General features: G+C 38.4%; 459 protein-coding genes, 5 pseudogenes and 13 riboswitches (2 of these 477 only partly in view). Of the genes and pseudogenes, 128 read left to right on the top strand and 336 right to left on the bottom strand.

Annotation, left to right across the window (positions count from 1 at the left end; all coding sequences use genetic code 11):
• A protein-coding gene (gene ctaD / locus LZP85_RS05530) for a cytochrome c oxidase subunit I (protein ID WP_100347453.1) crosses the window boundary here: on the bottom strand, positions 1-314 show its beginning. Its footprint begins 1549 nt before the window's first position; the window shows 314 of its 1863 coding nt (coding positions 1-314); it begins with the start codon at positions 312-314; its stop codon lies off the left edge, out of view.
• Positions 315-348: 34 nt separating this feature from the next.
• Complete coding sequence (coxB, locus tag LZP85_RS05525) at positions 349-1404, bottom strand: cytochrome c oxidase subunit II (RefSeq protein ID WP_076513286.1); 1056 nt, start codon at positions 1402-1404, stop codon at positions 349-351.
• 691 nt (positions 1405-2095) lie between these two features.
• On the opposite strand from coxB, the gene LZP85_RS05520 reads away from it, so the two are divergent.
• Positions 2096-3001: a COX15/CtaA family protein gene (locus tag LZP85_RS05520; RefSeq protein ID WP_025907324.1), complete on the top strand. Its 906-nt coding sequence runs from the start codon at positions 2096-2098 to the stop codon at positions 2999-3001.
• 33 nt (positions 3002-3034) lie between these two features.
• Here the strand turns inward: LZP85_RS05520 and pyc are convergent, their stop codons facing one another.
• The 3 genes from pyc to LZP85_RS05505 form a co-directional block, all read right to left on the bottom strand.
• Positions 3035-6484, bottom strand: a complete 3450-nt coding sequence (gene pyc, locus LZP85_RS05515; protein WP_374700374.1) for a pyruvate carboxylase — start codon at positions 6482-6484, stop codon at positions 3035-3037.
• A 135-nt stretch (positions 6485-6619) separates the two neighbouring features.
• Complete coding sequence (locus LZP85_RS05510; protein WP_025909106.1) at positions 6620-7810, bottom strand: FtsW/RodA/SpoVE family cell cycle protein; 1191 nt, start codon at positions 7808-7810, stop codon at positions 6620-6622.
• Positions 7811-7958: 148 nt separating this feature from the next.
• Entirely contained in the window at positions 7959-8225 is a 267-nt protein-coding gene (locus tag LZP85_RS05505) for an Fpa/YlaN family protein (RefSeq protein ID WP_373688708.1), read from the bottom strand.
• Positions 8226-8499: 274 nt separating this feature from the next.
• Between LZP85_RS05505 and LZP85_RS05500 the strand changes: the two genes are divergently transcribed.
• Entirely contained in the window at positions 8500-8997 is a 498-nt protein-coding gene (locus LZP85_RS05500) for a hypothetical protein (RefSeq protein WP_076513288.1), read from the top strand.
• Between the two features lie 47 nt (positions 8998-9044).
• Here LZP85_RS05500 and LZP85_RS05495 read toward each other — a convergent pair whose 3' ends face one another.
• Complete coding sequence (locus tag LZP85_RS05495) at positions 9045-10373, bottom strand: PhoH family protein (RefSeq protein ID WP_025909109.1); 1329 nt, start codon at positions 10371-10373, stop codon at positions 9045-9047.
• A 217-nt stretch (positions 10374-10590) separates the two neighbouring features.
• Between LZP85_RS05495 and LZP85_RS05490 the strand changes: the two genes are divergently transcribed.
• The gene (locus LZP85_RS05490) at positions 10591-11190 is read left to right on the top strand and encodes a YhcN/YlaJ family sporulation lipoprotein (RefSeq protein WP_119542992.1); all 600 of its coding nucleotides are present in this window, start codon (positions 10591-10593) and stop codon (positions 11188-11190) included.
• Between the two features lie 23 nt (positions 11191-11213).
• Here the strand turns inward: LZP85_RS05490 and LZP85_RS05485 are convergent, their stop codons facing one another.
• The gene (locus LZP85_RS05485) at positions 11214-11669 is read right to left on the bottom strand and encodes a PNPOx family protein (RefSeq protein WP_061785703.1); all 456 of its coding nucleotides are present in this window, start codon (positions 11667-11669) and stop codon (positions 11214-11216) included.
• Between the two features lie 184 nt (positions 11670-11853).
• Between LZP85_RS05485 and LZP85_RS05480 the strand changes: the two genes are divergently transcribed.
• Both LZP85_RS05480 and LZP85_RS05475 read left to right on the top strand, forming a co-directional pair.
• Positions 11854-12054, top strand: coding sequence for a YlaI family protein (locus tag LZP85_RS05480; protein WP_025909112.1), 201 nt, complete (start codon positions 11854-11856; stop codon positions 12052-12054).
• Positions 12055-12056: 2 nt separating this feature from the next.
• The gene (locus tag LZP85_RS05475) at positions 12057-12488 is read left to right on the top strand and encodes a hypothetical protein (protein WP_119542991.1); all 432 of its coding nucleotides are present in this window, start codon (positions 12057-12059) and stop codon (positions 12486-12488) included.
• Positions 12489-12507: 19 nt separating this feature from the next.
• On the opposite strand, the gene LZP85_RS05470 is transcribed toward LZP85_RS05475, so the two are convergent.
• Together LZP85_RS05470 and typA are read right to left on the bottom strand one after the other, a co-directional pair.
• Positions 12508-12825: a YlaH-like family protein gene (locus tag LZP85_RS05470; RefSeq protein ID WP_025909114.1), complete on the bottom strand. Its 318-nt coding sequence runs from the start codon at positions 12823-12825 to the stop codon at positions 12508-12510.
• A gap of 161 nt (positions 12826-12986) precedes the next feature.
• Positions 12987-14825 (bottom strand): translational GTPase TypA, encoded by a 1839-nt coding sequence (typA, locus tag LZP85_RS05465; protein ID WP_119542990.1) that lies wholly within the window; start codon positions 14823-14825, stop codon positions 12987-12989.
• Between the two features lie 113 nt (positions 14826-14938).
• Here typA and LZP85_RS05460 point away from each other — a divergent pair, with 113 nt between their 5' ends.
• Positions 14939-15124: a YlaF family protein gene (locus LZP85_RS05460; RefSeq protein ID WP_025909116.1), complete on the top strand. Its 186-nt coding sequence runs from the start codon at positions 14939-14941 to the stop codon at positions 15122-15124.
• Between the two features lie 66 nt (positions 15125-15190).
• Here the strand turns inward: LZP85_RS05460 and LZP85_RS05455 are convergent, their stop codons facing one another.
• Positions 15191-15994, bottom strand: a complete 804-nt coding sequence (locus LZP85_RS05455) for an inositol monophosphatase family protein (RefSeq protein ID WP_206782747.1) — start codon at positions 15992-15994, stop codon at positions 15191-15193.
• A gap of 161 nt (positions 15995-16155) precedes the next feature.
• On the bottom strand, positions 16156-16341 hold the full coding sequence (locus LZP85_RS05450; protein ID WP_025909118.1) for a hypothetical protein: 186 nt from the start codon (positions 16339-16341) through the stop codon (positions 16156-16158).
• Between the two features lie 263 nt (positions 16342-16604).
• Here LZP85_RS05450 and LZP85_RS05445 point away from each other — a divergent pair, with 263 nt between their 5' ends.
• Entirely contained in the window at positions 16605-17237 is a 633-nt protein-coding gene (locus tag LZP85_RS05445; protein WP_119542988.1) for a YktB family protein, read from the top strand.
• Positions 17238-17356: 119 nt separating this feature from the next.
• On the opposite strand, the gene LZP85_RS05440 is transcribed toward LZP85_RS05445, so the two are convergent.
• Positions 17357-17632, bottom strand: a complete 276-nt coding sequence (locus LZP85_RS05440; RefSeq protein ID WP_061786692.1) for a UPF0223 family protein — start codon at positions 17630-17632, stop codon at positions 17357-17359.
• A gap of 388 nt (positions 17633-18020) precedes the next feature.
• On the opposite strand from LZP85_RS05440, the gene LZP85_RS05435 reads away from it, so the two are divergent.
• Positions 18021-19496: an aminotransferase class I/II-fold pyridoxal phosphate-dependent enzyme gene (locus tag LZP85_RS05435; protein ID WP_119542987.1), complete on the top strand. Its 1476-nt coding sequence runs from the start codon at positions 18021-18023 to the stop codon at positions 19494-19496.
• Between the two features lie 38 nt (positions 19497-19534).
• Here LZP85_RS05435 and LZP85_RS05430 read toward each other — a convergent pair whose 3' ends face one another.
• Positions 19535-19660 carry a GapA-binding peptide SR1P gene (locus LZP85_RS05430; protein WP_076513032.1) on the bottom strand — a complete coding sequence of 42 codons (126 nt, stop codon included), beginning with the start codon at positions 19658-19660 and terminating at the stop codon, positions 19535-19537.
• Between the two features lie 383 nt (positions 19661-20043).
• Positions 20044-21060 (bottom strand): M23 family metallopeptidase, encoded by a 1017-nt coding sequence (locus LZP85_RS05425; RefSeq protein WP_061784970.1) that lies wholly within the window; start codon positions 21058-21060, stop codon positions 20044-20046.
• Positions 21061-21230: 170 nt separating this feature from the next.
• On the opposite strand from LZP85_RS05425, the gene LZP85_RS05420 reads away from it, so the two are divergent.
• Positions 21231-22754, top strand: coding sequence for a glycine betaine uptake BCCT transporter (locus LZP85_RS05420; RefSeq protein WP_061784971.1), 1524 nt, complete (start codon positions 21231-21233; stop codon positions 22752-22754).
• A gap of 79 nt (positions 22755-22833) precedes the next feature.
• Here the strand turns inward: LZP85_RS05420 and LZP85_RS05415 are convergent, their stop codons facing one another.
• The 6 genes from LZP85_RS05415 to LZP85_RS05390 form a co-directional block, all read right to left on the bottom strand.
• Positions 22834-23076: a hypothetical protein gene (locus LZP85_RS05415; protein ID WP_025909124.1), complete on the bottom strand. Its 243-nt coding sequence runs from the start codon at positions 23074-23076 to the stop codon at positions 22834-22836.
• Positions 23077-23181: 105 nt separating this feature from the next.
• The gene (lpdA, locus tag LZP85_RS05410; protein ID WP_025909125.1) at positions 23182-24594 is read right to left on the bottom strand and encodes a dihydrolipoyl dehydrogenase; all 1413 of its coding nucleotides are present in this window, start codon (positions 24592-24594) and stop codon (positions 23182-23184) included.
• A 3-nt stretch (positions 24595-24597) separates the two neighbouring features.
• Entirely contained in the window at positions 24598-25923 is a 1326-nt protein-coding gene (locus LZP85_RS05405; RefSeq protein ID WP_119542985.1) for a dihydrolipoamide acetyltransferase family protein, read from the bottom strand.
• A gap of 103 nt (positions 25924-26026) precedes the next feature.
• Positions 26027-27004, bottom strand: a complete 978-nt coding sequence (locus LZP85_RS05400) for an alpha-ketoacid dehydrogenase subunit beta (protein ID WP_119542984.1) — start codon at positions 27002-27004, stop codon at positions 26027-26029.
• 3 nt (positions 27005-27007) lie between these two features.
• Entirely contained in the window at positions 27008-28123 is a 1116-nt protein-coding gene (pdhA, locus tag LZP85_RS05395) for a pyruvate dehydrogenase (acetyl-transferring) E1 component subunit alpha (RefSeq protein ID WP_119542983.1), read from the bottom strand.
• Between the two features lie 569 nt (positions 28124-28692).
• Positions 28693-29343 carry a YkyA family protein gene (locus LZP85_RS05390; RefSeq protein ID WP_078989985.1) on the bottom strand — a complete coding sequence of 217 codons (651 nt, stop codon included), beginning with the start codon at positions 29341-29343 and terminating at the stop codon, positions 28693-28695.
• 170 nt (positions 29344-29513) lie between these two features.
• Between LZP85_RS05390 and LZP85_RS05385 the strand changes: the two genes are divergently transcribed.
• Together LZP85_RS05385 and def are read left to right on the top strand one after the other, a co-directional pair.
• Positions 29514-29627 carry a YjcZ family sporulation protein gene (locus LZP85_RS05385; RefSeq protein WP_076513034.1) on the top strand — a complete coding sequence of 38 codons (114 nt, stop codon included), beginning with the start codon at positions 29514-29516 and terminating at the stop codon, positions 29625-29627.
• Positions 29628-29779: 152 nt separating this feature from the next.
• On the top strand, positions 29780-30334 hold the full coding sequence (gene def, locus LZP85_RS05380; RefSeq protein WP_025909130.1) for a peptide deformylase: 555 nt from the start codon (positions 29780-29782) through the stop codon (positions 30332-30334).
• Positions 30335-30370: 36 nt separating this feature from the next.
• On the opposite strand, the gene LZP85_RS05375 is transcribed toward def, so the two are convergent.
• Positions 30371-31153, bottom strand: a complete 783-nt coding sequence (locus LZP85_RS05375; protein WP_025909131.1) for a Cof-type HAD-IIB family hydrolase — start codon at positions 31151-31153, stop codon at positions 30371-30373.
• A gap of 577 nt (positions 31154-31730) precedes the next feature.
• Here LZP85_RS05375 and LZP85_RS05370 point away from each other — a divergent pair.
• Together LZP85_RS05370 and rnjA are read left to right on the top strand one after the other, a co-directional pair.
• Complete coding sequence (locus LZP85_RS05370) at positions 31731-31940, top strand: DNA-dependent RNA polymerase subunit epsilon (protein ID WP_025909132.1); 210 nt, start codon at positions 31731-31733, stop codon at positions 31938-31940.
• Positions 31941-31945: 5 nt separating this feature from the next.
• Positions 31946-33613 (top strand): ribonuclease J1, encoded by a 1668-nt coding sequence (gene rnjA, locus LZP85_RS05365; protein WP_025909133.1) that lies wholly within the window; start codon positions 31946-31948, stop codon positions 33611-33613.
• 29 nt (positions 33614-33642) lie between these two features.
• On the opposite strand, the gene LZP85_RS05360 is transcribed toward rnjA, so the two are convergent.
• The 8 genes from LZP85_RS05360 to LZP85_RS05325 all read right to left on the bottom strand — a co-directional run bounded on the left by LZP85_RS05360 (position 33643) and on the right by LZP85_RS05325 (position 41396).
• Positions 33643-34737, bottom strand: coding sequence for an ABC transporter permease (locus tag LZP85_RS05360; protein ID WP_206782749.1), 1095 nt, complete (start codon positions 34735-34737; stop codon positions 33643-33645).
• On the bottom strand, positions 34734-35996 hold the full coding sequence (locus LZP85_RS05355) for an ABC transporter permease (RefSeq protein ID WP_119542980.1): 1263 nt from the start codon (positions 35994-35996) through the stop codon (positions 34734-34736). The genes LZP85_RS05360 and LZP85_RS05355 overlap by 4 nt, the downstream gene beginning before the upstream one ends.
• A gap of 15 nt (positions 35997-36011) precedes the next feature.
• Complete coding sequence (locus LZP85_RS05350) at positions 36012-36944, bottom strand: ABC transporter ATP-binding protein (protein ID WP_076513037.1); 933 nt, start codon at positions 36942-36944, stop codon at positions 36012-36014.
• A 146-nt stretch (positions 36945-37090) separates the two neighbouring features.
• The gene (locus LZP85_RS05345; protein ID WP_119542979.1) at positions 37091-37723 is read right to left on the bottom strand and encodes a response regulator; all 633 of its coding nucleotides are present in this window, start codon (positions 37721-37723) and stop codon (positions 37091-37093) included.
• Positions 37724-37747: 24 nt separating this feature from the next.
• Positions 37748-38842, bottom strand: a complete 1095-nt coding sequence (locus tag LZP85_RS05340) for a sensor histidine kinase (protein WP_083686495.1) — start codon at positions 38840-38842, stop codon at positions 37748-37750.
• A 106-nt stretch (positions 38843-38948) separates the two neighbouring features.
• On the bottom strand, positions 38949-39611 hold the full coding sequence (locus LZP85_RS05335) for a potassium channel family protein (RefSeq protein ID WP_025909139.1): 663 nt from the start codon (positions 39609-39611) through the stop codon (positions 38949-38951).
• 133 nt (positions 39612-39744) lie between these two features.
• A complete protein-coding gene (gnd, locus tag LZP85_RS05330) occupies positions 39745-40641 on the bottom strand; it encodes a phosphogluconate dehydrogenase (NAD(+)-dependent, decarboxylating) (protein ID WP_025909140.1) in 897 nt (298 codons plus the stop codon).
• 212 nt (positions 40642-40853) lie between these two features.
• Positions 40854-41396, bottom strand: a complete 543-nt coding sequence (locus LZP85_RS05325; protein WP_119542978.1) for a peroxiredoxin — start codon at positions 41394-41396, stop codon at positions 40854-40856.
• Between the two features lie 341 nt (positions 41397-41737).
• Between LZP85_RS05325 and LZP85_RS05320 the strand changes: the two genes are divergently transcribed.
• Positions 41738-42604, top strand: a complete 867-nt coding sequence (locus LZP85_RS05320; RefSeq protein ID WP_025909142.1) for a mechanosensitive ion channel family protein — start codon at positions 41738-41740, stop codon at positions 42602-42604.
• Positions 42605-42640: 36 nt separating this feature from the next.
• Here LZP85_RS05320 and LZP85_RS05315 read toward each other — a convergent pair whose 3' ends face one another.
• The 4 genes from LZP85_RS05315 to LZP85_RS05300 form a co-directional block, all read right to left on the bottom strand.
• Positions 42641-43768 carry an N-acetyldiaminopimelate deacetylase gene (locus LZP85_RS05315; protein ID WP_061784976.1) on the bottom strand — a complete coding sequence of 376 codons (1128 nt, stop codon included), beginning with the start codon at positions 43766-43768 and terminating at the stop codon, positions 42641-42643.
• 65 nt (positions 43769-43833) lie between these two features.
• Positions 43834-44550, bottom strand: a complete 717-nt coding sequence (dapD, locus tag LZP85_RS05310; protein WP_025909144.1) for a 2,3,4,5-tetrahydropyridine-2,6-dicarboxylate N-acetyltransferase — start codon at positions 44548-44550, stop codon at positions 43834-43836.
• Between the two features lie 119 nt (positions 44551-44669).
• Positions 44670-45560, bottom strand: a complete 891-nt coding sequence (locus LZP85_RS05305; protein ID WP_025909145.1) for a transcriptional regulator CcpC — start codon at positions 45558-45560, stop codon at positions 44670-44672.
• A gap of 246 nt (positions 45561-45806) precedes the next feature.
• Complete coding sequence (locus LZP85_RS05300; RefSeq protein ID WP_025909146.1) at positions 45807-46043, bottom strand: YkuJ family protein; 237 nt, start codon at positions 46041-46043, stop codon at positions 45807-45809.
• 230 nt (positions 46044-46273) lie between these two features.
• On the opposite strand from LZP85_RS05300, the gene LZP85_RS05295 reads away from it, so the two are divergent.
• Positions 46274-46510: a glutaredoxin domain-containing protein gene (locus LZP85_RS05295; RefSeq protein ID WP_025909147.1), complete on the top strand. Its 237-nt coding sequence runs from the start codon at positions 46274-46276 to the stop codon at positions 46508-46510.
• Between the two features lie 23 nt (positions 46511-46533).
• Here the strand turns inward: LZP85_RS05295 and LZP85_RS05290 are convergent, their stop codons facing one another.
• The 3 genes from LZP85_RS05290 to fadH form a co-directional block, all read right to left on the bottom strand.
• Positions 46534-47022 (bottom strand): DUF3993 domain-containing protein, encoded by a 489-nt coding sequence (locus LZP85_RS05290; protein WP_025909148.1) that lies wholly within the window; start codon positions 47020-47022, stop codon positions 46534-46536.
• 116 nt (positions 47023-47138) lie between these two features.
• The gene (locus LZP85_RS05285) at positions 47139-48350 is read right to left on the bottom strand and encodes an EAL domain-containing protein (protein WP_119542975.1); all 1212 of its coding nucleotides are present in this window, start codon (positions 48348-48350) and stop codon (positions 47139-47141) included.
• A 248-nt stretch (positions 48351-48598) separates the two neighbouring features.
• Entirely contained in the window at positions 48599-49363 is a 765-nt protein-coding gene (gene fadH / locus LZP85_RS05280) for a 2,4-dienoyl-CoA reductase (protein ID WP_025909150.1), read from the bottom strand.
• Between the two features lie 222 nt (positions 49364-49585).
• Here fadH and LZP85_RS05275 point away from each other — a divergent pair, with 222 nt between their 5' ends.
• Both LZP85_RS05275 and LZP85_RS05270 read left to right on the top strand, forming a co-directional pair.
• Positions 49586-50458: a metallophosphoesterase gene (locus LZP85_RS05275; RefSeq protein WP_206782750.1), complete on the top strand. Its 873-nt coding sequence runs from the start codon at positions 49586-49588 to the stop codon at positions 50456-50458.
• 99 nt (positions 50459-50557) lie between these two features.
• A complete protein-coding gene (locus LZP85_RS05270) occupies positions 50558-50815 on the top strand; it encodes a hypothetical protein (protein WP_119542973.1) in 258 nt (85 codons plus the stop codon).
• Between the two features lie 35 nt (positions 50816-50850).
• On the opposite strand, the gene LZP85_RS05265 is transcribed toward LZP85_RS05270, so the two are convergent.
• Both LZP85_RS05265 and LZP85_RS05260 read right to left on the bottom strand, forming a co-directional pair.
• Positions 50851-52983 carry an RNA degradosome polyphosphate kinase gene (locus LZP85_RS05265; protein WP_234562071.1) on the bottom strand — a complete coding sequence of 711 codons (2133 nt, stop codon included), beginning with the start codon at positions 52981-52983 and terminating at the stop codon, positions 50851-50853.
• A gap of 123 nt (positions 52984-53106) precedes the next feature.
• Positions 53107-54639 carry a Ppx/GppA family phosphatase gene (locus LZP85_RS05260; RefSeq protein ID WP_138117193.1) on the bottom strand — a complete coding sequence of 511 codons (1533 nt, stop codon included), beginning with the start codon at positions 54637-54639 and terminating at the stop codon, positions 53107-53109.
• Positions 54640-54799: 160 nt separating this feature from the next.
• Here LZP85_RS05260 and LZP85_RS05255 point away from each other — a divergent pair, with 160 nt between their 5' ends.
• Positions 54800-55309, top strand: a complete 510-nt coding sequence (locus tag LZP85_RS05255; RefSeq protein WP_025909205.1) for a L,D-transpeptidase family protein — start codon at positions 54800-54802, stop codon at positions 55307-55309.
• Here LZP85_RS05255 and LZP85_RS05250 read toward each other — a convergent pair.
• Together LZP85_RS05250 and LZP85_RS05245 are read right to left on the bottom strand one after the other, a co-directional pair.
• Positions 55306-56091: a glucose-1-dehydrogenase gene (locus LZP85_RS05250; RefSeq protein ID WP_025909204.1), complete on the bottom strand. Its 786-nt coding sequence runs from the start codon at positions 56089-56091 to the stop codon at positions 55306-55308. The two genes, LZP85_RS05255 and LZP85_RS05250, sit on opposite strands and share 4 nt — an antisense overlap.
• A 48-nt stretch (positions 56092-56139) precedes the next feature.
• Positions 56140-56997, bottom strand: a complete 858-nt coding sequence (locus LZP85_RS05245; RefSeq protein ID WP_025909203.1) for a GRP family sugar transporter — start codon at positions 56995-56997, stop codon at positions 56140-56142.
• A gap of 216 nt (positions 56998-57213) precedes the next feature.
• On the opposite strand from LZP85_RS05245, the gene LZP85_RS05240 reads away from it, so the two are divergent.
• Positions 57214-57684 carry a YkyB family protein gene (locus tag LZP85_RS05240; protein WP_025909202.1) on the top strand — a complete coding sequence of 157 codons (471 nt, stop codon included), beginning with the start codon at positions 57214-57216 and terminating at the stop codon, positions 57682-57684.
• Between the two features lie 72 nt (positions 57685-57756).
• Here LZP85_RS05240 and LZP85_RS05235 read toward each other — a convergent pair whose 3' ends face one another.
• On the bottom strand, positions 57757-58662 hold the full coding sequence (locus tag LZP85_RS05235; protein WP_025909201.1) for a chemotaxis protein: 906 nt from the start codon (positions 58660-58662) through the stop codon (positions 57757-57759).
• A gap of 309 nt (positions 58663-58971) precedes the next feature.
• On the opposite strand from LZP85_RS05235, the gene LZP85_RS05230 reads away from it, so the two are divergent.
• From LZP85_RS05230 to LZP85_RS05220, 3 genes are all read left to right on the top strand, one after another.
• A complete protein-coding gene (locus LZP85_RS05230) occupies positions 58972-59166 on the top strand; it encodes a hypothetical protein (RefSeq protein ID WP_061784983.1) in 195 nt (64 codons plus the stop codon).
• Between the two features lie 342 nt (positions 59167-59508).
• Complete coding sequence (locus LZP85_RS05225) at positions 59509-59721, top strand: IDEAL domain-containing protein (RefSeq protein ID WP_025909199.1); 213 nt, start codon at positions 59509-59511, stop codon at positions 59719-59721.
• A 114-nt stretch (positions 59722-59835) separates the two neighbouring features.
• Positions 59836-60996 (top strand): aminotransferase A, encoded by a 1161-nt coding sequence (locus tag LZP85_RS05220; protein WP_119542970.1) that lies wholly within the window; start codon positions 59836-59838, stop codon positions 60994-60996.
• A 150-nt stretch (positions 60997-61146) separates the two neighbouring features.
• On the opposite strand, the gene LZP85_RS05215 is transcribed toward LZP85_RS05220, so the two are convergent.
• The gene (locus tag LZP85_RS05215; RefSeq protein ID WP_119542969.1) at positions 61147-62010 is read right to left on the bottom strand and encodes an NAD(P)-dependent oxidoreductase; all 864 of its coding nucleotides are present in this window, start codon (positions 62008-62010) and stop codon (positions 61147-61149) included.
• Between the two features lie 150 nt (positions 62011-62160).
• Between LZP85_RS05215 and LZP85_RS05210 the strand changes: the two genes are divergently transcribed.
• Positions 62161-62772, top strand: a complete 612-nt coding sequence (locus LZP85_RS05210; RefSeq protein ID WP_119542968.1) for a nitroreductase family protein — start codon at positions 62161-62163, stop codon at positions 62770-62772.
• A gap of 40 nt (positions 62773-62812) precedes the next feature.
• On the opposite strand, the gene LZP85_RS05205 is transcribed toward LZP85_RS05210, so the two are convergent.
• Both LZP85_RS05205 and LZP85_RS05200 read right to left on the bottom strand, forming a co-directional pair.
• Positions 62813-63598 carry an SDR family oxidoreductase gene (locus LZP85_RS05205; protein ID WP_035320403.1) on the bottom strand — a complete coding sequence of 262 codons (786 nt, stop codon included), beginning with the start codon at positions 63596-63598 and terminating at the stop codon, positions 62813-62815.
• 105 nt (positions 63599-63703) lie between these two features.
• Complete coding sequence (locus LZP85_RS05200; protein ID WP_025909194.1) at positions 63704-64477, bottom strand: hypothetical protein; 774 nt, start codon at positions 64475-64477, stop codon at positions 63704-63706.
• 206 nt (positions 64478-64683) lie between these two features.
• Here LZP85_RS05200 and LZP85_RS05195 point away from each other — a divergent pair, with 206 nt between their 5' ends.
• The 6 genes from LZP85_RS05195 (at position 64684) to LZP85_RS05170 (ending at position 68755) form a co-directional block, all read left to right on the top strand.
• The gene (locus LZP85_RS05195) at positions 64684-65559 is read left to right on the top strand and encodes a LysR substrate-binding domain-containing protein (RefSeq protein WP_206782752.1); all 876 of its coding nucleotides are present in this window, start codon (positions 64684-64686) and stop codon (positions 65557-65559) included.
• Positions 65560-65653: 94 nt separating this feature from the next.
• The gene (locus LZP85_RS05190; RefSeq protein ID WP_119542966.1) at positions 65654-66016 is read left to right on the top strand and encodes a transcriptional activator HxlR; all 363 of its coding nucleotides are present in this window, start codon (positions 65654-65656) and stop codon (positions 66014-66016) included.
• Between the two features lie 242 nt (positions 66017-66258).
• Entirely contained in the window at positions 66259-66888 is a 630-nt protein-coding gene (gene hxlA, locus LZP85_RS05185) for a 3-hexulose-6-phosphate synthase (protein ID WP_025909191.1), read from the top strand.
• A gap of 10 nt (positions 66889-66898) precedes the next feature.
• The gene (hxlB, locus tag LZP85_RS05180; protein WP_076513043.1) at positions 66899-67456 is read left to right on the top strand and encodes a 6-phospho-3-hexuloisomerase; all 558 of its coding nucleotides are present in this window, start codon (positions 66899-66901) and stop codon (positions 67454-67456) included.
• Between the two features lie 250 nt (positions 67457-67706).
• Positions 67707-68075, top strand: coding sequence for a CidA/LrgA family protein (locus LZP85_RS05175; protein WP_119542965.1), 369 nt, complete (start codon positions 67707-67709; stop codon positions 68073-68075).
• The gene (locus LZP85_RS05170; protein WP_119542964.1) at positions 68072-68755 is read left to right on the top strand and encodes an LrgB family protein; all 684 of its coding nucleotides are present in this window, start codon (positions 68072-68074) and stop codon (positions 68753-68755) included. The genes LZP85_RS05175 and LZP85_RS05170 overlap by 4 nt, the downstream gene beginning before the upstream one ends.
• Positions 68756-69078: 323 nt before the next feature.
• Here LZP85_RS05170 and ptsP read toward each other — a convergent pair whose 3' ends face one another.
• The 10 genes from ptsP to LZP85_RS05120 form a co-directional block, all read right to left on the bottom strand.
• Positions 69079-70797: a phosphoenolpyruvate--protein phosphotransferase gene (ptsP, locus tag LZP85_RS05165; protein ID WP_061786318.1), complete on the bottom strand. Its 1719-nt coding sequence runs from the start codon at positions 70795-70797 to the stop codon at positions 69079-69081.
• Positions 70797-71063, bottom strand: coding sequence for a phosphocarrier protein HPr (locus LZP85_RS05160; protein ID WP_025909186.1), 267 nt, complete (start codon positions 71061-71063; stop codon positions 70797-70799). The genes ptsP and LZP85_RS05160 overlap by 1 nt, the downstream gene beginning before the upstream one ends.
• A gap of 18 nt (positions 71064-71081) precedes the next feature.
• A complete protein-coding gene (ptsG, locus tag LZP85_RS05155) occupies positions 71082-73136 on the bottom strand; it encodes a glucose-specific PTS transporter subunit IIBC (RefSeq protein ID WP_119542963.1) in 2055 nt (684 codons plus the stop codon).
• A 262-nt stretch (positions 73137-73398) separates the two neighbouring features.
• Positions 73399-74247 (bottom strand): glucose PTS transporter transcription antiterminator GlcT, encoded by an 849-nt coding sequence (gene glcT / locus LZP85_RS05150; protein ID WP_025909184.1) that lies wholly within the window; start codon positions 74245-74247, stop codon positions 73399-73401.
• Positions 74248-74469: 222 nt separating this feature from the next.
• Positions 74470-75345, bottom strand: a complete 876-nt coding sequence (locus LZP85_RS05145; protein ID WP_119542962.1) for a hypothetical protein — start codon at positions 75343-75345, stop codon at positions 74470-74472.
• Between the two features lie 120 nt (positions 75346-75465).
• Positions 75466-75936, bottom strand: a complete 471-nt coding sequence (ribH, locus tag LZP85_RS05140; RefSeq protein WP_025909182.1) for a 6,7-dimethyl-8-ribityllumazine synthase — start codon at positions 75934-75936, stop codon at positions 75466-75468.
• A 47-nt stretch (positions 75937-75983) separates the two neighbouring features.
• On the bottom strand, positions 75984-77177 hold the full coding sequence (locus tag LZP85_RS05135; RefSeq protein ID WP_206782754.1) for a bifunctional 3,4-dihydroxy-2-butanone-4-phosphate synthase/GTP cyclohydrolase II: 1194 nt from the start codon (positions 77175-77177) through the stop codon (positions 75984-75986).
• A 16-nt stretch (positions 77178-77193) separates the two neighbouring features.
• Positions 77194-77850: a riboflavin synthase gene (gene ribE, locus LZP85_RS05130; RefSeq protein ID WP_119543047.1), complete on the bottom strand. Its 657-nt coding sequence runs from the start codon at positions 77848-77850 to the stop codon at positions 77194-77196.
• Between the two features lie 216 nt (positions 77851-78066).
• A riboswitch (FMN riboswitch) is annotated at positions 78067-78214 on the bottom strand.
• Between the two features lie 93 nt (positions 78215-78307).
• Complete coding sequence (locus LZP85_RS05125; RefSeq protein ID WP_234562069.1) at positions 78308-78718, bottom strand: hypothetical protein; 411 nt, start codon at positions 78716-78718, stop codon at positions 78308-78310.
• Positions 78719-78789: 71 nt separating this feature from the next.
• Complete coding sequence (locus tag LZP85_RS05120) at positions 78790-79335, bottom strand: hypothetical protein (protein ID WP_234562064.1); 546 nt, start codon at positions 79333-79335, stop codon at positions 78790-78792.
• A gap of 199 nt (positions 79336-79534) precedes the next feature.
• On the opposite strand from LZP85_RS05120, the gene LZP85_RS05115 reads away from it, so the two are divergent.
• The 5 genes from LZP85_RS05115 (at position 79535) to LZP85_RS05095 (ending at position 89006) form a co-directional block, all read left to right on the top strand.
• Positions 79535-80437 carry an aldo/keto reductase gene (locus tag LZP85_RS05115; protein ID WP_119542959.1) on the top strand — a complete coding sequence of 301 codons (903 nt, stop codon included), beginning with the start codon at positions 79535-79537 and terminating at the stop codon, positions 80435-80437.
• Between the two features lie 528 nt (positions 80438-80965).
• Positions 80966-81068, top strand: a riboswitch (SAM riboswitch).
• Between the two features lie 111 nt (positions 81069-81179).
• Positions 81180-83018, top strand: a complete 1839-nt coding sequence (locus LZP85_RS05110) for a bifunctional homocysteine S-methyltransferase/methylenetetrahydrofolate reductase (RefSeq protein ID WP_119542958.1) — start codon at positions 81180-81182, stop codon at positions 83016-83018.
• Positions 83019-86462 carry a methionine synthase gene (metH, locus tag LZP85_RS05105; RefSeq protein ID WP_234562063.1) on the top strand — a complete coding sequence of 1148 codons (3444 nt, stop codon included), beginning with the start codon at positions 83019-83021 and terminating at the stop codon, positions 86460-86462.
• A 176-nt stretch (positions 86463-86638) separates the two neighbouring features.
• Positions 86639-88075, top strand: a complete 1437-nt coding sequence (locus LZP85_RS05100; protein WP_119542956.1) for a carbon starvation CstA family protein — start codon at positions 86639-86641, stop codon at positions 88073-88075.
• A gap of 127 nt (positions 88076-88202) precedes the next feature.
• Positions 88203-89006: an HAD family hydrolase gene (locus LZP85_RS05095; RefSeq protein WP_119542955.1), complete on the top strand. Its 804-nt coding sequence runs from the start codon at positions 88203-88205 to the stop codon at positions 89004-89006.
• A 32-nt stretch (positions 89007-89038) separates the two neighbouring features.
• Here the strand turns inward: LZP85_RS05095 and LZP85_RS05090 are convergent, their stop codons facing one another.
• The 4 genes from LZP85_RS05090 to LZP85_RS05075 all read right to left on the bottom strand — a co-directional run bounded on the left by LZP85_RS05090 (position 89039) and on the right by LZP85_RS05075 (position 92895).
• Positions 89039-89245 (bottom strand): hypothetical protein, encoded by a 207-nt coding sequence (locus tag LZP85_RS05090; RefSeq protein ID WP_224840129.1) that lies wholly within the window; start codon positions 89243-89245, stop codon positions 89039-89041.
• Between the two features lie 51 nt (positions 89246-89296).
• Positions 89297-89629, bottom strand: coding sequence for a hypothetical protein (locus LZP85_RS05085; protein WP_076513049.1), 333 nt, complete (start codon positions 89627-89629; stop codon positions 89297-89299).
• A 464-nt stretch (positions 89630-90093) separates the two neighbouring features.
• Entirely contained in the window at positions 90094-91389 is a 1296-nt protein-coding gene (locus LZP85_RS05080; RefSeq protein ID WP_025909171.1) for an NCS2 family permease, read from the bottom strand.
• 189 nt (positions 91390-91578) lie between these two features.
• Entirely contained in the window at positions 91579-92895 is a 1317-nt protein-coding gene (locus tag LZP85_RS05075; protein WP_206833401.1) for a short-chain fatty acid transporter, read from the bottom strand.
• A 403-nt stretch (positions 92896-93298) separates the two neighbouring features.
• Here LZP85_RS05075 and LZP85_RS05070 point away from each other — a divergent pair.
• Positions 93299-93550: pseudogene (locus tag LZP85_RS05070) on the top strand (SDR family oxidoreductase); the annotation flags it as partial.
• A 383-nt stretch (positions 93551-93933) separates the two neighbouring features.
• Complete coding sequence (locus LZP85_RS05065; RefSeq protein ID WP_025911362.1) at positions 93934-94302, top strand: YueI family protein; 369 nt, start codon at positions 93934-93936, stop codon at positions 94300-94302.
• A 24-nt stretch (positions 94303-94326) separates the two neighbouring features.
• On the opposite strand, the gene LZP85_RS05060 is transcribed toward LZP85_RS05065, so the two are convergent.
• The 4 genes from LZP85_RS05060 to LZP85_RS05045 form a co-directional block, all read right to left on the bottom strand.
• Entirely contained in the window at positions 94327-95076 is a 750-nt protein-coding gene (locus tag LZP85_RS05060; RefSeq protein ID WP_025908425.1) for a cell wall hydrolase, read from the bottom strand.
• A gap of 777 nt (positions 95077-95853) precedes the next feature.
• The gene (locus LZP85_RS05055) at positions 95854-96180 is read right to left on the bottom strand and encodes a hypothetical protein (RefSeq protein WP_061786160.1); all 327 of its coding nucleotides are present in this window, start codon (positions 96178-96180) and stop codon (positions 95854-95856) included.
• A gap of 70 nt (positions 96181-96250) precedes the next feature.
• Positions 96251-96445 (bottom strand): hypothetical protein, encoded by a 195-nt coding sequence (locus tag LZP85_RS05050; protein WP_025908423.1) that lies wholly within the window; start codon positions 96443-96445, stop codon positions 96251-96253.
• A 16-nt stretch (positions 96446-96461) separates the two neighbouring features.
• On the bottom strand, positions 96462-97316 hold the full coding sequence (locus LZP85_RS05045; RefSeq protein ID WP_206782797.1) for a patatin-like phospholipase family protein: 855 nt from the start codon (positions 97314-97316) through the stop codon (positions 96462-96464).
• A gap of 242 nt (positions 97317-97558) precedes the next feature.
• Between LZP85_RS05045 and LZP85_RS05040 the strand changes: the two genes are divergently transcribed.
• Positions 97559-97744, top strand: coding sequence for a YkvS family protein (locus LZP85_RS05040; RefSeq protein ID WP_025908421.1), 186 nt, complete (start codon positions 97559-97561; stop codon positions 97742-97744).
• A 243-nt stretch (positions 97745-97987) separates the two neighbouring features.
• Here LZP85_RS05040 and LZP85_RS05035 read toward each other — a convergent pair whose 3' ends face one another.
• The 10 genes from LZP85_RS05035 to LZP85_RS04990 form a co-directional block, all read right to left on the bottom strand.
• Positions 97988-98689, bottom strand: a complete 702-nt coding sequence (locus tag LZP85_RS05035) for an oxidoreductase (RefSeq protein WP_025908420.1) — start codon at positions 98687-98689, stop codon at positions 97988-97990.
• A 66-nt stretch (positions 98690-98755) separates the two neighbouring features.
• Positions 98756-99253: a preQ(1) synthase gene (gene queF / locus LZP85_RS05030; protein ID WP_061786159.1), complete on the bottom strand. Its 498-nt coding sequence runs from the start codon at positions 99251-99253 to the stop codon at positions 98756-98758.
• 99 nt (positions 99254-99352) lie between these two features.
• The gene (queE, locus tag LZP85_RS05025; protein ID WP_025908418.1) at positions 99353-100084 is read right to left on the bottom strand and encodes a 7-carboxy-7-deazaguanine synthase QueE; all 732 of its coding nucleotides are present in this window, start codon (positions 100082-100084) and stop codon (positions 99353-99355) included.
• The gene (queD, locus tag LZP85_RS05020; protein WP_061786157.1) at positions 100077-100520 is read right to left on the bottom strand and encodes a 6-carboxytetrahydropterin synthase QueD; all 444 of its coding nucleotides are present in this window, start codon (positions 100518-100520) and stop codon (positions 100077-100079) included. The genes queE and queD overlap by 8 nt, the downstream gene beginning before the upstream one ends.
• Entirely contained in the window at positions 100520-101182 is a 663-nt protein-coding gene (gene queC, locus LZP85_RS05015) for a 7-cyano-7-deazaguanine synthase QueC (RefSeq protein WP_119542952.1), read from the bottom strand. Before queC ends, queD begins: the two co-directional genes overlap by 1 nt.
• A 174-nt stretch (positions 101183-101356) precedes the next feature.
• A riboswitch (PreQ1 riboswitch) is annotated at positions 101357-101400 on the bottom strand.
• 66 nt (positions 101401-101466) lie between these two features.
• The gene (locus LZP85_RS05010; RefSeq protein ID WP_119542951.1) at positions 101467-102573 is read right to left on the bottom strand and encodes a GerAB/ArcD/ProY family transporter; all 1107 of its coding nucleotides are present in this window, start codon (positions 102571-102573) and stop codon (positions 101467-101469) included.
• Positions 102574-102594: 21 nt separating this feature from the next.
• Positions 102595-102861, bottom strand: coding sequence for a GerAB/ArcD/ProY family transporter (locus tag LZP85_RS05005; protein ID WP_076513052.1), 267 nt, complete (start codon positions 102859-102861; stop codon positions 102595-102597).
• A 15-nt stretch (positions 102862-102876) separates the two neighbouring features.
• Positions 102877-103107 carry a hypothetical protein gene (locus LZP85_RS05000; RefSeq protein WP_119542950.1) on the bottom strand — a complete coding sequence of 77 codons (231 nt, stop codon included), beginning with the start codon at positions 103105-103107 and terminating at the stop codon, positions 102877-102879.
• 6 nt (positions 103108-103113) lie between these two features.
• The gene (locus LZP85_RS04995; protein WP_119542949.1) at positions 103114-104316 is read right to left on the bottom strand and encodes a Ger(x)C family spore germination protein; all 1203 of its coding nucleotides are present in this window, start codon (positions 104314-104316) and stop codon (positions 103114-103116) included.
• A gap of 22 nt (positions 104317-104338) precedes the next feature.
• Complete coding sequence (locus LZP85_RS04990) at positions 104339-105922, bottom strand: spore germination protein (RefSeq protein WP_119542948.1); 1584 nt, start codon at positions 105920-105922, stop codon at positions 104339-104341.
• A gap of 246 nt (positions 105923-106168) precedes the next feature.
• Here LZP85_RS04990 and LZP85_RS04985 point away from each other — a divergent pair, with 246 nt between their 5' ends.
• Positions 106169-106888 carry a 3-ketoacyl-ACP reductase gene (locus tag LZP85_RS04985; protein WP_061786151.1) on the top strand — a complete coding sequence of 240 codons (720 nt, stop codon included), beginning with the start codon at positions 106169-106171 and terminating at the stop codon, positions 106886-106888.
• A 41-nt stretch (positions 106889-106929) separates the two neighbouring features.
• On the opposite strand, the gene LZP85_RS04980 is transcribed toward LZP85_RS04985, so the two are convergent.
• From LZP85_RS04980 to nhaC, 3 genes are all read right to left on the bottom strand, one after another.
• Positions 106930-107055 carry a DUF6254 family protein gene (locus LZP85_RS04980; protein WP_226639071.1) on the bottom strand — a complete coding sequence of 42 codons (126 nt, stop codon included), beginning with the start codon at positions 107053-107055 and terminating at the stop codon, positions 106930-106932.
• 70 nt (positions 107056-107125) lie between these two features.
• On the bottom strand, positions 107126-108004 hold the full coding sequence (locus LZP85_RS04975; protein ID WP_119542947.1) for an alpha/beta hydrolase family protein: 879 nt from the start codon (positions 108002-108004) through the stop codon (positions 107126-107128).
• Positions 108005-108297: 293 nt separating this feature from the next.
• Entirely contained in the window at positions 108298-109671 is a 1374-nt protein-coding gene (nhaC, locus tag LZP85_RS04970) for a Na+/H+ antiporter NhaC (protein WP_025908409.1), read from the bottom strand.
• Positions 109672-110447: 776 nt separating this feature from the next.
• Between nhaC and LZP85_RS04965 the strand changes: the two genes are divergently transcribed.
• The gene (locus tag LZP85_RS04965) at positions 110448-112586 is read left to right on the top strand and encodes an ATP-dependent Clp protease ATP-binding subunit (protein WP_206782759.1); all 2139 of its coding nucleotides are present in this window, start codon (positions 110448-110450) and stop codon (positions 112584-112586) included.
• A gap of 50 nt (positions 112587-112636) precedes the next feature.
• Here LZP85_RS04965 and LZP85_RS04960 read toward each other — a convergent pair whose 3' ends face one another.
• The 3 genes from LZP85_RS04960 to LZP85_RS04950 all read right to left on the bottom strand — a co-directional run bounded on the left by LZP85_RS04960 (position 112637) and on the right by LZP85_RS04950 (position 115399).
• Entirely contained in the window at positions 112637-112909 is a 273-nt protein-coding gene (locus LZP85_RS04960) for a hypothetical protein (protein ID WP_061786601.1), read from the bottom strand.
• A gap of 204 nt (positions 112910-113113) precedes the next feature.
• On the bottom strand, positions 113114-114808 hold the full coding sequence (locus LZP85_RS04955) for a M3 family oligoendopeptidase (protein WP_025908406.1): 1695 nt from the start codon (positions 114806-114808) through the stop codon (positions 113114-113116).
• A gap of 126 nt (positions 114809-114934) precedes the next feature.
• A complete protein-coding gene (locus LZP85_RS04950) occupies positions 114935-115399 on the bottom strand; it encodes a MarR family winged helix-turn-helix transcriptional regulator (protein ID WP_025908405.1) in 465 nt (154 codons plus the stop codon).
• 143 nt (positions 115400-115542) lie between these two features.
• On the opposite strand from LZP85_RS04950, the gene LZP85_RS04945 reads away from it, so the two are divergent.
• Together LZP85_RS04945 and LZP85_RS04940 are read left to right on the top strand one after the other, a co-directional pair.
• Positions 115543-116313, top strand: a complete 771-nt coding sequence (locus LZP85_RS04945; protein WP_061786600.1) for a DUF4931 domain-containing protein — start codon at positions 115543-115545, stop codon at positions 116311-116313.
• Between the two features lie 145 nt (positions 116314-116458).
• Entirely contained in the window at positions 116459-117190 is a 732-nt protein-coding gene (locus LZP85_RS04940) for a ZIP family metal transporter (RefSeq protein ID WP_025908403.1), read from the top strand.
• A 49-nt stretch (positions 117191-117239) separates the two neighbouring features.
• On the opposite strand, the gene LZP85_RS04935 is transcribed toward LZP85_RS04940, so the two are convergent.
• From LZP85_RS04935 to LZP85_RS04890, 10 genes are all read right to left on the bottom strand, one after another.
• On the bottom strand, positions 117240-117479 hold the full coding sequence (locus LZP85_RS04935) for an aspartyl-phosphate phosphatase Spo0E family protein (RefSeq protein WP_025908402.1): 240 nt from the start codon (positions 117477-117479) through the stop codon (positions 117240-117242).
• Between the two features lie 274 nt (positions 117480-117753).
• Positions 117754-119085, bottom strand: coding sequence for a CoA-disulfide reductase (locus tag LZP85_RS04930; RefSeq protein WP_206782761.1), 1332 nt, complete (start codon positions 119083-119085; stop codon positions 117754-117756).
• A 102-nt stretch (positions 119086-119187) separates the two neighbouring features.
• A complete protein-coding gene (locus LZP85_RS04925) occupies positions 119188-120207 on the bottom strand; it encodes an ABC transporter permease (protein ID WP_025908400.1) in 1020 nt (339 codons plus the stop codon).
• Entirely contained in the window at positions 120204-121709 is a 1506-nt protein-coding gene (locus LZP85_RS04920) for a sugar ABC transporter ATP-binding protein (protein WP_076513061.1), read from the bottom strand. The genes LZP85_RS04925 and LZP85_RS04920 overlap by 4 nt, the downstream gene beginning before the upstream one ends.
• Before the next feature lie 12 nt (positions 121710-121721).
• On the bottom strand, positions 121722-122792 hold the full coding sequence (locus LZP85_RS04915) for a sugar ABC transporter substrate-binding protein (protein ID WP_206782762.1): 1071 nt from the start codon (positions 122790-122792) through the stop codon (positions 121722-121724).
• A gap of 186 nt (positions 122793-122978) precedes the next feature.
• On the bottom strand, positions 122979-123494 hold the full coding sequence (locus tag LZP85_RS04910) for a 1,2-dihydroxy-3-keto-5-methylthiopentene dioxygenase (RefSeq protein WP_206782763.1): 516 nt from the start codon (positions 123492-123494) through the stop codon (positions 122979-122981).
• Positions 123495-123507: 13 nt separating this feature from the next.
• On the bottom strand, positions 123508-124146 hold the full coding sequence (locus LZP85_RS04905) for a methylthioribulose 1-phosphate dehydratase (RefSeq protein ID WP_206782764.1): 639 nt from the start codon (positions 124144-124146) through the stop codon (positions 123508-123510).
• Positions 124143-124802, bottom strand: coding sequence for a 2-hydroxy-3-keto-5-methylthiopentenyl-1-phosphate phosphatase (locus LZP85_RS04900; RefSeq protein ID WP_206833404.1), 660 nt, complete (start codon positions 124800-124802; stop codon positions 124143-124145). The genes LZP85_RS04905 and LZP85_RS04900 overlap by 4 nt, the downstream gene beginning before the upstream one ends.
• A complete protein-coding gene (gene mtnW / locus LZP85_RS04895; RefSeq protein ID WP_206833405.1) occupies positions 124802-126040 on the bottom strand; it encodes a 2,3-diketo-5-methylthiopentyl-1-phosphate enolase in 1239 nt (412 codons plus the stop codon). Before mtnW ends, LZP85_RS04900 begins: the two co-directional genes overlap by 1 nt.
• Positions 126041-126128: 88 nt before the next feature.
• Positions 126129-126236, bottom strand: a riboswitch (SAM riboswitch).
• A 96-nt stretch (positions 126237-126332) separates the two neighbouring features.
• Complete coding sequence (locus LZP85_RS04890; protein ID WP_226639063.1) at positions 126333-127529, bottom strand: pyridoxal phosphate-dependent aminotransferase; 1197 nt, start codon at positions 127527-127529, stop codon at positions 126333-126335.
• A 107-nt stretch (positions 127530-127636) separates the two neighbouring features.
• Between LZP85_RS04890 and LZP85_RS04885 the strand changes: the two genes are divergently transcribed.
• From LZP85_RS04885 to LZP85_RS04870, 4 genes are all read left to right on the top strand, one after another.
• Positions 127637-128419: a carbon-nitrogen family hydrolase gene (locus LZP85_RS04885; RefSeq protein WP_061785079.1), complete on the top strand. Its 783-nt coding sequence runs from the start codon at positions 127637-127639 to the stop codon at positions 128417-128419.
• Between the two features lie 92 nt (positions 128420-128511).
• Positions 128512-128679, top strand: a riboswitch (SAM riboswitch).
• A 97-nt stretch (positions 128680-128776) separates the two neighbouring features.
• Positions 128777-129949: an S-methyl-5-thioribose kinase gene (gene mtnK, locus LZP85_RS04880; protein ID WP_025908391.1), complete on the top strand. Its 1173-nt coding sequence runs from the start codon at positions 128777-128779 to the stop codon at positions 129947-129949.
• A gap of 12 nt (positions 129950-129961) precedes the next feature.
• On the top strand, positions 129962-131008 hold the full coding sequence (gene mtnA / locus LZP85_RS04875; protein ID WP_119542942.1) for an S-methyl-5-thioribose-1-phosphate isomerase: 1047 nt from the start codon (positions 129962-129964) through the stop codon (positions 131006-131008).
• Between the two features lie 139 nt (positions 131009-131147).
• A complete protein-coding gene (locus LZP85_RS04870) occupies positions 131148-131339 on the top strand; it encodes a hypothetical protein (protein ID WP_035320185.1) in 192 nt (63 codons plus the stop codon).
• A gap of 5 nt (positions 131340-131344) precedes the next feature.
• Here LZP85_RS04870 and LZP85_RS04865 read toward each other — a convergent pair whose 3' ends face one another.
• From LZP85_RS04865 to LZP85_RS04850, 4 genes are all read right to left on the bottom strand, one after another.
• On the bottom strand, positions 131345-131857 hold the full coding sequence (locus tag LZP85_RS04865) for a methylated-DNA--[protein]-cysteine S-methyltransferase (protein WP_061785081.1): 513 nt from the start codon (positions 131855-131857) through the stop codon (positions 131345-131347).
• 15 nt (positions 131858-131872) lie between these two features.
• Entirely contained in the window at positions 131873-134035 is a 2163-nt protein-coding gene (locus LZP85_RS04860; protein ID WP_119542940.1) for a PAS domain-containing sensor histidine kinase, read from the bottom strand.
• A 245-nt stretch (positions 134036-134280) separates the two neighbouring features.
• Positions 134281-135108: an NAD(+) synthase gene (gene nadE, locus LZP85_RS04855; RefSeq protein WP_078990019.1), complete on the bottom strand. Its 828-nt coding sequence runs from the start codon at positions 135106-135108 to the stop codon at positions 134281-134283.
• Positions 135109-135141: 33 nt separating this feature from the next.
• On the bottom strand, positions 135142-136659 hold the full coding sequence (locus LZP85_RS04850; RefSeq protein ID WP_025908387.1) for a nicotinate phosphoribosyltransferase: 1518 nt from the start codon (positions 136657-136659) through the stop codon (positions 135142-135144).
• A 218-nt stretch (positions 136660-136877) separates the two neighbouring features.
• On the opposite strand from LZP85_RS04850, the gene LZP85_RS04845 reads away from it, so the two are divergent.
• Complete coding sequence (locus LZP85_RS04845; RefSeq protein WP_025910303.1) at positions 136878-138647, top strand: B12-binding domain-containing radical SAM protein; 1770 nt, start codon at positions 136878-136880, stop codon at positions 138645-138647.
• A gap of 37 nt (positions 138648-138684) precedes the next feature.
• Here the strand turns inward: LZP85_RS04845 and LZP85_RS04840 are convergent, their stop codons facing one another.
• From LZP85_RS04840 to phaR, 6 genes are all read right to left on the bottom strand, one after another.
• Positions 138685-138858, bottom strand: coding sequence for a hypothetical protein (locus tag LZP85_RS04840; protein ID WP_167556157.1), 174 nt, complete (start codon positions 138856-138858; stop codon positions 138685-138687).
• Complete coding sequence (locus LZP85_RS04835; protein ID WP_167556158.1) at positions 138855-139016, bottom strand: hypothetical protein; 162 nt, start codon at positions 139014-139016, stop codon at positions 138855-138857. The genes LZP85_RS04840 and LZP85_RS04835 overlap by 4 nt, the downstream gene beginning before the upstream one ends.
• 101 nt (positions 139017-139117) lie before the next feature.
• The gene (locus LZP85_RS04830) at positions 139118-140542 is read right to left on the bottom strand and encodes a TrkH family potassium uptake protein (RefSeq protein WP_224840151.1); all 1425 of its coding nucleotides are present in this window, start codon (positions 140540-140542) and stop codon (positions 139118-139120) included.
• Positions 140543-140732: 190 nt separating this feature from the next.
• Complete coding sequence (locus LZP85_RS04825) at positions 140733-141821, bottom strand: class III poly(R)-hydroxyalkanoic acid synthase subunit PhaC (RefSeq protein ID WP_025909636.1); 1089 nt, start codon at positions 141819-141821, stop codon at positions 140733-140735.
• Between the two features lie 85 nt (positions 141822-141906).
• Positions 141907-142650, bottom strand: a complete 744-nt coding sequence (locus tag LZP85_RS04820) for a 3-oxoacyl-ACP reductase (RefSeq protein WP_025909637.1) — start codon at positions 142648-142650, stop codon at positions 141907-141909.
• Positions 142651-142728: 78 nt separating this feature from the next.
• The gene (phaR, locus tag LZP85_RS04815; protein WP_206782766.1) at positions 142729-143262 is read right to left on the bottom strand and encodes a polyhydroxyalkanoic acid synthase subunit PhaR; all 534 of its coding nucleotides are present in this window, start codon (positions 143260-143262) and stop codon (positions 142729-142731) included.
• A 382-nt stretch (positions 143263-143644) separates the two neighbouring features.
• On the opposite strand from phaR, the gene phaQ reads away from it, so the two are divergent.
• The 3 genes from phaQ (at position 143645) to LZP85_RS04800 (ending at position 145094) form a co-directional block, all read left to right on the top strand.
• Entirely contained in the window at positions 143645-144073 is a 429-nt protein-coding gene (phaQ, locus tag LZP85_RS04810) for a poly-beta-hydroxybutyrate-responsive repressor (RefSeq protein ID WP_025909639.1), read from the top strand.
• A 171-nt stretch (positions 144074-144244) separates the two neighbouring features.
• A complete protein-coding gene (gene phaP / locus LZP85_RS04805; RefSeq protein WP_025909640.1) occupies positions 144245-144757 on the top strand; it encodes a polyhydroxyalkanoic acid inclusion protein PhaP in 513 nt (170 codons plus the stop codon).
• Between the two features lie 142 nt (positions 144758-144899).
• On the top strand, positions 144900-145094 hold the full coding sequence (locus tag LZP85_RS04800) for an alpha/beta-type small acid-soluble spore protein (protein WP_025910214.1): 195 nt from the start codon (positions 144900-144902) through the stop codon (positions 145092-145094).
• A 386-nt stretch (positions 145095-145480) separates the two neighbouring features.
• Here the strand turns inward: LZP85_RS04800 and LZP85_RS04795 are convergent, their stop codons facing one another.
• From LZP85_RS04795 to LZP85_RS04775, 5 genes are all read right to left on the bottom strand, one after another.
• The gene (locus tag LZP85_RS04795; RefSeq protein WP_076513067.1) at positions 145481-146293 is read right to left on the bottom strand and encodes a TerC family protein; all 813 of its coding nucleotides are present in this window, start codon (positions 146291-146293) and stop codon (positions 145481-145483) included.
• Between the two features lie 97 nt (positions 146294-146390).
• A riboswitch (yybP-ykoY riboswitch) is annotated at positions 146391-146493 on the bottom strand.
• Positions 146494-146564: 71 nt separating this feature from the next.
• On the bottom strand, positions 146565-146897 hold the full coding sequence (locus tag LZP85_RS04790; protein WP_222482775.1) for a response regulator: 333 nt from the start codon (positions 146895-146897) through the stop codon (positions 146565-146567).
• A complete protein-coding gene (locus tag LZP85_RS04785; protein WP_119542938.1) occupies positions 146866-147426 on the bottom strand; it encodes an MHYT domain-containing protein in 561 nt (186 codons plus the stop codon). Before LZP85_RS04785 ends, LZP85_RS04790 begins: the two co-directional genes overlap by 32 nt.
• A gap of 90 nt (positions 147427-147516) precedes the next feature.
• The gene (locus LZP85_RS04780) at positions 147517-148248 is read right to left on the bottom strand and encodes a LytR/AlgR family response regulator transcription factor (protein ID WP_226639061.1); all 732 of its coding nucleotides are present in this window, start codon (positions 148246-148248) and stop codon (positions 147517-147519) included.
• Positions 148249-148604: 356 nt separating this feature from the next.
• Positions 148605-150260, bottom strand: coding sequence for an alkaline phosphatase (locus LZP85_RS04775; RefSeq protein WP_119542936.1), 1656 nt, complete (start codon positions 150258-150260; stop codon positions 148605-148607).
• Positions 150261-150496: 236 nt separating this feature from the next.
• Between LZP85_RS04775 and LZP85_RS04770 the strand changes: the two genes are divergently transcribed.
• Genes LZP85_RS04770 through LZP85_RS04760 form a run of 3 tightly spaced genes read left to right on the top strand, consistent with a single transcriptional unit; the run spans position 150497 to position 154270 of the window.
• A complete protein-coding gene (locus tag LZP85_RS04770; RefSeq protein ID WP_119542935.1) occupies positions 150497-152008 on the top strand; it encodes a spore germination protein in 1512 nt (503 codons plus the stop codon).
• A 19-nt stretch (positions 152009-152027) separates the two neighbouring features.
• A complete protein-coding gene (locus LZP85_RS04765; protein WP_119542934.1) occupies positions 152028-153113 on the top strand; it encodes a Ger(x)C family spore germination protein in 1086 nt (361 codons plus the stop codon).
• A gap of 11 nt (positions 153114-153124) precedes the next feature.
• Positions 153125-154270 (top strand): GerAB/ArcD/ProY family transporter, encoded by a 1146-nt coding sequence (locus LZP85_RS04760; protein WP_119542933.1) that lies wholly within the window; start codon positions 153125-153127, stop codon positions 154268-154270.
• Positions 154271-154283: 13 nt separating this feature from the next.
• On the opposite strand, the gene msrA is transcribed toward LZP85_RS04760, so the two are convergent.
• The 6 genes from msrA to LZP85_RS04730 form a co-directional block, all read right to left on the bottom strand.
• Positions 154284-155246 (bottom strand): peptide-methionine (S)-S-oxide reductase MsrA, encoded by a 963-nt coding sequence (msrA, locus tag LZP85_RS04755; protein WP_119542932.1) that lies wholly within the window; start codon positions 155244-155246, stop codon positions 154284-154286.
• A 120-nt stretch (positions 155247-155366) separates the two neighbouring features.
• A complete protein-coding gene (locus LZP85_RS04750) occupies positions 155367-156959 on the bottom strand; it encodes an MDR family MFS transporter (protein ID WP_061785092.1) in 1593 nt (530 codons plus the stop codon).
• Between the two features lie 65 nt (positions 156960-157024).
• The gene (locus LZP85_RS04745) at positions 157025-157465 is read right to left on the bottom strand and encodes a MarR family winged helix-turn-helix transcriptional regulator (protein ID WP_025910204.1); all 441 of its coding nucleotides are present in this window, start codon (positions 157463-157465) and stop codon (positions 157025-157027) included.
• Between the two features lie 189 nt (positions 157466-157654).
• Positions 157655-158314 carry a MerR family transcriptional regulator gene (locus LZP85_RS04740; protein WP_119542931.1) on the bottom strand — a complete coding sequence of 220 codons (660 nt, stop codon included), beginning with the start codon at positions 158312-158314 and terminating at the stop codon, positions 157655-157657.
• 427 nt (positions 158315-158741) lie between these two features.
• Positions 158742-159905 carry an ABC transporter permease gene (locus LZP85_RS04735; RefSeq protein ID WP_226639060.1) on the bottom strand — a complete coding sequence of 388 codons (1164 nt, stop codon included), beginning with the start codon at positions 159903-159905 and terminating at the stop codon, positions 158742-158744.
• A 1-nt stretch (position 159906) separates the two neighbouring features.
• Positions 159907-160644 (bottom strand): ABC transporter ATP-binding protein, encoded by a 738-nt coding sequence (locus LZP85_RS04730; RefSeq protein ID WP_206833408.1) that lies wholly within the window; start codon positions 160642-160644, stop codon positions 159907-159909.
• A 167-nt stretch (positions 160645-160811) separates the two neighbouring features.
• On the opposite strand from LZP85_RS04730, the gene LZP85_RS04725 reads away from it, so the two are divergent.
• The 4 genes from LZP85_RS04725 (at position 160812) to LZP85_RS04710 (ending at position 165223) form a co-directional block, all read left to right on the top strand.
• A complete protein-coding gene (locus LZP85_RS04725) occupies positions 160812-161510 on the top strand; it encodes a LytR/AlgR family response regulator transcription factor (protein ID WP_206833409.1) in 699 nt (232 codons plus the stop codon).
• A gap of 14 nt (positions 161511-161524) precedes the next feature.
• Positions 161525-162457, top strand: coding sequence for a sensor histidine kinase (locus LZP85_RS04720; RefSeq protein ID WP_061785494.1), 933 nt, complete (start codon positions 161525-161527; stop codon positions 162455-162457).
• Between the two features lie 173 nt (positions 162458-162630).
• Entirely contained in the window at positions 162631-163932 is a 1302-nt protein-coding gene (locus tag LZP85_RS04715) for an NCS2 family permease (protein WP_025910198.1), read from the top strand.
• A 115-nt stretch (positions 163933-164047) separates the two neighbouring features.
• Positions 164048-165223 carry an MFS transporter gene (locus LZP85_RS04710; protein WP_206833410.1) on the top strand — a complete coding sequence of 392 codons (1176 nt, stop codon included), beginning with the start codon at positions 164048-164050 and terminating at the stop codon, positions 165221-165223.
• A gap of 13 nt (positions 165224-165236) precedes the next feature.
• On the opposite strand, the gene LZP85_RS04705 is transcribed toward LZP85_RS04710, so the two are convergent.
• The 3 genes from LZP85_RS04705 to LZP85_RS04695 form a co-directional block, all read right to left on the bottom strand.
• The gene (locus LZP85_RS04705) at positions 165237-165581 is read right to left on the bottom strand and encodes a hypothetical protein (protein WP_119543545.1); all 345 of its coding nucleotides are present in this window, start codon (positions 165579-165581) and stop codon (positions 165237-165239) included.
• Entirely contained in the window at positions 165578-165850 is a 273-nt protein-coding gene (locus tag LZP85_RS04700) for a hypothetical protein (protein WP_119543544.1), read from the bottom strand. The genes LZP85_RS04705 and LZP85_RS04700 overlap by 4 nt, the downstream gene beginning before the upstream one ends.
• A gap of 293 nt (positions 165851-166143) precedes the next feature.
• Positions 166144-166392, bottom strand: coding sequence for a hypothetical protein (locus LZP85_RS04695; RefSeq protein WP_025910192.1), 249 nt, complete (start codon positions 166390-166392; stop codon positions 166144-166146).
• Positions 166393-166460: 68 nt separating this feature from the next.
• Positions 166461-166562, bottom strand: a riboswitch (SAM riboswitch).
• Between the two features lie 265 nt (positions 166563-166827).
• Between LZP85_RS04695 and LZP85_RS04690 the strand changes: the two genes are divergently transcribed.
• The 3 genes from LZP85_RS04690 (at position 166828) to lepB (ending at position 169237) form a co-directional block, all read left to right on the top strand.
• Positions 166828-167571: a M48 family metallopeptidase gene (locus tag LZP85_RS04690; protein ID WP_119543543.1), complete on the top strand. Its 744-nt coding sequence runs from the start codon at positions 166828-166830 to the stop codon at positions 167569-167571.
• Between the two features lie 186 nt (positions 167572-167757).
• Positions 167758-168081, top strand: a complete 324-nt coding sequence (locus LZP85_RS04685; protein WP_025910188.1) for a LapA family protein — start codon at positions 167758-167760, stop codon at positions 168079-168081.
• Between the two features lie 601 nt (positions 168082-168682).
• Positions 168683-169237, top strand: coding sequence for a signal peptidase I (lepB, locus tag LZP85_RS04680; protein WP_025910186.1), 555 nt, complete (start codon positions 168683-168685; stop codon positions 169235-169237).
• A 26-nt stretch (positions 169238-169263) separates the two neighbouring features.
• Here the strand turns inward: lepB and gloA2 are convergent, their stop codons facing one another.
• Positions 169264-169659, bottom strand: coding sequence for an SMU1112c/YaeR family gloxylase I-like metalloprotein (gloA2, locus tag LZP85_RS04675; protein WP_025910184.1), 396 nt, complete (start codon positions 169657-169659; stop codon positions 169264-169266).
• A 636-nt stretch (positions 169660-170295) separates the two neighbouring features.
• Here gloA2 and LZP85_RS04670 point away from each other — a divergent pair.
• Entirely contained in the window at positions 170296-171639 is a 1344-nt protein-coding gene (locus LZP85_RS04670) for a hemolysin family protein (RefSeq protein WP_025910182.1), read from the top strand.
• Positions 171640-171668: 29 nt separating this feature from the next.
• On the opposite strand, the gene LZP85_RS04665 is transcribed toward LZP85_RS04670, so the two are convergent.
• From LZP85_RS04665 to nagE, 14 genes are all read right to left on the bottom strand, one after another.
• Positions 171669-173237, bottom strand: a complete 1569-nt coding sequence (locus tag LZP85_RS04665; RefSeq protein ID WP_234562058.1) for a bifunctional metallophosphatase/5'-nucleotidase — start codon at positions 173235-173237, stop codon at positions 171669-171671.
• Between the two features lie 118 nt (positions 173238-173355).
• Entirely contained in the window at positions 173356-175065 is a 1710-nt protein-coding gene (gene cydC / locus LZP85_RS04660) for a thiol reductant ABC exporter subunit CydC (RefSeq protein ID WP_234562056.1), read from the bottom strand.
• Positions 175062-176792: a thiol reductant ABC exporter subunit CydD gene (gene cydD / locus LZP85_RS04655; RefSeq protein WP_234562054.1), complete on the bottom strand. Its 1731-nt coding sequence runs from the start codon at positions 176790-176792 to the stop codon at positions 175062-175064. Before cydD ends, cydC begins: the two co-directional genes overlap by 4 nt.
• Positions 176793-176827: 35 nt before the next feature.
• A complete protein-coding gene (gene cydS / locus LZP85_RS20850) occupies positions 176828-176929 on the bottom strand; it encodes a cytochrome bd oxidase small subunit CydS family protein (protein WP_373688673.1) in 102 nt (33 codons plus the stop codon).
• 14 nt (positions 176930-176943) lie between these two features.
• The gene (locus LZP85_RS04650) at positions 176944-177957 is read right to left on the bottom strand and encodes a cytochrome d ubiquinol oxidase subunit II (protein ID WP_061785501.1); all 1014 of its coding nucleotides are present in this window, start codon (positions 177955-177957) and stop codon (positions 176944-176946) included.
• 11 nt (positions 177958-177968) lie between these two features.
• Complete coding sequence (locus tag LZP85_RS04645; protein WP_076513079.1) at positions 177969-179300, bottom strand: cytochrome ubiquinol oxidase subunit I; 1332 nt, start codon at positions 179298-179300, stop codon at positions 177969-177971.
• A 350-nt stretch (positions 179301-179650) separates the two neighbouring features.
• Positions 179651-180070: a hypothetical protein gene (locus LZP85_RS04640; RefSeq protein WP_025910174.1), complete on the bottom strand. Its 420-nt coding sequence runs from the start codon at positions 180068-180070 to the stop codon at positions 179651-179653.
• Positions 180051-180275: a helix-turn-helix transcriptional regulator gene (locus tag LZP85_RS04635; RefSeq protein ID WP_025910172.1), complete on the bottom strand. Its 225-nt coding sequence runs from the start codon at positions 180273-180275 to the stop codon at positions 180051-180053. Before LZP85_RS04635 ends, LZP85_RS04640 begins: the two co-directional genes overlap by 20 nt.
• A gap of 107 nt (positions 180276-180382) precedes the next feature.
• Complete coding sequence (locus LZP85_RS04630) at positions 180383-181111, bottom strand: ABC transporter ATP-binding protein (RefSeq protein ID WP_234562053.1); 729 nt, start codon at positions 181109-181111, stop codon at positions 180383-180385.
• Positions 181108-182262, bottom strand: a complete 1155-nt coding sequence (locus tag LZP85_RS04625; protein WP_206833412.1) for an ABC transporter permease — start codon at positions 182260-182262, stop codon at positions 181108-181110. Before LZP85_RS04625 ends, LZP85_RS04630 begins: the two co-directional genes overlap by 4 nt.
• Complete coding sequence (locus tag LZP85_RS04620) at positions 182259-183488, bottom strand: ABC transporter permease (protein WP_142925366.1); 1230 nt, start codon at positions 183486-183488, stop codon at positions 182259-182261. Before LZP85_RS04620 ends, LZP85_RS04625 begins: the two co-directional genes overlap by 4 nt.
• Before the next feature lie 168 nt (positions 183489-183656).
• Positions 183657-185345 (bottom strand): DUF6583 family protein, encoded by a 1689-nt coding sequence (locus tag LZP85_RS04615; protein WP_206833413.1) that lies wholly within the window; start codon positions 185343-185345, stop codon positions 183657-183659.
• Positions 185346-185913: 568 nt separating this feature from the next.
• On the bottom strand, positions 185914-186228 hold the full coding sequence (locus LZP85_RS04610; RefSeq protein WP_234562052.1) for a hypothetical protein: 315 nt from the start codon (positions 186226-186228) through the stop codon (positions 185914-185916).
• 387 nt (positions 186229-186615) lie between these two features.
• A complete protein-coding gene (gene nagE, locus LZP85_RS04605; RefSeq protein ID WP_234562050.1) occupies positions 186616-188493 on the bottom strand; it encodes an N-acetylglucosamine-specific PTS transporter subunit IIBC in 1878 nt (625 codons plus the stop codon).
• 204 nt (positions 188494-188697) lie between these two features.
• On the opposite strand from nagE, the gene nagA reads away from it, so the two are divergent.
• From nagA to LZP85_RS04590, 3 genes are read left to right on the top strand one after another with little or no spacing between them, the layout of a single operon-like run.
• Entirely contained in the window at positions 188698-189882 is a 1185-nt protein-coding gene (gene nagA, locus LZP85_RS04600) for an N-acetylglucosamine-6-phosphate deacetylase (protein ID WP_076513085.1), read from the top strand.
• Positions 189882-190613 (top strand): glucosamine-6-phosphate deaminase, encoded by a 732-nt coding sequence (nagB, locus tag LZP85_RS04595; RefSeq protein WP_119543086.1) that lies wholly within the window; start codon positions 189882-189884, stop codon positions 190611-190613. The genes nagA and nagB overlap by 1 nt, the downstream gene beginning before the upstream one ends.
• Before the next feature lie 38 nt (positions 190614-190651).
• Positions 190652-191377, top strand: a complete 726-nt coding sequence (locus LZP85_RS04590) for a GntR family transcriptional regulator (RefSeq protein WP_206782775.1) — start codon at positions 190652-190654, stop codon at positions 191375-191377.
• Positions 191378-191401: 24 nt separating this feature from the next.
• On the opposite strand, the gene LZP85_RS04585 is transcribed toward LZP85_RS04590, so the two are convergent.
• Positions 191402-191926 carry an SUKH-4 family immunity protein gene (locus LZP85_RS04585; RefSeq protein ID WP_025910157.1) on the bottom strand — a complete coding sequence of 175 codons (525 nt, stop codon included), beginning with the start codon at positions 191924-191926 and terminating at the stop codon, positions 191402-191404.
• Positions 191927-192233: 307 nt separating this feature from the next.
• On the opposite strand from LZP85_RS04585, the gene LZP85_RS04580 reads away from it, so the two are divergent.
• The 3 genes from LZP85_RS04580 (at position 192234) to LZP85_RS04570 (ending at position 194989) form a co-directional block, all read left to right on the top strand.
• Complete coding sequence (locus LZP85_RS04580; protein ID WP_119543084.1) at positions 192234-192602, top strand: PilZ domain-containing protein; 369 nt, start codon at positions 192234-192236, stop codon at positions 192600-192602.
• Between the two features lie 123 nt (positions 192603-192725).
• Complete coding sequence (locus LZP85_RS04575; protein ID WP_119543083.1) at positions 192726-193514, top strand: LCP family glycopolymer transferase; 789 nt, start codon at positions 192726-192728, stop codon at positions 193512-193514.
• A 452-nt stretch (positions 193515-193966) separates the two neighbouring features.
• Entirely contained in the window at positions 193967-194989 is a 1023-nt protein-coding gene (locus LZP85_RS04570; RefSeq protein ID WP_119543082.1) for a DUF3231 family protein, read from the top strand.
• Positions 194990-195017: 28 nt separating this feature from the next.
• Here the strand turns inward: LZP85_RS04570 and LZP85_RS04565 are convergent, their stop codons facing one another.
• Positions 195018-195761 carry an SGNH/GDSL hydrolase family protein gene (locus LZP85_RS04565; RefSeq protein ID WP_119543081.1) on the bottom strand — a complete coding sequence of 248 codons (744 nt, stop codon included), beginning with the start codon at positions 195759-195761 and terminating at the stop codon, positions 195018-195020.
• A gap of 304 nt (positions 195762-196065) precedes the next feature.
• Between LZP85_RS04565 and LZP85_RS04560 the strand changes: the two genes are divergently transcribed.
• Complete coding sequence (locus LZP85_RS04560) at positions 196066-196290, top strand: hypothetical protein (protein WP_025910153.1); 225 nt, start codon at positions 196066-196068, stop codon at positions 196288-196290.
• A 38-nt stretch (positions 196291-196328) separates the two neighbouring features.
• Here LZP85_RS04560 and LZP85_RS04555 read toward each other — a convergent pair whose 3' ends face one another.
• On the bottom strand, positions 196329-197168 hold the full coding sequence (locus tag LZP85_RS04555) for an HAD-IIB family hydrolase (protein WP_119543096.1): 840 nt from the start codon (positions 197166-197168) through the stop codon (positions 196329-196331).
• Positions 197169-197247: 79 nt separating this feature from the next.
• Here LZP85_RS04555 and LZP85_RS04550 point away from each other — a divergent pair, with 79 nt between their 5' ends.
• The gene (locus tag LZP85_RS04550) at positions 197248-198234 is read left to right on the top strand and encodes a LacI family DNA-binding transcriptional regulator (protein WP_025910151.1); all 987 of its coding nucleotides are present in this window, start codon (positions 197248-197250) and stop codon (positions 198232-198234) included.
• 280 nt (positions 198235-198514) lie between these two features.
• The gene (sstT, locus tag LZP85_RS04545; RefSeq protein WP_025910150.1) at positions 198515-199744 is read left to right on the top strand and encodes a serine/threonine transporter SstT; all 1230 of its coding nucleotides are present in this window, start codon (positions 198515-198517) and stop codon (positions 199742-199744) included.
• A 50-nt stretch (positions 199745-199794) separates the two neighbouring features.
• On the opposite strand, the gene LZP85_RS04540 is transcribed toward sstT, so the two are convergent.
• Together LZP85_RS04540 and LZP85_RS04535 are read right to left on the bottom strand one after the other, a co-directional pair.
• The gene (locus tag LZP85_RS04540; protein ID WP_025910149.1) at positions 199795-200073 is read right to left on the bottom strand and encodes a DUF4176 domain-containing protein; all 279 of its coding nucleotides are present in this window, start codon (positions 200071-200073) and stop codon (positions 199795-199797) included.
• Between the two features lie 401 nt (positions 200074-200474).
• Positions 200475-200795: a DUF1433 domain-containing protein gene (locus LZP85_RS04535; protein ID WP_025910148.1), complete on the bottom strand. Its 321-nt coding sequence runs from the start codon at positions 200793-200795 to the stop codon at positions 200475-200477.
• 150 nt (positions 200796-200945) lie between these two features.
• Between LZP85_RS04535 and LZP85_RS04530 the strand changes: the two genes are divergently transcribed.
• Positions 200946-201254, top strand: a complete 309-nt coding sequence (locus LZP85_RS04530; protein WP_142925364.1) for a DUF3784 domain-containing protein — start codon at positions 200946-200948, stop codon at positions 201252-201254.
• Between the two features lie 106 nt (positions 201255-201360).
• Here LZP85_RS04530 and LZP85_RS04525 read toward each other — a convergent pair whose 3' ends face one another.
• Together LZP85_RS04525 and LZP85_RS04520 are read right to left on the bottom strand one after the other, a co-directional pair.
• On the bottom strand, positions 201361-201675 hold the full coding sequence (locus tag LZP85_RS04525; RefSeq protein WP_119543079.1) for a DUF2628 domain-containing protein: 315 nt from the start codon (positions 201673-201675) through the stop codon (positions 201361-201363).
• A gap of 221 nt (positions 201676-201896) precedes the next feature.
• The gene (locus LZP85_RS04520; RefSeq protein ID WP_119543078.1) at positions 201897-202943 is read right to left on the bottom strand and encodes a TcaA NTF2-like domain-containing protein; all 1047 of its coding nucleotides are present in this window, start codon (positions 202941-202943) and stop codon (positions 201897-201899) included.
• 145 nt (positions 202944-203088) lie between these two features.
• Between LZP85_RS04520 and LZP85_RS04515 the strand changes: the two genes are divergently transcribed.
• Complete coding sequence (locus LZP85_RS04515) at positions 203089-203277, top strand: hypothetical protein (protein WP_100347377.1); 189 nt, start codon at positions 203089-203091, stop codon at positions 203275-203277.
• A gap of 46 nt (positions 203278-203323) precedes the next feature.
• Here the strand turns inward: LZP85_RS04515 and LZP85_RS04510 are convergent, their stop codons facing one another.
• Entirely contained in the window at positions 203324-204799 is a 1476-nt protein-coding gene (locus LZP85_RS04510) for an esterase/lipase family protein (protein WP_226639051.1), read from the bottom strand.
• A gap of 181 nt (positions 204800-204980) precedes the next feature.
• Here LZP85_RS04510 and LZP85_RS04505 point away from each other — a divergent pair, with 181 nt between their 5' ends.
• Positions 204981-205148, top strand: coding sequence for a hypothetical protein (locus LZP85_RS04505; RefSeq protein ID WP_182840830.1), 168 nt, complete (start codon positions 204981-204983; stop codon positions 205146-205148).
• A 38-nt stretch (positions 205149-205186) separates the two neighbouring features.
• On the opposite strand, the gene LZP85_RS04500 is transcribed toward LZP85_RS04505, so the two are convergent.
• From LZP85_RS04500 to LZP85_RS04480, 5 genes are read right to left on the bottom strand one after another with little or no spacing between them, the layout of a single operon-like run.
• Positions 205187-206560, bottom strand: a complete 1374-nt coding sequence (locus tag LZP85_RS04500; protein WP_224840140.1) for a YjiH family protein — start codon at positions 206558-206560, stop codon at positions 205187-205189.
• A 33-nt stretch (positions 206561-206593) separates the two neighbouring features.
• Positions 206594-207703 carry an o-succinylbenzoate synthase gene (menC, locus tag LZP85_RS04495; protein WP_119543076.1) on the bottom strand — a complete coding sequence of 370 codons (1110 nt, stop codon included), beginning with the start codon at positions 207701-207703 and terminating at the stop codon, positions 206594-206596.
• Between the two features lie 16 nt (positions 207704-207719).
• Positions 207720-208544 carry a GNAT family N-acetyltransferase gene (locus LZP85_RS04490; protein ID WP_224840142.1) on the bottom strand — a complete coding sequence of 275 codons (825 nt, stop codon included), beginning with the start codon at positions 208542-208544 and terminating at the stop codon, positions 207720-207722.
• Between the two features lie 13 nt (positions 208545-208557).
• Positions 208558-209388 (bottom strand): MurR/RpiR family transcriptional regulator, encoded by an 831-nt coding sequence (locus LZP85_RS04485; RefSeq protein ID WP_119543075.1) that lies wholly within the window; start codon positions 209386-209388, stop codon positions 208558-208560.
• A complete protein-coding gene (locus LZP85_RS04480) occupies positions 209385-210524 on the bottom strand; it encodes an amidohydrolase (protein ID WP_206833419.1) in 1140 nt (379 codons plus the stop codon). The genes LZP85_RS04485 and LZP85_RS04480 overlap by 4 nt, the downstream gene beginning before the upstream one ends.
• Positions 210525-210762: 238 nt before the next feature.
• Here LZP85_RS04480 and LZP85_RS04475 point away from each other — a divergent pair, with 238 nt between their 5' ends.
• A complete protein-coding gene (locus LZP85_RS04475) occupies positions 210763-211422 on the top strand; it encodes a hypothetical protein (protein ID WP_206833420.1) in 660 nt (219 codons plus the stop codon).
• A 21-nt stretch (positions 211423-211443) separates the two neighbouring features.
• On the top strand, positions 211444-211593 hold the full coding sequence (locus LZP85_RS04470) for a hypothetical protein (RefSeq protein ID WP_182840829.1): 150 nt from the start codon (positions 211444-211446) through the stop codon (positions 211591-211593).
• Between the two features lie 268 nt (positions 211594-211861).
• Here LZP85_RS04470 and LZP85_RS04465 read toward each other — a convergent pair whose 3' ends face one another.
• The 8 genes from LZP85_RS04465 to LZP85_RS04430 form a co-directional block, all read right to left on the bottom strand.
• Positions 211862-213205, bottom strand: coding sequence for an NAD(P)/FAD-dependent oxidoreductase (locus LZP85_RS04465; protein ID WP_206833421.1), 1344 nt, complete (start codon positions 213203-213205; stop codon positions 211862-211864).
• 82 nt (positions 213206-213287) lie between these two features.
• Positions 213288-213473, bottom strand: coding sequence for a hypothetical protein (locus tag LZP85_RS04460; protein WP_025910128.1), 186 nt, complete (start codon positions 213471-213473; stop codon positions 213288-213290).
• A gap of 207 nt (positions 213474-213680) precedes the next feature.
• Positions 213681-214403 (bottom strand): TerC family protein, encoded by a 723-nt coding sequence (locus tag LZP85_RS04455; protein ID WP_061785924.1) that lies wholly within the window; start codon positions 214401-214403, stop codon positions 213681-213683.
• 392 nt (positions 214404-214795) lie between these two features.
• A complete protein-coding gene (locus LZP85_RS04450) occupies positions 214796-215224 on the bottom strand; it encodes a DUF5381 family protein (RefSeq protein ID WP_267965687.1) in 429 nt (142 codons plus the stop codon).
• 41 nt (positions 215225-215265) lie between these two features.
• Entirely contained in the window at positions 215266-215826 is a 561-nt protein-coding gene (locus tag LZP85_RS04445; RefSeq protein WP_234562048.1) for a DUF5381 family protein, read from the bottom strand.
• A 12-nt stretch (positions 215827-215838) separates the two neighbouring features.
• Positions 215839-216171 (bottom strand): hypothetical protein, encoded by a 333-nt coding sequence (locus LZP85_RS04440; RefSeq protein WP_234562046.1) that lies wholly within the window; start codon positions 216169-216171, stop codon positions 215839-215841.
• Complete coding sequence (locus LZP85_RS04435) at positions 216164-216400, bottom strand: hypothetical protein (protein ID WP_062954655.1); 237 nt, start codon at positions 216398-216400, stop codon at positions 216164-216166. Before LZP85_RS04435 ends, LZP85_RS04440 begins: the two co-directional genes overlap by 8 nt.
• A 189-nt stretch (positions 216401-216589) precedes the next feature.
• Positions 216590-216693: riboswitch (purine riboswitch) on the bottom strand.
• 209 nt (positions 216694-216902) lie between these two features.
• Positions 216903-217541 (bottom strand): LysE family transporter, encoded by a 639-nt coding sequence (locus tag LZP85_RS04430; protein WP_206833424.1) that lies wholly within the window; start codon positions 217539-217541, stop codon positions 216903-216905.
• Positions 217542-217765: 224 nt separating this feature from the next.
• Here LZP85_RS04430 and LZP85_RS04425 point away from each other — a divergent pair, with 224 nt between their 5' ends.
• Positions 217766-218083 carry a DUF3243 domain-containing protein gene (locus LZP85_RS04425; RefSeq protein WP_094911727.1) on the top strand — a complete coding sequence of 106 codons (318 nt, stop codon included), beginning with the start codon at positions 217766-217768 and terminating at the stop codon, positions 218081-218083.
• Positions 218084-218875: 792 nt separating this feature from the next.
• Here LZP85_RS04425 and LZP85_RS04420 read toward each other — a convergent pair.
• The 28 genes and pseudogenes from LZP85_RS04420 to spxA all read right to left on the bottom strand — a co-directional run bounded on the left by LZP85_RS04420 (position 218876) and on the right by spxA (position 244589).
• Positions 218876-219175: a contact-dependent growth inhibition system immunity protein gene (locus LZP85_RS04420; protein ID WP_078990060.1), complete on the bottom strand. Its 300-nt coding sequence runs from the start codon at positions 219173-219175 to the stop codon at positions 218876-218878.
• A gap of 17 nt (positions 219176-219192) precedes the next feature.
• A complete protein-coding gene (locus LZP85_RS04415; protein ID WP_138117593.1) occupies positions 219193-219471 on the bottom strand; it encodes an RNase A-like domain-containing protein in 279 nt (92 codons plus the stop codon).
• Positions 219429-219617, bottom strand: a pseudogene (locus LZP85_RS20905) (IS5/IS1182 family transposase); the annotation flags it as partial. The gene LZP85_RS04415 and the pseudogene LZP85_RS20905, both read right to left, overlap by 43 nt.
• Before the next feature lie 127 nt (positions 219618-219744).
• Entirely contained in the window at positions 219745-219921 is a 177-nt protein-coding gene (locus LZP85_RS04405) for a hypothetical protein (RefSeq protein WP_404826302.1), read from the bottom strand.
• Positions 219922-219944: 23 nt separating this feature from the next.
• Positions 219945-220385, bottom strand: a complete 441-nt coding sequence (locus tag LZP85_RS04400; protein ID WP_025910117.1) for an Hsp20/alpha crystallin family protein — start codon at positions 220383-220385, stop codon at positions 219945-219947.
• Between the two features lie 125 nt (positions 220386-220510).
• On the bottom strand, positions 220511-220720 hold the full coding sequence (locus tag LZP85_RS04395) for a hypothetical protein (RefSeq protein ID WP_025910116.1): 210 nt from the start codon (positions 220718-220720) through the stop codon (positions 220511-220513).
• Positions 220721-220848: 128 nt separating this feature from the next.
• Positions 220849-222033 (bottom strand): levoglucosan dehydrogenase, encoded by a 1185-nt coding sequence (locus LZP85_RS04390; RefSeq protein ID WP_206833425.1) that lies wholly within the window; start codon positions 222031-222033, stop codon positions 220849-220851.
• Positions 222034-222063: 30 nt separating this feature from the next.
• On the bottom strand, positions 222064-223242 hold the full coding sequence (locus LZP85_RS04385) for a substrate-binding domain-containing protein (RefSeq protein WP_206782783.1): 1179 nt from the start codon (positions 223240-223242) through the stop codon (positions 222064-222066).
• Between the two features lie 27 nt (positions 223243-223269).
• Positions 223270-224094, bottom strand: coding sequence for a sugar phosphate isomerase/epimerase family protein (locus LZP85_RS04380; protein ID WP_226639048.1), 825 nt, complete (start codon positions 224092-224094; stop codon positions 223270-223272).
• 46 nt (positions 224095-224140) lie between these two features.
• Positions 224141-224431 (bottom strand): putative quinol monooxygenase, encoded by a 291-nt coding sequence (locus LZP85_RS04375; protein ID WP_163070673.1) that lies wholly within the window; start codon positions 224429-224431, stop codon positions 224141-224143.
• Positions 224432-224504: 73 nt separating this feature from the next.
• A complete protein-coding gene (locus LZP85_RS04370; RefSeq protein WP_206782784.1) occupies positions 224505-225266 on the bottom strand; it encodes a sugar phosphate isomerase/epimerase family protein in 762 nt (253 codons plus the stop codon).
• A gap of 138 nt (positions 225267-225404) precedes the next feature.
• The gene (locus tag LZP85_RS04365) at positions 225405-226496 is read right to left on the bottom strand and encodes a zinc-dependent alcohol dehydrogenase (RefSeq protein WP_206782785.1); all 1092 of its coding nucleotides are present in this window, start codon (positions 226494-226496) and stop codon (positions 225405-225407) included.
• Positions 226496-227320 carry a sugar phosphate isomerase/epimerase family protein gene (locus LZP85_RS04360; protein ID WP_206782786.1) on the bottom strand — a complete coding sequence of 275 codons (825 nt, stop codon included), beginning with the start codon at positions 227318-227320 and terminating at the stop codon, positions 226496-226498. The genes LZP85_RS04365 and LZP85_RS04360 overlap by 1 nt, the downstream gene beginning before the upstream one ends.
• Positions 227321-227422: 102 nt before the next feature.
• The gene (locus LZP85_RS04355; protein WP_100347349.1) at positions 227423-228610 is read right to left on the bottom strand and encodes a substrate-binding domain-containing protein; all 1188 of its coding nucleotides are present in this window, start codon (positions 228608-228610) and stop codon (positions 227423-227425) included.
• Between the two features lie 74 nt (positions 228611-228684).
• Positions 228685-229554 carry a sugar phosphate isomerase/epimerase family protein gene (locus LZP85_RS04350; RefSeq protein ID WP_100347348.1) on the bottom strand — a complete coding sequence of 290 codons (870 nt, stop codon included), beginning with the start codon at positions 229552-229554 and terminating at the stop codon, positions 228685-228687.
• Between the two features lie 96 nt (positions 229555-229650).
• On the bottom strand, positions 229651-230679 hold the full coding sequence (locus LZP85_RS04345; protein WP_100347347.1) for a zinc-dependent alcohol dehydrogenase family protein: 1029 nt from the start codon (positions 230677-230679) through the stop codon (positions 229651-229653).
• 37 nt (positions 230680-230716) lie between these two features.
• Positions 230717-231685: a sugar phosphate isomerase/epimerase family protein gene (locus LZP85_RS04340; RefSeq protein WP_163070669.1), complete on the bottom strand. Its 969-nt coding sequence runs from the start codon at positions 231683-231685 to the stop codon at positions 230717-230719.
• Entirely contained in the window at positions 231682-232860 is a 1179-nt protein-coding gene (locus LZP85_RS04335) for a Gfo/Idh/MocA family protein (protein WP_163070668.1), read from the bottom strand. Before LZP85_RS04335 ends, LZP85_RS04340 begins: the two co-directional genes overlap by 4 nt.
• Positions 232861-232910: 50 nt before the next feature.
• Entirely contained in the window at positions 232911-233891 is a 981-nt protein-coding gene (locus LZP85_RS04330; RefSeq protein WP_100347344.1) for an ABC transporter permease, read from the bottom strand.
• On the bottom strand, positions 233872-235371 hold the full coding sequence (locus LZP85_RS04325; protein ID WP_100347343.1) for a sugar ABC transporter ATP-binding protein: 1500 nt from the start codon (positions 235369-235371) through the stop codon (positions 233872-233874). The genes LZP85_RS04330 and LZP85_RS04325 overlap by 20 nt, the downstream gene beginning before the upstream one ends.
• A gap of 55 nt (positions 235372-235426) precedes the next feature.
• Positions 235427-236593 (bottom strand): substrate-binding domain-containing protein, encoded by a 1167-nt coding sequence (locus LZP85_RS04320; RefSeq protein WP_138117246.1) that lies wholly within the window; start codon positions 236591-236593, stop codon positions 235427-235429.
• Positions 236594-236887: 294 nt separating this feature from the next.
• Positions 236888-237895: a LacI family DNA-binding transcriptional regulator gene (locus LZP85_RS04315; protein ID WP_206782787.1), complete on the bottom strand. Its 1008-nt coding sequence runs from the start codon at positions 237893-237895 to the stop codon at positions 236888-236890.
• Between the two features lie 262 nt (positions 237896-238157).
• Positions 238158-239543 (bottom strand): ABC transporter substrate-binding protein, encoded by a 1386-nt coding sequence (locus LZP85_RS04310; RefSeq protein WP_206782788.1) that lies wholly within the window; start codon positions 239541-239543, stop codon positions 238158-238160.
• A 21-nt stretch (positions 239544-239564) separates the two neighbouring features.
• Complete coding sequence (locus LZP85_RS04305) at positions 239565-241253, bottom strand: cache domain-containing sensor histidine kinase (protein ID WP_206782789.1); 1689 nt, start codon at positions 241251-241253, stop codon at positions 239565-239567.
• The gene (locus LZP85_RS04300; protein WP_163071302.1) at positions 241250-242800 is read right to left on the bottom strand and encodes a response regulator transcription factor; all 1551 of its coding nucleotides are present in this window, start codon (positions 242798-242800) and stop codon (positions 241250-241252) included. Before LZP85_RS04300 ends, LZP85_RS04305 begins: the two co-directional genes overlap by 4 nt.
• Before the next feature lie 357 nt (positions 242801-243157).
• Positions 243158-243496, bottom strand: a complete 339-nt coding sequence (locus LZP85_RS04295; protein ID WP_206782790.1) for an IDEAL domain-containing protein — start codon at positions 243494-243496, stop codon at positions 243158-243160.
• Positions 243497-243638: 142 nt separating this feature from the next.
• A complete protein-coding gene (locus tag LZP85_RS04290; RefSeq protein ID WP_206782791.1) occupies positions 243639-244052 on the bottom strand; it encodes an RrF2 family transcriptional regulator in 414 nt (137 codons plus the stop codon).
• A gap of 138 nt (positions 244053-244190) precedes the next feature.
• The gene (spxA, locus tag LZP85_RS04285; RefSeq protein WP_206782801.1) at positions 244191-244589 is read right to left on the bottom strand and encodes a transcriptional regulator SpxA; all 399 of its coding nucleotides are present in this window, start codon (positions 244587-244589) and stop codon (positions 244191-244193) included.
• Between the two features lie 76 nt (positions 244590-244665).
• Between spxA and LZP85_RS04280 the strand changes: the two genes are divergently transcribed.
• A protein-coding gene (locus LZP85_RS04280; RefSeq protein WP_226639046.1) for an IS3 family transposase occupies positions 244666-245786 on the top strand; the annotation gives its coding sequence in 2 pieces (ribosomal slippage) (positions 244666-244915 and positions 244915-245786; 1122 coding nt in all).
• Here the strand turns inward: LZP85_RS04280 and LZP85_RS04275 are convergent.
• The 4 genes from LZP85_RS04275 to LZP85_RS04260 form a co-directional block, all read right to left on the bottom strand.
• Positions 245783-246055 carry a hypothetical protein gene (locus LZP85_RS04275; RefSeq protein ID WP_206833434.1) on the bottom strand — a complete coding sequence of 91 codons (273 nt, stop codon included), beginning with the start codon at positions 246053-246055 and terminating at the stop codon, positions 245783-245785. The two genes, LZP85_RS04280 and LZP85_RS04275, sit on opposite strands and share 4 nt — an antisense overlap.
• Before the next feature lie 14 nt (positions 246056-246069).
• Positions 246070-246612, bottom strand: coding sequence for a zinc metalloprotease (locus LZP85_RS04270; RefSeq protein WP_098279016.1), 543 nt, complete (start codon positions 246610-246612; stop codon positions 246070-246072).
• A 117-nt stretch (positions 246613-246729) separates the two neighbouring features.
• Positions 246730-247077 carry a hypothetical protein gene (locus tag LZP85_RS04265; RefSeq protein WP_098813364.1) on the bottom strand — a complete coding sequence of 116 codons (348 nt, stop codon included), beginning with the start codon at positions 247075-247077 and terminating at the stop codon, positions 246730-246732.
• Positions 247078-247242: 165 nt separating this feature from the next.
• Positions 247243-247632, bottom strand: a complete 390-nt coding sequence (locus tag LZP85_RS04260) for a Y-family DNA polymerase (protein ID WP_226639044.1) — start codon at positions 247630-247632, stop codon at positions 247243-247245.
• A 486-nt stretch (positions 247633-248118) separates the two neighbouring features.
• On the opposite strand from LZP85_RS04260, the gene LZP85_RS04255 reads away from it, so the two are divergent.
• Positions 248119-249278 (top strand): IS3 family transposase gene (locus tag LZP85_RS04255; RefSeq protein ID WP_267965683.1). Its coding sequence is split into 2 segments (ribosomal slippage): positions 248119-248380 and positions 248380-249278, totalling 1161 coding nucleotides; the frame shifts between segments, so codons are not numbered across the junction.
• 161 nt (positions 249279-249439) lie between these two features.
• On the opposite strand, the gene LZP85_RS04250 is transcribed toward LZP85_RS04255, so the two are convergent.
• The 8 genes and pseudogenes from LZP85_RS04250 to LZP85_RS04215 all read right to left on the bottom strand — a co-directional run bounded on the left by LZP85_RS04250 (position 249440) and on the right by LZP85_RS04215 (position 254474).
• Positions 249440-249973, bottom strand: coding sequence for a SecY-interacting protein Syd (locus LZP85_RS04250; RefSeq protein ID WP_062687327.1), 534 nt, complete (start codon positions 249971-249973; stop codon positions 249440-249442).
• Between the two features lie 116 nt (positions 249974-250089).
• Complete coding sequence (locus LZP85_RS04245; protein ID WP_224840021.1) at positions 250090-250365, bottom strand: hypothetical protein; 276 nt, start codon at positions 250363-250365, stop codon at positions 250090-250092.
• A 15-nt stretch (positions 250366-250380) separates the two neighbouring features.
• Positions 250381-250653, bottom strand: coding sequence for a hypothetical protein (locus tag LZP85_RS04240; protein WP_226639605.1), 273 nt, complete (start codon positions 250651-250653; stop codon positions 250381-250383).
• Positions 250654-250844: pseudogene (locus LZP85_RS04235) on the bottom strand (recombinase family protein); the annotation flags it as partial.
• A 442-nt stretch (positions 250845-251286) separates the two neighbouring features.
• Entirely contained in the window at positions 251287-251676 is a 390-nt protein-coding gene (locus LZP85_RS04230; protein ID WP_078990065.1) for a hypothetical protein, read from the bottom strand.
• A 17-nt stretch (positions 251677-251693) separates the two neighbouring features.
• Positions 251694-253727: an LXG domain-containing protein gene (locus tag LZP85_RS04225; RefSeq protein WP_234562044.1), complete on the bottom strand. Its 2034-nt coding sequence runs from the start codon at positions 253725-253727 to the stop codon at positions 251694-251696.
• Positions 253728-253782: 55 nt separating this feature from the next.
• Positions 253783-254046 carry a DUF5344 family protein gene (locus tag LZP85_RS04220; RefSeq protein ID WP_061784862.1) on the bottom strand — a complete coding sequence of 88 codons (264 nt, stop codon included), beginning with the start codon at positions 254044-254046 and terminating at the stop codon, positions 253783-253785.
• Positions 254047-254048: 2 nt separating this feature from the next.
• Positions 254049-254474, bottom strand: a complete 426-nt coding sequence (locus LZP85_RS04215; protein WP_206782207.1) for a translation initiation factor eIF-2B alpha/beta/delta subunit family protein — start codon at positions 254472-254474, stop codon at positions 254049-254051.
• 219 nt (positions 254475-254693) lie between these two features.
• On the opposite strand from LZP85_RS04215, the gene LZP85_RS04210 reads away from it, so the two are divergent.
• From LZP85_RS04210 to LZP85_RS04180, 7 genes are all read left to right on the top strand, one after another.
• A complete protein-coding gene (locus tag LZP85_RS04210; RefSeq protein WP_226639589.1) occupies positions 254694-255116 on the top strand; it encodes an Rrf2 family transcriptional regulator in 423 nt (140 codons plus the stop codon).
• Between the two features lie 96 nt (positions 255117-255212).
• Positions 255213-256067, top strand: a complete 855-nt coding sequence (locus LZP85_RS04205; protein ID WP_119543683.1) for an SDR family oxidoreductase — start codon at positions 255213-255215, stop codon at positions 256065-256067.
• Between the two features lie 607 nt (positions 256068-256674).
• Complete coding sequence (locus tag LZP85_RS04200) at positions 256675-256920, top strand: beta/alpha barrel domain-containing protein (protein WP_061784865.1); 246 nt, start codon at positions 256675-256677, stop codon at positions 256918-256920.
• A gap of 16 nt (positions 256921-256936) precedes the next feature.
• Entirely contained in the window at positions 256937-257305 is a 369-nt protein-coding gene (locus LZP85_RS04195; protein WP_025909580.1) for a spore coat protein, read from the top strand.
• 18 nt (positions 257306-257323) lie between these two features.
• Positions 257324-258460: a zinc-dependent alcohol dehydrogenase gene (locus tag LZP85_RS04190; protein WP_061784866.1), complete on the top strand. Its 1137-nt coding sequence runs from the start codon at positions 257324-257326 to the stop codon at positions 258458-258460.
• Between the two features lie 16 nt (positions 258461-258476).
• Positions 258477-258671, top strand: coding sequence for a hypothetical protein (locus tag LZP85_RS04185; RefSeq protein ID WP_025909582.1), 195 nt, complete (start codon positions 258477-258479; stop codon positions 258669-258671).
• An 18-nt stretch (positions 258672-258689) separates the two neighbouring features.
• Positions 258690-258989 (top strand): spore coat protein, encoded by a 300-nt coding sequence (locus tag LZP85_RS04180; RefSeq protein ID WP_061784867.1) that lies wholly within the window; start codon positions 258690-258692, stop codon positions 258987-258989.
• Positions 258990-259187: 198 nt separating this feature from the next.
• Here LZP85_RS04180 and LZP85_RS04175 read toward each other — a convergent pair whose 3' ends face one another.
• The 6 genes from LZP85_RS04175 to LZP85_RS04150 all read right to left on the bottom strand — a co-directional run bounded on the left by LZP85_RS04175 (position 259188) and on the right by LZP85_RS04150 (position 264769).
• Entirely contained in the window at positions 259188-259955 is a 768-nt protein-coding gene (locus tag LZP85_RS04175; RefSeq protein WP_234562042.1) for a tyrosine-protein phosphatase, read from the bottom strand.
• Positions 259956-260171: 216 nt separating this feature from the next.
• Positions 260172-260981 (bottom strand): N-acetylmuramoyl-L-alanine amidase family protein, encoded by an 810-nt coding sequence (locus LZP85_RS04170; RefSeq protein WP_234562040.1) that lies wholly within the window; start codon positions 260979-260981, stop codon positions 260172-260174.
• Positions 260981-262027 carry a YARHG domain-containing protein gene (locus LZP85_RS04165; protein ID WP_182840862.1) on the bottom strand — a complete coding sequence of 349 codons (1047 nt, stop codon included), beginning with the start codon at positions 262025-262027 and terminating at the stop codon, positions 260981-260983. The genes LZP85_RS04170 and LZP85_RS04165 overlap by 1 nt, the downstream gene beginning before the upstream one ends.
• Before the next feature lie 229 nt (positions 262028-262256).
• Positions 262257-262982: a CpsB/CapC family capsule biosynthesis tyrosine phosphatase gene (locus tag LZP85_RS04160; RefSeq protein WP_078990074.1), complete on the bottom strand. Its 726-nt coding sequence runs from the start codon at positions 262980-262982 to the stop codon at positions 262257-262259.
• Positions 262983-263094: 112 nt separating this feature from the next.
• Entirely contained in the window at positions 263095-263862 is a 768-nt protein-coding gene (locus LZP85_RS04155; RefSeq protein ID WP_119543690.1) for a tyrosine-protein phosphatase, read from the bottom strand.
• 127 nt (positions 263863-263989) lie between these two features.
• Entirely contained in the window at positions 263990-264769 is a 780-nt protein-coding gene (locus LZP85_RS04150) for an SGNH/GDSL hydrolase family protein (protein WP_206782211.1), read from the bottom strand.
• Positions 264770-264949: 180 nt separating this feature from the next.
• Between LZP85_RS04150 and tagU the strand changes: the two genes are divergently transcribed.
• On the top strand, positions 264950-265891 hold the full coding sequence (gene tagU / locus LZP85_RS04145; protein ID WP_234562038.1) for a polyisoprenyl-teichoic acid--peptidoglycan teichoic acid transferase TagU: 942 nt from the start codon (positions 264950-264952) through the stop codon (positions 265889-265891).
• A 108-nt stretch (positions 265892-265999) separates the two neighbouring features.
• Here the strand turns inward: tagU and LZP85_RS04140 are convergent, their stop codons facing one another.
• From LZP85_RS04140 to LZP85_RS04050, 19 genes are all read right to left on the bottom strand, one after another.
• A complete protein-coding gene (locus LZP85_RS04140) occupies positions 266000-266713 on the bottom strand; it encodes a CpsD/CapB family tyrosine-protein kinase (RefSeq protein ID WP_234562036.1) in 714 nt (237 codons plus the stop codon).
• Complete coding sequence (locus tag LZP85_RS04135) at positions 266703-267455, bottom strand: YveK family protein (RefSeq protein WP_234562034.1); 753 nt, start codon at positions 267453-267455, stop codon at positions 266703-266705. Before LZP85_RS04135 ends, LZP85_RS04140 begins: the two co-directional genes overlap by 11 nt.
• Positions 267456-267622: 167 nt before the next feature.
• Positions 267623-269368, bottom strand: a complete 1746-nt coding sequence (locus LZP85_RS04130) for a phospho-sugar mutase (RefSeq protein WP_234562032.1) — start codon at positions 269366-269368, stop codon at positions 267623-267625.
• Positions 269331-270338: a mannose-6-phosphate isomerase, class I gene (gene manA / locus LZP85_RS04125; RefSeq protein ID WP_234562031.1), complete on the bottom strand. Its 1008-nt coding sequence runs from the start codon at positions 270336-270338 to the stop codon at positions 269331-269333. Before manA ends, LZP85_RS04130 begins: the two co-directional genes overlap by 38 nt.
• 16 nt (positions 270339-270354) lie before the next feature.
• Positions 270355-271194 (bottom strand): aldose epimerase family protein, encoded by an 840-nt coding sequence (locus tag LZP85_RS04120; RefSeq protein ID WP_234562029.1) that lies wholly within the window; start codon positions 271192-271194, stop codon positions 270355-270357.
• 59 nt (positions 271195-271253) lie between these two features.
• Complete coding sequence (locus tag LZP85_RS04115) at positions 271254-272633, bottom strand: sugar phosphate nucleotidyltransferase (protein ID WP_234562027.1); 1380 nt, start codon at positions 272631-272633, stop codon at positions 271254-271256.
• A gap of 16 nt (positions 272634-272649) precedes the next feature.
• Positions 272650-273714: a glycosyltransferase gene (locus tag LZP85_RS04110; RefSeq protein ID WP_234562232.1), complete on the bottom strand. Its 1065-nt coding sequence runs from the start codon at positions 273712-273714 to the stop codon at positions 272650-272652.
• A gap of 59 nt (positions 273715-273773) precedes the next feature.
• Positions 273774-274832 (bottom strand): glycosyltransferase family 4 protein, encoded by a 1059-nt coding sequence (locus LZP85_RS04105; RefSeq protein ID WP_234562025.1) that lies wholly within the window; start codon positions 274830-274832, stop codon positions 273774-273776.
• A gap of 52 nt (positions 274833-274884) precedes the next feature.
• Complete coding sequence (locus tag LZP85_RS04100) at positions 274885-275337, bottom strand: HIT family protein (RefSeq protein WP_234562023.1); 453 nt, start codon at positions 275335-275337, stop codon at positions 274885-274887.
• Between the two features lie 20 nt (positions 275338-275357).
• Entirely contained in the window at positions 275358-275882 is a 525-nt protein-coding gene (locus LZP85_RS04095; protein WP_234562021.1) for a KdsC family phosphatase, read from the bottom strand.
• 4 nt (positions 275883-275886) lie between these two features.
• The gene (locus tag LZP85_RS04090) at positions 275887-276867 is read right to left on the bottom strand and encodes a KpsF/GutQ family sugar-phosphate isomerase (RefSeq protein WP_234562019.1); all 981 of its coding nucleotides are present in this window, start codon (positions 276865-276867) and stop codon (positions 275887-275889) included.
• 26 nt (positions 276868-276893) lie between these two features.
• Positions 276894-277718, bottom strand: a complete 825-nt coding sequence (gene kdsA, locus LZP85_RS04085; protein WP_234562017.1) for a 3-deoxy-8-phosphooctulonate synthase — start codon at positions 277716-277718, stop codon at positions 276894-276896.
• Positions 277706-278443 carry a 3-deoxy-manno-octulosonate cytidylyltransferase gene (gene kdsB, locus LZP85_RS04080; protein ID WP_234562015.1) on the bottom strand — a complete coding sequence of 246 codons (738 nt, stop codon included), beginning with the start codon at positions 278441-278443 and terminating at the stop codon, positions 277706-277708. Before kdsB ends, kdsA begins: the two co-directional genes overlap by 13 nt.
• Before the next feature lie 23 nt (positions 278444-278466).
• On the bottom strand, positions 278467-279843 hold the full coding sequence (locus tag LZP85_RS04075; RefSeq protein WP_234562014.1) for an O-antigen polymerase: 1377 nt from the start codon (positions 279841-279843) through the stop codon (positions 278467-278469).
• Between the two features lie 13 nt (positions 279844-279856).
• Positions 279857-281254, bottom strand: coding sequence for a capsular polysaccharide export protein, LipB/KpsS family (locus tag LZP85_RS04070; protein WP_234562012.1), 1398 nt, complete (start codon positions 281252-281254; stop codon positions 279857-279859).
• Positions 281255-281304: 50 nt separating this feature from the next.
• A complete protein-coding gene (locus tag LZP85_RS04065) occupies positions 281305-282528 on the bottom strand; it encodes an oligosaccharide flippase family protein (protein WP_234562010.1) in 1224 nt (407 codons plus the stop codon).
• A gap of 35 nt (positions 282529-282563) precedes the next feature.
• Positions 282564-283229: a sugar transferase gene (locus LZP85_RS04060; RefSeq protein ID WP_234562008.1), complete on the bottom strand. Its 666-nt coding sequence runs from the start codon at positions 283227-283229 to the stop codon at positions 282564-282566.
• A gap of 15 nt (positions 283230-283244) precedes the next feature.
• Complete coding sequence (galU, locus tag LZP85_RS04055) at positions 283245-284132, bottom strand: UTP--glucose-1-phosphate uridylyltransferase GalU (RefSeq protein ID WP_234562006.1); 888 nt, start codon at positions 284130-284132, stop codon at positions 283245-283247.
• Positions 284133-284446: 314 nt separating this feature from the next.
• Positions 284447-285217, bottom strand: a complete 771-nt coding sequence (locus tag LZP85_RS04050; RefSeq protein WP_234562004.1) for a tyrosine-protein phosphatase — start codon at positions 285215-285217, stop codon at positions 284447-284449.
• A 507-nt stretch (positions 285218-285724) separates the two neighbouring features.
• Between LZP85_RS04050 and LZP85_RS04045 the strand changes: the two genes are divergently transcribed.
• Positions 285725-286180, top strand: coding sequence for a VanZ family protein (locus LZP85_RS04045; protein ID WP_206833238.1), 456 nt, complete (start codon positions 285725-285727; stop codon positions 286178-286180).
• 19 nt (positions 286181-286199) lie between these two features.
• On the opposite strand, the gene LZP85_RS04040 is transcribed toward LZP85_RS04045, so the two are convergent.
• The 5 genes from LZP85_RS04040 to LZP85_RS04020 form a co-directional block, all read right to left on the bottom strand.
• Positions 286200-287519, bottom strand: a complete 1320-nt coding sequence (locus LZP85_RS04040) for a UDP-glucose dehydrogenase family protein (RefSeq protein ID WP_234562003.1) — start codon at positions 287517-287519, stop codon at positions 286200-286202.
• A gap of 152 nt (positions 287520-287671) precedes the next feature.
• A complete protein-coding gene (locus tag LZP85_RS04035; RefSeq protein ID WP_061786672.1) occupies positions 287672-288133 on the bottom strand; it encodes a competence protein ComK in 462 nt (153 codons plus the stop codon).
• Between the two features lie 132 nt (positions 288134-288265).
• Positions 288266-288757, bottom strand: a complete 492-nt coding sequence (locus LZP85_RS04030) for a sigma-70 family RNA polymerase sigma factor (protein ID WP_234562001.1) — start codon at positions 288755-288757, stop codon at positions 288266-288268.
• A 232-nt stretch (positions 288758-288989) separates the two neighbouring features.
• Complete coding sequence (locus tag LZP85_RS04025; RefSeq protein ID WP_100347288.1) at positions 288990-289421, bottom strand: hypothetical protein; 432 nt, start codon at positions 289419-289421, stop codon at positions 288990-288992.
• 13 nt (positions 289422-289434) lie between these two features.
• A complete protein-coding gene (locus tag LZP85_RS04020; RefSeq protein WP_234561999.1) occupies positions 289435-291036 on the bottom strand; it encodes a lipase family protein in 1602 nt (533 codons plus the stop codon).
• A gap of 185 nt (positions 291037-291221) precedes the next feature.
• On the opposite strand from LZP85_RS04020, the gene LZP85_RS04015 reads away from it, so the two are divergent.
• Positions 291222-291548, top strand: a complete 327-nt coding sequence (locus tag LZP85_RS04015; RefSeq protein WP_206833242.1) for a DUF1433 domain-containing protein — start codon at positions 291222-291224, stop codon at positions 291546-291548.
• A gap of 333 nt (positions 291549-291881) precedes the next feature.
• Here the strand turns inward: LZP85_RS04015 and galE are convergent, their stop codons facing one another.
• Positions 291882-292862: a UDP-glucose 4-epimerase GalE gene (galE, locus tag LZP85_RS04010; protein WP_062954580.1), complete on the bottom strand. Its 981-nt coding sequence runs from the start codon at positions 292860-292862 to the stop codon at positions 291882-291884.
• A 205-nt stretch (positions 292863-293067) separates the two neighbouring features.
• Here galE and LZP85_RS04005 point away from each other — a divergent pair, with 205 nt between their 5' ends.
• On the top strand, positions 293068-293553 hold the full coding sequence (locus LZP85_RS04005; RefSeq protein ID WP_061786669.1) for a DUF2062 domain-containing protein: 486 nt from the start codon (positions 293068-293070) through the stop codon (positions 293551-293553).
• A gap of 368 nt (positions 293554-293921) precedes the next feature.
• Here the strand turns inward: LZP85_RS04005 and LZP85_RS04000 are convergent, their stop codons facing one another.
• Together LZP85_RS04000 and LZP85_RS03995 are read right to left on the bottom strand one after the other, a co-directional pair.
• On the bottom strand, positions 293922-294308 hold the full coding sequence (locus LZP85_RS04000; protein ID WP_061786423.1) for a DUF7668 domain-containing protein: 387 nt from the start codon (positions 294306-294308) through the stop codon (positions 293922-293924).
• Positions 294309-294339: 31 nt separating this feature from the next.
• The gene (locus tag LZP85_RS03995) at positions 294340-294666 is read right to left on the bottom strand and encodes a hypothetical protein (RefSeq protein ID WP_061786424.1); all 327 of its coding nucleotides are present in this window, start codon (positions 294664-294666) and stop codon (positions 294340-294342) included.
• A gap of 547 nt (positions 294667-295213) precedes the next feature.
• Between LZP85_RS03995 and LZP85_RS03990 the strand changes: the two genes are divergently transcribed.
• Both LZP85_RS03990 and LZP85_RS03985 read left to right on the top strand, forming a co-directional pair.
• Positions 295214-296365 (top strand): hypothetical protein, encoded by a 1152-nt coding sequence (locus LZP85_RS03990; protein WP_234561997.1) that lies wholly within the window; start codon positions 295214-295216, stop codon positions 296363-296365.
• A 153-nt stretch (positions 296366-296518) separates the two neighbouring features.
• On the top strand, positions 296519-297643 hold the full coding sequence (locus tag LZP85_RS03985) for a GerAB/ArcD/ProY family transporter (protein WP_206782234.1): 1125 nt from the start codon (positions 296519-296521) through the stop codon (positions 297641-297643).
• 147 nt (positions 297644-297790) lie between these two features.
• Here the strand turns inward: LZP85_RS03985 and LZP85_RS03980 are convergent, their stop codons facing one another.
• The 3 genes from LZP85_RS03980 to LZP85_RS03975 form a co-directional block, all read right to left on the bottom strand.
• Positions 297791-298639 carry a hypothetical protein gene (locus tag LZP85_RS03980; protein ID WP_226639539.1) on the bottom strand — a complete coding sequence of 283 codons (849 nt, stop codon included), beginning with the start codon at positions 298637-298639 and terminating at the stop codon, positions 297791-297793.
• A gap of 27 nt (positions 298640-298666) precedes the next feature.
• Positions 298667-298798 (bottom strand): hypothetical protein, encoded by a 132-nt coding sequence (locus LZP85_RS20725; RefSeq protein ID WP_257788888.1) that lies wholly within the window; start codon positions 298796-298798, stop codon positions 298667-298669.
• 161 nt (positions 298799-298959) lie between these two features.
• Positions 298960-302049 (bottom strand): efflux RND transporter permease subunit, encoded by a 3090-nt coding sequence (locus tag LZP85_RS03975; RefSeq protein ID WP_226639538.1) that lies wholly within the window; start codon positions 302047-302049, stop codon positions 298960-298962.
• Between the two features lie 204 nt (positions 302050-302253).
• On the opposite strand from LZP85_RS03975, the gene LZP85_RS03970 reads away from it, so the two are divergent.
• The 5 genes from LZP85_RS03970 (at position 302254) to LZP85_RS03950 (ending at position 307455) form a co-directional block, all read left to right on the top strand.
• Positions 302254-303108 carry a TetR/AcrR family transcriptional regulator gene (locus LZP85_RS03970; protein ID WP_025911769.1) on the top strand — a complete coding sequence of 285 codons (855 nt, stop codon included), beginning with the start codon at positions 302254-302256 and terminating at the stop codon, positions 303106-303108.
• Positions 303109-303353: 245 nt separating this feature from the next.
• Positions 303354-303656, top strand: a complete 303-nt coding sequence (locus LZP85_RS03965; protein WP_061786429.1) for a hypothetical protein — start codon at positions 303354-303356, stop codon at positions 303654-303656.
• A gap of 134 nt (positions 303657-303790) precedes the next feature.
• Entirely contained in the window at positions 303791-305503 is a 1713-nt protein-coding gene (locus LZP85_RS03960) for a methyl-accepting chemotaxis protein (RefSeq protein WP_119543985.1), read from the top strand.
• Between the two features lie 388 nt (positions 305504-305891).
• Positions 305892-307145 carry a C40 family peptidase gene (locus tag LZP85_RS03955; protein ID WP_206782237.1) on the top strand — a complete coding sequence of 418 codons (1254 nt, stop codon included), beginning with the start codon at positions 305892-305894 and terminating at the stop codon, positions 307143-307145.
• 91 nt (positions 307146-307236) lie between these two features.
• Positions 307237-307455, top strand: coding sequence for a hypothetical protein (locus LZP85_RS03950; protein WP_025911774.1), 219 nt, complete (start codon positions 307237-307239; stop codon positions 307453-307455).
• A 404-nt stretch (positions 307456-307859) separates the two neighbouring features.
• On the opposite strand, the pseudogene LZP85_RS03945 reads toward LZP85_RS03950, so the two are convergent.
• The 16 genes and pseudogenes from LZP85_RS03945 to LZP85_RS03875 form a co-directional block, all read right to left on the bottom strand.
• Positions 307860-307976 (bottom strand): annotated as a pseudogene (locus tag LZP85_RS03945) (GNAT family N-acetyltransferase); the annotation flags it as partial.
• Between the two features lie 220 nt (positions 307977-308196).
• Positions 308197-308322, bottom strand: coding sequence for a hypothetical protein (locus LZP85_RS20720; protein ID WP_257788889.1), 126 nt, complete (start codon positions 308320-308322; stop codon positions 308197-308199).
• Positions 308323-308490: 168 nt separating this feature from the next.
• Positions 308491-310518 carry a sensor domain-containing protein gene (locus tag LZP85_RS03940; RefSeq protein ID WP_206782238.1) on the bottom strand — a complete coding sequence of 676 codons (2028 nt, stop codon included), beginning with the start codon at positions 310516-310518 and terminating at the stop codon, positions 308491-308493.
• Positions 310519-311040: 522 nt separating this feature from the next.
• Positions 311041-313074 carry a FapA family protein gene (locus LZP85_RS03935; protein ID WP_206833246.1) on the bottom strand — a complete coding sequence of 678 codons (2034 nt, stop codon included), beginning with the start codon at positions 313072-313074 and terminating at the stop codon, positions 311041-311043.
• Between the two features lie 389 nt (positions 313075-313463).
• Positions 313464-313922: a GGDEF domain-containing protein gene (locus LZP85_RS03930; RefSeq protein ID WP_234561995.1), complete on the bottom strand. Its 459-nt coding sequence runs from the start codon at positions 313920-313922 to the stop codon at positions 313464-313466.
• Between the two features lie 12 nt (positions 313923-313934).
• Positions 313935-314579 (bottom strand): PAS domain-containing protein, encoded by a 645-nt coding sequence (locus tag LZP85_RS03925; RefSeq protein WP_206782241.1) that lies wholly within the window; start codon positions 314577-314579, stop codon positions 313935-313937.
• Positions 314551-315006, bottom strand: a complete 456-nt coding sequence (locus tag LZP85_RS03920; RefSeq protein WP_206782242.1) for a PAS domain-containing protein — start codon at positions 315004-315006, stop codon at positions 314551-314553. Before LZP85_RS03920 ends, LZP85_RS03925 begins: the two co-directional genes overlap by 29 nt.
• Before the next feature lie 125 nt (positions 315007-315131).
• A complete protein-coding gene (locus tag LZP85_RS03915; protein ID WP_206782243.1) occupies positions 315132-315596 on the bottom strand; it encodes a FixH family protein in 465 nt (154 codons plus the stop codon).
• Between the two features lie 18 nt (positions 315597-315614).
• On the bottom strand, positions 315615-316934 hold the full coding sequence (locus LZP85_RS03910; RefSeq protein ID WP_206782334.1) for a PepSY-associated TM helix domain-containing protein: 1320 nt from the start codon (positions 316932-316934) through the stop codon (positions 315615-315617).
• A gap of 140 nt (positions 316935-317074) precedes the next feature.
• Entirely contained in the window at positions 317075-318310 is a 1236-nt protein-coding gene (nagZ, locus tag LZP85_RS03905; protein ID WP_206782244.1) for a beta-N-acetylhexosaminidase, read from the bottom strand.
• A 2-nt stretch (positions 318311-318312) separates the two neighbouring features.
• On the bottom strand, positions 318313-319710 hold the full coding sequence (locus tag LZP85_RS03900) for a zinc ribbon domain-containing protein (RefSeq protein ID WP_119544183.1): 1398 nt from the start codon (positions 319708-319710) through the stop codon (positions 318313-318315).
• 68 nt (positions 319711-319778) lie between these two features.
• Positions 319779-320624 (bottom strand): DUF6574 domain-containing protein, encoded by an 846-nt coding sequence (locus LZP85_RS03895; RefSeq protein ID WP_226639532.1) that lies wholly within the window; start codon positions 320622-320624, stop codon positions 319779-319781.
• 34 nt (positions 320625-320658) lie between these two features.
• A complete protein-coding gene (locus LZP85_RS03890) occupies positions 320659-322593 on the bottom strand; it encodes a zinc ribbon domain-containing protein (protein WP_119544185.1) in 1935 nt (644 codons plus the stop codon).
• 267 nt (positions 322594-322860) lie between these two features.
• Positions 322861-324129 (bottom strand): PTS ascorbate transporter subunit IIC, encoded by a 1269-nt coding sequence (locus tag LZP85_RS03885; RefSeq protein ID WP_206782247.1) that lies wholly within the window; start codon positions 324127-324129, stop codon positions 322861-322863.
• Between the two features lie 26 nt (positions 324130-324155).
• The gene (locus LZP85_RS03880) at positions 324156-324422 is read right to left on the bottom strand and encodes a PTS sugar transporter subunit IIB (protein ID WP_062687283.1); all 267 of its coding nucleotides are present in this window, start codon (positions 324420-324422) and stop codon (positions 324156-324158) included.
• Positions 324423-326486, bottom strand: a complete 2064-nt coding sequence (locus tag LZP85_RS03875; protein WP_206782248.1) for a BglG family transcription antiterminator — start codon at positions 326484-326486, stop codon at positions 324423-324425.
• Positions 326487-327593: 1107 nt separating this feature from the next.
• On the opposite strand from LZP85_RS03875, the gene LZP85_RS03870 reads away from it, so the two are divergent.
• Together LZP85_RS03870 and katA are read left to right on the top strand one after the other, a co-directional pair.
• The gene (locus tag LZP85_RS03870; RefSeq protein ID WP_025909237.1) at positions 327594-327887 is read left to right on the top strand and encodes a WXG100 family type VII secretion target; all 294 of its coding nucleotides are present in this window, start codon (positions 327594-327596) and stop codon (positions 327885-327887) included.
• 188 nt (positions 327888-328075) lie between these two features.
• Positions 328076-329536 carry a catalase KatA gene (gene katA, locus LZP85_RS03865; protein ID WP_226639529.1) on the top strand — a complete coding sequence of 487 codons (1461 nt, stop codon included), beginning with the start codon at positions 328076-328078 and terminating at the stop codon, positions 329534-329536.
• 386 nt (positions 329537-329922) lie between these two features.
• Here the strand turns inward: katA and LZP85_RS03860 are convergent, their stop codons facing one another.
• The 3 genes from LZP85_RS03860 to LZP85_RS03850 form a co-directional block, all read right to left on the bottom strand.
• Positions 329923-330057 carry a YjcZ family sporulation protein gene (locus tag LZP85_RS03860; RefSeq protein WP_076512530.1) on the bottom strand — a complete coding sequence of 45 codons (135 nt, stop codon included), beginning with the start codon at positions 330055-330057 and terminating at the stop codon, positions 329923-329925.
• Between the two features lie 174 nt (positions 330058-330231).
• Positions 330232-331167: a nucleoside hydrolase gene (locus LZP85_RS03855; protein WP_061785299.1), complete on the bottom strand. Its 936-nt coding sequence runs from the start codon at positions 331165-331167 to the stop codon at positions 330232-330234.
• Positions 331168-331212: 45 nt separating this feature from the next.
• Positions 331213-331312, bottom strand: a riboswitch (purine riboswitch).
• A 68-nt stretch (positions 331313-331380) separates the two neighbouring features.
• Positions 331381-332922, bottom strand: a complete 1542-nt coding sequence (locus LZP85_RS03850; RefSeq protein WP_226639527.1) for a histidine kinase N-terminal 7TM domain-containing diguanylate cyclase — start codon at positions 332920-332922, stop codon at positions 331381-331383.
• Positions 332923-333173: 251 nt separating this feature from the next.
• Positions 333174-333260: riboswitch (cyclic di-GMP riboswitch) on the top strand.
• Between the two features lie 26 nt (positions 333261-333286).
• Between LZP85_RS03850 and LZP85_RS03845 the strand changes: the two genes are divergently transcribed.
• From LZP85_RS03845 to ftsZ, 3 genes are all read left to right on the top strand, one after another.
• Positions 333287-333418 carry an anti-repressor SinI family protein gene (locus tag LZP85_RS03845; protein WP_119543167.1) on the top strand — a complete coding sequence of 44 codons (132 nt, stop codon included), beginning with the start codon at positions 333287-333289 and terminating at the stop codon, positions 333416-333418.
• A gap of 124 nt (positions 333419-333542) precedes the next feature.
• Complete coding sequence (locus LZP85_RS03840) at positions 333543-333797, top strand: hypothetical protein (protein ID WP_062686569.1); 255 nt, start codon at positions 333543-333545, stop codon at positions 333795-333797.
• 202 nt (positions 333798-333999) lie between these two features.
• The gene (gene ftsZ, locus LZP85_RS03835) at positions 334000-334953 is read left to right on the top strand and encodes a cell division protein FtsZ (RefSeq protein WP_025909243.1); all 954 of its coding nucleotides are present in this window, start codon (positions 334000-334002) and stop codon (positions 334951-334953) included.
• A gap of 36 nt (positions 334954-334989) precedes the next feature.
• On the opposite strand, the gene LZP85_RS03830 is transcribed toward ftsZ, so the two are convergent.
• From LZP85_RS03830 to iolG, 12 genes are all read right to left on the bottom strand, one after another.
• Entirely contained in the window at positions 334990-337467 is a 2478-nt protein-coding gene (locus LZP85_RS03830; RefSeq protein WP_224840029.1) for a bifunctional diguanylate cyclase/phosphodiesterase, read from the bottom strand.
• 141 nt (positions 337468-337608) lie between these two features.
• Entirely contained in the window at positions 337609-338217 is a 609-nt protein-coding gene (locus tag LZP85_RS03825) for an ABC-2 transporter permease (protein ID WP_226639526.1), read from the bottom strand.
• Entirely contained in the window at positions 338198-339079 is an 882-nt protein-coding gene (locus LZP85_RS03820; protein ID WP_061785303.1) for an ABC transporter ATP-binding protein, read from the bottom strand. The genes LZP85_RS03825 and LZP85_RS03820 overlap by 20 nt, the downstream gene beginning before the upstream one ends.
• Positions 339079-339456 carry a GntR family transcriptional regulator gene (locus LZP85_RS03815; RefSeq protein WP_025909247.1) on the bottom strand — a complete coding sequence of 126 codons (378 nt, stop codon included), beginning with the start codon at positions 339454-339456 and terminating at the stop codon, positions 339079-339081. Before LZP85_RS03815 ends, LZP85_RS03820 begins: the two co-directional genes overlap by 1 nt.
• Positions 339457-339579: 123 nt before the next feature.
• A complete protein-coding gene (locus LZP85_RS03810; protein WP_076512532.1) occupies positions 339580-341919 on the bottom strand; it encodes an immune inhibitor A domain-containing protein in 2340 nt (779 codons plus the stop codon).
• 515 nt (positions 341920-342434) lie between these two features.
• Positions 342435-342956 carry a hypothetical protein gene (locus tag LZP85_RS03805; protein WP_025909249.1) on the bottom strand — a complete coding sequence of 174 codons (522 nt, stop codon included), beginning with the start codon at positions 342954-342956 and terminating at the stop codon, positions 342435-342437.
• 107 nt (positions 342957-343063) lie between these two features.
• Positions 343064-343855, bottom strand: a complete 792-nt coding sequence (locus LZP85_RS03800; RefSeq protein ID WP_025909250.1) for a 5-deoxy-glucuronate isomerase — start codon at positions 343853-343855, stop codon at positions 343064-343066.
• A 27-nt stretch (positions 343856-343882) separates the two neighbouring features.
• Positions 343883-344779 carry a myo-inosose-2 dehydratase gene (iolE, locus tag LZP85_RS03795; RefSeq protein WP_119543160.1) on the bottom strand — a complete coding sequence of 299 codons (897 nt, stop codon included), beginning with the start codon at positions 344777-344779 and terminating at the stop codon, positions 343883-343885.
• 36 nt (positions 344780-344815) lie between these two features.
• Entirely contained in the window at positions 344816-346750 is a 1935-nt protein-coding gene (gene iolD / locus LZP85_RS03790; protein ID WP_234561991.1) for a 3D-(3,5/4)-trihydroxycyclohexane-1,2-dione acylhydrolase (decyclizing), read from the bottom strand.
• Between the two features lie 81 nt (positions 346751-346831).
• Positions 346832-348289, bottom strand: coding sequence for a CoA-acylating methylmalonate-semialdehyde dehydrogenase (locus LZP85_RS03785; RefSeq protein WP_234561989.1), 1458 nt, complete (start codon positions 348287-348289; stop codon positions 346832-346834).
• A 21-nt stretch (positions 348290-348310) separates the two neighbouring features.
• Positions 348311-349321 (bottom strand): 5-dehydro-2-deoxygluconokinase, encoded by a 1011-nt coding sequence (gene iolC, locus LZP85_RS03780; RefSeq protein WP_119543159.1) that lies wholly within the window; start codon positions 349319-349321, stop codon positions 348311-348313.
• A gap of 66 nt (positions 349322-349387) precedes the next feature.
• Positions 349388-350413, bottom strand: coding sequence for an inositol 2-dehydrogenase (gene iolG / locus LZP85_RS03775; RefSeq protein WP_119543158.1), 1026 nt, complete (start codon positions 350411-350413; stop codon positions 349388-349390).
• Between the two features lie 339 nt (positions 350414-350752).
• Here iolG and LZP85_RS03770 point away from each other — a divergent pair, with 339 nt between their 5' ends.
• Complete coding sequence (locus LZP85_RS03770; protein WP_234561987.1) at positions 350753-352027, top strand: MFS transporter; 1275 nt, start codon at positions 350753-350755, stop codon at positions 352025-352027.
• 50 nt (positions 352028-352077) lie between these two features.
• Here LZP85_RS03770 and LZP85_RS03765 read toward each other — a convergent pair whose 3' ends face one another.
• From LZP85_RS03765 to LZP85_RS03735, 7 genes are all read right to left on the bottom strand, one after another.
• On the bottom strand, positions 352078-353118 hold the full coding sequence (locus LZP85_RS03765) for a Gfo/Idh/MocA family oxidoreductase (RefSeq protein ID WP_025909257.1): 1041 nt from the start codon (positions 353116-353118) through the stop codon (positions 352078-352080).
• 15 nt (positions 353119-353133) lie between these two features.
• Positions 353134-354138, bottom strand: a complete 1005-nt coding sequence (locus LZP85_RS03760; protein WP_025909258.1) for a LacI family DNA-binding transcriptional regulator — start codon at positions 354136-354138, stop codon at positions 353134-353136.
• A gap of 144 nt (positions 354139-354282) precedes the next feature.
• The gene (locus tag LZP85_RS03755) at positions 354283-355236 is read right to left on the bottom strand and encodes a sugar ABC transporter substrate-binding protein (RefSeq protein ID WP_226639525.1); all 954 of its coding nucleotides are present in this window, start codon (positions 355234-355236) and stop codon (positions 354283-354285) included.
• Positions 355237-355288: 52 nt separating this feature from the next.
• Positions 355289-356284: an ABC transporter permease gene (locus LZP85_RS03750; protein WP_061785308.1), complete on the bottom strand. Its 996-nt coding sequence runs from the start codon at positions 356282-356284 to the stop codon at positions 355289-355291.
• Positions 356285-356289: 5 nt separating this feature from the next.
• Entirely contained in the window at positions 356290-357798 is a 1509-nt protein-coding gene (locus LZP85_RS03745) for a sugar ABC transporter ATP-binding protein (protein WP_226639524.1), read from the bottom strand.
• A gap of 316 nt (positions 357799-358114) precedes the next feature.
• Positions 358115-358276 carry a hypothetical protein gene (locus LZP85_RS03740; protein WP_206782254.1) on the bottom strand — a complete coding sequence of 54 codons (162 nt, stop codon included), beginning with the start codon at positions 358274-358276 and terminating at the stop codon, positions 358115-358117.
• 66 nt (positions 358277-358342) lie between these two features.
• Positions 358343-359470 (bottom strand): 2-methylaconitate cis-trans isomerase PrpF family protein, encoded by a 1128-nt coding sequence (locus LZP85_RS03735; RefSeq protein WP_206782255.1) that lies wholly within the window; start codon positions 359468-359470, stop codon positions 358343-358345.
• A 150-nt stretch (positions 359471-359620) separates the two neighbouring features.
• On the opposite strand from LZP85_RS03735, the gene LZP85_RS03730 reads away from it, so the two are divergent.
• Positions 359621-360502: a LysR family transcriptional regulator gene (locus LZP85_RS03730; protein WP_094912400.1), complete on the top strand. Its 882-nt coding sequence runs from the start codon at positions 359621-359623 to the stop codon at positions 360500-360502.
• Positions 360503-360686: 184 nt separating this feature from the next.
• On the top strand, positions 360687-362009 hold the full coding sequence (locus LZP85_RS03725; RefSeq protein ID WP_206782335.1) for a CitMHS family transporter: 1323 nt from the start codon (positions 360687-360689) through the stop codon (positions 362007-362009).
• Between the two features lie 25 nt (positions 362010-362034).
• On the opposite strand, the gene yyaC is transcribed toward LZP85_RS03725, so the two are convergent.
• From yyaC to LZP85_RS03710, 3 genes are all read right to left on the bottom strand, one after another.
• Positions 362035-362640: a spore protease YyaC gene (gene yyaC, locus LZP85_RS03720; RefSeq protein ID WP_224840031.1), complete on the bottom strand. Its 606-nt coding sequence runs from the start codon at positions 362638-362640 to the stop codon at positions 362035-362037.
• A gap of 97 nt (positions 362641-362737) precedes the next feature.
• Positions 362738-363508 carry an EAL domain-containing protein gene (locus tag LZP85_RS03715; protein WP_206782256.1) on the bottom strand — a complete coding sequence of 257 codons (771 nt, stop codon included), beginning with the start codon at positions 363506-363508 and terminating at the stop codon, positions 362738-362740.
• A gap of 173 nt (positions 363509-363681) precedes the next feature.
• Positions 363682-364863, bottom strand: a complete 1182-nt coding sequence (locus LZP85_RS03710) for an amidase (protein ID WP_119542668.1) — start codon at positions 364861-364863, stop codon at positions 363682-363684.
• A gap of 192 nt (positions 364864-365055) precedes the next feature.
• Here LZP85_RS03710 and LZP85_RS03705 point away from each other — a divergent pair, with 192 nt between their 5' ends.
• The 3 genes from LZP85_RS03705 (at position 365056) to LZP85_RS03695 (ending at position 368314) form a co-directional block, all read left to right on the top strand.
• Positions 365056-365766 carry a M50 family metallopeptidase gene (locus LZP85_RS03705; protein ID WP_025909265.1) on the top strand — a complete coding sequence of 237 codons (711 nt, stop codon included), beginning with the start codon at positions 365056-365058 and terminating at the stop codon, positions 365764-365766.
• A 791-nt stretch (positions 365767-366557) separates the two neighbouring features.
• Positions 366558-367811, top strand: coding sequence for a L,D-transpeptidase family protein (locus LZP85_RS03700; protein WP_224840040.1), 1254 nt, complete (start codon positions 366558-366560; stop codon positions 367809-367811).
• A gap of 314 nt (positions 367812-368125) precedes the next feature.
• Positions 368126-368314 carry a hypothetical protein gene (locus LZP85_RS03695; protein ID WP_025909267.1) on the top strand — a complete coding sequence of 63 codons (189 nt, stop codon included), beginning with the start codon at positions 368126-368128 and terminating at the stop codon, positions 368312-368314.
• Between the two features lie 30 nt (positions 368315-368344).
• On the opposite strand, the gene LZP85_RS03690 is transcribed toward LZP85_RS03695, so the two are convergent.
• Both LZP85_RS03690 and LZP85_RS03685 read right to left on the bottom strand, forming a co-directional pair.
• The gene (locus LZP85_RS03690; protein WP_119542669.1) at positions 368345-369247 is read right to left on the bottom strand and encodes an NAD(P)/FAD-dependent oxidoreductase; all 903 of its coding nucleotides are present in this window, start codon (positions 369245-369247) and stop codon (positions 368345-368347) included.
• Positions 369248-369348: 101 nt separating this feature from the next.
• Positions 369349-371235 (bottom strand): hypothetical protein, encoded by a 1887-nt coding sequence (locus LZP85_RS03685; RefSeq protein WP_119542670.1) that lies wholly within the window; start codon positions 371233-371235, stop codon positions 369349-369351.
• Between the two features lie 140 nt (positions 371236-371375).
• On the opposite strand from LZP85_RS03685, the gene LZP85_RS03680 reads away from it, so the two are divergent.
• Positions 371376-371969 carry a YdbC family protein gene (locus LZP85_RS03680; protein ID WP_025909270.1) on the top strand — a complete coding sequence of 198 codons (594 nt, stop codon included), beginning with the start codon at positions 371376-371378 and terminating at the stop codon, positions 371967-371969.
• A gap of 32 nt (positions 371970-372001) precedes the next feature.
• Here the strand turns inward: LZP85_RS03680 and rpiA are convergent, their stop codons facing one another.
• Together rpiA and cls are read right to left on the bottom strand one after the other, a co-directional pair.
• Positions 372002-372670 (bottom strand): ribose-5-phosphate isomerase RpiA, encoded by a 669-nt coding sequence (rpiA, locus tag LZP85_RS03675; RefSeq protein WP_076512543.1) that lies wholly within the window; start codon positions 372668-372670, stop codon positions 372002-372004.
• A 15-nt stretch (positions 372671-372685) separates the two neighbouring features.
• On the bottom strand, positions 372686-374194 hold the full coding sequence (cls, locus tag LZP85_RS03670; protein ID WP_226639522.1) for a cardiolipin synthase: 1509 nt from the start codon (positions 374192-374194) through the stop codon (positions 372686-372688).
• 474 nt (positions 374195-374668) lie between these two features.
• Here cls and LZP85_RS03665 point away from each other — a divergent pair, with 474 nt between their 5' ends.
• Both LZP85_RS03665 and LZP85_RS03660 read left to right on the top strand, forming a co-directional pair.
• On the top strand, positions 374669-375163 hold the full coding sequence (locus tag LZP85_RS03665; protein WP_226639520.1) for an NUDIX hydrolase: 495 nt from the start codon (positions 374669-374671) through the stop codon (positions 375161-375163).
• 55 nt (positions 375164-375218) lie between these two features.
• Complete coding sequence (locus tag LZP85_RS03660; RefSeq protein WP_226639518.1) at positions 375219-376328, top strand: AI-2E family transporter; 1110 nt, start codon at positions 375219-375221, stop codon at positions 376326-376328.
• A 31-nt stretch (positions 376329-376359) separates the two neighbouring features.
• On the opposite strand, the gene LZP85_RS03655 is transcribed toward LZP85_RS03660, so the two are convergent.
• The 3 genes from LZP85_RS03655 to LZP85_RS03645 form a co-directional block, all read right to left on the bottom strand.
• Positions 376360-377019 (bottom strand): haloacid dehalogenase type II, encoded by a 660-nt coding sequence (locus LZP85_RS03655; protein ID WP_119542671.1) that lies wholly within the window; start codon positions 377017-377019, stop codon positions 376360-376362.
• A 91-nt stretch (positions 377020-377110) separates the two neighbouring features.
• Positions 377111-377584, bottom strand: a complete 474-nt coding sequence (locus LZP85_RS03650) for a hypothetical protein (RefSeq protein ID WP_224840042.1) — start codon at positions 377582-377584, stop codon at positions 377111-377113.
• Positions 377585-378053: 469 nt separating this feature from the next.
• Positions 378054-378221, bottom strand: coding sequence for a hypothetical protein (locus tag LZP85_RS03645; protein WP_165932531.1), 168 nt, complete (start codon positions 378219-378221; stop codon positions 378054-378056).
• Between the two features lie 159 nt (positions 378222-378380).
• On the opposite strand from LZP85_RS03645, the gene LZP85_RS03640 reads away from it, so the two are divergent.
• On the top strand, positions 378381-378842 hold the full coding sequence (locus LZP85_RS03640; RefSeq protein WP_076512548.1) for a staygreen family protein: 462 nt from the start codon (positions 378381-378383) through the stop codon (positions 378840-378842).
• Between the two features lie 16 nt (positions 378843-378858).
• On the opposite strand, the gene LZP85_RS03635 is transcribed toward LZP85_RS03640, so the two are convergent.
• The 6 genes from LZP85_RS03635 to pgsB all read right to left on the bottom strand — a co-directional run bounded on the left by LZP85_RS03635 (position 378859) and on the right by pgsB (position 385216).
• On the bottom strand, positions 378859-380418 hold the full coding sequence (locus tag LZP85_RS03635) for a gamma-glutamyltransferase family protein (protein WP_182840804.1): 1560 nt from the start codon (positions 380416-380418) through the stop codon (positions 378859-378861).
• Positions 380419-380508: 90 nt separating this feature from the next.
• Positions 380509-380706, bottom strand: a complete 198-nt coding sequence (locus tag LZP85_RS03630) for a CapE family protein (RefSeq protein WP_025908231.1) — start codon at positions 380704-380706, stop codon at positions 380509-380511.
• Positions 380707-380722: 16 nt separating this feature from the next.
• The gene (locus LZP85_RS03625) at positions 380723-382285 is read right to left on the bottom strand and encodes a gamma-glutamyltransferase family protein (RefSeq protein ID WP_234561985.1); all 1563 of its coding nucleotides are present in this window, start codon (positions 382283-382285) and stop codon (positions 380723-380725) included.
• 21 nt (positions 382286-382306) lie between these two features.
• Entirely contained in the window at positions 382307-383536 is a 1230-nt protein-coding gene (locus LZP85_RS03620) for a CapA family protein (protein ID WP_119542673.1), read from the bottom strand.
• Positions 383537-383568: 32 nt separating this feature from the next.
• Entirely contained in the window at positions 383569-384018 is a 450-nt protein-coding gene (gene pgsC, locus LZP85_RS03615; RefSeq protein WP_025908234.1) for a poly-gamma-glutamate biosynthesis protein PgsC, read from the bottom strand.
• 16 nt (positions 384019-384034) lie between these two features.
• Positions 384035-385216, bottom strand: coding sequence for a poly-gamma-glutamate synthase PgsB (gene pgsB, locus LZP85_RS03610; protein WP_025908235.1), 1182 nt, complete (start codon positions 385214-385216; stop codon positions 384035-384037).
• 751 nt (positions 385217-385967) lie between these two features.
• On the opposite strand from pgsB, the gene LZP85_RS03605 reads away from it, so the two are divergent.
• The 5 genes from LZP85_RS03605 to LZP85_RS03585 all read left to right on the top strand — a co-directional run bounded on the left by LZP85_RS03605 (position 385968) and on the right by LZP85_RS03585 (position 388158).
• Positions 385968-386567, top strand: a complete 600-nt coding sequence (locus tag LZP85_RS03605) for a hypothetical protein (RefSeq protein ID WP_224840043.1) — start codon at positions 385968-385970, stop codon at positions 386565-386567.
• Between the two features lie 77 nt (positions 386568-386644).
• Positions 386645-387235 (top strand): TetR/AcrR family transcriptional regulator, encoded by a 591-nt coding sequence (locus LZP85_RS03600; RefSeq protein ID WP_061785848.1) that lies wholly within the window; start codon positions 386645-386647, stop codon positions 387233-387235.
• A 24-nt stretch (positions 387236-387259) separates the two neighbouring features.
• Positions 387260-387598: a DMT family transporter gene (locus LZP85_RS03595; RefSeq protein ID WP_025908237.1), complete on the top strand. Its 339-nt coding sequence runs from the start codon at positions 387260-387262 to the stop codon at positions 387596-387598.
• Position 387599: 1 nt separating this feature from the next.
• Complete coding sequence (locus tag LZP85_RS03590; protein ID WP_025908238.1) at positions 387600-387914, top strand: DMT family transporter; 315 nt, start codon at positions 387600-387602, stop codon at positions 387912-387914.
• A 58-nt stretch (positions 387915-387972) separates the two neighbouring features.
• Positions 387973-388158 carry a twin-arginine translocase TatA/TatE family subunit gene (locus tag LZP85_RS03585; RefSeq protein ID WP_025908239.1) on the top strand — a complete coding sequence of 62 codons (186 nt, stop codon included), beginning with the start codon at positions 387973-387975 and terminating at the stop codon, positions 388156-388158.
• 62 nt (positions 388159-388220) lie between these two features.
• On the opposite strand, the gene LZP85_RS03580 is transcribed toward LZP85_RS03585, so the two are convergent.
• Genes LZP85_RS03580 through LZP85_RS03570 form a run of 3 tightly spaced genes read right to left on the bottom strand, consistent with a single transcriptional unit; the run spans position 388221 to position 389211 of the window.
• Positions 388221-388463: a helix-turn-helix domain-containing protein gene (locus LZP85_RS03580; RefSeq protein ID WP_025908240.1), complete on the bottom strand. Its 243-nt coding sequence runs from the start codon at positions 388461-388463 to the stop codon at positions 388221-388223.
• 6 nt (positions 388464-388469) lie between these two features.
• Positions 388470-388610 carry a YvrJ family protein gene (locus LZP85_RS03575; protein WP_224840046.1) on the bottom strand — a complete coding sequence of 47 codons (141 nt, stop codon included), beginning with the start codon at positions 388608-388610 and terminating at the stop codon, positions 388470-388472.
• Positions 388603-389211 (bottom strand): sigma factor-like helix-turn-helix DNA-binding protein, encoded by a 609-nt coding sequence (locus LZP85_RS03570; protein ID WP_119542674.1) that lies wholly within the window; start codon positions 389209-389211, stop codon positions 388603-388605. Before LZP85_RS03570 ends, LZP85_RS03575 begins: the two co-directional genes overlap by 8 nt.
• 194 nt (positions 389212-389405) lie before the next feature.
• Between LZP85_RS03570 and LZP85_RS03565 the strand changes: the two genes are divergently transcribed.
• Entirely contained in the window at positions 389406-389612 is a 207-nt protein-coding gene (locus tag LZP85_RS03565; RefSeq protein WP_025908242.1) for a hypothetical protein, read from the top strand.
• A 26-nt stretch (positions 389613-389638) separates the two neighbouring features.
• Here the strand turns inward: LZP85_RS03565 and LZP85_RS03560 are convergent, their stop codons facing one another.
• From LZP85_RS03560 to LZP85_RS03545, 4 genes are all read right to left on the bottom strand, one after another.
• Positions 389639-390622: a Gfo/Idh/MocA family protein gene (locus LZP85_RS03560; RefSeq protein WP_206782259.1), complete on the bottom strand. Its 984-nt coding sequence runs from the start codon at positions 390620-390622 to the stop codon at positions 389639-389641.
• A 587-nt stretch (positions 390623-391209) separates the two neighbouring features.
• Positions 391210-391386 carry a type II toxin-antitoxin system antitoxin gene (locus LZP85_RS03555; protein WP_035320136.1) on the bottom strand — a complete coding sequence of 59 codons (177 nt, stop codon included), beginning with the start codon at positions 391384-391386 and terminating at the stop codon, positions 391210-391212.
• A gap of 16 nt (positions 391387-391402) precedes the next feature.
• Entirely contained in the window at positions 391403-392245 is an 843-nt protein-coding gene (locus LZP85_RS03550) for an SPFH domain-containing protein (RefSeq protein ID WP_025908244.1), read from the bottom strand.
• 352 nt (positions 392246-392597) lie between these two features.
• A complete protein-coding gene (locus LZP85_RS03545) occupies positions 392598-392909 on the bottom strand; it encodes a hypothetical protein (RefSeq protein ID WP_061785850.1) in 312 nt (103 codons plus the stop codon).
• Positions 392910-393139: 230 nt separating this feature from the next.
• Here LZP85_RS03545 and LZP85_RS03540 point away from each other — a divergent pair, with 230 nt between their 5' ends.
• On the top strand, positions 393140-393337 hold the full coding sequence (locus LZP85_RS03540; RefSeq protein WP_025908246.1) for a cold-shock protein: 198 nt from the start codon (positions 393140-393142) through the stop codon (positions 393335-393337).
• A gap of 37 nt (positions 393338-393374) precedes the next feature.
• Here the strand turns inward: LZP85_RS03540 and LZP85_RS03535 are convergent, their stop codons facing one another.
• From LZP85_RS03535 to LZP85_RS03520, 4 genes are all read right to left on the bottom strand, one after another.
• Complete coding sequence (locus LZP85_RS03535) at positions 393375-394700, bottom strand: amidohydrolase family protein (RefSeq protein WP_119542676.1); 1326 nt, start codon at positions 394698-394700, stop codon at positions 393375-393377.
• Positions 394701-395202: 502 nt separating this feature from the next.
• Positions 395203-395304: riboswitch (purine riboswitch) on the bottom strand.
• 119 nt (positions 395305-395423) lie between these two features.
• Complete coding sequence (bluB, locus tag LZP85_RS03530) at positions 395424-396071, bottom strand: 5,6-dimethylbenzimidazole synthase (RefSeq protein WP_025908248.1); 648 nt, start codon at positions 396069-396071, stop codon at positions 395424-395426.
• A gap of 293 nt (positions 396072-396364) precedes the next feature.
• Entirely contained in the window at positions 396365-396796 is a 432-nt protein-coding gene (locus LZP85_RS03525; protein ID WP_025908249.1) for a hypothetical protein, read from the bottom strand.
• Positions 396797-396863: 67 nt separating this feature from the next.
• Positions 396864-397493: a DUF1643 domain-containing protein gene (locus LZP85_RS03520; protein WP_119542677.1), complete on the bottom strand. Its 630-nt coding sequence runs from the start codon at positions 397491-397493 to the stop codon at positions 396864-396866.
• 228 nt (positions 397494-397721) lie between these two features.
• Here LZP85_RS03520 and trhA point away from each other — a divergent pair, with 228 nt between their 5' ends.
• Positions 397722-398375: a PAQR family membrane homeostasis protein TrhA gene (gene trhA, locus LZP85_RS03515; protein WP_061785854.1), complete on the top strand. Its 654-nt coding sequence runs from the start codon at positions 397722-397724 to the stop codon at positions 398373-398375.
• Between the two features lie 32 nt (positions 398376-398407).
• On the opposite strand, the gene LZP85_RS03510 is transcribed toward trhA, so the two are convergent.
• From LZP85_RS03510 to LZP85_RS03465, 10 genes are all read right to left on the bottom strand, one after another.
• The gene (locus LZP85_RS03510) at positions 398408-399385 is read right to left on the bottom strand and encodes a TIGR03943 family putative permease subunit (protein ID WP_234561984.1); all 978 of its coding nucleotides are present in this window, start codon (positions 399383-399385) and stop codon (positions 398408-398410) included.
• 10 nt (positions 399386-399395) lie between these two features.
• A complete protein-coding gene (locus LZP85_RS03505) occupies positions 399396-400379 on the bottom strand; it encodes a permease (RefSeq protein WP_234561982.1) in 984 nt (327 codons plus the stop codon).
• 433 nt (positions 400380-400812) lie between these two features.
• On the bottom strand, positions 400813-402000 hold the full coding sequence (locus LZP85_RS03500) for an NRAMP family divalent metal transporter (RefSeq protein WP_119542680.1): 1188 nt from the start codon (positions 401998-402000) through the stop codon (positions 400813-400815).
• Between the two features lie 9 nt (positions 402001-402009).
• The gene (locus tag LZP85_RS03495) at positions 402010-402765 is read right to left on the bottom strand and encodes a LamB/YcsF family protein (protein WP_076512561.1); all 756 of its coding nucleotides are present in this window, start codon (positions 402763-402765) and stop codon (positions 402010-402012) included.
• A gap of 13 nt (positions 402766-402778) precedes the next feature.
• Entirely contained in the window at positions 402779-403786 is a 1008-nt protein-coding gene (locus tag LZP85_RS03490) for a 5-oxoprolinase subunit C family protein (protein ID WP_119542681.1), read from the bottom strand.
• Positions 403776-404495, bottom strand: coding sequence for a 5-oxoprolinase subunit PxpB (gene pxpB, locus LZP85_RS03485; protein WP_025908257.1), 720 nt, complete (start codon positions 404493-404495; stop codon positions 403776-403778). Before pxpB ends, LZP85_RS03490 begins: the two co-directional genes overlap by 11 nt.
• Before the next feature lie 212 nt (positions 404496-404707).
• Positions 404708-405424 (bottom strand): trehalose operon repressor, encoded by a 717-nt coding sequence (gene treR / locus LZP85_RS03480; RefSeq protein WP_206782261.1) that lies wholly within the window; start codon positions 405422-405424, stop codon positions 404708-404710.
• A 56-nt stretch (positions 405425-405480) separates the two neighbouring features.
• Positions 405481-407166 carry an alpha,alpha-phosphotrehalase gene (gene treC, locus LZP85_RS03475; protein ID WP_206782262.1) on the bottom strand — a complete coding sequence of 562 codons (1686 nt, stop codon included), beginning with the start codon at positions 407164-407166 and terminating at the stop codon, positions 405481-405483.
• 38 nt (positions 407167-407204) lie between these two features.
• Positions 407205-408623, bottom strand: coding sequence for a PTS system trehalose-specific EIIBC component (treP, locus tag LZP85_RS03470; RefSeq protein ID WP_144593651.1), 1419 nt, complete (start codon positions 408621-408623; stop codon positions 407205-407207).
• Positions 408624-408810: 187 nt separating this feature from the next.
• On the bottom strand, positions 408811-409731 hold the full coding sequence (locus LZP85_RS03465) for a DMT family transporter (protein WP_224840048.1): 921 nt from the start codon (positions 409729-409731) through the stop codon (positions 408811-408813).
• Between the two features lie 165 nt (positions 409732-409896).
• On the opposite strand from LZP85_RS03465, the gene LZP85_RS03460 reads away from it, so the two are divergent.
• Positions 409897-410076 (top strand): YvzF family protein, encoded by a 180-nt coding sequence (locus LZP85_RS03460; protein WP_025908262.1) that lies wholly within the window; start codon positions 409897-409899, stop codon positions 410074-410076.
• A 76-nt stretch (positions 410077-410152) separates the two neighbouring features.
• Positions 410153-410665, top strand: coding sequence for a shikimate kinase (locus LZP85_RS03455; protein ID WP_119542684.1), 513 nt, complete (start codon positions 410153-410155; stop codon positions 410663-410665).
• Positions 410666-410702: 37 nt separating this feature from the next.
• Here the strand turns inward: LZP85_RS03455 and LZP85_RS03450 are convergent, their stop codons facing one another.
• Together LZP85_RS03450 and LZP85_RS03445 are read right to left on the bottom strand one after the other, a co-directional pair.
• Complete coding sequence (locus LZP85_RS03450) at positions 410703-412028, bottom strand: NCS2 family permease (RefSeq protein ID WP_025908264.1); 1326 nt, start codon at positions 412026-412028, stop codon at positions 410703-410705.
• Between the two features lie 301 nt (positions 412029-412329).
• Complete coding sequence (locus LZP85_RS03445; protein WP_234561980.1) at positions 412330-413673, bottom strand: 5'-deoxyadenosine deaminase; 1344 nt, start codon at positions 413671-413673, stop codon at positions 412330-412332.
• 413 nt (positions 413674-414086) lie between these two features.
• Between LZP85_RS03445 and LZP85_RS03440 the strand changes: the two genes are divergently transcribed.
• Positions 414087-414746 carry a hypothetical protein gene (locus LZP85_RS03440; RefSeq protein ID WP_234561978.1) on the top strand — a complete coding sequence of 220 codons (660 nt, stop codon included), beginning with the start codon at positions 414087-414089 and terminating at the stop codon, positions 414744-414746.
• Between the two features lie 186 nt (positions 414747-414932).
• Here LZP85_RS03440 and LZP85_RS03435 read toward each other — a convergent pair whose 3' ends face one another.
• From LZP85_RS03435 to LZP85_RS03360, 16 genes are all read right to left on the bottom strand, one after another.
• Positions 414933-415745, bottom strand: coding sequence for a protein-glutamine gamma-glutamyltransferase (locus LZP85_RS03435; RefSeq protein WP_267965679.1), 813 nt, complete (start codon positions 415743-415745; stop codon positions 414933-414935).
• Positions 415746-415836: 91 nt separating this feature from the next.
• On the bottom strand, positions 415837-417039 hold the full coding sequence (locus LZP85_RS03430) for a M20 family metallopeptidase (protein WP_119542686.1): 1203 nt from the start codon (positions 417037-417039) through the stop codon (positions 415837-415839).
• A 70-nt stretch (positions 417040-417109) separates the two neighbouring features.
• Positions 417110-417214, bottom strand: a riboswitch (SAM riboswitch).
• Positions 417215-417313: 99 nt separating this feature from the next.
• A riboswitch (SAM riboswitch) is annotated at positions 417314-417411 on the bottom strand.
• Positions 417412-417570: 159 nt separating this feature from the next.
• Complete coding sequence (locus LZP85_RS03425; RefSeq protein WP_025910408.1) at positions 417571-418890, bottom strand: aspartate aminotransferase family protein; 1320 nt, start codon at positions 418888-418890, stop codon at positions 417571-417573.
• Positions 418891-419619: 729 nt separating this feature from the next.
• A complete protein-coding gene (locus tag LZP85_RS03420) occupies positions 419620-420291 on the bottom strand; it encodes an HAD hydrolase-like protein (protein ID WP_119542687.1) in 672 nt (223 codons plus the stop codon).
• Positions 420292-420633: 342 nt separating this feature from the next.
• Positions 420634-421221: a histidine phosphatase family protein gene (locus LZP85_RS03415; protein ID WP_076512568.1), complete on the bottom strand. Its 588-nt coding sequence runs from the start codon at positions 421219-421221 to the stop codon at positions 420634-420636.
• Between the two features lie 66 nt (positions 421222-421287).
• Complete coding sequence (locus LZP85_RS03410; RefSeq protein ID WP_025910404.1) at positions 421288-421767, bottom strand: hypothetical protein; 480 nt, start codon at positions 421765-421767, stop codon at positions 421288-421290.
• A gap of 423 nt (positions 421768-422190) precedes the next feature.
• Positions 422191-422649 (bottom strand): flavodoxin, encoded by a 459-nt coding sequence (locus LZP85_RS03405; RefSeq protein WP_076512569.1) that lies wholly within the window; start codon positions 422647-422649, stop codon positions 422191-422193.
• Between the two features lie 23 nt (positions 422650-422672).
• On the bottom strand, positions 422673-423071 hold the full coding sequence (locus tag LZP85_RS03400) for a hypothetical protein (RefSeq protein ID WP_025910402.1): 399 nt from the start codon (positions 423069-423071) through the stop codon (positions 422673-422675).
• A gap of 188 nt (positions 423072-423259) precedes the next feature.
• Complete coding sequence (locus LZP85_RS03395; RefSeq protein ID WP_226639638.1) at positions 423260-424093, bottom strand: alpha/beta fold hydrolase; 834 nt, start codon at positions 424091-424093, stop codon at positions 423260-423262.
• A 48-nt stretch (positions 424094-424141) separates the two neighbouring features.
• Complete coding sequence (locus tag LZP85_RS03390; protein WP_138117309.1) at positions 424142-424513, bottom strand: DnaJ family domain-containing protein; 372 nt, start codon at positions 424511-424513, stop codon at positions 424142-424144.
• A 219-nt stretch (positions 424514-424732) separates the two neighbouring features.
• Positions 424733-427609, bottom strand: a complete 2877-nt coding sequence (locus LZP85_RS03385) for an ATP-binding protein (RefSeq protein WP_206782266.1) — start codon at positions 427607-427609, stop codon at positions 424733-424735.
• Positions 427599-427967 (bottom strand): response regulator transcription factor, encoded by a 369-nt coding sequence (locus LZP85_RS03380; protein WP_206782267.1) that lies wholly within the window; start codon positions 427965-427967, stop codon positions 427599-427601. Before LZP85_RS03380 ends, LZP85_RS03385 begins: the two co-directional genes overlap by 11 nt.
• Positions 427967-431200, bottom strand: a complete 3234-nt coding sequence (locus tag LZP85_RS03375; protein ID WP_206782268.1) for a hypothetical protein — start codon at positions 431198-431200, stop codon at positions 427967-427969. Before LZP85_RS03375 ends, LZP85_RS03380 begins: the two co-directional genes overlap by 1 nt.
• Complete coding sequence (locus LZP85_RS03370; RefSeq protein ID WP_062686942.1) at positions 431197-432606, bottom strand: glycosyltransferase family 2 protein; 1410 nt, start codon at positions 432604-432606, stop codon at positions 431197-431199. Before LZP85_RS03370 ends, LZP85_RS03375 begins: the two co-directional genes overlap by 4 nt.
• The gene (locus LZP85_RS03365; RefSeq protein WP_226639641.1) at positions 432596-433648 is read right to left on the bottom strand and encodes a HEAT repeat domain-containing protein; all 1053 of its coding nucleotides are present in this window, start codon (positions 433646-433648) and stop codon (positions 432596-432598) included. Before LZP85_RS03365 ends, LZP85_RS03370 begins: the two co-directional genes overlap by 11 nt.
• Position 433649: 1 nt before the next feature.
• Positions 433650-435254: a diguanylate cyclase gene (locus tag LZP85_RS03360; protein WP_206782269.1), complete on the bottom strand. Its 1605-nt coding sequence runs from the start codon at positions 435252-435254 to the stop codon at positions 433650-433652.
• Between the two features lie 390 nt (positions 435255-435644).
• Here LZP85_RS03360 and LZP85_RS03355 point away from each other — a divergent pair, with 390 nt between their 5' ends.
• Positions 435645-436154 carry a GNAT family protein gene (locus LZP85_RS03355; protein ID WP_025910392.1) on the top strand — a complete coding sequence of 170 codons (510 nt, stop codon included), beginning with the start codon at positions 435645-435647 and terminating at the stop codon, positions 436152-436154.
• A gap of 60 nt (positions 436155-436214) precedes the next feature.
• On the opposite strand, the gene LZP85_RS03350 is transcribed toward LZP85_RS03355, so the two are convergent.
• From LZP85_RS03350 to LZP85_RS03300, 11 genes and pseudogenes are all read right to left on the bottom strand, one after another.
• Positions 436215-436958, bottom strand: a complete 744-nt coding sequence (locus tag LZP85_RS03350; RefSeq protein WP_206782270.1) for a sugar phosphate isomerase/epimerase family protein — start codon at positions 436956-436958, stop codon at positions 436215-436217.
• A 98-nt stretch (positions 436959-437056) separates the two neighbouring features.
• The gene (locus tag LZP85_RS03345; protein ID WP_025910390.1) at positions 437057-437863 is read right to left on the bottom strand and encodes a carbohydrate ABC transporter permease; all 807 of its coding nucleotides are present in this window, start codon (positions 437861-437863) and stop codon (positions 437057-437059) included.
• 77 nt (positions 437864-437940) lie between these two features.
• Complete coding sequence (locus LZP85_RS03340) at positions 437941-438792, bottom strand: carbohydrate ABC transporter permease (RefSeq protein ID WP_025910389.1); 852 nt, start codon at positions 438790-438792, stop codon at positions 437941-437943.
• A gap of 116 nt (positions 438793-438908) precedes the next feature.
• Positions 438909-440189 carry an ABC transporter substrate-binding protein gene (locus LZP85_RS03335; RefSeq protein ID WP_119543883.1) on the bottom strand — a complete coding sequence of 427 codons (1281 nt, stop codon included), beginning with the start codon at positions 440187-440189 and terminating at the stop codon, positions 438909-438911.
• Between the two features lie 943 nt (positions 440190-441132).
• Positions 441133-442404, bottom strand: a complete 1272-nt coding sequence (locus LZP85_RS20800; protein WP_326490224.1) for a 3D domain-containing protein — start codon at positions 442402-442404, stop codon at positions 441133-441135.
• Between the two features lie 436 nt (positions 442405-442840).
• Positions 442841-443734 (bottom strand): ribose ABC transporter substrate-binding protein RbsB, encoded by an 894-nt coding sequence (rbsB, locus tag LZP85_RS03325; protein ID WP_242529457.1) that lies wholly within the window; start codon positions 443732-443734, stop codon positions 442841-442843.
• 35 nt (positions 443735-443769) lie between these two features.
• Positions 443770-444738 (bottom strand): ribose ABC transporter permease, encoded by a 969-nt coding sequence (gene rbsC / locus LZP85_RS03320; RefSeq protein ID WP_078990133.1) that lies wholly within the window; start codon positions 444736-444738, stop codon positions 443770-443772.
• A 1-nt stretch (position 444739) separates the two neighbouring features.
• Complete coding sequence (locus LZP85_RS03315) at positions 444740-446221, bottom strand: sugar ABC transporter ATP-binding protein (protein ID WP_206782272.1); 1482 nt, start codon at positions 446219-446221, stop codon at positions 444740-444742.
• Between the two features lie 14 nt (positions 446222-446235).
• Positions 446236-446631, bottom strand: coding sequence for a D-ribose pyranase (gene rbsD / locus LZP85_RS03310; protein ID WP_061785693.1), 396 nt, complete (start codon positions 446629-446631; stop codon positions 446236-446238).
• A 2-nt stretch (positions 446632-446633) separates the two neighbouring features.
• On the bottom strand, positions 446634-447512 hold the full coding sequence (rbsK, locus tag LZP85_RS03305; RefSeq protein WP_119543885.1) for a ribokinase: 879 nt from the start codon (positions 447510-447512) through the stop codon (positions 446634-446636).
• Position 447513: 1 nt separating this feature from the next.
• Positions 447514-448493: pseudogene (locus tag LZP85_RS03300) on the bottom strand (LacI family DNA-binding transcriptional regulator).
• Between the two features lie 219 nt (positions 448494-448712).
• Between LZP85_RS03300 and LZP85_RS03295 the strand changes: the two are divergent.
• Positions 448713-449603: an AraC family transcriptional regulator gene (locus LZP85_RS03295; protein ID WP_206782274.1), complete on the top strand. Its 891-nt coding sequence runs from the start codon at positions 448713-448715 to the stop codon at positions 449601-449603.
• Positions 449604-449742: 139 nt separating this feature from the next.
• On the opposite strand, the gene LZP85_RS03290 is transcribed toward LZP85_RS03295, so the two are convergent.
• The gene (locus LZP85_RS03290) at positions 449743-450570 is read right to left on the bottom strand and encodes an aldo/keto reductase (protein ID WP_035320935.1); all 828 of its coding nucleotides are present in this window, start codon (positions 450568-450570) and stop codon (positions 449743-449745) included.
• A 34-nt stretch (positions 450571-450604) separates the two neighbouring features.
• Positions 450605-451354, bottom strand: a complete 750-nt coding sequence (locus LZP85_RS03285) for an IclR family transcriptional regulator (protein WP_119542642.1) — start codon at positions 451352-451354, stop codon at positions 450605-450607.
• A 266-nt stretch (positions 451355-451620) separates the two neighbouring features.
• Between LZP85_RS03285 and LZP85_RS03280 the strand changes: the two genes are divergently transcribed.
• Positions 451621-451956 (top strand): PadR family transcriptional regulator, encoded by a 336-nt coding sequence (locus LZP85_RS03280; RefSeq protein WP_025910378.1) that lies wholly within the window; start codon positions 451621-451623, stop codon positions 451954-451956.
• Positions 451957-451958: 2 nt separating this feature from the next.
• Complete coding sequence (locus LZP85_RS03275; protein WP_225001865.1) at positions 451959-452723, top strand: hypothetical protein; 765 nt, start codon at positions 451959-451961, stop codon at positions 452721-452723.
• Between the two features lie 8 nt (positions 452724-452731).
• On the opposite strand, the gene LZP85_RS03270 is transcribed toward LZP85_RS03275, so the two are convergent.
• Positions 452732-453043, bottom strand: a complete 312-nt coding sequence (locus LZP85_RS03270) for a hypothetical protein (RefSeq protein WP_119542644.1) — start codon at positions 453041-453043, stop codon at positions 452732-452734.
• 418 nt (positions 453044-453461) lie between these two features.
• On the opposite strand from LZP85_RS03270, the gene LZP85_RS03265 reads away from it, so the two are divergent.
• Both LZP85_RS03265 and LZP85_RS03260 read left to right on the top strand, forming a co-directional pair.
• Complete coding sequence (locus LZP85_RS03265; RefSeq protein WP_035320939.1) at positions 453462-453794, top strand: DUF485 domain-containing protein; 333 nt, start codon at positions 453462-453464, stop codon at positions 453792-453794.
• 17 nt (positions 453795-453811) lie between these two features.
• A complete protein-coding gene (locus LZP85_RS03260; RefSeq protein ID WP_025910374.1) occupies positions 453812-455362 on the top strand; it encodes a solute symporter family protein in 1551 nt (516 codons plus the stop codon).
• 49 nt (positions 455363-455411) lie between these two features.
• On the opposite strand, the gene LZP85_RS03255 is transcribed toward LZP85_RS03260, so the two are convergent.
• Together LZP85_RS03255 and LZP85_RS03250 are read right to left on the bottom strand one after the other, a co-directional pair.
• On the bottom strand, positions 455412-456389 hold the full coding sequence (locus tag LZP85_RS03255) for a zinc-binding dehydrogenase (protein WP_206782278.1): 978 nt from the start codon (positions 456387-456389) through the stop codon (positions 455412-455414).
• 1 nt (position 456390) lies between these two features.
• Positions 456391-456888, bottom strand: a complete 498-nt coding sequence (locus LZP85_RS03250; protein ID WP_025910373.1) for a lactoylglutathione lyase family protein — start codon at positions 456886-456888, stop codon at positions 456391-456393.
• Positions 456889-457061: 173 nt separating this feature from the next.
• Here LZP85_RS03250 and LZP85_RS03245 point away from each other — a divergent pair, with 173 nt between their 5' ends.
• Entirely contained in the window at positions 457062-457427 is a 366-nt protein-coding gene (locus LZP85_RS03245) for a winged helix-turn-helix transcriptional regulator (protein WP_025910372.1), read from the top strand.
• Between the two features lie 15 nt (positions 457428-457442).
• On the opposite strand, the gene LZP85_RS03240 is transcribed toward LZP85_RS03245, so the two are convergent.
• From LZP85_RS03240 to LZP85_RS03230, 3 genes are all read right to left on the bottom strand, one after another.
• Positions 457443-459779, bottom strand: a complete 2337-nt coding sequence (locus LZP85_RS03240; RefSeq protein ID WP_119543998.1) for a YhgE/Pip domain-containing protein — start codon at positions 459777-459779, stop codon at positions 457443-457445.
• 238 nt (positions 459780-460017) lie between these two features.
• Positions 460018-461022, bottom strand: coding sequence for an ABC transporter substrate-binding protein (locus tag LZP85_RS03235; RefSeq protein WP_061786168.1), 1005 nt, complete (start codon positions 461020-461022; stop codon positions 460018-460020).
• On the bottom strand, positions 461019-461373 hold the 3' portion of the coding sequence (locus LZP85_RS03230) for an ABC transporter permease (protein ID WP_061786167.1). It continues 398 nt past the right edge of the window; 355 of the gene's 753 nt are visible here — the last part of the coding sequence; its start codon lies off the right edge, out of view; its stop codon occupies positions 461019-461021. Before LZP85_RS03230 ends, LZP85_RS03235 begins: the two co-directional genes overlap by 4 nt.

The raw sequence follows: 461373 nt of genomic DNA, 5'->3' as shown, positions 1-461373 counted from the left end.
GGAAACGCTACGTCACGAGCGCCAATTTGAAGTGGCACAACTGCGTTCATTAGCGCAAACAACAGCGGCATAGCTGCTAAGAAAATCATCGTTGTGCCGTGCATTGTTAAGATTTCATTATATGTTCCCATCGCGACAAAGTTATTTTCAGGAATAGCCAGTTGAATTCGAATAAAAAGTGCTTCGATTCCTCCAACTATGAAGAAAAAACCTCCCGCAATTAAATACAAAATGGCGATTTTTTTATGGTCAACGGTTGTTAAGTAGTCCCATATTGTCGCCCCTATACCCCTTTTTTGAGTGAGCGTACTCATAGCTAGACCTCCCCTTTTGAAAGCTAATTACCGTTTATTTTTCTTTCAGCTCCAATAAATACTCGGTTAGCTGATCGACTTGTTCATCTGTTAAGTCAGGATATGTATTACTCATTTTGTTTCCTGGCTTAATTTCTTCAGGGTTTTTGAGCCATTGTTTTAAATTTTCTTCATTATGTTCTAAAACACCTGCAATACGCTCACGATCTGCAAATCCAGCTAGATTTGGAGCCTGACGCGCTTGTTCTGGTCGACCATCCTGCGCTTCAACAGCGTGACAGCCAATACAGCTTTCTGTAAAGATTTCCTCTCCCGCTTTTGCTGAAGCTGTCGATACGTCTGGTTTTACATCTTTAATATCGCTAACCCATGTATCAAACTCTTCACTTGGAAGGGCTTTAACTTTGAAATCCATATAGGCGTGAGATGGACCACATAGCTCTGCACACTTCCCATAAAAAAGACCGTTAGCGCTTTCAGCTTTTTCTGAATCAAACACAAGCCAAAACTTGTTCTCATTCTCTGTATTCGTATCTACTTTTCCGCCCACTGAAGGAATCCAAAAGGAGTGTTTGACATCTGAGGCTTTCACGTTAAAATACACTTTTGTATCTGTTGGTACAACAAGATCTTGGGATGTAATGATTTTTTGGTTAGGGTATTCAAACTCCCACCAATACAAGTTAGCTCTTACATTAACGACAATTGCGTCTTCCTTTTCCATTCCTTTCACATCAGCTAATTTAAACGTATCAGCTACTGTGGGAACTGCTAGGATGACAAGTAGAATAATAGGAATAACAGTCCAAAGAATTTCTAACTTGTGGTTTCCTTCTACTTGTTTTGGAATCACATCTTCCTCACCTTTGCGGCGTTTAAAACGCACAACTACATACACAAAGATGATTGTAACAACAATAATTACAAGAACCATAATTGCTGTACTAAGCAGCATAAGTGAATACTGCTTTTCTGCCACTTCACCTGCAGGACGAAGCGTTGATAAAAAAGGCTCTCCGCAGCCAGCTAATAGCACGGCTACCAGACTAAACAACGATAAAACACGAAAGTTTAATCGCCATTTTCTCATAGCTTTTTCAACCTCTCTTTCATGGACGTGATTTTCTTATTCATAACAGAAGCTGCTATGAATAAACTTTCTTCCTTCTATGATAAATTCTAGATTAGAAGAAATCCCCTGTATTTAAATTTTTATGTAGGACTACGGTGTCTAGGAGCTCGTTACGCAAAATAGATGACTTCTTAGCGGCCTCTTTAGGTAAGCATATGTTGTTGAAGCAGTGGTATGAAGAATCCGTTTACAGTTTTGACATCACAAAAATCATCTATTCACAAATATTTCACATTTGTTTTAGATTTCTGAAATCTTACAGCCTGATGCATGAACATGTAAAGATGTAAATTACTATATTTCTCCTGTTTATTAAAGCATATTTTGGAAAGTTTATGTGAATTTTTTTTGAAATAAATATGGATTTTTTTTGTCACCTTGTACAAAACCCTATCTTATACTTGATTATTGTATACTATTATAAGTAGAATAAGGTGTTGTATCTTGTCGAATGAGTTTAATAACTTATCTTTCTAGCAATACAACCTTACACTTTCTACCATTATAACAAATGAATACATGCTTATGGGAGTTTATTCGAACTTTTTCAACGAAACCTTAAACTAGTAAGTCATGTACTTCCATTCGTCTTCCTGTCTAAAGGAAACGTTTAGCGGACTAATTATCATACTTTAGGAAGGTGAATACATTGAAACGTGGATTAAAAGGGCTTTCTGTTATTGTAACGTTAGCAATGCTCCTGATTTTACTTGGGGGAGCACTTGTAACCAAAACTGGATCAGGAGATGGCTGTGGCGACTCTTGGCCTCTATGTAACGGTGAATTGATTCCCAGCAACATAACATTTGAACTCGTCATTGAACTTAGTCACAGACTTGTATCAGGTGCTTCAGGCATCTTAGTACTTTTACTCTGTGTGTGGGCTTGGATCGCACTAGGACATATTCGTGAAGTAAGACCACTTGCTTTTATCTCGTTTTTCTTCTTAGTGCTACAAGCGTTAATCGGTGCTGCTGCGGTTATGTGGGGACAATCAGATGCCGTACTTGCACTACATTTTGGAATTTCACTTATTTCATTTGCATCTGTTCTCCTATTAACTCTCATCATTTTTGAGGTAGATAAGAAGTTTGATGCTGATAGCGTCGTCATTGGTTCAACGATGAAAAAACATATTTATGGATCTATTCTTTATACGTACGTTGTCGTCTATACAGGAGCGCTAGTACGCCATAAAGAAGCAAGCTTAGCTTGTCCCGATATTCCGTTCTGTTCCAATGCAGCTGGCTGGTTACCAGGTGATATTAACCAATGGATTCAAATGGGACACCGAACTGCTGCAACCTTAATTTTCGTTTGGATTTTAATTGCGTTTATTCACGCGTTTAAGCACTACCGTGACCAGAAGAATATTTATTATAGTTGGCTAATTGCTTTAGTGTTAGTAACAATGCAGGCCATTTCAGGTATGTTAGTTGTTGTTACTCGCCTAAACTTAGGACTAGCTTTAGCCCACGCACTAATTATTTCTCTATTATTTGGGGTCTTAAGCTACTTGACACTTCTTGCTACTCGCAGTAAAAGAACAAAATAAAAAGTACGAGCAGAATGTCTGCTCGTACTTTTTTTAGCTTTCGAATTCAACAAGTAAGTCTCCAGGTTGAATAGCGTCTCCGCTTCCTACATGAATATTTTTCACAACACCATCAAATGGTGCCTGCACCGTTGTTTCCATTTTCATTGCTTCTGTAATCATGAGATGATCACCTTTTGATACTTTATCACCTTTTTCAACGATAACGCGAATGACCGTTCCAGGCATAGACGCTCCAATTTGATTTGGATTTGTTAGATCTGCCTTCATCTTTGATACAACCGTCGTCTTCACGCTTTCGTCTTTAATGACTACTTCACGAGGCTGACCATTTAGTTCAAAGTAAATTGTACGATTACCGTCAGCTTGTGCTTCTCCAATTGATACAAGGCGAACGATTAACGTTTTCCCTTTTTCAATCTCAATTTCAGCTTCTTCTCCAAGACGCATTCCATATAAGAAAGTAGCCGTATCAAGTACCGAAATGTCACCATATTGCTCAACCGCTTTGTGATAATCCATAAATACTTTTGGATATAAAGCATATGCCAAGGCATCAAAGCTTGTAACTTGACGTCCTAACTCGTGGAATAGCTTTTCCTTAAGAGCATTAAAATCAACATCTTCTAACAGCTCACCCGGACGCACCGTAATTGGCTTTTTACCTTTTAAAATAATTCGTTGAAGCTTTTCAGGGAATCCACCGTGTGGTTGACCTAAATAGCCCTCAAATAGTTCAATAACTGAATCAGGGAAGTCTAATGATTCACCACGTTCAAATAGCGTTTCTTCCGTTAAATTGTTTTGAACCATAAACAGCGCCATGTCCCCTACCACTTTGGAAGAAGGCGTTACTTTGACAATGTCACCAAATAACTCATTCACACGTGAATACATGTCTTTTACTTCATCCCAGCGGTTTCCAAGACCAACTGCTTTCGCCTGCTGTTGAAGGTTGCTATATTGACCACCCGGCATTTCATGAACATAAACTTCCGTATGCGGAGCATTCATGCCACTTTCAAAGTCTTGGTAGTACTTGCGTACATCTTCCCAATAGTAAGATAGCTGTTCAAGGTTTTGAATGTCCAGCTTCGGCTTACGCTCGGTCCCTTCTAAAGCATAATATAATGAATTGGCGCTTGGTTGCGACGTTAAGCCTGCCATTGCGCTTACTGCTACGTCCACAATATCAACGCCTGCTTCAATTGCTTTGGCATATGTTAGAATGCCGTTTCCGCTTGTATCATGCGTATGAAGATGAATTGGAATATCCACCGTTTCTTTTAATGCAGACACTAAGTCATAAGCAGCTTGAGGCTTTAATAATCCTGCCATATCCTTGATTCCTAAAATATGTGCCCCGGATTGCTCTAATTCTTTCGCAAGGTTTTTGTAGTACGTTAAGTCATATTTGCGGCGAGATGGATCTAAAATATCTCCCGTATAGCACATTGCTGCTTCGGCAATCTTACCTGTTTGTCGTACGGAATCAATGGCTAACGTCATACCCTCAACCCAGTTTAAGCTATCAAAAATTCGGAACACGTCAATTCCAGCATATGCTGATTTCTCAACAAATTCTTTAATTACGTTATCCGGATAGTTTTTATACCCTACGGCGTTTGATGCACGAAGAAGCATTTGGAATAAGACATTTGGCGCCTCTTGGCGTAGCGTTAACAAACGATCCCAAGGATCTTCTTTCAAAAAGCGATACGCTACATCAAACGTCGCTCCTCCCCACATTTCAAGAGAAAACAAATCCGGTAATAGTCTTGCTGTTGGATTAGCAATTTGTTTTAAATCGTTCGTACGTACACGCGTTGCTAGTAAAGACTGATGCCCATCTCGGAATGTTGTGTCTGTTAAAAGAACTTCTTTACGCTCTTTTACCCAGTTAACAAGCCCTTCAGCACCCTGTTCATCTAAAATTTGCTTCGTTCCATTTGGCACTGGCGTTGATAAGTCTAGCTGAGGAACACGAGGTTTTGTGAAAATTGGTTTTTTCTTTTCAGCTACCCCAGGGAAACCATTAACCGTTACGTTTCCAATGTATGTTAGCATTTTAGTACCACGGTCTTTACGCTTAGGAAATACAAATAGCTCTGGCGTAGTATCAATAAAGGACGTATCATACGCTCCCGTTAAGAACTTTTCATGCTTTACCACGTTCTCAAGGAACGGAATGTTTGTTTTAATACCACGAATTCGAAATTCTTTTAAGTTACGAACCATTTTGGACGCCGCTTGATCAAACGTTAAGGCCCACGTTGTTACTTTTACAAGAAGAGAATCATAGTAAGGCGTGATGACTGCTCCTTGGAAGCTGTTGCCCGTGTCAAGACGCACGCCAAAGCCACCGCCTGAACGGTACGCCATAATCTTACCCGTATCTGGCATAAAGTTGTTTAGTGGATCTTCTGTTGTTACACGAGATTGAATAGCATAACCATGCGTGATAATCTCTTCTTGCTTCGGTATTGCAACAACATTACTATGAAGGTCATAGCCATCCGCAATTAGAATTTGAGATTGAACGATATCAACACCTGTAATCATTTCTGTAATTGTGTGCTCCACCTGTACGCGAGGGTTTACTTCAATAAAGTAAAACTCTTTACCTGATACTAAGAACTCTACAGTACCCGCATTTATGTAGTTTACATTATCCATCAGCTGTACCGCAGCATCACAAATTTGATCACGCAGCTCTTCGCTTAGCGACAAGCTTGGTGCAACTTCTACTACCTTTTGGTGACGACGCTGTACTGAACAATCACGCTCATACAAATGAACAACATTTCCACTGTGATCCCCTAAAATTTGAACTTCAATATGCTTTGGGTTTTCAACAAGCTTTTCGACATATACCTCGTCGCTTCCAAAGGCTGCTTTTGCTTCAGACTTAGCACGTTCATACGATTCCGCTAGGCTTGCTTCATTGCGAACGACGCGCATGCCACGACCGCCTCCACCTAACGCCGCTTTAATCATGAGGGGGTACCCGTGCTGTGCAGCAAATTCTTTTGCTTCATCTAATGAATCAATTGGTCCATCCGTTCCTGGAATGACAGGGATATTGGCTTGAATTGCTTGATGACGAGCTTTTACTTTATCTCCAAACATATCTAAATGCTTAGACTTTGGCCCAATAAAAATAATGCCCTCTTCTTCACAACGTTTCGCAAATTGGATATTTTCTGACAAAAAACCATAGCCAGGGTGTATTGCGTCAACATCATGTAGCTTTGCCGTTTTAATAATATCTTCGATGTCTAAATATGCATCGATTGGTTTTTTGCCCACACCAACCAAATACGCTTCATCTGCTTTGTATCGATGATAGGAACCTGCATCTTCTTTTGAATAAATTGCCACCGTTCGAATATTTAGCTCCGTACAAGCTCGAAATACTCGAATTGCGATTTCTCCACGATTTGCAACTAGTACTTTTTTTATTTTTTTAGTTACCAGACTCACATCGAATTCTCCCTTCAATCTTTATATAAACTTCAATATATAGCAAAATTGGATAAAAGAAAAGCAAAAATGAACGGAAAGTTATAAATTAACCGTTCATTTTTGCTTTTTTGAGATGATATATATACCCGAATGTTAAGATAAGTCAGGATTAGCATTATTCGGATAAGAAACAACGTTATTCGCTTTTTTGCTACTTTTTTCTTGATAGTTCACAAAGAACGAAATATTAACAACAATCCCCATGGCAATCATTAAACTTAGCAGTGATGATCCACCGTAACTAATAAACGGAAGCGTTACGCCGGTAATCGGAATAAGACCGGTTAAGCCACCCAGATTAATAAACGCTTGAATTCCAAGCATGGTCGCTACACCTATGCAAATAAGGCTAGCAAAAGGGTCCTTTGAGCGTTTGGCAAGTGTCAGAATGCGATAGATTAAAAAGCCTAGTAAACCTAAAACGAGAAATACGCCAAAGAATCCAAGTTCTTCTGCAATAACCGCCATAATAAAGTCGGTATGTGACTCTGGGAGATAGCCATACTTCTGCACGCTTTCACCAAGTCCAAGCCCTTTTAACCCTCCAGAACCGATAGCTAAGTAAGAGTTTACAAGCTGATATCCTTCACCTTGTGCGTATTTAAAAGGGTCCGATGCTCCTGTAAAACGTCCGATACGATTTTCAGTCACTTGCCCTGTTAATACACCAATCGTTCCCATAATAGTCAGCATGACAAGCCCTAATAAAATAAGCTTAAAAAATGTTTTTCGAGATATTCCCGAACATAGCATGATTGCAACTGCTATCATTAAAATAATGAGGCCTGTCCCAAGGTCTGGTTGAATCGCTACGAATATAAAGATACCCATTGTTAACCCAATTGGCCCAATAAAAGCACGCTTAATATCATTTATGTATTCTTGACGTTTTCCTAACACAAGCGCTAAATATAAAATAACCGTTAACTTTGCAAACTCAGCGGGCTGCAAGCTTGCTCCAGCTAACTTTAGCCAACTTTGAGCGCCTCCTGCCGTATGCCCCATTAAAAACACAAGCCCTAAAAGACCAAATGTACCAAGTACAGCTATAGGTAACAGCTTTTGATATAGCTTGTACGGGAATAAAATGGTTGCTAAAAATACGAATCCAGCAATGATAAGCCAACCTTTTTGTTTACCATAGAAAAAATCGCTATCCTGCCCATACCGCGTAATACTCGTAATCATGCTGGAGCTGTATACCATTACAAGGCCAATTGTACAAAGCAACGCAATGGTAATAATGATAGAATAATCATAGTGCTTAAAGATTTTTTTTAGCATAAACCTCTTCCTTTAAACGTTAATAAGTGATGCCTTTACTCATTTTACTATACATTATCTACTTTCGCTTTTCTCACGTAAGAATGTAAACGAGCTGTAACAAAAAACTCAAACTATCCATCTAATAGTTTGAGTTTCACCGTGTGTATTATTTTTTTGTAAATGCTTCATGCAGTGCAGAAAGTTCACGCTCAAGTCGATCTAGCAATGTTTTTCCGACATGCTCATCAATTAAATTTAAACGAACTGCAAAATCAATTTCTCTTGATAAACCAAACATTTGTGTATCTAAAACCTCTTCGTAAAGAGGACATTGTGGCATTGTTAAGTTATCCATTTGAACTTGAATTAATTGCAAAATCTTATCTGCATCAGCTTTTAACAATGCATAAGCTTTTTCACGATGATCTATCATTGTCTCAGGCGTCAAACTCAATCCCTCCGTTTCCGAGCGATTACCTAATCTATCTTTTAATAGTAAGGCTTTACTCGTAAAAAAGCAAGAACTAACATGCATGTCATCAGACCTACGAATTCTCTTACAAATTACGTGTACTATTCATCGCAACTCTCGCTTTATTAATATAGATTTATTATAGCACATTCTATTTTAGTACTTCTACCAAAATCCTGAGTATGGATGACAAATTACAAGAAAGCGCTTATACTTTTACCAAGGAGGCGTTTTTATGAATTCAATTATTTCGCTACATGGGAAAGTGCGTTACCCCCTCACGTTAGATCCTGGAGTTTGGATTTTTGATGATCGAAAAGTAGACTTAACTACTTTTTTTGATACTGAGGTCGAAAACGTAGATGAAAATGAACAATATACGAAGGCTGTTTCAAAACATTGGGATCGAGAAATCCAAGAAGGTGCCGTATTCCCACCAACTTTAAAAACAGAAAAGAAATACGAAAAACAAAAGCTATTGAACGGTACGTTCGGTATCTCCTTTGCTCCTTTTTTAAAGAACGCTGAGCCTCTAGAAGAGGCAACCGCAGTTACGCTTGTAACAGCTAATGAATCCGTTAGCTACTCATTAGAAGAGGCTAAAACGCTTATTTTTGGCTTTAGTAAAAACGGAAAACCTTTAACTGAAGATGGACCTGTACACGTTTATGAACGCGATGGCTCTAACCGTGACAAGCCGCTTACGTACTTAAAAGAAATTATTATTACATAATGAACGAGCGCGCAGACTGGAAAAGCTGCGCGCTCATTTTTCTCTACTTATAAAATATCAGCAGCTAGCTGTGCGAGACCTGAACGTTCCCCTTTAACTAGCCTTACATGACCTGATATTTTCTGTTCTTTAAATTTTTCAACTACATATGTTAATCCATTATTGTATTCATCAAGATATGGATGATCTATTTGAGCAGGGTCACCCATCAGCACAATTTTACTCTTTTCACCAACGCGCGTTAAAATGGTTTTAACCTCATGCTTTGTTAAGTTTTGTGCTTCGTCAATGATGATAAATTGTTCTGGTATACTTCTTCCCCTAATATACGTAAGGGCTTCTACCTCAATTGAACTAAGGCCTGCTAGGATAGCATCCAGTTCCCCAGGTTTTTTTGTGTTAAATAAATATTCTAAATTATCATAAATTGGCTGCATCCATGGTCGAAGCTTTTCTTGCTTTTCACCCGGTAAAAACCCTAAGTCTTTTCCTACCGGTACAATTGGACGTGCAACCAACAACTTCTTAAAGCAGCCCAAGTCTTCCGTTTGCATTAAGCCCGATGCTAAAGCTAATAAGGTTTTACCCGTTCCAGCTTTTCCTATGAGCGTGACAAGCTGGACATCGTCTCGTAAGAGCAGTTCGAGCGCCATAATTTGTTGAACATTTCGCGGCTTAATTCCCCAAATATGGTCATATTCAAAGAGAAGCTTTTTTACTTTTGTAGCGGTCTGATCGACGATTCCAATAGCAGAACCTGAACCTCCAAATGCATCTTTCATAACGAGAAATTGATTTGGGAAAAATGGATGATTTGCGATCTGAGAAGTGAGAATTTCACCGTTTTCATAAAAATGATTTAACACTTCTCTTGGGATATATACTTCCACAAATCCCGTATATATACTGTTAAATTCGACAACACGATCGCTTAAAAAATCCTCTGCTTTCAAACCGATAGCATCAGCCTTCACGCGTACCAATACATCTTTACTAACAAGAATGACTTCACGGCCGTCTTCCTTGGTTTCCTCTTCGAGCGACAAATTTTTTGCGACCGCTAAAATACGATTATCATTCGTTTTCTCTACAAAAATCTCTTGTAATTGATGAAACGAACGGTGATTGAGCTCGATCCGTAAATGTCCACCATTTTCCAAAGGGATTTTCTCATGTAATTTACCGTGTTGACGCAAGTTATCAATGAGCTTTGATACTTGTCTCGCATTCCTTCCAACCTCATCCATATTTCTCTTTTTCGAATCTACTTCTTCTAATACTACAGCTGGTATTACAACTTCATTATCATCAAATGAAAAGATTGAATGCGGATCTTGCAATAACACATTTGTATCTAAAACGTAGATTTTTCCCAACAATTCAGCCTCCTACTCCATTTGGTTTCCAGTTAAGGAGTGTAACAAGGAATCCATTCACTTTTATCTTATGTAAACCGCACGCGTGAAGTTCGAGTAAATGGACGGACCATTTGCTTTAAATATATGAACATATGCATAAAGATAGAAGAACTATTGAAAACTAAACACAAATTGCTACAAAAAATGAGCCATTACCAAAGGAGGTATCTCCCCAATGAAAAAAGGATTACTTATTGCTAGCTTAGCTTGTTTTGCAATAGCAGGTTGTAACAATAATCAATCCCAGATTGAAGAAGGACAAAAAACAGACCGCATCGTTCAGGTGAAAAACTCAACGCCTGAAACTGAAACAAAACGCTCTGCTGGGCAAATTTCTCAGCATCTTGTAAGCTTAGCAACAAGCGCTCCAAACGTAAATGATGCTACTGCTATTGTGTTAGGAAAATATGCAATCGTTGGTATTGATGTAAATAACGAAATTGATCGCTCCGAAGTAAGTTCGATTAAGTATACGGTAGCAGAAAGCCTAAAAGCAGACCCATACGGAGCAAATTCCGTTGTCATTGCTGATCCTGATACCGTAACGCGCTTAAAAGAAATTGCGAGAGAAATCGGACGTGGTCGACCAGTTACAGGCTTTTTAGATGAGCTTGCTGCCATCGTAAACCGCGTCATGCCAGAAGTAGCGGAAGAGATTCGCCGCAACCCAGAACCTACCAAAACAAATGATGAAAAGTTAAACAATGAGCAGCAGCAACAATTACGAGACAAGCAAGAAAAACAATCAAATGATCACCTTCAAAAGAACGAATAAAGAATAGACAAGCTTAGTTCACGCTAAGCTTGTTTTAATGCGCTCATTACCTGTTTATCTAATTTAGAAGCAGCTACTGGATCATATGTTTTTTCATAAGTTGGATTGGTAGAGATTTTAGATCCATAGAACATAACGTCTCTTACTTCTTTTATGCTTACTTCAATCAGCGTCAGCTTAATTGGAACGTTTTCCATTCTCTCTTTGGCAACAATTGCACTGCCTTTAATCGCATAGCAAGATTCATTTGCAATCAAATTCACAACAACATCTTTACACTGCGAAATGTCTTTAACCATTCGGGACTTGCTTGCGACAGCAAAACGGATGATTTGATTGGTTGGAGCATAAATCCATGAAATGGCACTCACATTTGGTCCTTTTGTTTCATAATCAACGGTTGAAACTGTTACAAAACGTTCTGCTTGTAGCTCTTCGTACAGTGCTTCGACTAAACTGGATTCAACTTCATTTGCCATTTATATCCCTCCTCCCGTTTATGTATACTTACTTGTTTTCTAGACAAAGAATCTGTTTACCTGCTTACTTTTCCTTGTTTTCAAAACTTTTACATTGTTTAAATAACGACTAAATACATTTTACAGCTTTATAAACAATGCACTTTGGGCTAGAATGTTGTATAGAGAAAACGAGGTGAGATAGATGAGAGTAAAATGTGTCCTATGTGATAAAATTGAATCAATTGAGGATGAAACGCTTGTAGCAAAAAGACTTCGTAATCGTCCTATACATACATATATGTGCAATGAATGCTCAGAACGTATTGAAGAGCGTACAAAAGAACGAATTGCTACCGGAAACTTTAAGCTATATCAATCCAAGCAGACGGAGGAGGACTGGTAAGCATGATTTATAAAGGAATGGTTATAGGAGTAATAAGTGGCACTGTGCTAGGTTTGGTCTTAAAATGGCTGGAGCAGCTGATGTCTAAAAAGGTTTATACACTCTTATTAAACGTCGATTTTATTCCCATTATAGGAGACATCAAATGGCCTGAATGGGTGGAGTTTGTGTTTCACCTAGTCATTGCAGTCATTATAGGGATTGTTTTTATGTGGATACAAAATCGATTTCGTCACTTATCGTCAGGTAGCATGCTTGTTATAGCCTTTCTCTTAACTTTACCTACCATTCCTTTATATTTCCCTCTTACAGCTTTAGCCATTAAAGCTACCCCGCGTATCGATGACATGGGAGCTTTCTTCTATTGGACGGCGGGACATATTCTTTTTGCCCTGTCTTTATGGATAGGTAGCTTCATTTATAAAAGCCGCTAAGATTTGTCCTTAGCGGCTTTTACATATTTATCGTTGAATCTTCTTTTTTGGATTGATACAGCCTAATCTTATAAATAATTAAAATAAGCGCTGCCACAACTAACCCTTCTGCTACCGGCAAAAAGATACCTAAAAACGTAAGCACAGTACAGCCGAACCCTAGGAACAGATAAATAATAATGGATTTTAAAAGCGGCAATTTTTTCGCAAACCCCAGCTTATATACAACAATTGACAGCAATAAAATTGTAAGATAAAGCATCCACATTCCGACATCCGAGTTTTTATCAACACGATATAGAGCTGCAAAAAAAGACAGACGATCTTCTACGTTCACCCTATGTTTCCTCCTTTATGTAATCCCACTGACTTCTCTCTTATGAAGTAGGCTTCTTTTTACTTATCAACATATACAATATTCGACAATGAGCTTCCTTTTACCTCTATAAAAAACAAAAAAGTTGCTAGAGCATAGCGCTTTAGCAACTTCTTTACTGCTTATTTCATATCAGCATATTTTTTCTTTTTCGCGATTTTTTCACGCTCGTTTTTATCTAGAATCTTTTTACGTAAACGAATCGATTCTGGCGTAATTTCGCAATACTCATCATCGTTTAAGTATTCAAGAGATTGTTCTAGAGACATGATACGCGGCTTTTTCATACCTGTTGTTTGGTCTTTGTTAGCTGAACGCATGTTTGTCATTTGTTTCATTTTACAAATGTTAACAACAAGATCATTTTCACGCGTATGCTCACCAACGATCATTCCTTCATACACTTCCGTACCAGGCTCTAAGAAGATTGTACCGCGGTCTTCTACACCTTGGATTCCGTAAGTCGATGATTTTCCTGTCTCCATTGATACAAGCACACCTTGACGACGTCCGCCTACTTGACCAGCTTGCATTGGCTGATAGCTATCAAATGAGTGGTTGATGATACCAAAACCACGAGTTAATGATAAGAACTCTGTTGTATATCCAATTAATCCACGAGCCGGCACCATGAAAATAAGGCGAACTTGACCGTTTCCATTGTTGATCATATCAACCATTTCACCTTTACGAGCACCCATAGATTCCATAATAGAACCAGTATGCTCTTCTGGCACGTCAATTTGAACGCGCTCTACAGGCTCACAGCGTACACCGTCAATTTCACGTACGATTACTTCTGGTTTTGACACCTGAATTTCATAGCCTTCACGACGCATATTTTCAATTAAGATAGATAAGTGAAGCTCACCGCGTCCTGATACAACCCATACGTCAGGAGAATCAGTGTTTTCAACACGAAGACTTACGTCTGTTTCAAGTTCAGACATTAAGCGCTCTTCAATTTTACGAGATGTAACAAACTTACCTTCACGTCCTGCAAATGGTGAATTGTTTACTAGGAACGTCATTTGTAATGTTGGCTCATCGATACGTAATACAGGAAGTGCTTCTTGGTGTTCTGACGGACAAACCGTTTCACCCACGTTAATGTCTTCCATTCCTGATACGGCAATTAGGTCTCCTGCTTTTGCTTCTTCGATTTCTACACGCTTTAGCCCTAAGAAACCGAACATCTTCGTTACGCGGAATTGCTTAACTGAACCGTCAAGCTTCATTAAAGCAACTTGCTGTCCTACTTTCATTGTTCCGCGAAACACGCGTCCTACTCCAATACGACCAACGTAATCGTTATAGTCAAGCATTGCTACTTGGAATTGAAGCGGCTCTTCACTGTTGTCAATTGGTGCTGGAATGTGCTCAACAATAGAATCAAATAATGCTTCCATGTTGTCATCTTGCTTCTCAGGATCTACGCTTGCAGTTCCGTTGATTGCTGATGCGTATACAACCGGGAATTCAATTTGCTCTTCTGTTGCACCTAACTCAATAAATAAGTCAATTACTTCATCAACAACTTCAGTTGGACGAGCAAAGTCACGGTCAATTTTGTTTACAACAACGATTGGTGTTAACTTTTGTTCTAAAGCTTTCTTTAATACAAAACGTGTTTGAGGCATACAACCTTCATATGCGTCAACAACAAGTAGAACACCATCTACCATTTTCATAATACGTTCAACTTCTCCACCGAAGTCGGCATGTCCTGGCGTATCCATGATATTGATACGCGTATCTTTATAATTAATAGCTGTATTTTTAGCTAAAATTGTAATTCCACGCTCACGCTCTAGGTCATTTGAGTCCATCGCACGCTCTTCCACGTGCTCGTTTGTACGGAAAGTTCCGGACTGATGTAATAATTTATCTACTAACGTTGTTTTCCCATGGTCTACATGGGCAATAATGGCAATATTACGTAAATCTTTACGAATGTTCACGCATTTCACTCCTATGCTTGTAATAACTAAGCTATTATATCACACTAAATCTAGAATTGCTGAATGATTTTGTTGTACACTATACTTATTGAATAAATTTGGGAGGAATCAACATGAAAAACATTAAGTGGGTATTTGTTTTATATGCAATGCTAGCAACTTTTTCAATTATGGCAATTGGTATATTTATCGGGGAAGGAAGCGCTACCGGTGTTATTGGATCCATCGTTGCCCTCGTTGCAATTATGGGCTTCGGATTCACAACAAAAAAGAAAATGAGAGAAAAAAATCAGCTATAATTTTTTTCTGAAATAGCACAAAAACGAAACACCCTTGGAATAATTTGATTCTAAGGGTGTCTTTTTTCAGCCTTTATACTTAGAAAGATACGTAGACAAAATTTCTTCGTGTAAACCTGGCTTTGCAACGAATACGCTGCTTCTGTCTAAAATATCTAAAGGCTTCCCTTCTAAGTCTGTTACGACGCCTCCAAGCTCTTCAATTAAAACTTTCCCTGCTGCAAAGTCCCACGGTGCTAAGCGCATCGTAATATAAGCATCTAACCTTCCTGCTGCAACATATGCAAGCTCAATGGCTGCGGACCCATATGACCTTGTTCCTCTCACACGCGTTACTAGAGGTGAAAGCACCGATGGATCAATTCTTCTATTTTCCGTTACCCACGTTGCGTTTAAGCTGACAATAGACTCTTCAATGCTAACTTGCTTTAAAGGTGGCAGCTGTTGGTCATTAATATATGCTCCCTTCCCTTTTCTAGCATGGTACAGCTCATCATGTACAACATCATATATGAATCCAGCTTGTCCAACTCCATTTTCAAAAATACCTACGGAAATAGCAAAATTTCGCTGTTGATGAACAAAGTTCATTGTTCCATCAATTGGATCAATTACCCAAATAACACCTTCAGATGTTTCAATTTTTTCGCCATACCCTTCTTCACCTAAAATCCGGTGGCCTGGAAATACTTCTTTAATCTTTGAAATAAAGAACTGTTCAATATCTTTATCCATATTGGTTACTAAATCGTTAGGGTTTGATTTTGTTTCAATCATGAGCTCTCTACTAAAAGAAGCTTTAATTCGATCACCTGCTTCTTTAATCCATTGCTTTGCATATGTATCAACCTGATTCCAAAAATCCCTCATTTAGTGTTCCCCCTTCTTTGAAAGTCCTGTATTAAGCTTAAAAAAACGACTGCAAGATGTCAATTCACAGAACAAAGGAGAGAAGTATTTACGCTTCTCTCCATTCCCTTTACTCTTATATTCACCAGTTTTTTCTACTCTCATTCCAGCATCAGCTATCTTTATTGCAAGGAGATCATTTCTTGGCGAAGCTTCTCTAACTTTTGCTTGCACTGATTCTTTTTCTCTTCGTTATTTTCAACCATTGCTTCATACAGCGTAGCTAATTCGTAATCAAGCTCTAATCGAATAACTCCAAGTCTCTTTTGCCCATCATTCTTCTTATACATATTCACCACTTGTTTCATTGATGAAACACCCCTCTCAATAATAATGAATGGTCCTCAAAACGGCTTCAATAAAACTAAATTTTCAGAATTTTATTTGGTTAGAATAGTCTATGTTGAAGCTCAATTTCATGTAACTAAATTGTGTGATTACCTATAAAAAAATGATAGACGTGTTTTTGACAAGCATATGCGAATAAATTGGTGATTATGCCCTTTCTATGGTAAAATCACTACGAAATATGAGATGAATTATCTATTATTGGATATTGGAGGTATTGAATTTGTTTGAAGGATTTTCAGAAGCTGATTTTAACGTATTTACAATAGATGGTTTAGATGAACGAATGGAAGCAATAAAAACACAAATTCGTCCTAAATTCGAAGAGTTAAGCACGCACTTTGCTCCTACACTTTCCTCATTAGTGGGCGATGAAATCTTTGTCCATGTAGCAAAACATGCGCGTAGAACGGTAAATCCACCAAAAGATACATGGGTAGCATTTGCTACTAACAAGCGTGGCTATAAGATGTTACCTCACTTCCAAATTGGTCTTTGGGGCACTCACGTTTTCGTTTGGTTTGCGGTTATTTATGAAGCACCGATTAAATCAGCGTATGGCAAAATACTAGCCGACCAGATAGACCACATTAAAGAGCAAATTCCTCAACCATTCGTTTGGTCAAAAGACCATACAAAACCTGCTGTCGAAAAAATGAGTTCCTTATCTACCACAGAACTTAAGGGATTATTTGAACGATTAGAACATGTTAAAAAAGCAGAGATTTTATGCGGAATTAATGTATCAAAAGAAGAAGCAGTTAAGATGACTGGCCAACAATGGATTGATTTAATTGATGATACATTTAAGACATTAGCTCCTTTATATGAACTTAGTAAAAAAGCGCACGCGTAAAAAAAGATGCTAAGAGATAAATATTTCAGCCACTAATATATCCGGACTATCAAAAGTTAACTACTTTTGATAGTCCAGATATTTTTTGTTGGTTCGGAAAACATGTTAAAGAATTTTCTTTACTTTTTCATGCGAATAATGTCACCAGATTCGCCAGCTTTTGCTTGTTGAATTGTTCGATAGGATGAATACCCACTTTGATCTTCAAAGTCATTGCAAATTGTTTTTTCTTCTGCTTTGCTTGGAACAATTTCTTTAAAACGACGATAGATACCCATTAGCTGTTCGCGCTCAATTCCTTTTTCATAAGCTTTTTCAATGCTTTCAAAAAATTTAACCACATCAATGATTTCTTCTGTACTCCAATCAAGGGAGATAGGATATTGATATTCCATCTAACTCCTCCGCTCACTTTTTATGTATTTGTCCTAAGACTTTCAAGTAATACTTTATCATACGAATTCAGCTTCACAAAACTTTATCGCTACGCGTAAGTTTAGATTGATTTCTTATAATGCGAATATGTTTAAAAAATCCCTTTGCAAACATATTAATAAGTGCTATAATTCATTTGTTTTATTGAATACATAACGAAGAAACTGTATGAAATTACATTTCTTCTTATTGTTTTTATTTTTATAAAACAGTTTACATGTCATGCACATTTAATCAGTGGAGAATGAATCTTCACTGATTCTTAGTTATAGCAATATAGCGCACGGGAGACCTTCGTACAAAAGCTGGCTCCGCTCATTATTTTTATTAAAGAGGTGTTTAGCAAAGTTGACTTCTCAATTCTCAACTCCATTATTCACAGGGTTAGTGGAACATGCAAAAAAAAATCCCACTCAGTTTCATATTCCTGGTCATAAAAAAGGAAATGGCATGGACCCTGAATTTAAAGATTTTATTGGCGAAAACGCACTTTCAATTGATTTGATTAACATTGGACCACTTGACGATTTACATCAGCCAAAAGGTATTATTAAAGAAGCTCAGGACTTAGCTGCTGAAGCGTTCGGAGCAGATCATACTTTCTTTTCTGTCCAAGGAACAAGCGGGGCTATTATGGCAATGGTCATGACAACTTGTGGGCCTGGAGATAAAATCATCGTTCCTAGAAACGTTCATAAATCCGTTATGAGCGCCGTTGTCTTTTCTGGAGCTACGCCTGTTTTCATTCATCCTGAAATCGATGAAAACCTCGGTATTTCTCATGGAATTACGACTGATGCAGTTGAAAAAGCGCTAGCTCAGCATCCTGATGCAAAAGCGGTACTCGTTATTAATCCAACCTACTTTGGAATTTCAGGTGACTTACGTAAAATTGTTGAAGTTGCTCACTCTTATAGGGTACCTGTTTTGGTTGATGAGGCTCATGGTGTTCATATTCATTTTCACGATGAATTACCGCTATCAGCTATGCAAGCAGGCGCAGACATGGCCGCTACAAGTGTTCATAAGCTTGGGGGATCAATGACTCAAAGCTCTATTTTAAACGTTCGCGAAGGGCTTGTATCGCCACAGCGTGTTCAAGCAATCCTAAGTATGTTAACAACAACATCTACATCGTATGTGCTACTAGCTTCTTTGGACGTAGCTCGTAAGCGATTAGCCACAGAAGGCGAAAAATTAGCTAATCAAGCTATTGCATTGGCTGAATATGCTCGTACAGAGCTTAACAAGATTGAGCATATTCACTGTATTGGTCGAGAGATTTTAGGGACAAAAGCAACGTACGACCTAGATCCTACAAAGCTTATTATTTCCGTATCAGACCTTGGTATTACAGGATATGACGTGGAGAAGTGGCTGCGCGAGACGTACAATATTGAAGTGGAAATGTCTGATTTATATAATGTTTTATGTATTGTAACACCAGGAGACAGTAAGGAAGACATCGATTGCTTACTTACCGCTTTACAGCAGCTGTCAAGAGAAGTTCATCACTTAGCTGAAAAAGCAACAAAACCAGCTATTTTACTACCTGATATTCCAGTCTTAGCAGTTACTCCTCGCGATGCTTTTTATGCTGAAACCGAAGTTGTGCCATTTCATGAATCAGCTGGCCGAATTATCGCTGAGTTTGTAATGGTATACCCACCGGGAATTCCAATCTTTATTCCTGGAGAAATTATTACGGAAGAGAATCTGAGTTATATTCAAACAAACCTAGAAGCTGGTCTACCCGTTCAAGGACCGGAAGATTTTGAGTTAAAAACATTACGTGTAATTAAAGAACATAAAGCAATTCAATAACAAAAAGGTGCGCTATAATGCGCACCTTTTTCTATTTATTAGTCTAAATCTTCATGGACTGCTTGACATTCTCCCTCTTTACATTTTGAATATAGCCGCGTCACTTTCTCATCTTCAAAATGTTCAATTGTGCAGTTGCAAGTTTGACATACAATAGTTCCCATGTGTAACTCCCCTTTGGTTTCAAAGATTTTTGAAAGCGTTTTATTCTTCTTGATATTATAATAGTATGTAACATTTATTCTGTCAATACTAAATTAGTATGTCACATTTAATTTTTCGACCGCCTTTTTTCGACATTCAAACGTAAAAAAAGAGTTTGGGATATAACAAAATGATTGCTTCTAAAAGACGAACAATAGCTGTTCCCATCTCTTTAGTTTGTCTGAACACATTTGTTCCATTGCGCTACGCTCCATTCCACCCTGTTTCCAAACTGGTTTTTCCCAATCAAAAAAAAGCCTGAACGATTAAAAGTTGTGAACTCTCAATTGTTCAGGTATAGTAGGGGCTGAACTACTTATGTCTCAATCTCTTATAGGATGAGCTATTCGTTATTATTCAGTTGGCTAATTAATACATCTTTAACGTCTTCTTGTGATAACCCTTTCCAAAACAGGGTACCGTTAATCAACAAGTCTACATGCAAATGTAATTCTGTATTATCTTTTTGCACCTCTCCGCTTGTACCAGAATTTCCAACGTAGCCGATTAGCGTATCTTTTGTAATAGTATCACCCACGTTTAACTCTTCATCGACTTGATCTAGATGAGCAAATCGCGCCTGCATGCCATTGTCATACTGAATCCATACTTGTCTACCACGTAGCTTATCCAGGATATAAGCAGGAGTCTTTTGAACCTCTTTACAATATGCTAAATCTTTGTTTCGTTGCTCCACGGATTCATACGGCTTATAATTATGATCCACTCGTACCACTTTGCCTTTTCCCATTCCATACACTTCAGTTTCTTTATTGACAACTACGCCCGCTGAGTATGTATACCAGTCTAACCCTTCATGGAAACCATGGCGATATGTACGATCAGCTCCTGGCAAATGAGATGGAAACGTATCAGCTTTAGCGTTTTCTAGTGGTGGTGTTAACCCACTCATATACTGCATCACTTCTTCTCTTGTAAACTGCTTAGTACTAACTGCTTGAGCTGCTTCTTCGCTTGATTGAGATGACTTTAAAATAGCATACGCTGCTTTAAGTTTAACGTAGCTAGGTTCTTGTTTTTCTAAGAACGATGCTGATATAAACGCTCGATTGTTTTGAATGAAAAAATCTTGTTCAGCGAGTGGAAAAAGTTCATTATTAATTTGGACGACGGGAACATTTTCAATAAACATATAAACGTTATCCGCGACAACAAGCTGAAGCTGACGGTCGACCGGGCTGTATGTAGAATCATAAGCCGCCGATTGAATCGTCATATCTAAATAGGCCTTTCCTTCCCTGTATACATATCCTGCTTTTTCTTCCGTGCTTAACTTCATAAATAAAAAAGCGGTACATGCCATTAAAACAACTACCGTAAGCCACACTCTTTTTTTCATACGGACTCCCCTTTCTATTATTACGTCATTTTGTCCTCTTTGACATTGTCTTAAACGAAAGATGAATCGTACTGCACGAAGAAAGTGTAAAAATGGTTTCATGTATAGTAAAAAAGGTTAAAAGAGAAACTGTACATAAGAGGTTTTTTCACGAAAGGAGTGCGAGCTAATTGAAAAAGCTGACGCCAGTGTTTCTGTTTTCTGTGATTATTGCGGCTTTGTTTATTATTTGGGGAGTCATTCCAGAAAGCACGCTAGGAAATGCCGCTTTAACGCCTGTTACCAGTGCTATTCATCAATTTATTATTGAAAAATTCGGTTGGTATTACCTATTAGCTGCTACCCTATTTTTAGGCTTTACACTATTTTTAATTTTTTCACGGTATGGAAATATCAAATTAGGTAAGACAGAGGATGAACCTCAATATAGTTATATATCCTGGTTTGCCATGCTGTTTAGTGCAGGGATGGGGATCGGTTTAGTATTCTGGGGCGCTTCTGAACCTATTAACCATTTTCATACCCCACCTTCTGGAGATGGAAATACAGCAGAAGCCGCTCGAGCAGCAATGCGATATTCTTTTTTTCATTGGGGATTACATCCTTGGGCTATTTATTCAGTGCTTGCTTTGGCACTTGCGTACTTTCAATTTCGTAAGGGATATCCTTTTGTAATTAGCAATATTTTACGTCCTCTTTTAGGTAAGCGCGTAGACGGAGGGTTAGGTACTCTTATTAACGTTATCTCCGTGTTTGCAACTGTGTTTGGCGTAGCCACATCACTTGGGTTAGGAGCCATTCAGATTACAGGTGGAATGGCTTATTTATCTCCAGCCATTGATAACAACTTTACTACACAGCTAATCGTCATTATTATTGTTACGGTACTATTTATGTTATCCGCTCAAACGGGTCTTAATAAAGGAATTAAATATTTAAGTAACATTAATATCCTATTAGCTATTCTTTTAATGCTTTTCTTACTATTTGCGGGTCCTACAAACTTTATAATGGACTTATTCGTCACAACAATCGGGTCTTACATTCAGTATTTACCATCTATGAGTTTCCGATTAAGTCCGTTTGATAACAACACGTGGGTTCAGGACTGGACGATTTTCTACTGGGCTTGGTGGATTGCTTGGGCTCCATTTGTTGGAACTTTTATAGCTCGCATTTCTCGCGGACGTACGATTCGAGAGTTTTTAATTGGTGTGTTAGCCGTCCCAACAATATTTGGTGGCCTATGGTTTTCTGTATTCGGTGGATCAGCCATTCATTTAGACTTCTTTAAAAACATACCAGTTATGGATGTCATTAACGAGCGAGGCTCAGAAGTAGCTCTGTTTTATGTATTAGAACAATTTCCATTAGGAACGGTTATGTCAATTATCGCTATTTGCTTGATTGCTACCTTCTTTATTACATCAGCCGACTCTGCAACATTTGTTCTCGGCATGCAAACGACGAATGGTGACTTAAACCCGTCAAATTCTGTGAAGTTTATTTGGGGTATGATTCAAACTTTAACTGCGGTTATCCTGCTTTGGACTGGTGGATTAGATGCGCTTCAGACAGCCGCCATTATTGCAGCATTGCCGTTTTCAATCGTACTGGTACTCACGGTCTTCTCACTCATCAAATCGTTTAGAGAAGAATTAAAAAAAGCAGATGTACATCCTAAAAAAATTTAAGAAAAGAAGCATTCCCGTTTTCGGAATGCTTCTTTTACTATGTTATAATTTCACATTAAACGAAATAATCCTTTTATTATCATCTAATAAATAAAAAAATGACGGTGTAGCCTAGAAAAAAAACAAAGAGCGAGCTACACGTCACAAAGAACGCTTTTTTCTTCGAGTGTACATTCATTTTAGCAATTCCATATGCTAAATAGGCAAATACAAAGAAAAGAATAATTTTTGCTGTTAATTCATCACGTTTTGATAAAAGCTCAACTGTCGCATAGCCGCTCCAAATCATAAGCTGCAAGCTGTACAAAAAAGGTTTAACCATCGCTCATTCCTCACTTTTATAACGCGCACTTACATCACTTATATGCAGCTTGACCACGTTTTACAACAAAAAAGCTCATGCCGGAGGCACGAGCTTTTTCATCTATTATTTTACAATGTGAATTGGGCTTCCGATTGCTACTTCAGCTGCTTCCATTGTAATCTCACCTAATGTTGGGTGAGCGTGAATTGTTAATGCAATATCTTCAGCAGTCATACCGCTCTCGATTGCAAGACCAAGTTCAGCGATCATGTCAGATGCACTTGGACCAGCAATTTGAGCACCGATTACAACGCCATCTTCTTTACGAGTGATTAGCTTTAAGAATCCTTCTGCAGCGTTAAGTGCAAGTGCACGTCCGTTAGCTGCGAATGGGAATTTAGAAGCTTGAATTGCTAAACCTTCTTCTTTCGCTTGTGCTTCTGTGTAACCTACGCTCGCAAGCTCAGGCTCAGAGAATACAACAGCTGGAATTCCTAAGTAATCAATTTCAGCTGGTTCACCAGCGATTGCTTCAGCAGCAATTTTACCTTCGTAAGAAGCTTTGTGTGCAAGTGGTGGTCCAGAAACGATATCACCGATTGCATAGATGTTGCTTACAGATGTACGGCATTGTTTGTCAGTTTCGATTACACCGCGGTCAGTCATTTTTACGCCAACTTGCTCAAGACCAAGCTCGTCAGTGTTTGGACGACGACCAACTGTTACTAATACGTAATCAGCTTCAACTGTTTTTGCTTCTCCACCAACTTCAAACGTTACTTTAACGCCATCAGCAGTTTCTTCTACACCTTTAGCCATAGCTTTAGTGAAGATTTCAACGTTTCCTTTTTTCTTAAGGTTACGTTTTACAAGAGAGCTCATTTGTTTTTCGAAACCAGCTAAGATTTCATCAGCTGCTTCAACAAATGTTACTTCAGTTCCGAAGTTAGCATAAGCAGTACCAAGCTCAGTACCGATGTAACCTCCACCGATTACAACTAATTTTTTAGGAACTTCTTTAAGCGCTAATGCACCTGTAGAGTTGATTACGCGCTCAGAGAATTTGAATCCTGGAATCTCGATTGGACGAGAACCAGTTGCAAGAATTGCGTTTTTGAACTTGTACGTTTGTGCAGAATTTTCATCCATTACACGTACAGTTTCGCTATCCACGAAGTAAGCTTCACCTTTTACGATATCTACTTTGTTACCTTTAAGTAAACCTTCAACACCGCCAGTAAGTTTGTTTACTACGCCGTTTTTGAACTCTTGAACTTTTGTGAAGTCAACAGTTACATTTTCAGCAAAAATACCCATATCTTCTGAGTGTTTTGCTTCTTCAAAACGGTGACCTGCTGCGATTAATGCTTTTGAAGGAATACAACCAACGTTTAAGCACACACCACCAAGGTTACCTTTTTCAACGATTGTTACTTTTTGTCCTAGTTGAGCTGCACGAATTGCTGCAACGTAACCACCAGGGCCAGCACCAATGACAAGAGTATCAGTTTCGATTGGGAAATCTCCTACTACCATTTATTACGCCTCCATTAATAATAATTCTGGATCATTTAATAAACGCTTGATTTGGTTAAGAGCGTTTTGAGCTGTTGCACCATCAATGATACGGTGGTCAAAGCTTAGAGATAATGCTAATACTGGAGCAATTACAATTTCACCGTCACGTACAACTGGTTTTTCAGCAATGCGTCCGATACCTAGAATTGCAACTTCTGGGTGGTTAATTACTGGAGTGAACCATTGTCCACCAGCAGAACCGATGTTTGTGATTGTACAAGAAGCGCCTTTCATTTCAGCAGGAGCTAATTTACCTTCACGTGCTTTTCCAGCAAGGTCATTAATTTGGTCAGAAATCTCAAATACAGACTTGCGGTCAGCATTTTTCACTACAGGTACTAAAAGACCTTTTTCAGTATCAGCCGCGATACCGATGTTGTAGTAGTGTTTTTGGATTACTTCATCAGTAGAATCATCAATAGATGTGTTAAGAGCTGGGAACTTCTTAAGTGCAGAAGTTAATGCTTTAACAACATAAGGTAAGAATGTTAATTTAATACCTTGGTCAGCTGCTACTGATTTGAACTTCTTACGGTGTGCAACAAGTGCTGTAACATCAATTTCGTCCATTAATGTTACGTGAGGAGCTGTTTGCTTAGAGTTAACCATTGCTTTTGCAATTGCACGACGAATACCGCTCATTTTCTCACGAGTTTCTGGTAAGTCACCTTCTGGAATTGCTGTAGCTGTAGCTTTTGGTGCTGCCTCAGTTGCCGCTGGAGCCTCTTCAGTTGCTGTTGAAGCTGCTGCAGTTGAACTACCAGATAAGAAGCTATCGATGTCTTCTTTTACGATACGGCCGTTTTTAGCTGATCCTGGAACTGCTTTAATGTCTACGCCTTTTTCACGAGCATATTTACGAACTGAAGGCATAGCAATAACTTTGCGGTTTGGATCTACTTCAGCTTGTGGTTGCGCGCTAGCTGCTGCTTTTTCTACGTCTTGTCCAGCTTCAGCTGTTGCTTGAACTTGCTCTTCTTCTTTTGGAGCTTCTTCTTGTTTTGGCGCATCGTCATGATCGTCGCCTTTGAATTTTAGATCTTCGTAACCAGGAGCATCAAAAGTTACGATAACTTGACCTACAGTTGCTACTGTACCTTCGTCAACCTTAACTTCTAATACTTTACCTTTTACAGGAGATGGGATTTCAACAACAGCTTTGTCGTTTTGTACTTCGGCAAGTACATCATCCTCATCGATTTCATCTCCAGCTTTTACGAACCATTTTACGATTTCACCTTCGTGGATACCTTCACCGATATCCGGCAGTTTAAATTCAAATGCCACGTGTCTTCAACCTCCTAGTTAGTTGCAATATGTTTAGTTGGTTTTTATACCTTATTTACAATAGAAATCAGCAAAATGCTGATTTCTATAGAGTAACAATCAATTAAAATTCAAGAACTTTTTTAGCAGTTGCTACAATATCCTTGTGGTCTGGTAACCAAACGCCCTCTGCTTGAGAGAATGGGAATACTGTATCTGGAGCAGCTACGCGTAATACTGGAGCTTCTAAGCTTAAGATTGCGCGGTCGTTGATTTCAGCTACAACGTTTGAAGCGATACCAGCTTGCTTTTGAGCTTCTTGAACAACAATTGCACGACCAGTTTTTTCAACTGATGCGATGATTGTTTCGATATCTAAAGGCTGAACTGTACGTAAGTCAACAACTTCTACAGATACGCCTTCTTTTTCTAATTCTTCAGCTGCTTTTAATGATGAATGAACCATTGCACCATAAGCGAAGATTGAAACGTCAGTACCTTCACGTTTTACATCAGCTTTACCAATTTCAATTGTATAAGCTTCTTCAGGTACTTCTTGACGGAATGAGCGGTATAATTTCATGTGCTCTAAGTAAACAACAGGATCGTTGTCACGAATTGCTGAAATTAAAAGACCTTTTGCATCGTATGGAGTTGAAGGAATTACAACTTTCAAACCAGGTTGAGATGCTACTAAACCTTCTAAGCTATCAGCGTGAAGTTCTGGTGTGTGTACGCCACCACCGAATGGTGAACGGAACGTGATTGGTGCGTTCCAACGACCGCCAGAACGATAACGCATACGAGCTGCTTGACCAGAAACTGAATCAAGAACTTCAAATACGAAACCAAAGAATTGAATTTCAGGTACTGGACGGAAACCTTGAGTCGATAGACCAACAGCAAGACCGCCGATACCAGATTCAGCAAGTGGTGTATCGAAAACGCGATCTTCACCGAATTCTTGTTGAAGACCTTCAGTTGCACGGAATACCCCACCGTTTACGCCAACGTCTTCACCAAAAACTAATACGTTTTCGTCGTTTTTCATTTCTGTGCGTAACGCATCAGTGATTGCTTGAATCAATGTCATTTGCGCCATGGCTTACTTCGACTCCTTCTCTTTGTAGATTTCATACTGCTCTTTCAAGTTGAAAGGCATTTCTTCATACATGATATCCATTAAGTCTGTAACTTTTTGTTTTGGATAGTCATCTGCTTTTTTGATTGCATTTTTAATATCTTCTTTAGCTTGCTCGATTACTTTGTTTTCTTCTTCTTCATTCCAGATGCCTTTAGCTTCTAAGAATTTACGGAAACGTACTAGTGGATCTTTCTTTTCCCACTCAGTATCAAGCTCTGCTGTACGATAACGTGTTGGGTCATCTCCAGCCATTGTATGTGGACCATAACGGTAAGTTAATGTTTCAACTAATGTTGGACCTTCGCCGTTTACTGCGCGCTCACGAGCTTCGCTTACAGCAACATAAACTGCTAATGGATCCATTCCATCCACTTGTACCCCTGGGATACCTACTGCAGCTGCTTTTTGAGCAATTGTTTTAGCAGCAGATTGCTTTTCAACTGGTGTTGAAATCGCAAAGCGGTTGTTTTGAACAACAAAAATTGCTGGAGCTTTGAACGCACCTGCAAAGTTCATACCTTCGTAGAAGTCACCTTGTGAAGCTCCACCGTCACCAGTGTAAGTGATTGCTACTGCTTTTTTACCACGTTTTTTAAGACCTAATGCAACACCCGCTGTTTGAACGATTTGTGCACCGATGATAATTTGTGGTGAAAGTGCGCCTAAATCCTCTGGCATTTGGTTACCGTGGAAGTGACCACGAGAGAATAAGAAAGCTTGGTATAATGGAAGACCGTGCCAGATTAATTGTGGTACATCACGGTATCCAGGTAAAATAAAGTCTTCTTTCTCTAATGCAAAATGAGATGCAATTTGAGAAGCTTCTTGACCAGCTGTTGGTGCATAGAAACCTAAACGACCTTGACGGTTCAATGAAATTGAACGTTGATCAAGAATACGTGTGTACACCATACGAGTCATTAGTTCTTTTAATTGTTCATCAGATAAATCTGGCATTGCTGATTTATTTACTACTTCGCCCTCTTCATTAAGAATTTGGAACGTTTGGTACTGCTCAGCAATTTTATCAAGTTGCTTTGATACATCAATAATAGCTTTTTTAGTTTTAGCAGCCATCTAAGTCACCTCTTCCTTTCATTTAAGCCTTACTTTTCAATGTGCTAATCAAACAAAAAATACACATTGCTAGGATACCCAAAACAAGCACCTAAAAGTCATTTTTTGTCGACTAGAATTCCATTTGAGTCCGCTACGTATTTCAACATGTTTTATGTATTCCCGGGCGCACTCGATTCAAACATTTAAGTAAAAGGAAAGTTTAAGCGAAACTTTCATTCCGTTAAACTGTATTAATTATTTCAACAAAATGATTAATACAACACTTACTACGCTAAATAGTGTACACCACATTAAAACGGTTCGTCAATCTATTTACGCTTATAAATTTAAGCTTTTTGCCTTATTACACTTTAAAAAAATGTTAAATCCATCTGTGCTATTACACAAACATATTCTGTACTACTTGTCTTATAATAACCGTTTAAAAACCTGCTTAATATCACCGTTTAATTTCTTACAAACCCTTTGAATGAAAGCGTTTTACAGACTATTTAATTCATGTCGAATACTGTTGTATATCAAATCAAAAAACAGCCAATGCTTATTGCTTTGACTGTTTCCTGCTTTTATTCTTGATCTGATTTCACCTTTTTGTAGAAGTTCTTTTTTTCTTCATTATAAGCATCCGTTGCTTGATTAAACTTTTCACTATTCTCCTGCACCTTTTGGTACATCTCATTAATAGAAGAAATTTGGTTTTCTAAATCGTTTAGCTTCACGTTTGTTTTTTGAAACATTGTGTATAGCTCTCTGTCTAACTCCACCGATTCTTCATACGAAGCATACATCAAGTCGTATGCCTTATAGCGACTTTCCATTAAAGAAGCGAGTTTGTTGGCTTGCTTCTCTATGTCTTCATCTTTTACCAGTTCGATTTTCTCTTTGGCTTTTTCAAACTCTTCTTTTGAACGCTGCATACTTTCCTGTTCTTTTACTAAATGTTCTTCTCGTTCATCTAATAATTGGAGCGCTTCGCTTGCTTTTTCGTCAACTTTTTCTTTTTCTTTCATTCCAATTGATAAGATTTCTTCATATAGAACATTTTCTTTGTCTTCGAGTGCCGTCATCGGTTGCTGCTCTTTTATAAACTGCTTCTCTTGATCAGCGACTTTCTCAAGCGCTTTATAAACTTCTAGTTCGTCTCCGCTTTCTGCTGAACATCCTGCTAAAAGCATCATACTTATACCTATTGCACTTACTATTTTTTTAGTCTTCATACCTGGTAAATCCTCCCTTATACCAGCACTATTTTATCTTTATTGCCCGAATTAAGCAATTCATCTACACCATTTTATTATCTTTTAATATATTATACTAACCCATCAAGAAAAAACGGTTAAATCGTTTGTGTTTTTTGGGATTCTGTCTGTTCAGGAGTGTGTTAGTTATGTATTACGGAGGATATGGATACGGATGTGGCGGTTCAAATAAAGAATTCGTTCTTTTAATTGTACTATTTATTTTACTTGTTATTATTGGCTGCAGTTGGGGCGGCTGTTAATTAGTTAACAAAGAGAAAGTCAAGTGGCTTTCTCTTCTACATATAGCAACTCGGATGACTTTTCATATGTCTTTTGATACACTTTATAGTACTAAACTGACAAGTATATGTCATAACTATTAGTACCATATATCGTTAGGGAGATGTGAACAGTGATTACAATGGATAAAATTATTAGGGATGGCCACCCTACTCTGCGCAAAGTAGCACAAGAAGTAAAGCTTCCAGCAACAGCTGAAGATAAAGAAACGCTTAGACAACTACTTGAGTATGTTCAAAACAGCCAAGACCCTGAAATTGCAGCCAAGTATAATTTACGTCCTGGAATTGGATTAGCTGCTCCTCAAATCAACGTATCAAAGCGAATGATTGCTATTCAAGCACCTGATGAGCGTGGAAACGTGCAAAGCTATGCTCTTTTCAACCCGAAAATTGTGAGCCACTCCGTTGAAAAAACGTATTTAACAAGCGGTGAGGGATGCTTATCCGTAGATGAAGAAATACCTGGATATGTCCCAAGGTATGCTCGTATTACTGTAAAAGGTACAACGCTAGAAGGAGAAGAGGTTAAAATCCGTTTGAAAGGCCTATTAGCTGTGGTCTTTCAGCATGAAATTGACCATCTTGATGGCGTTATGTTTTATGACCATATTAATAAAGCAGAGCCGTTTAAAGAACCTGAAAATGCAAGCCCTTATATGCGCTAAAAAAAGTAGGAACCCGTCCAGGTTCCTACTTTTCTGTTAAGACAGTAATCCTACAAGTTGAAGACCGTGTGCAATTCCGTTATCAGCTACGTCTTTTGTAATATAATTTGCCACTTCTTTTACTTCATCATGGGCATTTCCCATTGCTACGCCATTTCCTACGTACGAGAGCATTTCAATATCATTTAAGCCATCGCCAAATGCATACACATTTTCTTTCTTATAGCCTAACTTATTGATCATAACCTCAATTCCCTTTGCTTTTGATCCACCAGCAGGAAGCACATCCGTTGAGAATTCATGCCAACGAATATAATCAAATTTTTTAAATTTTTCTTCGTAAGGCTTCTCTTCACCATCCGTACAGAAAAGAAGCGCTTGATAGATTTCGCGGTTTTCATAGTACAAAGGGTCATGAATTGGATGTGTGATGCCAAGCTTTAGCGTGCTAATGCTTGCTTCAATATGTTCATGAAATTCAATATTAGACCTCATATCATCATGATCTAAATAAACGACTGGATGATTTTTTTGAGCAGCAAACGCGGTGAGCGCTTGAAGCTCTTGTACGTCTAATGGATTTTGATACAGAACTTCACCATTTAATACGATGTACTGACCATTAAAGCTAATATATGTATCGATACCAAGCTCATCTCGAAGCTCTTTAAACATAAACGGTGCTCGGCCTGTAGCAATGGCTACTTCATAACCTTTTTCCTTGAGCTGATTTACCGCTTGCTTTGTTGACTCAGGTAATTTTTTATCATGATCTAACAATGTACCATCAATATCAAAGAACACTATTTTTTTGTCCATTGTTTCACCTAACTTTTCTATTTTTTTCGTTTCTCACGCCATTATAACAAACCACTTCTACTTTCTCCATCTTTCCATATATACCCACGCAAGTCTATGCGATTTTTTCATATACTACAACTATAAACATAGACAGGCATTCATCAGATATAAAGGAGATGAGATTCATGCTAAAAGATTTTCGAAAGCGCCTTTTAAGACGTTGGAATGAATTATTACGAAAAAAATCAATTGCTTAATTAACGATTTAAGGGCTTTCTATCAATACATTTGCAGAGCGTGTGTCTGCATCGTAAAATAGAATAGCCCTTATTTTCTATTTAAACAAGCAGTCCAGTCAGTCAATTTTTCACATAGTCATAATTTCATATTAGCTATTCGTATAATTTTTCAATAAAATTTAAGTTTATCGATAGAAATCGTCCCTATTTTGCATTTAACGAATTGACTTGTGTTATTTTGATGTCTAAAATGTAGTGAAAGCAAGTTTCTTTAGAAAATACATGAAATACATACACATTTTATATTATAATAAAATAAGTTATTTGAATTTCGGATTTAAGGAGAGAATGAAGTTATGATTTTTAAAGTATATTTTCAAGAAAAATTAACAGAAGTACCAGTTCGTGAAAACACACAAACTGTTTATGTAGAAGGAGAGTCTGAACGCGACGTTCGTAAAAAGTTAAAAGCGCGTTCAATTAACATTGAATTTGTTCAACTAGTGGACGGAGACTACTTAGAATATGAGCAACACAGCGAAGATTTTAAAGTATTGGAGATATGATAAAAATGAAATTTGTAAAAAATAATCAGACGGCGGTATTCGCTCTAGGTGGACTAGGTGAAATCGGTAAGAATACCTATGCCGTACAGTTTCAAGATGAAATTATTCTTATCGATGCCGGAATTAAGTTTCCAGAAGATGAACTATTAGGTATTGATTATGTAATTCCTGATTACAGCTATTTAGTTAAAAACGCAGATAAAATCCGTGGACTTTTCGTAACACATGGTCATGAGGATCACATCGGTGGAATTCCGTATCTTTTACGCGAATTAAACATTCCAATTTATGCTGGAAAGCTAGCGTTAGGTTTACTACGCAATAAGCTGGATGAGCACGGATTACTTAGAACTGCACAGCTTCATGAAATTACAGAAGACGACGTTATTAAGTTTCGCAAGACGTCGGTAACGTTTTTCCGTACAACACACAGCATTCCTGATTCATACGGTATTGTTGTAAAAACACCAAATGGACAAATTGTACATACAGGTGACTTTAAGTTTGACTTTACACCAGTTGGAGAACCAGCGAACTTAACAAAGATGGCTGAAATCGGTAAAGACGGCGTACTATGCCTACTATCAGATAGTACAAACAGTGAAATCCCTAACTTTACAATGTCTGAGCGTCGCGTTGGTGACAGCATTCATGACATTTTCCGAAAAGTTGAAGGACGTATTATTTTCGCAACGTTTGCATCTAACATTCATCGTTTACAACAAGTTGTTGAAGCTGCTGTATTAAACAATCGTAAAATTGCTGTGTTTGGTCGCAGTATGGAAGCAGCAATTGATATTGGCCAGGAGCTTGGCTATATCTCTTGTCCAAAAGATACGTTTATTGAACCATCTCAAATCAATCGTATTCCTGCTAACCGCGTAACAATTTTATGTACAGGTAGTCAAGGTGAACCGATGGCTGCTTTATCACGTATTGCAAACGGTACACACCGTCAAATTCAGATTATCCCTGGGGATACAGTTGTTTTCTCTTCATCACCAATTCCAGGTAACACAGTAAGTGTAAGCAAAACGATCGATATGTTATTCCGTGCTGGTGCTGAAGTTATTCATGGTAAACTGAATGACATCCATACGTCAGGTCACGGTGGACAAGAAGAACAAAAATTAATGCTTCGCTTAATGAAACCAAAGTACTTTATGCCAATTCATGGTGAGTACCGCATGCAAAAGATGCATATCAAGCTAGCAACTGACTGCGGTGTTCAAGAAGAAAACTGCTTCATTATGGATAACGGTGAAGTATTAGCACTAAGCGAGAACGAAGCATCCGTAGCGGGTAAAATCCCATCTGGTTCTGTTTATATTGACGGAAGCGGCATTGGTGATATTGGTAATATCGTACTGCGAGATCGTCGTATTCTATCTGAAGAAGGTCTTGTAATCGTCGTTGTTAGCATTAACATGAAAGACTTTAAAATTGCAGCGGGTCCAGATATTATCTCACGTGGATTTGTTTACATGCGCGAATCTGGCGATTTAATTAACGATGCACAATCATTAATTACAAAGCACTTAAATAAAGTAATGGAGCGCCGTACATCTCAGTGGTCTGAAATTAAAAATGAAATTACAGACACACTAGCTCCATTCCTCTATGAAAAAACAAAACGTCGTCCAATGATTTTACCAATCATTATGGAAGTATAAGAAAAAGGATTCGCTTACGCGAATCCTTTTTACGTATGTTTCTTCTCTAAAATATTAATTCCAAGAGCCATTAATACCACTGTAATAATGCATAATAATAGGCTTGAGTACGCAATTTTTTGCCATGCATAATCATAGAGCACAACTTGCTTTAAAAGGTCCATTCCATATGTCAACGGTACGAACTTTGAAAGTGTCAGCATAACTGGAGATGTGACAATTTCAAGAGGCCAATATGCCCCTCCTATCATTGCCATACTCACTGCTAATAGAGGAATAAGCACGTGATACTGAGCAATGCTCTTGACCACTCCTGCTAGAAACATACATAGAGCAACAGTTGCCAATAGGTAAGGAATAACGATGAGTAAACTAAGTACAAATCGACCGTTAAAATCTACTCCAAGACCAAAATGGAATGTGCTAAAAATAACAATGACTTCTACATACGCAATTAAAAATGAATATACTAAGTTCCCTGTATAAAGGTCTACTTTTGAAAGTCTTGAAATAAGAAGGCGGTCCCAGACTCCAATTTTCCGATCTTGCAAAATTTTGAGCACACTAAATCCAATGGTATATATGATAAAAAATAGCGTAAAGCCAAAGAGCGCCTGCATATTCTCTTGAAGCATAATTCCTTCTGTTTTTTGCATACTTTCTACATTAACCTTAAAGATAGGAGCTTCTTCAATTTTTTTGTTAATCATGCCTGCTTCTTTGGATGTAAACTGCTTCGCAAGTGATTGGGTTTGTATTCGCTGTTCGTAATGTGCTTTCACATGTTGATTTACTTTTTCTGTAAGTGTTGTTTCTGATGTTAAGATTAACTTAAAATCATTTATCCCTGCTTCTAAAGCTACTTCTGCTTTACCTTCTTTTACTTGATCTCGCGCTTCATTTTCATTGCTTTCTTTAAATAGTAAGTGCTGGGTTTGGTTTAAATCGTGAATAAGAGATGTGACGTTTACTTGTTGATCTTTACTATATACAAGGATAGTAGTACTCGTTTGATCAACTTTTCCCATTAGGTACGCAAATACAATAACTAAAAAGAGTGACACCACTACCGCCCATGGACTTCTACGCAGCTGCTTAAATCGCCCAATTAAAACCGTATTCAACTTTTCCACACCTTCCTTCCAAGCAACCAGACGGTACTAAACATGACGACAGCCGTCATAAGCAACGTAAACAGTTCCCCGCTAATATTCAGAATAGATTCCCCTTGCAACACGCGTAAGTAAGCTTGCGTACCAGCTCCGTTTGGCACTATTTCACCGATTTTTGCAAGCTGGCTTGAAAGCTGTTCAGTAGGAAAAAAGCTGCCTCCCAAAAATGCTAATATCGTAACAACTACATTTCGAAAGATGGAAACCATATCGTCTGAATTGCAGCGATGCACCACAGAAGATAGACATGCGCTAATTCCTCCTACAGCCATACTCACAGCAACAGTAATGGTTAAAAACGCCAGTAAGTTCGGCCATATAATTCCAAAGCATATTGCCACGAGACTATACAAAATAAGCAATTGACATAGAGCTAGTAAGAAACCTGTACAGAAAATACTAAAATAATAAAGAGTCGGCGATACGTTAGCAAGAATGATACGCGACAAGCTATGAGCTTCTTTTTCTACATAAGCGTTCGTAGCTAAGCTAGGAGCAAGATAGAGAACAAACATCATGCTCATGCCTATCGCATAGTAAGCAAGAGCTGAAAGCGGCTTTTCTTTGTTCGCCGTTTCTTTTTCTCCTAAAGAACCTACTATTTCGATATTACCTGCTTTTTCAGGATTTACTTGACTAGCATAAGTGTACAGAGATAACTTTTGTTGATAAGCTTCTATTATACTAGTTACCGTATCGGCACCAATTGATTTGTCTTCATTTTGAATAATTGTTAGCGGTGGATTCTCGATGTTTCTTTTTAAAAATTGATTTTGTAATACCCCGTATGAGAACCCTTCAGGAAACACCATAATTGCACTATATTCATTGCTTCGTTTGGCTTTTTCTAACCCAGTATCTGAAATCTGTTTCATCTTAATAAACTGCGTTACTTCTTTTTGTTGAAACGTATTTTGTAGTAAAAACTCTATTGGCTTCATATGATCAACAGTCGTAAACACCTGTTTCTTCGCTTCCTCAGGTAACGATTGCAGGGCTAATTCTTTTTTAAAGCGTTCTATTTCTTCTTCTTCATCCCCTTTCACAACTACCCCAACAGTGGCTTCAAAACCAGGCTTATCAGACATAATGCTTCCAAGAGAAAATCCTAAGATTACAATTAAAACAAACGGCATTAACAATAAAATAATAAGTTCTTGAGGGCGTCTAATAAACTGTATGAACTGCTTTTTTAAAAGCGCAAAAAACATCCTTATTCCCCCTCATCAATCTCTTAACGTTCGACCAGTTAAATGTAAAAACACATCTTCAAGCGTTGGTGCTTCAATCTGGACAGCGGAAATCATCATCTCTTGTTCCTCAGCAAACTTAAACAAATCGGCTAATATATTCACATTTTTTGGAACAGAGAATTGAACAGATCCATCCGTATGCGTTAACTTTGATACAGATGGGTGAGACTGTAGTTTATGAATAAGTCCTTCTTTAATCCAATCTGCTTTAAAATGAATAATTTGTTCAGAAGATAAAATGCTTCGAAGCTCTTCTTTTGTACCAGAAGCAATAATGTTTCCTTTATCCATAATGTAAATACGGTTACAAAGCTGTTCTACTTCTTCCATATAATGACTTGTATAGATCACGCTAATACCATAGTGCTGATTTAAATGCTTAACCGACTCTAGAATGTGAAACCTAGATTGTGGATCAATTCCAACGGTCGGTTCGTCCATAATTAAAAGCTTTGGACTATGAAGAAGCGCAATACCGATGTTAAGTCGTCTTTTCATTCCTCCAGAAAAGATTTTCACACGATCATGCTGGCGGTCGGTTAAACTAATCATGTTTAAAATCTCATCCACTTTTTCAGCTAGCTGTTTTCCTTTCATTCTTTGGGTTCTTCCAAAAAAGTCGAGATTTTCTCTTGCCGTTAATTCATCATATAAAGCTAGCTCTTGAGGAACAACGCCCAGTATTTGTCTCATATGAATTGGATCTTCTACGCTGCTTTTCCCGTTGATACGTATGTCACCGCTTGACGGTTTAATAAGAGAAGAAATCAAAGAAATGGTCGTTGACTTTCCTGCACCGTTTGGCCCTAATAATCCAATTGTTTCGCCACGTTCTAAAAACAAGCTGATGTTATTTACTACTTTCGCTTTTTTGTATGCTTTACTTAGTTCGATGACTTCTAGCATAAGGCTTCACTCCTTTATTTTCTTTCTTACTTCATCTTATAAATTCAACACTTCCTTCACCACTTACTTCCGTCACTTCTTCTATTCCAAACTATGACCTCCGTCACATGACAAAAAATCTTCTGACCTCTTGTCAGAAGATTTCTTCACGCTAAGTGATTTTTCACAGCATAAATAGCCAGCTGCGTGCGGTCACGCAGCTCTAGCTTATGTAAAATTTGCGTAAGATGATTTTTAACCGTTCCAATTGATAAATAAAGCTCTGCTGCAATTTCCTTGTTCGTTTTCCCTTCTCCTACAAGTTTGACTAACTCTCTTTCTCTTTTTGTAAGTTCAATCTGTATAGGCTCTGCTGCTTCTTTTCTTAATAACCTTGGCATAATTTTAGCCGTTACGTGATCATGAATACTTAAACCACCGTTCATACAACTATGAATGGATTGAATGAGATGCTCGGGGTCAGCCGTTTTTAGCATAAACCCATTTGCTCCATATTGAAGAGCCTGCATAGCATACTCCTCATCATTAAAGGTCGTTAGCATTAATACCCGTATTGTTGGCCACTGCGCTTTTATCTTCTGGGTCGATTCAATTCCGTTCATAATTGGCATTGATACGTCCATAATCACAAGATCAATCATATGACGCTCCAGCTGCTCTAACGCTTCTTTTCCATTACTCGCTTCTGCTCGCACGCACAGAGCAGCATCTTGTTCAATCATCATTTTAATTCCTGAACGAACAATGCTTTGATCTTCCACAAGTAAAATATGAATCAAGTAAACTCACCTTCTTTGTATCCCTTAATTTAGTTTAATGATGCCTTCTATAGAAAAATGTTCAGGTGTTTGCAAGTAGCTTACTTGTCCTCGGATACTTTCAATCCGCTGCTTTAATGCCTTTAACCCAAACCCTTCTTGAAAAGGAGGTGCATCAGGTGCAATGCTGTTTTTTATTTGGAAAGATAAATCTCCTACTGGTGATAGCATTAGAGTAATTGCTAATTCTCTTGAACTACCGTGACGCATTGCGTTTGTAAATCCCTCTTGAATAGCGCGATATAACGCGACGCTTTGAGTATTGGACAGCGTCAGTGATAATACTCGCTGCTTCACTGTAAACGAAACATTCATATGACTCTCTGATTCTAACTTTTTAATTAAATGAACAATGGATGCTACTCCCTGTAAGGTTGATTTATCCAACTCCTTTACAGCATGACGTGTTTCGGCTAAGCTTTCTTCTGCTAACCGTTTTAATTGGTCTAGCTGTACATTTTCTAACTCTTGACTCATCTTTAACACTTGAATATTTAGTAATAAAGCCGTTAATTTATGGCCAACAGAATCGTGAATATCTCGAGCAATTCTTGTTCTTTCTTCATTTCGAGCCGCTTTATCTGCCTCCAAACTCATTCGTTTAAGAGAGCGATATTCACCTCTAAGCTCATCATATAAAAGCTGTTTTTGTTGCTTTTCTTCCCTACTTACACCTAATTGATACAAAACAACCCCAATTAGCACAGTTATGATAATGGTTGGTAGTAATAAGGCCTCTAACTTAATCCAGGTTAAAAGTAAAAAAGCAATCAGTGTACATCCAGCATAAATTCGAAAAGAAAGTCCCTTCACTTCACTGGCTGCTTCAACACTAACATACAGAAAAAGAGCCATTAAAAGTGGGGAGAACGATAAGAAGAACCCTAAGCTTGTCAGCACCAACACTTGACACATTTGATTTCCTAGCTTCTGCCTCCACAGTGGTTTTGTAAAATAAATAAGCATGGACAGAAAACTTAAAAAAAGTAATCCAAGAGTATTTACGCTTTGATACATTGAAAAAAAAAGGGCAATCCATATCGCTAAAAACATAGTAGTTTGCACTAAAAAAGTTTTCATCTTGCATTCCTCCGCTTACTATTGTACTAGCAAACCACCAATAAAATCCATATTTTCTATAAATACATAGCAAAAACCTGCTTCCAATGCTGAAAGCAGGTTTTCATTACATATCTGCGAATTTATTCTCAAATCGATTAATATTTACATCTGCACCAATAACAATTAAAATGTCACCCTGTTTGATTGACTCTGATGCTTGTGGAGAGACAATAATATCTTGGCTTCTCTTAATTGCAACAATATTAATACCATATTTAGCACGAATATCTAAGTCGATAAGCGTATTTCCCGCCATTTTTTTACTCGCAACTAGCTCAACAATACTGTGCTCATCAGATAGCTCTAGATAGTCAAGTACGCTATTGGAAATCATACTATTGGCAATTCTTCTTCCCATATCACGTTCTGGATGCACAATAAAGTTAGCTCCAATTTTCGATAATACCTTAGCATGATAATCATTTTGCGCTTTTACCGTAATTTTCTTTACACCTAGCTCCTTTAAAATCAGCGTGGTTAAAATGCTTGCTTGAATATTATCACCAATAGCTACTATGACATGATCAAAGTTACGAATGCCTAAACTTTTTAGTACACCTTCATCCGTAGAGTCTCCCACTACGGCATGTGAGGCAACGCTCGCATACTCATTTACTTTCTCTTCATCCGTATCAATAGCCAGTACTTCCATACCTTGATCACTTAATGTTTTACAAATGCTACCGCCAAATCTCCCTAATCCAACTACTGCAAATTCCTTTTTCATGAAAAATCCTCCATATAGTAACAAGTGAAGTCCATATACTACTTTATTTTACCATAATGTAAGACTTCTTTTCTCTATACATGTCAGCTTGCAGAAAAAAAGCTGCGGATTTCCACAGCTTTTAGATTTCCCTTTACTTTTTCTCTACAGCATGACCACCGAATTCATTTCGAAGAGCAGCCACAACTTTCCCGGTAAAGGTATCATCTTCTAATGAACGATAGCGCATCATTAGTGAAAGCGCAATAACCGGTGTTGGAACTTGTAAGTCTAAAGCTGATTCAACCGTCCATTTTCCCTCTCCAGAAGAATGCATCACGCCACGGATATCATCCAAACGAGGATCTTTTGAAAAGGCACGTTCCATCAGCTCAATTAACCACGAGCGGATAACAGAACCATTGTTCCATACTCTTGCAACGGCTTCATAGTCATAATCAAACTGACTTTTTTCCAACACATCAAACCCTTCTGCAATTGCTTGCATCATACCATATTCAATTCCATTATGTACCATTTTCAAGAAATGGCCGCTTCCTGCATCTCCTGCATACAGATAGCCTTTTTCCACATTTATATCTTTAAAAATAGGTTCAATGTGGGCGAAAGCTTCCTTATCTCCACCAATCATCATGCAGGCTCCATTTCGTGCTCCTTCCATTCCACCGCTGGTTCCGACATCAAAGAAGTGAATCCCCTTTTGATGAGCTTTTTCAGCACGACGAACAGAATCTTGGTACTTTGAGTTTCCACCATCTATAATAATATCTCCTTCATCAAGCAGGCCTTGAAGCTCATTTATTACCTTTTCTGTAAGATCTCCCGCCGGTACCATCACCCAAGCTACTTTTGGCTTTTCTAATTTTTTAACTAATTCTTCTATTGAGTGAGCCCCCACAGCTCCTTGTTCTTCCAACGTTTTAACCGCTTCTTTATTCACGTCAAATGCTACAACTGCATGGTTGTGTTCCATCAAGTTTAGCGAAAGGTTCGCTCCCATTTTTCCCAGACCAATCATTCCAATTTGCATATAAATTCCTCCTTCAATACTAAATTATCGTTAGTATGATATAAATTCGTCATCTTCAAACGTATTTTCTACTTTCTAAACAAACAAAACATAAAAAACACTGATGTCTACTTTTTAGAAACACCAGCATTTATGTATTTTCACTTGGCTTTAACTAATTCTTCAGCCGAACTTTAGCTGTAAGAAAGCTTTTATCTTTGCCCTAAGCTTTTTTATAACGTAGCTTGTCCTGGTTTCCAGTTTGCAGGACAAAGCTCCCCAGTTTGTAAAGCGTGTAATACGCGCAGCGTTTCATCTACATCTCGGCCAATGTTATTATGGTTGACAACAGCGTACATCAGTTCTCCTTGAGGATTAATGATAAATAAGCCACGTAAAGCTACGCCTTTTTCTTCAATTAAAACGCCATATTCACGTGAAACAATATGATTTGTATCTGCAGCTAAAGGATAGTTAACTGGTCCTAATCCGTTGTCTCGTCGATCTGATTTAATCCAAGCTAAATGCGTATGAATAGTATCTGTTGAGACGCCAATTACTTCTGCCTCTAACTTTTTAAACTCACCGTATCGATCTGATAAAGCCGTAATCTCAGTTGGACACACTGTTGTAAAATCCATAGGATAAAAGAACAGAACTGTCCATTTATCTTGTTTCATATTTTCTTCTAAGCTTACTTTTCCAAACTCTTTATTCGGCAATACTGCTTCCATTTCAAAGCGTGGGGCCTGCTTGGCTACCATGCGTTCTGGCATGAATCATCCCTCCAACATAATAATAAACTCAGGTTTATTCTGCTCTTCATTTAAATATAGTAAATTATACCTATTAATTCGTTATAAACTACATGAAATAGGACGACATACATGTTATGCCCTATTTTTATCTAAGATAAACGAACTTTTTTTGCTCATTTCTAGAAAAAATAACGTTAATGACTTGCAAAAAGGGACAAATTAAGTTTAGCATGTCTAATAGCGGGAATAAATTAATGTACTGAAAGAGCCAGAAACTAAGCAAGTTTTTACATTACATATGGTTATCTTCTTCATTTATTTCCAGTTAAGGATTTATGTTTAGAAAGGATGAATTTTTTATGTTGAATTTTTCAGAAGTCAATTGGGAACAACTTCTGACAGTTGCAGGGGTAGTTGCGTTAAAACTTATCCTCATCTTAATTGGTTTCTTAATCGTACGTTCCATTGGAACTCGTATTATTGATCGTTCTTTCAACCGTATGATGGAACGTGATAGCGTGTCAAAAGGTAGAGCACTTACGCTTAAAAGCTTAATGGTAAATGTATTTTCATACGTTCTTATCTTTATTGTTATTGTAATGTTACTTGAAACTGTTGGCGTGCAGGCAACAGCGCTTCTTGCCGGTGCTGGAGTCGTGGGATTAGCAATTGGTTTTGGCGCGCAAGGACTTGTGAGCGATATTGTTACAGGATTTTTCTTACTACTTGAGAAACAAATTGATGTGGACGATTATGTAACAACAGGGAGCTTTTCAGGCATTGTTGAATCTGTAGGACTTCGTACAACTCAAATTCGCGGATTTGACGGAACATTGCACTATGTGCCAAATCGTGAGATTACAAGCCTAAGCAACCACTCTCGTGGAAATATGCGTGCGCTTGTAGACATTGGCATCTCATATGATGACGATATTGATCGCGCAGTTTCTATTTTACAAGAAGTATGTGATCGTATTGCACAAGAAGATGAAAACATTGTAGATGGACCAAACGTTCTTGGTGTTCAGGGGCTAGGTGCATCAGACGTTGTACTACGAGTAGTTGGAAAAACGAAAAATGGCGAGCAATGGGGAGTAGAACGTAAGCTTCGTAAAGCGTTTAAAGAAGCATTTGACGCGCATGGAATTGAAATTCCTTTCCCACACCAAGTATACGTTGAAAAGCCGACTGGTGAATCACCACAGCCCGCTAAAGATAACGGATAACGAAAAAACCCTGGAAGTTTAGCTTCCGGGGTTTTCTTATGCAATGCCTTTCATTTCGAAATAGCGAGTAATAAGAGAAATGGCTACCTCAATTGCCTTCTCATCAGGCTGAAGCTTTGAATGATGAAGACCATAAGGAGAATTTACTCCAAGCCAAAACATAAAGCCAGGAATCTCTTTTAACATGTAACCAAAATCCTCTCCCGTCATCGCTTTTTGACACTCAATAACCTCAACTTCTTCTTGAGCTCTAGCAAATGTCATAAATTCCTTTGTCATATCATGATTGTTGTAAACTTGATGATACATACAACCATAATCAATGACTGTCTCACACTGATAACCTACTTCCACACCTTTTACAATAGCCTCAATCCGCTCTTTAACACGTGCCATTGACTCAGGAGATAGCGTACGAATGGTTCCTTCAATGCGAGCGCGCTCAGCAATAATATTTTGAACCGTTCCAGCAGTAATTTTGCCAACGGTAATAACAGCACTATCTAATGGATCAACGTTTCTAGCAACGATTGTTTGTAGCTGTGAAACCAATTGACAAGCGGCTACCACCATATCATTTGTGTTATGTGGGTATGCTGCATGTCCTCCTTTTCCTTTTAAATCAATAAACAGTTCAGATGTGTTCGCAAATAAAATGCCTTCTTTCACCGCAATTGATCCTACTGGATATTCAGGAGCAATGTGTAGCGCAACAATTTGATCAGGCTTCCACTCTTTCATAATCTCGCTTTCAAGCATTGGCTGAGCTCCCCCCGGCCCCTCTTCAGCGGGTTGAAAGATAAACAGCAAGTTATCATCAATTGGATGGTTTGCAAAGTGTGTTAGAATGCCTAAACCAATACTCATGTGAAAATCATGACCACAAGCATGCATTAAACCTTCATGAGTGGACGAAAACTCATACTCAGTTTCTTCCGTAATTGGGAGACCATCAATGTCAGCTCGATAGCCGATTGTTTTCGTTGGTTTTTTCCCTTTCACTTTCACAAAGATGCCGGTTTTCCACGTTTTAATTTCAAGGTGTTCTTGAGGAAGACTTTCAATATAGCGTAGTAAAAACGCTTGCGTTTTTACTTCTTGAAAGCCTAGCTCAGGTATTTTATGTAATTCTCTGCGCAAAGCAGCAAATTGAGAAATGTCCACGTACCAAAAATCCTCCTTATAGTTAAGAAAGCGTGGTTGCCCACGCTTTCTGTGTCTTTCGCTTATTAGTCGTTTAGTTGACGAAGCTCTTGTTTGATTTCAGTTTTTGATTTTGTTTTTTCGTCAATTTCTTTAATAACACGAGCTGGTGTACCTGCTACTACCGTATATGGTGGTACATCTTCAACTACGATTGCACCAGCGGCAACAACTGCACCTTTACCTACTGTTACACCTTCTAGAACAACTGCGTTTGCACCAATTACAACATCGTCTTCAACAACAACTGGTTTTGCAGAAGGTGGCTCAATTACGCCAGCTAATACTGAACCTGCACCGATGTGACAGTTTTTACCTACTGTTGCACGTCCACCCATTACAACGTTCATATCGATCATTGTACCTTCACCGATTACAGAACCGATGTTGATTGAAGCACCCATCATAATAACAGCATTGTCTCCAATTTCAACTTGATCACGAATGATTGCACCTGGCTCAATGCGCGCTTTGATATTTTTCATATCTAAAAGCGGAATTGCAGAGTTACGACGATCGTTTTCGATAACGTAATCTTCTACTTTTCCTTCGTTTGCTTCAATTACAGCTTGAATTTCTTTCCATTCACCGAATACAACACCTGTGTTGCCAGTTACGAATGTTTTAGAAGAAGCGCCGAAGTCGATTCCTTCTAAATCACCTTTTACATATACTTTTACAGGTGTTGATTTTGTGCTGTTTTGAATAAATGAAATAATTTCGTTTGCATCCATCATTTTCATATTATGTATTCCTCCTAAGTTAGCATTTGCTTCATTTTACTAATGTAACAAAATGAGTTCCACATGACAAGTTAGAAGTCACGTAATTTTCTCATTTTTTCACATAATGCGTAGATGTATTATGATAGCTCTTTTTCTTGCTGTTCTTTGATATACTCTTTGACAATTTCCATAAATGCACGCACTTGTTTCAGCTTAAACGCTGACTCATATCCTACTAACCAAGTATCTCTAGTAATCGGCTCTTTATTTTCTTTTAATAGTGGAATGCGATGTAAGTGCTGCGCATCTTTCACAGCAATTGACGGTAAAATGGCAAAACCCAGACCGTTTAAAGCCATTTGTTTACACGTCTCAATTTGGTCTACAACAATCGTTCGCTTTGGAGTTGTATGAAACTCCCTGTGCCACCAATCGAGTATTTCTTGATAATAGGTGGAATCACTTTTAAATTGAATAAACGGTCGATCATTATTTGGTACCTCAGAGGCATCTTCAATTTCAGTATCTACTAAATATAAAGGGTCCGTAAAGAGATGTTCCTTTACACCTTTCCATTCGGGATTTCCTCGAATAATTCCGATATGAACTTCATCTTCGTAAATATAGCGAAGCATTTCGCTGCTCCATCCCGTTACAAGGGAAATCTTTGCATGGGGGTATTTATCCATATACTTTTTTAAAACCGCTGGCAGCCAATGCTGGCCGATAATGGAGGCTACAGCGAGCTTTAACGTACCGTATACTTCGGTGTCTAAATGATGAAGATCTTCTTTTACTTGGTCTTCTTTTTCAACAACTTCCTTTGCAAACTGCACAATTTTTTCACCAGCTGGTGTTAAAGAAAGACCTTTTTGGGAACGGATAAAGATTTGAGTATCCCATGCCCGCTCAATTGTTTGCAGGCGCTGTGATAAAGCTGGCTGCGATACAAATAAGCGCTCAGCTGCTTTTCTCATATTTAATTCTTGGGCCAATACGACAAGCATGCGACATTCTACTAATTGCATTTTGCTATTCCTCTCAACACATTGTTTTACTTTTTCACCTTCTAATCATATAAAAAAATGCTTCAGAAAGATAGACAAAAGTTATTTATTGTCAAGATTCTTTTTAACTTTTTATATAAAATGAAGGACGTTTAGTATATCAGTTATTTTTGACATATAAAAAGCCTTGGATACACGTAAATGTGCACCCAAGGCTTTAATTCGAATCATCGACAATTTACAGATCTAAGCTGATTAATGGCTTCATTAATGAATTAATTCAAAAATCTCAATTGCAATCATGTCAATATTATCAAATTGATAAACGCTTGGCTTCTCGCCATCTTGATATACTTCAAGTTCAAACGTTTCAGTTTTCGCATGATATTTCACGCTACAAATTCGTTTTCCATCTACTTCGAAGAAGCGTTGTGGTGCTTCACTTCCACTTGCTTGCTCACGGAGATTCACAAGACGAGTTAAAATACCTTGTAATTGTGACATATAATCTCTCCTTTCAACGATTACATCATTACTTACCCTATTTAAGGCTTGTTTATTCATTCTCATTTCTTCAGCATGAATCCTCATGCATAAAAGACACCATTTCACTATATGCCACATACAGAAAAAACACAAGTACTTTACATGAATTTTCGTAAGAAATTGGCTTATTATGGCGCAGTTTGTCGTTTTTGATTATAATATCATATTATACAATAAGGAGTTTTAAGATGAAAAACGTAGAGTTATATACACAACCAGCTTGTCCACCGTGTGAAATTGTTAAACTGTTTTTAAAACACAATAATATTTCATATAAAGAATATGACGTTTCCAAAGATATAGCAGCTAGAAATCGTATGATTGACGTATTTCAATCGTATTCAACACCAACTGTTAAAGTCAATAATGATGTGGTAAAAGGTTTTGATTTACAAACACTAGAAAAACTTTTAGATCTTTCTTAAGTTAAACACTTTATGAGAAAAGGTTAGCTCGGCTTTTGATTACTATATGTAAATCCTGACACTTTCCATTTTCCTTCATGGCGAGTCAACGTCAGCATCTCATAATGCCCAACATAAGATACGGGGCCATCTTTTACAGCCGGAAAATATTCGAAGACGTAAGCTTTTTGCATAGATGGATGAACCGCTACCTTTGTCTGTTCATCATATGAAAAATACGGGATATAATGAAGAGCAAAATCAGAACCGTATACGGTATACCCCTGAGCTTCTTGAACCATATTGTCATCTAGAAATTTCTCTGCATAACTTTTTTCAAAATATGGAAGCAGTGTATTCATTGCTTTTTCCTTTGAATAATGCTCGTTCGTTAAACGAAGCTGTGCTTGAAATGCTTCATGTAGCGCAGTAAAGATTTCATTGCGCGTATCTCCGTCGACTTCAGCCTGGGCGGGCGTATACAAACACACTACACATAAAAATATGATTATGGATGCTACTACTTTTTTCATAAACGATCATCCCTTTCGTTTTAATTAGTAATAGCTTTCCTTCTTTTTAACCCCATATTCTTTCATTTTTAGAAATAAAAAAAAGCATGCCCCCAACTAAGAGTGGGCATGTTTTTTTATAATGCGTCTTTCTCATATAAAAAGGCGTATGAAATATCAATAAATAGATAATGACCGTTTTCAATTGGGTACGAAAAGGTTCGGATGTTCTCTCCTGTTTCAATATCGTTATATAAGTCCGATAAAATCCCACGTTGCTCATGAGTCATTCGGATGATATTTTCGAGAAAATACGGACGCCAGCTCCAGTTTTTGTGAAGGTAATCTGGCTCAGCAATCCATTCATGTTCTTTCTTTAAGAAGTTTGATGAGCGCTGAAACCCATTCTCGTCGCATATATATACTCGAAAGCATGCGATTGAAAGCTCACTCGCAATATACTGAAGCATCTCGTCATAGCCTTCCATCTTGCGACATTGACTCATTAACTGCTGCATTTTCACTTGGAAACTCTCCGTTAATTCATAGATAGCCTGTAATTTTTTCTTTTCATGAGCAATAAACATTTCAAATTGATTTTTCAATTTATCTTTTAACAAAAACGGGTCAACCAACTCAGCTGATGGTTTATGTAAATAGAAACCTTGAAAGTACCTCCCGCCGTTACGCCATGCATATTGCAGCTGGTAAGAAGCCTCAATGTCTTCATACAGCAGGGTAGCTCCCATTTTACGCGCTAGCAATGATAACGAGTACAAAACGTCTTGATAAGACTGCGTCATAGCGGTTTGTCGTAAAATATGCAAATCTACTTTTAAGATATCTGGTGAAAGCAAACCAATACGATCTAAGTTACTGCTTTCTTTACCGATATTATCAATTGCCACCTTAATGCCATACGTTTGATAATATTTCAACAAATGCTGAAGAGATTCAATATCACCATTAAAATTGTGCTCAGTAATTTCTAAAACAACTCGATTAAGTGATAACCCCTTTGTTTCAAAATACTGCAATAGTTCTAACAGTGATTCTCCATGGTCATTCATCAATAAATTGGGATTTTGATTAATAAAGATTAAAAACTCTTCTTTCTGCTCTAAAATGTGATTCAATGCTTTTGTTAAAACGGCATAATCCACTTCAATTCGATATTCATCCGGAATCGCATCATCGTGAAAAAAAGCTCCTAAACTTTCAATCTCGTCATCTTGTTTAATCCTTGCTAACACTTCATACCCAACAATCTTGTGTTCATCCGCACTAAAAATTGCTTGATAATATGGAAGGGTGTTCTCTATGTTTGTTAACACATCTAAAGGATCCATGACGTTCCCCCCTTATCATATAGATTCAATTCAATCCTCTTTCCAGACCTTTTGATCTACTTTCATTGGTTTACGTAAGCGCAATGAATATTCAAGCTTTTTTGTAGCATTCAATGTGCTCAATTACTATATATACATTTTTAGTAAGTATAATATGAAAATCCTGTTTTTGCTAGTCTTTGCAATGAAGTAACGCTTTCATAAAGTTCAAAAAAGCAGACATTCGGCTGTCTGCTTTTTTCCTTCATTTAAAAAGGATATTGGTTTAACCATTGGCCTCCATCCATTGTTATGCATTCACCATTAATATAAGAGGCTTCATCCGAAAATAAAAATGCAGCTAGTCCTGCAATTTCTTCTGGTGTACCAAATCGTCTAAGTGGTACCGAATTAAGTGTACGCGCTTTCATCTTTTCGGATTGAAATAATTTATCTGCTCCACCAGTACGCTCAATTGGTCCAGGAGCGATTGCATTCACTCGAATACCATATTTACTTGCCCATTCAACAGCTAATGTTCTTGTCATTGTTAACACGCCAGCTTTAGCTGAAGCTGAATGAATAACTCCAGCACCTGCATTCCAGGCATATGTAGCTACAATATTCGTAATGGCTCCTTTAATCTTGTGGTCAATCCAATACTTTCCTACTTCGGAGCTACAGTAAAATGTACCGTTTAACACAATATCAATAACACTTTTCCAACCGTTTACTGAAAGCTCTTCTGCAGGGCATATAAAATTCCCTGCGGCATTGTTAATAAGGTAGTCGATTCGCCCAAACTGCTTATCAGTTTCACTTACCATCCGCTTTACATCTTCAGGGTTTCGTACATCCATCTGCACAGGTAATACTTGATTTTCAAATGTTTCAATCTCCGCCTTCGTTTCTTCTAACCTCTCTAGAGACCTTCCAGTAATTACGACATACGCTCCGTCGCTAGCAAAACGCTTCGCCATATGTTTGCCCATCCCACTTGAACCACCTGTTACAATCACTACTTTCTCCTTCATTCTGTTATCCCCCTTTTATTAAAACTCTTACTCTTTTATTCTACCTTTTTTTATCTAAAAGAGAAATGAATAGTTATTCACTTTTCTCAAAAATAAGTTTTTTTACTAGTTATTTAGGTAAATAAGGGTTTTAAGTTTTATCCTTTTTTCAGAGGTGCTATAATTAAACTTTAGCCATTATAAGTAGAATGGCAATATGAAAGAGAATAGGTTGATTTTAAAATGAAAAAGACGTATACACGACGCTCTTTTTTAAAAGGTTTACTTTCTTTATCGTTAGGAACTGTATTAACGACTTCCTTTGGTTATACATATGCGAAGTATATTGAACCAAGGCGACTCCAGATAACGCGTAAAAACATCTTTTCAAACAATATTCCAACCGGCTTTCACAATCGGACAATTTTACAATTTAGTGATACTCACCTTGGGCTTTCTTATAATCTTCAGCAGCTAGAAGAGCTTGTTAGTAAGATTAACAGCCTCAAACCTGATGTCATTTTGTTTACAGGAGATTTAATGGATGCACCGAATGAATATGCTTATCCGCATCGAATTCCTCCTATTTTACACCGATTAAAGTCGCCTCTTGGAAAGTACGCAATTTATGGAAATCATGATCATGGAGGATATGGTACGACGCTTTATCAAGATGTAATTCAGGAATCAAACTTCCAACTTCTAGTCAATGACGTACGCACCATTACACTTGATAGCGGCGAATATATCCAGATTTGTGGGTTAGATGATGTGATGTTAGGAGATCCTCAATATGAACAAACACTTGGTCGATTAGAGCCTTCCACTTTTTCAATCGCTATGATTCATGAACCTGACGTAGCAGTTAAAGCTGCGGCATTTCCCGTTGATTTACAGCTATCAGGGCATAGTCACGGAGGACAAATTCAGCTTCCATTTTTCGGGCCGTTAATCACTCCTCCTTTTGGTACAGTTTATCCAGAAGGATTTTACGAGGTTGGAGAAAGCAAAATGCAGCTATATGTGAACCGTGGCATCGGCACAACGCGCATTCCTTTTAGATTTTTAGCTACACCTGAAATTACATTATTCACACTGAAGAAAACGTCTAGTTAGACGTTTTTTTGTGATTACACTAGAAACATATAGTAAGACAGACTCATAATGAAACCTACCACCATACACTACATAGACAACATTGAAGGAGGTTGAATTATGTATCATCAATATTATCCGTATGGCGTATATCGTACCGCTCCTAACGGTGAACAGCGCTTTTTTGCTTTTCCATTCGTAGCTGGCCTAGCTGGTGGCTTACTTGGAGGACTAGCAGTGGGCGGATTCGGTGGACGCCCGGGTTGTTGCCCTCCGTTCTACCCATATCCACCTACTCCATACTATGGAGGTCCACCTGTTTACAACACTTTCTATGGAGCTCCAGGCACACCAGGATTTGGCCCCATTCCTCGATAACAAGTGCAAAAGCCGATTTCTATCGGCTTTTTTGTTTACTCTTCATCCTCCATGACTTGATATGCTAGTTGCCTAAAAACTTTTTGGCTATCAACAGCTTCTTGTTGCCCCTGCGGCAGGTAATAGTAATTTCCGCTCGCATCCTGCTCTCTAGCTTTTATGTTATCTTCAAGCATAAGGTTTAACCATTTTAGCGTTCTGTTTTTTAACGATTTTTCGAGAATTGGAAATAGAATTTCAACGCGCTTTACCATATTTCTTGTCATCATATCAGCAGATGAGAAATACACCTTTTTTTCTCCATTGTGATGAAATGTATAGATGCGACTATGCTCTAAAAACCTCCCTATAATACTCCTCACTCGAATATGTTCGCTAATCCCTTCCACTTTGGGACGCAGACAACACGTACCGCGGACAATTAAATCAATGGACACACCAGCCTGCGAAGCTTCATATAACTTCATAATTAATGCCTTATCTGTCAGGGAATTCATCTTAGCAATAATTCGGCCATTGCCGTGTTTTTTATGACATGCTATTTCTTTATCAATTAACGCAAGGAAATCATCTCGAATATCAAACGGCGCAACTGATAAGTGGTGATAAGCTGGCTTTTGCGTATAGCCACTTAAGTAATTAAAGAAATTAGTTGCATCAATACCAAACTGGCGCTTTGATGTTAAGTAACTAATATCCGTATAGATTTTAGCCGTTGCGTCATTATAATTGCCTGTGCCAAGATGAACAAATCGCTCAATTCGATTGTGGCGCTTCCTGACAACAAGCGTAATTTTGCTATGCGTTTTTAAGTGTGTCATCCCATAGATAACGTGACAACCCGCTTTTTCTAATTTTTTTGCCCATTGAACGTTCTTCTCTTCATCAAACCGTGCTTTTAATTCAACCAATACGGTAACCTGTTTTCCATTTTCAGCAGCTCTTTGCAGCGCTTTTATGACGGGTGAATCTCCGCTTACACGATATAAAGTTTGTTTAATGGCTAATACATCAGGATCTTCTGCAGCATCGGCTACAAAGTCAACAACCGGCTCAAACGACTCGTAGGGATGATGAAACAACAAATCCTGCTCTAACAATTTTTCAAAGATATCTTCATCCGATGCTAAATCTTGCGGAGGCTGCGGGATAAACATTTCAACACCTAAATGCTCATGCGTCACTTTAATCTTGTCACAAAACGAAAACAGCATGGTTAAATCAAGAGGTGAGTCAACTACGTACACATCTTTCGTGTGGATATCCAACACTCTTTTTAAATAGGCTAGAACCTGTTCATCATAATAAGAGGCTTTTACTTCTAAACGCACAGCAGCGCCCCATTTTCGTTTTTTCAGCTCTTTCTCAATTTCTTTTAAAAGGTCTCGAGCTCCTTCTTCATGAATGGTCATATCCGCATTTCGCGTAATGCGAAACTGCGTCACAGATGTTACTTCATAACCGCTAAACAATTGCTGAATAAAGTGGGCAATCACTTCTTCTAATAAAACGAATGAGCGTTCCAATGAATCCGTTGGGAGTTCAATATACCGTTCTAAAACCGCAGGCACCTGCACAATGGCAAGTCTTCCTTTTATCCCCATAACTTGCTGCTCTTCGTTATCTTCTTTTAATACCACAGCTAAATTTAAACTTTTATTGAGAAGTATCGGAAACGGTCGGTATGCATCAACTGCCATTGGAGTTAAAACAGGAAACACTTGATCTATAAAATAAGATTTTAAAAACTCTTTCTGATGCGTCGTTAATTCCTTGATTGAAACAAAGTTGATTTGTTCTTGTTTTAACAATGGCAATAAAGTATGCATATAGGTTTCAGATTGAACTTTAATGAGCTCATGATTTTTAATCGCGATTGCTGAAAGCTGCTGTTTGGGGGTCAGTCCCGCTTTGTTCTCAGGCTTATTAAATCCTGCTTTTACTTGATCTTTTATTCCTGCTACTCTTACCATAAAAAATTCGTCTAAATTAGAGCTGAAAATCGCTAGAAATTTTAATCGTTCTAAAAGAGCATTCCGTTTATCAATCGCCTCTTCTAGTACGCGCTGATTAAATGCCAACCAGCTTAGCTCCCGGTTATTATAATAAGAAGGGTTTGTCAGTTCATTTTCTTTATCCAGTCTATATATTTTATCCACATCCACCATCTACATTTCCCCCTAAATGCTCTCCTTTTTTAATTAATATCTAATTATGAACTAATTATAAAGATAAGATGAACGACATGTATATTTTTTATTTCTTATTTTGTACAGGAATAGTATCACCTTTTAATTCGTAATGTATTTAAAATTCAACGCAATAGGTTTTTTCAACACTTTTTCTAAATGCTTTTTTTGTTTTTCAGCTTGGTATTCTTCCGCTTTATAATTACCATTACACACGAGCGTAAAAGTTAACATTGCATCCGTAATCTTGACTTCTATATGTGTTACCACATTTCGCTTAGTTGCATTTAAGCTTGTTGCCAATTTTAATAGAGCTCCTACTAATAAGAGTTTTCTCTGTTCTTCTTTTGAAATCCATTCACGAAACGGCTCAATATATTGTCTAAACGTAGATTTCCCTTTATAAGAAGCAACTAATGCTAACTTTAGGCGTTCTAAATGCGTTAACCCGTCAATTGTACGATTTGCTAATAAATAAAACGTATGCTGACTGCTGGATTCTGAATCAATATATTCTCCCAAATGAAACACTTGAGCCCCTTTTCTTAACAATTCGAGGTCATCATCTGTTAAGGTTGGTAAAGCATTCACTCGCAGGTGCTGAAACAGCATTGTAGCGGTACGCGTTACTTGTTGAACGTAAATTGGATTAATTTCAAAGTCATCGACAAGTTCTTGAAAACTACGTTCCACTACGTCGGGATACATTGTTCCCTGGCTTTGCTCATGTGCTTCTTTATATAGCACTCCTTCTCTAAGCCCTTTACGACTGAGAATAAATGAAGGCGCGTTTACGACCTCACACAGGGCTTGAAACACTTCAATAGCAGGCATAATGGTGTCTGCTCGATCTTTGGATAGCCCTTCTAATTTTTGAAGTTCAGCGTAGGAGTAGGGGGTAATAATTGTTTTCACTTGTGCAATGTCCCTAGGTGCCATTTTATATTGATGCACCCCAGCAAGCGGATACTGAATAAAACTTTGATGGAGCTGTACAAGATTTCTCGCACTTCCACCGATTGCTACAATTGGTACATAGCGTTTTTTAAGCCAAGATAGCGTTTGAAATTCACTTCGTACAAAATCACGGATTTTGCCTCTTTCTTCATTGGTCGGTACATGGTCTTTCACATACTGCAAACGTAAGGAGAGCGCACCAAAAGGAAAGCTATGATATTCAACAAGTTCTCTATTTCGAAAGTAAGTAAGTTCTGTGCTCCCTCCTCCTATGTCAATTGTTACAGCTTCTTCTATTGAAGTTGAATTCGTCACGGCAAAAAAACCATAAAAGGCCTCTTCATATTCCGATAAGATCTTCATTGAGAAGTCAGTGTTTTCTTTAACCAGTTGGACAATGTACTCTTTATTTTTAGCTTGTCTAACCGTAGCAGTCGCTACGCAGCTAACGTGTGTTAATTCGTGATGACGCGTAATAATTTGAAACGTTTGTAGCGTTTGAAGCAAAACATGAATGCCTTCTTCGTTTAACAAACTGTCATTATCTAAATAATTACGTAATCTGGCTACTACTTTGAGGTTTTCAATTTGCTTAAAGCCTTTCCGTTCTCTATTTTCATAAATCACTAGTCGCATTGTATTCGACCCAATGTCAATCATTCCGTGCTTCATTTTCATTTTTGTTCAACACCTTCTAATTTCGTATATATGAAACCTTTACTCTATTGCTCACTTTCTCCTCACGCTGTTCATATAGTAACAAATAATCCTATAGATTTATATAATAACGAAAAATTCTGTTAATTTTAAAAAGATTTATGATTAAGGAGGGAAAGTCATGCTCCATGTTGTGAAACAAGGTGAAACATTGTATCAAATTTCACTTGATTATCGAAGGCCTTTCAGTATGATTCTTGCAGCCAATCCAGGGTTAAACCCAAACATCATCGTACCAGGGCAAGTAATTCTTATTCCTGACCTACCAGATAAAACAACCATTCCATATTCCATTCATGTCTTTATCGCGGAGAGAGAGTTGGAGCTAAGAGAAAATAATGTTGTGAAAGCAACTTACCCAATTGCTGTTGGGCAGATGCTTAGCACAACACCTGTTGGAGACTTTGTCATTGTGAATAGAGAGCCAAATCCCGGTGGACCATTTGGTACAATGTGGCTAAGCCTTTCAAAACAATCCTATGGCATTCATGGAACAAATGACCCTAGTTCGATTGGAAAAGCCGTTTCAAAAGGCTGTATTCGAATGAAAAACGAACAAGTAAACGAACTTGCTTCCATTGTGCCAAATGGTACCGGTGTGTATATTCGTCCTTCTAGAAGAATGAATTAACCTTTTCCTGCTTGAAAACTTGGATATAGGGTCATTCCACCATCAGCATACAGCGTGATGCCCGTAACATATCTAGCTTCGTTCGATGCTAACCATGCCGCGACGCTTGCAATTTCTTCTGGTTCTCCAATCTTAGCCATTGGAATCAGCTTTTCCACATCGGCTTTGGTTGATGGATCTGAGAATTTTTCAGCATTGATTGGCGTATTAATCGCACCTGGACCAATTGAATTTACGCGAATTCCTCTTGGCGCATATTCTAATGCTAACGTTTCTGTCATCATTTTAATGCCGCCTTTACTTGATGCATAATGAACAAAATGTGGCCACGGGATAATATCGTGTACGCTTGACATGTTGATGACCGTACCTTTGATATTATGTTCAAGCATGTAATTAATTGCTTCTCTACACCCCATAAACGTCCCTGATAAGTTAACAGAAATGACTTTGTTCCATTCTTCAAGCGACATTTCATGAGAGGGAATTTCTTTTTGAACTCCAGCATTATTCATCATGACATCTAGCGATCCAAATGTCGTATGAGCTGATTCAATCAATCGCTTCACATCTTCTTCTTTTGATACATCAGCTTGTACAGCGATTGCCTCTCCACCATTTTGCTTAATTTCTTCCACTACTTTTTGAGCATCTTCACTTTTTGAACGATAGTTCACAACCACTTTCATTTTTTCTTGTCCAAATCTTATTGCAATTGATTTTCCAAGTCCAGTTGCCGCTCCTGTCACGATTGCTACTTTTCCTTCTAAATCTTTATACACAGTAATCGCTCCTTTTTTTTCTGGTTTCGTTTTTTATGAGAGTTTTATTTATTTTTTCGTAAATCCAAGCAGTACCCCACCTACGATGATTAGAATACAGCCGATGATGACAAACGTAATTTGTTTTTTCGATTTCTTTTCACCAAGTAGGAAAATACCACCTAACGTTGAGATAATAATTCCCATTTGTGAGAATGAAAAACTTGTTGCTACTCCGACACGAGGAGCTGCTACTAATAGACCAATATTACCTGTTGCCCAAACAAATCCTGTTAAGATGTTGCGTGTAGCATATTTGTTAAATGGCTTATGACGGAAAGTAAGAAGCAATGCACCTGATAGCATACCCAAAGACTGTGGTAAAATCGCAGACCAGCCTTCTACTCCAAACCATTGAACGACGATAAAATAACCTATGTAACCTAATGTTGAAATGAAAAGTGTAAACATCCCTTTACCAAATTGACTTTTCCCATCAGCTTCTTTGTTATTTTTATCATTTAATGACGTAAACACTACACCTACAATAATAAACGCAAGAGCAGCAATTCCAATTAGTAGCTTTGTTTGAGTTGACCATTCACCAAACAATAAGACACCAAATAACGATGTCCCGACTAGCTGCATACCTGTGGAAATAGGCTGTGTTTTTGATACACCTAAATATTCAACGGCTGAGAATTGGTTCATTTGACCAACTGACCAGAATAAACCTGAAACAAAACCTACAATAAAGATTTTCCATGTAAGTTCAGGTGAGACAATAAAAAATGCTACAATCGAGAATAAAAGCGCTCCTCCAGTTAAACCAATTGTTTGGCTATAAGCTTTGCCTCCGAGCTTCGAACTTACAAGTAAAATACTCCCCCACATGACAGCGGGAATTAATGCAATTAAAATATCCACTTCATTCAACACCTTCTTATGCTTTCAAACTTTTGTTGTATTATTTGTATAACCTCTCATTTTTAAACGAAACCTAAAAGAAAAATATTTTTGAATTTATCCAATCTCTGTGTAATTATTTTCAAATTGGACAAGACACGCTATAATAAAAGAACTAAGCCTTATGAAACAGCATTTGCTTCATGAAGCGACTAATGAAAGGGAGTGAATTTATTTATGCCTCATTCAACCAACCAAGAAACGTTCAATCCATCTACTGCTGAGATTGCACAAGCTATTTTCACGGTAAACAGGCACGCTAAAGCAGCCCCTGATCCGAAGCAGCTTTATACGTTAAAAAAGCTTGCGCTTGAGCAACTGATTTCAGAAGGAAAAGCAAAAAAAGAAGGACTTCATTTTTCACCTAACCCAGGTAAAAGTCAGCAAAAATCAGATGTGCTGGTATCCGTTGGAGATTACTTTTTCCATATGCCTCCTAAGAAAGAGGACTTCAAAGAACTAACACACCTCGGTCACTTAAACCATCAATATCGAAATCCCAAAACGACAATGTCACTATCTTATGCAAAACGATTATTATCCAAATATACTGGCTTTTTATTATCAGCACCTAACCCTGTTCAGCCTTCTAATGTTCGCAAACGGCAGGCGCCTGTTTTTAAGCCACTAGGTAAAAGCTATTGGTAAGTAAATAAAAAAGTGCCTCAAAGAAACAATTGAGGCACTTTTTTCATTAACTTGATATTGCTCACAACTACTTTATAAAATAAATTCATCAATCATTTGCACTAGTTCACCAATTTGCGGTTTACTTACTTGTGCTTGTGCACCAACCATTTTTCCTTTATGACGTAAATCTTCTGTGATTAGAGATGAAAAAATAATAACAGGGAGTGCAGATAAACGATCATCTTCTTTTATTTTCTTGGTAAGATGATGTCCATCCATTTGTGGCATTTCAATATCTGTAATAACTAGTTGTACCTCATCTTCAATGGCATGACCTGACTCTACGAGTGATTGTAGATAAAGTAACGCATCATACCCGTTTTCAAAAAACTCTGTATTGGCATAGCCTGCTGTTTCCAATGTATCTGAAATCATTTTGCGTAATAACGGTGAGTCTTCAGCAACTACTAATCGCTTGCTTGATCGCTGGCGCTGACCTAATCGCTTAATTTTAGACTGATCAATTCCAGCTTCAGGATTAACGTCGGTGACAAGTTTTTCAAAGTCCAGTAATAAAATCATATCGCTTTCATCTTTTACTACACCCGTGATTTGAGTTTCTAGCCCTTGGTATAAATCTGAAGGCTTTTCAATTTCCATCCACGATATGCGATGAATTTGCGTGACTTGATGAACGTGAAAAACAATTTTTTGTTGATTAAATTCTGTGACAATAAATTTATCCTTAGCAGGTTGATTCGATGCTGGGCGCTTTAGTGCCTTCGCAACGTCAACAACAGGCAGAACTTCTCCTCTCAGCTCAATGATTCCTTCTATGTAAGAATGGGAATTAGGAACCGGTGTAATGGTTACTGGGTTAATGATTTCTCGAACTTTAATAACATTGATTCCAAAACGAATAGTATCGACTGAGAATTCAACAATTTCTAGCTCATTTGTTCCGCTTTCTAATAGGATTCCTTTATCGTGCTGCATAAATTTTCGCCCTTCCATAGTAAAGTGTACTTATGTAGTGGTCGTCCTTTATTATAGTAATGAAACTTTATAGTCGTAAAGTAAAACCACCTAAAAAAATAAATGTTTTTAACATAAAACGTTTTCATCTCTGTATTAGTAATTATCGGCTGAAAGTGCGAGAGGTTTAATAACAAATTCTTATCTTCTAGGATATAACTCGTTCACAAAATGTTAACGAAAATCTTTGTAATACCTGTGGACGATTGAATTGAAACCCTTTATACTACACATGATAAACCACAATTACTTAAAGAAGGTGTATGTTTAATGAAAGGTTCCGTCATTCTTTTTAATGATGAAAATGAAATGACTATTATTGAAGATGTAGAAGAAGAGATTTACGAGAATATTAAAGAGCAAGCTGGCACAGATCACTGTATCGTGACATTAGACGACCAAACGGTGGACTTCGGTCATGTATCTCCTGTGTACTGGCGCGAAGGAAACATACACACTGACTGATTCTAACTATAAACATAATGCATAATTGCTTTGAAAGGCTTAGCAACTTTTGTTGTTAAGCCTTTTTTGTGTGTAACTATGAGGGGGCTAACACTAGCTTCTGTTCTTCGATTGGCGTGATTTCCACTACCCTTACGAAGCTGTTACATACATAATAATTTTAAGTAGACTACCTCTCACTGTATTTCAACTAAATACATACATTTAAATAAAACTCCCCCTCTCGTTTAGCAATAAAATCATAAAAACACAGTGTCTATTTATGATTTTTAGAAAACGGAGGGTTACATGCGCCATAAGAGGGTATAGATTAGTAAGTATAATTAAAGGGGTTGTTGAGTGATGAACGATTATCGAAAAAATAAAAATTTCGCCACATCTACTTCATTTAGACCTGTCCAACCATACTATTCAAAAGAAGCAAGTCTATTGTTGAAAAAGTTATCAACGGATTTTAACAAAAAGCATGTAAGAGAATTAATTGACGAAGCGCTTGATAACAGAGATGAAGAACTTTTTTACAAATTAATAGCTCGCTATTCTCACCTTTTATAAAGTGAATGATTAAAACCACTATCTTCTCAATCTGCATTGAGAAGATAGTGGTTTTTTACATGTATACATTATGATAAAATGAGTGAAACACTGTGGAAGGATGGAACGACTAGTATGGAACATTTAATTAACAAACGAGTAAAAGGCATTGAACTGTCGGGTATTCGCAAATTTTATAATATGGTAGCTCAGTATGATAACGTATTGTCATTAACAATTGGACAACCTGATTTTCTAACGCCGCCTCATGTGAAAGAAGCTGCTAAAACGGCTATTGATGAAAACGCTACGTCTTACACACATAATGCAGGAACAATTGAGCTAAGAAAAGCAGCCGCTGAGTTTGTACATACAAAGTATCAATTATCCTACGATCCATCATCTGAGATCATTGTTACGATTGGAGCGAGTCAAGCCATTGATATTGCGATGCGAACAATTTTAGAAGAAGGCTCAGAGGTACTTTTACCAGGTCCAGTCTATCCTGGATACGAACCGCTCATTAAATTAAACGGTGCTATTCCTGTACATATTGATACAACACAAACTGGATTTCGTTTAACTGCTGATTTAATTGAGCAGCACCTAACGGATAAAACAAGATGTGTTATCTTACCTTACCCTTCAAATCCAACCGGCGTAACGCTGTCCAAAGAAGAGCTTCAAGAGATTGCTGACTTGTTAAAGGATAAAGAGGTTTTTGTCTTATCTGACGAAATTTATAGTGAACTTGTATTTGAAGGTAACCATCATTCGATTGCAGCCATTCCTTCAATGCGTGATAAAACCATTGTGGTAAACGGCGTATCTAAGTCTCATTCGATGACAGGTTGGCGCATCGGGTTATTATTTGCGCCAGCATACTTAACAAAGCATATTTTAAAAGTGCATCAATACAACGTCAGCTGCGCATCATCCATTTCGCAAGCTGCGGCTCTTAACGCTTTAACAGCAGGTAAAAATGATGCCGTAGACATGAAAAAAGAATACGAAAGACGATTGAATTATGTTTACGAGCGTCTTGTTAAGATGGGCTTTGATGTGGAAAAGCCTAACGGTGCTTTTTATATTTTCCCATCGATTCAATCACTTAACATGTCGTCGTTTGACTTTGCACTTGAGTTAGTAAAAGAAGCAGGCGTAGCTCTTGTTCCCGGTAGTGCATTTTCAGACCTAGGTGAAGGCTATGTTAGACTTTCTTATGCTTATGCAATAGAGACGTTGGTTGAAGCAATGGACCGTATGGAATCCTATTTGCAAACAAAAAAAGGCTAAAAATGACTTAACGAGCTTTGTTTAGCTATGATCTCTATACGTATCCTATCTAACCTACTACTAATGATATACATTAATAAAAAAGCGTGAGTTCTCATGGAAACTCACGCTTTTTTATTAATGTACTTTTTTACAACCTTAACTAGAACTTTATTCTTTTTTATATAGCTTATATAAAGCCTGAGTTCCGCTATCTTGTTCTCCTTCTGCAGCTAACTGTTCATATAGATGATTCGCAAGAGCTAACCCTGGTGTTTCCATTCCTAGCTCTTTTGCTTCCTTTAAAGCAATCTGCATGTCTTTTATAAAATGCTTAATATAAAAGCCAGGTTCGAAATCTTCTTTTATCATACGCGGAGCTAAATTGCTCAGCGACCAACTTCCCGCCGCTCCTGCAGAAATTGAGCTTAATACCTTCTCCGGATCAAGGCCTGCTTTCTCAGCATAAACAAGTGCTTCAGCAACGCCCATCATATTGGAAGCAATGGTAATTTGGTTACACATTTTTGTGTGTTGACCAGCTCCTGCATCACCTTGTAAAATAACGTTTGTTCCTAAGAGCGAAAAGACATCTTTACACGCTTCAAATGCTTTCTTGTCTCCTCCGACCATAATTGTTAATGTTCCATTTTTAGCCCCAACATCTCCACCTGATACGGGAGCATCTAACGCATGAATCCTTAACTCTTTCGCTTGTTGGTATATTTCAACAGCTAAGCTTGGCTCCGAAGTGGTCATGTCAATAACATATGAACGAGCCTTCGCATTATGTAAAATTCCCTCTTTCCCAAAATAAATTTCTCTCACATCAGCTGGATAACCTACCATGGTAATAATGATGTCAGAGTCGCTTGCTACGGTCGCTGGACTATCGTTCCACATAGCTCCTTTAGCAATAACCTCTTTTGCTTTTTCTTTTGTACGCGTATATACATTCACAGAATAACCTGCCTTTAGTAAATGCATAATCATGCTGCTTCCCATAACACCGCTACCGATAAATCCAATTTTCATAAAGTCTCCTCTTTTCTTTTCAAGCTCAATGTTTGTGATGACAACCCCTTAGGCATACTAAAGCATATATCTTGACGTTCATCCTATAAACAGGATAGAATGTGCATCGATTCCATCATTTTCACATTTATTTATTGGAGGTTTTTTAGTATGTCTAAAAATTTTTTTGATGTTGTAAGCGAGCGTACATCAATTCGCCACTATGACACATCTGTAAAATTAAGTAAAGAAGAATTAACTGAGCTACTAGACGCAACAGTGAAATCACCTTCTGCATGGAACTTACAGCACTGGCACTTCGTTGTCATTACAGACGAAGCTGCAAAAGAACGCTTGCTTCCAATTGCATACAATCAAAAACAGATTGTTGAAGCAGGTGCAGTCATCGCAATCTTAGGTGACTTAGAAGCAAACAAAAACACAGATGCTGTATATAACCCATTAGTTGACGCTGGTCACATGACTGCGGAAGTAAAAGACATTTTAGCTGGTCAAATTAACGGTGCTTATAAAAATGCAACGTTTGCACGTGATGCAGCATTTACAAACGCTTCTTTAGCTGCCATGACGTTCATGCTAGCTGCGAAAGCAAAAGGATATGATACATGCTCAATGGGTGGCTTTAACGCTCAAAAATTTGTTGAAGAATTTAAAATTGAAGATCGCTACATCCCAGTAATGTTAATCTCTGTTGGAAAAGCTGCAAAACCTGCTCATGCTAGTGATCGTTTACCATTAGACCAAGTAACAACATGGATCTAATAATAGAAAACACGCAAACACATCGTTTGCGTGTTTTCTATTAAATGGACTTCACTAAGCCTCCATCTACTAAAAAGGACTGCCCCGTCATATACGAATTTGCTCCTGAAGCAACAAACGTGACGACTTTAGCAAACTCCTCAGGATTCCCATAGCGTCCGAGAGCAATCTGACTTGCCATTTCTGTTTGTACTTCTTCTTTCGTTATCCCTAACTTATTAGCCCGAATTGAATCTAATTCTCCTACTCGATCCGTTGCAATTCTTCCTGGAGCAACGGTATTAATTAAAATACCATAAGCTGCTAACTCTTCAGCAAGCGTTTTAGTTAAGCCAACAATTCCTGTTCGAAACGTATTTGACAGAACAAGACCAGGTATTGGCTCTTTAATAGAAGACGAGGCAATATTAATTATTTTGCCACCGCTTTTCTTCATAATCGGAACGACAGTCCGAGTCATTCGAATACAGCTCATTAAGTTATTTTCAAACGCCGTATACCAGTCTTCATCAGTCATCTCTAGAAAGTTACCTGCCTTTGGTCCTCCCGCGTTGTTTACTAAAATGTCGATTGTGCCAAACTCTTCTTCCGTAAACCGAACGGCTTGTTCAATATCTTGTAGGCTTGCTACATCAGCTTTGATATAACGTACATTATGTAATTCTATTTTGTTCAATTCGCTTACTACTCTTTGAAGCTTGTCTTCAGAACGACTGGCTATTACAACATTCGCTCCTTCTTTAGCAAACTGTGTTGCAATTGCTTTGCCAAGCCCTTGACTCGCTGCAAAAACTAAGGCTGTTTTCTCCTTTAAATTCAACTCCACTTTGACACCGCCTATCGTCTATTAACTATCTGAATCTTTTTAATAGTATCACAAAATCTAGATATGACTCAAATAAAAAAAGAGCATCTCTTCAATGCTCTTTTCCTAAACTTCTTCTAGGGTCCACTCTGCTTCTTTTTTGTTAAAAATCAAATAAGCTCTTAATTTACTCTCTTCTTGATTATTAAAACGCTCGTTATACATATCCTCCATATCCGTAAATCGACCGATCGTATAGACTGGAATATGCAGATCTTTACGTGACTGAGCCTGTTGTTCAAAATCAAAGAGCAAGCCGTCCTGCGTCAACATTAAAAGCGTATTAGCTACTACAAGTGGTAAAGCAGGATATTCAGATTTTTTTCGTCGAAACCCAAAACCTTTTTGCTTCAAAGAAGATGCTTTCAACGGAATCACACGGCTTATCATATGCTTAATATCGTATACATCTCGATAATACGTTTTATTATAATAGCCATCTTCACCAGCTAAATAAACAAACTGATTGCTTAATTTATTCACAAAAGGTGAATGTAAGGGCTTTTTCATGTGCCCTAAATACAAGAGAGAAGCAACATCTTGTGGCTCCAATAGATCAAGTGAAGACACATCATCTACATCTATCCAACAAAAATCACCGTAATCTGATACCTCTTCGTCGACTAATAAAGAAACCTGTTCCTCTTCAAGATAGTCCATATGAGTAGAGTAATGGTAATCGCTATCTTCAAATTGATGTTTTAATAACAAAAGGTTCGTGAGAGGATTACGCAATGACTGATAGAACTCTTTAAACGTAATGCCATGCGTGACAAAGCACTTCTCATTTACATTTCCATTTATATAAACGACATCTTTCATTCCTTCTGCTTTACTCAACCTTCCTAACCACCTTACCAATTCATTTCAAAGAGTAAATACGTTCCTTCAATTCATTTATTATATCTCTAAAATAAAGAAGGTGTAAATATATATATGCAGTAATTTTTCTGAGAATTTTCCATTTTAATCATTAAAAATTCCCGAATATGATGCTACAATATTCCATAGTCTAAAAACAAATTTTAATTGGAGTGAATGCTTTCATGGATGTACGTCATCTACATTATTTTACTGAGGTTGCTAAGCATAAAAATTTCACGCGTGCTTCAGAAGCTTTACATATCTCACAACCTTCACTAAGTAAGATGGTGAAGTCTTTAGAGGAAGAGCTTGGAACTCCACTATTAGATCGTTCCTTTAAAAAAGTAGAACTAACTGATGCGGGAGCCATTGTGTATGAACAAGCTGAAAGCATCATCGCTTCTTTACGCGACCTATCTAATTCTTTATATGACTTAATGCATTTAAAACGAGGAATCATTAAGATTGGCATTCCCCCCATTATCGGTACATTATTTTTCCCACCTATTATTAAATCATTTCGAGAGCAATATCCTGACGTTCAAATTCAAATGATTGAGTACGGAGCAAAAAAGATGGAGAAAATCGTAGAACAAGGAGACGTAGACGTAGGAGTTGTGCTACTGCCAGTAAACGAGGACATGTTTTCCTTTACCCCATTAGCAAAAGAAACCTTGCAGCTCATTGTTCATAAAAACCACCCTCTTGCTCGTCATAAAAGCATTTCGTTACAAGAATTAAAAAATGAGACCTTTATTTCGTTTCACGAAGACTTTACGATGTATGAGATGGTTTACAATGAGTGTTTAAAAAGCGGCTTTGAGCCTACTATTGGCTATAAAAGCTCACAGTGGGATTTTATTAGCGAAATGGTCGCCGCTAACTTAGGAATTGCGCTGTTTCCTTATTCTTTGTGTGAAAAAATTGATTTAGAACAGCTCACAGTTGTTGAGTTAGAAAACGGGATTCCTTGGGAACTAGCTCTTATTACAAAACAAGATCGCTATATTTCATACGCCACTCAAGCATTTATTGATCATATTAAACAAACTGTATAATCGCACGCGCTGCAAGCTAAACTTTTGAAAAAATAGAAATGTAAGAAGTATAATAAAAGGTACTGAGTAATGGAACAAAAATGAGGTGAACCAATTGAGCCAGCTAAATAAAGAATTTAATTGTGAGAAAGAATTGACGCTCGCTATCATCGGCGGAAAGTGGAAAATGCTCATTCTATGGCATTTAGGTCATGAAGGGACAAAGCGCTTTGGTGAATTAAAAGCCTTAATCCCTGACATCACGCCTCGCATGCTGGCAAATCAGCTACGAGAGCTAGAAGATGATGTAATCGTCCACCGAGAGGTATACCCTGTCGTTCCTCCAAAGGTTGAATATTCGCTAACTGAACATGGTCAAAGCCTGATACCAGTCTTAACTGCTATGTATAGCTGGGGACAAAGTTACCGTGACACTGTACTAGTAAATCAAGAAAAAAGTGAAGCAATCACCAAATAAGAATTGTGAAATATTTTTTTTAGAGATGATGCATTATGTATCATCTCTATTTTTCCAAGTAAATAAAGCGATTACATAACTGTTATCACCAAAAGTATACTTCAGTATACTATCAAATTCTATAGTAGTTGTTTAAAAAGTGCGTACTTTTAGCAGCAAATAAAACTGGGTATACTACTTTTACACCTGTTGCTTTGTTACACAACAGTGAATAGATAGAATTTCTAAGGAGTGAAGAAAGCATGGAACTACAATTAGCATTAGATTTAGTAAACATCGCTGAAGCAAAAGAGGTTATTAAAGAAGTCGAAGATCATATTGATATCGTAGAAATCGGGACGCCCGTTGTCATTAACGAAGGCTTGCGTGCTGTAAAAGAGGTTAAAGAAGCATTTCCAAACTTAAAAGTATTAGCTGACCTTAAAATTATGGATGCTGCCGGTTACGAAGTACAGCAAGCATCAAAAGCTGGCGCTGACATTGTGACGATTTTAGGTGTTGCTGAAGATATGTCAATTAAAGGTGCTGTGGAAGAAGCAAAAAAACAAAACAAAAAAATCCTTGTTGATATGATTGGTGTTAAAGACATTAAAGGTCGTGCTCAAGAATTAGATGAGCTTGGCGTTGATTATATTTGTGTTCATACTGGTTACGATTTACAAGCTGTTGGCCAAAACTCATTTGAAGACTTAGTAACGATCAAAAGCGTTGTTAAAAATGCAAAAACCGCTGTTGCTGGTGGCATTAAGTTAGAAACGTTACCAGAAGTAGTAAAAGCTCAGCCAGACCTTGTTATTGTTGGTGGCGGTATTACAGGTCAAGACGATAAAAAAGCGACAGCTGCTAAAATGAAAGAACTTATTTCAAACTGAGGAACGAATCGTGAATATTAACAGCCATTTACGTCAAATTGTAGACGAACTGACACAGACTACAGAGCGTGTTTCAGCTAGTGAAGCTGAGCAGCTTGTTAATGCCATCATTGAAGCAAAGCGCGTTTTCGTAACAGGCTCTGGTCGTTCAGGCTTCATGGGAAAATCATTTGCCATGAGAATGATGCATATGGGTATTGATGCTTATGTTATCGGCGAAACCGTTACCTCAACATTTACCAAAGATGACCTGCTTATTTTAGGATCTGGATCTGGTGAAACAAAAATGCTTATTCCAGTTGTGGAAAAAGCAAAAGAAATTGGTGGTAAAGTTAGCGTTGTTACCATCTCTCCTAAATCGACGCTTGGAACGTTAGCTGATTTTACTGTCAAACTTCCAGGTGCAAAAAAAGACCAAACAAATAGTGACTATCAAACTGTACAGCCAATGGGGTCTCTATTTGAACAAACGCTCTTGCTTTTTTACGATGCGCTTATTCTGCGCTTTATGGAAAAGAAAGGTTTAGATACGCACAAAATGTACGGTAAACATGCTAATTTAGAATAGCAAAAAAGCCACCTCTTTTATAAGATGGTGGTTTTTTTCATTCCACTTTAGCTATAGTTAAAAGGCATAGTAATTATAGTTATTATATATTTTACGTTATAGCTAAATTTAGGTAAGATAAGTTTGTAGCATTCATCTTCTCAATTTATACCTCATCGGTATAAGCCAAAAATACTTTCTTTTTCCCCTCAATAGAGTCGCCGATCAGGCGGCTCTATTGTTATGAATAAGCTAAAGGAGGAACATCATAATGAAGGTTTTAACATTATTTGTTCAAATTCTTTTTTTCATATTAATCTTTTTTGTTGGTCAACAGATTTCTCAATCGCTGAACCTTCCTATTCCAGGAAGCATTGTTGGATTTGGTTTGCTGTTTTTGTTGCTTCATTTGAAGGTCATTAAATTAAATTGGGTAGAGCGAGCTGGTAATTTGCTTGTTGGTGAACTATTACTCTTTTTTATTCCAGCCGTTGTAGGTCTAATTAATTATGGAGACGTTCTTAAATCATTTGGACTTCAAATTTTAATTGTTATTACGATAAGTACCATTGTAGTTATGGCGCTTACCGGAATGATGGCTGAATCTATTTCTAAACGCAAGGAGGTGTCAAACGAATGACTTGGTTAACAGCTGTAGCATTTCCACTTACACTCGTTGTCTATACGCTTTCAAAATGGCTTTATAAAAAATATAAAACCATTTTGGTTTCGCCTATTTTACTAGCTCCCTGCTTGCTCATCATATTTTTATTATTCTCACATGGTTCATACGATCAGTATAAGCAAGGAGCAGACTTTATTAGCTACATGCTCGGACCCGCTACGGTAGCATTTGCTGTGCCGATGTATAAGTATTTTCATCTTCTAAAAAAACATCGTGTAGAAATTGCCGTAAGCGTAGCAACTGGAACTCTTGTAGCGATGGTATCTTCAATGGTTTTAGCAGGTCTTTTCCATATGAAAGCCACGCTTGTACAAAGTATTATTCCACGTTCTGTGACTATTCCTATTGCCATTAACGTATCAGAAACGCTTGGAGGAGATCCGAATATTACAATTTTATTCGTTGTGCTGTCAGGCATTATTGGAACGTTTATTGCACCTACCCTTATCAAATACCTTGCTCTTCACTCTTCACTAGCTAAAGGCTTGCTTTTAGGAGTGGCGTCACACGGTACAGGTACGGCTCGTGCATTCGAGTTTGGTAAAATTGAAGGGACATTCTCAAGCTTAGGAATGATTGTAGCAGCGCTTTTAACGATGGTGTTTGCTAATATCTTTTTACCTTTGCTCTTTTAAACAACACAAGGCTGGGACATAACGAAATGCTCCCTTCTCAAAGACGAATCATAACGTTTCTACAATAGTTAATTTATAGCAACAAGTTCGTTCCATTGCGCTACGGACACTCGCTTTCCTCTATCTCCCGCAGGAGTCGAGTGTCTTATGCTCCATTCCACTATTTTCCTAAAGACGATTTCCAAATCATCAAAAAAACCGATCTACTAAGAGTTAACTTTCAATAGATCGGATAGATTATTATCAGGAAGACTTAGGTCATAGCCTCATTTTATACTATAAAATTCAAAAAAGATGCTCTAATCACTAGAGCATCTTTTTTATTAGATATGGAATTTTGATTTTACAAATTCAATTACTTCTTCAGTAGAAGACATTGATAAAATCTCATCTAAGTGTGGTTCAATATCCGCTTTTGATAATTGACGGATTTGAGAACGTGCTTTTAAGATAGATGTTGCGCTCATTGAGAATTCATCTAAGCCTAAGCCTAAAAGAATTGGAATCGCAATTTCATCTCCAGCCATTTCTCCACACATACCAACCCATTTGCCTTCTTTATGAGCCGCTTTAATAACCATGTTTACTAAGCGTAAGATTGCTGGGTTATACGGTTGATATAAGTAAGATACGCGCTCATTCATGCGGTCAGCCGCAAGCGTGTATTGAATTAAATCGTTTGTTCCAATTGAGAAGAAGTCTACTTCTTTTGCAAATAAATCTGCAATAACTGCTGAAGAAGGAATTTCAACCATCATACCTACTTCAATGTTATCAGAAACGCTAACGCCCTCTGCTTCAAGCTTTGCTTTTTCTTCTAAAAGAATGGCTTTTGCTTGGCGGAACTCGTCAACTGTTGCAATCATTGGGAACATGATTTTTAAGTTTCCATATACGCTAGCACGTAATAACGCACGAAGCTGTGTACGGAACATATCTTGCATTTCTAAGCATAGACGGATTGCACGGAAACCTAAGAATGGATTCATTTCTTTAGGTAGGTTTAGATAAGGAAGCTCTTTATCTCCACCGATATCTAAAGTACGAACAACAACAGGCTTGCCTTCCATACGCTCTAAAACTGTTTTGTATGATGTGAATTGTTCTTCCTCTGTTGGAAGCTCTTCACGACCCATATATAAGAACTCTGTACGGTAAAGACCAACGCCTTCACCACCGTTTTCTAATACACCTTTAACATCTTCAGGCGTTCCAATATTAGCAGCAAGTTCTACGTGGTGATCATCCGCTGAAACTGTTTTTTCGTTTACAAGCTTTGCCCATTCAGCTTTTTGTGCTGCATATTCTTCTGCCTTTTTCTCATACGCTTTAATCGTTTCTTCTGATGGGTTAACAATAACGTTTCCATCAAGACCATCAACGATTACAAGTGTACCGTTTTCAATGTCTTCCATAACTGTTTTTGTTCCAACAACAGCTGGAATTTCCATTGAACGGGCCATAATTGCAGAGTGAGAAGTACGGCCTCCGATATCAGTTGTAAACCCTTTTACAAATTTACGATTTAACTGAGCTGTGTCAGATGGCGTTAAGTCTTCTGCAATAATGACAACTTCTTCAGAAATCATGCTTGGGTTTGAAACGTTTACACCTAAAAGATGTGCTAATACACGCTTCGTTACGTCACGAATATCTGCTGCACGCTCTTTCATGTATTCGTTATCCATTGACTCAAACATGTTGATGAACATCGCTGCAACTTCGTCTAGTGCGACTTCAGCATTCACGTTTTCACCAGTAATTTTATCTTTAATCGGATTGATTAATTCCGGATCGCTTAATACTAATAAATGTGCTGCAAAGATTTCAGCTTTATCTTCGCCAAGTTCTTTACGCGCATGTTCTTTAATCGTTTCAAGCTCTGATCTAGATGTTGCAAGTGCTTCTTCTAGACGAGCTACTTCAGCTTCAACGTCTGAAACGGATTTCTTTTCAACGGTTAACTCTGGATTTTCTAGACGGAATGCTTTAGCAATAGCAATGCCGCTAGAAGCGGCAATGCCTTGAATTTCCACTGTCATTATTCGCCTAATCCTTCTTTTTTCATTGTATCTTCAAGAGCTGCAATTGCATCAGCTTCGTCTGAACCTTCAGCAGAAATTGTGATTGTAGCTCCTTTTTGGATACCTAAAGACATAACGCCCATGATTGATTTTAAGTTTACAGTTTTACCGTTGAACTCTAAGTTGATATCAGAATCAAATTTGCTAGCTGCTTGTACTAATGTTGTTGCTGGACGTGCGTGAATTCCTGAGTCTGCTGTTACTGTAAATGTTTTTTGTGCCATGTTAAATCAATCTCCTTTTTACTTTGAAATAGTAATAATATTTTGTTCTTGCAATGAAACTTCGCCTTGCTTTAAGATTTCTACCTTTTCATCTGCTTGTAGGTTTGTAAAGATGACAGGTGTAATCGTAGATGGTGCATTTGATTTTACAAAATCCAAGTCAACTTGTAATAATGGTTGGCCTTGCTTCACTTCGTCACCTTGAGCAACAAGTGCATCAAAACCTTCACCTTTTAAGTTAACTGTGTCAATTCCAAAGTGAATTAGAATTTCTTGCCCAGTCGTTGATTCAATTCCTAAAGCATGCTTCGTCGGGAATAAGTTTACTATCTTTCCGTCCACTGGCGCAACTACTGTGCCTGTTTTCGGAATAATCGCAAAACCGTCACCCATTAATTTTTGTGAGAATACTTGGTCCGGTACTTCTGATAACGGAACTAATTCTCCTTCAATTGGTGAAACAATGTCGCCACCGTTTGTGCTTACCGCAGCTTTCGGTGCTTCTTCTACAGCTTTTGGTTCTTCTTTTGGTGCAACAGGCGTTTTGCCATCCATAATGTCTTTAATCTGACTCTTTAACGTATCAGATTTAGGACCAAAGATTGCTTGAATATTGTTACCTACTTCTAACACACCAGAAGCCCCTAACTTTTTCAATCGCTCTTTATCAACATTTTTAACATCATCAACTGATACACGTAAACGAGTAATACATGCGTCTAAGTGCGTAATGTTTGGTTGACCACCTAATGCTTCTAGGATATTGCGTGGTAATTCACCCGCTTCAACCTTATCACTATCTGCATCATCCGATTTCTCTTCACGACCTGGTGTTTTTAAATTAAACTTACGGATCGCAAAGCGGAAACCAAAGTAATAAATAACTGCTAGAACAAGACCAACTGGGATTACTAACCACCAATCTGTTCTATTTTGTAACACACCGAATAGGATATAGTCAATAACCCCACCGGAGAATGTCATACCAATTTTAACATTTAAAATCTCCATGATCATAAATGATAGACCAGCAAACACTGCGTGAATTGCGAATAAAACTGGTGCTACGAATAAGAATGAGAACTCAAGTGGTTCTGTAATACCTGTTAAGAATGATGTTAAAGCCGCTGAACCCATGATACCAGCTACATACTTCTTATTTTCAGGACGAGCTTCGTGATAAATAGCAAGCGCTGCTGCTGGTAAACCGAACATCATGAACGGGAATTTACCAACTTGGAACGTACCTGCTGTTAATTCAGCACCATCTGCTAATTGTGCCATGAAGATACGTTGGTCTCCACGGAACACTTCACCAGCTTGATTCACATAAGACCCAAACTCATACCAGAATGGTGAATAGAAAATATGGTGTAAACCGAATGGAATTAATGAACGCTCAATAACCCCGAAGATAAATGCCGATAGCGTTAAGTTTGCATCAATCATATTGTTTGAGAATGCATTTAGTGCATTTTGAATGATTGGCCATATTGCTACCATGATTAAACCAATAACAATTGATGATACCGCTGTTGCGATTGGAACAAAGCGCTTACCAGCAAAGAAACCTAAGTATGGAGGTAGCTCGATGTTAAAGAAACGGTTGTACATAGCCGCTGCTAGCACCCCAATTATAATACCACCAAACACACCTGTTTGTAACGTTGGAATTCCTAACACACTTGCGTATGCAGGATCTTCTAATAACTTAGCAAATTCAGCTGGTTTTAAACCATCCAGCCCTTTTACTGTACCCATCGTTACGTTCATAATTAAATAACCAACGATTGCTGCAAGTCCGGCTACGCCTTCTCCTCCAGCTAACCCAACTGCTACCCCTACAGCAAATAGTAAAGGTAAGTTACCAAAAATAATGTCTCCAGCGTTGGACATAACATGAGCAACCATCTGGAACCAGTCAGCATTTAAAGCCGGTAATCTTTCAAGTAACGTTTCATTTTGAAAAGCAGTACCAAACCCAAGTAGGATACCTGCTGCCGGTAAAATCGCAACCGGCAACATAAGTGCTTTTCCGACTTTTTGTAAGACGCCAAAAAGCTTTTTAAACATGGCGTTTTACCCCCTTTTTATATTTGTATTGTGCAACAAGATGATGTTTTGATACACATTCAATTCAAACGCTTTCTTTTTAACAAAAAAGGATACGTGAATCTAAGTGAGTATTTCATTAGTTTGTTCATGATTACGCTTTCTTACAACAAAAAAGGCATGGTGAAAATTGAAACACCAACAAAAGGATAGACCTATCCCTGTTCATGCGTTTCATTTCTCACTCATGCCTGATCGTATCAGTAACACGTATGAAATGATTTTATAAATCCGATTTTGTCATAAGTCGCTGCAGATGCATCGTTAAATAAACGGCTTCTGCTTCATAAACTGGTAAGTGTAGAGCTTGTTGCATAATTTTAATCACTTTCCATGAGACATTGTAACATAGAGGATATTCCTCTTTCAATAGTAAAGCAATTTTTTTTGGTTCTTCAATGACTTCCCCTGTCTTCACCCGATCAATTGCAAAATGCAAGTGGCGAATTAGCCTCATATAATGAACAGATTCTTTGTTCACATCAAGGTTTAAAGACTCTTCAATGACGTTAATAATTGTTTGAATAAGCTGCGAATCTTGATTTACTTCTAAAATATTTTTTTCCGTTAACGCGCTGTGAATATGCAGTGCAATAAACCCCACTTCCCCTATCGGTAGCTGCACTCCAACTTTTTCATGAATCATTGCTACAACCTCTTCAGCAATTTCAAATTCTTTTGGGTAAAGAGCTTTTGTTTCAATTAAAAAAGGATTTTTCAAATCAAGGCCTTGTTGAAAACGCTTTACAGCAAATGCAATATGATCTGTTAATCCGATATGAATGTGCTCATTTAAAGGTTTAGATACACGTGCTTGTATATGTGTAATGATATCATTCATCATCTCAATTACATTTTCGTCAACCTGTAGTAAAAGCTGCTTATATTGTTCCTGCTCTTCCTCGCTTTTAAGCAAAAACATCTTTTCTACAGCATCTGCATCTATTTCGTCGTTTTTCTTTTTGTTAAAGCCAATTCCTTTTCCTATTAAAACAACCTCTTTGTATGCATTGTGTGTAGCAATTAAAACATTATTATTTAGTACCTTTTTTACAAAAAAGGACTCTCTCACGAATCCTTCACTCCCCTACTTGACTTCAATTACGCGTTTTTTTATTGTACGAAAACTGGCAAAAGAACGTCAAATCTTTTGTTTTGTTTCATTTTTACCTTTATAACCTAATGAAAGAAGTATCTCTTGGGAGAGTAAATATTTTCCTTCATTAAATGTTTAATAAGTAAAAGCTTACCTTTTTTTATACTAGCTTCAAAATAATTTATTGTACGTACTATCTTAGTGCTTATTTCTCATAAACGCAATGAATTTTTTTGAGTCGGTTCCATAACATGCATTGACAATAAATTGGTTATATTTAGCTGTAAATAAAATTACTACAACATCTAATAGTGCAAAGAACCCCAACGAATTCCATTTAGGTAACACCAATATATCTGTAGACAGTAAAACGAAATCAGCTATTCGAAAACCAAGAAAAAAGCAGCCTAGCATGGTTAGAGAACGCTTTAAAATTCCCCAAGAATATAGGGCTGTTAAAAGCCATACATAAAGTGTATTAAAACTAAGCACATCCCGTGTCTCTGATTGAAACCACCCCACATGTATAGAATGGGTTTTAAACATGGCAATTAAAAACAACATGATGGTTGTGTTAATTGCTAATAAGCTAAAGAATAAGTTTAATACATGAATCCACCGCTCAAATCGATCAGACAGCCACGCATGCCATGTCTTTGCAATGACGAACCCAATTGTCATAAAAATACCTGTGTAAATCGTTTTCCACCAATACTGTGTATAAACACCTAAAGAGATAAACAATTCTTCAATTCCCATAAAAATAAACGATATAAGTACAATATAACGAAACTTCAGCTGATAAGCCCCAATTAAAACAGCGATAACTGGAAATGCAAAGGCTTGTGATACCAACGACCCCAAAATATTATCAAGGTCTGTTTCATGTACAAAATTTGGATTATATTGATAGCTTTTAAATAGTACAAGAATGAAGTACTCCAACACGTACGCTAAACCAATCATAAAGAATAATAAGATAATCAGTTTTTTATCCCTTGTATTCCATAGAACAAAAACAAAGATTAGGACACTTATGATAATTAAAACTAAAAACGGTATATAATGAGGCATGAAAGTCTCCCTTAACATAAACTAGTTACTATATAGGGTAAAACCTTTCCTGTAAATTATACATTTGTAAATAGTTTAAAAAACGCTTGCTACAGTTCTAGACTGCAACAAGCGCTTTTATTACCCTTCAATTAAACGAGACAAATTTGCCATCTCAATAGCAGAAGCTGCTGCTTCCCATCCTTTGTTACCAGCTTTTGTACCTGCACGTTCAATCGCTTGTTCAATTGTTTCCGTTGTCAGTACACCAAAGATAATTGGTACGCCCGTTTGTAGACTCTGTGAAGCAACGCCTTTTGCTACTTCGTTACAAACAAAATCAAAGTGTGGTGTTGCGCCGCGAATAACTGTTCCTAACGTAATCACCGCATCATACTTTTTTGATTCTGCGAATTTTTTTGCAATTAACGGAATTTCGTATGCGCCAGGTACCCAAGCAATGTCCACATCTGCTTCTGCTACACCATGACGTTTTAGCGCGTCTTGCGCTCCGCCTAACAATCGGCTTGTAATAAATTCATTAAAACGCCCCACTACAATTGCAACTTTTAATCCAGTACCAACTAAATTCCCCTCAAACACATGACTCATTTTCTATTCCTCCTAGTTTTTTTATGTTTTATGTGTAAATTAAATAATTAAAAATGTAATAAGTGACCTAGTTTCGTCGCTTTTGTATTTAAATATTTCTCATTTTCGGCTTCCTTTGGCATTTCAATTGGAAGACGTTCAACTACCTCAAGATCATAACCTTTTAAACCGGTAATTTTACGCGGGTTATTGGTTAAAAGCTTCATCTTTTTCACACCTAAATCCTTTAAAATTTGCGCACCAATCCCATATTCACGAAGGTCATCAGCAAACCCTAATTTTTCATTAGCCTCAACCGTGTCATATCCCTGCTCTTGCAGTTCATATGCTTTTAATTTATTTATTAACCCAATACCTCTTCCTTCTTGACGCATATAAAGAAGGATTCCCGATTGTTCCTCTTCAATTTTTGACAGTGCTGCATGAAGCTGTGGTCCACAATCGCAGCGTTTGGATCCAAAAATATCGCCAGTTAAACACTCAGAATGAACACGAACAAGAACAGGTTCTTCGGGATTAATTTTACCTTTTACAATAGCTACATGTTCTTTATCATCAATTTTATTTGTATATCCAATCGCCTTAAAGTCACCAAAAGCAGTTGGTAATTGAATTTCTACCTCGCGCTTTACAAGCTCATCATGCTTGCGACGATATGCAATAAGATCTTTAATTGTAATCATTTTTAAGTCAAATTGCTCTGCGATCACAGCAAGGTCTGCCACGCGTGCCATAGTTCCATCTTCTTTCATGATTTCACAAATAACACCCGCTGGCTTACCTCCAGCAAGAAGTGCTAAGTCAACGGCAGCTTCTGTATGACCTGCACGTCGTAATACTCCTCCTTTTTTCGCAATTAAAGGAAATACGTGACCCGGTCTACGAAAGTCTGTAGCTTTAGCTTTATCATCAATTAATGCTTGAATGGTTGCCGAACGCTCATGAGCACTAATTCCCGTTGTTGTTGATACATGATCAACACTAACAGTAAAAGCTGTACCATGCATATCCGTATTGGTTGTTACCATAGGATTAAGCTCTAATTTAGCAGCAACTTCTTCTGTAATTGGTGTACAAATCAAACCTCGACCATGCGTTGCCATGAAGTTAACGACTTCGGGAGTAGTCGTTTCAGCTAGTGAAATAAAATCCCCTTCGTTTTCGCGGTCTTCATCATCACAAACAATAACCACTTTACCTTTTTTTAAATCATCAATCGCTTCTTCTACTGTGTGAAACATTTTTCTCACCTCTCTTTTAATTTGTAAACCCGTGCTTTTCGAGTAAACTTTGCATATTGGAAGATTTCGGTGCAGGAGCAGATGAAGGTTTCATCATCATTTCTTTAATATATTTGGCTAACATATCACATTCAATGTTAACAACATCTCCTCGTTCTTTTCTTCCAATAATTGTTTCTTTGGCAGTATGCGGAATTAAAGAAATTGTAAAAGAATGATCTGTAACATTAAATATCGTTAAGCTTGTCCCATCAACAGTAACAGAGCCCTTTAACATCATATAATGACGAAGGCTAGGGTCTACCTTAATTTCATAATATACAGCATTGCCTCTTCGCTCTTTATTCACAATTGTACCGATACCATCAACATGCCCACTCACAAAATGACCACCAAACCGTCCATTTGCGCTCATCGCACGCTCTAAATTAACCTTTGAGCCCACGGTCAATAATTGGAGCGTACTCGCTTTGATCGTTTCAGGCATCACGTCAACGGTAAATCGATTAGTTGAAAATGAAGTCACTGTCAGACACACACCATTAACTGCAATACTGTCTCCTAGAGACACATCCTGTAGGACAACACGTGCTTCAATAGTTAATACAATTGCTTCTTTTCCTTTGTTAATTTGTTTCACTTGACCAATTTCTTCAATAATTCCTGTAAACATTCTTTCACCTTCTTTCCCCATACAATGTACGCAAAAAGCCCCCTTAAACAAGTGTCCAAGGGGGTTGTTTTTAGAATCAGTGTATACAAAGCATCCACAAACAAGATAGCACTTAATAGCCATCTCACTTTGCGATATACTAAATAAGCAGTTGGATATAACGGTTTTCGAAAAAAGCCATTACGCCTATGTAATCGCTACACATCCACTGTGCTCCTGATCCTTCTCCCATCCAGACTTTTACTGTCGGCTCTAGATTTTAACTAGATCCACCGTTATCGAAAAATACGAAAACGGGTCACGGGCTTAAAGGCATTGCCTTATCACCGCCGGTTGGGACTTACACCCGACCCCGAAGGATATTTATGTCGACAATATCTGTCGAATTTGACCTTATTATAGCAAAGCTTTAAACAGTTGTCACACTTTTTAACACATTTTCACTTAACTTACAGAGTTAACTTTTTTCTTTTTTGATACAGAGCATAACTAAAAGTGCTAATCCAATATAGCCGAAAATCGGATACAGCACCTTCAACAACTCTCCATACCCAACCTGTGCAACTAGAAAACATAGCGCAAAGATAAAGGCAAAAGCTCGCTGATTTGAGATTGGCAATATGGATTGAATCTGTCTAGCAATTCCAAATACATTTCCAATTAGTGTGGTGAAAATCTCTCCAAAAACTACTAGTAAAAAGAGCCAATTAACGAAAAGGCCAATATGTTTTACTACTTCACTCATTGGAATATCTAAATGGTATGCATACGGCAAGTTTGAAAGAGCTAAATGCGTTGCCACCATCATAAATGTTAAACCAATGCCTCCTAAAACCGCACCGTTTTTAATGACTTTTCTATCTTTCACTTCGCTTCCTAAAGGAACAAGGACGGCTTGTGCTAATGCTAAATTAAGAGCCACATACAAAAAAGGACTAATCAGCCAGTTCCAATCCCTTGAAAATGAACCGTTGACACTTGTAAAAATGAAAAATCAGGAGCGTGTGGAATAAAGATTAAAATTGAAAAAGCAAGCATCATTGGCACTACAAGTGAATTAACAAATAGTAGCCCATTAATTCCTTTGGACACTGATATGTATGCTAAACCAATTGTAAGAAGCATACCCACCTGTGGCCAAAGTCCAAACTGTTCGGCTGCAATTGCTCCCGTACTCGCTAGCATAACGGATGTGACTCCAAACAAAATAATAATGGTAAATCCATTAATCAGCTTCCCCATAAATGTACCGAATAGATGCGTATTTAACGTTTGATAAGACGTTGCATCAATCGATTGTGCAATAAGCATCATTTTTGACCCTAACCAAATAAAGAACAAACCGCTAATTAAAATTCCGAATAAACCAATTGAGCCATACTGAGTAAAAAATTGAACAATTTCTTTACCCGTTGCAAACCCAGCCCCCACTACCGTACCGATATAGGTAGCAGCTACTTGTAGCGTCAGCTTCCATTTACTCAAGTTCTCCACCTCATTTTCTTGGAACTCACTATTTTTTATTCTTTATGACAACATGTCTTATCGCTCAGAAAAGCAGCTTGTACTAAACTATATGTAGAGGCAAAGTAAAAATGACGAATCTTTAAAGATGTAATCGCTTTATCTATCTGTTATAATCAAAGCGAATTTACTATCTAGTTCTTTTGAAAAGGGTGAAGGTATGCAGTACATAAAGCTAGCGGAAGATTTAAAGTTTTCAAGAATTATTCATGGGTTATGGCGTTTAGCCGATTGGAACTTATCAACAAATGATACGCAAACTCTAATTGAACAATGCTTAGATCGAGGTATTACTACATTTGACCATGCGGATATTTATGGTAACTACAGCTGTGAAAAGTTATTTGGGCAAGCGTTAGCGCAAAAGCCTTCTTTACGCGAGTCTATGCAGCTTGTTACAAAATGTGGCATTAAGCTAACGTCTGATAAATATCCAGAGCGTAAAATTAATTTTTATGATACGAGCAAAGAACATATCATCAACAGCGCCAACCAGTCATTAAAGAATTTAAATACGGACTATGTAGATGTTTTACTCATCCACCGTCCAGATCCTTTTATGGATCCACAAGAAGTAGCAGATGCGTTTATTCAGCTTAAAGAAGAAGGAAAAGTACGCTACTTTGGGGTCTCGAACTTTAAACGTTCACAGTTTGATTTACTTCAATCGTTCTTACCTTTTTCACTTATTACGAATCAAATTGAAGTCTCCCCTACTTATTTAAACCATTTTGAAGAAGGCACAATTGAACAATGCCAGCAGCATAAGATAGCGCCGATGGCTTGGTCACCACTAGGTGGCGGCTCCATCTTCACTGCTGAAGATGAGCGTTCCATTCGCGTTCGAAACAAGCTAACAGAAATCGGTGAAGAAATTGGAGCGAAATCGTTAGATCAAGTTGTCTATGCTTGGTTACTAGCTCACCCAGCTACTATTATGCCGATTGTCGGGTCTGGAAAAATGAACCGCATTGATGTAGCTATTCAAGCGTTGGACTTAAAGGTGAATCGCATGCAGTGGTTCCAAATTTTAGAGGCTTCTAAAGGACGACCTGTTGATTAAACCTATTTAGATAATTTCTTTTCTAACACGTAGATTTCAACAATTTAATTCAATGCACTCCGAGGCTGAGAAATAAGTAATTCAGCCAATGATAAACCTGAACGGTTGAGAGTTCCTCACTTTTAATCGTTCAGGTTTTTTATTGATTGTGAAAACAATGTTGAAAATAGGGTGGAATGGAGCGTAGGACACTCGACTCCTGCGGGAAAGAGAGGGAAAACTGAGATCTCGCAGCGCAGGGAGGAAGCTCAGGTTCCTCTCCCCGGAAAGCGAGTGGCCATAGCGCAATGGAACGAACGTGTTCTGACAACGTAAAGAGGTGAGAAAAGGGAGTGTTGGTATTTTTGGAAATTTGTTTTGTTATGCCCACCCTCTTCTTATGATTTATTAGTGAAATTTTCGAAATTGTCTTGTATAATATACAAAAATCAGATAAATTAGATAATAAGATTAAATTTCATCTTTATCGTTCGTTTCTTTTTAAGTAAACATATCGCAGAATGAACTAAAATAATAATCATATATGGATTCTTATCACGAGAGGTGGAGGGACTGGCCCTTTGAAACCTCAGCAACCAGTCGAAATGACATGGTGCTAAATCCAGCAAGCAAATCGCTTGGAAGATAAGAAGAAGAAATAAAGTCTTCTTCTTACAGAAGGCTTTTTTTGTTTATTCATTTTCTTTTTTTATTTGAACACAACTGATAACAGATGAAATAGAACGTTTAAGGAGGTTTTCAAATGGGGTTACTTGAAGATTTACAATCACGCATTTTAATAGGAGATGGTGCAACTGGTACCCTTCTGTATTCACATGGAATTGATAGCTGCTTTGAAGAGCTAAACATCACAAAAAAAGAAGAGATTCAGCGCATTCATCGTGCATATGTAGAAGCAGGTGCAGATGTCATTCAAACCAATACATATGCTGCCAATTATCAAAAGCTTGCACGATATGGTTTAGAAGATGCTGTCAAAGATATTAACATTTCAGCCGTCAGAATTGCAAAGCAAGCTGCTAAGAAAGATGCATACGTGGTCGGTACACTAGGAGGCATTCGCTCATTTCAAAAAAACGCCATCTCAACAGAAGAAGTAAAGCGAAGCATTCGCGAGCAGCTATTTTGGCTGTTAAATGAAGGCGTTGACGGCTTGCTATTTGAAACATACTACGATTTTGAAGAATTAAAAACAGTGTTGTCCTTGGCTAGAAAAGAGACATCAAAACCAATCATTACGCATGTTTCACTCCATGATATTGGCGTATTACAAAATGGAACATCCCTTTATGATGCGTTTCAAGAGTTAGAATCTTTAGGTGCAGATGTTGTCGGTCTGAACTGTCGTTTAGGCCCTTCTCATATGATTCAATCGCTTGAAGAAGTTCCGCTTTTAGATCGTGCTTTCTTATCAGCTTATCCAAATGCAAGCTTACCAGCTTATGTAGAAGGAAAAGTGGAGTACGCTACAAATCAAGATTATTTCGTTGAAAGCGCCAAAGCTTTTCGCAATCAAGGCGTTCGTTTAGTAGGTGGATGCTGCGGTACTACGCCCGCTCATGTTCAAGCGATGTCACAAGCATTGAAGCATGAAAAGCCTATTACGCAAAAGAAAGTAAAGATTAGACCAGTTGTAGAAATCAAAGAACAAGAACAAACAAAGGAACCACACCTCCATGATCTTGTGAAAGAAAGGCGTTCAATTATCGTTGAGCTTGATCCACCAAAACAGCTTGGACCAACAAAATTTTTAGATGGTGCAAAAGCTCTTCATAAGGCTGGTGTTGATGCGGTTACCCTTGCAGATAATTCTCTGGCATCACCTCGAGTAAGCAACTTAGCAATGGCATCGCTTATGCAGCAGCAAACGGATGCTCGACCGCTTGTTCATATTACGTGTCGTGACCGTAACTTAATCGGACTTCAATCCCATTTAATGGGACTTCATACACTTGGCATTAACCAAGTATTAGCCATTACAGGAGATCCATCAAAGATTGGAGATTTCCCTGGAGCTACGTCCGTTTATGATGTCTCTTCATTCGATTTAATTAGCTTAATTGCTCAATTTAATGAAGGATTATCCTATTCAGGAAAGCCACTTGGACAAAAAACCAATTTTTCAATCGCAGCGGCATTTAACCCAAACGTTCGACATTTAGACCGTGCAGTTGTCAGACTTGAAAAGAAAATTTCATGCGGTGCTCACTATTTTATTACACAGCCGCTATACTCAACAAAACAAATTGAAGAAGTGTACGAAGCAACGAAACATTTAGATGCTCCAATTTATATCGGCATCATGCCACTAACAAGTGCTCGTAACGCTCGCTTTATTCATCATGAAGTACCCGGAATTAAATTGTCGGAAGATATTTTAGCACGCATGGATGCTACTGGAGAAGATCGAATTAAAGGTGAAGTTGAAGGATTAGCAATTGCAAAAGACTTAATCGATACTGCCTATGAATTATTTAATGGTATCTATTTGATTACACCGTTTTTGCGCTACGAAATGACCGAGATTTTAACTCGTTATATCAACGATAAACAGCTTGTAACGACAGAAAGGAAGAACTAAATGACCTCATTAATTCAAGAACAATTACAAAAGCGAATATTAATTATTGATGGTGCAATGGGAACCATGATTCAAGACGCAAATTTAACAGCTGCTGATTTTGGTGGCGAAGAGTACGATGGTTGTAATGAGTATTTAACCCTAACAGCTCCTCACGTTATTCAGCGTATTCACGAAGAATATTTCGCTGCAGGTGCTGATATTATTGAAACCAATACGTTTGGCTCTACTTCCATTGTATTAGATGAGTACGATTTAGGTCACCTTGCCTACGAGCTAAACATCGAAGCTGTAAAGCTAGCGGTGGCAGCACGAGATAAGTTTTCAACGCCTGAGTGGCCAAGGTTTGTAGCCGGAGCTATTGGTCCTACAACAAAAACATTGTCGGTAACGGGCGGAGTTACCTTTCAAGAATTGGTCGAGTCGTACGAAGAACAAGTTCGTGGATTATTAGACGGTGGCGTTGACCTCCTTCTGGTGGAGACGTGTCAAGATATGCTAAACGTAAAAGCTGCTTTTTTAGGAATTACAGCTGCATTTGAAGCATCGGGCAAAGAGCTTCCTATTATGATTTCAGGAACAATCGAACCGATGGGAACGACGCTGGCGGGCCAAGATATTGAATCTTTCTATCTATCATTAGAGCATATCAAGCCTCTATCTGTTGGCTTAAATTGTGCTACTGGCCCTGAGTTTATGACGGATCATATTCGCTCTTTATCTGAATTAGCAACGTCTGCTGTTAGCTGTTACCCAAATGCTGGCCTTCCAGATGAAGAAGGTAACTACCATGAATCACCTGAACTTCTTGCTCAAAAAATTAAAAGCTTTGCGGACAAAGGTTGGTTGAATTTTGTTGGTGGTTGTTGCGGTACTACGCCTGCTCACATTAAGGCGTTGGCTGAAGCTGTGAAAGACGTCTCTCCTCGTCCATTAAATCGACCTGAGCATAACCATGCTGTTTCTGGAATCGAGTCATTAATTTACGATGACTCCATGCGCCCTTTGTTTGTAGGTGAACGTACCAACGTTATCGGCTCACGTAAATTTAAGCGCCTTATTGCAGAAGGAAAGATTGAAGAAGCTTCTGAAATCGCGCGCGCTCAAGTAAAAAATGGTGCACATGTTATTGATATTTGCTTAGCCGATCCAGATCGCGATGAAATTGAAGATATGGAACTGTTTATCCAAGAGGTTGTGAAAAAAGTCAAAGTCCCTCTTGTTATTGATTCAACGGACGAAGCCGTAATTGAACGTGCCCTCACCTACTCACAGGGTAAAGCAATTATTAACTCCATTAACTTAGAAGATGGCGAAGAGCGGTTCGATGCCATTTTACCGCTTGTAAAAAAATTCGGTGCTGCTCTTGTGGTTGGTACAATTGATGAAGAAGGTATGGCGGTTACCGCTGAGCGAAAGCTTGAAATTGCGAAGCGCTCACACGATTTACTGGTTCAAAAACATGGATTCAACCCTAAAGATATTATTTTTGATCCGCTTGTTTTCCCTGTTGGTACAGGTGACGAACAGTATATTGGCTCTGCGGAAGAAACGGTAAAAGGAATTAAAATGATTAAAGAAGCATTGCCTGACTGTCAAACAATTCTCGGCGTCAGTAACGTATCGTTTGGCTTACCGCCTGTTGGGCGTGAAGTGCTAAACGCTGTATACCTGTATCACTGTACGCAAGCTGGTCTTGACTATGCCATTGTAAATACTGAAAAGTTAGAGCGCTATGCGTCCATCCCTGAAGCAGAAATTAAGCTAGCAGACGCGTTACTGTTTACTACTAACGATGAAACGTTAAGCTCGTTTACAGACTTTTATCGTGATAAAAAGAAAGAGTCAAAAATCGAAGTATCGAATTTAAACCTTGAAGAACGTTTAGCTATGTATATTGTAGAAGGAACAAAAGAAGGACTGCTCCCGGATCTGCAAGAAGCGCTTGCTAAATATGATGACCCATTGGATATTATTAACGGTCCATTAATGAATGGAATGGCAGAGGTTGGGCGCTTGTTTAATGATAACCAGCTAATCGTCGCCGAAGTTCTCCAAAGTGCTGAAGTCATGAAAGCATCCGTTGCCTTTTTAGAGCCGCATATGGAAGCGTCAGAAAACGATTCTGGTAAAGGGAAAGTGATTTTAGCTACAGTTAAAGGTGATGTACATGATATCGGTAAAAATTTAGTCGACATTATTTTAAGCAACAACGGATTTAAAGTGGTCGATTTAGGAATTAAAGTAACGCCTCAACAGCTCATTGAAGCTGTGCAAAAGGAAAAGCCTGATATCATTGGGTTATCCGGCCTACTAGTAAAATCAGCTCAGCAGATGGTATTAACAGCTCAGGATCTTACGCAATCTAAGATCAACGTGCCTATTATGGTAGGAGGCGCTGCGCTATCTCGTAAGTTTACTGATTTTAAAATTGCACCTGAATACGAAGGTGCTGTTCTATATGCTAAAGACGCAATGGATGGCTTATCGCTTGCCAATAAGCTTCAGAACAAAGAAGAGATTACACAGCTTCTTGAAGATTTAAAAGTTCGTCAAGAAAAGAAAGTCACGTTTAAAGAGCGAAAACATCAGGAAAACACAACTGCAACAGCCGTGTTACAACGGTCTGCTGTATCAACGGATGCTCCGGTGTTTATTCCATCTGATTTAAAACGTCACGTTGTGAAGCATTACGATTTGGCGCAAGTTTTACCCTACATTAACTGGCAAATGCTTTTAGGCCATCATCTAGGACTTAAAGGTAAAGTTAATAAATTACTTGCTGAAAAAGATGAACGAGCCGTTCAATTAAAGGAAACGGTAGATGAATTGCTGGAATTAGCTCTAAAGGAAAACTTAATTAAGCCAGCTGTTATCTATCAATTCTTCCCTGCGCAGTCAGATGGAAATGATTTAATTATCTATGACCCTTCTGACCAGAAGACAGAAATTGAGCGCTTCACGTTCCCGCGTCAAGAGAAAGGACAGTTCTTGTGCTTATCTGATTTTGCCAAGCCTGTTGAGAAAGAAATGGATTACGTCTGCTTCTTCTCAGTTACAGCCGGTACAGGAATCCGCGAACGTGCCGCTCAGTTTAAAGAAAATGGTGAGTTTCTAAAGAGTCACGTTTTCCAAGCGCTAGCACTTGAACTAGCAGAAGGCTTGGCAGAACGTGTTCATCAACAAATTCGAGACCGTTGGGGCTTCCCTGACTCTCCAGATTTTACTATGGCAGAAAGATTTTCAGCTAAGTATCAAGGACAACGCTTCTCTTTTGGCTACCCAGCATGTCCAGACTTAGAAGATCAAGCCAAGCTATTTAAGTTGATTGAGCCTGAAGATGTAGGTATTCAACTCACGGACGGCTTTATGATGGAGCCTGAGGCTTCCGTTACCGCTCTTGTGTTCGCTCATCCAGAAGCTAAATATTTTAACGTCCTATAATAAATAAAGAAAAATCCATCGTTATCTAACGGTGGATTTTTCCTATTCAAACATTAAAAAACTAAAAAAATTAACTTTTCTAAAAAAATACCTTGTCACCTCCTCTGACATTTGTTAGGATAAGAATATTAAATTTTCAAACAATTAAAACTTTTGTTTTTTAGGAGGATGTTCACATGGTTACTTTTTTCGCTTCTATTGCCCTTTTAATCGGGGGATATGCCATTTACTCAAAAGTGGTTGAGCGAATTTTCGTTATAGATCCAAACAAACAAACACCAGCGTATGAAAAGTTTGATTCATTAGACTACGTTCCGATGAAATGGTGGAAAGGTTCATTAATTCAACTCTTAAACATTGCAGGTCTTGGCCCCATCTTCGGAGCCGTTATGGGCGCTTTATACGGACCGGTAGCGTTCATCTGGATTGTCATCGGCTGTATCTTTGCAGGAGCTGTACATGATTACTTCTCTGGTATGCTATCTCTTCGCCATGGTGGAGCACAGTACCCAGCGCTAGTTGGTAAATATCTTGGAGCAAATATGAGAAAGATCATCAATGTCGTTTCTCTTGTGCTTATGATTTTAGTAGCGGCAGCTTTCACAGCTGGTCCAGCTCAGTTAATTACAAGCGTTACATCTTTACCTTTTATCGTATCGCTAATTATTATTTTTGCTTACTTTATTTTAGCGACGGTCCTACCCGTTAATAAAATTATTGGAAGAATTTATCCTTTATTCGGTGCAGTATTGATTTTCATGGCTGTCTCAATTGCATTTGCACTTATTTTCATTTCAAAAGAATCTGTACCAAATTTAACATTAGAAAACCTTCATCCACAAGAGCTGCCGATTTGGCCTCTATTAATGGTAACTATCTCATGTGGTGCTATTTCGGGCTTTCACTGTACGCAAAGTCCAATTGTTGCTCGTACACTAAAAAATGAAAAAGACGGACGCAAAGTATTTTTCGGCGCGATGATTGGAGAAGGAGTTATCACCTTAATTTGGGCAGCAGCTGCAATGACATTCTTCAACGGAACAGGTGGCCTTCAAGAAGCACTTGCTGCTGGTGGACCATCTGCGGTAGTAAATGAAATCTCAACATCGTGGCTTGGAACATTAGGAGGCATTCTCGCTATTTTAGGTGTTATCATTCTACCAATTACAACTGGGGATACGGCATTACGTTCATCTCGTATGATTTTAGAGGATCTTGTTAGTAAGAACCATAAAGAAGGAAAAGGAAATAAAAAAGCAACGTTTATTTATACATTATCCGTTGCGGTTCCAGCTTTTTATCTATCAACAATTGATTATTCATTCCTTTGGAGATACGTTGGCTGGACCAATCAAGTCGTTGCCACTGTCATGCTATGGACAGCTACCATTTACTTGCTTCAACATGCTAAAAACCATTGGATTTGCGGAATTCCATCTATGTTTATGACGGCGGTAGTTTGTTGCTATATCTTCTATGCTCCAGAAGGTTTAGGGTTAGATTATGGTTTATCAATGGGTATTGGTACAGTTCTTACTTTATTCGTAGGCGGTTGGTATATTAAACAGATTCGCACTTATACTAATCAAAACATTAATACACAAGTAGCATGATAAAAAGGCTTCCGATTCGAGGAAGCCTTTTTATATGAAATACAAGCGTTTTCTTGATACAATAAATACGCATGTATACTACTATTTATAAGAATATGACCGGTTCATTGAAAGGAGCTTTTTTAAGTTGATCAAACTATTTGTCAGCGACCTTGACGGTACGTTGCTTCATCAGGAAAAATATGTTGAAACACATAATATTGAAGCGTTAGTAAAGCTTCAAGAAAGCAATATTGATGTTTGTTTAGCATCAGGACGAATGGATAGTGAAATTCTAAAAATTTCGTCTGATATTCAAAATAATTTTCATCGAATTAGTCAAAATGGTGCGTTTGTTTGGACAAGAGATAATCACTCACTACACGCTAAGGTATTTGAAAGTGAGTTAGCTTCCAGCCTATACAAACAAACGCTAAATCCTAACCACGTCGTCTTAGTTTGTTCAAACGATACGAACTATGTAGAAACGAAAAACGACGTCATTAATGAAATTGAAAAGCATATGTTTTTCCCAATTGAGGAGCAGGAAAATATGCTCGACTCTTTTGGATTAAACCTCTCGCCATCTAAAATTACAATCCTTGGAGACCACTCAGAATTGGTAGCTCTTCAAGCTGATTTAACACATCAGTTTAAAGAGCAAATTGATGCCTACATTTCTGCAAAAAACTGTTTGGATATCATGCCAAAGCACATCAGCAAAGGAAATGCTATTCAAATCTTACTAGATCATTTAGGTTTACAACCTGAAGAAGTAGCATGCGTGGGTGATTCCTTTAATGATATTCCAATGTTTCACTTAACGCCGAATAGCTTTGCGATGGCCACAGCTCCTGAAGAAGTGAAAAAACACGCTTCTGCTGTTGTTTCATCCGTCAGTGAAGCAGCGGAAATTGTCTTAGCACGAAATAATAGCATCCCTACTAAATAAGAAAAAGTGCGAAGCGTCTGCCTCGCACTTTTTTAATGTCTCTTCCAAACTGCCCGGAGGTATTCTCCTAGGCTGTGCTGAGCACCATTATCTGTCTTGCCTGCTTTTACAAGAGCCTGAATACGTTCTCTCCTAACAATCGTTAAGATCAGCGTCATAAAAAACAGAATGGAAATTCCCATTACAAATAGCGCTAATAATGATGCTACAATGGTTTCTGGCATTGTTAAAGATGACAAATTTACCTCTCTCCTTTCTTTTTGTACAAAGGAAGGAGTTAGTTGAATCGCTTATCCTAAAAGATTCTTCTGTTCATATTCATTCTCTGCATACGATTTTAAATCCTGAATTTCTTGATATGCCCCTTCAAGACCTTGCTGTTTTGCTTTTTGATTCATATGGTTATACACCATCTTCACCTTACACACTGTTGCTTTAAGAGATGTTTCTGGGTCAGCATCTTCTTTTAAATGAACATTTGCCAAATCTACAATGGAGCGAGCTAATAACTCGACGCTATTGCGCAGCTCAACTTCGTTATAGACCGCACGATCTTGAAGCTTAAAACGAATAATCTCATTTGCTAACTCCCTCACACGTACAAACTGCTGCTGTTCATTCATAGTATTTCCGCAGTAAGAAACTTATACCCCACTCTTTAGGCGCAATAAGTAACTAGACTTCTTACGGCTGAGCTCCCCCTTTTATTAGGCCTAGTCTGCTTTTGATAAATAAAAAACGCTTTTCTTATGTTATTTTACTATTAGATATTCGATAAAATAACTGCGTTTTCCTTTATCTCTTTCCCTTTAATTGCCGACATATTTTGCTTCTATTCCGACTTTAAATGCGCCAAAACATGATAAACAAACAGTAAAATTCCAACTGTTGTTAAAGTAGCTTCTACTGCTATAATAGGCGTCATGCTTTACGTATTAAGCACAGTCATCAAAAATAATCCTATCATCATAATAGGAAGCCCTAAGTTATGCAACCACGCATGAATTTTGTCTACTTATTCCTTCTTTTAGGAGTTTAGAATCATCCATTCAAATAAAAAAGCAGCTGGCAATCCAGCTGCTTAACTTTATGCAATATAATGTAAAACAAAGTTCAAGAAAAATAACAACGCAATTACGTACATAAAAGCGGATACTTCACGCATTCTGCCGATTGCAAGCTTTAAAAGCGGGTATGCAATAAAACCAAAAGCGATACCATCAGCAATGCTGTACGTTAGCGGAATTAGAGCGATAATTAAAAACGCTGGGAAACCTTCTGATAGATCTTGGAGGTTGATGTTCTTGATATTTTGAATCATCAAACCACCAATAACAATCAAAATCGGTGCAATTGCACTATCTGGAATAAGCTTAATAAATGGAATAAAGAACAGTGAGCTTAAAAATAACACGCCTGTAATTAAAGACGTAAGTCCCGTTCTTCCACCTGCTGCAATACCTGATGCTCCTTCAACTGAAGCAACAGTTGGGCTCGTGCCAAGGAGACCTGCCAAAGAGGCAGAAACAGCGTTTGCTTGAAAAGCTTTTGAAAACTTTTCCTGTTGGTCCATCATGCCTAATTGGCCATGAATTAATCCAATGTTCTCGAATACAAGTACCATGGTTAGCGAGAACACCGCAGCCCAAAACGTAATTTGTCCAAGCGCTGTAAACGAAAAGGCACCGAAACCTGCAAAAAATTCTTGAAAGCTTGTAGAGGTGCTGCCGTTCGATTGATTTTGAACACCAAACAGCATTGCAATAAGCGTTCCAGCAATCATGCTGAGCAAAAAGTTTCCGCGTATATTTCGAATAAATAACACAATTGTAATCATCAATGTCAACAACGTACTAAGCACAAACGGATCTGATAGATTCCCTAATGCAACAAACGTTGTATCACTTGGAATAACCAATCCACCTTTTTGAAGCCCAATAAATGTTAAGAATAACCCGACTCCAACGGTAATTGCTTCTTTTAAAGAGTGCGGAATCGCAGCCACAAGCTTTGCAGATAGCCTTGAAAATGCAAGTAAAGTGAACAAAACGCCGGATATAAATACGGCAGCTAGTCCTTCTTGCCACGTTAATCCCATTGACTGTACCATTGTATACGTAAACAACGCGTTGATTCCCATACCTGGAACCAAAATAAGCGGGGCGTTTGCCCAAAACGCCATCAGTAAACAACCAATGACCGATACAGCCACCGTCGCAAAAATACCTGCTTCTAATGGGATGCCTGCATCTGATAAAATAGTTGAATTAATCGCAATGATATATACAATTGATAAAAAGGAAATAACGCCCGCAACGCTTTCTTTTCCAAGCGTTGTGTTATGATGTTTCAATTGAAACAAATTTTCTAATAACGCTTTCAAATTTTCTTCCTTCTTTTCTCAATATCCCTCACCCACCCAGTGTCTAAAAAAGCCACCGTGGCTATTATAGCAAAATCCGTGGCGGTTGCAAGAGAAATTTTACGTTTTCTACAGTATCAACTTCTACTGCATTTATAGTATCAGCATTTTTTGCATGCTTATCGATAACATCTTTTACTAATCGCTGTATTAAAAAATAAGCAATCCTAATGAAATAATGACGCCGCTTACTAACAAAATCATGACGCAATATCCCATGATATCTTTTGCTTTTAACCCAGCGATTGCAAGAGCAGGAAGCGCCCAAAATGGCTGAATCATATTCGTCCAAGCATCTCCCCAGGCTACTGCCATGGCAGCTTTTGCAGTTGGTACATCTAAAGCTTGAGCTGCGTCTAAAACTACCGGAGCCTGAACTGCCCACTGCCCTCCTCCGGACGGTACAAAAAAGTTAACAATTCCAGCACTCCAAAAAACAAACATCGCAAACGTTGTTTCAGTTGAAATCGAAACAAATGCTTCTGAAATCACAGTTGCTAACCCTGAAGATACCATGATGCCCATCAGCCCTGCATAAAATGGAAATTGAATAATAATGCCACTTGTTCCTTTTACAGCTTCTGTTACCGCTTTCAAAAAATTACGAGGCGTTCCATGAAATAAAATTCCCAGAAACAGAAACAGAAAATTGACAATATCTAAATTTAATAAAAGTCCTTTTTCCACGAAGTAATAACCTAAAAATACGATTCCCGCAGCCCCAATTGCCAATGAAATAATTCGGCTATTCTCTAAACGTGCTGCGGGCGTCATATGCTCAGCTTCAGCCGATGCTGCTTGAAAGTCTTTTAACAGCTCAGGATCTACTACAAATGCTTCTTCCTTTGGTGGCATCATTAATCTATTCACAATCGGTACGGCTACAAACAAGGCGGCTACAATCACTAAGTTAAATGTAGAAAAAATGGTTTGACTTGTTGGAATAAGTCCAATCATGTCTTCTGCAAAATGACCAGGTGTCGCAATCGTTAAAGGAACAGAACCCGAAAGTCCTCCATGCCAAATGACAAAGCCGCTGTATGCACTCGCAATTAATAAACGATAGTCGACATACTTCACTTGTTTCGCTAATTCCTTTGAAAATAACGCACCTACAACCAGCCCAAATCCCCAGTTTATAAAGCTTGCTAGTAATGAGATAATCGATACAAGTACCACTGCTTGTCCTGGAGTCGAAGGCAAGCTAGCAAGGCGCGTTAATCCTTTTTTACATAAAGGACTGCTTGCTAATACGTGCCCCGTTACTAATACTAGAATCATTTGCATAGAAAAAGCTAATAACCCCCAGAAACCTTCTCCCCAGTACTGCACTAGATTTATTGGGGTACTATCTGTAAAGATAAGCCCCAATCCAAACACTGCAAATGTTAGGATAATGACAAATAAAAATGGATCTGGTAAATACCTTTGCATAATCCCATTAAAAAAACCAACTATGTGTTTCATAGAAGTTCCCCCTTATTCGACTTTTTCTGACGTCATGTATGATATTCGCTTTTTTTATTCTTTTTTCCTTTAAAACAGGAAAAGAAGTGAACCACCGCTCACTCCTTTTCTTTAAAAATCATGTTATACGATATTGCATATATTTCCTTATTCAGTTCGCATGGGCATAAGCGGGATTTTTTAACATTTAAACTTATAACCCTTGACAAGTTTAAACGTTATGTTTAGAATTAACTTCCCTAGATTTGAAATATATAAGTGTACAATGTTAGAAATAGTTAGTCTTCCCTGTAATGAAGCACGCCCTGTGGGCGTGCTTCATTTTCATTTATTGAAATAAATACATATCTCAATTCCCCCAGGTAATACTACTACCATCTTTTTATGACTGGAGAAGGATGTCATTACAGTAAATGCGCTTTGTCCTGGTTATGTAGATACGCCACTTGTTCGTAACCAACTTCAAGACTTAGCTAAAACACGTAACATCTCACTTGAGAAAGTATTAGAACAAGTAATCTACCCCCTCGTTCCACATCAGCGTTTGCTAACAGTTGATGAAATTGCTGATTATGCACTTTTCCTAGCAAGCGATAAAGCGAAAGGAGTGACAGGCCAAGCCATTGTAATGGACGGCGGGTATACAGCTCAGTAAAAAATGACATAAAAAAGGCGATGAATTTTGCGTTCATCGCCCATTTTATGAAAAGGATAAAATGATTGCATCTTTATAATGGAAAACCCTTTTTTGACCATTAGTTTAAGGCTTATTCTCCCCTTTATAAACCTCAAAACGCGCTATTATTGTATAAAGTCATCTCCCCAAACAACTTTATACAAACCGAACTGAAATCGCTTACAATCTTAACTTTATGAAATCATTTCCTTTTCGTTCTATGTTCATTAAACACTAATTTTTTCAAAATAGCAACCCTTTTTATCGGATTTCTTTAAGTATGTTCTAAAAGATGATATTTTTATATGAAGTCCTCATATTTTATTGAAATATGGGTAAATGATACATAAGAAGGAGTGACAATCATGAGTGAAAACATCGAAGAATATTTAGAAAGAGGACTATATGGCACCCAAGAAACAAAGCAAGCTGAGCGTAAATACTTCCTCACTGCTTTACGTGAACGAATTGAAATTGCTCTAACTAAGGGACAGGTAATGAAGCCAACCGTTTATAAAGAGGTTGAAACAACCATCACTAACGTTCAAAGTGGACAAGTCTTTTTAAACGGAACGATTTCCTACTCTTTTTTATCAAAATATATTCAAATAGCAAACAAACATAACGTTCCTTTTACTATTGTACAAAACCTAGAAGCTGATACAGATATCGGACTCGTGGTCACAGGGTCAAAAGGTTCCACTGAAAATGAAATTTTTATCAAAAATTAAAAAGCCGTCATCGACGGCTTTTCTTTATTTTGCAAATACATGATTTCCAATTGTTTTTACAACTTGACGAGAGCGAATCCAATCATCTGTCGCTGTGTCAGGGTTATAAAAGTAAATGGAATCATTTAAGCGATCTTTTCTCATTAGTGCCTCTTCCACTGCACGGTGTGCTTCATCAGATGCTGGCTTATTAATTGAGCCGTTTTGAACAGGAGAAAACGCATAGCTAGTCCCTACCACTTCCATAATTACTCCGTTAACACTGTTTGGAAACTGCTGTGACTCTACACGATTTAGGACAACGATAGCTACACCTAATTTTCCTTCATACGACTCACCTTTTGCTTCCGCTTCTACTAAGCGTGCCAACAAATCTTTCTCTCCTTGAGAAATGGCCATTCCTTCAGGAGCCGGCTGTGTTTCTGCCTTAACTTCTTCTACTTCAGCAGGTTGGCTTACTTCTTCCGTTTCAACCGCTTTAACGGCTTTCTCTTCTTCGGCTACTTTTGACTCTGAAATTAGCCCATCAGTATCTCGACCGTTTGGCTTTTCTGGAATACGAAGCGTTTCCCCTTCATAAATCCATTCGTCTGTACGATTATTTTCGTCCATTATATCTGCAATGGTTACACCATATTGTTTACTTAACTGCCCAAGGGTATCTCCCTTAATGACTTTATATTTCGTTTCTGCTACTGCGACTGACTGAACGCTTCCAAGAGCAAACATAGCAGTTAGCATCATGAATAAAGACTTAACATAACTCTTTTTCATGCGGTAATACCTCCTGAAAATTCGTATGGTACTACTCTAACATAGCGTAGTACCTCTTTCACCGAACGATTCCTTTACATTTCTTTTAGTTTGATTAATAACATTACGAATCAAACACGATTATGACAATAATCCTATATATTTGTCATAATGAAGGAATTTTTTTGTGCAAGGAGGTAGGTATTACCTTGTTTATATTTCCCTTTTCAGACTTTTGACTCACTTCAAAATCATTTCAATTCTAGAAATAGATGCACATTTAACTACTCTATAACTACATTTGCTGAAAGAAGCAATTATTCAAAACGAACTCTATGCCACACCTTTCCCCCCAAGATATTGTGAGTAAAACAACTCCTATCAGGCAAAGTCATCATTCGTTATGTGAAACTTTCCTCTTAGAAAATCGAATTAAAAAGATATAGAGTATGACTTCTCCTTTTCCTTAAAAGTCCTGTGATTGAAGCGAACTATCTGAAGTGAGAATCACGACTCATTGCGCGCGTTCTGCCCTCTTTCACACCCAAACAATACATGGAGATAAGTAGTTTTCCCACTACTCGAAGAAGCCTGTGATTGCAACGAAGGATGGGAGACTCCTGCAGGACTAGCGAGTGCTCTGAGACCCCGCAAGTTTACGAGGAGGCTTAGGCTTAGACCGAGCCCTGCGGAAAGGGAGCAGCCGGAGTAGAAATCACGACCCATTGTATGCGTTCTTCCTTCTTTCTTCTTTCAAAACAAAAAAGATGAAGCGCAAATTTACACGCTTCATCTTCTTTAATCTTCAAGCTCTATTTCTACAACATCATAGAAATCAATTACTAGCTTAGCACCTGTATCGTCCATAAACGTAAACGCAGATTGATCGTCTGATAAATCCAGGACATAACCTGACAGTAGCTGTTCACTATTATCATAAACCGTTGTTAATGAAACCTTTTTGTGCTCAACAAACGCTTCTTCTAATAATGAATGGAGGTCGTACTCCCGGTCGTCAGCTGGCCGGTTTGTTAACAGCATCCCATATGTCATCTGTCCATTTTTATCTTTCCATATATAATCTGCAAAATAAAATGGTGCTGTACTTTTTCGAAAATCGTCCATGTAATCCCTCCTATAGCTACATATTACTTTCATTATATAAGCGTCTGCTCAAGAAAGCTAGCGTTTCAACTTAACTACGAGGCGTTTCGGTATAATAATACGTAAAGTTCCCACCTCGACCAGCTACTCCGCGAAAATGCTTGAAATCCTCTCTTCTTACAAGCACAGGTTGAAACCCTAAAAAATCCTCTTTACGAACGTGTAGCTCTTGAATCTCGCCGTCACGGAGAGCATCTAACTGCTTCATTACTTCCTCTTCGTTCATTTATATGTACTCCTTTCTACGAAAAGTCCTTTAACCATTCTTTTAGTTTATCATACTGTTCTGCAGCTTCTTCATATCCTTGCTTATACAAAACGTCTAACTTTGATCGGTCTTTCTCCATTCGCCCTACTACCAGTGGCTTCTGTGGACGAATCACAAATATATTTCCTGCTTTCTCCTGCTCATCGATATAAGCAAGCGTATCATTATAAAGCTTATAGCGGTTCTCTAATGCCTTAACTAAACCTGGATACTTACGATAATAACGCTTTGTAAACCAAGATGAACTGGATTTTTTCTTTTGGTATCCTTTATTTCGTGTTAACACCACAATATTTTTCTTAAATCCATCACTCTCTGCTTTTTTTACTGGAATTGGATCGCTGATTCCCCCGTCTAACAGCTGTTTACCACCATACTCCACAACTTTTGACACAAATGGAAGCGAGCTTGATGCGCGAATAATGGTCAGCAAATCGTCCTCATGATTGTCAAAATAAACAGGCTTTCCCGTTACGCAGTCCGTTGTGCCTACTACAAGCTGTTCAGTTCGCTTGTGAAAAGAATCAAAATCAAATGGAAGTAAGCTGGTTGGAATTTCTTCAAATACAAAATCCATCCCAAACATCTCACGCGTCTTAAAATAATTTCGCAGTGACAAATAACGTGGATCATCTATATAATCTAGATTAGCTCGACGGCTTCTTCCTACTTGTCGTGATAAATAGGAAGTTGCATGACAGGCTCCCGCCGAAACACCAATCACATAAGGTAAATATAAATCTTGTTCCATAAAGTAATCAAGTACCCCCGTTGTATAAAGGCCTCTCATACCGCCACCTTCTAATACTAACCCTGTATTTCTCATAATAATTGACACCTTCTATTTCTAATGTTTTAATCATTAAATAATCCTACATGTCAGTACTATATCGAATTACCCTCCTTTTGTCGAAGAATTCACTTAAAAAAACATCTTTTTTTACATTTTTTAAAAAACATCTTTACTAATTAACCAATTTAAGGCAAAATTGAGAAAAAGAAAATAGAAAGCGTTAACTAGATTTACTTTTATAAATTTTCTAAAAATAATCTAATGAAGGAGCGATTGCGATGAAAATTGCAGAGGTAGGAAACGTAATTGAATTTAAAAATGGTTTAAAAGGTATTGTAGAAAAAGTAAATGAGAACTCTGTAATTGTTGACCTAACTTATATGACTAACTATCGTGATTTAGACTTAGAACAGCGAACAGTTGTAAACCATAAAAACTACACCATTATCAATCATGCGATGTAACAAATAACCACCCAGTACAAAGTACTGGGTGGTTATTTGTTACAAATCTTTTCCTTTTGCTCTTTACTTAAAATACCGAGTTTGTACAACATATACGCATATTGTTGTGCTTTTTTAGCCGATTTCATTTCCTTCCTCCTCATGCTTTTACTTTATTATATTCACACAACTAAAAAAGTTTCCTTAAGGAAAGAAAAATAGCTTCCTCTAAAAAAAGAAAAAAAGCCTCTAAATTCGAGGCTTTTACTTTGCAATCACTTTTTTACCATTTGTAAATGAGTAATAACATTCTCCTGTGAAAATATCTTGACTTTCATGGATATGAACCCCTGCTTTATCTTCCATAGCCGCTTTCATCATTGCTTTTGCAACATTGTAAGCTTTAATTGGTCGATATTTCTTCCATTTACCAATTAGGCAGAATGAGCAAGACTTAAGAGTGTATTCCCCTACTTTTTCAAACAAACGAAACTCATCGCGTTTGCCTAATAGTAGCGATGGACGGAAGAAATGCGTAGATCGAATGTACAGACTCGCAATATCTTCTTCCACCTGACCTTTTACCTTACTGTAAAAGAAAGGGGAACGAAGATCAGCACCAATTGCTGTAACGGTTAAAAAGTTTTGGCAGCGATTTGCTTCGGCACATTTTGCTGCTTTTAGTGGGAATTCATAGTCCACTTTAATAAATTTCGATTTTGTTTTTGCTTTCTTCATCGTTGTGCCTAAACAACAATATACATCATCAACTGCAAAATCTTTTTCATACTTTTCAAGCTCTGCAAAATCAATTTCGAGCTGACGTAGCTTTTCATGTTCAACCGGCAGTGCCTTTCGAACAAGTACTGTCACATGGCTATATGAGCGATTATCTAAAAGCAACTGTAAAAGTTCTTGACCAATAAGGCCACTTGCTCCTAGTACTAATGCTGATCTTTGTGACATTCTTTCACCTTCTCACCTTGTTGTTGTTTACATCGGAAAACAGGTTGTTAAGACAACCTGCTTTCATTAACGATTATCAATCGTTTCTGGATATAAATCGTGATTCATTAATCGATAAGAAGCCATTTCTTCATACTTTGTGCCTGGACGACCATAGTTTGTATATGGATCAATGGAAATTCCACCACGTGGCGTAAATTTCCCCCATACCTCAATATAACGTGGATTCATTAATTCGATTAAGTCATTCATAATAATATTCATACAATCTTCATGGAAATCACCATGATTTCGGAAACTAAACAAATAAAGCTTTAAAGACTTACTTTCAACCATTTTTTCATCAGGTATATAGCTAATATAGATTGTAGCAAAATCAGGCTGTCCTGTTTGCGGACATAAGCTTGTAAATTCTGGACAATTAAATTTAACGAAATAATCTCGATTTGGATGCTTGTTATCAAACACCTCTAAAATTTCTGGTGAATACTCAAACAAGTACTTTGTTCCTTGATTACCTAAAAGCGTTACACCTTCTAATTCCTCTTCTTTACGACCACTCATGTGTGTTTCCTCTCTTTCTACGATTGTCATTCTAACAGCGTTTTTTCATTTTGTACATATTTGTTTTTGTATTTTATTTGTAAATTTTTTAAAGAACGCTTACACGCCTCTTTTATTTCCCCATACAAGTGCATGAACCTGCGGCAATACGCGTACATTATTCATATCTGTTGTAGCTACAACAAGATCAATTAGCCACTCATACTTCCCTAATAATTTACGAGTTAACGCATCGTCATCCGTTGTTGTCAAATCATCATTTCCTACTTGAACAAAGAATGGCACTGATGGATAGCGCTGATGAATGTGTTTTGCATAATCGAAATCCGTTTCATCAAACACAACCACTTTAATGCTAATATGTTGACTACGTCCATTGTTTTGCAAGCGTTCAACAATATCATCCAACACTTCGTAATTTGTCTTCATTCCCGAGCTTGGTGGCTTGGGTGAAAGAGTTAAATCGTCAATTTTATAAAACCACTCTTGAAAGCGACTTCCCTGAGTTTCAAGCGCGACTTGCTTTTGATGATCATGCAAGCGATCAATTAGTTTATCTAAAGATTTCAACAGCGCTGGATTCCCGCCTGAAATAGTTACATGGTCAAAGCGGTCTCCTCCTAAGGTTTGCAATTCATGCCAGACCTCTTCGTCCGTCAGTTGACGGATGTCACTTTTCGCTGACCCATCCCAAGTAAATGCCGAATCACACCAACTGCATGAGTAATCACAGCCAGCTGTGCGCACAAACATTGTTTTTCGGCCCACAACCATTCCTTCTCCTTGAATCGTTGGACCAAATATTTCGAGAACAGGAACCTTATTATTCATCTCGCTTCACCTTCTTTGGACGATATACAACATAGCTTGTAGGAGTTTCACGAACAAACACTTGCACGCATGCTGGCTTATTTTCAAGTTCATCTAAGTGAGCTTGTACAAGTTCATAAATTTTCCGAGCAATAACTTCAGATGTTGGAAAATCATTCGCATCCTCTTCATTAAACAACTCTTTATGATCATTTAAAAGCGTATGATCGAACTGACCAGAAACAATTTTTTTCAACGTAGCAAAGTTAACTAAAAAGCCTGATGAATCTAATTCATCACCTGCAATAGTTAAATTAACAAAATACGTATGGCCATGAACCTGCTGACATTTTCCTGCTGACTCATGAGGAACAAAATGCGCAGCGGCAAAATTCATGTCTTTATTTAATTCGTACGAATAAGGATGTGCTACCTGTGGGTAAATTTGCTGAAGCATTACTGTTCCCCTCCTTGTTTCGTGTCAAGGTATTGTTCTAGACCTCTCTTGCGAAGCTTACATGCCGGACATTCTCCGCACCCGTCTGCAATAATACCGTTATAGCAAGTTAACGTATGTTCACGCACATAATCAAGCGCACCTAATTCATCGGCTAGTCCCCATGTCTCTGCTTTATCAATCCACATTAATGGTGTGTGAATGACAAATTCAAAATCCATTGATAAGTTCAACGTTACGTTTAGCGATTTAACAAACACATCTCTGCAGTCTGGGTACCCTGAGAAATCTGTTTCGCATACACCTGTTACTAAATGACGTGCACCGCTATTTTTAGCTAATACAGCCGCAAATGATAAAAAGAGAAGGTTGCGTCCGTCCACAAACGTTGTCGGTAGCTCCCCTTCCTCTTGGCTAATGTCAATATCATCTCTTGTTAGTGCGTTAGGCGCTAGTTGGCTTAACAACGACATATCTAAAATTGTGTGTTTTACACCAAGGTTTTTTGCAATGGCTTCCGCAACCTCAATCTCTTTACTATGACGCTGACCGTAGCCGAACGTAACAGTTTCCACTTCTTTAAAGTTTTTTAGCGCCCAAAATAAACAAGTCGTACTATCTTGTCCACCGCTAAATACAACAATTGCTTTTTCGTTTTTCATTTTTTTGTCTCCTTTTCCTTTATAAAGTCAAAGAAGAAAACATTCCGTTGTTTAGATCATATAAAAAAAGAGATTGCTTCGTTTGCAATCTCCCTTAACTAAGAATCCCTTTCTTATATTAAAAAAGAAACAGGAAAAAAGCCCCTAAAATCGGCGCCATTTGTCATCTCACTGATGATCTTAGTTTTTTATAGAGGGAGTTTACGAACCTCTCCCGCACATAGAGCACGGCATTTCTTCTTTCAATTTTCGCTTTTAACTATATCATACTCCATTTAAAATTACTATGTACTTCTACTTTTCTTCCTACTTTTCAATTGAATCATCACCAGCGTTACGATTGGAATGACAAACTGCATGGGAATGTGAATCCAAACTGGTACAATTTTCAAACCTATCTCTAAATGTTTAACAGCATTATCCGACATAAAAATAGTCGTAGTCAGAATGGATATCGTAACCAAAAGGAGTGATAGCTTGTGACTCCTGGTTTGATAAATATCTTTTATCCCTAAAATAGCTGCATATGCGAAAATCGTTACTTTAGCAAAACCGCCAATAATAAGAACACTAATGGCTAGCATATCCATCCGCTGAATAATATCTCCAATATTCACTTGCTGTACGGTTACAAGTAGGGGGATTGTCGATGATCCTACCAAGTGCTGTCCGAGTGTAGTTAAGCTAATTAAACTTAACATACTAAGCATAACGCCTCCTATCACCACGGCACGCGTTCCCATCTTTCTAAGAGACTTTTCTCCTTTTATAAACTGGTTAAACATTAAGAAAACAACCATTTCTCCAAATGGAAACGTCAAAATAAGCGGAAACACCGCTCTAAAAATTGAACCGATTCCTTCAGCTAAAATGGGGTGCATACGATCTGGGTTCATAACATCAGAAAAGAACAGTAAGAAAAAACCTAATACAATGAAGCCAACAAAAACAACTAACAATAACACACTCGCTCTTGCGATTGGCTCAACTTCTAAAAAGCATGCATACGCAATAACTAGCGTCATAACCCCACCCACAATAACTAGAGGCGTATCATTCATTGATGTTAACAATAATAGCTCACAAAAGTCTCTTAGAACACGCGCACCAATGTAAATAAAATATAGCACGTACAGCATGCAAATAATTTTGCCAACTAGCTTTCCAAAAGCAATTTTTAATATTGTTGGAAACGTTTCTTCTGGATGCCTTTTATATAAAAGTGTAAAAAGAGCAAAGAAAGGCAGGTACATTAACATCCCTACTAAAACGGCAATCCATGCGGATTGACGTGCTTCCTGTCCAATACTCACAATGGTCGCACTTCCAAATAAGAACAGCAGCATCATTGAGAATAGTTGAAAATTGCTTATTACTAAGCGTGGATGCATTCCTTTCCTCTCCTTTACTCACTAGGTAGTTACCGATTTTCGGTCATACTTGCCACAAGACTTCTTTGCTATATCAATTAGCGTCGATTGAGGGTATTTTTTGATTAACCATAATAAAAGCCTCGCAAATACTAACCCACTTCCTGTTCCAATTATTGCACAAATCCAAGCGATGTTCTTTGCCACAGCTAATAATAAAGTAGATACAACTAAGATTGCACTTCCAATGGAGAATACGTGGGTTAATGTAAAGAACTGTTTCCCACTTATCACTTCTTTTTGGCTCATATTGAACACTTACACCTAATAAAATGAAGAAAATATATCAATGATGGACTGCATCCAAAACTCAAGGGCATACAGCGGAGTTGGAATGGTTATTCGAAAAATAACCGCTATCCACATTACCACTCCTATAGTAGAAAAGATGCTGTATATTACGATTTCTTTTATCTGTTTTTGTTGATAAAGAGGGCGGATTGCCTTATATGCTAAAAAGCTGAATACCCCTAAAAACAGCAGTAAGTTTTCCATGTTGCACTAATCCTGCATCTCTTTCATGTATGAGTTATTCAACGTTCCAAGTCGACGGATTTGCACATCTACTTTTAAGTTCACTTCTAGATCTGTCGCAAAGATTTCATCCCAGCGATTTCTCATCTTGTTCCAGTCCTTTACGTTTTGGCGGTAAAAAACTTCTCCAAACCCAAAGATATCACTTTGATATTCGTTTTGTGCTCTCTTAATTGCTCTTCGCATTTTATCTTGCACATCATGTTCCGCTTTTTTCTCTAGTTCAGTAATCATAGCAGGGTCCTGCAAGTTAACCTGGCACTCTACGTCAGCGATGTTTGCTTCTCCCTTTAAGTTCACATCAATAACAGGCTTTCCATCTTTCATACGGCTTTTAATATCCGTACTTGTTCGCAGCATCTCAACTCCAATAATGTCATGGGATTTTTCTTTTTTTTCACACGGAATAACAACGACCGTACTTTTTACATTTCCGGTAACATAGTTATATCCTTTACTTTCACTTTCATTAAACCACCCAACAAGTTCATCTCCTTTAAAAATGCCAAGACCTTTAAATTTTAGAATGGTATCTTGATTAACTCGCTGGACATTTGCCATATCTCCGCCTTTTTTGTGGTTACCTTTTACAAGAACAGCGGTTAACACAGGATGTTTGCCTTGACTCGTTAAGTTACTAATAAGCTCATTCAGCTTTACACCTCGCGTAGGCGCCCAAACTTTTTGTGACGTATCCAATGCAGCAAACATATAATTGGCTGGAATTTTTTCAATGGTTGTCAAGACATTTAAAACGGATGAAGCGCGTGAATTTTTTGCTACCACAACAAAATAATCGGTTCGCACCTCATGATCTCGCGCGAAAAAATCTAACACTTCAGCAATTCCGCTTTTTGCAATTCCTTCACTAAGAACAAGCATCCGTAAATGAGATAAGTATATTTTTCTAGGTGATTCAATTGTCATTTTCCGAAGAGCTTCCATGACAGAATCTGCTTTAATCGAGTACGTAGTAACCGAGGGACCATTCGTCGGCGTTTGGGCTTGAATATCGCCCGGGTTAATAATTTGAACCGTTAACTCAATTCCATCTTTTACTTCGTCAATACCTACCGCTACGGTGATGGCCAATTCATTTAGCTCTCGACTACTCCAACAGCCTGATAGTGGGAGTAGACATATGCATAATACAAGTACGATTCGTTTCATGCTTATTCCACCTTTATAAAAGCTAATTCTCATCATTTGACCGTTCACGTACAACGTTTTGTTCGCTAATAAGCTTCGGTCTCGTATTCATTTTCTTTAACGAACGACGAATGAGCGCATCTTTTTGGTCACTACTTACAAATGGAGCCATTGGTGTCATATATGGAATACCAAATGAACGTAAACTGCACAGATGTAGAATCATTAAAATAAGTCCTAAAATAATTCCAAACAATCCAAATGTTGCTGCTAAAAACATCAAGGCAAAGCGAAGCATCCTTACAGCAATCGCCATATCGTAAGCCGGCGATACAAAGTTACTGATGGCAGTTATGGATACAACAATGACCATCGCTGGTGAGACCAACCCCGCCTGTACCGCAGCCTCCCCTAATACGAGCGCTCCTACAATCGAAATAGCAGAACCTACGGCTCTTGGCAATCGAATTCCTGCCTCACGCAAAATTTCAAAGACCACTTCCATAATCAATGCTTCAATTACGGCTGGAAAAGGGACACCTTCACGCTGAGCTGCAATACTAACAAGCAAACCAAACGGCAGCATTTCTTGATGAAAATTGGTAAGCGCAACATAAGCTGACGGCGTTAATAAAGCTAAGAAAAATGCGACGTATCGAATAATACGAATGAGTGTACTAATATCTGCACGCTGATAATAATCTTCAGCAGCTTGAAAGAATTGAATAAACAAAGCCGGGACTAATAGCACAAACGGCGTTCCGTCTACAAAGATTGCTACTCGACCTTCTAAAAGACCTGCTGATACTGAGTCAGGTCTCTCTGTGTTATAAATTGTTGGAAAAGGAGTATAATCTTCATCCTGAATAAGCTCTTCAATGTATCCGCTCTCTAATATGCCGTCAATATCAATTTTAGAAAGCCGGGACTTTACTTCTTTCACCACTTGCTTATCAGCTATTCCTTTTACATACATAATCGCTACGTCTGTTTGCGTTACTTTACCGATTTTCTGAGACTCCATTCGTAAATTAGGAGATTTAATCCGTCTTCTTACCAGTGCCGTATTGGTGCGCAGCGTTTCAGTAAAGCTATCTCTTGGTCCACGCACTACTGTTTGAGCCTGTGGTTCTGAAATCGCTCTTTCTCCCCACCCTCTTGTACTAGCAATGATACACGTTTGATAACCTTCTATAAATAGAGCCGTATCACCTGATAAAACATGTAAGATGACGTCATCTAAAAGAGTCACCTCTTTAATTTCCCCAATTGCTAAGCTGTAATTTTTAATGAGCTCAAACATGTTCACAGCACCATCATCATGAACGAGCTGTTTCGTATGATTATGCATGATTGATTCCATGGTAAACTCTTGTACGCTATCCTCACTCGCCAATCCATCAATATAGATAAGCCCTAATCGAAATTTCTCTTGAACTGAAATGGCAAACTCGCGGCAAACCACATCAGCACTATCTCCAAGCTCTGCTTTCATCGCATTCAAGTTATCTTTTACGCTTTTTAACAGTTCAGTATCGGAAGATGAAGGTTCAGCTATTGGTTGTGATTCATTTTCTTTAGGCTTTTTAGATCGATTTTTTAATTCTGATAGTTTTTTTATTCGCATACGTCATCCTCCATTTTCCAAACGGCACAGCGTTCCTCTTCAAGTCCTTATAGTTTCTGTCTATGCAGGAAATTTATTCAGTTATCTTGGTATTTTTAACCGCCTTATAGAGCAAGAGCTTTGACAATGGTTCTCTACATTTTGTAGGATTAGATGGATTGCTAATTTATTCAGCTACTCATTTAGCATGATTTGCAAACTGATTTTAGCAATAACGATAGTTTAATTAAGAAGGAGTGACGAAAGATGGGACAATCATTACAAGGAAAAGTAGCCATCATTACTGGTGCTGGTAAAGGTATTGGCCGAGCAACAGCGCTTGATTTAGCAAAAGAAGGTGTCAACCTTGGCTTACTAGCACGTACAGAAGCTGATTTACAAGCCGTTGCACAAGAAGTCGAAGCATTAGGTGTAAAAGTTGCTTATGCTACAGCAGACGTATCTTCAATGGAAGAAGTAAATAAAGCCGTTGATTACTTATATAACCAACTAGGTAAAGCAGACATTTTAATCAACAATGCCGGCATCGGAAAATTCGGAGGCTTTTTAGAACTATCTCCTGAAGAATGGAAGCAGATCATTGATATTAACTTAATGGGTGTCTATTACGTTACAAGAGCTGTTTTACCACAAATGATTGAGAAAAACGGTGGAGATATCATTAATATCTCCTCTACTGCTGGACAAAAAGGAGCTCCTGTAACAAGTGCATACAGTGCTTCAAAATTTGGTTTATTAGGTCTGACAGAATCGCTTGCTCTTGAAGTACGCAAACACAATATTCGCGTAACTGCTTTAACACCAAGTACAGTTGCTACAGAGCTTGCTTATAAGGAAAACCTAACAGACGGTAATCCTGAAAAGGTAATGCAACCTGAAGATTTAGCGGAAATCATGGTAGCACAGCTGAAGCTACACCCTCGTATCTTTATTAAATCAGCTGGTATGTGGTCTACTAACCCTTAATCTAAACAAACAAAAAGCCCCTCGATTTAGAGGGGCTTTTATTATTTATTTTTTGGCGTAATTTCTTCTGCTAATTCTTCAAATGACTTTACTTTGCCATGAGCTGGATTTTGCGACTGTTTACGCACATTCCATTGACGCTCTTGCTGTCTTTTTGATTGTGTCATCGTTCATCATCCTTTTCTATAGTGTTCCTTTCTAGGATGTGCGAAAAACGGACGAATATGCTTGCCACTTTTATTCAACTAAATGCCGTTGAAACCACTTGTCAATCTCAGCATTATACTGATTATAATAGTTGCTTAGTGGGTGATCTCCGCCTTTGTATAAGACATATTTATACTCTTTGTTTTGTTCTTCAAGCTGCGCAACTAGCTTTTCTGCTTGCGTATGATGTACCTTTTTGTCGTGATCTCCTTGTAAAATAAGAAGCGGCGAATTTACCTTATCGCTCCAATACACAACCGATCGACTTTTATATCGTTCAGGATACACCTTAGGATCTCCAACAATATCTCTTAGCACTTGCTTCATTTCAGGACCCCGTTGGTCGTAGAACTGAAACATATCCGTAATTCCAGATTGAACAACCACCGCATCAAAGGATATGCCATTTTTCATGGTTAAATACGTCATCATTCCACCGCGAGAATATCCAAACGCTACTTTTTGTTCAGGGTTTACATAAGGCAACTGTTCTCCCCATTTAATGAGGTTAAGGACATCATGAATATCGTCCCCGCCGTATGTTTCTACTCCTTCGCTTCCACCATTACCACGATATTGGGTTGTAACCACAACATAACCTTTATCCGCCCATGATGATAAGTAGCGCAGCGTTTTATCTCGAATCATACCGTGCTCACGGTTCCCGCCACGATTATAAACTAGCAGTGGATATTTTTTATCCACAATGTCTTTTGGCTGTAATAAAAAACCTTTAACCTGCAACCCATCGCTTGGATATGTGATTTGATATATATCAACACTACTAGCATAAGGTGAAAATAAATGCACTTTCTCTTTATTAACATCGCCGCTTTCCGCTCGATAAAAAACAGCGGTTACGCCAAGTACAACGATGGTAAGTAGTACAATGAACCCCCACTTTTTCAAACAGAATCCTCTCCTCAATTACTAACTTTTATCTCTTTTTATGATGAGCCGTTTCTTTTTGCTCTACCCTTTTTAAATGTTTGCTAAAAAGGATTTTTGTGGAATCCTTCACAAATAGCTCTTCAACTAAACGTTATGGTTTATTGTATTACTACTTTCTCTTTTTTGGAAGAGAAAGATTAGAGCTTCTACTCACATTACCTCTAACAGCAAATATTAAACATGATTGGTACAATAAAAAGCTTTGAATTCTTAATAAGTAATTAAGAATTCAAAGCTTTTTAGATCATAAGTTATTTTTGTTTAGCAATACCAAGTCCTGTGTAGCCCAAAATTACAGCAAATATTGGACATAGCAGACAGAAAAATGCAAAAGGTAAATAATCGACAACTGGAACACCAAGTGTTTGTGAAATGAAAGCTCCACTTACTCCCCACGGAATTAATGGGTTAATAACTGTTCCTCCATCTTCTAGCGTACGAGATAAGTTTTTCTCCTGCAAGTTCCACTTCACGTAAAGAGGCTTGAATGTTTGCCCAGGTAATAAAATAGATAAATACTGCTCGCCTGTTATAACGTTAACACCAATAGATGAAAGAACTGTTGAAAACACTACATCGCCACTTCTTCGCACTTGCTTAGCTAATCCTTCAATTAAAGCTTGAACAACACCAAGTTCACGCATCAACCCACCAAGAGCTAGCGCAATAATGACAAGGGACACTGAAAACATCATGGAGTCCAGTCCGCCTTTTGTGACAATAGCATTTACAATTTCATTTCCTGAATCAATTTGACCACCGCTTTGAAGAGCCCCAAGCATGCTTCCTAATGTAACAGTTGGCTGTAATAATACCCCTGTTATTACGGCGATGATAATTCCAATTACCAACGTAGGGAGTACATCAAATCGTTTAATCGATAGAATTAACACAACAAGCGGTGATAAAAGTGTTAGAAGATTAAGGTTAAACGTATCACCTAATGCACTTTGTACAGCTTCAATATCTCCATAGTTTACACCTGTTCGATGTGTGCTTATGCCAATGACCAATGCAATTACAGCCGTTACAATAATACTTGGTAACGTGGTCCACAACATATGGCGAATGTGATCACTTAGAGAAACGCCAACAATCCCTGAAGCAAAGTTAGTTGTGTCGGATAAAGGAGACATCTTATCACCAAACACTGCTCCTGACACAATGATTCCTGCAGCTAGGCCTGGATTCACCCCAATAGCCGTTCCAATTCCAAATAAAGCTACTCCAACCGTGCTAATCGTTGTAAATGTACTTCCCGTAAAGCTCGATACTAAAATTGTGATTAAAAGTGCGCTAATTAAGAAATATTGCGGTGAAATCCAATTGAATCCATACGATAAAATAGTTGGGATCGTTCCGCCCACCATCCAGGCAGCAATTAATACACCAACAAGCATAAGAATTAAAATTGGCTTAACCCCTACTTTAATCCCTTCTACAATGCCATGTTCAAAAGTTTTCCACTTACCACCCATAAGTGCTCCAATGGTACAAAGCGCTACAATGCTAATAAGCAATGGAACATGTGGTGCTAAACCTAATAAAAATAATGATGCAAAAATAAGTCCTAATAAAACAACGACAATCCCAATTGACTGTCCAAATGTTATCTCTTTTTTCATTAACTTGTTCCCCTCAATCTCTTTTTCACTTAAACGCTTTTATGCTTTTATGCACTAAACATAGTTGAAGTATATGGGTTATTCCTACTACTGTCAATCGCTTCTCGCCAAAAAAACAACATCGTCAATAAATTCCACTCTCTTTTCTATGTTTTGCCCAATTCTAACCGGGTACATTACCTATACTTCTTATTTATAATTATTAAAGGAAAAGGTGATTGGAACGGAGGATATGAGACTCCTACGGGATCAGCGAGGCAGCTTGAAATCCCACAGGAACGGAGTGACGAGGAAGTTCAACGCGAGCCCCGTGGAAAGCGAACAATCCGGAGTGGAAATCACAACTCGTTGCGTATGCTCCTTCCTTCAAAACAAAAAGACAGCGAAGCAGGACTTGTTTCTTCTATTCCAGAAGCCTGTGATTGGAACGGAGGATGTGGGACTCCTACGGAATCAGCGAGGCAGCTTGAAATCCCGCAGGAACGGAGTGACGAGGAAGTTCAACGCGAGCCCCGTGGAAAGCGAACAATCCGGAGTGGAAATCACAACTCGTTGCGTGCATTCTTACTACATCTCATATAAAAGGTAATAAACAAACCACAGAATATTCTACTTAAAATAAGAAATAACTTCCAAAACAAAAGTGTAAGCAAAACACTTGAAAGTCAAAAAAGGTCAAAGTATAATGAACTCACAAAGGTCAAATATAGTCAAAGTCAAATTGACTAATTGATCAATGATTACATTCATTTAATCATTCTAAGGAGGTCTTTTAAATGATGTGTCAAAACTGTCAACAACGTGAAGCAACAATTTATTTAAACGTACAAGCTAATCAACAAAAATCACAATATCGTTTATGCCATACATGTTATCAATCATTAATGAAACAAAGTAAAATGCCGTCTGGATTTGGAGGTGGGCACTTCATGAACATCGATGATTTATTCAATCAATTAGCAAATGAACAAGCCATGAATCAATCAGCTCAGCAGCCTACTCCTCAGCAAGGAGGTAACGGGGGTGGATTCTTAGATGAATTTGGTCGCAACCTAACACAAATTGCAAAAGCTGGACTAATTGATCCTGTTATTGGACGTGACGAAGAAATTGAACGCGTCATTGAAATTTTAAACCGCCGTAACAAGAACAACCCTGTTTTAATCGGTGAACCTGGTGTAGGTAAAACCGCTGTTGTCGAAGGCTTAGCATTAAAAATTGCAGAAGGCGACGTTCCTTCAAAGCTCATGAACAAAGACGTATACTTACTAGACGTCGCTGCTCTTGTAGCAAACACGGGTATTCGCGGTCAGTTTGAAGAGCGCATGAAGCAGCTAATCGCCGAACTACAACAACGTAAAAACGTTATTGTATTCATTGATGAAATCCACTTGCTTGTTGGAGCGGGTTCTGCTGAAGGTTCAATGGATGCAAGTAACATCCTAAAACCAGCATTGGCGCGAGGTGAACTTCAAGTCGTAGGTGCCACAACGCTGAAAGAATACCGCGCTATTGAAAAAGATGCGGCTCTTGAACGTCGTTTCCAGCCTGTGATGGTTCATGAACCATCTGTTGACGAAGCCGTTCAAATTTTAAAAGGCATCCAAAACAAATACGAAGCGTATCACAGCGTCAACTTCACAGAAGATGCAATTAAAGCTTGTGTAAATTTATCACATCGCTACATCCAAGACCGCTTCTTACCTGATAAGGCCATTGACTTATTAGACGAAGCTGGCTCAAAAATGAACTTAAAAGCAGGTATCTCAAACAAAGACGATATCGATAAACGACTAAAAGAAATTGCTGTGGAAAAAGAAACAGCTTTAAAAGAAGAAAAGTACGAAGCGGCTGCCAAACTTCGCGATGAAGAAGCAAAACTTGAAAAGCAGCTAAACCAAGAACAAGATAAAGCTGAAGTTACCGTTGAGCATATTCAAGCAATCATTGAAAAGAAAACGGGTATTCCAGTTGGGAAACTTCAAGAAAATGAAGCTCACAAAATGAAGAACCTGTCAGCAAACCTTTCCGACAAAGTCATTGGTCAAAGCGAAGCCGTAGAAAAAGTTGCAAAAGCAATTCGTCGCTCTCGTGCTGGGTTAAAAGCTAAGCATCGTCCAATTGGATCTTTCTTATTTGTTGGTCCAACAGGAGTTGGTAAGACAGAGCTTACAAAAACTCTAGCAGAGGAAATGTTTGGCACAAAAGATGCGATGATTCGTCTTGATATGAGTGAGTATATGGAGAAACACGCGGTGTCTAAACTAATTGGCGCACCTCCAGGATACGTAGGTCATGATGAGGCTGGCCAACTAACTGAAAAAGTACGTCGTAACCCTTATTCAATCATCTTATTAGATGAGATTGAAAAAGCGCACCCTGACGTTCAGCATATGTTCCTACAAATCTTAGAGGACGGACGTTTAACCGATAGTCAAGGTCGTACAGTAAGCTTTAAAGATACTGTAATCATCATGACAAGTAACGCAGGTGTGGGAGAAAAGAAAATTACGGTGGGCTTTGAATCTGAAAATGCAGCTCTTAGACATGCATCTGTTTTAGATTCACTATCTGCTTACTTTAAGCCTGAATTCTTAAATCGTTTCGATGCCATTATTGAATTTAATCACCTTGAACAAGAACATCTGGTTAAGATTGTTGAGCTTATGCTTCAAGAATTAAAAGAAACGCTTAAAGAACAAAACATCGCCCTACAAGTTACAGATAAAGCGAAAGAAACACTAGCATCTCTTGGCTACCACCCGGCATTTGGTGCTCGCCCACTGCGTCGCGCTATACAAGAGCATGTTGAAGACCAAATTACTGACCTTTTACTAACGGATGAAGAAGTCAACGAGGTATTCATTGATGTCAATGAACAGCAAGAAATCCGCGTCACTTCTAAACTGAAATAATGAAAAAGGAAAAAGCGATTCCCTTGGGAGTCGCTTTTTTTCTATTTGTTTTATTGATTATCTTCTTGGTCATCTGTTGATTCGTCTGTTTCCTCTTCAGCTGGTTCCTCTGCCTCTTCTGTTGCATCTTGATCTTGCTCTTCTGTATCTTCTTCTACGGCTTCTTCCTCAACTGGTGTTTCTGCCGGCTCTCCAGTTGTTTCTTCCGCATCTTCCGTTTGTTCTTGATCTGTCGTGTCTTCTCCCTCTTCTGCACTACATGCTGTCATAAGCGTAATTGCTGCAAATGCTCCAAATAATTTGACTAAGAAACTTTTACTCATCGTACCTGTCCCCTTTCAAATCAATTGAGCCACTATGTACGTGCATCAACATGGCTCTTGAGATGATTATAGTTCAAAAAAAAGGAAAAAAGAGCGTTTTTACAGTCTTCTAACAAACTCTTTACACTATGCTCATTTCTTTATATTTCTCATTCATTTCCTTTACAAAGTAACAAAAAGCGAGCCACTTCAGCTCGCTTTTCCTTACAATGATTGATCATCTATACTATTTAAATAAGCCTTAATCTCACCAACAACTGACTTTACGCAACCGTCTTCAAAAGGAGAAAGCAAATTGGCTTCTTTCACAAGCGAAGTAAACGACTTACTTCCACCCAGCTTACATAAGTGCAAATAGTCTCTCCATGCCTCTTCATGATTTTCATTATCTTTTTTCCAAAATTGAAATGCACAAATTTGCGCCAGCGTGTAATCAATATAATAAAATGGATCGTTATAAATATGGGATTGCTTTTGCCAAAATCCGCCGTTTTCAAGGTAAGCTTCCCCATCATAGTTTTTAGAAGGCATGTATTTATGTTCTAGCTTTCTCCATTCATTTTTTCGCTCTTTTGGCGTGAGCGTTGGGTTTTCATAGACAACATGCTGAAACTCATCAACTGCTACACCATAAGGTAGAAAAAGAAGGCCTGAGCTTAAATGAGTAAACTTATACTTTTGTGCGTCTTCTTTAAAGAAACTTTCCATCCACGGCCACGTAAAATACTCCATGCTCATAGAATGAATTTCAGCTGATTCATAAGTTGGCCAATAATATTCCATTACCCCAATATTTCGGCTTTGATATACTTGAAAAGCATGTCCTGCTTCGTGAGTTAATACATCAATATCACCTGAGGTCCCGTTAAAATTCGAAAAAATAAACGGTGCTTTATAACGTTCTAAAAACGTACAGTAGCCTCCACCCGCTTTGCCTTTCTTTGCAACTAAGTCCATAAGATTATTATCCATCATAAAAGCAAAGAATTCATCTGTTTCTGCTGAAAGCTCACTATACATCTTTTTACCTTTCTCAATAATCCAGCTTGCATCTCCTTTTGGGGTTGCGTTGCCTGTTTGAAATTCAAACGACTCATCATAATAGAGTAATTCGTCAACTCCAATACGATCTGCCTGTCTCTTTTTAAGTTCTTCTGCTAATGGAACAATTTCTGTTAAGACTTGCGCGCGAAATGCTTGAACCATCTCTGCGTTATAGTCTGTACGAGTCATACGTGCATACCCAAGCTCTACAAAATTTTTATACCCCAGCTTTTTTGCCATTTTTGTTCGTACTTGAACTAACTCATCATAAATCCGATCAAATTCATCTTCATGGTCTTTAAAAAATTGAAAGCGTGAAGTCGCAGCACTTTTTCTAGTTTCTCTGTTTGGTGACTGCATGAAAGGCTCCAGCTGAGCAAGAGTGCGTTCTTCACCGTCAAACATAATTTTAGCGGAGGCTATAAGCTTCGTATACTGAGAAGAAAGTCTGTTTTCTTGTTGTAAATCTTCAATGATAGACGGATGGAACGTTTTTAATTGGTTTTCAGCTAATGCAAATAGCTGCGTTCCTAATGCAGCCTCTAGCTCTTCGCGAAAGCTTGATGAAACAAGCGCTTCGTAGTATTGATGCATAAGCTCTTCATACAGAGGGTTGATTTCATCAAAATAATCCTGTTCGTTTTGATAAAACTCATCGTTTGTATCAATGGAATGGCGAATATAACATAAGTTGCTCATCGTACTATAATCTGTTCGCAACTCGTTTAATTCTTCAATCGCTTCGTACTGTTTTTCAATGGTTTTAGCTTCTTTTAAAATGCCAATGCTTTGTTTAAACTCTTTTTTCAGCTGATTTAAATCCGGTCTTTCATATGTATATTGATGAAATGTCACGTCTTTTTCCCCTCTCTTTTTATAGGCTCATTTATGTACTTCGTGATGATTACATAATCTCCTTTAAACAATCCGCAATCGCTATTTTCTCACACAAAAAAAGCATCAAACCGATGCTTTTTTGCTTTATTCAGACGGCGTATACTCATCTGCATAGTGTCCAATTTTCTTTAGTAGCGAAATGGCTACTTCTTGCTCTTCACTTGTAAGAACAGATAAAATACTATGAATGCGCTTCTCATGATCAGGAAACATGCTTTCAATCATTTCTTTTCCTGCTTCTGTAATTTGCGCATACGTGACACGACGATCATTTGGACAAGCTACACGCTCTAAAAAGCTCTTTTTCTCTAGCTTGTCAATAACATACGTGATGCTACCGCTTGCTAATAAAATTTTGCCACCAATTTGCTGAAGAGGCTGTTTTCCTTTATGATATAAAAGCTCTAATACAGCGAATTCAGTTGGGTTCATACCGTGTTGTTGAATAAACTTATGAACATGCTCCATAACGGAACGATTCGCTCTTGATAGAACAATGAATAATTTTAAAGATTGATCTAATTCTTCTCGATTTACTGTTGAATCCATTTTTATCAGTTCCTTTTTTAATTTATCTCGATATCAAGATAATACTAAAATCTGGTTAAAAAGTCAACGAAGCAAGCTAAACAGTAGATTTCTTCTAGTTGTTCTACTACAATAGATATAATTAGATTAAAAAGGTGAAGCTTATGAAACCATCTCATTTATTTTTTAATTCAGCAATTGGTTCACAAAAACCAGAAACCATTGTAAATCGTCAAAATCCTTGTCCATTCTGTGATGTGGACTCCTTAACAGGCATTATTGAAAAAGAAGATTCAATTATTTGGTTAGAAAACAAGTACCCAGTTCTCCAAAATGCTTACCAAACTGTGATTATCGAAACAGATCAATGTCAATCAGAACTATCAGAATATCCAAAAGAGCATTTGTATAAACTGTTTTCGTTTGTCACTACTCGCTGGCTACAGATGATTGAGAGTAAAAAATATGAGTCCGTCTTATTCTTTAAAAATCACGGACCCATGTCAGGTGGTTCTCTTCGCCATCCGCATATGCAAATCATTGGATTAAAAACGTTTGATACAAGCTCAAATATTACTGATGCACATTTTGAAGGCATCTCAATTCAACAAAATAAAGATGTCGAGTTTAACTTATCTACAAAGCCAAGAATGGGATTTTTTGAATTTAACATTGTGACATCGAATATTGAAGAACATAATAAAGAAGTAGCTGATTATATTCAAGCTGCTACTCATTATTTGCTTAATCATTTCCATCGTAGCTGCACGAGCTATAACCTGTTTTTTTATCAGTTGGATGATGGACGAAGTGCATGTAAAGTGATTCCTCGCTTTGCAACCTCTCCGCTGTTTGTTGGGTATGGAATCCCTCAGGTGTCAAACAAAATTGAAGAGATTGCAAAACAAGTTCACTCTCTTTATTTTTCAAAATAAGCAACAATGAAAAAAGCTTGAAGTAATGTTCTTCAAGCTTTTTTCATATGAGAATATGAAAGAAGTTCTGCTTTCGCGAAAGAATAAAGAAGATTATAATGAGTGTAGTAATGATGTGGAAAGATAGAAGAAAAAGGAGATTGTTATGACAGACGTACTTATAGGCAGTATTCTTTCTGCACTATCTACAGGACTTGGTGCTGTGCCAATTCTGTTTATGAATCAGGCAGTAACGCACCGTTGGAAAGACGTGTTGCTCGCGTTTACAGCCGGAATTATGATGGCTGCTTCAACAATGAGCTTAATTCCTGAATCCCTTGCAAGCGGAAGTTTTTATTCGTTAGCAATCGGGCTTTTACTCGGGGTCATGACGCTTACAATTTTAGAACAAAACATACCTCATATTGACTTAGAACATTCTAAAACAGGGATTCAGTTTGACGAAAAAGCTTTATTAATTATTGCAGCAATTACGCTACATAACTTGCCAGAAGGATTATCAGTTGGTGTAAGCTATGCATCTGATGCAGAAAATACCGGAAACCTGATTGCTTTAGCCATCGGATTACAAAATGCACCGGAAGGATTATTAGTTGCTTTGTTTTTAGCGCAGCAAAATATCAGTAAGTTCAAAGCATTTTTTATTGCAACATTAACAGGATCAGTAGAAATTATTACGTCACTACTTGGTTTTTATCTCACTAATTTTGTCGAGTCTCTTGTGTCGTATGGATTAGCATTCGCAGCTGGAGCAATGTTGTTTATCATTTACAAAGAGCTAATACCGGAAAGTCATGGAGATGGAAATGAACGCTTTGCAACGTATTCTTTCATCATGGGCCTATTATTTATGGTTTTTCTTATTAACTTCTTTTAAGGTACAAGTAGATATAGGGCAGATTCGAGCACAGCTTTGCTGCCCTTTTTTACGATTTTGAAAAAGACAAAAAGCGACTGATTGTTGCTGTAATGCTTGTCCGATCTTCTTCCTCACGTAACAGTTGTTTTTGATAAAGCGTTAAAAGTTGATCTAGCTCTTGACTACAGGTAATCGTTTCTTCACTTGATAAACCTGTTTTTCCACCAATCTCCACCATTTTTTGTCTTTTCCTCACAATTTGTATAAATAACGCTTCTGATTTACTTTGCTTTTTTAAACCAAACACAAGATCCTCTCCTATTAAAAGAAAAATTAGCCTATAACGCATTATTACAAATTCTACTAAATATGTAAATAGAGTCGCAATAATAGACATTTTTCTTATAAAGTTTTTTTATCCTAAAGAAAGAAAGCGTTACCAACGTTGATTTCTCAACCTTTAAATTTTTAAAAAAAATTCCGCTTCGACAAAACATGCAAATATGACAACGCATCTACAAATTCTGCAACGTCTCCTTTAGACGATAAAACCGACGTGATAAATTCACGTCGGCCTCTGATTATGTCGCTTTTTGAGAAGCAATTTGAACCGCATCCCAAACGGTAGCAAAAGGCGGAGCATAGCTAAGATCTAGCATGGTTAATTGCTCAGTTGTTAGCCGTGCCGTAATGGCTGTTGCAAACACATCAATCCGCTTGGCTGCTTCTGACTTACCCATAATTTGTGCTCCTAGTATAATATGTGTATCTTTTTCATAGATAAGTTTAACCAACATTTTTGTTGCATCTGGATAATACGGCGTATGATTATAAGCGTCTACCGTAACCGCTTTATATTGAAGGTTTTCTGCTTTTGCCTCTTTTTCAGTAATTCCAGTTTTAGCAACTTCTAAATCCATAACTTTTAGGATGCTGGTACCAATGACACCTGGGAAATGTTTATCTTCTCCTCCTAGGTTTGCGCCTAAAATTCTCCCTTGCTTATTAGCAATTGTACCAAGTGAAAAATGAACCGGCTTTTTCAACACAAGATGGTAGCTGCTTGCACAATCACCTGCTGCATACAGGTGCGGAACGTTGGTTTCCATTTTGTCATTAATGAGAATCGCACCGTTTTCGAGCATTCGAATGCCGTTTCGCTCTAAAAAAGATGTATTTGGCTTCACTCCCACATTTACAATAACAAGGTCTGCTTCATACGTATTTTTATTGGTGCGAACCGCAGTTATTTTTTCACGGTCTGCAATTAACTCTTCTACTTGTTCATTGACATGAAAAGCAATATCATTTTTCAGCTCGCCCTGTATTCGTGTAGCAATTTCTTCGTCAAACATGGATAGTATATGATTCCCACGCTCAATAACAGACACTTGCTTTCCTAATAGATGCATGGTCTCTACTAATTCCATTCCAATATATCCACCGCCGATAATCACAACTTTTTGTACATTTTCTTCTTTTAAATAACGATGGATGTTCGTACTATCTTCTAACGTCTTTAATGAAAAAACATTTTGAGCATCAATCATAAAGGGTGGCTTTACAGCTGAAGCTCCCGTTGCGATAATAAGCTCATCGTACGACACTTCTTGTGACTCATTTGTTTGATGATTATGTACAACAACATATTTCTTTATGTGATTCACTTCTTTTACTTCATGTTGAAGATGAACCGTGATATCACGCTCTTTAAACTCATCAACTGTTCGAGCGATAAGACTTTCTTGCTCTTTCACAACACCTGATAAATAATACGGCATACCGCATGCACTATATGAAACATCTCGGCCTTTTTCAAATACAATAATTTCGGCTTCTTGATCTAAGCGACGCAGCTGAGATGCTGCACTCATACCACCTGCAACGCCTCCAATTACAATAATTCGCTTCATTTTATAGCCCCCTTTTTATTTGCATATTTCCCTTACTTTGCCCGATTTCAAACAAAAAAATTGCACGAAGATGACAAAGTCACCTCGTGCAATCTACCGTAATCATTTCTTTGAACGATAGTATGTAAGAGCTAAAGCCGCTGCAAGAACCGTTCCTTTAATAATATCTTGTGTATAATACGGAACATTTAACATCGTTAAACCATTTAAGAGAACGCCAATTAAAATAGACCCCAGCAGCGTGCCAATAATATTCGGTTTACCTGCTCCAAATACAGAGAAGCCGATATAGGCTGCGGCAACGGCGTCCATTAGAAAAGGAGCTCCTGCATTCACTTCTCCTACCCCAATTCGCGCTGCTAACACAACTCCTCCAATCCCCGCTAGTAAGCTAGATAACACATAGGCATACATGCGGTAGCGGTTGACTGGAATTCCTGAAAGCCTCGCTGCTTCCATATTTCCACCCGTTACATAAAAGAATCGTCCGTATTTTGTATACGTGAAGAAAATATGTACAACGAGGACAGCAAGGAGCATAATAATTACTGGCACCGGAACTCCCAAAACATGTCCTTGTCCTAAGGCTAAAAAAGAAGGAATAAAGATTCCAGGTGCACGCTCTCCACTTTCTAAAGGCATATTCGTATAAATAGCCGATCCTTTCGTATAGGTTAACAAGATTCCCTGCACAATAAACATCATTGATAGCGTGGCTAAAATATCAGGAATTTTAACTTTCACGACAAAAAATGCATTCACAAGCCCTACAAGAAGTGAAGCTAAAATAGGAATCAACAATGCCACTAGCAGCTCTTGACGGTGCAATACAAGCATCGATGCTGATAGAATGGTTGCTAACCCAGCCGTCGAGCCAACTGATAAATCAAGACCATTTACAGTCAGTGAAATTGTCACACCTAATGCGATAAGCGTTACAATTGAAATCGAACGTAAAATATCGCTGATGTTTCCTGGAGTTAAAAAATTGGGTGAAGCAATTGAAAAAAAGATGGTGACTAATAAAATGGCTACTACCGTACCGTATTTTGTGACAAACTCCATCAGCTGTCCTGTTTGTTTCTTTGCTTTTACTTGTTCATTCACTAACTCTGCACTCATACCGTTCCTCCAGACGCGTAATAAAATAGCTGTTCATACGTTGCTTCTGCTTTCGATAGTTCTTTTACAATTTTCCCATTATACATAACGTAAATTCGATCAGCCATGTTGACTAGTTCATCAAATTCACAAGTTGCATATAAAATGCCTTTTTGCTGTTTAGTTAGCTCATTCATTATTGAGAAAATCTCCTGTTTGGAGCCGATATCAATTCCTTTTGTTGGCTCATCAAATATATATACATCGGTCTCTTTTAAGAGCCATTTACCAATAGCTACTTTTTGCTGATTCCCACCGCTTAGCGTTTTTACTTTTTGCTCAACAGACGAGGCTTTAACACCAACATTCGCAGCAACACTCTGAGATGCTTCTTTTTGTTTTCGCTTTTGTACAAAAGACCATTTCGTAAAATCTTTTAAGCTTGGAAGTGACAAATTAAGTACAATCGATTCGTCTACTAAAATGCCTTCTTTTCGTCTTTCTTCTGGTATGAGAGAAAGCTTATTTTTAATATAGTAACGAGGAGAGCGATTTACTAAAAGCGGATGATTGCGCATTGATAGCTGACCCGCTGTTTTGTTCTCCAGACCAAATAAGCTTCGACATAGCTCTGTTTTCCCTGCGCCGACAAGTCCCGCAATGCCAACAACTTCACCTTCTTTAACATGAAAGGTAATATCTTGTAGTACGTTTGGCAAAGACAACTTTTCTACACGAAGCAGTTCAGCTCCCACCGCTACCTCTTCACGTACCGACTCCTGCGCTACTTGCTTCCCTAGCATAAATGTAATCATTTCTTGCATTGTAGATTGCACAATTGCTTTTGTCACAACATGCTTTCCATCTTTTAAAACGGTGTAAACGTCGCATAGGTCGCTAACTTCTTGAAGGCGATGAGAAATATAAATAATACCCATGCCTTTTTTCTTTAAGTTCGTCACAACTTCAAACAAACGCTTTGTCTCATGTTGACTTAGCGGTGCTGTTGGTTCATCTAAAATAATATATTCCGCATCTTGTAAGATCGCACGAGCGAGTAATACCTGCTGCTTTTCTGCTAGCGTTAATTCCGATACATTCTTTTTAACGTTTAACGTTGAACCCAGCATAGCAAGCGCCTTTTTCGCTTCAGTATCATGTTGCTTCCACTTAACAATTGCAGGGCTACCTTTACTTGTTTGGCGGTCCAGCACAATATTCTCTGCCACCGTTAGTGATGGTACAAGCGCGACATCGACTTCTTGATGAACAATTGCAATACCTAAGTTTTTTGCGTCTTTTGGAGAACCAAGCGTAACAGAATGACCATTTTTGTAAATGGTCCCAGTATATTCTGAGTATGCTCCAGATAATATTTTCATCAGCGTACTTTTCCCTGCACCGTTTGCTCCCAGTAAAGCATGGATTTCGCCTTTTTTCACGGTAAAGCTCACATCTTGAAGCGCTTGAAATGATTCAAATGACTTTGCGATATGCTTCATTTCTAATTGTTCGATCGTCATCTGCCTTCTCCTCTACTCTTTTTGATTCCAAGCTTCTACAAACTCACCCACTTGGCCCATATTAATAGGCGCATCAGGTAAATCATCCTGAGTGATGAGCGTTGGGTTAAACGAGTAATATCTCGGTATGTCTTGTCCAGCAATTCTTTGCAGAACAAATTCCACTTGCTTTTCGCCAATTGCTGCTGGATTTACCGCTGCTGATGCTTTCCATGGACTATTTTCTTCTTGCATCATCTGCAGATCTTCATCCGATAAATCGACGCCGTAAACTTTAATTTCATCTCGGCCAGCTTCTTTAATTGCACGCGTAGCTCCTTTGGCGAATTCGTCCCAAGGTGCCCATACGGCTGTAATGTCGCCTTTGTTTGGATATTTTTTCAAGATAGCCGCCATTTTTGTTTGGGTATCTAGCGATGTATTAGATGTAGCGTTTCCAAATCGCGCTACTTCTTCTACGTCCGGATAACGTTCTAGCATTGCTTCATAAATGGTGTTTCGCTTTTCCATTGGCGCAAAACCACCAACAAAAATGTACACAATCTTTCCTTCGCCATTAATATCCTGCATCATTTGCTTTAAGCCTTGCAGCGCCAACATATAGTCATCTTGGTCAATCGTTGTTACGCCGTCTACATCTAGCTCAACATCAAATGCAACAACGGGTATACCTTTTGCAACGGCACGCTTCACGCCAGGTTCCAACGTTTCAGAACGACCGTGCTTAATGATAATACCATCCACATTTTGATTAATTGCCGTATCTAAATACGCTGCCATTTTTGACTGATCGTTATTGGCATCTGACACGGTAAGCTGAATACCTTGTTCTTTGGCAGCCGCTGTTGCACCGCTAATATACTGGGCTGCGTGCGTTCCCGTCGTAAACTCGGCAATAAGAGCGACTTTCGTATCTTTACTAACGTTTTTTGCTGTGAAATTCGCCTCTGTCTTTTGTTCTTCTTTGACTTGTGGCTTACTTGCCGCGTTTATATCCGGCTGTTCGTTTGTACATCCAACCGTAACGAACAGGACAAATAGCAATAAAATAAATGGACTGTACCATTTTTTTACATGTTTCATCTTCTTCCTCCATCTATTACTATTCTCATAAAAATAGTAAGAATTATTCCTAGCGCAATGAAGAGCAAGCGCCGACTTAAAGCTTTTATTGCTTAAGAAAATGCCGCTTCATCAAGAACAGAAGCGGCATTTTCTTGCGTTAACCACGCATACATCCTGCTATTTTTCCTTGTCTACAATCTCAATTTATTCGTAGATTGGCACCCAGCCTTCTGTTGTAACAAAAATACGAACGGCTACTACTTTGCGATCTTCCATTAGTGTAAAATAATGACGCACATTTTCTGGAACAGAAATTAAGTCACCTGGCTCTAACTCGACATCAAAGAATGAACCATCTTTTCCTTGAATGACGAAAATACCATGTCCACTGACGATAAAACGAACTTCGTCGTCCGTATGGTGATGCTCACGCTGAAAGTTTTTTAATAACTCTTCTAAGTTAGGCGTTGTATCTGATAACGAAATCACATCTTGTGCTTGATAACTTCGTCGCTCAGAAATATCCCTAATCTCTGTATCAAATGAAGCTAAGATTTCTTCTTTTTCTTCGTCTGTTAAATTAAATTTTTCACGCAGATTTTCAGGTAGCTTTGTAATATCCCAATTTTCATAAATGACTTCATTATTAGCTAAAAAGCTTGCTACCTCTTCTTGATTTTCAATGCGTGCATCTGTTGCATGTAAACGAATGTTTGCCATATGTAACTCCCCCTTAAGTAAGTGTTGGTTGATTATATTTCTTTAGTGAAAGAATTTTCACGTGATAACTAAATAAAAACTCGTATGCTTCTAGCACTTTTTTCGCTTCAAATGCATTTTCCCCCCATACGGTAATACCGTGGTTACGAATTAAAACAGCCCCTTGATCCGCCGTTACATATTCAGCAAAGACTTCAGCTAACGTCGGAATGTCCGCATAATTCGGAATAATCGGAACGGTAACCTCTGCATCTTCTTCCCAAATACCGAGTGCTTTAATAATCTCTTGCCCCTTAAACGTTACCTTTCCTTCGTCGCCATATAGTTCAGAAATGACGTTGTTATCAATTGTATGTACATGCAGGCTGCACCCAGCGTTTGTATGACTATAAACCTTAACATGTAAAAGCGTCTCAGCGGAAGGTTTCAAGTGTGTTTCTTCCGCTGCTTTCCCATGGCTATCTACAAGTAAGAAATCTTCACTTGTACGCTTTCGCTTATCTTTTCCACTAGCTGATACGAAGAAGGTTGTTGGCTCTTCACTTACTTTAATCGATAAGTTACCACTAGTTCCAAAAAACCAATCTCGCTGTGCAAGTTCTTCTTTTACATCCGCAATCTCTTGTAAACGCTGCTGTGCTAAAATACTCATACTTCCACCTCCGATAATTCGTTAATATGTTCAATGACATCATGGAATGTTTCAAACGGCCGATGCGGTAAATGTAACTCTTTGCATTTCTGAAGCAAGAAATCACGTGCCAATACGCAATCAGCCATTTTTGCTGCCTGCAAATCCGTAATGGAATCTCCAATTACGATGATAAAATCTTTGTCATCTACCAGGTTTCGTATAATTGACGGCTTACAGCAGCCACAGCCATTTTCACAGTGGCTATCGCATGTATGAGGCCACGTAATTTTAATCGTTTGCCCTAAAAAATCTGAGCCGTTGCAGTAAAGGTTCTTTTTATCTATTTTGCCGTCTAACATTGGTTCAACAAAAAAGTCAATTCCTCCACTGACAATATATAGCGGAATATCCTTTTCTTTTGTGTAATGCACAAACTGCTCGAATCCTGTTCGAATCTCCGAACTTGATAAAATAAATGATACAATCTCTTCTTTTAAAGAGATTGGCAGTAAAGAGAACATTTTGCCAACGCCTTCTTGAATCGATACGCGCTCTGCCAACACATCATCTTTGATAGCTTCCCACTCACTTGGAGCAAACTTTTTCATAATGGCAATGATGTTATCGCTGTTTGTAATCGTACCGTCAAAGTCACAGAAAATCTTCACGTTCATCACCCTTTCACCTTCACTGCTCCCCATAGCTCAAGTGCTTTTTGTAGCGCTTCGTCATTTGTATCTTCTAAAGGCTGTCCAGCAAGCGTAGCATCAACTGCTGCACGGAATGCTTTTCCTCCACCGACTGCTCCATCTGGGTGACCGTGTACGCCTCCGCCTGCGTTAATAATGCTATCCACACCGAAATCGGAAATAAGCTGCGGAACCATGCCTGGGTGGATACCTGCTGATGGAACCGGGAACGTTTGCTTATAGGTATGTAGCGGTCTTGTTACCTCGTATGTAATTCCAGCTGTATCTTCAAGCGGCATCGCGACGCTGCCGTACGGTGATGGGAATAGTGAAAAATCTGCTCCAACAACACGAAGTAATTTTCCTAGTAAAAGAGAATTTGAGAATCCATGAAATTCAGATGGTGTTAACGCACCGCTTACTGCTGGGTGAGCCATGATTGGTAAGTTAATATCATCATCTTCACGAAGAGCTTGTAGCACATCTAGTCCATATGCAAACACGTTAAACAATAGAGCATCGGCTCCGAGCTCCGCTGCTTTTCTAGCTTTCTCTTTTAAATCAAATGTACGCCCCGTTAAATTTACGGCATATAGCGTACGATGACCCGTTTCTTTATATACTTCATCAAGAACTTTTTTCCCTTCTGTAATACGCTTTTCGAACGGTGTCAGTTCGTTGTCAAATAGGATTTCGTCATCCTTTACAAGATCGACACCTCCAAGTGCTTGTGCCCGAAGCTGCTCCGTTAAATAATCCATATCACGCCCAATTACACCTTTAAAAATACTCATTACAAGAGGACGATCGTACACTTTTAGTTTCTCACGAATCCCTTCAATTCCAAAGCGTGGGCCAGGAAAAGCGGCTAATGCTTCTTGTGAAAACTCTAAATCTAATAATTTTACTTTTCCGTCTAATGATAGTTTTCCGAAAACAGTAACTAAAATAGCAGGTAAATCATTTGTATAATTAGAAAGCGGATAACCAATTTTCACAATCGCTTGCTTTGTCGTTTGCTCTAAATAATTGTTGACGCGATCGCAGTCTTCAAGTAGTGTAATGTCAACTACGCGCCCTTTGTGCTTTCTAAGTTGCTCCTGCTCAAGCAGAGGTAGATTTGTCCAAGAACCTACCGTTAAGCCTAGAGCAATGCCTTCTGCTTTTTTTTCAAAATTTCCTTTTTCATCATGTAATAAATAACTTGCAACGATTTCACTCATTTGCTTCAAACTCCCTTGCTGTAAATTTCCCATCGTTACGAAATAAAAAAGCCTCTTCTTGTGAGAAAGAAGAGGCTTTTTTGCTCTCTTCTTATCTCTCAGCTACTGCTGCAAGATTTAGCACCGTGCTTAACAAAACGTTAAGTCGGTTGCCGGGCTTCACAGGGCTAGTCCCTCCACCTACTCTTAATAAGAAAATTGCTATTTATATTGTATAATCGATTTTCACGCTAATCGTATTCATCAAAAATATGTGTTTATGAATCAACAACTTCTTACATATTAAGCCAACTCAAAAAGAATTGTCAACGTATTTTTTGAATAAATTTAATTTAGCAATTCGATCAACCGCTTCTTTCAGTCGATCTTCATCGGTTAATAAACCTACGCGCACATAGCCTTCTCCGTATTCACCAAACCCAATTCCAGGAGCAACAACGACGTGTGCTTTTTCAAGTAACAAATCAGAAAATTCTTCTGATGTATAGCTTTTTGGAACCGGCAACCACGCAAAAAACGACCCTGGTGGGGCTTCAACGTCCCATCCGATTTCACGCAGTCCATGAATGAGAACCTGGCGACGAGATTCATAGCGTTCGACTAGTTCATCTACGCAGTTCTGTGACTCTAGTAAAGCAACCGCGGCTGCTTGCTGTATTCCGCTAAATACACTTACAAATAAGTGATCTTGTAAAAGATTAATCGCTTCAATAACGCTTTCGTTTCCAACAGCAAAACCGATGCGCCACCCCGCCATATTATACGTTTTGGATAGCGTATAAATTTCAATGCCCACTTCTTTGGCACCTGGAGTTTGCAGAAAACTAATGGGCTTTTGACCGTCAAACCCAATTGCGCCGTACGCAAAGTCATGTACAATGCACGTATCGTACTGGCGAGCAAATTCAACCGTTTTTTCGAAAAATAATGCCGTAGCTACTGCGCCGGTCGGATTATTTGGGTAGTTTAAAAACATGAGCTTAGCTTTTTGCTTCACTTCTTCGCTTATTTCCTCGTAAACTGGTAAAAAATCATTCTCTTTTTTCAAGGGCATAGCTTCCATTTTCGCTCGTGCTAGCTCCACTCCTGACCAATAGTCTGGGTAACCTGGGTCGGGCACTAAAACTGTATCTCCAGGATTAAGTAAACACTGAGGAATTTCTACTAACCCAGCTTTGCCTCCAAACAAAATAGCGACTTCTTTTTCGGGATTTAGCTGGACACCGTATTCTCTTTCGTAAAACGCTGCTGCCGCTTTTTTCAAAAAAGCTTGTCCGCGAAACGGTGAGTACTTGTGGTAGTTTGGATTTTCACTCGCGTCTTGAAGTGCCTTGACAATATGAGGGGGCGTTGGCTGATCTGGGTTTCCTTGCCCTAAATTAATCACATCATGCCCTTCTTTTATTACTTTTGCAACTTTGCTAACAAGGGATGCAAAAAATTGTTTCGGTAAACTCTTCAATAGTTCTGATTGTTCAAACTGCTTCATGTGAACACCTTCTCAAAAAATTCTTGAAATTCTAGTCACAAATAATATATTGTAATAGTCAACTTGTAAAGTCATTTTTATAAAATAAATCAGGATGGTGAAGTTTAATGAGCTTAAAAGTAGCGTGTTTACAACTTGATCTTGCATTTGGAAACCCTAAAAAAAATTACGAGCATGCTGAAAAAAAAATGAAGGAAGCACTGCTTGAATCTCCAGATATTCTTATACTGCCAGAACTTTTTGATACGGCTTATGATTTACAGAACCTCGACGCTATCGCGGACTCAGAAGGTAAGCAAGCGACTAGCTTTTTCTCTGCTTTCGCCAAAACACACAGCGTGAACATCATCGCTGGATCAGTTGCTAAGAAAACAAAAAGCGGCGTTACGAATACAATGTATGTCTTTAATCGTGAAGGCCAGGAGGTCTCGCAATATAACAAGCTACACTTATTTAAGCTGATGAATGAGCACTTATTTCTACAACCAGGTGAAACCAAAAACATCTTTACGCTTGAAAACTCATTATGCGCAGGCGTTATTTGCTATGATATTCGCTTTCCAGAATGGATTCGCGTTCATACAAGCGCAGGTGCAGAACTCCTTTTTGTGGTTGCTCAGTGGCCCAAGCCAAGACTTGCTCACTGGAAAGCACTTCTAGTAAGCAGAGCCATTGAAAATCAATGCTACGTGGTTGCCTGCAACCGCTCTGGAGACGATCCAGCTAACACATTTGCTGGTCATTCGTTAATCATTGACCCTTGGGGAGAAATTATTGCAGAAGCAGGTGAAAATGAAGAAATACTAACAGCAGACGTTGATTTATCAACCGTAAAGGCAATCCGAGAACAAATTCCGGTCTTTACAGATCGTCGCACAGAATTTTATTAAATTTCGCTGTTGACATCCAAAAATTCACATGATACGATGTTCTCCAGAAGTTACTAATAAGTCAAACAAATCAAAATTAAATAATATCTTTACTCTTATCAAGAGTTGGCTGAGGGATTTGGCCCTATGACGCCCAGCAACCGACCGTAATACCATTGTGAAATGGAGCGCAGCTTTTTAGCGCTATAAAACAATTCGTTGTTTTATGAAGGCACGGTGCTAATTCCAACAGAAAGAGAAATCTTTCTGGCAGATAAGAGGTTTGAATGACAATCAAGCCTCTTTCACTCACCGAAAGAGGCTTTTATATGATTTAAAAGCCTCCGGTATACTTATTTTTTATGGAGGTAGATAACGATGACAACAACAACTTATACATATGAGCCACTAAATGAAATTACAGCGATTAGACTTGTGAAACAGCTGAAGTTATTTTCGGAAAGTGAAGCTCTTACAGCTCGTGAAATTGGTGATGGCAATTTAAACCTTGTTTTTCATATTGTGAACGACCAAACCAACAAGTCCATTATTGTAAAGCAGGCTCTTCCTTATGCGAAAGTTGTAGGAGAAAGCTGGCCTTTATCACTCAAGCGCGCAACGATTGAAAGCAATGCGCTCAAACAGTTTGGCAGCTTAACACCCGAACTCGTTCCAGACGTTTATTATCATGATGAAAACTTAGCTGTTACGGTCATGGAAGACCTGTCTCACCTAACAATTTCTCGTACAGGATTAATCCAAGGAGAAACATACCCACTTCTTTCAGAACATATCGGTAGATTTTTAGCTCATATTGCATTTGAGACGTCTGACTTTGCGATTAAGCCACAGGAGAAAAAAGAGCTGGTTGCTCAATATATTAACCCTGATTTATGCAATATTACAGAAGACTTAGTGTTTACAGATCCGTTTTTTGATTACAATACAAATGAATTTGAAGAAACGCTTCGAAGCGATGTAGAAAACTTATGGACAGATGAAGAAGCTAAGCTTGAAGTAGCTAAGCTTAAACAAAAGTTTTTAACAAGTAGCCAAACGCTTGTACACGGTGACCTGCATACGGGTAGTATTTTTGCTAGTGAGCGCGAAACAAAAGTTATTGATCCTGAGTTTGCATTTTATGGGCCCTTTGGCTTTGACTTAGGACAGTTTGTTGCCAATCTTCTGCTTAACACCTTGTCTCGTCCTGCTCAAAAACGCAGTGTACTTTTGGATCATATCACCAAAACGTGGGATGTTTTCCAAACAACATGGAACAAACTTTGGGTTGAGTCTAAAGTGGAACCGTTCGTTAAAAATCCAAACTATTCCGACTATATCTTACAACAAACGTGGACGGATGCTGTTGGCTACGCAGGGTGCGAGTTAATTCGACGTACAATTGGATTGGCGCACGTAGTAGATATTGATTCATTGCCTGATGAAGAGCGCTTAAACGCTCAAAAAGCAGCTCTTCGTTTAGGACGTTATTTACTAACTCATCAAACAGAAATTAGTGCACATGATTTTAAGAACTTGATTGAAGAATGAAAGGAGCCCAACATGACACACACTCTTACACTCCCTCGTTCAGTTGAATGGAAGGAAACGTTTATTTCACTGCTTGACCAGCAGCTATTACCAAACACAGTTGAATATATTAAGCTACATACTTTACAAGACGTATGGGACGCTATCGTTACGCTAAAAGTACGAGGGGCACCTGCAATCGGCATTACCGCAGCGTTTGGCTTAGCGCTTTCGCTTCAAAACTACGATGTACAGACGATTGAAGAATTCAAAAAAAAGCTGCAGGCCGACAAAGAATTTTTGGCGAGTTCTCGCCCAACAGCCGTCAACTTATTTTGGGCGTTAGAACGCGTAGTAAACAGCATCAATAGCGCCATTTCCATAAATGAGGCTAAAACACTTGTTATTCATGAAGCGATTCAAATTCAAGCGGAAGATGAAGCCACCTGCTACCGCATAGGTGATTATGCATTATCGCTGTTTAATAAACACGATCGTGTTATGACAATTTGTAATGCTGGCTCGATTGCCACAGCATATTATGGAACTGCTTTAGCGCCTTTTCATATTTCAAAAGAGCGTGATATTCCGCTGAAAGTATTTGCGTGCGAAACACGCCCCGTTCTCCAAGGGTCACGCTTAACGGCATGGGAGCTTCAAAAATCAGGCGTAGATGTGACACTTATCACAGATAGTATGGCTGCACATACCATTAAAACAAAAGGGATTAATGCCATTATTGTCGGAGCTGACCGTATTGCAGCTAACGGTGACACTGCTAATAAAATTGGAACATATGGGCTTGCACTTTTAGCAAAAGCATTTAATATTCCGTTTTATGTAGCAGCTCCAAAATCAACGTTTGATTTATCGATCGCATCAGGAGCAGAAATTCCAATTGAAGAGCGCTCTGCAAAGGAAATTACGCATATCGGTGATGTACAAGTTGCTCCAGACAATATTTCTGTTTATAACCCGGCATTTGACGTTACGCCAAGTGAATTCATTACGGCCATCATCACAGAGCATGGCATTATTCACTCACCTTCTGTCGATACAATTAAACTCGTACTAAACTAAAAAAGAGAGAATCTCAGGTTACAATGAGATTCTCTCTTTTTTGCTTTGTAACATAAATGTAACAGTAATTTATCATCTACCTACATATATTATAGTTAGTTTTATCATGTTAAGCGAAATCTGTATAGGAGGGGTAGCTATGACCAAACAAGAACATCCCGACTCAACCTGTAAAAAGCGAAAGCAGCGGGCACGAAAGGAGCAATTTCAGCTTTTAGATGTTACAAATCAAACCATTCAGCAAGATCATTCAGACGAAACGTTCACGTCCGTAGATGGTGTATTTGTACAAGGGGAAGGATGGAAGCTAGAGAACGATGATGAAGCCTAGCAGCGCTACGCTAATACAACCTTTCCGTTTGCTACTTGTATTCCTTCTAACGTTAAAAGCTTCTCTTTTAAATGAACCTGTGCTCCTGCATAGCCAGTTAAATCTTTTGATGCGCCAACAACACGATGACAAGGTAAAAAGATAGGTAGACGGTTTCTACGATTTGCTTGTCCTACGGCACGAACAGCTTTTGGCTGTCCAATCATACTTGCTAACTGTTTATAGGAAATGACTTCTCCATATGGTATGGTTTTAAGTTCTTTCCACACCTTTTGCTGAAAAGCCGTTCCTGTTATTTCTAACGGAAGATCAAAGTTTTGCCGCGTTTGAACTACATACTCATGTAGCTGCTTTGTCGCTTCTTTAATATATTCATGATTTTCGAGCAAAGTGGCCGTTCCCTTTGTTTGTAACATCAACTCATCAAAAGAAAAGAATAAACCGGAAATCCCTTTATCAGAACATGTAACATACACATGTTCATTGTCAAACAGCGGAATGCTTCCATAGTAATTCATCGTTTTCTCCTCTCTCTATTGTACTTGGGAAACGGGTAACATCACATGAAATGTTGTTCCGACCCCTAACTCACTTTCTACTTCAATATATCCCTTATGTTCTTCTACTATCTTATAAGACACCATCAGTCCAAGTCCAGTTCCTTTTTCTTTTGTGGTATAAAACGGTTCTCCTAGCTTACGAATTCGCTCTGGGGGCATGCCTTCTCCTTCATCATGAATGGATACTCTCATATAGCGATTGTTACGATGCTTGACCTCTATGGAGATTACCCCTCCACCCTTCATCACTTCAATTGCATTTTTAATTACATTAATAAACACTTGTTTTAGCTGATGAGGCTCACAATAAACCTTTGACAATGATGGATCGAAGTCTGTTTCAAATTGAACATTTTCAAGTAAAGCTTGAGCATTCAATAAATCAATCGTCTCTTGTACGATGACGGCTAGTGATTTCTCTTCAAATTTAATTGCTTGTGGCTTAGCTAATACTAAAAACTCTGTAATAATTGATTCAATTCGCTGCAGTTCAGACGTAATAATATCAAAATAAAGCGAATGACCTTCTTTCATGCTATCTTCAAGTAGCTGAATAAAACCTTTTAATGCGGTCATTGGATTTCTTATTTCATGCGCAATGCCAGCTGCAAGCTGCCCTACTACTTGAAGCGTATCCGATTTCCGAATTTGCTCCTCCATTTGCTTTTTCTCCGTTACATCGCGAATAATTGTCATGTATAGGCCTGGTAAAATACCTTTTTTCGTCGAAAACTCAATTTGCTTCACTTTACCGCTAGCTGTTTTATACTGAATGTCCCCTTCTCCTTCACCTTTGCTCTCAATCGTAGCCTTATGCTCAATGACTAAATCAAAGTTAGAGGATGATAAAAACATTTCCATCGTTTGGGAACAAATCTCTTCCTTCGTTTGTTCTAAAATTTCACAAGCAGGCTCATTAACATCAATGATTTGCTGCTCTCCGTCCCATAAGATTAAGCCATCTATGGAACCATCAAAGATTTTACGAAACTTTTGTTCATTATTCCGAAGTTCTTGCTCCATTTTGGTTCGCTCGCTGATATTGCGAAAAATGGTTAAATGATAGCCTTCAATAATGCCTTTTTTCCCTGTAAACTCAAGCTCTTTTTCTTCTCCGTTTGGCATATAAAAGGTAAGCTCTTCCCGAATCTCTTCCTGCTCAATAAATTGATAATAAAGCTTCCATACGTGACGATCTTTTTTATTAATAAACGTTTGAAGATTTGTGCCGATTAGTTCTTCTAAGGGTAGTTCAAATGTTCTGGAAGAAGCTGCGTTAGCATTTACAATTACCCCGTCATGACGCCAAATTAAAATAGCTTCAATTGCATCTTCAAAAATGGCTCGAAAATTTTTCTCACTTCGCAACAATTTCTGCTCCATTCTTCTTTTTTCCGTTACGTCACGCATAATTGACATATAGTAACGACTATAAATATTTGCGGTTGTCGTGAATTCAAAAAAAGTTACGTCTCCATTTTCAAGCTTAATCGGAAGTTCTCCGCTCGCTTTTCCTTGCTGCTGAAGAAGGCGCCATAATTTTTTTAGCTTATAGTGATAAGCAGGCTCAACTAATTCTGTTAACGTTTTTGTTAATAAGTATTCTTTTGAAAAATTCAACCGGTCACAAAACGATGGATTGACATCAATCAGCTGCCCTGCTCGATCAAAAATGACAATCCCATCAACCGCTTCGTTGAATACGTCCATAAACATATGCTGACTCAAAAAGCGTTCGTTCTCCACCATTTTTTGTGCTGTAATGTCACGGAAAGTACAAATCGTACTGCCAGAGGCTTCGCTTCGTTGTTCGCACGTAAACTCTACATATTTTACGATGCCATTTTGCAAGCTCATTGTACCTTTATAAGTAAACTTCTGATTTTCTACTAGCGTTGGATAATAATCATTGATGACATCATACGGAAACAACATAAGAAAGTCTTTTAATTGATATGCAATCAGTTCATCATAATGTTTGTCAAATAACTGACTGGCTGCTTCATTAACATGCTGAACGCAAAAATTCTCGTCAAATACAATAATTGCATCTGAAACTGCATTAAAAATGGCACGCAACTGCTTTACTTCTTCGCGTTGGTCTTGTTCAATCGGTAGTTGCCGATGTGGAGCCATGCCACATCCTCCTTTCTAAACTCTTTCTTCCTATCAAAAGACAAAGCTATTTCGACAAATTCCTACTCTCTTTCATAATCTAACGATTCCCAGGTAGATATGTGCGCAGTCATTGATAGGCACATTAGTCACTAATACACTATTATTCTACAAATTTCTTTTTTCACCTTTAAAAAACCAATGAAAATCTTCCTGAAAAAAGTCCGCTACGCGTACATCTATACACATAGCGGACTTTTTAAAAATTATTTCCAGAAATCGTCGAATACTGAAATAGGCAGGCTGCGTTTATGAGCTGTTTTAACGAAATGACTCTCAATTTTCCTACTTGCTTCCTCCCCAACTTCTTTACCTTCTAAATAGTCATCAATTTGATTATATGTAACTCCTAATGCTTCTTCATCTGGCAGCTGTGGACGATCTTCTTCTAAATCAGCTGTCGGTTGTTTTAAATATAAATGTTCAGGGCAACCTAATTCTTTTAACAGCTGTTTGCCTTGGCGCTTATTAAGACGGAAAATCGGCACTAAATCTGCGCCACCATCTCCAAATTTCGTAAAGAATCCAGTCACTGCCTCTGCAGAATGATCCGTACCAAGCACAACTCCTTGATGCATGCCAGCAATGCTATACTGTGCAATCATACGTTCACGTGCTTTTACGTTTCCTTTGTTAAAGTCAGAAACAATTTCTCCCGTTGCTTCTTCGACTGCCGCAATCATTGCATCTACAGCAGGCTTAATGTTAACAGCAACCGAACGACTTGGTTGAATGAAGGCTAGAGCGTCTTGACAGTCTTGTTCATCAGCTTGTACACCATACGGTAGACGCACAGCGATAAACTGATATGTTTCTTCGCCTGCTTCTTCATTTAATTCTTCTATAGCCATTTGGGCAAGCTTACCTGTTAACGTAGAATCTTGGCCTCCTGAAATGCCTAGTACAAATGAACGTAAAAACGAGTGCTTCTTCATATATTCTTTTAAAAAGTCGACACTTCTACGAATTTCTTCTTTAGGGTCAATAACTGGCTTTACTTTCATTTCGTCAATGATGTACTGTTGCTTCGTCATATGGTCCTCTCCCTACCTCTAATTGTCTAATTGTTATACATGAGTTAATAGCTGAGACGCTCTAGAGCGCGCTTCATTGATTTTATCCATCTTATTATTCCAACAATTTGTGCTAAGGTCCACAGGGTATTCGGTTGGTCGCAGCACTTCTTCGTTCGATTTAGCAATCATTTTATAGTCATCCCACAAATGATTAAGATTTTGTAAGCAATATGCGCGCATCTCTTCGACTGACGGCTGTTTGTAGATGAGTTTACCAGATTCAAAAATTTGCTTATGAATCTTACGGGCATGAAAATCTGTGACAAACTTACTTACATGAGTATAAACCGGATGAAACATCTTCAAATGATGCTCATCGTTTGGCTGCTCATTCTGCATGGCAATATAATCGCCTTCCCATTTTCCGTTTACTTGATTAACAATACGGTATACATCCTTTAATCCAGGCGTCGATACCTTTTCAGGATTATCTGACAGCTTAATGGTATCAACAAGCTCCCCGTTTTCACCTTCAATTGATACAAGTTTATAAACTGCGCCAAGCGCGGGCTGATCATATGAAGTAATCAGCTTTGTGCCGATACCCCAGCCGTCAATTTTAGCTCCTTGTGCTTTCAAATCCATGATACTATGTTCATCTAAATCATTTGAAGCAAAAATGCGCGCGTTTTGAAACCCTGCTTCATCTAGCATCCGTCGTGCTTCTTGAGATAAATAAGGAAGCTTTCCGCTATCTAAGCGAATACCAACAAAATTAATGCGATCCCCCATCTCTTTAGCAACGCGAATCGCATTTGGAATTCCTGACTTGAGGGTATTGTACGTATCAACAAGGAAAATGCAGTTTTGATGAGATTCCGCATATTTTTTAAACGCAGTATATTCATCACGGTACACCTGTACCAGCGCATGAGCATGCGTTCCAGAGATTGGAATACCAAACACTTTTCCTGCTCGCACATTGCTAGTCGCATCAAACCCTCCAATATAAGCTGCTCGCGCTCCATATAACGCTGCATCAAGCTCGTGAGCTCTCCTTGCTCCAAATTCCATCAAACGATTATCACTTTGCTCATACACCGCATCTTCTCCAGCTGCTAAGCGAATTCGGGAAGCCTTGGTTGCAATTAATGGGTGAAAGTTTAAAATGTTTAAAAGCGGTGTTTCAATAAGCTGTGCTTCTCCTAACGGTGCATCCACTTGAAGAATAGGTTCATTCGCAAAAATCATTTCACCTTCTACCACCGATTTAACGTTACCCGTAAAACGAATTCCTTTTAAATAATCAATAAATTCATCTTCATAGTGCAGCTCGCTGGATAAATAATCGAGATCACTTTCTGAAAATCGAAAATTCGCGATGAAATCAATCATTCGTTCTAGTCCTGCAAAGACTGCGTAGCCATTATCAAAAGGCATTCGACGAAACGAAGCTTCAAATACAGACCTGCGTTTATGAATTCCATCTTTCCAATATGTATTGGCCATATTTAGCTCATACAAATCTGTATGTAAAGCTAAGCTATCGTCAGCATATCGCCTGCTCATCATTCGTACCCCCAACAATTTTTACAATTCCATTATATTTGTGTAAACCTCTTTACAATAGAGTAAGTATAATACATTCCCTCATTTAAATAAATAAACAGATACTAGAAAAGCAAATTTTCTAGAGAGGATTTCTTATCACTTTTATACTTTGTCCATTAAATGTGCTACAATAGTGAATTGGTTTAAGATTATGTTAAATAAAGGAGCCTTTTTACATGAACATTGTTGTCAGTACATTGAATGCCAAATACATTCACACATCTTTGGCCCTTCGATGTTTAAAAGCATACGCAGAACCTGACTATCACGTTGAGATGGCTGAATATACGATTAAAGATCCAGCGATGAATATCGTGACGGATTTATATAAGCGCAATCCTGATATCATTGGATTTAGCTGCTATATTTGGAACATTGAAGAAACGATTACAGTCGCACAAATGTTAAAAAAAATTAACCCTAACCTAACGATTATTTTCGGTGGACCGGAAGTAACATATGATATTCCGTACTGGCTAGACCGTATCCCAGAAGCTGATTTCATTGTAATTGGTGAAGGAGAAGAAACGTTCAAGCAGCTCTTAGATGAGCTTCATGGAAACCGTCAGTTTGAAAACGTCAGCGGTGTTGCATTTAGACAAGATGGGAAACACGTAGTGAATCCACAGCGCAATAAAATTGATCTTCGCGAAATGCCTTCACCGTTCCGGTTTGAAGAGGATCGCAATTCTTTATCTAAGCGTGTTGTCTATATTGAAACAAGTCGCGGCTGTCCGTTTAGCTGTCAGTTCTGCTTATCTTCTATTGAAGTAGGCGTGCGCTACTTTGACCGCGAGAAAATCAAAGATGACATTCGCTATCTAATGGATAACGGTGCTAAAACCATCAAATTTGTGGACCGCACATTCAACATTAGCCGCAGCTATGCTATGGAAATGTTTCAGTTCTTAATTGACGAGCACAAGCCTGGTACTGTTTTCCAATTCGAGATTACGGCTGACATCATGCGTCCAGAAGTTATTCAGTTTTTAAATGACCATGCACCAGCTGGACTCTTCCGCTTTGAAATTGGTGTCCAGTCGACAAACGATGCTGTAAACGAGCTTGTAAAGCGTAAGCAAAACTTCACAAAGCTTACTCGTACCGTTACGATGGTCAAAGATGGCGGTAAAATCGATCAGCACTTAGACTTAATTGCAGGCCTTCCTGATGAAGACTACCATTCGTTTAAAAACACGTTTAATGACGTATTTGCTCTGCGTCCAGAAGAGCTTCAGCTCGGGTTCTTAAAGATGCTTCGTGGAACAGGTTTACGCCTTAGTGCGCAGCGTTACAACTATCAGTTTATGGACCAGTCACCGTATGAAATTCTAAGTAATAACGTTCTGCCGTTTTCTGATGTTGTTCGTATTAAGCACGTTGAGGATATCTTAGAGAAATTCTGGAATGATCACCGCATGGACGAGACGATTGAGTTCCTGGTCCAGAACTGTTACGAAACGCCATTTGATTTCTTCCAAAACTTTGGTACGTTCTGGGATGAGATGGGCTGGGCACGTATTGGACACCAGCTTGAAGATTTGTTTAAACGCTTAAAGCAATATATTGAAACAGAAAGCTTTAAAAACGAAGCAATCATTGAAGGCTTCATGAAGATTGACTATTTATTCAATCAAAAACACAAGCCTCGCAAACCTTGGTGGGATGATAAGTTAGATAAGCAAGTTCGTTCTCATTACTATCAGCAAATACTTGCAAAGCCAACGGTATTAGGCGATGACTTTGTCGATGAAAACCTAACGGAAAAAGAGCTTTATAAGCACACTGTTCTTGAGCTGCTTCCATTTGATTATGCATACTACAAAAACACTGGAAAAATTGTAGAAAAGCAGTCTTTAATTTTATTCTACTATGATCAAAAAGCCAACGAGACGAAACTGTTTACCTCTCCTGTTGAAGCCTTTGATTTGCCAGTAGTGAGCTAATCGGAAAAGACCTCGATACGCGTATCGAGGTCTTTTTTTAACAGTTCTTTTTTTGCTTTTTCTTATGTTTTTTCTCAGCTTTTGCAATTTCAGCCATCTCTAAAAACTTAGCTGCGTTTGGATCACCCATTTCAGGTCCAAACTCCTCTTGTAAAAGTTGTGTTTGCTTTTCTTTCGAGTGGGCAAGGTGTCTATGATCTTTTTTCGTCATTTGCTTTGTCCTTGCTTTCCGTGCTTTGAATTACGGTTTGCTGCTTTATATGTGTCTTCTCCGCCATATTCAGCTGAAAATTCTGTATCGGGTAAGCTTTCTTTTGGCGTTTGATTATTTTTTTGTGCTGGATTATGTGCTACTTTACGTTTTGCCATTGTAATAACCTCCTCATAAGATTATAAGCATTTGCTCTATACTAGCTTGTGCAAGTGCATAGATCTTATGAGCAGTAAAACCTGTCAAAACGCTTAATGAATTACCCAATAATAATGCGTTCTTTTGGATAATGATAGTCTGGTTCTGTTTTTGGACGACGAAGCATTAGAATAAATACGAGCATTCCAATTCGACCGATAAACATCAGAATAATAATGAGTATTTTCCCTACATCTGATAAGCCACTCGTGATTCCCATTGATAAGCCTGTCGTTCCAAAGGCTGAACACACTTCAAAAATAATCTCTGTTAAAGAAAACGACTCTGTGATTGTTAAAATAATAACAGAAGTGGAGCAGATAATAATGGCAAACATAGACACAGCCACAGATTTAGTAATATCATCTTCATGAATTTCTCGTCTAAAAATCTTTATTGTTTTACTTCCTCTTGCATAATAAAACAAAAATAAAATATTTAGAGCAAACGTGGTCGTCCGAATCCCTCCACCGACGGAGCTTGGAGATGCTCCAATGAACATCATGGCACTCATGATAAGCAGCGTCGGTAGCGTAAATTCACTAACATCCATCGTGGCTACTCCACCACTTCGGGTTGCGGCTGATTGAAAAAAGGCATAGAAGAATGCTTCATGCCAAGACTTCCCTGCCATAAACGCATTCTGTTCTAAAAGCAAAATTAACAAAGTTCCAACAGCTAACAAGGCTAAGAACATAATAGACGTTAATTTTGCAAAAAGAGAAAACTGAAACTTACGCTTTTCTTTACGCTTTAAAAAGAAGTGCTTAACTTCAATTAGAACTGGAAAACCAATTGCTCCTAGCGTAATTAAGAGCACCGTCACGACTTGAACAAAATAGTCGTTAGCATATGGAACAAACGAAGCTCCAGTTATATCAAACCCAGCGTTTGTTGTCGCACTAACAGATGCAAAAAAACCATGTAAAAATGCTTCTTTCCAATCTAAATAATATTGATGAAAGTGAAGCGTTAATACCAATGCACCAATTGCCTCAATGGCAAAAATAAGAAGCAGTACATTTCTCATTAAATTAACGAGTCCAGATAATTTGGACTGATTATGATCCATCATAATTAATTGTCGTTCTTTTAAGCCAATCTTTTTTCCAATTAAAAGCCAAATAAATGTACTTAGTGTCATAACACCGATTCCACCTATTTGAAAAATAAATGCTAAAATAAAATATCCGAATGTGCTGAACGTCTCAGCTGTTGAAACGGGCGTGAGGCCTGTTACGCTTACCGCGCTAACAGCAATAAATAAACGGTTAATTAAATCTAGCTCCACCCCTGGCTTTAATGCTGCTGGAATGCTTAAAAGTAAAAAACCAACCGTCACGGCCGTCAAATAAAAGCCGACAATAATTTGTGCTGAGGACATTTGCCTAATTCGATGTTTCCAATTTCGACGCATGATAGACATTCCTTTTTTTATAATACATAATAGCTTTCCCTTCTTTTTGAACTTTTCTTCCTTATGTATTATTTTCTTTTACTCACTAAAAGAAGAGATAGCTTTATTTAGTATAAAAGAACAAGTGACCGTTGTCATTACCAAACAGGAATTTCAGTATAAAAAGTTCTTTTTCCCATTAATAATAAAAGCTGTACGTGCAGGAAAACCACTACACGTACAGCTTTTATTCTAGCTACATTTCGCTTATTAAAAAGTTTTACTTTGAACGCTTTTGTAGCCAATCACCAATTGTTGGGTACGTTTCTTTAACCGCTTTTGGACCAAATACAACTGAAACGTGTCCTGTTTGAAGAAGCTTATATTCTTTATCTTTACTTGAAACAGCATCCATTAACGCAGCAACTTGATGAGGCATTGCAATGTGATCTCTGCTTGCAGCAATGTTAAGAATATTAGCCTTAATATTTTTTAAATCAACCTTTTGTCCACGAATATCTAGCTCGCCATTAATCAGCTTATTTTGCTGATAAAAATCTCGAATCCACTGACGATATGCTTCACCTGGGAACGGAATGCCATCGGCTACCCACTTTTGCATAAGCTTCCAGCTTTCAACAAAGCGTTGATTTTCTGAACGATCAACTAGCGTTACGTAAGGACCGTAGAAATTTGTAATTGGCTTTAGCATCTTATTACCAAAGTCAATCATTTCAGGTGGAATGTTACCTAGCGTATCGACGGCTTTATCTAAGTTAAAGTAGCGTTCATCTAGAAATGCGCCGTATAAACCAGTGTCTGAAAAATCAAACGGACTTGTCATAAAGATCAAGTTTTTAATTGGCAATTCATCATGTAAAGCCGCAAAAGCTGCCGTCATCGTACCACCCATACAATAACCTAACACGGACAAGTTAGGTGCTTTTGAGTGACGCAGTACTTTTTTTGCAGCGCGCGGAATGTAGTCCATGATATAATCATCCAATTTCATACCGCTATCTTCTACGCCAGGCGTACCCCAATCTAACAGGTACACATCAAAGCCACGCTCTAATAAATATTCCACTAGGCTATTGCCAGGTGTTAAATCGAGAATATATGGTTTATTGATAAGAGCATATACAAGTAAAATTGGCGTCTTGTGTAGTTTTTCTTGAGTTGGAGTGTAACGATATAGCTTCGCTTTATTCTTTTTCCAAATCACTTCTTTTGGCGTCAATCCTACCTCTGGCTCTGCTTCCGTTGTGACAATTTCATAAGCACGCTTAAAGCGTCGAGCTGAGCTTTTATATTCGCTAGGCATTGATTTGATTAACTTTTCCCATTCTTGGATATATGGAGTTGCCATGAAAACATCCACCTTTCTTTTTAATCATGAGCGAAAAAGCACAGCCCCGACAAAACGTCAGGGCTACTTTTATATGAACGAACAATTACATGTATAAGCCACCGTTAATGTTTAGTTGTTGACCTGTGATATAAGCTCCGTCTTTAACTAAGTACACAACGCCACGTGCAATTTCATTTACTTGACCAAAGCGGCGCTTTGGAATTTTCGCAACAATATTAGCACGTACTTCTTCTGGAATTGCCATTACCATTTCAGTTTCAATAAAACCAGGGCAGATAGCATTAACCGTTACGTTTGTTTTTGCTAACTCAAGTGCCAGCGACTTTGTGAAGCCTACCATACCAGCTTTTGCAGCTGCATAGTTTGTTTGGCCGAACCCGCCTGCTTGACCGATAATAGATGAAATGTTAATGATGCGGCCTGCTTCTGCTTCTACTAAGTCACCTAAAGCAGCAGAAGTTGTGTTATACACACTATGTAAATTAACATCAATTACTTTCTTCCAATCTTCTTCTCCAAGCTTTTTGAAAGAACGATCGCGCGTAATACCAGCGTTATTTACTAAGATATCAAGCTGGCCAAACGCTGCTTTTGTTTCTTCAACAAGGTGTTTAGCTTGATCTGCATACGATACGTCCGCTTGAACAGCAATCGCTGAACCGCCGTTTTCTCTAATTTCATTGACAATAGCTTCTGCAGATTCTTTACTACTGTTATAGTTTACAGCTACCTTAACACCTTGTGATGCTAATTCACGTGTAATAGCCGCTCCAATTCCTTTAGATCCACCTGTTACGATTGCTACTTTACCTTGTAATTCTGTCATCAAAAATTCCCCCTGGTCTCATCAATTGTAATTGTTCTACATAAACAGTAGTATGATGTGTTTACTTGTCCCCTTGTCTTACTTTTGAGCCGGTTGCTCGCTCGGCTTTTCTACTTTTACTTGCTCTAACAGCTCGGCTTTTAGCTGTTCACCTTGCTCTTTAATTTGCTCTTGAATTAACTCTTGCAGCACAGTTTGCGTATCCTGCTGCTCTTCAAGCAGTGACAATACCTTATCTAGCTTTTTGTCTAACGACTTTACATCTGACTTCAGCTTAGTGACTTCACGCTTGAAAGCTGGACTATCTTGCTTGTCTTCAAGATCATCGAAACGATCTTCTAACGCCTCTACCTTTTCCTCTACGTTAATAACAAGTGAAGCTACGTTTGCTACATCTTCTTTTGTTGGAATGTTGACCTGTTGAAAATAGCGCCCTGTTACTTCGTTAATAGCTTGTTGATACTGAAGGTTCATGTTCAGAACGTTTCCCATCATTTGTGAGAACTCTTCTCTGTTCATATTGTCTCCAATAACTTTTCCCCAGTAAGACTCAGTTTTGTCATATACGTCTTTCCATGCTTGAAACGGATCTAACATCTTTTGCTGTTCCAATTTTCCATCTCCTTTCCACGTAATTAAAAGTGATGGCTTTCAATATGCTCATGACGAAAACGCATGTGGACATATTAGGAAGCACGAAGTAAACGCAATCATTATCATCAATAAGAACGCTTACTATTGTTTAATTTGTTTTCTACTTGCGCCAACAAAATGTAAAAGTGTTAAAAATATCTTACGTATACTATTATAGAGTTGTTTGATATGATAAACAATTCCCAATCTTTGATTATTTTTGAAAAGTTTTGACAGAAATTGTCGAAACTTTTTGTTTTTTTGTCGTTTTCTAAAAAAACAAAAGGGAATGATTGACTTTTACCTCACCTAGGTGTAAATTACATATATAGAGATAAATTACCAAAAAGGGGTGATTAACTTGAGTACAAGTAAAGAAGATAACGCCTCTGCTTCAAACTCCGCTAACCTTGAAAAATCGATTAGTGGTGCACCAAAAAACTTTATGATTCCTTTTTTATTACTGAGCCTTCGGGGTTGGAATTTACATGGTTATAAGCTAATTCAACAGCTAATGAGCTTTGGCTTTACATCCGTCGACCAAGGAAACGTATATCGCACCTTGAGACAGCTTGAAAAAGATAACCTTATTACTTCACAATGGGATACATCTGCTGAAGGACCAGCTCGACGTATCTACTCATTAACGGAAGCTGGCGAACAATACTTAACAATGTGGGCTTCATCATTAGAGCAATATCAAAATATGTTGGATTCATTCTTTTCCATGTATACCGACATGTTTTTCCCATTCAGCTCAGGTACAAAAAAAGATGAGAATCAAAAGTAATTTACATGTACAAAAGGAGTCACGTAGTTTGATGCTGCGTTTCCTTATATAAAAATAACGGCTATTTCGCGAGCTAGCTGAAATGTTAAGCCTTACACCTACGACAAACACCACTAACGTTTCATAAATTTATTCTGTTCGCAAGCCAATCAACCGAGGAGGAATTTGATTATGGCAACAGTAAAGTATGAAACAGTAATCGATGCAATGTGGGATCAATGGACAAAAGGATTAGAAAACATCGCTGAAGGAAATAAGCAAGTTGAGCTTTGGACGTTAAAAACATTAGAGCAACAGCAAGAATTTGTCTCAAAAGCAGTTGAACAACTTCAAGAAGTTGATAAGCAATGGAAAGCTGAGCTTGAAAACCTTCAGAAAAGAACAGTTGAAAATTTACGTAAAACTGCAGGCAACGCTGTGGCAGACTCATACGAAGAGTGGACGAATCGTATGAGCGAAGCATTAAGCAAGCTACAATCATTATCTGTAAACCAAAGCAAAACTGGTTATACAATGGTGAAACAAGCACAAGAGCAATACCACCAAGTCATCACACAGCTACTAGAAGAGCAAAAGAAAACGCGTGAAGAGCTTCAACAAGTATCTGATGCGTACGTAGAGCAAGTAAAATCTCTACAAAAATCATTTGCTCAATCAGTTGATCAATATGCAGTTGTAAAATAAAACAAAAAAGCCTAACTTCTTCTGAAGTTGGGCTTTTTATTATCTCCTTCAAACCATTACCAGTATGGCAAGAAAACGAGAGTACATACTACGACTACAACGATAATTATTCGTTGAACTTAAAAAAGGAGAGAATGAAACCATGGCTAAATCAAATAAATTATTAGTTCCTGGCGTTGGACAATTTTTAGATCAATACAAAGCAGAAATCGCTCAAGAATTTGGAGTAACTTTAGGCTCTGATACGGTTGCTCGTAGCAACGGATCAGTTGGTGGGGAAATTACAAAACGTCTAGTACAACAAGCTCAAGCTCATTTAAACGGGCAAAACAAATAATTTTAACAACTTCATAACATGGCTAAAAGCAGGTGCTCTAGGCACCTGCTTTTCTCATGCAAAAAAAGAGGATGGGACATAACAAAACAAATTTCCAAAAAGAAGAACAACTCCTTTTCTCACCTCTTTACGTTGTTAGAATACGTTTGTTCCATTGCGCTACGGCCACTCGCTTTCCACGGGGAGGAACCTGAGCTTCCTCGCTGCGCTGTGGGATCTCAGTTTTCCCTCTCTTTCCCGCAGGAGTCGAGGGTTCTACGCTCCATTCCACCCTGTTTCCAACATTGTTTTCACAATCAACAAAAAACCTGAATGATTAAAAGCGAGTAACTCTCAATCGTTCAGGTTTATCGTTGGCTGAATTACTTATGTCTCAGCCTCTTTGATTATTGATGATCTACTTTTTTCAATGCATCTTGTGCATCATCTGAACCTTCAATTTCACTTTGATTTTTACCTTTCGATAAGAACCAGCCGCCAACAGCAATTGCAATCAGCACGATCCAAAAGAAAAGTTTCCATCCTTTTGACTCTGGGAAATGCTCATCAACAATTGCTAATTCAGGGTGAGCAAGCGTATATACTGCTAATTTAACCCCTACCCAACCAACAATTAAGAACGCAGCCGTTTCTAAACCTGGGCGTTGATTTAATAATTTTACGAACCATGTTGCTGCAAAGCGCATGATAATTAATCCAATTAATCCACCTGCAAAAATAACGGCGAACTGTCCACCATCTAGCCCACCAATCTTAGGTAGTGGAGTATTTGGAAGCGTGACAGCAAGAGCTACCGCTGCAAGAATTGAATCGACCGCAAACGCAATGTCTGCTAACTCTACTTTTAAAACAGTCATCCAAAAACCTGAACCCTTTTTTTCCTTTGTAACGGTTTCATCATGTTTTGACTTTTTCAAATAGCGTTTTACGAGATGATTTATTGCAATAAACAATAAGTACACTGCTCCGATTGCCTGTACTTGCCAAACATCCACTAAGAACGAGATTACAAATAGTGAACCAAAACGGAAGATAAATGCCCCCGCTAACCCGTAAAATAATGCTTTTTTACGCTGCTCTTCTGGTAAGTGCTTTACCATAATTGCCATTACAAGCGCATTATCCGCAGCTAAAATTCCTTCTAAGGCGATGAGAACAAGCAACACCCACCCATATTCTAATAACAATGATGCATCCATAAACATTCTCCTCTCTTTTCTCTCTTACTAATCTTTTTCCCTAATTCGGCAAAGAAAACACAAAAAGACCTTTACCAAATATGGCAAAGGTCTTGCTAAGCATAAATAAACTCGTTATGCCAACAAAGCCGATGGACAGAATCCATGGAATGACGACTTTGTTTCAGGTTTCCCTGACGCTACTCCCCTTTACTCCTTAGACGAAGTAAGTGTATTAAGTTATTATCATAATACGTAACTTTTTCCAACTTGTCAATGGAAGAATAGTTATTTATTTCTTTCCATTCAGTATACGTGCTAACTTGTGTAAAAATGTCTCAAAATGGATGGGTTTGGTGATATAATCTTCAAGCCCCATGTTCACTGCTTTTTCAATATCATCTTGTAGCGCATTCGCTGTAACTGCCATCACAGGTATGTCTTTTAGCTGACCTTGGCTTTTGATTACTCTTACTACTTCCTCACCTGGTATATCAGGTAAATTCATATCAAGTAAAATCACCTGTGGCTGTATCTTTCCGACAGCTTCAATTCCATGACGCCCGTTTTTTGCAACGAATAGCTCAACGTTTTCAACTGGCTTTCCAGTTTTTAAACACTGTATGGATGGAACTCATTACCTTCATCATTTGGTTTTGCTCCAACGTTTTCACATAAAACCATGCATGAACAATATACGCACCTAGTACAAATGAAATGATAGCACTGAGCAAGCTAGCCCATGGTTGAACTTGAAGTTGAAGTACTGCGCTGCTTTTTAATGAAAAAAGAAGTATATAGTGCGTAAGCAGAAGCGTTATACCGATTAGCATGCCTGAAACAATGGACATTTTTTTTATCATGTATAGCCAAGAGGATAATAAGCTTCCTAGGAAGGCCACTACTAACGAAGCACCTAATACCCAAGCATTAACTTGAAATGTGATTGGCGTGTAATAGGAAAGCAAGCTAATAACTTGTACCGCCCATACACCTAGTCCAAAAGACAAAGCTGACATCAACACCCATTTTTTATGAGGGCGTGGTGAGCTACTGCTTCTTTCAATTAAGTCTAAGGCTGTATAAGCAGCTAGAATGCCCACTACTATTGCCAGCAAAACGGTAAATAAATTATAATTCCCTTCCAGAGTCATTCGCTCCTTTCTCATAAGTAAGACGTAAAAACAGACGAACCGTTTCATAGGCTCGCCTGCTGTTACGTGCACGTACGTTGAATCCCGCTATTAATTGACCATTAAATCATGGAGCTGCTTTTGCACTTCTTGAATTTTCAATTTTGAGATATGGGCATATTCATCAAAATTCAAAAAATAAACAAGATACGTTTCATTTCTAGGAGTAATATGAGAAACTTTTTCCAGATTAACAATATAAGATCGATGCGTTTGACTAAAAATGTTAGGATCTAAATACATATAAATGTCACTGATGTTTTCATATGTTTCATATGTTCTTAACTCCGTAAAGATTAAACATTTCTTTCCTGATTTTTCAATAAAAATAATTTCGTTAATTGGGATATAGTAAGTAGATCCATTAAATTTAACAGGCAACCGCTTTGCTCTTGCTTTGGTTGGTGCCTCTACATCTTGTTTAACAAGCGTTTTTTTAGCGCGCTCTAAAGCTACATATAAACGCTGCTTTTCAATCGGTTTAATAATATAATCAAGCGCAGACAATTCAAAAGCTTCAACCGCAAACTGGTCATATCCCGTTATAAAGATAAAGCGTAAATCTGGTTTAATCTTCAAACATTCTTTGACAGCTTCCAACCCGCTCATATTCGGCATATTAATATCGACCAAAATAAGCTCTGGGCTTTGTACCATTACTTGCTGAATTAAATCTTCACCATCTCTGCAAGAGCCAATAACATCAAAGCCAGGTACCTGAGAAATAAAATATTCTAAGATTTCAATTGAATCTATATTATCATCTGCAATTAGTACTTTCACAAACGTCGCTCCTTCTAACATTCTTTCTAATCCTTTTACATCATCTATCCCGTCAAATTAACAACAAAAATGATTATTTATGCTGATGAGAGAAGCCTCTCTAGTTTCTCTCAAATTTAGTAAGTATTTGGATACCAAAAGTGTAGCATATAACCTTAACAACATATATATGAGAAATGAACTAATCAACTTATACACCAAGCCTATCATACTATATTTCTTCCACTTATACATAAAATAATACCTAAAAAACCACTATTTTATATAGGTGTTTTTAACTACATTAAAAAAAACGAAACAAAATAAATAAGCCCACCAGAAGAATTTACTTCCAGTGAGCTATATGCTTCACATGCTTATTTGCCTTTTTTTACAATGTCTTGTGCTTGCTTTGATACAAAGAAGCGGCCGTTTTTATCTTGTACGACAACGCTATTCATTTCAATTTCTTTTCCATTCACAACCGCAATATTTTTGTTAACAGGAAACTCAACCGTACGCTTGTTTGATTTTACAACTAGTACAGGGTTTTGTGAGTCTTGTTTATTTACTGTTACTTTAGCACCCTTAAATGCTTTTGTAGCCTCAATAAATAGCTCATCCGTTAGTTTATCTAAATCGAAGTTCATTGCTTTTGCCATGTGCTTGGCAAGATCCGTATTATCATAATGCCCAACTGGACGATCTACTCCATATGAATATAAAAACATATCTTCACCCGTATGACCACCTGTTGTAAAGCCTAGATTTGCACGATTTGCTAGCAATTTAGATAGCGTTTCTCCGATTGCGTCTTCATCTTTCGCTGTATCTAGCTGTTTCTTTTCATCAGTTGTTAACTTGTCTAGTCCGTATAAAGCAGCAACTTCTTCTTTATTTGATAAGTCTTCATTTAGAGAACCTATTGCTCCTTCTAGCGTCATTTTAGCTTTTTTCAGTGGGTCAATGTACGCAGAGACAGGTGTTGTATCATAGTTGTCATCTGTGTTTTCACTTCCAATTGAAATACCGCTATTGCCGTGATCTGACACTACAATAACCATTGTATTTTTATCTTTTTTCGCAAATTCAACTGCTTCTCCTACAGCTTTATCAAAAGCTAACACGTCGCTTACCATACCAATTGGATCGTTTGCATGTGCTGCCCAGTCTGGTTTACTACCTTCGACGAATAAGAAAAATCCATCCTTATCCTTAGAAAGCGTATTGATTGCTTTATCCGTCATTTCGGAAATCGTTGGTTCTTGAGGCTTTGTTTGTTCGCGGTCCATATCATAAGCAAGCGCTGAATCTGAGAATGAACCCCAAATTTTATCTGATTTTGATTTTAGCAACTCCTCGCGATTTTCCACAAAATCATAGCCCTTTTCATCAATTACTTCAACTAAGTTTTCACCGTCTTTACGGTTTTTACTACCTTCTCCTGTGACAAGTGATTGCTTACCCCCGCCGAGTACAACGTCCATATCTTGATACACCTGCTGTTCACCCAGGACATCAAAGTTATTACGATCATGATGATGCGCTGAAAAACCAGCTGGCGTTGCGTGCTGAATTTCAGAAGTTGCCACAATTCCTGTCGCTTTTCCAGATAGCTTTGCTCCTTCTAAAACATTGGCAACGGGGCGGTACTTGTCTCCTTCTTTTATTTGTTCGACACCAGGTGTTGTTACAAGTGAAGGAAGCACACCTACGTATCCAGAATTGGATTTATTACCAGTAGCCAATGCTGTTCCTGCTGGTGCTGAATCCGTAATTGCTGATTCAGCTGAATAGGCACGAACCCCTCCAGCCATTAGTTCATCCATGTGTAAAGGCGCGCCTTTGTACCATCTTGCTAATGTTGTCGTACTTGAGCTTGTTCCGTCCGTTACCATCATAATAACGTTTTTCGGTTTTTTCTCCTGCTGTTTTGGCCCTTTTGCTTCAGTTTCTACTAATGCATTTCCTAACCCAAAAGAACCAAGTGCTACAGCACCGGCAAGCGTTGCGCCTAATAATTTCTTTTTCATTTCATCGTGCTCCCTTCATATCGCTCTTTTTTCTACATGCTTAAATCTAACAATTCTTTGTAAATACACTTTTATGAAAATGTAAAAATTCGTTAAAGTCGCGTAAATCCCTGTTTACAAGCCAACAAATCCTTCAAATGCACTAATCCTTCAGGAGAAAAGTTTCATCGCATAAAAAGGAAATACATGAACAAACTACCAATAACAGATGAGGATTGATGATAAGGAGCATACTTATGTTCAAAAATTTATTTAAAAAGAAAAATGCTGATCAACAACCAAAGAAAACCCTAGATGAAATCATTGAGCAATTTAGTAAATCTAGTGATTTTACAACGCTTGCAATTGGCTCTCAGCATAAAAAATATGTCATTACGTACTTTAAACAGCTCGTACAGATGCAAAGCGTTGAAGACAAAATTATTAAACCATTTCAACGCATCGACTTTACGTTAACAAATGTCAAGGAAGTCGAAAACGTATTGCCGATTGAGGATATTTCCATCACCAAAGATACCCAAGAAATTTTGGAAAAGATGCTTCGCGGGTATGTTATGTTTCAGCTTCATACTGATGATAAAGAAGTTGCGTTAATTAAAGTTCAAAGCTTTGATACGGGATTTCGAACAGAGAATGAAACTGAAAATGAGTTTAGCGTTGTAGGTCCAAAGCTCGGATTTGTAGAAGACCTAGACGTCAATTTATATCTCATGCGAAAGACATTAATTTCTGAGCATTTGGTATTCAAGGAAATTACGGTCGGACAAAAGTCTAAAACTCGGGTAGTAATCGTTTATTTAGAGGACATCACGAACCCACAGCATGTAGATACCATGACAAAGCGCTTAGAGTCCCTTGACTTTGACGTTATTTTTGATAGCACCATGCTAGAGCAGCTCATTTCAGATAACTCCAATACTCCTTTTCCTTTGTTTTTAACAACGGAGCGAGTAGACCGCGTATTATTTACCTTGCTAAACGGTCAAGTTGCTTTTTTCTCAAGCGGTTCTCCATACGCAGTGACGGGACCTTCCACGCTGCTTGATTTTTTCATCTCACCTGAAGATTATTATTTACCATGGGTGCTGGGCTCATTCTTTCGCTTAATTCGAATGTTTGGCGTATTTTTTTCTATTTTTGCAACGCCCCTATACGTCGCAGTTGTCACATATCATTATGAAATGTTGCCAAAGGATTTAATGGGACCAATTATTTTCTCAAGAACAAATGTCCCTTTTCCTCCCGTAGTAGAAGTGTTGTTCTTAGAAATAACCATCGAACTGCTTAGAGAAGCCGGAGCCAGACTACCTTCTAAAGTCGGCCAAACGCTTGGAATCGTTGGGGGAATTGTTATTGGGCAAGCAACCGTTGAAGCTGCTTTAACTAGTAACGTTTTGCTCATTATTGTTTCTCTAACTGCGCTCGCATCGTTTACAACGCCAATTTTTAAGATGTCTAATACGATTCGACTTTTGCGCTTTCCTTTTGTACTGTTTGCAGCCTTGTACGGACTTGTCGGCATTCTCTTTGGCTTTTGCTACTTAATCGTTCATTTAATTCGATTACAATCCCTGGGTATGCCTTATTTAGTTCCTGTCTATCCATTTCGAGCAAAAAGCCAACGAGATACGTTGCTTAGACTTCCATATAGCAAAACGGCAAAACGCCCTGGGTATTTAAGACCTTTAAGCTGGTTCCGCTACAATCCTGAAAAATCAAAAAAGAAACAAAACCTAGACCGAGAGTAAGCAAGGAGGATATACAGCAATGAAAAAATTAATAATTATAGCTTGTTGTAGCATCTTTCTAATTAGCTGTGCGGATCGAGAAGTGATTGATGAGATACAAGTCGTGAATGCGATAGGATACGATTACGATAAGGACGAAGACAAGATTCGAGGAACCGTTTTATATCCGATCTTTAAATATGGACCAACGGAAGAACCAAGCATCATTGCAGCCAAAGGCGATAGTTCTTTTGATATCCCTCTCCATTTAAATGTTAAGTCTTCACTCCCTTTGGCATTTGGCCAATTGCGTAGCGTCATAATTGGTGAAGATTATGCCAAACACGGAATGCGCGATTTAGTCAATACGCTTGCTCGAAATCCTGACTTAGGGCGTACGATTAAAGTAGCCATCACAGATGGTAATGCACATGAGATGTTAAGCTCTGTTACGAGAAAGAAAATTAAAGATTATCAGTTTATCTCAAATCTAATTGACCAGAATATTAAAACTGAAAACCTACCGCGAACCAACTTACAAACGTTTTTATTTAGTTTTTTTAGCGACGACCGCGATCCTTTTTTACCGTTGTTATCCCAAGAAAAAGATGCAATTAAATTAGAAGGAGTTGCATTGTTTAAAAATGAAAAATACATTTCTTCAATCGATATGAAAGAGACGTTTTTAATGAAGCTACTCCTGGATGGGACGAAGCACGGTCGCTATACAATGGATATGAAGCACAAAGGGCATTCAGGCGAAGTTATTTTAGAAAATCTGCGAACCAAAACGAATTACGAATTAAAAGGGAACCGTCATAATCCCATCATTGTTGTCCATTTAAATATTGACGGCCTTGTAAAAGAGTTTCCACAATGGCTGAAACTAACAAAGCCATCTAATGTCAATATGCTTGAGAAAAAGCTAACTACGAACTTAGAAAAAGACAGTGATCGCTTAATTAAAAAGCTGCAAAAGCTTGGCGTTGACCCCATTTGTTTTACGGATTACGTTCGTAGCCGTACGCGGAACTTTGACAGCCAACGCTTTAGAGAAAACTATTCGGACATGGATATCCATGTAAAAGCGCATGTGAATCTAGTTCAAACAGGCATTAGTCAGTAGGAGGGAACAACGTGGAAAACAATGTGAAAGAACAATTTCAAGTCTCTCCGTCTTTTCTGTTCTTTTTGATTCATTCCGTGCAAGTAGGGGTTGGAATGCTGGGGTTTCAAAGATATATTGTGAAGGGTGGCGGACATGACGCTTGGATTTCAGTTATTGCTTCTGGCTTAGCCGTCTCTGTGCTGTTTTGGATGTGCTTTTATGTACTAAAACGTGAAAATACGGATGTCATTGAAATTCATCGCCTGTATTTTGGAAAATGGATTGGCAATCTATTTAATATCATCTTATGCCTATACTTTTTCTCTTTTGCAATCACGATTTATCGAACATATATTGAAGTCCTCCAAGTCTGGATGTTCCCGCAGCTCACCACTTGGAGTATTTCACTTATTTATCTTCCTCTCATCTATTATATTATTTCAGGTGGTTTTCGCGTCATTACAGGTATTGCATTCTTTGGAGTGGTCCTTCCATTACCTTTATTTTTTTCATTGTTTTATCCACTTTCGCTAGGCGAAGTAAATAATATCTTACCAATTTTAGATCATAACTTTGGTGAGTTATTTACATCATTTAAAACAATGACCTTTAGCTATTTGGGGTTTGAATCTATTTTATTCTTTTATCCTTACATTAAAAATGGAGCTTCTAGTCAAAAATGGGGGCAAGCTGGGCTTTTATTTACAACCGTTCTCTATACATTTTTAACCATCGTCACATTTATCTACTTTAGTCAGGGGCAGCTTTCAAAGACGATTTGGCCAACGCTCACAATGGCTAAAATTATTGAAATTCCCTTTATTCAACGATTTGAATACATTGTAATTTCATTATGGCTTCTTGTTGTTCTGCCAGCAATTTGTACATCTTTATGGTGCAGCGTTCGAGGGATGAGGCGAACATTTCGAGGAAAGTCTACTATTTACCTATTGGTATTTATGCTAACCTTATTAGCTCTTTCAATTTTCTTTGATAATCGAAAAAACATTGACCTTTTAAATAACACAGTTTCTCAAATAGGGACATACGTTATTTATTTTTACATTCCTTTCCTGTTTATCTTTAGCGTCATTCGCTCGAAAGTAAAAGGAAGAAAACGAGCTCCTGAACCACAGCAGGAACCTCAAAAAAAGAGTGAGTCACCTTCATCGTGACTCACTCTTTTTTTTAGTTAAATAGCGCTACATATTCACCGTATCCCTCTTCTTCAAGCTTATCTTTAGGGACAAATCGAAGAGCAGCCGAGTTGATGCAGTAGCGTAACCCTCCAGCTTCCGTCGGACCATCTTCAAAAACATGACCTAAATGTGAATTTGCAGCTTTACTACGCACTTCCGTTCGAACCATATTATGACTAACATCCATGTTTTCCTCTACCTCTTCCTTATTAATTGGCTTGGTAAAAGAAGGCCAGCCGCACCCAGCATCATATTTATCTCGCGAACTGAAGAGTGGCTCTCCAGAAACAATATCTACATAAATCCCTTCTTCTGTATGATTCCAGAATTCATTTCGAAATGGAGGTTCAGTTGCATCATTTTGCGTCACCTCATATTGAATTGGCGTCAAGCGTTTTTTCAACTCTTCATCTCGACCAGTATCTTTCCAATTCTCTTTAATAAAGCGGTCGCGACCGGAACCTCGACGATACATTGAATAGCGAAACTTGTTCTTTTTGTAATAATCTTGGTGATATTCTTCCGCTTCATAAAAAGGCTTGGCAGGTAAAATTTGTGTTGCGATTGGGTTTGCAAAACGACCGCTTTCTTCTAGCTGTTGCTTTGAAGCTTCCGCTAGCTGCTTTTGCTCATCATTATGATAAAAGATTGCTGTGCGATAAGAGTCTCCGCGATCAGCAAACTGTCCTCCTGGATCGGTTGGATCGATTTGAGGCCAGTAAAGCTCCAATAATTTTTCATATGGAAACACTTCGGGATCAAATGTAATTTGAATCGCTTCATAGTGTCCTGTCGTTTCTGAACATACTTCTTTATACGTTGGATTTTCAGTATGGCCTCCAGTATAGCCCGATACAACTTTTAGAATGCCTGGCTGTTCGTCAAACGGCTTTACCATGCACCAAAAGCAGCCTCCAGCAAACGTGGCTAATTGATGGTTAGATTGTGTCAACGAGAAGACCTCCTCTTGAGTATTTATGTTTATTATACGACTGATTAATTGAGATACCAACTATCTTGCTTCACCGACTATTATGTATAGAAAAAAGGAAGCTATGAAGCTCCCTCTTCGTTACCCTGCCTTATTTTCATGTTCTTCGTTTTCTTTTTCATCTACGCGCTGACTCATTCGAAGCGGAATAGCTTTAATAAAGAACGTTAGGACTACACCCGTTACAACAATAAAACCAGCAGTTAGATAAACGCCTGTTAGTGAATAGCTTAGCGTTTCACGAAGAATAGATACAAAGCCATCAAATGCTTGTTGCATGGATGCTGGTACCTGTTTTTGAATATCTGCTAAGCGCGCAGGATCCATTAGTACCTGTGGATCTAGCCCCTGAAGTTTCGAAGCTAATTCAGGAGGAACAGATGCTCCGCTTACCTCTTCTGTCATATGGCTAGACATACGTGAGTTCATCATTGTTCCCATAATCGCAACCCCAACTGTACCACCAAGCTGACGGAACAATTGACTGGATGCTGTTGCTACACCTAGGTAGCGCTGTTCAACAGCATTTTGAATGATTAGCGTAAATACTGGGAAGCTCATTCCTAATCCTAAACCTACTAAAATATTGTTGATGATTACGTTTGTTGACGTCGAATCTTGATTCATTGCTGACAGTGAGAACATTCCTGCTGACATGATAGCTAAGCCAATGATTGCTAAACCTTTATACTTACCTGTTTTCGTAATATATTGTCCACCGAGCGTACTTGCAAGTACCATCGCAAGCGTCATTGGCATCATAATCAATCCAGACGCCGTTGCAGAACGACCGATAACACCTTGAATAAAGAACGGAATATACATCGCTGCTCCAAACATTCCAGCACCTAAAATAAACCCAACAACGTTTGAGAGCGTAAAGATGTTGTTACGGAATAAGTGAAGTGGTAATACCGGACTTTTTGCTTTTCGCTCGACCATAATAAAAATAGCTAACGATACAATGGTTCCAATAAACAAGCTGATGATTGGTGTTGACACCCAATCATACTTAGAACCAGCCCACGAGAACGCTAGTAGTAGCGGTACAATGGTTGTTGTTAAGAATAGTGAACCCGCATAGTCGACCTTTTCACCTTCTCGTTTTTCAACGCTTGGAAACAGCATCCAAATTAGAACGAATGCAACGATACCAAACGGTAAGAATACCCAGAAAACCCAGTGCCAGTTCGCATTATCAACAATCCAACCGCCAAGTGTTGGACCGAATACGCTGGCTAAACCAAAGACTGAGCTTAGTAACCCTTGCCAACGACCGCGCTCACGCGGCGTAAATAAATCTCCAACTGCTGTAAATGCAGTCGACATAATTAAACCTCCACCAAGGCCTTGAACAGCTCGGAAGATAATCAATTGAATCATTGTATTTGAAAAACCTGCACATAGTGAACCGATGATGAAAATACCGATACCTGTTAAAATAAACGGCTTGCGTCCGTAAATATCTGAAAGCTTCCCTACTAAAATAGCTGTGATACTGGAAGCTAACATAAAGCTTGTAAATACCCAGCTATAATACTCAATTCCCTGTAGCTCAGCAATAATACGTGGCAATGCAGTACCCACAATCGTTTGGTTTACGGCTGTAAACAGCATTGCTGACATAATTGCAATCATAATGGCTACTTTTTTTCGATGTTCTAAATGTTCCATATGTCTACTCCTTTCGGTAACTAAATAATTCACCTAGTGAATCATTTTTTCGGCGTACCTGTCTCTTAGTTTGACTGTCGCTCCGCAGAACGATCAATTTTTTGAAATAATGTGTTCATAATTTGAATTTCCTCATTTGTAAAATCGTTAAACCGTTCAAAAAAATATGCTCTTTTTTTTGCTTCAATTTCCTCAAATATAGCATGCCCTTTTTCAGTAATGACAATTTCAACAATTCTTCGATCTGCCTCTGACTTTTTCCGTTCCACATACCCTTTAGATAAAAGCAAATCCGTCAAAGCCGTAATATGACTAGCGGATACCTGCAGGTGCTTTGAAATGTCCGTTGATTTTTGAGGACCTTCATTTCTTAACATGCGAAGAATCATAAAAGCATTAGTTGATAGCTCCGAATCAAATACGCTGTTAATTTCTTGTCGAAGCTGACGAAATACACTGCGAAACAACAACTCCATTTCATGGAGAAGCTCATGACGTTCTTTCACTATACACACTCCTTTCTTTTACTTATATGATTAAAAAGTTAATAAAATATTTATTTCACTTAGTTAACTAAAATAGTTTTATCAAATAAACATGCTTATCGTCAAGATAAAACTTCCTAAAAGATAGTATTTTCTTTTTTCAGAAAAAAAGCCATAAAAAAAACATGCTTGCGATAAGCGTAAGCATGTCTAATACGTAAATAATCCTGTTAAAAACGTGCGCCATTTTGGAGGCTTTTTCGCGGCTGCAAACTGACTGTCTTTTAAGCGCGTTTCAAATTCCTCTACCTTTGCTTGGAGCTTTATCATCTTTTTCGTTAACTGATCAATTTCTTTTCGGTGCTCAAGAAGCTGAAACGTGACCACTTCTCCTGCTTTTTCTTCCGTTCTTTTTTCATTTTCAATTAAGCGCATTAATAGCTGGTCAATTTGCCGTTGCATTTCTTGATTAGGCTCTTCTACTTCTTTGTGCTTTGCGGACTGATAAGCCTCAAGCTTTTCTTGCAGTACAGATACCTGAGCTTCTACATCATGTAGCTTTTGGTTGTCCTTATCATCAACCGCTACTGAAGCCGCCACTTCTTCATGAGCTGACCACTTATCATAAAGTTCATCCATTTGTTTTTGAAGCTGCTCAATGCGATCATCACTTGCTTCAACCACTTTCACAACTGCTTGTCGATTCCGATTGTTCTTAAACTCCTCAAGCTTCGTAACATTTTCTTCTGTAAACTCCCAGTGTCCAGCATCATTTCGTTGAATATCAATGTCTGCAAGCTTTGCCCATTTCAAAACCGTACTCGGATGAATTCCTAACTGTTTGGCCACGTCAAGCGTTTTTATTGCCATCGTAATCCCTCCATCTTCTTGTTATACTAGCAACTTCGCTACGAAACAAAGATTCCCTTCATTCGTGACAAAACTAGAAGGAATTCGGCAAAGAAAGTGGGAATTCAACAAAGAAGGAGCTGGAACATAACGAAATAATCCCTTCTCAAAGACGAAACATTATTTCTTCAACATCACTAGGTTGTAAGAACAAGCTCGTTCCATTACGCTACGGACACTCGCTTTCCGCGGGGAGGAAGCTGAACCTCCTCGCTGCGCTTGCGGGGTCTCAGCCTTTCCTCTATTTCCCGCAGCAGTCTCGTTTCCTACCCTCCATTCCACTCTTTTTTAAACTTGTTTTCTGAATCAACAAAAAACGAGTTATTGGGAGTTCACTCCCAATAACTCGGATATATCACTGACTGAAATACTTATGTCCTAGCATTTTTTAGGATTTGCCAAGTATCCACTTGCTTTTTGAAAACAAAATATTTGCAATTGCAAACAAACAGGCAATTACTACTCCAATACTAAGCGTTACAAGCCCTATACTTGTCATGTCGAACACCCCGTATAATAGCTGTTTGATAAGAGCATAGACGTTATAAACTGGTATAAGAAAATCAATGTTGGTCAATTCATTGATGGATGTACCAGCCAACAAAAAGTATGGAATGAAGGCAAGCATAAGAACAGGTGAAGCATAGTTTTGGGCTTCCTTAACCGTATTTGCTAATAGGCTAAAAATAGATAGTATCATGCCTACTAACAAAGAAAATAATACGATTCCAAGAAGTAACGAGATGCTAAATATTCCCAAACAACTGGATAAGTCTAATGCTTTTCCCAAGTTTTCTGTAAAATATTGAATAAATACAACAAATGTCACTAGGGACAGAATACCACTAATCATGCCAAGTGTTGAAATGGCTAGCCACTTTCCTATGATAAGATGAATTTTTTTCACTGGCGTCATTAATAAACCTTCCATTGTATTTTTTTCTTTTTCACCAGCAAACATATCGTTCGCTGAAGGCAGACACCCTGCGATAATCGTCATAATAATAAGGAGGGGAGCAAACATTGAAACCATTCCAAGTGAACTATCTTCACCATTTACATTTTTGGTTTTAATTACAAACGGCGAGAGCGTTCGCTCATCCACCTCTAACTCCAATAACTGTTCATTTACTAAACCTTTTTGCTGCTTTTCTAATAGGGTACTCACATATACATTAGCAGCATCTCCTTTCCCGCTTGTAAGATCACTATATATCGTAATTTCGGGGGATTTTAAATTTGTCATTTGCTCAGAAAAATTTTGGCTTTCCTTTATTGCAAGAGAAGCTTCTCCTTCTTCAACCGCTTTTAATGGATTTTCAACTTTCATAACTTCAATACTTTTGTCTTGCTTTAACCAACTAGTAACATGCTGATCAGCTCGTTCACCAATCGCTACTGTAATTGATTTATTTTCTTTATCTGAACCATACGAGTCTACAAAATATAACATTCCTATATTCATGACCATTGGAATTAATACACTGAGATAAATGGTTTTCTTATCTCTTAAAGAATCCACTAATTCTTTTATATACACATGCCAAATCACATTAAGCCCCCCTTATAATACGAGACATAAAAATATAGTTTAAATCTCTGCTTTCTTCTTCTTCATACAAAGATTCATTTGTGCCGTGGTATACCATTTGTCCTTTGTGTATCATAATGACAGATTCACAGAGCTGCTCAACTTCTTCCATTATGTGACTGGAAAAGATGATAGTCTTCCCTTCTTTTTTCAAGCTTCGCACAAGCTCACGAAACATATTAGCAGACGTAATATCAAGACCTGTCGTTGGTTCGTCAAACAAGATAACATCTGGATTATGTAGAAGCGTCCTTGCAATCGCTACCTTTTGACGCATTCCTTTTGAAAATCCGCCTACTCTTCGGTCCAAATAGTCCCGCATACCAAACCGCTTCGCTAACTCTTGAATTCTTACTTTTGTTTCATGCTTGCTCATTCCATAAAACTTTGCAAAGTACGATAAGTTTTCTCTTGCAGTCAAACGGTCGTATAATCCCGTTTCTCCTCCAAACAATACGCCCATTCTTTTTTTCACTTTGCTAGGTTCCTTATGAATATTAATACCATCAATTAAAATGCTACCTTCTGATGGTTCCATTACGGTTGAAATCATGCGCAAAAGCGTCGTTTTCCCTGCTCCGTTTTCACCTAAAAGCCCCACAACTTCCCCTTTTTTCACCGTGACGTTTACACTTTGTACTGCTTGAATTTTTTCTTTTTTTTCAACAAATAGTTTCGAGACGTTTTTTAGTTCAATCATCCTTGTACCCCTTTCCGTTCTTTTGATTGTTTTTATTTTACAAAAGAATCTGGAACAAAACACCGAACTTGTCATTAAAAGGGCATTTCTTGTCACGAAGCGTCCCTTTTCATTTCTTAGACATGGTAAAATAATGAAGAAACTTTTTATACATGTGAGGGTCTGATATGAAGATTGGGTTGGTAGATGATCAAAAATATGATTTAGAAAAGTTAAAATTATCGTTAAAAAACGCAGATAATCTTGAGGTTATTTTTGCAACAAGTGATGCTGAAGAAGCATACGAAGAAATTAAAAAAGACGAAATTGACTTGCTCATTACAGATATAGAAATGCCTTCGCTATCAGGGTATGAGTTAGCTGATTTTATAAATAGCTACGCGCTAAATATTAAAGTCATCTTTGTTACAGGTCATACCGGCTTTGCAGTACATGCTTTTGAATTGAACGTTCTAGACTACATTATGAAGCCTTACTCGAAAGAACGATTATTTAAAGGTATTAATCGATTTTTACAAACAAATGAGTCTCAAGGTAAAAAGGGAAAGCTTGTCTTAAAACAAAAAAATGAAATGCAAATTATTGATAAAAAAGACATTATCTTCGCTGAACGAACAGGGAGATCAACTACCATTTTTACAACAGATGGCAGTTATTCTACATACCTTTCCCTAAGCGACTTGGAAAAAGTGCTCAGCACGTCTCATTTTATTCGTTCTCATCGAGCTTTCATTATTAATGTTCAATACGTCAAAAATTTTTCTATCTATACGAAACACTCTTATTCCATTTCGTTTCAACAAACCAATCAAACGGCACTTATTACGAAAGGAAACTTAGACCTATTACAGCGACATTACTTCTAAAGGAGCTTGTTTGTATGAAATATCTCTTATTAATAACAGCTCTATGTACCACAGCTGTTTTACTCTTCAAACCATTATCCACTTGGACCATCATATTTATCTGTACAGTCATGTGGAGCAGCGTATATGTGTACATGAAACGAGTTTCTTTTACTCATCCTATTTCGTGGATTTCATGCACGTTCTCAATTTGTATAGTCAGCGGCATGTGGTGTACTAACTCACCTTTACTACTCCTACTATTACTGGCTGTGCTATTGATGTACTACTTTGAAATCGCAAGCGTACATAATTACCTATTCTCGATTAGTAAACGCGAACTTGCAGCATCAGCTGAACTCTCAAAAGTAAATGAAGTATTCCAACAAATTCGGGCTGAGCGACATGATTTTATGAAGCATATTAGCGCCGTGTCCTACCTTATGGATAGTAAGCAACATCAAAAAGCCAATGCATATATGCAGCAATATGTGGATGCACTTCAGAACACCAATACATACATGCAAGGCGAAAGCGGACATATCGCTTCCATGCTATATCAATGGAAACAACAAGCAGCCCAAGATAACATTGAGCTAGTCTTTCAGTTTGAAAACCCGTTATCACAGCTTCCTATCACAAAGCTTAATCAAATGAACCTATTGGTAAACCTTTTGGAAAATGCCTTTGATGCGGCACGGTGCACAGACGAGAAGTATATTTGTATTAAATCTCTAGTTAAAAGTGGAATTTATATACTGGAAGTGACCAATTCCACACCTCCACTCTCTAATGAGCTGCAGGATCAACTATTCAAACAGTTTAACAAAACCACCAAATCAGGAAGCCATGAAGGACTTGGGACGTTTGTCATTCATGAGCTAGTTCGGCACTCTAACGGCTATCTGGATTATCTTTATTACCACCAGCGTTTAACCGTTAAACTAAAGTTTCCAATTGTTGTATAGCCTTTTAATTTGTTAGCAATCGTACAAACTAATGATACATGCTGGCAAAAGTCCACCTTGTGAAATCATAGGTAAAATAATATTCTTTTTTAATTAAATGTCTTGCATTTATCTCTAAAAACGAATATTATATATCATGTTGCTTTTAATGTTCGTTATTTTTGGAGGTACTTATGTTTAAGTTACAAGAAGCTAACACGAATGCTAAAACAGAGGTTTTAGCTGGAATTACTACGTTTTTAACAATGGTTTATATCGTGGTTGTAAACCCTGTAATTTTATCAGATGCAGGTGTACCGTTTGATCAAGTATTTATGGCAACCATCATTTCAGCTGTTATTGGTACGTTGTGGATGGCACTTGCCGCCAATTATCCAATTGCAATTGCGCCAGGTATGGGATTAAACGCATATTTTGCATACTCTGTTGTCGGTTCACACGGTAACATCGATTATAGAATTGCTTTTGCGGCCGTGTTTGTCGCAGGTATTATTTTCGTTATTTTGTCGCTCACGCCGTTTCGTGAGAAATTAATCGAAGCCATTCCAGGCAACTTAAAACATGGAATTACAGCTGGTATTGGCCTTTTCATCGCCTTTGTCGGCCTTCGTTCAGCAGGTATTATTGTCGCAAACGAATCCAACCTTGTAGGCTTAGGAGATCTTCAATCTCCTGGCGTTGTACTCACTTTAGTGGGATTGGCCATTACCATTGCGCTATATGCAATGAATATCAACGGGGCATTGTTTTTCGGTATGCTTATTACAGCCGTTATCGCGCTTTTCACAGGTCAGCTTTCATTTGACCAAGGGTTTGTGTCTGCCCCTTCTCTACCAGAAGGACTTCTAATTACAAATCCGCTAACTGCGTTTGGTGACGTTATTCAGCACGGTTTGTATGCTGTTGTATTTTCTTTCTTACTAGTAACCATTTTTGATACAACAGGTACGATGATTGGTGTAGCACAACAAGCAGGATTAATGAAAGATAACCATATGCCAAAAGCACGCCAAGCTCTTCTTGCAGATTCTTTTGGTACATCAATTGGTGCAATGTTTGGAACAAGTCCAACAACTGCTTTCATTGAGTCTTCAGCTGGTGTTGCTGCAGGTGGACGTACAGGTTTAACTGGCGTAACCGTAGCTCTTTTATTCATTATTGCTGCGTTCTTTAGCCCGCTTGTAAGCGCCGTTTCAGGCATTGCAGCGATTACGTCTCCAGCTTTAATTATTGTAGGTAGCTTAATGATGGGCTCTATTGCAAAGATTAACTGGAGCGAATTTGATGAAGCATTCCCTGCGTTTCTTGTTATTTTAACAATGCCTCTGACATCAAGCATTGCAACTGGAATTGCTCTAGGATTTATCTCACATCCACTAATGAAGATTGTAAAAGGTAAAGCAAAAGAGGTTCACCCCCTTGTTTATGTATTTGCTGTTTTATTCTTATATCAACTTGTGTTTTTACCACACTAAAAGCGATGCTTATGCATCGCTTTTTTATTTGAGATACGTTGGATTTAAGTGGAATCCTTTTCGTTATTTGGTATACTGAATATACAGAAAACGTCTTCATTGAAAGGAGCTTCATATGAAAAAACAGCTTGGCACGCTTATGTTTATCTTGTTTATGATTTTTGTCGGATTCGGCATTATTATTCCGATTGTGCCAGAAGTCATTCGCACAACTGGAGCTAGCTCAGTTAACCTTGGACTCTTAATGGCAAGTTATTCTATCGCATCTTTCTTGATCGCTCCATTTTGGGGAAGTCTATCTGACCGAAAAGGTAGAAGACCCGTTCTTCTTACGGGCTTAATCGGATTTAGCGCTAGTTTCTTTATTTTTTCATTCGCTAATGACTCACTCGTTCTGATGTACATATCACGTATTCTTGGAGGTTTATTTGCCGGAGCGGTTATTCCATGTGCATTCGCTTACGCTTCTGATATTACCACGGAAGAAAATCGCACAAAAGCAATGGGCCTTTTAGGAATGACAATCGGGCTTGGCTTTATTTTTGGACCAGCATTAGGTGGACTGTTATCGTCCGTGAGCTTATTTTTCCCATTTACCATTTCAGGGATATTGGCACTAATTATGACGACCTATGCTTTCTTTGCATTACCGGAATCGCTCCAGCAAGAAAGTGTCTCTCAGGAAAAGACAACTACGCTGCAAGATTTCAACACGGATTTTAAAGGCGCAATGAAGTATTTATATTTACTCTCCTTTTTTGGAACGTTTACGCTAGCTGGCCTTGAAGCAACTTTTCAATTTTTTCAAATCGAACGCATTGATGTAACCCCTACCATGATTGGCTGGATGTTTATGGCCAGTGGCGTTACGCAAGCTGTTATTCAAGGCGGGGTTTTACAGCGATTTAAGCAAGGAAATGAGAAAAAGCTAATTGCTGTTGGTTTAATTGTCTCAGCGGTCGGATTTGCATCCATTTTATTTTCATCCAATTTATTTAACGCAACGGTTTTCCTTTGCATCTTTACAGCCGGCAATGCCCTTATTCGCCCTTGTGTACTCGCTCTGATTACCCTTAAAACGAATATCGGCTATGGGTCAGCTTCAGGTATTAATTCATCAATGGATAGCTTAGGAAGGATTTTCGGGCCTCTGATGGGAGCCTTTGCTTTTGAACTGAACAGCATGTATCCATTTTTAATTGGAGCTGTATTAACATTCGGTGCGCTCCTTCTGCTTCAACGTCATATTGCACTCGACTATTCACCCAAAGAAATAACACCTAGCTCTTAACTAAGAAAAGACTTTAGCTTTTTTGGCTAAAGTCTTTTCTTATCGCTTGAAATACCTCGACGATTTCATCATAAAACACCATAGTACCTAAACCGATAACCAACAGTATAGTTGAAAGCACACCCAAATCTAAAAAGACGCTCCCCACTATTAAGATGAGGCCAACAACGAAACCGGGATCAGAAGGAGCTTTTAAATCATCAGCTTCTTTCTCTTCTTCATATAGTTCGCTCTCTGATTTATCTTCAGCTACTTGTTCAGTGCTTGACTGTTTTTTCAAAAGCTCATCTAACGTCACATTATAAAATTCAACTTGCTCAGTGTATACTGCTTCCTCTTTATCATCTAAGAATTTCACCGTGTACTTATTGTAATATTTTCAATTCTCTTTTCCGATTTTAAGTTATTATCTCCATCAAATTCTACCACTCCAAATTTATGATCGACTGTTTCATAAAAAGCTAATAAAGAGTTTGCAACAGGTTGTGGAGTTGTTTGCAACAGCACGTCCAATCCTTCTAATTCTTTATATTTACTAAACTCCCTCACTAATTGTTCCGGTGAATTGCTACATGCTGATAAACATAGTAAGAAAAGTGCTAACACCGTTATAAAAAGCTTGTTCATATAAGCTTCTAGGCTTTTATTCGTCGTCCTCTAAGAAGTCTAGTACGCGATCAATAAATTGTTCGCTACCTTCGTCATTTCCGTGTTCAATTAACAGCTCCATGTTCAGCCTCCTTTTAAAATTGTTAGAATATTCTTGTTTTATACCTTACCACAATTCCAACCAAGTTGTAACGGTTATTTTGTGTAAAAATTTCGACAAATATCATCTCTTTTCAACGAAAAAAGAAAAGAGAGAAGATAAGCATCTTATCATGATTATAGACAAGACTGCAATTGATATGAATACAACCTTAAGCGTATGTACCTTTCAGCCATCCAACTCGCTTTAATTTTGCTATACAAGCTTCTTTTAAACCTTCTTCTGTGTAGCCCTCAATAACTTTGCAGTCAATTCCAATGGCATACGTATCCCTTCCGCTCTTTACTACAATTTCGTAAAACGTCTCAAGCTTTCTACAGGTAAAATCATTAATCTCCTTCAATTGATTTAATACATCGTTTAGCACTTCTTCATGATTCTTTATAATCGTTTGTGTCATCCGTATCTCTCCTTCTAATAAAATCAAAAAAGCTCATTTTGCTTTAGATGCAAAATGAGCTTTCACCCGTCTTATCACCCAAAGCTAATGCTTTGCTGGTAGGAGCACCTTACGTTGGTAGGTTGCTGTGGAGTCATAGAGCCAGATCTCTCGTCCACTCGTGATAACTTTTTAAATTAGATTTCATTATACCAAATATCTCCTATTTAGCAAGAGTATTTTTTAAATTTTTCTTTTTTTCAGTTTTATCACTCTTTTTAACCTATGCATAGTAAAGCGAGAATATTTTCCTTTCTTTACGTAAAAACTAACAAAAAAACGTAATGTAATTCGTTAATTAAATCCCTGGATACTTTTCTGATTATTCTTTCATTTGACCAAACTCTACCTTTGCTTATAAAATGAAGATTTGTAGAAAGGAGCACGAAAAACTATATGTATACGTATCAAATTGGCAATCAAACAATTGACTACAAAATTAAAGTCGTTCCAAATAAAACCGATATTACGGTCCAAATTTGTGACAATGAAGGGGTAACCGTAATTATCCCACGAGGCTTAAACGAGCACAACGTTCGCTCTGTTATTTCTCGTAAAGCGACTTGGATTTTAAAACAACTTAACGGTGGTAATCAACCAACCGAAGCAAAAAAACCGGCTGCTAAAAAAGCCGAAAAAGCAAAAACTGAGAACAAAACGCCAGCTGCACCTAAAGCAAAGACGGCATCTTTTGAAAACGATGACAAATTTTCGTATTTAGGTCGTCAGTACCGCTTAAACATCGTTCGTGATAATGTGGAGCAACCTGAGATGACGTTCCGTGCTAAATTTATCGCAACAGTGCCATCATCCTGGTCTGAACAAGAAACAAACGAGGGAATTCAAAACCTTTTAACAGAATGGTACCAAGGACGAGCAAATGAAAAATTCAGCGAAGCACTAAAAGCAGTGAAAAAACAAGCAGCAGATGCACCTGACTCTGTAGCGTGGAAGGAACTGCAAGATACATATGCAACGATGGAAAACGGTGAGCTAGTATTGAACTGGCGTCTACTTCTAGCACCATTAACAACAATTGAATATGTGATTGCTTCACAATTTACAGATGCAGACTCATTATTTGAAGATGCAGCAGAGCGTAAACAATGGTTAGAAGAAAATAGCTTACAAGCATTCTAATCAGCTAACAGCAAAACACCCATCCTAAACTACACAAAGGATGGGTGTTTTTGCATATTGTGTTTTGTTAAAACTTAATTATAATAAAAAATGTTTATAGTTGAATAATATAGGTTAAGTATATGTAAAGGTAGTATAAAATTTAATTTTGCTCCTTTATCTATCTTCAGAAAGGATGTGCACCTAATGAAAGGACAAAGCTTTTTCATTTTAGGTCTTATTTTCGCTCTTATTATTGCTATCTTAGCTGTCATCAACAATGAGCCAGTTCAATTTAACTATGTCTTTGGCTCACAAGACTGGCCACTTATTTTAATTATTTTAACATCGGCTGTATTCGGTGGTGTCGTCGCTGCTTCACTAAGCTTTGTTAAAATCACTCAGCTTAAAAGTAAAAACAAGCAACAAACAAAACGAATTGCCGAACTAGAAACGCAACTAGCCACTCACTCAGAACCACAAGCTGATCTAGAAAAACCTTTATCAACGCAAGGTGAACCATCAGCTTAATATAGAGATATACTAAAATCCTGCTTTCCCAACACTACGGGAGGGCAGGATTTTTTGTTTTTCCTCCTTACCCCCTCAATTATTATAATAAAGGGTGTACTAGCTATGTCAGTAGCCTGTGAGTGAAATGGGAAATGTTTGACTCCTACGGAATTAGCAAGACGGCTTGAAACCCCGCAGAAACGCAATGACGAGGAAGGCAGGCGCGAGCCACGTGGAAAGCGAACAATTCGAAGTGAAAATTACGACTCGTTGCGTGCGCTCGTCCTTCTTCCACACCCAAACACTTATAGAGATACGTAGTTTCCCTCCTACTCAAGAAGCCCGTGATTGAAACGGAAGATGCGAGACTCCTGCAGGACTAGCGAGTGCTCTGAGATCCCGCAGTTTACGAGGAAGCTCAGACCGAGCCCTGCGGAAAGCGAGCAATCCGGAGTGAAAATCACCACCCATTGCATGCGTCTTCCCTCCTATGAAAATATGAATAACACGCATATACAAATGGAAATCTTTAGCTAACAATGGTACAATCAATTCTGTTCTTTATTCTTTCTATTTGATTTAACAAAACGATTCACTTAAAAAAGAAGGTGCTCTTATATTGAGAAAAACTCGCATAAAACGAGAAATCATAATCTATTGCTCCATCATTCTCGGAACACTTCTCTTTTCTCTTATTGTGCAACAGTATTTCTTTCAGCCTTATACCGTTAAAGGAGACTCTATGAATCCTACGCTTCAAGAAGGCAACCGTATTATTATTAATAAACTAAGCAACTATCAACGCTTCGATCTCGTCGTCCTTCACTCTCCTCATGACCAAGACGAGTACCTCGTTAAAAGAATAATCGGTGTTGCAGGCGAAAAGATTGAATACATTGATGACCAGCTCTATATTAATAACCAAAAAGTAAGTGAACCTCACTTACATAAATACCTACAGCATATCCCGACATACGAACGCTTCACTGAAAACTTCTCTACCGAAGAACTCGTAAATGACGGCATCATTCCTCATGGATTCGTCCTTGTACTCGGAGACAACCGTAGAATAAGCCGCGATGGCCGACACTTCGGATTAACACCTGTCTCAGACATCGTTGGTGAAGTCGATGTGAAATATTGGCCTCTGACTGATCTCAAACTAATGCACTAAAAAAAGGAGCGGCGTCCGCTCCTTTTTTAATACCCATTCTCTTCATACAACTCAAGCGGAAGGCCGTCTGGATCTGCAAAAAACGTAAATAACCTTCCTGTTAACTCATCCACTCGAATCGGTTCTACCTCAATGCCTCTACTCTCTAACTCTACTTTTGCTGCTTCCACGTCTTCAACAGCAAAAGCTAAATGCCGAAGACCACAAGCCTCTGGTTGTGATGGACGAGCTGGAGGGTTTGGAAATGAAAACAACTCAATTTGTACTCCTGGCGCTAGCTCTAAGTCTAGCTTATAAGAGTCGCGATGCTCTCGATATGTCTCTTCTAAAATACGCGCTCCTAGCTTTTCTACATAAAACGCTTTTGATTGCTCATAATTACTTGCGATGATTGCTACATGGTGAATTCTCTTAAACTCCATCCTTGCCCTCCTATGTAATCATTGCTTTCATCATAACCGAGCAACTAAAAAAAGAAAAGACACATTTACTATTTTAGGAAATTCTCTTTCCGTTCGTATCGTTTAAACTAATTTCCCACTCTGTTCAATCGTTTTTTTGTCATCAAACATAGTTTTATAGTATACTATTTTTCAAATCAATTTTTGAGCGACTATACTATTTATTCCTATTACTACTTGAAGGGAGGTGGTTTTCTGATGGGATTGCGATGTATAAAATTAGCAAGCTTGCAGAGATGGCATTTATAACAAAACGCACGGTAAATTACTATTCAAAAGAATTACTCGTACATCTTCGTCTTATTGAAGCTTTAAAACAAAAAGGGCTTTTGCTTAGAAAAAGGAAGCAACAATTGGAGAATACATCCCATATAGAAAACAAGCCCCTCCTTCATAAAGACGAGCTTATAACAACATCATTATACACGACGACAAAAAGTGTAGCGTCAAGAATAAAAGGCTTAATGACGGTGAAAAAGCTTCTGTTAAGCAATCACTAGAGCCACTCTCACGCACTCACTTCTCATGCTCTTGTCGTAATTTGATTATTTACAGGAGGTGTTTACTTACTTTGCTTACGCAGAGTAAGTATGTTCATTGATAACCATTAATTTAATTTTAGTTGCCTTCTTAATTGCTTTAACTGCTTATTTTGTTGCGACAGAGTTTGCGATTGTAAAACTTCGTAGCTCTCGTGTCGATCAGCTCGTAGCAGAAGGTCGAAAAGGAGCGGTCGCAGTGAAGACCGTCACGACTCACCTAGATGAATACTTATCCGCATGTCAGCTTGGTATTACCATTACAGCACTTGGATTAGGTTGGCTAGGTGAACCAACGGTTGAGCGCATTTTAAATCCAGTTTTCGCAGACTTAGGTGTTCCATCTTCCGTTTCACACGTGCTTTCGTTTGTAATCGCTTTTGCGTCGGTTACGTTTTTCCACGTCGTTGTTGGAGAGTTAGCACCGAAAACGGCGGCGATTCAAAAAGCTGAAACTGTGACGCTTCTGTTTGCACCACCGTTAATTGTCTTTTATAAAGTCATGTTTCCTTTCATTTGGTTACTTAACGGTTCAGCTCGCTTATTAACAGGCTTATTTGGATTAAAACCAGCCTCAGAGCACGAGCTAGCGCACAGTGAAGAAGAGCTTCGCATCATCTTATCAGAAAGCTATAAAGGCGGCGAAATTAATCAATCTGAATACAAATATGTAAACAACATTTTTGAATTTGACAACCGCGTTGCTCGTGAAATCATGGTGCCAAGAACTGAAATGGCCGTTGTTTCTGAAGACGATACAATTGACGAATTTTTAAAAGTGGCTGTAGAAGATCGCTATACTCGTTATCCAATTACCATTGATGGGGATAAAGATAATATTATCGGCCTTGTCAACATCAAAGAAATTCTAAACGATGTGGTCTTAAACGATGCTGTGCGTAATCAGCCTGTCAAAACGTATATGAAACCAATTATTCAAGTCATTGAATCAGTCCCAATTCAAGATTTACTACTATCCATGCAGAAACAGCGTACGCATATGGCGGTGCTTATTGATGAATATGGTGGTACAGCTGGTATTGTAACGGTTGAAGACATTTTAGAAGAGATTGTTGGAGAAATTCGCGATGAGTTTGATACAGATGAAAAGCCGTATGTTCAAAAGCTTAGCGATCAACACTTTATCTTCAATTCAAAAGTATTGCTTGATGAAGTAAATGAAGTGCTTGATATTCAACTTGAGCACGAAGACATCGATACGCTCGGTGGATGGATGCTTCTTCAAAACATTGATATTCAAGAAAATGAATCCGTCACTCTATACGGATATGAATTCACGGCAAAAGAAATGGACGGACATCAAATGAAAGAAGTAGAAGTTCGTCAATTATCTCAGGAAGAAAACGAAGTGCAACAAGAAGCACTAAAAATTGAAATATAACCGAAAAAGCTGCCTCGAGGCAGCTTTTTTCATTTCTGAACAACTAATGGATAGCTATCTTCAAAATGCATAGCTACAGCATCTACTATAAGCGGACCTTTCTGTAAAACTTTCGTACTTGTAAGTTTTGAAAAGCCATCTCCACCTTCTTGCAGATAGTTTGACAGAGCAATCGTATACGTTTGAGTCAGTTCAATCGGCTCACCGCTTTCTGCTTTAATCTCTTCAATCCGCTCACCAAACGGCGCTAAGTCATTCCATTCCACTGTAATGCCCGCTGTTTGTAAAGCTGCATCATATTTTTCACTCCACTGCTGTTCCAAAATTTCATACAGGTCTCCCCCTGTTACCTCAATCTTGACGAGATGATGCTCAAAAGGAAAAGCTGTATACAAATCTTTTTTCGTCACGTCGCCCTTCGGAAGGCTCGCTCGAATTCCCCCATGATGAACAAGCGCGATATCCGCCTGCATTTCTTTTCTGCTTGCTTCTGCCACAAGCTGAGCAAGAGGCGACTCAGCTCGCTTATTTTTTTTACGCGTCAGCTGATAAGGAAGCGTTCCAATGCTTTTACCAGCATCCGTACCAAGCTGATCTTTATACGTTTGTAAAAACGTCATTACTTTTGGGTCTGGCTTTACGGATTCATGTTCTACGGGTACAATTTCCGCTTGTTTGTAAGCAATCTCTTCAGTACGCTTATCAATCCCAAGCTCAACTTGTGAAAAAGCTTTTCCATAGGAGTAAGCCTGAACGAGCAGCTTATCATCGACAACGGTATTAGCGTACTGATGGTTATGAGCTCCTAGCATGACGTCTACTTCGTCATCTACTTTATATGCCATTTCAGCTAAATCTTCCTTTGGATTCCCACCATTTTGATCAGACTGCACAGAAACATGAGCTAAGACGACAATAGAACGTATGCCCTGCTCTTTCAGTTGTTTTACGCTTTTGTTAATGGCATTTACCTCATCGGTAATCATTACTTCTTCTCGACTATTTGCCAAAACAAAATCGTTTGTATCCGTTGTGACAACTCCGATAAAGCCCATGTTCACTCCGTTTATTTTTTTGATGACATACGGCCGAAACACGGTTTCACCCGTTTTCTTATCTAAAATGTTGGCTGAGGTGTACTGTGCTGTAGCTCCTTTAAAGTTTCCTTTTTCCTGAGGGGATTCACCATGAATTAAGCGCTTCATTTCTGCTACTCCACGATCAAATTCATGATTGCCTGGCGTACCAATATCAACGTTTAGCAAATTTAAAAATTCAATTGTTGGTTCATCATTAAATAACGAAGAAATAGGAGGGCTCCCACCGACCATATCACCGGTGTGAACGAGAAGCGTGTGCGGATTTTTTTCTTGGTATGCTTGCAAATGAGAAGCGAGATACTCAGCTCCTCCTACTCGTTTACCTTGGAGCTGCTGATATTGATCTAACTGACCGTGAAGGTCGTTTATTCCTAAAAGCTGCACGTGAATTAAATCATTAGACGAGGCTGTAAAATGCGTTTGGAAAGCATGGTGATACGTGGTAAACAATAAGATGCCTACAAGTAAAAGCATAGCTATACGTTGAAATAATCTCATTTCATATCCCCTCCTCATGCTGTTATCGTTAGGCTACCATAGAAGCATTAAGGAAGTATGAACGATATGTAAAGACAAACATAACAAAAAGCGCATCAGCTATTCTGATACGCTTTTATCATGAAAATAAAATGCTTTTTTCTACTTGCTTTAAATGATAAAAGTAACCTTTCTTACTCATCAGCTCAGAGAACGAACCAACTTCAACCACTCTGCCTTCATCCATGACAATAATTTGATCCATCCGCTCTAAGCCAGCAAGACGGTGGCTAATGAAGATAAGCGTTGCGTCCTTTGCTTTTTGTGTTAGCTCGGCAATCACTTTTTGTTCCGTTAGCAAGTCCATTGATGAGAAAGGTTCATCCAGTAGCCAAATTCGGCCTTTTTTCAAAAATGCACGAGCCATTGCTAACTTTTGACGCTCGCCTCCAGATAGGTTTTCACCTTTTTCTAAGATGCGATCATCGAGCTCATACGCATGTAGCTCCACCGCTTGTAACGCTGCTTTTAACTCGATATCAGACGCGTTATCATTTGCTAGCAGGAGGTTGTCACGAACCGTCCCGTAGAAAAAATGATTTTCCTGCATCACGACATTCGTATAGCTCCACAAATCTTCTTGTTCAACATTCGTTAAGAACTCTTGATTAATGGATATGGTGCCTGAGGTAGGCTCATACAGCTTGACGAGCAGCTGAAACAAAGTGGATTTACCAGAACCACTAGGTCCCACAATTGCCGTTTTTGAGCCAGCTGAAAACGTAACAGAGACATCATCTAGTACGTTGCGATTTCCATACGCAAATGATAGATTTCTCACTTCTACGTCCATCGGTTCATCTTGAAGCACAGCTGAAACAGGCTTCTTTACTTCTTTCTGGTTACCCATAACAGAAAACAGCTGCGCCGAAGAGCGACGGCTATCTTCGAAATGAGTCGGAAATGCAGCCATTGGAACTGCATATTCAAATACATTCAGTCCAATCATAATAAGCATTGCTAGGAATAACCCGTCCAGCTCGCCTCGCGTGACGTCATAGACGCCGAATAAAGTTACGGCCCAGCATACGAACATGGAAATAACTAAGCTCCACGATTGGCTTGCGTTTTCCGCTTCTTGCTTTCTTGCTTGAGCGCTTAAATAACGCTTAGATAATTCAGTTAGCTTTCCTTGCTTTTCTTCTACTTTTTGATGAACTTTTAAATCTCGAAACCCGTATAAAAACTCCGTTGTTTCTGCCGATAGCTCACTTCTGAGCTCTTGAGTAGATGCTTTTAAACGCTGCTGCCTCCACGCAGCAAGCATGGGTACAACAAACCCCGTGAGGAGCATTCCAATAGCTAAGGTCACGCTAATCCAAACTGAGTAAAACAATGTAAAGAAAATGGTGCTAATGAAAACAAAGAAAAAAATGATTGGCGGATAGAATACCCGCAGGAAAAAGTTTTGTAAATTTTCTACGTCTCCAACAATTCGTGCTAGTAAATCCCCGCTGCGGTACTGATGAAGTACGCTAGGCATGAGCGGTTCTAATTTTTCAAAAAAGCGTACGCGCAGGTTTCCCAAAATCGTAAAAGTTGCTCGGTGTGAATAATAACGCTCCGCATATTTTGTTACAGCTTTTGCAATACCAAACAGCTTTAAAAGCGCAAGCATAACCGTTAACGTATACAGCGGTGGAATAAGAGCTGCTTTGGAGATGACATACCCGCTTGCACCGAATAAAGAGATGCCGATGAGCCCTGCTAGTACACCGAATATCGTCGTATATACAATATCCTTTTTTTCTTTCAGTACAATTGTGCTGATTGTCAGTAAGTTTCTCATCTAACACCCTCTCCTTGCTGCGCCTGCATCATGTCGCGGTAGCTGTCAATGCGCGTCATTAATTCATCATGCGTTCCTGAATCAATGACTTTTCCGTCTTGCAAATAAACAATTTGGTCCGCATTTCGAATCGTATAAAGTCGATGAGCAACGGTAATCATGGTTGCTCGCTCACTTAGCTCTTTAATGGATGATTGTAGAATTTGTTCCGTTACTAAATCGAGACCAGTTGTCGGTTCATCAAATACAATGAGAGAAGGCTGCTTAATAAATGCACGAGCTAGTGCAAGGCGCTGTTTCTCACCGCCAGAGAGGCCTCTTCCCCCTTCACCTATCAGCGTATCAAAGCCAGCTTCCATCGACTGAATAAGCGGTAACAGCCCCGCTTTTTCGGCTGCTTTTATAAGTTCTGCTTCCGTCACTTGAGTTTGTGTACCAAGGCAAATATTTTCTTTAATCGTTCCGGAAAATAAATACGGGTGCTGAGAAATATAGCTGATAGATTCAAACCAATCCGCTTCGCTAATGTCAGTTCGCTGTTTTCCATTAATGACTACTTGTCCTTCTGTTGGATCAATTAAACCCGAAATCAATCGAAGCAGCGTTGTTTTTCCTGATCCGTTTGGACCGATAATCGCTACTTTTTCAAACGGCTTAATGATTAACGAAACGTCACGTAATGAAAATGCTCCTTCTTGATAAGAAAAATGAATATCATCCAGCACGATATGAGCAGGTTGCCCTTGCTCTACTCGATGATTTCCCCACTTCACTCCGTGTTCGGAAGCTTCAAGCTCTTCTTTGATTTTATTCGTTGCCCCGATGCTACCTCTTCCAGCGTGAAATGCACTACCTAAATCTCGAAGCGATAGATAAAAATCCGGTGCGAGAATTAAAATAAAAAACGATGCAAAAAACGTAATATTTTCAAATACAACAAGGCGTAGGCCAAGATCAAAGGCGATGAGACCAACGCTTAGCATCGCAATAAACTCCAGTGCCAGAGAAGATGAAAATGCTGTTTTCAAAACATCCATTGTCGCATCACGAAATTCAAAGCTTTTCTCTTTCATCTTGTCTTTTTGCACCTTTGCTTTGCGCATGAGCTTCAGCGTCGTTAATCCTTGCAGGACATCGAGGAAATGACCTGAAAAAGCCGTCATTTTTTCCATTTGAACATCCGCTTTTTTTTGCGTTTTTAACCCAATCACAATCATATAAATCGGGAAAAATGGTGCGGTTATCATCATTAATAATCCTGAAAACCAGTGCTGCGTAAACACGGCAAGTAAGATAATAAGCGGCAAAATACTCGTTTGGATGACCTGCGGAATATAGAAGCTAAAGTAGTTATCCACTTCATCAATCGCATCCATCGCTACGCTCGCTTTTTTACCCGTTTGGCCGCTTAACGAAGCTTGTAAAGGGTTGTTTGCATATTTTTCAAAAAGCTCTTCTCGGATTTCACCCTTCACTTTTTCACCAAGCTTAATTCCTAGTTTTCTTGATAGATAGATAAACAGCACCCGAGCAGTTAAGACAATTAATAAATAAATAAAAGAAGGAAGCACGTCTTGAAACGACGCGTCCTTCAAGAAGATTTGGTCGACAATGTACACAAAGAAATATGCTTGGCCAACTAACATCACACCGTTTAGCAACGATGATAGGATGAGCGGAATCATCATTTTTTTATGTGCAAATGCTCGTTTTCTCAGCAGTTCCATACACAATCGGTCTCCTTACGTTTAGTTAGCAGTACTTACTGATAAGGGCTTTTTCCTTTTGCCCCCCAGATGAACAAAAACACAATTGCACCAACCACAAGCAACACAGGTGCTATCATAATCAAAAACGTATTCACATTTCGTCCCTCCTTCACTTCTTACCCTGCACGTACTCGTTATCAAATAGAAACAGTCGCATCAATAAGTATAATGATGGAACGAGCAAGCATAGTCCTGCAAGAAAGGAAATGATAAGCGTGATGGCCATTGTATCGTTTGTGAAGCTATCATAAATCGTCACGTGCGGATAGAGTAAGTACGGTAAATGCGCCGCTCCGTACCCGTAAAATGCTGTGGCAAACTGCAGCATGACAAAGATAAATGATAAACCAAGACGCTTTTTCTTCCAGATAAAATAAACGGCTCCGACAAAGAACAAGAATGATAAAACAAACAGCCACGATACATCTAACATTTTCGCAAAGTGCTCGCTGTTATGATCTGACATGGCCCAAAAGACAAGGAAGCTAGCCAAAATCGTAGGTGTACTCCAAAACAATGCGTATTTACGCAAAATGCGAAATGCCCCTTCATCTCCTGCTTTGTGCGCGTAAAAGGTTAAAAAACAAGCAGAAATATACAGAACGCTCACCACTGCAAGAAGCACAACGGCCCATGAATAAAAGCTGGTGAACAACGCCCCGTAGTCAAGTGAAACATTCGTGCCGTTTAGCTTAATATAACCACCTTCTGAAATCGTCAAGACGATGGAAAGTGAAGCCGGAATTAAAAGTCCCGTTGCTCCGTATAAAAGTTGATAGCCTAGACGCCCTTTGTTTCCATAGTGGTGAAACGCATAGTACGAGCCGCGAAGCGCAATTAAGATAATTGCGATGCTTCCAGGAACCAACAGTGCCGTTCCGTAATAATAAGCAAGAGACGGGAAGAAACCAACTAATCCAACATAGAAGAAAATCAAGAATACGTTCGTTACTTCCCATACCGGAGACAAGTAACGATTGATTACTTTTTGTACAACATGTCCTTTCCCTGTCACCGATGCATAGTAGTTAAAGAACCCTGCTCCAAAGTCAATTGAAGCAACGATTAAATAGCCGTATAAAAATGTCCATAGTACCGTGATACCAATTACTTCATAGCTCATAGTAGTCCTCCCTATTCAATCCCGCGTTTTTTCAATTCTTTTTCGACAGGATTTGCTCTAAAGGTACGAATAAGAACCGTCACGGCCGATACAATTAAAATGACGTATAAAGCAGCGAACAGATAAAGCATAATATCAACGTGCTGAGACGTTGTTGCTCCTTCTGCTGTACGCATAACGCCTCGAATAATCCAAGGCTGACGTCCTTCTTCTGTAAAGAACCATCCTGCTTCAATCGCAAGCATCGCTAGCGGCCCACCGGCTACTATTAAGCTAAGAAGCGGTTTGTTAAGCGGATTCCATGATTTTTTCTTTTTCATCACAATGTAAATAAATGAAATGAGCGCAAGTCCCATTCCAATTGCAACCATCAAGTCGAACATGTAGTGAACAACAAGTGGTGGCCAATCTTCTTTAGGGTATTCTTCAAGCCCAATGACTTCAGCTCCCGGAGTTCCGTGAGCTAAAATACTGAGCGCATACGGAATTTCAAGCGCGTACTTCACTTCGTTATCTTCGGTTAAAATACCACCTAGAATTAGCGAAGCTTCTTCCATTGTTTCAAAATGCCATTCAGCCGCTGCGAGTTTTTCAGGCTGATAGTTTGCTAAATATTTGCCTGACAAATCTCCAACAAGTGCCGTTACAATGGCAAAGACAAACGCAACGACCATTGATAAATGCAGCGCTTTTTTATGATAAACGTGATCGCGTCCTCGTAAAATTGCAAAAGCTGCAATAGCTGCAAGTACAAACGCAGACGTTAAATAAGCCGAGGATAAAACGTGCGACACTTTTGTCGGCGTCGCCGGGTTGAACATAGCCGCAATCGGATTAATATTTGAAAGCACGCCGTTTTCATATGTGAAGCCCAGCGGTGCGTTCATAAATGAGTTTACCGTTGTAATAAAGAAACCCGATGCGGTTGCACCAAGCGCAGCTGGAATTAACAGCAGCAAGTGATACATTTTATTTTTGAAGCGATCCCACGTATATAAATAAATTCCGAGGAAAATAGCTTCAAAGAAGAACGCAAATGTTTCTAAAAAGAGCGGAAAGCTAATGGTTTGACCAGCTACCTGCATAAAGTTTGGCCATAGCAAACTCAGCTGCAGTGCAATCGCTGTACCTGTCACAACTCCGACAGCAACCGTGATGATATATCCGCGTGCCCATCTTCTAGCGAGCAAGTGGTAGTGTTCATCGTTTCGTTTAATTCCTATCCATTCAGCAAGTGCAATTAAGAGTGGAACCCCGACTCCTAATGTTGAGAAAATCGTATGCACAGCTAGTGTTAAACCGGTTAAGATTCGACTATACAAGACCGGATCATACTCAAACACAAACATTTCCTCCTTTATGTAGGAAGAGAATTTTCTCTTCTCTTAGCAGATTGTAGTCCCTAGTATAAAAACTTCTTTTATAGTTGACCATACTGTTCACCATTTTGTTAAAGTTTGTTCACATTTTCACAATCTTAATTTCGACACAATTTTAGAAGGTCCTGTAAAAAAACAAGCTGAAATATAAAACAGTCATGATCCCTTCTCAAAGAAGAATCATGACTGTTTTAACATCGTTAGGTTGTAAGAACACGTTCGTTCCATTCCACTCTTTTTTTAAATTGGTTTCCGAATTATCTCTCAATCGTTCCGATAAATCGCTAACCGAAAGACTTATGTCTCCGCCTCTTTTACTCTTCATTTCTCTTTTTTACTAAATAGTGTCCGTATGTAAAAGTTAGAAAAAACACAAGTCCTACAACGCTTCCTACTAGCAATCCACTTTGAAGATTTCCATCGGGACCAGCTGTCACAATTAGTGTAAACACTCCTCCAAGCAGGAAGCTGCCAAGGGGAATAATATAATAAGGAACAAGATTTTCACGTTTGTTGTCATAAACATCCACTGATATCTTCAAATTTAAGTAACCTAATACAACAGCCGTTAAAATAAAAATAAACCAAAGGGGGTTTTCATAAGCATGTAAAATACCGTTTTGTAACCCGTCATAAACTAATAAGGATAAAATCCCTAATGTTTGAATGATAAAAGCCACTCGAATATTTTTTAAGTTTTGAACAATAAGGCGTTCATCTTTTATTTTCTTCATTGGAGCCCTCTCTTTCTACCCAAAAAACATCGTTAAGCGTTTGATCGACTGCATAACAAATTTCTAAACATAGTTTTAAAGTTGGATTATATTTCCCTTTTTCAATTAGGCTAATCGTTTGCCTTGTTACGCCAACCTTCTCAGCCAACTCACTTTGAGTTAAATCTGCTTGAACTCGAAATAACTTCACATTATTTTTAACCATAGACCAATTCCTTCCATTTCAATTGTAACATATACATGACATAATTCAATATATATATTACATTTTATCACAAATAAAAAAGCCGCCCTAACTTGTAGAGACGACTTTTAATAACCACGCTGCACTGCTGGATGAAGGAGCTGATAGATGACGGCTTCGTCACTGTGTTGTCTTGTTGCGGTTCTCGCTTCTTCCATCGTACCGATAAACTGTACTTCTCCCTCTTTTAACACAGCAAATCGGTGGCATAAACCTAGAATTTCATTCAAGTCATGCGTAATATAGATGACTGTTTTTCCTTCTCTCGTAAGCTTTTGAATGTATCTGCCAATCTCCATTTTCGACTGCAAATCAATTCCCACCGTCGGCTCGTCCATAAGTAAAATCGCTGGTTTATGAATGAGCGCAACGGCGATATTGAGCTTCCGCTTCATTCCGCCTGATAAATTTTGAACCTTTTCGCTCCATTTCCCCTCTAGCTGCACAGATTTACAAAGTGTTTTTAGCTCATCACCTGATACGGATCGCCCCGTCATTTTACTCCACAGTCGCATGTTTTCTTTTACCGTCAGTTCTTCCCACAGCGCAATATCTTGCGGGACGTAGCCAATTTGACTGCGAATGTGCTTTTTAGCTTTTTTTAAACGCTGACCGTTGATGACCACTTCGCCGCTCGAAGGCTTAGTGAGCGTTGCTAAAATGGATAAAAGCGTAGACTTCCCTGCACCGTTTGGTCCTAGCAGTCCCAGTACCTCACCTTTTTTCACATGCAAAGACACTTTATTTAATGATTTTTTTCTTCCATAACGCTTACTTACTTTTTCAATTGAAATCACGTAATCGACCTCACATTCCACACTGCTTTTAACCATAATAAAATGGTGATGACTAGTATTGTTCCAAGCTGAATCCAAAGTTCTTTAGCAAGTACAAGCTGCTGCGTAACCAATAGATGCTGAGGAATCCATGTAGCAATTGCGCCTAGCTGCTCCGCTATGTCACTGATTGGGAAAAATACGCCCCCGATAATACTGAGCATCATCGCAATCAAGAATCCTGCGGTATAGTAGCGCCCGAGGTGACGTGATTCGGTAGCTAGCCAAAAGCTAAACGCTAAGCAAAAGCAGAGATATATGAGCATTAGCAGCAGTACTCTGCTATCTGTCACCGCTCCGACTTTCAAAAAGAAGAAAAAGCTCAGGACAGTTTGGATGATCAAAACAAACCCATATGCTGCTACCGATTGATACACATAAGACATGACGCCTTTTGGAAAGGTCTTTATTCGCTTGAAAATAGGCCCTTTTTCCTTTAGGACCCATTCCATCGCCATGAGCGACACAACAAGCGTCAAAAAGCCCCACAGCGGAACAGAGCGATTTATAGTCTGTTGCTTCTCATCAGGTTGTGCACCTTCTTGTCCATCAGTCACATATTGAATGGTCATTAACGGTTCTGGCTTCCACTGCTCGTCCGTATAGCGATACGCATCTTCCCATAGGGTTTCGGGCTTTTCCCAACGATAACGTTCATACAAGCGTTCTACTTGAATAGCAGCTTTACTGTTGCTCGATAAGCGCGTTACTTCACTAGCAATCACTTCTTCTACAACGCTCGTCGCAACTGACGCTGGCATTTTCACCAGCTCAATCGTTTCTTCATAATCTTCTTTTTTAATATTATCCATAAAGCCTTCTCGAACGATAAATAAGCTATCTACTTCATTTCGGAGAAGCTTTTTTTCTCCTTCATCAGCCGTTGTAGCTATCAATTTAATTCTCTCATTCGTCGTAACTCGCTGGATTACTTCCTTAGAAAGTTTACTTTGGTCTTCATCCGCAATGGCAACTGGAATCTTCACATCGTTCTCAACGTTTTGAAGAAACATTTGGCCTACATAAGCACCTGCAGCAGGAAGCACCAGAAGAAGTATCAATAAAAATGGCTTTCGGATAATAGCCTTCAGCTTCTCCATCATGAGATTCATAGGCTCACTCTCCTTTTTTGAAACAGTGCCGTCCAGAGGAGAGACAAGCTAAAAGCAGTGAGACCGTAAACGACGAGCCAGCTCATTGATTCTGACCAGTCTACTGACTCATAGCCTCCAAATAAGCCAAACATCATCTGCAGCGACCAGGCGTTAACAGACCAGGTTTGAAGCATTAGCAACCACTCTGGTAAATAAACGCTAGGTAAAATATGTCCGCCTACAAGAGAAGCTGCAGCAAGGAACAGAACGCCTACTAGCTGATACAGCTTTTCACTGACGAAGATAGCTTGCAAGAGAGCAAACGTTGCTAAAAAAGCGAATGAACTAGCTGCAACGCTGCCAATTAGTTGCCCCCACGTGTACGATAGTGACAAGTCAAGCTTCTCTATTCCTACTGCGTATAATCCTAGCGATAAAACGAAAACGAGTAAGAACATACAGCTAAACTGAGCAAGATGAACGTGTAGTGAGGATACTCCGTGCGTCTGCATACGCTTAAGCACTGAATTTGAATGAAGTCCTTTTACAAAAAGCATGCTGCTGTAGCTCCAAATCATGAGCAGTAATAAAAAGAACGAGAGAATATAATACTGCTTCATATCTTGCTGAAATAAAGACGTCGCTATTCGTTCTTCAAACACGCTTCCACGATCAAGAACATGAAGTCCAAATGAAAGAAGGCTGCGACGAAATTCAGATTGTCTCTCTGCCGTGCTGGCTCCTTCTTCTTGTAGAAAGTGATCGATTGTATTAATGCCGCTTTGAGCAGCGGATGTATAGTCAGCTGCGCTATCCATGACATAGCGAAAAAGCTGAGCTTGAAGCGGCTTGTTTTTATTCCCCACTACAACAAGAGGCATGTTTTCTCCCGTTGCAATCGAATGACTAAAGCCATCTGGTAAAACAACAAACGCCGCAATCTCGTCTTTGGACAGCATTTGTTGTGCTTCTGTTTTTGTTGGATACACAGGATTGATAAGTGAGCTTAGCTGCTCACTTTCCGTTAACTGTTTGATGACGTATTCTGTTTGAAGCGTATCATCTTCATCGACAATTGCCACCGGAAACTTTTGTATCCGTGCTTCATCCTCCATTGTTTCTGTTAGTATGACCCCTGCTCCTATTAAGAATAGAACAGGAGCAAGTAGAAGCAGGCTAAAAGACTTCCAGTTTTTTAGCATCGCCTTCCATGTGAATGAGCATAAATAAAAGAATATCTTCACCTGCTCTTCTCTCCCTGCATTATTACATTAGAATTGTAACTAGATATGATAGTTTACTATATGGTTGTACAAGTAGATTCAGACCTACTGCAAACCTGATAAATTTAACAAAGCGGATAACATGCTGCACACGTCATCCGCTTTTGTATGAACTATTAACTGTTAAGATTAAGAAATATCAAGATCCATCATTAAACCTTGTAAGTTTGTGTAGAAGTCTTCTTGAATCTTCATTAAATCAACTGGCGTAATATCTTTTACGTTTTTACCGTTCTTAGAATCAACTGCTGGAATATCCGCCGCGTCTTTTAATTCAGAATTTGAGTTAATCTTTAAGTTGATATCAGCTGAATCTGTCGGCATACCAACTTTTAAGTTAATATCAAACTTGTAATCTGACTTTCCTTTTGAAGCATCAATGTTTTGATCTTGCTTAAGGTCACCGCTGAACGTGTAGCCAGGAGCTTGATCACCCAAGTCAAGCGTGAATTTGCGATCAGCTGTTTGTTTCGCATCCGTTTTTCCATTCACAACTGAATCCATTGTGAACTTTAAGTTTAGGTCTTCTGTTGTTGAATCAGAAGCGTTAACGCTAGCAACTAACTTTTCAGAACTCTTCTCTCCGTCAGCTGTAATGTCGTTTGTCACATCAAGCTCTACTTTGCTATCATTGTTGTCATTTCCAATCGTAAGAGCTAGCTGTTGAGCACGCTTGTTGTCCGCGTATTCTACATCTTTTGTTGCTACTTTTACATTTCCTACATTGTCTTTGTCATCAGCTGAAGTTGCAGCAAACTCTACGTTACGATCCACAATTACTTCATTATCATTGATGTAAACTGTTGATTTAAAGCCTTTAGGGAATTTAAGATCTTTCACATCTGTTTTAAATTCGTCCAAGCCTTCTTTTAGCTGTTTTTTCACTTCTTTTTCATCTGTTAATTCAGCCATTTCTGGATCTGTTGCAGCAGATGATTCAGCAATCGTTGCAACGCGTTTTGCAATGATTGTTTGTAGCTCATCATCCTTTGCCATTTCCGCTACAAGCTTTTGAACAAATTTCTCCGTTTGTTCTTGGTTCATTTCAAGCTTTAGACGCGTGAATTTTAACGTTTCATCACCTTGTTTATACTCAGCGTTCTTTTCTTTTGTAAAGTAGTCTTCATCTAAGTTATCATAGAAGAACTTTCCGTATTTTGTTGCAATTGCTTTCTTTTCTTTCTCCGTTAGTTCTAAATCTTCTACCTTAATTTGGTTTAGTTCTAACTTATCTGGACCCGTATATGATGGGTCAAACATGCGCATAACCTGACCATACTCATCAAGGTTTAAATAGAAGAATTGATTTGCTAAAATTGGTGCTTTAAAACCAATTTGTTCCTTTGTTTGATAACCTTCTACGTCAAGTGCTTTTGTGTTACCAATATCAAGCGTTAATGAACCATATGTTTCTTGCTTTTTAGGGTCTTGCTCTGTTTTTACATTAATCGTCGATTTGCTAATCATATCTTGAATCATTTGATAAGATGGATCAGCAGCAAGTGAGTTCATTGAAAAATCACCGCTGATAGAAGCCGCTGAGCTTGATGGTTGCTCTAGTGCTTTTTCTTGGAATGCTAAGCTTTCGCCATATTTCGTTTCAATTTCTTCGGTCATTTTGTTGTATGTATTCACTTCAGATATTAAATATAATTGCTTTGGTGATTTCATGAATACATAGCCAAACGTAACCGCTGCACCAATAAGCACAAATAAAATCGCCAATCCGATGATTAACTTTGTTGGTGCTTTTCTCGGAGCTGGAGCTGTTTCTAAGGAAGCAGCAGTTTCTTCTCTTGTTTTGTTTTCATCGCTCATACGTTTTACATCCTCCTGTAAATAATTGTTTGTTTGGTCCCTTGTACATGATAAGGAATCATTACCAGTATTTCTAGTCGTTCGACAAAAAAAGACAATTTTTAGTTCATTTGGCTGATAAAAAGAAGATACCCAACAGATACAAAGACTCATTTTTCATTACCCTATATAACCAGATTAAAACCAAATTCATTAATTTTTACCAAAAATATGAATATGTCAGTTCCTAACGAAGCAGATCTTTTTTATAGTTCGATAGAAGGCTATCACTTCTCCTCCTTTTTACTCCATTTTTTCCTATCTTCCAAAAGCTCAACGATGATATGTATATGAACATTGACTTAGCATCATGTTAAAAGAAAGGAAAACGAGCCTTTTTTCACAATAAAAAAGAGTTTGGGACATAACAAAATGATTACTTCTAAAAGACGAACACTAGCTGTTCCCACCTCTTTGGTTTGTCTGAACACGTTCGTTCCATTGCGCTACGGCCACTCGCTTTCCGCGGGGAGGAACTCTCAATCGTTCAGGTTTATCATTGACTGAATTACTTATGTCCCAGCCTCTCTTACGAATTAATTTGAAGTCGCTGTTGAATAAATAGAAATACGTTAACTAAGCTGTTTTCTTCAAATACACTTACATCTTGCTTTTTAAATTCTCCTTGCTCATGATAATAGCTAATTTGGCCAATTCCTTTCTCTTCGTTCATGTCGATATGAAAGCTAAGCGGCGTTCCTAAAATCGAGCCATCTTCATCTCGCTGAATAATTTGACAAAGCGTTTTATCTCCCTGCGGTTCATATAAAAAATCATAGCAGTACTGACGAGCTAACTTTTCTGTTTGCATAAGAATAATTTTTGTAACTGACGTTTCGTTCATACAAATTCTCCCTTATCTGTACTTACTTCTTTTAGTATATCATAGCTCATTTTATCGTTTGTACCAAGAGTTTGGGACATAACAAAATGATTGCTTCTAAGAGACGAACACTAGCTGTTCCCATCTCTTTGGTTTGTCTGAACACGTTCGTTCCATTGCGCTACGGCCACTCGCTTTCCGCGGGGAGGAACCTGAGCTTCCTCGCTGCGCTGCGGGATCTCACGTTTTCCTCTCTTTCCCGCAGGAGTCGAGTGTCCTACGCTCCATTCCACCCTGTTTCCAACATTGTTTTTCACAATCAGCAAAAAACCTGAACGATTAAAAGTGAGAAACTCTCAATCGTTCAGGTTTATCATTGGCTGAATTACTTATGTCCCAGCCTCTTCATTATAATAGTTTGATAACACCTTTCGCACCTTGTTTTTGATAACCTGTCTTTCTAATCTCTACTTCTTTTCCTTCTGGTAAATTAGTAAACACAACAGGTGTAACAAGTGACGTAGCATTCTTTTTCACATAATCGAGATCGATTTGTAATAACGGTGTGCCTGGCTCAATACGTTCGCCTTCGTTCACGAGTGTTGTAAACCCTTCACCTTTTAGCTCAACCGTATCGATTCCAACATGAATTAATAATTCTAGCCCAGTATCTGTTTTCAAACCAAACGCGTGCTTGGTTGGGAAAATACTAATGACTTCACCTGAAATTGGTGAATGAAGCGTATTATTAACAGGTTCAATCGCAAAACCATCGCCCATCAGCTTAGCAGAGAACACTTGGTCAGGGACTTTTTCAAGTGGCATAACCACCCCTTCAAACGGTAAGCTAAATTCGTCAAGCACGCCTTCGCTTGGCTTTGGATCAGCTTTCACTGATGCACTTGCCATTACTTTTTCGCCTCGAACAAGCTGCTTCATCGCATTAGCTACAAACTCTACTTCCGTTCCAACAATGACTTGAACGCTCGTTTTTGCAACCTTCATCACACCGCGAGCACCGTTCTTCTTAAGCTGTCCTTCATTAACCGCACCCGAGTCTTTTACCTGTAGACGCAAGCGTGTTGCACAGTTATCAATTTCAACAAGATTTTCTTTTCCACCCAAACCTTCAATAAAATGAGCAGCCATGTTTACATGTTTATCATCTGATAATACCACCGCTTCTTCACCATCTGTTTCATCGTCTTCGCGGCCAGGCGTTTTTAAATTAAGCGCTTTAATCAGCCAGTAAAATAACGCGAAGTAAATCGCTGCATAGATGAGGCCGATTCCTCCCAGTAGCAGTGGCTTTTGCGCAATTCCAAAGTTTAAGAAATAGTCAATGGCACCTGCTGAAAAACCAAAGCCGTGATGAATATCAAGCATGACGGCAAGCCCCATTGAAATTCCTGTTAGCAAAGCATGTACTACGTATAAAACAGGAGCAATAAACATAAATAAAAACTCAATTGGTTCTGTAATTCCTGTTAAAAATGAGGTAAATGCTAGTCCAATAAGCATTCCTGATACGAGCTTTCGCTTTTCTTTTTTAGCAGCTGCTACCATCGCAAGCGCGGCTGCTGGAAGACCAAACATCATAACTGGGAAGAAACCTGTCATAAACGTTCCCGCTGTTGGATCTCCTTTAAAGAAGCGATTTAAATCCCCTGTCGCTCCGTTAAATTCCCCGAATACAAACCACACTAAGCTGTTCAAAATATGATGTAGCCCTAGTGGAATCAGCATACGGTTTAAAAAACCAAAAATACCTGCACCAAGAGCACCAGCACCCGTTAGCCATTCACCAATGTTGTTAATTTGATCTTGAATTGGAGGCCAAATAACGCCAAACAAACCGGCGATAGCAAGCATCACAACCGACGTGATAATTGGTACAAAGCGTTTACCAGCAAAAAAACCTAGCCATTCCGGCAGTTTTATATCTGAAAAACGATTGTATAAAAGACCCGCAACTATACCGGCTACAATTCCACCAAGTACGCCCATATCAATCGTTTTATCAAGCGCAACGGCTCCTTTTGTTAGAACGAAATAACCAATGACACCTGCAAGAGCAGCTGCTCCGCTTCCATCTTTGGATAACCCAACTGCAATTCCAAGAGCAAATAAAAGTGCTAAGTTAGCGAAGATAGCATCTCCTGCTTGCGCCATAAATGGGATATCTAATAAATCAGGTTGACCTAAGCGCAGCAATAGCGCTGCGGCAGGTAAGACGGCGATGGGTAGCATAAGCGACTTCCCTACACGTTGTAAAAATTGGAACATTTCTTCATCCCCTTATCTCTATATTTACTAACATCCTACCATGAGGTGTTCTAGTTGTCTATACCAATTATGCGCTTTCATTACCTTTATATAAGTGTTAACAGTTCTTATAACATAAAAAATCACAACTGGTATAGACAACTAATTTCAAAAGAGCTACACTAATCATATACATTCGACAAAGACAAAGGAGAGACTTATGTTATGAACAAACCGCTGGTCATTTACAACGTAACGGTTTATGGCGAAACAACCGTCTATCCAAACGGATATCTGAAAATAGAAAACGGGTTAATAACTGAGCTAGGTAGTATTCACGATTATCAAAAGAGCTCAAACGATCGAGTTATTGAGTATTCTCCTGATTTCATCGTCGTTCCAGGAGCAATCGACGTCCACATTCACGGAGCTGGGAACGCAGATGCGATGGACGCAACAGAAGATGCGTTGAAAACAATGGCTGCTACCCTTCCAAAAGAAGGAACAACAAGCTTTCTTCCGACTACAATGACGCAGTCTGTAGAAGCCATTAACGATGCTCTGATCGCATGCGGACATTTTATTACAAATAACCAAAATAACGCCCAAGCAGAAGCGCTAGGCATTCACTTAGAAGGCCCTTTTATTTCAGCCAAGCGAGCAGGTGCTCAGCCTCTCCACCATATTCAACAGCCAAGCGTTGAGCAGTTTAAGCGCTGGCAAGATTTAGCACAACATCATATTCGACTTGTGACGCTTGCTCCTGAAGAATTAGGTGGAACAGAGCTTGTGAAGTACTTAAACCAAACAAACGTAGTTGCTTCAATTGGACATTCAGATGCTACGTATGAAGAAGTAGTTGCAGCTATTGGAGCTGGGGCATCGCACGTAACTCACCTATACAACGGGATGCGCGGCATTCATCACCGTGAGCCAGGCGTACTAGGTGCAGCTTACCTGCGCGAAGAGCTCTATACAGAGCTTATTGCTGACGGCATTCATTCACGTAAAGAAATGGTCAAGCTTGCCTATCAGCAAATTTCAAGCGAGCGCTTAATTTTAATCACTGATTCACTACGTGCTAAATGGTTGGAAAGCGGCGTTTATGACCTTGGTGGTCAGCCCGTTCACGTAAACGAAACAATGGCTACATTAGGGGATGGAACGCTTGCAGGCAGCATTTTAAAAATGAATGACGCAATGAAAAACATGATAGACTTTACCAGCTGTAGCGTATCAGACGTTATCCAAATGACTGCTGTTAATCCAGCAAAGCAAATTGGTGTTTTCAACCGTAAAGGCAGTTTAAAGGTAGGAAAAGATGGAGATTGCGTTGTACTGAATAAAAACTTCGACGTGCAGCTTACAGTGTGTCGTGGACATATCGCATATGAACAGGGGGAACAATAATGAATATCATCTCAGTAAAAGATTATAAAGAAATGAGCCAAACCGCAGCTGGTATTATTATTAACAAAATAAAGAGTGATCCTTCAACCACGCTTGGTTTAGCTACTGGTGGAACACCTAAAGGTTTATATGAAGCTCTTATTCAAGACCATCAAACAAATGGAACGTCTTATGAGCAAGTGCACACATTTAATCTAGATGAGTATGTCGGCCTTTCTGCTGATAATCCAAACAGCTATCGTTACTATATGGTGGATACGCTTTTGGGTCACCTCGATGTAGCTCTTAATCAAACATTTATTCCAAATGGGACAGCAGAAGATGCAGAAGCAGAATGTGAGCGCTACGAAGCTCTTATTGAACAACTTGGTGGCATTGACCTCCAAATCTTAGGAATTGGTCATAATGGGCACATTGGCTTTAATGAACCAGGTACGCCTTTTTCATCTAAAACACATGTGGTCACGCTTGCTTCTTCTACAAGACAAGCAAACGCTCGTTACTTTTCATCCATTGATGAAGTACCGACTCATGCCATAACCATGGGCATTTCATCTATTATGAACAGCACTGAAATTTTATTATTAGCGTCTGGAGAAGATAAAGCAGATGCCATCTATCATTTACTTGAAGGAACAGTAACGGAAGAGTTTCCTGCTTCCATCTTAAAGAACCATCAGGCTGTTACAATTATCGCTGATGAGAAGGCATTATCTCGTACAAACTTATAGCAGATTGTAGTATGATCGATGTAAAGGAGGAATTGTGCATGATTGACAAAAATTCACCTCTGCCGATTTACACACAGATTGAAGATGGAATTCGTTCTCAAATTGAAAACGGAGAGCTTAAACCTCACGATGCAATTCCATCCGAGCGAGAGTATGCAACACAGTTTCAAATTAGCCGTATGACAGTAAGACAAGCAATTACAAACCTTGTAAATGAAGGCCTTTTATATCGTGAAAAAGGACGCGGAACGTTCGTTTCTGAACAAAAAATTGAGCAGCAGCTCGTAGGCTTAACGAGCTTTACAGAAGATATGAAGGCAAGGGGCTTCACGCCAAGTAGCCGCTTGCTTCACTTTGAAATTATTCCCGCTACAGCAAAAATTGCGTCTCAGCTTTCGATTCAAGTGCATCACCCCGTCTATGAAATCACACGTATTCGATTGGCGGATGGAATTCCAATGGCCATTGAAACGGTCTATATGTCCGCTAATCTAATCAAAGGCGTGACGGAAGCCATTATCCAACAATCGCTTTATGACTATGTCGAACAGCAAAGCGAATTAAAAATTGGACATGCTACACAAACGTTAGAAGCCATTGTGGCTACAGAAAACGAAACGGAACACTTGCAGGTAGCAAAGGGATCCCCTATCCTTCTGATTCAACGCTACACATACTTAGAAGATGGCACGCCGCTAGAAGTTGTGAGGTCAGCGTACCGTGCAGATCGCTATAAGTTTACCGTAAGCATGAATCGGACATAGAAAAACCTCGTTGCAAAGCGAGGTTTACTTTGAAAGCGAATCCAATTCCAATTTCCAAAAGCTATGGGGTTTCATCGCTTCTTTATCAATTTCTTCAAAACGCTCGCGCATTTCGCGAATTAATATATTTGGAACATGACCATCAACTTCGGGACGTTCATCTCGTAATACGAAAGGCTGGATATATTCGTAAAATAGTTCAACAAACTGTAAAAACTGTACAAGCGATGAGTTGATTAGACGCTCGCAGTCATCGTTTGAAACATCTAACAGTACAATGTTGCCATTGTCACCATGTAAACAGATAGGATCGCCTAGCTTTGTCATCCCTAAAAACCAATAAAGCTGATAGCGAGCAGATAAATGAAGCGTCTCACACAAAGTGCATAGCTGATTTTTAGAGGACATAAATTCAAACAATGGAGCAACATCTCGCGGTAGCCCAACTTCAGCTAGCAGCTTTTTAGTCTCCAAATCAACTTTAAGCGGTGCTAATTGACTTTTGTCAAACAGTATTCGCTTTTCTTTGCGTTGTTTTACTTTCTTCAACCTCTGTCACTCCCTCTACCCTACTATGCTTATTGTCTACTATTTTATTTACACTGTCACCTATTCGTTTCAGTCATAACATTTCTTTATATTTCGATACAAAAGAATGCATAAATTTCATAAAATATTGACAATACCTTTTCTTTTTCTATAGATTTAATGTAACTGACCGATATAGTGTAGTGAGAAATAGTAGCAAAAGAAGCCTCTCCTCTCTCTTACTATATGTGAAGAAAGCAAGGAATACATCAGCTGAAGGATGCATTTTTCTCCATTTATTCCCTACTTAAAAGGAGCGAGCTGTTTTATGCAATATAAGCGTGAAGAGCCTTTTCGTTTTACATTTGCACAGCCCATTGTTGGCACGTTTTTCATTAAAAAATACGATGGAAAAGACATCGAAAGTAAACCCGGTCCACTTGCCGTTATTGATTTATCTCCAAGAGGAATGAAGCTAATTACCCCACTGGATCTTCCAGTATTTCAAAAGCCTATTGAGCTTACGGTTAATTTTTCTTTATTGGATAAAAACCTTACAATCACTGGTTTGACCGTTTGGAAAGAAAAAGCAAATCATGAGTTTTTATACGGGATTGAAGCATTTACAGATGAGAAGCAGCAGCAATTATTATTAAATACATTAAAACAATATGCAAAAGAATATCAGAAAAGATAGCAGATGATGGCTATCTTTTTTTGTGAAACCACCTTCCTTTCGCTTCAACATTCTGTTCTTGTTTAAGCTTATACCCTCCGTGGAAATAATAAAAACGAAACTGTAAAAAGAAAAGGTGACACAATGAGTAGTAAAGCAAAAAAAGAATGGATTGGTGGCCTTGTTCTGCTTTTGTTAATTGGATTTGTTGGAACAAGCATGTTTGGATATGAAACGGTTAAAGCTGCTATGAATGATGCATACGTACCTTTGTCTCATAAAGAGCCTCTATCAGAAGAAGCGTTAAAACAAGGAAAACCCATTTCTGCACTTTTAATTACAAAAAACGAAGAACATACATCTTTTGTGCATATGACCATTAATAAGAAAGATGCAGATGTTCATATGACCAATATTCCCGCAGCTTCTATCTTGAAAGACAATGCCCAGTCTACAGAACAGCTCTTACAAAATGCTGAGCAGACGCTAGGTATTCCAATTGACTATTATGCCATGATCGATCAAACAAGCATTAAAACAATTGTTGATAAGCTTGACGGTATTGTAATTAACAACCCCACTGCCTTTACGAACGACGAGCGTACATTTCCAGCTGGTGAAGTGAAGCTGACCGGTGAGGAAGCTTTGGCATACCTTCAGCCTGTCCATGAACAAGATGTACTCTCTGCTCACGACCGGCAGATACTTGTTGCCAAAGCGATTATAAAACAAGTGGCTACCGTTCCATCGTTCACAAAAGCAAAACCGATATTAAATGAGCTATCGAACACTGTACAAACAAACTTAACATTCGAGGACCTTTCACTTATGCGTAAGCAATATAAAGCAGCGTTTGCTAGCATTAAAAAAGCAGAATACCCGCAAACTGAAGTAGAGGTTCAACAGCTTACAAGCAAGCTTCAGTTATCCTAAAAAAGAGGCTGGGACATAGGTAGTTCAACCCCTACTATGCCTGAACAATTGAGAGTTCACAACTTTTAATCGTTCAGGCTTTTTGTTGAGTGGGAAAACCAGTTTGGAAACAGGATGGAAGGGAGCGTAGGACACTCGACTCCTGCGGGAAAGAGAGGGAAAACGGAGATCCCGCGGAAAGCGAGTGGCCGTAGCGCAATGAAACGAACGTGTTCAGCTAACCTAAAGAGATGGGAACAGCTAGTGTTCGTCTTTTAGAAGCAATCATTTTGTTATGTCCCAAACTCCTCCATTTACGTAAATGCAAAACGCACCTGGTTCATCATGCTAAAAACACCTATCTTCCCATACCGTTCATAAAGTCAACATTTTCTTGCAGAGCATATTCTGATGAAATACTTCTCATAATCTTCTGCTCTTGGAGAAAAACTAATGATACTGGAGGAATAGGAATGGAAAAACACTTACCCAATTTAACATCAGCTGAAATTGCATCTCTATGGACAACTTATATGAATGACAGCATGGCAACATGTATTTTAGCTTATATGTTAACTCATATTGAAGATAAAGATATTCACGCGCTTGTAAAAGAGGCTTTAACGATGTCCTCTGAGCATGTAAGCAGTTTGCAGAAGTTATTTCAACAAGAAAAGTTTGCAATTCCAAATGGATTTGGGAAGCAAGACGTAAATGTGAACGCTCCCCGTTTATATACGGATACGTTTTGTCTTAGCTATCTCAATCACATGTCAAAAGCTGGAATGGTTGGCTACAGCGGCTCATTAGCTATGAGCGCTCGATATGACTTAATTGACTATTTTTCAACCGCTTTGCATAAAACGGCCTCTTTTTATGAAAAAACGACAAAGCTGGCGCTTGAAATGGGAATTCTCACACGCCCACCTTACATTTGCGTTCCAAGTGAAGTCGATTACATTGATAGTAAGGAGTACATAAGCGGCTTTCACTTGTTCAGCAAAAACCGTCCCGTAAATGCGGTTGAGATTTCACATTTGTTTTTAAATATCCAAACGAACTTAATTGGCTATAAGATTTGCTTAAGCTTTGCTCAAACGGCTACGTCCAAAGAGGTAAAGCAGTTTATGATGAGAGGAAATGAAATCTCCCAAAAGCATATTAAGCTATTTGCTGATACGCTTTTAAACGATCATATCGCCGCACCAATGAGCTCAGATCTTTACATCACGGATTCAACAACTCCAGTGTTCTCTGAAAAGCTGATGATGTTTCACATGAGCTTACTGAGCGCTACAGGTACAGGTAATTACGCAACGGCAGCTGCAGCTAGCCAGCGAAGCGACCTTGCTTTAAATTACGAAAGAATGTCGTTTGAAATTGGACGCTATGCAAAAGCTGGAGCAGATATTATGATTAAAAATCAGTGGCTTGAACAACCTCCTGGAACCATTAACAAAGAACAGCTTATTCGTTCTCCAAACAAAAAAGCATGAATGAAAACATTCATGCTTTTTTGCTCGTTTATTTCCCTGTAAACCAGCTGCTTAGATGCTCACCCCACAGCTGCTTGCCTTCCTTCGTTAACTTACTTTCTTTTGTGACATAAGGAGAGATTTCATAAGGCCATAACGGAGCGTGATTGAGATAGTGAACGTGATTCTCCTTTGCCATTCCTCCGATGGCTGCTACCGCTTCTTCATAAGATTCATATTGTGAAGCATACGGTGATGATGGCTGAAGGATAAATGCTGTTTTTAATTCTTTCACTTGCGAAATGAACGCTTGAAGTTCGGGCAGCGCATCATCAATTGACATCTCCTTCTGGTCTTCCAACATCGGAACCTCAGCTAAAACAAGGGTCGGATTTAGCTTTTGTAAGTCTTGCTGAAAAGAAGAATGAACGAGTTCTTTTGTTGTTTGATCATGATACGAATAGATTTGGATGTGAAACACGTCTTGTCCGTATGTATCTTCTAAAGATTTCTTTACGAAAGATGCCCACTCATCCTCTTCCCTCGCTACCAGCACCAGTGAGATGGGCTTGTCTTTTATAAACGTATCTTCAATCGCACTAACCAAAAATGGGGGTAAATGCTTTGTATAGCTTGATACACCAGAAAACTGCTTTTGATGAGGCTGTGCCGTTTCCACGACTGCTGCCTGTGCCTGCCCCTCTATTTTTGTTTCCCAATGCTGAACACCTGCTACCATCACTGCGCTACATGCCGCAAAAGCTCCTACTACAATACCGCTTGTCCATTTCATTCAACCGCTCCTTTCAGCATTCACTTACCTTTATTATAAAGGGGATTATGCCTATCAAACGGGACTTTCGTACGTAAAATCTCTACAAATAAAGAGGTCGTTTGCAACAATTTCTAGGGAAATAGCGCCGTTTCATCGAGAAAGCGTCATGTTTTGTCTAACAAGTTCATAGATTTGTCGACTCTGTTTTCTTAACATTTTTCAAACCTTTATTATTTATTTTCAAAAGTCTAGGACAGGAACCTTTCCATTCTTCTCTTTTCGTTCATACAATACGTTATAACAACTAGAAGAAGGTGAAGAAATGTTTTCAAACAGACCTCGTCGTAGACCTGCTTTTCCATTCCCTGGATTTGCGAGAAGACGTCCTCAAAAAAGATCTCAAGTAGCGGAATGGATGTCTTATTTTCAAGATGACCAAGGTAACATGGACTATGCAAAGATTGCCGGTGGTGCCCAGCAGGCAAAAGATTTGTATGCTCACGTAAAGCCAATGGTTACACCGTATGTGCAGAAGTTTTTAAAATAACAAAAGCACCGACTGCAAGCCTGCAGCCGGTGTTTTTGTTATTTCATCGAAGTAAAAACCTGTTGGCACACTTCCATAATACCCTCTCCATAAGCAGACGATGCATGTTGATCATGAAGACCTTTCGCTTCATCAGTCGCATTAAAAAGCAAATAGCCGTGCTCCACTGCTTTTAGCATGTCGATATCGTTTCCGCTATCTCCAAAAGCGAACGTTCGGTGATGAGCAACGTCATAGTATGCTTTCATAAAATGAACGGTGGCTGCTTTTCCCGTACCTTTTGGAATAAAATCAACATCGTACGCATTTTCGGGGTCCCCTGCTTTTGGATTGCATCGATTAATATTTACTTCCACTGCGTATTCATCCGCTAACTTCCTAATAACCTTCAAGACTGAATGAGTATTTTGCTCTGATTTTGTATAATAGTAATAGTTCATTTTATACCCTTGTTGACCAAACTGCGTTTGAGGCGTTAAGACAACCTCATAATCAGTGCGAAGCTGATGTAAAAGCGATTGAACAGTTTCCTTTGAAAAACCGGAAGCGTCAATTTTAGCTTGCCATTCTGGTAAGCTATTCTTATTTCCTTCTTCATCAACCATATATAGCTCTGTGCCAAGATTACTGGAAATAAAATGAGGCAAATATGTTAAGTTCGCTTTCTTCATTTTCGACTCAATATGCGCGATGCTACTGCCGGTTACCCAACCAATTTTCACGTGATATTGACTACACACATCATGTAAATACCTCTCCAGTTGTTGCAGCATCGAAAGCTGTTCCACTGTGCACGCATGCGGAAAATATGTTTCGTCAAAATCAAAGAAAATAAGTGCGTGCGTCTCTTTTCCATGAGGATATGTTTTTTTGTTCATGTTTCCCTCTCCTTTTGCTTTTTTTTTCAGCATACACGCTGGGAACGTTCCCAGGTCAACGACTAAATGGAGGTTTTTTATGACAACAATTCTGGATCTTGCTCGTATAAGCGGTTTATCAAAATCCACCGTTTCGCGCGTGTTAAATCACCATCCCCACGTTTCACAAGAAAGCAAAGAAAAAGTAGAAAAAGCCATCCAGCAAATTGGTTACAAGCGAAATGCGCGAGGCGTTCACTTGCGCAAGAAGCAAAACCAGCTTATTGGCTTATTGGTACCTACCGTCGATCACCCTTATTTTAGTCAGTTAATCAGTGCACTCTCAGAAGCCTGTCGCCAATCTGGATACGAAACGGTCATTTATCAAAGCGATTTTCAACCATCAGAAGAGCGTTATGTCTATGACAAGCTCGCACAGCAAGAAATGGACGCTCTGGTTGTGACACATACTTTATTATCTGAACAAGAAATCAAGGAGTTGGTAGGCAATAGAATCGTCATCATTTGCAATGAACAAGCTCCTGGAAACCTTTTCGACGTCTTTTCAGTAGATGAAGAACAAGCGATATTTGATGCAACGACCCATTTACTCAAACAAGGTCGAACGCGCCTTTTACTTTGTATGGATTATGAACAGACGCCGCTTCAACAAAAAAGGCTGTGCGGATTTAAGCACGCTTTAAAAGATGCAGGGATCACCTACTCACCCGATATGAAAAGAAACGGGGTTATGACAATTGACGACGGACTTCGGCTTGGAGATACACTTTTTCAAACTGAAGATTATCCAGATGGCCTGTTGACAGGAAGTGATTTTGTAGCTATGGGTTTGCTTCATAGTGCACGAAAACATAGCGTTAACATTCCGACAGATGTATCAATTATGGGCTTTGACAACCATTCCATTGGACGCGCGAGCATTCCTTTACTCACAACGGTTGATTACCCTCTACAAACAATTGCAAAGGACGTAGCTAAAGCACTTGCTCTCCGCGTACATCAGAATGAAATGCCTCCTCGACGTAAGCTTTATAAAGCCACACTGGTTATACGAGAAACAACGTAGCACAAAATCAGGCTGCACGCCTGATTTTGTGCTTTTTCTTTATTCCAAAAAAACAATTTTCTGTTATTTATAAAAATTTACACTAGCATTTTTCTCTTTTATAACATATAATCATGCAAGCGGTTGTTTTAGTGGAGTGGACATTTGTACAAAGAAAAAACTTTCTAAAAATTATAAAGATTTTATTTCTTCACATTCACAATCAATATTTTTCATGGTAAACTTACTTTTATGTATGAGCAGTATGTAGGATATGAAGCATTAATCGGAGGAACAAATGATGAAAAACTTATTGCACAAATGGAATCAAATTAGTCTAGTTACTCGAATTGTAATCGGGATTATCGTCGGTGTCGTTCTGGCGTTAACGGTTCCTGAAGGAGCTAAACTCGTTACAATCTTTGGTGCGCTATTTGTAGGTGCGCTAAAAGCTGTTGCGCCTGTATTGGTATTATTTTTAGTTATGTACGCAATCGCACAGCACAGAAATGGGCAGCAAACAAATATGAAGCCTATTATTGGCTTATACCTAATCGGCACATTCCTAGCTGGACTTGTTGCCGTCATCGCAAGCTTTATTTTCCCGGTAACGCTACAGCTTAAAGAAAGCGGCGTTGAAGGATTTGAGCCTCCAGGTGGGTTAAGTGAAGTACTGGAAAAGCTATTGTTCAATATAGTGGACAACCCTATAAATGCACTGATGAACGCTAACTATATCGGCATTTTAGCGTGGGCAATCGTACTTGGTATTGCGCTTCGCCATGCACCTGATACAACCAAAAATATGATTGGCAACTTCTCAGATGCCATTTCAACAATCGTTCGCTGGGTTATTAATCTAGCACCGCTTGGTATTATGGGCCTTGTATTTGAAGCCCTTGTTACAAACGGCTTATCGGCATTGCTTGATTACGGAAAGCTTTTATTAGTTTTATTAGGATGCATGTTCTTTATTGCTCTTGTTGTTAACCCTATTATCGTCTTTATTAATATTCGTAAAAATCCATATCCACTTGTTTTACAATGCTTACGTGAAAGCGGGATTACGGCATTCTTTACGCGTAGCTCTGCTGCGAACATTCCAGTGAATATGAATCTATGTAAAAAGCTAGATTTAGATAAAGATACGTATTCAGTATCTATTCCACTAGGCGCAACAATTAACATGGCCGGTGCAGCCGTTACAATTTCTGTATTAACGCTTGCAGCCGTTAACACGCTTGGCATTGAAGTAGACTTTGGTACAGCACTTATTCTTAGCATCGTAGCTGCAATATCAGCTTGCGGAGCATCTGGTGTAGCTGGTGGGTCTTTACTATTAATTCCATTAGCATGTAGCTTATTCGGAATTCCAAACGATGTAGCGATGCAAGTCGTTGCGGTGGGCTTCATCATCGGTGTTTTACAAGATTCTTGTGAAACAGCGCTCAACTCTTCTTCAGACGTACTTTTCACAGCAACTGCTGAGTATAGAAGAAAACGTAAAGAAGGAAAAGAAATTAGCCTGTAAACAGCAAAAGCCCTTTTCACGATGTGAAGAGGGCTTTTCATTTACCTATCTTATTCTGGCTTTTGCTTTGGTACTTGCTGTAGTACATCTTGAAACTTGACTTCATCTTCATCACGATAACCTTCAAACACTACTTGCTCAACCGCTGCGTGATTAAATACGTATGTGTACTGTTCATTAATGAACCCTTCTGGGTACGGAACGCCGATATAATCATAAATTTGTTGCTCTTCTCCAAGAGACATTTGCTTACGTCCATAAATGACGAGCTTTTTGTCTCCCCCTTTTAACAATACAACAGACCCGTTTGGTAATAGTGCTTGATCCATGAGTACTCCTCCTGACAAGATGATGTAGTTGATTAACACGTACGCTTAATTTTTAAATCAATATTACTTCTACTCCTATGTACTTACCATTAGGTTAACATGTAGACTTGAAAGGTAAATAGGGAAATTACCTTAAATTACCTAATTATCAGATGAGTATTTAGACCCAAACCTCAACTAAGTACAAAGATATGGTTAGAGAATAGGAAAGTAGTGTTTACCAACGGTTTTTCTGTATGTAAATGTCGGAGCATGGAAGATGGATATGGAGCATCCTCACCTGTCACTGCCTATGAATGTTTTGTATAACGAAGAAGAGTTTGGAACATAACAAAATAATTGCACGTTTTGGGGATGATTTACTATTGTGTTAGGTATTTTTAATAAAAAAGAATGGTTTCTTATTTCAGCTGATCAAAAAGTGCTTGATCTACAACGAGCTCACTTTCAATATCTCCGGCTGGATACGAGGTCGTTACGGAAAAGCCAAGCGCTTTGTTGTTATTTACGTAACCACTTATTTGTATTCTTTTCTTAGATAACAGCTTTTCTTCCGTAAACGTGACGGATGAAACGTCATGAAATTCTTTTTGTAAATGCGTGATTACCTGGGGCTTTATTTCCTTTGCATAGGATTTTGCTTCATGATGTTGAAGCATGTATACCATCACTCCTGCAGCGACAATAGCTAACCCCAAAAGCGTAAAAATTACTTTTTTCATCAATCGCTCCCCTTTATTCTCTTATTCTTAGTTTCTATTATAGCAACGGTGGATTACCTTTTGGGTAAAACATATATGAAATTCCCCTATTACCTTGTACTACTTCGACTATCTTCACCATACATTAGTTGTAAAAAGGACGTGTTCATTTTGCTTTTCATCAATTATAACCTAATTCTGATTAGCTTCATTCTTTTCATCCTAGCTTACTTCATCGGCATAAAAAAACAAATATGGTTGCTTCCTGGATTTAACGAGCATCGTATACGTAATAAAGAAAAAGCAAGCAAACTAGTTGGCCTCTCTAGCTTGATTGGCGGACTACTTAGTCTCACTGCTGGCTTTATCTTAGCCATTCAGCCTGAGATTGTCATTTTAATTCTTATTGCTGGCTACCTCTTCCTAGTCATTTATACGCATAAGAAATTAGGATCCACAACAAAAACCAACCTGTCATAGCAGGTTGGTTAATAATTTTTCTATCCATTAACTTATTTAATTTATCCTCTAATAAATTTATATTATCTAAAAAAACAGAGAAACCCATTGAGTTTCTCTGTTTTTATCATGCTACTGCTGTTACAATTTGACGTTGTTCTAAAATTACTTTAGAATGCTCATCAGCTGGACCATAGCCTTTTTCAATTAGCTCTTTTATGTATATTTTGTTATAAACGAAAGAAAAAATAATTCCAGGAATCCATGCACCAAAACCAAAAGTAAATATACCTACAACGATAGCCATAATACACATGATAGCTGCCCATTTTAAATCTCCACGAAAAAGCGCTGGAAAGAATCCAAAGAAAAAGGTTGTCCAACTAAAACCTACTTTTACACTTTTAGTAATTCCACCTTCATTTCGAAGTAAAGCTTTCACATCTCACACATCCTTTCATAATAAAGTTAAGAAGAGAAAAATAATTCCAAATACCTATTTTCATCTCAATATAGTATAATAGCATTAGCACCTAATAATGTTAAGTACTTTTTTATTTTTAAATTATATTTATGGAAAGTATAACTGTAGTCTTCATCACGAAGAAAATTTATTCAATAGATAAAGAACCAACCTGTGGTAGCAGGTTGGTTCTTTATGCCTCAGCTATTTTCCGGATCTACAATAGCTGATATATCTTCAATGTGATGAAGGGTAAACGTCCCTTCTGGTATGAACCAAAAAGCATCGGAAGCACGATATTTATCTGATGTTTCAATAAAAACCTGATTACCTTCTAGTCTAATATACACGATTCCATGGTTTCCTTGGCCATCTTCATCATAAGCAAATGAAGCTTGTTTATCGATAAATTGAACACTTTCACTAGAAGCACTTGCGAGACGCAAACACCGAGGTGGTTGACACGATTCGATTGAAACAGAAGCCATATTCCCATTGCCTGCTTCAATGGTGATAAAAGGAGATCCATCATTTTCACCTGTTCCCCACGTTCCGTTATATGCGTTTAGGGACTCCTCTTTCTCAAAGACAGTCGTTGCTCCAGAAGAGTCAACCGTTTGGCTTGATTTTACTTCTTGAATGTCCGTTAGCTTTAATTCTCCATTCTTCCAAACTGCGCTATACTTCCATGAAAAATCAGCTGTTCGCGTTGAACCATCCCTTTTAGTAATCTCGATGCGCTCTGTTGTTTGAATGTGATAGTTTTCTCCACTTCCGCTTGTTGAATCAACGTTGACTGAAACAACTTCTTCCGTTATCCCACGGCTATGTAAATCTGATACAAGTGATTTTTGTTGATTATATAACGAACTTCCCTGCTGTAAATACGGCTCTACTTTTGAAAATGAATTGGTATTAATGCCTGCAACTAATCCATTAGCATAGCCTTTCATCGTAGAAACTACTTTGTCATCCCTTAATACGTTTACTTGGTTACTGCTTGTTACAGGCTCCTTTTTATGTACGGATGTTCCAGAAACTTTTTGTTGTTTCTCTTCATTTTCTGTACTTTCTTCTTGCTCGTCGTTCGCTACGCTTTCCTTTTTGTCATTGCTGTTAGTCTTTAGCTGCTTTTCTTCTTCACTCACTTGTTTTGACTGAGTAACCTGCTCTGTACTGTTACTCTCTTGACAGGCAGCTAGAAAACAAAGCAACAGCAAAGACATCATGAAGTAAATCTTTCGCACTGCTATATGCACTCCTTCTTTATAAATATAATAGTATTTTAGCACTAAAAAACAAAAGTTCGAGGGGTTTTTTCATAAATTATACAATTCTACTAAAAAGCGTTAAACTAGTACTACCTACTCTATCAATAAGGAGCTCTGACACATGATTCGAAACCTTATAAAAGAACTATTACCTCCTTTGCTCTTTGGAACGTTAAGCGTGTTTCTTTTCTATCACTTACCTGAAGACAAAATATATTTATTGGTCGTAATCTGCCCTTTATCCTACCTGCTTATTTCGTTTATCGTTGAAAAAGTTCTGCCCGATAGACAAGACAAACACGAAGCATAAAACCCCACACAAAAGCCAGAGCAAAAAAATGCTCCGGCTTCTTTTATTATTCAAAAACCTTCCCTTTAGCATCTACATAAATTGATTTCACAATGGTGCGTTCAAACGGCTTTCCGTCTTTTGTTTGACCTTTGATGTCCGCAGTGATGTTGTAGACGCCTTCTTCAGCAAAGGAAGCGTTGAACTGCTGGTTTTTTTTCATATCTTTTTGCTGTTTCTTTACGACTTTCCCATTTTTCTTAATGTTTAGAGTTGCGTCTGCTTTTGCCACGTCACCTGAATGAATCACGTCCACAGAAGAGGCGGTCACATTTTGAAGCTCAATATCATCATTTAAGCCACTTTTTACACTTACGTTTAAAAAGTACGCTGCTTTTTTGTGCTTAGCTTGTACTTTCCATTTTCCCGCTTCAGGAGATGATACTTGGAACATGTGATGATGAGCACCTTTAAAGACGCCTTCGTCAATGGTGCGAACCGCTTTTTTGTACACCTTTCCAGTTGGGCTAACAAGCTCAATATCATTCATTTTTTGATTGCTAAGCCAATCTACTTCCATATTTGCTGCGCTTTCTTCTACTGTAAACTCTTGTACACCTGAACTCGTAAATTCTCCGCCTCGGTAAATGCTGCTGCTTTCTTCATGCTGCATGGCTTCTAATGCGCTGATTTTTGAAGTGGAAAGTGCTTGTGTCGTCGTTAAATATGGTTTAAACAAATTGAAGGTAGCGCTTGATTTAACAGTTGAATGATCCCATGAACCCACGCGAACTTCACGACCGTAAGGAAGACGAGAACTTGTCACCGTTACCGCTCCGTCGTTTTGACCGTAGGAGTTTAAATAAACGCCACCAAAATAAAGTGATGATCCAAAGCTTCCCCAGCTCGTTCCACCAAACGTATAAATTGGATTTTTCAAGCGATTAGCGTGTGAATCCGTTTGGGCACGGTAATTCTTCATATAACCTGTTTGAAGAGAGTACGTTGCATCGTTTTGACTGCCGAGAATACCTGTCAACCAGCTTGTCCAGCTGCTGTAAGCTAGGTCTGCCAGCTGAGATCCATGGTGTGGACTTGATAGTGTAATCAAGTTGGATACGTAAGGATATGCGCCTTGGTGTACGAGGGCATTTTGCGTATCAATGCCACCTTTACTGTGCGCAACAACAACGAGCTTTTTGTTCCCAAAGTGACGATAGATTTCTTCAAACTTTTGTTTCAAAATCGGACCGTTTGTCCACATGTTTTTATCTGGATGCACATCAATAAAAGCAGTTTGATAGCCATTTTGATAAGCGGTATTGTACATATCATTGCCTTCCCACCATGTGTTTGAAGAGCTGTTAAAACCATGAACAAATACAACGACAGGTTTAGCTGGATCCACAGAAGCAGGTGTATTTCCTACGTACCATTGGCCAGGTACGCCAGACGGATCATCTTTCCCTCCGAATCCTCCTGCCTGCGTATTGAGCGGAACAACAAGCCAGAAAACCATCATCAACATGAACAAACGCCTCATACCGTTCTCCCCTATCTTCAATTGTCTAGGAGGAAGCACACCTCCCAATTTTAAAATAGCAGGATTATTATAGAAAAAAGAATAGTATTTTCCATAAACACATCTGAAGTCCTAGCAAAATGAATCAATGGTCCAGCGTTGTCTACTCATCTCTTATTCGATAACCTTCTAGAATTCTTAATTGTTTAAAGACTATATCTATTTAATTGCAAAAAACAAATACCGAGCTGCAGAATTCTATCCGTTTGAAGAAAGCGTAAAAAAAAAAGCCGCTGAATCTGCCCCTCAGCACGAAAAGCCAAAAGAAGTGAATAGCTTAATGAGAGAGTTTTTAACAAAAACAAGCTAAAAAAAGCTAGCCTGCTTTTAGAAGCAGGCTAGCCGTTATTAGAATATGAAGTGTGCGATTAGCACGATAAGCGGAAGAGCAATTGCTGTGCGAAGAATAAAAACGAGCACAAGATCTTTAAAGCGAATCGGAAGCTTAGATCCTAGAATTAACCCTCCAACCTCAGACATGTACACAAGCTGCGTTACCGATAAACATGCGATGATAAAGCGCGTCATTTCACTTTCAATTCCACTGCTTAGAATCGCTGGTAAAAACATATCTGCAAAGCCAACTAAAATGGACACGGATGCATCAGCTGCTTCCGGTACCCCCATCAGCCCTAACAGCGGCACGAACGGCTTTCCTATCCATTCAAAAAACGGGGTGTATTCTGCTACGATAACCGAAATGGTCCCAATTGTCATGACAACTGGAATAACCGCTAGCCACATATCCAATACGTTTTTTGTACCGTTTCTAAAAAACGTAGACACGCTTCCGTTTTTACGCGCTTGCTCAATCGCTTTTTCAGTTCCCCACTGAAACGGCGTTTGACCTTTTGGAATAAACGATTCGTCTTCACGCTCAATTTCTTTAAAATACGTATTTTTCTTGAGAGATAATGGTGGAATGCGCGGCATGATAAACGCTAGCACTAACCCTACAGCAACAATCGTTAAATAATACGGAACGAACATGTGAGCAAGGCCAATCTCGGTGATTACGACGATTGAAAACGTAATAGATACAACCGAGAACGTTGTGCTAATAACCGCTGCTTCTCGCTCTGTATAATGCCCGTCTTCATACTGCTTGCTCGTTAGGAACACACCAATTGTCCCGTCACCAATCCAAGATGCTAAACAGTCCATGGAAGAACGTCCTGGAAGTTTAAAAAGTGGACGCATCAGCTTAGCAAACAAGACGCCACATAAATCAAGTAAACCAAAATCCAAAAGAAGCGGTAAGAAAAAGCCAGCAAGTAAGAATGTTGTCAGCAGCACTGGCACAAGACCCGTTAATAAAAAACCTCCCGTGTCGTCAGACGTAATAAAAGCGGGGCCTATACCTAACACAACCATTGCTGCAAATAAGAAGCCCAGCGTACGTGCTAAAAAAAACGGGATGCTGACATCAAACAAATTCTTTAAAAACGGTGAGTTCATGATAAAGTCAGGTTTTCCCCACTTGGCAACGCATGTTCCAATAAACGTAATTCCCATTAAAACAGCGGCAATCATTGGAATTGTTGATGCAAATACATCACCAAGCCAGTTTGCAACAAACGCGACGAAAACGGTCGTTCCATCTTCCATCGGAATGGGAATCATAAACAATAAAATTCCTAATACGGATGGAACAATAAATCGAACATAATCTCCTCTACTATACCCCTTATCCTGTACCTTCTTTGCTGGAACGCTACTCACTGGCGCTCCCTCCTCCCTTAAAGTCTATATCCCTCAAAGTTTATAAAGCTTGCTGTAGTGCGTACGCTCTTCAATTCGCTTGCGGTTTGGTTCAAAGCCAATCCCCGGTGTTGTCGGTACGGTAATCGTTCCGTTTTCCACCGTAATCGCAGGGTCTGTGATATCGCTTGAAAAATAGCGAGAAGACGCTGACGTGTCCCCAGGAAGCGTAAAGTTATCGAGCGTCGTAATGGCAACGTTATGAGCACGCCCTACACCAGCTTCCAGCATCCCCCCACACCAGACAGGTATGCCGTGCTCTTTACAAAGATCATGAATCTGCTTCGATTCATAGAGTCCACCAACGCGGCCAATTTTAATATTAATAATTTTACAGCTTCCTAGCTCAATCGCATGCCTTGCATCATCAAGCGTATAAATGCTTTCATCTAAACAAAGCGACGTTTGAAGCTCGCGCTGCAGCTTTGCATGATCAATGATATCGTCATAAGCGAGCGGCTGCTCAATCATCGTGAGGTTAAACTCATCAAACGCTTTTAAGTGATTGATATCATCAAGCGTATACGCTGAGTTCGCATCTGCCATCAAGGCAATATCCGGGAAGCGAGTGCGAACTGCTTTTAAGATATCGAGATCCCAACCTGGTTTTACCTTTAGCTTAATGCGCTTGTATCCTTCTTCACAGTTTTTTTCCACCGCTTTTAACAGCTCATACTCTGAATCTTTAATCCCTAAACTAACCCCAACATCAATGGTTTTCTTCGTACCCCCAAGCGCTTTCCAAAGCGGCTCGTTGTTGCTTCTTGCGTATAAGTCCCACATTGCCCCTTCAAGCGCTGCTTTCGCCATGGAGTTGCCCCGAATCGGTTCAAACAACTTCTGAAGTTCGCTCGGGTGGGACACAGGATGTTGAAGTAAAAGCGGAATTAAATAATCCTCCATGATGTGCCAATTTGTTTTGAGCGTTTCTTCTTTATAGTAAGGCTCTGGTGAAGCAACAGACTCTGCCCACCCCGATAAGCCGTTTTTTCCTAGGATTTCTACTAGGATAAATTCTTTATGCGTTTCGGTGAAGATGCTCGTTGTGAATGGTTCTAAAAGCTCCATTTTCACGTGGCGCAAAATAATGTGCTGAATCTCCATCTCGTTTCCCCCTACCTTATTTTTTTGTCACTACGTAGTAATGAATATTTCCGTTTGTTTTCACAAAATCCGTGACTTCATAGCCACAGTCTAGAGCTTTGCTCAATGCTTCTCTTGTTTTTAAGCGCCACTGTAGCGCCAGGTCTTGATTTTTTGCCTTTACCTCTTGATAGCGAGCGGGCACCGCTACGAATAACACGTCATGCATTAATGTAGAGTTCATAGGTGCAGGAGTTGGTAACTCTTGATTATTTAGCACATAGTTTAATAGAATATTGTCTTCCTTAACGCTCCATTCCGCGTACTGCTTTTCTTCTCGTTTTTGCACGCGGTCGCTTTGAATCCACCAATGCACCACAAAGCGGTCCGACGGTATTCCTGCATTTAGAATGTCGTTTAGTTCACCGTAGTAATTTTCTTTATAGGCTGCTCCAATTCCGCCGAGCTTTCGCAAATTCAAGTTAGCATTTGCTGTTTCAAGCGGATCATATGTCCATGCAAGCAGCTCATAACCTAGCTTCTTTGCTTCTTGTCGCTGCGCCCACTTCAGCTTTTGCCCAATACCATAGCTACGATATTCTTTTAAAATGCCCAAGCTGTGAGAGCATAGATAGGATTGCTTGCCGTCAAAGCCTGGAAATGAATACTGAAACCCAATGAGCTTGTCTTCAAGAAAAGCTCCTAACACCAGCCCTCCGTTTCGAATCGTTGCGACCATCATTTCAACTGGAACCGGATCTTCTCCCTTCCAGATTGTTCGCTCTAAATTCCCTACTTTTCGCAGTTCGTCTGGATGCTCCACCCGCCGAATGACGAGCTCGTCCATATGTAAATTCGTCATATTATCTCCTCGCTTATTCCATGTATGTATCTTGATGTGTATATAAGCTCTCAAGCTTTTGCTGACGCTGTTGAACGCCAGCGGGATTTTTTTCTTGATATGCGGTGAGCACTAAGTCTAAAAGCGTAATGACCGGGGCGATTGAGTTGCAACCTGACTGGACGTTTGTCTCTGTTAAAAGCGTAATGTCAGCTAGCTCACCAACCGGCGATAAAATACGATCGGTAACGGCAATTACCGTTACCCCAACTTTCTTAGCGTAAGCCGCAAGCTTTGTCGCTTCCTTTGCATAGCGAGGAAACGACAGGACAACAATGACTGACTCGGGTGTTAAATCGCAAAGACTTTCTTGAATATCTCCCGGCTGATTGACTAACCGCACGCGTTCCCGAAGCGTCGAAAGCATCATTGAAAACCAGTGTGCTGCTCCGTATGAAGTTCGGTATCCGGCAACCAGTACTTGATCTGCGTGAATCAGTCTGTCTACCACTTCCCAAATTCTCTGAGTGTTCTCCTCATTTTCCAAGCGGCGGATGATGTTCAGTTCGCTTTCTAACACGCGCTTGAGCACGTCTTGATTTTTCTCCTTTTTAACTACTTTTTCATGACCCATCACGCGCTGCTGAATCGCATCGTGCATTTGTGAAAAGCTTTGAAAGCCAAGAGAGTATGAAAGGCGAATAACTGTCGTTTCGCTGACTCCCGAGGCGCGACCAATTTCTGCTGCCGTTTGAAACGACGCTTCTTGAAGGGAATCCAGTAAATACTGAGCAACCTTCTTTTGCCCTGATGATAAATGAGGAAACGCTTCTTTTACTACCTGTTCAAATTGCTGCGCACTCATTCTCCCTGCACCTCTGCTTTTGAGGCCAAAAGAGCAAGAGTTAGATAAATGTTTGTTCCGGTTAGCAGCGCTTCTTTATTAAACATCATGTCAGGATGATGAAGGCCATGCTTTAATCCACACCCAAGACCGATCATCGTCGAAGCAACGCCCGTTTCTTTCGTGTACACGTGAAAGTCTTCAGCACCTTTCGTTTCGCAGACAGATACTAATCCATAGTCACCTAGTACAGACTGAATGGCCTGTGTCGCAATTTGAATGGTATGAACGTTTGGAACCGCAGCGTATGTACGTCCTTCAAAATGATAATCGATTGCTACTTCATGCATTGAAGTCAGGTGAGAGAGGATGTGCTCCACTCGCGATTTCAATTCATCCATCGCTTCATTTGTATTGGCTCGCAAATCCAAAGCAAACACAGCTTCATCAGGAATTACATTTGTGCTATCTCCTCCAGCTTGCAGCTTCGTCATTTTGACTGAATAATCATTCGTTTTTGTTAAGCGTAAACCTCTCAGCATCTGTACAAGGTCTGCTGCGATTTCAATCGCATTTTTACCAAATTCGGGTCGTGACGCATGAGCTTGTACACCGTGAACGATGCCATGAACTGCACAGGCTGAGCCGTGTAAAATAACGGGAGATGCTTTCTTATCCTCTACTTCCCATTCAGGTCTTACGTGCATGCCATACAGCTCCGTCACGTTTTGTAAGCACCCTGACTCAATCATTTGCTTCGCTCCCGCCCCAGTTTCTTCTGCTGGTTGAAACAAAAAGCGAATCGTTTTTTGAGGCTGGATATTCATTTTCTTAAGCGCAAGAGCAGCGTATAACAGCATGGTACTATGAGCATCGTGCCCGCACGAGTGATTAGCTTTCAGCTCTCCGTCAATCCACTGCACGACCGCATCTAAATCAGATCGGAATGCTACCACTTCAGAAGAAACGCCTTGAAGCTCAGCAGTTAATCCGTAATGTTCTGAGAATGTGCGAACGCTGTATCCAGCATCCTCTAGCTTCTTTTGAATATAAGCTGACGTTTCTTTTTCCTCACTGCTTGATTCTGGATATGTATGCAGATGTTCATAAGTTTTATAAATGTCATTTTTCATCTTTTTTACGTATGACTGGTTCATTCCATCCTCCTTCGCACTCAAAACTTCATATTTATTCATCAATGAAGTTTTTCCTTCACTTGATTCTTATAATATCATAACTTTCTGACAATAAACAATAGCTTTAGAGCACTATGAAATATTGGAATATGAACTAAAATACTATGCAAATATATAACATCTTCAAAAATAATGAAATAAATGTTAAAATAGTAAAAATATAGTGAAACAACACTGATTGAACAGGAGGTTATAGACCATGTCAAAAGGAAAAATCGCTTTTTTATTAGTTCTTTTCTTATTAGCGGTTGGAGGCTTCATGACAATGTTTTTTTCAAACAGCTCTGACCAAGTTACTAGTAGCAAAGGACCAACCTTAAAAAACGAAACAATTAAAAACGTCACGCATTCTCTAACGGCAAGAGAGGATATGCTGATTAATACTAATCAAGCGTTTGTCTTTGAATATGACTCTGGTAGCAAGAAGAAAGAAGTCGACGTTTGGGTTGAAAAGTATGAAAAGGGGCTATTTGTAGAAAAGCTAAATGAGTTATCTACAGAAGTGGACAAAGAAGGACTGATTATTTTCACTTCTAGCGATATTTATCCGGAAGATGAAGACGGAGAAGAAGTCATTACTATGTTTAACTTAAAGGTTGGAAATCAAACGGGCAGCGCTGGGTTAAGCTTCACAGAAAAAAGGAACATTGAAGAAAAAGAGAACTTAGCTGGCACGTGGGAAGGCTTTTATCAAGACGTACAAAAAATTGATGGAGACATGCCACTAGGCTACATGGCTTATTCTTCTGAAGATTCCATATCAAGCATTCAGCTAAACTATTTAAAAGATCCAAAAGCTCACGAAAAAGAGCTAAAAGAATACGACAGCATCTACGTGTTAAAATGCCGTTTTCACTAAAAACAAAAGCAGGTGGTAGACATGTTGAAGTTCATTGACGACATTGCTGGTTCTCTGTATGACATCATGAAGTTTCTTATACGAAGCTTATGCTATTTCTTGACTGGAGTACTCATTGTTGCTATTCCCCTTTATGCGATTGTTTTTGTGTTTCAAGCGTTTGGTAAGTAAAAATATCCATAAGGAAAAATTAGAATAAGAAAGAGGTTCAATAATCATTGAAAAAACCGACACCAACTAACCACAGCAAGAAAACAGACTTCATAGATACAGACTTATTTTTATTTATCATCATTTTCATTGCGGGTCTTATCTCTATTTTCATTTTACATTAACCGTATACTTCTTTCCTACAAACGCTCAAAGCATTTTGAGCGTTTGTTTATTATAGTCAAATATCAGATTTACCGTACTAGAATAATAGATTCTTAACAAACCATCACAAGACTTTTTCATTGAACACTTCACCTACATACATCCCACTCGCCGCTGCTTGTGAAAGCGAATGCGTAACGCCAGAGCTATCTCCGATGACGTATAGCTCTTTCACATTAGTTTCGAAGTATTCATTCGTTTCCACAACCGGCGAATAAAACTTACCGTCCATTCCATAGAGAAGCGTATCTTCGTGAATGTTTTCTCCAAGCAATCCTTCCAGCTTTTCCAAAAAGACTTCTAACGCAGAAATATAATTAGTTGGAACATAGTTCAATAAGTTCCCTGGCATAGCACTAAGCGTCGGTTGGATTCGATTACCGTTCATGTCTTCCTTGGACGTTGCTTTTTGACGTCGCAAGTCGGACAAGCGCTGCACGACAATCCGATCTCCTCCGGCGTTTAGTTGACCAATCACCTTTTGCGCATGCCTGTTCGCTTCTTGCAGCGTATTAAAATACGCCGGTGTAAAAAGCGTAAAGTTTAGGTTTGCCGTACCGCTTCCTTCTTCTCTATAGTTCTGACCATCTGGCATGACTAATCCTTCCTGGTACTTTCTAATAATGCGGCCTTTTGGATTCATACAGTATGTATACGAAATTACGCCTTCATGTTCGGAAGCAAGCTTTGTTTCAAACGTATGTCCCAGCAGGCGATCAAGCTGACGACCGTGCATTTCAACGCGTATTCCTAGATCTAAGCGGGTCGGTCCTTTTTTCACACCGAGAGCTGACAGCTGTTCTTCAGCCCAGTCGTTTCCTGATCTTCCTGTTGCGATGACGACGCGATGTGCTCTTGCTTCTCCTTTATTTGAAACAATTCTAAACTCATTTTCTTGTCTCTCAATTTGCTGGACGTCTGCTTCAAACCACATCTCGATACGTGTCTTCAACACGTCGTATATGCGCTGGAAAATAGCAGTCGATCGCTTTGTTCCTAAGTGTCGGACTTCCGTTGAAAGAAGCTGGAGACCATGTACTTTTGCATTCTTTACAAGTGCTGGATTGACTGTGGAATACAGCTTGACTTCATTCCCTCCAAACGAACAAAGCACATCGTCCACTTCTTTCATGAGACGAAGCGCTTCTTCTGGACCTACTTTTTGCTCTAAATCTCCGCCAAAATCATTGGTGTAGTTAAACTTTCCTTCTGACTTTCCGAGTCCTGCAAAACCGTAATATTTTCCACACACGTCACAACTGCAAAGCTTCCCTTCATCAAGAGGACATGACCTTTTATGAAGCTGCTTTCCTTTATCAATAAGCAGTACGTTTTGGCTTTGGCTTGCCAGCGTGTACGCTAAAAACACCCCGCTTACGCCTGCTCCAATAATGACAACATCATACACATCTCTTCACCTCACGCTTTTCTATAAATGTAGAAGCTACGTTGTTTAGATACCACACAGCGTAGCTTCTCACTCTAGCAATCTATTTGCTTTTTTTACGACGATCGCGGTTTTCACCAACCGCAGCCATCCCTGCAATTAAAAATGGCAAGCTAATCACGAAGGATTGCAGCCACGTAGAACCTAATACTTTGAACAATACAAACACAAGCACTGTCGCAGTAAAATAGATGGGAATAAACTGCTTTGAAAGCCATCGTTCACTCATGTTCATCACTCCTATAGTACAACTTTACAAAGAATCGCAGCACTTCGCAATATGAAAGAGTTTATGACCATTATTTTCTACTTTCTGCTTTCTCCTTTCTCCTACGTCTTCACATATGATGCTTCTTTCCTGATCCATGTACTACATTCTATCAAAGATACAGATACTAAAAAAAGAGAGCGAATACCACTCGCTCCCTTTTACGTATTATGCTGATTGTTTAACTCTATCGTTTTTCTCTTTAATTCTTTTGTTCTTGCTGTAGCCAGCAAACAAAATGAGAACAACTACGACTGCTTGAATCAGATAGGTCGCAATCCCGTGATGAATGTGAAGCAGCTCGCCAACGCTTTTGTCTTTTAAAATCATTTCAGCTGCCGTCCAAGCTAAAATTCCAGCTCCAACGTAGGCAATCCACGGATACTTGTCCATTGCTTTCACGATAGCTTTTGAACCAAAAATCATAATTGGAATACTAATTAATACTCCAAGGGCAACCATTCCAATATGACCATTTGCAGCCCCAGCAACCGCTACTACGTTATCAAGACTCATCACTGCGTCTGCGATAATAATTGTTTGAATCGCTTTTCCTAAGCCGTTATAAGACTTAATATTTGAACTATCTTCTTCTTCCACCAGTACTTTGTACGCAATCCACAGAAGCAACACGCCGCCGATGATTGTCACAAATGGAATTTTCAGTAGGTATACGATAACTGCCGCGAACCCGATGCGTAGAACGACCGCTCCAAACGTTCCCCAAAAAATCGCTTTGTTTTGCAGCTCTTTTGGTAAATTCCGTGTAGCCATCGCAATTACGACTGCATTATCTCCAGATAAGATAATGTCAATAAGAATGATTTTTAATAAAGCAATAATAGCTGTTGATGAAATCGCGACGCCTAAAGTGAAAAGCTCATTTTCCATGCTTATCGTCTTCTCCTTTTTACTTACAGGAACACTGCCTGTAAGATATACTGTTTAGAACCAAGAAGCTATTCTTAAACGAAGCAAGCGCTGCAATCGTTCGTTCAAACAACAAAAAGGCTCCGAGCCTAAGCGTTCGAAACCTCAAAAACCAAACGTCGATCACTCAATGTGCTTTGAAGCACGCTTGACTTTGTTAATAGAATTATTCTACTACATTCCAAATAGTATATCAAAGTAAAAGTTTATACAACAAAACTTTTTCCCTACTTAACAATCATCTTCTGCCAAAGAGTATAGTCAATAACTTCCCTAAGCTGAAAAATGTATAAAAAACTCCATTCAGTAGTGAGATATTACTGCATAAGGCCTTTTACGTGAAATGATTTATGTTACATATTCATGTTATCTTCTCGCTTATATTTGATAAGTTCATGTAGTTTCTCGAAATTCACTTGCTCATTCCATACCTTTCGAGCATCAGGCGTCATATATGGATAAACATATTGATTTATCATCACATTAATATCTAATTCATCAATTAAATCATATGTACAAATACAGTATTGCTTTCCATCATGCATATTGATTACGAGCCTCTTTACTAGCGTAAATCCATTTCGACGTAAATCTGCTTCCTTAATATTTCTAAATGGTATATTTTCTTTTTTTGATTTAACGTATCCATTCGGCCCCTTTACTAATGAAATAAGAGTTTTCCCTGGAATTAATCCTGGTAGAAACCAAGCGAATAAATAAGTAAAAGTAGGAATAAATACAAAATCTCCTCTTACCTCATAGCTATTATTAAAAACCCCTATTAAACAATAAAAAATGACGTCTAATAAGGGTTTTAAATTGTTTACATATATATGTTGTCTTTTCGTTTATACTTTGTATCTTCATATAATTTATCGAGATCTATTTTTGTGTTCCAAGCTTCTTTTGCACTCTCTATCATATGCGGATAAATATATTGATCAACTAGTACATTAACGTCATTTTCCCCAATCAAGCCATATGCTGGGACCCTATATTGTTTATGGTCGTGTGTAGTAATCACTAGACTATTTACTAATGTAAATCCGTTTCGACGTAATTCTGCACCTTGAATATTTTTAAACGATACATTTCCTTTTTTTGTTTGGATATAACCACTTGGCCCTGGTACAAGTGAAACGATTGTTTTCGCAGGAATTAACCCTGGACTAAACCAAATAAATAAATATGAGAAAATTGGAAGAAATATCATCCCTCCTACCAACCATAATAAAGAGAATGTTGAACTAAAAGTTAAACCTTCAAGAATTAAGTAAATAGAGCTTAGCAATCCTCCAACTACAAACAAAATTAAAGCTACATAATGTATCTTACTTCCTTTAATATGAATTTCATCACCGGAATGCTTCGTATTTAATAACATTATTCGTTCTCCTTATCCAATAGTTTCATTTATTTTAAATATAGAGGAAGGAATAAACGTTTTCAAGAAAGCTTTGCTTGTAAGCTCTAAATTGAATCGATTGTCCTCATTTCTAGCGAGAACCCAGTCATTCTGCTTACCTGGAATGAAAAAGCAAATATCCTCAGGCTCCGGGTTGTTATGTTGGTTGTAAGCAAGTACCATCATTGTATTTATTCTCGATTTCCTAGTATTTAAATCCATTAAAAAACTACTAGTTGCTTGAATATCTGCTACTGTTAATTGAGATGTCCAACGACTGATTGCTGCAGAGAGGTGCTCTACATCACTAAACTCTTCAAGCAAGCCCTCGAGCTGCTTTGCTAAATTTCGAATTATCAACCACATCTGAAAAAGCATTTAAAGCTTTCATATGTTTAAAACTATATTTACCATGAGCATCCTTAGGGAACTTTGTTAAACCAACACCATAGTACAAAGCTTGACCACCTGCAAGCGTTCCAAGCGCAGTCAAGTTCCCATACTGCTGATGCAACTTATATAACTTTCCTATTAAATTATCAGCATCAGACATTTTATTTCCTGTAGAACGCACGTATTACTTATGTTAAACGCAAGTAACTATGCTTAAATAAAGTGTAAGTGTCTTACAAAGTAATAGCTTAAGAGAATGGGGCTTTGTATCAAATGCTCCCATCTAATAAGTACTAATTATTAAAGTACACCCACACTATTATTCTTTTTAAATTAATTCTTAACACCAATAAAGTAAAATTTAACTCGTAGTCCAATTCTTTATACGGGAATTGGGTAGAGACTCTCAGACCATATTTCTGAGGATATACGATTTTTAAATTTAACATTACAGATAGTAATCTAAGGTGATATTCATAAATTGGAAATGATAACCTGTATGAAACCACTCTACCATATTGCATCTTTAAACATTTTTTACAATAATTTAAATAAATCTCATATATGTTCTTTAAATCCATTTATAGTTAAATATTACTTTTTTTATTATCCATATAAAAAAGCACTTACTGCCTTCTCAGACTTCAAGTGCTTATTCTTCTTTATATAAACGCTAAAATCTCTTTACCAAACCGAACGATAAAACGCACACCATATAAAATCAACACACCCCCAGCAACCACCGAGATATTTTTCAAAAATTTATCTGTCAAAAGATTTCGACCGAAGTGTACCGTGAAAGCCACGTTCAGATTCCAAAGGATAATTCCCCCTAGAATAAATAAACTGTAGAGAAAAGAAAGAGAATGAGACATCGTCTGCGTCATTTCCTGTAAGGTAGAGCCATAAACCCCAAACCAAAATACAATATTTAAAGGATTTAATAACGCAATTAAAAAACCAACGAAAAATGTTTTATACCACGGAGCCAAAGTGGTTGTCATATCTTCCTGCTTGAACGAATGCTGTTTCGATAGGCTGCTTATTCCGAGTTTAATGAGAAAAAAACCGCCTAACAAATATGTAAACACAACCACCAAGTGATGTTGAAATAAATGTTCAGCTCCTAAATAAATGACGACTAGAAACAAAAAATCTCCCGCCACTCCTCCTAAACCAATGAGCCAAGAAGGCCAGAACCCCCCTGCAATTCCTCGCTTAATCATCTCAACTTTAATCGGTCCGACTGGTGCTGCAAGGCCGATCCCCAACACCACTAGATGAATAATTAGAATGGTCACGTTATCCCCCCAACTTCATAGCTTGTCTTTGTATAAGATATGACCGTATCTCTTGAGATAGTCTACTTAGCTACGAATTGCTGCATAACGGCTCGGTAAAAGATTGAACGATTATGACTAAATACTTATCTAGCACATTTAAATGAAATAATAGGTTTACATACCAATAATTAGGGGACTTAACTTATAAGAATGACATTACTTTATTAGGAGGAGAGTTGAAAATGAACAATAATACGAAAACAGTTGAAAACAAGGTAGAGAATAAGCTAAACGAAATGAGCCAAGAAAAGAAAGACGGAATTCTTGCTAGCTTTACCGAATTCCAAACGTACTTAGGAGATAAAGTTTCAAAAGGTGAGAAACTAGGGTTAAGTGATGATCAGCTGGCTTTAGCAGCTAAAAAAATCGGGGATTACCTAGCAAAACACGAGGAACCACAAAACGCAGAAGAATACTTACTACAAGAGCTATGGAAAGTTGGTAATGATGAGGAACAACGCCACCTTGCTCATATGCTTGTTAAATTGGTTAAAGAGTAACGCGCGCTGGGTATACCGTTTTAAATAGATACCTTTTCATTTGAAAGAAGAATGGATAGTTCATTCTTCTTTTTTGTTTGGCTTTAGCTTTTGTTGATTAGATATAAACATTAAACAAGAATGAGTTTATATGAATATGAGAACGTGAAAAAGCACTTATCGTCTACAGGGGACAATTAAGTGCTTAATCTTTTTAATACAATGTGTATTCATTAATTCTCTTACTGCCTCTTCTTCTCTCCCCATATCTTTCAAAGGTCTGGTAAGTAAATAGCAAGTGGAGTGCCTTCATACGCAGAAACTTCTATTAATGAATTCCTCTCTTTTAACCATTTATATAAATCATCTTCCATAGTTGGAGACAACAAGATTTGTTGTACTATAAACGCAATATCATCATATTATTGGAAGTCTTATTCTTGATCTTCTAGACCATTATTTATTTCATAAACTGTATCTAATCTACCAATCATCTTTAGTCTGTTTTTGCATTCAATAATTAAGACATTTTTATAACTATATACTTTTAATGCTCGTGTTAAAGAGTCGCATCTCATAGTAACTCTACCTGTTTCTGATTTTGAAAACAGCTAGCACAATATGAGCTACATTTCGATTATACTGATTGGTTTCTGGCTGTTGGATACCTATACCTTTTATTATTAAAAGAGAACTATCATCCTACGTTCTCTATTTCTAAGCACATGTTTCCTTACTGTTCGAAACTTTAATATAGATTAACGTAAAAACCTTGAAAGGCATTGAATCAATAAAGTTTTTGAACCAGTACCTTTACTTTGTTTTTAATCCTTCTCGCATCTGTTCTACTAATGTATACAGCCACTGTAAAGGAGTTACTTCAATAGCTGGAAAATAAACTTCTGTATTACTTTGAATAAATTCTTCTTTCTCTTCTTTTGTTAAATGATTATTTAAGAATTCTTCACAATCATTTATTGTAGACACCAAACATTCTCTACTGACTTCATTTATAAATTCATCTAAGGCTTGCTCAGGAGAACTAATATCTTGATGAAATGTACCTCCTAAAAAATCTTCAAATTCCTCTAAGTAATTATAGTTTTTATCCATAAACCTTTCCCTTCTTTCTATTTAACAGGATATCCTGTTAAAATAAAATTACCATCGTTACTCTTTTTTAGAATAATCTTTGCGTTTGTTACATTCTCCACTACTTCCGAATTTCTTGAAACACTCTTGCCAATTATTTCTCCGTTACCCTGGTATTTCAATTGTAATTTAGGTCTACTATTTGAGTCAGATAGCCACTTTTGAATTTTTTCGATATTCTTAGAGTTATTAAGAACTTTACTAGCAACTTTCTCAGCAGTAGCCCTATCTGTAAAAGAGGATGATAGGCAGGACAGCCGGTATTTCGAAGGAATGGTTCGAGCGCTTCTTGTGGGATACTTTCAACTAAATGGTGAATAGAGAATGCACTATCATTATTTTGCAGTTTTATTTCAAGATCTAAAGGTAGAATTAATTGATTCATGTTATAATTTTTAAACATAAGGATCCTTCTTTCGATATGATTTGGTGTGGTAACTTAATTTTATCAGAAGTGGTCCTTATTTTATTGTAAAAATATAAAGCCAGTGCAATTTTACTCGTCGTAAAACTGCACCGGCTTTTTTAGTTTATTTAGGAGCGTTTTGTCCCAGCCTCTGGTAGGAATTTTTAATATTATTAATCAGCTCATTTAAAATAATTTTTTTCTTTCCCTGAGGTAAATGGCAGCTTAAAATTAGCAAATCAACTAGGTCAGGTTGTTCCTCAGCAACTTCCTGCAAGTAATCCCTGCCAAACTCTTTCATAACAGGTAGCAAACTGCTCATTTTTAATGGAAATCCACATCAATTCTCTTTTTATTTGTTTGAGTTTGTTTAGGCATGATAACTTCTAGTACACCATTCTTATAAGAAGCCTTTATATCTTCCTCAGAAACAGGAGTTGGTAGTGTAATGGCTCTGTGAAAGCTACCTGTGTATCTTTCTCTCCTATGCATATTCTCTTCTTTAATCTCATTAGTTCTGTTAATTGAGCCACTAATTCTCAATACATTATTTTCAATATCAATGTTTACATCTTCTTTACTCTGTAAGCCTGGAATGTCACAAGTTGCTACTACCTCTTTATCTGTTTCATGAACATCCACTCTTATATTCCCCAATTGATTCATTTCATTGTCTAAATGAAAAGGGAAATCATTGAATAATCTGTCAAAATCTCTCCTAATGTTAGTTAATTGTCTAAATGGATCATAAGGTATTAATGCCATTTGTATCATCTCCTTAGTTATTTTTAACAAATATATTTTTTACATTTACTATGTAATTATTCATTTAAGGGATAAGCTGAGTCAGTTTTAGAAAAGCATCCTATTACAGAAAAAGGAGAGCCTAATTAGCTCTCCTCAGTGTCATTAGTTTTAACCTCATATCCAAAAAGCTGTGACCTTTCATCAGGTATCCATTTTCCATCTCTAATCCTGCTCAAGCCCTGATACAAAGAGCCTCCTATAATATTCTCTAACCATTTGGAGCATTCAGTCATAGTATCAAAATCATGTAAGTATACTCCATTTTTATACAGTGAATACTTTTTATGTTGCATACTAACACCTCCTTTGATTGATACATGTATTGTACCAGGAGGTGCTGCGTGTTTAAAAGGTGTTTTGATTCCTGTCTCAAAAACAGGGGTCAGTCCCATTAACCCCTGGCGGTCTTCGATGTAAAAACTTAATTTGTTTTTACAGGCGATTTTTCAAGATTCACCCACTGACGTTTTTCAGCTGATTCAAGAATCGCATCACTAATAACTGCAATTCGATATCCATCGTCAAAGTTAGGAGAAACTGTTGTATCATTCACAATTGATTTAATAAAGTCATACGCTTCAATAATCTTTGTTTCACCGTAACCAATTCCTAACGCAGGAATTGGCCATAAGCCCTCACCGTATGGATGAGCTGGTCCAGTGTAAACGGTTCTGAACCCTTTTGCATCTCCTGGATCGTCTGAGAAGCATACTTGAAGCTCATCACGACGCTCATAGTTAAAATAGATTGAGCCCTTATCCCCGTTAATTTCAAAAGTTAGGAAGTTATTGCGTCCCCATGCATTACGAGTTGCTTCAATGCTTCCAACTGCACCATTTTCAAATTTGACTAATGTTGTGATTTCATCATCTACGTCTACTTTACCTTTAGGAACATCTCCTGCACTTTTTACAGTTCCTAATTTGTCTGCGCCGCCTGATTGAACTGGTCTTTCTGGGATCCACGTTTTTGATACGGCATTGACATCTGTGATTTCCCCAACTAAGTAGCGGGCAAAATCAATAACATGTGTACCAATGTCACCTAGTGCACCTGATCCGGCAATTTCCTTTTGGAAGCGCCATGATAAAGGTGAGTTAGGATCTGCAGACCAATCTTGAAGATATGTCCCACGGAAGTTTAAAATGTTTCCGATTCTACCTTCTTCAATATATTTTTTCGCAAGTGCAACAGCTGGTGTTCTTCTGTAGTTGAAAGCGACCATATGCTTTACACCTGCTGCTTCCACTGCATCCAACATTGTTTTTGTTTCGGCAGCATCTCTAGCTAAAGGTTTTTCACAGATTACATGTTTACCAGCTTTTGCTGCAGCAATGGCAATTTCAGCATGTGAATTATTTGGTGTCACTATATCAATAATGTCGATCTCAGGATTTTCTACTACCTCTCTCCAGTTAGATGAGTAGTTATCAAAACCTAATTTTGCTGCTGCTTCTTTTGCAATTTCATCTGTCACGTCAACAAGCGTGTGACGATGTGGGACAGCAGGTGCCGGCCAAAAAAACATTGGCATTCCTGCGTAAGCAAGAGCATGTGCCTTTCCCATAAATCCTCCGCCAATCATTCCTACGTTTAATTTTTTCATATTTATTCCCTCCAATTATTTTGTCTTCTATTATTTTGCTGCTTCCTGAATCGTATCTGGAGCTTCTTTTGAATAAACAAGTTTCCAAGAATCTAATACATTATCCGGTGTTACTTTTAATGCGGGAACTGCTACATATGCAGGTGCTTCTTTTCCAAGCAAACCATATCCAGCTAAGATCGCTTCTGAGATTCCTTGATCATATGGAAGCTGTGCGCCTAAGCCTTTAATCATTCCGTCTGATGCAATATCAATGGCGACTGTTGTTCCTAAGTCAATTGTTGTGATTACTAGGTCATTTCTTCCAGCCGTACGTGCTGCAGCTAATGCCCCTTCAGCAGGAACATCCCAAACGACAAACATACCATCAAGATTTGGTTTTTTTGTTAACATACCTGATGCGACTTTTTCTCCATCATTAGGTGCCACAATTCCCCCACGTTCTACGATTTTAATGTCTGGATATTTTTCTGTTATTGTTTTTTCAAATGCTTCAACACGTTGCTTTGTTACAAAGTAATCTGCATCATGATAAATAACCCCAATGTTCCCCTTGCCAGCTAACTCTTCTGCCATTATTTCAGCTGCTTGTACCCCATTACCATAGTTATCAGCGGATACAACGCTTACATAATCCTTACCAGCTTCTAAATTATTTGGCTTATTATCCATAAATACAACTTTTACACCCGCATCAGCGGCTTTCTTAAAGGCCGATGCTGTAGACACAGGGTCAACAGGGATCCCAACAATGATATCTGGGTCTTTAGCTAATACAGTTTCAATATCTGATACTTGTTTTTCTGCTTTAAATTGCGCGTCTGTTACTGCTACTACCTCAATACCCATTCGGGCAAATGTTGCTTTCAACCCTTCAATTTGTGCTGTAGCCCAGTCATTTCCAGCATAGTGCATGACAATGGCTGCCTTATAGTTACCTTCTTTAATCTTTTGAACTTCCTCTTCTGTTAGCTCTAGTGTTTTTGCCGACACAGCCGACTCTCCATCAGGCCCTTTACTTAAGATTTCTTGATTAGGAATTTCCTGGTTAATAGCGATAGGACCAGATGCTTCTGTTGCGACTTCTTCTGTTGAACTTTGATCTTGATCAATTGTTTCAGAGGTAGTAGAACTTCCTTGGCTGCATCCTGCAAGAACTAGCATTGTTGCTAACAAAACCATAGATAAAATAGAAAGTAACTTTTTCATAATGAGCCCCCTTGTTTTGGACAATCTTTATATTGATGTCAAAGTTTCATTTTTCGAAAGATATTTACGGCTAATTTCTGCACCAACCTTGGGATCTTGGTAGCTATCAAGCTCGATTGTGATCCAACCATCATAATGAGCATCTTCTAAAACTTTTATCATATCCTCAAAGTCTTGATGCCCTTCCCCTAATGGTAAAAATTCTCCTTTTTGATAGTCTTTAAGATGAACATATTTAATACGATCGATGTATTTTCTCATGACCTCCACTGGATCTCCACCACCTGCTTCAATATGAGCAGTGTCTGGGCATAAATTAATCACAGTGAGTGGCATTAATTTATCTAATTGTTCCGGTGACTGAACACAAGTACCTAAGTGTGGATGGTAGCTTGCAATAAGACCATATTTTTCAGCAATATGACTGACCTTATTTAATGCTTCACCTAAATCTCTGTAATCTCTCTCTAAAATACCTTTAGCTCTAACAGCTCCTCCACCAACAACTAGGTGCTCTGCTCCTAGAGCAGATGCTAGAGCAGCAACTTCTTCAATTTTCTCTAATTCATCTTCTAAAATGTCTGGAAAGATAAAGTTTCCACCTGTATAAACTCCGATAAAGTCTAACGAATGTTTTTCAATCAATCTTTTAAACTCTTCTTCTTTCCCTTTATATTGCATTAGATTTCCATCAAACAGTTCAAAGCCTTCATAACCAGCTGCTTTAATATCTTCTAATGCTTCTTCTGTCGAACCATTTGCAAGATAATAGGAATCTTTTACTGAAGTAACACCAGCAGGGTGACCAACAACGCCCCCCCAAGTGTTCGTTTGGTAGCCTAATTTCATCATTTCCCCTCAACCTTCTTATTATTTTTATTGATTCATCTTTGAATTACTACAGAATCGACGCCTCGAACAACTCTGCCTGCAACGGTTCACATAAAAACTTGTCAACCTTGCTTACAAACCCTTTAAAATGGGACGTTTCTTCATGTACCTGAATAGCAGTTTGATCCTTCCACTTCTCTACAAAAACAAACGTATTTGGCTGCTCTGGATGTTCATAGTACTGATAAGTAATATTTCCTTCTTCAGCTTTAGAATGTTTCGTTACTTTTCCAGCCATTTCAAGGAACTCATTACGTTGGTCTGGGTCAACCTTGAAATAAGCATGAATAATTATCATTGGTAAACCTCCCTTTGTCAGACTAAAATCAATTAAGTTTACTGTTATCTTAAAAATTAAAAGTTTTCATTTATCAATTTCCAACAATTTTTTTCATGTGCTGGATTGATTGTCTAGTAAAGTCGTCAAAAATATTGCTTTCTCCGGTGAGTCCAGATGCTAAGTATGGATTTGAAACAGCTGGTAAAAATTCCATCGTTATATATCCTTGATAATTTCTGTCTTTCAGGAATGAAATAACGGGTTTAAAATCTGTTTGCCCAAGACCAGCAGCTTCACGTGTGTTATCAGCTATATGGACATGTGCTAGATAATCGGAAATTTTCGTTAAAGATGCCTTCATGTCGCGTTCCTCTATGCTCATGTGAAACAAATCAGCCATGATTCCAACGCATTCTATATTAACTTCCTCAACAAATCTTAAAGCTAATGAAAGGTTGTTCACTAAATATGTTTCATAACGATTTAATGCTTCAATAGCAATTGTGATTCCTTGTTCATCTGCATATTGTCCCGCCTCTTTAACACTTAAAATAGCATTATTCCATTCTTCCTCAAGAGTCGTTTCTGAAGAAAGCTTACCAACACAGGTTGGGACAACAATCAATGTTTGGGCATTTAAGGCTTTCGCTAAATCGACCGATTTTTTTACATATTCAACAGCATTCTTCCGAATAGCCTCGTTCGATGAAGATAGATCTCTTTCCGGAGTAAAAATGCCGCAAATCGAACTGCATTCCAAGTTATACTCAAGTAAAAGTTTTTTTGTTTTCTCGATGTCAATTGAATCCGGTTCACCAGCTAATTCAACTCCCTGGTAACCAAATTTCCTCAATCTTTTCAAACTGATTTCTAATTCTTCATTTCCATATATCCACTGGGTAGCACTATACTTATACAGAAGAAATCACTCCTAAACAAAAGAATCATTACACCTTACCTGCCAGAATAAGATTAAAGGAAATATATCCCTTTAGTTCTGATTGACGTTCACTAAAATTTTTATCGTATCTTTGTTTTGATCTGCCTCTTTGATTCCCTCTTCTAACTGATCTAATGTGATCGTTTTACTGAATATATCTTTAGGATTAAATCTTTTTGATGAAATGAGTTGGATTGCTTTCGTCCATGTTCCGTAAGTACCTGCATAAGAACCTACGATTGTTAGTTCCTTGCTAAAGATGTCAAATGGTTTAATTTCCATCACTTTATCAGCAGGTGCTGCTCCGTAAGCAACCAGCGTTCCTCCCTTTCTAACCATCTGTAAAGCTTGCTGATAAGTCGGGATCGCTCCAACAACTTCAAATACAACATCAGCGCCTCTTCCTTCAGTAAAATTAAATACTTCCTGGACAGGATCTGTTTCTGATGCGTCAATAACAAAATCTACTCCTAGCTCCTTAGCCTTTTGAAGACGTGTTTTATTCATTTCAGATAGAATGACCTTGCTTGCACCATTCAGTTTTGCCATAATTGCATGGGCCAGCCCCATCGGTCCAGCACCGATAATAGCTACAGTATCACCCATTCCGACATTCGCCCGCTCCTGGCCTCTGATAACACATGCCAGTGGTTCGATATATGCGCCTTCCTCCCAGGACATAGCTTCAGGTAATTTATACACATTATTTTCAGGCGCTTTCACGTACTCTGCAAATGCACCATTAATATGGACACCTAGCTGTGTGATCTTCTCGCAAAAGAGTTTCTGACCTGTCTGGCAATAATAGCAATTGCCACAACTAATATTGATATCTGCTGTTACACGGTCACCTTCCGATACACTAGTCACTGATGATCCTATTTTTACAATTTCACCAGCAAATTCATGGCCTTGGATGAGAGGCTTAGGGGATGGAAAATGTCCGTTGTATATATGTGGATCGGTTCCGCAAATCCCGCAAGCTTTCACTTTAATCAGAACCTCATTATCCTTTATTTCCGGGACAGGTACGGACTCGATTTTTAAATCTTGAGTTCCATAAGTAACAGCAGCCATCATTTCTTTTTTACCAATACTGTCTTGTGATTTTTTAAGTACAGCATCCTTTGTGTTCTGTGTCATCATACTTCCTCCTTAAATAATTTTTTCAGGAAAACGATAGACTCCTCTGTGTATTGATCATAGAATTCTTCACATCTTGTCCCATTAAATGGGTCAGCAAAAGCAGGTAATAATTCCATTGTTAAATAACCACTGTAGTTTATATCCTTTAATGCTTTCGCGATTGGTTTAAAATCGATATGCCCTCTTCCAGGTGCCGCACGATTACTGTCAGCAATATGGAGATGATATAATTTATCCCCAGCCAATCGAATCGCATCAGCAATGTCTACCTCTTCAATATTCATGTGGTATGTATCACCCATACACCCAACACTAGGTAAATCAACACAATTGACAAGTTCAAGAGATTGTTCCATTCGATTAATAAGATAATTCTCATACCGATTCCATGGTTCAACAGTTAATCTGACTCCATATTCTCCAGCATATGAGCCTGCTTCTTTAATTCCTTCAACAGCCCAATTAAGCTCAGTTTCTCTATCGGTCTCCTGATAAATTTTCATACAGGCTGTTGGAGTTAATGAAATTCCTTGTGCCCCAATGGTACTTGCAAAATCAACGCAGCTTTTAATATACTCAATCGCATTCCTTCTAGTTTGCTTATCACTGGAGACGATGTCTCGTTCAGCATTATAAATCGCACATATTGTAGAGGCAGAGATGTTATATTTATTAAGCAGTTCCTTAATTAAACCAGTATCCATTTGTCCTGGTTCCCCAACAAATTCAACACCGTCATAACCGAATTTTGATAATCTCGCAATACTAGTTTCCATATTCTCACCAGCATATACAAGTGTGTTATAACCGTATTTAATCATTCTCATCGCTCCTTTTGCCCATTTAGGATATACTCTTGTGAACATCTTTTTTATAATCGCTTACATTATTTTTAAAAGTTATAAAACAATTTAATTGTTAAATTATTGTTTTGCTGCCTCTTGAATTACTTCCGGAGCTTCCTGACGGTATGCCATTTTCCATGCCTCTAAAACATTTTCCTGTGTTACAGCTAAACCTGGTACAGCGACAAATGGAGGAACTTCTTTTCCAAGTAAAGAATGCCCGGCTAAAATCGCCTCTGCCACTCCCTGATCAAATGGCAGCTGTGATCCAAGACCTTTTACATTTCCACCAGAAGCAATCTCTAAGGCAACGTTTGTACCTAAATCTACTGTTGTGATAATTAAATCTTCCTTCCCAGCCGTTCGTGCAGCTGCTAAAACACCTTCAGCAGGAACATCCCAAATAGCGAAAATACCGTCTAAATCGTTGTATCTCGTTAACATGGCTGATGCTACTTTTTCAGCATCGTTGGGGGTTGTTATTCCGCTGCTTGTGACAATTTCAATTTCTGGATACTTTTCTTTAAGTGTTGTTTCAACTGCTTCTCGACGTTGGTTATTTACAAAGAAGTCAACATCGTGGTAAATAATACCAACTTTCCCCTTTCCACCAAGCTGTTCACCTAAAATATCTCCTGCGGCTGTACCATTTCCATAGTTATCAGAGGCGATAACGCTTACATAATCCTTACCAGGTTCTAATTCCACAGGTACGCTATCCATAAATACCAGTTTAATACCAGCATCGGCAGCTTTTTTAAAAGCCGGAGCAGTTGAAACAGGATCAACCGGTAGACTGACGATAATATCTGGAGATTTTGCCATGATTGTTTCGATATCAGCTACTTGTTTTTCAGACTTAAATTGCCCATCTGTAACAGCAACCACTTCAATTCCCATTCTTTCAAATGCTGCTTTTAAACCGTTAATTTGTGCGGTTGAATAATCATTACCAGCATAATGCATGGCAATTGCAGCTTTGTATTTACCTTCTTTAATCTTTTCAATTTCTTCTTCTGTTAGTTGAAAGTCCTTTGCAGAAATAGCCGGTTCTCCATAAGGACCTTTACTTAATATTTCTTGTTCACTTGAAATATCCGGGTTAATCGTAAGTGGACCTGAATCAGGAAGTTTCACCTCATTTTTATCGCTTTTTTCACTTTCATTTCCTGATTGAGAAGAACTACTTTGACTACATCCAGCAATTGCTAGACCACTAATTAATAGAATCAGACTCAACATCATTTTGAAAAAAATCTTTTTCATGAAAATCCCCCTATTTTTATGAAATAAAATCTTATGCTTGAACACCTTTTCGAAAATCCGAAAAGGTGTTCAAGTTATAAATGATCTGTTTTATTCTCTTTATTTAATTTAATTTCTGCTAATTTTTGTTTCAAATAGTCAATTGAAGTTTTTGCATACCAATCTGGATCTGCTTTTCTTGTATGAAATCCAACTTCCATTGATAGATAGCCCTGATAATCAATTTCTTTTAAAGCTTTTAGTAAGGAATCAAAATTCACACTTCCTTGACCAGGAGGCAAACGATCATCATCTGAAATATGAACATGATGCAGCTTTTCCTTCATTCGATATACATAATCACTTGGTACCTCGTTTCTATATAAGGCATGAAACGTGTCGAACATTACTTTTACATTGGATTCACCAGCCTCTTCTGCAAGAATTAAAGCATCATCAGCAGATTCGATTAAATTACTGTCAGCGGCTTGAGGCTCGACAACCATTGTAATTCCAAGTTCTTTAGCATATCTTGAAACATCCTGTAAACCTTCTAAACTATAATTCCATGCATCCTTCTGCGAGGTTCCAAAACCAAACCATCCAGCAAGCCACATCACAGTAGGGCATTCCCAATCGTGGGCGAGTTGAATAACATCTTTATATTGTTTAATTGTAAATTCTCGCTCTTCTCTTAATTGCGAGCAAGGATTTAAGCCTGGTCCCCCACCTGGTGCGGGTAGCATTGCTGCAACACTAAGATTGTTTCTTTTTAGATGAGCTAGAATTTCTTTACGTCTTTCAGTGGATAAGTAATCTGGATACGCATGAGGACTTGCACATCCAATTTCAATTCCGTCATATCCCATTGCTGATAAACGACTAATGACCTCTTCTAATGGATACGTTGGAAGCCAAGATGGAAATGAACCGTAAACCCAGGTATTAAATGAAATTTTCATCATGAACAACTCCGTTTTTAGAATGATTTTGAATCGATACATGTACCATAAAAATGGGATATTACCGAATCAAGAGTAGCAAAATACAAATCTCTGTTTTTACCAAACAAACACAGCTTTTTCTGTCTTTCTTTCATCAAACAAACGGAATGCATCTGCTGCTTCTTCAAGCTTAAATGTATGTGTGACTAGTTTTTCAACAGGTAGACTTTTTCTCACAATAAATTCTGTAATTTCATCAAATTCTTGAATTGGAAAATACCATGAACCTATAACAGTAATTTGCTTTCGAATTAATTGCTGGCTTGGTTTAATGGTTGTTTCTTTGCTTTCACCAATGAACGCCACTCGTCCATGAGCTTTCACACAATCTAGCGCATCATTTTCAGCATAAGGACTTCCAGAGCAATCGATTGCAGCATCAGCACCTGCTCCATTTGTAATACGATTAATCTCTTCTTGTACATTAAATTCTTGTCCATTAATTGTGTAATCAGCACCTAGATCTTTTGCTAATTCTAGGCGTTCATCAAGCATATCAACGGCAATAACAGTTGCGCCTAAGCCTTTTGCAATCATAACGCCAGCCCCACCCATAGGACCCATTCCAAAAATAACGAGCACATCTCTTCCAGATATGTTCATTCTCTTTTGAGCATGGTATAGAGTCCCCACTGCATCCGTCGATACAGCAGCTGTAACAAAGCTCATACTATCAGGTAATCTCATGCAATTTTCAGCTGGAACTACCATATAATCTGCGTCACCACCATGTGAGTCAAAGCCAATACATTTAAATTCCTTACAGAACATTTTGTAGCCACTCTTACAATGTGCACATTCACCACAGCCTAGTGCTAAGTAAACAGCTACTCGATCTCCTTCTTGGAATTTTGTCACTCCTGGACCTACACCTGTAATCACACCTGCTGGCTCGTGACCTGGAACCGTACAACCTGTTTTTGTCCCTTCAAATACAGACGTCCCATGGTATAAGCTCATATCACTACGGCATATAGCGGATGCTTTTAACTGAATTAACACTTCTCCCTGGCCAGGAGTTGGAATATCAACCTCTCGAATTTCTACTTTTTTATCTCCTGGAAAAAAAACTGCCTTCATTGACATTGTTGTTTCGCCTCCATTGTTGAATTGTTTTCTTTTATTAAGCCCACCACATTTCAGTTAGCTCTTCTTTAAACATGGCTCCTTTTAATAGAGAGATTGCTTTTTTTAGCCCTTCATCAGTCGAAGCCAGCATATCTTCATGTTCAATTGAGATCACATAATCATAACCGACTGCCCGTAATGTACTAATCATGTCTTTCCATATTTTCTCTTCATGTCCATATCCAACTGATCGAAATGTCCAGGATCGGTCTAAGATCTCACTGTAGTGCTTCGTATCTAAAACACCATTTACCTTTATGTTTTCTTTATCCAGATAGGTGTCCTTTGCATGGAAATGGAAGATCGCATTTTCGCGTCCAAGCTTTTTAATTGCTGTAATCGGATCGATTCCTTGCCAAACTAAATGACTTGGATCAAAATTTGCTCCGATATTATCCCCAGCATGTTCTCGTAACTTTAACAATGTTTCAGGGTTATAAACGACAAATCCAGGATGCATTTCAAAAGCAACTTGAATACCACGTGATCTTGCAAACTTCGCTTCTTCCTTCCAGTAAGGAATCACCACTTCATTCCACTGCCAGTTTAAAACCTCTGTAAATTCGGGCGGCCACGAGCATGTTACCCAATTTGGATTTTTTGCTTCATTATAATCTCCAGGACATCCGGAAAATCCATTTACAACTGGTATTTCTAATTTTTCAGCTAGGAGAACTGTTTTTCTCCACACCTCATGAGAATCCTTGGCTAACTTCTTATTAGGGTGCAAAGGATTCCCATGGAAACTAAGTCCACTAATAGATAATCCTCTGCTTTCAATTGCTCTCATAAACGCCTTTGCTTTTTCAGGAGATTGAAGTAATTCATCTGGATCACAGTGATGGTTACCAGGATAATTTCCTGTTCCAAGTTCAACTGTTTCTAATCCCATTTCCTTCACTTGATCTAGCATCGTTTCAAACGGGAGGTTTTGATAAAGTGGTGTAAAAACACCTAGTTTCATGAATAGACCTCCTTTTCTTGCTTGACCTTCACCCATTTCTGCTGTTGGTGACTGTCTAAGATCGCATCAGTAATACACATTGATAAGTGACCATCTTCAAACGTGGCAAAGTTAGGCTTATCTGTTTTAAGACTTTTTTCTTCTCTAACAAACGTATAGAAGTTTAGCATCATATTTTTTAATGCATCTGGCCAGCCTTCATTATGTCCACCCGGATGATGAATGGCCGATTTTGCTTCTACCGAGAATAAGCTCGGATCTGCTAATAGAATTTCGTTAGGTTTATCGCGGTGGCCAATCCACAATTTTTCCGGTTCCTCTTGATTCCAAAATACTGAACTCTTACTAGCATCTATTTCAAAACTCAGTCTATTTTTTCTTCCTGCACTTACTTGTGAAACGGTGAAAACACCTCTTGAGCCATCTTCAAAACGAACCAGTACTGATGCATAATCCTCTGTATTGATGGCAACATCCTCATACTCCTGCTCCTCATGATTGACTGCGCTGAACGTATTACTGCCAGATATTGCTTTCTTTCTTACAGGAATAACCGTGGCAAGATCAGCAAAAACTTCTACGATTTTTTTCCCTGTTACATATTGAACCGTGTCACACCAATGTGAGCCGATATCTGCAATAGCACGGGATTTCCCTCCTACCTCTGGGGCTAATCTCCAGTTAAAATCGGTTTCGTATAACAACCAATCTTGTAGATAGCTTCCATGCACCAAGTTGACTTTTCCTAGATCTCCACTTGAAATCATCGCTTGTAAATTTTGGACACTTGCATGCTGTCTATAATTGAAATTCACACCATGAACAACATCTTTTGTTTTAGCTAGAGTCAACAATTCTGCTGACTCTTCGCTGTTCATTGCTAACGGCTTTTCAGATATCACATGTTTACCGGCTAAAATGATGTCCTTATTTATCGCAAAGTGAACATGATTTGGCGTACAGTTATGCACAACCTGGATCTCATCATTTTTAAGCATCTCGCGGTAATCTTCATAAGCAAGTGAAATACCAAGTTCAGCAGCTTTTGTTTCCGCTTGCTCCTGGCTTGTTTCTGCTAAAGCAACTACTTCTACAAATCCAAGTCTTCTAATTGCTTCAATATGAGTTGGCCCAATAAAACCTGTACCAATAATCCCGACCTTAATTTTTTTCATGTTTCATCCTCCTGTTCTGTCATTTCTTCTTGATGATCTCTTTTCTCTATTTATCTCTTAATTGCTTTTTTACCGAAAGCTACAGCTAAAATGATGATGATTCCTTTTATAATCATTTGCTGACTAACATCCAGCCCCATAATGATAAGTCCATTATTAATTGTCCCAATCATTAAGGATCCTACAAGTGTTCCAATAATTGTCCCGACTCCACCAAAAAGACTTGTTCCACCTAAAATGACAGCAGCAATAACAGAAAGCTCATCTCCTTCACCGAATGAAAATCTTCCTGCATTCATACGACCAGCATAGAGTAAACCCGCTAAACCAGCCATTGCACCTGTTCCTAAGAAAACGAGCAACTTAATTTTCATTGTTTTTACACCCGAGAAACGTGCAGCGCTTTCATTACCACCAGTAGCTAATACTTGTCTTCCAAAAGACGTCTTACGTAGTAAAACATGAGCAATGATTGTAAAGACAACAGTCCATAAAAGTAAAACCGGAATTGGCCCAATATCACCAGAACCAAAGATAAAGTTGAAATTCGAGTTAACAATTGGAACTGGAGCTGTATCTGTTACCCACATCGCAAGACCTTTTATCGCTCCCATTGTCCCTAGTGTTACTAGGAAGGATGGAATGGCTACTTTTGTAACGAGTAAACCGTTAATTAGGCCAACTACAATACCTGTACCAACACCACCGATTAATCCCCCAATGATACCGTACCCTGCCTGTAGCGCTAATGCCCCAACTAATGAAGATAAAGCAGCAATTGATCCAACGGAAAGATCAATTTCACCTGTACTAATAACAAATGTCATGGCAAGTGCCATTAAAGAAATGGTTGCTGTTTGTCTCACAATATTTAATAGATTGCTTGAAGATAAAAACCCTTCATCATATAAATTGATAGAAAAGTAGATTAACACTCCTATGAAGGCAAAATAGACGATATAGTTACGCCATTCAAATTTCTTAAACATAGGTAATACTGGTTTTTCTACTTTAGAAACCTTGGATTGCATATTGTAGATCCTCCTCTGATTTAATCTCAGTTCGTTGTAGTTCCTTTTTTATCTTGCCTTGATGCATCACAAGAACACGATCACTCATAGCAAGAAGTTCAGGGATTTCTGATGAAATCACAAGTATGGCCTTGCCGTTCACAGCTAATTCTCTAATAATGTCGATAATTTCTGTTTTTGCTCCAATGTCTACACCAATTGTTGGTTCATCAAGCAATAAAACGGTTGGGTGATTTGCTAACCATTTTGCAAGAACAATTTTTTGCTGATTTCCACCTGACAATAAGCCTGATTTTTTAAAGATATCATCAGTTTTAACATTTAACTTTTTGACAAGTTGATTACTAATTTCATTTGCTTTTTTGTTATCAATAAACAATCCTTTGTTCACTTTAGATAAGATTGGTAGAATCATATTGTCTTTCACACTATGTTCTAGAACCAATCCCTGCACACGTCGATCCTCGGGAATTAATGCAATCCCTGCATCTATTGCATCCTTAGCCGAATTAATTGAACGTTTTTTGCCATCAACGTAAATTTCACCACTATCTATTGAGTCAATTCCAAATAAACAACGAACTAATTCCGTTCGACCACTACCCATCAATCCAGCAATTCCTACTATTTCTCCAGGTTGTATTTTAAGATTAATATTTTGAACCTTCTCTCCAGCGCTTACATTTTTCACCTCAAAAATCGGCGGTGCTTCTTTCGAGTATTCCCTCTCCTGATATTCAAAGGCTTGGTCAAACTCTTGTCCTACAATATACTGAATAACGGTATCAAGATCAGTTTCACTACAATCCTCGGTTGTAATATATTGACCATCACGCAAGATCGTAATACGATCACAAATTTCAAAAATCTCATCCATTCTGTGAGATATATAAATAATCGCATAACCCTTTGCTTTTAATTGATTGATGAATTTGAATAATACTTCCGTTTCCGTTTGAGTTAACGAAGAGGTCGGCTCATCCATAATCAATATTTTCGCTTCCTGAGATAGAGCTTTTGCAATCTCAGTCATTTGCCAATAGCCAACTCCTAGATTTTGAACAACATCAGATGGTCTGATATCAACACCAAGTTCCTTTAATAATACCTCCGTTTTCTTTTCACATTCCTTATCATTTAAAAGCCCAAGTGATGTCTTATCCTCTCTCGTTAAAAAGATATTTTGGGCAACTGTAAGGGTTGGTACTAAGCTAAACTCTTGGAAGATCATTGAGATCTTATTTGCCTTTGCGTCATCAAAGCTTTTAATACTTACAGGTTTTCCTTCAATTAAGATATCTCCACTATCTGCTGTATAAACGCCAGTAAGGATTTTCATTAATGTTGATTTTCCGGCACCATTCCCACCCATCAAGGCATGTACTTCTCCTTTTTTCACTGAAAAGTTAACCTTATTTAGAACCGTAATACCATTAAACGCTTTATTTATATTCTTCATTTCAAGAATAGGTTGATCCATTGTTTGTTCACCTTCCTTTAGTTATAGAGGCTATAAGAACCCGATAGCCTCTATATTATTTCCATGCATCTTTCACAGTAGAAGGAGCTTCAACTCCATAAATTAAATTCCAAGCATCAAGAACATTTTCTTTTGTTACTTCAATAGCAGGAGAAGCAACATAAGGAGGAGCTTCTTTACCTAATATCGCATATCCTGAAAGAATGCCTTGTGCTACACCTTGATCATAAGGTAATTGAGCACCTAGTCCTTGAACGATTCCATCAGATGCGATAGAAATCGCTACATTTGTACCTAAATCAACTGTTGTCACAACTAAGTCATCTCTTCCTGCTGTACGAGCTGCTGCCATAACACCTTCTGCCGGTACATCCCAAGGAGCGAAAATACCATCAATGTCCGGGTTTCTTGTCAGCATCGCTGAAGCAACTTCTTCTCCTTTGTTTGGGTCCGTTATTCCACCTTGTGCTACGATTTCAATGTCAGGATATTTCTCTTTGATTGTTGCTTCAAATGCATCTGAGCGGTTTTTGGTTACGAAGAAGTTAACATCGTGATAAACGATACCAACTTTCCCTTTTCCACCAATCTTTTCTGCCATAATGTCCGCTGCTAGAGCACCGTTTCCATAGTTGTCACCTGAAACAATACTGATGTAATCCTTACCTGCTTCAAGACCTTCTGCCGCTCCATCCATGAATACTAGTTTAACGCCTTGTTCTACTGCTTTTTTGTAAGCTGGTGCAGTTGATACAGCATCAACAGGAACTGAAATCATGATATCTGGATCTTTCGCTAATACTGTTTCAATATCGTTTACTTGTTTCTCAGCCTTAAATTGTGCATCTGTTACAGCTACAACTTCAATTCCCATTTTTTCAAATGTGTCTTGCATTGCTCCAACAGCTGCATTCATATAATCTGTGCCTGAATAGTGCATAACAATGGCTGCTTTATAATTACCGTCCTTAATTTTTTGGAGCTCTTCCTCAGTTAATTGTAAAGACTTTGCAGAAACTGCCTGTTCACCATTTGGTCCTTTATCTAGAACTTCTATATCTGGAATCTCAGGATTTATTGTTAGTGGCCCTGAATCAGAGAGGTAATTTTCATTTTTTTCTGTGCTTCCTTCTGTTGTCTGTGCTTCTTCCTTATTTCCACATCCGATTATTACGCTAAAAACTAGTAGCAATAACACGGAAAGCAATAAATTCCTTTTCATTCCATAACCCCCAAATTTTTCGTCTGGTTTAAACTTTCGCAAAGTACAACTAACGTTTTTTACAACCACCTCCTTTAAAGTTCATTGGCAGAAATTTGTAACCGCTTACAAACAAACCGCAATTTTAAGCTATAAATTAGCGCTTCTTAACTTATAGAGAAAAAAATAAAATCTAATTTCTTTCTTAATTTTTGTAATCCATTACATTTTCTTTTTAAAATCAAACCTTTCATCCCTTTTTACTAGGTTTAAAAGTTATGAGTGAACCGACATTTGTAACCGATTACATTGAACTTATAATGATTTATTAATCTTTGAGCACGATTCTCTTATGACAAGACTGTCATCTAAAATATATTGATTTTTCCCAATTCTCTTTTTATCCATTAGCATAATTAATAGTTCCATCGCTTTAGACCCTATTTCAAAAGCTGGTTGTGAGATTGTGGTCAAAGCTGGCTCGAAAATAGAGGAAAAATGAATATCATCGAATCCAATAACCGAGATGTCTTCAGGTACTCTTAGGTTCATTGTTCTTATAGCTCTAATAGCACCCAAAGCCATTTCATCATTCGCTGCAAATACCCCGGTTGGCATTTTATTGAGCGCTAAAAATTTCTTCATTAAATTAAATCCGCTTTCATAATTAAAATGACCTTCTTGTACTAGTACTGGATCTACTGCTACGCTACATCTTGCCATCGCCTGGTAGAAACCCTTTAATCGATCCTGTCCTAATACACTATCAAGTGGCCCAGAAATAGTTCCTATCCTTCGATGTCCTAACTGAATTAAATATTCTGTTGCCTTTCTAGCACTGCTAACATTGTCGATTGAAATGGTTGGAATAGAAGAGCCTTCAATATATTCACAGGCAAGCACTACTGGAAATTGATTAGCCATTTCTTCAACAAGCTCTGGTTTCATTTTTGCTGTTAATAAGATCATCCCGTCTGCTTTTTTCTGACGGAGCATATCTAAATACCGACTTTCCTGTTCACTATCATCCCCAGCATCACCAAGTAAAACTTGATACCCATTAGCTGATGCAAGATTTTCTATTCCTCGTAGAACCTTTGAAAAGAAAGGATTAGATATGTCCGGAATCACAACAATTACTGTTTTAGTTTCTGACGTCCTTAGCTGCCGAGCTAAAATATTTGGATGATAGTTTAATTCTTTAATGGCACTTAATACTTTGTTGATCGTTTCCTCTCTTACAGTATCAGGCTTACTAATGACTCTAGAGACTGTAGCAGTGGAAACATTTGCCTTCTTTGCAACATCTACGATTCTAACCATTTAAGATTCTCTTTTCTATTAACTTATTAATGTGGATATTGTAATCGCAATCATTCTCGTTTAGATAAAATGGATTGCTTGTTTATTTCTTAGTTACATCTTACCGGTTATTGAAAATTGAAAAAACATGGTTAAATTAATTTTTCACCATGCATTTTTAGTGTAGATGTAGAGATTTAGTGTTTACGCTTTCTCGTTTAGGAATTATTGGTTTAAACAGCAAAAAAACCTCAGAAATCTGAGGTACGAGGAAAAATTTTAATTATCTCAACAAATTATTTACAGCCTCATCAGCCTTCGTTAATGCTTCTTCAACTGACATTTCCCCTAGTTGGGCATCGTGTAAATAACCCGTTACAACACTTTCCCATTGTTCTTCCTGTGGGAAAAATGGACGAGCTTTTGCTGTCTTCATTGCTTCATTTACTGCTTCGTATCGGCGAAATTTCTTAACATTAGTTCTCGCAACTTCCACTTGCTTAAGAGTTGGATCTAAATAGGAAGAGAGTAGGACTGGATCTCCCCCACCCATCTGGGCTTGTCTGACATCATTTTGTTTGCTTTCTAACCAAACCATAAATTTAAACGCTTCTTCTGGATACTTTGACGTTTTAGGAATAACAATTGACCAGCCAGCAAGATGTGGTACAGATGCTTTCATTGCTGGCGTTTGGGCAAATTCCCATTGACCAACAGTATTAGAATAGGCATGATCATCTAACTTATCAGCTGCCCAAGACCAGTGAATGGCCATTGCAACGTTTCCTTCTGCAGCATCTGTTGACACTTCTGAAAGAGTATAATCATTTATACCTGGAGGAGAGAATTGCAGTAGGTCAATCCAGGTTTTTGTCGCCTCTATTACTTCTGGAGTTGATAATGATGATGTCATCTTATTCCAATCAATAACATCTCCGCCGTTAGAATAGACAAATGTTAACCATGTATGCACATTGCCGAACCCTTCACTAGCTTGTCCAGCCCAGCCATATATTTTTTTTCCATTTACGATTTTCCCATTAAAAAATCCAGCCATCTCACGAAATTGTCGCATGGTTTTGGGTGGTGATAAGTCATAACCATAAATCGCTTTAAACTCAGATTTCAGTTTTTCATCCTCAAATAAATCAGATCGATACCAAAGGATATGAGGGTGGATCGTCTGTGGCAATCCATATATATTACCACCATCTCCATACGCACCGTTTACTCCATTCCATTGTGTTAGGGCTAATGCTCTAGGCAAAAAACCTTCCGTATCCACTTTGTTTTTTTCTATATATTTTTTTAGCGGTTGCAGACTATTTGTCGAGACAAGTTCAGGCACCCAGTTATAATCAACGTTAAAAAGATCATAACTTGCATTACCGGCAATCGAAAGGGCTAATTTTTGAAAAATCATGTCACGCCCAACTAACTCAATATTTACAGATACTCCTGTTTCTTTTTCATATTCTTCCGCTAACTTTTGGGTTACCTCTCCCCATGTCGTATGAAGAAAAACACCATTTAAGGATATCTGCTCTTTCACTTCGACTTCTTTATTGTCTTTTATAGCCTCTTCTTGTTTACTTAATGGTTGATTGCAAGAGATTAAAATAAAAGAGATCACAAGTATAAACATCAAGAGAGTAAAGTACTTAGTCAATAATCTCCCCCCTTTCATTAACTATTGTTTCTCACGTACTGGATGACGAATGATCACTCTATAACCTTGATGATGATCTTCATCGACTTTTATTCCATACTCAGTTCCAAAATGAATCTGAAGTCGTTTATGAACATTTTTCAAACCAATGCCATGATGTACATGACTTGAGTTTTTTTCTTTATCCAATTTGTTACTCGCCAGTCCTGGCCCGTTATCTTCAATAATAAAAATAATATCCTGTTCAATGCGCTTAGCTGTTAAAAGAATTTTCCCTTTCCCTTCTGGAAGGTTACTAATTCCATGCTTGATGCAATTTTCTACAATTGGTTGAAGGATCAGCTTGATAACGTTAAATTTTAGAATCGTTGGATCTACCTGAACAAATACTTTAAATAAACGATTACTTCTTAGCTTTTCTATGTCTAAATAATTCTTAGCATGCTCAAGTTCTCTTTCAATCGTTGTCCACTCATTATTATTATTTAAACTGAATCGAAGTAAATTAGCTAATTTCGTTACCATTAGTGCAATATTTTTTTCATCTACCTTTTCTGCTCTCCACTTAATTGCATCTAATGTATTATAGAAAAAATGTGGATTAATTTGATGATTTAATGTCTGAAGCTCAAAATTCCGCTTGTCAGATTCCATCTTTTTTGTTTGTTCAATAAGTTCAGACATTCCTGTAATCATTTGGTTAAATCCACCAACAAGCTGACCAATCTCATCTTTTCTAGACCTTTCCATACGGAAATGCTTCAATACTCCAATTCGAACTTTTTCCATGTGTGAGACGAGAGACTTAATTGGTAATGTAAAATTACGAACAATAAAAACAAGGTAAATCGAAACAATGAATATACTGATCACAACAATCCACAAAGTAAAGTTTTTTATTTGTTCAATATTTCCTGTAACCTCTTTGTTTGGCAGGGCAGTAATTAATTTCCATCCCTGCTCATTTAATTGAGTTTCAGCAATATTCCAATCCTCTTCTGGTACAAATTTTTCATGATAAAGAGAGGAGTCTGCGTCAGAAATAATGTTGTTATCTTGATCAACAATCATCTTATTGTAATTTGTAAAAGATGAGGGGAAGGATAATTCCTCTCGAACAAGTGAATCAGGAATCTTTAGAACAATAACACCTAGTGGTTCGTAATAATAGGATGAACGAACTGCTCTTATATAAGCAAAGACTGGCTTCTTTGAAGATTCATCCCAATAATGGTACCATATCCCTTTTTCTTTCAATTCAAAGACTTTTAACATCAATTCAGTGCTTGGCTTAAAATCATTTCCATTAATTAACTCCAAATAATTAGGATAATACTTCATTTGTTTTGGAAAGACATATACTCCGTACGTCCCTTTTAACTGGGCAATAAGTTGACTGATCCGATTGATAAAAACCTTTTCTTCTTCAAAAGATGTTGGTGGATTAGTTTGCAAGAGCTTTTGTAACTGTATAGATGTCACCATTTTTTCTGATTCAATTTCTGCATCTTTTAATAACCGATTAACCTGTTTTTTATTCAATTCTATATTGTCTTGAAGAAGCTGAGATGTAACCGTTTCTAACTGAGACTTAGACCGATCATATGATAAATAACCTAATAATGCTAATGGAATAATGATGGATAAGGCTATAAAGACAAACATTTTGTTAAATAAATTATCTTTTATTCTTACCTTTTTAATTTTCATTTTCCGTACCTATACTCTTTGGGTGTTTGACTTGTTCTTTTTTTAAAAATAGTACCGAAATGCTGTAGATTTTGATAGCCTACAGATTCTGCTATCTCATATACTTTCATACTTGTTTCTCTTAAGAGTGTTTTCGCTTTGTTAATCCTCGTCTCTGTTAAAAAATCCATATATGTTTGTCCCGTTTCTTTTTTAAACAACTGACTTAACCAGACAGGATGTAAGGATAGCTCGTCTGCGATCATTTGTAAGCTCAAATCCTCCATGTAACTAGAATGAATTATTCGAATCGCTCTCTCAATGATTGAGTTGGTACCATGTGTTGAAACCGCATGCCCAACACTCGTTAAATACTCAGATAAAACCTTTTCATATTCTTCTAATGTGGTGCATTCATCCACCTTTTCCCATACACTCATTGGGATTTCTTTAAGCTCCTTTAAGGTTTGTTCACTTATACTTGCTAGGATTTGTGATAAGTAGTTTAATGTTTTTCTCGTAATATCGTCTCTTGATTCAAGTCCATCGATTAATATGACCTCTTGAAAAAAAACCTTTACCACCTGACGAATACATTCTTCATCCTTATTTATAACTAATGATGCTAAATGGTTAGCGGTTGTAAAGTCTGTAGATATCAGATGATGCGATTTTACATAGTCCTCGCTATTTGTTAGAGAGTTTATTTGAAATTCTTTTAGTGCAGAGCTGTATGCTGCATGCATTTCCTCAAGTGACGATACTTTTGTGCTAATGCCTATTGCTAACTCGATTTTTTGATATGCCTTTACCTTTTTGTGAATAGACCTAGCTATTTCCTCGGTATCTTCGATAGTTGTTAATAATACCCATCGATTTTTAGGGTCTTTAAAAAGGAGTGAGTGAATATGATCTCGGATAACATCTTGCATAATATTTCCTATCGCAAAAGTCTTTAATTGATTTTCTTCTGTATAAAGTTTCCCATCAGGATAGCCCTTTACATCAAAGATAAGGAGTGAATAGGATTTATTCGCTAACCAATCAATATTCCATAAACACAGTCTATGATAGAGATGTTCTTCAAGAGGTGTTCTTTTTAAACAAAACTCGACTAGATCGTTATCCCTCATGGAACGTGTTCCAATCTCTGCAAATGACTTCTGCTGCTCAGTATACTGAAGTTGTTTTTTTTCCTCTTTTATCAATGAAAGAGTCCTGTCTACCTTTTCTGTAAACTCCTTTGTGCTATAGGGTTTCAATAAATAATCTACCGCACCAAAGTGTATACTTCTTCTCGCATATTCAAAATTGTCGAAACCGCTTACAATAATAACCTTTGGTTGGTAGTCTTTATTTACAACCTCTTCAATTAAATCAAGACCAGATATACCAGGAAGCATAATATCAGTAATAATTAATTCAGGATAGTGTTTAAAGATTACCTCTCTTGCATCTTCCGCATTATTTGAGGTATGCAATTCCACTTCAACATTATATAGAGAATCAATAGCATTTTTCATTCCTATTAAGGAATCCGGCTCATCTTCAATTAATAATAACCTCAATCTTTTACCCTCCATTCAGTGGGAAATTATATTTATATTAACCAGAACAGTTTTAGTGGTCAATTAAAATAAAAATATGTTCTAGAATTGATGAATTTATAGGGAAATTTGGATGAAACAATTCATTGATTAGATAAGAGTAACACAGGGGGTTAGGCCTTATTAGAGAAGAACCAAGGCTTATTTAAAAAGCCTTGGTTTCCTACAGAATACTAGATGATCAGGAACAGATGTAAGTATAATACTTACAACAAATTAATAAAAGAATATAGTGTCTAAATATATATAAGGTAAGTAAAAATCATTTCCTTAAATACAAATCCCCCACCATATCCTGCTTCTAATGACAAAATCTATTTAATATTTAGCTTCATTAACAAGCTGCTTCATTGAGTTTAACTTTGCAGAAAGTTCGATAAACCAGTCCTCATCGCCAGTTGACAATGCTAAGTCTATTAGAAAAAGAATCTGTTCCTTGTTTACCACTTTAGAAATCGGCAATTTCTTAACCTGTTTAAGTGAAATGGATATTTTTTTGCCAATTGTTTCAACAGCTTCACATTTAATGACTGATACTCTTACTGTACCTTTGAGAAAATCCAGTGATTCTATATAACCAATGATTATTTCTCCATCCTGTAACTTTCCTTTTATCCAATCACCTGTTTTTAAATTGGCCTGATTATTCATTGACATGTTTTTTTACCTTCTTACATGATTTTAAATTATTAAAATTTGAACATCCTTCTCTTTTATAGATACATCGAATGGAACTGTAATTTTTTTTATTGCATTTATATCAAAAAGCAGCATGCGAAGATTAATCCTTTGCAGCTACCTATGATTCTTGATTAATTATGTCCACAACCTCTTTTATCGTATAATCCTTCAAAAACGTACCAAGATGTTTTTCTGCACCTGTAAAAATTGTAAAAAGGACATGCTGCATGTTTTTGCCTACAATACATTGCTTATTTGATTCAGGACATTTAGGCTGAAGGGCACCTTCAGAAGTAATCATATATATATCCCAAAGACTCACTTCACTTAAATCTAGTGCAAAAATAAATCCGCCACCTGTTCCTTCTTTTGATTTAATAAATCCATGTTTTTTTAACAAACTTAGCACTTTACGAATACGAACCGGATGGACACCAGCACTCTCAGAAATAGCATCACTTGTTGCCATTCGGTCATGCTGTAAAGCAAGATATGTTAAACTATGAACAGCAAGAGTAAAGTCACTATTCATGGCCTGCCTCCTTGTGACTAGTCTTTGTATTTTTCACATAATTTAGATGATGATTAACACACTGTAATACTAAATGTTACAGATTAGATTATCAAGAATAATTGATTTTAGGCCTATAAATATTCTCAAACTATTTCATTAGTTGACAGCTCTTTGCGTATTTATGTTCACAAATGTTCGCAGCTTGCGTGGAAGAAAGCGACGAATCTCTTCTTCGTTATATCCAACTTGCAATCTTTTTTCGTCCTGGATAATTGGACGACGTAACATTTGTGGGTGCTTCATGATTAAAGCATAAAATTCGTAAAGTGGTAGAGAGTCAATACCTACATTTAATTCTTGAAACGTTTTTGAATTAGTAGAAATAATCTCAGTAGTCCCTTCTTCAGTCAAGCGAAGAATCGATTTAATCTCATCAATTGTAAGTGGCTGAGATATAATGTTTCTTTCAACATAGTCTATTTGATGTTCCTCAAGCCAAGTTTTAGCTTTTCGGCAAGATGTACAGCTTGGTGTTGTAAATAGATTTACCTGGATCGGCTACACTTAGTTAGACAGAAATTTTAAGGTCAAGTAGAATTAACTATACTAATCAGTTATGAGGAGAATCTACATGACAAAAAAAGTACGTCGAACGTTTACCGAAGAATTTAAGCAACAGATCGTGCAGCTATATCAGAATGGAAAGCCTCGTAAAGACATCATTCGAGAATATGAGTTAACACCATCTTCGCTTGATAAGTGGATTAATCAAAGTAAGTCCTCTGGTTCCTTCAAAGAAAAGGATAACCTCAGCCCCGAACAGAAAGAGCTGCAGGAACTTAGGAAACGTAATAAGCAATTAGAGATGGAGAATGATATTTTAAAGCAAGCCGCGCTGATACTAGGACGAAAGTAAATGTGATTAAGAACAACCAGCATAAATACTCGATATCAGCAATGTGTAAGGTCCTACAACTCCCTAGAAGTACGTATTATTATGAAGCAAAAGAACGAAAGAATGAAGATGATATAACTTCAGACATCATAGAAATTTTCCATCAAAGCCGCCAAAATTATGGTGCGAGAAAGATAAAGCATGAGCTAAAGAAAAGAGGGAAATTGGTTTCTCGTCGTCGAATCGGCAGAATTATGAACGAACAAGGACTTGTTTCAGCTTATACTGTAGCTCAATTTAAACCCCATAAGGATAAACCAAATGAAAGTGATCAAGCGAATGAGTTAAATCGTGAATTTACACAAGAGGAAGAATTGACTGTCGTGGTCAGCGACCTAACTTATGTAAGAGTCAACAGAAAATGGTATTACATATGTGTATTTGTTGATCTCTTTAATCGGGAGATCGTTGGATTTAGTACAGGTGAGAACAAAGATGCTTTACTAGTTTATCGAGCTCTATCGTCAATAAAAGGTAATTTACATACGGTTCAAATGTTCCATACTGACCGAGGAAGAGAATATAAGAACCAAGTCATTGATGAGGCCCTAGAAACGTTTAACATCAAGCGATCTCTAAGTTTGAAAGGCTGTCCGTATGATAATGCAGTAGCAAAAGCAACATTCAAAATCATCAAAACAGAGTTCGTAAAGAAACGTCATTTTGATAGCTTAGAAGATTTACAAAGAGAGTTTACAGATTATGTGCACTGGTTTAACCATCTACGCATCCACGGTACTTTAGATTATTTAAGTCCAGTGGAATACAAATTTACGCACCTTAAGAAAACTGTCTAGTTTAGTGTTGACAATCCATCTTGAAACGCTTCCTCTTTATTTACATCGGGAAAAACTGCGCTTTGGCTGAGAACTTTTTCCTCACCACTAGCAACCTTTGAATTTAACTCCTCGACTTTTTTTCTTGCTAACGCTTCCTGCGAATCTGTTTTAGCCTTTATTTCTGCCTTTGTATCTATGTTTTTTTCTGTGGCACTACTAATATACAATCCTGTTCCTACTGTTAAAGAGAGGACTCCTATTGTAATTGCTGTCTTCCTAATATTCATTGACGTTCCTCCCTTTAGTAAATATAATTAAATCCAGCTTTATCTGATGATTGCATGTATCTCACACCACTATCATAACCATACATTAGCTTTTTGTTATTATAACCTTCGTATAAATCGTCTAAGCCAAACACATGTCCAATTTCATGAGCTGCGACAGTAGTCCAACTATTTGCAGATTTAGCACTGTTAAATTGAATCCTCCATCTAGCTGGATGGTCATTACTGACACTATAAACTGTTCTTCTGGCAACCCATGTTGCTGAAGAAGAAGAATAATTTTCAATGAAATTTTGGGTATTCCCTACAGAAACCTCACTAATGGAAAATTTACTGCCTGATTCACTTCTAAATTTACTAGCACCACTCTTAAATCGACTTTCCCAAGTATCAGTAGTGGCTTCAAAATATTTTGTACTTGTACTCGGCCAATGAGAGCCAACATATTTCCATCCTTTACTTTCAGAACCAGCATTAGGTAGATTATGAGCTGACACACTGTTGATCCCGGTGAATAATGAAGTTGTAACTATTAATCCTAAGACAATTTTCTTCAATATATTACCTCCTGTTGTTATTTTATACAAAATTATAATACAATTTATCTATTTATTTTACAAATATTTTTAAAATTTAAATTATTTTAACAAAAGAAGGTAACAAAAGAGGGTATATTATCCCTCTTTTGTTACCTTCTTTAATAATTGTTTTTTGTTATCTTTATCTTCAACAATAATATATTCTTCTGTTCCCTTGACTGAATAGATTTTTGTACCAACTTCATAATAGTTTGATTGATTATTTTCTGGCATCTCATTCGCTTTTGTTTTCTTTTCTACCGTACCAATCTGTTCTCCTATTTCTTTACTTTTATCTAATTTATCCTCAGTTCCGTTATATTCGTTATTTTGAACTACAATAATTACAGCAGAACTTCCTTTGTCAGTACCTGTACTTTCCTGATTACATGCAGTTAATATAACTAAATAAGCTATTGACAGAAAAATAATCAATTTTTTCATATTGGCCTCCAAAGATTATTTTATGGAATATATTATATATTCTACCTTTTATTGTTTTTATAAACAATTGATTTTTTGAATATTTAATATATTAACATCCTAATATGCTGCTCTTCACTTATATAAAACGAGATTTTGCATAGTAAAGCCTTGTTCTTTCCTAAATTAATATTTTCTACGATTTAAAGGTCTTTCCGTAGCAGAGGAGATTCCCCAAAAATCCTTCATTGAGCGAATAGCCCACAACTTAAAGGAAATATCCTTATATCGCCAATACGCCACTCCTGTTGGTCTATTCTTGGCCTCATGGTCTAAGCTTACCTTCGCCAGTAAGAGATTAGGTCCTATGCCTGCCCTAGCTGTCAGGCGTGTCTTATGATAAATTTCGTCGATAATCTTGTGAGCTAATTCTTCTGGTGTACGAGCAAATAGATGCAACGCAGCTGTCGCATCAATAAACAATTCATCAATGCTATACGCATGAAAGCCTTCAGGAGCAACATCCTGTAACACCAAACTAGAAATATAATTCGAAGCCTTGATATATCTCTCCATTATCGCTTATAAATTTCCTTGTTAATAACAAAAGTTTTTATTAAGTCGGATAGGAAGACAATCTAATGAATACTTTCTTAACCAATCAAATTTAAATTGAGCATTTCATTCTCTTTTTTAAATAAAATACGTTCATAAAAGTGTATGACATTAAGTGGACGTTCGTAATTTATTTTTGAATTTAAACGAACGATAAAAATAATAAATTTTCTATCCAAAAGAAAAGTCCGTAAAAGTATACTTTTTTGAACTATCTTCATTCATAAAAGTAATTGAACAAACTTATTTTTCTTAATTTAAGTTTTACCTTTTACATTTAGAAGGAGATAAATGAAAGTTTGACTACAAAATAGGTAATATACAAACTTATTTTGAATAAGATACTTCAACTATTGCTCTTATATACTAAAAATAGAAAGTGATGCTAGACTAAAAAGTAGACACAGATTGTTATAATAAAAATAAAAACTATAACGAGGTGTCGAGATGCCAAGAGGTACTGGTAAAAGATATGATGAAGCATTTAAAAAAGAAACAGTAAAGTATATTGCAGAAAACAACAAGTCTGTGGCTCAAGTAGCTAGAGAAATGGATGTTAATGAGAATACTTTATATAACTGGATAAAGAAATATGGCCAAGAACCCGAGGTGAAGTCTGTTCAATCCTTCTCCTCTGCAGAAGCTGAAGTAAGAGCACTGCGAAAGGAAATGCGTGATCTCAAGGAGGAGAATGAAATCTTAAAAAAGGCGATGCACTACTTCGCGAAAGACCCTCGGTAAAGTATGAATTCATTTATGAAAATCGCTCCCAATTCCGAGTGGAGAAGATGTGCATTGTTTTGGGAGTTTCCAAGAGTGGATACTTTAAATGGTTAAATCGACCGATTAGTGAAAGACAGAAGAAGCATGAAAAACTCTCACACGAGATATTAAAGACTCACCTTGAATTCAAGCAACGTTATGGCAGTGTTAAAATTACGAAAACACTAAAAAAGCGTGGTGTTAAAGTAAGTGAGCGTACAGTCTCCCGAATAATGACAAAGAACCACTGGAAGTCTTGTACAGTCAAAAAGTACAAGGCTACGACCAATTCGAGGCATCATCACCCAGTAAGTGAAAACGTCTTAAATCGACAGTTTAAAGCGAGTAAACCAAACCAGTTCTGGGTTACGGATATCACTTATATTCCAACGAATGAGGGCTGGTTGTATTTGGCGACCGTAATGGATTTATATTCTCGTAAGATAATAGGATGGGCCATGGATAAAAAAATGACCAAAGAATTAGTTATCTCTGCGTTAAAGATGGCTTACAAACGCCAAAAACCTGGGAATGGGGTGGTCCATCATTCAGATCGCGGTGTTCAATATGCTTCTTGTGAATATCAAAATCTATTAAAAAAGTACAATATGACTGGCAGCATGAGCCGGAAAGGAAATTGTTACGACAACGCTTGTATTGAGTCCTTTCATGAGATTCTAAAACGAGAGCTTGTTTACCAAACAAAGTATAAAACGAGAGAAGAAGCAAAGAAGTCACTATTTGAATACATTGAGTTCTTTTACAATTCCAAGCGAATTCATTCGACATTGGGGTATTGCACACCGAATGAATTTGAACAAATGTACAGGAAATTCGCAGCTTGATTTCTCCTTCATAAAAAAGTTTAAATCTTTATAAATTTAAACTTTTTTATGAAGGCTACCAAGCGAAAGTGCGGTAGAAATCTGTGTCTATTTTCTTGACGTAGTATCACAATCCCAAATTAAGTCTTTTTTTAATTACTTTGTCACTTATTGAATTTCCATTATTCGTCCTTAAATTTCAAATGTAAAATGAGACTTTCTAAACTATTGGCTATCTTTTTGTACTCATTTAACTCAAAATCTTCAACAAAAATCTCACCTGTATTGTTGTTTACTACTAATAACATCCCATTTGATTCATAACCGATTGGTATATACTTAAAAGTAAATTCTTTAGATTCTACATAGTCTTTAACAAGCGAAATGAAATAATCTGGTTCAATTCCTGGAATAACAGGGTGTAAATTAACGTTATAAGAAGAAATCCAGCCTGTTAATTCTAAAAACCAATACGAATTAAAATACTCCTTAACTGAATTATGTAACTGAACATTATATTGACCTTCAATTTCATCGAAGTTAAATTTCATACTCTTCTCCATTGGTTTCCAAGAAATATATCCATATTCGTCTTCTGTACCGGAGTATATAAATTCAGCCACATCTTCGTTCCATACTATTTTAGGTAATGAATTATTGTATTCCATCCATTTATCTACAAATCTTTCAAAATAAGCTTTTATAACCTCTTTCATATTGGAAATCACTCCTTAATAAATTTCTGTAATAACTCTGAGTAAACTTTATCTTTCCCCCATATTCCTGCTTCTTTTTCTATATTATGAATTCCACCGGAACCTGGATGTAATTTTTAAGGCACTGGAAACGCTTGTCCACCTCCACCAATATGGTGATGAATTAATTTGTCTCCTTTAACACCTTTAAAATCATACTGGGAGAAATATTCCCTAAATACCTTATCATTAACTGGACTATCGGTAAACGGATTCCTTCCCTCTATTATTGCTCTATTATTTGGGCTAAACGCTTCTGGGTGTCTATCAAGTAGTTCACTCCAAAAATACTTTAGATCACGTCTCCACCCCTCAGCATTAGTGTATTTTTCACCTTTTCCACCAAATGGCATCTCAACAACTGTACGTTAATCTGCAATATAAATTGGATCTATATTTTGAAGGTCCACACCACGATATGTTCTAATAGGGTCATTAATATCTTCTATCTTCTTAACCGTTCCTTTAGTACCCTCAGCAACCTTCTCATCCCTAACCTTCGTCCCAACCCCATGACCACCATCCACATGCTCAATAAACTGATACCCACCATTCCCCTTCACAGATCCAACACCTGGATACACTAAACGATTATCCAGCTTATTTAGACCCAAGTTCTGCAGAGCTGACTGCGTACGCACGTTAATGGCTGCGGCACCTTCATTCAGTTTCTTTGTGGCGGCACCGCTAATTCCTTATCTCTATAAATATGTTTCAAGTTCCATCCATTTTCTTTACAGTATACTTTAATTTCATCTTCTTGATATTTCAAGCTATAACCATCTCTTGCTTGTCCTTGTGTAGAAACTCGTATATACCCAACAACATTCAACTTTTCACCCTCCCGTTACATAAATTGTAATTTTCGTAACGTTTTTAAACGAATAGCGAGTATTATACGACCGTCTCTAGGAAAAATACAACCCAATATTTATGAGCCAAAGTAAATAAAAAACACTCTTATACGTTACCCATTATTTTTCTCCACGAGCATGTACGATCTCGTTAGTTAGTAGCCATTACATATCGTAAGTACCCCTGCCATGTAAAATGTCATCTCGCCTATTTATCGTACTTGTTATCTTATCCTACTTATAAAACCAAACTTCATGATGGTACTACCTTCATGAGTTATGAATTTCATAAGCATTTTTTATATTGTCTATAACTCACTAAAAAACACTTGATGCCCGATATGGCAATCAAGTGCTTTACAGCTAGCTATATGACTATTGTGAGTATTATTAATTTATGAAATTAAACTTCTTCTCCTTTTAATCAGTAGTTGTCCTTAAAAACTCTATACTAATTCTGTCAACTTTCATTTCAATATATTTATCCACTAATTCAGGATAATCAAAGAAATACTCATCTTCGTCCGTAAAAACTAATCCTGCATCAATTTTATCCTCATGTAACAAACCTCTTATATAATACTCATAACCCAAACCAATACGTTCTATTTCTTTCTTCTCTCCCTGGATTTCACGAATCATTAACTCATTTAAGATAGTAAATCCTATTGATACAGGATAACTTTTTCCTACTTCAATTTTATAAGGACAAATAAAAGCAAACCCTGTAAATTCAATACCCTCGATCTCAATTATCACTTCTTCCTCAATTTGCGGGTCAAGCCTTTTAACAAGAGCCGTATATACCATAAATAAATCCTCCCTTCCTACTCTGCTGGATTAATCACTGGAATATTTTCACCATTAATGGTCTTCCAAATCTTTTTGCCACTCTGAGTGTGGTAGGTCGTAATATCTCCGTTATTATTAGTACCTACAAATTCAAACTTTGCTTTACCATTTTTGTTATTTCCCATAAACTTGACATATCCTGTCCTTAGTTCACCTTTATATTCATACTTCACCTTTATGCCATTATTAATAACCTCTTTTGCACCTTCAAGATACTCGTCGGCATTTTTATATAATCCGTCAAATTCCTTCCCATGCTTATCAAAATGTCCTTCTAATTTAGCACGATCTGCAAACGCTGAAGGGCTTTTACCCGTACCCTTACCACTCTCATCCCTAACCTTCGTCCCAACCCCATTACCACCATCCACACGCTCAATAAACTGATACCCGCCATTCCCCTTCACAGATCCAACACCTGGATACGCTAAACGATTATCCAGTCCATTCAGACCCAAGTTCTGCAGAGCTGACTGCGTACGCACATGAATAGCTGCGGCACCTTCATTCAGTTTCTTCGTGGCGGCACCGCTGAGTTGTTCAAGCTTCGTCGTTTTTGCGAGCTTGTCCGCTCCTTTGGTGCCGACTATGCTCATGGCAACGTTAGCGGTTAGGTAGGAAAAGTAGTGGCCTCTGCTTTTTGCATCGCCGTTTATGACCTGTTCATTCCAGGAGTCTTTTATCTCATTACCGATGGTTTTAGCTACGCCTTTTGGATCATCCCAAACAGCTTTGACTCCTTCACCGATGCTTTCTGCTGTTTCGACTGGATGCTGGACCATATGTACGAGGTCATTCCACGTATCGACAACGGCATCTGTCGCTCCGCCAGCGACGCCATCCCAGCTTCGTTTTGTGACGTCTAGCGCGGTTTTTGTTCCTTGCTTGATGTTTTCAGCGCCGACTTTCCAGCTTTCTTTGGACACTTCGATGGCAAGCTTTGTGCTCACTTTCGCTTTTGCGAGACCGGCTGCTGCTTGGGATTGGACATCTGCCCACGTTTCGTGAGCTGTGTGCTTCAGTTCCTTTACGCCTTCTGAAACAGCTTGTACGCCGGTGTTCCAGCCCGTTTTTGTCGCGGTCCAAGCAGCTTCTGTTCCGTGGGTGACTTTGTCAACGCCTGCGTGAAAGCCATCCATTGTCTTATCCCATGCATGTTCGACCCCACTTGTGACGCTTCCCCAAGCCGCACCCCAAAATCCTTTTTCTTCTTTCTTCTTGGCATGTGGGTTTTCGCATACTTCAAGCGTGAAGCTTTCTTGCGCTTGAATGTTCTTTTGATTTTCGTAGGCTTTTCGCTCGGCTTCTTTGGCTTCCACATACGAAACGGCGCGGCTGTTGGCTTCCCCCTGCATGCCATACACTGGGCTTGCTTTATAGGCATCAAGGTCAAAGTAAAGAGGCGTCGCGTTCCCTGCTTGACTTGTGGAACTTGTGACGGCTTGAATGTTTTGGGTGACCATATTATAGAAGAATGACAGCCCTTTGTATTCTTGAACGAGATCCGCGTCTAGCTGATTCACGGCTTGGAGCGTATCCTTTCGCTCTTGTTCCGCTTCTTCTAGGTACTGATTGTACTTAGCACTTGAAAAGACGTTGAGCGGTAAGATATGGTCGATTGTATTAAAAATATCCTGCAGAGCGTTTTGCTGCTGGATAATCATTTCTTTAGCTTGCGTGTTTCCTTGATGAACATTTTGGTCTAGAAACGCTTCCGCTACAAACGTACTTCCTTCAAGCTCTGAAGTTCCCATTTTTGCTTCAATGGTTTCAAAAAAAGCTCGGTTTGTTTCAATTAAGTTCAGCCACTGATTAGCAATGTCTGCGTGGCTTTGATAAAAAGCTTTAATATTGTCTGCGCCTTTTCCTTGAAGATCCTCATCTAAAGCGGCGATTCGCTTAAACGCTTTTTGTAATACTAGTAATTGCTTTTCCATTTCGTTATATGAACTGATGCGCTCTTTTGCTGTCTCTAGCAGCGCGCTCGCATCATATACAGCGTTTTGCACTCCAAAAAGCTCCTCTCTATTATATACGTTTTCTACCTATCTTTCATCCTACGCCTTATCTGCGCGCCATCATCTCATCCTGCGCTTTCAGCTGTTTGAGGTTGCTTTCCGTATCCGCTATTTGCTTAGTCAGAAGCTGAACATAGTTCGTCATGAGCTGCTGGATTTCCATCTCTTGATTCTTCATCATCTCCGTGATTTCTAAACGATTGTCTCCAACGCTTTTCATTTCCTTTACGACGATGTTATCTTTCGCTGCCTTTAACGCGTTTAGCTCATTCATGACCGATTCATAGTTTAATTTAATCGTTTTTCCCATGCTTACAGCCTCCCTCTGATATGACTAATCTTTCGGTGCAGATCCTCCGCTGCTTCTTCTCCTTTATGTACAAGCGAACTCGCTTCTGTTGCCACGAAGCTCAGTCCGTTTAATAGAAGCTGTTGACTTTCAAGCTTCAGAATTGCCGAATCAATATCCGATAAGTAGTCTTCATATTCATCTTGTAAAATTCGCTTCAGCTCTTCTTTCGCACCTTCACGCTGTTCATCAAATGAAGTCGACCGCTTTCCTTTCCATCCTTCTCCAAGCTCTGGATTGGTTACTAAGCTCATATCGTTCATGGAGAGCGTTCTCTCTGACGTCACTTGCTGCTTGGCGGACTCCAACAATCGAATTTTTTCATTTACTTCCGCTGCTTGATGAGAAATCGTACTTGATAGCCCAGCAATAATCTTTGCGTAATCCACTGATCGCACCTCCGCACAGTATTTTTCCATATTTTATAGTATAAAATAACGAATATTGGTTCTAAATAGGAAGAACTTCTCTTTTTCTACTAATATCTGTGAGTTCAATGGAAATTTTTAGATAAAAGACCTATACATATTCCATTTTTTTCTTTGATCTTTTTTATTGACAAATAAAATACACTGTAACTATAATGGTTACAACGGTGGTGATAAGCAATGAAACAAATTAGCAGCCGATTCTCCATGGCCGTTCATACATTAACTCTAATTGCGGTCGCACCCAGTGAATGCACGGGCGACTTTATTGCAGGAAGCGTAAATACAAACCCTGTCGTCGTTCGAAGAATTATGAGCATGTTGAAAAAAGCTGGCTTAATTGACGTACGGGCAGGTGTTGGCGGAGCGTCGCTTTTGAAAGAACCGTCAGAAATTACCCTACTCGATGTTTACAAAGCAGTTGATGTGGTTGAAGATGGACAGTTGTTTAATATTCATGAACAGCCAAACATCTTATGCCCAGTGGGAAGAACGATTGAAGACTCTCTTTCTGCGGAGCTAAAAGAAGCTCAGGCTGCCATGGAAAAACGATTGAATGAAACGACCATTGGAATGATGATTGAAAAAGCACATGGTAACTAAAGCTCTTTTATGAGCTTTTTTTAAAACACTAGTTGTAACCATTTGAGTTATAACCAGTGTGGTTATATACACTAAATAAAGTGGAGGAATGAACAGATGAAAATGTTAGTTACAGGAGCAACAGGACAATTCGGTTCAATTGTAGTTGAAACTCTTTTACAAACGGTACCCGCAGAAAACCTAGCGGTGAGCGTGCGAAACCCTGAAAAGGCAGCGCACCTAAAAGCACAAGGAGTTGACGTGCGTCATGGTGATTTTGATCAACCCGAAACGCTTGCTGAAGCGTTCGCTGGCATTGATCGTTTACTGCTTGTATCAACAGACGGAGATAATAAAACGCGCATTCGTCAACATCAAGCTGCCGTTGAAGCTGCAAAGCAAGCGGGCGTTTCGTTCATCGCTTACACAAGCCTGGCAAAAGCAGACGAAAGCACTCTTTCTCTTGCAGAAGTGCATCGCGCAACGGAAAAAGCCATTAAGGAATCAGGCATTGCCTATTCTCTTCTTCGCAACAACTGGTACGTGGAAAATGAAGCGGGTACGGTTCAAGGCGTACTTCACGGAGCACCTTGGCTAAATCCAACAGGTGATGGAAAAATCAGCTGGGCGTTACGAAGCGACTATGCTCAGGCAGCAGCTGCTGTTTTAGCTGGAGAGGGTCACGAAAACACCGTATATGAACTAGCAGGCACGCCGCGCACTCAAAAAGAACTTGCCGCTATCGCAAGCAACGTGCTTCAAAAAGACGTGGAAGTCGTAAACGTAGACGATGCTGGGTTTAAGGAAGCGCTAAGCGGAGCTGGGTTACCAGGCTTTGTCGTTGACATGCTTGTTGAGATGCAAGAACCAATTCGTCAAGGCTCTCTCGATGTAGAAAGCACTGACTTAGAAAAACTGCTCGGTCGCAAAGCACAGCCGCTTGATGTGTTTGTTCAGGCATTGATGAATTAATAGGCACAACAAAAAGAGAACACATACCTTTTATTACAAACGTATTTATCATTAAAATAAAATGATATACAATTGATAAACCAAAAAAAGGATAGATGAACAGGATTAAAGTGTCTGTATTCATCTATTCTTTTTTGTACAACAAAGGATTTTATTGACCACAACACAATGATGATTGTCGCAGTATTATAAAGAAAAGAAGTGGTAACACTAGTGTATAATACTATCAATCTTTTTAGTGTAGGAATCATTACCGCCCCTTTAAAAACTAGAGAACAAGTATATTTATTATAAGAAACACTCCGCTAAACATATTTCAATATAGAAATGATTTCATCACTTTTTATTGATTAATCATTCTTCCTTACTTACCTATCTACTATGTAAGTCAATGTTATAAACTTTCCTTATGACTCTTACCGAACTATAAGCAGAAAAGATTACTGAAGCAATTATTCTGAACCACGACAATACCCCCCTACTCTATGAACCATTTAACTATATCAAATAATTTACCAATTTTTCAAAAAAACCATTCAAGAATATTCACTCTTATTTTTGGAACAATACAATTGACTGTACTAACAAATAAGGAGGTTAGTTAGAAATGGATCATCAACGATTAGCCAATCATGAATCACTGGATTTACATGAAGTTATAAATTTTAAAACGCTTTGCATAGCGAAATCTAAGCTAATGCAAGGACTCGTATTTGATGATGATTTAAGAGCCTTAATGAAAAAAGATGTGGAACAATCTATCAAAGCGCTTGAAGAATTACAGGTAGTTTATCAACGCGTACCGTTTGAAGCACCAGTTCCTCAAAACCGACCAACACCAATAATAAATTAACAAGGAGGCACTTTCATTGAATCAGGACTATCTAGACCCTATAAACGCGTTGCACATGCCAGAGCTAGCGGATACTACATTTGCGATGGATTTACTTCTTCGCTCCAAAGAAGGTGTACGCAATATTGCCACGGCATTAACGGAGACTGCATCGCCTGATGTTAGAACCCTCTTACGAAATCAATTAATGCAAGGTATTGCCATGCACCAAGAAATTACGGAATTAATGATCAATAAAAAATGGTTCCATCCATACGAACTAAGTGAACAGTATAAATTAGATCAACTCTCTGCCAACAATACATTGATGATTGGAAAAATGAATTTATTCCCGCTTGAAAGCAATAGAAAAGGGCTGTTTGACCGAACACCTGATGATCACTAACACTGGAGGCTGTATAGCATGAAGGCAGTAACGTATCAAGGTATTAAAAATATTGTAGTTAAAGAAGTGCCAGACCCAAAGATTGAAAAACGAGATGACATGATCATTAAAGTAACAAGTACAGCTATATGTGGGTCTGATTTACATTTAATTCACGGCATGATTCCTAACCTGCAAGAAAACTATGTTATTGGCCATGAGCCAATGGGAATCGTTGAAGAAGTTGGACCTGATGTGACTAAGGTAAAAAAAGGAGACCGAGTCATTATTCCTTTTAATATCGCATGCGGTGAATGTCTTTACTGTAAAAACCATTTGGAAAGCCAATGTGATAACTCGAATGATAATGGTGATATGGGTGCCTATTTCGGATATTCTGGTAACACGGGTGGCTACCCAGGTGGGCAAGCTGAATATTTAAGGGTGCCATTTGCTAATTTTACTCACTTCAAAATCCCAGAAACCTGTGAAGAACCTGATGAAAAGTTAACGGTGATTGCCGATGCGATGACTACTGGTTATTGGAGCGTTGACAATGCAGGCGTAAAGAATGGTGATACAGTTATTGTTCTTGGCTGTGGTCCCGTTGGTCTTTTCGCTCAAAAATTCTGTTGGCTAAAAGGTGCAAAGCGTGTCATTGCCGTAGATTATGTAGACTATCGCTTGCAACATGCCAAACGTACTAACAAAGTTGAAATTGTTAATTTTGAACACTTTGAAAATCCAGGAATGCATTTGAAAGAAATAACAAAAGGCGGCGCTGATGTTGTTATTGACGCAGTTGGTATGGACGCTAAAATGACTGACTTAGAATTCTTAGCGAGCGGAATGAAACTTCAAGGCGGAGCATTCGGTGCGTTTATTACGGCTTCACAAGCAGTGCGTAAAGGCGGCACAATTCAAGTGACAGGCGTTTACGGTGGCAAATATAATGGATTCCCAATGGGAGATATTATGAACCGAAACATTAATATTCGAACTGGACAAGCACCTGTGATTCACTATATGCCCTATATGTTTGAATTAGTTTCGACTGGAAAAATTGATCCAGGCGATGTCGTAAGTCATGTCCTTCCACTTAGTGAAGCAAAACGTGGCTATGAGATTTTCGATACGAAAACGGATGATTGTATAAAAGTCGTGTTGAAACCTTGAGAAAGGAGATAAAAAAATGAACTATGGCTTACATGAAGTTCTTGAGCTCCAAGAAATGGCGGCGTTTAAGACCACTTGTTTAACGAAATCTAAAACAATGAAAGCATTGGTTAATGATCCTTTATTAAAAGATATTATGCAGCAAGACATTGATGTATCTACGAGACAATTACAAGAATACGCTTCGATTCTTTCCAACGTTAAGCAGTGAATTAGGAGGTGAATGACTATGAATGGAATCATTGAATCTTTAACTGGCATGGACGCACTGTCTGATCAAGTCGTTGCAATGGATTTGCTCATTTCAGCTAAAAGCGGCGTTAGAAATTATGCCATGGCCGTTACGGACGCAGGAACGCCAGAAATTAAAGAAATGCTCACTCTCCATTTAGTGGAAGCTCTTGATATGCATGAACGAATTTCCACATATATGATGGAAAAAGGATGGTACCACGCTTGGGATATGAACGAGCAGGTAAGTTTGAATTTAAACAACATTAATACAGTATTAAAATTACCTACATTATAAAAAATACCGAGGAACAGTTTAGCACTCTCCACTAAACTGTTCCTCAGTATTTTGTGAAAGGAAATACAATTAATACCTCCTGCTGACTTCTGTTTGTTTTACACGATGTAATTTGGAACCTTAAAGATAAGATGCTGTTCTTTTACTAAAAACATGTAATCACTTACTTTCCATTTTCAAACGTCACTCTCTTTTTTTCTATGCCCAAAGCTTAAAAATCTTCCCTCTCTTCACCGCTTCCGGCTCTTCCATCTCAAGCGCCATTCCTTCAATGACTGCTTCTGCATTTTCCATAAACGTATAGAGCTGGCCCGTTCCGTACTGGTCGGAAATGACGTCATAAGCTTTTGAAAGAGAATAGTCCCAATACGTGCGCTCGTCTACGCCTGATGCGATGACGTGAGCGAGTCGGTGCTTGATAAAGGTTGAAGCAGATTTACGCGCTTGCTTTCCGTTGAGCCCTAGGATACTTCCAGCGCTAAGCTGAGTTACAAATCCTTTTTTTACAAGATCGTATAGTTTATCTGGGTGCTGTTGAAAGACTGGGTGACGTTCAGGTGCTTGTAAGATTGGTACGATTCCTTGAAGCTGCAGGTCGTAGAGTACGCTATCGAGATTCGTTGGTAGCGTATGATAAGGTAGAGACATTAATAGATATTTGTCCGTATGGCTCAGTGTAAGAAGCTTTTGTTTTTCATAGTTTTTAAGTAGCTGAGGCGAGGCGGGTACGAGCTGCCCCGGCAAAACGCGAAGCGGAATAAGGGCTTCTTCTAGCCAATCGTTGGCGGCGCTCGCATACAAAATAAGTTCATGGCGCGTCACGTCGGACTCTTCCCAAAACAGCGGAGTGGCGACGACGGAATGAACGCCTTTTTTCACAAGCGAACGCGCCATATTCGTAAACGTCTGCACATCTCTTGGTCCATTATCAATGTTCGGCAAAATAAAGGTTTGAAGATCAATCATTGAACGATGCCCTCCTCCACAAATTGTCTATCTTTATCATACGATGTTTCACGGAGATTCTCTATGGAATTCGCTCGACAACTTATCCAACAATCATTCGTACAATTACAAGAAATGCGAAAAGCCCTAACAAAATCCACCAAATTCGCTTATGAATTGATACTTAAGAAAATAGACCTAAATAAAAAGAATGGCGAGGAGCCATTCTTTTTATTCCTATTGTAACGCTGCGTATTTTTCCACTCCGGTTGTGACGGCTTGAAGCATCCCTTCTAAGTAAGCCGGATTAGACAGCTTTTGATCTTCAGTTGGGTTTGTCATATACCCCATTTCAAGAAGTACAACCGGCACCGTAGACCAGTTAAAGCCCGTTAAGTCACTGCGGTAGCGAATGCCGTTTACTTTCATACCACTTTGCTTTTTTACTTCACTTACAATGAGAGTTGCTGCGCTTTCACTTTGTTTGGAGATTGCTTGCTTCTTGCTCGGAACGAGAACCCCAAAGCCGCTAACGTTTGGATTCTCGGCTCCGTCTGCGTGAAGCCGAATGACAAGGTCTGCTTTCTTTTCATTCGCCATCTCCGCTCGCTCTTTGTTGCTGATATCCACATCATGAGCTGAGCGCGTCAAATACACTTCAAACCCTTTTTCTGTTAGAAGCTCTTCAAGCAAAAAAGCCGCTTCTAAATTGAGCACATATTCAGGTTTTCTTGTCACGACCCCTGTTGTCCCGCCCGTTACCTTCATTTTCGTTTCGTTTGAATAAGGCGACACGCGCTCATGTGCCGTATTCGCTCGCGCTTGATGACCGGGGTCTAAATAAACAATAAACGACTTTTTGGTTGGCTGCTGCGCTTCTTCTTTTTTATCTACGACAGGCAGTTCTTTAGTTTTTAACTCCTTGGCTGGAATTCCTTCATAGCTTTCTTTAACAAGCTCATTATTGCTTTCTCTATCTACTCCAAGCATGAACGCCCAGGCCAGACAGACAAGCACAACAAGCAGTAGTGAATACCAACCTTTCATTACCTCCGTCCCTCTTCTTTCTTTAAAAGAGCAACGTTATACTCTTCGGTTTTACTGAGCTTAATATTGTTTGAGGAAGCGGGATAGTACCAGGACTTCGCATTAAAGTAGTTTTGCAAGTAGTCCGTTTCAAACACGTATCCGTAGCGCGCATAGATTTCGTTTCGCGCAATATATAACTCATGCTTACTAAGACCAGCTACCTCAGACACCGACAGCTCGCGACGGTCACTATCGGTAATAACATATTCCGAATAGCTCACAGGAGGTGCCGACGAACTAGAATCATCATAGTACACATACTCTTCATCAAACAAAACTAAGTTATCCTTTGACTCGCCTATTAAAATAGGAATCGAATACCCACACGAACCCGAATAATCGACAAGCACCGAAGAATTCATCGAGTACGGATATACGCCTAAACACTCCGTGCCTACGCTAATGTACAGAGACGCATTCACACGCGTTGCCAGCTCGTTGCTCACGCGATATACGTCTTTTCCCCACGCCTTTAGTGCACTCATCTCTCCTTTATCGTAAAGGGTAAAGAAGCGGTTTGCTACGGGCGTTCCAAGACGATCTGCGCTTATATAAAGCGTGCCGTTCACTTTATCATGTTCAATCTCCCAGCTATCAATAGAAAACGCTCCGCTGCTCCCCTTTACGGAAACGTTCGCAAGCTTCTTTTTGTAGTCATTTACAATATTCGTCGGCTTCGGAGCAGTGGGTGCTTTAGGTTCTTCTTCATCTTCAGCTACTTCTTTTACTTCCGGCGTTTCAGCTTCCGGTTTAGTTACGGGCGTAGTTTCATTAGAATTCTGTTGGCTCGTTACGTAATCATAGACAAAGTAACTAGCTCCTCCAAGCACAAGTAGAGTTGCGACCACAACCCATATCTTTAGCCAAGAGTTCGTTGATTTTGACTCTCGAGTTCCTTCTTGATTTCTTTGACGAGTTCCATCTACCATCGTTCCACAACTTGGACAAGCGACCGCATTTTCCGGCAGCTGCTTCCCACATTCTCTACAAAACGATCCCATCATCCCACTCTCCTTCATTACCACACTGTGTGTTTAAAATAGGATATCTTTTACTACGTACGATGACGAATGCTAGTAGTACCGTTAATGTATATGCTGGAAGCTTTTTTATAACCATTTATTTTTTATCATTACATAAAGAGATGAGTAGACATTATGATATGAATAGATGTTACCTTCGACTTCATTAAAAAAGCACCTTAACAAGATATTAAGATGCTTTTCCTCTCACTTAAAACAAGCCCAAAAACTTCGCTTTCTTCACACGCTCAGGAGGCAAGGTCTGTACGCCTTTGCCATCCACAATCGCAACGGCGTTTTCCATCAACATGTCGACCTTGCTGGCACCGTATGCTTTTTCGATTTGCTTATATGCTTTTGGAAGCGAGTATTTTTTATAGTTTGTAAGCGTCACGCCTGATGCAACAACGTGAGCGAGATTATGTTCTAAAAATTCAAAGGCCGCTTGCTTCACTTTTTTCCCATGTATGCCGATAATACTATCAGACGATATTTGCACAAGTGCACCCTGCTTCACCAGCTTATATAATTCTTCTTTATGCTCTAAGAAATAAGGGTGGCGTTCAGGCTCACTGATAATAGGAACAAGTTGATCAAGCTGCAATTCATAAATTAATGACTCCATATATACAGGCTTCTCTTGATGTGAGATATGTAGAAGCATATATTTGTTGTTGTCATTAATCGTTTGGAAGTTACCGCGAGACTCTTGAATAAAACGCTCGCTAATCGGTACTCTCCCTCCTGGCATAACACGGAGCGGGACGACACGCGACTCTAGCATATGGTTCATATCATCCAGATAACCAGGCTCTAATCCTTGTTCATTCGCAATAATGGTATGAATCCCATTTTCCGTTAAAAGCAACGCTGCTTCTTGAAAAGCTTTTGAGGCCCCAAGCTTTTTCGGTACAATATCCGTATATAAATCTATCATCTTTATCTTCTCCTCAGTGACACACTTTATTTAAATAAGTCTATCATAACGTCACTGTGCCACTCAAACGAAAAGAAGATTGATATAGTTTTCATTTTTCAGATCGATGAACTTAAAAGATACCAAGAAACTTTTCTTTTCGAATTCTCTCCGGCTGTTCCTTATAAATACTCTGCCCTGCCATAACCGATTCAGCATTTTCCATTAATAAATAAACGCTTCTTACACCAAAATGTCGTTGGACAACATCGTACGCTTTTGGAAGTGAATACTTCTGGTAGTTAGTCGCATGACATCCTGATGCCATTAAATGAACAAGTCCATGACGCAGAAGTAAATAAGCAAACCTTTTCGCCTGGGCTCCGTTGTATCCCATCAAGCTTTGAGATGAAATCTGCATAACCGCTCCTTTTTTCACCAATTTGTACACTGCATTTGGATTGTTCCTAAAATACGGATGACATTCAGGCTCATTAATAATAGGAATAATCTTTTTCAGTTGCAGCTCATACATCACTTGATCGATATATGTAACAAAATTCGTTCTTGGAAGTTGCAGTAATAAATACGCTCGGTCATCGTTAACAGTTAAAATATCATTGATATCATACGAATGGTGCACCATCGGCTGAAGTAGCGCTCGCTGCCCAGGAACGACATTTAATGGAATTTTTGTTTCTTTTAGAGAACGGTTAGCTACATGAACCCGGTTTAAAATCGTATCCCTCTCGAATCCAAAATCTTCGCCGTCGTAAAACGGACTTGTCATAATCGTCGTTACTCCCTCTGACACGAGCCTTCGACTCATCTTTAAGAACGTTTCGGTGTCAGAGGGACCTTTTTCTACATTAGGCAACAAAAGTACATTTAAATCAATCACTCAACCAGCCCCTATACAGTTTTATAAGCATATAGTACCATTTTATAGCCTAAATCAAGCAATAACAACAACTATAAATCGACATTTTACAACAAAAAAAAGGATAGCAGGATAATCCTGCTATCTTTTATGAAGCAACAAAATAGTTAATTAATGCTTCCGACCATACCTTGTGACCTTTGTCAGTTAGCGTACGTTGGTCCTCTGATAGGTACTCTAAAATCTCTTCACTCGTGTAATCTGGCCATGAACCCCAGTGATCTACGTACTCATATCCGTTCTTTTTAGAGAACGCTTCTAATTCTTTTGCTTCCTTCGGATAATTCGTTGCGTTGTAGATTGGCTGTGATGGTTGAAGGATTGTCACAACACCGTCAACCTCTTTTGTAATATGAGACATAATCACACTTAAATTATCAAGCGTGTTTTTAATACCTACTACGCCGTTATCATTTAACAAGAATGGTTCAAACAATAACACATCAGGATCAGCTTTTACGATATCTTCATATGTATTACCACGAACAAACTCAAGAGTATTCATTCCCTCATACTCATATACCGTCACGTCAATTAACGACGAACCATACGTTTTATCAAGCTCCGCTTTTAACAGCATGGGCCAGCTATTTTCATCCTTTGACATTGCTTGTGAACCCACAATCATAAGATTCATTGGCTCTCCTGTTTCAGACGCTTGTGCTAGTTTATCGACAATCGAATCCGGTAAATTAGACGTATATAACTCCCAGCTTCCTCCTGAAACAGCTTTTGACTCGCTACTATCTGACGTACTTTTTTCCTGAGAAGCCGGCGCCGCGGACGTATTGGAGTCCCAGTAGATCTTCCCAGCTACAATCGTTGCAATAAGCACAATGATTGCTAAAATATTCACAAATACTTTCATATTCTAACTCCCTTGCTAATTCTTTCTTGCCTTTCCTTTCTATTATAATATAAATTTTGACGAATTTTTATAAAAAATGATTAAATTTGTCATTTTTTTTGGTAAAATAAAAGAATACGTGTGTATTTTGTCACAGAACAAAAGGCGTAATAATAAACAAGAAAAGGAAGATACATTTATATGGAACAAGAACGCAGACGCAGAAAGCGTAAATCCAAAAAAGGATTTAAAATCGCTCTTTCTATCATTCTATTATTGATTATTGGTATTGGAGTTTACGCTTTCTCAGTCTATAGCTCCGTAACGAACACATTAAACAGAACGCATGAACCGTTATCTCGTGAAAAATCAGAAAAGCGTGGCCAGCAAGTCAACCTAGACAGCCGCGATCCAATTTCCGTTTTACTACTAGGAACAGATCCTCGTGGTACAGAACGTGGACGCTCAGACTCACTAATTCTTATGACGGTAAACCCAGACAAAAAATCAGTCAAAATGGTCAGCATCCCGCGTGACACAAAGACTGAAATTATCGGAAAAGGAAAAGAAGATAAAATCAACCACGCCTATGCATTCGGCGGTGTCGATATGTCGATTAAAACTGTTGAGAACTTCTTAGATGTACCGATTGATTATTATGTACAGGTTAATATGGAAGGATTTAAAGATATTGTAGATGCAGTTGGTGGCGTAACGGTGAATAATAACTTAGATTTCACTTACGAAGGTCACCACTTTACAAAAGGAACGCTTGATTTAAATGGAGAAGAAGCCCTAAAGTATTCACGCATGCGCTATGAAGATCCACGAGGTGACTTTGGTCGTCAAGAACGTCAACGTCAAATTATTCAAGGCGTTATCAATGAAGGAGCAAGCATGAAATCTCTTGCAAACTACGGAAGCATTTTAGATGCAATTGGCGATAACGTAAAAACAAACTTAACGTTTGAGGAAATGAAAGATGTTCAAGCAAACTATAAGGACGCTCGCCACGACCTAGAGCAGATTCAACTTGAAGGAACAGGCGGAAAAGCAAGCAACGGAGTTTACTACTATCACGTATCAGAAGAAAATCGCACACAAGTGTCGAATCTATTAAAAGAACATTTGAACCTAAACTAATAGAGTAAGGAAGCTGAACAAAAGTCAGCTTCCTTCTTTATTATACAAATTATACAAAAATACCCACGCCGCTATGTTTGTAAACATAGCGGCGTGGGTATAAATACATTAATTGGCACCGTAATAATAGTAGTAGTTGCTTCCTTCTTCCACTTTACGGTTGTTTAACACAACGCCAAGTAGCTTACCGTTCGCGTTAATAAGAACTTCTTTTGCTTTTTGCGCAGCTTCTTTATCCGTTTTGCCACTGCTGACAACAAGAATTGTACCATCAACCTGGTTAGCTAAAATTTGTGAATCCGTTACTGCAAGAGCTGGAGGCGTATCAAAGATCACCATATCAAACTCACGCTTCATTTCAGCTAACACTTCTCCCATATACTTAGAGCCTAAAAGCTCAGATGGGTTCGGTGGAATTGGACCACTCGTTAAGATATGTAAGTTCGGTACCTCACATTCTTGTACAGCTTGTTCCAACGTAGATTGTTTTGTTAACACGTTGGTAAAACCAATGTGGTTCTCTAAGCGGAACGTATAGTGAGCCGTCGGCTTACGTAAATCCGCATCAATTAACAATACCTTTAAGCCTTGCTGAGCGTAAACGGTTGCCAAGTTAGCAGACGTTGTAGACTTTCCTTCTCCAGGTCCTGTTGACGTTAAAAGAATGGACTTAATATTCTCGTCTGCATTAGAGAACTGAACGTTTGTACGAATCGTACGATACTGCTCAGCAACAGGGTCTTTCGGACTATTATGAGCGAGTAAACGGCGTTTTAGCGTTAATAGCTTATCATTCTTTGCATCTTTTGCTTTACGAGCCAAACGTCTCACCTCGCGTTCTTTGTGCACGTCCCATTGGTTCAGTCTGACGAACCGTTGCTTTTGGTACATCTTTAATGTTAGTAATAATACCAATAACAGGGAGCTCAAGAATTTGTTCGATGTCTTGCTCTGTTTTTAACGTGTTATCTAAGTATTCAAGTAGGAAAGCTACTCCGACACCAATCATTAATCCAACAACAATTGCAATTGCAATGTTTAGTAACGGCTGTGGCTTTACAGGAGCGATATCTTTCCCTACTTCTGCTTTTGATAAGATATTCACGTTATCCACATTCATTAACTTTGAAATCTTGCTTTGAAATACTTCAGCCGTTGTGTTGGCAATCTTGGCTGCCATATGTGGTGATTCATCTTGAACTGTTAAGTCAACAACTTGAGAATCTTTAGCGCTGCTCACTTGGATTTGTTCTTTTAACTGAGCAACAGAGCGATCTAGATTCAGTTCTTCTCTTACAGTATCTAAAATAACAGGACTTGTAATAATTTGATTATACGTATTAATCAACTGAATGTTCGTTTGCACCTCAGTGCCAGTATACAATTGTTGATCAGACTTTGCTTGATTTACAAGAATTTGCGTTTGAGATTGATAGATTGGTGTTAATACAAAAAAGCTAATAACTGCGCTAATAATCGCAGCAATTATTGTAATTAAACCAATAAGCCAAAGACGCTTTTTCAATGTCTGAAACAATTCTTTCAAACTAATTGTTTCTTCCATGATGACCTCCGAATACTTAATAGAATCAAAAATAATACAAATTCTATTATAATAGACATAGATATATTTATCTATATCGTTTTTACAATATTATTAAATATTTGTTGCTATTTGGTGTAGCTGTATACTCCCTCCACCCTTAATATCTCTAGAGATGGAGAAGTATTTCAAGCTTTTATGCCAATTAATTGGTTAACTAAAGACATGACTTCTCCCTGCAAGCTCTCTAACAACTCTTGACTATTTATAAGTGATTGACCTTTTACAGCAAAATAAAACTTCGCTTTTGGCTCCGTTCCAGATGGACGAACCGTAAACCAAGAGCCGTCTTCTAAATGAAACTTCAGCACGTTTGACGTAGGCAACTGAATGCTTTCTACCTTACCATCAAGTAGATTTGTTTTTTCATTAGATTGATAGTCTTCAACCGCTACTACTTTCACTCCAGCTACTTCTTTTGGTGGGTTATCACGAAATGCTGAAAGAATGCCTGCAATTTGCTCTGCTCCGTCTTTTCCTTTTAGAGTAAGCGATTCTAATGACTCTTTGTAGAAGCCATACGTTTCAAAAATTTCTAGTAACCCATCATACAATGACTTTCCTTGCGCCTTATAAAAAGCTGCCACTTCAGCAGCAAAAATAGCTGATTGAACGGCATCTTTATCGCGCACAAAGTCACCTATTAAATAGCCGTAGCTTTCTTCATACCCAAACTGGAACGTATGCGACTTTGTTTGCTCAAACTCATTAATCTTTTCACCGATAAATTTAAAGCCTGTTAGCGTATCAATCGTTTCTAAACCAAAGCTAGATGCAATGGCACGACCAATTTCAGACGTAACAACTGTCTTCACAACTACGCCGTTTTCAGGAAGAAGACCTTTTTCTTTCTTTTGTGACAGTAAATAGTGAAGCATCAATGCACCCATTTGGTTACCTGTTAGCACAACGTATTCACCACTTGAATTTTTAACCGCTACTCCTAAACGATCTGCATCAGGGTCGGTACCCATTAGAAGATCTGCATCGATTTCTTTCCCGTATTGAATTGCAAGCTCAAACGCTGCGTGTTCTTCGGGGTTTGGTGACTTGACTGTCGAAAAATTAGGATCCGGTAGCTCTTGTTCTTTTACAACCGTTACGTTTGTAAATCCAAAAGCTGCTAAGCCGTCGCGAACTGGCTTATTTGCCGTACCATGTAGCGGTGTAAATACAATCTTTAGCTCACTGCCTACGTTTTCAACAAGCTCACGATTCAGTTGAATCGTTTGTAAGGCTCCAACATATGCTTGATCTATTTCTTCACCAATGTAAGATAACAGGCCTTGTTCAAGAAGTTCTGCTTCTTCTAATATCGGCACCGTTAGTTCATTTTCTACTGCGTTGACGTAAGAAATAATTGTATCCGCTGCTTGGGGTGGAATTTGTCCGCCGTCTTCACCGTATACCTTATAACCGTTATACTCCGGTGGATTATGGCTAGCTGTAATCACAATGCCTGCAAATGCTTGTAAATGACGTACTGCAAACGATAGCTCAGGTGTTGGACGTAGCTCATTAAAGATGTATGTCTTAATTCCGTGCTTTCCTAATACCTTGGCTACTTCTAAAGCAAATTCAGGTGACTTGTGGCGAGAATCATAAGCAACCACGACTCCACGCTTCTTTGCACTTTCACCATTTTCATCAATATAACGAGCAAGTCCTTCTGTTGCTTTACGAACCATATAGATATTTAAGCGGTTTGTGCCTGGTCCAAGCTCTCCGCGCATGCCGCCTGTTCCAAACTCAAGATTTTTGTAGAACGCATCTTCTGCTGCTTTTTCGTTCTCTTTCATTTTATTTAGTAAACCTTTTAACTCACTATCTAATTGCTCAAACGTTAGCCATTTCTTTAGCTGTTCCTGCCACATGCTGCTGTGTGCCTCCTTTATGATTTGGATGAGATGCAATGATAGATAATTGACCTTCTATTTCGAATGTTTCAACTCCATTAGGGAGAAGAAAGTGATCACCTTTTTGTAAAGCAAATTCACCTTCGCTTGTAATTAACGTTCCAATTCCTTCAATTACGCTTCCTAGAGTGAAGGGACCATCTTGAACTAGTTCAGCTCTTGATTCGATATCCCATTTATAGACTGTAAAGTAGTCTTCTTCTACAAACGTTGTAATTGTCGATCCGTTCATTTTAGCCAGAGTTGGCTCTACCTTTGTAGCCGTGTGAGGGACCGTTGTGACTTCAATAGCTTTTTCAATATGAAGCTCACGTAGTTCTCCATCTTGTCCCACGCGGTCGTAGTCATAGACGCGATACGTCGTATCTGAGCTTTGCTGTGTTTCAAGAACGAGTGTTCCTTTACAAAGTGCGTGAATTGTTCCGCTTGGTACATAGAAAAAATCACCGGGTTTAATTTTCACACGCTGCAATAAATCATCCCAATGACCTTCATTAATCATTTGAATAAACTCTTCTTTTGACTTAGCGTGATGACCAAAAATCATATCCGCATCCTCATCACAATCAATAATGTACCAACATTCCGTTTTACCAAGCTCACCAAATTCATACTCTTTTGCATACTCATCGTTTGGATGAACCTGTACCGATAAATCATCGTTAGCGTCTAAAATTTTCGTTAAAAGCGGGAATCGATCACTCTCAAAGTGCCCAAACAAATCAGGACGCTCTGTCCATAGTTCTCCTAGCGTTTTGCCTTCAAAATCTCCGTATCGTACTATGCTTTGTCCATTTGGGTGCGCAGAAATAGCCCAGCACTCACCCGTTTGGTTAGATGGAATTTGATAGCCGTATGTATCACTTAGTCGGGTTCCACCCCAAATTCTTTCTTGAAATAATGGCTTTAAAAAAATGGGTTGCTTCACCTATTTACATCTCCTCTTATCTTTCCTTTAATGAAACTGTTAAAAATGTATGTAATGTCTCACCGGGTTTTACATATTGAATATCTTCTTTTGTATTTAATGCATTAGGCTTAGCCATCCATGGTTCTACACAAAGAAACTCTTTTCCAGGTTCAGACCACAACGCCATATAGTTAAACTCTTTACTGTACTTTAAGAACAATGACTGCTTCTGATTAATAGGAAATCTAATCTTTGGTTCTCTCGAGTCCAATAGAATAAGTGCTTCTTGTGTCTTTGTTAAATCTAAGTTACTAGCTATTTCTTTTACCTTGTGATCATTTACATCTAAATACTTCTTAGCATCTGTAATCAAAGCGATGTCTTTATTTTCAACTTTAAAATATGGGTGAAAACCAGCATAAAAAGGCATCATCTTATCTGAAATATTCTTATAAGACTGATGCATAATAAATTCGCCTTCACATATCTCAAATGTAAATGTCAAATGAAAATGAAATGGATATTGACTATAAGTATCTTGATTACTTATCAGCTCAAGAGTAATAAATTTATTGGGCTCATCCACATTATTCACTGTCCAAGGCATATTTCGAGCAAAGCCATGATTTTTCATCGTAAATATTTCATTATCTATCTGATACTGATTATTTTCTAGTCGATCACAGATAGGAAATAAAATGGGGATACCACCACGAACATTAATCGTTTCATCATAAAAAGTTTCCTCGTTGAGGTATAGAATTTCCTGGCCGTGTAAGCCGATACTAGTTACTAATCCACCGCGTTCAGGCGAAATTTTAAACCACGAATTTGTTTTCTCTTCTTGAATTTCATATATAGAAAAATGAGGCATGAATTTCCTTCCTTTATATCAAACAAAAAAGCAGGCAAAGTACCTGCTTTTCTACATTATTATGCTCTTTTTACACCTAATACGTTCTCTTCAATTTCTTCCCACGTCATATATAAACGAACAATATCTTCCTCAATTAATTGAGTTCCAGTTTGAACTTCAATAATCTCTAAATCAGTTGTTGCTCTAATAGCATGCTTTTCTCCAGCTTGAACTTGTAATACATCTCCAGGTTTTACGGTACGTATTTCATCGTTTAGAATAAATTCGCCTTCACCTTTAATGATTGTCCACACCTCGTCACGATAATCATGAAGCTGGTAGCTTAAATTCTTTCCAGCAGCTATACCGATACGCTTAGTTAAAACTTCTTTATCTTCTTCAAACTTTGTGTAATCAAGTACTTTATACCATCCCCAACGACGCTCTTCATACATTGGGCGATTATCAAAGGCTCCAACTAACTCTTTAATCCGAGGGCTTGCTTCTTTATCAGAGACAAGGATACCATCAGGACTAGCTGCTACAACTAAATTAGAACCACCTAAAACTGTAACAGGGATATCTAACTCATTAATTAAGTGAACATTTTCACTATCTTCACTAATAACACCCTTACCAATTTGCTTAGTTGCCATCTCTTCCGTTAACGTATTCCATGTTCCAAGGTCCTTCCAATACCCATCGTATGGAAGCGCTACAATGTTTTTTGTTTTTTCAACTACTTCATAGTCGAAGCTAATTTTAGGTAGCGTTGCATATTGCTTTAACAATTCTTCATATTGAGTAGGAAGCCCCTTCTCTTCTAGAATTGAAATTACGTAGCCTAACTTAAAAGCAAATACGCCACAGTTCCAAAGCGCTCCATCTTGAATTAACGCACTTGCTACTGCTTCAGAAGGCTTTTCAGTAAAGCGCTGAACTGGCAGACAGTCTGTTTCACTTTGGCTTACTGTTGGTACAATATATCCATATTTAGAAGAAGGATATGTTGGAGTTACACCAATTAACGCTAAATCCGCACCACTATCTTGTACCGCTGTCTCTAAGTCTTTAACACGACTGAAAAACGCATCATCAACATATGGATCAACTGGTAAAATAGCAACAACTTCATCTAAGCTTGATTCTTTAACGCTATATACATAAGAAGCTGCCAGCGCAATAGCTGGAAACGTATCACGACGACAAGGCTCAATAATTAAGCCAGCTTGATTATCAAGCTGGCTTTTGATCATGTCCTCTTGTGATTTTCCTGTTGCAATTACAGTTGATTCAGCTAATCCTACGTTAGAAATTTGATTCCATACTCGTTGGACCATAGATTGCAAATTTGACTCTTTATCTTCCAAGACTTTCAAAAATTGTTTTGAGCGTGAATCATTTGATAATGGCCATAATCTTTTACCAGATCCTCCAGATAGTAAAACTAGTTTCATTTTTACACCTACCTCTTCATTTTATTTCTCTATAAACATCTACTATTTTCCGATTCATAATATCACTTGTGAAATGATTATTGAAATATGTGTAACCGTTTATTCCTTTATTTTCTAACTCTTCTTTATTTATATTTTTTAGAATATCATGTAAGCTATCCAGACGATTTAGCGAAAAGACATAGCCGTTATCATGACTGGCTAAATCAGGAAGTGCACCTCTATCGCTAACAATTATTGGCTTACAATTTTTCATTGCTTCTACCGCAACTAATCCAAACCCCTCCCACCTAGAAGGGATAATGATTGCATCAAATAATTCATAATATGAATCAAGCTTTTCGTTATCAACCCAACCAATATGAGTAACAGAAATAGGAATTTCAATATCGCTATTGCTTAACACACTATCTCCAATGACATATAGTTGAATATGATCTAGTTTATACTTATTAAGGAATTTAATAAGTATATCTAATCCTTTCTGTCGATCAAACCTTCCAACAAATAGCAGATTAATTTTAGAATCATCTAAAGCCAAATTAGGTTCACTGCCTTTTCGGACTGCTGTACTAATACCATTGTTAACTAGAACTAACTGATTTTTTGGAAAACCAAAGTTTACTGATTCTCTATGTTCATTTAGAGATATATTTATAATCTTGTCTGTTTTAATAGTTAGAAATCTCTCTACAGCTACAAACATCCTTTTCTTTAACGACGATAATTCCATTAAAAAAGCCCAGCCGTGAGAACAGTAAATAACCTTATATTTTTTCCTTTTCCAAAACAAAGGAAGCCTTACAAACACACCAGCAAATGTACTATGAACATGTATAATATCTGGTTGTACCATATCAATCGCTTTCTGGATTTGGTGAATAGCCTTCCATACATTTGACAAGCTTCTTTCATATTCATAAAAAATCATGTTCTTCTCTGGTAAAGCAAAGTCCTTATCAGAATTCGTATTACTAGCCACCAAATAAATATCATCAATCTCATAAGATTGTTTTTGATAGTTAATAACTTCTTTTACATATGTGGCTACTCCGCCTTTTACATACTCTCCTATGTGCATCACTTTCACAGGTGTAAATCTCCTTTCATAAAAAGAGCCCCGTCAACTCTTTACTCTTTTTATGCTTGCAGTGATTTAGTATATTGAATTAATTGATTGGCTGCTGTCTGCCAAGAAAATTTCCTAGCTTGCTGCAACCCTTTTTCTTTTAAGTCTTGCTTCACAGAATCATTATTCATTACATACTTGATCTTTTCAGCTAACTCACTTGGATTATGTGGATTAAAATAAATCGCTGCTTCTCCAGACACTTCTGGCATTGGTCCCATGTTCGAAACAAGTACAGGGCATCCGGTTGACATCGCTTCAAGTGGGGGTAACCCAAACCCTTCATAGATAGAAGGAAAAACAAAACAACCTGCATTCATATATAAAGCCTTAAGCTCTTCATCTGTAATATAACCGACTTGTTTGATACTTTCATTGTTAATATCAATCTGGTTAAATACTTTTAGGTCTGTACCTCCAGCAATAACAATTTCAAAGTCTTGCTCTCCTAAATAGGTGGTAGCATCCACTAACGCTTTAAAATTTTTATTGGGGTTCATACTGCTAACAGCTAAGATATATTTTTGTCTTTTCAAATCAAACTTTGAAAGAATATTTTCATCTGGTTGAATTAAATCGAAATGTTCTTTCCCTTCTGAAATTAGTTCTAACTTCTCTGTATTAATATTTAAATGTTTAATAAGCTCTTCTTTAGAAAACTCAGAAATTGTTAATATTTTTTTTGAAAATAGATTAAAAAATGTAAACATTGTCTTATACCATACTCTGAATACTTTAGAAAAGCCATGAGGGGCACTGTAAACTGCTGTATCATGAATAACAACAATCTGATTTGTTTTTAAGATTGGACCCGTATTACACAAGTTAATAAGAGGGGCAGACTTTACATATTTAGGAAGATCTAATTGTTCCCATTTATGACCTGTAGATTTACCGACTTTTATAATATTCACGTTAGTAAATTGATGAGTACTCACATAGTTTGAAGGTACTAAAATATTAAAACTTATTTCTTTCTGTTTATCTAGACATTTAATAATTTCTAAAGCAAATCGCTGTACTCCCGTTAATCTTTGAGTTAAAAAGCGTCCATTTATATATATCTTCATCTCATTACTCCTGTTCAGAACTTAAAAACAAAATAAATTTTCCTTAAATTCTTCATTTCGTAATATTAGATTCTTCTTTAAAAAAGCTTTTAGCTTGATCTAAAAATCTAATAATTTCAGTTTTATTTAACATTTCTGATTCATGGGCCTTACTCGTTGTAACTTGCTTGATTAAATCTAAACCTTTTAATTTCGAATCTTCATTTCTAGGAATAACATGCGTATGCAAATGCCTTACTACTTCACTAATCGTCACTGAATACACACGATCAGCTTTTATAGATACGTGCAAAAATTTGTCTAATGTTTTTAATGCGAAAATATGCTCAGAAAGTTCTTCAAAAGTTAGATTGCTCCAATTTTCTACATGTCTTTTAAATTGAATGCAAAAATAACCCTTAACAGGTACAGTTAAGGGTCCATGTTTCACTATAATATTTTCAGTTTCATGAATTACATAAGGATTGTTGACATATTGTTCTCTACATATAAGACATTCTTTCATCTTTTTAACTAAATCCTCTCTTACTGAATAACTTTTTGGTCATTAAATAAAAAATCGTTAATTAGTTTCTCCAAGTTGGTTTCATTACTTAATACCTTTTCTATCATTTCTCTTACGGCACCATTGCCTCCAGTTTTTTGTGTAACAAAATCAACTGAACTTTTCACTATATCAACAGCATTACTAGGAGCACAGGAAATACCAACGCAATTTAAAATTGGAATGTCATTGATATCATCGCCCATATAACAGACTTCTTCCATTTTTATATTTATTTCCTCTACCAAATTAGCTAATACTTCTAGCTTGTTACTAATGCCTTGGAATACATAACTTATTTTAAGCTCTTTACTTCTCATAGCGACAGATTCAGACTGTCGCCCTGTAATTATAGCTGTTTTAATACCGGCATAATGTGCCAAAGTAATACCCATACCATCTTGAGCATTAAACCTTTTATACTCAAGATTATTTGTTCCAAGGTACAAGCTTCCATCAGTCATTACACCATCAACATCTAATACAATCAGCTTAATTTTTTTCATCAAATTAAATCCCCATCTTTACTACATCTTGAATATGAATCATACCTATAGGTTGTTGATTGTTATCAATAACAGGTAATACATTCACTTTACTATCTTCCATGATTTTCAGTGCCTCTGCAGCTAACAAATGTTTCTGAATAGTAATTGGCTTCTTATTGTATAACGCATTTACTTTTTCATCTAAAATGTTTTTTTCTTTAGCCAAACCTCTACGAATATCACCATCTGTTAAAATACCTTTTAACTCGTGATTCTCATTGACAATATTAATAGCCCCTAACCCATACTCTGTCATTTTAAAGATAATATCTTTAACTTTACTAGTTTCTTTTGCAATTGGGTTTCGATTATTTACTAACATAATATCCTCAACAGTTAATAATAATTTTTTTCCGAGGGTTCCACCTGGATGAAAAAGTGCAAAATTTTCAGCTTTAAAGTTTCTAGCTTTTAATAACGCAATAGCTAGTGCATCACCAATTACAAGAGTCAAGGTTGTACTAGTAGTGGGAGCAAGCCCTAATGGACAAGCTTCCTCTACAATTCCATAACTTAATACTAAATTAGAACGATCTGCTAAAGTCGAGTTAATATTTCCAACTAAGCTAATAATCTTAGCTCCAATTCTTTTTATAGAAGGTATAGTTTTTAAAACTTCCTCAGTTTCACCACTATTAGAAATGGCTAGTACAATATCATCTTTGGTTACCATACCTAAATCTCCATGTAAACCTTCAGCTGGATGTAAGAAAAACGAGGGTGTCCCCGTACTAGATAATGTTGCGGCAATTTTTTTCCCTATTAACCCTGATTTTCCAATCCCAGTTACAATTACTCTACCTGTACAGTTTACAATAAAGTTTACACATTCATTAATTTGTTCACTTAAGTAATCTTTTTTACTTAAAATGGCTTGGGCTTCCGTATCAAGAACGTCAGCAATAGTGGTTTTAAAGTTTAATTTCAAATGTAAAGAAGACATTTAATAACTCCTTTCAAGCTCTTTACTTATCGCTTAATAATCTCATCTATTTCTTTAATTGGCTTTAAAACCTCTTCTAATTCATTTAATTTAATCATGTTAGGTCCATCAGATAATGCGTTATCAGGATCAGGGTGAACTTCAGTAAATAGTGCATCTATACCAGTAGCTACTGCAGCTCTTGATAAATATGGAACAAACTCACGCTTACCACCTGTACTTGTTCCGTTTCCTCCAGGAATTTGAACACTATGAGTCGCATCAAATACAACTGGAGCCCCAAGCTCTTTCATAGTAGGTAAGGAGCGCATATCTACTACTAAATTGTTATATCCAAAAGTACTTCCTCGCTCTGTCAGCAAGACTCTCTCACAACCTGACTCCTTTAATTTCACTACAACATTTTTCATATCCCATGGTGCTAAGAATTGACCTTTTTTCACATTAACAATTTTGCCTGTCTTAGCAGCCGCTACTAGTAAATCAGTCTGGCGACATAGAAATGCAGGGATTTGGATAATATCTAGAACTTCTCCAGCCATTTGAGCTTGCGATACATCATGAATGTCAGATGTAACAGGCACATTAAATGTCTCTTTTACTTTTGATAAAATCTCTAATCCCTTCTCAATACCAGGTCCTCTATCTGAATAAATAGATGAACGATTAGCTTTATCAAAAGATGCTTTAAATATAAAAGGAATATTTAACTTTTTAGCAACTTCTTGAATAGCACCTGCTGTTTCAAAAACTAATTCTTCACTTTCAATCATACAAGGACCCGCAATTAGTACAAATGGATTATTACCACCAAATATAATTTCATCATTTAACTTCACTATTTTTGACATATATTATTTTCCTCCAATATTTTTTCGATTCGTTTAATATCTTCAGGAGTATCAACTCCAATAGATTCATAATTAGTTTCTAAAACTTTAATTTTATACCCATTCTCTAAAAGCCTAAGTTGTTCTAACATTTCTGTTTGTTCATAATTAGATTTAGGTAGGGTTACAAAATTCTGCAGTATATCTTTCGGATAACAATAAATCCCTAAATGCTTATAATATATAATTTCATCATTAGATCGATTATAAGGAATTGGTGATCTAGAGAAATAAATAGCATCTTTATTTAAGTTACTGATTACTTTCACAACATTTGGATTTGAGATATCTTCCAAATCATTTATTACCTTTTTAGCCGTTATTACTGCGTCTGTATTTAATTTAGATTGTTCAACAATTTCTTCTACTAGTTTAGGATTAATTAATGGCTCATCACCTTGTACGTTTAAAAAAATATCACCGTCGATTTTCATTGATACTTCAGCCATACGATCCGAACCCGATTCATGTGTTTCCTTAGTCATTATAGCTTCTCCACCAAAAGACTTTACCAAATTATAAATCTTTTCATGATCTGTAGCTACAACTACTTTATCAATGTTTTTGACACCACTGACTTTTTCGTAAACATGTTGAATCATGGGCTTGTTTGAAATTAATGCTAATGGTTTACCTGGAAAGCGGCTAGAACCATAACGTGCTGGAATTACAGCAATTACTTTCATTATGCGTTGCTCCTTTAGTAAATTTATAAACCACTAAAACTTTTATTTTTAAATAATTTACCAGTTGAAATTTTAAATAATATATATCCTGTTAACAATATAAATACAATGATATAAAACCTCCAGAATGATGAGGTTATATGGAACATCGAAATAAGAGTATAAAGTATTGTGTTTGAGTAAAGTAAAGTATAATTTATATCGCGTTGCCTATTTATAATGGTTTTTATTTTTACGTCTGTATATCTTAATACATAACCAGTAATAAACCCTATAGCTGCAACTCCAATATAACCAAAATTAAAGAATGCTTCTCCGAATTTACCTGGTCGCAGCCCCGCATGTATATCTGGATCTAAACCTACCATATTACTCGTATATACACTAATAGACCAAATCTCTCTTAGCTCAGAAATACTTCTAGGGACAAATGCAAAAAAAGCAGCTAAATAACTTTTACCATTAATATAGTTTTCATCCCAATAGGTTAATATCCATGCAAAGTCTCTAATATCAGAAAAGTTATTCCCGTATAATATTTTACTACTAAATGTACTAATAGAGTTTAGAAATGAGTAGTTTCCAGCTCTTAAGTCTCCTAGATACAAGATTAATAATAGTGAAAATCCTCCGAATATTATCAATTTCAAAAGTCTTAATTCTAATTTTTTAGCAATAAAATATATAAATAATGCATTTAAAATAGGCCAGACTATAGAAGTTCTAGAACCACTGAAGAATAGAAAGAATATTAAAACTAATAAACTAAGTAACATATTATTTTTTTTAACATCCAGATATCTTATTATCATAAAAGTCACAACAAATGGAACCATAGACACCATTACAAAATTAAATAACGGTCTTAAAGAGGTATCTCCCATAACATAAGATCGAAAGTTGAAACTAAAACCATAGCTACTAATTACCTTTAAACTAATATATGTCATTAAAAATATTGATACTATGTATAAAATTTTTAAAAAGTATTTGTTTTTTAAACTAAAATATATTAGTTCACTAGTAATGTTGTTAGTTTTTTCAACTATAGAATACATAATGGTTTTTCTATAAGAAAAATCATGATAATATAAACCTAAATATACAAAGATATAGCCTATCAAAGTAATAATATACGCTTTATCTACATTATCTCTAACTAAAAGAAAAACATTTCCTATTGTATCGAGATTTTTTAATGATGCTGAAAAAGGGTATATTATTATATATGGTAAGAGAAAACTTATAAATATATTTAAGTGCCAAAAATCGACTTTAAACCCTCTCTTTATACACAAAAAATAGTAAGAAAGGCAAAAATGTATAATCACCATTATATTTAATATGATTAAATATTTATTAAATCGCAGTGCTCCATTAAAAACTTCTACAAAATCCATTTACTCACCCATTTTAATTGCCTTTCATTGATTCATTAATCTTATTTAACAGTTGCTCTTTATTGAAGCTTCCATCTCTCCAGTTTCCTTCCACTTGATAGTGAAATCTTAAATAGGTCAAAAACTTATTAATTAAGTCTTTTTTTACATTAGAATTTAAAGCTTTATGAATATACTCATGTAAGTTATTATGATCATGACAAGGGTAGCATATCTCATTAATATTGTAATACGATTTCCCTAAAGTAACTACCGGCTTATAATGTAACAAAGCCTCTATTCCAACTGTAGAGTTTATAGTTATAACCATTTGACTTTTCTTTAATATCTCATTTGTATTACCTGTTGTAAGAAACATTACATTCCTTAACTCTTTAAATCTATTATATAGTTTCTCATAATGGATGTTATTTTTATCAGCAGGATGTTCTTTAAAAACCACATGAAAATTTTCTTCATATTTACTATTGTATTGCTGAACCTTATCGATTACTAGCTCTACTAATGAATCCATATCGTTTATTTTTTTTGAGTTTAATATAACTTGCGAATCATCATGAACTTGAAATGGGATAAAAATGAACTTATCCGGTAATTTAGTTCTCTCCTTCATTTTATTTCTTTTTAGAGAATTAAATCCTTTAGATAGTTGACGCTTTACTTTATCAGTAAAAGGCTCATAAATAATATTTAGATTTAATTCTCTTTTGAGAATTTGACAATTAAACACGTCATATGCTCGCTGTAATAGAAACTTTCTAGATTTTTTTGATAAGTTATTATATTTAACAGGTTTATACAGTTCTTCAGGGTGCTCAATTTGATGTAAGAAATTATTCAGCCTAACAGTATCACTATTAACATTTCTATAAAAATCTATATCTTGAGCAACTGAATTCCCATAATTTACACCTTTTGAATCCACTGTTATGGTATGAGGCCTAAATATCCCTGCTTCAAAAAACAAAGTTGGAATGTTATTGACTCTTGCAAATGCCTTAGCTAAGCTGTCAAACATAAATGTATTATTCCAACTAATAATTAAATCTAAGGGTTCAGTCTTATGAACTAAATTTAAATAGTTAATATAGCGTTTTGCATTATTAAACAATTCCTCTTTATCATACAAAAAATTATTAAGGTTATTAAATTCTAAGGTATAGTGAAGGAGATCATTTAAGTCATATTTTTTTTGATCAAACTTATCTAAATCTGTTGACATATTCTTCAAAGATTTCGGCATAAAAATCGTATTGTTTATTCCACACTCATCATAAACTGCCTGCTCTACTCTATTAAATACTAAGTGTTTTGAATTATATTTTTTTTCATTCAGAAACTTAGAAATGCTGCTAAAAAATATTGCTTTATCTGGCTCATGCGCATGAACAAATAAACATCTTTTACTCATTATTATTCCCTCATTATAAATTAAAATCATTTTTAATATTATCTTAGTAGTCAAGTATATTTCAAAGCAAAGGTTAATTTTAATAAAAAAAGAAATACAAAGGAACTGAGTGTACTCATTGAGGCTCCCATCAAGCCATACTTTGGTGTTAATACTATATTTAAAACTAATGCTACTACTAGTGATAATATACTACATAAGATAATTACCCTATCTTTATACCTAACATACAATGCCTGATGAGGTAAGAGTGATAGGACTGAAAATGCGTATGCAACAATTAAAATCCAGTACGCATTTAGGTATTCTGCATAAATTGGCTTATCGATAATTGATATAATTGGTAATATTCCTAATGCCAAAATTAAACTAATTAATATTGTTGAGGCTGTTACTCCTATTATCATCTTCGACATATGTTTTTTATAAATTTCAAATTCTTCATTTTGAAAACTTTTTATTGTTTTTGGACCTAGTATCGTAATAACACCTGTTTGAGCAAAAATAACTAGTAGATTAGACAAGCTACCATAAAATGTATATACACCAGTCATAGAATTACCATGATAAATTGTTACAAAATATCTATCTAAATATTCTGCTAGCTTCAAGGAAATATTACCTATAAATAACGGAAAAGATATTAAAACACCTTTTCTTACCCACTTCCAATTCAAACTTTTAGCTTTTACTTCTTCCCATTCTAAATTCCTTAAGTAATAAACACTTAAAATGTTGCTAATAATTACACCAATAAGCCAACCTACAAATATTACCCATAGATTTTGAGCTTCTTCAAAAGTAAAGAAAGCTATAATCGCTATATATGCCCAGGATCCACTTCTAAAGAAGAGTGCTATATTAGCAAGTATTGGTTTACCTAAAGATATAAGAATTCTATTAAACTCTTGTGACAAATGTTCAAATATTAAAATAATGTAAAAGACAAGTATATACTTTGCTGGTATGACGTCTATTAAAAATATAACTGCAATTAAAGGTAGAAATAAAGTATAGCTTACCAAATGAAAGACAAACTGATCTTTAATTAGTATTTCTTTTTTTAAATTACTTGCTCCTAGGATTTCTCTGGTATTAAAAACATAGAAATCCATTCCTATTATATAAATTGCTAAACCGATACTAGTGGATATGATACCATATATCCCTACTTCTTCTGGGCTTAATACTTTTGTCATACTCATCATCAATAAGAATTTACTACCTAAAGTAATAATTCTAAGAAGAAGGTTTATACTGCTTACTTTTAACAAACAACATCCACTCTCCAATTATTCTTTATTTAATTTTAATATGCATTTTTCGAACCGAATAACAGAGATACTGTTTTCAGGATAATCTTCATATCATAAATAAAATTGCGTTGCTCAGCGTATTTAATATCCAAATGAACCATTTCTCTAAATCCAATATTGCTTCTCCCACTTACCTGCCAAAGCCCTGTACAACCTGGTTGAATTAGTAAGCGTTGCTTATCATATGTAGTGTATTCTGCTACTTCTCTAGGTAACGGTGGTCTTGGCCCAACTAAGCTCATATCACCTTTTAGTACATTCCATAGTTGTGGTAATTCATCAATACTTGTTTTTCTTATAAATCTACCTATTTTAGTTACTCTAGGATCATTTTTCATTTTAAACATCGCACCAGTTGTTTCATTATGCTTTAATAAGTCTTGTAATCTAGATTCTGCATCTGTTATCATGGAACGAAATTTATACATCTTAAAATCTTTTTCATTCTTACCTACACGAGTTTGTCCAAAGAAAACAGGCCCTTTAGGATCCTCTAATTTTATTGCAATTGCAACAACTAGGAAAACAACAGATAAAACAATTAACCCAAGTAATGCGCCAATAATATCAATTGCTCTTTTAGAAATAAGATACGAAATATTTTCATTTATGTATATCTGAGATTTCGTATTATTTTTTTGTTCAGCAATTTGTCCCATTCGAACCCTCCTCTTCTATAGGTTAGCTTTTACCGTTTCACGCTCAACCAATTTTTCCATAATATCAATAATATCTTTACGTAATTCCTCGTGCTGCAAAGCAAACTCAAGCGTCGTTTCAATAAACCCTAACTTCTCTCCAACATCAAAACGTTTACCTTCAAAATCATACGCAAACACACGTTGAATTTCATTTAGCTTCTGAATTGCGTCTGTTAATTGAATTTCTCCACCTGCGCCAATCTCTTGTTCTTCTAAAAATTTAAAAATTTCAGGGGTAAACACGTAGCGACCCATAATTGCTAAATTAGAAGGTGCTGTTCCTGGCGCTGGCTTTTCCACAAATGTGTTAACTTGGTAGCGACGACCCTCGTTTGAAATTGGATCAACGATTCCATAACGATGCGTTTGATCGTCACCTACTGTTTGAACACCAATCACAGATGATAAAGTGTTTTCATATTCGTTCATTAATTGGCGCAGTGAAGGCGTTTCAGCTTGGACGATATCGTCTCCTAGTAGTACTGCGAATGGTTCATTTCCAATAAAGTTACGTGCACACCACACCGCATGCCCTAAACCTTTTGGTTCTTTTTGACGAATATAATGAATATCAACATTTGATGATTGACGTACTTTTTCAAGCAGTTCAAACTTCTCTTTTTCAATTAAGTTATTTTCAAGCTCTGGAGCATAGTCAAAATGATCTTCAATTGCGCGCTTTCCTTTACCCGTTACAATAATAATATCTTCAATCCCTGACTCGATTGCTTCTTCTACTATGTATTGGATAGTTGGCTTATCTACGATTGGAAGCATTTCTTTTGGCATTGCTTTTGTAGCTGGCAAAAAACGTGTTCCAAGACCAGCTGCTGGAATAATGGCTTTTCGTACTTTTTTCATAGCATTTCCCTCTTTCATTTTGTTTTCTTTTTTGACTGGTACATTATTGTGTGTATAAATAAATGCTTATGGAAAAGCTCAATCTATATAAGATTTTTCATAAACATTTATAGTAAATTAGGGCATCTAACCCACCCTCACACCATACTCTTGACAACAGTCGTGTCTAAGGTGATGTATTTCGCCACCCACAGTACAGCCGAGTACCTCCGTTGATAATGGTAAGGAGGTATCACCATGTTAAAATTCCTATATCAAAAAGTTATCTTTAAAATAAAAACAACAAACTTATGAGAACCTTCTCACAAGTTTGATTAGAATATCCCAAATAATTTCTTCTTCACCTTCACCTTCTCAGGCGAATCTTTAAAACATGCATTTCCTTTCACAATTGCATCTGCGTTGTCTTGGAACAGATACAGCATGTCCACACCGAACTCTGACTCAATCACGTCATTTGCTTGCGCCATGTAGAAGTTACGCCCCGATACGTTATGAGCATCTGAAGCGATGACGTGCGTTAGATTGGCTTCTATTAAGTCTAGTGAGAATTTTTTGATTTTCTTTCCGAATCGTCCCGTTAGGCTACCGGCAGTTACTTGAGTGAGAGCTCCTTTGTTAACAAAGTTATAAAGTAGATCTGGCTCTTCAATTAACCGACTGTTTCGCTCAGGGTGAACGATAATTGGCATTAAGCCTTCTGATTGAATGTCATATAGTAAACGTTCTGTATAACGCGGCACTTGGCTAGAAGGAAACTCTACGAAGACGTATTTTGACGTGTCGTTTAGGGTTAGTATTTTACCAGCCTGATAGTCCTCTACTAGCTCTCCATATATACGAGACTCTTGTCCTGGTAAAATAGTTAAAGGTATATTCTCGTCTAGCAGGCGGTTGTTCAGCTGCTGTACAAGTTCTAGAATGTCTTGTTTCTCATTTATGTACTTTCCGTTCTGGTGATGGGGCGTTGCCACGATGGTACGAATGCCTTCTGAAACTGCTTGTCTCGCCATTTCAATACTGTCATCAATCGTTTGCGCACCGTCGTCCACTCCAGGTAGTATATGGCAATGTATGTCAATCATTTCTTTACACCTTCAATCCTTCCAAAGTCCCGAAAATCTTTTTTAATGTTATCACAGCGACAAAACAGGTTCAATGAATTATTTTGTCGAAAAATATCGAATACAGATTTTGTGTCACTTCATGTCTTTTTTCGCCCTTAAAATAGGTCTTATGCTTTACTGTTACTGTCGAACTCTACGGCTAAATTATAGTCTATTTAAATAGTCCTAACAACCTGTTTTTACATAAAAATTCCTTTGCTAAAAGAATTATGTAAATGCAAACGGCTTTGTTATAGGGTTTAACAAGATATCTCTCTATTTTTTCTAGGAATCAAAATGACAGCGTTTACATATTTATAATAGAAGAAAGACGTTTGTAAATAAAAAGAACCACTTCTTTCCGACTTATATAATTAAGTCTTTCGATATAGTTCTATCAGTGTGTGAATTCTCACCATTTTTCTTGCATTTACCTGTTGTTTTCCCTACTATAAAAGAATCTGGTAAAGAATAGGACGTAGTTATATGTTGAAACGAGTGTTATTAATTGGTTTACTGTTAGCCATTTCAAATTTTTCACATACGCCGCACTTAAAGGTGACGGACCCAGGCACGTGGCAAAATGAATCGGTATGGGATCACACGGCTACGCTTCAATCCATATTGGACCCAAGCGGTGAGTTTTTCACGCAGTATACATATGCGTTTGATGCAGAGTTTGTTTTGCGAAAGATTGCTCATCTTTCTTTCTTTGGATTGCTAGCTCTGTTAATCTATTGGAACCTACCAAAAATGAAAGGACGCTTTGTCCTTGCGTGGCTCTTGCTTGCAGGGTTTGCGTTTATGGATGAAGTTCATCAAGCATTTATCGTAGGGCGGGATGGGCGCATTATTGATGTGATCATTGATTCGATTGGCGGAGCGTTGTTTTTATATTTATATGACCGATTTAAGAAATCAAAAAAAGCGCAGCAAGAGTAATCTTGCTGCGCTTTTTCGTTTAGACAAATACCATTTTCATATTCTGAACAACGTCTCTTCCAATCGAGTCATAAATCATCTTTTCTTTCTTCACGTCTTCCAAGCAATAGCAATTTCGTCCGTCTAGCACAATGGGGGTTCTCATAAGCTCAGAATAGCGCTTGAGCGGAAATTTTTTCACTGCATTCCATTCGGTAAAAATAAAGCAGACATCCGCTTCACTAAGCGCTTCATCGATACTTGAACAGTAGGTAATTTCGGTTGGATATCGCTTTTTAACATGTGGTATGGCGACTGGATCCCAGACTTTAATCGTTGCGCCGTCTTCTAGCATGAGCGGAATGTTTACAAGAGCAGGCGCTTCTCTTAGGTCGTCTGTTTCGGGTTTAAAGGTAAGGCCCAGTACGGCAACAGTGAGCCCTCGTAAGCTAGGAAAATAGCGGCGCACTTTTTTTAGAAGCTTGATTTTTTGCGCTTCGTTTACGTCGATTGCTGCTTTTACTGTTTTAAATTCATAGTCGTGAAAATTTGCTAGCCAGTGAAGAGCTTTTGTATCTTTTGGAAAGCAAGACCCTCCGTATCCGATACCTGCTTGTAGAAACTCTGGGCTTATCCGAGAATCAAAGCCCATGCCTTTCGCTACGTCCTCTACGTCTGCGCCGATACGTTCACATAGGTTCGCAATTTCATTAATAAACGAAATCTTCAGCGCTAAAAAATCGTTCGATGCATACTTGATCATTTCTGCGCTTTTTCGATTGGTGATAACAAGCGGTGCATGAAAATGTTGATACACTTCTCTTACTACTTGTTCTGCTTTTTCATCTTCTACTCCAATCACAATCCTTGACGGGTAAAGCGTATCTTGCACCGCTCTGCCTTGGGAAAGAAACTCAGGGTTTGATGCGACCTTTACTTCGACAGGGTGTTTTCGGTGAGATTGAATCCACTCATCTAGCTTATCGGTCGTTCCGATTGGAACCGTCGATTTAATGACGACTACGCAGTCTCTTGTCACGCTTTTCGCAATTTGCTTTGCTGCTTCGTATACGTATGTTAAATCAGCGGAACCGTCCGCTCGTTCTGGTGTTCCGACACCGATGAAAATGACGTCTGCGTCTTTGTAGGCTGTTTCATAGCTTGTTGTGAACGTCAGCTTATCTCTATGGTCTGTCATTAGTTCCTGTAGCTCAGGCTCATAAATGGGCGATACTCCCGTTTGTAGCAAAAGAATTTTCTGCGGATCAACATCGACACACACAACAGAATGCCCGTATTTGGCAAGACATACACCCGTGACAAGCCCCACATAACCAGTGCCTGCTACCGCGATTTTCACCTTAAACACCCTTTCGCTCATGAATTAACTGCTCGTATGGTTCCCTTTATATAATGCATCATGAACTATGCTCATTCCTGTCTAGAAAGCAACTTTACAAAATCTTAGCAATCCGCACCTATCAGCTAACCATACAACCGAATATGTACCCACTACTTACGAATATCGTGCTGTACGGTTAAAGCCTTTGATAGCTTTTCTTTTAAGCTGTGCCGAGAAAGTGACGTTGGAAGATGAGTTTGATCGTGAAAGTAGATGATCTGTGAAGCTTGTTTCGAAGAAGAAAGCGTCTGAGTAACGTCGATATGGGATAGAAAATACCAGCTGCACAAATGTGATGTTGGAGACTTTGTCGGAATGACAATGAGCTCGTTGGCTTTATCGATGACAAGCGGAGGTTCTTTCGTGAAGCCAAATCGTTTTCTGACGGCGTATAGTGCGCCCTCGAAGGTTGTGAGGTGCTGAATGCAAGATTCCATGAGTAGTTCTTTGCACGTTTTCGTGGAATAGTACTCACCTTTCGCATCTACAATTTTTGTTTGGTACTGAAAGTGTTGAACTGGCTTCAACGCTTTTGTGTCAACGTTTATAACATAGTTTTCGTTTACTTCCATTTCACCAACCCCTTTACTTTTTTACTATTTTATAAAAAAGAGTTGTAAAAATCTAGTATTTTTTACTAAAAATTCATAATTATTAGTTTAATTATAAAAAAGCAGAAAGCTACCGCCTTCTGCTTCTTACTCTTATAAATACGGAAGCGTCTCTTTCAACTTTTTCCTAGCTGTTTTCCCCCAGTTTTTCACCGCTCCTGTTGATACCCCGTACTTATCTGCAAGCTCCTTATAAGAATAGCCTCCTAATAGGTATTCCAGAATATAAATCTTTTCTCTTGGCGTGAGGTGTTGGATCATGTCGTTAATAATGGACGACTGCAGCGCCACGGGAAGCGAATCGTCTGGGTGCATCACCAACAGCGTATCTTCTGTCAGCGCTTCTCGCTCGTCTCGTTTTACGCTTGCTCTTAGCTCCATTAAAATGGTGCCGCGCACGGTGCTGTAAGCATAAGCCGAAAACGAGCCTTTGCTTTCATCAAACTTTTGGTAAGCTTTCCAAAGGCCAATGAGTGCAAGTTGATAATACTCTTCTTGTTCTTTGTAGATGTGATACTTTTGAATCATGGAAACAATGAGTGGATGAAAGGATTCTGCGATTTGTTCAAACGATACAGATTTCATAGATTTGTCCTTTTGAAAAGCGCGCTTTTTCTTGTATTCCGCCGGTAAACTCACTTTATCGAAACCGAAACCAAAAGAATACTCGGCTAATTTAATAATGATAGCTAGACATAATTCGCACTTTCCCGGGAAATAGTGAGGTTATTCTACAAGCGTAGTAATGGTAAAGGGTTCTTAAATAAAAACAGCTCCGTGGCGGTTTGCCACGGAGCTTTCCATTCTATGTAACTCATTATCTATAAAAGAATAAATTCTTAATGCCAATTGAAGAAACCGCTGTGGGAACTGCTTCATCCACGTTCTTACTTCGTTCAAGTGAAATAACAAGCGCTAGTTGATCAATCCCTTCACCTTTCATGCTATCTTCGATTAAACTTTTGCAGCTAGCCGCTTCGTGTTTGATGTCATGAAGCATATCATTTAGCTGAGCTTGTACGTCTTGCCTCGTATGCTGAAGGGATGCAGACATCGCATTTTTCATTGCTCGCCTAAGGTTTTTTTTTTGTAACATTCTTCTTTGACTTAATAATGCTTCAATTTCATCCGGCTCGAGATTTGTTGTGTCAATGTTGGAGCTGTTTAGTGATGTCACCGAAGGGCTGTTTCTCGTGACAAGATTTTGAAGTAGTTGCGAAGTATGATCTGGCTTTCTAGCAAACTCCATTTATAATTCCCCCTTACTTTGCTGCAATGGAAGCAGCCAGCGTTTCATCTTTTTCTGTCATCATTTTAACTAAATACCTTGTAAAATCCCCCGCTTGTGAAACCTCACCTTGAAGCTTTTCAGCTGACTGTACGGCTTCTTCATACAGTTGGACATCTAAGAATAGTGCATCGCCTTTGTCGTGGGACTGAGCCAATTCTTGAAATACTTCTTCTACGTCACCAGCTGACAATAAATCATATTCACCAAACCCAACCGTATTTACAAACAAGGATTTTGTTTCAAGTGCTGCCTGAGTGGATTGTTGTTCAATGGATTTAACTGCTTGAGTAAAGGCATTCGCAGAGTTGAGTATGTGGTTAGTGAGCTTATTGGCAATGAAGTCTAATAGAAACACCTTTAGTAGAATAACAGAGGCACCCTTATTTGACATATTCGCACCCTCTGCCTGAGCAAGCATGGCCGAAATTAAAGCAGGATTATTATGTAATTTCTCTTCCAGCGTAATAACAGAACCATCCTTATGGAAGCTGTAGCGATTTAAACCATGACTTCCGCCTAGAACGGCTTCTAAAAACAGCTTATAGTTTAAACTAGCATTCTGTGATTGTAAGCCCTCGTTCACGCTACTTGTCATCACTTCATCTGCTTCATCTGCAACATCACCGAGCTGATCTGCTAGAAAGTTTCCTACATCTGAACCAAATTTATCAATTAATGTACTTCTTATCGTATCAGATCGTAATACATTTCCACTTAGCGTATCTGTCATGTTGACCGATTCTTTCTGTTTATCCCACATCACAACGACTTTTCCTAGCTCTGGAAAATGACGATTCAGTAGACTAAGACCGTCATTTAAGTTGATGTATTCCGTTAAGCGCTCGCGATAGTCTCCGTTTTTCGCTTTTTCTTGAAGATCTTTTGTCAAATTAGCGTAGGCATTTGGATTTTCAAACGTGACGCCCTGCTTTACAAAGTCATTGTCTACAACTACGTAAGAAGCTACCGTTCCGCCCAAAGAGTGACCGGTTACTCGAACGTCTGCGTTTTTATACTTCTCATGCATCTTAACCGCATATTTACTACCTTCTTGTGGCTGACTGTTTTTCACGTCGACAAACTTTTTCTGTCCGATTAAGATTTTCAAGTCTTGATTGACCCAGTCTTCAATCACCTCAACTGCATACTTTTCTGACCCTTTAATTTGTGAGGCTTTTTCAGTAACTGATCCATTAACTTTATCAATACCATCCAGCACCAGATACCTTTCTTTCAGGTGTGCAGCAAGCTGTGCACCCAAATCATCCTCCACTCCCTGCTCTACAGTTTTTCCCCATTGCTTTTTGGACATGGGCTCTGATCCTCTGTAGGCTATGTAGATGTTTTCAATTCTATCAACACTTTGTCCACGCTGAGAGCGGAAATAGTCTTCTTCTGAAACAAGAGTTATAGCATTTGTTCCCTTTTCATTGTCAGTAGTATAATCTACAACGTACATAACTTCATTACCTACTTCCACTTTAGCCCCACTTTTGTAATGAGTAATATCATAAGCACTTGAAGACATTTCATTATATTGTTCAGCTGACATTTTATTTGTGACTTTCTTCATTTTTACCTCCATATTCCAAATATGATACAATTAAATAAAAAGGATTGATTATTTTGCACTTTAAGAAAGGGCTCCTACCAATTATTGTAACATCATTTTCGTTACTTTTCATTAGTGCTTGTGGTACAAATACTTCTTCAGCACAGAGTACGAATGAGCAAAATAAAAATAAAGGAGAAGAACAAATGTCCGAACAAGAGATTGCAGAGCAATACGCTGAAAAGATGAAGCCAGAAATTAAACAAGCTTTAAGGGATGACGATGTGAACAGTTTCATTGAAAGCATTAACTTTGAGGATGATATTGAAATTAATCCTATGGGTTATATCATTGTAAGAGGTTACGTAAATGACCATCCAGAAAAATATGATTTTTCCGCTCACTTAAGGCTTAATTCAAATGAAATTGATGTTTTAGGCACGTCTCCTAAACTTAGTGAAAAATTTATTGATAAAGAAAAAGAACAGCGATTGCTTAAAGAAGCGGAAGAAGAAGAGAAACAAGTACAATAAAATCAAGAAGAACTCAATCATTAAACAAGCTTTAATGGATGATGATGTGAACAGCTTCATTGAAAGCATTAACTTTGAAGATGTGGTTTATATCAATCTTATGGGGGATATTGTGGTCGAGGATTATGTGCATAGTAACCCACAAAAATATAGCTTTTCTGCACACTTAGCACTTAATTCAAATAAAGTTGATTCGCTTAGTACTTCTCCTAAACTCAGTAAGGAAATGATTGACTTGTAAGAAGCCAACCGCCTACGCCAAGAAGCTCTTAATGAACAAGAACAAAAGAAGCATGAAGGAAGCCGAGACCCCGGGTGTCTCGGCTTCCTTCATTACTTCACTACCTTCACTTGACTTTGATGCCACTTCCACGCAGATGCAATAATTTCTTCTAGCGAACGCTCTGCTTTCCAGCCTAGCTCACGGTAAATTTTTTCTGAAGACGCAACAAGTCGAGCCGGGTCGCCAGCACGGCGGTCCGCCATTACGACGTTGGCTTTTTTGCCCGTTACGCGCTCGCACGTATCGATGACTTCTTTTACTGAGTAGCCAAGGCCGTTTCCTAGATTGTACGTCGCTGTTTTGGTTTCGTTTGCTAAAAGTGACTGAAGCGCAGCGATATGTGCGTTGGCAAGATCAGTTACGTGAATGTAATCGCGAATGCACGTGCCGTCTTCTGTATCATAGTCAGAACCAAACACGGAAATGTGTTCTCTCTCACCTAGTAAGTGCTCAAGAATAATTGGAATGAGGTGCGTTTCCGGGTCATGGGACTCGCCAATTTCTGCTGTTTCGTACGCACCCGCTGCATTAAAGTAGCGAAGTACAACGTATTCCATATCGTACGCATGCGCGTAGTCCGCTAAGATGTGTTCAATCATCAACTTAGAGCGACCGTACGGGTTGATTGGACTTGTGCTTGTTTCCTCTGTAATCATATCAACAGACGGAATGCCGTACGTTGCCGCTGTGGATGAAAAGATAAACTTTTTCACGTTATGTTTCATCATTGTTTTCAATAACGTAAGCGTCGCTGCAACGTTGTTTTCATAGTACTTCACAGGATCAACAACCGACTCTCCTACTAAGCTGTTCGCCGCAAAGTGCATCACCGCGTCAATTTGATACGTAGAAAAAACGTGCTCCAAATCCGCTTCGCTCCCTAAATTACCTTCTACAAACTGCGCGCGTTCATCAATCGCCCAGCGGTGTCCTGTTGATAGGTTATCTAAGACAACGACTTCATTTGTTTTCACTAATTCTTTTACAAGGTGGCTACCGATATAGCCAGCTCCTCCAACTACTAAAATCATAAAACCTCTCCTTTAGTCCATTTTGACTAGTTTTATCGTACTCTCTTCCCCTACTATTGTAAATGAGTTTTGTGAACTGAAAATGACTACTTTTCTTTATCTTAGTGAAATATGCGAAAAAATGCTTCTTCCAGCATTTTCATGATGTAAAATGGTGATATAGGTCTTAACCGAAACTGAGTTACCATAGAAGGGAAAGAATGATGTGAGCAAACTAAAGATCCTCAAGCGTCGATTTAAATATCTTCTTATCAAACTATTACGACTAAAAGATCATTCGCATAAAGTTGCACTTGGTTTTAGCCTTGGTTCAATTGTTAACTTTGTTCCTACCTTTGGGTTTGGACTAATCCTTTCTGTAGGTTTAGCCAAATTATGTAGAGGCAACAGCATGGCGGGCCTTATTGGTGGAATGCTGTTTATGTGGGCTTTTCCGCTCATGTTTTACTTAAACACGGTAGTTGGCGAATATCTCGTTCCCATCGATTTAGATCATGCGTTACTAGAAGTCGCCGACGATGATTTAACCGATCACTTAGAAACGGGGGCACACATCGGCAAAATATTTCTAGCCGGAATGCTTGTGAATATGGTGCTGTTTGGCGGTCTTCTTTACGCTGGCGTTTATTATATGATTAATCAGTATCGAGCTGAGCTTTTATACTACGTTTATAAAAAGTGGGTTGTATAATTTCTTAACAGCAAGAAAAGTATTACGCATGCCAAAAACCATTTCCTATCCGTTTCAACCAAAATCAAATCGCTATCTTATCCCTGGACAATTTGCCTGCGGAAGAGTAATGGTGTCTTAAAATAAAAAGAGGCTGGGACATAAGTAATTCAGCCAATGATAAACAATATTGGAAACAGGGTGGAGTGGAGCGTAGGACACTCGACTCCTGCGGGAAAGAGAGGAAAACGTGAGATCCCGCAGCGCAATGGAACGAACGTGTTCAGACAAACCAAAGAGATGGGAACAGCTAGTGTTCGTCTCTTAGAAGCAATCATTTTGTTATGTCCCAAACCCTTTTTGACATTATTAGAACATGTAGGCACTTTTCACATCACGTGAATATCACTGACTTTGATCATCCAGTCTCCAGACTTATTTTCATAAATATTGCACTGAAGTGTTAAATTACTGCGCTCATTATCGTAATACAAATCAAAATCGACCATATAGATTAATTTAGGGAATTGCTTCTTCACATTTTTCTTACCTAAACTAAAATGTGGAGCATCCGGTTGATCAATATAGAAACCATCTTCTAATTGATCGTAAGCTACTTCGGGAGGAAGTGTCATAACTCCTGGATACAAACTCAACTCTTCTTTTAAATTACTTATCTCGCTATCATCCTCTAATGGGAGAGACTCTATATTATGTTGAACTAATTCTTGTACAATGCCTTTAATCAGTTCTTTAACTTTATTAACATTTTCCATTAAGACAGTACTCCTTCTTAGGTTTAGCTCCTTACCATTCTCTCCACTCTTCTGTTATATCTTCTTCAAACTCTAAGCCAGCTCGATTAGCCGCTTCCATAATGAACTCACACAACTCTTCTCTTTCTAATGTTTCAATAAAATAATCGAACTGTTCATTGAGATCATTTAAACTTAGCACTACTTGTTTTACGTAACGCAAGATATCTTGTTCTATATCTTTAGACTCTTTCAAACTATTTAAATAAGTGTCTAGAATTTCATCAGTCGCTTTAATGTTCTCGACAGTGAACAGTTCATCTTCTTCCATTCTCTCTTGCCATTCTAGGGTTGGTTTACTATCTTTTAATTCTTCCATCTTGTAATCCCCTTTATGCTTTTTTATGTTTACTTCTTAACTTACTGACATACACACTAAAATAGAATGGGACTTATGTATTCCGAATGACTTACAGGTAGCGGGCTATAAAGAAATAATTAGTGATGAAGACGTATACACTGAAGGTGAAATCTCGCTTATTGGGGAGCTTGAATGACTCCTCTTTGTCCCTCGTCACTGCACTTTTAAATATCGTAAAGTTTTTAGCTTCTACTGCATATCATCAACTTATTACCAAATCGAAAATTGACTTAATGTCCTCCTGCCCTTCGTAAGCTTCAAACTGAATATCACCGAGCTTCGTTCCGACATCAAACTCACCGATTAAGCTATCAAGCATGGTGATTATTTTTTTATATAAGCTTGAAAATTCACATCTTTTAGTTGATGACAAACACTATTTTTTTCATTACAATTGTAATATTACTGTAATATTTATTGAAATTAAACACATTTTTTCTAGTTAGTTGTAATTTAAGAATGAAACAAAACGATCAAACTATAAACGCACATAAAAGGTGAAGACATGAAAAAAAAGGTGCTTATACTGAGCTTGTCGATGTTCGGATTATTATCCACAAATACGTTTATACCGACCAAGGTGCTGGCTACTACTGCTGTGGAGCCCAATGAAAATACCGCTCCTGAAGAGGAGTTGGACGTGCTGTATGAACGCGTATATGATAATGGCTATACGCTTGGAGAAAGCGATGGCTATAGCGGTGAGAAATACATAAGTCTTGACGGAAACAACCAGCTTGCAGCTTATCCCTCAGAAGCTGCCCAGTGGTTCATGCTAGGCTATTCGGTCGGCTTTGAAAGCGGAAAGCGAAGTAAGACAGAAGAAGAAATGACTGAAAAAGAAACCGATTATAGCGCTGGTGAAAAAGCAGGATACGAAATCGGAATTCAAGACTATGAGAACGCGACGGTGGCTTATACCCCTCCCACTATGAAAAGCAAGTCGGCTGACTGGAACGAAGGCTTCACGTTTGGCTACGAAAAAGCGATTGAAACGATGGATCTTTCTGTAAAAGCAAAGAAAGAAGGATACCAGCAAGGCGTACAAGATGAAGCAATGTCGGTACCAGAGCTTTATACCGAAGACCCTATGACGCAAAAAGCATTTGAAGAAGGCTTTCAAAAAGCAATGAACGAAAAAGAAGCGGCTAAAAACGTACAGTATGAAAAAGATGGCTATAAGCTTGGATACAGCATGGAGCCACTCGTTGTTCCTGATGGCCTTACGCCTGCCGGCACCGAAGCATTTACAAAAGGTTACAATAAAGGTGAAAAGAAGCGCTTAGAAGATGTGAAGATGGAAGGATTTAATGCTGCTTTTCTGAATGAAAAGTACAAAGTACCAAAAGTGTATGAATCGAATGTTCAGCTTCTAGAAGTCTACCAACAAGGATTTGTTTCTAATAAAAAAGCAGACCAGTTCAAAAAACAAGCGTACCAAGACGGCTGGAAGTTAGGCACCAAAATCGATGTTCCCGCTGCCTATAAGAAAAACAAAGCAGCGGTGACAGCGTATAAAGAATACTATCAGCTTGGCCAAGAAAAGCAGGAAAAGACAGTTTACGACGTGTTGATTGCCCTTGGTATTTTGCTGAGTGGAATTGGCTTATTCCGCGTGATTAGAAAGCGCAAGAAAAAGGGAGATTTTTCGGTTTAGCTCCTCTTCTTTTTTATACTAGTATGAATCGATCGCTAAGCATTTTTTATCACAAGCTATTCTTTTTGCTCAAACAGCTAAATATTGTATAAATCCTCCAGCCTAACAAATACTACTTATGAAGCTCAACTACGTTTTAAAGAACTACGGGTGGTGAAAAAGCTGTTAGGTTCTAACTATAAAGTATCTAAGGTACAAATAAGCGCAAAACAATTTTTTATTCTTTCTATCTTATTTGCTGTAGGAGACGCAATTATATACATCCCTTCTTTAATGGCGCAAGAAGGTTTACATACGATGTGGATTGCTGGATTACTAGGGATTGTACAAGCTTTTATTATTGCTTTTATTTATACAGTCATCGGCAAACGCATTTTAAACAATGGATACATCTACACGTTAAAACGTTTATTTGGCAGCTGGATTGGACAACTTTTGACCGTCCTGTTTCTCCTTTATGTTATGGTTGATATTGTATTAATGATTTATGAAATGGGTTCATTTATAGTTACTATGGTTATGCCTACAACGCCTATAGAAAGTGTTCTTATAGCATTTTTGGTTGTCGTGATTATTGGAGCTAGACTTGGCCTTGAAACGTTGGCCAGGTCTGCTGAAATCCTATTTCCTTGGTTTTGCTTCTTTTATTTACTACTCGTCATTTTAAATATTCCCAACATCAATTTAGAGAACCTTCAGCCACTTTTTGAAGGAAGTATATATAGCATAATAAAAATGAACTTGCCTTTAGCATCTTACCTACTTGAGACTGTTATTCTCATTACTTTATTCCCTCATATCAATGGTCAAAACAAAGCCAGAAGTGCTTACGTAATGGGTGTGGCTGTAGGTGTTACTTTGACCGTTATTATTTCTTTACTGTCTCTACTCGTCCTTGGCTTACACATAATTAAGATAAGTAGTTTCGCTAGTTACATGTTAGGAAAATCTGTTATAGCGAATTTCTTTTCGCACGTTGAAGTAACGATTGCGATTATATGGTTTATTAGCGTATATTTTAAAATCACACTTTGTTTTCTTATACTAGCTAAAGGTATCTCGAAACTTTTCAAAACCGAAGACTACCGCTTCATTACACTTCCATTAGGTTACTTATTGTATGCGTTAGCTTTTATCAGTTTACCAAGCAACATGTATTTAAGCGATTTTATCACCTCTACTTGGATTTCTTATACTCTTACTTTTGGCTTGGTTTTTCCATTGTTTATTTTTGGAATCGGAACTCTTAGAAAACAACATCTACACTTAAAGCAGTGAAGTACTTAGTTTTTGTTCTGTTGCATATTAAACTCCCTCACTCATAAAGGTTGAAATGGGGGAGTTACAAGCGATTCTATCTAAAGGATATGCTAAATTGACTTTTTATAAATTATAAAAATGAACAACGAATATACCCCTTGTTCACTATTCAGCTTCGTTGGGTGTAAATCTATATACCCCTTCATCCGTCCGCAAATAAATAGAAGCTCCTTTATAGAAACAGTCCCAAAAGTCCAGTCGGTTTCCTTGTTCGTCAACAGCAATAGCCGAAGAAAACTCTTTCGTTTGTAGCGAATAGGTCATCAACTCTTGTTCTGCAGCTTCAAATAGAAGTACGTTATCCCACACGGCAAAGCCTCCTGATAAATAATCCCCTAGGTTCGTATCAGGCCACCAGTTATGTAAGTGATTGTTTTTTAATTGCACAACAGGAAATTCCGAATAATAATAAAGCCAAATCTCATCACCCAACACGTTCATTCCGTAGCAATCATGAATAGACGGCAAATTATGCACATTAACTATATCTCCATAATCGAAAATTATGTTACCGTCTATGTCGAGTGCTACTAAACCAGATCGGCTCATCTCAGATCCGCTAAATATCCCCTCATCAAAATAACTAATCCAGATTTGGTGTACATCATCTACCTGACAGTCTGCGATTCCTTCTCCTACTGAAAATTCTTTCATCACTTCTCCTTCACAGCTAAACACACAAATCACATTCGTTTCTTTTTCTTCATCATAATGCAGAAGCATCCATCTATCAGGCTTTACTTGCTGCACCGTTAACACATAATCTGCATGCACCACATGGCGAGGCAACACAGCAATGATCTTGCCCCTTCCGTTATGAATTTGAATAGGCCCCTTGTTGCTTTCCACTAAATAAAACAGCACATTATCTTTGCTAACATAGATGTGCTCTGGATTTTCTGCTTGGATAAAAGCTGAGTCTGCTTTCATTTTGGTAAAGGTAATTTTGTTCATATTTCTAAAACCTCACTGTTTGCCGTTTTATTGTTCGTAATAGTATGCTTTTACTCCTGGATAGTTTTTCCCTTTTTCTTTTAACACACAAAACTTCTTAAACAGCGGATAGTCATTTAAGCGACGGTTGTTTAAAAGTTTTGTTTCAATTGGTTCCATCTAATCGCACTCCATTTCTTGCTGTTGGCTTTAGAGATAGTCGAATAAACAAACGACCCTCCTCTTAAGGAAAAATTATACAATCTAAAACAATAGAAAGATAGTAGTTTTTGAGTTAAAGTTCAAACAAAAAAGCGCCCCTTCCAAAAGGGCGCTTTCTATTACATGTCTTCTTCTACCACTTGACGATTTTTCTTCAATAGCTTCGATAATGCTTCATAGACAATTGGTACAATGACTAGCGTTAACAGCGTTGAAGATGTTAACCCACCGATTACGGTGATGGCTAATCCTTTTGAAATTAGTCCCGCTCCGCCTGCACCGAACACCATTGGAGCCATTGCGCCTATCGTTGCGATTGCTGTCATCAGAATTGGACGAAGTCGCGTTGATCCTGCTTCAAGAATCGCGTCACGAATGGACATTCCCGTGCGCTCCATTTCAATGATGCGGTCTACCAGTACAATGGCGTTGGTTACAACGATTCCAATTAACATCAGGAGTCCCATCATAACGGATACGGAAATGGTTTCACCTGCAATCCACAGTCCGACAAACGAACCGATAACTGCAAACGGCAGTGAGAATAAGATCGCAAACGGTGCTAAACCTTCACCGAACGTTACCACAAGGATAAAGTAAACGATGAGAATCGCTGCAAGCATCGCTACGCCTAGCTGCGTAAAGGATTCCTGCATATCCGCTGCCACTCCGGCAACGTCTATTTTTACACCATTTGGTAAGTCAATGTTGTCAATCTTTTTATCGGCTTCAGCCGTTGCTTTTGATACGTCGTCGCCGACAATTTTACCAGAAATCGTTGTGTAGAATTCACCTTTGTTACGAGCAAGCGTCGTATAGGTTGTTCCTTCCTCTACCTCTACAATTTCAGATAAAGGCATTGCTGTTCCTTGAGCCGTTGGAACCTGTGTTTCTAACAATTCATCCATTGATTTTGGCTCTTTTTTTGCATCGCTTTGAACTGTAACGTTGACTTCTTCTCCGTCTTTTTCAACGGTAGTCAGCACGTCACCAATATTTTGTGCAGATAGCGCTCCTGCAATTTGTGCTGTTGTTAACCCATATTGTAGAAGCTCTTGTTGATTTATTTTCATCATGTGCTCAACGTATGGATTTTCAAAATCAGATTTGACGTTTTCTAATTCTTTTACGTCTTTTAATGCTTTTTCAACGTCTGAAGCTGCTTTATTTAAGTCGTCTAAATTCTTGCCGTATAGCGTATAGCTTACTTCATCAGACGACATGCCGCCCATACCAAAATCCTGTGACTTCCATTCACCTGACTGGTCAAGGTTTGTTGCGTAGTCAATGACTTCTTCTTTTACGTCAGCAAAGTTCTTCACATCTTCGTCAAAGAATAAGTACATCAACGCTCCGCTTCCGCCACCCATCATGACTGCTGATGCGTCTGTGCTTGTTTCGTCATTGATTGAGAACTGAATTGTTTCTAAGTCATCACGCTTCATGAAATGCTCTTCAACTTTTTCAACATTTTTGAGCGTTTCTTCTTTCAACTCACCAGCCGCTGGCGTATACGTTAAGTACACAACTTTTTCTTCTTCTGAACCCATGAAGCTAAAGCCAATGAGCGGTGTTAAAGCAAGTGACCCTACAAGTAATACAACTGCGATTAAAGATGCAATAATTTTATGGTTTAAGACTTTTCCTAGGAAACCTTTATACCAGTTTGCTAGTTTTCCACCTTCTTTATGCGCTTTTACTTCTTTTTCACCCGATAAGTTTTTACGGAATAAGAAGTGGGAAAGCGCTGGTACAATCGTAATCGCAACGAGTAGTGATGCTCCTAACGCGAATGCCATTGTTAAAGCAAACGGTCTGAATAATTCACCAACCATACCGCCAACAAACATGAGCGGCGCGAATACAGCAACCGTTACGAGCGTAGACGAAAGAATTGGTTTAAACATTTCAATCGTTGCTTCACGAATTAACGCGCGGCCACGAAGTTTTTCGTCGGACAAGTTCATGCGTCGGTAAATGTTTTCCACTACGACAATCGAGTCGTCAATAACACGACCAATGGCTACTGTGATAGCCCCTAGCGTCATAATGTTTAGCGTAATATCAAGCCAGTTTAGTAGCAGTAGTGCCATGAAAATGGAAACTGGAATTGAAATGATTGAGATAATGGTAGATTTAATGCTGCGCAAGAACAACAAGATGATGATAACGGCGAATAAACCACCGAATAGCGCTTTTTCTACCATCGTAAATACGGATTCTTCAATCGGTTCACCTTGGTCTAGCGTTACGTCGATCGCTAAGCCATCAATCTCTTTTTCTTGATCTTTAATTAAATCTTTCACCGCATTAACAACTTCTACGGTATTTGCTTCCTGCGTTTTCGTAATTTGAATTGAAATCGCATCTTTTCCATTTGTGCGCGAAATAGATGGCACTTTACCAACCGTTTCAATTGTTGCAATATCTCCTAGCTTCACAAACGGACTTTGGTTTTGAGCAGTTGGTGTAACTGGAATTAACACGTCTTTTAAGTCTTCAATCGTTGTGATATCACCATCGAGTGAAACAGCTTCTTTCCCTGTTTCAAATTCTTTTAAGCCGAGTGATAGTGACATATCGCTTGCTTGAACCATTTCTTTGACTTTGTCTTCTGTTAAGCCAAGCTCTTTCATTTTGTCTTGATTGTAGACAAGGTTTACCTCTTCAATATGTTGACCTGTGAGCGTTGCGCCTGCTACGCCGTTGATGTTTTCAATTTTAGGAAGAACCGTGTCTTGTACTGTTGAAGATAACTCAACAATGTCTTCCTTATCGCTGCTGATGGATAACGCAACAACTGGCATCATGTTCATGCTGATCGCCATAACCGATGGCTCTTCCGCGTCTTCCGGCAGCGTGACGTTATCAAGCGCCGCTTCTAGCTCACGCTTTTTCTCATCCATATCCACACCGTACTCATATTCGATTTGAACCTGAGATACATTGGCAGATGAGTTTGAGTAAACAGCCTTCACATCTTCTAAGCCTTCGATATTTTGTTCCATTGGTCTTGATATGTCTTCCATAACCTGTTCTGCCGTCGCTCCTGGATACACGTCCATCACGATTAGGTATGGAACAGAAATATCAGGTATGCTTTCCATTTTCATTCTTGTTCCAGCATAAATACCCGATACGGTGACAATAATCGTTAATAACCATACGGCTAACTTATTCTTTAAAACGAAATTAACTAACCCCTTCAATAACTAGCACCTTCCTTTTTGCTTAAGTGTCATGCATTCGGTATAATTTTAAACTGACTGGTCAGTCAGCACAAAATCAACTATAATTGTCCTAGTGATTATCTGTCAACTATTTTGATAAGGAACGAAAAGATACCATAACGAATTAAGAGGTTTTGGTCTCTTAAAATACGGGGAAACTAAGTGTTTAAGGAGGGTTCTTTCATGACTGAGAAGAATACACAAATTATTGAAGCTGGAATGAAGCTATTTGCAAACAAGGGGTTTTCGGCAACCTCGGTTCAAGAGATTGCAACGGAAAGCGGCATTTCAAAAGGGTCGTTTTATTTACATTTTAAATCCAAAGATGATTTATTATTAGCGATCTTGCAGCATCAATTTGCCATAATTAGCGAAGCATTCGATAAACAAACAGCGACCAATCAGAGCCCTCGGGAAAAGTTTATTCACCAGCAGGCCGCATGGTTTTCACACTTTATTAACCACCGCGAATTTTTCATTATGCTTGCCAAAGAACAAGCTATTCCGCGAAATGAAACGGTTAAGAAGCTACTGTTTGAAAAACAAATGGAAGCGCACCGCTATTATCGTCAAAGCATGTTAGCTATCTATGGTCCAGACGTAGAAAAGTATTCGTGGGACTTAACGTTTCTAATTGACGGAATGATTCATTCATATATGCGCGTCATCTTGCTGTCAAATGAAGACATAGATCTAACAAAACTTGCAAATTTCATTTTGAGCAGAATGGACAGCATCGTAAAGGATATTCATAACGATACTCCCCTACTCACGAATGACAAAGCAAACGAACTATTATCTCGCTTCCTTTTTGATAATGAAACAAACCTTGAAAAAATTGTAGCCAACTTAGAAGAAGAAATTCAAAAGCTAGACGAAGAAGAGCTATTCATAACGCTTCAAGTGATTAAGGAAGAAATAATGAAAGAAAAGCCGCGAATTCCTGTTATTCAAGGAATGCTTTCAAACTTTGACGATTATCCTAGCCTCCATCATTATCGAAACGTCATTTTAGGTTATTATGCAAACAAACAATAAATTCAGGAAGCTAGTCCCCTACTTTTACACAGGTAAGGGACTTTACTCTTTTCTATGTTTGTTCCTTGTTTGCTACTGTATGTTACTTCTATTTAACTTTAGAACCCAGTATATAATCTATGAAAAGGAAAAATATATTTCCCCTCCATCTTCACTTCGCATATAGTCGATTCGCAAAGAATGCGACATTTTTCAACCACCTTTTAAACACTTCTCTTTCTCTACCGATATAGTAAATATACTGAATGAGTATCGCGATTGAAGCAGGCACATCGTTTGCCACGATTAATGATGCAATTATGGGCTTAGCGGCTCAAATTCAAGAAGTAACGGCAACCATCGAGGAAGTATCAAACGGAACTACCGCAGTAACAAATTCCATCACCCAAGTGAAAGCCGTATCCGAACAAGCGGCTGGCAGCTCGCAAAATGCATCCGCTGCCACGCAAGAACAGCTCGCTTCAATGGAAGAGATTACAGCTTCAGCTAACTCTCTTGCAGAGTTGGCTGAAGAACTCCAGGAGTCCATTCGACATTTCAAAGCATAATGGCCACCCGCTTTTGCGGATGGCTTTTTTATTTATCCAGACAATTTTTTATGACTCTAAATTTTTAGGCAAATAGTCCGATATATGTAGTAGCTACAATATGCATTTAATTTTATTTTCAAAGGAGAAAACGGATGAATATTCTTCGTAATTTAAAGCTTTCATTGAAATTTTTCATTTTACTTACCATAGCCTCTATTTCTCTCATCATTGTTGGAACGATTGGCTACCTATCCACCCAATTCACTGCTCGTGGATCTGAGATTATGTATACGGAACAATTAATTCCAAACAGCCTTGTTCAACAGATTCAGACCAACAACCGCGCGCTAGATACGTTTGTTTTAGAAATGATGATTACAAAGGAACCAAGACGTAACGGAGAGCTGAACACTCAGATTACTAGTATCCTTCGTACACAGGACAAAAACTTAGAAAAACTCAAAAAAATTAAGATGTTACCAGAGCAAGAAAAAGCACTAGCATCCTATGAAGATAAGCTTGATGAATTGCGAGACTTACGCAATCAGACAATTGAGTTAGCAACCACAAATAAAAAGGACGAAGCATATGAGTTATATACAAGTGAAGTCGCCCCTGTTCGTAGTTTTGCGAATCGCTATTTGGCAACGCTTCAAGAATTAAATACACAGCAAGCCGAAGTTATCTATAAACAAAACCAACAAGATGCTAAAGAAGCAACAAATTTAACAATGATTGTAGCAGGTGTGGCGCTTCTTTTATTAATAACTATTGGCACCTTTATTGGTCGCTTAATTGCACAACCAATTCGAGAACTGCGCACGTTAGCCTTACAAGCAGCTGACGGTGATTTCACTGTCAAAAGCACTTACAAATCAAAGGATGAAATTGGAGTTTTGACAAATGCGTTCACAGATTTAATTCAGAATACTCGACGCGTCATTCAAACTACCAATATGACGTCTGAGCAGGTCGCAGCCTCTTCACAGCAGCTTAGCGCCAGCGCTCAGCAAAGCACGGCGGCAAGTCAGCATATTTCAAGCGTGATGCAAGAATTAGCTGATGGTGCAACGCAACAAGCCGACTCTGTTGAAAAGTCAATGGCAGTTATTGAGAATATGGCAATGTCCTCAAGCGTTGTATATGACCATATCGACAAAGCAGCTACAACAGCTAAAGAAGCATCTCATTTATCTGCAGAAGGTAGCACAGCCATTCAAACGGTTAATACACAAATGAACTCTATTAACGATACGGTCATTGGCTTATCAACCGTGTTTCAAAGCTTAGCGGAGCGCTCAAACGAAATTGAGCGTATTAACGAAGTGATTACAAATATTGCGGGCCAGACAAATCTCCTGGCGCTAAATGCAGCAATTGAAGCTGCTCGTGCTGGTGAGCACGGGAAAGGATTTGCAGTTGTTGCCGCTGAAGTGCGTAAATTGGCTGAACAGTCGGCTCAATCAGCCGAGCAAATTGCAGCGCTTGTTACGCTTATCCAGAATGAAACGAAGCAAACTACAGAGTCAATTGACTCCGCTTTGGCAGAAGTAAAAGAAGGAATGGACGTAACAACAAAAGCCGGTACGTCGTTTGCAACAATTAACAAGACGGTAACGGATTTAGCGGCTCAAATTAAAGAAGTGACCGCAACGGTAGAAGAACTATCGATTGGTACCGCTCAAGTAACGCAAGCTGTTTTTGAAGTAAACGGTGTCGCCGAAGAAGCAGCAAGCAGTACACAAAATGCAGCTGCTGCAACGGAAGAGCAGCTTGCTTCGATGGAAGAAATAACAGCTTCCTCTACTGCTCTAGCAAGTCTTGCACAGGAACTCCAAGAATCAATTCAACGATTCAAAGTCTGAAAAAAGAGGCTGAGACATAAGTAATCCAGCAAATGATAAACCTGAACAGTTGAGAGTTCCTGACTTTTAATCGTTCAGGTTTTTTGCTGATTGGGAAAAACTAGTTTGGAAACAGGAGCGTAGGACACTCGACTCCTGCGGGAAAGAGAAGGAAAACGAGTGGCCGTAGCGCAATGGAACGAACGTGTTCTGCCAACGTAAAGAAGTGAGAAAAGGGCGTGTTCGTCTTTTTGGAAATTTGTTTTGTTATGTCCCACCTTCTTTTTATTTTTCAGGTAACTAGTTCTTTTATCTTATTTTATACACAGAATTAGATAAGTTTATTATCCTTTTAAATTCTCTTCCGATAAGAAATATAGATATTTAGAATGATAAGGAGATAGTCAAAATGAAACCATACAAACCGTTACTAATTGCAACACTTAGCGTTGGCCTTTTAGCTACGCCGTTTTCTTCACTTTCATCATCACCAGAGCACGTAGAGGCAACTGAAACAGCATCGGCACTACTTACGCAAAAAGCGAAAGAAATGCTGGGTGCCCCTCACACAACAGGCGGAGAATCCCTTGAAGAAGGGTTTGATAGTTCAGGCCTCGTACAGTATGTTTGGAAGCAAGCCATTAACGTTAAACTTCCACGTACATTAATAGAGCAATCACAGCTTGGTGAAACCATTTCTCGTGAAGAAATTGCACCTGGTGATTTAGTATTCTTTAGCTCAAAAGAAGATGGAAGCGTGACAAGCGTAGGGATTTATGTAGGCAATGGCGATATGATTTACCCTTCCCCTTCTAAAGGAAAAGTAATTCAACAAAATTTTGCAAACAGCTCGTTTTGGTCACCTAAATTTGTGACCGCAAAACGTATTACGTCTTCACCTGAAATCGCAAAAGAAGATCCGTTAGTTGCAGAGGCACTTAAACTCATTGGCACACCTTACGTATTTGGCAGTGATTCAATTGAAGAAGGCGTTGATTGCTCAAGTTTTGTTCAGTATGTATTTGAGCAAGCTAAAGATATTTATCTTCCACGCTCAACTGACCAGCAGTGGAAAGTAGGAACTGAAATTGCAAAAGAAGATATGCAGGTTGGAGACGTGATTTTCTTCCAAGATACGTACCGGGAAGGTATCTCACACGTTGGAATTTACATTGGAGGAGGTCAATTTATTCACGCTAAACGCAGTGAAAACGTCGCGATTGACTACGTGTCAAACAGCTATTGGACGTCTAAGTTTGCGGGAGTCCGACGCTTTGAAGGGTTATCTTTACCGAAAGAAGGCCCCGTTGTATCCACCGCTACGAAATATATCGGAGAAGTGCCTTATTTAAGCGGTGGGACAACTCCTGATGGCTTTGATACAGGTGGATTTGTACAGTATGTATATAAAGAAGCTTTAAACGTTGACTTACCTCGCTACGGATCAAACCAGTGGAACGTCGGTACACCGGTTGAGAAAAATAATCTTCAACCTGGTGACATCGTGTTTTTTAAAGCCTCTACTTTAAACCCGGCTATTTATATCGGCAATGACTATGTTGTTCACGTCACACCATCAAAAGGCGTAACGGTGACAAATATGAAGGCAGATAGCTATTGGGCACCTAAATATTACGGGGCAAAGCACATCGGAGAAAGCTAAACATTCTTCTAGAAATTTGAATAATCCCTCTAAAGGTGGTAAATTTTTTAATAGGAATATCTATTATACATAACCACTAAGGAGCTTTCTTATGACTGAAGCAAAGAAAAGCATGTTTTTAAGCATTATTTACGCCGTCATTATTTTAAGCGTTTATTTCTTTAACTTACCGCTATGGATTGCGCTAGTCATCCTGGCAATTATTATCGCATTTGAACTGTTCTTAGCTATTAAAAAAGGCGACAAATTTAAAATGAGTATTAACGCCGTTACGCTTGGACTCATTATATTAGCGGCGATTATGCTGTAGAAAGAGACTGAGACATAAGTAGTTCAGCCTCTACTATACCTGAACGATTGAGAGTTCATAACTTTTAATCGTTCAGGTTTTTTGGTTGATTGTGAAAACAATGTTGGAAACAGGGTGGAATGGAGCGTAGGACACTCGACTCCTGCGGGAAAGAGAGGGAAAACTGAGATCCCAAAGCGCAGCGAGGAAGCTCAGGTTCCTCCCCGCGGAAAGCGAGTGACCGTAGCGCAATGGAACGAACGAGTTGAGACAAACCAAAGAGATGGGAACAGCTAGTGTTCGTCTTTTAGAAGCCATCATTTTGTTATGTCCCAAACTCTTTTTCTTATGTTTAATCTTCTGATTCAATTTATGTGTAACAATAGCAAAGGAGCTGGGCGGGTACCCAACTCCTCTTTTAATTTCTAACTTTCCATATATTTTACAACCGCCATCTCTCTTCCAAAGCGGTTTCCTTCATCCGTAAACCCAAGCGATGCGTAGAGCTCTTGTGCTCTTTCATTGTTTGGGTGATAGCCGACTTCATCCATTTGTTCCCCTTTCATAATAAGGGAACGCACACGTTTAGGCAGACGTTCCCTCCTGTTTCACTGCTGAGATAACGATATACGTAGTTGTCATAATGAACGCCTCTTTTACCAAACTACTTTTATTTTAAATATTCAGACTAATGATAACGTAGATAACTATTTTTCACCATTTTCTTTACTACTCATCTGCTTTTTTAATAACCTGTCCCTTTCAACCTACTGATTCAACCGGTGGCTGATAGCGCGACTGCTTTAAAAGATAGTCTAAATATATCTCTAAATCAAATTGATCCTCTGTAATAAAATCCTCTAACGTTAACTCATTCTTTTCCTTCATCTTCCTTTCTCCCTTCACCGTTTTTTTCCGTTTATTTAGTTGTTTAAATTCATTATGAAGGTTTTAACAGAAAAGGGAAATGCTTTCTACAAAAGCTCCTATAAAGATATAAAACTTGACACGTTCATCTCATTCGACAGCATTAGCCTAAAAAAAAGCAAGAAGCTCTTAGGCTTCTTGCTTCTCAGTTTCCTCTTCTAGCTGTTGATCATCATATATCGTAACGTTGTTTTTGCCCGCGCGCTTTCCTTCGTATAGAGCAATATCAGCACATTCAATAAGCTCTTCTACCGTCGTACCGTCCGTTGGATAAATAGCGACGCCAATTGTCGTCGTGGCTTCAAACTCATGACCGCCTACCTGCCAAAGTCCTTGAAGGTTTTCTTGAATTCGTTGGATTAGCTGATGCACATGTTCTTCTGCTGCTGTGCTTGTATCTTGCAGTACAATGATGAATTCGTCTCCACCAAGTCGATAAATATCGTCTGTACTTCGTATCGTCCTCTGTAAGAGCTGAGCGTATTGAACCAAAAATTCATCACCTACTTGATGTCCATACGTATCATTGATTTGCTTGAAGTTATCACAATCTAAAAAAAGCAACACAAGCCCTGATGTTCCTTTTTCTATCAAGTTATTTAAGTTTTGGTAAAGCATTTCACGGTTCGGCAGTCCTGTTAAGCTGTCATGAAACGCTTCAAACTCCAGCTGTTCTTCCATCAGCTTGCGCTCAGTGATGTCAGTATGAACCGAAATGTACTCAATGATTTCATCTTCAATATTTTTTAGCGGTACCACCGTTTTATAGACCCAATAAATATTTCCATATTTATCTCGGTTAGAAACTTCTCCACGCCATACGTTTCCTTGTCGAACTGTATGGAGCATGTCTTCATTTCCTGTATTTAATCCTACATCACTGTAGTGCGCGCCTACCGCTTCGTCTTTTGAGTAGTGAGACATTTCTAAAAACATATCATTTACATACGTCACAATCCCATCTTTATCTATCGATACAACAATAGCTGATTCATCTAACGCATGCTTCATATTTTCTAAGTCTTTCAACGCTTTATCTAACAATAGATTAGCTTCTGTTTCCTTCGTATGATCATGTAAAATAATGAATACACCGGTTACTTTTTCATCTACAATAATAGGAACAACTGTAAACGTCACATATAGCTTTTCATCTTGTTTGTTACGCAGCGTAATTTTACCACGATGAGTTTCTCCGTCAAAGATGTTCCAATTGATAGCTGTGTAAAACCTTACATCCATTTTCTCTACAAGCATCGAATAAGACATGTTTTTTAATTCATCAGAAGAATATCCAGTTATCTCCTCTAGCGCTTCGTTTACTTTTAATAAATTCCCTTGTAAATCGACTATACAAACACCATTATTGTGATGTGTAAATAGTGACTTATAGTGCTCTTTCCGCTTTTCCACCTCTGCTTCTAGTTTTTTTAGTAACGTAATGTCTCGATAAATGGAAGAATAAGCAACTACTTGTCCACGCTGATTACAAATTGGTGAATAGCTAATAGACACTGGAATCACCCGTCCACTTTTGGTTAAGCGAACTGTTTCGCTAACTGTAACGGACTCACCAGCCTTAATTTTTGTGAGAATACCTTTCGTTTCGGGTGCATAATCCTTAGGGATAATCGGCAACTCAGATCGCTTTATTCCAACAACATCTGCTCGCTTAAATCCAAACATTTCTTCAAACGATTGATTGACGCGTAAAACTGTATCGTCTGCTGCAGAGATAATAATAGTATCCGCAGTGTTTTCTAGAAATGATTCCATTAACGCAAAATCTTCTTCTTTCTCACGCTGATCACTGATATTAGTGGTAATAGCTAATATATACATTTTTGTACTATACTCGTCCCATATTGGTGTCAAAGCTGTTTCGTAGGCTTCTTTACTTGAGTTAAAGATACTTACATCTCGATATCTAATCGGTTTGTTTGTTTCTTTTACAAGGTTATAATAATATAAGATGTACTCATACAACGTTGCATTTTTAAGATTTTCGAGCGGCTGACCAATCAGCGTTTCACCATAAATATTCATGGCTGATTGATTCATATTTTTATAGTAAAACTCATCTTCCTTTACTTCCATTAAAAACACAAGTTCCTTCATATTATCAAAGAAAAATCGAAAGGATTCTTCATTATACATAATGTTCCTCCAGTTATCGTTCAGGTAGTATCATTTTGCTGTTCTAAGTTCCTATGTTTTATATAAGAGTGTAAAAATAGCAAGACAGAGCTTAATTTGTTTGAAGTGGAGCTGATAAGATTACTCCTTGTTTCTTTATATACCTCCTCTCCAAACCAATAAACCCTTTTACCCATTATACAACCTTCCGAACGATTGTACGAAGGTCTTTTCTCCTAGTAATTAAGAAATTTCAATCAAATAAAATACAGCCATTATATCTGGGTAAGCGTGAGAAATCGTCACCGCTACTCCTTTATTACGAAGTTTTCATACAATTTCTATCGAGAAGTTGATTTCGGAACTGTCTATTATCGAAGCATGTTGAAAGCTAATTTTCAATTTATCATTATAAACTAACTGTTCTGTGAGCTCTTATTTCATAAGCCTAGTTACCTATGAATATAGATCACCTTTTAAAATTACATTTAGCTTTTAATCATTTTCGATGAGTAAGTAATTTCCCATTGGTATACGTCTCTTTTATTCAAATACAACCATGTTATGTTCATCTAATTTCGCTACCAAGTTGCGTTTTTCTTCATACAATCGATATGTTACGTGGCCAAATTTTAAAACAGTTCCTGGTTTTGCCAATCCAATTTTAATTTCCTCATTTGCTGCAACGGCAATCGTTGTTTTTACACTACTTTCTCCCCCTGATTCTTTAACATACACGCCTTGATTACCATAAACCTCTCCACCTCTTAAACTTCCATTAACTTTCACATAACCACCTGCATGAATAAAAGTATTAGTACAGCCTCCATTTGATACGAGCACATTTCCATTACAATATACTTTACTACTGAGTACGTTTCTAAGATGAATATTTGCATTGGGTTCAACCGTTTTTTTACTAAGCTCTATACATTCCTTCAAGAGGTGAGATAAATTTAATAGGTGGTCTAGATAAACAGGTTGAGGCGTTAATGTTAAAATAATTCTTTTCAAATATGAACCCACTTCTTTCCATTCCTCACACTGAATATATCCTTCCCCTTCTTGAAGCTTTTCAATATACTGCTTGGCTAGCTTTTTAAAATATTGAAAGCGACTTTCTGTTAACAGGCTGAGAAGAGGTTGCAGCCCTTTTTTCACAAAGTCACTCGTTTTAAACGCTGGTGATTCAATCAACTGGTACACTAACAGTAAAATGCTTGCAAGGTCTTCATCAAGCTTTTTAACAATTGGTCCTAACTCAGCAATAACTAAATTTCCTTGACCAGCTGAAAGAGTACAACCAATCACACTGCTATTGGCAATTATAGCCCCTCCTGACGTAACGGTTGCTTGCGTAGTAATTCCTCGAAGCAACACATCCCCAGCTGCTTCTACAGTCATATTCTCAGCTACTTCACCAAGCACTTCAATATCACCTTTAAAGTGAAGATTGCCAGACTCTAAGTTAACATTTCCTGAATGAGTCATTTTTGGTAGCATATCTACATACACTAACTGACCTCTCTTTTCAATATAGGGACGCCCCGATTTAATAGCTACAACATTGTCTCCAAATAATGAAATACCCTTACCTTCTTTTAATATGATTGGATACTTAGGTTTAGGTTGAATAGGCGTATTGCGTACGCTCAATCCTGAAAGTCCTGGTATTGGAGAATGAACCACAGCAATAATACTTCCTGCTTCTACTGACGGAACGAATTGACTTTCTCGATGATTGATTTTTCCATTATCTTCTTTTAATTGTTTTACTGGATGTATATTCACCTTAATTTCGATCCAACCGTTTTTACCTTCAATTGGCGGCGTACCTTTTGCAATAACAAATTGACCTGCCACATTGGTCGCAACCGCTGCACTAATTTCATGATAATTAATACCTGTTCTAATTTGAAGACGAGTAAGCTCAGCAATAACTTGACCATACGTCAGGGAATTTTTCGTCACTTTCCGCTCTATCACGCTAAGTTCTATCATAGAAGCGGGTTTTTTATCTGCTAGCACGTTTTCTGTTTGATAGCCAGGTGTAACATGTAATATCGCTTCAAGTTGATTTTCACTTACTTCAATATGCCACTTCGTTTCGTGTTGCTCTTGTGCAACCTTAATCTCATATGTATCTTCCGGTAAACCAATTATAATGTCGCTTTTAATTAAGTGGTTGTTACAGTAAACAGAAATACCTGGCCCCTTTTTAATCGTAGGAAACTTTGCAAGTGTTGATTTACAATAAAGCTGACCGTTTTTTACCCAAGCCTCTGCTATCTCTTCTTCTTTTATAATAGGCTCTTGCTCTTTAGCTTTGTTTACTTCTTGAATTGGCCTTGATTTTAACAAGTCCTTCATTAAATCATCTACGCTAGATTTTTTTATAGCTTCTTTACTGATTTTTGTTAACTTAACCACCGCTTTCTTACGGTGAACACCAAAAAACTGATTAGATTCTGGCTGAACAACTTCAATATCCACTTCACTCTCTGATACTTGAAGTAAATCTAGACCTAAATTTATAGCGTCTTTTACAGTTTTGTTCTTGATAACGATACTGTTCATAATTACAGAATCCCCCTCTGCTGCCCAACTTAAAACCTGTTAATAATATCTTTAGACATAAAAAAACCCCAACTGAGCTGAGGCGGAATTTTCACTATTGTCTATTCCATTTTTTAGCCTCTTTCGCACACATCAGATAGAAAAACACATCTTTTGAACTATCATACTATATAGTAGTACATGGTTATCTGTCGAATAAATATCATTCTCTTTATACCAAGATGAATGCCTATACAGCTTAAAAAAGGACATTTGATATTAACTTAGCAGGATTTCAAATACTTTTTATAACCTATAAACGTATAGATTTACAGGAGCCCCTTAATGATGATGTTAAAGGTTGAGGTTGAGGTTTGGCTTAGGATTTCAAAAAATTTCACGCTTTTTTCTCATGACTTATATAAAGTACATATTTTTGTTGAATTAATATATGCCATGAAACTATAAAATAATGAGAAGCCAAGTGGAAAATTCACCTGACTCTCATTATTTTGCTTAGCCAACAAGCTGCTTTTCTTTTTGTGGATCTGTACCAAAAGATCTTGTATCGTCCTCTGTAAGAGCTGGGCGTATTGAACCAAAAATTCAGCGCCTACTTGATGTCCATACGTATCATTGATTTGCTTGAAGTTATCACAATCTAAAAAAAGCAACACAAGCCCTGATGTTCCTTTGCTAATGGTTTTGTTTAGATTTTGATACAGCATTTCGCGATTCGGAAGCCTCGTTAGTCCATCGTGGAACGCTTCAAACTCAAGCTGTTTTTCCATACGCTTACGCTCAGTAATATCCGTATGCACAGAAATATACTCCACAATGTCACCTTCAATGTTTTTCAATGGAACCACGGTTTTATATCCCTAGTAAATTTGACCATTTTTATTTCGATTCGCGACTTCACCTCGCCATACGCTTCCTTCTCGAATCGTATGAAGAAGTTCTTCATGCTCTGTATTAAGTCCAACATCTCCATAATGTGCACCAATCGCTTCACCTTTAGAATAGTCGGACACTTCTATGAACATATCATTTACGTACGTCACGTATCCTTCTTTATCTATCGAAACGACGATAGCTGACTCGTCTAGCGCATACTTCATATTTTCTAAATCCTTCATCGTTTTCGTCAAAAGCAGCCTAGCCTCTGTTTCCTTCGTGTGGTTGTGCAAAATTACAAATGCACCGGTAACGACTTCGTCCACGATGATTGGAACAATCGTGGACGTTACGTATAGCCTTTCACCGTGCTTATTACGCAGCGTAATTTCACCTCGATGCGCCTCAGCATTAAATATATTGATGTTGACATTGGTATGAAATACAATACTAAATCGTTCAATAAGCTCGTCATAAGGTATCTCTTTTAGTTGTTGAGATGAATAGCCCGTCATTTTTTCTAGCGCTTCGTTTACTTTGACTAGATTGCCATTTAGATCCACGATACATACTCCGCTATTATAGTGAGTAATCCAGGATCTATACTTTTTTTCGCTTTTCGATAGCAATTTCTAACTCTTTTAAAGGCGTGATGTCACGATATATCGACGAATACGCCACAACTTGCCCGCGATGGTTACGAATCGGTGAATAGTTAATAGAAACGGGAATTACTTTTCCTTCTTTTGTAATTCGAATTCCTTCATTAATTGTAACCGATTCTCCCGCTTTAATTTTCACCATCATCTTTTCAAATTGATACGTGATGTTCTTTGGAATAACCGGAAGCTCAGAATGCTTTATTCCCATCACTTCGTTGCGGTCAAAGCCAAACATATCTTCAAACGCTTCATTTACGCGCACTACGATTTCGTCTGCCGCAGAAATGATAATCGTATCGGCCGTGTGTTCTAAAAATGATTCCATGAGCACGAAATCTTCTTCTTTTTCACGCTGGTCGCTAATATTGCTAATGTTGCTCCGGTTGTTATCCATTCATTAAATACCGCTCTATTTACAGTAAGTAAACCTTTTTTCCTATTATACAGACTTTTAGACAATTAAACGAAGGGTTTTTTCGCAAAAAGTCCTATGAACTCTCTTGTTCATAGGACTTTGTTTTAATGATGGTGCTCATGATTACCTGAAGGCTCTGGTTGATCTCCCTGAAGAGAATCCAGATCTTTTTTAGAGAGCTCTCCGACAGCAAACTGTTTCGTTGGCATAATCGTCGAGTCATTATGTTCAGCATGAACTGTAATGAGATAGAGGCCGCTTTCTGTAAATATGCTCTTCACTTCATACGCACCATCATTAAGGCGCTTAACCTCTACATTATGATCTGCTTTTGTTTCATCTTGCTTTTGAATTTGAACATGAAGCATGTCCACCTCGTCTACTTCTTGACCATTTTGGGTAAACGATACGTGAATGGTTTGCGTCTTGTTTGGCTGCATATTCTCAGGCAGATAGATTGTTGCTGCAAGAGGTTCTTCCACCTTATATAAAGAAGCCGCATCGTCTTTTAGGGAACATGCACTTAACACACTTGTACTTATGATGAGCGCAAGAATTAATTTTTTCATTGAGTTTCTGCTCCTCCCTTAGGCGTTTAAAAACGCTTTGAGCGTCGGTATATTTCGAATAAGCAATACATCTACAAGCCAAATCACAATAAGAGATACTCCAACGAGCGGAAAGATGATGCCAAGCGCAATCATGATTATCAAGAAAGCTTCCATGGTACGAATACTTGGTGCCTTTGGTGCCCCCATTTCTCTTTTAGGCTTTCGCTTCAGCCACAAATAAAACCCGCTTACGACAAGTAGGACAATGCCTAAGCAAATAAGTGCGCTAATGAGCTGATTGACAATTCCAAACTGTGTTCCTTTATGAAGCGTAATTCCAAGCGCAATTGCTTTTCCAAGCCAGCCGTAGTTGTCATAGCGATAGTCAGCTAATACAGCACCTGAATATTGATCAATATGCATCGTTACTTCATCCTGTGCCTTTGGTGGAAAAGATGAAATCGTATAAACTCCATTTGGCGTGCTTGGAATGATGATCGTATAGCCAGGATACAAGCCTTCTCGATCCGCTGTTTCAATCACTTCATCGACAGAAACCGAAATGAGTCCATTGACGTTTGAAAGCGGAACATCTAAATTCTCAGCAGCCCACGGCACGTCGGCAATTTCTTTTGTCTTCACATCAGAAGCCGGAGCGTTACCTACCCAAACCGAAGGGGGATAACCGTCCCCTGAGTTTGTAGCTAAAATTTGAAAGTTTGTACCCCAAAAACCTGACCACGGTAACCCGGTCATAATTAAGAAAAACATGCCGCCTGCGATCCAAAATCCGGGTACTGCATGAAGATCTCGGCGCAGCGTATATTTTCCTTTATGAAAACGCGGAATAATTGTACCTCCAAGCGTCTTTTTCTTCTTACGTGGAAACCACAAAAATAATCCCGTCACAAGAAGAACAATCGCCCAGCAAGAAACAAGCTCCACAATCCGGTCGCCAACAGTCCCTGCCATTAGCTCTCCGTGCAGCTCTTCAATCTTGTCCATAATTCGGTTGTTTGCGTCAAGCTCCCCGATAATCGAGCTATCGTAGGGGTTAACAAACACTGTTTTCGTTCCTTCATCTGTTGAAATCCAAACTTCGCTTGAGCGCGTACCACTTTCTCCAGGACGGAACTTTGTTGTCAGCGTATTTGGATATTTATCTTCTACAGCTTCAATTTGTTGCGCTGCTGTCACCTTCTCACCCTGTGCTTCTACCGTATAATATTCATCGTATAAAGACTGTTCAATTTGCGGTTTAAACAAATAAATGCTGCCCGTAATCGCTAACACAACAAGAAACGGCGCAATCAAAATCCCCGCATAAAAATGCCACCGCCAAATTGTTTTATACATCGACTTCTTCGAATCTTCACTAGCCTTCACTTTTTCTTCCCTACCCCTTCTCCCTTTCTCTCTTTTGTACTTACATATATAGCATAAAGTTGTGAGAAAAAAATGAAGTCAGGCCGAATTTGGCCTGACTTCTTCTTTCGTTACTTCCCAACAAGCCGCTCTGCTTTTTGTGGGTTTGCGATTTCTCGATTCATTGCCTGTTGTTTATAACTCAAAATTCGCTTAACTGCTTCATCTAATCGCTCCTCGGAAATTTGACCAGCCTCAACTGCATTTTTGATTCCTCGAAACACTTTTTCTTGATTTTCAAACGTATGACACACAAGCAGTAAATCTACGCCTGCTCCGACGGCTTTTGCACCTAAATCTCCATACGTAAAGTATTTGTTTACAGCGCCCATTTCTAAATCATCGGTCACAACAAGTCCTTGATAGCCAAGCTTCTCCCTTAGCAAATCATTAATAATAATGGGTGAAACGCTCGCTGGGTTTTCTTTATCATAAGCTGGGTACTTTACATGGGTAACCATCACAAAGAATTGATTATAATCCACGGTATCAATCATATTTGCAAATGGATAGATGTCTTGGTTTTCAAGCTCTTCAGAACTGACTTTTACAGCTGAAGTTTCCACATGCGGGTCAACTGTCGTTCGTCCATGGCCTGGAAAATGCTTAAGTGCTCCCGTTATATTTCCATCATGAAATCCTTTTATCACTTGTTTGCTAAATACCGCTGCTTTTTGTGGATCTGTACCAAAAGATCTTGTATCGGTTTCAGACAAATCTAAGACTGGGGCGAAATTCACGTTGAACCCCATTGCGTTGAGTTCTTGTGCGTTATGATAAGCAGATTCATATACTTTAATTTCGTCACTTTGCTTGCCAAGCTCTTGCTGCGAAGGAATAGGAGATACCTTTTCCTTCATGCGCACAATTTGACCACCTTCTTGGTCCACACTAATAATTAGCGGAATTTGATGCTCTTGCTCTAGAGCAAGTTTCTGTAGATTTTGGTTGAGCGTAGCAACCTGCTTTGGATTGTCCATGTTGCGGTCAAATAAAATAATCCCTCCAACATGGTAATCTTCAATCATTTTTTTCGCATGCTCATCCAATTCACTGCTTTGGAACCCAACGACCATCATCTGACCAATCTTTTCGTCTATGGTCATATCAGCTACAAGTTGTTCAATTTCACTTTGTTCATTAAATGTTTCTTTAGAAATAGCTTCTGAACTTGCTTTCTTTATTTTATGATCTATTTCATTTTGTACTACTGGTTTAGCTTTTTCATTGGAAAAGCTGAAGGCTAGAAATACACCTGCAGCGATAATAAGTATAAGTAGAAAAAATGCTGTGTACTTTTTTTTCATTATTACTCTACCCTCGAATCTACCTTTTCAAGATCAGCGCTATCTAACTTCCATTCTCCGTCTTCCTTCACAAGGCTCCAATACCCTTCCCACTCTTGTACAAGGTGTGTTCCGTCATTATTATCATCATAAGATGTCATTTCAACGTAAGCTCTCGCTTCATTTCCATCTACATCAAGAACTTCAATGTTCGTTACATTATCCGAGATATTTGCTTGTAGCCCTTTTTTCCAGTCGCTTAAATCTACTTTTGACTTTCGGCTTGATGAGAACAGGTCATGTGCTGATGCAAAGCTATCCGATGTAATATAATTGTAGTGAGAACGAACGGCATCTTCAATACCTGTCTCTTCGTCGATAGAGTCAGAGGCATCAACTTCCGTACTTACGTCGTCGAAATCATCACTCATGCTAAAATAAAGTTCTGCTTCCACAATGTCACCTTCAAGAGTAATAGCTGGTGTTTTCTTCGTTTTCGAACCAAATTTTCGTTCTGCATGTACTTCTACTGATCCATCTAAATTAACCGGACCAATGTATCCAAGCTCTTCAACCGTTTTACCTGTACTCTTACCGTTTACGAATACAGTTCCATCAAAGTAATCAGAGTATAACGAAACGTAATGATCTCCCCAATCAAAGTCAGCACTTATTGCTTCATCGCTATCCGTTGACTCAATCGTTTGTTTCATTTCAACGGTTCCATAATCACCTTTTGTAGACAATTTCATTTCATGTTCTCCAGGTAAAAATGGACCTACTGTTTGAGATTCATCTGCATCTTTAATGGTACCTACTTTTTGATTGTCAATGTAAACTTCTGCTTTTTCCAAGTTAGACGTGACTTCCGCATAAGCAGGCTGAACACGAATCGTGTAATGATCGAATAAGACCCACTTCTTGCCGTCTAGTTTTAGCTGAGCATATGATGAGTTTACTTCGTCTGTTTGAACCGTGTTTCCTTGCGTTTCATAAAGGCTTACTTCTTCTTTTAACTCATCTGACATGGATGCAAGTACTTGAGGATTGTCTTTTACATAGGTAAGAAACTGCTGAACTTGTTTTTCATTTGCTTTTAGCTCAATCTGACCTTCATTGACAATTTTTTTCACAGTTTTTACATCTTGCTTCTGCACAGCTTCTATAAAGTTATCGACTACGGCACTTGGAGATGTCATTGTTTTATTAACCATATAGTAAGCTCCAAATGTTAATGCGGCTATAGCAGCTGCTGAGATGGTTAGCATCTTCGTTTTTCGGCTCATCCCTTTTAATGCTGGTTGGGGAGCTTCGTTTTCCACCATGGGTGGGATAGATTCAGCCTCGACTTGTTTACCACACTCCGGGCAGAATTGTTGTTCTTCGCTGATTTTATGACCACAGTTTTTGCAATAATTCATATCTAACTCTCCTTTTAGTTAGAAGAAGGAGCATCGTTTCAATACGACGCTCCTTCTTTCATCATGATTTACCAAAATGACCTATTTAACACGTCAGTTACTTCAGGCATAATGATGTCACTGATACTTTGAGACAATAGAATGAAAAGCACTAATGTCACAACAAAAGCAATGACCGTACCATATATACCATCCATCCCCGATGTTTGACCTTTAGTAAAGCTAGCAATAGCTAAAGAAATAGCAAAGAAAATACCTAAAACCCCTAAAGCAAATACATAAAGAAACAGATCAATTTTTAAGATTGCTAGTACAACACTAATAATTAACAATAAAGCTGGGATGATTAAGAACGTACCAAAGCGAGCAAATACATCCTGGAATGTCACGTTTACTTTACCTAATTTTATTGCTACAAATACTGCTCCCCCTATAATTCCAACCCATAAGATACAGAATAAAGCATTGGTGAAAAATAAATCGACAAATTCAGGTCGAATAACATCGCTTACTTTTGATTTAATAACATGACTTTCAAATCCACCTGAGAACTTTTCATTCGCAATTAACGCAGTTTTTTCAATAATTGCATTCCATCCAAAAAATACTGTTAAAGGAATACTAATAGCAAAAAGAATCATTGTAATAAGACCATTAATAAACTGTTCTCCATGTACTCCTTGAGCCGTTGCAGTTGGGTTTTTTAAGCCTTGCATAAAGTAACCGATGTACAGCTTTGAAATTTTCTTTGCGTTTTCTACATGTTGATTCGGTTGTTGTTGAGCTGGCTGCTGAGTTGGCACAGCCTCTACTCCTGCTGCTACTTGCTGAGCAGCCACTGCTTCTAATTTTTTTCCACACTTTACGCAAAATTTTCCGCCATCGTTGTGATGACCACAGTTCAAACATTGCATTTATAAAATCCTCCCTCTAGATGTTATGCTACTTTTAATTTGTTTCAGTTGTTTTAACAAGCTTGTAAACACCTAGTTCTCCGTCACTATCTTTTACTTGATGAACCGTATTGAAGTTTGCTTGTTTACTAGTTCCATCAGCATATGAAATTGTATACTCTTCATATGTAGAGACTTCGTATAGACCGTCTCCTAGATCTTTTACGTTTTTCACATCAAACGTATGTAGCTCTTCCGTAATTCCTTTTTCATTTAGATACGCTGTGTAATCTTTTTGTTCTTTATACTTTGGACCATTGGGGTCAATATAAGGTGATGCGATAGAGAAATCTTCGTTATTAATAGAAGAAATTGTTGCGTCCATGTAGTTGGCCATAAACGAACCAATTTCGTCAGATGAATAGTTTGCTTGCCCTTCTTCACTTTCGTCTTCCGAACTTTCATTCACAGTCTCTGCTGTCTCTACTTCTTCGCTTGTTTCACTATCTTTCTTTGATGATGAGCTAGCGCTTGTTTGATACGTTTTTGGCTTATCTTCCATGACTTCTTTCACTTTTTTCGATAACTCACCGTATGTGCTAGAAGCGTTATGAACTAACCACTTTTCTTGTTTTTCATCATAAATTAGCGTGTATTCCATAAAGGTATTTTGCTTGCTCATTTCTGGAATGTCACCTTGGTAGTAATAAGCCTCTTCGTATTCTTGAAGCCCATATACGGTAGCTGTCCAGTCTCCATCTTCATATCGAATATCCATATCATCTAAATTAAACGTCGTGCCAATATACTTGTTTTTATACAGACGACTAATATCTTGATCATAGCTAATGTTTTCTTTTAAATCTGCTAAGTGATTTGCGGTTACATTTACAGCTTTACTTGGGTCTTGAGCCGTGTATGCACTTAACCACCCTTTTGTTGAACTCACAATCGTATCAATCAGCGCATCTTGTGTTTTTTTATCGGTGCCAAAGTTCACGTACACTTCTGACCCATCAATTGCGTGATTAGCAGTCGTAGCTTCTCCCCAAGGAAGCTTAGCTTTTACTTGTAGCTTCATAGAACCTTCTGTTAGCACTGGACCAAACGTATCTTTTTTTGCTAAATCTACGCCAACGTCTTTTCCATCAATCAATACGTTAGACGAAATCTCTGCATCTTCAATTCCGGTATACACCGTAACATCCGAGCCGTCTAATGAAAGGTTAACGTTTTCTGTATCCACTGTATTAGTAAGCTCTACGTTTTCTTTAGCTACTAAGTCCACAAAATCAGCTTTTAATTTACCTTCAATTTTATAAGTACCAGGCAAATAAGGACCGTATGTGTCTTTAAAATCATCCGATGTTGCCGTATCAATCTTTTTACCATTTATGTATAATTCCGTATTTTTGTAATTAGTGCTAATGTCGACATATACAGGGTCCACTTGAACTGAATACTTATCAAAGATAAGAGCTGTTTTACCACCTTTATTTAGCCTAATAGAACTATCTTCTAGCTCATTACCTAATACGCTCACAGCTGAGCCATCCATTGATGCTGACTGTCTCTTTAAAAACTTAATAACGTCTTTTCGTTCATCAGGGTTTTTCTTAAAGTAGCTTACAAAGCCTTTGACATCCTTTTCTCCAATCTTCAAACTTGGATCTGTAGATGTTAGAAAACTAGCAACCTCTTTTTCATCTTGTTCAATAAGAGCCGTTTCAAAGCGATCAATTATTTTATCTTTATCAGTGGCTGCTTTTCCGTACTGATATCCACCGAATAATACTACGATAGCAGCACTAACTGAGATAATTAACGCCTTTTTCTTTTTCGTCATTGGTGACTTTTGTGTATGTCGTGAATTTGTGGTTACCGTTTGCTCTGTGGGCTGAGCTAACTGTTGCTCAAACGGTTCTCCACAGTTTTGACAAAACTGCGCTCCTTCTTGTTGGTTTGTTCCGCATTCTTTACAAAATGCCATACGCATAACCTCCTTTTTTAAATATAAAATAAGTAAAAAGAATCATGAAAAAATACCCATCATTTATCCACAGTTCTTTATATCGGTAGGTTTCTCTAACTTTTAACCATTAATTTTCTATTTTTAACAATCACATCCAAGTCAACAACTTTTTAATCTTAAAAGAAGACACTTCATATTCCCAAACCAGCATATAAAGGTATTCCATTTCTAAAAATAATAAAAAAAAGGTGCAAAAAGAGAATCTCTTTTTGCACCTTTTTTTAGTTAAGATAATCCCAATAGTTTCATAATCATTAAAATCAGGATTCCAACGACACCAAAGTCAGAGTCACCAAAGGTTGTTCCTTCAAATCCAACGTCTCCCATAAATACTAATAGAAGAGCTGGAATGAAGCTGATGATTAAACCGTTACAGAACGCTCCTGCCATCGCCCCTCTACGACCACCCGTTGCATTCCCGAATACACCGGCTGCTGCACCTGTGAAAAAGTGCGGCACGAGACCTGGTACGATGACTTTTAAACCTAGTAGAGGTAAGAAGAACATGGATAATAACCCTGCAATAAAACTGAATAAAAACCCAATGATCACTGCATTTGGTGCGAATGGAAAGACCGTTGGACAGTCAAGCGCTGGCTTCGTGTCAGGCGCAACCTTATCCGCAATCCCTTTAAACGCCGGAACGATTTCAGCAATCAGCATGCGAACTCCGGCTAAAATGATGTACACACCTGCTGCAAACGTAATAGCTTGAATGAATGAAAACACAATAAAGTTTGATCCGGCGGATAAAGTAGACTCAATGTACTCTTGTCCGGCAAACAGTGCTACAACTAAGAAGAAAATCGTCATCGTCAGCGAAACCGCAACGGACGTATCTCGCAAAAAACCTAAAGATTGAGGGACTTTGATTTGTTCCGTTGTTCTTTCTTTGTTCCCGACTAATTTTCCGACTTTCGCCGATACGAAGTAACCGATTGTTCCAAAGTGTCCGATGGCAAAATCGTCACTTCCCGTAATTTGACGCACGTACGGCTGAAGGATAGCTGGGAATAATACCATACATAAACCTAAAAGTATGGATCCAATCAGCACGAGTGGAACTCCTTGAAGTCCACCAATCGATAATGTGGCTGCAATTAAGCAAGCCATGAACAGCGTGTGATGTCCGGTTAAGAAAATATATTTGAAACGAGTGAACTTTGCTAATAGAATATTGGCAATCATCCCAAACACCATAATTAAAGCGGTGGATGTGCCGAATTTACTTTGAGCAGCCGCGACAATCGCTTCGTTATTTGGAATAACGCCTGCCACGTTAAAAGCTTTATCAAACATATTGCTGAAAATATCAAGCGATCCCGTTAATACGGTTGCTCCCGCTCCGATAATGATAAAGCCCATAACGGTTTTTAACGTACCGGACACAACGTCCGCGGTTTGCTTGCGCTGAAGAAGTAAACCAACAAGCGCAAACAAACCAACGAGAATGGACGGTGTTCCTAAGATGTCTTTCATAATAATGTCTAACATAGTCTGACCCCCTTATTGATCAGGAATTATGAAACGATTGGCTCTAGCTTTGATTTGATTTCTGGAATGCTCATCATATTTTCCAACGTCACGATTTGACGCGTACCGTCGTTTAATTGACCGACAATATCAGCAGCTCCGATGAATACATCGGCCTTTTCCGTTTTTGCTGATGCTAAATCCGTGTGGTCCACCTCTGCTGTTTTCCCCATCTCTGTTAACGCTTTCTTTACGTTCATCTCCATAATAAAGCTGCTTCCTAATCCATTTCCGCATACAACCATGATTTTCATTTACATTTCCTCCTCTGAATATTGGTTAATATAAGTTAAAATATGTTCAACGCTTGAGCTAGCAATGATATCTTCAATATTACTTGGTTCACCTAAAAGCTGCGTCAGCTGAACGAGCGCTTTTAAATGTGACTCATTATCCGTTGCGGCTAGCACAATGATAATTTGAACCGGCTTGTTTCCTCCAAAATCCACTGGCTCATCTAACTTTAATAAGCTCATAGACAGTGAGCGAACTCCGTGTTCAGGACGAGCATGTGGAATCGCAACCCTTGGCGTAATAACGACATAAGGTCCTGTTTCTTCTATAGAAGTAATCATAGCTTCCACATAGCTTTTTTCAATGGCGCCAATCTTCAAAAGCGGTGCGGCTGCTTCTTCAATACTTTCTTGCCAACTTGAAACGCTTGGCTTCAGCTGAATCGTTTCAGCCGTCAATAATTCCTTAAGCACAGGCTTTTCCACCTCCTCTAATGAATACTTCGTTGTTTTTTGCATGTGCGTCTGCAGCTGCCACTGAAGCGCGCTCTGCAGCTCTTTACGCTGATGAATTGTCGCGTAGCTTTCAATGACCTTCATAACCGCTTCTAAGTCCACACGATTGGAAGTATAGCCGTACAGTTCCTGCATGACGTGCTGCTTTAATTTTTCTTTATCCTCTACGCCTAAAATCGGTGGAACGACAAACAGCAGTGCGTTCGTTCGTAAGTGAACGGTTGAAAAGATAAGATCATAGCTTAATGAATACGTCGACATCTCGCGAACAGACAAAGCGTCCAAAAATAAAAGATCTGGAAAAAGTTCGCGCAGTGTATAAATAAGGATATTACTAATCCCTACGCCGTTTGGACAAACGACGATTGCTCGCCTTCTACCATCTAACGTTGTTCCTTGTCTTCTTAACCACCCGCCAAAATAAACGGTAAAATAAGCAACTTCGCTTTCAGGTATCGGGCAGTCAAGTTCTTTCCTCATCGGCCAAAGCGATTTATTCGTTAAGTGATATAGCTCTGGATACACGTTCTTAATCCGCTCAACCATCGTATGAGCAGGCGTAAGCTGATACTTCATGCGATAATACGCAGGCTTAAAGTGAACAAATAACTGCTGATACAGCTCTTTTTTATCCTGCAGTTCAATACAAGACAAGCGCTCAAATTCATCAATAACCGAAAGCAAGCAGGTTTCAATCAGTTCATTTTCTTGAAAAGGAGAAACGTCTTTTGTTCGGTTCATTCCAAGTAAATGAAGCGTTGCATACAGCTTGTCATCCTTGCTCCAAGCCGGTGAGAACACCTGGCTATTTGTTAATGCTTCGACTACCTTGTACTCATTTGTTTCAATTAAAGGTTGCCAACTCTCTTGGTATGGCAAGGTGTCACCCTTACAAATTAATTGGTCTAGTGCTAAAAATAAAAACGATAGCTCCTCTAGCCTTTCATCTGTAAAAGACACGCCAAGCTGATGTTCCGCTCCTTCAAGCTCACTTTGAATATGTTCAAGCTGAGCTTGCTTCGTTCCCCAAATGCACGTAACAACCGGCTGACTGCTGCCGTTTTGCAAAAGCTCATGAATGATTTGCTCAAGGAGATAAAGCTTCGACTCATGCTCGCCTTTTATGACATATCCTTTCACTTTTGAATAGTGAATATCTAGACCATAGCTCTTGGCTTTCTTTTTTAATTTTTGAAGGTCCTTCAACACGGTATTTCGCGAAACGCCTACCGCACTTTGAAAATGATAAACGGACAGTTCTTCCTCACTAAGAAGCAGCATTAGGTAGAAAACTTGTTCACGATCACTCTCTGAAAACACGTAGCTTTGCTTTGTCAGTTTTGCCTGTAAACCTTTCACTGGAAGACTAGCAATCAAGTAGTACCCTACTTTTCGATCAAACTGAATAGGTTCATAGCCGTGCGCTTCTAACCAATCATTTGCTTTTTTCATCCCATACTGAACTTGTCTTCTTGTCAGACTGGTCTTTTCTTCAAGCTCTGCCATCGTTAAGCTTTTTACCTGCTGCAAGTTCTGCAACAGCGCTGCGCTTCGTTCATCTAAAACCATGTTGTGTTCCTCCTTATCTCTACAATACGCTATAACCACAGCAAAGAAAACGTTTTCTAAAACCCTTTCTTGTTCTCTCCACTGCACACAAATATACTCTGCCGTTATTGTAACAAACTTTTTGTGTGGGCTTTGCTTCTTTTAATAAGATGTAGTCAAACCTCTAGTTAAAAAGGCAAGTAAGGTGTGAGACCCATACGAGGTTAGCTTAACGCGAGTCCCATGGAAAGCAAACAAGCCGGAGTGAAAATCACGATCCGTTGCGTGCGTTCTCTCCTCTTCCACACTCAAACAATACATAGAAGTAATTGTTTTCCCTTCTATTCAAAAAGCCCATGATTGAAACGGAGGATGCGAGACTCCTGCAGGACTAGCGAGTGTTCTGAGATCCCGCAGTTTACGAGGAAGCTCAGGCCGAGCCCTGCGGAAAGCAAACAAGCCGAAGTGAAAATCACGATCCGTTGCGTGCGTTCTCTCCTCTTCCACACTCAAACAATACATAGAAGTAATTGTTTTCCCTTCTATTCAAAAAGCCCATGATTGAAACGGAGGATGCGAGACTCCTGCAGGACTAGCGAGTGTTCTGAGATCCCGCAGTTTACGAGGAAGCTCAGGCCGAGCCCTGCGGAAAGCAAACAAGCCGAAGTGAAAATCATGACCCGTTGCGTGCGTTCTCCCCTCTTCCACACTCAAACAATACATAGAAGTAATTGTTTTCCCTTCTATTCAAAAAGCCCATGATTGAAACGGAGGATGCGAGACTCCTGCAGGACTAGCGAGTGTTCTGAGATCCCGCAGTTTACGAGGAAGCTCAGGCCGAGCCCTGCGGAAAGCGAGCAAGCCGAAGTGAAAATCATGACCCATTGCGTGCGTTCTCCCTTACTTCCTGCACACACTTCTTCCAATCTAAGAATCATTAGACCTACTTTACCAGTGGGAATAAAGACCAAAACACCCAGATTTAATCGTTCTTTATAAGCATAAAAACTTCTATTATCTAGAACTATTGATTCGTTTTTGCTAATTTTTTCAAATTCCTTTTGACTGTTACTGGAATTTTTTTTTAAAATAGTAAATGAAAATACATATTAAAGGAGATGTTTTTCCATGTCAGGAATCATTCGCGTAACGCCTGCTGAACTTCGTGAAATGGCAGCTCGCTACAATAACGAAAGTGGTCAAGTACAAGATCTAGTAGGTCGCCTTGACACTATGAGAAACCAATTACAAGATATGTGGGAAGGTTCTTCTAGCCAAGCATTCATCGCTCAATACGAAGAATTAAAACCATCATTCGTTGAAATGTCAAACCTGCTTAACAAAATCGCTAAGCAACTTGACGACTCTGCGAACGTTCTTGAAGACACAGACAACCAAATCGCTAGCCAAATCCGCGGCTAATAAAAAAATGCTCTATCTTTTGATAGGGCGTTTTTTTTGTTAATGTTTTTCCCTCTTTGCCCATACCTATGAAAATAGGAAACACATTGCAAAATTTCAGTTATTTATAATTATTATAAAAAAACATTGATTTTTATTTGATATATGGTATTATCAAACTATCAACTAAAACTTTACGAGGTGATCTTATGACTGAAAATAACAAAAAATTGACGACTAGCTGGGGTGCTCCTGTTGGTGATAACCAAAACTCGATGACAGCGGGATACCGTGGCCCTACGTTAATTCAAGACGTTCATCTATTAGAAAAACTAGCTCACTTTAATCGCGAACGCGTACCAGAGCGTGTTGTTCATGCCAAAGGTGCTGGTGCACACGGTTATTTCGAAGTAACAAACGACGTTTCAGCTTATACAAAAGCAGACTTCTTATCTGAAGTTGGAAAACGTACACCCATGTTCATTCGCTTCTCAACAGTAGCTGGCGAAAGTGGCTCAGCTGACACGGTTCGTGACCCACGCGGCTTTGCAGTAAAGTTTTATACCGAAGAAGGAAACTACGACTTAGTTGGTAACAACACGCCGGTATTTTTCATCCGTGACGCAATTAAGTTCCCTGATTTTATTCATACCCAAAAAAGAGACCCACAAACGCATTTAAAAAATCCTAATGCAGTTTGGGACTTCTGGTCTTTATCACCTGAGTCTCTTCATCAAGTAACAATTCTTATGTCCGACCGCGGAATCCCTGCAACATTCCGTCACATGCATGGGTTCGGTAGCCATACATTTAAATGGGTAAATAAAGAAGGAGAAGCTGTTTGGGTGAAATATCACTTCAAGACAGAGCAAGGTGTGAAAAACTTGCCAACAGATCTTGCGGCAAAATTGGCTGGTGACAATCCAGATTATCATACAGAAGATTTATTTAATGCGATTGAAAAAGGCGACTTCCCTGCTTGGAAGCTATATGTACAAATCATGCCTGTCGAAGATGCGGATACATACCGCTTCGATCCGTTCGACGTAACAAAAGTATGGTCTCAAAAAGACTATCCATTAATTGAAGTTGGTCGCATGGTGTTGAATCGCAACCCAGAAAATTATTTTGCAGAAGTTGAACAAGCAGCGTTCTCACCTGGCGCATTCGTTCCTGGTATCGAGGCATCTCCAGATAAAATGCTTCAAGGGCGTCTATTTGCTTATGCAGATGCGCATCGTTACCGCGTAGGTGTAAACCATAATCACCTGCCAATCAACCGTCCAAAATCAGACGTTCACCACTATCAGCGTGATGGACAAATGCGCTTTGATGGCAACGGTGGTGGATCAGTTTACTACGAGCCAAACAGCTATGGTGGTCCAACTGAAACGCCTGAGCATAAGCAAACAGCTTTCCCTGTTAGCGGCGTAGCAGAAAATGCACCGTATGACCATAATGACCACTACACGCAAGCTGGTGACTTGTACCGTTTAATGTCAACAGAAGAGCGTGAACGCTTAGTAAACAACATCGTAGAAGCGATGAAGCCCGTTGAAAAAGACGAAATTAAGCTTCGTCAAATCGCTCACTTCTACAAAGCTGACCCAGAATACGGCTTGGGCGTGGCAAGGGGCTTAGGGCTTGAAGTCCCTAACCTAAAAGCGTAAGCGACTGGTAGTTCATGAAAGGCATTAGAGCTTTTAACTTAAAAAAGTAAATAGGAAAATTCAGATTATCTATTCTCAACTATTATTTTCATTTCTCAATTAATCTATTTCTCTACTGCCCACGTCAAATTGGCGTGGGCAGTCATTTTCAGCTTTAGAAAGGATGAAAAAACAATGGCCAAACAGTGCCCTGTATGTATGACTGAAATCAAACAATTAAAACATACGTTATTATGCAGCTGCGGTGTACGATTAAAAAAGAAAAAAAACAGCTTATTCAAACAGGAAAAAAGCTAGCGGTGCGCTAGCTTCTTTAAGGCCTTTACAATAGGAGAATGAAGAGGAGCATACTCTTAACTGTTGAAGTACTAATCATTTACTTGCTATTAGCAATCGCCTTTGTATCCCCAACAAGCGCAACCGATAATAACTAATAGAATGAAAAGGACGATGATTAAAGCGAAGCCGCTTCCGCCGCCGTAACCACCACAACCGTAACCGCAGTTTCCGTAACCGTACATATTGTCTCACCTCCTCTTGTTGATACTCTCATCATATGTACCGATACAAAAAATGCTCCTAAAAAATCCAAAGTAAACTTTTGCGTTTACACGAACATCTTTTAGGTTGATAGGCTTGTGCATATAAGAAAAAGCCCAAACCAAACGGCTTGGACCTCTCAATCTTACATGTATTTATTGCTTTTTAGACAGCTCTGTTATGTAGTGAAAAAACGCTTCTGAATCAACGTCATACACGACATGAACCCGTCTTCCCCCTACTGTTTCATACGTTCTTCCTTGGCTTGGAACTTTCGTTTCTACCTCGCTGCAAACTGTTTTCATCTTCACAAGATCTGGCTTACCAACGGAAGCGGTTGTTAACACATCCCACAAATAGTACGTGGAATTGGTTTCAAAATGTTCAAGTGGTGGGCACGCAGCGTAGCACTGACCCACGAAGTCCACTCCCGTATAGCGGCGAAGGGATGCCCAATAGTTGCGAACTGAAATCGTTAATGGTACTTGATTGGTACTTTCAAGAGCCACCATTTCAATCGTTAATCCGCTTTTCCACACGCGAGCTACGGCTTCAGGATCCCAAAATGCATTCCACTCTGCCGTTCCGTCGTGCTCAGGCTCTTGAACGTTTCCTACTTCTTGGAATGTTCCGCCCATCCACACTAACTTTTCAATTTTCTCTTCAATATCAGGTGCTTCATCAAGCGCTCTGGAAAGGTCTGTCAGTGGGCCTGTAAATAGGAGCGTTGTTTTTTCTTGTTCTGCGCGCACTTTTTCAATTAAATGACGATGAGCAGGCTGATTGCTGACCGGCGCTTTCATTTGACCTGACTCATTTAAAATCGGAAGCGCGTCAACAAAAAACGTATGCATGCGCCATTCTTTTGGAAATGGATACATTCCTCTTGACGTCGAACGCGCGACTTCAACTCGCTGGTTGCTGAAGCGATCGATGATTTTTCTACTTGCGCTAATACCAGGCTCGAGATAGCCGTCCGCTGGGATAACCGATACACCCGTTAGCTCCACATCATCCATTTGGAGCAGTAAAAACAAAGATACTAAATCATCAATTCCTGCATCATGGTTAAAATATACTTTCTTTTTCATCGCTTTTTCATCCCCCTAGGTACACTAAAAACTGCGAAAAATATGCTAAAGAAGCATATTTTTCGCAGTAAGAAATTTGTGGTTTCTATGTATTGCCCTTAAACCATATCATTAAGGATATACGAAAAATAAAATTTTTTTGTGTGTAATTGTTCGTATTTAAAGTCTATTTTACCTTAAAAATTCACCTAAAACAACCTTTTATAATTAGAATCAAACCTCCACACGATTTCGACCGTTTCGTTTTGCAGTGTATAGCGCTTGATCTGCCTTGCGCACAAATTCATCTAACGTACATGCTGCGTTTCCTAGTTGTATATCAAGAGCAGCAACACCAAAACTTGCCGTTACACGAATTTTCACTCCATCAGCTTCAACGGCTGTGTTCTGAATAGCTTCCCTAAGTTGAGCTGCTAGGCTATGAGCCTCATAAAGAGCAGTTGCTGGAAGGTAAACAATAAACTCTTCTCCTCCGTAGCGTCCAATGATATCGGCTGGTCGTACGTTTTTCTGAACAACTTCACTGATTTTTCTTAACACGGCGTCTCCCATTTCATGCCCGTACGTATCATTGACTGTTTTGAAGTAGTCAATGTCAAACATAATAATTCCGGCTACCCCGCCGCGTTTCATGAGCGATATGAACATTTCTTCTGCTTGTCGAACAAAGAACGTTCGATTATACACTCCTGTTAAACCATCGATGCTTGCAAGCTTGCGAAGATCTTCCTGCATATTGACTCGTTCTGTTACATCACTGAACGTAATCATTTGGCCTACGTATACTTGGCTCGTGTTGTATACTTCAGAAAATCGAACGTGAAAATGCTGAATGACTCCAGCTTCGTGACGATAATCACATTCTTTCCTTTCTTGAATAATAGTTACTAGTGCTTTATTTTCTTTCACAATGGATAGGATATGTTCACCAACCATTCTGTGATGCAGCATGGGAATAACTTGACGAACGGCGTTATTAAAGTCTACCACTATGCCCTTTTGATTTAGCACAATGACGCCTTCTTGCATCGTTTCAAAGACCGTATCACGAGCGATGGGCACCACATTAAACGACCGGAACATGAAGATGGACAGCCCGTGAAACAAGCAGGTTAACCCAATGGAAACAGGGCCTAAATCAATTCCATATGGGCTGAGCTTATTTAAGTAAAAGTAGCTAGCAATAATCGGCGTTAATAAACCAAATACCATTAATAGAATCTGCATTTGAAATTGAAAAACTGATTTCCGAAGCTCCATCAATAGCACAATGACACTCAGCATAATGCAGACAAACAAATAAAATGAATGGAGGTAATGAAACGGACCTGCTACTAAATCAGCCACGGGAAACGGCGTATCGCTTCGAAACCCTATTTTTTTATAGTACATATCGTGCCAATCATTTGTATTGTGGGTGAAAATCGTAATAATTGGAACAGTAAATAGAAGATAATAAAAAGCTGGATAAATCTTTTTCCCAACGTAGTTAAAGCACATTAATACGATGAATGCTGGGATAAATGGCAGAGGAAGATACTCTACGCTTAGCCAAAACTTAACTTCTTCAATCGATGTACTCATCATTTCAAACATGTATCCAAAAGCAAAAACAGAGGACAGAAAGGTTAATATGACATAGTGCTTAACCCGAGGACTGTCTCGAATTTTAAACGCACCGTATAAACTTAAAGCTAAACTAAGGACACCCGAACTTCCAACAATCACTACATATTTGAGTAGTTCACTATGCATGAGCCACGACTCCATTTTCATTAAGGTTAGCGTACGCTACATTATTATATAGCAGCGCGTTTCTCTTAGACTATATATTTTCGTTCATCTAGCCTATTTATCCTCCATAAAACCCAATTACTTCACATTTAATAAGAATATATTCATATAAATCAGAGAATTTTTTCAATTTTTTAAAGATAAACAACACTTTTCGACATCTTTTTCATTTTGTTTAGCATATACTTTTAATACTACTAAAAATAATTCTCTTCAGAAAAAGGCAAATCTTTCGAAAGAAAGCGACGCAAAGCTACAGATCTAAGGTGCAACGGCACTATGATGGCTGAGCTCCCTGGGATGGGTCGAGGGGGATATTAAAGTAATGACAAATCAAATAACAGTAAAAGCAGAAGAAGATGTACAAGAATGGATTTCACTCATGCAGCACGCAAAAGATCTCGGTCTCACCATTGAAGAAATACAGCATTTTTTACTTCAGAACAAAACTACATAAACAGTCCTCAAGCTGAAATAAGGCACCGTAAACCTTCAGGTATAGACTACCTGAAGGTTTTTTCGTGCTTGCTTTTCTTGTATACTAGTAATAGGTAAAAACTAGAAAGGATTGTGAAGAAACATTGAATATAGCATCGTTTATCATAATCGCTGCCCTAGTCGTCTACATTTTTACACTACATTCAAAAATCCGGGCGCTTGAAAAGCAGATTAAAACAACACCGCTTACGGAAAACCAACAAGAAGCGCTCGCAATAAAAGTCTCAGCCATGCTTGAAAAAGGGTATACAAATGTAGAAGTTATAAAAGCCGTTCGACAAGATACAGGGTGGGGCTTACTTCAAGCAAAACAGTACGTTGATACGTTCAAAAGATGACCAAAATCGAGTTCTTTGGTCATCTTTTTTGCGATTTGATAACGTTTTTCGTCAAATACAGACAGATAACCTTAATTAATGGTACAATGGCGATAAAACAGTGAATTTAACATCATTATGTCAACGGCGATAAAGATGATGATTATTTAAACAATCACTTACCTTTTTTGAACAATCGAATGAGAGAAAGTAGGCTGAACATATGATTGATTTTGATACAGGATCTCCACTAGTGAAAATTAAAGTAGTTGGTGTGGGAGGCGGTGGAAACAATACCGTTAACCGCATGATTGAACACGGCGTGCAAGGCGTTGAATTTATGGCTGTAAACACCGACGCTCAGGCTCTTAATCTATCAAAAGCAGAAAAACGCATGCAAATTGGTGCTGCCTTAACGCGTGGACTGGGTGCGGGTGCAAACCCCGAAGTCGGACGCGCTGCTGCTGAAGAGAGCAAAGAGGAAATTCAAGACGCCCTTCAAGGTGCGGACATGGTGTTTGTAACAGCAGGTATGGGCGGCGGAACAGGGACAGGTGCTGCACCTGTTGTTGCGGAGATGGCTCGTGAGCTCGGTGCGCTAACAATTGGTGTCGTAACAAAGCCGTTTCGTTTTGAAGGAACAAAACGTACTCGTCAAGCAACAGGCGGTGTTGACGAAATGATGAACGCAGTTGATACGCTAATTGTCATTCCAAATGACCGCTTATTAGAAATTGGTGATAAGCGCACGACAATGCTGGATGCTTTCCGCGAAGCTGATAACGTACTGCGTCAAGGGATTCAAGGGATTTCCGACTTGATTTCTATCCCAGGCTTCATTAACCTTGATTTTGCTGATGTAAAAACCATTATGTCAGACCAAGGCTACGCGCTGATGGGAATTGGGATTGCAAGCGGTCCTGAACGCGCTGCTGAAGCGGCGAAAAAAGCAATTTCTAGTCCGCTGTTAGATCGTTCAATTGACGGTGCACAAGGAATTCTAATGAATATTACAAGCGGCTCTAACCTCAGTTTATTTGAAGTACAGGAAGCTGCAGATATCGTAACGTCTGCTTCTGACCAAGAATTGAACATGATTTTCGGTTCTGTTATTAATGAAGATCTTCAAGATAAAGTAATGGTAACCGTTATCGCAACTGGCTTTTCAGAAAGCTAACAAAAAACACTTGGATGCACATCCAAGTGTTTTCATTTATACAACAGGTTCCAAACATTTTGCCTTTAAATAGATAATAGCCTGCTCAATACACACGGGCTTGCTAAAAATATAGCCTTGAATAAACGGACAGTCATTCTCCTCTAAGAACGAAAGCTGCGCACGCGTTTCCACACCTTCAGCAATCACCTTCATATTCAGCCCCCGTGCTAAGTAAAGAAGGCTCTTTGTAATGGTTTGATGTTTTTCGTTTTCAACAACGGACTGAATAAACGTTTTATCGATTTTCAACACGTCAAAATCAAGCTTTTGCAAGTGAGACAGCGAACTAAACCCTGTTCCAAAATCATCTAAAGCGAACGTCACGCCCTGCTTTTTTAAAACGGTCATCATCTTTTTTACCTGCTCTTCATGATGAATGATGGAGTTTTCCGTAATCTCAAGTTCAATAAGCGATGGATCGATGTCATAGCGTTCTAAAAGCTCCATGACAAATTCAACAAAGTTAGGTTTTAATAAGCGTTTTGACGATAAATTAACCGACACAGGAACAACTGTTAATCCTAACTGCTTCCACTCTTGCAGCTGTTGACATACTCTCTCTAGTACCCAATCTCCAATTTTCACAATTAAATTAGACTCTTCTGCTAGAGGAATAAATTCTCCTGGTGATACAAGTCCCCATTCAGGATGATCCCAGCGAATTAACGCTTCAAAGCTATCAAGCTCTCTCGTTTGCGTATTGATCTTCGGCTGATAATGAAGAAAAAACTCATTTTGTTCAATCGCATTTCGCAGCCCTTTTTCTAAATGAAAACTTTTGTACGTTCGGCTATCCATATGAGGTGAATAAAGCTGCCAGTCATTTTTTCCAAGCTCTTTTGCTCGATATAAAGCAAGACTTGCATTTTTCAACAGCGTTTTTGCGTCTTTTCCGTCATGCGGATAAATTGTAATCCCCATGCTGGTGGTTGTGTGAAGATGAAATTCATCAATTTCAACTTCTCTTTCTACTTGTTCAAAAAGCGATTTGGCAATTTGCGTACATTCTTCTAAACGGTCTAATGACTCAAAAAATATCGCAAATTCATCGCCACCAACTCGTGATAAAGACCCTTTATCTTGTACCGTTTTCTCCAGACGATGCGCTAACTTTTGCAGCATGAGATCACCGATATCATGACCTAAAGTATCGTTTAAATATTTAAAGCGGTCAAGGCCGAGATAAAAAACAGCAATGAACGAATGATTCTTTTTAACACGTGCAATTGCATTAGTTAAATCTCGTTCAAACTTACGGCGGTTTGGCAAATTCGTTAGATAATCGTAATTTGCTAGATATTCAATTTCATCCGTATAGCGCTTTTGCTCCGTAACGTCTTCTACAATTCCGTCGAGACGAATGACGTTTCCTGAATCATCTAAAACTGGAATCACTTGATCTTTTAGCCATTTAGTAATTCCTTTCTTTGTCACGATGCGATAATAGTGACAAATTGGCTCACCGCCCATCAGCTTTACTTGTTCTGCCTCTACTTTTTCAAGGTCATCTGGATGAACACACTCTTTCCACAATGAGCGACTTTGAATAAATTTCATTGCCGCTTCCTCATAGATATTTGCCACTCCGTCAGAACAAAACGTCACTTTGTTTGTGCGAACATCTGCTGACCATATCCCAACATCTAAGCTGTTATAAACCATAGAAAACTGACGCTCAACTTGCTTAAGCTGCTTTTTTATTTGATGTATTTCAGTTACATCAAATACGACCCCAAGAAGCTGCACAACTTGATTTTTCTCATCTATAACAGGATCTGCTTGTTCAAATACGATGCGTGAATGACCGCTGGGCTGAACTAAACGATATTTAATACTGTAGCTATCTCCCTTTTCAATGGCACGCTTTATAGTTTGATTCACTCGCTGCCGATCACCAGGGTGCACAAACGTCAGCACTTCATCGTATGAAGGAATAAAATCTGATGTTTCTTCCATACCAAAAATGACGTACATCTGTCGGGACCAGTACGATTCATTTTCCAATACGTCATAATACCAACTTCCAATATTCGCTAGCTTTTGCTCCATATTCAATTGGGTTTGAAGCGTCATTACATTCAGCTGTTCTTCCGACTTCTTTTTACAGATGGCATACACTGCCTGTAGCTGTCCCTCAATAAGAATAGGCACATAGCTCAGCATCACTCTAGTACTCTTTCCAAACTTTGTTTTTAGAATGGTAGTAAACTGGACGACTTCACCTTTCAGCGCTTCTGTAAAATACTTTTGATGATCTAACCCGTACTCTACAAGTTGAAAAAAAGAGAATTGTTCTTGCACTTCAGTACATACAAAAGCCGAAGCCTGCTTGTTATAAAAAAGCAAATCACCTTTTTCATCGAGCAAAAAAATAGCGTGTGAACTGGCTTCTATGAGTGCTGTATTAAAAGTATGAACACCCATCGCATCTTGTGTAGTAGATGCGATGTGATTAAAAAATGAGTCATGCATCTGGTTCTCTTTTCTCCTCGCTCTATCAGTCTTATCTTTAATTGTAAAGGTTCAGTTTGATTTTGCAAGCCTATCCTTACAAAACTGTCATTATTTTCTTAAGGATAATATTTTCATTGAGCTCTGGAAAAGAATAACCGTTTAACGTGTTTTTTGTTTATAGATAAAAATTGACGTTAGCCACGATAAAAGATAGAGAAGTAAAGCAGGTAAAAAAACAAGCATATAAAGGTTTGAGACCTCTAAAGACATGATTGTGCGTGCCGTGTTAATTACCCGCTCCTGCAGGTTATGCACAAAGGTATTAGCAATGATTATATAGATAACGAACAGCCCAATAAAAGCTATTCCCAAATACTTACTGTGAAAAATATACGAAACCGGAAAGGCAATGGAAACAAAAGTTAAAACAACGCTGATACTAAACACTAATTGCGCCCACTGCATCCCTTCGCTGTGAATAATCCAGTTTGAAGCAGCGATAACAAAAAGCGTAATGACTGCAAACAGGAGCGCACCGAGGTATTTAGCGGTTACAAGCTCTTTGCGTGTATATGGAAGTGAATTTAGTAAAAGGTGCACAGCCGATTTCTCATCTTCTGAAAAAGCATTCATGACGAGTGCAATGCTAAAGATAATACCTATCCAAGTAGTCGACGTATCAAGCAGCAAGTATATAAACAAAATCGGTAGTAGAATGAAAAATACATTTCTTTGCAATAAAAAGTCTTTACGAATAAGCTGTAGCATGTTCACGCTCCCCCTTCTTTGTATAGAACATAATGTCCTCAAGCGTCGGCTTTTCAATGAGCACCTCTGCACCAAAGATATCGTGTACTCGGTCCTTTTTATTGGTCAGCGCTTCAAACCCATGATTAGATGTTTGAATGGCTAGAAATTCTTTTTTCGTGTCACGATCTAGTAAATCAACTGTCCCTTTTACGAGGGCATATTCTTCAAAGATTTGATGGTGCTCTTTTGTAAACATATGCTGTCCGTTATGGATAAAGGTAATGTAGTCTGCGATTTTATCTAAGTCTGTGGTGATATGCGTCGAGAAGAAGATCGTTTTCTCATGATTGAGCATGAGCTCCTGTAGAATCTCTAATAGCTCTCTTCGAAAAATGGGATCTAAGCCAGATGTTGGCTCATCCATCACAATTAAATCCGCGTGATGAGACAATGCCATCGTTAACGAAGCCTTCATCAGCATCCCTTTTGAAAACGTTTTGATTTTTTTACGTAAAGGGAGTTCAAATCGTTCAACATACTGTGTAAACAACGTATCATCCCAGTTTCTGTACATCGGCTTAATAATACGCTGAAGGTCTCGTAGCGTAATGTTTTCGTAGTACATATTTTCATCACATACAAATCCAATCCGTTGCTTGATCTCTTTCTCGTGCTGAGTGTAGTTTAAGCCAAATACAGAGACGCTCCCGCTATCAGGCTGTAAGAGATTCATAATTATTTTAATAACCGTTGATTTCCCTACTCCGTTTCCACCGATTAATCCCGTCACAAAACCTTTTTTTACTGACAGAGATACATCCTTTAGTTGAAATCCGCTAAACGACTTGGTCACATTGTTCAGTTCAATCACGCTACTCATTACCTTTCCTCCTCATACAAAATGATTAAAAGCTCCTGGAGCTCCTGCAAGCTAACTCCAATTTCTTTGCTGTTTTGAATGGCTGCTACTAATTGTTCTTCGATGACTCTTCGCTTTCGCTCACGAATCATCTCGTGATTTTGTTCTGAAATGAATGAACCTTTCCCTACAATTGAAAAGATAAACCCGTCTTTTTCAAGCTCTTCATAAGCTCGTTTGGTTGTAATGACGCTAATACCTAAATCCTTAGCAAGCTGACGCATCGAAGGTAACGAAGCTCCTGGTTTTAATTCATCCGCTAAGACCTGCTTTTGAATTTGATGGTAAATCTGTTCATATATAGGCTCTTTTGACTGATTTGAAATCACAATATGCATATTCATACCTCTTTTAAATAATGTATATATACTTTATATACATTATATACACATTGTGTTCCTTATTTCAATATTTCCCATAGAAAAAAGCGGTAAGTTTTTCACTTACCGCTTTCTGCCTTCTTATTTATGAATCCAAACTGCTCCAGCTGAATTATCATTTGCTTCGCCAATCACATCGATTTTCAAACCGTATTTTGGAAGAATGCGGCCGGCATCTTTAATGCGATCATCGATATAAGAACGACGGTCGTTAAAGCTTGTCACCCCTTTTGCTTCTTTGGAAGAAATTGTTCCCCATGTTGAATGCGTATATGTCCATGGAAGCGTTGAATCAAATGAGAACGCAGCGTCTGCGATTTGATAACGAGTTGAGTTTGCCGTTGTGCTAATTCCGTTTCCGTTAAAGTATAGAACTTTTTTCGGATGTGAATCAACAACGCCTAAGAAACCTTCACCAGGGTGCTCTCCAACCCAGTTATCTAAGTAGCTATCGTCAGCGTACCATAACAGCATTCCCGTATTGTACTTCGCTCCGCGTGCAAATTGCAGCGCCTTGTCACTTCCAGCGTAGTTTCTCCACTCAACGTAGTAGTAGTTATCCTTGTACATTAAGCCGTCCGTTTGCTCAAATCCATCTAGCGTAAACGTTGGTTGACCTTCAGCATCATCTGTGAATACAACGTTACCATCCACTACAAGCGATGCGTTATCCAGCCCAAACCCTTCAAGTGCTAATCCGCCATCCGTTACGTATTCAAACTGAAGCTTGATTTTCTTGCCTTTAAACTGACTTAAATCATAGCTTACATCTACCCATTTTCCATTTGTTGTTTCGGCAGAGTTATCAGCATTATTTGCTTTATCACCAATTGTATCTAAAAGAACTTTAGAGCCATCTGGGAGAATAGCATTTACATATAGGTAATCATATTCTGCTTCCACTTCATAGTTTGCTTTAAAATTAAATGAAGCTTTTGTTGCACTTGTTAAATCTACCTCTTTTGTCGTCATTGCTGTGCGCAGGTCGTCACCTTTTTGACTGTAATAAAACTTCTTACCGAAGTCTGTTTTCATCCCTTGCACGGCTTTTTGAGGAAGGTTAATCTTCACAATGCCTGGGTTTTTAGATTTCGTTACGCTTTGGTCAATGATGCTTACAGCGCCCGTCTTTTTAATATCTTTTAAATCCATTTCTTTAATGTTTGCCCAGTTTCCTCCCATTACCTTTTGGAAGAACTCTTTGTTTTGTGGTGAAAAGCTTGTTGGCTCTGTTCCAGCAATTTCTCCAGCCCAGCTTCCGCCACTCATAATAGACCAAACCCCAACCGGCTCACCTTGACCTGTATATTGCGTATCATACTCATCTGGAAGACCTAAGTCATGACCGTATTCATGAGCGAAAACCCCAACAGCTCCGTCTTCCGGCTGAATTGTGTAATCATATGCGGACACATCAGAACCAGGTACTTTATAAGGCTGTCCTAATGTCCAGCGGTGTGACCAAATTGCATCATCGCCTAACTTACCTCCACCTGCTTCTTGACCTGTACCAGCGTGGATAATCATTAAGTGATCCACTAATCCGTCCGGCTCGTTTAAGTTGCCGTCACCATCTAAATCATATTGATCAAATTGATCAAATTCTTTTAAATCAATACCGCTTTTAACAGCTTCTTGAAGTGCTTCTTTTACAAGGTCACGAGGGCCTTTGGGTCCGCGGTTGTCATTTCCACCGTTTGGATTATCAGCACCGTAATCTGCCGCGTTACCTTTAACGGTTAACCATTCAGAAACCGTACCATCCATTGTATAGCTTCCACCTGATTGCTCTTCGTAATATTGTTTAAATGTTTTAACTTTTTTACCGTTAAACAGCTTGAATTCTTTATCTCCAAACATTAACTTTTCATAATGCTTCCGATTAAAATCATCAGCATACATATAACCAGGCTCTTGAACCACGTTATTATGTTTAAAGTCTGCATATTCAACTAACAGTACAAGCACTTTATCTGTACGAACATTTCCATTGTATTTTGCTTCTTTAGCTGGCTTAACTTTCACGCCATTTCCGCTTCCTTTTGTTACAGCGTTCATGTTAACGTTCTTTGCTTCCTTTACTTTCTTTTCATTTTTAGCGCGGGCTTGTTTTGCTTTTACATCAATTTTATTTGGCTTTTGCCCTTTCACACTTTCTTTATGGCTGTCTTTCTTCTCTATGTATGCATTAACAGCCTTCTTTACCTCTTGAGGTGTTGCCTTTTTTGAAATGACCCCTTGCTGCTGCAAAGCTTTCCCTAATCGTTCTTCTGGAACAATATTCATATCCAGCGGTGGACTTTCAAGCTGATCAGCTGTTTTCGCTGATGCACTTGTCGCATTAAACAGAGGAAGTCCTCCACCGATTGCAACGGTTGTTGCTAGCAACGAGGTTCCTAGTACTTTTTTCCATGTAACCAAAGATAATACCCCCTTCTAAATTATCGCACTATTAGCAAAATTTATTTTAATCTGAAGTTTCTTGTCGGTCAATAGTTTTTGCTTTTGTAATAAAGGATTACATACCGCTAAAATCCTACATACTCCTCTATTTAGATCGTCTTACAACTCGACATTATAGGCTAAAAAGAGGATAAAAAATGTAAAAAAACTGTCAATATATAACTATAGGAATAATATGTAATCTCATATACCTATCGGCTGTTTTGTTATGGGTATATATTATTATTTTCAAAACTTTCGTATTTCGTAGTGTTCTATAAAGAAAGAAGCTAAGACACAGCTAAATGATTCCTTCTCAAAGACGAAGCATGACTTTTCTACAATAACAAGTTCGTTCCATTACGCTGCAGACACTAGGTCTCTAAAATTGATTTCAAATCAACAAAAAAATCCGAACTATAAAAGAGGCGTTAACTCTTAATAGTTCGGATAGATCATTAACTGAAATACTTATGTCCCAACCTCTTTTTGGTTTATTGGTATCGAGTTGGTTGACTCGGTACGGTTTCCGGCTGAGGAGCTGGATATTTTTTAAGTTCAGGATTTGCCTTAGTTGCAACTTCTTCACCAGCTTGCTTTACTTTATCACCAATGTCTTGCAGGTCTTCTTGTACACCTTGCGCAGACTCTACTAGTTGAGAAGACTCTTCTTTAATTGACTGTACGGGGCCATTTAGTTCATTGTTCACTTTCTCATATAAACTTTTAAGATCTGACGTTACTTCTTTAATAACACCTGAAGCTACTTTAATACGATGTTGCCAATCATCTTTTACTTCAGATGGGTTCTCTCGTAGGCGCGTGACAAAACCTGTTGTCGAATTCTTAGCACACTGTGCACTGTTTATGACCTTTGTTCGCGTGCGTTTATCAACAAGCGCTACCACCCCTCCAACCGCTGCTCCTACCGCAATGCCTGTTAAAAGCTTATTTCCCTTTTGAGAAGGATCTTGTCCTTGGACCGCTTGTGTTTCATGAGTCGTTGCCTGCTTCATCTTATCCACTCTCCCTTTGTGATTAAAATAGTTGTTAGTGTAGATATTCCCCTTTTCTTTCCTCCTAAACTGTGAAAAAACGCCCAACTTTTGTTAGGCGCTTTTCACTACTCTTTCTCTGGCCAAATTTTTGCTCCTGGCTCAAGTAACCATTCGTGATCTCTTTCCATAATGCGCGCATTCCACGGATTATCATCAAGGTGACGAATCATCCAGCAAAAGTACATAGCATACCCTGGAGCCGTCGCTTGAGGATGATCTAGCTCTCCCGGGATGGTGATAAAGCTGTTGTGCACAACGCGATGAGCATCTTCTCCAACCATTGCACAGCCAAATCCTTGAGGCTTATTAAAGCGATAGTAATATACTTCAGGCTGGTCGTGATGATGCGGAGGATAGCTGGACCATCTGCCTGGATAGGAAATCACTTCACCAATGACCATGTTCGAATAAGGGGCGTTCTCGTAATCAAAAATAGTTCGGATCACGCGCTGAGCTGTTCCGTCCCATACACCTTCTCCTGCTACTTCACTTTGGCAATCCGAAGGCATATAAAGTTTAGAAGGAAAATTGCGATCATTGTCTGTTTTTTGAACAAGGACTTCGCTTTTTCCAAGCGACGTAATCTTTACTTCATTATTGCTAGCAACGTGAAGACACCATGGATCTTCTTCAAACACGCTTTCACGCTCTATCTCCTGGACGTTGCCATCCCATTCGATGCGAACTTTTCCTTCTAATAAAAGTACTGCCGTTTCTTTTTCGGAATCTCGCAATACTTGCTCCGCACCCTCTCTTAAACTATAAATCCCAATATCAAGCATCATATCTTCGTGCTTGCTTGCCATATTCGTTAATTCATTGTACCCTTCTTTTAATTGTCCAAGCTTTTCAAACATTTCTTTCAGCTCCTTACGTTACCTACTTTATAGTCCACTTTTTTCTCTAATAAATTGACGTGCTTTTAGCGCGTATTCAAACGGATTAGCAACAGCAGGGTCCTGTTCGGCTTCGACTACAAACCATCCGGTATAATCAGAATCAGCAAGCTGTTCAAAGATTGGTTCAAAGTTGATGCTACCGTCTCCTGGCACGGTAAATGCTCCTTGCCGAACCGCTTGTAAAAAGCTCCATTTCTTCGCTTTCACAGCTTCGACTACGTCCCGTCGCACATCTTTCAAATGCACATGCTTAATGCGCGGTAAATACTTCTTTAAAATATACAAAGGATCTTCACCTGAAAACACTAGATGTCCCGTATCAAACAAAAGGTGAACCAACTCGGGATCGGTCATCTCCATCAGTCGATCAATCTCAGACGTCGTTTGAACACCTGTTCCCATATGATGGTGATACACGATATGCATATCCTTTTCTTTGGCAAGCATCCCTAAGTGATTTAGGCCTAGAGCAAGTCGCTGCCACTCATCTTCTGTAAACTGCGGCTTTTCATCAAAAAGCGGAGTATCCATAAGCCCTTGAATGCTGCGTCCTTGCTCTGACACAACAATCACGCTTGCACCCATCGCGTGTAAAAAGTCGCGGTGATTAATAAAAGTACTCACCGTTTCCTCCAGTGGCTTTGTCGTTAAATATGTGCTAAACCAAGCGCTTGCAATCTCTAATCTGCGATGAGACAGCGCTTTTTTTAAAACCGTCACATCACGTGGATACTTATTGCCAACTTCACTTCCTTTAAAACCAGCAAGCGCCATCTCGCTAATACACTGTTCAAACGTATTTTCTCCACCAAGCTCCGGCATATCATCGTTCGTCCATGCAATTGGCGCGATGCCAAGCTTAATTACACCTTCTTTAAACATAGCCCCTTCTCCCCTTCAAGCTCTTATTCAATCGTATTAATACAATCTTGCTTTTGTTAGATGCGCTTTTTTCTCTTCAAACGCTTCTTGCGTTTTTCCATTTTCAGATACCTCAGCAACCCCAACATGCCACCATGAGTCGTATCCACTTGTCATGGTCTTCGGTAGCACCTTAATATCAATGAGCGTAGACACATCTTGTTTCTTCGCATCTTCAAGCGCAAATCTAAGCTCTTCTAAAGTCTGTGCTTCGTACGTTTTCACTCCGTATCCAGCTGCGCTTTGTGCAAAGTTAATTCGGAGAATCTCACCATCTAACTTGTTAGACTGTTCGTTTCTGTAGCGAAACTCCGTACCAAAGCTACCCATTCCGTTGCCCATCTGCAAGTTATTAATGCAGCCAAACCCTGAATTATCAAACAATAAAACGTTAATTTTCTTTTTCTCCTGCAAGCTTGTCACTAGCTCTGAATGAAGCATTTGATAGCTTCCGTCTCCAACCATCGCGTATACTTCTTTATCTGGCTCAGCTAACTTAGCGCCAAATGCTCCGGCGATTTCATAGCCCATGCATGAATAGCCGTACTCCATGTGATACGTATTGGGCGTGCGAGACGTCCACATCCGCTGAAGATCACCCGGTAAGCTTCCTGCTGCGCCTACGATAATCGCATCTTCATCAAGTAGATGGTTCACTTGACCAATGACGCTTGTTTGCGTTAATGATGTTCCGAGCGCTTCTTTATACTCAGAAAGTACATCATCAAGCTGTCCGCTTACTTCTGGTACAAATGCTTCCTCTTCGTAACGCACGTGATGCAAGCGTTCAAGCTCTGCTTGCCACTTCCGTTTAGCCTCAGCAATCTCCGTTCCGTAACCTGATTGATATCCGCTCTGTGTCAATTCAGCTGTTAGCGTTCGAAGCGCTTCTTTTGCATCAGCCACCACCTTTACGGCATCCAATTTATTGGCATGAAATTCAGAAATATTTAAGGTTAAAAACTCAACGGCTGGGTGCTGAAACAATTCTTTTGACCCCGTCGTAAAATCGGTGAACCTCGTCCCAATTCCAATGACTAGGTCTGCTTCACGAGCAATTGAGTTCGCAGCGAGATTACCGGTTACACCTACTCCGCCTAGGTTATAAAAGAAATCGCTTTCAACAGCACTTTTACCAGCTTGTGTTTCACCAAAAGGAATATGGAATGCTTCTGAAAAAGCTTTTAATTCAGCTGCTGCTTCCGAATAGCGAACACCGCCGCCGCAAATAATAATAGGCTTTTTCTTGCTTTGAATAAGCCGAACGGCATCTCTCACACTCTCTCGCGTAGGCAAACGTCTTTCCATTCGATGCACGCGCTTTTTAAAGAAGTAGCTAGGAAAATCAAAGGCTTCTCCTTGTACATCTTGCGGCAGCGAAATTGTCACCGCTCCCGTATCAGCAGGATTGGTCAATACGCGCATAGCATTGATCATTGCCGTCATGAGCTGTTCCGGTCGATTAACGCGGTCCCAATACTTACTCACCGCTCGAAAGGCATCGTTTGTTGAAATGGATAAGTCATGAGTTTGTTCAATTTGTTGAAGAACAGGATCAGGCTGACGAGTAGCAAACACATCACCTGGAAGCAATAAAATAGGAATGTTATTAGCTGAAGCAGTAGCGGCTGTTGTTACCATATTGGCAGAACCAGGTCCTACTGAAGAAGTGCACGTCATGATTTGTTTTCTGTGCTTTTGTTTTGCAAATGCCATCGCAGCATTTGCCATACCTTGTTCGTTTCTTCCTTGATAGACCTCCAATTCTCCTGCATCTTGTTCAAGAGCTTGCCCAAGCCCCACCACGTTACCATGGCCGAAGATTGTAAAGATTCCTTTGATAAACTTTGTTTCGTTTCCATCAACTTCTACGTACTGGTGATTTAAAAACTTTACAAGCGCTTGTGCCGTTGTCATTCTTTCCGTTGTCATTTCTTTTTCCCCTTTCATAAAAAAGGGAAGTCTTCAGAACAAGCTGCTCCTACTACTTCCCTCTCCTTTTTTGTTTACAACTTACCAGCGAGCCGTTACCATTTTCTTTCTTGTATAGAACTCTACACCGTCTGTTCCATTCGCATGCAAATCACCATAGAATGAGTCCTTCCATCCTGAAAATGGGAAGAATGCCATTGGAGCTGGAACACCTACGTTTACCCCTAACATACCCGATTCAATTTTTTCACGAAACTCACGAACGCTTGAACCGCTGTCTGTATAGATGCACGCACCGTTTGCAAAGCGTGAGGCATTCGCAATATCAATGGCTTCGCCAAGGTCATTAACTCGAATAATAGATAGCACCGGAGCAAAGATTTCATCTTGCCAAATTTTCATTTCTTGCGTAACGTTATCAAAAATGGTGGGGCCAACGAAATATCCGTTCCCTTGAACCTCAGCATCACTACGACCATCACGAACAAGCTTAGCACCTTGCTCAACGCCTGATTCAATATAGCCAAGCGTGCGTTCTTTATGCCCTTCACGAATAACTGGACCTAAGAAAACATTTTCTTCAAGACCATTTCCAATCACAATACGATTTGCTTCTTCTACCAATCGAGTGATAAGTTCATCCGCTACGTCTTCTTGCACCGTAACAACAGATGCAGCCATACAGCGCTCACCAGCAGAGCCAAATGCAGCCCCTACAATTTGCTTTGTCGCTACGTCTAAATCAGCATCGTTTAACACGATTGAGTGATTTTTTGCACCGGCTAAAGCCTGAACTCTTTTTAGATTTTCCGTTCCTTTTTTATACACGTATTCCGCTACTGGCTGTGAACCAACAAACGAAATTGCTTTCACGTACTTATGTTCCAATAGTCCATTTACGACATCATGAGCACCGTTTACGATATTTAGCACGCCTTTTGGCAAACCAGCTTCTTCAAATAACTCTACTAAGCGCGCTGCTAACAGCGGTGTACGCTCAGATGGCTTCAACACAAACGTATTTCCACAAGCGATGGCTAATGGGAACATCCAGCATGGCACCATCATCGGGAAGTTAAACGGCGTAATTCCACCAATGACGCCGATTGGATAGCGGTACATCCCCGATTCAATTCCCGTTGCGATATCAGGCAGCTGTTTGCCCATCATAAGCGTCGGTGCACCTGCAGCGAACTCAACGCACTCAATTCCACGCTGAACTTCACCGTATGCTTCGTTATAAGACTTACCGTTTTCAAGCGTTACAAGCTTTGCTAGCTCATCCCAATGATCAACAAGAAGCTGCTGGTACTTAAACAAAATGCGCGCACGCTTTGGAACAGCTACTTGTGACCAAGTTTGAAACGCTTCATTTGCGGTTTCTACTGCGTGATCTACATCTTCTTTTGTCGATAATGGAACATTAGCAATCACTTCGCCTGTTGCAGGATTGTAAACAGGCTCCGTTTTCGAAGTAGAAGCTTCTACCCATTGTCCACCAATATAATTTTTAACGTCTTTGACGGCTGTTTGTGTCATCGTGAAATCTCCCCTTTGTTATTAATAAGTTTCCTGTAAAATTTCTTCTGCTGAGCTCATAAACTCTTTAATTTCGGCAACGGTTGGCATCGCATCAGAACAGCTATGACGTGAGATAACAATCGAGGCTGATGCACTTCCAAACCTCATGGCTTCTTTTACACTCATCCCGGTCATCACGCCGTAAATAAAAGCTGATGCATATGAATCGCCAGCACCAAAAGTTTTCAGTACCTTTGTTTTAAAAATGCCGCCGCGATAGGAGTTGCCATCTTTCGTATAGGCGATTGATCCTTCACCACCGTGCTTGATAATCACGATTTTGGCATTATAAGAAAACCATCTATTTGCCGTTACCTCATCACTAGAAGCTTCTAAGTTTAATAGCTTTTCCATCATGTCAAATTCTTCACGCGTACCGATAATCACATCGCATTTCTCTGCGGCCAAATTATAGTAAGTTGACGTTTCTTCTTCTGAAGCCCACGTATACGGACGATAATCGATATCAAAAAACACTACTACTTCATGTTTTCGTGCATATTCTAACGCTAAAAAAACAGCTTCACGAGATGGACTTTGTGCGAGTGCTGTACCAGAAATTAAAAGTGCTTTTGATTGCTTGATATAGCCTTCTGATACGTTGTGGACATCAAGCTTTAAATCTGCAACATTGTCACGATACATCAATATGCTACAATCCGTCGGGCTTTTAATTTCTGTAAAAGCTAATCCTGTTACCGCACCTGTGCGATCAATTGCAACATGATCCGTATCGATATTGTTTTCTGTGAGATAAGATGTAATAAAACGCCCCATTTGATCATCGGAAACTTTACCGATGAATCCTGTGTTCAAACCAAGGCGAGATACGCCAATTGCAATGTTCGCTGGAGAGCCTCCAACGTATTTCGTAAACGTCTTTGTTTCTTCCATCGGACGCTGCGTTTCATTGGCATTTAAATCGATACACAATCGTCCTAGGGCAATAAAATCAAGGGGACGGTCTTGCTTAAATTGTAGTTTGTTCATTATCTATCCTCCTGCTTTTTATCAATCGAGTTAAGCGCTTACTCATTTTGCATGATAAAACGTAATTCATCCATTAGTTACGTATGATTCTTCTAGACGTACAGGTCTTCCTGATAACAGTGATTCTTTTGCTGCTTTCGCAATTCGTTCTGCTTGAAACCCATCATTTCCGCTGCAAGTTACAGGTTGGTCTGTTAAGCACGCTGTCGCGAATTCTTTTACTTCTTCAACATAAGCTTGCGTATAGCGCTCTAAGAAGAAGTATAATGGTTTTTCTTTTACCACATGTTCACTTGTTGATACCTGAACCGTTGTTGGAATGCAGTTATCAGCTGTCGCTACACCTTTATTTCCAAAAACTTCGAGGCGTTGATCATAGCCGTATACCGCTTGTCGGCTGTTATCAATGACACCAAGCGCTCCGTTTTCAAACTTTAGCGTTACAATCGCCGTGTCAATGTCTCCTGCTTCTCCGATTGCCGGATCCACTAGTACCGTTCCCTGAGCTGAAACCTCAACGACTTCGCTATCCATTATGTAGCGAGCCATATCAAAATCATGAATCATCATATCCATAAATAAGCCGCCAGATGCTCTCACATAATCGATGCTTGGAGGCTGTGGATCACGAGACGTTATCTTTAAGACGTGAGGCTGACCAATTTCGTTCGTTTGTACAAGTTCTCGTACCTTTTTAAAGTTTGGATCAAAGCGGCGATTAAACCCTACTTGAAGCTTCACTCCAGCTGCTTCTACCGCTTTTAACGCATCATGTGTTTCTTCAACAGAGAAGCTGACCGGCTTTTCACAAAAAATATGTTTTTTAGCTTGAGCAGCTTCTTTAATAATAGCTGCGTGCGTATTGGTTGGTGAACAAATAAACACTGCATCAATTTCACCATCATTTAAGAGGTCGCTATAGTTTGTTGTTAACACATCAATTTCGTTTGTTGTAGCCCAGTCATGCAGATGATCTACCACCACGTCTGAAACCGCTTTAATTTTAATTTGTGGAATTAACTTTAGATTGTCAACATGAAGCTTTCCAATTCTTCCTGCTCCTATTATCCCAACCGTTAAAACATTACTCATTGTTTTAAATCCTCCCATCCATACTGTTGACTCTAGTACGCATTGCTTAATTTGCAATTAAGTTAAGCGCTTTCTTAATTTCTATTATACACACATTCTATGAAACCTCAATATTTTTTTAATTTTTACATAATTTATTTTAAAGAAAAATTGAATTCTCTTTATCTAACCTTATTATATAGACATTTATTCTTCCTTCACCAACAATAAACAGGGTTTTAAAGAGTCTAAAAACTCCATAAATTTAATTGACTTTTCAGAAATGTAACCGTATACTTCTGTTATGAATGAAGTTAAGCGCTTTCCTTTTAAAAACTTTGAAAGTGGTGGATGGGACAAATGAATATGCTTGAAACGAAGAACTCATGGATCGACAAGATTGGCATTCCTTCTAATCTATTTTGGGGGTACATAGGTATCGTTGTATTTATGATTGGGGATGGCCTTGAGCACGGTTGGCTATCACCTTACCTAGTAGAACGTGGTTTATCAATGGAACAAGCTGGTTTTTTATTCTCGCTTTACGGTATTACCGTTGCCATTAGCGCATGGTTTTCTGGTGTTCTTGTTCAAATGTGGGGGCCGAGAAAGACAATGGTTATTGGCGTTGTTTCATTTATTATCGGTTCTATTGTTTTTATTGGCATAGCTATTCCAAGCTTGAATTATCCTTTAATTCTCTTATCTTATGGACTTCGCGGATTAGGCTATCCACTTTTTGCTTATTCATTTTTAGTTTGGGTTTCTTACAATACCCCTCAGCAATCGTTAGCTAGAGCTGTTGGCTGGTTTTGGTTTGTCTTTGAGCTTGGTCTTAGCGTTATCGGTGCTTTATACTCCAGCGTAATGGTAAGCCGAATTGGGGAAATTGCGACGCTATGGACTGCTTTAGTGTTCGTAGCAATTGGTGCTATTTTATCTATCGTCATTAACAAGGATCGATTTAACGGCAAAATTGTAAGCGATAACAAATCTAAAGAGTTGCTAAAAGGTTTAACTATCATGGCTGAGAAGCCGAAAGTAGCCATCGGTGGCGTAGTAAAAATTATTAATTCCGCTGCAAAATTTGGCTTCGTAGTCTTTTTACCAACTTATATGGTTGGCTTTAACTTTACCATTACAGAATGGCTCCAAATATGGGGCACCTTATTTTTTGTGAACATTGTGTTTAACCTCATCTTTGGTGTTGTTGGCGATAAATTCGGCTGGGTTAACACCGTGACGTGGTTCGGCGGTGTTGGATGCGGACTAGCTACGTTGGCGCTTTACTATACGCCCCAGATTTTTGGCCATAATTACTGGGCACTGATGCTAGTTGCTTGCTTCTATGGAGCTGCTTTAGCTGGGTACGTGCCGTTAACTGCTCTTGTCCCATCTCTTGCTCCTGATAATAAAGGAGCTGCAATGTCCGTTTTAAATCTTGGATCTGGTCTTGCAGCATTTGTTGGTCCAGCTATTGTCGCACTATTTATCGGTCCTGTCGGTGTCGGTGGCTTAATGTGGATCTTTGCTATCCTTTATTTTGTAGGCGCTTTCTTAACGAGATTTTTAGCGTTACCTGAGCAAACCACGAGTTATCAATCCACAGACCAACAGCAAAAACTGTCTGTTTAACTGAATAAAATATGCAGAGAACGCCTCACACGATGTGAGGCGTCTTATTGTTACTTTGTACTAGAGTAAGCTTTAACGTGAACCAGCTCACCCGTTTCAAATGATTCTTTACAAGCATATCCTAATAGTGAAGCCTGCACGCCATCTTTAGCAGTGATAGCTGGCTTGCTACCAGTTTGAATACAATGAATAAATTCTTCAACCTCTGACAAATATGCCTGTGCGAATCGTTCATTAAAATTAGATACGCACTCTTTCAGAGCACCCGCGTCGTTGAAAATGGTTACTGCATTCTTTTCAGGAACAGTACCAATTCGCAGACTTCCTTTTGTACCGATAATTTCTGTTTCAATATGATATCCGTGACGGCTATTTCTCCCTGCTGCAAAAAGACCCATCGTACCATTTGAAAACTTTACAAGAGCAGCTCCTGTTTCTGCATCATTTAACTCCGTGAATGCTGGGACTGAATAGGCTCCACCGATTGCCCACACTTGCTCCGCTTCAGCTCCAAGATACCATCTGGCAAGGTCAAAATCATGCACAGCCATATCTAAAAATATGCCCCCGCTATAGTTTTTTTGAGCAAACTTTAAAAATGATTCCAAACCTTCCGTAGGATCAAATCCGTAGCAACGAACCATCACAGGTTCACCTATTGCACCTTGTTCAATTTGCTTTTTGGCATATGCATATGAATCATCATACCTTCTCATGAACCCAAGCATAAATACTTTGTCTTGGTGGCGATTAATAATTGTCTCAATCTTTTCCACCTCTTCTAGGTAAAGGCCTAATGGCTTTTCACTAAATACATGATATCCCGCTTCTAATGCTTGCTGAATTTGATCACAGTGGAAGTTAGAAGGTGAAGCAATAAAAATGGCATCAAGCTCACTGTTCTGTAGCATTTCTTCATAGGATGTATACGTATATGGAATGTTCCACTTATCACTTAGTTCGGCTAACTGTTCCTTATTTAAACCACAAATTGCTTTTAATTCACAGTTTGGAATGCGAAAAGCTAAATTCTCAGCATGCTGAATTCCAAGCCTGCCTAACCCTACAATTCCTACCTTTACTTTGTTCACAGAACCTCTCCCCTTTTACTCCAGTATGTTTTTAACAGACCCCCGCTCGACAAGCTCAGGAGTTAGCATAACCCTTTGTTTAATCGACTCACTTCCGTTAATTGTCTTTAAGAGCTGCGCAAACGTATATTCAGCCATTTGCGTAATCGGTTGCTCAATGGTTGTTAATCCCGGATCAGCCATTTCAGCATAGATCGTATTGTCAAATCCAATAACTGATAAATCACCAGGAATAGCTAACCCCTGTTTTCGAGCCTCATTCATAACTGCTACGGCAATTAAGTCCGTACAGGCAAAGACAGCAGTAGGTTTTTTAGGACCTGATAAGAGTTCACGCGCCGCTCTTTTGGCATCTTCAATAACTGAACGACAGCTAATTACATCACCGTCTTTTAAAAAAACCTGCTCTTCGTTTAATGCTTGTGTAAACCCATTTAGACGTGCTTTACTACTGCTACGATCTTGTTCCATAATAATAGCTATTTGACGGTGCCCTTTACTTGTTAAGTGGTCCCCCGCTAAATAGCCACCTCTTACATCATCTGTGGTAACCACATGAGTAGAGACTGATGGATGATCCACAGAAAACAGAACAAGCGGTAGTTCTCTGCTTACAATTTTATTTACTAGCTTAAAATTATTTAGCTCAGTGGCAACTACAATGCCATCTACCTGCTTTTTCAACAAGAGCTCTACATATTCATTTTCACGTTCTGGCTGATTATCAGTACTGCAAAGAAACAGCGTATACCCTGCAGATCGCGCGCTATTTTCAAAAGCACGCGCTACCTCTGCAAAAAATGGGTTTGAAATATCGGGTACCAGCACGCCGATTGTATACGTTTTCTTTCCAGTTAAAGCTGCCGCTACGCTACTTGGCTGATAATCGAGCTCTTCCATCACCTTGTGAACTTTTTTTCGCGTTTTTTCACCGATACGACCTGTTTCGTTAATAACTTTTGATACAGTGGCGATAGAAACTCCAGCTTTTTTTGCTACATCATAAATTGTTGTTTTCATTCTAGCTCTTCTCCTCTTAATCTTCTCTTTTAATTATCTTATCACGAATGAGTTGTTCATATCCTTTACAAGGCGCTTTCTACATGGATTCTTAACACGCCTGATTAAGAGTTTCTATCGCACATCAAGAGCTTAATACTGCTATTATTTTGAAATACTTTGTAAGAACTCTAGCTTTTCCTGAGCGTTTTCTTTTGTGATAATATCGATCCCACTATCAATACGTTTTTCAATTTTTTCACCCTTAATTGTTTTCAGCGCATTTTCTACACCTTGATATCCCATATCATATGGACTTTGTGCAATCGTACCGGCCATTTTACCAGCAATGATTGATTCAACAGCTTCAACGGTTCCATCTGTACCAATTACAGGAATATCCCCTTTACCTTCAAGAGCACGTAAAGCCCCGAGTGCCATATCATCATTTGCAGAAAATACACCTTTTACATCTTTGTTTTTTTGCATAATGTTTTCCATAACAGACATCGCTTTTGTTTTATCACTATCAGCTGGCTGTTCAGCAACAATCTTCATGCCTGCCTTTTCAAGTTCTTCTTTCGCTCCTTTAATACGAGCATCCATTGCTGAGTTCCCAAGTGCTCCCGCAATTAAAGCAACGCTATCTCCTTTTTCTAGCATAGATGCAAGAAGTTTTCCTCCTTCTTGACCAGCCGTATAGTTATCTGTTCCAATAAACGCTGTTTTTTCATCAAAATCAGCATCTGTATCAATTAATAGTACCGGTAAATCACCTTGAGTTGCTTGCTTTAAGACAGGTACAACCGTTGAAGGCTGAGATGGTGACACTACAATTGCTCCCGGCATCTGATTGATGGAATCTTCAATCATATTTACCTGTTCAATAACTTGAGATTCAGATGCTGGCCCAACAATATTTACATCCACGCCTAGATCTTTTCCCGCTTCTTTCGCTCCCGCTTCAACGTACTTCCAATATGGACTACTCAGCGTTTTTAAAACGACCGTTACTCTTTCTTCTCCTCCTCCAGACGCTTTATCACTGCTGCACCCGGCTGCAACTAGTAACCCGGCTGCCATTGTTAACATCCCTAACTTTTTTAACCCTTTTTTCATCATCATTTCCCCCTTTAGAATAGATAACCAAAAATGTAAACGCTTAATTTTTTTATGAACCCTTTTTGCTTTTTCTCTGTCTAAGTACGTCCACATATACGGCTGCGATAATGACGACTCCAATAACTGCCATTTGAAAATCAGCTGAAACATTGAGTAAGTTCAGGCCATTTCTTAACACAGCAATGATCATGGCTCCAATTAGCGTTCCCCATACAGTACCTACGCCTCCAAAGAAGCTTGCACCTCCGATAATAACGGCTGCAATTGCATCTAACTCATAAGATAAACCAGCGAGCGGGAACGCAGAATTGACGCGTCCAACCATAACAAGTCCAGCCAGCGCTGCCATAAAGCCGCTGATTGTATAAACAATAATGAGAACGCGATCTACATTAATCCCTGATAAGTGGGCTGCTTCTTTATTGCCCCCAATTGCATAAATGTATCGGCCTGTTTGTGTTCTTGTTAAAAAGATGTGAAAAATAATGTACATCACAATGACAAGTAAAAAGCTGATTGGAATTGGGCCAATAAATTCTCCACCTAAAAATTGAATCATAAAAGGAAAGCCTGCAATAGGTGCTGCAGCGGTAATGATTAACGCAATACCACGAGCAATGTTCATGGTGCCAAGCGTTGAGATAAATGGATGAGGCAAGCGAAGTTTTGTAAGTAAAATTCCGTTTAACCATCCAAAGAATATACCAACTAATAAGCAAACAAGAATACCTAGAATTGGATTGAATCCCATCGTAACAGAGACAATACCCATGACCATAATTGAAACAGCTAATATTGACCCAACAGATAAATCAATACCTGCTGTTAAAATAGGTAAAAGCATTCCCAGTGCTAATAAAGCATTGATAGAAGACTGACGAGCGATATTCATAATATTATTTACAGTAAGGAATTTGTCAGATAGCAGTGTAAGAATACCGCTTAATATAATAAGACCGATTAAGGCACCAAACTTACCTAAAAAATGCTTAAATGACTTCTTTTCGCTGGGCGCTGGCTTTTTTTGAATAATAACTTCACTCATTACGTTCAGCCTCCTGTCGCTGCTTTCATAATTATTTCTTGATTTGCTTCTTGAATTTCTAAATCAGCCGTAAATTTACCTTCATTCATTACGAGTACGCGATCACACATACCAAGAATTTCTGGTAAATCAGATGAAATCATAAGAACAATCGCACCATTCTCTACAAGCTGATTCATTAAACGATATACCTCGACTTTGGCACCTACATCAATTCCTCGAGTCGGCTCATCAAAAATGAACACCTTTGCTTGTGTACAAAGCCATTTGGCAATAACTACTTTTTGCTGATTACCACCGCTTAGCTTACGAGCATGAAGCTCAATATTATCAGGACGTACCCGCAGTTCTTTAATATAGTTGTCTGCTGTTTTCTTAATGGTGTTTAAATTGATAAGATTATTTTTTTGTTTAAACATTTTTGTATTAGCTAAGGAGATGTTAAAATCTAGAGGTTGATCCAACAGGAGGCCCTCATTCTTTCGATCTTCAGTAATGAATGCAATACCTGCATTGATGGCGTCTTTAGGTGATTTAATATGAACTTCTTTCTTATCGATATATACGCTTCCGCTTTCTTTTTGGTCAGCTCCAAAAATCGCTCTAGCTAACTCTGTTCTTCCTGCTCCAACCAATCCGGAAATACCGACAATCTCGCCGTATCTCAGGGTAAAGTTCAGCTTTTCTTTAAAGCCTTTGACATGGAAATCTTTGATGCGAAACCCTTCATCTCCAAGTACAAACGACTGCTTTGGATATTTTTCATCTAACGTTCTTCCAACCATAAGCTCAATCCACTTGTCCGTTGTTGTTGTGCGAACTGGTAGCGTATCGATTTGAAAGCCATCTCGTAAAATGGTTATTCGATCACCCATCCGCTTAATCTCATCCAACCGATGAGAGATAAAAACAATTGCAATACCTTTTTTCGTAAGGCCTTCTACTGTTGAATATAGCTGTTCAACTTCTGTAGAACTTAGGCTGGCAGTTGGCTCATCCATAATGATTAACTTCGCATCTAAGGTAAGCGCTTTAGCAATTTCCACTAATTGTTGCTGACCAATCCCTAATTCACTGAGCTGCTTATCAGCAAGATCTGGGCTTTGTCCTAACATGGTCAAGTAGCGCTTTGCTTCTTCTCTCATTTGTTTATGGTTTAAAAAAGAAGCCTTTCCACGTTGTTTTAATTCCCTTCCAAGGAAGATGTTTTCATAGACTTTCAGCTGTGGAATAACGTTGAGTTCTTGATAAATTGTTGCGATGCCAAGCTTCATAGAATCCACAGGATTATTAATCTGCACATGCTTTCCTTCCCAGTAAATCTCACCTTCATCCCTTTCATAAGCCCCTGTTAAAATTTTAATGAGAGTTGATTTTCCAGCTCCATTTTCTCCTAACAGAACATGTACTTCTCCAGCTTTAACATTTAAATCAATGCCCTTTAAAACATGGTTGTTGGAAAAACTCTTTTTAATCCCTTTCATTATAAGCAACGCTTGATTGTCACCTATCATGTAAAGACCCCTTTCATCTCCTAAGTAAAGAAAGCGCTTTCCTAATTGATTTGAATTATAAATAGTTTTGTAGAGATTGGCAACAACTTTTTTCAGAAAATTTTATCTTTTTATAATTATAGGCATGCTCTCTCCTAATCAAATCTATATTCTAAGATATTAATTATTTTTTCACATACTATCCAAGGAGTTATGTATTAAAACATTCTTCTTGCTTATCTATCGAAAACAAAAAGGCTATTCATTGTATAAAATAATAGTTTGTGAAAGAAAAGATATAAAAAAGCCACATGAAATTTTTTCATGTGGCTTTTCATTACACAACCGTTAACGCAAGCGAAGGATTGCTTGGATATAGAACTTGAGATAAAATCTTATACCCTTTTTCTTTCTCGAATACCGTACGTGCTTCTTGTTCTGATTCAAACTCAAACATTCTCATTTCATTTTGACTGGAATAGATGGTCACAACCCACATCCTTCGAATCCCTCCGTTTTCATGAAATTATTGTACTCTTTAAACAAGATTGAGAGTTACCGCTGACTATGCTAACTGGTGCGCAACTTGATAGTTATGCTTTGTATATACGTACCCTTCTAAAATCATTCTTGCTGTACGCATCACCTTAATTCCCTGCATTTGCCCAGCAATGAAATCTACTTTTGTTTCCATAATACCTGCGGGATGAGCCAAGCGAATAACAGGACTATGAATATCAACAATTTTTGAAACGATTGTTCCCTCCAAAAATGCTGAAGCCGTTGTGCAAATCGCGCCGGTTATGGCTAATGCTTGATGTGGTTTTTGCATAGACATCATACGAATAGCTACATCCATTTCTTTACTTTTTCGCAGCTTTCCTGAGCTATCCGTATAATCTCTCGGCGGAGCAATAATTGTCATTTTAGGAACAGCTGGTGATTTAATTGTTGCCTCTTCTTTCTTAGCGAATCCACATATCTCTGCTGCTTGTGAGCGAATTTCTTCTAAATAATGAAGAGTGTCCTCCGAATATTCAGCAGGTAACTCATAGCCTGTGAGACCAATGTCTTCCGCTTTTACAAATACCAGTGGGTTAGCTACATCGACAATTGAAACTGGTATGAGCCCCTTGGATGTTTTAATCATATCGATAGCCCTTCCAGTTGGAAATAGCTTTCCTGTTACCGCTCCTTCAGCTTGGGTAAATGAAAGATAAATAGGTGAACCGGTACCTGGAACACCAGGAATTTCATAGGTTCCTTCTGTCTTAACTTGTCCATCTTCCACTTCCACTTCCGCTTTAATAATTTTTTGTGTATTGGTATTAAGTATCGTTACGGTAGTGATTGGTTCCGTTGGTGCAACAAATCCTTGTGCAATCGCATAAGGTCCAACGGCTGATGAGATGTTTCCACAATTTCCTTTAAAATCAACGAGTTGATGATCGACACTAATTTGAGCAAACGTATACTCTACATCCACTCCTTCAATTTCTGATTGCTTAATGATTGCTGCTTTACTAGTTAACGAGTTTGCTCCACCTAATCCATCAATCTGCCTTTGGTCAGGGCTTCCCATAATATCTAGTAAAAAGTCTTTCCAAAGCGCTTGATCATTTGGCATGTGGTCCATGTTTAGAAAGATTCCTTTGCTTGTGCCTCCACGCATAATCGTTACAGGAATTTTCATTCATCACACCTTCTTCTATATTCTAATTATTCTTAATTTTCCTATCTCTTTCTTCAAAAATATAGTATGATAAATCTGTTCATAAGTACAATAGATAATTTATTGTAAAAAAAACAAAAAAAACTTATAACTTAATTTGGGGTGTCGGACATGGATGAAAAAGATTGGATTGCCTTAAAAATACTATTTGAAGAGCGAAATATCAGCCGAGCTTCTGAACGCTTATATATTTCACAGCCAGCTTTAACTTATCGCTTAAAAAATTTAGAGAAAGATTTTGGGACAAGTTTGTTTTTTAAAACGAAAAAAGGAATTGAATTTACCTCTGAAGGAATTTATCTTGCTGAGTATGCACAAGACATGCTGGCTGAGCTACAAAAAACAAAAGATTATATGCTGAATATGAAACAAGAAGTACGGGGAACTCTTCGATTAGGCGTCTCCAGCAACTTTGCGCAATATCGTCTTCCAAAGTTATTAAAGAAGTTTTCACTTCAATACCCTCATGTTCAATTTAACGTCAATACCGGTTGGAGCACAGATATTATGAACCTGCTTGATACATCCGCCGTTCAGCTTGGAATTTTAAGAGGAAACTATGATTGGTACGGCGTAAAATCTCTTCTAACAAAAGAACGGTTATGCCTTATTTCAAAAACGGAGTTGACCATTGAAGAGCTACCTAGTCGCCCTTTTATCAACTATAAAACTGATAGCTCATTAAAAAACTTAATCAATGACTGGTGGCATGATCAGTTTGCTGAGCCTCCTCGGGTTACCATGGAAACAGACCGTCAAGAGACGTGCAAAGAAATGGTTAAGAATGATTTGGGCTTTTCAATCTTACCTGAAATTTGTTTACAGCCTTCAGATAATCTCTTTGTCTATGGACTCTCTTACAAAAATGATGAGCCCGTGCTGCGAAATACGTGGCTTATGTATCACCAAGATGTCTTAAATCTATCAACCGTTAAACACTTTATTGACTTTTTAAATAGAGAAACTGCGAACATTTCACCATTTAACTTATAACTTCAGCTTGAGGTTATAAGTTTTTTTTTTCGTTTTTAATAAAAATATATATTTCACTTATCTCCTACTCTATAATATTCTTAAAACATAGAATTTTTAAACGATTGATACAAACTTCAGATTGCTACTGTTTCACAACTCTTATTTGAAAGCGGTTTCTATTTATAAAAAGGAGGGGATTACGATTCTTACATTTTTAGGAATCTCAATGGTTGTTGTATTTACGTACTTAATTATGACAAAGAAGCTATCACCCGTGAACGCACTCACAATTGTTCCAATTATATTTGCTATTATAGGTGGGTTTGGATCTAAACTTGGAGAAATGATGCTAGAAGGCTTAAAGGTCGTTGCACCTTCAGCCGCCCTACTGCTATTTGCTATTTTGTTTTTTGGTATTTTAATAGATGCTGGCTTGTTTGACCCACTTATCAAAAAGATGTTGCAAATCGTAAAAGGAGATCCTGTTAAGATTGCGATTGGAACAGCCATTTTAGCCTCCACCGTTGCGCTGGATGGCGATGGAACAACCACGCATATGATTACCATTTCAGCCATGCTACCACTTTATTTACGCTTAGGTATGAATCCGCTAATTCTTGCTATTATTTCACTTCTATCTTTAAGTGTTATGAGCGGAATGACGCCTTGGGGGGGACCTGCTACTCGCGCAATTACGTCCCTCGGATTAGATGCAAACGAGTTCTTTATCCCACTCCTTCCAACAATGCTTGGTGGCTTATTAACCATCATTGGTATTGCTTATGTTCTTGGAAGAAAAGAACGACAGCGCCTAGGGGTTATCGACATCGAATATAAGAGAAATCATGCAGGGGAACTACCTGAGTTAGCTGCGGCTTACGAAGTAGCTCAGACAGAAAGCTTAAAGCGTCCAAAATTAATTTGGATCAACTTATTGTTAACGATTACTGTAATGGTTGTGCTTGTTATGGGAGTAATCCCTGTACCTGTTCTCTTTTTAGTTGGGTTTGTCCTAGCATCCATGATTAACTATCCAAACATCGAACAGCAAAAAGAACGCCTACTGGCTCACGCGGGAAATGCTCTTACCGTTGTGACACTGGTGTTTGCGGCAGGAATCTTCACTGGAATTTTCTCGGGTACTAAAATGGTAGACGCGATCGCTAACTCACTCGTTGCGATTATTCCAGATTCTTTAGGCTCTTTCTTCCCAGTCGTCGTTGCGTTGACGAGCATGCCGTTTACTTTCGTACTTTCTAACGACGCTTATTACTTTGGCGTTTTACCAATATTAGCTGAAGCTGGCGCGGCTTACGGCGTAGATCCTGTTGAAATTGCAAGAGCATCTATTCTTGGGCAACCTGTTCACTTCTTAAGTCCATTGGTTGCTTCTACTCTACTTCTTGTTGGGATGGTAAAAACGGATATTGGAGAACTGCAGCGCTACGGATTTAAATGGGCTATCATTTGTTCATTATCAATTACCATTATTGCGATTCTAACGGGTGCGATTACCGTTTTATAACGACAGAAGAGCTGTGAAACGATGTTCACAGCTCTTTTTTATATTGAGGTATTCTCTTAATTACATCGACAATTGTTTTTGCAATGGTCATAACCGTAAATAGTCTCGTGTCATTTAAAAACTGCGTAGCTGGAAATGGATCCACGTAGTTGACCATTCCTTTTATATGATAATCGCCAATTTCAGGGAGAACTTTTGCTAGCGCTTGCCCCGGCACCAACGGCCCTTCTTTTATCATTACATCACCCACTTGGCTTTGTTCACCAAGGCACGCATCGATGCTAATAATGAAAGGCTTTACGAATCGCTTATTTACTTCTTTAATGATCTCTTTTAAATTAAAAGCATGAACCGGATGCTCTAGCGTACCATACACTTCAAAAGGTATGCCTTCTTCTACTAACATAGTCCCTACTAACGGCCCCAAAGAATCTCCTACGTAGCGATCGGAACCAATACAAAGAAAGACAATATCCCGATTCACAAGCTGCGCTTTTTGAATGATATCGAAAAGCTGTGTTGAAGCATACTCCACTTCCATTTCTTTTTGGCTGCTTCCTGCTTTTACTGTCCAAGCTGTTGTTGCAGATTCTTTCTTTTCCACTTCCGTTCGCTTGAAAAAACTGCCCATCTCCCTCGCCTCACTTTTGTAAGTCCTCTTTCTATTTATTATAGCAAGGTTTTGTCCCTTCAACAGCTACCAAGCCACTTAATAAAGCTCATATTCCTCAATGAATACCTCCAAAGCTCAGCGATTGCCTAAGCTGATGAGTCTTTAAAAATGTATCGATTGCCGCAGGACGATCTAGTAAATAGCCTTGTACTACCTTAATATCTAGCGCAAGTGCAATAGCCAAATCCTTTTCACACTCAATTCCTTCTAAAATGAGCGTGGTGTTTCCTTCATTATATTGTGATAAGCATTTCACCATTTCTTGCTTTTCTTTTGAATCAGCTAAACCCCTTGAAAAATAGCGATCTAGCTTAATAATGTCTGGCCGATGCTCCACAACGTGCTGAAGACTCCCCATCCCTGTTCCTACATCGTCTATAGCGATTTGAAACCCACATTGACGCAAATAGTTCAGCCCTTCTTTAAACAGTGGAGATGACCAGACACTGTGCTCAAATGGACTTTCATTTAGTTCGAATACCACGCGCTTGAAGATGCTTGGATACATAACTAATAAGTGCTGAATAAAAAAGTGAAACTGTTTATCTATTAAAGTGGATGGAAAAATATTCACAAACAGCTTTTCACCTTGTAAAATTTCAAATGGAAAACAATCAATGGCTCCTTCAATCGCCATCATGTCAAGCTGAGTCAGCTTTTTTTCTTCGTGCGCCTGTAAAAATACATCCATAATGGGTGCATGAGAATAATATAATCTTAACAGTGCTTCAAATCCTACTTTACTCCATCTATTCACACTATAAATTGGTTGATAAACAAACGTAAATTGTTCTTTGTCAAATTGTTTTGAAAAATAATCTTCCATATTGCCCCCTCAGTTCTCTGCATAATTATTGCGTTTCGTACATTTTCTATCCTATATGTTAGTTAACTGTTTAATTAGCTATTATCTTATAAATCGGCAAAGCACTTGATTATTTTAACACAAAAAAACACCCATTTTTTTGGTAATGAGCGTTTTTTTATCATTTTTATATTTTACTCTTTCAAGGAGACTCTTTCTTTACTTCCCATCCATGCTTGCACCCATTTCACTAATTGCTGATCTTGATTTCTTCCTGCAATAACGGATAAACCAACAGGGAGTTGATTAACATAACCAGCTGGAATCGTAAGCTGTGGTAACCCGGCTAAACCAGCTAAGCACGTCATCTGCAGCGTATACAACCTTCGATTTTGAAGTTCTGGACCAACGGCATTCTTCAGAGGAGCTACTCCAGGAGCTGTTGGTAGCACTAAGATTGTTTGACCATCTAAAAGATGAGTAAGCTCTTTAGTAATCGTGTCACGAATTTGTTTAGCATCTGACATATCTTCTTCTTTTAATGTGCTGGCCCATTCAAAACGTTCGGCTACATCAGGACCAAATGTCGGGTTATATCGTTTAATCCATTCTCCGTGAGCACGCCAAATTTCAATTCCCTGCAGCGTGCGAAATGCTTCCATACATTCACTTAGCTTGTAAGAAAGCTGTAAATTCTTGTAGCTAACAGCGTGATCTTCTAATAGAACTTCTACTTTCTTACCGGCTTCCTCATCCGCTAGTTCAAACAAATTGTTTACTCCAACGATGTTCTCAAAAGAAGGTGCTGTAGCTTGAGACGCAAACAACACGGATGCAACATCAAGCATCGTGTTTATATCTTTTGCCATAAACCCTACCGTATCAAAACTGGGTGCTAACGGTATTAATCCTTTAACCGATAAGCTACCGTGCGTCGGTCTAAATCCATAAACCCCGCAATAGCTAGCTGGAATTCGTATCGATCCCCCTGTGTCCGTTCCAATTGCAAAATCGACGAGCCCAGCAGCTACCGCCACCGCTGAGCCGCTTGATGAACCTCCTGGAATTCGGTTGTGATTAATTGGATGAAGTGGCGTTCCATAATGAAAGTTTTCACCATTTAATCCATACATTAGCTCATCTGTATGCGTTACGCCCGTTAGCTTAGCACCTGAAGCTAACAAACTTTTAACAGCTTCAGCATGATCACTCGCTTGTTCATGAGTATGTAGCCAGTAAGGGTTTCCCGCACTAGCCGTATGTCCTTTTACATCAAATACATCTTTTAAAGCAAATGTTTTTCCACTTAACACTCCGTGATTCGTTGGCTCTACGATTATTTCTTTATTAAGAAATGCATTCCATTTATCGTTCATCCTCACCGCTCCCTTTTCGCTTATGTCTCTTTTAAGCGTAATAACTAGAAGGATGATTGGTCAACGAATGTGTAATAACTTCTGACAAATGTTAAAACACTGTAAGGATAACGATTAAAAATTGCTCTTTCTGTTTTAAACAAGGTAAAGTAATAGTAGTTTTTGATTTTATACGCAAAGGAATAGAATACTATGTCACAACACACCATTTTGTATGCGTTTATCGTTCTTGCCATTATTTTAACAAGAGGCATTCCGTTAGCAGGCCGGCAAATGCACGGCCTTAACCAAGGTCTCACACACATAGGGCGCTATTTTTCTAATTTAAATACGCTTTTGCACGAGGATGGTCATGCCCTTATGGGGCTGATTTTCGGAAAAGGTGTAAAGCGAATCGAGCTATACACAAACACAGAAGGAGTAGCCATTACGTCGACCTATGCTGGTGCTCGCGGCTGGCTTCCTCGCGTTATTATTGCACTAGCCGGTTATCCTTTTAGTTCGGCCATGACGTATTTATTCTTTTATCTGCTTATACAACATCGCTACGACTTACTGTTTTATGGATTAGGGGGCATTTTATTATTCAATCTTCTTTTCTTAGTAAGAAATCGCTATGGAGTACTTTGGCTTGCGTCCATCCTTGTTATTTTAGGAGGGATTTACTACCTAAATTCCCCCGCTCTCGTTATGTATAGTATGATGTTTGTTGGAGCCATTTTGTTGGTTGAGTCTGTTTTATCAGCAGCTGTTATTTTTGTATTAAGCGTCAAGCAACCTTATCATGCCGGTGATGCAACCAGCTTAAAAGAGCTTACGATGATTTCAAGTCGCATTTGGGGACTTTTGTTTTTCGCTCAAGCTTTATACATCGCTTATTTAAGTATTACACTACTACACTAGAAAGGCTGGGGCATAAGTAATTCAGCTCATGATAAACCTGAACAATTGAGAGTTCCTCACTTTTAATGGTTCAGGTTTTTTGCTGATTACGAAAGCGATTTCATAAACAGAGTAGAATGGAACGTAGGACACTCGACTCCTGCGGGAAAGAGAGGGAAAACTGAGATCCCACAGCGAGGAAGCTCAGGTTCCTCCCCGCGGAAAGAGAGTGGCCGTAGCGCAATGGAACGTGTTCTGACAACGTAAAGAAGTGAAAAAAGGGATTGTTCGTCGTTTTGAAAATTTGTTTTGTTATGTCGCACCCCCTTTTAACATTGATAAAAAGAAAAAAAAGCACCTTCCTCTTTTCTTTTTAGACTTTCTGTCAACTTCCCCTGTCGAACGCTTGTCAAAAACCGACGTTAAAAATCTAGTTATTTTGACATAACCCCAAGAGAAAGATGTCGAAAATAGTGGGTTCATACAGAGAATTAGAGATAGATACTTCCTCCTATTTTGTCTATATCTGGTATAATAATAGTTATTAAAAACTATTATAGTTTAGAGTTTTTTATGAAGGGACGTGATTACTTACACAAATACCTTAGTCCACTCTACTCCTAGAAATGGAGTGAACGTGATTTGTAAACATTCGCATCCTATACTCCTCACTTTATACACTTACGTTCATTCTCGCACTATTTTTACGCAACATATCACCTAGATATCGAAAAAAGCAAGCGCTATCTTTTTTTGAATTACTTGTAATTCAAAACGTGTAAACGGCCAAAAAATAAAAGGGGGATGGTCCGTTGGCAAAGAAAAAAACAAAGGTAAGTGTCTTAGTTTTAGCGGTAATTTTAGTAGTGGGAACTCTCTTCTTCAGCGTAAATAAAACAGAAGCTGCAGGCGGTACAACTCATTTCATCGTCATCAACAAAGCAAACAATCAATTAGCTTATTACAAGAACAACAAGCTCGTTCGTACGTTTTCAGTTGCAACTGGACGAACGAATTCACTTACACCAGAAGGTAAGTTCCGCATTGTTAATAAGATTGTAAATCGTCCTTATTATACGGGCAAAATACCGGGAGGAGATCCACGAAATCCATTAGGAAATCGCTGGATGGGAATTAACGCTCGTGGTACAAATGGTACAACGTATGCTATTCACGGTAACAACAATCCTAGTTCCATCGGAAAGTACATAAGCAGCGGATGCGTTCGTATGTACGATAACGAAGTGGAATGGTTATTCAGTCAAGTAACAGTGGGAACTCCAGTCGTCATTACGAATTCATCAAAATCATTTGACGCAATTGCGGCAGCTAACGGATACAAAGTATCTGGCAGCAGTCAGCCTTCCCAGCCGGCTGTTAGCGGTCTTAAAAAAGGAAGCCGTGGCAATGAAGTGCGCACGCTTCAGCAAAAGCTCACTTCTCTTGGTTATGATACAAAAGGCGTGGATGGAATCTTTGGAAACAATACAGACACGGCTTTAAGAAGATTCCAAAAAGATCGCGGCTTATCTGTTAACGGCGTGGTTGACTCAGCTACCCAAAAAGCGCTAAACGGAGCAAAACCAGGCGTGAAACCACCAGCAACAAGCACTGGTTTAAAGAAAGGAAGCCGTGGTAACGAAGTGCGTGCTCTTCAACAAAAGCTTACCTCTCTTGGCTTTAGCACAAAAGGAATTGACGGCGTATTTGGAAATAATACGGATGCTGCTTTGCGTCAGTTTCAAAAAGCTCGCGGACTATCTGTCACTGGAGTCGTTGATGCTGCTACGCAAAAAGCGTTAAACGGAACAACAGCTAGCAAACCTTCTTCACCCAGCAAAGGCCCTAGTTTAACGTCAGGGCCAACTTTGAAGCTTGGTAGCAAAGGAGATGCAGTTAAAGCACTTCAACAAAAGCTTACTTCTCTTGGCTTTAACACTCAAGGTGTGGATGGTATGTTTGGTTCTAATACCAGCGCTGCTGTTCGAAAGTTTCAAAGCGCAAACGGCTTAGCTGCTGATGGAATTGTTGGTCCAAACACATATAAAGCTCTTTCTTCTAAATAATACGATTAATCAAAGCAGAGTCTTTAAAGGCTCTGCTTTTTCGTGTTCTCTATGTATAAACCTTTACTGTAACTAGCATAATGCAAGTGAATATGGAAGTTTACAAGTGCTACTCATTCCACATAACGAAGGTGTTGTTTATAGCCGGCAAAGTCTTGACATACTCCTTTTTTCAATTGTGACAAAAGACACCTAGATTCACGAAACAAGTCGAAACTGTTTATGGTTAAGTCTTTTTTTCTAAAGCTTTATTTTCACAATTTCTTCAAATGTCTGCACCGAACGCTGGCGAACTTTCAAAAAGGAGAAGAACAATGGAGAATTTACGAAAAAGCTTAGGTTTTAACACGATGCTTGTCATTATCTCTCTGAGCATCCCGCTTATTTTAACGCAAATTTATGTGTCTCCCTTAACCGGTTGGACACTGCTTATCTTTAGTCCATTTGGAACGATTATTGGTGCGGTTAATCTATTCAAGCACCATATCTATACAAGCCAATAACAACCTCCTTGAAAAAGAAGGTTGTTATTTTTATACTAGCAAACGCTTATGAATCCAAATGGCCGCTTGAACCCCTTCTCCCATAGCTACTGCTGCTTGTTCTGAATGAGCAACTAAATCTCCAGCCGCCCACACGTTTTCTACGTTCGTTTCTTTCGTTCGATGATTCGTTAATACATGGTTATTCTCTGTCGTATAAACACCTAGCTGTTCTGCTAAATGACTTTGCACTTTGTTGCCACCTAATGCTAAAAAACAATGATTGGCATAAACCACTTCTCCGCTTTGTAATTCTATGCCTTTAAACTGACTTTTTTCTTCAACGAACACTTTTTCAATTTGTTCATTCTTATACGTTAGCTCTAGCTCTTGGAGCTTTCGCTTTGCTTTAGTGGACAAGACCTTCATGTCTTCATCAACATAGATAATGTCCTTTGTCCAATGAGTTAATGTACAGGCAAGGTTGGCTCCCGCTTCTCCTCTACCAATTACAATTACTCGACTGTCTTTTACTTCATAGCCATCGCAGTCTGGACAAATATAAACGCTAATGCCAAGACAACCAATCAGCTCTGGAAAGCTTGGCAAGTGATCTTTAATACCCGTGGCTAACAAAACTGTTTTACATTGATAGCATTCACCAGATTTTGTGTTTAAGATGATACCTTGGTCTTGCTTAGCTGCTGATATCACGTAATCTGCTACAAACTGCACGTCATAATGCATAGCTTGCTTCTTCCCACTCAACCTTAATTCTTCTCCACTTACACCTTCTGGCCATCCTAATAAATTATGATATCTGTTACATAAATTTGAACGACCGTCATTGGAATCAATCACTAAGGTTTGATGACAGTACCTGCCAAGCTGAATCGCTGCTTGGAGACCAGCAATTCCGCCTCCAATAATAATGCAATCATAATAGTTCTCCAATGCTATTCGCCCACCTTAAAAGTTTTTTACCAGTAGTAATATGTACGTTTACGACTGAAATTATGAACCCACGAAAAAAAAGCAGCGTCGATTCGCTGCTTTTAATGAATAAAAATCCCCCCATGACTTTCTACCGCGTGCTTTACCACATAATATAAGCCTCGCTCGAACTCTTTGTTCATTTTTGTTTGAAGAAACCTTTTTACATAGTAACCCCATTCTTCACCTTTTGTACGTTGAACTGCTATCCACTCCTTCATGTCTTTACTCGTTACCTCATCTGAGACGTACGCTTGAACCGCTGAGAAAAGAGAAGTCGCTACGGCTTGGAACGTCCGCTGACGATCGGTGGCTGAATGATAAGAAGTCGACCATCCTGAAGGCTGGGTGACAAATCCGTAATAAAGCGCGGTCGCTAGTTGGCTGGTCAGCTCCTCATGAAATGTCTTATCGCTATCGTCAGGAAGACTTGAATGCAAATGGTTAATGGCCTGCGTTATGATTGGGGGAGCTAATATACTAAGATAAATAGGATTAAGCTCTGCACCAACTTGTGTTTGTGCGGTCCGAGCTTGATTTACATAAACCATTTCGGACAACTTATGATCATCTTCATCGCTTCGATTTAGATTGGAAACCAAATCTACATCGGCAGCCGTGAGGTAATAAGAAAGTTGAGTAGCAACTACTTGTTCTTCTCGCTGAATACATCCTTGGATTTCTGCAGATAAACGGTGCTTTTTCGCTCGTTCTTCGGCGTACCTTTCACCTTGTAAACGCTCAGCATGGGTAAAGAGCAGCTGTAGCTTATTTCCGTACCCATATGCAATTAGATGTTTTAACGTATCAATCTTTATTTCGCGTGAGGCATCGTGAGTATATATAATATGATCCGCTTCTTTCACTTGATCATAAAGACTGGTTCCTCTTCTACTATCTTGGATGACAATAAGCTGTTCTTTTACTGAAGGAATAGTGGCATGGATAGACGTAATAAGAGGATAGCAGCTCGCTCCATCTGCTTTTTCCGCTTCCGTCGTTAAGCGATGTAAGGCCGTAAAGTAATGAGCCCGACTTTCCGTTGAAATGAATGCAAACTGAGGCCAGTCATCAATTCCATATGACCAAGTAAAATCACACTTTTCTTTAAATGATCTTTCAATACATGTTAAAAGCGTTTCAATTAGCTGCCGGCACTCTGCTTTTTGTAAAAACAGCTGTTCAAAATCCTCTGTTACTTCCTTGCTTTCTTCTAAAACCGCACTTGCGATACTTTTAATGGATTCAACATACTGAAAAACTCGCTTTGTACTTTTGGCAGTGGAAGCTTGTTCTGTAAAATAGCGAGGACCATACGGAACCTCTCCAAATAAAGCTTCAAAGTGTAGCTCGGGGTTTCCGTGCACAAGTGCAAATGCAAGGTCGTAGTCGGTGCCTCCGTTTGCATAAACCAAAGCACTTTCAATTAAAGATTTTTCAAGGTTTTCATATACTTCTTGGCGTGATTGGAACGACACCCTTGCTTCATAGGCAGCACTATGCGTCATCTCATACACCGCATCGTAATTTGCTTTTCGGAAACGAATTGGAAACTTTTCGCGCGCAGGGTGAATACCAAAAACAGCACGAACGATGGATGTTTTCCCACTTTGCGCTTCTCCGATTAGTGAAATCTGATAAGCATCCGGACTTTTGTTCACTGTTGGAGTATCTGGCTCGTCCACTTCATCATAAAATGCGTTCACCACGCGCTGGTCGTAGCGTGCTTTCGCTCGTCCTTTTACAGTGCTTGTCCAATACTCTTCTATACGTAACAGTTCATTCAGTTCTTCAACAAGCACATCTACTTCTTCTTGTTCATCACATAGATAACGCTTGACAATCGGATATTTCTGTCCGTTTTTATCTGTCTGAAACGGATGTTGAAATAGTACACACCATCCTTTTCGACTAACGGATGGGAATGCTTTTGCTCGAAAAAACTTCATTCTATCTCCCCCACTTTCTATCGAAAGACCTTATAGTTGAAATGTATGGGACGATAGAAGTATGTATGTCTGTAATTTTCCGGATAAAGGCAGGATTTTTCTAACAAAGAGCGAACCTTTGTTAAAGAGGTGATGAGAGCATGTTAACAAAAATTATAAAAGGCAGCATACCGATGGATAAAAAGGGGTCATTTTCCTATGCTCAACAGCATTGGGCAGCGCTTGCCCATGTCGATGGTTTTATTGGACAGCTAGGGGGATGGAATGTTGAAGATGAAACAGATACGTGCATTATTGCATTATGGAAAGATGAAGACTCTTACCAAGAGTTTATGAAATATACGCACGACTCTATTTTCTACAGCAGCAACCAAGATCAAACCTATACGGCGCTTGATGTATCCATTTCAAACCCTTCACAGTTTATCGGCGGTCGCTACAATTATTATCGAAGCAGCGCGATGGAAACACGCTATTTAATGAAGACGGAAATTGAAGTGGACTTTTATGATCAAAAAGATGTAGAAATGTTAGTGCAAAGCTTAGTAAATCCTTCATACAGGTGCTTATCTCATATCGTTGCTCCGCTAAAACATAATGACATAACTATTTTTACGCTTTACAGCGCAGCGTGTCCAACGAAAACAGTTGATACGCTTGTCCATCCTAACGTTTTGCAAGCTCGCCAGTACATATACAAATTAGAACAGAATTGGAACGTTCTATCTCGTTAAAAACTAAAAGCTATGGCATCTGCCATAGCTTTTTATGGTGTTATCATATGGACTTGCTGATTACGGATTGTAATGACTCGACTTGTCATATGATTAAACAAACCATTTTCAACTACTCCTGGTATCATATTAAGGGCTACTTCTAGCTCATGAGGTCGTTTAATTTCTTGAAAGTGACAGTCCATTATATAGTTTCCATTATCCGTAATAAAAGGCGTATGGTCTTCTAACAATCTGAGCCGTGGTACACACCCAAGGTCTCTCATATGTTTAGCCGTCATTTCCCATCCAAAACGAACTACTTCTACCGGTAAAGGAAACGCACCAAGCGTTTGAACTAGTTTCGTTGAGTCCGCAACGACAATGAACTGTTCAGATGCTTTGGCGATTATCTTTTCACGTAGAAGTGCCCCACCTCCACCTTTTATGAGTGCAAATTGATTGTCCACTTCGTCTGCTCCGTCAATGGCAAGGTCTAGCTTGTTAACGTCTGCCAGCGTCACGAGAGGAATGCCGATTTGGCGGGCAAGCTTTTCTGTTTCTTTCGAAGTGGGTACTCCTTGTATGCGAAGGCCGTTTTTCACTCGTTCACCAAGCTTTAAAATTGTGTAATAAACGGTTGAGCCTGTTCCTAGACCAACAATCATGTCGTCTTTTACAAACTCAGCAGCTTTTTCACCGACCGCTTGTTTTTCAACCATAAGCGTATCTCTCCTTTATAATATTCCTGAAAATAAGCGCGCGAAGGATTCTTTTGATCGCTCAATAAGACCTCGCTTATAGAAAGCAACGGGCTTAATAAGTTCGCTGTCTTCCATATCTTCTTCAAAGTGTTTAATTAAATCTTGAATAGCTTTTGAATTCATTAAAAAAGCGTTTACTTCAAAGTTTAAGTGAAAGCTTCTCATATCCATATTGGCTGTTCCAACAGAAGCAAAATCGTCATCAATAATGACAATCTTTTGATGCATAAAGCCTTTTTGATAAGAATAAATTTCGATTCCGGAACGAATGAGTTCTCCAAAGTAAGACCTTGTTGCGTACTGAGTAAGAAAGCCATCATTAATTTCCGGTACCATGATTCGAACGTCAATACCTTTTTTAGCAGCAACTCGAAGCGCTGTTCGAATCGTTTCATTTGGAACTAAGTAAGGAGTTGAAATCCAAATCGATTTTGTGGCACATGCAATCATAGCGTAATAGTATTCGCTCATATTTTCATGGGTATCAGGCCCAGTCGCAATAATTTGTGTAAAACCATCTCCTGAAGTGGAAACCGTCTTTGTGTAGCGCTCTTCAATAATTAAATTTTCTCCGGAAACATACTCCCAGTCAAATAAAAAAACTGCATGAAGAGTTTGTACGGATTCTCCTACTAGTTTTAAATGTGTATCGCGCCAAAAACCAATTTCTTTGTTTTCTCCCAAGTATTCCATACCGATGTTTAAACCACCGACAAAGCCAACTTCACCGTCAATGACAATGATTTTACGATGATTGCGGAAGTTAAACTTTTGATTAAAAAAGCCGCTTTTAATCGGTGAAAAGGCATAAACTTTAACCCCACTGTCTCTTAGCTCTTTAACATCCGAGCCTGATAGTGAGATGCTTCCAACGGTGTCAAAGGTAAAGCGAACTTCGACACCTTCTTTTGCCTTTTCAATCAGCAAGCTCATGATTTCTTTTCCAAGCTTATCAGAGTGAATCATATAATATTCCATATGTATAAAGTGTTTTGCATTCTTTAAACTTGCCGTTATTTCTGAGAAAGTTTCCTGTCCGTTTTTTAGAACTCGTGCTTTTGTGCCGTTGTTTACTTTTGTAAACGAAACTCGCTCCGAATACTCAGCAAATGAGCGTTGATGAGGGCTTAGAGAAGACAAGTCTATCTTTGCTTCTTTTTCTTTTTCCGTCATGCGTTTGAGCGTTTCACGGTTGTTCATTCTCTTTGATTTAAATAAGTAGCCTTTAAGGTACAGCTGACCTGAGTATAGATAAAAGGTGTAGCCCACAACAGGGAAGAAAAAGAGAACATACATCCAAAGTAGCGTACTATGAGGCGTCCGATTTTCGAGCATTAAGGAATAGATGCTGATGAAGATTAGCACTGCATATAAAGTAACTAGCGCGATTTTCCATTCTTTCGATAAATCTGTAAAGAAAAAAAGATAGGAAGATACGAGCATAATAAATAAAAAGATAAAGTCGACTCTTCTTTTTTTCATTGTGTATTCTCCAAACTATTGATTAGTTACTTTTGTATTCCCTTTTATGCATATGTTTAACCCTTGTAGAATCAGCATTTCCATCTGAGCATAAAAATACTCTTAACGAGCTGTAATTTACATGAAGATACTCTCTCGGATTGGTATGATTTCCATTTCAGATTGCTCCCTTTCCGCAGGGCGAGCGCCTAGCCTCCTCGTAAACCGCGAAGTCTCAACTGACTCGCTAGTCCTGCTGGAGTGGCTCATCTTTCACCATGAGGCTTTTTTATTTAGAAAACTCTTAACAAGAACCGTTCTTTCTTAATTAGCAATTAAAAAAATACTCTCTGCTTGGCATGGTTGCCACTGAGGACTGTTTAATGAGACTTCCTATACTCAACTCGTCAGGAATCTTCTTTTTTACTAGAAAGCTAAGTTGAAACATATGTTAAAATGAGAATTATGCAATTGGAGAAAGTTGGTGAATATAGAATGGATCGATATGATCGTGCCTTTGGAGTATATGGCATTTGTATACAAGATGGAGAGATTCTCGTCATTCGCAAAAATCGCGGACCTTATATTCATCGTTTTGATTTACCCGGTGGTCAGCTTGCGCATGGCGAGACGCTAGTAGATGCGATGCAGCGAGAGTTTTTAGAGGAAACAGGTTTTGAAGTGAACATTACGAAACAAGCAGGTACAGCTGATTTTCAATATCCTTGCCTCTGGAAAGAGTTTACTCATGTTCACCACATTGCGGTCTTTTATCATGTAGTGATTAAAGGCGGAGAGCTAATACATATGCCGAGTCAGTTTGAAGGACAAGATGCAGCTGAAGCACTGTGGATTCCCATGGAAAAGTTGGATAAAAACAACGCTTCTCCTCTCGCCTTAAAAGCCATTGAAGCTCATTCTCTTTCAGCTTGGCCACATCAGCCAGAAGTCTATGATAGCTGGAAGCTAAAGAAAACGTTTGAAGAGTAATTAGATAAGGGTATGATAGTGATATTGTTTGACTTATTTATTTGGAGGTAATGAAGTGTCAAAAGCAAAGAAGTTTCAATTTTGGACGATTCAGCTTGTGCTAATCGCATTGTTCATTTACATTTGTACGAAAATTTCATTTGTATTTGAACCAATCGTTGTCTTTTTCACAACGCTCTTTTTCCCTATTTTAGTATCTGGATTTTTATATTTCTTATTTAGTCCTATTGTCTTTTTCCTTGAAAAAAGGAAAGTACCAAAAACGATTGGGATTCTCGTATTGTACGCCGTTTTTATTGGCGTGATTTCGCTCGCGGTTGGAACATTAGGCCCAGCTCTTTCAAAAGAAGCTAATCAGTTTGCCGATAAAGTCCCAACTTACGTAGAAAAGAGCCAGGAAGCGATTAATAATTTATCAGAAACAAAAGGATTCCAGTGGATTGTTGAGCAAGAATATGTATCAATTGAAAAGATTGAGGATTCCCTTGCAAACTTTTCATCTACGCTTACCACTGGTGTCACGAGCAGCTTATCAACTATTTTTAGCGTTTTGACTAACATCACGCTTACAGTTGTGACCGTGCCGTTTATTTTGTTTTATATGTTAAAGGACGGACATAGCTTACCTAAGTACATCGTTAAGCTTTTCCCACCATCTTATCGTGATGAGGGTCTAAAGATTTTAGAAGAAACGAAAGAAACGGTGGCTACTTATATTCAAGGTCAAATGCTTGTTGCACTGTTCGTTGGTGCGTGTGCATCCATTGGTTACTTAATTATTGGATTGCCGTTCGCACTCGTACTGGGCTTAATTGGTGCCGTAACAAATATCATTCCATACTTAGGTCCATTTTTCGGAGCTGCTCCGGCTGTTGTTATCGGAATCTTAGACTCTCCTACAAAAGCACTTTTAGTTATTCTTGTTATGGTGATTGTTCAGCAGCTGGAAGGAAACGTTATTTCACCTCTTATTATGGGTAGAAAGCTAAACATCCACCCGCTGACCATCATTTTACTGCTCTTGGTAGCTGGAAACTTAGCAGGAATTTTAGGAATGATTTTAGCCGTACCGTTCTATGCGGTTGTTAAGACATTAGTGCTTAATATCGTTCGTTTAATCAAGTTACGATCAAGGTCCAAAACAGACCCCGAGGCCTATAGCTAGAGCAAAAAAACAGGACGCGTGTCCTGTTTTTTTATTTGACTAAATTTGTTAAGTCATGAATTACACGATTAGGCGTTAATTCACGATGCTCCGGCACTTGATGATGACGGTTTACCCACACAGTTGAAAATCCGTAATTCTTTGCTCCAGCAATATCCCACGGATTTGATGATAAGAAAAGCACTTCGTCACGTTCCACTTCTAGCTTATTCGCTGCGTAGTGATAACTAGCCATGGACGGCTTGTACTGTTTGATTTCGTCAATAGAAATGACATCATCAAATAAAGGTGCTAACCTGTGGTGAGCTACGAGTGGATCAATCATATGCTTAGGTCCATTTGTAAAGATGGCAAGCAGATATCCTTTTTCTTTTAAATACGCCAGTACTTGTTTCACTTCAGAGTACAGGTTAAGCTTGAAATAAGCATGAAGTAACGCTTCTTCACTTTCAGGTGTTACTTCCTCATCCACAGCATCTATAGCGTAGCGTAATGATTTTTTTGTGAGTTCATAAAAGTCAACATAGCGGCCCATAATTTGGCTTTGCATCGCATATTCGATTTGTTTTTGGCGCCACAACTGACTTATTTTTGTTCCTTTATCAGGATAGTATTCTTCACATGCTTTAATCACGGTATGTACATCAAATAATGTTCCGTACGCATCAAATAAAATGGCTTTAAACTTCATTATCAGACCTCCTCCCTTATTCATTGTACCCCCTCTTTAAAAAACATAACGGAGTTTCAATAAAAAAAAGCACATGAGTTCATATGCTTTTTCACTGATTATAATCCCATGCAACGGTCCATTCTCCTTCATTTTTAACTGCGAATACATATTGGTCAATGGAGAAGTTCCCATATTTCCCTTTATAAACTTGAATCACTTTCATTTGATAAACGTCTGTTAACTCTTCGCCATCCGCTGTCATTTTCCATGTATCTAGTTTTTCCACTTCCGTAATGTCATAGGAAAATGTTTCGACACCAAAGTGATTTAAAAAAACATGAGCACGGTCCTGAATATAGGCACCCTTCTCGAAACGAACTTTCATAGCGGGATGAAAGGATTCCCACGAATCTGAGAAGTTTCCTTTTTGTTCAAGGTCATAGAATTCTTCAATCGTATTTTTAGCATGATATGTGGGAGAGAAAAAGGTAAATTGAAATCCCCAAGCACCTAAAGTCAATACGGCTACGAGCCCTACAATGACGAGCATTAGTTTAATGAATCGCCTTCGCTTGTTATACAAACCCTCTGCTCCTTCGCAAGTTGTAGTTTTATTTTCTACTATAAAGCTTATTCATTTGAACAAGCATTTAGCACATTTAATAAACGTAGAGTAATACGAGACTTCGTTTGATAATTTCTCTCTGCTTAGCATGATTTCCATTCCAGATTGCTCCCTTTCCGCAGGGCGAGCGCTGAGCCTCCTCGTATACTGTGGGGTCTCATCTCGCTTATTAGTCCCGTAGAAGTCTCGCATCTTCCATTCCAATCATGGGCTTTTTTATGGGGAGGGCTTTTGATAAGAACTGGTCTATCTTCTAATACTTTAAAAAGCACTCTTCTCAACTAGTACAAAGAGTACCTCTTTTCTATCTAACTTTCATCATTTCTGACGTCCTAAGCTTTATTTTCTTCAAATGTTGGAACAAATTTATTTAATCAATAAAAGAGAAACACAAAACTAAAAAAAACCACCTTGTCAGTGGTCTTTTCTACACAATTTGAAACGCCATCTGCATGGCTGCCAGAAATCCAATAAATACGAGAAACGTCACAAGGCCTTCTTTCCAGTCAGGTCTATCTCCTCGAACAAATTTTGCGATGTCGTATGAAAGCATCGCGGCTAAGAATATGGATAGAACAATATAAAACGGCTCCATTTTCTTCCCCCTTTTCCACTTTGTTTTTAGCGTTCGTTAGTCGCCTACACTTTTATAGATTAGCTGTTTTAGATAGGCGTTGTAAAGGATAGGGGTTTGAATGACTTTTTTTCCTAGTGCGGGCATAGACTACTTAAAAGCATGAAAGGATGACGCAGGATGGTTGCATTTAATCCTGAAGAGTTTAGCGTTACATACCGACACGGCGCAACTCCTACCCAGCCTTTTTTAAAAAGGCGCTATACGCTGACTTATGTCTCTGAAACGGATTCCCTGTATTTAATTATTGGAGCTTCATTTGCTAAAGACATGCTCAACGAACAGCGAAACGAACTTTTTGGGGAATGGGTTCATTACAAAGATACAACCGCTCTTTACGTATACGTTTTCATTGGTGATCACCATACTGATAAATCGATTCAAGCCATTCGATACGCTATTTTCAATAAAGAAATGCCGGTGCTTTTAACTGCTTTACGATACGGAGATCATTTCTTCTTTAGGCAAATGCTTGACTTGGACCACGCTCCGATTTACGTTCATTATCATTCAAATTATCCAGAGTTTCATACGATCCGCTACATGGAAACTCCATCCGTCTACGAAACGATAAAAAGGTAGCCCCTGCTACCTTTTCTTAGCTATGCTTCCACACACCGTTTCGGCGAGAATCACCGACACCTGTTATCCTGCCGTTACCAAGATCTTTCACAAGCAGCTGAATGCCTCCGTAATAAACGTCGCTTGTTTTGCTTTGTACGTCAAAAGCACTCATCTGCTCAATTACTTCTTCAGGCGTAGTTGGCTCGATATAAAGAGTATCTTGATCAAAGATAAAGCGAGGCGTTTCAACCGCTTTTTCCAACTCTTCTCCTCCTTGAAAATGGCGGGCTAATACTTGATTTAACACCTGTGGAATACGAGTTCCCCCTGGCGTTCCTACTCCCATTACCCATTCTCCTTCCTTGCGGATAATTAAAGGAGCTGTAAACGTTCGGGCTCTTTTCCCAGGCTCAGGGTTATTTACGCCGATTGAGCCATACGTATCAGCATTGTTATTAAGAAAAAAGCCATCTACTTGCTTACCTAACCCAAAAAAATTGCTTAGCGTATTGGTCGTGGATACGGTCGTACCTTCCTTATCAATAACGACAAAATGAGTCGTACTTTCATGTTCTTGGTCTGCACCTTCCACTTCACGTTTTTCTGAGTTTTCTAATAAACTTTCAATGTATTCATCGCTAAGGAAACGCTCTACATCCTGTGGGTAAAAAGCAGGATCGCTAATCTCTTTTACTCGGTCAGCGTACGCTATTTCTTTAATTTTCTTAATAGCCTTATAGTCGACTTCTTGCTCGTTTATGTTAACGTTTTCTTTCTCCATCATTTTTAACATTTGAATAACCGTAATACCTGAAAATGGAGGTGGAGCCGCAATGATTTCATTTCCTTTGTATGTTGAAACAACCGGCTGCCTTTCTTCCGCTTCATATTCTTGCAAATCTTCTAGTGAAATGCTTGTTTCTTCTGCTAGACGATTGGCAATGTCCTTTTGATAAAAGCCAGCCGCTCCGTTTTGTTTAATATACGTTAACTGTTCAGCAAGCTCAGGCTGCTTTAGCTCCTCTCCTGCTTTTATAGCTTCCCCCCTCGGAAAGAAGCTTGATAAATTGCTGACGTCCATCCGTCCACTTGCGTAAAATAATCGGCTCGCTAAGAGTTCGTCTACTTTAAATCCTTTTTCGGCATACTCAATAGCAGGATCAATCAACTTTGTCATAGACGTTGTTCCATATTTTTTATTCACATATTCCATTCCTGCTACAAAGCCAGGAACTCCCGTTTTTCCTTCCAAAGAGCTAGGTGCTACTTCGCGGTAATCAATGAAGGTCGGTTCTTCACCTTCTTTGGCAATAAGCATGCCGCCACCGCCACCAATTCCAGAGCCGTACGGTTCGACAACGCCTAGCGCGTAAGATACAGCAATTGCTGCATCTACAGCATTACCTCCATCTTTTAGTACCTTCATACCTACATCAACAGCAATGGGGTTGGAAGAGCTAACTCCATAAGATGAATCTCCATTGCTAAATAAAGGCGTGTTATTTTCATCGTGATTACGAACAAACCATACTGAAGTCGCAATTAATACACATAAAGAAACTCCTCCTATAAGAGCTCTCCGTTTATTCCACATGCTGTTCACTTCTTTCTTTGTTGTATGTAGTATAAAAAAGGCATCGTGTATGACGATGCCTTTTAATCACGCTAACCGACGATGATTTACTTACTTGTTTAAAGATAATGAAGGTTGCTCAGTCGTTGTTTGCTGTTCAGTTTGCTCCATCATTTTTAAGTTCTTTTCAATTTTTTGTTCTTCAATTGTTGATAAAGTTGTTGGATGCTTTAAAGCTCCTAACGTAACCACAACTCCTGCTACGATAACAACTGGGGCTACTACTCCTACAATACGTTTAACTACCATGATTATTCCTCCTCAATTATTCTGTACTTTTATCCCACAAACCATGCCTTCTTTTATCTGCGCTTCCTGAAATCGTATACTCATTTCTATCTTGAATGAGGGCTTGTACCCCTCCGTAAAACATCGGATTATCGGTTTGTTTCACATCATATCCGTACGTTTTCAATCGATCTTTCACATCATTTTCAGGTTCTTTTTCAGAATATAGCTTGTCAGAATCAAAGATGACGCGGCTTGACTGCACTGCTTTATCAATCGATTGACCACTGTCAAAATAGTTACCTAGCACCTGCGTTAACACCTGTGGAATTCGGTTCCCTCCAGGTGTCCCGATTCCCATTACCCACTCATCTTCACCGCGGATAATAGTGGGCGCTGTGAATGTACGTGGTCGTTTACCTTCTTCAATTTTATTAATGCCTTCACCAAAAGTACCAAGCGTGTTGTTTAAAAAGAAGCCTTCGATGTTTTTTCCACTTCCGAAGAAATTACTTAGCGTATTGGTTGTGGAAACAACCGTTCCTTCTTTATCTATTACAACAAAATGCGTTGTACTTTCGTGCTCTTCTACATCGCTAACTTTCGTTTTTTTCGTACGTGTTTCATTAATTTTATTTCCTAATAAATGAACGTAACGATCATCGATCCAGTCTTCAGGAGCTTGCTTAATGAAAGATGGATCAGCTACTTTATCTAATCGATCTTGATAAGACACTTTCGATATTTCACCTAGGTAGTGGTTAAACAAGCTTGGCTTTTCATTCTTTAGTTCCCAAATTTGTTCTTCATCAGCAAGCTTTAGCATTTGAATAAGCGTGACGCCTGAAAACGGCGGCGGAGCACTAATGATGCGATTACCTTTATAGTTCGTTTCTAAAGGCTTTCGCTCTACTGCTTCATAATCGCGCAAGTCTTTTTTTGAAATCTCCGTCTCATCAGCGATTTCATCACCAATATCTCCGCGATAAAAAGCAGAAGCACCTTCTTCTTTAATCGTTGTAAGAGTCTTAGCTAAATCTTTTTGCTTTAAGACTTCTCCCGCTTCAATTGCTTCTTCATTCGGATAAAACTGCTCAAGCTCATCTTCATCTAAGTTTTTTTGATACGAAATCAACCTATCATGAAGATCTTGGTCCACTTTAAAGCCATCTTTTGCGTAAGAAATCGCAGGGTTTATTAACTCACTCATTGATTTTGTTGCATAGTTTTGGTGAATGTATTCCATCCCAGCGACAAAGCCTGGAACACCTTCTTGCTCATCTTTATCTGAATTCGGAGCGACTTCGCGGTAATCAATAAAGGTAGAATCTCCATCAGCTGGATCAATCAGCATGCCACCACCTCCACCGACACCGGAGCCATATGGCTCAACAACGCCTAGTGCATAGGAAATCGCAATCGCTGCATCAACAGCAGTACCGCCATTTTTCAGTACATCCATCCCCACTTTTGTTGCGTAAGGGTCGGATGTACTAACGGCATACTCTTTTTTGGGAAATAAAAATTGATACGCTACGACGCTAATAATGAGAGAAAAGATGATAATGGCTACAAAAAGCAATTTTCGTTTTTTCATCATCTTTCATCTCCTTTAGCTGAATTATTGTTGTGTGTATGCTTCTTCTGTATTGTTAGCAGGAGCATCATCACTTTGGTTTTGACGTTCCTGCGATCTCTTCATTACGTGTGTGTGATCAAGTTTAATTTGAAACTTCTTATCCTCTTTTTCTAAACGACCTTCATTTGATGCGTACTTTGTTAAGTCGTTGTAGATTCGTTTCATGCGCCATGGATTATCTGTTGGCGTAGGACTACCTTCTTTAATAATCATCGGAATGACATCTACCGTAGCTTGGCCCTCTTTATTTAAGTTGTACTGAACCATCGCCGTATTTTTCGTACTTGACCAACCTTGGTCAAAGACAAAGTTTCCTAGACTATAGAAGATAATTGAACCATTATAAACATCAAATGACTGTAAAACGTGAGGGTGATGCCCGATGATGATATCTGCACCTGCATCAACCATTGCTTTTGCTAAGCCCTGTTGACGCTCACTAGGCTCTACATCGTACTCTGCACCCCAGTGCGCGTTTACAACAACTAAATCCGCATTTTCTTTCGCTTCTTGAATTGTTTCAAAAATAACATCTGGATCTGCATCTAAAATGCCTGGGTTATTCTTACCGGCCTTCATTCCTGCAACATATACGTCTGTGAAACCAACGGATGCAATCTTCACACCGTCTACTTCTTTATATGAAATATGTTTCGCTTCTTCTTTATTACGACCAGCACCGACATAGTTCATGCGGTTTTTTTCAAAAGATGCAAGCGTATCTTCTAGACCTTTTGTACCGTAATCCATCGCGTGGTTATTCGCTAGGTTTAATACATCAAATCCTGCATTTTTCATTGTTTTTAAATCTTCTTCTTCACTGTATAAGTGAATGCTTTTATCAATCTTCTCGTAAGAATCTTCGTCGTTTGTTAAAATAGGAGACTCATAGTTTCCACTCACATAGTCAGACTCATCAAAGAAAGGCTGAACATTTCGAAAAACAAAATCTTCTCCGTGACGGCTCGTCACTTCTTTGATATGTCGACCCATCATAATATCCCCAACCATCGTTAAGGTGATATCATCACTTGACTCTTTTTTTGCAAGATTAGGATCTTGAAGCGCATCCGAACGCTGAACCCAACCTGCTAGTGCCAAAACAAGGATTAAAATAGGTGTAAGGATAAGTGCTTGTTTTCCACTGCTTGGCTTCGTTCGTTTTATGAACATCAATACTTTTCCCTGAAAGTTTAGCTGCTTTTTCTTCACTGATGTTTGTCCTCCTTTCTTTTAACTTTTTATTAAAATAGGTAATAAATTTGCATTACACCAAACGTGATTCCACTTAGCAATACTGTTGTTCCAACCGTTAATGGTACACCTTGCTTTTGCATTGAGTTGGCGATTAATCCTGGTACGATAACTCCAATACCACGTAGCTCAAATACTTCAAATGGTAGGACAGGATAGAAATAATCAAAAATGACTTTAATTGCAATTCCTGTAATTAACATTGCGGTGAACTTACGACGTCCATATAAAATAACTACTTTTGAAATACCATAAACAACAATTACATATGTTAGTAAACTGATAACAAATACAACGACAATCATCATTGGCTGATCAAAGATAAGTGCCAAGTACCCTGGAACAATTAACCCTGCAGGTAGTACACCTGTTTTTTCCGTAAAAATTAAGCTGAGAGTTATCCCTAATACAAGGGCAATATATAAATCTGATCCGAACATGAAATGGCCTCCTAGATTAAACTGCTTTTTTCATCGTTTTCATTTCAATAATCGCTTCTACAAGTGGCTCTGCTGAACCATGAATATTTCCGACACCATAGACAATGCGATCTTTTAAATATGGTTTCATGCGCTCAAGGATTTCTTCTGTTGATGCACCTTCCATATCCCAGAACTCTTTCGTTGGTAACGTTCCTTTTGCATACGCATCCGCAATCGGTGAGGTTGTCTGACCAATTGCAATCATCACATCTGCTTCTATATAAGGCATTACGTCAACTGCAAATTGTTCTGTGCGATCGACACGGTCTGGACGGCAGTTCATGATAACAATCGGAAGCTTAGGGCTATAGTTCATAGAATCTACACGCTCCCAAATACGAAGTGTTGATGAAGCATCATTGGCTGCAAATCCATTTACTAAGAAAGCTGGATTACTTGTATCTCCAAACTTCGTAATTCTCATTGCACCTGGATCTGGCTGAGCGTTTAGCATTCCTCTCATTGCCGTTTCTTCATCAATGCCTAGTGCTTCAGCAACAGCTAAACCAATTGAAGCATTATCTGGGAATACCATGTAATCAAACTTACGTAAATACTCTTCAGAAATACGATCATTATCAGCAACGATTACTTTTGTATTTCGCTCCGCTGCAACCTTTTTGTAATACTCTAAATAAGGACCTTCAATTGTAACAAGGTGTCCATTATAAGGAATTGTCGCTAGGAAAGCTTGGGCAACTTCATCTAAAGTTGGCCCCATTACATCCATGTGATCCTCAAGTACGTTTACAATAACGCCCACTTTGGCTTGAATAAGCTGGTTTTGAAATGTAATTTGATAATCTGGCTGAACGGCCATACATTCACAAATAAGTGCTTCGGCTCCCATATCGGCAACTTCATTTACAACGCGTCGTTGCTCTCCAATATTTGGCCCTTCTTTACGACGGATAATTGGTTCTTCTTCTGATGTGTGCCAATAAATCATTCGCGCTTGGGTACCTGTTGTTTTTCCAACTGTTTTGTAACCTGCTTCTTTTACAATTCCTGTTATTAAACGCGTAACAGTTGATTTTCCTCGAATACCGTTAACATTTACTCGAACTGGAATTGAATGCAGTTTACGCAAATGTCTACGATACTCCCAAATGCCATAGCCTAGTAAAAATAAGCAGCATAGGACTATTAAGATCATCTCTTATCCTTCTCCTTCCAAAATAGCGCTGACCGCTAAAATTGTTAGCGTTCATCTGCGATTTCGTTTCTCTTCTCTTTATCTAATTTCATTTTTACGTTTGGGCTCGAGCACCAAATTCAACAGGTCTAAACCTACCACTCGCACGAAGAAACGGTCAATAGCTCAAACGATACATGTTTTTTGTATTGGTTATAAAGGGTCAAGGAGCTTTCACAACGCTGTCGTTTCCAAGCATTTTCTCTAGCATTCGTGACCATTCGCCTAATAGAAGCTCTTTAATCCTTTATTTTTTTTTATATTTTTTACACATTCACATTACGAAGATGCAATATCTTTAATACATGAAACATTCCTGTAATGTAAAACCCATAAAAAGATTACAAATGAATTTAATTTTACTTTTCACTCCATAATCTTTCTAATGTGATTGTTAAAATACTGATTTTTCACTAAAATGAGCATGTTCCTATAGTCATTAAAGAAAAAGTAAGATATATAATTTGATAGACTCATAAAGAGAGTAGTCAGAAAGGTTACACTAACTACCAAATTCACATACATAGACAAACTTTATAACCATTTCTGTTTTAGGAAGATAGATGTTCTTTTTCACGATTGAATTTTAAATATTTTGGGTATAAAGCTCGTAGACAAATATAAATTGCATGACAGAGGTGAATAAATAATAATCGACACGGTGCTTTATTTTTCTTTTACTGCTTTATATATTGCCTTGTTAGGTTGGGGCTTGTTTCTTTATAGAACGCGAACAAGTCATTCTTTTACATATTTTTTATTAGTCGTGATGCTAGGGCTCATTTATGACAACGGTTTATTAGCGATCGGCTTGTTTATTGGTGAAGGATCCACTCTTGAAACGCTAAACCTATGGAGATTTCTAGGTCATGCTTTCTTCACTCCTACTCTTGTACTTTTTGCTTTGGGTATTGGGAGGCATGCGAAACTGCAATGGGCTAAGAAAAACGTTACTCTTTATAGCTTTCTCCTTATTACCATTACCTTAATCGTGTATGAAATCACAGAGATTATGCATCAAACCCTTCAACCAGTCGTCGAATATGGCATACTTCGTTATACGCTAGTTGGCGCGCACAGTGGACCACCAATTATGGTTTTAATCGTGACGTTTATTTTACTTTTAGTAAGCATTTCACTTTTTCGCCATACTAAATGGAATGTGATGCTGATTGGAGTTGTTTTAATGATTGCAGGAAGTGCTATTCCACTTCCGATCGAGAGCGGTGCCGTAACAAATACATTCGAACTTATTTTTATGACAGCACTAATGATGACAATGTCAAAATTCCTTCTAAAAGAAGCAGGATAACTCTTGCTTCTTTTTTTCTAGTTTGATATAGTTTTCCCTACCGAACGTTAGGTAAATTGAAGAGGAGGATGTAAAGAATGGAACATTCATCAACTGTTGACAGAATAAAAGCTGTGGCAATGACAGCTTTTGGCGAAAAAGGCTACACTGACACTTCTTTAGCTTATATTGCCGAGCAAGTAGGCATAAAGAAGCCTTCGTTATATGCACATTTTAAAAATAAAGATGAGCTTTTTTTAGCTACGGTCGATGACTTAGTAGCTGTTTTCACTCAAAAGATGCAGAAGATCTTTGATGAACATAAAGATGCATCCGCTCCAAATCAGTTAAAGCAGTTTTTATTTCAGCTTTGTTTTGCGCTACAAGAAAATAACTTTGGACAAATGTATAGACGTTTAATTATGTTCCCGCCTTCTCACTTGCAAATCTTTGTAAAGGAGCGCTTTTTAACAAGCGAAGAGTTATCTGATCGATTATTAACATCCATCTTTGAACAAGGAATTGCAGAAGGAACAATGCGAGACGAGAAAATTGACCGCTACATTAACAGCTTTTATTGCTTAGCGGATGGGTTATTTATTCAGCGCTTTTACTACGATCAAGAGCGCTATTCTACCAAAATAAAAGATGCTTGGAACGTTTTTTGGTTAGGAATTAAAAAGGAATAAAAGAATGTTAAAGGAGTTTTATCCATGGCTTGGATTTATTTAATTATTGCAGGTTTGTTTGAAATTGTGTGGGCAATGGGCCTAAAGTATTCAGAAGGCTTCACTCAGCTTTGGCCTTCTGTTGTAACCTTAATCGCAATTGTCATTAGCTTTTTCTTCTTTTCAAAAGCATTAAAAGACATTGCAGTTGGGACTTCTTATGCCATTTTTACAGGTATAGGCGCAGCAGGAACAGCCATCATTGGCATGGTTGCTTTAAATGAAGATGCGAGCTTAACCAGAATCTTTTTCTTAGTGTTAATGCTTGTTGGTATTGTTGGTATTAAGCTGGTATCGAGTGATGATGTAAAGGAGGAAGGCTAATATGGCTTGGATTGCTTTAATTGGAGCAGGAATATGTGAGGTTGGGTTTGTTATTTTTTTAAAACTGTCAGATGGTTTTAAGCGCCTGCTTCCTTCTATTGGGTTTAGCGCATTTAGCCTTGCCAGCTTTTATTTACTTTCCTTAGCTCTACGAGACATTCCAATCGGGACTGCGTATAGCATCTGGACTGGTGTTGGGGCAGTAGGAAGCGTATTATTAGGGATGTTTCTCTTTAATGAAAAGAAAGATTGGAAGCGTCTTTTATTTATCTCCTTTATTGTCATTGGCGTAATTGGGTTAAAATTCACTTCTTAACAACATAATCCATGCTATAATGAACTTGTATTGATTCTTTGACTAGGAGACGATGACCATGAACCTTGGTTTTGGAGAAATTGCGCTGATTGTCTTTGTTGCTTTGCTTTTATTCGGCCCAAAAAAGCTTCCTGAGCTTGGAAAAGCAGCAGGAAAAACGCTGCGAGAGTTTAAGCTTGCTACCAAAGGAATGATGGAAGACGATGAAGATGATAAGACAAAGAAAACACAAAAGCAAGTATAACCCTACTTCTTAGTCATAACGCATAAACAAAGCAGATGCCCATGTAGACATCTGCTTTTTATTTACTGCTTTTGCTGACCTTCTTTTAAGACAGTTTCCCAAAATCCTGGTGTATACTCAAAGCTAAATTTCTTTGCTGCTTGTACAATTTTAACATTCAGCTCTTGCTTAATATCTTCACGTTCTGAGGCGCATGCGGCTTGAGCTGCGCTCTTCACTTTCGGAGATAGCCTTTGCAGAAGCTCTTCAACAGCTTTTTCATCATCTTTTTTCACTCGTTCAATTAATTTATAAAGAGTTGTCATGTAACATCACTTCTTTCTTAAGTCACTTGAAAGATTTTCTATAGTTTCTTCCAGCTGTTTAATATTCGTTTCAACCCTCACTAACAAATAAAACGAGACCACAACAGGAAAGCCAACTTGATTAATAACGGATAACCATTCAACCATGTGCATCCCTTCCTTCTAATTGTTGTTTTAATCGCATAAGTGAGCTCCGATACTTAAATGAAATGGCCTGTGGAGAGACGTGAAAAAAAGAAGCAATTTCACCGTTCGTCCATCCTTCAACAATACGAAAATGCAGAATAAGCTGCTGCTTCCACGGTAAGGATACGAGCGCTTTATAAAGCGCTTCATCTTCGATTTGATTGCTTAAAAATGATTTATTCCACCAGTCCCGATCCACTACACCAAGCGTTTCGCCGTATGTTCGCTGTTCCTCTTTCACAACCGGCTGATCCAAGCTTTTTACATAGTGTGTCTTCTGATAAAGCTGCACTTTATCCCGTACAAAGTGCTTACACAACGTTGAAACATAAGCCAAAAAGCGAATTTCACTGTAAAACTGTTTGAATGCTTCATCTACTAACGACGCATATTGCTCGCTCTTGTGATGAAACGTCATTTGTAATAAGTCGTAGTGACAATCGTTTTTTAAAAAATTTTTTAATAAAGGAGAAGAAAGTGCTGCTCGATGTTTCCAGTAAAATGTAGAAAAAGATGTTTCTAAATACGGGGGGATAAGATGATGTACAGATTGATTAACCATATAAGTAACCTCCTATTTTTTTAAATATAGTAGATAAAAAGGGGAAAGCTGAGAAAAAAACAACAAAATAAGAACATTTGTTCTTATTTATATTAAAGGATAGGTACACTAAAAGTCAAACTGTGGTTTTAAATCATGTTATTACCAATTGGTTAATCAGATATGTTAAAATATGGATATAAAAAGGGGTTACAATGACAAAAAATCTATCGTTCATGGGAAAAGTAACATTTTGGATTGGCTTCTTCTTTTTTGTGTTTAGCTTTTCTTCTCTTTTAGGAGATACCGACTTTAAAGAAGTAGTCCCTACTACTTCAATTGGGCTTATATATTTTTTACTTGGTGGCGCTTTGCTACTTGGGAGCCGTTTATTTCAAAAATCAACAAAGAAGCAGAGGTAATTCCCCTGCTCCTTTGTCTGTATCTATTAGTTATCGTTTGGAAAAACAAGTCCCAGCTGACTACGAACCTTGTCCATCACACGCATTGTTGTATATGAATTCTCAAATGAGTTTACAGCTGATTCTGTTTCGCCGCTGTTTAACAAATCAATAAATTCTTTTACTTCATAATACATTGGCGGATGGCTTTGTTCGACTGTGAGTTCTTCTACCGACCCATTGTTGTAGCGAATTTCTACCTTTTCAGCAGTATGAATTTTATCGATAATCATGCTTCCTTTTTCACCTTGAATTTCGCTTGGCAGGTGTGAGTTTGTGATTTTAGAGTACATCACAACAGCGTCTTTATCATCATATGATAGGGCTACAGTACCTTCTCCATCAACACCTGACTCCAGCATCACTCCGGTTGCCTTAACTTCTTTTGGAGCACCGAATAATGTAATCAGCGGATATAAGCAGTATACGCCCAAGTCCATAAGAGAACCGTTGGCGAATTTAGGGTTAAAAGCGTTTAGCACAATGCCTTCCTTGTATTTATCATAACGAGAAGAGTATTGGCAGTAGCTCGCAAAGTAGCGACGAACGGGACCAATTTTATGTAGATTTTCTGCAATGACTTTAAAGTTCGGAAGAAGTGTAGATTTCATTGCTTCCATTAATAAAACATTGTTGTTTTTTGCAGCTTGAATCATTTGCGTTACTTCCGTAGAATTGGCTGCAAGCGGTTTTTCACATAGAACATGCTTGCCGTTCTTCATGAATAGAATTGCTTGTTCAGCGTGATACGTATTAGGTGACGCAATGTAAACAGCATCGAGTTGATCGCTCGTAGCCATTTCTTCCAAGTTAGTAAACGTTGTGGTTACGTTGTATTTAGAAGCAAATTCCTGTGCGCGCTCTTCTGTTCTTGAGTACACAGCGGTTAATTTGAAGTCTTCTACGTGACTTGCTGCTTCTAATAATGATTCTGTAATCCAGTTTGTTCCGATGACGCCAAAACGAATCATTTTATTCACTCCTTTTTTACATATACGTCTTATTGTAGCCTGATTCAAATTAAAAGTGCAATGAAATCGTTTTAATATTTCACATTGAGAAGAATATGACTTTCTTTTCATATTTATAAAACATTCTCTTTGCTCGGTGTGATTTCCATTTCAGATTGCTCCCTTTCCGCAGAGCGAGCGCTGAGCTTCCTCGTATACTGCGGGGTCTCAGCTGTCTCGCTAGTCCTGCAGGAGACTCGCATCTTACATTTCAATCACTGGGCTTTTTTATCAGGCACCTTTTGATGCGGGCTGTTTTCTCTTCTAATAAATCAAAAACCTTTCTCTACTTGGCATGATTTTCACTCCGGATTGATCCCTTTCCACGGGGTGAGCACTGAGCCCTCCTCGTATACTCCGGGGTCTCATGTAGCTCACTAGTCCCGTAGGAGTGGCTCATCCTTCATTTCAATCATGAGGCTTTTGAATAAGACAAATCTTTAATGTGATTACTCTCTCCACTTCCCATGATATCCTGATCTTTATGTTCACTAACACGTACTTTTCCTTTACATACGAAAAAAGCAAGTTGGCATATCGCCAGCTTGCTAGGTTTCGTCACTTTGTTCTTTTCGCTTACTGAGTCGTCCTTCTTTACGCACAGCTTCACGGAGTAAAAATTCAATGTGTCCGTTGACGCTTCGAAATTCATCTTGTGCCCAGCGCTCTAATAGCTTATAGAGCTCAGGGTCAATTCGCAGTGGGAAACTTTTCTTTTTTGCCATTCCTTCTCACAACCAATTAGTATAAGCTACCTGTATTCACCACAGGCTGTGTTCCTCGATCTGAAATAATTGCGATCATCAAATTGTTGACCATATTGACTTTACGCTCTTCATCTAAATCTAGTATACCATCTTGTTCTAATTGCTCAACTGCCATTTGTGCCATTGAAACTGCGCCTTCAACAATTTTCTTACGGGCTGATAAAATAGCTGTTGCCTGCTGCCTTTGTAGCATGGCGCTTGCAATTTCTGTTGAATATGCTAAGTGCGTTAAGCGCGCTTCAATAACTTCTACACCAGCAACCTCAAGACGATCTTGCAGCTCTTTTGCTAATTCATCAGAAATTTCATCTGCATTTCCACGAAGCGTAAGCTCTACGTTTTCAAACGTATCGTAAGGATAACGCGTCGCTACTGCTCGAATCGCTGTTTCACTTTGAATCGCCACAAACTCTTCATACGAATCTACATCAAACACTGCTTTGGCAGAGTCTACTACTTTAAAAACAACAACTGCGGCAATCTCAATTGGGTTTCCTTCTACATCATTTACTTTTAACTTTTTACTATTAAAATTTCGAACTCGTAATGAGATGGTACGTCTAATTGTTAGCGGAACGGTTACGAACAAACCGCTGTTACGAATGCTTCCTAAGTATTTTCCAAAGAAAATAACAACTTGAGATTGATTCGGCTGTACAACCGTCACACCGGAAGCTAACAATCCACCAATAGCAATAAGCGGAAGTCCTATAAGCGGCACTTCTTGAATGAGCATAAAAACACCGCCAATGATGGCTACTAAAATCAACAGAATACCCACAAAACCATTTAAAATCCACGCTTGACGCTCCTGCAAAGTAATCTCCCCTTTGTAATTATATCTTTTTCATATTATTATGATATCAATTTTAGAAATAAATGTAAATATAATACTAGATAATCTAGCCTATCCTAAAAAATGCTAAGCTCTCTAAATTTAAGGAATAGATATCCTTCAGCAACATTGTTTTTCACAATCAACAAAAAACCTGAACGATTAAAGCTGAATTACTTATGTCCCAGCCTCATTATATGTATATAAAAATTATCGTTTATGCACCTTTTTTATACATCCGTGATTTAACAGGCTTTCTTATCAAGAAATAAGGGTTCCCTATGAATAAAAAGCAACGTATTTATACATTAAAATAATTAATTTCTATATTCTCTTATACATCATTTCCTATTAAGCCATTCGTAATTTTTCTAAAAGCCAAATGCATCCATTTAATTGCAGCTGTCATGACAACAATGACCATGATAATTTTAATAACCATTTGAATGAATCCATTTTCAATATAATTTTGCAGCATCTGACTACCGATATAAAAGCAACCGACTGCAAATCCAATGGTCATGATAAAAGTGGCAGCAACTCCAATACGCTGTTGCCAAGTTAGCTTTTCTACCACTTCTCGATTTGCCACGACAACATAAATTAAAACAAAAATAAATATTAATAGAGAAAACAAGTCTTCCATTCTAGTCGCCTCCCCTTCTTTATCCAAATTGTAACATATTAAGTTCTTTTTTGAAGTTAACATAGTTTTTTTCGAAAAAAAGGTTTCTTTTTAAAGAAAAAGTGTTATACTAGGTATATTATTTCTTGTTCGGTGTTAGAAATAGAAAGACTTTCTTTAAAGTGATTTTTATTGAAATTGAGCAGAGATAGTAATATATTCGTGGATTGTTCCACACAGGAGGTACTACAATGGTACAAGGTAAAGTAAAATGGTTTAATGCAGAAAAAGGTTTTGGATTCATCGAAGTTGAAGGTCAAGACGATGTATTCGTACACTTCTCAGCTATCCAAGGCGACGGTTTCAAAACACTTGAAGAAGGTCAAGACGTATCATTTGAAATCGAACAAGGCGCTCGTGGACCACAAGCTGCTAACGTTCAAAAGTAATAATTTAGAAGCACTCACTCTGTGAGTGCTTCTTTTTTTATCCAATTAATAGCTGATTCTCTTTCCAAAGAGCTGTCAAATTATGATCAGCTAAGCGTTGATGCGTCTCCTTCACACTAACCCACCGTTTTTGAACATAAACAAAACGTGTCTCTGGAATTTCAGTCCATATCTCTGGCATTGACTGCACGTTTAAAAGTACGAAGTTTGCTTCATTTCCCTCTTCAATTCCATATTTCCTTTTTCCAATTAATCTTGCTGGAATACTAGTAATCATTCGAAGAAGCTGCTTTTGTTCTTCGGGACTCCCCATGTGAGCAACATATCCTGTTAACAAGCCAATTTGTAATAAGTCGGCTTTTCCAAACGGATGAAACGGATCATGAACGTTATCTGAAGCGGTCGCTACGGGAATAGCTGACTTTTGAAGTTCCTTAATTCGCGTTACTCCTCTTCGAATAATTCCTCGGTCTTCACGCCCTTGTAAATAAAGATTCGCAGCCGGAAGCGTTACGGCCCCAATTTTAGCATCACGCATTAAAGTTAAAATTTTCTGAACTTTTTCTTCGTCCATTCCTGCTAATGAACATAGGTGACCAGCTACTACTTTTCCCTCCATCTTATGAGCAATGGTTTGCTCTGCCAAATAAATGATCGTGTCGATATTAGGGTTATCACTTTCGTCAATATGCAAATCCAATGGCAAATCATACTTTTTAGCGAGAGTAAACAAGGCATCTATATCTTCGTTAGGATGACTAGCTAAATGAGGGCAGCCTCCAATTGCATCAATTCCCAACTCTGCTGCTCTCTCAACTTTTCTCATAATATAGTCATCATGTGTGTTTACCGACCCAAACAATGGAACAAGCTGAATTTCCATATATGGACTGAGCTCATCTCGTGCATCTGCTGCTGCTTGAAGCCCTCTAAATAGAATATCTTCTTCTAATAAACAATTAAAATCGATATGTGTGCGAATAGCTGTCGTTCCATTTGCTAATGCCTGTAGTGCTGTTTTTACAATACGCTGTCTAATTTCTTCTTCAGAAAACAACGCAATGCTAGACGCATAGTTTTCAACTGCTTCAGATAGTGTACCAGAAAGGTTGGGCACTTGAGGTAAAGAGTGCGCTTTATCCAAATGCATGTGCATATCTACAAAACCAGGTAGCATAACTCTCCCTTGAGCGTCTAAAGCCGTTTCTTTCCCCAAAACATCTGCGTGCAGCTCTTCAAACTCATCATCTTCCATATAGCCGTTTTGTAACACAATTGAGGTATATATTCCATCTGTAATTTTCACTTCAAAAAGTGCGTGATCATGAATTAGCGGTAAGCGGACGTTAACCAAATGTAACAATCTTAACCCTCTCCTCTATAATCTTTTCTTTTTTTGCAAGCGATACTATTCCTTCAGCCTATCGGGGAGCTGAAGCTCTTGTTTGCACTAATTCGCTAAATTACCTAAAATACCTTCTTTTTCTTTCAATAAATCGGTTGATTACTCGACAAATTTAAGCAAAAAAAGAAGCAGTGTCCCCACACTGCTTACACAAAGAAAATGCTAGAAAATAGATAAATGTACTTCCAATGGTTAATGAGGGCTTGCAGAAATGCTAAAGCGTGTAGCTTCGTCTCCCTCCGCTAGCTTGTCTCCCCAGAAAGCTAGCGGCACACCCAACGACAAGCATACACAATAGATACAATAAGAAAAAGCCCAAAGCAAAGGTAGGCATCTCATAATAGATGAGCAAAAACCTACCCGCCTGGGCTTTTATCCCTTCGGTGTCATGCCGTTCTGTCGAAAACATTAAGCATGTAAATCGCTTGGACCAGACCTTTTCATGATGAAAAGCGGGAACCTAGATTTACTTTTTACTCATAGTCTTGTTATTTACGGTAACAAGGTAGAAACGTTCGATCCATATTATCAAACATATATGAGTGACCGTATTCAGCTTTTTCTTGATATAAAGATACCTCGTTTCGACATGCTTGTCAACAATAAAAACGAATATTTTAATTCACAATTAGTAATTCGTTCGTTTTTTATGTAAACTCAACTAGTTTTGGAGCAATTAATTTATTTGCTTTTCTCTCCCCACACATCTTCATAAATGAGATGTTCTAAAGAGCGGCGCTGAGCCCAATTCGCTTGCTCTAAAATCGGTTTTTCTGGATAATTTTCCGTATATCCGACGGACATGAGGGCTACAGGATCAATATGCGGTGGAATATTTAAAATGTCTCGCACATCATTTTTCTTATAAAAGCTCACCCATCCCATCGCAAGTCCCTCAGCGTAAGCAGCAAGCCACATGTTTTGAATGGCACAGGCCGTTGACATGATATCCGTCTCAGGTATTGAGTTACGTCCTAGAACATGGGAACCGCCTCGCGTTGGATCACATGTTACGCAAATCGTAAGCGGCGCTTCTTTCAGCCCTTGAATTTTCAACTCTAAAAATTTTTTTTCCTTTTGGCCTTCATAATGAATAGCTAATGCTCGCCTCTCCTTGTCAGCTGCCCACGCTAATTTTTCTTTTACGCTATCAGATGAAATTAAAATAAAATTCCAAGGCTGCATAAACCCGACAGATGGACCGTGATGAGCGGCATTTAAAATACGATTGATTTTTTCTTCTGATACTTCTTTAGATAAAAACGTTCGAACATCTCGTCGACCATAAATAGCTTTATACACTGCTTCTTTTTCTTCATGATTAAGCATAACTTTTTCACCTCAATTTTTTAACTAGGGTATGTCAATCTATGATATTTAAGCCCTACTAGATGAAAATACAATAAGGAGCGTGATACAAATTCGTGTATTAGCGTTCCTTTTTGACCCAGTAAGCAAGTAACCCCATCTAATCGGCTAATAAATAAAGCACAAAGGAAAAGGTAACTATCATTACCATCACCTTCATGCTTTAGATGATTACCTATACCGTTTTAACGACTTCTCTATTCAGAAAGTTCTTTATTTTCCCATTCTAACATGCAGTATTTTATTTGTATATACTATTGTTTGACACTACAAATATACAAAAATGCTTGGAGTTCACACTGCATTTGCTTTAAGTGTGGCATGGCTTTTTGCAATAACTTTTCATGTTGTTTCTTATAGCTTTCAAACAACATTTTTTCAACCTTCACCTTTTCTTCATACAGAACATCTATTTTCTCTTCATTTCCCTCCAAAGAGATTGGATTCAGCATGGCAAGATCATAAATAGGTTGTCCATATTCTAATTTATTTAAAATGGAGCGTAATAACGCTTCATCATGAACATCTAATTCATATAAATAGTTTAGTAAACTTCCAAGTTCATCAATTATAGTTAAATCGAGTTCTGCCTTCTGGACATTCGCGCCTTCTACATATTGAAAGCAAGTTGTATTAACAGTTTCATATAACGTTTCCACCCTTTTGAGCGCTTCATCAATTGTCATGTAATGACCTCCTATACAGCATGGTTCATACAATTCTATGATGCAAGAGTTCATTTCATTACGTTCCTCAGCGGAAAATATCGATAATTTCTTCAATAACAGCAGCAGGATCTTCTTCTTGGGCAAATGACTTTATTTCAGTAAATGTAGGCTCAGAAAATTGATTATTTACCTCTTCAATATATGAGTAAACCTCTTTTGTTGCTTTCTCACTGTCTGAGAAAGACCATCTCTGCAGTTCAAAACCTTCCGAAGCATCTTCAACGGCTATAGGGCAACCGTTATCGGTCATTCCAAAACAGTACATCGGAGTCTTTCCACTTGTACAGATATCCTCTTGCCTGTTATGAATCTCGCCTTTATCTCCCCATGCGACAATTACTAAATGTGCACGATTAACCGCTTGAGTCAGGTATTGGTTCGTTCCAATTCCAACGGCTTCCTGCTTTGAGAGTTTCGCTAATAATTTCTCATCTTCAGCTTGATAGCTAAATAAATAGACAATTTCTAACGAACCAAAGCCCCACCGTTGTGCTAACTGCATACATTTCTTTAGTTCCTCTTCACTTTGTTGAGTGCCTGTATTCATTGGAGATGACAAGATGAACGTTACGGTTCGATCATTTTTTTCACTCCAAGCTACTTTAAAAGAATATTGATATGTTCCCTCTTCATCAAATATCGCTTCTCTTTTCACTTCCTAATCACCCTCTTCTCTATCATTTCATTCTATATGTATTTTGAAATAACAAAGGCATGACAACTTTTCTATCTTTTCGGAAAAAATTATTTCCTCTTCTCATACATGCATTTTACAGCTATAAATCACATTCATCTATTGGTACAAGCCGTTGTTAAATTAGATAATTTTTAAAAAATGGTCTATAATAAGACCATATATTCTGATAAAGAGAGGATTTTGTAAGTGGCGAATACACATACATTTACAAAAGGTGAAGAGATTGCGAATGCAATCACGCACGGAATTGGGGTCATTTTAAGCATTGTCGGACTCACTCTTCTTATTGTATTTTCTTCATTACAAGGTACACCTTGGCATATTGTTAGCTTTACGATTTATGGAATTACCATGTTATTACTATATGTATCATCAACGCTTGTTCACAGCTTTCCTGAAGGCAAGGTAAAAGATTTATTTGAAATCTTTGATCATTCCTCGATTTATTTATTTATCGCTGGAACCTATACACCGTTTTTATTCGTCATTGTGAAAGGAACAATGGGCTGGACCCTTTTTGCCGTTGTCTGGGGGATTGCAATTGCAGGAATTGTGTTTAAAGCATTTTTCGTAAAAAAATTCCTCTTTATTTCAACAGTCCTATACGTGTTAATGGGTTGGATGATTGTCTTTGCATGGAACTCTTTAAAAGCAACATTAGAGACACCAGGCTTAGTATTGCTTGTTATTGGCGGAGTTCTTTATACAATCGGAGCTATTTTCTACGTATGGCGAGGCTTTCGCTTCCATCACATGATTTGGCATTTATTTGTACTTGGGGGCACAGTTACACATTTTCTGGCCGTTCTTTTATATGTATTACCGGTTGCGATTCAATAAAAAAGAGGCGATTTATCGCCTCTTTTTTATTGTCAAGACCCACCCGGTGCTACCAGTTGCTCACCTTGATACATTTCATAGACATACGGATTTTTTGGGCGGTCAATCGACTCAACTTTTTCTATCTTTAGGTACGGTAATGAAGCGCCATTATATGCTTCTTGGCCGATGGTTCCTTTTACTTTAATCCACTCGTCCGTTTCAAGCTTGGCAGCATCCGAAATGCTTGAAAGGGTTCCGTATACCGATGCATCCGCTACGCAGCAAGATAAGCCAAATCGAGCGACTACGAATTGGTCCTTTTTAAACCCCTCTTCTCGATACACAAAGCCTTTTACTTCAATCGTCTTGCCAACAAATTTCCCAACGTTTGTCTCGATGATATTCATGATTGGAATATATTCTTTATCGCTAACCACAATATGATCTTGCTTGACTAGCTTAGCTTCTAATTTTTCATAATAGCCTTCTGGTGCCTGCTGAGGTACGAAGCCTTCCGGGTGTTCTAAAGGAACTTCTCCATCTTCCTGCGGTTCTTCTACTTCCGCTCCTAGTACTTGATTCATATACTCTTCTAACTCGGCATCTGCGTTTTCCTGCAATTCTTGACGCTGCTCTGGCGTGGGCGTTTCTTTCACTCCTTCTGCAAACTTAATCCCTCTTTTTTCAGCCACTGAACTTCCTAATGAATGGTTAGGTAATAAAAAGCCAGTCATAATTGGCAGTAAGAATAAGAGGTAAATGAAGAAGGTCTTAAACTTCCCTCTTTCAAAATGATCATGTTCGCAAGCGCAGCTTCCCCCATCCTCTACCTTTATGCTGCTTCGCCAAATTTGCACAACTCCTAGGAGAAAGAATGTAATGCTAGAAAAATAAATAAACGGCATCATTTTGGGAGCAATAAAGTAAACCATTTGCTCCGTTAAAATAAGCTTAAACATTAAAAGCGCAAACCCAATTAAGAAAATGCCTCGGATATAGGTGATAAACTGTTCATCAATTCGCTTCATAATATCCTCCTCATCCCATTAACCATCCATAAACCATCACAACTCCGTAAACAATAACCGTAATCATTAGAATAAACCGGATAGCAAACTTCTTTTTGAAAAAGGCAAATAGCATAATTGTATTTTTCAAATCAATCATGGGTCCATATACTAAAAAGGCAAGCAACGCAGTCGGTGTAAACGTATGAGCAAAAGATGAAGCAACAAAAGCATCTGCTTCCGAACACAAGGAAAGCACGTAGGCAAATCCCATCATGACTGCAGAGGATACGTATTCATTGCTGGCTAAGCTGACAAGAACCTGCCGATCCAAAAACGTTTGAAACAGGCTTGCAACGAGCGCTCCAAATAATAAATATTTTCCCATATCAAAAAATTCATCGCTTGCATGATAAAGCGTTTGCTTCAGACGATTTCCTTTTCCATGATCTGAATGAACGTGAACGTGAACATCCTTAAGCTGATTTTGATTACGAAACGTCCAATAAATTGCTAACCCAATGAGTAAACAAACAATCACAGCAAGCCCCATTCGACTATATACGATAGATAAATCTGATTGAAATGCATAAAACGTAGAAGCAAATACAATTGGGTTTAGAATGGGTGCTCCTACTAAAATAACCATTCCAACATGCAGGGGCATTCCTTTTTTAAGCAGCCTTCTTACAACTGGAATAATAGCGCATTCACAAACCGGTAAGATAGCGCTGACTACAACGGCTGATACGAGTGCAAGATACGGATTTTTTGGAATCATTCGCTGAATCGCTCGCTCTGATATGAACACTTGAATAAGTGCTGATGCAAACACACCGAGCAAAATAAACGGTATAGCTTCAAAGACGATGCTTAAAAAGATGGTATTGACGTTCAATAAAGACGTGGGAATAGCTAAGTTACTTGTATCTATACCAACAAAGAAAAAACAATACCCAAACAACAGCAGCAGCAACACTCCAACTAACTCTTTACTTACTTTTGATAGCGTCATACTCTATCATCCACCTCCGGCTGTTCTATCATTTCAATTAAGTATTTTTATGTGAATCTATTAACTACCATATGAGGAATAGTAGAGTATTTATGCTAGAAATCATAAAAAGAGTTTGGGACATAACAAAATGATTGCTTCTAAAAGACAAACAATAGCTATGGCCATATCTTTAGGTTAGCTGGACAACTTCGTTCCATTGCGCTACGGCCACTCGCTTTCCGCGTGGAGGAACCTGAGCTTCCTCGCTGTGCTGCGGGATCTCCGTTTCCCCTCTCTTTCCCGCAGGAGTCGAGTGTCCTACGCTCCATTCCGCCCTGTTTCCAAACCGGTTTTTCCCAATCAAAAAAGCCTGAACGATTAAAAGTTATAAACTTTCAATTGTTCAGGTATAGTAGGGACTGCACTACTTATGTCTCAGTTCTCTGCTACGTTAAAATAATTGTCCAAGCTGCTTAAAGAGCGTATACACACCCATAACAGCCATAATGACTACAACGAAAGAGCCGAAAATGGTAAGCCAAAGCGGATGCTTATAGTCACCTACAATCTTTTTCTTGTATGCAGCTACAAGCATTGTGCCAAGCGAAATTGGTAAGATTAGTCCATTTAGAGCACCTGCTAAAATTAAGAGGGTAACGGGTTGACCAATTGTTAAAAACACCAATGTTGATACAGTGATGAAACCGATAATGACCCAGTTTTCATATTGAGCAATTTTTTCATTGAATGATTTAATAAATGACACAGATGTATAAGCTGAACCGATGACGGATGTAATCGCAGCTGCCGCCATTACGACACCAAACAGCTTATAGCCGACGTTTCCTGCTGCGAGCTGAAATACAGATGCAGGTGGGTTATCAGGGTTTAACGTAAATCCTTGACTGATTACGCCCAATGTTGCGAGAAAAAGAAAGATTCGAACGAATGACGCTATGGTAATACCTGATACAGCACCTCTTGTTACTTCTGGAATGGCAGCTTTTCCTTTAATCCCTGCATCTAACAAGCGATGCCCGCCTGCAAACGTAATATAACCTCCCACCGTTCCACCTACTAGCGTTACGATTGCGATTACATCGATTTGATCCGGCATAAACGATTTAGCAATTGCTTCTCCTACAGGTGGAGAAGATGAAAAGGCGACATAAATCATCAGTAGAATCAAAATGCCTCCCATCAGCTGTGCAAATCGATCCATTAGCTTGCCAGCTTCTTTCACAAGAAACACTCCAATAGCAATAACTGCCGTAAGAATAGCTCCTACCTGCGGTGAGATGCCAAATAATACGTTGAGTCCTAATCCCGCTCCGCCCACGTTTCCAATATTAAACGCCAAGCCACCAATTACAATTAGAATAGCTAAAAATAAACCTAGCCCTGGTACAACCATATTGGCAATATCTTGTGCTCGCTTTTCTGAGACGGCAATGATTCGCCAAACATTTAGCTGAACTCCAATATCCAATAGGATAGAAAGTAGAATAACAAATCCAAAGCTAGCAGCTAGCGTTTGAGTAAACACCGTGGTTTGGGTTAAAAACCCTGGTCCTACAGCTGATGTCGCCATTAAGAACGCAGCGCCAAGTAAAACGCTCCAATTACGAGTTTGTTTCATGCTGTCACCTCATTTTGTCTGAATGATAATTCCTTCTTTTTTAAGCTCTTGATGAATGGATTGTGCAAAAACAACAGCGCTTCGTCCATCTCCATGAATGCAAACCGTATCTGCCTCAATTTTTATTTCCTCTCCTTGACGAGTATGTACTTTTCCTTTTTTAATCATCATAAGCACTTGATCAATGGCTCGTTGCTTATCGTGAATAACAGCACCTTCCACTGTACGAGGCGTTAACGTACCATTTTGTTCATACGTTCGATCTGCAAATACTTCATTTGCGGTTGGTAACCCGATTCGCTTGCCAGCCGTGACAAGCTCACTTCCTGCTAGTCCGTACAGAATTACCTCTTCACCTATTGTATAAGCTGCTTCTGCGATTCCTTCCGCTAACTCTGCATTCACTGCTGCCATATTATATAATGCGCCATGAGGCTTTACATGATGCAGCGGTGCTCCTAAAGCGTGACAAAAAGCAGATAAGGCACCGATTTGATAAAGGGTTATGTCAAACGCTTCGCGTGCGGAAATAGCCATGCTTCTCCGACCAAAACCATTTAAATCGGGTAGTCCTGGATGCGCGCCGATGGCCACATTTTCTCTACTTGCTAGCTCGACCGTTCGCTTCATAACGAAAGGATCTCCTCCGTGAAAACCGCAGGCAATATTAGCGGACGTTACGTACGGTAATATTGCTTCGTCATTTCCGATAACGTACGAACCAAAGCTTTCACCAAGATCACAGTTTAAATCGATTGTGAACATGCTAAAACCTCCTTTAATTTTTCATTCGTAACATTATTTTTAAGTGCTCAAGCAATCGCTCTTGCTTCATGAATCGTTCCTGAGCCGCTTGTAGTGAAATTTTCTGAAACTGCAGCTGTTTTCCAGGAGGTACTTGTGCAAGTGTAGAAAAATCAGCTGATGCTACCTGCCCAATTCTTGGGTAACCACCTGTTGTCTGATGATCAGCTAGTAGAATAATAGGCTGACCGTCACTTGGAACTTGAATGGTACCAAACGTAACCGCAGTTGATAATAGCTCCCGCTTGTTTGTTCGCTTCAGCATTGTACTCTCACTCTGTAATCGATACCCCATTCGATCTGATTGAGGAGTAACCGCATAGCTTGTGTCAAAAAAACCTGCCTTACTTTCTTTTGTAAACCAAGCGTATTCAGGTCCTTCAATAACTGAAATTGTTGGGTTTTCTTCATATCGCGGCAAAAAGTCGGGATGAATGGTCCAAAATGCTTGCTTGAACGGCTTATCCGTTTGCTTATTTAGTAGCCGATTACGAATGACTTCTCCCATTTTTGTTTTAGGATGACAAAACAGCTGATCTCCCGCTTGCAACGCACGCCCTTTAAACCCGCCAACTTCTGGACGTAATGACGTCGATAAACTTCCCATCACTGGGTCAATAATGAACGAACCTGATATGGATAAATAAGCGCGACATCCTGATTTTGGAACACCAAATGCTAGCATACTGCCTTTTGATACAAAAACAGGGCGCCACATCTTAACAGGTTCACCATCAATTGTTGGTGACAAATCGCCTCCCGTAATTGCGATGAGCGTATCTTCTTCAAACCTAATCTTAGGTCCCATCAAGGTAATTTCTAGTGCTGCTTTTTCTTCTTCATTTCCAACAAGTAAGTTCGCAATTCGAAGAGCAAGAACATCCATCGCTCCACTCACGATAATTCCTTCCTTTTGAAACCCTTGTCTTCCCAAATCCTGAACAGTTGTTAGTAATCCTGGACGGATGATATTAACACTCATGGTCACCCTCCTTTTGAGCCACATATTCTTCTTTGGTAATCGGTATAAAACGAATGGAATCTCCTGCTTGCAAAAGAACCGGTTTATGGTCTAGCGGATTAAATAATGACAGTGGCGTTCGCCCAATGATTTGCCAACCTCCTGGTGTTTCAAGCGGATAAATACCTGTTTGTCCTCCTGCAATTCCAACTGACCCTTTTGGTATAGATGCCTGAGGTTTTTCCTTTCGTGGGGTGGCTAACCTTTCGTCCATTCCACCTAAGTATGGAAAGCCAGGAGCGAACCCAATCATATAAACTAGATAGTCTCCTGATGAGTGCACCTTGATTACTTCTTCTTCCGTTAGTTGATGATAGTTTGCAACATGGGCTAAATCCGGTCCAAACTCATCACCGTAGCAAACCGGTATTTCAACAATGCGAGATGTTAATTCACCTTCAGCTTTTGGGATCTGAAGAAGCGCTTCTACTTTACTTTTTACGATTTCATAGGGGGCTTTTCCAATTCGATTAAAAAAGTAGTGGGGCTTATAGTAAATCGTTACAGTTGTAAAAGCAGGTACATATTCAATCATGCCTTCAAAACGATTAGCTTCAAGAATTGCTATAAACTGCTGGATATTTGTATGTATTGTTGGATGAATAACCTCACCGAATGAGACAACGATGCCGCTATCTCCCAATGGATAAATGTTGTATTCAGTGTTCACTCGTTATCCACTCCTTTCTTCTCTTCTATTGTCTCTTGAATGTAATCGTTCAATTCCTACCTCAAAAAAATTACAGACTACGTTTCACTTAATCAAAAGAATCTCATTGTTTCAAGTTTTCAATCATAATTGTGCCAAAAGAAACAGATTACAATCTAGCCAAGCAAAAGAAAAAGCACTAAAGAATTAAGAGAATTTTCCTTCTCAGTTCTTTAAATGCCTCTTCTTGCGAAATCTACAAATCGAAATTTATCCAATCTGTGTCTCGATTCCGTATATTGAAATAAACTTGCATCGTTAAGATAAACATAATTTCGTACAACGACGATGTGGGTATAGTCTTTTAAATCTAAATAGCGCTCATCGTCTTCCGTTACTTCATCTACAGAAATTTCTTTTTTAGCAAAACTGATGCTTAAACCTACTTCTTTTTCTAAGTACTCATAGATAGACCCTTCACAAATTTCACGAGTTAAATGAGGAACCTTTTTTTGTAAAAAGAAATCTTTGTCTAAGATAATTTTTTCACCATCTATTGCACGTGCACGTACCACCTTCCAAACTGAGTCTCGCGATGTACTGTTTAGCTGCGTACACAACTCACTATCAGGCTTAGTTAACTCAAAGTCCTCAACCACTGTTCTTGATTCATGTCCAAGTTTTTCTGCCATCTCTTTAAAACTAACAAGACCTGAAATCGGAAAATCAAAGCGAGATACTTCTAAGACATAAGATCCCTTGCCTTTAATCTTTTGAATATAGCCGTTTTGTGATAAAAGGTTCAAGGCTTTTCGAATGGTTTCACGAGACGTGTTGTACGTCACAACCAGCTCATTTTCTGAAGGTAGCTTCGTATGAGGCGGCCATTTCTTCTGTTTAATGTTTTCCACTAGTTCTTCATAGATTTGCATAAACTTATTTTCTTTCATGACTTCACCTACCTTCATTTATTTTATAAAAAGAACGATGAGTTGTCACTCATCGTTCACTTTTTAAGGAGATATACAATTGATTCATAAGGACGAAGCTGAACTTTAGCATACTCTAAAGTTGAATCATCATAGTTTGATAATAAAATTTCGCATTTGTATCCTTCAACATCAACCGTTTCAGGTAGTTCAAACGTTACGTCTTCCCCATAGAAATTATTCACTACGAGCAGCTTTTCATTAGCTCCGTTTCGCACGTATGCAAATAGCTCTGGGTGATTGCTTAAAATAAGCTCATAGTTTCCGCTTGTAATAATATCATACTGTTTTCTAAGCTTAATCAGCGCTTGGTAATGATAAAAAACGGATGTTTTATCTTCTAAAGCACGCTCTACATTTAATTCCCTATAGTTGGAAGCAACATTAATCCAAGGAGCTCCTGTCGTAAAACCCGCGTGCTCTTTATCATTCCACTGCACTGGTGTGCGCGAGTTGTCGCGAGACTTTGCTTTTAAGATTGAAATAATCTCTTTCTCACTCATGCCTTCGTTACGCTTAATGTCATAAATGTTAAGTGACTCTACGTCACGATAGTCGGAAATATCATTGAAACCTGGATTTGTCATCCCAATTTCTTCACCTTGATAAATATAAGGCGTACCTTGCATCATATGAATAGTCGTAGCAAGCATTTTAGCAGACTTCTCATGAAATTCCTTGTCGTTTCCATAGCGAGAAACTACCCTTGGCTGATCGTGGTTACACCAAAACAGTGCGTTCCACCCTCCACCTCTGTTCATCTCAACTTGCCATGTTGATAATATCTCTTTAAGCTTTAGAAAATCAAATTCACCTACTGACCACTTTTCACCATTAGGATAATCGACCTTTAAATGATGAAAGTTAAACGTCATGCTTAATTCTTGGCGGTCGGGACGCGTATAGTTGATACAATGATCAATCGTGGTTGAAGACATTTCCCCAACCGTCATACTATCGTATTTTGAAAACACTTCTTCGTTCATTTCTTTCATATACTCATGAACACGAGGTCCATCTGTATAAAACTTACGACCGTCTCCAGGAGGAACCGTCCCGTCGTCATCTGAAAATCGCTGATCCTTCGAAATTAGGTTAATAACATCTAAGCGAAAGCCATCAACACCTTTTTCGAACCAAAAGTGCATCATATCATACACTTGCTTACGAACCGTTTCATTTTCCCAGTTTAGGTCCGCTTGGGTTACGTCGAACAAATGAAGATACGATTGATCCGTTAGTTCATCATGCTCCCACGCGGAACCGCCAAATTTAGAAATCCAGTTCGTAGGCGCAGAGCCATCTTCTTTTTCGTCTTTCCAAATGTAAAAATCACGGTACGGATTATCCTTTGATTTTCGCGCTTCCTGAAACCACTCATGCTCTGTTGATGTATGGTTTACTACAATATCCATAATGACTTTAATATCGCGACTATGAGCTTCTGTTAATAAGCGTTCAAAGTCTTCCATCGTTCCATACTCACTGTGAATTGAAAAATAATCACTAATATCGTATCCATTGTCGCGCTGAGGCGATTGATAAATTGGGGTAAGCCATACGACATCAACCCCAAGTGTATTTAAATAATCTAGCTTCTCTATAATTCCGTTAATATCTCCAACGCCATTCCCAGACGTATCATAAAAACTTTTCGGATAAATTTGATAAACAACCGACTTTTTCCACCACGGCTGCGTCATCTTCATCACCATCACTTTCTATACAAATCATTTTGTCATCATGCTTTTTTCTTTTGTAACGTTCCAAAAAGTAGCGTTAAAACAAACGGCACAACGACTACAATTGCCATCCCGATTAAAAAAGCTCCCCAATCACTTGGTAAAATGGATAGCGGTGCAGGAATTCCTCCCACTCCAATTGATGCTGCTTTTACCCCGCTCATTGTGACAATAACGCCTGCAATAGCGGAACCAATGATAGCTGAAATAAAAGCAAATCGATAGCGTAAGTTTACTCCAAACATAGCGGGCTCCGTAATTCCTAACCATGCAGATACTCCTGATGTTAATGATAATCCGCGCAGCTTTTCATCGTTTTTAGCTAATGTCATCATGGCAAATGCAGCTGACCCTTGCGCAATGTTTGATAATGCAACCATTGGCCATAAGAACGTGCCACCGATGCTACCAATCAGCTGAAGATCAACGGCTAAGAACGTATGATGCATTCCCGTAATAACAAGAGGTGCATACAACCCACCGTAAATGATACCACCGATAAACGGAGCTGTTTCAAACAGCCACACCACCCCTGCTGTAATGACGTTTCCAATCGCAAACGTTACAGGTCCAATGGCAATGAATGCAAGGAATCCAGTAACTAGTAGCGCAACAGGTGCTACAACTAAAAGCTGAAATCCATCCGGAATTCGCTTTCTTAAAAAGAGTTCAATTTTAGCAAGTACTAATGATGCAACTAATACAGGTAGTACTTGACCTTGATAGCCTACCTTTTCAACTTCTAACCCAAATAAGTTCCACGTATCAATGTTACCTTTTTGAAGTGCTTCACCATATCCCCATGCATTTAATAAGTCTGGGTGAACAAGCATTAATCCTAGCACAATACCTAGTAGCGGACTTCCTCCAAAACGATTAACAGCTGACCAACCAATGAGACCCGGTAAAAAGACAAATGCGGTATTTGATATCAAGTTGATCATACTCGCTAAATCTTTCCACTGTGTATGAACATCTACGAGAGACTTATCATCATAGAAGATTCCTGCCCCGGTTAAAATGTTGTTAATCCCCATTAACAAACCAGCCGTTACGATGGCAGGTAAGATTGGGATAAAGATGTCAGCTAAGGTTTTAATAGCTCGCTGCAATGGGTTTAAATTTTTCGCAGCTTCATTTTTCACTTCTTCTTTTGATAATTCTCCGATACCTGTAATCGTTACCATTTCTTTGTATACTTTATCAACTGTTCCCTGACCAATGACCACCTGGAATTGTCCATTTGTTGAGAAGAAACCTTTGACTAAATCATGATTATTTAGCGCTTCTTCATTTACTTTCTTTTCATCATGCAGCACTAAGCGCAAGCGCGTTACGCAATGAGTTGCTGCTGAAATATTTTCTTTTCCCCCAACGGCTTCAATAATCTGCTCAACAGATGTACGATTTACAGCCATAATCCTCTTCCTCCTTGTTATCGCTTTCATCTCTTATAAAAAAGGTACCCTTATTTTTAATTACCCTAACGCATAGAAAAAGATAGCGCATTCAAAACTTGTATATACATGTATTGTGTGTTCTATATTAACCTGTATATACAAGTTAGTCAACAGAAAAAAAGCATTCTTTAAAAGAATGCCTCGGTTACACATGTGAATGTATCGTGTTTTTCTTTTGATTGAACCATTTGTCAATTAGACCGCTACCTAATAGTACACCCGCTACAATAAATAGGAAGCCGAATAGCTGAGCTGCTTGTATTTCTTCTTTTAAGAAAATAGCTGAGCTAACAAGCGCAAAAAAAGGATTTAAATTGACAAAAATGGATGACTCCGCCGGTCCAATATGTTGAACAGCTTGATTGTAGACCATATGCCCAAATGCTGTTGCGAGCAGCGCAGAACCTAAGAACAATAGCCACAAGTCCACTCTTGTTTGTGCCATCGTTTGCAATCCATTCGGCTCTAAAATAAAGCTAATCCCAAGTAAAAAAGCTGAACCGGTTACCAGCATCCACCCCGTCATCAAACGCGCATCCAACGTTGTTGAAGCACGTCGAATAAATACATAACTAATGGCTTGCGTTAAGATTGATAAAAAGACAAACAAATCACCCTTTGTTCCACCTGTGACCGCTCCGCTTCCAGCTAATACGATAAAAGCAACTCCAGAAAAACCGCTCACTACGCCGATAAATCGGAAAAATGTTAGCCTCGTACCTAAAAAGAAAACCGCGCAAATTGTCGTTAAAATTGGACTCAAGCCTAAAATTAACGCCCCGTTTGATGCACTGGTTTCTTTTAACCCCGTTGACAAAAAGAAGTGATGACAAACAACGTTAAAGAACCCAACCATCGTAATAAACAAAAGCTCTTTCAGGGTAATTTTGCGTAGTGACTTTGTGATTTTAAGAAAAACCAAAACGGCAATTCCCGCAAAAAGAATTCGAAAAGCCGTCATCGTAACGGGAGCAAATGCGCCTACGAGTAGCTTTAACGCAACGACGTTTACCCCCCATAGCAACATGACGAATACTAAAACACCGTAAATCTTATACTTATTCAATGACTCTCCCACCTAACCTACCGTTCTTATCCATTATTTTCAACTTCTCTATTGTAACGCTAATATAGTTGAATTTCTAGATATTCTTTACTCGAAATAATTACGAAAATCGACTCTTCGTGATATGATAGCGTAGCAATTACACAGAAAAAGGAGCGCTTATACATGATCGAGATACGACTCGCCGGCGACAGCAAAGAAATTGAAGAAATGATTAAAAGCTTCGAAAAGCATTACGATGTCAAACATCAATCTCTTGAATACAATCGAAGCAATAACCCAAAGTATGCGAATCGTAAAACGACGCGGGTTTATTTATCGATGGGGTTAAAACAAGGAAACTAATTTATCTTACTTTTACAAATACTTCAGTCTGTATTATAATTCCATTAATATTTCATAGATAGAAAGAGGTTACGACATGGATCAAACCATCGTTTTAGTTGGATTTATGGGCGTGGGGAAAACAACGATTGGACAAGCACTTGCCCGTAAACTCGATTTTCAATTTATTGATACGGACCAGCATATTGAAGCCGAAATGGGCATGCAAACAACAGATATTTTTCGCGTTCACGGAGAAGCATTTTTTCGACAAAAAGAAAAAGAAACGATTACGCAGCTTGTAAAAAAGAAAAAGACTGTTTTGTCTCTTGGAGGAGGCGCTTTTTTACAAGCTGCCATTCGAGATACCTGCTTGCAAGACGGTATTGTTATTTGTTTATCTCTATCTTTTGACGGTTGGAAAGAACGATTAGATGATTTACTTCCAACGCGCCCTGTTTTACAAGGAAAGAGTTTAGTGGAAATAGAAGAACTATTTTATAATCGCCAAGCTATTTATCAATCTCACCATAAAAAAGTTGTAACGGATGCCTTAACACCTGAAGAAGTGGCTGATGAAATTATTGAGTTTGTTCTTAAGAAAAACTAAAAGACGCCTTCTGCTTTCGTGCAGAAGGCGTCTTTTCTTAATGACTCATCATATAGAAGTTAATAAAAAAAGCAATTGTGATAATGTACATCATCCAGTGAATTTCTCGGTAGCGTCCAGTGAAGAGCTTAATAGCGGTATACGAAATAAAACCAAACGCCAACCCTTCAGCGATGCTGTAAGTTAACGGCATCATAATAATGGTTAAAAACGCTGGAACCACTTCCGTAAAATCATCAAAGTTGACGTTTTTAATATCGCTAAGCATTAAAGAGCCAATAATAATTAGCGCTGGCGCCGTTGCAACCGATGGAATAAAGTCGATTAACGGAGCGAAGAAAAGGGTACATAAAAACAGAACAGCTACCGTTAATGCTTTTAACCCAGTACGTCCACCTTCTGCAATTCCTGTTGCATTTTCGATGTACGTGTTTAAAGCTGTACTACCGAAGATAGCGCTCGCCATTGTTCCAACTGAATCCGCTGCTAATGCGCGATTTAAATTTGGAATCTTGCCGTTCTCATCAACTAAGTTTGCTTTTTTCGATAAACCAATTAGCGTTGCAAGCGTATCGAAAAGTTCTACAATTGTAAATGAGAAGACAACGGAGAAGATCCCGTAAGCGATGGCACCTTTTAAATCCATTTGCATAAACGTGTCACCAATTGTTGGTGGGGTCGCTGAAAACACGTCGCTGATAGCGGTTGGCGGTGCTTGAAACCCAACAACCATTGCTACTGCAGTCGTTGCAAAAATACTAATAATTAGCGCACCCTTTACGTGTTTAGCCATTAAAACAGCTGCCAAAATCAAACCGAATATTGTCAATAATGGCCCCTTGTCCAACACGTTTCCAACGCCAACAAATGTTGATTCATTGGCTACAACAAGCCCTGCATTTTTTAATCCTATAAACGCAACAAACAAACCAATTCCAACAGCAATTGATGCTTTTAGAACGTTGGGAATGGCATCGACGATTTTGCTACGAATACCGGTTACGGTTAATAAAAAGAATAAAATACCAGATATAAAGACGGCACCAAGAGCCGTTTGCCACGATAGGCCTTGTCCTAGCACAACCGAATACGTAAAGAATGCATTTAATCCCATACCAGGACCAGTAACGATTGGAAAGTTAGCCCATAGCGCCATAAGTATTGTACTGAATACAATGGCATAAATCGTTGCTGCTAACGCTGCTTCTTTCGGAATACCAGCGTCAGATAAAATAAGCGGATTGACGATAACCATGTAGCTAACGGTCATAAAAGTGGTTAAGCCCGCTAAAATTTCTTGTTTTGGCGTTGTTTGACGTTCCGAGAGTTTAAACACGCGCTCTAATATACTACTACGCTCCAAAACATGCGCCTCCCTGTTTATTGTTATAACATAACCTCAATCTGTGGTGATCAGGCGTCTTGAACAACTAATTTTTTCATTAGAGCTCATACAAAAACATAATAAGCGGCAGAGAGAACTCCACCACTTATTATGGCTAGAACGTACACTTTTCACATCTTGAAGTAAAATCTTTTGTCCTATTATAGTCCTAATTATGAAAGATGCAAAGGCGGAAAACGTTATCATAATAAAACTTTTTATATTCTATTTATTTTTAATTTTCAAATTAACAATACTAGTAAAAAGTTTAGCTGCTTTTTTACGACGTAAGCAGCGCTACTCTTTTTAATAAACGCTCGATAGTGCCATTGGCTTCCTTTAAAACAATTCTCTCATCAATTGTTTTTAAGACTCGGTTAGCCATCACAATTTGGCCATCCACCATCGTTATTTCCACATCTCCTCGCGTAGCTGAATAAACAACGCGCGAGATTGGGTCCACACCATATGATGGAAACGTATGAAGCTGATAAAGGTTCAGCATAGCTAAGTCGGCTTTTTTCCCAACCTCAATACTTCCAATTTCATTTTCAAGCCCAACAGCTTTGGCTCCACCAATCGTTGCCATTTCAAGTACATGCTTCGCATTCATCGCTGTAGGTCCATAGGACGGCTTATGAATCGTTGCTGCAAGGCGCATTTCATTAAACATATCGAGGTTATTATTACAAGGCGCGCCATCTGCTCCTAAACTTAGACAAATGCCCTGTTCATGAAGATGTGGAATCTCAGCAAATCCCGAAGCAAGTTTCATATTTGAGCCTGGGCAATGACTCACCTTTACTCCTCTATCTTTAATCACTGCCTTTTCCTGGTCATTCAGCCAGACGCAGTGTGCTAAAATTAACCGCTCATTGGCTAACCCTAAGTGATCTAAGTATAAAATATTTCGCATGCCTGTTTCTTCTTCTACAATTCGAATTTCCTCTTGGTTTTCAGACGCATGCGTATGTACATGCACACCGTAAGTCGCGGATAAGTGCGCAACTTCTCTTAGTAAATCTTCCGTACACGAAATAACAAATCGGGGAGAAAACGCGTACTGAATGCGGTCATTATAAGATCCGTGCCATTTCTCAAGCAGCTTAACACTTTCCGCAATTGAGGAAGCGGTTGTTTCCTGTAATGCTTTTGGCATGTTGTCCGCCTTTTTATCCATCATTACTTTACCAGCAATGGCGCGAATACCACTTTGTGCAATAGCTTCAAATGCCGAATCAGTATGATGCACGGTTTCCATATCCACGATAGTTGTAGTGCCACTTTTAATGAGCTCGCCAATACCTAATAATGCGGAATAATAAATAGATTCTTCATCATGCGCAGCTTCTAAAGGCCATATTTTCTTTTGAAGCCAATCCATCAACTCCAAGTCATCGCCTTGTCCGCGAAACATCGTTTGGCATAAATGAATGTGAGTATGAATGAAACCAGGAACAATTGTCCGATTTGTTCCATCAATGACTTTATCGACTTTTTCCGGTGATAACCCTTTACCAATGGCAGCGATACGGTCTCCTACTATGTATAGATCTCCATATACAATGTCATTCTTTTCGTTCATCGTAATAATTTCCGCGTTTTTAATTAAAATATGCTGCATTCCTTCAAGCCCCCTACTCTCTCTTTAAATCCATCATTCTCTTGCGTTTCATTATATATCAAAAATAACTAATTATTCTGTCTATTGAAAAGGTAAAAAAAATTCCTAGCTGATTTACGCAGCTAGGAAGGTGGATCCACGAAAAATCCCAAGTCCCTTTTTCAAGAGGTTATACGAAATCGCAGGAGAATAATGTGATCTTGAATACATCATATTCTCTTTTTAACAGTAATGCCAGGAAAATGTCAGAAAACCTTACATACTTTTTTATATTTACATTTCTCCGATGTATTTCAACACATTTATTATTAAATTGTTTTAAAAGAAATTTGTCGTTTTTCCAGGAAAATATGGTAAAGTAATAGTCGTTACGATTCTATTTACCTAGTAATTATGGAAAGGGCCGACACCAAATGTTAAAAAAAGAAATGCTTTTTTGTGTATCAATCATACTTTTAGGCTTCACTTTTTTTGCAACAAAACCCGCTTCAGCAATGAGTACGGGATCTGAGCGATATACTATTTCTTCATATGTTGCTTATCTTAATACCCAGGGAGAGTCAGATTCAGCAGAGCAATTTTCAGCTTTATCTCCTGAACAGCAAGAAAAAGTTATCTACTACTTAAATCACCCAGACGAGCTACTTAATTCTATTGAAGTAACGGAATCCGTTGATTACGATGACGCGCCTACAAGCAATACAGCGGTAGCATCTGCATATGCAACGCCGCGTTTTTCCACATTATCGTCTGGTGTGTCACGCACAGCTTCCTATACAGCACAGTATAAAATTGCAGGGTTTACTACTACGCAAGTGAAAGCTACAGTCTATTATTCTACAAGTGGATCTAACGTTACGTCCGTACAAAGTGTGAGCGGAAAAGTTGTGAAAAACGTCAATCCCCTAGTCTCAATTTCAAAACAAAATTCCAAAACATGGGTCTCTTCTAACCGTGCTTACGGACAAATTGATTGGAATTGGAAGGTTGGGTTCAAAACAGCTGGTGTAAAGCGTCAAACTGTATATGGTACAGCCAGCGGTTCATCAGGTGGTTCATCTTCTACTCTTTAAATGAATGGAGGAGGTATTCCTTATGAAGAAATTGTCGCTGTGGATCATCGGTATCACAATTGCGCTGCTTCTTTTGTTTATTATAGCAGGGTATGCTTCTTTCTATAGCAACTAAGGCAGATTATATTGGTTCACTTCTACTCTTTATCATAGGAAACCCCCGCTTTGTGAAAGCGAGGGTTTTTCTTAACCAATGTATGTGCTTGAGCCTATTTGACTCACAACAAGAGGGAGCTTATCATAATCAACTTCAACGAGGACATCACGATGAACATAAAATTGGCTAAGGTAGCGGAAACCAACACGCGTAATGTATGACGTTAAGTAAGCAGACTCTGTTGCGTTTTCTTTTCTCTTTTCATTTAGCCGTTCAATAATTCCTTCAGCGGATTTAACGCCTACGCCGTGTCCAAAATACAAGTCGTCACCAACGATAATCGTATTTTCACCTTGCCATTGAGGGGTATCTTCATGGTGATCAGGGTTTTTGAAATAAGCGCAGTCTCCCTCTAAAAAATCATAACCATGATGATTTTGAAGATTTAAATCTTCATCAAATTTACCGCTATATAATACTAAATTCGTAAATAATTGATTAAAATCCCTCTCTCCAATACTCTCCAACACACCTTTATAAAAAACCATAACAATCGCAACCGCACATTCAAACGCATAGAGCGAACCGTTAAAGAAAATATCGTTTAATGCGACGGATGGCAACACGTTCTCTTTTAGCTTAAATCCTCCTTTTTCGGTTCGAAGCCAATACGTTTCGTTACATTCAGATTCTTTAAAAGTTGCAAATCTCGCACCACTTCTATACAAAAGATACGATGCTTCTACAATTCGTAGGCGGGTAGTCAGCTCAAAATCTAACTGCATAATATTGTCATACCGATAAATTGTTTGATACTGAGCCATTTTTCTCAAAATCTGTGCTTTATTAGCTTCAAGCATGCTATATGGTACTGCATTCATATTTAATGCACGACCCTGCACAATAATAATAAGTGCGTCCCCCTTTCACTTACGTTCTTTTTATCATACGAGTGAAAGAGAGCTTTTATGAGAACGAAAGAAAAGGTGTATTCTAGTCTAGCTCTGCCTGCTTCTTCGTAAATTCGTCTTTTATAGCACAAAGCGTGTCCTCTTCAGTTAATAAACGTAAGCCAATGAGAGCAAGACCTTTTGTCCCTTGAAGTAACCCTTTGTCACCTTCTGGAGATTTAGCTGCTTCACGAAATTCATCAGTGTGCCAAGCCAGCGTTTCAGCACCGATTTTGATATAAGGGTGAATGGTTGGTACCACTTGACTAACATTTCCTGCATCAGATGAGCCAATTCCAGGCTTATGCGCCGTATCTACGTCTTCGCCTAATTCTGTAAATACTTCTTCAAATACTCGATCAAAAGCGCGGTTTAGCTGAATATGATCTACTTTATTTTGAATGAAATATGCGTTAAGTTTAGCACCAGTTGCCATAGCCGCTCCCTTTGCGATTTGCTGTACTCTCTCCGTCACTTGATCACACTCTTTACGCGTTTGTGCGCGAATATAAAAGCGCGCTTTTGCATAGTCGGGAACAATATTGGGAGCCGTTCCTCCGTCTGTAATAATGCCGTGAATTTTCACATCATCCTTTACATGTTGACGAAGTGCGTTCACTCCATTGAATAACTGAATAACCGCATCTAACGCGTTAATGCCTTCTTCAGGAGCTGATGCTGCGTGAGATGCCTGTCCATAAAACTCAAAATCAATAGGATCTACAGCTAGCGTTGTCCCTGTAATACACGTTTCTTTTCCAGGGTGAACCATCATGCAAGCATTTAAGTCTTGCACAAGGCCCGCTTTTACAAAGCTTCCTTTTGCACTTCCATTCGGTCCACCTTCTTCCGCTGGGGTGCCCAACACAACAAGTTCTCCTCCTATTTCGTCAAGCACTTGGCTAAGCGCAATCGCTGCTCCTACGCTAGTTGTTCCAATAATGTTATGACCACAAGCATGTCCAAGCCCTGGAAGCGCATCATACTCCGCAAGAAATCCAATTCTCGGTCCTTTTCTTGCGGATGCTTTTTTTGCTAAAAATGCTGTATCATGTCCAGCTACCCCGCGTTCCACGGCAAAGTCTGCTTCTTCTAGCAGCTTACATAAGAGATAAGATGCAAATTTCTCTTCATTTCCGATTTCAGGATGGTCGTGGATTGCATGACTTGTATCTATGTAAGTTTGAGCTTGTTGGTTAATATACTCAATAACGCTTTCTTTAAGCTTTTCTATCTGTAAATTCATTCTTACACCCCATTTACTAAAAATAAAAAGGAAGCTTCATAGAAGAAGCTTCCTTATCTAAAGAACCTGCTTCTTATCGTTCAAGCTTCTAAGCGCTTGCTGGAATTAGCACAGTGCAATCAGCCTGTTGCTGAGGTGTCATAGGGCCAGGTCCCTCTACCTCTCTAGATAAGAAAACGTACAGTATGTAGTTATAAAATAATAAAACCTCCACTTACAGTGTCTTAATGACTGTAAGAAGAGGTTGGGATCACGTAAGTAAGAACCAGCTCTCTTCTTATCTATCAAGCACTGCTTGTTGGAGTTGGCACGGTTCAAATGTCCGTTGCCGAGGTTTCACAGGGCCAGTCCCTCCACCTCTCTGGATAAGAAGTTTGTCGAATATTGTAGAATATTGTTGATAACTTAAATCTTATGTTACACGCTGAGCAAAGGAATGTCAATGACTTTTCTGAAAAGATTTTTCTTTCTAACAATATGATACCGCTATCATAACTAGACCAACAAAAAAGAGTGCTTTAAGCACTCTTTTTATACATTAATAGCAACTTTTTGCTCATATAAATGAATAGCCTGATCTAGCATAGCAAGACCTTCATCAATCTGCTCTTTCGTTACGGATAAAGGTGGAACCATACGAATCACTTCGCTTGCATTGCCACAGAAATAGAAGAGAACGCCTTGTTCAAGAGCTAAGTCTAGAATTTCAAATAGTGCATCCCCATTGGGTTCACCTGTTTCAGGATGTACAATCTCAATTCCGATCATAAGTCCCACTCCACGGATGTCTCCAATTAGCGAATGCTTTTCTTTTAACAGCTCCAATTGTTTGAGCGCATAAGCACCCATTTCTTTTGCATTTTCGAGAAGATTTTCTTCTTGAAGCACTTCAAGTGTAGCAAGCGCAGCCGAACAGCCAATTGGATTACCGCCAAACGTAGTGCTATGCGTGCCAAGAGGCCATTTTTTCATAAGCTCTTGTGAAGCCACAGTAGCACTTAACGGAATGCCTGAAGCGATGCCTTTTGCAATAGCCATAATATCTGGCACGACGTCAAATGTCTGTGCAGCAAACCATTCTCCAGTACGTCCAAAACCTGTTTGCACCTCATCAAAAATGAGTAAAATGCCATGACGGTCACAGATTTCACGAAGCTTTTTCATCCAGCTTTTTGGTGGAATGATATATCCACCTTCACCAAGAACAGGCTCTAAAATAACAGCTGCTACTTCTTCTGGCGTTACTTGATGTTTGAACAGGGTATTAAAGTCTTTTTCAAGCTTGTCTTCAAAATAAGCATCCACATCAACATTCTCTGGACATTCTTTTGGGTTTGCATATGGAATTTGATAGGTTAAGCCAGAAGGCTGCTGAAACTGACGGTATTTACTTTTTGAAGTTGTGACGCTTAGCGCTCCCATTGAGCGTCCATGAAAACAGCCTAAGAATGACACGACGTAAGGTCGTTTTGTTACGTGACGAGCAAGTTTTAAGGCTCCTTCAATTGCTTCCGTACCGCTGTTTCCAAAGAAGAAACAGTCCAGGTTACCAGGCGTAACTTTTCCTAGTTCGTCAGCTAATCTTAAGATAGACTCGTACATAATAACGCCAGAAGGCCCATGAAGTAGCTGATCAGCTCCGTCTTTAATAGCTTGCACAACTTTTGGATGACGATGTCCAACATTCGTTGTTGCAATTCCAGATGTAAAGTCTAGGTATTGTTTGCCGTCTAATCCATAGTAGTAGCACCCTTCTTCTTTTATAACGGGTAGATTTGGATGATCTTTTGCCATAGTAGGTGCTAAAAGTTCAGGCATTCTGTTAAATAGATGATTCCAATCGTTTGACATAGTAATCCTCCTGTTTTCTAACAAATTATTAAAAATATTCTAAAAACATTTGATGTCTTTATGATAAATGATGTGCATGCCGATGTAAATGAGTGTTTTAGGAATGATGACTCCATCATAGACTACGACTCTACAGGGTTTGTATATAAAATAGATTATTTTTATTTTTATGCTTTTTTTCTTTTTAAAACTTCTGATAAAGCTTTGATAGAATAATATTTCTGTTTTATTCTACTATGTATTTTTATAAAAATCAATTGCATATATATAAATTTCTATGGTGACTAGTAGTTCTTATTTAGTTATTAAGAATGGGCTCTCCGCTTAGTGTAATTTAGAAACCATTCTTTACTTAGCATGATTTCCATTTCAGATTGCTCCCTTTCCGCAGGGCGAGCGTTGAGCCTCTTCGTAAACTGCGGGGTCTCAACTGACTCGCTAGTCCTGCTGGAGTGTCGCATCTTCCATTCCAATCACGGGCTTTTTATAGGGAAAACCTTTGATGAGGTTACACTCTGTATGCAATTTAAAAATACTCTTTGCTTTGCATCATTGCCACTTATCATTAACTCTTTACACATAGATTTGTCGCACGAAGCATTCTAAAACACTAGCATTTTATTAATTATATGCGAGTAAAAGACAAATTGGCTGATTTAAGCTTGGTACACTACCAGACTTAAACCAGCCAATCTGTTTCATCATTTAAAACCTAACTTTTTAGGATAATTAGATAAATAAGCTATTATTTATTTTAGGTACAATTGTTTTCAGTTCAATTAAATCATCTATTACGATATCAGCCTGAGCTAGTTCATGCTCTTGTGCAAAATCGAAATTACATCCTACTGCAATCAAATGATTATTTTTGGCAGCGTTGATATCGGACAGACGATCTCCGACTACTGCCGCTTGTTTTATATCGTATTTTTTTATAATTTTTTTAACTAAATCACTTTTGTCTAAGGTTTCTATTTGTTCAATACTAAATGTTTCAGTAATCCAATTATCCAAACGATAATAACTTACAATGGCTTCTAAATAATCCTTTAAGCCATTACTAGCTATGTAAATGGAACAACCATTCTCTTTTAAATAACTAAAAATCTCTTTTACATTAGGATATAGAGCACCTTTGCCCTTTTTGATATTCTCAATTAATCTATTCAAAAAATAAGCATCGGCTTGCATTCTTATTTCATTCGAATGATTAGGTAATAAAGCTTCCCATACTTTCGGCAAAGGTACCCCCATAATGTTACGATATTTATCAATAGGCGTCTCAGCATCCCATTCATTTAGTAAACGTAAATGATTAAAGGTATCATCAAGTGATATCTCTAAAATTTTATCCGTTTGAAACAACGTTCCATCCATATCAAAAATCAGTGATTGTATCATTACTCCCTCTCCCTTTTTCACAATTAAAACCTAACCTCTTATTCATAATACCATAAAAAGTAAATTAAACTTTTATAAACCAAGTACAAGTTCATTACATTGCGCTACGGCCACTCGCTTTCCGCGGGGAGGAACCTGAGCTTCCTCGCTGCGCTGCGGGATCTCAGTTTTTCTCTCTTTCCCGCAGGAGTCGAGTGCCCTACGCTCCATTCCACCCTGTTTCCAACATTGTTTTCACAATCAACGAAAAAACCTGAACTCTCAACCGTTCAGGTTTATCATTGGCTGAATTACTTATGTCCCACCCTCTTTTAGTATTCATCTAAATAGCCATAAGATTCTTTAAATAAGATGACTGTGGTTGTTTAAGGTTTGAAGCTTCCACTTTTGGTCCTCATAGATAAAGGTTGTGATGCTCGTGTTTTGCAGGGCCGTTTTTCCTGTGCCGTGCTCTCCGTTTGTTACGTAGTGGATAAAGGTATTGATGATGGCTCCGTGGCTGACAACGACTACCTTTCTCCCTTTTGATTCTTTCATAATTTCTGTTAGTCGTTTTAAGAGTCGATCTTGAATGACTTCTAGTGATTCCATATTGTATAAAGCTTCGCTTCCCCAGTTCGTATCATAATTGGGCACTAAGTCTCTTAATGAAGCAGCCGGCTTTCCTTCCAGCTGACCAAAAGAGCGCTCTCTCAGCCTTTCGCATGTTTCAATGTCATTAATGCCCGATGCAGCTGCAATTGCTGCGGCCGTATCGTATGCTCGCGTTAAATCGCTTGAATATAATTTTTCAATTCCTTCATTCTTCAAAAATTGTGCAACTTGCTGAGCTTGCTTCATACCTTGCTCATCAAGTCCTATATTGCGCTGCCCTTGAATAAGGCTCTTTTTATTCCATTCAGTTTGTCCGTGACGAATTAAGTACAGCATACTCTCACTCCCTTTTTAACTTTATTATAAATAAAGTTTGAGGGGCATTCAGATAAAAAGTTTACGTCAATCAGGATTACATGATGCTTTTCCATAGCGAAGTACATCAAAGATAGCTTGGCCGTCACTTGAAGCGTTCTCTGAAAACCTAACGGGTAATAAAGAAAACACCGTATAGTAAACTGAAAAATAAACAAACTGATAAAAAAATAGGTTTGCCGTAAAAAAACTAGATTCAATCAAACTATTCACAATAAAGATAGATGCTAAATTAGCCAACGCTCCCCCCGCATATACGCATGCATGAGAAAAACGATTATCGTATCGTAATTTTTCATAAACGCAAACAGAATCTAAAAAATAAATGGATTTTAATTTAATCTTCTTCCATTGAAAGATCGTTCTTCCTTTTCCAATTGTAAAGTTTACCTCTCCTCCAAATAATAGAGCCATAAACGAATGGCCTAACTGATGAATAAGAGATACAATTGGGACAATGAGTAAAAACGAAAACAAAAATTTAGGGATATCATCCATTCCAAACACGGTTCCATCTCCTTTATCATACGAATTGTTACCACTACTATTCCACTGTGTATCTCTTTAAAACCTAAGATTTCTCCATTTTTATTCATTCAATTAAACCAAAAGAGAGTGGGACATAACAAAACAAATTTTCAAAAAGACGAACAATCCCTTTTCTCACCTCTTTACGTTATCTGAACACGTTCGTTCCATTGCGCTACAGCCACTCGCTTTCCGCGGGGAGGAACGTGAGCTTCCTCGCTGGGCTGCGGGATCTCAGGTTTCCCTCTCTTTCCCGCAGGAGTCGAGTGTCCTACGCTCCATTCCACCTTGTTTTCAACATTGTTTTCACAATCAACAAAAAACCTAAATGATTAAAAGCGATGAACTCTCAATCGTTTAGGTTTATCATTGACTGAATTACTTATGCTCCAGCCTCTTTTGTTAATAAGTGCTAATATTTAGTTCATTTAAAAAGGTAACAGCAAATGCTTCACATGCTAGAATATCTTCTTCCGTCTCAGGAGCCATTTCAACTTTTAAACCGGCTTGAACAATATCCGCTCCACACTTTTTCAATCTTTCTTCAAGTAGGTCTACCGCCGCACAGAACTCTGGATAAACGCGATCCCCTGAACCAAAAGCAGCTGCCTTTTTACCAGTTAGATTCATTTCATCTAAATCGTCATAAAAATCTTCTGCTTCATAAGGTAAATCTCCGTTACCCCACGTATAAGCTCCAAGTAGAATACCATCGTATGCTGATAGGTTTTGTACATCTAATAATTCAAGCTCTTCCATATGTACCTCATGTCCTGCACTCTGAACTTTATTTTTCAGAAGAACTGCTATCTCTTCTGTGTTACCCGACATACTTGCATATCCAATTAGAATTTTCGCCATTTCTTTACTCCTCTTACTTACATTTAAACAATTTGTGCATAAATTGCATCCACTTTATCTCTTATCTTTTGTAAGTTAAATCGCTTGCTAACCATCGAATGGAATAATTCTCGGTTTTGTGTATCAAGTGCTTCGTTAATCTTAAAGTTCAAATGATTCATTTGAAGATCTACATCTAATATTGAACAGATGACTCCGCTCAGATATAAATCTTGAAGCTCCTCAGTACTTATGAAACATTGAAACTCTCGATTGACATCCATCAACGAATGCCAGCCTAACGAATCAATATATTTCCGTTCATCTGTAAGCGTCCATACATCTCCTTGGTGGAAGGTAATGACGTGTTGATGACTTTCTCCAGGACAACAACAGCTTACTTCATGACTAAATGCCTTTATTACCACTAAATGTTTATCCATTGATTTTTCTCCTTTTCTATTTATACATTTCAACTGAGTCTCTTTAAGTTTGTCTTATGTTCAAAAAGCTTATTATTTTCAATCAGTAATTGATAATTATTATCAGTTTATATGATAATGATTATCAATGTCAACTATGCTTTTTCAGATAAACAAAAAAACATGCATATGTCGTCATATACATGCTTTTAATCTCTCTTTAAAAATTGATAAACGGCTTCATCGACTTCTTTGCTCTCATGTAAATTTGAGTGCGACTCATGGAATGTCTGAAAATGAATATGTTCGGTAAATGAGTCAAGTCCATATGCACTTTCAATCGTTACAACACCATCCGTACCATCGCCAATATCTCCAGCTCCGGAAAATATATCAATATGTTGTGCAAAATCTTCTTTCCTAGCATGCACGTCTCTTAATGCAGCGGAATGAAAAACTAAATCACGAGCTCCTTCAGACGCCTGGTAATTCTTTGCACGTGGATACATTTCCATTAGTTCACCATAGTCTAAGCCTTTTAATGGGGAACCAAGTGTTACAAGCTTATGAACATCTTTAGGTCTTTCTAAGCTAACGGCTGTAGCGGTTAAACCACCCATACTATGACCTAATAAATCAACAGAGGAAATATGATACATTTTCTTTAGGTCATCGATAATACGCCCAACCCATTTCGTCTGCTCTTCAAGACTTGCATCTGCCTTTTTAAAGACAACGTGTACCATAGGTAACTGTCCCGCTAACTTTCCTTTTTGTTTCCACTGTACTGTTCCATCACTTCTCACGATACAATATGCTGATTTTTGTCCCCAGTTGTTTTCTTCAAATCGTTTTATCATCGTTCCTAAGCTATTTTGACTTCCTAAATATCCATGTATAAACAAAACAGGTATTTCTCCCGACGAACTTGCCCGCTTTGTTTGGGACGAGAAGATATACCAGCAAAAAGCTACTAATAATATAATGCTAAGAAGCAAAATGAATATTCTCAAGCTGCTAGCCTCCGATCGTGCCTTTACCATATTATTTCTCTAAAAGATTGTATCCCTATATTAGCTGTCTCTCGTTTGTTAGTCAAAAAATTTCGCATGAATCTTTTGTTGATATTGACGATAAGAAGGAGAAGACATCATGCCTTTTTGCTTCATGATTTGCTGTAGCATTACTTTTTTTTCTGTTAGCTTTTGTTCTACTTCAGCTTTTTCATCACCGCTACAAACAGCTGCCAGCTGTTCAAGCGTAAGGACTTCCTTTTTCAGTTGCTTCTCATCTGAAACCATACCAGCATTTTTCATCATCCGATATGCTTGACGCAGCTCTTCTGGAATATGACTCAAGTCTTCTAGCTGCAGCGGCTTTCCTGCTCCTGGTAAATCATTAAAATCACCATCGTTAATCGCTTGTTTGATTTTTTCTTCTGCGATAATATGAGCAATATCCATATAAGTCCCCCTTTTATATACTATCGGCCAGTTATGACTAATTTATAAAAAAAGCCTCCTTATATCAAATAAGGAGGTGAAAAAGTTGTTCAAAGGTCATCATTGTTATGCCTATAGTTTAATAAAACCACATTATGATAGCGTTTTCAAGTTTTTTTAAAAGAAAGAATGGCTTTCACCACTCTTTTTTCACATCTTTCTCTAGCATTTTATTTTATGCTATTCTGTGTCTGATCGTGGAACTAAAATTTCCCCGTTCCCTTCATTTTTTTCTACAATCATTTGTAAAATCGTATTCGTTAATTTGCTAGGTTGATACGGTTTCACTAAATAAGCATATGCTCCAAATTCCATACCTTTATTTTTTTCATCGAGAGCTGACGAAATAAAAATTGGAATATGCTCAGTATTTGGATCGTCTTTCAGCGTCTTTAAAATATCCCACCCGTTCATCTCATGCTCGTGTAGCATAATATCTAATACAATAGCTTCTGGCGGATTAGCTTGTATCGCTTCTATTGCAGCTTCGCCTCGATCGAAATGTCGAACGTAAAAACCGCTTTCTTTTAGCTCTACCTGCAGCAGACTTGCTAGACTTTTATCATCTTCAATAATGATGATGCTACGCTTACCTTCTTCTTTTTCTTGGTCGAGTTGTTCAACGGAATGAGTTGTCATTAAAGGCAAACTAATCGTGAATGTGCTCCCTTTTTTCCACTCTGAATCAACTTTAATTTCACCTTGATGCGATTTAACGATTTCTTTTACAATAGAAAGCCCTAATCCTGTTCCACCAATTTTTCTCATATCCGAATTATCAACGCGATAAAACTTTGTAAACAGCTTATTTATTGCTTCTTCTGGAATTCCAATTCCTTCATCTTTAATAGCAATATACACTTTATCATGCTCTGCAAGTGCTTTTATTTGTACATTCCCACCATCTGGTGAATACTTAACAGCATTGTGAATTAAGTTGTTAAATAGCTGTATGAGCTTATCCTCATCACCGAAAACAACAAGATTTTCACTACTTGTTATGATATCAAATGTATGCTTTCCCGCATTTATCTGCTGAACGTTTACGACTTGCTTTAAAATCGGAACTAAATCCACATAATTTTTATGATACGTTTGCGTTCCAGATTCCATTTTTTGCACATCAAGAAAGTCATTAATTAAAGCTGTTAAGCGTTGAGCTTCTTGATAGATGGTATTTAAATATTTCGTTTGCCTTTCCGGTCGAAGCGTTTTATTTAACATAAGTTCTGTAAAGCCTAATACACTCGCTAACGGTGTTCGAAGTTCATGACTTACTGTACTAACAAACTCAGACTTCATTTGGTCTACTTCAAACTCTTTGGTAATATCTCGGTGAACAAATAAAACACCAAAGCGCTGACGGTTACGATAAACGTATTCACTGTACACCTGAATTACACGATTTGAGCCTGCAATATTTACTCGATACATGACAGTTGACTGACGGTTTTTAGACATATCAATTGTGTCATTAATGAATGCTAGCAGTTCTTCGCTATTATCCACTCGCTCACTAATCTGCTTCGTCCATTCATCCAATGGTGAATTAAGAACTGTTTTTGAATGCTGAGACCCAAAGATTTCACAAATATTTGTATTCACTTGTAAAACCTTACCTGATGCATCCACAAGCTGAATACCTTCCTTAATGGAATTGAGTACATCCTGAGATAATAAACGATCATGCTCAGACTCTTCGTAAATATTAATCTTCTCTAACGTAAGCGCTACTTGTTTACTTAAAGCCGAGAATGTATCTAAATCGTTTTCTGAAAAATCGTTCGCATATCGGCTATAGCACATACAAGCAATCAGTTCACCTTTTGATGAAACAACTGGTACAACAACATCATATACGTAGAGCTCCTTTTCATGATGAAGCTTCTCTGACTGTTCGCATTGTCGCTTAATGACAACAGGCTGATGCTCTTCCTTAAGAATTGCTACATAACTATTCATATAAGTTAATGCTTGTGCCATAGCATGCTCTGATAAGCCAATTGAGGCATGCCCTTGTTCGGTTAAAAGGGCAATAAATCCGTGGTCAACTTTCATTACGTTCCGCATATTTTTTACAATGTTATCTAGAACCTCTTGTTTTTTCAAGGAATTTGTTAATTCATCTATGAAATTGTTGCGCGCTTCTAATTCGTGCTCTCGTTCTTTCATTTTATCTAACGCATTTTGGAGTTCATCTTGCTGGCTATGCAACTCGTCTTGTTGCGCAGTCAGTTCTTCATTCTGAGCGAGTAATTCCTGTTCGTTCGCCTGCAAGCTCACCACCATTTTATAAAAAGCTTTGGATAGTACGCCAATTTCATCCTCACGCTTTTCATCTAGCTCATAAGATAAATCTTTACCATTGGCAATTTCGCTAGCCACATAAGCAAGCTCGTTAAGAGGCTTTCCAACTTGTTTTAATAGAATCCTTGTTAATACAATGAGCACTAATAAGCTAAATCCCAATAGCCCAATAAAGAACCACTGGCTTTGATTTATATCTTTAGAAGCAACCATATAGGCAATATTTATTTCATCGGAGAGCTGCTGTTGGTATTCATTTAAATCTTCTTGAACTTTTTCAATACCTGCTGTCGCTTCTTTACGATCTTGATTCTTTTTAATTCCCTCTATACCCTGTTTGTCATACACGTCTTTAAACTTTGGCATCGTCTCTGTAAAATAACTATTCACAAAATAATCAAGGTTACGAATCATGACTTGATCTTTTTCATCAGCTGAAAGGAATAACTCATCAATATGTTGCTGTAAAGGTTCTTTTCGACTTATTGCTTGCTGATACATGTCTTGCTCACCAAACGCAATGTAGCCTCGTGCTTGTAGAAAAGCACTATTTAAATCCGTTTTAATCGCAATAACAAGCTTTTCTTTTTTCATTAACTCTTGACGTTTTTCATCGAACGTTTCAGCAATATTTTTTTGATCGTTAATTAGCATGACAGAGCCGATTGTAAACATAACGAAAAACACTACTATCAATAAAATAAACTGGGAAGAAATGTTCTTTCTTCCCACTTTTAATTTAGTTTTCATTTAAAATATCCTCAACCTTTTCCGCTAAAGCTAGTGGACTAAACGGCTTTGACATAAAATGCGTCGCTCCTGCGTCAATGACCCTAGACTGGTCAGCGAGCTGACTTTTGGCTGACAATACGAGAATGTTTTTATACTTCTCACTGTTGATTGCTTTTAGCTTTTGAATGACCTCCAAGCCGGTAAACACCGGCATCATATAATCCACAATAAGTAGATCAAAGTCTTCTCTTTGTGCATATTCAACAGCTTCTTGACCATCCTGTGCTTCTACTACTTCATGCCCTTCGTCTTCTAGCGTATCTACAATTAGCATACGAAGCACTGCTTCATCTTCAGCAAGTAAAATTTTCGCCATTATTCTCCTCCTAAACGCTGGTTTTTAAAGGTATCTTGTAAAATATAATAAGACGATTTCAACCTCTCGTGATGCGTTGGCTCCTGCCACGTTTTCCACGTATAGTGATAAAAGTCTTTAGGTTCTAAACGGTTTTCTTTCATAGCTGGAATTGTATCCTTTATGGCTTTTGTTTTACGGTCAACTGCTACAACAGCTAGGTCAATTCCATCCAAAGTTACACTTTCTGATAGCTCACCTTTTTTCCATACATCTCCCATTGCTTCTCTAGAGCTAGGGTCTTTCATGTTTAATAACGCCCATGGAATACGAAGCTCAAACACGCCCGTTTTTTGATTCAAATAATAGTCTGTTAAACTATCAAAATTCTTATCTTTTGGATCTGTAGTACCAAACCTGAGCTTTCCTGTTTCATATGATTCAAACGGAATTGTTTCTTCCTTTCCGCTGTCATTCTTAATTTGAAGCTTTTTATTAAGCGTTAATCGAATTGGATGGAACACACCGTTATCTTTTTGATTGGCATACGGTACAGTTGGTATCATCTGCAGCTTGTGTGCATAAGAAAAGTAAAACGTATCGTAGTAGCTATCAATCCAAAGATGACTGTTTTCTTTCCCATCAAGCTCAGCAACAAATTCCACGCCTTTTGTTTTTAAACTTGGCAGCTGTTTTATTTTAGACTGACCTTGCTCATTGATTGTATTGAAGAGCACGTACAAGCTTTCATCTTTGAGATTTTCTGACTTTCCTTTTACGTATAAGTATCCTTCATCACTTGTTACTTGAAAATCATGCAACGAGGTAGAAGAACTACTTTCTTCTTTTACTTTCTTCCAATCATTCTCTTTCCCATCAATAATTACCTTCTGCTCTCGTCCTGGTTCAAAACTTAATAAGCCAAAATGTTGTTCGTTAGTTTGCATATTGTTCCAAAACGGTCTACGATCAGGATTATCATATTCCATTGTATTCCATGTTCGCTTAAACCACTCATCTTGCCATGTAAAAACAAGCCCTCCAGCCATTTGTTCTTCCACGATATCTTCAAATAAGTGAGTTAGCATTTCTCCTTGTTCTTGTTCTGAATGAAACCCTTGATTCCATCCATATCGATTGCGGTGCGTTAATCCTCGGGAAGCTGGAATGCCAAACTCAGCAACAAGGAGCGGCATATTGTGAACTTCTTTCATATGCTGCAAATAACCAGCATAATTATTTTTGTTGCCACGGTGATCTACATAATTCACATAACGAGATTCATAGTTTAAAAAATCCGGATAATAAGGGTAAATATGATACGAAGCAAATAACCCGGGCTCAAATTGATCCGTCGCATGAATTAGATTTGGATTAACCGTTATTTTATCTTCGTCTTCTGAAGGCTCAGAAGGATGCGTCAGTAAATCAGTTGTAACCCAATTTGTAAAGCTCATCGGCCTTTGCCAGTTGTAATTTTCCTGTTCGTAATCAATTGTTTGTTCCATCATTTCAGCAAGCCATACCTCAAAAGGCTGTGCTCCTTGTGTATAAATATATTTACCTTTAAAATCCTTCATGCCTTGATGCTTCTCATTGGTTGATAGTGCAACATCCGGGTCCCACTCAACTCCAATCATCCACCCAAGTACGTATGGCGAAACATCTGCTTTATACGTACCGCTTGCATGCCCTGCACGCTTTGGTAACGTTGCATTGCCGTGAACTAAGTCAACTACGCGCTTGATTTCATCTACAAACTCATCGGTATTTTCTTTTGAAAAAGCGTCTTGTGACTCATAAAATACTTCTTCATTAATCCATACACCATGAAAAATATAAAGAGGATCCTTCGCTTGCTGATTGTATTCAGCTAATGCTTCATAAAAACCCGGGGGATGAATGGTATATACCCGAATAGCGTTGGCATTCATTTCACCTATTTGTTTAAACCATCTCATGTACTCTGCTTTTGTAATAGCCGTCTCACCAGGAAAATGTCCAGGGTTCGCAATCCCCATATTAACACCCTTTACTAGAATATCCTGCCATTTTCCATCTTTATAAACTTGCAGGTAATCGTCTCCTGCTTTTCCAGTAGATTGATAGTTTTTGCCGCTATAAATCTCAATCGGAAGCTTTTGATCTTTTGTTTCTTTACTTTGAGTGACAACCTCTTTCATTAACGGAATATAGATATTCCAATAAAAAGCGGTCGAATCATCTTTTCGTAAAGATGTAATCCATTTTTTCCATGTTGGATAAAAAGATGCTTGATGAAAAGCAGGTATTTCTCCTTCATCTGCGAAGTCTCCTGCAAAATAATACGTATTATACTTACTTGTCTTATGATACGTTACCGCTGGAATCGTTGTTGGAATATTGTGCTCTGAGAGTTTTTGTTTAGCTGAATCTTTCAAGTTCAGCGTATACGTTGCCTGAATTTCACTTTCATCTTGTGCTTGGATAACGTCGAACCAGTACTGATATGCTGCTTCATCATTTAGTCCAAGTTCTTTCTGCCCGCTCTTGGTATACTGAAACCAAACTGGATTATCTTTTAATTCTTTTTCCGTAATCACAATTAGTTCATTTTGTTCATTTACAAATAATAATCCTTTACCTGTAAGAGCCCATTCTTCTCCAAACTGCTCTCGGTACGCTAGTTTAGCCCAATTTGGAACTTCACTACTGCTAAAGTCTTCGAAATAGCGTCCAATCCATCCTGTCCAAGTGACGTTATAAAGGTCATAAAGTTCTGTTCGCACCTCTTTTGGTGTTGGGCTCGCAAAAGAATTAAATTCTCCTACAAGAGTTGAGTGGTGATCGTATAAAGACGTACGGATAAAGGCAATATCCTCTGATGTTACTCCTCCGTATAAAAGCTTGGAGCGGTTACCTTCTTTTACGCCGCCCTTCAAATCCTCTTCATATACTCCATATCCATCTGCTAGGTAGATCATGTCATAGTCATTTTGCTTTGGTAGAGAGCGAATTGTATACTTGTCGTTATCACCTGGAACAAACCCTACATAGTCTTCCTTTGCATCATAAGCTTGCCCGTCTTTGACTAACTTTGACTGATTTAACATCCACACAAGTCCTTGGTGCTCTCTGTACGTTGAGTCAGGTACTGTTTTATCAATAATTAATACGTTAAAGTCCGTTTTTCCTTTTAATGCCCATGCAATAAATGGAGAAACAGCTAGCAGTACAATCGCTGTAATCCCTGCTGTCCACAGCCATTTCCTCATTGCGACACACCCTTTCTTTGCATGTCACCCCAGCCTGTTTTCTTACGTAAAACATCAATGAACCCGTGACAGCGCCAAATTACTGTTAATGGTCGGTACCAAAAAGATTCTGTTAGCGAAAAGAAAAATAAAACGAAAATATCCTGCACTTTTGGAAACTTTCTCAAGCTCCACTCTTCTAATAGGACCGCAGCCATTGAATACAGGGAGCCATAAATGACCATCATCATAAACAGCAAATACGCAAATTCTAAGTAAATTCCTCCTACAATGAGGGAAATTACAATAAATAAGTAACCAAATAATTCCATCAAAGGACCTAATAATTCGATGAAAAAGAAATAAGGCATCGATACCATCCCAATGCTTCCATACTTAGGGTTAAACATCATCTTTTTATGTTTCCAAAGACTATCAAAAAGACCACGATGCCAGCGGTTACGCTGTCTGCTTAAATACTTCATTTCATCCGGTGCTTCTGTCCAACAAACAGGATCGGCAATATACACAATTTGCTTCTTTTCTTTCCGGTCTTTTAAAAGGCGATGAAGGCGCACAACAAGCTCCATATCTTCACCAACCGTTTTAGAATATCCTCCTGCTTCAATTACCCAGCGTTTTGAAAATACGCCGAATGCCCCTGAAACGATCAGCAGTAAATTATGCCGACTCAGTCCAATTCTCCCCATTAAAAATGCTCGTAAATATTCAATGACCTGCATCACAACAATTGGTTCACGTGCCAGGCCTACTGATACAACCGCTCCGTTTTCAATTTGGCAGCCGTTAGCAATTCGCACGCTTCCCCCAGAAGCAATAACATCTCCATTTGAATCAATAATAGGCTTCATTACTTTCAAGAATGCATCGCGTTCTAGTACAGAGTCCCCATCAATTGAACAGAAATACGGATAGTGCGAAATGTTAATCCCAGCATTTAAAGCGTCTGATTTCCCACCATTTTCTTTATCAACCACATACAAATATTCATAAAGCTCTGACTGATAAAGTGCGTTTATCTCTTTCGTTTGTAGCTGTTGTCGAATGACTCGGTTGACTTTTTTTAGCTGAAATTCTTTAATTAATTGCTGCATTGTAGCATCCGATGAGCCATCATTGATAACGATTACTTCGTATTCTGGATATTCAATACTTAGTAATGAACGAACGCTCCCAATGATTCCTTTTTCTTCATTATATGCGGGAACCAAAATAGACAGCGGTGTCGTGTAGCTGACGTTAAGTAAATCTTCATACGGCTCTTCATCATTTAACTGATACTGTCTTCGAAGCTGAACCGCTGAAATTAAAAACATAATAAAATAAAAAAGCATTACAACTCCCATATAGATAAATACAGCCGTACCAAAAAAATATAATAAATAATGCCATATGCTATTGAGCATATAGTTCACCGCCTTTTTCTAACCATTCATTTGCCATGTCACGCGCAAAGAGGTCTGTGGTTGTATTTGAAATTCTGCGCAGTCGCTCATATCCATTCGGAAGCTGCGTAATTGATCGAGCTGCGTTGGATCGAACCAGAAAATGACGGTCATTTAATAGCACCTCTAACCACATAATGGCTTCTTCTCCTTGCGCTTTACTTAATAGCTTCGCTGCCATCATTCGCTCTTCCCATAAATCTGATTTTATATGCCGAAGCAGGCGAGATGTATCTGAAACGTAAGAAAGTTGATTTAATGCTTTTAACGAGCGAATGCGAGTTTCATCAGAAGTAGAATGAAGCTGCTTCTCTAGAAAAGGAAGTTGTTCAAGATTGCGATTAATACCAATAATATCAATAGTTGCCAGCTGTACTTCTTCCATATGTTCATTAAATCGAACAATAAATTTTTCAAATTGCTCATCATTCATCATGCTTAATAAGGAACGATACGTAAACTCAGAACGTTTATAATGCTCATTAAACAAATACTGTTCATAGTGAGGGTCATGAAACCGAACTAATATTTTTAAGATTTGACTTTCCTCTGCCACTGTTATTTGCTTTTTTTCCATTACCTTTCGTACATCATCCAAGAGATTGACCATGTGTAGCCCTTCAATTGCATACAACGTATTCATTCGAACGCTCCAACGGCGATGTCGCAACTGCTTGCGATACAAAGCGCTGAGTTCTCTTTCAGCATATCGCTGAATAAAGTGCAAAATTTCTTCTCCATTCACAACTTTAACAAGTGCTAAAAGCAGCTCTTCTACGGCCGTCCTCTGTACATCATTCTTGGGAGTTATTTTCAAATTTTCATCTTGTAGATACATATATTGAATAAATGATTCTTGAATACTTTCTTTATAGTTTTCTACTTCTTCTCTTTTACAATTCACACGCGCTTTTTTTATCACTAAATACAAGAAGAAACCAATTAGCAACGCAAATAAAACTAAAAATAAATAGAACACCCACTGAATCTGTATAAATTCCATATTATTTCACTCTCTTCATTAACAAGCGCATTCTCTCTTCTAACTCCATTAACTTAAATGGCTTTGTCATATAATCATCTGCTCCTAGCTGCAAGGCCCTTTGGATATCATTTTCACTGTTTCTAGAGGTTAACATCACAACTGTAAATTGATCATGTCTTTTTTCTTTTCTTAATCGTTGAAGCACTTCTAGCCCATCCATTTTCGGCATCATTCCGTCTAAAATAACAAAGCAATGAGTATTTTCATCTAGGATAGTTGAGTTCATAAACTCTAAACCATCTTTATACGTATGAACTTGCACCTCATATCGAGTACCAAGATCAATTCGTCCCAGTAATTCTGTTAACATCGTACGAATAATTGGATCATCATCAATAATGGCTAAATTAAACTTTTTGAGCTTCATTTGCTGATGATGACATGACACTACTACTTGGTTACGCCCCTTTTCTTTTGCTGTATACAGCGCGCGGTCAGCTTGATTCAAAATGTTCTCTAGGGTGCTATCACTGCTTACTTTAGCTATTCCAACTGAAAACGTAACAAAGAACCTTTCATTATTAATATGGAAAGCTTCCGTTCTAAAACTATTTAAAATACGATTCAGCGTTGTTTGTGCTTCTTCAGCACTCGTTCTTGGAAGACATAATACAAATTCTTCACCGCCGTAGCGAAACAGCTGATCGGTTGTTCGGATATGTGACTTTACATGCTTCACAAATCTTTGCAGTACTTCATCTCCCATTAAATGACCATATGTATCATTTATTTTTTTGAAGTAATCTAAGTCAATCATAGCTATACAATAAGTCTCTTTATTCCGAACATAATTCGTTTGTTGCTGCTTATATACTTCAGTTAAATACTTGCGGTTATAAGCACCTGTTAATTCATCTACCAATAAGTACTCAGTAAACAGCTTGCGGCGCTCTAAATGACGCCCAATCTTTACCACACATTCTTCCATATCAAGAGGCTTCGCTAGGAAATCATCTGCTCCCATTTGAAATGCTTTAATTCTTGTTTCTTTCCTGTTATCTGCACTAATCATAATTGTTGGAATGAAACGTTGCCTCGCCTGCTCATTAAAGAAAGAAAGTAGCTCAAATCCATCTTCCTCCTGCATGTATACATCTAAAATAAGGCAATCTGGCTTTAATTCATAAAAAGCAGCAACTGCTTTTTCTTTATTTGACGCCACAAATACGTGCCATCCTTGCTGTTCAAATTGCTCTTTCAAGTAAATTAAAATTGATAAATCATCATCAATTAATAAAATACTAGCTGATGTTTGAGATCGCTTATCGTTAACCATAAGTTGCTCAACTTCTACAATCTCATCTTTATAGCAAATTTTTATAATATCGATTAGCAGACTCTGTAGTTCTTTTGTATGCCAAGTTGACTGTGGATGTTCAGAAATATGATCCAAAAGCTCTGTTGATACTTTTCCTAAGTATTCAAGTCCAATGGTTTGAGATGTACCTGCCAACGAATGCAAGAACCGTTTTACATCTTGATACTGCACGGGTTGACTTTTTTCAAACCATTCCTGCAACTGCTTGCGTATATTCATTAGCAAAGCTACCTGATATTTTTCCATTTTAGACAACACCTTTTTTATTTTTTCATTCAGCCACATTTAAAAGTATTAACGTTAAACTATACTTTTTTACCTTTTGTTAGTTATAAAGACCTGTCAATTTCCAAACTATTACTCTAGAGAATATACCTCATTTTATAATTGCACACAACCTATTTAATCGATTAAAATAAAGGGTTATCGTTGACAATGATTGTTTCATTTGTTAGGGTAATTAACGTTGTTTATTTTATAATACGAATAATATATCCTAGTCATAGATGATAAGAAGAGCACCTCAATTCTTATTTGTATGACTAATTATTTAATCTATAACTACTACGCTTTTTCCACTACTATCATTTTTCATTATTCCTAAAATATAAAATTAGACGAAAGGAGATTACATCAGTGTTAAGTGCATTTGCTCCATCAGAACCCAAAGATGCGGAAGAGTTACAGGAAACATTAGATGAATTAGAATTTCAGTTATATCGAATGCAGGATAATTTGAAAGAAATTGCTAAAAAATACGAGGTCATTGGTGTTGATCAACCTGAAGAAAATGAGTTAGTTATTGTATCGGCACAAAATGACGGAAATGAATGCAAAATTATGATTAACAATTGTCATAAAGCGTATAAAGGCGTTTGGGATTTTGCTATTCATGGCGTATATGAAGACGACCATACCATTCATATTGGCGATATTAAAGGACCTGCTAACAAAGGTTATGGTTCTATCTGCATGAACTATTTAAAAGAAGTAGCTCGTGACCAAAACGTACACACCATCAAAGGTGATATCGCAAAGCGCGATTGGGACCATGTTAATCGATTGGTTCATTTTTATGAAAAACACGACTTTCACGTTGAAATTGACTATAATAACCAATGTGGTGAGATTGAATGGACCCCTTAAATAAAAAAACACATCTGCAACAACTCGTTAATTAAACGGCTGTCGCAGATGTGTTTTTTATTATGCATGTTGTAGATAATAACCTAAGCTTTGTTTAACGCTATCTAACGCAGAGCCTTCACATTGATCTTGCTCAATGATCCACCACTTCACATCCATATTGTCTCCTTGACTTAAAATGGCAGTTAAATTCACTCCGCCAGTTCCAAGCGGCGCAAATAGCTGCTTGTCATCGGTTGTCATATCTTTTAGATGAATTAAACGAGCACGATTTTGATATTTCTTCATCCATTCAACAGGATTCCCCCCTGCTTTTGTAAGCCAATACACATCAAACTCGACGCCTACATTTGTTTCATCTAAAATCATTTCAAGAGCTGACTTGCCATTTGGTAGCTCCTTTAATTCAAAGTCATGGTGGTGGTAATAAAGCTTAATACCTTCTTCGGCGCAGCGACGCTCTGCGTGATTTAGTACGCTGATTAATTGCTTATAGCCTTCTTCAGTTTGTCGTTCTGGAGCTAAATACGGACAAACAATCGCTGTATTACCAAGCTCTTTCTCAAACGAAATAACTTCTTCAAGGTTCTCTTCAAGCTGTTCTAATGAGATATGACTAGCAGCCACTTGTAAGCCTACTTGTTCCAAAAGCTCCCTTACTTCTTGTGCTGAATATCCTCCGTAACCCGCAAACTCAACGCCTTCGTAGCCTAATTCTGCTACTTTTTCAACCGTACCCTTAAAATCTTTTTCTAGCTCATCGCGCAGCGTATAAAGCTGCACTGCTACTGGAATCCTTGTCATATCTTTTCTCCCCTTTGTTTTTGATTTGCTTCTAGCATACATTGAAAACGTAATCATTTCCAGAAAAAAAGCTCCAATAACCGGAGCTTTTTTGTTTCTTATTTTACAGCACTTCCTAACATACCTGAGATAAAGTGACGCTGCAGTGCAAGGAAGAAAATAATGATTGGAATCGTCGCAATCGTAACGCCCATCATCACTTGCCCGTAGTCAATAAACGATAAGCCAATTAAGCTAGATAACGCAACAGGCAATGTTGCCATTTCATTTGATGTAGTTGCAACAAGAGGCCACATGAAGTTGTTCCACTGCGTCATAAACAGGAAGATTGCAGCTGCTGCCATCGCTGGTTTCATAGAAGGCAGAACAATTGTTAAGAAAATTCTAAACTCTCCAGCTCCATCAAGTCTCGCAGCTTCAATTAATTCCGTTGGAAAAGCCAAGAAATTTTGTCGAAGCAAGAAAATAGCAAATGGATAGCAAAGCTGCGGTGCGATTAACGCGAAATACGTATCCAATAAGTTGAAGTTAGACATCATTTGAAACAGCGGAATTAATGTTGCTTGATAAGGAATCATCATCGACAGTAAGAACGTTGTGAAAATAAGATTTCTCCCTTTGAATTCAAACTTAGATAATGCATAAGCTGCTGTCGAACAAACCATTAATGCCACAATAACATATACAATAGATACAAACATTGAGTTAAAGAATACGCGTCCTAAGTCAATGGATGCATTTAAATTTTGAAAGTTTGTCATAAACTGATCGCCAGGTGTTAGCGTTGGCGGGTTGGTAAACATCTTGCCTGATTCGTTTGTAGCACCGATAAACATCCAATAAAACGGAAAGATAGAAATGACGGTGAAGATACCTAATAAAAAATATAAACCAATTTTTCGCAGCAATCCACTTTTTCTCTTTTTATTTACATTTGGCTTTGTGTTAACAGTTGTCGTCTGTACTCTCTCTACTACACTCATTATTTATCACCCGTAAATTTAAATTGGAAGAATGTTAATACACCCACTAGTAATACAACAACATATGCAACTGCTGATGCATAACCAAAATCAAAATATTCGAAGCCATTTTGATAAATGTATAAACCAAGCGTCATCGTTGAGTCAGCTGGACCACCTTTAGTTAAGTTAAAAGGCTCATCGAATAATTGTAGCGTTCCAATTGTTGATAAAATGGTTGCAAATAAGATAACTGGTTTAAGCTGTGGAACCGTCACATGGAAAAACTTTTGGAAGCGATTAGCTCCATCTAAATCCGCAGCTTCATAAACTTCGTGAGACAAGCTTTGTAATGCAGCTAAGAAAATAACCATATTGTAGCCTGTCCAGCGCCAAGTCATCGCCACGATAATTGATACTTTCGCCCAGAAAGGATCTCCTAGCCATTGTATTGGATCTATACCGATGAACCCAAGTAACGTGTTCATGATTCCTTCATCTTGAAGAATGATGGAAAATAAGATTGAATAGGCAACTAAAGACGTAACCGCTGGCAAGAAGAAGGATACGCGGAAAAGTCCTCTTAGCTTCAGTAGCTGGCTGTTTAATGCATTTGCTAACACTAATGCAAGAAGAATCATTACTGGAACTTGAATAATTAAAATGATTCCCGTATTACCAAGCGCTGTCCAGAAGATATCATCTTCAAGTAGGCGCGTATAGTTCGAAAGACCTGTAAACGAATATTCACCTGCATCCATTGTTTGAAAGCTTAACATAAACGAAGAAAAGATTGGATAAATCGTAAATAATGCAAACAAGATCAAGGCAGGTGCAATAAAGACATATGGCAATGATTTATTTGTTTTCATGATGACCTCCGTTTTACACCGCAAGCATGAGACTTTGAGTTGAATCCCCTGCTTCAAATAGCAGGGGATCTGGCCAATTCAACGCTTGCTTAACGTTCTATTTTTATAGTAAATGCTTACTTAATGCGATTTTCCAAACGCTTTTCAGCTGCTTCTAATGACTTTTTGATGTCTTTTCCATTCGTTACTTCTGATACAGCTTTTACAGCTTCGTCATTTGCAACAGAATAGTTTCCAGTAAAGTTAACTGGTTTGATGTCCTGCATTTCATCTGCGAACGTTTTCCAAATTGTTTGGTTGCTGAAGTACTCATCAGGCTGAGTGAATAACTCTGAATCATATACAGTGTTTAATGAAGGGAATAATCCACCTTCCATTGCTGCTTCTTGAACTGAATCTGTTGTTGAGAAGTACTCCATAAATTTGTAAGCTTCATCAGCTTTTTTACTGTTTGCTGTTACAACATAGTTACTACCACCTAGGTTTGAAGCACGATTTCCGCCTTTTTCAAATGATGGAAGTAAGAATACGCCCCATTTCCCTTTTAAATCTGGTGCTTGTTGCTCAATTGACCCATATAACCATGCACCTGATGGAGAAGATGCTACTTTTCCTTCTGCTAATGCACTGATTGAAGCATCCCAACCAACTGTGTTACGAACAACGCCAGCATCTTTTAGCTTTTTGTTTAGTTCCATTGCTTGTTGAGACTCTTTAGATGTTAAGTTAAGTTCACCTTTGTCATCAAAGTAGAATGTACCTTGTTGTGTTAATGTCATACGGAATAATCCGTCATCATTGTTTAAATCAAGACCAAGTAAGTCAACGCCTACTTTTTCTTTAATCTTTTTACCAGCAGCAATGTAGTCATCCCACGTTTCAATTGTAGCTGGGTCTACACCTGCTTGTTCAAAGAAATCTGTTCGATAGAAGACACCTGTTGGGCCAGCATCAAACGGGAAGCCATACATTTCACCGTCTTTAGAAAGAAGCTGCTTTTTAAATTCTGGGAATTTATCAGCGTGCTCATCAAAGCCTTTTTCTGATAGATTTAAGAATGCTTTTGGAAATGAATTAACGTACCCTTGGAAGCGATCATCTTCCACTAACACGATATCTGGAAGGCCTTTACCCCCTGCTTGTAAACCTGTTGTTAGTTTTGAGTAAACGTCTTCACGTCCCATATCTACAACTTTCAATTTAAAGTCTGGGTTTTCTTTTTGATATTCTTCAGCTGCTTTTTCTAAAACAGGAACGTTAATATTCCATGCCCAAGCAACTACCTCTTTTCCATTGCTTCCGCTCCCACTTGCTTCGTCTGCTGATTTCCCTCCACATCCTGCTAAGATCAGCGTGAAAATAAGTGTAAAGCTGATAAGACCAAACCAACGCTTCATCGTAATCCCCCTCTGAATAAACTCATTTTCTTTTTCTTACAAAATTTGAGTTTGATGTAAACGTTACATAATTCTTTTTTGCCTTTTTGAAAGCTTTATGTAAGCGGATACAATTAACTTAGTTAAATTATATGAAGGATTGGCCATTTACTCAATGGTAAAAATAAAAGGCAAAAATGATACATTTTTGCCTTTTGATTAAATTTGTATAGGAAGAAGACCTTCACTAAAAGAAGAGAAACGTTTGTTAGTGACGGAAGGAGCTTAGAGTAAGTTAACCATTTGTTAACTAAAATCCCTTCGTTAAAGTAATTAGAAAATTCAATTACTTATTAAAAATGTAGGTATTTAGCATTCTCCCCTTTATAAAGTTGTAAACGATTGTATTTTACACTATAAGAATATACCCAGCTAGCTTATTAAGAGGGAAAACAGATTTTTTTGCTATTGCAAAGAGACTTTTTTGCTTAATTTATCTTTTAACAGCAATAATTTATTTGAAGGTAATAAAGACTCTCGCTACTTGGCATACTTTTAATGAACACATTTCTTGCTTCTTATGATTTTAAAATCACTCTTTACTTGGCGTAATTCCCCTTACAGATTGCCCCCTTTCCGCAGGGCGAGCGCTGATCCTCCTCGTAAACTGCGGGGTCTCGCCTGTCTCGCTAATCCTGCTGAAGTGTCGTATCTTTCATTTCAATCACGAGGCTTTTTTATCAGGAAGCTTTTGATGAGGACTGTTCTTTCCCCTAATAATTTAAAGCCTCTAGTAACTTATATATCTAATTATGTCTTTTCAATCATTTTTTCTTAATTTAAAATAACCAGCTTTTTTTGCTTTTTGAAATTTGCTATATATATATCTACTATATATATCTAACAGTTTGTTTCTTTTAAAATGGGGTAATAAAAAAGCATGGGAAGAGTCCCATGCTTTTTGTTAGTTCAGTACCGTTACTTTTACTGTGCGGCGTCCCCATGACATCGCTGCAGATTTGCTTGGTACGAATACGTCAATTTTATAACCTTTGATTGCGCCACCTGTATCACCAGCAACCGCAACTCCGTATCCTTCTACATACACTTTAGAACCTAAAGGAATGACTGATGGATCAACTGCGATTACTTTTAAGTGAGGGTTAGCTTTTAAATCAATACCTGTTGCTGTTTTACCGCTACAACCTGCGCAGCTTGCCGTGTATGCTGTTGATTGAACATACATTTCTTTTCCGCTTACTTTATCCGGTTTAGATTCAGAAGCTGGCTTTGATGCTGGTTTTGATACTAGTTTTGATTCTGTTTTAGAAACTGGCTTTGTGCTTTCAACTTTCTTTTCTTGCTTCACTTCAGCTTTAGCCGTTGCTAGGTCTGTTTGGCGCTGATTTTCTTCTTTTTCAGCTTGAGCTGCTACTTCTTTTTCTTTAGCTACTTTTTCAGCTTGCTCTTTAGCAGCTTTTTGCTCTGCAGAAATTTTATCTTGAATTGTTGCTAATTGTGACTGTAGGCTTGCTTTTTCAGATGAAGCTGTTTCAATATCACTTACAACTGCGCTGTACTTTTCTTGCATCTTTGTTAGAGCAGCTGTTTGTTTTGAGATATTTGATTCTAATTCAGCTTTTTTTGCTTTTAAATTAGCTTCTTCTTCTTCTAGTACTTTTTCTTGCTTATCAATTTCTTTTTTATCTTTTTCAATTTGATCTAAGTCTTGTTGGTGCTGCTTTAAAATATCATTGTCTGCTGATAGAAGCGTTGTTGCTGCACCCATACGTGCAACTAAGTCACCAAAGCTTTCAGCATTCATTACCATTTCAAGCATAGCATTTGATTTATCATCATGTTGCAATGCAACTAAGCGCTCTTCAATAATGTCTTTACGACTAAGAACTTTCTCTTGAAGCTCTACAATCTCTTCTTTCTTTTTTTCGATCATGCTTTTCGCTTCTTTAATTTTCTTTTCTGTAGAAGCTAATTCTTTCTCATTATCAGAAATAACTTTATGTAAAGAATCTAGTTCACTTTGTAATGCTTTTACGTCCGTATCGATTGACTGTTTCTCTTTTTCTTTTTGTTGAACAGCCTTTTCTCTTTCTTTAAGCTGTTGTTCAGTACTTTGGAGCGCTTCTTCATTCGATTGGGCGTGAGTCTCTGTTATGCCTGCCGTGAAGAACATTCCCGTGACTGCTACAAGAGTCATACGCTTTAAAATTTTCATAAAGTAATAGTCCCCTTTCCTCATAGACATAGTTATACCATAAAAAAGAGGGGAGTTATGTTACAATACCGTTAAAAGTTTCCCATTTTCTGTATATAAGTATAACTTTTTATTCATACATTCACATGAACCCTTACTGTATAAAGGTTTTTTTACCTTGCTACCTTTTGAACTACTGTAAAAAAATGTCCAATATGCAACGCAGAATTTTGTCAAAAAGTCGTTATGTTACAGAAATATTACATTGTTACAACGAAAAATAGCGAATTTGTGAACTTATTCACGTGATTTATTTCCATTTAATTACTTTAATGGTTGTTTATTTACTTTTTTTCTTGCGTTTTATAGTAAAAACATCATACATTTCTTACTTTCTCACAATAGTAAAGCCCCTTGTCTAATTTACTAGATAAGAGGCTTTATATCTTTATTTTTATTATTCTTTTGTAACAAGCTTTAATGGTGCAGAAATTTTCTCTTCAACTTTTTTACCCTGCAACACATCTTTCGCTGCGTTTACAGCAAGCTCTCCAATCAGCTCTGGCTGCTGAGCAACCGTTGCAGTTAGTGCACCTGATTCAACGGCTTTAAGAGCATCTTCATTGCCATCAAACCCGATGACCGCAATGTCTTTTCCAGAGCTAGTAATCGCTTCGATAGCGCCTAGTGCCATTTCATCGTTATGCGCAAATACCGCTTGGATATCAGGGTTTCCTTGCAGGACATTTTCCATAACGGTTAACCCTTTTGTACGATCAAAATCAGCGGATTGTTTAGCTACAACGTCTAGCTGCTCATCTGCGATATTATGGAACCCACTTCCACGTTCACGCGTTGCTGAAGCTCCAGGTACTCCTTCTAATTCCGCAACCTTTGCATTTTCTCCTAATGTTTTCACCACATATTCTGCAGCCATTTGGCCACCTTTTACGTTATCAGATGCTACCAGCGCTTCTACTTTTCCTTTTTCAGCTGAACGGTCAAGCGTCACAACCGGTACTCCAATACCGTTCGCTGACTGAACCGCTGTTGAAATAGCCGAAGAATCCGTAGGATTAATAAGCAGTGCGTTAACTCCTTGTTGTAATAGATCTTCCACGTCGTTAATTTGTTTTGCAGAGTCGTTTTGTGCATCAACGACAATTACTTCAATACCTTGTTTTTTCGCTTCTTTTACAACGCCATTCTTTAACGAAACAAAGAATGGATTATTTAAAGTAGAAACCGATAAGCCAATTTTCATATCTTTAATATCTCCACTTTGAGAAGGCTTTGCCCAAGTTGGAGGCTCTAATGAGCAAGCTCCTAATAACAAAACGGACAAAGACATAATCAGTAATAATACTTTTTTCACGATGATCCCTCCTACGCTGCTTTTTTACGGTCAATTAGTACCGCAATTAAGATAACAATCCCTTTCACAACCATCTGGTAGAACGAAGAAACGCCGAGTAAGTTTAGGCCGTTGTTCAATGTTCCGATAATAAGTGCACCAATCAGCGTTCCGACGATGCGTCCTTTACCACCTGTTAAGCTTGTTCCACCTAAAACAACTGCTGCGATGGCATCTAGCTCATAGGAAGTACCAGCGGTTGGCTGAGCAGAATTTAAGCGTGATGTTAAAATTGCTCCGGCTAATGCAGCTAATAATCCTGCTAATGAATAAATCATAATTTTAACCCGTGGTACTTTAATTCCGGAAATAAACGCAGCTTTTTCATTACCACCAATTGCATACGTACGACGTCCAAACGGCGTTTTGTGTAAAATAACCCACAATACAATAAATGCAAGCATCATCGTGATAGCTGGTACTGGAATGCCTAAGAAATAGCCACGACCAAATAGTTGGAAATAGTAATTGTCTCCAAGTCCAGTGATGGGATTACCGTCTGTGTAAACGAGCGTTAAGCCTCTAAAGATAGTCATTGTAGCCAGTGTTGCAATAAAAGGTGCCATTTTCCCTTTTGTAATTAACAAGCCGTTCACTGCACCCATTGCAGCTCCTAATAAACACCCAATCAAAATCGCTAAAATCGGATCAACTCCTGATACAATCATGCCAGCCATTAATGCACTGGATAAAGCTAAAATTGAACCGACGGATAAATCGATTCCCCCTGTTAAAATAACAAATGTCATTCCAAATGCAATCAATGCATTAATCGCTACTTGGCGAAGTAAGTTTAAAATATTAAGCGGTTCCAAAAAGCTAGGATTTAATACAGATACAATGACCACTAAAATAAAGAGTCCAAGTAGCGGCCCTAGCTTTTGCATCATGTTAGACATATAATTCCCTTTGTTTGACTGTAAATCATTAGGCGTATTCATGTTACTGACCTCCTGTTGCATATGTCATAATTTTTTCTTGCGTTGCTTCTTCTCTTGATAATTCTCCCGCTAGCTTTCCTTCATGAATTACTAAAACACGATCGCTCATCCCTAACACTTCCGGAAGTTCTGAAGAGACCATGATAATCGCCACTCCGCGCTCTGTGAGCTCGTTCATAAGCTGATAAATTTCACGCTTAGCTCCAACGTCTACTCCTCGAGTCGGTTCGTCTAAAATTAATATCTTCGGTCCAATACCAATCCATTTCGCAATAACTACTTTTTGTTGATTTCCTCCCGATAAGCTGCCCGCACTAATTTCAGCTGATTGCGTTTTAATCGTTAAACGCTTAATAAGAAGCTCGACAAACTCTCGCTCACTTTTTTCAGCAATCATCCCTTTTGTTGAAAAGCTTTTTAAGTTTGGAAGCGCAATGTTTTCTCGAATTGAAAAATCCAATACAAGCCCTTCATCTTTTCGATCTTCTGTGATAAAGCCGATTCCGTACTTTACTGCTTCATCTGGCGTTTTAATTTTGACAGGTTTGTTGTTTACCCAAACTTCTCCTGAATCGATAGCATCCATACCGAAAATGGCACGCATGATTTCAGTACGTCCAGCACCCATAAGGCCAGCTACCCCAACAACTTCTCCCGATTTCACAGAAAACGAAATGTCATGAAAAGCATGTTTTCTTGTTAAACTTTTTAGCTCCAATACCGTTTCTCCAATTTTCGTTTGCCTGCTTGGGAATCGATCCGTTAATGAACGCCCTACCATCTTACGTACAACGTCGTCAAAGCTTGTTTCAGGGATTGGTGTTGTATCCACTGTTTTACCATCACGCATAACGGTAATACGGTCACAAATGGTGAAAATCTCTTCCATCCGATGCGAGATGTAAACAATGGATACACCTTGTGCTCTTAATCCATTTATCACTTCAAAAAGCTTTTCAATTTCACGGTCTGTTAACGCTGCTGTCGGTTCATCCATAATGATTACTTTCGCATTCGTCATTAACGCTTTGGCAATTTCAATCATTTGCTGTTCACCAACAGAGCATAAGCTTGCTTCTTGCTCAAGTGGAATGGTCACAGCTAAGCGATCAAACTGCTTTTTAGCCTGCTCTTTCATTTCTTTTGTTTTCAAAATTCCAAGCGGTGAGTAAAGCTCTTTTCCAATAAATAAATTTTCAAGAACCGTCATATGAGGCCACACGTTCAGCTCTTGATGAATAAAGGTAACTCCTTCTTGTTCGGCTTCTTTTGGATTTGAAAAATAGCGCTCTTGGCCATCAATTTCAATTCTGCCTTCATCTCGTTTATGGAGGCCGGTTAAGATATTCATCAACGTTGATTTACCCGCACCGTTCTCTCCCATTAATGCGTGAACTTCTCCGGGAAGCAGTTCAAAATCAACACCTGAAAGTACTTGGTTTGTACCAAATGCTTTATAAATATTTGACATTTTAATGTGCATATTGTTCACCCCTTTTAAAAGATAACTCCTGCTTGTAAGATACAGTTTGCATAGGGCGTTACTTCTCCTGTTCGAATAACGACTTTCGCTTCTTTTGTTAACGCTTTCAGTATTTCGTGTGAAACAAACTGCTTTTCTGTATCAAAAAAGACTTCATTTATATAGCTCATTGTTTCTTTGTTATTTTCTTTAATTTCATGTGCGACAATCACTTTTTCAATAACCATGTCATCGCGTACAGCATCCACGACGTCCTCAAAACTAGGAACACCTAGTTTTAAAGACAAATCGATACGAGGTACTCCATCTGGAATTGGTAAACCTGCATCCGCAATGACAACCATGTCCGTATGACCAAGATCTGTTAACACTTTTGAAATATGGCTATTTAAGATTCCATGGCGTTTCATTTTTATAAGTTCCCTTCTACTTGTTCTCTAGTTGGCATACCGCCTTGCGCTCCAAACTTTGTTACGGATAATGAAGCTGCTCTGTTTGCAAAACGAATACTTTCATCAAAGCTTTTCTTTTCAGCTAACGCTACGGCAAAAGCAGCGTTAAATGTATCTCCTGCTCCTGTTGTATCAACAGCTTCTACCTTATATGAAGGAACAAGCACTTCTTCCTTTCCGTTAAAGTAGCGTACGCCTGCTTTACCTTCTGTAATAAATAACTTATTCGCATATTTATGGAGCACTTCTTCTTTCGCTTTTTCTTTGAATAAAACCATTGTTTCATGCTCGTTTGGCGTTAAGTACGTCACTTGCTCAATGACCTCTTCTTTTAACTGTCTTGCTGGAGCTGGATTTAATAAAAGAGGCACATTCACTTCCTTACAAAGAGAAGCTACATATTCCACCGTCTCTTCCGGAATTTCTTGCTGAATAAGTACAATATCAGATGCTTTAATGATTTCTTTTGCACTTTCTACATATTCTGGCGTAATAAAGTCGTTCGCTCCTTTTACGACAACAATGCTGTTATCGCCTTCAGCGAGAATAATATGTGCTGTGCCGCTTTCCATATGTGTAACCGGTTCCACATAATCTATATTAACACCGTTTTCCTTAAAGTTATCTAAAATGATTTTTCCATAATGATCATCACCTACTCGACCAATCATGTACACTTCTACTCCAAGCTTTGCAGCTGCTACCGCTTGATTTGCACCTTTTCCTCCTGGAACAGTTTTAAACGACTCTCCAAGCACTGTTTCTCCAGCACTTGGACGCTTGCTAGAAGTAACTACTAAATCCATTGATGAGCTACCAATAACCGAAATTTTCACCATGTTAATCAACCTTTCTTGTTGTATTTCGTTCAATAAACGTAACGGGTAATTCAATATGCTTATTTTGAACAATTTCTTTTTTAATATATTTTAATAGAAGTTTTGCTGCTTCTTTTCCCATTTCATAAGCGGGCTGCCTAATTGTTGAAAGAGCTGGAAATAACAGTTCACTTTGAGGAATATCATCGAATCCAACAATTTGTAACTCATCTGGAATTGATTTTCCCAGCTGTAACGCTTCACGTAAAATAGCTGCTGCCACAATATCGTTGCTGGCAATTACTCCATCCGTATTAGCATGCTTTTCAAACAGTTCTTTTGCCCATTTCTTTGCTTCATGAAATGAAAACGAAGTTGTATTCATCACTTGAAAGTCAACGTTTGCTCCGCTTAACGTTTCAAGTGCACCTTGAAACCGCTCTTGAGCTGGCTTTACGTTTGGAGGACCTTTTAATAAAGTAATTTGTTTGCTTCCTCTTTTAATAATTTCTTGTGCAGCAATTCTTCCACCTTCTCTTCCATCTGCATATACAGATGGATATTGGGGTGATGTACGGTCTAAAAAGACAACTGGAAAACCCAGTCCTTTATACGTTTCATCATCAGATATCGTTCTGGCTGTAATCATGCCTACAACGTGATTTTGAGTAAACGTATGTAAATAAGCCGCTTCTTTTTTAAATCTTCATCACTATTTCCAAATAAAAGACGAAATCCTTGACTGTGCACTTCATCTTCAATACCGCGCGCAAGCTGTGGAAAGAATGGGTTCGTAATATCTGGAAGCAACAATCCAATCAAGCGTGACTCACGCTTATACAAAGATCGCGCTACTTCGTTTGGACTATAGTTTAGTAATGTAATTGCCTGCATTACTTTTTCTCTCGTATCTTCGCGTACATACCCTGTGCTATTAAGCACGCGAGAAACCGTTGCAACAGATACACCAGCATGCTTCGCTACGTCTCGAATTGTTACCATACGAACGCCTCCCTCTTTTATATGTAACCGTTTACATTAATAATATATCACGAATTTGCTTTGTTGACAATACAAATATTTTTACCAGTTCTCTTTCTCTTTAAAAAAATACATATATAATAGAAGAAACTCGTTTAAACATCTATGAACATCGAGCAAATAATGTTAAGAATCGCATGATGTTTATTGATATAGTAACAATAAGGTAGGTGAAATAAAGTGACATATGAACAATGTATTCAAAACACCATTGATTATATTGAAGACCATTTGCATGAATCGATTACTTTAGAGCAATTAGCCGAAGTAGCTTGCTTTTCTCCATTTCATTATCATCGAGTTTTTCAAACGTTAGTCGGTGAATCTGTCATGGAATATGTAAGAAAGCGAAGGCTAACGACTGCAGCCCAGCGATTATTTTACACAGATGATAAAGTAATCGACATTGCATTTGACCTTGGCTTTCAATACATCGAATCGTTTAATAGATCTTTTAAAAAAGTATATGGACTATCGCCTAAAGAATACCGCAGTGCAAATATCCTTTGTGGACCGCTGCATGGAAAAGCCTACCTACAAAAACCAGTAACGGGAGGAAACAAAATGAAACCTACGTTAATCACAAAAGATGCTTTTCACATTATAGGATACGAATTACGAACAAAAAACATCGACGGTCAAAACAACAAAGATATTCCTGCGTTTTGGACTCATTATCTTCAAAACCGGCTTAGCACTAAGATACCCAGTCCATTATATGAAAACCAAGAGCTAGGAATCTGCACAGACTTTACTCCTTCTACGGGTGAATTTACGTATATAATTGGGATAGAAGTACAAGAAGGCACAATTGCACCTGAAGGATTAACCTATCGCAGCTTTCCTAAAGTAGACTATGCTGTTTTCACGACGCCTAAATCAAGTGAAGAAGACTTTACTTTCTCTATCCAATCTACGTGGAATTATATTTTTACAGAGTGGTTCCCTAAATCAGGATATGAACATTGTGGTGCAATGGAATTTGAGTTTTATGATGGCAGATGCTATGGTACAACAGATAAGCAAATCGATGTGTACATTCCTATTCAAAAGAAGCTTAGTAAAGCGTAAATATAGATCATTATATAATAGAAGAAACTCGGTTAGCTTATAGAGAGTATCTCTTATGTGCTTAATATACAGGTAGACAACATGAACAATAAAAGAGCGTCGCTTAGGAAAAAGCGACGCTCTTTATCATTCTTTTTTATTAAAAATCAAAGTTATCTGGGTCTGGACCAACGCGATGATTTTTGTTTAGTTCATTAATCTTCGCCATATCTTCCTGAGATAATTCAAAGTCAAAGATTGATGCATTTTCAACGATGCGGTGCTCTTTAATAGACTTTGGAATTGTTACGATTTCGCTTTGTAAATCCCAGCGTAAGATGACTTGTGCTGTTGATTTACCATGCTTATCTGCAATCTCTTTCAGTACTGCGTTATCTAATAATTCACCTTGAGCTAACGGAGACCAAGCTTCAATTTGAATATCATTCTTTTTACAGAAATCACGAAGCTCTACTTGAGTTAATAATGGATGAAGCTCCACTTGGTTAACCATTGGCTTTATCTCAGCGTCTTTCATTAAATCTTCTAAGTGATGAATTTGGAAATTTGACACGCCGATTGCTTTTACTTTGCCATCTTTATATAGCTTTTCTAGCGCTCTCCAAGTGTCTTTATATTTGCCTTCTACCGGCCAGTGAATTAAGTATAAATCTAAGTAGTCAAGACCTAGCTTGTTTAAGCTTGTTTCAAATGCTTCTAACGTTGACTCATAGCCTTGGTCTGCATTCCATACTTTTGTTGTAATGAAAAGATCTTCACGTGGTACACCAGCTTCTTTAATAGCTTGTCCTACGCCCTCTTCATTTTCATAAATTTTGGCTGTATCAATACTTTTGTACCCTGCATTAATTGCCCATTTCACAGAGTCAATTACCTGCTGTCCATCTTCTACTTTAAATACACCTAGACCAAACCATGGCATTTCAACGCCGTTTGCTAACTTTGTTGTTGATTGTAAATTGTTCATTACGATTCATCCCCTCTATAACTGTATATTTGAATCACAAATTGTGAGTCATTATGTGAGAAATTGCATCGGCACATTTTTTAACAAGCTTAGCGTGATGCTCATCTTTATCGTGAGAAACACGACCAGAAGGACCCGAAAGTGCTACAGCAGCGATGACCTGCCCATTTTTTCGTACAGGCGCTGCAATACATCTTAAACCAATTTCCCCTTCTTCATTATCAACTGCATAGCCTTGTTCACGAATTTTATGTAGCTCGCCTTCCAAATCTGTGCGAGATGTAAGCGTTTGAGAAGTAAAGATTTCAAACGTTAGTTGTTCAATGATTTGATTTTGCACTTCTGCTGACTGATAGGCAAGAATACACTTCCCAATACCGTTTGCGTGAATTGCTTTTTTATTCCCTACTTCTGAATGTGTACGCGTGCTATAATATTCCCCGCTCACAACTTGAGTTGTCACCATTTTGTTACCGGAAATAACTCCCGCATAAATGGTTTCGTTTGTTTGTTGATTGAGCTGCTCCATTGGTGGAACAGAAAACCAGTTTAAATCGTAGCTGTTCCCACCCGATAGCTGTGACATGAGCACAGTCGAAACACGATAGCGGTGATCAGCCGTTCTTTCAATGAACTCGTTTTGTTCAAGCGTACTCACCAAGCGATACATCGTACTTTTATTGTATTGAAGCACATTCATCATTTCAGAAATTGTCATATTCGGCTCTTTTATCAGTAAAGAGAAGATATCTAATCCTTTTTTTAATGTACCCACTTCAGACATTTTAAGCTCCTCCTTTAGCCGAATGATAATTTCATTATAAATACCATATATATTTTTATCAAATAAAGAAACTCATTCTTTTTAAATTCCCCATAAAAGAGAATATAAAGAACTTCTACAATTGGTATTACACGATTTTTACTAATTAAACGTGAAACCACTTGAATATTTTTACAAAAATTAGTATTATGTATCTTGTAATGCAAAATAGTAACATTTTTTAATCAACTATCTTATATTGCAAGATAGTTAAGGAGGAACGGCTTGTGTCTTCAACTCAGATGTTAAAAGGAATTTTAGAAGGCTGCTTATTAGCTATCATCTCAAAAGGCGAAACATATGGATATGAAATGATTGAAAAATTGGAAGCGCACGGTTTTCATATGGTCAGTGAAGGAAGCATCTATCCACTTCTTCTCCGTATGCAAAAAGAAAAGCTTATCACAAGCATCATGAAAGCTTCGCCTAACGGTCCAAAGCGAAAGTATTATACGTTAACACCTGAAGGACAACAAGAACTAAAGGACTTTCAAGAACGTTGGAATTCGTTATCATACAGCGTTAATCAGTTAATGAACAACAAAAGAAAGAAAGGAGAATGAATATGACGTTATCAAAAGAAAGCACGGACTTCTTACAAAATTTACGCCTTTATTTGTTTTCAAGTGGAAAAAACGAAGAGGAAACAGAAGATATTATCCTTGAGTTATCTCATCATTTATGGGATGCGGAACAAGACGGCAAAAGTGTTCACCACATTGTCGGTCAATCCCCAAAAGCATATATGGAAAGCTTATCAAGTGAAATGAAGCCTGACTTAATGGGATGGTTAAAATACTTACCAATGATTATTTTAGGAGTATTTGCTTACAGCTTGCTTGGCGATGCCATTCACGGTAATATTGCGTATTCTGCCTACACACTTATTGGCATGCCTATTTTCATTATCGTTATGCTGCTTATTTTGCTAAGTCTCTTTCGTGTTTTGGCTGCTAGACAATTGTCAGGATTAGCTTTGCTAACTTTGTTTATCCCTTACAATTTATTATCGATTGGTGGGTTTGTTGCGCTTGTGTTCCTAGAGAAAAACACAGAAACAAAGCTTTTCGTGGTTTCTGGGGGCTTGTATTCGCTAAGTGGATTGTTAAGTGCACTAGTGGCTATTACATTCTTAGTAGCCATATCGATTTGGTCTAAAACATGGGTCAGTATTTTGATTCCTATTTTTCTTTATTTACCTGAAGTTGTTGTAGACTTTTTTTCAATGTCACAGTCTGCTGCGTTAGTAGTAAGCACACTTATTTCATACGGCGCTATTGGCCTTTACATATGGCTTGTAATGAGGAAATTGAATAAAGAAGCAGCGTAAAAAGCGGCTCATTTCGAGCCGTTTTTTTCAAATCTCTCTAACTGATCTAACTTCTTTTCTGCTGCTAGTATTTCACGCTGTCGTTGTCCAAGTAAATCAAAATGAGGGTAGCCTGAACGATTATCAATATATTTAGACGGAATATTATATTTCTTCCCCCATTGAATGAGCTTTTCTATATCGCCGCAACCTACTTTTGTTACCGTTGTTGCACCTGGAAATCGATCATCGATCCAATAATGAGTTAAAAATGCAACCTCTCCTCGATTCACAGCTTCCTTCCATGCGTATAACTCTTCACGCTTTAATCCAAATGCCATCGTGTCACCTTTTTTCTGTCATCTCATTTTCTGTTATATAACATATTTTTATATTGTTTATATCATATATAACAGAATTATATAAATATCTTCTAAATGAAAAAGTGTTTCTTTAATACATAAGCCTATCTTTTTATTATCTCAAAAAAAGATATTTCCGGAAAAATTGATGATTTTATGAGATATATATTCTTTTTTAACTTATTATCGTTATTTCACAATTATATATACTAGTTCTTCTCAGCTGCAACATCCATGCCTTTTACTTTTTCACGGCTAGATGAAATGTCGATATTTCTTAGTTTTTGTCATATAATCTAAATTTACTTTTTTTTCTGAAAACAATATAATGACGGTGTACAGGAACATCTATCCAATATGTTCCAAACTTAATTTAAAGGGGGTATTTTCATTGGCGATGAACGGAAGCTCGTTACAGAAAAACGAAGAACAACCTACCTCACCAGACTATACGAAAATTGTTCAATCTCCATCTTTTCAACAGCTCTTAAAAACAAAACGGAATTTCATTTTACCATTATCACTATTTTTCCTAGCTTTTTATTTTACACTACCTATTTTAACAGCTTATTCTAACGTATTAAATCAACCTGCTTTTTTATCAATGACATGGGCATGGGTATTTGCTTTTGCTCAATTTATTATGACGTGGACACTGTGTATTCTTTATACACGTCGTGCAGCTAAATTTGATGAATTAGTTGAAGTAATTAAAGCTGAAGCTCGCTAAAAAAGGAGGATCTGTTAATGAATGCTCTTGCATTTTCACTATTTCTTGTAATTGTTGGATTAACGCTCGTAATCACATACTTAGCTTCTAAACGAACCAAAACTTCCAGTGATTTCTATACGGCTGACGGAAGTTTAACAGGTCTACAAAACGGAATGGCGATTGCTGGAGACTATATGTCTGCCGCATCATTTTTAGGTATCGCAGGAATGGTAGCGCTTTCTGGATTTGATGGTTTCTTTTACAGCATTGGATTTTTAGTTGCTTACCTTGTTGTTTTGTATGTTGTAGCAGAACCACTGCGTAATCTTGGAAAATATACAATGGCTGATATGATTGCCGCACGATTTGACCAAAAGAAAGTTCGCGGAGTTGCGGCTTTAAATACCATTACGATTTCAATCTTTTATATGATTGCACAGCTTGTAGGCGCAGGCGCACTTATTCATTTATTACTAGGAATTGACTACGTCTACTCCGTGTTAATTGTTGGTGTTTTAATGACGATTTACGTTGTATTTGGCGGTATGACAGCAACAAGCTGGGTTCAAATTGCCAAAGCTATTTTATTAATGATTGGGACATTTATTATTTCCGTGATTGTGTTTGCAAAGTTTGATTTTAGCATCGTAAAAATGTTTTCAGAGATGAAGACGGCAACACCTCTTGGCGAAGGCTTTTTAAACCCTGGAAACAAGTTTACCAACCCACTGGATATGATTTCTTTAAACTTAGCCTTAGTACTTGGTACTGCAGGATTACCTCATATTCTTATCCGTTTCTTTACGGTAAGGGACGCAATTACAGCAAGAAAATCCGTTATTTATGCAACATGGATTATTGGTGCATTTTACATTATGACCATCTTCTTAGGATTCGGTGCTGCAGCCTTTGTTGGATACGATGAAATTGTTGCGGCAAACGCAGCTGGTAACATGGCTGCTCCGCTATTAGCCCAAGTTTTAGGCGGAGATTTCTTATTTGCTTTTGTATCAGCCGTTGCGTTTGCAACGATTTTAGCAGTTGTTGCGGGGCTCGTTTTATCAGCAGCTTCAGCTTTCGCACATGACTTCTATAGCCATATCGTTCGTCGCGGTGAAGCAACGGAAAAAGAACAGGTTGTTGCGGCACGCTGGGCGTCAATTGGTGTATCAATTGTCTCCATTATTCTTGCATTATTTGCTCAAAATATGAACGTAGCCTTTTTAGTAGCACTTGCCTTTGCAGTAGCTGCTAGTGCAAACTTACCAATCATTTTATTTACGATTTTCTGGAAACGATTTAATACAACAGGTGCCGTAACGGGTATGCTTGTAGGCTTACTAAGCTCTCTGATTCTTGTAGCAATTAGCCCGAACGTTTGGTCACCGGAAGCAGGAGCAGCCATCTTTGTTGGAGAACCTCTCATCACGCTCACTAACCCAGGCATCATTTCAATTCCACTTGGGTTCTTAGCTGCTATTATCGGCACGCTTGTTTCAAGTGAAAAAGCGGATGCGAAGAAGTTTGATGAAGTACTAGTAAAAGCAAACACAGGCATGGGCATTCAAGGTCCTGTAAAGCATTAATAATAAACAAAGAAATAGCTCCCTACACAAGGGAGCTATTTCTTTATGCTTATAGCACTGCAATGATTTTCCCTGTCACAGTGCGACTAGCTAACTGTGCTAGTGCTTGTGGAACCTCATCTAAAGAAATAGTTTTCTCAACAAGCGGATCTAGCTTTCCTTCTTTCACAAGCTCTAACATGTTATCGCCCATTTTCTTTAGAGCTGCTTGCTCGTGACGATTAGCTGATTGATGAGCACTGCCTAATGCAACTTGATGAAAAGAAAGTGGATGTGCAAATGAAATGGCGCTATTCACATCAGGTGGACCTGCAATAAAAGCGATTTGCCCGTTAAATGCAAGTGCTTCTAGTGACTTGTTTGCATTTTCTCTTCCAACCGTGTCAAGCACAGCATGAACACCTAATCCATTTGTAATAGCAAGAGTTTCTTTCACAAAATCTTCTTCTTTATAATCAATGGCGTAATCTGCACCTAATGATTTCACATACTCATGATTTTTTTTAGAAACTGTTGTGATGACAGTTAAACCTGCCTGCTTAGCAAGTTGAATGGCAAAACCCCCTACTCCACCTGCTCCGGCATGAATTAAAATGAACTGACCTTCCTCAATATGAAGCTTAGAGAATAGCGCTTGGTATGCAGTGTAGCCAGCACAAGGTAGCGCTGCTGCCGCTTCAAATGATACGCCTTCTGGGATAACAGATACCGTATGAGCTGTTGTGACAGCATACTCAGCAAAACCGCCTTTTTTCGTTAGATCTCCGTGATACACAACGCGGTCACTCACTTGAATATCGGTTACGTTCGCACCTACTTCTTCAACAACACCAGCTACGTCTAGTCCTAAAATATGAGGATATGACCAGCTTGGATTTCCACCCGTTGCAGTCTTATAATCAACAGGGTTTAGCGCCGTAGCATGCACTTGCACAAGCACTTCTCCTTCACCAGGCACAGGTTTTTTACTGTTTCCAACCTGCATTTGTTCCCATTTTCCTTTTCCCTCTAACAATAAAGCTTTCATCTTAGTAAGCTCCGTCTGAATACGTTAGCTCATAACTATGCGTATAGATTTCGATTAAATTGCCGAATGGATCTTCACAGTACACCATTTTGTAAGGCTTCTCGTTTGGATAATACTCACGAATTGGCATACGCTGCTTTCCACCATGAGCAACAATTTTTTCTGCAAGTCCTTCAATATCAGGGTCTTGAACGCAGAAGTGGAAAATACCAGTTTTCCAAAATTCAAAGTTATTTTCAGGCGTTTCATTTTGAAGAAACTCAAAGATTTCTACACCGATTTTATCTCCTGTTGCTAAGTGCGCAATACGAAACTTCCCCCAGCCTGATCCAAAAACATCCGTACACATTTGTCCAATTGCACTGTCATCTTCTACAATTTCAGATGGCTCCATAATGACGTACCATCCTAGTACTTCCTTATAAAATTTAACGGCTTCGTCCAAATTAGGAACAGAAAGCCCGATATGTGAAAATGAACGTGGATATGGTTGATTCATTTTTGTTTCCTCCTTCATATTTAAGATTGGTTTCAGTATAATGGAATCACCTATTCATGACTAGACGGCACTTTCGTGTAACCAGGTTACCAACCCGTAACCCTATTGACGAATTCATTCAATAGATTGTCCAACTAGTATGCTTCTATTACGTTACATAAGGAGAGATAAAGTTGAAAACCACAAAATACAATATTCCTGTCGAAGCCACGCTTGAAGTAATCGGTGGCAAATGGAAGGTTGTAATTCTTTGTCACTTAAAAGAACAAACGCTTCGATTCAGCGAGCTACAGCGCATCATTCCAAATATCACAAAAAAAATGCTCTCCCAGCAGCTTAGAGAGTTAGAACATGACGGCATTATTAAACGTACTTTATATGATGAGATTCCACCTAAAGTCGAGTATTCGCTCACGGATGAAGGAGAGACCCTTCGAGAAGTGTTAGATTTGATGTGCTCATGGGGAAATGCACGCATTGAGAAAGATCCAAACGCCGTGAATTTGTATAAAGAACATGAAAAGAAGCTTAGCCATTAGGCTAAGCTTCTTTCATTAAGCTGTTGCTTCTTCATCTTCATTTACTTTGCGAAATTTTCGTGCATTCAAGCTGAAGATAATAATTGTTAAGATAATAAACACAAGCGCAAATATTCCTAGCACGCCCGCTTGACTCCAAGCAAACCCATAGTCATTACCAACCGAAATAATTTCACGGAATCCACGAATCGCATACGTCATCGGTAAGAACGGATTAATTACTTGGAAAAATTCTGGCACTAGCGCTTTTGGGAACGTTCCAGAGCTTCCTCCGATTTGAAGGAGAAGCATAATAAACGTTAAGAACTGCCCTACTTTACCTAAAGCTGTTGTTAAGAATAACACCAGCGTAAAGAACGTTAAGCCTGTAATAATGGTGAACACATAAAATCTCCACACGCTTGTCACATGTAAATCAAGTCCCCACAGCAGTGCTGTTGCTACAAGAATCGATTGGAAAATTGCCATAAACCCAATTACGCTAAACTTACTTAAGAACCAAGCAAAGCCAGACGTTGGTGTAATCGCTGGATCTTTTAATGAGTAAACAGAAGAGAACATAAGCGCTCCTGCGAATAACCCAATACATAGAATGTATGGTGTTAAGCCCACTCCGTACTTATCTACATTGTTCTGTTTGTCATCTTGTAAGTCAGTTGGACTAGCAAACATGCTGTACGTTTTATCGTTTGGATTCACTTCTTTGGCATCATTTGCTCCTTCTTGTAGAGAAGAATGAAGCTCACTTGTACCGTCTGCTAAATCGGATGACCCATCATAAAGTTTATTCGAACCATCTTGTAAATCTTTCGAACCATTTACAAGCTTCTGTCCACCTTTATTCAGTTCATCTAAACCACCTGCTAACTTGCCGCTTCCTGTTTCCGTTTTTTGGATTCCTTCTTTTAGGTCACCCGTTGCGTCAACAAGCTTGTTAGCTCCGCTATTAATGGTTTCCATACCACTATTAAACGTTGTGAACTTTTCGTTAAAAGTTCCAAACTTTTCATTGAACGTTTTCTCGCTAGCTGCTAGTTTAGCTGCCCCATCGTAAATCTGTGACTGTCCGTCAGAAATTTTACCGATAGCACTTTGAATGTCCTGACCACCTTTTGAAAGCTCTTGTAAACCGTTTGCTAATACTTGAACCTGATCAACTTTTGCTTTCAATTCTTTAATCTGCTCTTGCTGCTGCTCCATAAACTGCTGGTTAGACAACTCGTTAATATCAGCAATTAATTTTTGTTTTTGGTCATCTGGAATCGATTCATTTTCATTAATTGAAGTAATAAGCTGCTGCTTTTTCGTATCAAATGATTGACGAACAGAATCAATTTTCTCTTTAAGAGCTGCGGCTTCTTTTTGCTTAACCGCAATTTCATTGGCTACTTCATTGACTTTGGTATTAGCTTCATTCAGTCCTGATACGAACTCAGGAAGCTTCCCTTCTAACTCTTTCGTCCCAGTTTGCAGTTCACCTAACTTTTCTTGCAAAGTTCCTGCACCTGTTTCTAATTGCTTAGACGCCGTATATAATTGATCAGAGCCTTCTTGTAGTTTCTTTGCTCCATCGGCGGCTGTTCCAATTCCTTTTGCTAACTCTCCTTGCTTCTCATTAATTTGTGTTGCGCCCTCTAAAAGCTTGACGGTTGCGCTATGCAGATCTATTGCACCTTTATTCGCATCACTAATTCCATCTGCTAATTTTTCCACGCCATCTTCAAACGTAACTGTACTTTCTGCTAATTTTTTCAAATTATCGCGAAGCGTTTTGGAACCATCTTCAATTTTTCCAGCACCGTCGCTTGCTTCTTGAAGACCATCCGCCACTTCTTTGAAGCTATCAAATACAGTTTCTGCGTACTGCTTCGTTACTTCTTCTTTTATTTGTTCATTGATTTTTGTTACTGCGTTTGAACCAATCTGCGCACCGGAATAGTTTTTACCAGCGTTCGTATGGTAGACAAACTTCATTTTCTTTGGATCTTCATCCATTAAAGTTGTTGCGTTTTCAGAGAAATTACTTGGCAGTTCTAGGACGAGATAATACTTTTCATTCTTTAAGCCTTCTAGCGCTTCTTCTTTATTCGTAAAACGCCAGTCAAACGTATCGTTATCCTTTAAATTTTCAACAAAATCATCACCGACGTGAAGTTCTTTCCCATCTAGAGTAGCGCCTTTGTCTTCATTGACAACGGCTACAGGAATTTGATCTGTTTTTCCATATGGATCCCAATAGGCTGATAAAAAAATCACATTATATAAGAACGGAACGAATAATAAGCCCACAATAATTAAGATATTCATCGGCTTTGAAATAATGGATTTCCATTCTCCCTTCAGCATATTCATCGTTAAATCCCCCAATAGCTTTTCAGTTAAATTGACTATTTGACTAAAAAACAAATACAGTCATTAAGTTCTGATTAATGTTATCATATTCACAAACAGTAGGTCAATTACAATTTATTAATTTTTTTCTTCTTATTTAATATAGAAAACGAATTTCTATATACTTTTTGTTAGGCACCATTATTTTATTCCCAGTTAGAACATAAAAAAACGCATCAATCGATGCGTTTTTGTTTTATTAATTTGTCAAATCTATAAACATATCCTCTGGCTTGGGTTCTTTTTTAATTAAACTAGAATCCTTTAACCACTTCGCTGTTTCTTCCCAAGACTTATTTGTCTGACTGCCAAAGCCTTCAGCTGACTCCATCTTTGGAAGTAAGATATCCAAACTTTGTTTTTCTACTCCTTCCACTAGTGGAAAATTCGCTTTGTCTTGATTGCTTAATAGAATATCAAGAGCTTCATCCGGATGTTCATTCATGAATTCATAGCCCTTTGTTGCTGCTTTCCAAAAAGCACGAATTGATTCTTCATCTTTTTCCCATGTATGATCACTTGTTACGGCTACTAGCTCGTAATAATTGGGAACACCATAATCGGTTGGATTAAAATAGCGTGTATCATATCCTTTGTCTTTTAAAACAGGAACTTCATGGTTAATATAAGCCCCGATTACCGCGTCGACTTTTTTGGTTACAACTGAAGACCCTAATTCAAAGCCTACGTCAGCCATTTTTACCTTGTCCGGATTCCCTCCGTCCGTTTTGATCATCTTTTTCAGCAGAGCTTCATTTAAAGGAATTCCCGTATAGCCTACCGTCTTGCCTTCTAAATCTTTTGGGCGTTTAACAGGACTTTCGTCTAAAAACACAACGTGATTTAACGGAGAACGGACAATAGCTCCTACTGACTTCACCGGAACGTTTTCGTTGGCTCTTGCCATTACGACATCTGGCTGATAGTAAAAACCTAACGTGACTTTACCCGTAGCCGCTAGATTTAACGGGTCGGTTGGGTTGGCAGGATATTGAATATCTACCTTTACACCTTCTTCTTCAAAATAACCTTTTTCTTGTGCTACGTATAAAAAGCTATGTACAGCGTTTGGATACCAATCGAGCATCACCGTTACTTCCTTTAAATCTTTTTTATTAATTGATGAGCTTGTAGCGTCTTTCCCACAAGCTGCCGTTACTACTACTAAAAGCAGCAGTGATAAACTAACTAGCCATTTTTTCATTTAAATTTCCTCCACTTCAGTGATTTACGTTCAATCCATGTAATGCCAATAAAAGAGATGATGCCGATAAGGGATAACACAACGATTGGAGCGAATACACCAGCCCCATCAAACTGTGTCATCATCCGTCGACTGAAATAACCTAAACCGGCTTGTGCACCGAGCCATTCACCGATTGCAGCGCCAATAACGCTTAAGGTTACCGCTACTTTTAAACCTGAATAAAAATGAGGTAAAGCGGCTGGAACACTTAGCTTCATAAAAAGATCTCGTTTAGTCGCTCCCATTGTTTTTAAAAGTTCAACGTGTTCACGTCTCGTTGAGCGAAGACCATCAAACGTGTTAACGGTA

The organism is Priestia flexa, from assembly GCF_021441905.1.
In the GTDB taxonomy this organism is placed as follows: domain Bacteria; phylum Bacillota; class Bacilli; order Bacillales; family Bacillaceae_H; genus Priestia; species Priestia flexa.
This window is presented reverse-complemented; position numbering and strand designations above follow the sequence as displayed.

What these genes read in the sequence shown, in the direction of transcription:
- coxB (WP_076513286.1), bottom strand. Translation starts at nt 1,404, where the DNA reads ATGAGAAAATGGCGATTAAACTTTCGTGTTTTATCGTTGTTTAGTCTG.
- LZP85_RS05510 (WP_025909106.1), bottom strand. Translation starts at nt 7,810, where the DNA reads ATGCTAAAAAAAATCTTTAAGCACTATGATTATTCTATCATTATTACC.
- LZP85_RS05505 (WP_373688708.1), bottom strand. Translation starts at nt 8,225, where the DNA reads ATGATAGATCATCGTGAAAAAGCTTATGCATTGTTAAAAGCTGATGCA.
- LZP85_RS05500 (WP_076513288.1), top strand. Translation starts at nt 8,500, where the DNA reads ATGAATTCAATTATTTCGCTACATGGGAAAGTGCGTTACCCCCTCACG.
- LZP85_RS05490 (WP_119542992.1), top strand. Translation starts at nt 10,591, where the DNA reads ATGAAAAAAGGATTACTTATTGCTAGCTTAGCTTGTTTTGCAATAGCA.
- LZP85_RS05485 (WP_061785703.1), bottom strand. Translation starts at nt 11,669, where the DNA reads ATGGCAAATGAAGTTGAATCCAGTTTAGTCGAAGCACTGTACGAAGAG.
- LZP85_RS05480 (WP_025909112.1), top strand. Translation starts at nt 11,854, where the DNA reads ATGAGAGTAAAATGTGTCCTATGTGATAAAATTGAATCAATTGAGGAT.
- LZP85_RS05475 (WP_119542991.1), top strand. Translation starts at nt 12,057, where the DNA reads ATGATTTATAAAGGAATGGTTATAGGAGTAATAAGTGGCACTGTGCTA.
- LZP85_RS05460 (WP_025909116.1), top strand. Translation starts at nt 14,939, where the DNA reads ATGAAAAACATTAAGTGGGTATTTGTTTTATATGCAATGCTAGCAACT.
- LZP85_RS05455 (WP_206782747.1), bottom strand. Translation starts at nt 15,994, where the DNA reads ATGAGGGATTTTTGGAATCAGGTTGATACATATGCAAAGCAATGGATT.
- LZP85_RS05450 (WP_025909118.1), bottom strand. Translation starts at nt 16,341, where the DNA reads ATGAAACAAGTGGTGAATATGTATAAGAAGAATGATGGGCAAAAGAGA.
- LZP85_RS05440 (WP_061786692.1), bottom strand. Translation starts at nt 17,632, where the DNA reads ATGGAATATCAATATCCTATCTCCCTTGATTGGAGTACAGAAGAAATC.
- LZP85_RS05430 (WP_076513032.1), bottom strand. Translation starts at nt 19,660, where the DNA reads ATGGGAACTATTGTATGTCAAACTTGCAACTGCACAATTGAACATTTT.
- LZP85_RS05425 (WP_061784970.1), bottom strand. Translation starts at nt 21,060, where the DNA reads ATGAAAAAAAGAGTGTGGCTTACGGTAGTTGTTTTAATGGCATGTACC.
- LZP85_RS05415 (WP_025909124.1), bottom strand. Translation starts at nt 23,076, where the DNA reads ATGGTTAAACCTTTTTTGTACAGCTTGCAGCTTATGATTTGGAGCGGC.
- lpdA (WP_025909125.1), bottom strand. Translation starts at nt 24,594, where the DNA reads ATGGTAGTAGGAGATTTCCCAATCGAAACTGATACTCTTGTCATTGGT.
- LZP85_RS05400 (WP_119542984.1), bottom strand. Translation starts at nt 27,004, where the DNA reads ATGGCGCAAATGACATTGATTCAAGCAATCACTGATGCGTTACGCACA.
- pdhA (WP_119542983.1), bottom strand. Translation starts at nt 28,123, where the DNA reads ATGGCTGCTAAAACTAAAAAAGCTATTATTGATGTATCAAAGCAACTT.
- LZP85_RS05390 (WP_078989985.1), bottom strand. Translation starts at nt 29,343, where the DNA reads ATGAAGACTAAAAAAATAGTAAGTGCAATAGGTATAAGTATGATGCTT.
- LZP85_RS05385 (WP_076513034.1), top strand. Translation starts at nt 29,514, where the DNA reads ATGTATTACGGAGGATATGGATACGGATGTGGCGGTTCAAATAAAGAA.
- LZP85_RS05375 (WP_025909131.1), bottom strand. Translation starts at nt 31,153, where the DNA reads ATGGACAAAAAAATAGTGTTCTTTGATATTGATGGTACATTGTTAGAT.
- LZP85_RS05370 (WP_025909132.1), top strand. Translation starts at nt 31,731, where the DNA reads ATGATTTTTAAAGTATATTTTCAAGAAAAATTAACAGAAGTACCAGTT.
- rnjA (WP_025909133.1), top strand. Translation starts at nt 31,946, where the DNA reads ATGAAATTTGTAAAAAATAATCAGACGGCGGTATTCGCTCTAGGTGGA.
- LZP85_RS05355 (WP_119542980.1), bottom strand. Translation starts at nt 35,996, where the DNA reads ATGTTTTTTGCGCTTTTAAAAAAGCAGTTCATACAGTTTATTAGACGC.
- LZP85_RS05350 (WP_076513037.1), bottom strand. Translation starts at nt 36,944, where the DNA reads ATGCTAGAAGTCATCGAACTAAGTAAAGCATACAAAAAAGCGAAAGTA.
- LZP85_RS05340 (WP_083686495.1), bottom strand. Translation starts at nt 38,842, where the DNA reads ATGAAAACTTTTTTAGTGCAAACTACTATGTTTTTAGCGATATGGATT.
- LZP85_RS05335 (WP_025909139.1), bottom strand. Translation starts at nt 39,611, where the DNA reads ATGAAAAAGGAATTTGCAGTAGTTGGATTAGGGAGATTTGGCGGTAGC.
- gnd (WP_025909140.1), bottom strand. Translation starts at nt 40,641, where the DNA reads ATGCAAATTGGAATGATTGGTCTGGGAAAAATGGGAGCGAACCTTTCG.
- LZP85_RS05325 (WP_119542978.1), bottom strand. Translation starts at nt 41,396, where the DNA reads ATGCCAGAACGCATGGTAGCCAAGCAGGCCCCACGCTTTGAAATGGAA.
- LZP85_RS05320 (WP_025909142.1), top strand. Translation starts at nt 41,738, where the DNA reads ATGTTGAATTTTTCAGAAGTCAATTGGGAACAACTTCTGACAGTTGCA.
- dapD (WP_025909144.1), bottom strand. Translation starts at nt 44,550, where the DNA reads ATGAAAATGATGGATGCAAACGAAATTATTTCATTTATTCAAAACAGC.
- LZP85_RS05305 (WP_025909145.1), bottom strand. Translation starts at nt 45,560, where the DNA reads ATGCAATTAGTAGAATGTCGCATGCTTGTCGTATTGGCCCAAGAATTA.
- LZP85_RS05300 (WP_025909146.1), bottom strand. Translation starts at nt 46,043, where the DNA reads ATGTCACAATTACAAGGTATTTTAACTCGTCTTGTGAATCTCCGTGAG.
- LZP85_RS05295 (WP_025909147.1), top strand. Translation starts at nt 46,274, where the DNA reads ATGAAAAACGTAGAGTTATATACACAACCAGCTTGTCCACCGTGTGAA.
- LZP85_RS05290 (WP_025909148.1), bottom strand. Translation starts at nt 47,022, where the DNA reads ATGAAAAAAGTAGTAGCATCCATAATCATATTTTTATGTGTAGTGTGT.
- LZP85_RS05285 (WP_119542975.1), bottom strand. Translation starts at nt 48,350, where the DNA reads ATGGATCCTTTAGATGTGTTAACAAACATAGAGAACACCCTTCCATAT.
- fadH (WP_025909150.1), bottom strand. Translation starts at nt 49,363, where the DNA reads ATGAAGGAGAAAGTAGTGATTGTAACAGGTGGTTCAAGTGGGATGGGC.
- LZP85_RS05275 (WP_206782750.1), top strand. Translation starts at nt 49,586, where the DNA reads ATGAAAAAGACGTATACACGACGCTCTTTTTTAAAAGGTTTACTTTCT.
- LZP85_RS05270 (WP_119542973.1), top strand. Translation starts at nt 50,558, where the DNA reads ATGTATCATCAATATTATCCGTATGGCGTATATCGTACCGCTCCTAAC.
- LZP85_RS05265 (WP_234562071.1), bottom strand. Translation starts at nt 52,983, where the DNA reads ATGGTGGATGTGGATAAAATATATAGACTGGATAAAGAAAATGAACTG.
- LZP85_RS05260 (WP_138117193.1), bottom strand. Translation starts at nt 54,639, where the DNA reads ATGAAAATGAAGCACGGAATGATTGACATTGGGTCGAATACAATGCGA.
- LZP85_RS05255 (WP_025909205.1), top strand. Translation starts at nt 54,800, where the DNA reads ATGCTCCATGTTGTGAAACAAGGTGAAACATTGTATCAAATTTCACTT.
- LZP85_RS05240 (WP_025909202.1), top strand. Translation starts at nt 57,214, where the DNA reads ATGCCTCATTCAACCAACCAAGAAACGTTCAATCCATCTACTGCTGAG.
- LZP85_RS05235 (WP_025909201.1), bottom strand. Translation starts at nt 58,662, where the DNA reads ATGCAGCACGATAAAGGAATCCTATTAGAAAGCGGAACAAATGAGCTA.
- LZP85_RS05230 (WP_061784983.1), top strand. Translation starts at nt 58,972, where the DNA reads ATGAAAGGTTCCGTCATTCTTTTTAATGATGAAAATGAAATGACTATT.
- LZP85_RS05225 (WP_025909199.1), top strand. Translation starts at nt 59,509, where the DNA reads ATGAACGATTATCGAAAAAATAAAAATTTCGCCACATCTACTTCATTT.
- LZP85_RS05220 (WP_119542970.1), top strand. Translation starts at nt 59,836, where the DNA reads ATGGAACATTTAATTAACAAACGAGTAAAAGGCATTGAACTGTCGGGT.
- LZP85_RS05215 (WP_119542969.1), bottom strand. Translation starts at nt 62,010, where the DNA reads ATGAAAATTGGATTTATCGGTAGCGGTGTTATGGGAAGCAGCATGATT.
- LZP85_RS05210 (WP_119542968.1), top strand. Translation starts at nt 62,161, where the DNA reads ATGTCTAAAAATTTTTTTGATGTTGTAAGCGAGCGTACATCAATTCGC.
- LZP85_RS05195 (WP_206782752.1), top strand. Translation starts at nt 64,684, where the DNA reads ATGGATGTACGTCATCTACATTATTTTACTGAGGTTGCTAAGCATAAA.
- hxlA (WP_025909191.1), top strand. Translation starts at nt 66,259, where the DNA reads ATGGAACTACAATTAGCATTAGATTTAGTAAACATCGCTGAAGCAAAA.
- LZP85_RS05175 (WP_119542965.1), top strand. Translation starts at nt 67,707, where the DNA reads ATGAAGGTTTTAACATTATTTGTTCAAATTCTTTTTTTCATATTAATC.
- LZP85_RS05170 (WP_119542964.1), top strand. Translation starts at nt 68,072, where the DNA reads ATGACTTGGTTAACAGCTGTAGCATTTCCACTTACACTCGTTGTCTAT.
- ptsP (WP_061786318.1), bottom strand. Translation starts at nt 70,797, where the DNA reads ATGACAGTGGAAATTCAAGGCATTGCCGCTTCTAGCGGCATTGCTATT.
- LZP85_RS05160 (WP_025909186.1), bottom strand. Translation starts at nt 71,063, where the DNA reads ATGGCACAAAAAACATTTACAGTAACAGCAGACTCAGGAATTCACGCA.
- ptsG (WP_119542963.1), bottom strand. Translation starts at nt 73,136, where the DNA reads ATGTTTAAAAAGCTTTTTGGCGTCTTACAAAAAGTCGGAAAAGCACTT.
- LZP85_RS05145 (WP_119542962.1), bottom strand. Translation starts at nt 75,345, where the DNA reads ATGCCTCATTATATACCGTTTTTAGTTTTAATTATCATAAGTGTCCTA.
- ribH (WP_025909182.1), bottom strand. Translation starts at nt 75,936, where the DNA reads ATGAGTCATGTGTTTGAGGGGAATTTAGTTGGTACTGGATTAAAAGTT.
- LZP85_RS05135 (WP_206782754.1), bottom strand. Translation starts at nt 77,177, where the DNA reads ATGTTTCACACAGTAGAAGAAGCGATTGATGATTTAAAAAAAGGTAAA.
- ribE (WP_119543047.1), bottom strand. Translation starts at nt 77,850, where the DNA reads ATGTTTACAGGAATTATTGAAGAAATTGGTCAAGTGAAACAAATTAAC.
- LZP85_RS05115 (WP_119542959.1), top strand. Translation starts at nt 79,535, where the DNA reads ATGCAGTACATAAAGCTAGCGGAAGATTTAAAGTTTTCAAGAATTATT.
- LZP85_RS05110 (WP_119542958.1), top strand. Translation starts at nt 81,180, where the DNA reads ATGGGGTTACTTGAAGATTTACAATCACGCATTTTAATAGGAGATGGT.
- metH (WP_234562063.1), top strand. Translation starts at nt 83,019, where the DNA reads ATGACCTCATTAATTCAAGAACAATTACAAAAGCGAATATTAATTATT.
- LZP85_RS05100 (WP_119542956.1), top strand. Translation starts at nt 86,639, where the DNA reads ATGGTTACTTTTTTCGCTTCTATTGCCCTTTTAATCGGGGGATATGCC.
- LZP85_RS05085 (WP_076513049.1), bottom strand. Translation starts at nt 89,629, where the DNA reads ATGAATGAACAGCAGCAGTTTGTACGTGTGAGGGAGTTAGCAAATGAG.
- LZP85_RS05075 (WP_206833401.1), bottom strand. Translation starts at nt 92,895, where the DNA reads ATGAAACACATAGTTGGTTTTTTTAATGGGATTATGCAAAGGTATTTA.
- LZP85_RS05060 (WP_025908425.1), bottom strand. Translation starts at nt 95,076, where the DNA reads ATGAAAAAGAGTTATGTTAAGTCTTTATTCATGATGCTAACTGCTATG.
- LZP85_RS05055 (WP_061786160.1), bottom strand. Translation starts at nt 96,180, where the DNA reads ATGGACGATTTTCGAAAAAGTACAGCACCATTTTATTTTGCAGATTAT.
- LZP85_RS05050 (WP_025908423.1), bottom strand. Translation starts at nt 96,445, where the DNA reads ATGAACGAAGAGGAAGTAATGAAGCAGTTAGATGCTCTCCGTGACGGC.
- LZP85_RS05040 (WP_025908421.1), top strand. Translation starts at nt 97,559, where the DNA reads ATGAAAATTGCAGAGGTAGGAAACGTAATTGAATTTAAAAATGGTTTA.
- LZP85_RS05035 (WP_025908420.1), bottom strand. Translation starts at nt 98,689, where the DNA reads ATGTCACAAAGATCAGCATTAGTACTAGGAGCAAGTGGCCTTATTGGT.
- queF (WP_061786159.1), bottom strand. Translation starts at nt 99,253, where the DNA reads ATGAGTGGTCGTAAAGAAGAGGAATTAGAAGGTGTAACGCTTTTAGGT.
- queE (WP_025908418.1), bottom strand. Translation starts at nt 100,084, where the DNA reads ATGAATAATAAGGTTCCTGTTCTCGAAATATTTGGTCCAACGATTCAA.
- queD (WP_061786157.1), bottom strand. Translation starts at nt 100,520, where the DNA reads ATGCTTCAGCAAATTTACCCACAGGTAGCACATCCTTATTCGTACGAA.
- queC (WP_119542952.1), bottom strand. Translation starts at nt 101,182, where the DNA reads ATGAAAAACGAAAAAGCAATTGTTGTATTTAGCGGTGGACAAGATAGT.
- LZP85_RS05010 (WP_119542951.1), bottom strand. Translation starts at nt 102,573, where the DNA reads ATGCATCCACGCTTAGTAATAAGCAATTTTCAACTATTCTCAATGATG.
- LZP85_RS05005 (WP_076513052.1), bottom strand. Translation starts at nt 102,861, where the DNA reads ATGAGCCAAAAAGAAGTGATAAGTGGGAAACAGTTCTTTACATTAACC.
- LZP85_RS05000 (WP_119542950.1), bottom strand. Translation starts at nt 103,107, where the DNA reads ATGGAAAACTTACTGCTGTTTTTAGGGGTATTCAGCTTTTTAGCATAT.
- LZP85_RS04995 (WP_119542949.1), bottom strand. Translation starts at nt 104,316, where the DNA reads ATGAAACGAATCGTACTTGTATTATGCATATGTCTACTCCCACTATCA.
- LZP85_RS04990 (WP_119542948.1), bottom strand. Translation starts at nt 105,922, where the DNA reads ATGCGAATAAAAAAACTATCAGAATTAAAAAATCGATCTAAAAAGCCT.
- LZP85_RS04985 (WP_061786151.1), top strand. Translation starts at nt 106,169, where the DNA reads ATGGGACAATCATTACAAGGAAAAGTAGCCATCATTACTGGTGCTGGT.
- LZP85_RS04980 (WP_226639071.1), bottom strand. Translation starts at nt 107,055, where the DNA reads ATGACACAATCAAAAAGACAGCAAGAGCGTCAATGGAATGTGCGTAAA.
- nhaC (WP_025908409.1), bottom strand. Translation starts at nt 109,671, where the DNA reads ATGAAAAAAGAGATAACATTTGGACAGTCAATTGGGATTGTCGTTGTT.
- LZP85_RS04965 (WP_206782759.1), top strand. Translation starts at nt 110,448, where the DNA reads ATGATGTGTCAAAACTGTCAACAACGTGAAGCAACAATTTATTTAAAC.
- LZP85_RS04960 (WP_061786601.1), bottom strand. Translation starts at nt 112,909, where the DNA reads ATGAGTAAAAGTTTCTTAGTCAAATTATTTGGAGCATTTGCAGCAATT.
- LZP85_RS04950 (WP_025908405.1), bottom strand. Translation starts at nt 115,399, where the DNA reads ATGGATTCAACAGTAAATCGAGAAGAATTAGATCAATCTTTAAAATTA.
- LZP85_RS04945 (WP_061786600.1), top strand. Translation starts at nt 115,543, where the DNA reads ATGAAACCATCTCATTTATTTTTTAATTCAGCAATTGGTTCACAAAAA.
- LZP85_RS04940 (WP_025908403.1), top strand. Translation starts at nt 116,459, where the DNA reads ATGACAGACGTACTTATAGGCAGTATTCTTTCTGCACTATCTACAGGA.
- LZP85_RS04930 (WP_206782761.1), bottom strand. Translation starts at nt 119,085, where the DNA reads ATGAAGCGAATTATTGTAATTGGAGGCGTTGCAGGTGGTATGAGTGCA.
- LZP85_RS04925 (WP_025908400.1), bottom strand. Translation starts at nt 120,207, where the DNA reads ATGAGTGCAGAGTTAGTGAATGAACAAGTAAAAGCAAAGAAACAAACA.
- LZP85_RS04920 (WP_076513061.1), bottom strand. Translation starts at nt 121,709, where the DNA reads ATGACGATCGAACAATTAGAAATGAAGCATATCGCAAAGTCATTTGAA.
- LZP85_RS04915 (WP_206782762.1), bottom strand. Translation starts at nt 122,792, where the DNA reads ATGAAACATGTAAAAAAATGGTACAGTCCATTTATTTTATTGCTATTT.
- LZP85_RS04910 (WP_206782763.1), bottom strand. Translation starts at nt 123,494, where the DNA reads ATGGCAAACATTCGTTTACATGCAACAGATGCACGCATTGAAAATCAA.
- LZP85_RS04905 (WP_206782764.1), bottom strand. Translation starts at nt 124,146, where the DNA reads ATGAGTATTTTAGCACAGCAGCGTTTACAAGAGATTGCGGATGTAAAA.
- LZP85_RS04900 (WP_206833404.1), bottom strand. Translation starts at nt 124,802, where the DNA reads ATGAACGTGAAGATTTTCTGTGACTTTGACGGTACGATTACAAACAGC.
- mtnW (WP_206833405.1), bottom strand. Translation starts at nt 126,040, where the DNA reads ATGAGTGAAATCGTTGCAAGTTATTTATTACATGATGAAAAAGGAAAT.
- LZP85_RS04890 (WP_226639063.1), bottom strand. Translation starts at nt 127,529, where the DNA reads ATGAAGCAGTTTGAACAATCAGAACTATTGAAGAGTTTACCGAAACAA.
- LZP85_RS04885 (WP_061785079.1), top strand. Translation starts at nt 127,637, where the DNA reads ATGAGCTTAAAAGTAGCGTGTTTACAACTTGATCTTGCATTTGGAAAC.
- mtnK (WP_025908391.1), top strand. Translation starts at nt 128,777, where the DNA reads ATGACAACAACAACTTATACATATGAGCCACTAAATGAAATTACAGCG.
- mtnA (WP_119542942.1), top strand. Translation starts at nt 129,962, where the DNA reads ATGACACACACTCTTACACTCCCTCGTTCAGTTGAATGGAAGGAAACG.
- LZP85_RS04870 (WP_035320185.1), top strand. Translation starts at nt 131,148, where the DNA reads ATGACCAAACAAGAACATCCCGACTCAACCTGTAAAAAGCGAAAGCAG.
- LZP85_RS04865 (WP_061785081.1), bottom strand. Translation starts at nt 131,857, where the DNA reads ATGAATTACTATGGAAGCATTCCGCTGTTTGACAATGAACATGTGTAT.
- LZP85_RS04860 (WP_119542940.1), bottom strand. Translation starts at nt 134,035, where the DNA reads ATGGCTCCACATCGGCAACTACCGATTGAACAAGACCAACGCGAAGAA.
- nadE (WP_078990019.1), bottom strand. Translation starts at nt 135,108, where the DNA reads ATGACGAAGCAACAGTACATCATTGACGAAATGAAAGTAAAGCCAGTT.
- LZP85_RS04850 (WP_025908387.1), bottom strand. Translation starts at nt 136,659, where the DNA reads ATGAGCAGGCGATATGCTGACGATAGCTTAGCTTTACATACAGATTTG.
- LZP85_RS04845 (WP_025910303.1), top strand. Translation starts at nt 136,878, where the DNA reads ATGAACATTGTTGTCAGTACATTGAATGCCAAATACATTCACACATCT.
- LZP85_RS04840 (WP_167556157.1), bottom strand. Translation starts at nt 138,858, where the DNA reads ATGACGAAAAAAGATCATAGACACCTTGCCCACTCGAAAGAAAAGCAA.
- LZP85_RS04835 (WP_167556158.1), bottom strand. Translation starts at nt 139,016, where the DNA reads ATGGCAAAACGTAAAGTAGCACATAATCCAGCACAAAAAAATAATCAA.
- LZP85_RS04825 (WP_025909636.1), bottom strand. Translation starts at nt 141,821, where the DNA reads ATGGCAACTCCATATATCCAAGAATGGGAAAAGTTAATCAAATCAATG.
- LZP85_RS04820 (WP_025909637.1), bottom strand. Translation starts at nt 142,650, where the DNA reads ATGACAGAATTACAAGGTAAAGTAGCAATCGTAACAGGTGGATCTAAA.
- phaP (WP_025909640.1), top strand. Translation starts at nt 144,245, where the DNA reads ATGGCAACAGTAAAGTATGAAACAGTAATCGATGCAATGTGGGATCAA.
- LZP85_RS04800 (WP_025910214.1), top strand. Translation starts at nt 144,900, where the DNA reads ATGGCTAAATCAAATAAATTATTAGTTCCTGGCGTTGGACAATTTTTA.
- LZP85_RS04795 (WP_076513067.1), bottom strand. Translation starts at nt 146,293, where the DNA reads ATGGATGCATCATTGTTATTAGAATATGGGTGGGTGTTGCTTGTTCTC.
- LZP85_RS04785 (WP_119542938.1), bottom strand. Translation starts at nt 147,426, where the DNA reads ATGACTCTGGAAGGGAATTATAATTTATTTACCGTTTTGCTGGCAATA.
- LZP85_RS04775 (WP_119542936.1), bottom strand. Translation starts at nt 150,260, where the DNA reads ATGAAAAAGAAATTATTAGGCGCAACGCTTGCCGGTGCTGTAGCACTT.
- LZP85_RS04770 (WP_119542935.1), top strand. Translation starts at nt 150,497, where the DNA reads ATGTTCAAAAATTTATTTAAAAAGAAAAATGCTGATCAACAACCAAAG.
- LZP85_RS04765 (WP_119542934.1), top strand. Translation starts at nt 152,028, where the DNA reads ATGAAAAAATTAATAATTATAGCTTGTTGTAGCATCTTTCTAATTAGC.
- LZP85_RS04750 (WP_061785092.1), bottom strand. Translation starts at nt 156,959, where the DNA reads ATGGAACATTTAGAACATCGAAAAAAAGTAGCCATTATGATTGCAATT.
- LZP85_RS04740 (WP_119542931.1), bottom strand. Translation starts at nt 158,314, where the DNA reads ATGGCAATAAAAACGCTTGACGTGGCCAAACAGTTAGGAATTCATCCG.
- LZP85_RS04730 (WP_206833408.1), bottom strand. Translation starts at nt 160,644, where the DNA reads ATGATTGAACTAAAAAACGTCTCGAAACTATTTGTTGAAAAAAAAGAA.
- LZP85_RS04725 (WP_206833409.1), top strand. Translation starts at nt 160,812, where the DNA reads ATGAAGATTGGGTTGGTAGATGATCAAAAATATGATTTAGAAAAGTTA.
- LZP85_RS04720 (WP_061785494.1), top strand. Translation starts at nt 161,525, where the DNA reads ATGAAATATCTCTTATTAATAACAGCTCTATGTACCACAGCTGTTTTA.
- LZP85_RS04715 (WP_025910198.1), top strand. Translation starts at nt 162,631, where the DNA reads ATGTTTAAGTTACAAGAAGCTAACACGAATGCTAAAACAGAGGTTTTA.
- LZP85_RS04710 (WP_206833410.1), top strand. Translation starts at nt 164,048, where the DNA reads ATGAAAAAACAGCTTGGCACGCTTATGTTTATCTTGTTTATGATTTTT.
- LZP85_RS04700 (WP_119543544.1), bottom strand. Translation starts at nt 165,850, where the DNA reads ATGAACAAGCTTTTTATAACGGTGTTAGCACTTTTCTTACTATGTTTA.
- LZP85_RS04695 (WP_025910192.1), bottom strand. Translation starts at nt 166,392, where the DNA reads ATGACACAAACGATTATAAAGAATCATGAAGAAGTGCTAAACGATGTA.
- LZP85_RS04690 (WP_119543543.1), top strand. Translation starts at nt 166,828, where the DNA reads ATGTATACGTATCAAATTGGCAATCAAACAATTGACTACAAAATTAAA.
- LZP85_RS04685 (WP_025910188.1), top strand. Translation starts at nt 167,758, where the DNA reads ATGAAAGGACAAAGCTTTTTCATTTTAGGTCTTATTTTCGCTCTTATT.
- gloA2 (WP_025910184.1), bottom strand. Translation starts at nt 169,659, where the DNA reads ATGGAGTTTAAGAGAATTCACCATGTAGCAATCATCGCAAGTAATTAT.
- LZP85_RS04665 (WP_234562058.1), bottom strand. Translation starts at nt 173,237, where the DNA reads ATGAGATTATTTCAACGTATAGCTATGCTTTTACTTGTAGGCATCTTA.
- cydC (WP_234562056.1), bottom strand. Translation starts at nt 175,065, where the DNA reads ATGAGAAACTTACTGACAATCAGCACAATTGTACTGAAAGAAAAAAAG.
- cydD (WP_234562054.1), bottom strand. Translation starts at nt 176,792, where the DNA reads ATGGAACTGCTGAGAAAACGAGCATTTGCACATAAAAAAATGATGATT.
- LZP85_RS04650 (WP_061785501.1), bottom strand. Translation starts at nt 177,957, where the DNA reads ATGAGCTATGAAGTAATTGGTATCACGGTACTATGGACATTTTTATAC.
- LZP85_RS04640 (WP_025910174.1), bottom strand. Translation starts at nt 180,070, where the DNA reads ATGAAGAAAATAAAAGATGAACGCCTTATTGTTCAAAACTTAAAAAAT.
- LZP85_RS04635 (WP_025910172.1), bottom strand. Translation starts at nt 180,275, where the DNA reads ATGGTTAAAAATAATGTGAAGTTATTTCGAGTTCAAGCAGATTTAACT.
- LZP85_RS04625 (WP_206833412.1), bottom strand. Translation starts at nt 182,262, where the DNA reads ATGAATCTCATGATGGAGAAGCTGAAGGCTATTATCCGAAAGCCATTT.
- LZP85_RS04615 (WP_206833413.1), bottom strand. Translation starts at nt 185,345, where the DNA reads ATGAGCGATGAAAACAAAACAAGAGAAGAAACTGCTGCTTCCTTAGAA.
- LZP85_RS04610 (WP_234562052.1), bottom strand. Translation starts at nt 186,228, where the DNA reads ATGAACGAAACGTCAGTTACAAAAATTATTCTTATGCAAACAGAAAAG.
- nagE (WP_234562050.1), bottom strand. Translation starts at nt 188,493, where the DNA reads ATGTTCCAATTTTTACAACGTGTAGGGAAGTCGCTTATGCTACCCATC.
- nagA (WP_076513085.1), top strand. Translation starts at nt 188,698, where the DNA reads ATGAACAAACCGCTGGTCATTTACAACGTAACGGTTTATGGCGAAACA.
- nagB (WP_119543086.1), top strand. Translation starts at nt 189,882, where the DNA reads ATGAATATCATCTCAGTAAAAGATTATAAAGAAATGAGCCAAACCGCA.
- LZP85_RS04590 (WP_206782775.1), top strand. Translation starts at nt 190,652, where the DNA reads ATGATTGACAAAAATTCACCTCTGCCGATTTACACACAGATTGAAGAT.
- LZP85_RS04580 (WP_119543084.1), top strand. Translation starts at nt 192,234, where the DNA reads ATGCAATATAAGCGTGAAGAGCCTTTTCGTTTTACATTTGCACAGCCC.
- LZP85_RS04575 (WP_119543083.1), top strand. Translation starts at nt 192,726, where the DNA reads ATGAGTAGTAAAGCAAAAAAAGAATGGATTGGTGGCCTTGTTCTGCTT.
- LZP85_RS04570 (WP_119543082.1), top strand. Translation starts at nt 193,967, where the DNA reads ATGGAAAAACACTTACCCAATTTAACATCAGCTGAAATTGCATCTCTA.
- LZP85_RS04565 (WP_119543081.1), bottom strand. Translation starts at nt 195,761, where the DNA reads ATGAAATGGACAAGCGGTATTGTAGTAGGAGCTTTTGCGGCATGTAGC.
- LZP85_RS04560 (WP_025910153.1), top strand. Translation starts at nt 196,066, where the DNA reads ATGTTTTCAAACAGACCTCGTCGTAGACCTGCTTTTCCATTCCCTGGA.
- LZP85_RS04555 (WP_119543096.1), bottom strand. Translation starts at nt 197,168, where the DNA reads ATGAACAAAAAAACATATCCTCATGGAAAAGAGACGCACGCACTTATT.
- LZP85_RS04550 (WP_025910151.1), top strand. Translation starts at nt 197,248, where the DNA reads ATGACAACAATTCTGGATCTTGCTCGTATAAGCGGTTTATCAAAATCC.
- sstT (WP_025910150.1), top strand. Translation starts at nt 198,515, where the DNA reads ATGAAAAACTTATTGCACAAATGGAATCAAATTAGTCTAGTTACTCGA.
- LZP85_RS04540 (WP_025910149.1), bottom strand. Translation starts at nt 200,073, where the DNA reads ATGGATCAAGCACTATTACCAAACGGGTCTGTTGTATTGTTAAAAGGG.
- LZP85_RS04535 (WP_025910148.1), bottom strand. Translation starts at nt 200,795, where the DNA reads ATGAAAAAAGTAATTTTTACGCTTTTGGGGTTAGCTATTGTCGCTGCA.
- LZP85_RS04515 (WP_100347377.1), top strand. Translation starts at nt 203,089, where the DNA reads ATGATTCGAAACCTTATAAAAGAACTATTACCTCCTTTGCTCTTTGGA.
- LZP85_RS04510 (WP_226639051.1), bottom strand. Translation starts at nt 204,799, where the DNA reads ATGAGGCGTTTGTTCATGTTGATGATGGTTTTCTGGCTTGTTGTTCCG.
- menC (WP_119543076.1), bottom strand. Translation starts at nt 207,703, where the DNA reads ATGGAGATTCAGCACATTATTTTGCGCCACGTGAAAATGGAGCTTTTA.
- LZP85_RS04490 (WP_224840142.1), bottom strand. Translation starts at nt 208,544, where the DNA reads ATGACGAATTTACATATGGACGAGCTCGTCATTCGGCGGGTGGAGCAT.
- LZP85_RS04485 (WP_119543075.1), bottom strand. Translation starts at nt 209,388, where the DNA reads ATGAGTGCGCAGCAATTTGAACAGGTAGTAAAAGAAGCGTTTCCTCAT.
- LZP85_RS04480 (WP_206833419.1), bottom strand. Translation starts at nt 210,524, where the DNA reads ATGAACCAGTCATACGTAAAAAAGATGAAAAATGACATTTATAAAACT.
- LZP85_RS04475 (WP_206833420.1), top strand. Translation starts at nt 210,763, where the DNA reads ATGTCAAAAGGAAAAATCGCTTTTTTATTAGTTCTTTTCTTATTAGCG.
- LZP85_RS04470 (WP_182840829.1), top strand. Translation starts at nt 211,444, where the DNA reads ATGTTGAAGTTCATTGACGACATTGCTGGTTCTCTGTATGACATCATG.
- LZP85_RS04460 (WP_025910128.1), bottom strand. Translation starts at nt 213,473, where the DNA reads ATGAGTGAACGATGGCTTTCAAAGCAGTTTATTCCCATCTATTTTACT.
- LZP85_RS04455 (WP_061785924.1), bottom strand. Translation starts at nt 214,403, where the DNA reads ATGGAAAATGAGCTTTTCACTTTAGGCGTCGCGATTTCATCAACAGCT.
- LZP85_RS04445 (WP_234562048.1), bottom strand. Translation starts at nt 215,826, where the DNA reads ATGTTATTAAATACGAAGCATTCCGGTGATGAAATTCATATTAAAGGA.
- LZP85_RS04435 (WP_062954655.1), bottom strand. Translation starts at nt 216,400, where the DNA reads ATGTCTGATGCTGATAATTTAATAGGAAAGTTATATAAGTTGCATCAG.
- LZP85_RS04425 (WP_094911727.1), top strand. Translation starts at nt 217,766, where the DNA reads ATGAACAATAATACGAAAACAGTTGAAAACAAGGTAGAGAATAAGCTA.
- LZP85_RS04420 (WP_078990060.1), bottom strand. Translation starts at nt 219,175, where the DNA reads ATGGATAAAAACTATAATTACTTAGAGGAATTTGAAGATTTTTTAGGA.
- LZP85_RS04405 (WP_404826302.1), bottom strand. Translation starts at nt 219,921, where the DNA reads ATGAAAGAGTTTGGCAGGGATTACTTGCAGGAAGTTGCTGAGGAACAA.
- LZP85_RS04400 (WP_025910117.1), bottom strand. Translation starts at nt 220,385, where the DNA reads ATGGCATTAATACCTTATGATCCATTTAGACAATTAACTAACATTAGG.
- LZP85_RS04395 (WP_025910116.1), bottom strand. Translation starts at nt 220,720, where the DNA reads ATGCAACATAAAAAGTATTCACTGTATAAAAATGGAGTATACTTACAT.
- LZP85_RS04390 (WP_206833425.1), bottom strand. Translation starts at nt 222,033, where the DNA reads ATGAAAAAATTAAACGTAGGAATGATTGGCGGAGGATTTATGGGAAAG.
- LZP85_RS04385 (WP_206782783.1), bottom strand. Translation starts at nt 223,242, where the DNA reads ATGAAAAAGTTACTTTCTATTTTATCTATGGTTTTGTTAGCAACAATG.
- LZP85_RS04380 (WP_226639048.1), bottom strand. Translation starts at nt 224,094, where the DNA reads ATGATGAAATTAGGCTACCAAACGAACACTTGGGGGGGCGTTGTTGGT.
- LZP85_RS04375 (WP_163070673.1), bottom strand. Translation starts at nt 224,431, where the DNA reads ATGATAATTATTCATGCTTATTTCAAGGTTGACCCAGACCAACGTAAT.
- LZP85_RS04365 (WP_206782785.1), bottom strand. Translation starts at nt 226,496, where the DNA reads ATGACACAGAACACAAAGGATGCTGTACTTAAAAAATCACAAGACAGT.
- LZP85_RS04360 (WP_206782786.1), bottom strand. Translation starts at nt 227,320, where the DNA reads ATGATTAAATACGGTTATAACACACTTGTATATGCTGGTGAGAATATG.
- LZP85_RS04355 (WP_100347349.1), bottom strand. Translation starts at nt 228,610, where the DNA reads ATGAAAAAGATTTTTTTCAAAATGATGTTGAGTCTGATTCTATTAATT.
- LZP85_RS04350 (WP_100347348.1), bottom strand. Translation starts at nt 229,554, where the DNA reads ATGATGAAAATTTCATTTAATACCTGGGTTTACGGTTCATTTCCATCT.
- LZP85_RS04345 (WP_100347347.1), bottom strand. Translation starts at nt 230,679, where the DNA reads ATGTCAATGAAGGCAGTTTTTTTTCCAGGAGATAAAAAAGTAGAAATT.
- LZP85_RS04340 (WP_163070669.1), bottom strand. Translation starts at nt 231,685, where the DNA reads ATGAAACTAGGTGTTTTTACACCACTTTATCAAAACCTCCCGTTTGAA.
- LZP85_RS04335 (WP_163070668.1), bottom strand. Translation starts at nt 232,860, where the DNA reads ATGAAAAAAATTAAGGTCGGGATTATTGGTACAGGTTTTATTGGGCCA.
- LZP85_RS04330 (WP_100347344.1), bottom strand. Translation starts at nt 233,891, where the DNA reads ATGCAATCCAAGGTTTCTAAAGTAGAAAAACCAGTATTACCTATGTTT.
- LZP85_RS04325 (WP_100347343.1), bottom strand. Translation starts at nt 235,371, where the DNA reads ATGGATCAACCTATTCTTGAAATGAAGAATATAAATAAAGCGTTTAAT.
- LZP85_RS04320 (WP_138117246.1), bottom strand. Translation starts at nt 236,593, where the DNA reads ATGAAAAGGAATTTATTGCTTTCCGTGTTATTGCTACTAGTTTTTAGC.
- LZP85_RS04315 (WP_206782787.1), bottom strand. Translation starts at nt 237,895, where the DNA reads ATGGTTAGAATCGTAGATGTTGCAAAGAAGGCAAATGTTTCCACTGCT.
- LZP85_RS04305 (WP_206782789.1), bottom strand. Translation starts at nt 241,253, where the DNA reads ATGAAAATTAAAAAGGTAAGAATAAAAGATAATTTATTTAACAAAATG.
- LZP85_RS04295 (WP_206782790.1), bottom strand. Translation starts at nt 243,496, where the DNA reads ATGTCAATGAATAATCAGGCCAATTTAAAAACAGGTGATTGGATAAAA.
- LZP85_RS04290 (WP_206782791.1), bottom strand. Translation starts at nt 244,052, where the DNA reads ATGAATAGTGACTTTACTCTTGCTGTTCATAGTTTAACATATCTTGCT.
- LZP85_RS04275 (WP_206833434.1), bottom strand. Translation starts at nt 246,055, where the DNA reads ATGAATATTAGGAAGACAGCAATTACAATAGGAGTCCTCTCTTTAACA.
- LZP85_RS04265 (WP_098813364.1), bottom strand. Translation starts at nt 247,077, where the DNA reads ATGAAAAAATTGATTATTTTTCTGTCAATAGCTTATTTAGTTATATTA.
- LZP85_RS04260 (WP_226639044.1), bottom strand. Translation starts at nt 247,632, where the DNA reads ATGGAGAGATATATCAAGGCTTCGAATTATATTTCTAGTTTGGTGTTA.
- LZP85_RS04250 (WP_062687327.1), bottom strand. Translation starts at nt 249,973, where the DNA reads ATGAAAGAGGTTATAAAAGCTTATTTTGAAAGATTTGTAGATAAATGG.
- LZP85_RS04245 (WP_224840021.1), bottom strand. Translation starts at nt 250,365, where the DNA reads ATGCCATTTGGTGGAAAAGGTGAAAAATACACTAATGCTGAGGGGTGG.
- LZP85_RS04230 (WP_078990065.1), bottom strand. Translation starts at nt 251,676, where the DNA reads ATGGTATATACGGCTCTTGTTAAAAGGCTTGACCCGCAAATTGAGGAA.
- LZP85_RS04220 (WP_061784862.1), bottom strand. Translation starts at nt 254,046, where the DNA reads ATGGGAAAAACGATTAAATTAAACTATGAATCGGTCATGAATGAGCTA.
- LZP85_RS04210 (WP_226639589.1), top strand. Translation starts at nt 254,694, where the DNA reads ATGAAACAAATTAGCAGCCGATTCTCCATGGCCGTTCATACATTAACT.
- LZP85_RS04205 (WP_119543683.1), top strand. Translation starts at nt 255,213, where the DNA reads ATGAAAATGTTAGTTACAGGAGCAACAGGACAATTCGGTTCAATTGTA.
- LZP85_RS04200 (WP_061784865.1), top strand. Translation starts at nt 256,675, where the DNA reads ATGGATCATCAACGATTAGCCAATCATGAATCACTGGATTTACATGAA.
- LZP85_RS04190 (WP_061784866.1), top strand. Translation starts at nt 257,324, where the DNA reads ATGAAGGCAGTAACGTATCAAGGTATTAAAAATATTGTAGTTAAAGAA.
- LZP85_RS04185 (WP_025909582.1), top strand. Translation starts at nt 258,477, where the DNA reads ATGAACTATGGCTTACATGAAGTTCTTGAGCTCCAAGAAATGGCGGCG.
- LZP85_RS04180 (WP_061784867.1), top strand. Translation starts at nt 258,690, where the DNA reads ATGAATGGAATCATTGAATCTTTAACTGGCATGGACGCACTGTCTGAT.
- LZP85_RS04175 (WP_234562042.1), bottom strand. Translation starts at nt 259,955, where the DNA reads ATGATTGATCTTCAAACCTTTATTTTGCCGAACATTGATAATGGACCA.
- LZP85_RS04170 (WP_234562040.1), bottom strand. Translation starts at nt 260,981, where the DNA reads ATGAAAGGTTGGTATTCACTACTGCTTGTTGTGCTTGTCTGTCTGGCC.
- LZP85_RS04165 (WP_182840862.1), bottom strand. Translation starts at nt 262,027, where the DNA reads ATGATGGGATCGTTTTGTAGAGAATGTGGGAAGCAGCTGCCGGAAAAT.
- LZP85_RS04160 (WP_078990074.1), bottom strand. Translation starts at nt 262,982, where the DNA reads ATGATAGATTTATATACGGATATTGTACCGAAAAAGCTTGGGGCCTCA.
- LZP85_RS04150 (WP_206782211.1), bottom strand. Translation starts at nt 264,769, where the DNA reads ATGAAAGTATTTGTGAATATTTTAGCAATCATTGTGCTTATTGCAACG.
- tagU (WP_234562038.1), top strand. Translation starts at nt 264,950, where the DNA reads ATGGAACAAGAACGCAGACGCAGAAAGCGTAAATCCAAAAAAGGATTT.
- LZP85_RS04135 (WP_234562034.1), bottom strand. Translation starts at nt 267,455, where the DNA reads ATGGAAGAAACAATTAGTTTGAAAGAATTGTTTCAGACATTGAAAAAG.
- LZP85_RS04130 (WP_234562032.1), bottom strand. Translation starts at nt 269,368, where the DNA reads ATGTGGCAGGAACAGCTAAAGAAATGGCTAACGTTTGAGCAATTAGAT.
- LZP85_RS04120 (WP_234562029.1), bottom strand. Translation starts at nt 271,194, where the DNA reads ATGCCTCATTTTTCTATATATGAAATTCAAGAAGAGAAAACAAATTCG.
- LZP85_RS04115 (WP_234562027.1), bottom strand. Translation starts at nt 272,633, where the DNA reads ATGAAACTAGTTTTACTATCTGGAGGATCTGGTAAAAGATTATGGCCA.
- LZP85_RS04110 (WP_234562232.1), bottom strand. Translation starts at nt 273,714, where the DNA reads ATGCACATAGGAGAGTATGTAAAAGGCGGAGTAGCCACATATGTAAAA.
- LZP85_RS04105 (WP_234562025.1), bottom strand. Translation starts at nt 274,832, where the DNA reads ATGAAGATATATATAAATGGACGCTTTTTAACTCAAAGATTAACGGGA.
- LZP85_RS04100 (WP_234562023.1), bottom strand. Translation starts at nt 275,337, where the DNA reads ATGAAAGAATGTCTTATATGTAGAGAACAATATGTCAACAATCCTTAT.
- LZP85_RS04095 (WP_234562021.1), bottom strand. Translation starts at nt 275,882, where the DNA reads ATGAAAAAAATTAAGCTGATTGTATTAGATGTTGATGGTGTAATGACT.
- LZP85_RS04090 (WP_234562019.1), bottom strand. Translation starts at nt 276,867, where the DNA reads ATGTCTTCTTTACATTTGAAATTAAACTTTAAAACCACTATTGCTGAC.
- kdsA (WP_234562017.1), bottom strand. Translation starts at nt 277,718, where the DNA reads ATGTCAAAAATAGTGAAGTTAAATGATGAAATTATATTTGGTGGTAAT.
- kdsB (WP_234562015.1), bottom strand. Translation starts at nt 278,443, where the DNA reads ATGAAAGTAATTGCTGTAATTCCAGCACGTTATGGTTCTAGCCGCTTT.
- LZP85_RS04075 (WP_234562014.1), bottom strand. Translation starts at nt 279,843, where the DNA reads ATGGATTTTGTAGAAGTTTTTAATGGAGCACTGCGATTTAATAAATAT.
- LZP85_RS04070 (WP_234562012.1), bottom strand. Translation starts at nt 281,254, where the DNA reads ATGAGTAAAAGATGTTTATTTGTTCATGCGCATGAGCCAGATAAAGCA.
- LZP85_RS04060 (WP_234562008.1), bottom strand. Translation starts at nt 283,229, where the DNA reads ATGGGACAAATTGCTGAACAAAAAAATAATACGAAATCTCAGATATAC.
- galU (WP_234562006.1), bottom strand. Translation starts at nt 284,132, where the DNA reads ATGAAAAAAGTACGAAAAGCCATTATTCCAGCAGCTGGTCTTGGAACA.
- LZP85_RS04050 (WP_234562004.1), bottom strand. Translation starts at nt 285,217, where the DNA reads ATGATTGACATACATTGCCATATACTACCTGGAGTGGACGACGGTGCG.
- LZP85_RS04045 (WP_206833238.1), top strand. Translation starts at nt 285,725, where the DNA reads ATGTTGAAACGAGTGTTATTAATTGGTTTACTGTTAGCCATTTCAAAT.
- LZP85_RS04035 (WP_061786672.1), bottom strand. Translation starts at nt 288,133, where the DNA reads ATGGAAGTAAACGAAAACTATGTTATAAACGTTGACACAAAAGCGTTG.
- LZP85_RS04030 (WP_234562001.1), bottom strand. Translation starts at nt 288,757, where the DNA reads ATGAAATCTGTATCGTTTGAACAAATCGCAGAATCCTTTCATCCACTC.
- LZP85_RS04025 (WP_100347288.1), bottom strand. Translation starts at nt 289,421, where the DNA reads ATGGAGTTTGCTAGAAAGCCAGATCATACTTCGCAACTACTTCAAAAT.
- LZP85_RS04020 (WP_234561999.1), bottom strand. Translation starts at nt 291,036, where the DNA reads ATGAAGAAAGTCACAAATAAAATGTCAGCTGAACAATATAATGAAATG.
- LZP85_RS04015 (WP_206833242.1), top strand. Translation starts at nt 291,222, where the DNA reads ATGTCCGAACAAGAGATTGCAGAGCAATACGCTGAAAAGATGAAGCCA.
- galE (WP_062954580.1), bottom strand. Translation starts at nt 292,862, where the DNA reads ATGATTTTAGTAGTTGGAGGAGCTGGCTATATCGGTAGCCACCTTGTA.
- LZP85_RS04000 (WP_061786423.1), bottom strand. Translation starts at nt 294,308, where the DNA reads ATGGAAAATGTTAATAAAGTTAAAGAACTGATTAAAGGCATTGTACAA.
- LZP85_RS03995 (WP_061786424.1), bottom strand. Translation starts at nt 294,666, where the DNA reads ATGGAAGAATTAAAAGATAGTAAACCAACCCTAGAATGGCAAGAGAGA.
- LZP85_RS03990 (WP_234561997.1), top strand. Translation starts at nt 295,214, where the DNA reads ATGAAAAAAAAGGTGCTTATACTGAGCTTGTCGATGTTCGGATTATTA.
- LZP85_RS03980 (WP_226639539.1), bottom strand. Translation starts at nt 298,639, where the DNA reads ATGAACAAAATTACCTTTACCAAAATGAAAGCAGACTCAGCTTTTATC.
- LZP85_RS20725 (WP_257788888.1), bottom strand. Translation starts at nt 298,798, where the DNA reads ATGGAACCAATTGAAACAAAACTTTTAAACAACCGTCGCTTAAATGAC.
- LZP85_RS03970 (WP_025911769.1), top strand. Translation starts at nt 302,254, where the DNA reads ATGACTGAGAAGAATACACAAATTATTGAAGCTGGAATGAAGCTATTT.
- LZP85_RS03965 (WP_061786429.1), top strand. Translation starts at nt 303,354, where the DNA reads ATGAGTATCGCGATTGAAGCAGGCACATCGTTTGCCACGATTAATGAT.
- LZP85_RS03960 (WP_119543985.1), top strand. Translation starts at nt 303,791, where the DNA reads ATGAATATTCTTCGTAATTTAAAGCTTTCATTGAAATTTTTCATTTTA.
- LZP85_RS03955 (WP_206782237.1), top strand. Translation starts at nt 305,892, where the DNA reads ATGAAACCATACAAACCGTTACTAATTGCAACACTTAGCGTTGGCCTT.
- LZP85_RS03950 (WP_025911774.1), top strand. Translation starts at nt 307,237, where the DNA reads ATGACTGAAGCAAAGAAAAGCATGTTTTTAAGCATTATTTACGCCGTC.
- LZP85_RS20720 (WP_257788889.1), bottom strand. Translation starts at nt 308,322, where the DNA reads ATGAAGGAAAAGAATGAGTTAACGTTAGAGGATTTTATTACAGAGGAT.
- LZP85_RS03940 (WP_206782238.1), bottom strand. Translation starts at nt 310,518, where the DNA reads ATGTATAATGAAGAATCCTTTCGATTTTTCTTTGATAATATGAAGGAA.
- LZP85_RS03935 (WP_206833246.1), bottom strand. Translation starts at nt 313,074, where the DNA reads ATGAACAGTATCGTTATCAAGAACAAAACTGTAAAAGACGCTATAAAT.
- LZP85_RS03920 (WP_206782242.1), bottom strand. Translation starts at nt 315,006, where the DNA reads ATGGATAACAACCGGAGCAACATTAGCAATATTAGCGACCAGCGTGAA.
- LZP85_RS03915 (WP_206782243.1), bottom strand. Translation starts at nt 315,596, where the DNA reads ATGAAAAAATTAATTCTTGCGCTCATCATAAGTACAAGTGTGTTAAGT.
- LZP85_RS03910 (WP_206782334.1), bottom strand. Translation starts at nt 316,934, where the DNA reads ATGTATAAAACAATTTGGCGGTGGCATTTTTATGCGGGGATTTTGATT.
- nagZ (WP_206782244.1), bottom strand. Translation starts at nt 318,310, where the DNA reads ATGAAAAAAAAGTACACAGCATTTTTTCTACTTATACTTATTATCGCT.
- LZP85_RS03900 (WP_119544183.1), bottom strand. Translation starts at nt 319,710, where the DNA reads ATGAATTATTGCAAAAACTGTGGTCATAAAATCAGCGAAGAACAACAA.
- LZP85_RS03895 (WP_226639532.1), bottom strand. Translation starts at nt 320,624, where the DNA reads ATGCAATGTTTGAACTGTGGTCATCACAACGATGGCGGAAAATTTTGC.
- LZP85_RS03890 (WP_119544185.1), bottom strand. Translation starts at nt 322,593, where the DNA reads ATGGCATTTTGTAAAGAATGCGGAACAAACCAACAAGAAGGAGCGCAG.
- LZP85_RS03885 (WP_206782247.1), bottom strand. Translation starts at nt 324,129, where the DNA reads ATGTTAGACATTATTATGAAAGACATCTTAGGAACACCGTCCATTCTC.
- LZP85_RS03880 (WP_062687283.1), bottom strand. Translation starts at nt 324,422, where the DNA reads ATGAAAATCATGGTTGTATGCGGAAATGGATTAGGAAGCAGCTTTATT.
- LZP85_RS03875 (WP_206782248.1), bottom strand. Translation starts at nt 326,486, where the DNA reads ATGGTTTTAGATGAACGAAGCGCAGCGCTGTTGCAGAACTTGCAGCAG.
- LZP85_RS03870 (WP_025909237.1), top strand. Translation starts at nt 327,594, where the DNA reads ATGTCAGGAATCATTCGCGTAACGCCTGCTGAACTTCGTGAAATGGCA.
- katA (WP_226639529.1), top strand. Translation starts at nt 328,076, where the DNA reads ATGACTGAAAATAACAAAAAATTGACGACTAGCTGGGGTGCTCCTGTT.
- LZP85_RS03860 (WP_076512530.1), bottom strand. Translation starts at nt 330,057, where the DNA reads ATGTACGGTTACGGAAACTGCGGTTACGGTTGTGGTGGTTACGGCGGC.
- LZP85_RS03855 (WP_061785299.1), bottom strand. Translation starts at nt 331,167, where the DNA reads ATGAAAAAGAAAGTATATTTTAACCATGATGCAGGAATTGATGATTTA.
- LZP85_RS03850 (WP_226639527.1), bottom strand. Translation starts at nt 332,922, where the DNA reads ATGCATAGTGAACTACTCAAATATGTAGTGATTGTTGGAAGTTCGGGT.
- LZP85_RS03845 (WP_119543167.1), top strand. Translation starts at nt 333,287, where the DNA reads ATGACAAATCAAATAACAGTAAAAGCAGAAGAAGATGTACAAGAATGG.
- ftsZ (WP_025909243.1), top strand. Translation starts at nt 334,000, where the DNA reads ATGATTGATTTTGATACAGGATCTCCACTAGTGAAAATTAAAGTAGTT.
- LZP85_RS03830 (WP_224840029.1), bottom strand. Translation starts at nt 337,467, where the DNA reads ATGCATGACTCATTTTTTAATCACATCGCATCTACTACACAAGATGCG.
- LZP85_RS03825 (WP_226639526.1), bottom strand. Translation starts at nt 338,217, where the DNA reads ATGCTACAGCTTATTCGTAAAGACTTTTTATTGCAAAGAAATGTATTT.
- LZP85_RS03820 (WP_061785303.1), bottom strand. Translation starts at nt 339,079, where the DNA reads ATGAGTAGCGTGATTGAACTGAACAATGTGACCAAGTCGTTTAGCGGA.
- LZP85_RS03815 (WP_025909247.1), bottom strand. Translation starts at nt 339,456, where the DNA reads ATGCATATTGTGATTTCAAATCAGTCAAAAGAGCCTATATATGAACAG.
- LZP85_RS03805 (WP_025909249.1), bottom strand. Translation starts at nt 342,956, where the DNA reads ATGAAGCAGGCAACGACTCATGAAACACAAGCGGTCCAAGGACAAGAT.
- LZP85_RS03800 (WP_025909250.1), bottom strand. Translation starts at nt 343,855, where the DNA reads ATGTTTGAAAAGCTTGGACAATTAAAAGAAGGGTACAATGAATTAACG.
- iolE (WP_119543160.1), bottom strand. Translation starts at nt 344,779, where the DNA reads ATGTTTAAAGAAGGTGTAATTAAGCTTGGCATCGCGCCAATTGCATGG.
- iolD (WP_234561991.1), bottom strand. Translation starts at nt 346,750, where the DNA reads ATGACAACGGAAAGAATGACAACGGCACAAGCGCTTGTAAAGTTTTTA.
- LZP85_RS03785 (WP_234561989.1), bottom strand. Translation starts at nt 348,289, where the DNA reads ATGACACAAACAGCCGTCAAAGACGTTAAAAATTATATTGGTGGACAA.
- iolC (WP_119543159.1), bottom strand. Translation starts at nt 349,321, where the DNA reads ATGAACAAACTACAATTTAAGCAAGACCGTCCCCTTGATTTTATTGCC.
- iolG (WP_119543158.1), bottom strand. Translation starts at nt 350,413, where the DNA reads ATGAGTAATGTTTTAACGGTTGGGATAATAGGAGCAGGAAGAATTGGA.
- LZP85_RS03770 (WP_234561987.1), top strand. Translation starts at nt 350,753, where the DNA reads ATGAATATGCTTGAAACGAAGAACTCATGGATCGACAAGATTGGCATT.
- LZP85_RS03760 (WP_025909258.1), bottom strand. Translation starts at nt 354,138, where the DNA reads ATGAAAACAACAATTTATGATGTAGCAAAAAAAGCTGGAGTTTCTATC.
- LZP85_RS03755 (WP_226639525.1), bottom strand. Translation starts at nt 355,236, where the DNA reads ATGAAAAAAGGGTTAAAAAAGTTAGGGATGTTAACAATGGCAGCCGGG.
- LZP85_RS03750 (WP_061785308.1), bottom strand. Translation starts at nt 356,284, where the DNA reads ATGAGTGAAGTTATTATTCAAAAAAAGCCAGCGCCCAGCGAAAAGAAG.
- LZP85_RS03745 (WP_226639524.1), bottom strand. Translation starts at nt 357,798, where the DNA reads ATGATAGGTGACAATCAAGCGTTGCTTATAATGAAAGGGATTAAAAAG.
- LZP85_RS03740 (WP_206782254.1), bottom strand. Translation starts at nt 358,276, where the DNA reads ATGTGGGTTGTGACCATCTATTCCAGTCAAAATGAAATGAGAATGTTT.
- LZP85_RS03735 (WP_206782255.1), bottom strand. Translation starts at nt 359,470, where the DNA reads ATGAAAATTCCTGTAACGATTATGCGTGGAGGCACAAGCAAAGGAATC.
- LZP85_RS03730 (WP_094912400.1), top strand. Translation starts at nt 359,621, where the DNA reads ATGGATGAAAAAGATTGGATTGCCTTAAAAATACTATTTGAAGAGCGA.
- yyaC (WP_224840031.1), bottom strand. Translation starts at nt 362,640, where the DNA reads ATGGGCAGTTTTTTCAAGCGAACGGAAGTGGAAAAGAAAGAATCTGCA.
- LZP85_RS03715 (WP_206782256.1), bottom strand. Translation starts at nt 363,508, where the DNA reads ATGGAAGATTATTTTTCAAAACAATTTGACAAAGAACAATTTACGTTT.
- LZP85_RS03710 (WP_119542668.1), bottom strand. Translation starts at nt 364,863, where the DNA reads ATGAACGATAAATGGAATGCATTTCTTAATAAAGAAATAATCGTAGAG.
- LZP85_RS03705 (WP_025909265.1), top strand. Translation starts at nt 365,056, where the DNA reads ATGTCACAACACACCATTTTGTATGCGTTTATCGTTCTTGCCATTATT.
- LZP85_RS03695 (WP_025909267.1), top strand. Translation starts at nt 368,126, where the DNA reads ATGGAGAATTTACGAAAAAGCTTAGGTTTTAACACGATGCTTGTCATT.
- LZP85_RS03685 (WP_119542670.1), bottom strand. Translation starts at nt 371,235, where the DNA reads ATGAAGTTTTTTCGAGCAAAAGCATTCCCATCCGTTAGTCGAAAAGGA.
- LZP85_RS03680 (WP_025909270.1), top strand. Translation starts at nt 371,376, where the DNA reads ATGTTAACAAAAATTATAAAAGGCAGCATACCGATGGATAAAAAGGGG.
- rpiA (WP_076512543.1), bottom strand. Translation starts at nt 372,670, where the DNA reads ATGGTTGAAAAACAAGCGGTCGGTGAAAAAGCTGCTGAGTTTGTAAAA.
- cls (WP_226639522.1), bottom strand. Translation starts at nt 374,194, where the DNA reads ATGAAAAAAAGAAGAGTCGACTTTATCTTTTTATTTATTATGCTCGTA.
- LZP85_RS03665 (WP_226639520.1), top strand. Translation starts at nt 374,669, where the DNA reads ATGGATCGATATGATCGTGCCTTTGGAGTATATGGCATTTGTATACAA.
- LZP85_RS03655 (WP_119542671.1), bottom strand. Translation starts at nt 377,019, where the DNA reads ATGAAGTTTAAAGCCATTTTATTTGATGCGTACGGAACATTATTTGAT.
- LZP85_RS03645 (WP_165932531.1), bottom strand. Translation starts at nt 378,221, where the DNA reads ATGGAGCCGTTTTATATTGTTCTATCCATATTCTTAGCCGCGATGCTT.
- LZP85_RS03640 (WP_076512548.1), top strand. Translation starts at nt 378,381, where the DNA reads ATGGTTGCATTTAATCCTGAAGAGTTTAGCGTTACATACCGACACGGC.
- LZP85_RS03635 (WP_182840804.1), bottom strand. Translation starts at nt 380,418, where the DNA reads ATGTGGAATAAACGGAGAGCTCTTATAGGAGGAGTTTCTTTATGTGTA.
- LZP85_RS03630 (WP_025908231.1), bottom strand. Translation starts at nt 380,706, where the DNA reads ATGGTAGTTAAACGTATTGTAGGAGTAGTAGCCCCAGTTGTTATCGTA.
- LZP85_RS03625 (WP_234561985.1), bottom strand. Translation starts at nt 382,285, where the DNA reads ATGATGAAAAAACGAAAATTGCTTTTTGTAGCCATTATCATCTTTTCT.
- pgsC (WP_025908234.1), bottom strand. Translation starts at nt 384,018, where the DNA reads ATGTTCGGATCAGATTTATATATTGCCCTTGTATTAGGGATAACTCTC.
- pgsB (WP_025908235.1), bottom strand. Translation starts at nt 385,216, where the DNA reads ATGATCTTAATAGTCCTATGCTGCTTATTTTTACTAGGCTATGGCATT.
- LZP85_RS03600 (WP_061785848.1), top strand. Translation starts at nt 386,645, where the DNA reads ATGGAACATTCATCAACTGTTGACAGAATAAAAGCTGTGGCAATGACA.
- LZP85_RS03595 (WP_025908237.1), top strand. Translation starts at nt 387,260, where the DNA reads ATGGCTTGGATTTATTTAATTATTGCAGGTTTGTTTGAAATTGTGTGG.
- LZP85_RS03590 (WP_025908238.1), top strand. Translation starts at nt 387,600, where the DNA reads ATGGCTTGGATTGCTTTAATTGGAGCAGGAATATGTGAGGTTGGGTTT.
- LZP85_RS03585 (WP_025908239.1), top strand. Translation starts at nt 387,973, where the DNA reads ATGAACCTTGGTTTTGGAGAAATTGCGCTGATTGTCTTTGTTGCTTTG.
- LZP85_RS03580 (WP_025908240.1), bottom strand. Translation starts at nt 388,463, where the DNA reads ATGACAACTCTTTATAAATTAATTGAACGAGTGAAAAAAGATGATGAA.
- LZP85_RS03575 (WP_224840046.1), bottom strand. Translation starts at nt 388,610, where the DNA reads ATGGTTGAATGGTTATCCGTTATTAATCAAGTTGGCTTTCCTGTTGTG.
- LZP85_RS03570 (WP_119542674.1), bottom strand. Translation starts at nt 389,211, where the DNA reads ATGGTTAATCAATCTGTACATCATCTTATCCCCCCGTATTTAGAAACA.
- LZP85_RS03565 (WP_025908242.1), top strand. Translation starts at nt 389,406, where the DNA reads ATGACAAAAAATCTATCGTTCATGGGAAAAGTAACATTTTGGATTGGC.
- LZP85_RS03560 (WP_206782259.1), bottom strand. Translation starts at nt 390,622, where the DNA reads ATGATTCGTTTTGGCGTCATCGGAACAAACTGGATTACAGAATCATTA.
- LZP85_RS03555 (WP_035320136.1), bottom strand. Translation starts at nt 391,386, where the DNA reads ATGGCAAAAAAGAAAAGTTTCCCACTGCGAATTGACCCTGAGCTCTAT.
- LZP85_RS03545 (WP_061785850.1), bottom strand. Translation starts at nt 392,909, where the DNA reads ATGGAAGACTTGTTTTCTCTATTAATATTTATTTTTGTTTTAATTTAT.
- LZP85_RS03540 (WP_025908246.1), top strand. Translation starts at nt 393,140, where the DNA reads ATGGTACAAGGTAAAGTAAAATGGTTTAATGCAGAAAAAGGTTTTGGA.
- bluB (WP_025908248.1), bottom strand. Translation starts at nt 396,071, where the DNA reads ATGCTTAATCATGAAGAAAAAGAAGCAGTGTATAAAGCTATTTATGGT.
- LZP85_RS03525 (WP_025908249.1), bottom strand. Translation starts at nt 396,796, where the DNA reads ATGACAATTGATGAAGCGCTCAAAAGGGTGGAAACGTTATATGAAACT.
- LZP85_RS03510 (WP_234561984.1), bottom strand. Translation starts at nt 399,385, where the DNA reads ATGAAGCGAATTGATGAACAGTTTATCACCTATATCCGAGGCATTTTC.
- LZP85_RS03505 (WP_234561982.1), bottom strand. Translation starts at nt 400,379, where the DNA reads ATGACGCTATCAAAAGTAAGTAAAGAGTTAGTTGGAGTGTTGCTGCTG.
- LZP85_RS03500 (WP_119542680.1), bottom strand. Translation starts at nt 402,000, where the DNA reads ATGAAACAAACTCGTAATTGGAGCGTTTTACTTGGCGCTGCGTTCTTA.
- LZP85_RS03495 (WP_076512561.1), bottom strand. Translation starts at nt 402,765, where the DNA reads ATGTTCACAATCGATTTAAACTGTGATCTTGGTGAAAGCTTTGGTTCG.
- LZP85_RS03490 (WP_119542681.1), bottom strand. Translation starts at nt 403,786, where the DNA reads ATGAGTGTTAATATCATCCGTCCAGGATTACTAACAACTGTTCAGGAT.
- treR (WP_206782261.1), bottom strand. Translation starts at nt 405,424, where the DNA reads ATGAAAGAAAATAAGTTTATGCAAATCTATGAAGAACTAGTGGAAAAC.
- treC (WP_206782262.1), bottom strand. Translation starts at nt 407,166, where the DNA reads ATGACGCAGCCGTGGTGGAAAAAGTCGGTTGTTTATCAAATTTATCCG.
- treP (WP_144593651.1), bottom strand. Translation starts at nt 408,623, where the DNA reads ATGGCTGTAAATCGTACATCTGTTGAGCAGATTATTGAAGCCGTTGGG.
- LZP85_RS03460 (WP_025908262.1), top strand. Translation starts at nt 409,897, where the DNA reads ATGATCGAGATACGACTCGCCGGCGACAGCAAAGAAATTGAAGAAATG.
- LZP85_RS03455 (WP_119542684.1), top strand. Translation starts at nt 410,153, where the DNA reads ATGGATCAAACCATCGTTTTAGTTGGATTTATGGGCGTGGGGAAAACA.
- LZP85_RS03445 (WP_234561980.1), bottom strand. Translation starts at nt 413,673, where the DNA reads ATGCAGCATATTTTAATTAAAAACGCGGAAATTATTACGATGAACGAA.
- LZP85_RS03440 (WP_234561978.1), top strand. Translation starts at nt 414,087, where the DNA reads ATGTTAAAAAAAGAAATGCTTTTTTGTGTATCAATCATACTTTTAGGC.
- LZP85_RS03430 (WP_119542686.1), bottom strand. Translation starts at nt 417,039, where the DNA reads ATGAATTTACAGATAGAAAAGCTTAAAGAAAGCGTTATTGAGTATATT.
- LZP85_RS03425 (WP_025910408.1), bottom strand. Translation starts at nt 418,890, where the DNA reads ATGTCAAACGATTGGAATCATCTATTTAACAGAATGCCTGAACTTTTA.
- LZP85_RS03420 (WP_119542687.1), bottom strand. Translation starts at nt 420,291, where the DNA reads ATGATACAATCACTGATTTTTGATATGGATGGAACGTTGTTTCAAACG.
- LZP85_RS03415 (WP_076512568.1), bottom strand. Translation starts at nt 421,221, where the DNA reads ATGCTGTACTTAATTCGTCACGGACAAACTGAATGGAATAAAAAGAGC.
- LZP85_RS03405 (WP_076512569.1), bottom strand. Translation starts at nt 422,649, where the DNA reads ATGGCGAAAATTCTAATTGGATATGCAAGTATGTCGGGTAACACAGAA.
- LZP85_RS03400 (WP_025910402.1), bottom strand. Translation starts at nt 423,071, where the DNA reads ATGGATAAACATTTAGTGGTAATAAAGGCATTTAGTCATGAAGTAAGC.
- LZP85_RS03395 (WP_226639638.1), bottom strand. Translation starts at nt 424,093, where the DNA reads ATGGTAAAGGCACGATCGGAGGCTAGCAGCTTGAGAATATTCATTTTG.
- LZP85_RS03390 (WP_138117309.1), bottom strand. Translation starts at nt 424,513, where the DNA reads ATGGATATTGCTCATATTATCGCAGAAGAAAAAATCAAACAAGCGATT.
- LZP85_RS03385 (WP_206782266.1), bottom strand. Translation starts at nt 427,609, where the DNA reads ATGAAAACTAAATTAAAAGTGGGAAGAAAGAACATTTCTTCCCAGTTT.
- LZP85_RS03380 (WP_206782267.1), bottom strand. Translation starts at nt 427,967, where the DNA reads ATGGCGAAAATTTTACTTGCTGAAGATGAAGCAGTGCTTCGTATGCTA.
- LZP85_RS03375 (WP_206782268.1), bottom strand. Translation starts at nt 431,200, where the DNA reads ATGAGGAAATGGCTGTGGACAGCAGGGATTACAGCGATTGTACTGCTA.
- LZP85_RS03370 (WP_062686942.1), bottom strand. Translation starts at nt 432,606, where the DNA reads ATGCTCAATAGCATATGGCATTATTTATTATATTTTTTTGGTACGGCT.
- LZP85_RS03365 (WP_226639641.1), bottom strand. Translation starts at nt 433,648, where the DNA reads ATGGAATTTATACAGATTCAGTGGGTGTTCTATTTATTTTTAGTTTTA.
- LZP85_RS03360 (WP_206782269.1), bottom strand. Translation starts at nt 435,254, where the DNA reads ATGGAAAAATATCAGGTAGCTTTGCTAATGAATATACGCAAGCAGTTG.
- LZP85_RS03350 (WP_206782270.1), bottom strand. Translation starts at nt 436,958, where the DNA reads ATGACAAGGATTCCAGTAGCAGTGCAGCTTTATACGCTGCGCGATGAG.
- LZP85_RS03340 (WP_025910389.1), bottom strand. Translation starts at nt 438,792, where the DNA reads ATGAAAACAAATAAATCATTGCCATATGTCTTTATTGCACCTGCCTTG.
- LZP85_RS03335 (WP_119543883.1), bottom strand. Translation starts at nt 440,189, where the DNA reads ATGAAGCGTTGGTTTGGTCTTATCAGCTTTACACTTATTTTCACGCTG.
- LZP85_RS20800 (WP_326490224.1), bottom strand. Translation starts at nt 442,404, where the DNA reads ATGAAAATTTTAAAGCGTATGACTCTTGTAGCAGTCACGGGAATGTTC.
- rbsB (WP_242529457.1), bottom strand. Translation starts at nt 443,734, where the DNA reads ATGTCTTTGTCCGTTTTGTTATTAGGAGCTTGCTCATTAGAGCCTCCA.
- rbsC (WP_078990133.1), bottom strand. Translation starts at nt 444,738, where the DNA reads ATGAATACGCCTAATGATTTACAGTCAAACAAAGGGAATTATATGTCT.
- LZP85_RS03315 (WP_206782272.1), bottom strand. Translation starts at nt 446,221, where the DNA reads ATGCACATTAAAATGTCAAATATTTATAAAGCATTTGGTACAAACCAA.
- rbsD (WP_061785693.1), bottom strand. Translation starts at nt 446,631, where the DNA reads ATGAAACGCCATGGAATCTTAAATAGCCATATTTCAAAAGTGTTAACA.
- rbsK (WP_119543885.1), bottom strand. Translation starts at nt 447,512, where the DNA reads ATGGTGAAAATTTCGGTTATTGGTAGCTCATCAATGGATTTAGTAGTT.
- LZP85_RS03290 (WP_035320935.1), bottom strand. Translation starts at nt 450,570, where the DNA reads ATGAACAATTTACAATCAACAACAAAGTTAGCAAACGGCGTTGAAATG.
- LZP85_RS03285 (WP_119542642.1), bottom strand. Translation starts at nt 451,354, where the DNA reads ATGTCTGAAGTGGGTACATTAAAAAAAGGATTAGATATCTTCTCTTTA.
- LZP85_RS03275 (WP_225001865.1), top strand. Translation starts at nt 451,959, where the DNA reads ATGACGTTATCAAAAGAAAGCACGGACTTCTTACAAAATTTACGCCTT.
- LZP85_RS03270 (WP_119542644.1), bottom strand. Translation starts at nt 453,043, where the DNA reads ATGGCATTTGGATTAAAGCGTGAAGAGTTATACGCATGGAAGGAAGCT.
- LZP85_RS03265 (WP_035320939.1), top strand. Translation starts at nt 453,462, where the DNA reads ATGAACGGAAGCTCGTTACAGAAAAACGAAGAACAACCTACCTCACCA.
- LZP85_RS03260 (WP_025910374.1), top strand. Translation starts at nt 453,812, where the DNA reads ATGAATGCTCTTGCATTTTCACTATTTCTTGTAATTGTTGGATTAACG.
- LZP85_RS03255 (WP_206782278.1), bottom strand. Translation starts at nt 456,389, where the DNA reads ATGAAAGCTTTATTGTTAGAGGGAAAAGGAAAATGGGAACAAATGCAG.
- LZP85_RS03250 (WP_025910373.1), bottom strand. Translation starts at nt 456,888, where the DNA reads ATGAATCAACCATATCCACGTTCATTTTCACATATCGGGCTTTCTGTT.
- LZP85_RS03240 (WP_119543998.1), bottom strand. Translation starts at nt 459,779, where the DNA reads ATGAATATGCTGAAGGGAGAATGGAAATCCATTATTTCAAAGCCGATG.
- LZP85_RS03235 (WP_061786168.1), bottom strand. Translation starts at nt 461,022, where the DNA reads ATGAAAAAATGGCTAGTTAGTTTATCACTGCTGCTTTTAGTAGTAGTA.